Below are 457,332 nucleotides of genomic sequence, written 5' to 3'. Positions count from 1 at the left end.
ATACCGTAGCGGATAACGCCTCCTGCGGCCTGTATGTCCTCGGCGGTCCGGCCCAGCATCCGGCGGGACTGGATCTGAAAAACTGCACCATGAGTCTGACCCGTAATCAAGAAGAGGTCTCGCGCGGACTCGGCAGTGAATGCCTCGGCCATCCGCTGAATGCGGCAGTGTGGCTGGCGCGCAAGATGGCCACTCTTGGGGAGCCGCTGCGCGCCGGCGATATCGTGCTGACCGGAGCGCTGGGGCCGATGGTGGCAATTAACGAAGGCGATCGCTTCGAGGCACACATTGCAGGTATTGGTTCGGTTGCCGCCAGTTTTGTGGCGACCGACGCGGTAGATAAAGGAGAGGTGGCATGAGTAAACGTAAAGTGGCGATCGTCGGTTCCGGCAATATCGGTACCGACCTGATGATTAAGATCCTGCGTCACGGGCAGCACCTCGAGATGGCGGTGATGGTCGGTATCGACCCGCAATCTGACGGCCTGGCGCGGGCCCGCCGGATGGGGGTCGCGACCACCCACGAAGGCGTGGGCGGGTTAATGCAGATGGCGGAATTCGCCGATATCGATTTTGTCTTTGATGCCACCAGCGCCGGCGCGCATATCAAAAACGACGCCGCGCTGCGCGAGGCGAAACCGGGGATCCGCTGCATCGACCTGACCCCGGCGGCAATCGGCCCGTACTGTGTGCCGGTGGTTAACCTGGCGGACAACCTCGACAAGCACAACGTCAATATGGTGACCTGCGGCGGGCAGGCCACCATTCCGATGGTGGCGGCGGTCTCACGGGTGGCGAAGGTGCACTACGCGGAAATTATCGCCTCCATCGCCAGTAAGTCGGCGGGGCCGGGCACCCGCGCCAACATCGACGAATTTACCGAAACCACCTCCCAGGCGATTGAACAGGTGGGCGGGGCGGCGAAGGGCAAGGCGATTATCGTCCTCAACCCGGCGGAGCCGCCGCTGATGATGCGCGACACGGTGTACGTCCTCAGCGAGGCCGCATCGCAGGACGCGATCGAAGCGTCGATCAACGACATGGCGGCAGCGGTACAGGCCTACGTGCCGGGCTACCGCCTGAAGCAACGGGTGCAGTTTGAGGTGATTGCGGCAGACAACCCGGTCAACCTGCCGGGTATCGGCCGCTTCTCGGGCTTGAAAACCGCGGTCTATCTGGAGGTCGAGGGGGCCGCCCACTACCTGCCATCCTACGCCGGCAACCTCGATATTATGACCTCGGCGGCGCTGGCAACGGCGGAGAAAATGGCCCAGTCAATGAACGACGCGGCGGGAGAAAACGCATGAACGGTAAGAAACTTTATATCTCGGACGTGACCTTACGCGACGGGATGCACGCCATCCGTCACCAATATTCGCTGGATAACGTACGCCAGATAGCGCGTGCGCTGGACCAGGCCGGCGTCGATTCTATCGAAGTGGCCCACGGCGATGGCCTGCAAGGGTCGAGCTTTAACTACGGCTTCGGTGCTCATAGCGATATCGCATGGATTGAGGCGGCGGCGGAATCGGTATCACAAGCCAAAATCGCCACGCTGCTGCTGCCGGGAATCGGCACTCTGCACGACCTGAAACAGGCCTATCAGGCAGGGGCGCGGGTGGTGCGCGTCGCGACCCACTGCACCGAAGCCGATGTCTCCGCACAGCATATCTCCTTTGCCCGCGAGCTGGGGATGGACACCGTCGGCTTTTTGATGATGAGCCACATGACCAGCGCGGAACAGCTGGCGCAGCAGGCGAAAAAGATGGAATCCTACGGCGCCACCTGTATCTACGTCGTCGATTCCGGCGGGGCGATGAACATGAACGACATCCGCGATCGCTTCCGCGCGCTGAAGGCGGAACTGAAGCCGGAAACCCTGACCGGGATCCACGCGCACCATAACCTGAGTCTCGGAGTGGCGAACTCGCTGGCCGCCGTGGAAGAGGGCTGCGATCGTATCGACGCCAGCCTCGCCGGGATGGGGGCCGGTGCCGGGAACGCGCCGCTGGAGGTGTTTATCGCCGCGGCGGACAAGCTCGGCTGGGATCACGGCACCGATCTGTACGCCCTGATGAACGCCGCCGATGAGCTGGTGAGACCGCTGCAGGATCGCCCGGTTCGGGTCGATCGCGAAACCCTGGCGCTGGGTTACGCCGGCGTCTACTCCAGTTTCCTGCGCCATAGCGAAGTGGCCGCGGCGCGTTACGGTCTCAGCGCGGTGGATATCCTCGTTGAACTGGGCAAGCGCCGGATGGTGGGCGGTCAGGAGGATATGATCGTCGATGTCGCGCTGGATCTGCTGAACCGCGCGAAATAAAACAACAGGCGGCTGGCAACGTATCAGCCGCTATTCACCTGCTCTGTTACTCCTATCGCACAGGTACTCTTATGACCACAACGACCTCTGGATCGGCTTCACGCCTGGTGTTAACCATCGGGCTCTGTTTTATGGTGGCTTTGATGGAGGGGCTGGACTTGCAGGCCGCCGGGATTGCCGCCGTCGGTATGGCGCAGGCGTTTGCGCTGGATAAAATGCAGATGGGCTGGATTTTCAGCGCCGGGATCCTCGGCCTGCTGCCCGGCGCGCTGGTGGGCGGGATGCTCGCTGACCGCCATGGACGCAAGCGGGTACTGATTATCTCGGTGATGCTGTTTGGATTATTCTCAATCGCCACCGCGCTGGCGTGGAGCTTCCCGACGCTGCTACTGGCCCGTTTGATGACAGGCGTAGGGTTGGGGGCGGCGCTGCCGAACCTCATCGCCTTAACCTCTGAGGCTGCCGGGCCGCGTTTTCGCGGCACCGCCGTGAGTCTGATGTACTGCGGCGTGCCGATTGGCGCCGCGCTGGCGGCGGCGCTGGGCTTCTCGGGGCTGGCGTCGGCCTGGCAGGCGGTATTTTGGGTCGGCGGCGTTGTGCCGCTGCTGCTGGTACCGATGCTGATGCGCTGGCTGCCGGAATCCGCCGTTTTTCACACCGGCGTGCAACCGGCACCGCTGCGCACGTTGCTGGCACCCGGCAACGCTGCGGCGACATTGCTGTTGTGGCTGTGCTATTTCTTCACTCTGCTGGTGGTCTACATGCTGATCAACTGGCTGCCGATGCTGCTGGTCGAGCAAGGTTTCAGCGGCAGCCAGGCGGCTGGCGTGATGTTTGTGCTGCAGCTGGGGGCGGCCTGCGGCACCTTGCTGCTGGGGGCGTTGATGGACAAGCTCAGCCCGCTACTGATGTCGCTGCTTATCTATAGCGGCATGCTGGCGTCGCTGCTGGCGCTAGGCAGCGCATCCACCCTGACCGCAATGCTCGTCTCTGGTTTTGTCGCCGGGCTGTTTGCCACCGGGGGACAAAGCGTGCTGTACGCGCTGGCCCCGCTGTTTTATCGCACTGAAATCCGTGCCACCGGCGTCGGCACGGCGGTGGCGGTCGGAAGGTTGGGGGCGATGAGCGGCCCGCTGCTGGCCGGCAAAATGCTGGCCATGGGGACAGGCACAGTGGGGGTAATGGCCGCCTCCGCGCCGGGGATCCTGCTGGCGGGTGTGGCGGTATTCTGGCTGATGAACCGCCAGCGGCGTCAGTCGCTCGCCTGATGAATCCACCCGGCCTGGCACCTGTTGCCGGGCCGGCATAGCCCGGTTTGCGTCTTGCGTTGCGTCAGACTTTGGCCTAGGGTAAATCATCCTCCATCGATACGTTCTGCCGCCATGTCCTTTCACTCCCGTTTACTGAGCGATATTCCCGGCATTCGCTATGCCTTTCTTGACGTCCATGAAACCGCCGCCTTTCCCTATCACGAGATGGCGCCGGTGAAGCTGGTGCATGGCAATGTGGTGCATCACTACCAGGCGCCGCTGGCGGAGCGTCCGCACGCCGATGCGGTCTTCACCGAACGCGGCGGGCAAAAGGTCGGGGTAGTAACGGCGGACTGCCTGCCGATGCTGATGGCTTCTCGCGATGGGCGCTTTGTCTGTAGTGTCCACGCCGGCTGGCGCGGTGCGGCAAACGGCATTATCGCCAATAGTCTTGACTGCTTTGCGCAACAGGGCGTTGCGCCGGAAGAGGTGGTGGTGGCGATCGGGCCGCATATTCAGGCCTGCTGTTATGAAGTGACCCCGGATTTTTATCCGCAGCTGCTGGCAACGCCGGCTGGCGAACTGGCCAGCCAGCACAGGGCGCGGCTGTTTGCGCCGCGGGATGAGCACGCCGTTGGCGCTGAGCAAGCCCGGGCCACGGGGCCGGACAATCAGTGGTTCGATCTGCGAGCGTTCGGCCAGCTGCTGCTGGACCATGCCGGAGTGCCCGAGCGCAACATCGAATGGCTGGGGAGCTGTACCTACTGCACGCCGCAATCGTTGGGATCGTTCCGGCGTCGCACCCACTTCCCGGCAGAGAAAACCTTCCAGTACTCGTGGATTATGCGCGACGCCTGATGCCCCGGAGGTTAGCTTAGATCACCCGAAAGCCGTGGGTGCCGTCGAGTGCCAGCTGGTCGACGAGACCATACTCCCACTCCAGGTAGGCCGCCATTGCTTCGCGGGGGTTATCTGTACCTTCATAGGGCCGACGATAGCGATCGCGACGCGGGGTGGCTAGAGCGGTCTCTCCCTGTTCCAGCGGGCGTCCGGCGGCAATCCACGCGCTGGTCCCGCCGCGTAGCACCTGCACCGGTTTGCCGGTCAACGCCGCCACCTCGGTGACAGCGTAACGGGCCAGCAGGCTGCTGCCGCAGGTCAGTACGTAGCGGCTGGCGGGCGGAATGGTCTTCAGAGCCTGCTTCAGCTGCGAGCGTACCAGCCAGTAAGCGCCCGGGATATGCCGTGCCACGTAGTTGGCGCTGGTGGTGAAATCGAGCACCACCGTGCCCGGCGTCTGCAGCTGCGCTGCCAGCTGCTCGTCGTCGATCTCATCCGCCTGCGGCGCCGGCGGCACGCTGGCGGCCGGCACGCCGCGTTCGCTAAAGTGGGCGGCGCTCAGACCGTGCAGGACCGCGGTTTCCCAACCCATCTGCGCCAGCCACGAGGCGCTCATCGCGGCACGCACGCCGTCATCATCCACTAGCACAATGCGCGCCCCGCGTACGCTGGCGTGGTGATCGGTCTCCTGCACCAGCTGGCCGCCTGGGGCGCTGAGGCTGCCTGGCAGATGACCATCGGCATACTCCTGGGGGCTGCGAACGTCGAACAGGTAGGTGGTGCGGTCCGGCTGCTGCTGCCAGCGCTGGAGCGTCGGGAGATCGATAAAGGTCACGCCGGCACGTTGTGCCAGCTGGTTAGCCTGCTGCAGACGCGCGCTTGAGGCCAGCGTTTCGTTGGCATAGCGACGCTGCTGGTCGTGTTCGAGGGGCAGTCCGGCCAGGGTCCAGCCGATGGTGCCGTTACGCAAGGCGTAGACCGGGTTGCTTATGCCGGCGTTGATCAACGACTGGGCGCCGATAATGCTGCGGGTCCGGCCCGCGCAGTTGACCACGATCGGCGTCTGGGTTGAGTTCACCAGACCTTCAATGCGTAGCGCCAGTTCGCCGCCCGGCACGCTGATGCTGCCGGGAATGCTCATGGTGTGATACTCATCGAAGCGCCGGGCATCAACGATTAACAGCGGCTCCCGGGCATCGATCAGCGTGTTCAGCGCCTCGGCGGTGAGCGACGGGGTATGGCGCACGCTCTCTACCAGCTCGCCAAACGCTTTACTGGCGGAGTTCACATCCTGGAACAGCTCACCGCCGCTGCGCTGCCAGCCGCTCAGGCCACCTTCCAGCAACGTGACATCCTGATACCCCCACTGACGCAGGCGTTGGTACGCCGATGCGGCCAGGCCTTCGCCATTATCATAAACGGTTATTGGGGTGGAGAGGCGCGGCACCCGACGATGGATCTCCAGCTCCAGCTTGCTCAGCGGCAGATTGGCGGCGAACAGCGGGTGCGCATCGGCGAAATCGGCCTCTTCACGCACATCAATCAACGCCACTTCGGCGTGGTCGAGCAGGGCCTGGCGCACTTCAGCGGCCTGGCGATACAGATAAACGGGCATATTAATTATCCTTCGAGAAATCCCAGAGATTGGGGAGGTGGCGATTGGAGTAGCCAGAGATAAACGGTTTGACGAGGCCTTCCGGGGTGTATACGGCCCGTTTCACGGCGCCAATATTGCCGCCGTAGACATGAATGCTGATGGATACCCCGTCCGCCAGGGCATTGCTGACCCGGTGAATATCCCCGTCCTGAGCAGAGACTTTTTCTACCTCGCCGGGGGAGAGTCGCGTGGCAATCCCGTCCGCTACCGGCTGCCCCGCGCCATTTAGTCGATAGCGCTGATTCTCCTCCGCGCCGCGCAGCATGCCGATGGCGCCCCACACCCGGTGATCGTGAATTGGCGTGGATTGTCCCGGGCCCCAGACAAAGCTGACGATCGAAAAACGTTGCCCGGCGTCAGCGTACAGCAGGTATTGTTGGTAGTGGTGAGGGTGCGGCAGGCTGTACTCTTCCGGTAGCCAGTCGTCGTGTTTCACCAGCAGCGCCAGACGCAGCGCCACCGCGTCGAGCAGCGGCGAGGAAGAGGAGAACTCGCGATGCAGAGCATCAACCTCTTGAATAAAATGACGTAATTTTTCCAGTCGTGGTGCGGTCATGAGCGGTTCCTGTCAGAGGGACTGGTCATTACGCTAACAAAGGCGTTAATATTATTTAAATGCAATTTACGCATATATTAATATGCAAAAATCACATTAAGGATTCTATGCGCATCGACGACATTGACGCACTGCTGGCAACGGTCCAGTTTTCCTCCCTCAATCAGGCGGCGGACTATCTGGGGATCACCCAGTCGGCCATCACCCGTCGGCTGCAGCGTCTGGAGCAGACGCTGGATGTCACCTTGCTGGAGCGCCAGACCCGGCCGCTGACGCTGACCGCCACCGGCCACCGGGTGTATGAGCAGTGCCTGAGCATCAAGCGAGAGACCAAAAAACTGTACGGATTGCTCGACCCGGAGGCGGAGCCGCACGGTATCTTGCGCCTTGGGGTGCCGCAGAGCGTGGCGGAGATCGCCCTCCAGCCGGCGCTGCTGGCGCTACGTCAACAGTTTCCACAGCTGCAACCTCAGGTTACCTGCGGCTGGAGTGGGCTGCTGCAAAAGCGGCTGGAGAGCGTCGAGCTCGACGGGATGCTGGCGATGGGGCCGGCGCAGCAGACGTTTGCCGACGGCTACAGCGGGCGGCTGCTGTGCCCGCTGGATATCGTGGTGATTGCCGCGAAAAGCTTGCGTCTGCGGGCGGCGGAGCTGCGGGATTGCGCGGCGCAGGGCTGGGTACTCAACCCCGACGGCTGCGGGCTGCGTGCGGGGCTAATCCGCGAACTGCAGGCCCAGGGGCTGCGGCTGCAGCTGAACGTCGAAACCGCGGGCGCCCGGCTGCAAATTGGCCTTGTTGCTCAGGGGCAAGGACTCGGCCTGGTGCCGCGGGCGGCGCTGGTCGCCAGCCCGTGGCGCGATGAAGTGACGGTGCTGACGCTGGCGGATTTTCAACCGGCGGTGTCGCTGTGGCAGGTCAACGCGCATAACCTGGTCAATCTGCAGCAGCCCTTCACTTTTTTTGCCGGAAAAGTGGCGCAGCAGCTACAGCTATCTGACTGAAAGTATTATAAAAAAACTTAAATGCAATTTTTGCATATTAAGATATGATAAAAATGCATTTTGCTCATTGAATGCCGGTGTATAGGGTAACGACAGGTGCCGCCGCGGCGGCCAACCGTTATCCTGACACAAGGAGTTCAGTTATGAGCATTCAGTTTCTCGGCATGATTGGCCATCGCCTCTCATCCGAAACCATCGCCCCGGTCGGCCCCATCTTTGACCGCGATTATATCGTGCGCTTTGCGCAAACTCACGAAGCCGCCGGGTTCGATCGTCTGCTGGTCGGCCATTGGTCCGATCAACCTGACGGCTTTCTGGTGACCGCGCTGGCGGGCCTGTCGACGCAGAAGATTGGCTACCTGCTGGCCCACCGTCCAGGGTTTGTCTCGCCGACGGTCGCCGCCCGTAAATTTGCCACCCTCGAACACCTGCTTGGCGGGCGTCTGGCGGTGCATATCATCAGCGGCGGTAACGATGCCGAACAGCGCCGGGACGGCGACTATCTCGATCATGACCAGCGCTACGCCCGGACGGACGCTTTCCTCGAGACGGTGCGTCAAATCTGGACCGCCGAGCAGCCCGTGGATATCGCCAACGACTATTATCAGGCGCAGCAGGCGTGGTCGGCGATCCGCCCGCTGCAAAAACCGCATCTTCCCATCTATTTTGGCGGTTCTTCCGAAGCTGCGCTGCGGGTCGCCGGTAAGCACGCCAACGTCTTTGCCCTGTGGGGCGAGTCGTTAGCGCAAACGGAAGAGACAATCCGCCGGGTGCGGGCCGAAGCGGCCAGCCACCAACGCGAGATTGATTTCAGCGTCTCTTTCCGGCCGATCGTCGCCGATACCGAAGCCGAAGCCTGGGAGAAGGCCGAACACATTTTGCACGTCGCGACCCAGCAGGCGGCGCAGGCGGGTAACGGCTTTAAAGCCAAACCTGACAGCGTGGGGGCGCAACGTCTGCGGGCCACCGCGGCCCAGGGCAATGTCGTGGATACGCGGCTGTGGACCGGGATCGCCAAACTGGTCGGCGGCGGGCATAACTCGACGGCGCTGGTCGGCACCCCGGAGCAGGTCGCCGATGCGCTGCTGGAGTACTACGACCTCGGGGTTCGCAACTTCCTGATCCGCGGTTTCGACCCTCTCAATGATGCCCAGCAATATGGCAAAGCGTTGCTGCCGATTACCCGGGAGAAAGCTGCACAGCGCGCCCTGCAGGAGCGCGCATCGTGACCATTGCAGGCCAATCGTCAGCGCAGCCGACGAGCGACTGGGCGCAGCAGCTGACCACCATTCGCCAGCAGATAGCGGAGCAGGCGGCGGCCCTTGACCACAGCGGCGACTTTCCCGCAGGGCCGCTGGCACAGCTCCAGCAGGCCGGTTTTCTGAGTCTCGCGACGCCGGTGCAGTATGGTGGGGCGGGCGCCGATTTACCGCGTCTTCAGCAGGCGATCGCCGCTATCGCGTGGGGCGAGCCGGCAACCGCGTTGATTGTCTGCATGCAGTATATCCATCATCTGCGACTGGCGGAAAACGACGGCTGGGCGGAACCGCTGCGCCGCCAGGTCTTTCGTGATGCGGTGGAACAGGGGGGGCTTATCAACAGCCTGCGGGTCGAGCCGGAGCTGGGTTCGCCGGCGCGCGGCGGACTGCCGCAGACGGTTGCCGAACGCACTGCTGACGGCTGGCGGTTGAACGGACACAAACTGTATACCACCGGCATCGAAGGGCTGAGCTGGCTGGCTATCTGGGCGCGCAGCGACGATGCCGAGCCGCTGGTCGGCACCTGGCTGGTGCCGCGAAATAGTGACGGTGTCACTATTATCAAAAGCTGGGACCATGCCGGCATGCGTGCTACCGGTAGCCACGAAGTGGTGCTGAAAGATGTGGTGATCCCCCGGGACCATGCGGTGGATATCTGGCCGCTAAGCGCTCCGCCCGCCACGGATGCCGAAAGCGTGCGACGTTTTGCCAACCGCCAGACCGCCTTACTGGCGGCCATCTATGACAGCGTGGCCCGCGCGGCGCGCGACTGGTTGCTGGGGTGGCTGCGTTCGCGCACGCCGGCCAATCTCGGAAAGCCGCTCTCCACATTGCCGAGAGTACAGGAAAAAGTCGGCCAGATAGAGAGCTGGTTACTGACTAACCGCTGCCTGCTTCAGCAAGCGGCCGGGCTGGCGTTTTCCACCAGCGACGCCGGCCTGGCGAAGGTCACCATCACTGAAAACGCCATTCAGGCGGTCGCGCTGGCGCTGGAGCTGACCGGTAATCATGGCCTGAGTCGGCAGCATCCTCTGGAACGTCACTATCGCAACGTGCTGTGCGCACGCGTGCATACGCCGCAGAACGACAGCGCATGGCTGGCGGCAGGTCAACACGCTTTTCACTGATAAGGATAATGTCTATGGGCAAACCCACTCTCACCCGAATCGCCGGGGCATTGATGCTGCTGGCGCTCAGCGGCTATGTGACGGCGCAGGAGCGCATCACCTTGCGGATCGCCGACCAGAAAGGCGGCATGCGCTCGCAGCTTGAAGCGGCCAATGCGCTGCAAAACCTCAACTATGACATCAAATGGGCCGAGTTCCCGGCCGCCGCGCCGCTGGCGGAAGCCCTCAATGCCGGCGCGGTGGATGCCGGGATTATTGGCGATGCGCCGCTGCTGTTCGCCCTGGCCAACGGGGCGCCGGTAAAAGCCATTGCCGTGGATAAAAGCAACCCGGCAGGCACCGCCGTGCTGGTGTCTCCCGGTAGTCCGCTGAAGGATGCCGCGGATTTAAAAGGCAAGCGGATCGCCACCGGCAAAGGGTCGATCGGCCACTTTGTGGCGTTGAAAGCGTTGCAGCAGGCCGGGATTTCGCCGAAGGACGTGCAGTGGGTCTTCCTCGGTCCGGTGGATGCCAAGGTGGCGCTTCTCAACGGGTCGGTGGACGCCTGGGCGACCTGGGAGCCCTATACCACCCAACTGGTGAAAACCGCCGAGGGGCAGATTCTGGTGAGCGGCAAAGGGCTGCTGCCGGGCAATACCTTCCTGGCGGCTACCGACGAGAGCTTAAAGGACCCGGCGAAGCGGGCGGCGCTGCAGGATTATCTGACTCGTCTGGCAGGGGCGGAACGCTGGGCATACGCCAACCTCGACAGCTATGGCAAAACGCTCGGCGAGATCATTCGTTTCCCGCCGGAGATTGCCCGGGCGCAGTTTGCCAACCGCCAGTCGCAGTGGCAGCGTCTGGACTCCCGTACCGTGGAACAGCAGCAGGCGACCGCCGATTTTTACCAGGCCAACGGCCTGATCCGCACAAAGCTCGACGTCAGCCCGACGTTTGACCTGACGTTTACGCTGCCGGACGTTCCCGCCGCCCAGGAGACCACACCATGAGCCAGCACCTTTTCTCGCGTCGTCGTTTTTTACAACTGACCGGCGGCAGCGCGCTGGCCGCGGCAGCGTGGCCGCTGTGGGCGCATGATATGGCGGCGATGGCTGACAGCGGTGAAAATCTTGCGTTGCGACTGCCCCAGCCCTACAAGCTGAAGCTGGCGATCAATAAGAGTGCGGTGTGTCTCGCTCCGGTGGCGGTTGCCGAACAGCAAAAATTCTTCAGCAAATACAATCTGGACGTGGAGTTCGTCAACTTTGGCAACTCGACCGACGTCCTGCTGGAGGCGATTGCCACGGGTAAAGCCGATGCCGGGGTCGGGATGGCGCTGCGCTGGCTGAAGGCGCTGGAGCAAGGGTTTGACGTCAAGCTGACCGCCGGAACCCACGGTGGCTGCCTGAATCTGCTGACCGCCAAAAACTCGCCGTTCAACGGCCTCGGGAGCCTGAAGGGGCAGACCATCGGCGTCACGGATATGGCCGGCCCGGACAAAAACTTTTTCGCCATTTTGCTTAAGCGCCACGGCATTGATCCGATCAGCGACGTGCAGTGGAAAGTCTATCCGGCGGATCTGCTCAGTATTGCGCTGGATAAACAGGAGATCGCCGCCATCAGCGGTAGCGAACCGTTCAGCTATCGTCTGCTGCAAAGCGGCAAGTATCAGCTGATCGCTAGCAACATGACCGGCGATTACGCCAACCTCAGTTGCTGCGTGCTAGGAGTGAGCGGGGCGTTGGCTCGTGACCATCGGCCAGTGGCTGCGGCGTTGACCCAGGCGATCCTCGAAGCGCACAGCTACGCGGCGGCCCATCCGGAAAGCGTGGCCCAGTCGTTTATGGCCCATGCCTTAAATACCGATGAAGCCGAAGTATCGGGCATTATTCACGGCCAGGGCCATGGACATCACGCGGTCGGGGAGGCTTTTGTCAACGAGTTGACCCAGTACGTCACCGACCTGCAACGGGTGCAGGTGATCAAACCGGGGACCGATCCTCATCAGTTTGCGGAGAGTATCTATGCCAACGTATTCGCCTGAACGGCGGTTGCCGCTGGCCGGGGCGCGTTATCCTCAATGGGGCGAAGGATGGCTGGCCGCCGCGCTGTGGCTGGCGGCAGGCGGCTTTACCCTCGCCTGGCCGGATGCCGGACGGCGCTGGCCCTACAGTGAGGCCTGGGCGCTGATGCAGTTCGGCCTCGCCGGCGGGTTGCTGGTGCTGGCGCTGAGCTACCGCTACTGGCACCCGCGGGGCGCCCGTTTGCTGCATGCTGGTAAATGGCTGGCGCTGCTGCCGTTGCTGTTTGTCCTGTGGGAGTGGCTGACCGCCAAAACAACGATTCTGCCGGTGCCGTTTTTTGCGCCGCCGCAAGCGCTGATTGGCGTGCTGGTGGAGGACTGGCCGCGTCTGCTGGACAGCCTGCTGCACTCGCTGGGGCTGTTGAGCCTTGGCGTTCTGCTCGGCACCACCTGCGGTTTTATCAGCGGGCTGGCGATTGGCTGGTCTCAGCGGATTGGCTACTGGCTGCATCCGGTGCTGCGCCTGCTGGGGCCGGTTCCGTCCACTGCGCTGCTGCCGCTGTGCCTGTTTATTTTCCCCTCAAGCTTTGGTGCAAGCGTCTTCCTGATAGCCCTCAGCACCTGGTTTCCGGTCACCGTGCTGACCTGGTCGGGGGTAGTGAGCATCGATAAAGCCTGGTATGACGTGGCGCGGACGCTGGGGGCCAGCCAGCGCTTTCTGATCCTGCGGGTGGCGATCCCTGCGGCGTTGCCGAACGTCTTCGTCGGGCTGTTTATGGGGCTGGGGGCATCGTTTTCGGTGCTGATCGTCGCCGAAATGGTGGGGGGTGAAAGCGGGGATCGGGTTCTATCTACAGTGGGCGCAGGGCTGGGCCGCCTATCCCAATATGTACGCCGCGCTGCTGGTGATGGCCTTGTTATGTTCTGGCCTGATCAGCGGCCTCTTTCTGGTACGCGACCGACTGCTGAAATGGCAGCGAGGAGGAATGAAATGGTAGCGCTGGCACAGACCCGGATCGCGGCAGCATCAGGAGCGGCAGTTGAGATCCAGCATCTGCAACATGCTTTTGCCCTCGGCAACGCGCCGGTACCGGTGCTGCAAAATATCAGCCTGCAGCTGCGTGCCGGCGAGAGCGTGGCGCTGCTCGGGCCTTCGGGCTGCGGGAAATCCACGTTGCTGCGGCTGCTGGCGGGGCTGGAGCCGTTGCAGGAAGGGCAGATCCGCATCGATAACGCCCCGATGCCTGGACCTGGACCGGAACGGATTCTGGTGTTTCAGGACCCGACGCTCTACCCGTGGCTGACGGTGCGGCAAAACGTGCTGCTCGGGCCGCAAGCGCAGGGTAAGAAGGGCTGGGAAGCCCGGGCCGATGCGCTAATTGCCCGCATCGGGTTACAGGGCTTCAGCGAGGCGTGGCCGCGACAGCTCTCCGGCGGGATGGCCCAGCGCGCCGCGCTGGCGCGGGCGCTGCTCAACGAGCCTCGTCTGCTGCTGCTGGATGAGCCGCTCGGCAAGCTGGACTCGTTGACCCGCATCAGCATGCAGCGCGAGCTGATTGGCCTGTGGCAGCAGCAGGGCTATACCAGCCTGCTGGTGACTCACGACATCGAAGAGGCGCTGCTGCTGTGTGAACGGGTGCTGGTGATGTCGCCGCGCCCGGGGCGAATCATTGCGGAATTCACGCTGCCGCTGGCGTTTCCACGCCATCGTGACAACCCACAACTGCTGGAATACCGGCAGAGTATTTTGCGTATTCTCGGGCAGGAGGAGGACTGGTAGCGTCAGGTCGGCGGGAAAAACAGGCCCGGACGGGCCGCCGTTTACCATCAACAGCGGCACGGTCCGGGACAGGGTGACGGGCTCAGAAGTCCATTTTTACCGTGAACTGCACTTCGCGCGGATCGCCAATCTGGTTGCCCAGGTTGTTGGTGGCGATGGAGGAGGTGTAGTAGGTCTTATCAAACAGGTTTTTCACGTTCACCTGCAGGGTGACCGGGTACTGCAGTTTCATCTTATAGGCGGCAAAGACATCGGCCACCGCGTAGCCCTGCAGATAATAATCCGCGCCGTTGGTACCGGAGCGTTTGCTGACCGCACGACCACCGCCGCCGACGGTCAGGGTATTGCTGTCGTAGACGTTATGGATGTCGTAGCTCAGGAACAGAGAACCGGTGTGTTTTGGCACATTGGGCAGCGGCTTGCCGGCGTAGTCCGGATCGTCAAGCACCTTGGCGTCGGTGTAGCCGTAACTGGCGATAACGTTGAGGTTGTCGGTGATCGCGCCGGCCAGATCCACCTCGACGCCGCGAGAGCGCACTTTGCCTGCGGTCTTAGCAACGGTTTCATCGCCGACGCTTTCGGTGTACAGCACGTTGCGTTTATGAATATCAAACAGCGCGATATTGGCGGTAATGCCGTTTAACAGATCAAACTTCGCCCCGACCTCATAGGAGGTGGACTCTTCCGGCGGCAGGTTGCCAATGTAGCTGGCGATCGACGACTGCGGCATAAACGACTGGGCCACGTTACCGAACAGCGACACGTTTGGCGTCAGTTTATAGACCAGACCAAACTTCGGCGTCCATTTCTGATCGTTGCTGTCGGTGTTGACGTTAAACGGTCGACCCTTGCCCGCATACTGGGTGTAGTACTGATAGCGGACCCCGGCGACGGCAATCCAGTTATCGGTCAGATACAGTGCGTCCTGAACGTAGGCGGCGTAGCTTTCCTGCTGGATGGTCTGATCGCTATCTGACGCTGACACGGTGTTGCAGGTACCGACCGTACCGTATACCGGGTTGTAGATATTGAACCCTTTGACGTTTTTGCAGCGAATCATGTCGGTACGCAGCAGATCGTAATACTCATAGGCGACGCCGGTGAGTACTTCGTTATAAAAGCCGCCGACGACCACGTTGCCCTGGAGATCGGCTCGGGTCGAGTGCATTTTCTGCGTCGAGCCGTGGGTCGCATCGACGCGGCGGGTCAGATCGCCGGTGGCTGAATCGTAGGCCATGACCCGCGCCTGGTTATCGTTGTAGTGATCCTGGCTGTAGCTGTAGTCGAAGCGGGCGGTCCAGGCGTCGTTCAGACGGTATTCGGCATTCAACTGCGCCAGATCGGAATAGCCGTCGGTAATGTTAAACGACTCGTCAAAGCGCGTTTTCCGATCGACGTTGACCGCATGGCCGGTATTGAGATCGAAGATGGTTCCGCGATCGAACGGCGTATTGTAATCGCGGTGCGAGTAAGAGACGTTCACCGTCGCGTTGTCGCCAAACCAGGTCAGAGAAGGGGCGATAAAGCTGCTTTTCTCTTTGCCGAAGTTGCGCCAGTAATCTTCATTTTGATACTCACCGATGATGCGATAGGCCAGACGGGTCCCTTCGATAGGGCCGGTCACGTCGAACTGGCCGGTTCCGCCGCCGAAGCTGGTGGAGGTCGCGGAAATCGAGCCGCCGAAGGTGCGCTCCGGGCGTTTCGTCACCACGTTAATTAATCCGCCGGGATCCAGAATACCGTATAGCGTCGACGCCGGGCCTTTCAGCACTTCGACGCGCTCGGTGGCGGCGGTGAAGCTGCGCGGCAGGACGGTACGCAGGCCGTTAGTCATGATCGAACCATCACGGTTGGCGCCAAACCCTCGGCGGGTAAAGGCATCCTGCGTGCCGCCCAGCGTATTGGTCTGAACGACGTTGGCGACGTTATACAAGGCCTCGTCGAGGGTGGTCGCGTGCTGGTCTTCCAGCACCTTATCGCTGACGGTATTCACTACCTGCGGAATATCCATCAGCGGCATCGACGTTAGCGTCGCGGTTGAACTGCTCACCGGCTGATAGCCGTTGGTCGCAGGCTGCTGCGACTTGTCGGCGACCACGGTGATGGTTTCATCTGCGGCGGTTTTATCGCTGGTGGTGCTGTTTTCTGCTGCAACTAATCCCGGTGAGGCAAAGGAACCTAAAAATATCAGTGAAAAAAGTGCGCGCCCTTTCAGCGTAGTGAAAGGGATCGTTGATTGAGTCATTATCTGTTTCTCGTGAACGCATCTGCCCTTTGCGGACAGAAAAGCCAATTAAATCATTGCCCTTAATAATATTATCTGCCCGTTGTTCGCGATGATTTGCGTTCAGGCATGTAATTGAGAATCATTCAATCACGAGGGAATGTAGTAGTAAATGTTATGTAACATAAAAAAATTGCCGCCCGCTAATGCACCTGTCTTGCCCCTGGATTGCGTTGAGTATTCTGTTTAAAGCATTGTTTATTAATGTTTAAATTGGTGTCGTCGACCGTGGCTTATTCCGTAGTGATGACGAGGGTTTCCTGAAGCGTTTGGCTATTGACTACTACATTCATCCGCCGCATGATCAAAAGAGAATGAGATTTATTTTTGTTTGAGTGCGAACGTGCGGGCCCAATGCCACGCCGTTGCGGCGCAGGAGCGAGTTATGCCACAGCGGGTGATGCCTGCAGAGCAGGGGATCGTACTGGATGCCCTGTCGGCCGGATATGGCCAGACCCTGATTGTCGACGATATTCATCTGACGATCCCTCACGGTAAAATGACGGTGCTGGCTGGGGCCAATGGTTCCGGTAAATCCACGCTGTTGTCGACCATCGCCCGTATGCTGAAACCGCTTGGCGGCAGCGTTCGCCTGGACGGTCAGTCCATTCATGAGATGCCGACCCGGGCGGTTTCACGCCAGTTAGGCATTTTGCCGCAGTCGCCGCTAACCCCGGAAGGGCTAACGGTGTTTGAACTGGTTTCGCGCGGGCGCTATCCCTGGCAGGGGTTTATGCGCCAGTGGTCGGATGCCGACCAACAGGCGGTGGAAGAGGCGATGGTGCTCACCGGCACTACGGAATTCGCCTGTCTGCCGGTAGACAGCCTCTCAGGCGGCCAGCGGCAGCGCTGCTGGATAGCCATGGCGCTGGCCCAGCAAACGGCGACCATTCTGCTCGACGAACCCACGACCTGGCTCGATCTGCGCTACCAGGTCGATATCCTTGAACTGCTGCAAACCCTGACCCGTGACCACGGGCGTACGGTGGTCACGGTGCTGCACGACCTGAACTTCGCGGTCAATTACGCCGATCTGCTGGTGTTTCTCAAACAGGGACGGATCGCCGGTGTGGTAGGAGAAAACGAACGCTGCACCCCGGCGCTAATCAAAACCGTGTTTGACGTAGAGGTCCAGATGTCCCTCAACCCGCAAACCGGCAAACCGTTCTTTATGCCGTTCCGCTCGTCGCAGGGAGCGGGGCAATGAGTGCCGCCGCGCTGACGCTGCCGCGCCGTCGTCAGTCGCGCCCGCTGCTGGCGTTTATCCTGCTGATGATGCTGCTGACCGGGGCCTCAGTGGTCCATCTGGGGCTTGGCGCGCGCTGGATTGCTCCGCAGACGATCCTGCAGGCGCTGACCCATTTCGATCCGCGAAATTTTGACCATCGGATCATCGTCGATCTGCGGCTGGTACGCCTTCTGGCGGCGCTGCTCACCGGGGCGGTGCTCGGCGTAGCCGGGCTGTTGCTGCAGACGGTTATTCGTAACCCATTGGGTGAACCGCATATTCTGGGCCTGAACGCCGGCGCATCGCTGGCGGTGGTCGTTACCTCCGCGTTGGGTCTGGGCGGGCTGGCGTGGGAGCGTCCGCTGATTGCCGGCTGCGGCGCAGCATTGCTGTTTGGCGGGGTTATGCTGCTGGCAACCTCCGGGCGCGGCGGGGCAACGCCGTTGCGCATCACGCTGTGCGGCGTGGCACTTTCGGCCTTTGCCTCTGCGGTAACCGCGGCCATCCTGATCCTCGATGAACAGACGCTGCTGGCGATGCGTACGTGGCTGGCGGGCGATCTTGCCGGGCTGAACGGCGCCATCCTGCGTTCGGCGGCGGTGCCGGCGTTGGCAGGTGCGCTGCTGGCGCTGTTTATTGCGCCGCGGTTGAATATTCTGGCGCTGGGCGAGAACGTGGCGCTGGGGCTGGGGGTGAAAATCGTCCAGACCCGGCTGCTTGGCCTGGCGGCAATTGCCTTGCTGTGCGGCTCGGCGGTGGCGGTGGCCGGGCCGATCGGCTTTGTCGGCCTGGTGGTCCCGCATATTGTGCGCCGGCTGATCAGCGAAGATCTGCGTCTGGCGTTGCCGCTGGCGGCCCCCGTCGGGGCGCTGGTGCTGGTGGTCGCCGATATTGCCGCGCGCACTCTCGTCGCGCCGCAGGAATTGGCGACCGGGGCGATGACCGCGCTGGTGGGAGCCCCGGTATTTATCTTTATTGCCGCGAGATTTTTTAAATGAAAGACGTTGCCGCTCACGCCGGTTTTCGCCCGCTGCGGGTCGGGCCCTGCCAGCTGTTAATCCGCCCGGCGGCGCTGAAAATCGCCGGCGTGTTGATTGTCGCGATCCTGCTTCTGGCGAGCTTTGGCCTGGCGCGCGGTAGCTTTCCGCTGCCCACCGGCACCCTGGCCCGGGCGCTGTTCGCTCCGCAAGCGTTGGCGGAGCAACCGCGCTTTATCCTGTTTGATATCCGCCTTCCCCGGCTGTTGATGGCGCTGCTGTGCGGGGCAATGCTCGGCCTGGCGGGCGCGGCGATGCAGAGTATCACCCGCAACGGTCTGGCCGATCCGGGGCTGATTGGCGTTAAAGAGGGGGCCAGCGTGGTGGTGCTGGCGCTGATTTTGTTTTTCCCGGCGGTGGGGCTGGTCTGGCGGCCGCTGGCGGGGATCGTCGGCGGGCTGCTGGTGGCGCTGCTGGTACTGGCGCTGGCCCGCGACTGCGCACGCCCGCGCTTTATTTTGATTGGTATCGGCGTCTCCTGGACACTGGCGTCGGCGGTGGGCATTTTCATGACCACTGCCGATGTCCGCGATGTGCAGACCGCCATGATCTGGCTGGCAGGAAGCCTGCATGCGGCAACCTGGCCGTTGCTGGCAGTGGCGCTCATCTGGGCGCTTCCTGGCGCACTGATTCTGTTGCTCACTGCCCGGGCAGCGGACGTGGCACTGCTCGGGGATCGTACAGCCGTCGGTCTGGGGGTGCGGCTGCAGAGCCTGACTCTGCTGCGCTTTTTCGCCCCGGTGTTGCTGACCTCCGCCAGCGTCTCCTGCGTCGGCAGCCTGGGGTTTGTTGGGCTGATGGCACCGCATATGGCGCGCTTTGTGCTGCGTGGTGGCCAGGTGGCGCTGCTGTGCGGTAGCGCATTGATCGGTGCGCTACTGGTGTTGCTGACCGACACCATCGGGCGTCTGGCCTTTGCGCCATTGCAAATTCCGGCCGGGATCGTTATCGCCCTGGTTGGGTGTCCGTTTTTTATCTTGCTGCTGTGGCGTCGTCGTGACGCCCTGTAATGTTGAAGGGTTGCTATGCGTTGGTTGATCTCTTTGTTGTTGGTGGTGGGCGCTGCCGCTGGCGCCGCCGAGCGTCAGACTCAAACATTTACCGACGATCTCGGTCGGGTGGTGACGGTACCGCTGCATCCGCAGCGCATTGTCTCGATGCACGACCTCGATATCACTATCCCGCTGATTGAGCTTGGGGTACCGCCGGTGGCCAGCCACGGGCGGACTCGCCCGGACGGCAGCCATTTTCTGCGCTCCAGCGCGCAACTGACCGGCGTCGATTTCGATAACAGCACCATTCAGTTTATCGGCACGGCGGATATCGACCTGGAAGCGGTGGCGGCGGCAAAGCCGGATCTGATCATCACCGAACCGAGTCGTCACGTTTCCGTCGAGCAGCTGCAGAAGATTGCTCCGACGGTCAGTATTGACCACCTGCAGGGCAGCGCGCCGCGTATTTACAGCAAGCTGGCGCAGCTAACCGGCAGCGAAGCGCGGCTGGCGATCCTCGAACGGCGCTATCAGGCGCAGATCGCTCAGCTTAAAGCGATGGTCGACACTCAAAACATCAGCGTGTCGGTGATTCAGGCCAACAACGGTAAAGTGACCGTGCACCACTCGTATCATGCCCTGGGGCGGGTGCTGCGCGATGCCGGCTTCCGATTCCCGCCGCTGATCGACAAGATTCCCGACGGGCAGCGCATTGACGTCAGCGCCGAACAGCTGCCGGAGCTGGATGCAGACTTTGTCTTTGCCACCTGGCGCTCGGATACCGGAGGGAAACCGCAGGACGAGCTGCAGGCGATGGAGGCGGTGATGCCCGGCTGGTGCGACTTTATGCGCGCCTGTCGTACCGGACGCTATATCCTGCTGCCGCGCGAAGAGGTTATCTCTAATTCGTTTGCCGCTCTGAGTCTGATGGTGGCGCAGGTGCAATCGCATATTGCCGGACGGCCTCTGCCGGCGGGGCTGAAATGAAAGCTACGGTGAAAAAAGAGAAAGGGCGGGTTGACCTGTTTGGCGACCGTTTCCGCGCCCGGGCGCACCAGCTGTCGCCGCGTCTGCTGGCGGTGGTCAGCTATATCAACGAAAACCGCGAAGTAGTGCTGGAGCGCACGGCGATGGAGATTGCTGCCGCCACCCACACCTCGGACGCCACGGTAGTGCGGGCGATTCAGGCGCTGGGATTTGCCGGGCTGCGCGAGCTGAAGCAGACCATGGAGCGCTGGTTCGGCCCCTCGGTCACCTCGTCGGAGAAAATGCTCTCCACGGTCAATGCCCTCTCAAGCGACGTCAATTCGAGCATCGATTTTGTGCTTGAGGGGCATCAGCGCGCCTGCGAGGTGCTGTCCCGTCCCGCCAACCGGGCCGCCGTCGCCCAGGCGGTGGCGCTGCTCAGCGAGGCGCGGCAGGTGGCGATTTTCGGCATCGGGGCCTCGGGGATTCTGGCGGAGTATACCGGGCGACTGTTTAGCCGCATCGGCTTACCTTCTTACGTCATGAACCGGACCGGATTCAGCCTGGCCGAGCAGCTGATCAACCTGCAACGCGGGGACGTGATGATTATGATGGGGCAAAAATCGCCGCATCGCGAAGGGATGACCGCGCTGCGGGAAGCCCGACGGCTGGGGATCCCGACGATTCTGCTGACCCAGGCGGTGGATTCACGCTTTAGTCAGGAGGCGCAGGTGGTGATTGACGTACCGCGCGGCGGCGATAATGGCCGGGTGCCGCTGCACGGTACGGTGCTGGTGTGTCTTGAGATGCTGGTGCTGTCGGTGGCGACCACCTCGCCGCAACGCACCATCAAGTCGATGAAGCGCATTAACGAACTGCACAAGGCGATTGGCAAGTCCGGCGGCAAACGCGGCTAAGCGGAGCTCCCGCGTAACCAGCGGCGATTACGCGGTGGCCGGCTCTGCATCATCGTCGTCGTCGCTATCCTCATTGGCTGTCGCCAGCAGCGACTGTTCGGTTTTCCCCAAACACTGAATCAGCAGGAACAGCCCGCCGCTGGCCAGCAGGGTGATCAGTAACCCGTCATAGCCCGACACGCTGATCACCAGACTGCTGATGACCGGCCCGGCCACGCTGCCTGCCGACCAGAAGAATCCCAGCAGCGCATTTATCATGATCAGCTTTTGCCCGTTGAAGGTCTTCCCGGCCCGCACCAGCGAGAGGGTGTACAGCGCTCCCGCCGCGGCACCGAGCACCAGGCAGCCGACAATCAGCTGAACGGGCGATACCAGCAGGAACGGCAGCGCCAGCAAGGCGAGGCAGAACACCGCGGCGCAGCTGAGATGCACCCGACGGATGCCGAAGCGGTCGGCCACCCAGCCCAGCGGTGCCTGGAACAGGGCATCGCCGGTTAAGACGATGGTCACCAGCAGCACCGCCATCGCTTCGTTTAGCCCTTTATCCATGCCGTACAGCGGCAGCAGCGCCAGAATGCTGGCATCAAAGAAGGCAAAGCAGAATACCCCGGAGGCCAGTACCGGCAAGAACGCGCCGAGGCTGCGCCAGCTGGCTCGCTCTGACAGGGTTTCGCGGCTGCCGGTTGGCAGATGGCGCAGCATCAGCAGGCAGGCGGCAGTGAGGACGACGACCGCCACCAGCACCCAGATTTGATATTCGCTGCCGGCGGAGATCAGCAGCGGCCCCGCCAGTTGGCAGCCGGTGAAGGCCGAGGCATAAATGCCGGTCAGCGTTGCGCGGTTTTTGCCCTCCGCGCCGCCGGTGATCCAGCTTTCGCCGAGGACGATAATCACCCCGGACGCGATACCGGTCAGAAAACGAGGCAGCAGCAGCTGCATCAGATCTACCGTCAGGCAGGAGGCTATCGTTGCCAGCGCTAACAGCAGAAGGCTGGCGCTCAGCAGGTGGCCCATCTCAAAACGACGGCACAGCGCAGGGGAGAGGAACGACGAGAGCATCATGCCCGCAGGCGGCAGCGCGGCCAGCAGGCCGACGTAGACGGTGTCGGTCTGTTGCTGGGCAAGCTCAAGGCTGATTAACGGCACCGTATAACCGGTGATAAATCCCACTAATGACGCGGCCATGATCATCGCCAGCGTGGGGGCAAGGCGATTCTGGTCTTGGTTAAACATTTTATTCCCGATAACGGAAGTCAACAGGTGGATAATCCGGCAGATTGCCGACAGGCCTGCATATTAATTAATCGTATGGCGGATGTCACCGTTGAAATGACTACTATTATTGATACGCCAGCGCCAGCCGTTGGCAAAACGCCGGGTTTGCACCTTCGGGGAGTGTTGTCAGCGCGCTGGCGAAAGGATATAACCAATAGTGCACTCCGCGGGGGCGGAGGCGTGCTGGCGGGTATAACAATCGAGGCCCGCATTATTATTCGTTCAGCTATGCGTTCAGCGTTGAAGCTGTGCAGGAAAGGAGCAAGACATGGCAGTATCGCCATCATCGATCGCTGAGGCCATTCGCTGGCGACGTGAATTTCATGCCTGCCCGGAGCTTGGCTATCAGGAACAGAACACCGCGCGCCGCGTCGCTGAATTACTGACCTCTTTTGGCCTGCAGGTGCATACCGGGCTGGCGGGGACCGGCGTGGTCGCCACCCTGGAGAACGGTCCGGGGCCGGTTATCGGGCTACGGGCCGATATGGACGCGTTACCAATTACCGAGTCCGGCAATCTCAGCTACAAATCGCGCAACCCTGGCGTGATGCACGCCTGCGGCCACGACGGGCATACCGCCATGCTGCTGGCGACGGCGTCGCACCTGGCGCAGACCCGCCGTTTTCGCGGCACGGTGCATTTTGTCTTCCAGCCGGCGGAGGAGAATCTCGGCGGCGCGCGCAAAATGGTTGAAGAGGGGCTGTTTGAGCGCTTCCCGATGGACGCCATCTACGCGCTGCACAACTGGCCGGGCCTGCCGTTAGGCCATGTAGCGGTCAACGAGGGGGCGATGATGGCTTCGCTGGACGCCTTTGAAATCACCCTGACCGGCAAGAGCTGCCACGCGGCGATGCCGGAAAGCGGTGCCGACCCGATCGTCGCCGCGGCGCAGTTGATCATGGCGCTGCAGACCATCCCGTCACGCCGCCTGTCGCCGCAGGAGTCGGCGGTGGTCAGCATTACCCAAATTAACGGTGGTGAAGCGATTAACGTACTGCCAGATAAGGTCGTGCTGCGCGGGACGTTCCGCTGCCTGAGCAACCAGGTTCGCGCCCGGGTGAAAGGGCTGATCGCGCACTATGTCGAGACCCAGCCGCAGGTTTCTGACGTGCAGGGGGAGATTGCCTGGTATCCCGGTTATCCGGTGACCCGGAACCATCCAGAGCAGGCGAAGAAAGTGCGCGAGGTGGCGATAGCCGCACTGGGTGAAGCGGCAGTGAACGGACAGATCAACCCGTCAATGGCGTCGGAAGATTTTGCCTGCATGCTGGAAGCCTGCCCGGGAGCCTATTTCTGGATCGGCACCGATGGTGAAATACCGTCAAAGCCGCTGCACAACGCCGGCTACGATTTTAACGACGAGCTGATAGCCCCTGGCGTGGCGATGTGGACAAGCCTGGTGGAATCGCTGCTGCCGGTTCGCTGAGACGCGCAACGGCGGAGGGAACAGGGAGAGGCGAGTCCTCTCCCTTTTTTATGTCAGCCGTACCGTCAGGCGCTGACCGCCGCTTTCAGACGGGCCTTCATATCGCTGTAGGCGCGCCAGGCGTACTGCTCGGCCCACAGCTGGTCCTCGATAGCGTCGATTTTCACCGCGCAGTACTTGGTTTCCGGCGTTTTCGAGATCGGATCAAGGTTGTCCTGGGTCAGTTCATTACAGGCGCCGACCCACCATTGATAGGTCATATAGACGGCGCCGCGATTGATACGGTCGCTGATGTCGGCACGGGTGATCACTTTCCCGCGTCGCGAGCTGACCCACACCAGCTGCCGGTCGGCGATCCCCAACTGTTCGGCGTCGGCGCGGCTGATCTGCACCCGACCAGGTTCATCGGCAAGGGATTGCAACGCCGCGCAGTTGCCGGTCATGGAACGGCAGGAGTAGTGGCCCACTTCGCGCACGGTGCAGAGCACCAGCGGATAGCCGGCATCCGGCGTTTCGGCCGGCGCCCGCCACGGGGCGGCAAACAGCTGGCCTTTCCCGGTCGGGGTATCGAAACGGTTCTCTTTATACAGCCACGGCGTGCCGGGGTGGTCGAGGGTCGGACACGGCCACTGAACGTGGTTCATGTCGCCCATTTTCTCGTAGGTGACGCCGTAGAACAGCGGGCAGAGTTCGCGCATTTCGTCCCAGATTTGCTGGTTATTGTCGTAATGCATTGGGTAGCCCATCTCGGTCGCCAGCAGGCTGATGATTTCCCAGTCGCGTTTGACGTTAGCCGGTGCCGGGATCGCCTTCTCGAAGCGCTGAAAACCGCGGTCGGCGCAGGTGAAGACGCCGCCGTGCTCGCCCCACGAGGTTGCCGGCAGCAGGACGTCGGCGATCTCTGCGGTTTTGGTCATGAAGATATCCTGTACCACCACAAAATCCAGCGCCTCGATACCTTTACGCACCAGCCCCAGATCGGCTTCGGTCTGTAACGGATCCTCGCCCATGATGTAGTAGGCTTTGATCTCTCCTTCCATGGCTTTATGAGGCACTTCGGTAATGCGGGTGCCTACCTGGTCATCCATGATCGCCGGGTCGATGCCCCAGGCGCTGGCGAATTTCGCCCGCACGGCGGGGTCGGTGACCTCCTGATAGCCTGGGAACAGGTTCGGCAGCACCCCCATATCGCAGGCGCCCTGAACGTTGTTTTGCCCACGCACCGGCCCGACGCCAACGTGTTCGCGCCCGAGGTTGCCGGTCAGCAGCGCCAGGCTGGCCAGCCCTTTGACCACATCCACCGCCTGGCCGAACTGGGTGACGCCCATGCCCCACATAATGGTGGCCGACGGCGCGGCAGCAAACATTCTTACCGCCTGACGCACCTCCTGCGCTGGTACGCCGGTGATCGCCTCGACCGCTTCAGGCGAGTAGGCTTGTACCGCGTCGCGATAGGCTTCCAGCCCTTCGGTAAAGCGGTCAACGTAATCATGGTTGTAGAGGTCCTCTTCCAGCAGGACGTGACCGAAGGCATTTACCAGCGCCATATTACTGCCGTTGTTGAGCTGCAGGTGGCGGTCGGCGATGCGGGCGGTTTCGATGCGCCGCGGGTCGCAGACGATGATCTTCGCGCCATTTTCACGGGCTTTAATCACCCGGCGGGCGACGATAGGGTGGGAGTCTGCGCAGTTATAGCCAAAGACCAGCAGGCATTTTGAGTGTTCGATATCGCTGATGGAGTTACTCATCGCCCCGTTGCCGAGGGCCACCTGCAAGCCCGCCACCGAAGGGCCGTGGCAGACGCGGGCGCAGCAGTCGACATTATTGGTGTTCAGCACCGCCCGGGCGAATTTTTGCATCACATAGTTGGTTTCATTGCCGGTACCACGGGACGAGCCGGTGGTCATTATGGCGCGCGGGCCGTGCTGCGCTTTGATCTCCCGCAGCTTGTTGGCGGTGTAGCGAATGGCCTCTTCCCAACTGACCGGGGTTAATTTCCCGCCTTTCTGGTAGCGAATCATCGGCTGCTTCAAGCGCGGCGTCAGAAGCTGGGTATCGTTGAGGAAATCCCAGCCGTAGTATCCCTTGAGGCACAGCTGATTCTGGTTGGTGACCCCATCGGCCGCTTCCGCGCGGATAATTTTATTGTTATCGACAACCAGCTTGAGCTTGCAACCCGCCCCGCAATAAGGGCAAACGCTTGTGACTTTTTTCATCAGTAACAGACCTGTTAACAGTGAATGAAGATCAATGGTCAGGCCGGGCCCGGCCCGCCATCGTCATGGAATCCTTGCGCCGCGATGCTGGCAGAAGGCCGAAGCGTTATGCAGGAGTTATGCCAATATTCAAAATGTTGATATATATAGTTATTTTAATAGCGGGTGCGGCAGGCGTCATGATGTCGTCACTAATGACGATGACGTTGCAGAACGCCCGGGCAGGGCGCTCTGCGGTGGGATCAGACCATTTTCTGCTGGAACTGCGCCAGGGTCCCGGTGGCCATACCGGCTTCGCGGGCCGCTTCGCAGATGGCCTGCCAGCTACCGGCATCCAGCGGGATCCCCTGCGCCAGGCGGGACTGACGATTGGCTTCTTCCCATTCTCCCGGCACCAGAATCGGGGTCTGCTGGTCGTGAGGTGACTGCTTACACCAGTCGATAAAGGCCTCGGTTTCGCCCTGCATATCCGGCGCGTCGAAGGTTTCCGGATTGAGAATAATGGTGGTCATGCAGTTGAAAATGGCGTCGACGCAGGTCTGCAGGCTCGACTGATGGGTCGTTTTGCCGCCGGAAACGGCGCCGCCGAGGATCTCGCACAGCGTCGCCAGGGCGTAGCCTTTATGCTGGGCAAAGGTGAGCAGGGCGCCTAACGGCGAGGTCTGCATTACCGCCGGGTCGGTGGTCGGCTCTCCGTGGGCATCAATCAGTGAACCCGGCGCCACGGCTTCGCCCTTGTGCCAGGCGACGCGGGTTTTGCCGAAGGCAATAGCGCTGGTGGCGTAGTCGAGCAGCAGCGGAGGCTGGCCTTTGCGCGGGAACACGACGCATAGCGGGTTGGTACCAAAGCGGCTGTCTTTGCCACGAAACGGCGCCACCATCGGGTCACCCACGACGCTGACAAAGTGGATGGAGATAAACCCCGCCGCCGCGCACTGTTCGGCCCAGTAGCCGATGCGCCCGATATGGTGCGCATTGCGCAGGGCGATCGCCGCCATGCCGTGCTGCCGGGCCTTTTCAATACCCGTCTGCATCGCCTCATGGGCGACCACCTGACCAAAGCCGGCGTTGCCGTCTAGGGTCACCACCGCACCAGCGTCCTTCATGATGCTGGCGTGTTGGTTAAGCTGGAGATGGCCCTGGGCGTGGGAGCGCACGTAGCTCGGGATCATCCCGACGCCGTGTGAATCATGCCCGGCAAGATTGGCCGCCACCAGATGGTCGGCGACCAGAGCGGCCTCGTCAGAGGTACTGCCCAGTTGAGTGAACAGCGTGGTAACGAACTGATGCAGATCGGTAGCCTGAATACGATATCCGGTTGGCACTGATAAGCTCCTGTAGTTAGCTGATGGTGTTGTTTTTTTTGTTAAAAGCCTGACTCAGTAGGCTCTGTGTTTGCTCAGCCATGCTGCTACAGCATAGGGAGAAGATCAACGATTGCGCGCGTAAGCGCGGTGAGGGGCAAACAACAGGATTGAGGCCCGGGGTGCTGTTCGCGCAGGGCAGAATCATTATGATAAAAATGTGAGAATAATTGATAAAGAGAATATCAAAATGAATATCAGCACCCTGCTGTTAATTATCGTTGCCATCGCGCTGCTGGGGATCTCAGTCTATTGCTTACTGAGCTATATCAAAGAACGTAAAGCCACGCAGTTTAAATCGTTTCGCCACCGCTAGAACAATAACCTGCGGCTTACTCACCCGCTTATTGGTAATGGTTGTCGCGCCAGGCTTTTGGTGACGCATGATATTTTTCGCGAAAGCTTTTACTGAATAACGGGTGACTGGTGAAGCCGCAGCGCCAGGAGACCTGTTCTACCGCCAGATGACGATCCTTTTCCAACAGCTGGCGGGCCGCTTCCAGCCGAATCTCTTTGATCGCCACCATCACCGACGTGCCTTGTTCGTGGAATGCCCGGTCGAGGCTGGCTCTGGAACAGCGCAGCGCCTGGCAAATCAGGTCGGGTGACAGCTGGTGCTGATGATAGTTAAGGGTAATAAACGATCGCGCGCTGTCGACGAGGTGGCTTAATTTTCCGGTTGAGCGCAGTCCTCTTTCCTCGGCCACATCGGCCAGTACCCGCAGCGCAATGTGATGCAGACCATCGACGATCACCGCCGTCTCGGGCTGAGATAAACGATCCGATTGCGCATCCAGCAATAACATATGCGATTTTAAAAACTGGGCTAAAGGGTGGTTCTCCAGTGAAACTATCGGGCTGGAGAGTTTACCGCTGAATAATGTTTTGATTTTATCGCTGTGCGGGATGATATATAGCTGTTTAACATCGTCACATTGATAATGGTAATAATCGCTGCGCTGGTGAACAATCAGCATCCCGGCATCCACCTGGGCGCGGGTGGCCGGGGTTCTGCCGCTGATAACCTGTTTGCCCTGGAGTAATAAAGAAATATAGATCGACGATGTATCTACCTGGTGTGGGTCGAAGATTGTCTCGTTTTTAGAGCCCATCGCACTACAAAAATCGCCGGAAACCCCAGAGATAGTTTTGTGGTTGGCAATTATCGCTTCCGGCCGGCGATTATTCACCACCTTAATACCGTAGCAGTTAAGATTTTGCGATATCCGCTGATAGCGCTCTTCTGGCGCAATATCGGCCGCGCTTAACACATGTGGAACGTACAGCGTCGAAGGTCTGGACATGTTTGTCTCTTATCCCGGGGTGACGGTAGCAGGTGGCGCTTTGTTGTGTGCTGATATTATAAGATTAATCCTATAACAAGCCAGCGTTTGGGCATTTTTTTACAATTCGATTAGCGCACAGATGACCATTTCGGCGAACCGTAGATGATGATTGAAAATAATAATGGTGCGGTTTTTTATATATTGCAGTCGTTATCAGGCTGCGTTTTTAATTAAAAATAAATAAACTGAAATGACAATAAAATATATTTATCCTTGGGTGGCAACCACTGCGACGCTAAAAATAGGCTGGACAGCGAGACAAAAACGATCGCAAGCTAATACCAACATTATCATCTACCGACGGGAATCATCAGCGCATGCGTAAAAGTAAAATTATTGTTTTATCTTTGATGATTATTTGTATTTTGTTTTTCGCCATCGTTGCCGTTTATTTTTTGCTGTTGAAAGACAATGACGCCAGGCCAGTAAACCAACAGACCGACACTGCGGTACTCAACGTTGCCGGACTGCTGGGGAGCGGACAGCAGGATGCGCAAACGCTGCGCGCGTTGTACCAGGCGCACATTGTCAGTCGCCAGCTGGACCTGGATAGCGGTGAATTGCTCCCCGTCGGCCAGCAGAGCGAGGCGCCACGCTGTATCGACCTGCCGCCAGCGCGCGATCCGGCGCAAATCCGCCAGCGTTGTTCTCCGGTCGATATCTATCTGGTTCGCGATAATAAGCAACATATTCAACAGATTATCTTGCCGGTTCATGGTAAGGGTGCCAAATCGATGATGTATGCGCTGGTGGCTCTCGACACCGATGGCCGCACGGTTAACGACCTGGTCTATTACCAGCAAAACGAGACGCCGCTGTTAGGGGCGAGGGTGGAAGACCCGCAATGGCGTAGGCAGTGGGTGGGGAAAAAACTCCGCGATGGCCAGGGGACACCGGCGTTGCAGGTGGTACAGAACCAATCCGGCGAACATGATGCCTACACTGTGGATGGCATCAGCGGCGCGACCTTAACCTCCTCCGGGGTCGAGAAAAGTATCAATTTCTGGATGGGCAGCCAGGGGTACGGTAATTTCCTGCGCCATCTGCAGCACGACCCGACGCTATTAGCACGCTGATTGACTGCGGGTTCATTCATCGCTGAAGCGGTGACTCTTTGCATTATTTGACACAAACTGTCACTGATTGACATTTTCATGATCTGGGTCATGTGCATTCTGGCAAAAATAACAATGATAACGATTATCATTATTTTTATCGGAATGCACCATGGCCGCCGCTCGCGCTTTTCTGCTGTTAACGCTGTTTAGTCTCCTGCTTATTAGTGCGCAGGCGATGGCGCAGACCCGCTACACCCCCCTCATCGACGATATCGAACAGCGGCTTGATACCACCGTCGAACTCTACCAGCAGCAAAAAACCAACGAAGCGCGTCGGGAAGTGCAGGCGGCCTATTTCGAAGTGTTTGAAAATCTCGAAGGCCCCATTCGCATTAATTTCTCCGCACGCAAAAGCTACGAGATGGAGAGCAGTTTCGGCGATATCCGGAGGATGATCGCCGACGGCAAACCGCTGGCGGCGGTTCAGGCGCGGGTTGACGAGCTGAAACGGGCGCTGCGCGAGGTGGAGCCGGTGCTGGACGGCGGCCATCGGCTAGTGGCGGAGGAGCAGCATACCGCGTTGTCGCGGGACGATATCGCGCTGCACTGGCAGAACAGTTTCCGGGTGATTGACGATCTGCTGGCGCAGGCGATGAGCGCCTATCAGGCTGGCAACGTCAGCCTCGCCAGCCAGCAGGTACAGCAGGCGCACTATCAGGGTTTTAAAAACTCAGAGATGGAAATGTCGGTGCGGCAAAACCGTTCGGCAAAAGCGGCAGCGGCCATTAATCAGCAGTTTACCGCCCTGATTGCGCTGACGTCACAACCGGATCACCTCAACGAGGTGGCCTATCAGGTCACCACCCTGCTGCAGGATCTGGAAGACCTCCTGCCGGGCCTGCCGACCACCCGCGACGACCAACCGGTAAACGCTCCGACGGCAGATAACGGCGCCGCGCCGGTGGCTGACAGCACCGCGGGAGCCGACTGGGCCGCTGTGGCGGCGGAGATCCACCGCAGCGTAGAAGCAGCGCTGGCGCGCTATCAGCGCGGAGAGGCCCAACAGGCGATTCTCGATATTCAGGATACCTATTTCGACCGCTTCGAAGCCTCCGGGATGGAGAACAAAATCGGCTCCCGCGATGCAACGTTTAAAACCGCTCTCGAAGCCCATTTCACCCGCATGGTGAGCCTGATGAAGGCCGGCCAGCCGCAGGACAAACTGGCGGCGGAAGCCGCGGCGCTGGATGCCGATCTGCAACAGGCGGTGACCATGCTGGGTGAGGGCGAGGCATCCCAGTGGAGCCTGCTGCTCTACAGCCTGATGATTATTGTCCGCGAAGGGCTGGAAGCGCTGTTGATTGTGGCGGCCATCGTCGCCTGGCTGGTGAAAAACGATCATCACGACAAGCTGCCGTTAATTCGCCAGTCGGTGGTGGTGGCGCTGATCGCCAGCGTGGCGACGGCGGTGCTGTTCCAGTTGCTGTTTACCAACTCTGGTGCCAGTCGCGAGCTGCTGGAAGGGTTCACCATGCTGATCGCGGTGGTGATGTTGTTCTCCATGAGCTACTGGCTGCTGTCGAAAGTCGAAGCCCGCCACTGGAAAGCCTGGCTGGAGGGCAAGCTGAGCCACTCCCTTTCTCGTGGCTCGCTGGTCGGGCTGTGGCTGACCAGCTTCCTGGCGGTCTACCGCGAAGGGGCGGAGACCGTGCTGTTTTACTTTGCCCTGCTTGGCGATGCCCAGGGCGTCTCTGGTCACCTGGCCATCGGCGGCGGGTTCGTCATTGGCTGCGTGGTGCTGCTGGTGGCGTGGATCGTGATGCGCTACTCGGTGGTCCGCCTGCCGTTGAAACCCTTCTTCATCTTTACCGGCGGCCTGATGTACCTGATGGCGTTTGTCTTCGCTGGTAAGGGCGTCCTCGAACTGGTGGAGGGCAAACTGTTCCAGCCGACTTTAATCAGCGGGGTGCCGGAAATCGGCTGGCTCGGCATCTATCCCTATCTGGAAACCTTGTTACCACAATTCATTTTGCTGGTTGCTGCCGTGGCGGCACTGGTCATTATGCGCCGCCGCAACCAGGCGCCGACCGTGAGTATAAAAAAATCATAATTGCCCTTTAACGACGAGAGGATGTGTCAGATGACTTTCAAGAATACCGTGATTATCAGCGCCACCATGGCCGCCGTATTTACCGCCCCGGCGGCGCTGGCGTTTAAAGAGTATCCTGCCGGTGAGCCGGTCACCATGAATGAGATGGAAATCGCCGCCGTCTATCTGCAGCCAATTGATATGGAGCCGCGCGGTATGGGGCTGCCGGCCGCTAAATCGGATATCCATCTGGAGGCCGATATTCATGCGGTTGAAGGGGGCAAGAATGGCTTTGGCGCGGGTGAATGGATCCCCTATCTGACCATCGCCTACACCCTGGTCAATAGCGACACCGGTGAAAAACAGGAAGGGACCTTTATGCCGATGGTGGCCAGCGACGGCCCGCACTATGGCGCCAATATCAAAATGATGGGCGTCGGTAACTATAAAGTGACCTACCACATTGAACCGCCATCAAAAGCCGGGATGCATCGTCATACCGACAGCGAGACCGGGGTCGGCCGCTGGTGGAAACCGTTTGATGTCAGCTACGAGTTCAAATACGTCGGCCTGAACTAAGAGCCTGGCCCATTAGGCTATTTTATTTGCCATTTTGGCCCAGGGCAGTGCTCACAAAGATCTATCTTTGAACGTCCTTCAGGGCGGTCCGAAGGGTGAGCGGAGCGAATACAATCCTCACGTACGGTGTGTACGCTCCGGTTGTTCCGCGCTGTCCGTGGCCAAACTGGCGGCATCAATCTGCGCCTACTGGGACAGACTCTGCGCCTTCGTCGCGCAGGATGGCCTTCGGGTCGTCCTGCGGTGTGTTGCTTGATGCGGACTACAGTATTCCGCCGTACCGGGTCGAAGTCATGAGTTACTTTTTCGTCACCACGCTCCAGCTCTTTTTCTGTATCGCGCTGCTCTCCTCACTGCTATGGGGGCGGGGTGATACGCCATCACTGCGTCCCCTCGTCTGGATCTTACTTAGCGCGCTGGCTGCAGGACTGCTGGCCGGGCTGTTTATCCGCGGCAGTCAGACGCTACAGCTGATGCTGGTGGCCGGGGAGATCCTGCTGTCGCTGCTGTTTTTACTCAGCTTCTGGTGGGCCACGCTGCGTCTGCGCTATCTGTGGCAGTGGATCCTCGTTTCTGGTGCCGCGCGCCACTGGGCGCAGGACCCTAATCTCGGGGGGCTAACCTCCACCCACGTGCTGAATACCGATCTGCTGTTGAACCTGAGCGCGCTGGTGCTGGCATTTGCGCTGCTGTGTCTGGCGGCAGCGCTGTGCGCCATGTTGCTGCGGCGGATACGCTGGGCCTACTGGCCGCTGACCATCGTACTGATGGTGCTGCTGTGGCTGCCGCTGCTCGGCAACCTGCTGCTGCTGTTGATGAAGCTGCAGATAGTCCCGCTGCTCAAACCGCTGCTCAGTTTTGTCGCCAAAGCCACCAACAATGCTGCTGGCTATAACTGGGCGGCCGCTGCCATCCTCACGCTGCTGTGCCTGTGCTGGCTCCCGGCGCTCAGACGGTTTTCCCTCGCGGTAAAGGCGGCGGATGCGCCGGTTACCCGTCGGCTGGCGCAGGCGGAGCGGCGCGGCGCCGTGCGGCTTTGGCTGACCACCTTGTGTTGCGTTGTGCTGATTAGCGGCGGCCAACTGTGGTGGGATCTGGTGGCCTCGCAGCCGCCGAGACTGTCGGAAGCCCAGCCGGTGACGCTTGCTGCCGATGGTCTGGTGCATATTCCGCTGGCGCAGGTTCGCGACGGTAAGCTGCACCGTTTTGTCTGGGTCGCCGACGATGGCAAGGCGGTACGTTTCTTTATCATTAACCGCTATCCCGACAAGCTGCGCTTCGGCGTGGTGTTTGATGCCTGCCTGCTGTGCGGCGATCAGGGGTACGTCATGGAGGGCAACCAGGTGATCTGCGTCGCCTGCGGGGTACATATCTTTATTCCGTCAATCGGCAAACCCGGCGGTTGTAACCCGGTACCGATTGACGACTGGCGCAACGATGAGCGGGAGCTGACGATCCCCGGCAAGGCGCTGGCCGTCGGGGCTAATTACTTCTCGACCGTGCTGACCATCAAGGTGACCGACCCGGTAGACGGGAGCACCCTGACCAACACCGCGGCGGAATATAAATACAGCTACGCGGGCCGAACCTGGTTCTTCGCCTCGCAGGCCAACTATGACCGTTTCCGCAGCGAGCCTGAAACCTTTGCTGGCGATGCGGCGCGGGAGGAATAGCGATGCTGGGACGAATGATCTACCAGTCATGGGGGCGCAATCTGCGCCGCAAAGGGCTGGCAGTGTTAACCGTGTTCCTGGCCGCCAGCCTGATCTCGGCGCTGCTGGCGGTCTCTATTGATATCGGTGACAAGATGTCGCGCGAGCTGAAATCCTACGGCGCCAATATCCTGATTGAACCGGCGGGACAGGCGGCTCTACCGGCCTTGTTCAGCGAGCAAAGCAACCCGCTGGCCAGCGACGATTTTCTCGAACAGTCGGAACTGCCGAACATCAAAGATATCTTCTGGCGTAACAATATTGTCGGCTTCGCGCCGATGCTCAGCGGCGAGGTGCGCATAGATGGCAATGATATTCGCGTGCTCGGCACCTTTTTCAGCCAGCCGGTTGAGATACCCGATGAAGAGGGCTACCAGACCGGGCAGCGTACGGTCAGCCCGTTCTGGCAGGTGACCGGTGAGTGGCCGCAGGAGCCGGTTGCCCAGCAGCCACAGACCTTAGTCGGCCAGGCGCTGGCGCGCCATTATGGCTGGCAACCTGGCAAGCGGCTACGGCTTCAGGTGGCGGACAACAGCATGGAAGTGGTGGTCAGCGGCGTGCTTTCAAGCGGCGGCGACGAAGATAATCAGTTGGTCATGCCGCTGAGCGTGGTCCAGCAGTTGCTGGGTCTGCCGGGAAAAGTGCAGGCGATTCGCGTGTCGGCGCTGACGGTGCCGGAGAATGAACTGTCGCGCCGGGCGCGGGAAAACCTCGAAGCGCTAAATGCTGAAGAGTATGACCTGTGGTACTGCACGGCCTACGTCTCGTCGATTGCTCATCAACTGGAAGAGGCCATTTCCGGCGCGGAAGTGCGTCCGGTGTGGCAGGTCGCGGCGTCGGAAGGGGTGGTGATCGATAAAATTCAGCTGCTGATGGCGGTGGTAACCCTGGCGGCGCTGGCCGCTGCGGCAATGGGCATTGCCTCGCTGATGACCAGTACCATGATGGAGCGTGGCAAAGAGATTGGCCTGATGAAGGCCCTGGGCGCCCGACAGTGGCAAATTCTGCTGTTGTTTTATCTTGAGGCGGCGTTGAGCGGCCTGCTGGGCGGCGCCCTCGGCTGCGTAGCGGGCTGGGGGCTGGCGAAGATGATCGGGCTGATGCTCTTTGAAACCCCGTTGAATTTTGCCTGGGTGGTGGTGCCGTGCGTATTGGTGATCGCAGTACTGATTGCGCTAATCGGCACCTGGTTCCCGGCGCGCCGCATTGCGCGACTTTATCCTGTGGAGGTGCTGTATGGCCGCTAAGCACGACATGCTGTGGTTACTGGTATGGCGAGCGTTGCGTCTGCGTTTGCAGCGCGTTGCCGTAGTGTTCACCGCTCTGGCGGTTGGCGCCACTATCGTCACCGCACTCTCTGCGGTGTGGTTCGATATCAACAGTAAAATGAGCGAAGAGCTGCGGACCTTCGGCGCGAACTTTTACATCGGGCCAGGACACGGCTCGCGAATGCCGCAGCCTGCGCTGCAGGCGATTCTCGACGACGCGCCAAAAGGGTTGATTCACGGCGCCAGCCCCTGGCTGTATGGCACCGCACGCACCGAGCTGGAAAAGGTGGTGATGGTGGGGGTCTGGTTCGAGTCGCTGCAACAGCTGGTGCCTTACTGGCAGGTCAGCGGCAACTGGATTGGCGTCAGCTTTGACGACCGCCACGCGATGGTCGGCGTTAAGCTGGCCCAGCGGCTGGCGCTCAAGGTGGGCGATAGCGTGACGCTGGTGGATCACCAACGGCGAAAAATGCTGCAGGTGAAAGGGATCGTCGAAGCCGGTGACGCTACCGATAATATGCTGATTGTCAGCCTCGACGTGGCGCAAGCATGGCTGAACAGGCCTGGGGTCATCAGCCAGGGGCTGCTGAGCGTCAGTAACGACCTGGGTCAGGTTGAGGATTATGCCCGGCAGTTACAGCAGCGTTACCCCGACCTTGAGATCCGCCCGGTGCGCAAGGTCTCGGCCTCCGAAGGGCAGGTGCTGGATAAAATCAAAGGGCTGATGGGGCTGGTTTCGCTGGTTATCCTGGCCCTGTCGTCGTTGTGCGTCAATACCACCCTGATGGCTATCGTCGGCGAGCGCGCCCGCGAGTTCGCGCTGCAAAAAGCGCTGGGGGCCAGCAACGGTGATATCGTGCGCCAGATGCTGCTCGAGACCAGCATCATCACCCTTGCAGCGGTGGTGTGCGGTTGGGTGCTGGGGTATCTGCTGGCCCAGCTTCTGGGGATCACGGTATTTAATGCCACCATTTCGCTGCGCCTGCCGGTGCTGCCGATAACCCTGGTGCTGTCTTTGTTGGTTGCCCTGCTGGCGGCCATTGTTCCGGTGCGCCGCGCGGTGAGCGTTGAACCGGCGAAAGTATTGAAAGGAGAGTAACGCCATGACCGTCACGCCTTTACGCCAGATGGCGATTGAAACCCGTCATCTGTGTAAGCGATTCGGCGATGTCACTGCCCTGGATGACATCAATTTGCGCATCGCGCGCGGCGAATTTGTCGCGATTATGGGAGCCTCCGGCTCCGGGAAAACCACCCTGATGAACATCCTGACCTGCCTGGATACGGTCAGTGAAGGCCAGGTTATCCTCGACGGCACCGACGCTGCGGCGCTGGACGAAGAGGGGCGGCGGCGCTTTCGGGCGCAGAAGATTGGCCTGGTGTTTCAGCAGTTCCATCTGATCCCGTTTCTGACGGCGCTGGAAAATATCATGCTGGCGCAGCACTACCATAGCGTGGTCGACGAAGCGGCGGCCCGGGCGGTGCTGGCGCAGGTGGGCCTTGAGCATCGCATGACCCATTTACCCAGCCAGCTCTCCGGCGGCGAGCAGCAACGCGTCTGTATCGCCCGGGCGCTGGTAAATGAACCGCCGGTGATTTTTGCCGATGAACCTACCGGTAACCTCGATGAAGAAAACGAGCAACGGGTGCTGGACTTGCTCACCGACCTGCATCGCCAGGGGCGAACCATCGTGATGGTGACCCATAACCCGGCGCTGGGGAAATTTGCCGACCGCATCGTGCGTCTGCAGCATGGCAAGTATCTTGGCGAAGAGGTCAATGCCCATGCGTCTGCCTAAAGTGTTTGCGGTATTGCTGCTGATTCTGCTGTTGCCCGCTGGTTGCAAGGAAGAGAAGCTGGCGCGCGGTGAGCCGGCCCCGGCGTTGTCGGCCTTTGATCTACAAGGAAACTCCGCCACTCTTCAGAGCTGGCAGGGGAAAGCGGTGTATCTCAATTTCTGGTCAGCCAGCTGCGGCGGCTGCCTGGCGGAGATGGACACCCTACAGGCGCTCAGCCAGCGCTGGCCGGATAAAGTGGTGGTGGTGGGGATCAATACCGACCCGGAACAGGTCGATATCGCGCCGCTGCTGGAAAAACACGGCATTAGCTATCCAATCTTGCGTGACCAACTCAAGATGACCCAGGAGCGCTATCAGGTGATCGGCACGCCGACCTCAGTCGTGATTGACGGCAACGGGCAGGTGCGGGATCTGCATCAGGGATGGCGCAAGCCCGATGAACTCGAGGCAGTGTTCGCCAGGCTGGCGCAGCTGTAAAAGAGGGTGTCCCGGGCAGTCGCCCGGGACGTCCGTTGCACGCGTTAGTCCAGCACCGATGGATCGGCATCAATCATCATCTGCTTCATTTCGGCAAAGTGCTGGCGGGAAAAGTCGGCGATTTTCTCCCAGTCCTGGGCGGTTTTCTCCGCCACTTCATCAGACAATACCTTCAGCGGCTGGCCGGTTGACCAGGCGGTCACCAGAATCTGGCAGGCCCGCTCCAGGGTCCAGATGTCGTCAAATGCCTCTCCGATGTCGCTGCCGGTGACCAGCACACCGTGGTTGCCCATCAACAGGCGACGTTTATCCGCCAGCAATCCCGCCAGCCGTGCCCCCTCGGCGACGGTATCCGCCATTCCGCCGTACAGCGTATCCACCGCCACGCGATTGAAATAGCGTGCGCTGTTCTGTTCGACCGGCAGGATCTGCGGGTTTGCCAGACAGGCGATGCTGGTGGTGTAGACCGGGTGCAGGTGCAGCACTACGCGGACTTCCGGCAGCCGCTGATGAATCTGGCCGTGGATCGCCCACGCGGTAGCGTCGACGTCCGGTCGCCGGGCGGTTGCTTCATCATCGGCATCCAGCAGCAGCAGGTCGCTGGCGCGGATCCGCGAGAAGTGTTTCCACTTTGGATTCAGCAGGAACTTCTTGCCGTCCGCCGAGAGAGCGGCGCTAAAGTGGTTGGCCACCGCCTCATGCATGCCGAGGTGGGCGATAATGCGAAACGTCGCCGCCAGGTCGATGCGCGTCTGTTCTTCATAAGAGTAGGCCATCGGGTTACTCCGTTTTCGGCATCAGGGTTTTCAGGTCTTCTTCGGTCGGCGGCTGGAAGTTATATTTTTTCAGCAGCGCCGCATACTCTGGCGTTGCGCTGAATTTCTTCAGCCCTTCCTCAAGCGCGGTTTTGACCTCGCTGTTGCCTTTTTTGACGCCAAAGCCGTTGAGCACCGGGTAAATTAAGGTATCGGACGAGATAACGATCCGGTCCCCCAGTTTTTCGACCACGCCGCGGGCAACGGCCGCGTCGGTGATCTGCGCTTCCACCGCCCGCGACAGCAGCGCCTGGGTGGTTTGTGGGTCGGTGCTGTACTCACTCAAGATGATAGGCTTCAGGCCTTTTTTCACACAGTAGTCCGCCGACAGCTTTTGCAGTTGAGCCAGCCAGGAGGTGGCGCCCATGGAGCCGATTTTATGGCCGCAGAACGCTTCCGGGGTTTTCGGCTGATAGCTGGCGCCTTTGAGCGCCAGAATCGACTCGCCGCTTTTCAGGTACGGCACCATATCGATGACCTTCAGGCGTTCGGCGGTGATGTACATCGACGAGTTGGTGATATCAAAACGCCCACCCTGCAGACCAGGGATCAGGTTCGGAAAACGGGTATCGGTATTGACCGCCTCGCGGCCAATGGTTTTGGCAAGGCCGGCAAGGAACTCGATATCAAACCCGGCCGGTTTGTTGTTTTCCATATATTCATAAGGATAAAAAGTCATATCCGAACCGGCGGTAATCTTCCCCGGCTGCTGAAAGGCGAAGGTGCTGAACGAGGTCAGGGCGCCAGCGGTACACAGGAGCAGAGCATTCAATTTTTTCATAAAAACCTCCAGGGATGACATTACATGCTGGCGAGATCGTGGCCGGCCTGCTGAACGAAGAATGAGGCGCCGCGCGGTTTCTGCGGCAGACGAAGCTGATTTGCGGCGCTACGTACCATGCCGCTTTCCTCACCGGCGACCAGTTGCCCGGCGTGGGTGCTTGGCAGCGGGTTGTCGCCGAACGGCAGAGCGTCTTCGGCGGCATAGACGCTGATAAACAGGGTGCGCGGCAGATCGGTTTCATTAGGGCTTGAGGCGTGAAGCAGGCGGGTATGCATAAAGCAGACCGAGCCAGACGGGCCAAAGCAGGCCTGCGGCTGCTGGCAGTGCTCGGCCACCACCTCATCGTCCACCGAACCGGTAAATCTTCCCGCCTGCCAGTGGGACCACAGCGGCCCTTTATGACTGCCCGGTACGACGTTGAGCGGGCCATTTTCCGGCGTGACTTCGCTGACCATCAGCAGGGCGGTGATGATGTCGTCGTTGCTGTGCGGCGTGAACAAAAAATCCTGATGCCATTTCACCTGGGTGGCGGTAAACGGCAGCTTCGAGTTGATTTTACTGTGATGAAAACGGGTGCCGCTGCCGCCGATCAACTGGGCGGCAATGGTTGCCATACGTGACTGCAGAGCCGCATGTTCAAAGGCGGCGGAAATCTCGGTTGGTGAACTTACCCGGCGCAGCGAAGGGTGGTCGGCGCGATGATCTCCTTCGAGGTCGAAGCGCGGGCGGCCATCCAGGGTTTCGCCCCAGACCTCGGTATGCTGGCGGCTTTCTTCGACCCAGCCGTCAAATTCCTGCTGTAATGTGCTGACCTCGTCGGGCGAGAGCACCGCCTCGACCACCAGAAAGCCTTGCTGATGAAACTGTTCGATTTGCCACTGCGCGATCATAATTTTTCCTTCACAACGGAGAGTTAAGCCAGGGAGACATCTTTGAGGAACGCATCCACGCGCGGGTGGTTGCCGTCGCGCATCGCCTGCGGCGTGTCATCGCAAACCACGCGTCCTTTTTCCATAAACACAATCCGGTCAGAGACTTTGAAGGCGAAGTTCATCTCATGGGTCACGATCACCATGGTGATACCTTCATGAGCCAGCGATTCGATAACCTGGAGCACCTCATTGACCTTTTCCGGATCCAGCGCCGAAGTGGGTTCATCGAACAGCATGATTTGCGGGCGCATCATCAGGGCGCGGGCAATGGCTACGCGCTGCTGCTGGCCGCCGGAGAGCTGGTGCGGATACTTCCACGCGTGATCCAGCATGCCGACCTTATGCAGCAGTTCGCAGGCGTGCTGCTTGAGCTCTGCCTCGGAGGCCAGTCGGTGGTAGCGCGGGGCCAGCAGCAGGTTGCCGAGCACCGTCAGGTGCGGGAACAGATTAAAGCTCTGGAACACCATGCCGATGTTGAGACGATACTGGGCATTTTCCATAAAGCGCGGCTTCTGCACCCCCTGACGTTCGAGGTGAATAAATGGCTGGCCGTTAATCTGAATCTCGCCGTTGTCGATTTGCTCAAGGCCGTTGAGCAGGCGGATCAGGGTGGTTTTCCCGGAACCGGAAGGGCCGATCACCGAGACCACTTCGCCAGGCTGGACCTGCAGGCTGACGGCGCCGAGGACTTCAACATTGTTGTAGGCTTTGTGCAGTTTTGAGGCCTGCAGCGCCGGATGGGCGTTATCGACGGTGCTGCGGGTCATCACCGGACGGGTCTGGGTGGCCAATTGTTGCATCTCGCTGTCGACCGGGCGCGTGACCTTGCGGCGGGTAACGTCGAGGTAGCTTTCCAGGCGTTTGAGTAAGAAGTCAAAGACGGTGACGATCAGTACGTAGTAGAACGCCACGGCTGCCATGGTTTCCATAACCAGGAAGTTTTGCGAATAGAGGCGCTGACCGACCATCAAAATTTCGGTCAGGGAGATAACCGAAACCAGCGAGCTGAGCTTGACGACGGCAATGTATTCGTTCGCCAGCGCCGGCAGGGCGACGCGCAGCGCCTGGGGAATAATCACCCGCCACTGGGTACCGGCATAGCGTAACCCCAGCGCCCGGGCGGCTTCGCCCTGGCCTTTGGGTATCGACAACAGCCCGCCGCGGTGGATCTCGGCGACATAGGCGGCTTCACTCAGCACCATCGCCAACAAGCCGGCCCAGAACGGGTCGTTGAGCACGATTGCCGTTGACGGCACCGCCTGGGGCAGGTTGTAGACGAAGATCAGCAGGACCAGCAGCGGCAGGCTGCGAAACAGCCAGATGTAGAGCCGGGCGGGGACATTAAACAGTTTGCGCGACGACTGCTTGCCCAGGGCGAGCACAAAGCCCAGCACAATACTGCAACCCCAGGTCAGCAGACTTAATTTAATGACGGTCCAGGTGGCCTGCCAAAAATCTGCATCATTAAGCAGACTGAACATGTAGTTCCAGTTAAACGTCATGGGCTATTTCACTCGCCATAATTAATGGAGATAAGTGGGATACCGCTGATCAAAAATGGGGCATCGCCAGGTTTTATCGTGCAATAACACTATGCTGGCAGTCTTTGCTGTGAGGCAATTAGTAAATTTTTGGTCTTTAAGTTTAAAAAAACTATATAGGCAAATTAATATCAATAAATTTAAAGCAATGAGTGTGAAACAAGAACTAAACATTAAAAAAACAATTGCAAATAGCCGTCAACGCAAATGGTGGGAAAAATGTTTTTTGCCCGATTGCAGGGCAGAATAATGATTAATTTGGTGCGCAGTGATTCAAGTTGGTGCAATGGAATATATTTTGTGGCAACTGACGGCATTTCTATCCGCTGTGGGTAGAAATAGCCAACAGCGCAGGCGGGAGATTAAACGCGGAACCGTGATGTGGCATGATGCTTGCTACTTGCTTATTAAGAAACTATGCCATTCCCATGCGGGACAATATTTCATAAAGGGTGGGGCTATGACGCGATTCACGCTCAAACAACTTAAATATTTTGTTACCGTTGTAGAGACCGAAAGCATCGCTGAAGCGTCACGGCAGCTGCATATTGCCCAGCCGTCGATCTCAATTGCGATTAAAAACCTTGAAAGCACCTTTGAGCAGCAGTTGTTTATTCGCCACCATGCGCAAGGGGTCTCTTTAACCTCCTGCGGGCGACGCTTTTATGAGAAGGCGAAAGAGCTGCTGCGGCTTTCATACGAGTTCGAGCAGAACTCCCGCGCCGATAAGGAGCTGGTTTCCGGAACCATTTCCGTGGGTTGTTTTGAATCCGTCGCGCCGTTGTATATGCCGAAACTGGTGGCCGGATTTAAAAAAATGTATCCCGATATCACCTTGCAGCTGTATGACGGTGAGCAGCATGAGTTAATGCATGGCCTGCATCGCGGGCGTTTTGACCTGGCGCTGGTCTACGATCTGGAGCTGGGACATTCGGTCAATAAGGAGATGCTCAACGCGCCGCATAAACCGTATGCACTGCTGCCGGCCAGCCATCCGCTGGCGCAGAAAAGTAGCGTCACCCTGCAGGAGCTCAGCCATGAGCCGATGATTTTGCTGGACGCGGTGCCGAGTAAAAACTATTTCATCACTATCTTTAAAGAGAAGGGCTATCATCCGGAAGTGGCGTACAGTTCGCCGTCAATAGAAATGGTGCGCTGTATGGTGGGCCAGGGATTAGGCTTTTCGGTATTAGTCACCCGGCCGCTATGCGATATGACCTATGACGGAGAGCGGCTGGTGCAGCTGGATATTGAAGATGAGATGCCAGCGTCGACATTAATTATGGCGCACCTTGCGAATAACGAACCGACCCGACCTACACAATTGTTTATGGATTATTGCCGCAGTATCGAATTAACGCCGGCCTGTCTGTAAATAAAGTCTCTGCGGCTACCGTCGGGCGGCCAGCAATTGTCACATCGGTCAGGCTCACAAATTTCTATTTAGCGACTCGTTTTATAATAATTTACCCGCAGCCGTTGATTAAATAACCTGAAAACAACCCCTGGCAGCGGAATACCCGGTGCGCCAGGCCGGTTCGTGTTCGCATCATTTATCAACAGAGGGTGGTTAGCTATGCAAAATCAGCGTGCTCCGCACATCAGTCCGCAGACCGTCGACAGCTATCAGCGTGACGGGGTGGTGTTGCTGAAAGGCGTATTTACGCCGTGGATTGAGAGCCTGGCCAGTGGCGTGGCGGAACTGATGGCCAATCCCAGCGAATATGGCCACGCGCGGACGGTGGTGCCGAAAGATGGCTCGGCACCGTTTTTCCAGGATTATTGTAACTGGGCGCGGATCCCCGACTTTGAACACTTTGTCCGCCAGTCGCCGGCGGCCGAAATTGCCGCCGCGCTCATGCAGTCGAAAACCGCCAAATTCTTCCATGAACATACGCTGGTGAAGCAGCCAGGCGGCAGCACCATTACGCCGTGGCATCACGATCAGCCCTATTACTGTGTGGAAGGGCAGCAGAACGTCAGCTTCTGGATCCCGCTCGACCCGGTAGCCGCGGAGATTTCGCTACGCTGCATTCGCGGCTCCCACCGTTGGGGAGATGAATTCAGCCCGACGCGCTTTAACGGTTCTAAGCTGTATAGCCACGGCCGGTTCAAAGAGCTGCCGGATATCGATGCGCATCAGGAGGACTACGATATTGTCAGTTGGGCGCTGGAGCCGGGAGATGCGGTGGCCTTCCATTACCGCACGGTGCACGGTGCCAGCGGCAATCATACCCAGCGCGCGCGCCGGGTGTTCTCCGCTCGTTGGGTCGGCGATGACGCTACCTTTGTCGATCGTGGCGGAGTGACCTCACCGCCGTTCCCGGAACTGACGTTGCAGGATGGCGAGGCGCTGGTCTCACCGCTGTTTCCGCAGGTCTGGCCGCGCGTTGTGGCGTGACATGAATGACGGGTCCGAAACGCCGTCGGGCCCTGTTTTACCGCGATAATGCTATTTAACCGCCGCTATAGATTTTGTTTACAACAGTATTTCTGGTCTACGGGGGATCCCGTGGTTCATTATTTTCTGATTGCAGTTTTCCTATCCGTTGTTATTCAGTGCACTGTCCATTCCGCCATTTCATCTGCACAAAACCTAATTGCTTAAGGTTGTCTTAATATTTGACAAGCGCCAGCAAGTGTTCGCCAATCGTCGTCCAATGTGCTTGTCCGTTCATTTAATTACGCCAACGTCACAAAAGCCGGAAAAAAACAAACCCGCTCGTTGCAACAGGTGGATGACCCACTATATGTTAAATTTGTGTTTAATAAATGATAATTAAAGGTTGGATTTATGCATAGGAAAATTGGCGGTTTAGTGGTTTCACTGACAGCAGTCTTCTCCTGTTCTGTGCTGGCTGCATTACCTCAGGGTTACCCGGCAGATTATCAAAAAGTGGTCGACGCCGGGATAAAAGAGGGAAAAGTTGTGGTCTATTCGACCACGGATACCAAAGCCGCAGGGCCATTAATTAAAGGGTTCGAAGCGCAGTATCCTGGGATTAAAGTTGAATATAACGATATGAACAGTACCGAGCTCTATAACCGCTACATCAGCGAACAAGCGGCCGGTGGCGGCAGCGGTGATGTGGTCTGGAGTTCATCGATGGATACGGCGCTAAAACTGGCAACTGACTATGCCGAGCAGTATGCCTCTCCTGAAGTGGGCAAGTTACCAAAATGGGCGGTGTGGCAGCAAAAAGCTTACGGGACCACCTACGAGCCAGTGGTCTTTATCTATAACAAGCGGCTGATCCCACAAAATGAAGTCCCGGATTCACATACTGCGCTGGCGAAACTGGTCGCCGCTCAGGCCGATAAATTCAAAGGCAAAGTGACCACTTACGATATCGAAAAGTCCGGGCTGGGATTTATGCTGGCGGTGCAGGACAGCAAAGCTGACGCGAATTATTTCGGCGATCTGGCCGGGATGGCGAAGGGTGGCCTGACCGTGCAGTCCTCCACCGGCACGATGATGGAAAGGGTTTCTTCGGGTGAAAACCTGCTGGGGTACAACATTCTCGGTTCTTATGCGGAAGCACGCGCCAAAACGGACCCGTCATTAGGGATTTCGTATCCGAAAGATTATGTGCTGGTGCTATCGCGGGTCTCATTCATTACCCAGGAATCAGCGCATCCTAATGCGGCAAAATTGTGGTTTGATTACGTGTTATCGGAAAAAGGACAAAACATTCTGGCGAATCAGGCCGACATCCCTTCGATTCGCAATGATATTGAAGGAAATAATGATATCGACGGGATGACTAAGATGCTGGGCAATGCGCTGAAGCCGATTCCGGTCGATGAATCATTGCTGGAATATCTGGAACCGAAAAACCGGTTGGCATTTATCAAACAATGGCGTAGCGCTGCCGCAAAATAATGTCCTGTCAGGCTGTATGATTTGCCATACAGCCTTTTTCGTGCCTGCGCTTTGCCCGTCTGGTTATACAGTGCACCGGCTCAAAGGGATGGTCTATGAATGTATTACGCAGAAAGATGCAGGGACTGCCGCGCGGCATCGTGGTCCTTATCACCGCATTAGTTATTTATATCCCGCTGCTATTTATCGTGGTGCAAAGTTTTCTGTCGGCACCTTTTTTTGCACGCTCGAAAGAAATCAGTCTGGAAGCCTTCGCGTTTATTTTTAGCGATCCCGATTTTTATCTCGCGCTCAAGTCCGGTTTTATTCTGGCGTTTGGTCTGGTGGCGATCGCGATTCCGTTAGGGGGGATCCTCGCGTTTTTGATGGTGCGTACCGACTTACCCGGACGGCGGTTTATTGAACCGCTGATCCTGGTTCCTGTTTTTGTCTCGCCGATGGTGCTGGCCTTTGGTTATGTGGTGGCGGCAGGGCCGGTGGGGTTTCTCTCGCAATGGGCCGGGCAGTTACTGGGCTTCGTGCCGTGGAATATCTATTCGATGTTCAGCATCGTGGTGATTGCCGGACTGACCCACGTCCCTCATGCTTATCTGTATATTTCTTCCGCATTACGGAGCGTCGGCTCGGATGTTGAGGAGGCGGCGCGCACCGTGGGGGCATCGCCGCTGCAGATCATGACCTCGGTCAGCCTGCCAATGGTGCGTCCGTCGATTCTGTATGCCTGCGTGCTGTTGTTTTTCCTCGGCCTCGAAGTGTTCGGCCTGATGCTGGTGTTGGGCGATCCTGAAGGCAATATGGTATTGGCTACCTACCTCTATAAGCTGACCAATAAACTCGGCACGCCGTCCTATCACCTGATGGCGGCGGTGGCGGTGGTACTTATCTGCATCACTATTCCGCTGGTGATGTTGCAGCGGCGCCTGATGCGCACCGCCAATCGCTTCGTGACGATGAAAGGCAAAGCCTCGCAGGCGCGGGCGCTGCCGTTGGGCAAATGGCGTTGGGTTGCCGGCGCGGTGGTGGTTTTCTGGCTGACGGTGACGATTGGCGTGCCGCTGCTGGGAGTGGCGCTGCGGGCGTTTATTTCCAATTGGGGCGTTGGTGTGTCGATTTGGGACCAGCTCTCGCTGACCACCTTCCATAACATCTGGCAGCAGCCGAATCTGCTGCGGGCCATTGTCAACTCAATGGCGATCGGGGTTTTTGGCGGCGCGCTGGCGGTGGTGTGCTATCTGTTTATCGGTATTGCGATGCACCGCAAAGCGGACAACGTGACGCGCTTTCTCGACTACAGCGTGTTGGTACCACGGGCGGTACCGGGTCTGCTGGCCGGGCTGGCGTTTTTGTGGGTGTTCTTGTTCCTGCCGATGTGGCTGGATCAGTCGCTTAAGAATGGCTGGCTGTCGGCGCTGCCGGTGGCCGACTGGCTACGCGAACATCTGATTGTCCAGCTTCGGGCTTTGCGTAATACCATTTTCAGCGTCTGGCTGGCCTACACCGTGGTGTGGATGGCCTATGGCCTGCGCCTGATCTCTTCCACCCTGTTACAGGTCGCACCGGAGCTTGAAGAGGCCGCCCGCAGTACCGGCGCGTCGCGTGGCCAGGTAACCCGCCACGTCACGGTGCCGCTGTCACGCTACGGCTTGATTGGCTCCTGGTTGCTGATGTTCCTGATTTTTGAGCGCGAGTATTCCACCGGCGTCTATCTGCTTTCTCCGGGCACGGAGACTATCGGTTCGATGCTGGTGTCGCTCTGGGCGGCCGGGGCTATCGATATTGTCGCTGCCCTCTCATTTATCAATATTCTGCTGGTGGTGGTTGGACTGGGGATCGCCCTGCGTTTTGGAGTGAAATTACATGATTGAATTATCGGTAGAAAACCTGCATCTGACCTATGGCGATAACCCGGTGTTGAAAGGGGTGTCGATGGAGCTGAAACGCGGAGAAGTGGTGTCGCTGCTGGGGCCATCCGGCAGTGGGAAAACCACCTTGCTGCGCGCCGTCGCCGGGCTGGAGAAACCCACCGGCGGGCGCATTACCATCGGCAAACATCAGGTCTATGACGGGAATCCGCGCAGCGAAATCCCGGCAGAGGAGCGCAATCTTGGGCTAGTGTTTCAGTCCTACGCCTTGTGGCCGCACAAGACGGTGTTTGAAAATGTCGCCTACCCGTTGCGGTTGCGTAAGGTGGCTTCTGGTGAAATCAAGCAGCGGGTACAGGCGGTGCTCGATCAGTTAGGGCTGGGGCACCTTGGCGCCCGACATCCTCATCAGCTATCAGGTGGCCAGCAGCAGCGTGTCGCCATTGGCCGGGCGCTGGTCTACAACCCACCGGTGATACTGCTTGATGAACCGCTGTCAAACCTTGATGCCAAATTGCGCGAAGAGGCGCGGGTGTTTTTGCGCGAGCTGATTATCACGTTGGGGTTATCGGCGCTGATGGTCACCCACGATCAGAATGAAGCGATGGCGATTTCTGACCGGATCCTGCTGCTCAATAATGGCGTGATTGAACAACAGGGGACGCCGCAGGAGATGTACAGCACGCCGGCCACGCTGTTCGCCGCCGAGTTTATGGGCAGCAACAACCGCCTGCACGGCAAGATTACCGCGGTGGTTGATGGGCGAGCGCGGATCGAGGGTGCGAGCTGGGCGTTATGGGGGATGGCGGGCGATCGGGTCAGCGTCGGACAGGAGGCGACGGCCGTGATCCGCGTGGAGCGTCTGCAGCTGGGCTCCACGCCGCAGGACAATATGCTGGAACTGCCGCTCTTGACCAGCATGTATCTGGGTGACCGCTGGGAATATCTGTTCCGCACCCACGGGGACGACCTGGCGATTCGTGCCTACGGAAACGTGCTTCGCGATGCGCACCATTGCCACCTGTCTTTCCCGGCCCATGATCTGTGGATTTTCCCAAAATCGTAAGGCTATCGCGGTTTCTCGGGCGGCGGCAATCGTTGATGCTGTCGCCCGGGCGTTAACCGCAGTGAGCGAGGGGAATGCAGGGGGCAGATTATGAAAGATAGACGTTGGCTGCCGTTGGGCCGCGCAAGCCGTTCACTCGACGAAATTCAACGCGAATACCTGGAGTAATTATTTCTGATTCGCCTGGGGATAATGCTGAAATATGGACCTGAACGTCTTTACGACCATCGGAGGGAATTATAAGGCCTTTGCCGGTTTTATTATCAAACGCTTTGACAATGCCTGTCATTTTTTGGAACAAATAAAATCCTTGTGAAAATAAATACCGGCATATTATACATTAAGAAAACGATAAAGCCATCTGTTTTATTTTTTCAGCGACACAGGCTAGTATTTGCCAACAAAAGTAACAACCGATTGCACCAGGTATTCAAGGTGATCAGATAACTCTAATCAAAATTGGATTTCGTGGAACAATCAGCGTCTGGTATCTGGCGATTACGCAGCGGTTTTCGCTGTTGACTGGAAGAGTTTGTGGCAGTAAGGACAGATGAGCTGAGAGCCTTTTTGTACGCGGCTGAAGCTGTGTTCGGAATCCTGTGAGCAATGTGGACAGGTGCATTTTACAAGGTAATTACGGCGGGTTTTGTTATCTTTTCGATCTGACATATGATTTCCTTCCTGATTTAATGGCCTGAAACCATACAGCATTATCAATTAAATAGCTCGGAATGATTGCGTACCGGCAAAAATAAGCCATCGCGGGGTCTGTGAGGATCGCCTCAGGGGTATCACTCAGAAGGCGCCAGACCGACCCCTCCTGAGCGACCTCGTTTAGTTATTGCGCGACCCAGCCCCCGTCCATGTTCCACGCCGCACCGCGTACCTGAGCGGCGCCGTCGCTGCAGAGAAACAGTGCCAGTTCTCCCAACTGTTCCGGGGTGACAAACTCGCCGGACGGTTGTTTTTCCGCCAGCAGCTGTTCACGGGCCTGCTGTGGTTCCGAACCGTCATTGATGCGCTTGTCTATCTGCTGCTGCACCAGCGGGGTTAACACCCAACCGGGGCAAATTGCATTACAGGTCACGCCGGTTCTGGCGGTTTCCAGCGCCAGGGTTTTGGTCAGTCCCACAACGCCGTGCTTGGCGGCGACGTAGGCCGACTTCTCCTTCGAGGCCACCAGCCCGTGCACCGAGGCAATATTAATAATGCGCCCCCAGTTACGCGCCCGCATGCCGGGCAGGGCCAGGCGGCTGGTGTGGAAGACGCTGGAGAGATTTATCGCGATAATATCGTTCCACTTCTCGACGGCGAAACTCTCCACCGGCGAGACGTGCTGGATCCCGGCGTTATTGACCACAATATCGACGCCGCCAAACTCCGTATTGGCGTAGGCCATCATGGCTTCAATCTGCTGTACATCACGTAGGTCGGCATCGTGGTAGCCCGGCGCTTTGCCGACCAGCGCCACCGCCGCTCGCGCGGCAGCACTGTCGCCAAAGCCGTTGAGGATCAGCTGCGCGCCGGCTTTCGCCAGCACGGTGGCAATCCCTAAGCCGATGCCGCTGGTTGAGCCGGTGACTAACGCTACCTTTCCGTTCAGATTCATCATATTTTCCTTAGTGATTCGGTTAAACCGTGCCCGTCAGACAATACCGGTTAAATAGAAGACGGCGATAACAAACAGTACCGCCATACTTTTAATCAGGGTGATAGCAAAAATACCGCCGTAGGCCTGACGATGGCTGAGGCCGGTGATCGCCAGCAGGGTGATCACCGCGCCGTTATGCGGCAGCGTGTCCATCCCGCCGCTGGCCATCGAGGCTACGCGGTGCAGTACTTCCAGCGGAATATTAGCGGCGTGGGCCGCGGCGATAAAGGTCTCTGACATCGCCGCCAGCGCGATGCTCATCCCACCGGAGGCGGAACCGGTGATCCCCGCCAGCACCGTTACGCTGATCGCCTCATTGAGCAGCGGGTTGGGAATGGCGGTGAGGGCTTTGGATAACACCAGGAAACCCGGCAGGGCGGCGATAACTGCGCCAAAACCATATTCTGATGCGGTGTTCATCGCCGCGAGGATCGCCCCGCTGACGGCGGTACGGCTGCCTTCCGCCAGACGACCGCGTATATTACGAAAACCGAACACCAGTACCATCAGGATGCCTGAAATCAGCGCCGCTTCCACGGCCCAGATCGCCGTGATTTTACCTACTTCCGTCACGATAGGCTTCGCCAGTCCCGGGAGGACCAGTTCGTGGCTGGTGCCGTACCATTGTGGGATCCAGCGGGTAAACAGCAGGTTCAGCACCCCCACCAGCAGCAGAGGGGCAATGGCAATTAGCGGATGTGGCAGGTTGATGTTATCCGGCGTATCTGGCTCATTTTGCAGATCCGTGCCGTAACCTTCGCCCTTAGCCTGCGCTTTGCGACGCTGACGCTCCAGCCACAGCAGGCCAAAGGTGATGATAAACAGCGAACCGATAAGCCCGAGCCAGGGGGCGGCCCAGGCGTTGGTACCAAAGAAACTGGTGGGGATAATGTTCTGGATCTGCGGTGTACCGGGCAGGGCATCCATGGTGAAGGAGAAGGCGCCCAGCGCCACGGTGGCCGGAATCAGCCGTTTGGGAATACCGCTCTGGCGGAACAGTTCGGCGGCAAACGGATACACCGCAAAGGCCACCACAAACAGCGAAACGCCGCCGTAGGTCAGCAGGGCGCACACCAGCACGATCACCGGAATGGCGTGACGGCGTCCGAGGATCTGAATCGCTGCGGCAACGATGGATCGCGAGAATCCCGACAGCTCGATCAGCTTGCCGAACACCGCTCCCAGCAGGAATACCGGGAAGTAGAGTTTGACGAAGCCAACCATTTTTTCCATAAACAGGCCGGTAAAGGTCGGCCCAACCGCGCCTGGGTCAGTGAGCAGTACGGCGCCGAGGGCGGCGATAGGGGCAAACAGGATAACGCTGTATCCGCGATAGGCTGCCAGCATCAGTAATGCCAGCGCGGCCAGGGCAATTAAAACACTCATCACGACACCTCACTCTCATTGTTATTGTTGGGTACAGTTCGCGAAGTTACGGTTTCAGGGCATAGCGCAGCAGGTGTTCCCGGCGCGACTGAATACGGGCCGTCCGGGCGTTATCCCAATGGTAAAAACCTTGCCCGCTGCGGGCGCCGGTATCGCCCCGGGCGACCTTTTCCGCCACCAGATCCATCATCTGCGTCCCGCTCGCCAGCTCCGGCAACAGGTGCTGACAAATATCCTGAACCGTCGCCAGACCGGTCATGTCCGCTGCTTCCAACGGCCCGACCATCGCGTAACGGCGGCCGAGAGAGGCCCGCATAACCCGGTCAACCACCTCCGGCGAGGCAATGCCGCTGTGAACGATATGCAGCGCTTCACGCAGCAGGGCGAACTGCAGACGGTTGCCGACAAATCCTGGGGCCGCACGGTTCAGTACTACGGCTTCCAGGCCAGTGCTGGTGAAAAAGTCGCTGATCAGGGTCGGCAGCTCCGTCCGGGTAGCGCTCCCTGGCACCACTTCCACAAGCGGAATAAAGTGCGGCGGATGCCAGAAGTGGGCGATCAGCAGCCGCTCCGGATGCGTCATGCCCTCGGCGAGACGGTCAGGTGGCAGGCCGCTGGTGTTGCTGGCGATGATGGCATCTGCGGCGATAAGCGATTCCAGCTGCGCGTACAAGGCATGCTTGAGCGGCAGACGTTCGGGGATCGCCTCGATCAACAGCGTGCACTCCGCCAGCTCGCTGAGCTGGCTGGTACCGACCAGGCACGCCAGCACGGCGGGTTGCGCGGCGATGTCGAACTGTCCGCTGTCGTGTAGCTCGTGCAGAATAGCTGCGGCAACGGCGGGGACTTCGGCAAGACGAGCCGGGTCGGTGTCGTAAAGCCGTACCCGATGGCCGTGGCGAGCAAAGTGGCAGGCGATGCCGATCCCCATGAGACCTGCACCCAGTACCGCCAGCGTTGGTTTATACATAGTGACTCCTGTTAGCGTGCAATCGTCATGGCGATACCCTGACCGCCGCCGACGCACAGTGTGGCAAGCCCTTTACTGGCACGCCGACGCTGCATTTCATGCAGCAGGGTGACAAGGATCCGGCAGCCGGAGGCGCCGATAGGATGGCCCAGCGCAATGGCGCCGCCGTTGACATTGACCTTGCTGCTTTCCCAGCCGAGGGACTGGCCCACCGCCAGCGCCTGAACGGCAAAGGCTTCATTGGCCTCAATCAACTCCACCTCATCCAGTTGCCAGCCGGCTCGTGCCAGCGCCATCTCGCAGGCGCTGACCGGTCCGATGCCCATCACCGCCGGGTCGACTCCGGCCACGGCGGTGCTGACGATACGGCCCAGCACCGGCAGCCCGAGCTCGCGGGCCTTATCGGCGCTCATCAGGAGCACCGCCGCCGCACCATCGTTTAATGACGATGCGTTACCGGCGGTGACGGAGCCGGTGTTCTGGCGGAATGCCGGGCGGAGCTGGGCCAGTTGTGCCTGCGTGGTGTCCGGGCGTGGCTGCTCATCGCGGGTAATGGTCTGCGGCGGCTGTTTGCCTTGCTTGACGGTCACGGGAACGATCTCGTCATCAAAGCGGCCCGCTTCCGTTGCCGCTGCCGCTTTCTGCTGGGAATGTACGGCAAAGGCATCCTGCTGCTGGCGGTCGATGGAATAGCGGTCGGCCAGATTCTCCGCCGTCATCCCCATGTGGTAGTCGTTGAAGGCATCCCACAGGCCATCCTGAATCATGCTGTCCTGCATGCTGCTATGACCCACCCGTAGCCCGGCACGGGCGCCATCGATCAGGTACGGGGCGTTGCTCATGCTCTCCTGACCACCGGCGATCACCACCTGCGCGTCGCCGCTGCGGATCGCCTGCGCCGCCTGCTGCACGGCCTTCAGGCCGGAGCCGCATACCAGATTGACCGTGACCGCCGGACAACTGACCGGCAGACCGGCGCGTAATGCCGTTTGACGCGCCGGGTTTTGCCCGCAGCCAGCGGTCAGGACCTGGCCGAAAATCAGTTCATCGACTTCTCCGGCCGGTAATGCGCAGCGGGCCAGCAGGCTACGGACTACCTCGGCGCCTAGTTCAACGGCGGAAAGGGTTGAGAAGACACCGCGAAAACTGCCTATGGGCGTGCGGACGGCGCCAACAATTACGACTTCATTCATTGTGCTTCCTCAGTTAAAACGCATTTCGCAGACGTCGTCCGGCACGACCAACCGTCCGGCAGTTTTGCTGACAATCTCATCGAGAGAAACGCCAGGGGCGTATTCGCGCAGCACGAAAGCGCCGTCGCGTATCTCCAGCAGGGCGAGGTCGGTCAGCACCCGTCGGATGCAGCCGACGCCGGTCAGCGGCAGGGTGCACTGCGCCAGCAGTTTCGATTCGCCATTTTTCGAGGCGTGGGTCATCACCACGATGATGTTCTGTGCGCCGGCCACCAGATCCATCGCACCGCCCATACCTTTCACCATTTTCCCGGGGATCATCCATGAGGCGATATTGCCCGCCACGTCGACTTCGAAGGCGCCGAGGACGGTCAGGTCAACATGTCCGCCACGGATCATGGCGAAGGACTGCGCAGAATCGAAAATTGCCGCGCCGGTTCGGGCGGTCACCGTCTGTTTCCCAGCGTTGATCATGTCCGCGTCGAGCTGCGCTTCATCCGGAAAACCGCCCATGCCGAGCAGACCGTTTTCGGATTGCAGCATCACGTCAATGCCCGCTGGAATATAGTTGGCCACCAGCGTCGGGATGCCGATGCCGAGGTTGACGTAGTCGCCATCGTGTAGCTCTCTGGCGACGCGCATGGCCATTTGTTCACGAGTCAGCATGATTAGTGGCTCCCTGTGCACAGCGTGCGCTGCTCAATACGCTTTTCGAACTGGCCGACAATCAGCCGGTCGACATAGATGCCGGGGGTGTGTATCGCGGAAGGTGGGAGTTCACCAGGAGGAACGATCTCTTCAACCTCGACCACCGTAATCCGACCGGCGGCGGCCATCAGTGGGTTAAAGTTTTGTGCCGTATGGCGATAGATAACGTTGCCGTACCAGTCGGCTTTCCAGCCTTTGACCAGAGCGAAATCCCCGGTAATCGCCTCTTCAAGGATGTAGTGTTTGCCGGCAAACTCACGGACTTCTTTGCCTTCAGCGACCGGCGTACCGTAGCCGGTGGCGGTATAAAACCCGGGGATCCCCGCGCCGCCGGCGCGGATTTTCTCTGCCAGCGTACCTTGTGGCGTAAGCTCCACCTGCAGTTCGCCGCTGAGCGCCAGTTGCTCAAACAGGGCGTTTTCGCCAACGTAGGAGGCGACAACTTTGCGTACCTGGCGGCTCTCCAGCAGGATGCCGAGGCCAAAACCGTCGACGCCGCAGTTGTTGGATACCACCGTCAGCCCCTGCACGTTTCGACGCTTCACTTCGCTAATCAAATTTTCCGGGATACCGCACAGGCCAAAACCGCCGGCTAGTACCGTCATTCCATCCGTTAGCCCTTCCAGCGCCGCTGCGTAGCTGGCGACGCGCTTATCCAGTCCTGCCATGATTCACCTCTGCTGGCTTGCGATGGGGGTTATCATTGGGGGCGAAGACTGATTTGATAATTTTGAATTTGTGACCCACTCATTTGGTTTTCTTATTAATTTATTGTTAACTAAATTTTTCAATTAGTTAACAGGATGAAAAATGAGAATGAGTGTCAAACAGTTACGCGCGTTTTTAGCGGTAGCTCACACTCTGAATTTTGCCCATGCCAGCGAACGACTCAATCTTTCACAACCGGCGTTGAGTCTGACCATCAAGGGGCTGGAGGAGGTGCTCGGCGGTGCGTTACTGCAGCGCAGCACCCGTAAAGTGACGTTAACCCAGGAGGGGGAGATCTTCTTACCGATGGCCCGTCAGCTGCTGGCTGACTGGGACAATGCCGAAGAGGCAATGCGCCAGCGTTTCACGCTGCAGCGCGGCAAAATCTCGGTGGCGGCAATGCCCTCCTTTGCGGCAAACGTGCTGCCCGAAGTGTTGAAAACTTTTCGCGACCGCTACGCCGGCATCAATGTGACGGTGCATGACGTGATTAACGAACAGGTGATTGAGATGGTCCGCGAGGGGCGGGTGGAGATGGGCATCGCCTTCGAACCGGCGCCGAGCAACAATTTACTGTTTACGCCGCTCGGGGTTGACCGGTTTATCGCTATTGTGCCGAAAACATCACCGCTCGCCAGCAAGCATCGTCTCACCTGGCCCGAGCTGTTGAGCCTCGATTTTATTACCCTTCAGCGGCCTTCGGCGGTTCGCCTGATGCTGGAAGAGGAGCTGGCGCGTAGCGGCCGTAAGCTGGATGTAGCGCTGGAAAGTCACCAACTGGTGACGGTGGGCAGAATGGTGGCCAGCGGCCTCGGTGGCAGTGCCGTTCCGGCATTATGTCAGTCACAGATGCAGGCGCTGGGTGCGGTGTGTCTGCCGCTCGACAATCCGCCGATTGAGAAGTGCGTTGGAGTGATTCATGCCGGGCACAGGCATCTGTCAAAAGCGGCGCAGGCGCTGTTGGAGACGCTGAAGGGGGCGTTTTCGCCGGGCTGATTTGGCTGAGGTCAAAAAAAACCGGCGCTGACCGCCGGTTCAGAAATCAGATTTTGCAGGCGTCGCCGCAATCATCATCGGCAACAATCGCCTGGGCTTTTTTGTCGGCGTCTTCAAGGCGTTCGGCATTACGCTCTTCCGCTTCTTCCAGACCGCTGAACACCAGGTTGTCGAGATCAATTTCCATGAGTTACCTACTTTGCTTCAGTTTTGACTGTCGACAGATTATAGAGCAAAACCCGTAGGGGATGAACCCTGCACCAGCGGTTACCGCACGTAGCGATAATGACCTGAATGACCGACCGCTGGCGCGCTGAGATCCTCACTAATAAGTATTGACGGGATACCGGTGTTAATTATAAAGCGCAGAAAAGATTGCTTCACTATACCCAAAATAATTCGAGTTGTAGGCAGGCGGCGACGCAGAGAATCCCCAGGAGCTTACTGAAGTAAGTGACTGGGGTGAACGAGGAAAGCCAACGCCCATGCAACTTGAAGTATGACGGGTATATATATTAAATGAAACGACAACGAGTTAGTGATTCACCGTTGACTTAAGCGGATTATGATATTATGGCCGCGATTATGGTTGATCTATGGTTCTTCAATAATGACTCAAACAACAATACTCGCTATCAATGAATGGCGAAAAAATAATAAATTAATCTGTCACATTAAAATCGAATATAAAAAGGTATTACGTAAATGCAGAGAAATATCGCTGTCAGGCGCAAAATATAAAGCGTACCAGGCGTTGTGTGAACAATATGCCTGCGCCCGTTTAACCTCGGCCACTGAAGGGCTGGTGCGTTTTCAGGATAAGCCGTTCAAAGCCTATCTTAATAAAAACTTGTCCAAAAGGAGTAAACTGGATATTGCTCATGGTTCTTTGATTTTTTTGGAGAAAACCTTTAGTAAAGCGGCGCTGACGGAGCTGTATAACATCCGCGGATTTGGCCTGACCCTGGCGGAGATCCCGCTAAAAGACAGCGCGCGGATCACGGTAAATCTTCTCGCATCGCCTTTTCAGGAAGAGGGGGAACTGATGCTGCTAATGCTGCAGGGTGAGCAACGTCTCTACAGCATCTGTTTTTCCTGTACGGCCGATGGTCGGGCTTATATTGGTGGTATCCAGGGCGGGAAGGATATTTCCAATGAGGAAATCAAACTATTGACAAAAGCATTGCACGGTACCCGGCCTAAAAATTTAATTATCTCTTTGCTGTATGGCTTTTTACAGCATAGTGATATTAATGCGCTGTATGCGGTCGATTCTGATTTCCACGTGAAAAGTGACAAAGTAAAAACCAGCTACGCGACACTGTGGCGGGAAGTCGGGGGAGAAAAGCATCGTCGCGGCTGGTATAAATTACCGGCGCAGGAGGTCAGGAAAAATATCGCCGAGGTGAAAAGTAAGCACCGCAGCCAGTTTATCAAACGCGAAGGTTTGAAAGAGCTGGCGCAGCTCGAGATGCTGGCCACCCTGCGGCAAATTAACGGGTCTTCGTCCGCCAGTTAATCAACGGTAACCGATGTGCGGGTCAGCAGGGGGCTGTTGACCCGCCATTTCCCGCCAAAACTATCCTCGTTAACCAGTCATATAGCATGTCATATGCTGGCCGCCTGCCTGCGGCTGTTACATTTCTGACACCCAGAGCCAGGCAAGCTTGCTGAAAGTATCGTTATGTAGTCTGATATATAGCGAGTGTGGTAATCAGAGGACTGGAAATGCATTTGTTTATGTTTTATGTCGGTGGCAATGCGGGTAAATCGAATATTGAAGTCCATGACATTCAGTTTGTGGTGGCGCGAACACCAGAAGAGGCGTGGCCCGCGCTGCGCGAAGCCTGGTTTGGCGATGCGGATAAAATCCACGTTGACGGCTATAGCCGGATCGCATGGGCCGATGGGTACGATGTGACCTTAGCCAAAACACCCGCCAATAACAGCGAAACGCTGTTCTTTGTCAATGCCGGCGGCTATCGCCCGGATACGCTAGCGGAACTGCATGAATTCGGTCTGTTCGTGGCACATGACGCGCGGGAAGCAAAGGAGAAAGCGCTGAAAACGCTACTGCGTGGCAGCTGGCAGCAGCATAAAGACAATCTGCAGGCCGTCGATGATTGCCTGCTGCTGGAAAAGGTCGGTGACTGGTATTTGCACCTGGAGCCTAATGCCGAAGGCTCGGCGGCGAAACCCGAGTGGCAAGGCTATCAACCGATTGGGATCTGAGGTCGCGTCTTCACTTGTGCCGGCAGGTGTAACCCTCATCGGCATGGCATCACAACTTTACTCGCGCAAAGAGGGCCGACGGGCTCTCTCTGCCTTCGCTGTATCTCCCGCTGATGTCGGCTTTATATCTCTGTTGTGACATTTTTGCTGGGGGGAGGGATGCTGCACGCAGGGCCCCATTTTTTAATGACGCCGGCTGGCGGCACTGCGCGCTGCTGGTGTGTAGGCGTTGCGAAGCTGGCTAGGCAACGATTTCAACCAGGTTTCCGTCCGGGTCTTTGATGACCGCTTCGTAAAAACCGTCGCCGGTCGTACGCGGCGGAGAAACCAGAATTCCCTGCGACTCTGCCCGCTTCGCCAGCGCATCAACCTGCTGCGCGCCGTTGACTGAAATAGCCAGATGAACCCAGCCCGTCTGATTATTATCCGGCGTGACAACCTGCAACCCCGGTTTGCTCATTAATTCAATGGCAATATCCTCACCGATTTTTACAAAGTAGGATTCAAAGCCGAGATTGGTCTGGCTGCAATATTTTTCGTTAATCTGACCGTCGAAGAAATCGGTCCAGAAGCGGGCCTGCTGCTCAAGCTGACGGGTCCATAATGCGATATGGGCGACTTTCATGGTAGTTCTCCTGAGAAGGCGGGTTGACAGAGTGAGGGTGAATGCCTGATCATGCTCTTTATTGCTCGATTAAGATTAATTAAGAGGTTTTCGTGCTCGATTATGCAGCTTTTCCACAGCAGCGACAAGCGCTTATTTATCAGATCCTTCAGGAGAATGGTCGGGTTGTTTGTACCGAACTGGCGACCCGTTTAAACGTCTCAGAGCACACGATACGCCGCGATCTGCACGAACTGAGCAAAGATGGTTTTTGCAAAAAAGTCTACGGCGGCGCGGTGATGAACCTGCCTGAAGCCGGCGATTACAGCGATCGCAAAGACAAAAACACAGCAACAAAACTCAGGATCGCGCAGAAGTGCGCAAGGCTGGTGAAACCCGGTGGCTGCATTTTTATCGATACCGGCACCACCAATCTGGCGATGGCCGAAGCGTTGCCGGCAGAACTGGCGCTCACGGTGGTCACTAACTCGCCGGAAATCGCGTCGGTGTTGTTGAAAAAACCGCGCTATGACGTAGTGATGTTGGGCGGGCAGGTTCAACGGGCATCGGGTGGTTGTGTGGGCGCCTCGGCGGTGGCTCAGTTACAGGGTATCCTGTTTGATCAAGGATTTATCGGCGGCTGTGCGATGGCACCGGAGTCGGGTCTGACCGGATTTGACTACGCCGATTGTGAGTTTAAGAAAGCGGTGATTCAACAGTGCAGCGAAATAATCGTCGGCCTGACCTCCGATAAAATCCCTGCGGTTGCCCGGTTTGTGGTGACGGATAGCAGCGGGATCGATGTGCTGGTGGTGGAGGAGAACGTCAGCCGACAGTACCGCGATACTTTCCGTGAGCACGATATCCGGATCTATACGGTCTGACGATCGGCTCTCGCTCGCTCGGTATTGTTACAAAAGATTCCATTTGAATAACGATTCCTATTCTGTCCGTCGGTGATACACTGAAGAACTGTGATCTTTGTCATACCATAATTCATACCGAGAAAAGAGACACTGCTATGCAACATATCATTGAGGGCTTCCTCAACTTCCAGAAAGAGATCTTTCCGCAACGTAAAGAGCTCTTCCGTAGCCTGGCCTCCAGCCAGAATCCCAAAGCGCTGTTTATCTCCTGTTCCGACAGCCGCCTTGTCCCGGAGCTGGTTACCCAGCAGGAGCCAGGACAGCTCTTTGTTATTCGCAACGCAGGTAACATCGTTCCCTCTTTCGGGCCGGAGCCGGGTGGCGTGTCAGCCACTATTGAGTATGCGGTTGTCGCGCTGGGCGTGACCGATATTGTGATTTGCGGCCACTCTAACTGTGGCGCCATGACCGCGGTGGCGACCTGTCAGTGCCTGGAGCCAATGCCGGCGGTGTCCCACTGGTTGCGCTACGCCGATGCCGCAAAAGCGGTAGTGGAAAAGGGAACCTGGAACAGCGAAATCGATAAAGTGAATGCGATGGTGCGGGAAAACGTGATCGCTCAGCTGAACAATATCAAAACGCACCCATCTGTTGCGGTTGGCCTGCGTGATAAAGGTCTGCGCCTGCATGGCTGGGTCTACGATATCGAAAGCGGCGATATCAGCGCGCTGGATAAGAACACGAAGAATTTTGTGTCGTTGTCAGAGAATCCAGAAGTCTACTTCGAATAACGCGTCTTACCGGGGCAGGGAAGCCCTGTACGTGTATCTGTTCCCTTCAGCCAGACCTCCATCAGTACTTCACACCTCTCAACCTGACATTGCCGGACACGGCAGTACAAAGCAGGCCGACCGTTGTCGGACGGCCCGAGATTATTATTGACCGTATCCCGCGCAGCGGTTAGCGCTGCAGTATTTCGGCAAATTTTGCCAGCCATTGCGGGTGCGCGGGCCAGGCGGGAGCGGTGACCAGATTATCGTCGACGTAGGCCTGATCGATGGCGATATCGGCATAATGTCCACCGCTGAGCCGGACTTCCGGTGCACAGGCCGGGTAGGCACTACAGGTGCGGTCTTTCAGAATGCCGGCGGCTGCCAGCAGCTGCGGACCATGACAAACGGCGGCGATAGGTTTGCGCGCCCGGTCAAAGGCCTGCACCAGTTTGATGACCTCGTCATTGAGGCGCAGATATTCCGGCGCTCTGCCGCCTGGGATCAGCAGAGCATCATAATCCTGCTCTTTGGCGGCGCTGAAATCGGCATTGAGGGTAAAACGGTGGCCCGGCTTTTCGCTGTAGGTCTGGGCGCCGTCGAAGTCGTGAATGGCGGTGATAACGTAATCGCCTTTGACCTTGTCAGGGCAGACCGCATCTACCTGGTGGCCAATCATTTGTAATGCCTGAAACGGCACCATGGTTTCGTAATCTTCGGCATAATCGCCAACCAACATCAGAATCTTTTTGCTCATCGCTATCGCTCCTGTAGGGATCAAGATGCCTAAGGTATAGCCTGGCGATTGGGGGAATGCGAACCGGCAAACGGACAACGCGATCGCGGAAACAAAACGCAACGTTGGTGTGATGATGAGTGGCTGAATACGGTGAATCACAAAGGGTGAAACACGGAAAATCGTGAGAGGCTAACGAAGAAAGAAAAAAGGAGAATGCGAAAACACACGATTCACTTGCTGGCAAACCAAAGTCTGGGCAAGAAAGAATGGTGCGTCCGAGTGGACTCGAACCACCGACCCCCACCATGTCAAGGTGGTGCTCTAACCAACTGAGCTACGGACGCATTATGGTGCGTTTAATTGGACTCGAACCAACGACCCCCACCATGTCAAGGTGGTGCTCTAACCAACTGAGCTATAAACGCATTATGGTGCGTTCAATTGGACTCGAACCAACGACCCCCACCATGTCAAGGTGGTGCTCTAACCAACTGAGCTATGAACGCAATGTTGTGGTGACAACGGGGACGCATATTAGCGATCGGGAGGGGTTGTGGCAAGAGGCAAACGTCACTTTTCTTGCAGAACGCACGCGATTGCGGAAGTTTTACCCATATTGCTTATATTTTACTGATGATAAAGGAGAATACTTAACCTGTTGGCTGTTTTTGCTCACTATCTCAGGGAGATAACGCACCGCAGAGAGCGGCAGAGCAGGAGAAAAGGAGAGGGTAGCTATTTGAACATCAAGCGAAGGGCGAAAAGTGCGCAAAGAATTAGCAGGATCAGAATGAGCTCAAAACGATAGCGCCGCAGCATAGTGATCTCCTGAAATAAAACCGGCGCTGAAATAGCGCCGGTTTATCATTAAACAGACTGACCGGAAGAATTATGCGGCTGGCTGTGCAGCCGGTTTAGCGGCCTGATGTTTGGTGGTTTTGTGGTGCTTTTTAGCCGCCTGCGCTTTCTGTGCTACCGCAGGTTTGGTCGCAGCTTTGTGGTGCTTTTTAGCAGCTTGTGCTTTCTGTGCTGCTGCAGGTTTAGTTGCCGCTTTGTGGTGTTTCTTAGCGGCCTGAGCTTTCTGCGCTACCGCAGGTTTGGCTTCGGCTTTTTTGTGTTTTTTGGCAGCCTGAGCTTTCTGCTCGGTGGCTGGTTTAGCCGCAGCTTTGTGGTGTTTTTTGTGATGCGTGGTTTTGGCAGTGGTGCTGTGAGCAGCAGCCGGAGCCTGAGTGGTGCTTACTGCGTCAGCAGCGAAAGCAGCGGAAGACAGACCCATAGCAGCGGCAACGACCAGAGCTAATACTTTTTTCATTCTAATATCCTCGAATTTATTTCTTCAGTGAACCCCACTGCGGGGCTGTTGAAATCACTATAGGCTTGTCGTCAGGTGGCTTCAGTGAGTGTTTGGTATCGGCGCGTAACCGAATGTACAACGGGGATATCGGCAGGATGTGTCCGCATCGCGGACAAGAAGAAAAGCACCCCGAAACGAGGTGCCTTAAGAGGTTAGCGCGCTGCGCGTTGCAAAATGATGTTTGCCGGCTGGCGCTGCAGGAAGCGCATACGCAGCATCATCAGAATTGCCGCTGAGGTTAATCCGATGATAAATCCGCACCAGAAGCCCGCCGGTCCCATCCGCGGAACAACGATATCGGTTAAGGCCAGCAGATAGCCGCTCGGTAGACCAAGCACCCAGTAGGCGGTGAAGGTAATGAAGAAGATCGACCGCGTGTCTTTATAACCACGCAGGATCCCACTGCCAATAACCTGCACGGAGTCGGAGAGCTGATAGATAGCTGCCAGCAGCATCAGGTGCGACGCCAGAGTAACGACCTCCGGATTGTCGTTATACAGCAGGGCAATCTGCTCGCGCATGGCGACGGTGAAAATCGCCGTTATCACAGCCATGCAAACCCCGACGCCCACGCCGGTTCTGGCGGAGACCTGAGCATCCGGCGTCGAGCCTTGCCCAAGGCGGAAACCAACCCGGATGGTGACTGCCGCCGACAGTGACAACGGTAGTACAAACATCAGCGAGCTAAAGTTGAGGGCAATCTGATGGCCGGCAACGTCGACAATACCCAGCGGAGAGACCAGCAATGCAACTACCGCAAACAGCGTAACTTCGAAGAACAGCGCCAGTGCGATAGGTAGACCTAATTGCACCAGGCGCGTCAGGACGCTGAAGTCCGGTTTGCTGAAGCCGGTCTCATTGCGAATGTCACGCATTGATCGAGCTCGACGCACCCAGGTAATCATGCTAATGAACATCACCCAGTACACGGCAGCTGTCGCCACGCCGCAGCCAACGCCGCCCAGTTCCGGCATGCCAAAGTGGCCGTAGATAAAAATATAGTTAACGGGAATATTGACCAGCAGGCCGATAAATCCCATGACCATCCCCGGTTTGGTTTTTGCGAGGCCTTCGCACTGGTTACGCGCAACCTGGAAAAAGAGGTAGCCGGGAGCACCCCACAGCAGGGCGCGCAGGTAGCCAACGGCTTTGTCGGCGAGTGCAGGATCGATATTGTGCATCGAGCTAATAATGTACCCGGCGTTCCATAGCACCACCATCACCAGCAGTGAAACGAACCCCGCCAGCCAGAACCCTTGCCGCACCTGATGTGCAATTCGATCGCGACGTCCGGAGCCATTCATCTGCGCAACCACGGGCGTGAGCGCCAGCAGCAAGCCATGGCCGAAGAGGATAGCGGGAAGCCAGATGGACGTACCGATCGCCACCGCCGCCATATCGGTGGCGCTATAGCCACCCGCCATTACGGTATCGACAAAGCCCATTGCTGTCTGAGCGACCTGCGCAATGATCACAGGAATAGCCAGTGCTAATAACTGACGCGCTTCAATAAAATACTTCTGCACGTGAACACCTTTATATTGTTGTTATTTTGAAACTGAAAAGCGGCCTTAAATGGCAGCAAGAAGAAAGAGCAGAGGGGTTTTCCAGTCTATTGTAGCGAGGATACGCTATTAAGCCAGTGAAAAAATGGTAGGGCACGAAGGGCGCTGGCAACCTGTTTTAGCACCTGTTATTGTTCCAGACAGATATAACGGTAATGATACCGTCACCAAAGTCTACAGGAGCAAAGCATGTTTACTGGCATTGTGCAGGGGACCGCGAAAGTGGTGTCCATTGATGAAAAACCAAATTTTCGCACTCATGTCGTGGAATTACCTGAGCATATGCTCGAAGGTCTCGAGACCGGTGCATCAGTGGCGCACAATGGCTGCTGCCTGACGGTGACCGAAATCGACGGCCCGCGCGTCAGTTTTGATCTGATGAAAGAGACGCTGCGCATCACTAACCTCGGTTCGGTAAAAGAGGGGGATAACGTCAACGTCGAGCGCGCCGCGCGGTTTAGTGACGAAATTGGCGGCCACCTGATGTCGGGGCATATTATGACTACCGCCGACGTCGTCAAAATTTTAACCTCAGAGAATAACCGTCAGATCTGGTTTAAGGTTCAGGACCCGACGCTGATGAAATATATTCTTTATAAAGGTTATGTTGGGGTAGATGGCATTAGCCTGACGGTGGGCGAGGTTACGCCGACCCGTTTTTGCGTCCATCTGATTCCTGAAACACTGACGCGCACCACCCTTGGCGTAAAAAAACTGGGTGACCGGGTGAATATCGAAATCGACCCGCAGACGCAGGCGGTGGTGGATACCGTAGAACGCCTACTGGCGGCAAAAGACGCGGCGCAGAACGCCGCCGAAGAGTAATATACCCTTGATCCTTCACGTTGCCTGGGTGTAGCCAATACCCAGGCAGCTCGAATTATTTTGGGTATACAGGCCATACGTAATAAAAGCATGTCCCCCGTCGTAACGGGGGAGAATTTAACGTGCTACCCGCAGGCCGTTTTCAACCCCGCGTGAAAAGACCACTTGCCACAGCTGAATATCGCGCGCACGAAAAGCTCCGGCGCAGGCGTTCAGATAATAACTGAACATACGTTTAAATCGTTCTGAGTAGTTATCTGCAATATCCGGCCAGGTGGCCATGAAACGCGCGCACCAGGCCATCAGCGTGGTATCGTAGTCGGCTCCCATATTATGCCAGTCCTCCATCACAAAGTGTGATTCACTGGCCTGGGCAATCTGACGAACTGACGGCAAACAACCGTTCGGGAAAATATATTTATTAATCCACGGGTCAACGCTGTGGTCGGTTTTTTTCGAACCGATAGTGTGTAGTAAGAAACGACCATCGGCATTCAGATTGCGGTCAACCACGTTAAAATAGGTGGCGTAATTTTTCGGACCGACGTGTTCAAACATTCCGACGGAGACAATCCGGTCAAAGCTGTCCTCAAGGTCGCGGTAATCCTGGAGCAAAATGGTGACGTCCAGTCCCTCGCAACGCTGCTGGGCCATTTTTTGCTGCTCGGCAGAAATGGTCACGCCAACCACGCTGACGTTATAGTGCTTCGCCATGTAATAGGCCAGACCACCCCAGCCGCAACCAATGTCCAGAACCCGCATGCCTGGCTCCAGCTGCAGCTTCCGGCAGATAAGATCCAGTTTTGCCTGCTGAGCCTCTTCCAGTGATTGTGCGTCTTTCCAGTAGGCGCAGGAATATTGCATATAGGGATCGAGCATCCGGCTGAAAAGGTCATTGCCAAGATCGTAATGTTCTTTCCCGACAATCCAGGAACGCTTTTTACTTTGCAGATTAAACAGGCGAGCGCCAGCAATACGTAGCGTATCTTTAAGATGGTGCGGGAGCTGGTTTTCCAGTCCGGCGCGCAGCACACGATGGAAGAATATATCCAGACGCTCGCAATCCCACCAGCCGTCCATATAACTCTCGCCGAGTCCTAGTGAACCTTCTTGCAAAACACGTTTAAAGAAAAGCGGGTTTTTAATCTGCAAATCGGAGGGAGCGGAACCATTAATTTCAATGCCCGCGCGACCGAGTAACTCGGCTACAATTCGGTACCAGTCGTCGTTTGGTACGCTTACTTCTTCTATACACGATGAACTCATAGCTTCTCCATCACGCCCAAGTGATCAGAACCTTAAAACAGCGTAGACGCTTTTTTGGCTTTGTGAGAAATCTCACGGAATATCCGTGAAGCTGCTATCCGACGTAGAACAGAGGAAGGGCGATAACCCTTGCCGAAAGGCCATCCATGGTGAAACGAGACGCATCCTGCTCCCGTTAAAAACAATTAAAGGTCTATTTATGTGATGCCGGATCCAGTATAGGCTGCTGAAATCCGGCTTTCAATAAAAACCTCTTAGCATGCTAATTACTGGGCCAAAGCATGCTTATAACAGGTCAGGCGTGAGATGAGCCTACCGTCAGGTAGGCGTTCTGGCGTTGCATGAGGTAGCCAATCCCGGCCAGCACGATAGAAACCAGCATCACGCTGGTGGTGGTCAGCAGCGGTGTTGCGATCAGCGCGGATACCAGCAGGCTGGTCAGGAAGCACAGCCCGAGCTGCAGGGTGTTCTGCAGCGCGGCGGCGCGGCCGGTAGCCTGTGGGAATGGTTTCAGTGCCTGGGCGACGACGATCGGGTATATCCCGCCGTTAACAATCGCCATCACGCAGAATGGAATCATCACGCCGACGATGGAAGCATTTTCAAGTCGCCCGACCATCCAGGTGGCAGCAACGCTGACGGCGAACACCACCAGTAGCCACGGCAGCAATTGCTGGCCCTGCCATTTCTGCAGCGCTGCGCGGCAGCCATAACCCCCAATCAGGAAAGCAATGGTTTGTGGCACGTAGCTCAGCCCGATAGCCGTTGGACCATAACCCATGTCATGCAGAATAAACGGCGAGCCGGTCAGCCAGGCAAAGAAGCTGGCAGAGCAGGCGGCGTAGATCAGCACGTTACCGCTGTATTCACGTGAGCGCAGCAGCGTCAGGAAGGTCAGTTTCTTCTGGGCATCGCCGGCTGGTTTATGCACCGGCTTCAGGCGCAGGGTCGGGACCATCAGCAGCAGGGCGATGGCGAAAAGGGTGGCAAAAATCGCCTGCCATTCCAGATGGTTAAGCAGCCAGCTGCCGAGCAGCGGCGCCAGCGCCGGCGATAATCCCACCAGCGGCATGATGGTGGCGAAAATACGGTTTGTTTTCTGGGCTGGATAATAGTCCGTCACCATCGCCTGCCAGGTGACCGCAGCGGCACAAACGCCGATGGCCTGAATAAAGCGCAGGACCAGCATCAGCGTCGCGTCGCGGACCCACAGCATCCCCAGACAGCTGATGGCGAAGATCGCGAGGCCGCTCAGCAGAATCGGTTTACGCCCGTAACGGTCAGAGAGTGGGCCCCAGAACAGTTGTCCGATAGCGAAGCCGGCGAGGAACAGGCTCAGGCTGGCGCTGACCGAGGCCGCGGAGGTGTTGAGGTCGTGTTGAATCGCGGCGAAGGCCGGTAGGTACATATCGGTGGCCAGGAAACCCAACACGCTGAGTCCCGCCAGCCAAACTAAAAATCCTTTCCCAGGTTGTTGCATAACATTCTCTTCTGCTGATGCCGGTATAATGCCGCAGAGTGTAGGGAGTGCATTCTGGCTTGTGAAACGCTAATATTTGCTACATGCATTCAAAAATTTTGTAGGCAGAATATGTGGTCTGAATACTCGCTGGAAGTTGTTGATGCTGTCGCCCGCAACGGCAGCTTTAGTGCAGCAGCGCAGGAACTCCATCGCGTCCCTTCCGCTATCAGCTACACCGTCCGTCAGCTGGAAGAGTGGCTGGCAGTTCCGCTGTTCGAACGTCGCCATCGCGATGTCGAATTAACCCCGGCCGGGGTCTGGTTTTTACAGGAAGGGCGCTCTGTTATCAAAAAAATGCAGATCACCCGCCAGCAGTGCCAGCAGATAGCCAATGGCTGGCGCGGCCAGCTGTCGATTGCCGTCGATGACATCGTCAAACCGGCGCGGATGCGCCAGATGATTGTCGATTTTTATCGTCACTTTTCCGATGTTGAACTGATTGTCTTTCAGGAAGTGTTCAACGGCGTCTGGGATGCGCTGGCGGATGGCCGCGTGGAGCTGGCGATTGGGGCGACGCGTTCGATTCCGGTGGGGGGGCGCTACGCCTTTCGCGATATGGGCATGCTGAACTGGCACTGCGTGGTAGCCAGCCATCATCCACTGGCGCAGATGACCAGCCCGCTGAGTGATGATGAGTTGCGCAACTGGCCCTCTTTGGTCAGAGAAGATACCTCCCGGTCATTACCCAAGCGCACGACCTGGCTGTTGGATAACCAAAAGCGCGTGGTGGTGCCCGACTGGGAATCCTCAGCCACCTGCCTGTCTGCCGGGCTTTGCGTAGGGATGGTACCGACGCACTTTGCCCGTCCGTGGATCGACCGTGGAGAATGGACCGCCCTTGAGCTGGAAAATCCGTTTCCGGATGCGGCGTGCTGCCTGACCTGGCAACAGAGCGATGCATCGCCTGCGCTGCTGTGGATGCTGGATTATCTCGGTGATAGTGAAACGTTAAACCGGGAATGGTTGCGGGCGCCGGAATAACCGGCGCCGGGGAGGGGACTAGCGGCGGTAATCGACAAACGGACCGTCAACGACGGAACGACGCTCCACCAGACGCGGGTGAACCTCGATAGACTGGGACTCTTCACGCTTGTTGACGATGCGATCCATCAGCATATTAAACGCGGCTTCGCCGAGGGAGTCTTTCGGCTGATGAATCGTGGTCAGCGCCGGGCTGAAGTAGCGGGCGTTGCGCACGTTATCATAGCCGATCAGCGAAATATCCTGCGGCACTCGCAGCCCCATTTCATCTGCCGCGCAAATAGCGCCCATCGCCATGATGTCGCCGCCGCAGAAGACTGCCGTCGGACGGTGCGGTTGGTTCAGGATATGCTGCATCGCGCGATAGCCGGACTCTGGTTCGAAGTCACCCTGTTCAATCCAGTTTTCCGGTACAGAAATCTGGGCCTCTTCCATGGCTTTCATAAAGCCCGCCAGTCGTCCGGCACCGGTGTTTCGTTCGAGCGGGCCAGGGATCACGCCAATTTCGCGATGGCCACGTTCCACCAGATAACGACCGGCCATATAGCCGCCTTCAAAGGCGTTATCGATGACTGAATCAGTAAAGTCGGCCTTGGACTCACCCCAGTCCATTACCACCATCGGAATATGGCGGTACTCTTCGAGCATGCTCAGCACCGATTCCGGATACTCGGAGCACATGACCAGCAGGCCGTCGACGCGCTTTTGCGCCATCATAGACAGGTAGGCCTGCTGTTTTTCGAGATCGTTCCACGCATTACCCAGAATCAGGGTATAGCCTTTCTGGAAGCAGCTTTTTTCAACAGCTTCGATAATTTCAGCAAAATAGGCCGCTTCGCTGCTGGTCGCCAGCAGACCAATCGATTTGGTGTGATTAACCTTCAGGCTTCGCGCGACGGCACTGGGTGAGTAGTGCAGTTCTTTGATTGCTGCCCAGACCGCATTGCGGGTCTCTTCCGCGACGAAACGGGTTTTGTTAATAACATGTGATACTGTTGTAGTGGAAACGTTTGCGCGCTTCGCTACATCTTTAATAGTTGCCATTACTTCTCACTCCAGACCTTGACCTGAACGTCTGATAATCGGTACGTAAACGTTTGCCTAAACACACCCTGAATACAATGTTCAACATTGCATCACGTCGGGAAAACGACACAGAACGACAGGAAGGGGTCAATGGCCGATACGCTTTCAAATTAGCGTGGGATTTTGTCCGATCTTGCGGCAAAGGGGAAGAGCAAAAATGTGTATCACCCTAAATCCTGGAAGATTTTTATGCGATATTGTGCAAAAATGAGCAAGCTCACTTTTCGTGTGGGGAAAACAGGGGGAAAAATTGATGGATACAGATTTAAAATTTTCGCTGACAACAACGATTATTGTTCTAGGTCTAATCGTTGCCGCCGGGCTGACCGCAGTTCTGCACTAATTTTCCCGGGGGAGAGGTCACTTTCCCCCCGTTCCCGCCATTATTATCATTTTCGCAAAAATCTTTTGCCATTTCGTTTACTTTTGTTTTTCTGTGATTGATGTCATGCTTTTGACTTCTGATGAGATACCGTCGCCGATGACGGTCTGCTGGAGTCATGCAATGAAAATCAACTTTCCCCTGCTCGCGCTGGCGATAGGCGCATTTGGTATTGGTACGACGGAGTTTTCCCCGATGGGATTATTGCCGGTCATTGCCAAAGGCGTCGACGTGTCTATTCCGGCTGCGGGAATGCTGATCAGCGCCTATGCGATCGGTGTGATGGTAGGTGCGCCGCTGATGACGCTGCTGCTGTCTCATCGCGCGCGAAGAAACGCGCTCATTTTCCTGATGGCTATCTTTACCCTCGGTAACGTCCTCTCTTCCATGGCGCCGGATTACACCACGCTGCTGATTTCACGCATTATTACCAGCCTTAACCATGGTGCTTTCTTCGGCCTCGGTTCGGTGGTGGCCGCCAGCGTCGTTCCGAAAGACAAGCAGGCCAGCGCGGTTGCCACCATGTTTATGGGGCTGACGATCGCCAATATCGGCGGCGTGCCGGCGGCGACCTGGCTTGGTGAGACGATCGGCTGGCGGATGTCGTTCCTCGCCACTGCAGGGCTGGGAGTGGTGGCGATGGTCAGCCTGTGGTTCTCTCTGCCTAAAGGCAGTGTCGGCGAACGTCCGAATGTTAAACAGGAGCTGTCGGTGCTGGTGCGCCCGCAGGTGCTTTCCGCCTTGTTGACCACGGTGCTTGGGGCGGGGGCTATGTTCACGCTCTATACCTACATTTCTCCGGTGCTGCATACCATTACCCATGCTTCGCCGCTTTTTGTCACCGCGATGCTGGTGTTGATTGGCGTGGGCTTCTCGCTTGGCAACTATCTGGGCGGCAAATTTGCCGACCGTTCCGTATCGGGGACGCTGAAGGGCTTTCTGCTGCTATTGATGGTGATTATGCTGGCGATTCCGTTACTGGCGCAGACGCAGCTGGGAGCCGCTATCAGTATGGTGGTGTGGGGAGCTGCAACCTTTGCGGTGGTACCGCCGTTACAGATGCGGGTGATGCGTGTGGCGCATGAGGCACCGGGTCTCTCTTCGTCGGTCAACATTGGGGCATTTAATCTGGGTAATGCGCTGGGGGCGGCAGCCGGTGGGGCGGTGATTTCAGGTGGCCTGGGTTACGCGTTTGTTCCGGTTATGGGGGCGATCATCGCCGGTCTGGCTCTGCTGTTGGTGGTGGTGGGTAACCGTTCGCAGCCGGAAGAGGTGCTCGTCGGGTAGTGATGCTATTCGCAGAAGGGTTTACCCCTTCTGCGATATCGTTTTATGCCGCCAGATTTTCAGCAACAAACTTCCAGTTTACCAGCGCCCAGAAGTGCGCCAGATATTCAGGGCGGGCGTTACGGTAGTCGATGTAGTAAGCATGTTCCCAGACATCCACCGTCAACAGCGGGGTAGCGTCGCCAGTCAGCGGCGTGCCTGCGTTGCTGGTGGAGACAATATTCAGGCTGCCATCAGCATTCTTAACCAACCAGGTCCAACCGGCGCCAAAGTTTTTCGTGGCGGCATCGGTAAACTTCGCTTTGAAATCAGCAAAGCTGCCGAAAGCGCTGTTGATGGCTGCCGCCAGTGCGCCTTCCGGCTCACCGCCAGCATTCGGTGCTAGACAGTTCCAGTAGAAGGTGTGGTTCCAGACCTGAGCGGCGTTGTTGAAGATGCCACCTTCGGAAGTGCGGACGATCTCTTCTAACGATTTGCCCTCAAACCCGGTGCCTTTAATCAGATTATTAAGGTTAGTGACATAGGCCTGGTGATGTTTGCCGTAGTGGTATTCCAGGGTTTCAGCGGAAATGTGCGGCGCCAGGGCGTCTTTTGCATACGGTAATGCAGGTAATTCAAACGACATTGTTACTCTCCTTATAACTTCTTGATTTCTTCTCACATTTAAAGGATGTATGACCATCCGGATACAGCATGTACTGTGGATTGCCGTAGCGAATACCACAGGTTTTTATTGTGATCAGGATGCTAACACTTGCCGGAGAGAGTTAAAAGCCTTGCATTAATAAAGGGTATATTTAACAAACGCGATCGAAGAAACCGTGACCCGTCACGAGGAAAAAGAGGGCAGATAAACGAGGCTGGAGAGGGGGAAATGTGCTGCACATTGCGCGTAACCGGCAGCCTGCCGCTGATGCGGCAGGGGGTTAGCGAATGGTTTTCGGGGTCATGACCCGGCGAGCGCCCACGTAGTGACGGATCCAGTAATCCTCGCTTAATGAGGTTATCTGAATATCGCGACCGGTACGCGGTGACTGGATAAATTTGCCGTTGCCGACATAGACGCCAACGTGGTCGGCGGTGCCGCGCCCACGGGTGCGGAAGAAAACCAGATCGCCGCTTTGCAGTTCACCGCGGTCAACCGGACGGGCGTCGCGCAGGTGGTACATTTCATTGGCGGTACGTGGAATGCGAATTTTCACCAGATCTTTATAGGCGTAGTAAACCAGACCGCTGCAATCGAAACCGGTACGCGGTGACGTTCCACCCCAGCGATACGGTTTGCCAATCTGATCCATCAGCTTCGACATGGCGGTACTTTGCGCTTTCTGCACCCGGGCCTTATGGGCGTCCGCCAGCGTCAGCGGCTGCGCTTCAGTCACCGGTTTACAGCGTTTTTTGTAGCCTTTACGCACCACACATTTAGTCTGCAGGCTGGCCATGACCGGTGCCGGCTCTGCGCTCGGCATCACCGATTTGGCGCATTGCTTTTTATACCCCTTACGCAGGACGCATTTTTTGCTGCTACCGGCAGCCTGGCGGGTTAATGCCGTTTGGCTGGCGCTGGTTGTACGGGTAGGGTGTCTGCTGCGGGACGTGGTGGCGGTTTGCTTGCTGGTGGTTTTTGTGGTGGACCTGGATTTTTGACTGCTGGCTTTTTTCTTACGCTCGGTCGTGCCTTTGTCCGGATGCGCTTTTGGCGTAGCGGAGCTGTGCGTATGCCCTGAAGCATGCGCCAGTGGTGTAAATGAGATCGATGTAAACAGTAATGCACAGAGCGAAATCGCGATTTTGTTTAGCCGCGCCACTGAGCAATCCCCTGATTAATGACAGATATATAGATACCTGACGGTGAATGACAAAACTCAACGATTCTAAAGCATAAAAACCGGGATAGTTAATACTCTTTTGTATCTAAAGTGTCGTTTGATTAACAATTGCAAAAAATTATCTCAGACATTAACCACCTTGTACGGGAAATGTACAGCGCTATGCATTTGCGGTGCCAAAGTGATATTTATAAAGCAACTTCTGGCCACAGAAGATAAACTGTTGCGAGTGAAAAAAATGTTATTATCTGTCCTGCGTCCAGGACGCTACAATGAAAATTACTGCCGTATAGAAGTTAAGGAAGCATGACAATGACCACGACTGTAGAAAAAATCCAACGTCAAATCGCTGAAAACCCGATCCTGCTGTACATGAAAGGGTCCCCAAAACTGCCAAGCTGCGGTTTTTCCGCTCAGGCAGTGCAGGCACTCTCTGCATGTGGCGAACGTTTTGCTTACGTTGATATCCTGCAGAACCCGGATATTCGCGCGGAAATGCCGAAATACGCGAACTGGCCGACCTTCCCGCAGCTGTGGGTGGATGGCGAGCTGGTTGGTGGTTGCGACATCGTGATTGAAATGTATCAGCGCGGCGAACTGCAGCAGCTGATCAAAGAAACGGCGGCTAAGTACAACAGCGAAGCGCCGAAAGCAGAATAACCCTGCAAACAGTAAAAAGCGACTTCCGTGGAAGTCGCTTTTTTTTTGTCTTTTATTCTTGCTCTGCGAGCGGCAGCGGCCAACCGCCAAGCCGTTTCCAGCGATTGACGATTTCACAAAACAGCTGGGCGGTCTGCTCGGTATCGTACAGCGCGGAGTGCGCCTTGCTACCATCAAACGCCATCCCGGCGGCCAGACACGCTTTGGACAATACCGTCTGACCCAGCGCCAGTCCGCTCAGCGCGGCGGTATCAAAAGTCACGAAAGGGTGAAACGGATTACGTTTAAGCCCGGCACGTTCGGCGGCAGCCATCGTAAAGGTGAGATCGAAAGTGGCGTTGTGCGCCACCATGATGGCACGATTACAATCGTTATCTTTAATCCCTTTACGCACCATTTTGAAAATGGCGTGCAGGGCGTCGTATTCGCTCACCGCGCCGCGCTCAGGGTCGTTCGGATTGATGCCGTTAAAGGCCAGCGCTTCAGGCTGAAGATTGGCACCTTCGAAAGGTTCAACATGAAAATGCAACGTTTCGTCCGGCATCAACCAGCCTTGCTCATCCATTTTTAAGGTAATGGCGGCGATCTCAAGCAGGGCATCGGTTTTCGCATTAAATCCGGCGGTTTCTACATCAATAACCACGGGGTAGAAACCACGAAAACGGTCGCACAGACCATTAAGTTGAACGTTCTCGGACATCAGATTCTCTTCACTGGAAAAAAGTAGCGCGCATTATGGCAAATTTTGCCGCGCCTTGCAGCAGGAAGGGGGAGAAAACAGCGGGCGCCGATGCGCCCGAAGCCGGTTAGTGACCGAGACCTTTGCCAGCGTCTTTCTCTTCAATCAGTTCGATTTTGTAACCATCAGGATCTTCAACAAAGGCGATAACCGTCGTGCCGCCTTTGACCGGGCCGGCTTCGCGAGTGACGTTGCCGCCGTTCTGGCGAATAAGTTCACAGGCCTGGGCTGCGTTCTCTACGCTCAGCGCAATATGGCCGTAGGCGTTACCGAGGTCATACTTGTCGACGCCCCAGTTGTAGGTCAATTCGATGACGGCGGTATCGGTTTCTTCACCGTAACCGACGAAGGCCAGCGAATATTTATACTCGGTGTTTTCGCTGGTGCGCAGCAGCTTCATGCCCAGCACGTTGGTGTAAAACTCGATAGAACGCTGCAGATCGCCAACGCGCAGCATGGTGTGAAGTAAGCGCATGATTTTATACTCCTTTATTACAGCCTCCAGACAGAAGCCGTATATACGATGGTCAGAATAGTGTCAGAACACGGCCAGGGTGTTGCTAGCACTGAGGCACTATAACGTAAAAAAGCCGCCATTTCAGGCGGCCCTGACAATCTCATTCCGATTAGCGCCCCGATACGCACGCTGAGCGGGCTTAGGGGAACATGGCGGCGGGATACCGCCGCGCTAATCCGGGAAATTACAGCGTCGGATAATCGGTATAACCTTCTGCGCCACCGCCATAGAAGCTTTCCGGGCGCTGCGGGTTCAGCGGTGCTTTATGCTGCAAACGAGCCACCAGATCCGGGTTGGCGATATAGTCGCGACCAAAGGCCACCGCGTCGATTAACCCTTTGCCGATCAGATCGTTGGCTTTTTCCACGGTGTAGGCACCGGCACCGATAATCGCACCTGGGAAACGGGCGCGAACTTTCTGACGGAACGCGTCGCTATACGGCTGACCACCGGCCCAGTCCGGTTCGGACATATGCAGGTAGGCGATGCCGCGTTTGGCCAGTTCTTCAATCAGATACAGTGCATCTTCTTCTTCATTCGGACCGTTATCGACATTCTGGAAACTACCAATTGGTGAAACGCGGATACCAATACGATCGGCGCTCCACTCTTTGCTGACCGCATCAACCACTTCCAGTACCAGGCGCGCACGGTTTTCGACGCTGCCGCCATACTGGTCTGTACGGTGGTTGGAGGACGGGGAGAGGAACTGGTGCAGCAGGTAACCATGTGCCGAGTGCAGTTCAACAAGGTCAAAACCAGCATCACGGGCGTTACCTACCGCCTGGCGGAAATCGTCAACGATACCGGGGATTTCGGCGGTCTCAAGCGCACGTGGCATTGAGGTATCGACGCGGATCGCATGGCCGTTTTCATCACGCAGAGAAGTACGAGTGCCCGCGCTGATAGCAGAGGGCGCGACTGGCGCTTCGCCGCCCGGCTGCAGGGAATTGTGGGAGATGCGGCCGGTGTGCCACAGCTGAACGGCGATATGCCCCTCTTCAGCGTGAACACCGGCGGTAATTTTCTGCCATGCGGCAATCTGTTCCGGGCTGTGCAGACCCGGGGCGCCGGCATAGCCTTTCGCCTGAGCTGAAATCTGCGTGGCTTCGGTGATAATCAGGCCGGAACTGGCGCGTTGACGGTAATACTCTGCCATCAGCGGGGTCGGGATATCGCCCGGCTCGATGCTGCGCAGACGCGTCAATGGAGCCATAAACACGCGGTTAGGTACGGTTACCGCACCGACTTTCAATGGAGAAAACAGTTTTGATTCGGACATAATGACTCCTGAGTAGACCGGTCGTCTAGAATTTTGTTAAATAAAAACGCCTGTTAAACATCAGGCGCAGCAATAATTTGTTTCGCATGGGCGAGGGCGCTTTCCAGCGGCATCGCACTATGGGTAATCTTGGCCTGTAAATTGGCACCCAGCCACAGGGAGTAAAGCACCTGGGAGAGGGTGAATGCATCACCGTTAAACTGCAGGCTACCTTCCTGGCGCCCGTGTTCCAACGCGTCACCCAGCAGGTGAATAATCTGGCTGGCGCCTTTGTTCATTTCCGCACGCATCGATTCAGACAGGTCGCACACTTCAGCGGAAAGTTTCACCGTCAGACAGCCGCTGATAATACCCTGCTGGCAAAACTGCGTCAGGGTATGCTGATAGTACGCCAGCAGACGATCGCGATAGTTGCCTTCGCCGTGAGAAAAGTGCTCCACCAGTCGCTGAAGATAGCCGGCATAGTGATATTCCAGCAGCGCAACGCCGTAAGCTTCCTTGGAACGAAAATAGTGGTAGAAAGAGCCTTTCGGCACTTCTGCTATTTTTAACAGTTCGCTCAGCCCCATGCCGGTAAAACCGCGGTGCATGCACAGCTGTTCACCGGTAGCAAGGATGTGTTCGCGGGTATCGCATTCGCTATGTTTGTTCATGGGGCTCACTGTAATAGACCGATTGGTCTAATGCAAGAAAAAAAGTAAAGTGCCACAGGGCGCAGAGCCTGAAGAACAAAAGTTGCGTAGTCCGGTTGAAACGTCTTCAATAAACGGTACAGATAAGCGACGGGGGCAGTGTGGTGGCAGAGCAGCTGGAGTTTTTCCCGGTACAAAGTCCGTGCCGGGGAATTTGTCAGTCAGATGAGCGCGGCTTTTGCCGGGGCTGCTTTCGCAGTCGCGAGGAGCGCTTTCAATGGCAAACCATGAGTGATGTGCAAAAACAGGATGTCCTGCGCCTGTGTCGCCAGCGTTTACTGCGCAAATTACGTGCGAATAAACCCCAGGCCGCGGAAGAACCGCAGCAACCCTCACTGTTTTAATGACAAAATTGCGTATACTCAACCCACTTATTTGTTGAGGATGTCGTTATGGTTCAGCGTATTGCTATGGCTCCACAGGGGCCGGAATTCTCGCGTTTTGTTATGGGCTACTGGCGGTTGATGGACTGGAACATGTCCCCCAGCGCGCTGGTGAGTTTTATCGAGCAGCACCTGGATCTGGGCATTACGACCATCGACCATGCGGATATTTACGGTGATTATCAGTGTGAAGCGGCGTTTGGTGAAGCTCTCAAGCTGGCGCCGCACCTGCGTAGCCGGATGGAGATTGTTAGCAAGTGCGGGATTGCCACCAAAGCCCGCGCCGAAAACACCATCGGCCACTATATTACCGACCGCGACCATATCGTCTTAAGCGCGGAACAGTCTCTGCGTAATCTGGCAACCGACCATCTGGATCTGCTGCTGATTCACCGCCCGGACCCGTTGATGAACGCGGATGACGTGGCGGAAGCCTTCCTCGCGCTGCATCACAGCGGTAAAGTCCGTCACTTCGGCGTGTCCAACTTTACGCCGGCACAGTTTACCCTGCTGCAATCGCGCCTGCCGTTTACCTTGGCGACTAACCAGGTGGAAATCTCTCCGGTACACCAGCCGCTGTTGCTGGATGGCACGCTGGATCAGCTCCAGCAACTGCGCATCCGGCCGATGGCCTGGTCATGCCTTGGCGGCGGCAGCCTGTTCAATGACGAGCGCTTCCAGCCGCTGCGTGATGAGCTGGCGCAGGTTGCTCATGAGCTGAATGCCGAGAGCATTGAGCAGGTGGTGTATGCGTGGATCCTGCGTCTGCCGTCCCAGCCGCTGCCGATTATCGGCTCTGGTAAAATAGAGCGCGTGCGCTCGGCGGTGGTGGCAGAGAAACTAAACATGTCTCGCCAGCAGTGGTTCCGCATTCGTAAAGCGGCGTTAGGTTACGACGTACCGTAAGATATCCCGCCTCCGCACTGGCGGAGGCGTTTACTCAGGTTTTTTCTCCGCAATCGCGCTTTCCGTTATCGTCCCGATGGCGGGTGCCTGCTCAAGCTGAGACAGCGCGCAATACAACCGCCAAATCACCGCTGCCAGCTCTTTCGCCGCCGGTTGATGGTGATGGTTCAGGGTGTCGCAAATATGCTGCAGCTCACGCAGCGTAGAGGCCAGCGGGCGTTGCTGAACGCCACGTTCGCTCATTACATCGCGCAGCAGACTAATACACAAATCACGAACCTGCGACAGCGGATCTGAGCGGGTTTCCCATTCGCGCAGTTGCCAGACCACGTGCGAACAGTTGAGCAACACCACCCCCCAGCGCAGCAACCAGCGGCGGGCCAGGGCATCCTGGCTGTGGCTTAACTGGCTGATGTGGTGATACACCAGCGATTCAAACTCATGCTCGCTGTGCTGCGGGTGACGGCTAAGCTGATCGACAAAGTGACGGCGTAACGTTTTGATATGGCGCCGGCTCTTACGTGCATCGGAACCCGGACTAATTACCGCAAACGCCAGCCAGGCAAAGCCGACGCCAATAATTTTGCCAAGGTTGTCGTTGAGGAAGGCGGCGAAGTCATACACCGGTGGGTTGGTCACCGAAATAAACGACCCCATAAAAACAATCAGCTGCCCCCACAGACCAGCCAGTTTGGGCATCTGTAGCTTCAACAACTGCATGGTGGTCAGCAGCGGGAACAGGAATAACAAAAACTGCCATAGATCGGTTATTTGTACCATCAGGCCGAACTTCACCGCAAAGCTGAACACCGACAGCAAAACCAGCGTACGCATCAGTAACGTTAATGATTTGAACGGCGACGGCGAGACGGAGTAGAGCACGCAGCAGATTGCCGCCAGGGTTAGTGCGGCAGCGCAGGCCTGCCACTGAGTACTGATACCCCAGGCACCGACCGCGACCAGGGCGCAAAAGGTCCTGATGCCATTCCACAGTGCTTCAGCCTGATCGGTATGGCGTGCTAAGGCCGGGGCGGAAGGGACGTTAAACTCGGCGATCGCCGAGGCATTTTCTACCCGGCGGATCCAGCGGCTGCTGTCGAGATACAACCGGCAAAAGTAGCGCAGGCGCTTCCAGACGGCGAGGTGGCGGTAGTCGGCCCCGGCGGAGGGTGCCAGCGGGGCAATAATCCGCGCGATGCTGTAAAAATCGGCCCGCGGACTGGCAAGCGCGACGAGCAGCGTTTCCAGCACCTGGCGGGTTTCTGCCGGCGCTGCCGGCCAGTTGATCAACATCCGGCGCAGGCTGGAGATGACGCTGGTCAGGCGCAGTTGCTGGTGGAGTAAGTAATTGAGCAGCGGATTCTGCCGACGAAAACGGTAGTGGCTCCAGAAGGCCTGAATGCGCAGCAGGTTCATGGTCAGAATTTGCCCAATCACGCTTTCGTGGGCGCTACGAATAGCATCGGTGGTTTCCGGCACCCACAGCAGACTGGCGTGTTCAAGCAGACGCGCATGCATGTTTTTCAACGCCGTCAGCAGCGTGGTGCCGTCGGAGGTGCTGGGCATGATCATCATCATCAGCCCGCCGCAGAGGATCCCGACAATCACCTCGCACACCCGCGACTGCGCGATGGTCCACAGCTCATTGGCATCGGTAATGTTAATCACCGGGAAGGCGATTATCGCGCAGGTATAGCCGGCGAGCTGGAAGGCATAGGCCACGTTGTTGGTATACATCGCGCAGGCCCAGGTACAGAAGGCGATCCACGCCGAGATACTGAACAGGAACAGCCACGGGTCGTTGAGGGTATGCCCGGCGAGCAACAGTGCGGCGCAGGCCCCGAGCAGGCTGCCGGCGATACGGCCAAAGCTTTTGCTGATCACGCCGCCGACGGTCGGGAAGCTGACGACGGCGGCGGAGGTCATCGCCCAGTAGGGCTCATCTAGGTTCAGCCAGTAGGCGATGCTCAGCGCCAGGCACATAGCAATGCCGTTGCGCAGCGCGTAGCGCCACTGCGGACGGCTGGCCTTAACCCACGGTAGAGCACGCCACGACAGGGCCTGCAGTTTCATCATGGTGTGCCAATCGAGACGGTGCAGGTGGTACCAGAAACCAGCGTAGTCTCTGGCGGCAGGGCATCAAACTCGATGCGTACCGGCACGCGTTGTGCCAGGCGCACCCACGGAATATTGGGTTTGATGTTCGCCACCAGGCTGTTTCCCCCCTCGACGCTCTGGTCGACGATGGCGCGACCGATACTGGCTACGTGACCCTGTAACGTTTGTTTGCTGCTGTAAAGAACGATCTGCGCGCTATCGCCGGCGCGGATATGACGCAGCTTGGTTTCTTCAAAATAACCGATGACATAAAACGAATGGCTGTCGACCAGGGCGAAAACCGGATGACCGACGGCGGCATAGTCACCGACCCGGGTGCTGAGATTGGTGACCCAGCCGTCTACCGGGGATTTCACCTCGGTTTGACCGAGCTGCCAGCGGGCGTGTTCCAGGCTGGCCTGAGCCACCCCGATCACCGCTCTGGCAGCCTCAAGACCGGTGCTGGCGGTGTTCAGCGCGGTATTAACGTTCTCCAGGTCTTCGGCGGAAATCGCGTCCTTCGTCAGGTGACGGCGGCGCTGGGCATCGTTCGCCGCTTTGCTCTGTTCCGCTTTGGCTTTCGCCATCTCCGCCTGAGCCTTAGCGAGCTGCGCCTGGGCGTTCAGGAGGGCGATGTGGTAAGGGGTATCATCGATGCGAAACAGCACGTCACCCGCTTTCACGAGCTGGTTATCGCGCACGTTAAGCTGGAGGATGCTTCCGGAAACCTGGGGCGTAATACTGACATGCTCAGCGCGCACTTTGCCATCCCGCGTCCAGGGAGACTGGGTGTAGTAGTTCCACACCAGCCAGGCGGCAATGAGGGCGAGGGCGGCAACAAACAGGGTCGAGAGATATTTTAGTTTTTTCATGTCGTGAACATTACCAGGCAGTCAGTAGAACCAGAGCCAGACAAACAGAAAGCGCGAAAAAGGACAGGTCCATCAGCAGGGGATGCCAGATATCACCGGCATACATCCAGTCACGCAACTGGCGATGAATCACCAGCCAGACAAAAAATCCCAGCAGAACGGCTTTAAACAGGGGAGGAAAGTAGATAGACGCGCCAAAAATCAGGTCCTGGAGCGACAATCCTGACGTGTTAAGACTCAGTTTCACAAGCAAAAATCCTTTGCTATTGCAGGGAGTAAGTTCAGGGCATGCTACTATTACACAGTGTAAATCATTGTTTTGATGTTGGTGAATCAGGTAATTCATTTGTTTTGCTAATTTAAATACTGCAAACTATTCTAAAATCAGTATAATAACTTAGCAAGCTAATTATAAGGAGATGAAATTGGAATCGCCACTGGGTTCTGATCTGGCACGTTTAGTCCGCGTCTGGCGCGCGCTGATCGACCATCGCCTGAAACCTCTGGAGTTAACGCAGACGCACTGGGTTACGCTGCACAATATTCATCAGCTGCCGCCTGAGCAGTCGCAAATTCAACTGGCGAAAGCGATTGGTATTGAGCAACCTTCTCTGGTGCGCACCTTGGATCAGCTGGAAGAGAAAGGTCTTATTTCTCGCCAGACCTGTGCCAACGACAGGCGCGCGAAACGCATCAGGTTGACGGAAAAAGCGGAACCGCTGATCAATGAAATGGAAGAGGTGATCGGTAAGACACGCGATGAAATTCTGTCCGGCGTTTCGCCAGAAGAGGTGGAAACGCTGCTCCATTTGGTGCGTAAACTGGAACACAACATCCTCGATCTGCAGGCAAAAGATTAATCTATTCAGGGCCTTGATTTCTCAAGGCCCTTTTTTGCTTATTCCCCCCATACCACTACGCGATTTCTGCCGCTATTTTTGGCCTGATACATGGCCGTATCGGCCCGCTTCACGCACTCTTCCGGAGCCAGGGTAGCGTCAGAAACGGTGAAAATGCCTGCGCTGATGGTCATTTTTTCCGGTAGATCGTCTTGCTTCTCGTTGACCGCCAGACGAATGCGCTCTGCCACTGCCAGAGCATCTTGCGGTCCGGTATTGACCAGCAGCAGAGCAAACTCTTCTCCGCCGATGCGGGCGGCGGCATCTTGTGCCCGGACATTCTTCTGCAGAACGCTGGCAGCAAACTGGATGACTTTGTCTCCCTGCACGTGGCCATAGTTATCGTTAATGCGTTTGAAGAAGTCGAGGTCGCAGACGATCACCGACAGCGGTCGTATGGCGGACACTGTCGACAGTTGCCTGGTCAGGGTGTCGTAGAAGTGGCTGCGGTTATATAGCCGGGTTAACGAATCGCGAATCGAGTTTTGATACGAGGTCATATAGTTTAACTCGGATTTGCGGTACAGGCTGAATACATCGCATAACAGGATAAAAAACATAAATAATGTACTGATAACTTCAAAGATTCTGGCGTAATACCAGGCGTACTCTGTATTGCCTCTTGTCAATAAAAGAAAAGCCAGTGTAAATATATAGGCGCTACAGAAAAAAGCGCCGCTATACCAGAATATATTGCGAAGCTGGGTAATAGAAATCAGGAATAACAAAGTGATAAACCACCCAATCGCCATCAGACAACCCAGAATATTCTGCCACAGTGCTGAGTGAGTTAAGGTGGCATTGTCAATTAGTGTGATATAAAGTAATGAATGGTGGCTTGAGTACATCCACGATAATGCGCAAATGAAGCCAGTAAATAAGATACAAAACATTAAAATAAAGGCGTGTGTTTTGCGCGTCAGTCTCTCGCTATGACGGAAGTGGAACAACGTGATGCTGAGAATAAACAACACCATCATCATCATGTTGCGGAAGCTGTAAAATATCAGTGCATCATTGGCGTTGGTAAGTAACCCCGAGTCACACAGGAACCACCCTGGGTAGCTGCTTAACGTACCAAACATCAACAATGACGAACCCGCAAAGGCACAGGCAATCGCGATCAGGTACAGACGTTTTCGGTTACACCAGTACTTCATGACCATAAAACAAGAAATGGTCACATGGAGTATTAATAAGAAAACCGTCAACACGGGGAAAAGAAGTGGGTTGAATGTCGGCATACGACTAATTAATGACTCGGAGAACAAATGTATCAGGCCAATGGCAATAATGCCGACAGCCAGAAAGATTAATGTTCTTTTTACTAAGTGATGACGCTCAATAAACATTAGTTACATCCATGTGAGAGGTTGGTTGTTGGCTCAGATTTATTATGTTTGGAATGCGAATTTTCTTAATAATATACAGGGCTGTGATGGCAGAATATTGAGCAAACGCAAATGATGGATGAGAAAGTGATGGCCGACGAGGGAAGGTCATGCCTGAATAGAAAGAGACCGTGCGGAGATTAACCTGACGTATGAAAAAATAATGCGGCCCGAACAGGCCGCATTATCGAGGAAATTAACGTGGGGAAACCGTAACCTGACTGCCGCTGCCAGCAATGGCAACACGCTGACCGACGGAGAACGGGGTAGTGCCCTGTTTCTGTACGACCAGAATGGTATTACCGTCATCTTTACGGATTTCCAGCTCAACACCCTGGGTTTTGTTCATCGCGCCTTGCACGCCCTGGCCTGCTACGCCACCTGCGACGGCACCCGCGGCAGTTGCCAGTGAACGACCGGTACCACCACCGATGGTGTTACCCAGAAAACCACCAAGAACCGCACCACCGATAGCACCGATCGCATTGCTGTCGTCGCCGCTCTGAATCTGTACGGCGCGAGTATGCACGATGGTCCCGTAGGTGACGCTCTGCACTTGTTTGGCTTCTGATGCGGAGTAAACGTCTCCGGAGAGGCCACTGCTGCTGACGCAGCCGGCAAGTGATAAACCAATCATCGAGACAGCCAAAACACGTAAAATCATTGATGAATCTCCTTCACTAAATAGTGTTCTGTTGAACGTCCATGCGCTCAATTATATGGTATTTCATCGACGACGGGCATACCTGCAGCATGGAGTATGCAAAAATAATAATCAGACGCTTCTCAACCTAACATAAACACAGGTGCTTTACGCTATGCGCAACCCTGGCGTTTTAGTGTTAATAAACATTATTACGCCATAGCAATGCCCCTCTCTTTATGATTGAGTGTGGCGTAAACGAATCATGGAATGAGGAAGGTGTATGAAATCAGGTCACTTTATTGGCGTCATGTCCGGTACCAGCCTTGATGGTATTGATGTTGTTTTGGCGGCAATCAATGAAAACGTGGTGGCACAGCAGGCGAGCCTGTCATACCCTATTCCCATTGCCTTAAAAGAGGACATCCTCGCCATCTGTCAGGGACAGCAGCTGACGCTGTCGCAGTTCGGCCGTCTGGATACACGTCTGGGGCGGCTGTTTGCCGATGCGGTGCTGGCGCTGATGCGTCAGGAGAAACTGCAGGCGGCGGATATCATTGCCATCGGCTGTCATGGGCAAACGGTATGGCATGAGCCTACCGGTGAGGCGCCGCACACCCTGCAAATTGGCGATAACAATCAGATTGTGGCAAAGACCGGCGTGACCGTCGTCGGCGATTTTCGCCGCCGCGATATTGCCCTCGGCGGGCAGGGCGCACCGCTGGTACCGGCTTTCCACCATGCGCTGCTGGCGCATCCGGATGAGCGACGCATCGTGCTCAATATCGGAGGGATTGCCAACCTGTCACTGTTAGCGCCGGGTGTGCCGGTGCGCGGGTATGATACGGGACCGGGTAATATGCTGATGGATGCCTGGATCTGGCGCCAGTGCGGGAAACCCTACGATAAAGATGCGCAATGGGCCAGCGAGGGTAAAGTTCTGCTACCGCTGCTGCAGAATATGCTCAGTGATCCGTGGTTTGCGTTGCCGGCGCCGAAAAGCACCGGGCGCGAATATTTTAATTATGGCTGGCTGGAACAGCATCTGGCGCGTTTTTCCGGGCTACGTGCCCAGGATGTTCAGGCGACTCTGGTTGAGTTAACGGCGGTGACCATCGCCGAACAGGTTATGCTGAGCGGCGGCTGCGAACGCCTGCTGGTGTGCGGCGGCGGCGCCCGTAACCCGTTGTTGATGGCTCGTCTGGCGGCACTGCTGCCGGGAACCGAGGTCTCCACCACCGACGCGGCAGGTATCAGCGGCGATGATATGGAAGCCCTGGCGTTTGCCTGGCTGGCGTGGCGTACTATGTCCGGTCTACCGGGCAATTTACCATCGGTCACCGGTGCCTCCGAGGCGTCGATACTCGGGGCAATTTTCCCTGCCAGTCCGCGGCAAAATCAGAGTTAACTGAAATCTCTCTTATGGATTAACCAGTAAACTGGCTTAATTAACGGGGGGCGACAAGCCCCTCTGGACCGGGAAAGTCGAAGGCAAACGAATGAAAAAAATCCTTATTGTTGTTCTCCCTTTTATGCTGGCAGGCTGTAGTTACTACAACCAGTTTGTGGACCGGATGCAGACCAACACCCTGGAATATCAGTGCGATCAGAAACCGCTGACGGTACATATCAACAACACACGTCAGGTTGCCAGCTTCATTTATGACAATCAGCAGTTGAATCTGCAGCAGGGTATTTCGGCCTCCGGTGCGCGTTATACCGACGGTGTTTATGTATTCTGGTCGAAAGGCGACAGCGCCACCGTCTACAAACGCGACCACGTGGTGCTGGACAACTGCCAGCTGCAGACGGCCAAACGTTGAGATTTCTGTCCCGGGGGCGCACAATGACGCCACCCGATGACAACTTTCTTCAGTGCCATGTCTGATAACGATGATTTGCAGCAAATCGCGCATCTGCGCCGAGAGTACACCCGTGGTGGCCTGCGTCGCCACGATCTTCCCGCTGAACCGCTAACATTGTTTGAGCGTTGGCTTCGCCAGGCCTGTGATGCCCGACTGGCCGATCCGACGGCAATGGTTGTCGCCACCGTTGATGAAAACGGCCAACCCTGGCAGCGCATCGTACTGCTTAAGCACTATGACGAAAAAGGGTTGGTGTTCTATACCAACCTCGGCAGCCGCAAAGCGCACCAGATTGAAAAAAATCCGCATGTCAGCCTGCTGTTCCCGTGGCATATGCTGGAGCGCCAGGTAATGGTGGTCGGCAAAGCCGAACGCTTGTCTACCCTCGAAGTGGTGAAATATTTCCATAGTCGCCCGCGCGACAGCCAGATCGGCGCCTGGGTGTCCCAGCAATCAAGCCGCATCTCGGCCCGCGGTATTCTTGAAAGTAAATTCCTCGAACTGAAGCAAAAATTCCAGCAGGGCGAAGTGCCGCTGCCGAGCTTCTGGGGAGGATTCCGCATCTCTATCGATCAGATGGAGTTCTGGCAGGGCGGTGAACACCGTCTGCACGATCGTTTTTTATACCAGCGCGACCATGACGCGTGGAAAATCGATCGCCTGGCCCCGTAATCCCGGAAATTTGTTGTGTTAAGCGCTGGTGCTCGATGGGCTGGCGCTTTATTCTATAGCCTTCATTTTTCATGCTGCGTCGTGGTGGTCCGCACCCGCTAATCCCGGTGATTTTCTGGCCGGCGCTGCTTGCGTGGCGTATCGTGAATAATTTTGCAGAGATATCTTTTTTCGCGTCTGGCGAAAAGTCGTGTACCGGCAAAGGTGCAGTCGTTTTATACATGGAGAATTTGATGGCAAGCAGTAACTTGATTAAACAATTGCAAGAGCGGGGGCTGGTAGCCCAGGTGACGGACGAGGAAGCGTTAGCAGAGCGACTGGCGCAAGGCCCGATCGCGCTCTATTGCGGCTTCGATCCTACCGCTGACAGCTTGCATTTGGGGCATCTTGTTCCATTGTTATGCCTGAAACGCTTCCAGCAGGCAGGCCATAAACCCGTGGCATTGGTGGGAGGCGCAACCGGTCTGATCGGTGACCCGAGCTTCAAAGCCGCCGAGCGTAAACTCAACACTGAAGATACCGTGCAGGAGTGGGTGGATAAAATCCGCAAGCAGGTCGCACCGTTCCTCGACTTTGATTGCGGTGATAACGCCGCGATTGCCGCGAACAACTACGACTGGTTTGGCGGCATGAACGTGCTGACTTTCCTGCGCGATATCGGTAAGCACTTCTCCGTCAACCAGATGATCAACAAAGAAGCGGTTAAGCAGCGCCTCAACCGTGACGATCAGGGCATCTCGTTTACTGAATTCTCTTATAACCTGTTGCAGGGTTATGACTTCGCGTGCCTGAACAAACTGCACGGCGTGGCGCTGCAGATTGGCGGCTCCGATCAGTGGGGTAACATCACCTCGGGTATCGATTTGACCCGTCGTCTGCACCAGAACCAGGTCTTTGGTCTGACCGTGCCGCTGATCACCAAAGCAGATGGTACCAAGTTCGGTAAAACGGAAGGTGGTGCAGTATGGCTGGATCCGAAGAAAACCAGTCCGTACAAATTCTACCAGTTCTGGATTAACACCGCGGATGCCGATGTTTACCGCTTCCTCAAGTTCTTCACCTTTATGGACATCGCTGAGATCAATGCCCTGGAAGAAGAAGACAAGAACAGCGGTAAGGCGCCACGTGCGCAGTACGTGCTGGCAGAGCTGGTCACCCGTCTGGTGCATGGCGAAGAAGGCCTGATCGCCGCTAAACGCATTACAGAAAGCCTGTTCAACGGCAATCTGAGCGACCTGAGCGAAGCTGACTTCGAACAGCTGGCGCAGGATGGCGTGCCGATGATTGAAATGGACCGCGGTGCTGACCTGATGCAGGCGCTGGTAGATTCCGAGCTGCAGCCTTCTCGTGGCCAGGCGCGTAAAACCATTGCCTCCAATGCGGTCACCATCAACGGTGAAAAACAGTCCGACCCGGAATATGTCTTCACCGATAGCGACCGCCTGTTTGGCCGCTATACCTTACTGCGTCGCGGTAAGAAAAATTACTGTCTGGTCTGCTGGAAGTAATTGCGTAAAGGCAGGGGCGTGGGAAACCACGCCCCTTATTTTTTGCTGTCAGGTACCCAAGATGAAGAACATCCTCGCCATCCAGTCCCACGTTGTGTTTGGCCACGCCGGCAATAGTGCCGCAGAATTCCCGATGCGCCGCCTGGGCGCGAACGTCTGGCCCCTTAATACCGTACAGTTTTCCAATCATACCCAGTACGGGAAATGGACCGGGTGTGTGATGCCGCCTGCGCATCTCACCGAGATCGTCCAGGGGATTGCGGATATCGATCAGCTGCAGCGTTGTGATGCAGTCCTGAGCGGTTATCTGGGCTCTGCTGAACAGGGCGAGCATATTCTCGGGATCGTACGTCAGGTGAAGGCGGCCAATCCGGCGGCGAAATACTTCTGCGATCCGGTGATGGGTCACCCGGAGAAAGGCTGCATTGTTGCACCTGGCGTCGCGGAGTTTCATGTACGTCATGCGCTGCCGGCAAGCGATATCATTGCGCCAAACCTGATTGAGCTGGAGATCTTGTGCGGTCATCCGGTAGCAAACGTCGAGCAAGCCGTGGCCGCCGCGCGTGAACTGATCGCTCAGGGGCCGCAGGTGGTGTTAGTGAAACATCTTGCCCGCGCAGGACGCAGCATGGAGCGTTTTGAAATGCTGCTGGTGACGCACGACGAAGCATGGCATATCAGCCGTCCGCTGGTGGATTTTGGCCTGCGCCAGCCGGTAGGCGTGGGGGATGTGACCAGCGGACTGCTGCTGGTTAAGCTGCTGCAGGGGGCAACTCTGCGTGAGGCGTTGGAACATGTCACCGCCGCGGTCTATGAAATCATGCTGACGACCAAAAATATGCAGGAGTATGAACTGCAGGTCGTTGCCGCGCAGGATCGTATTGCGCAGCCGGAGCAGCACTTCAGCGCGATAGCGCTGTAAACGTCGTTATTTGCCCGGTATTGCGCCGGGCAGCTTATCTTACCTTACTTGAGCCCTTCAGCCGCCAGCGCTGCGGCAACCGATGGACGCGCCGCCATGTGCTGCATCCAGACCGCAATATGCGGATAGCCTGTCATATCTAACTTCAGCGCATACGCCCAGCGCAGTACCGTAAACAGATAGCCGTCGGCAATAGTAAAACGGTGACCGTTCAGCCACTGCTTATCCGCAAGCGACCCATCAATATACTGCAGCTTTTTCTCCAGCTGAGCACGTGCTGTCGGTTTGTAGTCTTCCGGGGTGTCCGGGCGAAACAGCGGCGTGAAGCCTTTATGCAGCTCGGTAGCGACGTAGTTGAGCCATTCCAGCGTCTGGTAACGGGCAACGGAGCCGACCGGTGCCAGTAGCTGACGGTCCGGGACCTGGTCTGCAATATACTGCATGATGGCAACGCCTTCGGTGAGCAGAATATCGTCGTCAAGCAGCAGCGCCGGTACCTGGCCTTTAGGGTTGATCTGCAGATAATCATCACCGTTTTCCAGGCGCTTATGCATCAGATCAACGCCTTGCAAAGTGAAGTCCAGTCCACTTTCGCGCAGGGCGATATGTGAGGCAAGGGAACACGCACCGGGTTTGTAGAACAGTTTCATCAGTAACTCCTCGTGGCTGCAGTTTTCTGTATGTTAGCCCAGGGGTAAAAAAAAAGCCGCTAACAAAACGTTAGCGGCCTAAATTTATTGGTTTTCCCGAAGCGCTTAGACGGTAGCCGTATCGCGAGCTTTAGCGACGGTGTCGTCATCCTGAGTCATGCGGTTCAGCTTCGGCGCGAAGGCAAACATCAGCACGGAGATAACGGCAGTAGTAATACCGATCTGCAGGAACACGTGACCATAGACGGCAAGAGACTGCAGCGGGTCGGTTACGTTTTCTGGTACCGCCATCAGGTTAGCGACTTTACCGGCGATGATTGCTGCACCAGCGGTGGTCAGGAACCAGCTACCCATGATGAAGCCCATCAGACGCTGAGGAACCAGCTGAGCCACCATGGCCAGACCGAGACCGGAGATCATCAGCTCGCCGATACTCTGCAGCGCGTAGCTCAGAATCAGCCAGTTCACGGAAACAATGCCGGCATCGGTAGCGAATTTCGCGCCCAGCGGCAGCACGAGGAACGCCAGCGAGCACAGCACCATACCGATAGCAAATTTGTGCGGCATCGGCAGACGGTCGCCCATCTTGTTATAGATCGCGGCCAGAATCGGGCTGCCGATCATGATCCAGAACGGGTTCAGCGCCTGGAACTGCTCCGGCTGGAAGCTGATCCCCAGAATAGCGTGCTCAACGTTGCGGATGGCGAAGAAGTTCAGGGAGGTCGGCATCTGGCTGTACAGCACGAAGAAGACGATCGCCTGAAGCATCAGAATAAAGGCCACAATCATTTTACGACGTGCAGCGCCTTGCATTCCCATTGCTTCTTTAGCAAAGATAACCACGATACCCAGCGCAACCACGCCCAGTACCATACGAGCAATACCCTGGTTGTGCAGCAGCCAGGTTGCAATCACCACAAGGATGACCACACCGACGAGAGTCGCCAGCAGTTTGCCGTAGTGAACCGGTGCAAAGTCAGGTTTAGAACCGTAGTTTTTCACCCATTTTTTGCAGAACATAAAGTTCACGAGGGTGATCAGCATCCCGACGAAGCTCAGAGAGAAGGCGATGCTCCAGCCGAACTTCGCGGCCAGCCACGGGGTAGCCAGCATAGAGAAGAATGAACCGATGTTGATGGACATATAGTACATCGTAAATGCGCCATCGAGACGCGGGTCGTCTTTCTCATAACAGGTCGAGAGCAGGGAGGACGGGTTAGCCTTAAACAGGCCGTTACCGACGGCGATAGTCGCCATACCCATATACACGATTGCCGCATCATGGCCGGAGTATGCGACCAGCGCGTAACCAATCGCCAGTACGATAGTACCCAGCATGATGACACGTTTGGTACCGAGGACTTTGTCGCCCAGCCAGCCGCCGATAGCGACAAGGCCATAAACCAGTGCACTAAAGGAGGAGAAGAGTGTAATAGAATCCGCTTCTGACATACCCAGCTGTTTTACCAGGTAAACGGCCATGATCCCTTGCAGGCCGTAATAACCAAAACGCTCCCATAATTCGATCGAGAAGATCAGATAGAACGATTTCGGTTGTTTGAAAGCGTTCAAACTCACGCTTTCTGCTGGTTTATTGTTTGCAGTTGACACATATACCTCTTTTTTTACATCCCATATTAACGGGGGGTGTTCGGGGCACAATCTGAGAAGAGCGCCGCCTTTATAGTTATTCTGGAGGGAAAACGGGAAGTAATGTTCACTATCCTGGGCATTCAGGCAAGGGGTTTGTAATACTCTGTTACATATATCTCAGGCGTTATAATACGCCAGTCATTTAAATGTTATGCAGAGTTAAATTTCATCTTTTAGGTATTGGTGACATTTTTATCTGTCGGCTTACGAAAAAAATTGGATAACGGCGATATGTTCTGCTGATAAGCCTTGAATCTAGTGATATAGCCCATATTCCTAAAATTAGACGGGGTATTGTCCTGACTGCTGCCGCTCTGGTATTGCAAATGCTGGATTTCATTATCAGCAAAGAAACAAAAAATTAACATAAGGTTACCAAGGTGATCTGGATCACAAATGTATAGAAATTTTTGCTACATAAAAAATGATTAACCTGGCTGTGCGTTATATAAGCGGTTAATTCTTCTGCAAAGTGGATAATTATTGGTGTTAAAGGCAGGAAGGTGGGGTTAAGAGCAGAATCACTGTTATGGAGTGGTCATGATTCTGCACAGGCATCAGGGGTAGACTTTCTCTTTAAACTCGCATAAGTCTTCGATCAGGCAGGAGCCACAGCGCGGTTTACGGGCAATGCAGGTGTAACGCCCATGCAGAATCAGCCAGTGATGGCAGTCGACTTTAAACTCGGCAGGAACCACCTTTAGCAGTTTTTCCTCAACCTGTTCAACGTTCTTGCCGGGGGCAAATTGTGTCCGATTGCAAACGCGAAAGATATGCGTGTCGACCGCAATCGTCGGCCAGCCAAATGCGGTATTCAGCACCACGTTGGCGGTTTTCCTGCCCACGCCGGGAAGGGCCTCCAGCGCCGCTCTGTCTTCGGGAACCTCACCATTATGCTGTTCGAGCAGGATCCGGCAGGTCTTAATGACGTTTTCCGCTTTGCTGTTAAACAGCCCGATAGTCTTGATGTACGACTTGACGCCGTCGACACCCAGTTCCAGCATCGCGGCCGGAGTATTGGCCACCGGGTAGAGCTTTGCCGTGGCTTTGTTCACGCTGACGTCCGTTGCCTGAGCGGACAGCAACACCGCAATCAGGAGCTCAAACGGGCTGGTGAAATTGAGTTCTGTGGTTGGGTGCGGGTCGTTATCCCGCAGCCGGGTGAGGATTTCCAGACGCTTGCTTTTATTCATCCCAGACTTTCCCTGTGCGCATCAACGGGGGTGGCAGGTGACGCCGCAACCGCTTTGGCTTTACGCTGTTTAGTGCGTTCATCAATAAGGTATTTTACCGCCAGCATCATTCCCAGGCCAATAAACGCACCCGGTGGCAGCATCGCCAGCAGGAACGGCGTATCAGTATGGAATACCTCAATACGCAGCACTTTAGCCCAGCTGCCCAGCAGGCTGTCTGCGCCGTCGAACAGGGTACCGTTACCGATAATCTCGCGCAGCGACCCCAGCACAAACATTGCGCAGGTGGCTCCCATCCCAATGGAAAAACCATCCAGCGCCGACAGGGCTGGCCCTTTTTTAGCGGCAAAGGCTTCCGCCCGACCGACCACGATGCAGTTGGTGACGATCAGCGGGATAAAAATCCCCAGAGACTGATACAGGCCAAAAGCGTAGGCGTTAATCAGCATCTGGACCACGCTCACCACCGAGGCAATGATCATCACGTAAATGGGGATACGGATCTCGGCCGGCGTCCAGCGGCGCAGGCTGGAGATAGCCAGGTTAGTCAGCGTCAGCACCAGCGTCGTCGCCAGCCCCAGCCCGAGGGCATTGGTGGCGGTTGACGTCACGGCGAGCAGAGGGCACATGCCGAGCAGCTGTACCAGGGCGGAGTTGTTTTTCCACAACCCCTGAACAATGACCTCTTTGACTTCGCTCATGGTCTACTCTCCACAGGGGGTAAGTTCGGGAATGTGTGCCGGTAGCGTCTGGGCATATAAACCGGCGCGTTTCACGGCGTTGACCACCGCACGTGGGGTGATGGTGGCGCCAGTGAACTGATCAAAATCACCGCCGTCTTTTTTGACGGCAAAATGGCTGTCGTCTGCACCATGGATCACTTTACCGGCAAAGTAGGTGATCCAGTCCGACAGGCGTAACTCAATTTTATCACCCAGGCCTGGGGTCTCATGATGCTCGGTCACGCGAGTACCCAGTATAGTGCCTTTGAAATCGGCCGCGACCAGCAGTTGAATGGCACCAGAGTAACCATCCGGTGCAGTAGCTTCCATTACGACCCCGACCGGAGCATCTTCGTTTCTGGCTATCCAAATCCTATGCTGGCCTTTGCCGAGCGACGGCTCCGCCACCAGAAAGCAGCTCTTCAGTAGATCGTTATTGTAGCGCTCGGCAGGCAGAACCTGATTGAATAACGCTTTTTGTTGCGTAGCCGCCTGCTCATCAATGGTCGATTTCGTCAGCGCATTGATGGCTGCGGTCAACCCGGTGGTACCGGCGGCAAACAGCGCCAGCGTGATCCCGTGTTTGCGCATGCTATTTAACATCATCAATCCTCAGCGGTGGCCATAAACGCGCGGGCGCGTGTAGTAATCAATCAACGGAACGGTGATGTTTGCCAGCAGTACGGCAAAGGCCACGCCGTCGGGATACCCACCAAAACTGCGGATCAGCCAGACCAGCAGGCCGGCAAGGGCACCGAAAATCAGGCGGCCGCGGTTGGTCGTTGAGGCGGTGACCGGATCCGTCAGAATAAAGAATGCCCCCAGCATAGTTGCGCCAGACAGCATATGAATCTGTGGCGCGGCAAGGCTTTGCGGTGAAAACAGCCAGCCTAGGGTGGCGCACACGGCCAGGCTGAGCAGGAAGCTTAGCGGGATATGCCAGCGGATGGTTTTCTGCCACAGCAAGAACAGGCCGCCGACCAGATAGGCGAGATTGACCCATTGCCAGCCCGGCCCAACCAGTACGCCGCCGAAAATAGGATACTGCATGATCTCTTTAACCTCATGCCCGGCACGCAGGGAGGTTTTAAAGGTATCGAGCGGCGTGGCCTGGCTTATCCCGTCAATGCCCATTCGCAGGGTATGAATGTCGCCACCGCTGGCGGTATGACCGGTAAAGATCACCTGAAGGGCATCGGTGAAGCCTGGGATAGTCGCGGCAATGTCATGCGGCGGGAGCCATGAAGTCATCTGCACCGGGAATGAAATAAGCAGGACGACGTAACCAATCATCGCGGGATTAAACGGGTTGTGACCCAGTCCACCGTACAACTGTTTGGCGATAATAATGGCAAAGGTAGTCCCTAATACCACCATCCACCAGGGGGCCAGCGGCGGAATACTGATGGCTAACAGCAAGCCGGTCAGCAACGCAGAGTTATCGGCAAGGGTGGCGGCAATATTCTGTTTGCGCAATTTGAGGATCGCGGCTTCTGTCCCCCAGGCGGTCAGGGCTGCCAGAATAAGCTGTATAGCGGTACCCCAACCAAAGAACCAGGTCTGGACCACCAGACCGGGAACGGTCGCGAGCAACACCAGCAGCATTATCCGTGAGGTCTGACGCTGGTTATGGGTATAAGGGGAGCTTGCGATTCTGAAAACCATTTATTCCTCGTTAACTGCCTGCCGGGATGTTTTCCTGGCCTGAACACGGGCGATTGCTTCAGCGACCGCGGCTTTGCGCGGATCGTCGTTGGCGGCTGGCGGATGTTGCTCTTGCTGCTGTTCGGCCTTGCGAGCCTTAGCGCGGGCAATCGCCGCTTCGACTGCCGCTTTACGCGGGTCAACGGCGGCGTCGGCCACGGGCTGAGCTTCAGCCTGCGGGGCATTCTGCTGCTCGGCCTTGCGGGCCTTCGCGCGGGCAATCGCCGCTTCGACCGCCGCTTTGCGCGGGTCAACGGCGGCGTCGGCTACGGGCTGAGCTTCCGCCTGTGGGGCATTCTGCTGCTCGGCCTTGCGGGCCTTCGCGCGGGCAATCGCCGCTTCGACCGCCGCTTTACGCGGGTCAACGGCGGCGTCGGCTACGGGCTGAGCTTCCGCTTGTGGGGCATTCTGCTGCTCGGCCTTGCGGGCCTTAGCGCGGGCAATCGCCGCTTCGACTGCCGCTTTACGCGGGTCAACGGCGACGTCGGCCACGGGCTGAGCTTCAGCCTGCGGGGCATTCTGTTGCTCGGCCTTGCGGGCCTTAGCGCGGGCAATGGCGGCGTCGACCGCCGCTTTCCGCGGGTCAACGGCGGCTTCGGTCACGGGCTGAGCATCAGCCTGCGGGGCATTCTGTTGCTCGGCCTTGCGGGCGCGCGCCTCGGCTTTACGCGCCTCGCGTGCAGCAATGGCATCACTGTTGTCCGGTTTTGTGCCGGCCTGGATGACAATCGGCTGTGCGGCATCGCGCTGTTTGTCACGCACCCGGGCCAGCGCGGCGTTGATGGCATCCTGATCTTTCGCCGCCGGTTGTACCGCGGACTGCTTGTGCCGTTCCTGGCGTGCGGCTTTATCACGCTCCAGACGCGCCTGGCGTGCTTCAAATCGGGCTTTAGCTTCCGCCGCGCGTTTCTCTTCCTGACGGATAGCGGTAATCTCCGCTTTTTCCTGGCGGAAGTATTGTACCAACGGAATATTACTCGGGCAGACCCAGGCGCAGGCGCCGCACTCAATACAGTCTGCCAGGTTATGGCTCGTGGCTTTGTCGTGCTGTTGCCCTTTGCTGAACCAGTAAAGCTGCTGAGGCAGCAGGTCGGCAGGGCAGGCGTCGGCGCAGGCGCTGCAGCGGATGCAGCCTTTCTCTTCTTCGGCCTGACCCATTTCATCAACGGATGGCGCCAGCAGGCAGTTGGTGATTTTAACGACCGGAACGTCCAGCCACGGCAGGGTGAACCCCATCAGCGGGCCGCCCATGATCACCATCTGCTCTGCGCTCGGGCAAAAACCGGCGTTTTCAAGCAGGTGACGCACCGGTGTACCCAGTCGCGCCCAGACGTTGCCAGGACGGGTAACCGATTCGCCGGTCAGGGTGACAACACGTTCGGTGAGTGGCTCACCGTCAATCACCGCGCGTTTCACCGCATAGGCTGTTCCAACGTTTTGCATCAGAATGCCGATGTCGGAGGAGCGCCCGCCGTGGGGAACCTGTTTCCCGGTGAGGATCTGCGTCAGTTGTTTGGCCCCACCCGACGGGTATTTGGTCGGAATGACGCGCAGCTCAATGCCGTGGGCATCAGACAGCACCGCCCGCAGCATCGAAATGGCCTGCGGTTTATTATCTTCAATGCCGATCAGAACCTGGCGGGGCTGTAATATGTGGGCCAGGATGCGGATACCGTCAATAATTTGTGCCGCGCAGTCCTGCATCAGGCGATCGTCGGCGGTAATGTATGGTTCGCACTCGGCGGCGTTAATAATCAAGGTTTCGATTTTGTCGCCACCGCCGCGTAATTTGGTTCCCGTCGGGAATCCTGCACCGCCAAGGCCTGCAACGCCGAACTGATGGATGCGCTCAATCAGCGCTTCACGGCTCTTATTCTGATAATCACTCCAGCCGTCGCGCTCGATCCAACGGTCCTCGCCATCGGCATCGATAATCACGCTCATTTCTGCCAGCGCGGAGGGGTGGGCCGTTGAGTGCGGAGCAATGGCGCTCACCACGCCGGAGGTCGGCGCATGCACCGGCAGCATTCGACCCCATCCGCGGGTCAGTGGCTGACCACGCAATACCCGATCGCCCGGTTTTACGCACAGTTCACCCTCGGCACCAATGTGCTGCTTCAGCGGGATGACAAATTGCTGTGGCAGGGGAACCTGGCGCAGTGGCGTCGCGTTAGACTGGCTTTTCATTTCTGGCGGATGAATACCACCGTTGAAATCCCAGATTTTGTCTTTTCTGAATGCGGAGAATAACTTAAACATGTTGTTCCACAGGAATATTGCGTACCGGAATAGTGTGAAGATCCCATTTCCAGGTTTCAGTGGTCGTCGCGACCGGCACCATTTCTATACATTGCGTCGGGCATGGCGCGACACAGAGATTACAGCCGGTACACAGATCGCTCATCACGGTATGCATGGCACGGGTGGCGCCAAGAATCGCATCGACAGGGCAGGCCTGGATGCATTTGGTACAGCCGATGCAGTTGTTCTCGTCGATAATGGCCAGCATGCGGACGGGTTCCTGCGCCTGCTCATCGCCATCAATGGGTTGCGGGTCGACGTTTAACAAGGCCGCGATTTTCAGCATCACCGCTTCGCCGCCTGGGGCGCAACGGTTAATTTTCTCGCCCTGAGTACCGACGGCTTCGGCATACGGGCGGCAGCCCGGGTAGCCGCACTGCCCACACTGACTTTGCGGGAGCAGTTCATCGACTTTTTCGACCACCGGGTCATCTTCTACTTTGAAGCGGCGGGAGGCGTATCCCAGAATCAAGCCAAAAATCAGCCCCAGCAGGCTGATGGCGATCACCGCTATCCAAACAGCACTCATATTACAACTTCACCAAACCACTAAAGCCCATAAATGCCAGCGACATCAGACCCGCTGTCACCAGGGCAATCGCATTACCACGAAACGGCGCAGGGACATCCGCCACCACCAGTCGCTCGCGAATTGCCGCAAACAACACCATCACCAGTGAGAAACCGACCGCGGCGGCAAAGCCGTACAGTGCGGACTGCAGGAAGTTATGGCCGAGGTTTATATTCAACAGCGCCACGCCAAGCACCGCACAGTTGGTGGTAATCAGCGGCAGGAAAATGCCTAACAGGCGATACAGCGCCGGGCTGGTTTTGCGAACCACCATTTCGGTAAATTGCACAACCACCGCGATGACCAGAATAAAGGCCAGCGTGCGCAGATAAATCAGATTGAGCGGGATTAGAATCCAGGTATCAATCAACCAGGCACTGATAGAGGCCAGGGTCATCACAAACGTGGTAGCCAGCCCCATTCCCATAGCGGTTTCCAGTTTTTTGGAGACCCCCATAAACGGGCATAATCCAAGAAACTTCACCAGAACGAAGTTGTTAACGAGGACAGTACCAATAAAGAGCAGTAAATAATCAGCCATCAACTCGACCTGAAAACAGAAAAAGCCGCCTATTATCGAATAAATCGATACCGGCGACAACAGGTTAACTGTGTGGGTATTACGAATTCACGAAAGTTCGCTTAACCCGCTTTGAGCGTTTGAAGTAAGGCACCAGCAGCGCTGCGGCAAGCAGCGGGAACACCAGCTGGCGCAGGGCCATTGCATCGGTGATCGGTGAAAAGGCAAACGCTTTTATCGCCAGCAGCAAAGACACCAGCAGCCAGATAATGTAATGCTTTGGCACCAGCGCCCGTCGTTTGAAAAAGGCAAAGGTTAGCCACAGGGTGTAGTACCACATGCCGATAGCGAACAACAACGAGCCGACCCACAGCAGGAGGTGGCCTGTGCTCATCTCCGACAACAGGGCAAAGGTCCGGGAGGACATCAGCGCGTTAGCAAATATCAACAGCGACAACGACGTGCTCAGCAATGCTACCAGTAGCCATGCCAGTGGGCCCAGCAGCCACCCGCCGATACGTTCAGCAGATTGAGAAGACATTATTTCTCCCGGTTTCGATGAAATGAAGGGCGGGAGTATAAGCAACTGGCATGGTTGAGAACAGGATTTATTGCACGTAACGCCAAACGGATTTAGGCACCTGGCCGATATCGAACAATTTCCCACCGGAAACCAGCTCTGCCCGACGATGATCGGCGGCACGATACATATTGACGATCTCCACGGTGTCGGTCAGGGAATAGTTAAGGTGGTCGAAAAGTTTTTCAAGGCTTTCAAGCGAACTGATTTTTCGAAATTTTAATAAGTAATCCTGAACGGTCATTTGCGTTTCCATTTTATAATCGGAATAAATAAGACGAATAATTTCTGCGCTTAATAAATCAGCGTTCAACGACAGAGCCTGCTTGACGGGTCTGCGTCGAATTATTTCGGTTGCCATGACGAAAAACAAGAACTGATTTCGTTCCTGAGGTAGCCAAAAGATATTTAAGAGTTTTCCAGAGACAGAACAGGCGCCGGACGGCGCCTGGTGGGGAAGATTAACGCTGTTCGCCTCGGGTGGCAATCACGTTTTGATACCAAAAGAAGCTTTTTTTGCGTTTGCGGGCAAGGTTTTGTTGATGGTCAACATACACAAAGCCATATTGTTTTTGATAACCGTTCAGCCAGCTCAGAAGATCAATAAAGGACCACGGATAATAACCGCGGACATCGGCACCGGCCTCAATCGCTTTTTCCAGCGCAGTAATGTGGCTGCTCAGGTAGTCAATGCGCGGATCGTCGACAATCTCGCCATCAATAATAGGGTCTTTGGCTCCTAAACCATTTTCGGTGATATAAATCGGGATATCGCCGTAGCGTTCCTTAATCATCATAATCCCGTCGGTTAGCCCCTGCGGCCAAATCTCCCAGCCCCATTCGGTATAGGTGCTTTGCGGGTTACGCACGAAATGAAACAGCCCGTCCACGCCCGGTTCACCGCCGCTAAGCCCTTCCTGCGGCTCGGCCGAAACGGTTTCACGACGATAGTAATTCAGCCCGATAAAGTCGCAGCGGCTTTCGCGCAGCAGGGCATCATCTTCTGGCGCGAAGCGCGGCACGCCCCACAGCGCCTGGGTCTGTTGGAGCAGCGCTTCGGGGTAGTGGCCTTTTAATACCGGGTCATATAACCAGTGGGTATGCACGGCGTCGGCCATGGCGGTAGCCTGGCGATCGGCGTCGCTATCGGTGAGCGGGGTGTGAGGTTGCAGCACGTTAACGAAACCAATTTCGCCGTTAATGCCGGACTCACGGAATGATTTTACCGCCAGGGCGTGAGCGATGAACACGTGGTGGCACGCCTGGATGGCGCGGGCCGGGTCGCGTACGGCCGGTGGATGGCAGCCATTAATATAGCCATGCCCAATAAAGACAATGGTCTCGTTAAAGGTCGCCCACAGCTTCACCCGGGAGCCATAACGTGCGTAACACAGGCGGGCATACTCCGCGAACGCTTCTGCGGTGCTGCGTGCCTCCCAACCACCTTCATCCTGCAGTGTCTGCGGGAGATCCCAGTGATAGAGGGTGATCATCGGTTCGATATTATGGGCCAGTAACTCATCGATCAGATCGCTATAAAACTGAACGCCGGCTTCATTGATCTCGCCACGTCCCTGAGGGAGCAGGCGCGGCCAGGAGATAGAAAAGCGGTAACTTTGCAGGCCCATCTCCGCCATCAGCGCAACGTCTTCGCGAAAACGGTGATAGTGATCCACGGCGATATCGCCGTTGGTGTTCTCAAACGTCGCACCCGGCTGATGAGCGTAAATATCCCAGATTGACGGGCCTTTGCCGTCAGCGTCGTGACCGCCTTCAACCTGATAGGCTGCGGTGGCGGCGCCCCAAAGGAACTGTTGTGGAAATGCGGACATGATAAAACTCCTTATCAAATGATAAAGAGAGTGTATGAATGTGTTCGCAGTTGTGCAACCGGTTTCAGAAACCGGTTGCACAACTGCGAAGTGGGTCACTGTTTCCCGTCAGAGGGGGATAACGCACTAATGGGGCTGAGCGGTGGAGGCTACCACATTAGCCGGAGGCGGTGACTGGTAGTTATCAATGTGGTGCGCGATAACCAGAAGCAGGGCTGAAACCCCGAAAACAACCCATCCGATAAGTTCTACAATTCTGTTTAAAACGTTCGACATAATTCTAAAATTAAAAGTTAAAGCAGAGCTAAATGTTACTAAACGACGACAGCAACGCAAGAACTACCTGGAGAAATTGTCACGACTGCCGTAAAGATGAGCAGCAATAATACATTAGGAAAGCTAATAAATAAAATGCGTCTTATAGTTAACAGGCAGGGCGAAATCTACCGGTGAACGGGGGTGAGACGATGAGTGACAATATTCAGGTCGGTATCATAGGGTACGGATATGCCAGTAAAACTTTTCATGCGCCATTGATCAGTGGCACGCCGGGAATGACCCTGGCCGCGGTCTCCAGCAGCGATGCAACTAAAGTGCATGCCGACTGGCCCGCGCTGCGCGTCGTCGCCGATGCAGCCAGTTTGCTGAGCGACCCTCATCTTGATCTGATCGTGATCCCGACCCCCAACGATACCCATTTTCCGCTGGCACAGGCCGCGCTGGCGGCGGGTAAGCATGTTGTCGTCGATAAACCGTTTACGGTGACACTGTCACAGGCGCGAGCATTAGAGGCGATGGCAAAAAGCGACGGCAGACTGCTGTCGGTTTTTCATAACCGCCGCTGGGACAGCGACTTCCTGACGGTGAAATCGTTGATTAATGAAGGACTGTTGGGCGAGGTGTGCTATTTCGAATCGCATTTTGACCGCTACCTCCCCCATGTTCGCCAGCGCTGGCGTGAACAGGGCGGCCCCGGCAGCGGGATCTGGTACGATCTTGGGCCGCACCTTCTCGATCAGGTGGTCAATCTGTTTGGCCTGCCGGTCAGTATCCATGTTGATTTGGCACAACTGCGCCCGGGGGGTCAGGCGACCGACTATTTTCATGCGGTACTTGCCTGGCCCCAGCGCCGCGTGGTTTTGCACGGTACGCTGCTGGCGGCGGCAGAAACCGCACGCTATATCGTCCACGGTTCCCGGGCGAGCTATGTGAAATTTGGTCTGGATCCGCAGGAAGCGCGGCTGAAAAACGGCGAGCGTCTCCCCCAGGAGGATTGGGGCTACGATATGCGTGATGGCATTCTGACTCGCGCGGAGGGGGAAGAGCGTCATGAAGAGAGCTGGCTGACTTTACCGGGCAACTATCCGGCCTACTATGCGGCGATTCGCGATGCGCTGAACGGCAATGGTGAAAATCCGGTCCCCGCCAGCCAGGCGATTCAGATAATGGAATTAATCGAGCTGGGACTGGAATCAGCCAAACATCGCGCCACATTGTCGCTGATTTAGCCCGGCAGAACGTCTGACGGGCTACAGGTTAAGCTACTTTAACGCGTTCAATCAGCGCGATTTTTTCCTGAGGACTCAGAAACGCCTGTTCCAGGCCATTGATCTGTGCCTGGCGAATCTGCTCGCGGCTCAGGCCCGCCGCCGGCGCGGCGACGGTATATTCATGAATAATATCGATGCCCTGCACCGCAGGATCGTCGGTATTGATCGATGCCAGCACGCCGTGCTCGAGGAAGGTTTTCAGCGGATGCTGCGCCAGGGAAGCCACGGTGCTGGTCTGAATGTTGGAGGTCAGGCAGGATTCGATCCCAATGCGTTTCTCAGCGAGATAATCCAACAGCGCCGGATCCTGGACGGCTTTCACGCCGTGACCGATACGTTCGGCACCCAGCTCGCGAATGGCCTGCCAGATGCTCTCGGGTCCCGCGGCTTCACCTGCGTGAACCGTAATGCGCCAGCCGGCATTTCGTGCGAGGGCAAAGTGATCGGTGAAGCGCTCGCCGGGAAAACCGAGTTCATCACCGGCCAGGTCGAGTGCGGTAATGCCATCGCGATGGGCCAGCAGGGCATCCAGCTCTTGCTGGCAGGCGGCTTCGCCGAAGGTGCGGCTGAGAATACCAATCAGACGAGCATCGACCTTAAAGTCGCGGCTGCCTTCACGGACGCCGGCAATGACCGCCTCGACCACGCCGTCGACCGGCAGCTGGTGGGTCATCGCCATGTAGCGTGGGGAAAAACGCAATTCAACGTAGTGCAGGCCGTTTCGCGCCGCATCTTCCACGTTTTCATAAGCCACACGACGGCAGGCTTCCAGCGAGGCGAGGACTTTTACACCCCAGTCCAGCTTGGCGAGGAAACTTACCAGGTCAGGTTCATTGCTGGTGACCTGGACGTGCGGGATCAGGGTATCAAGCGTGGTTGCCGGAAGCGCGATATTGAACTGGCGGCCAAGATCGAGAATAGTTTGGGCACGGATATTGCCGTCAAGGTGGCGATGAATGTCTGTTAATGGCAAAGTTGAATCAATCATGGTCGCACTCATTTTTAGGTAAAGTGCACATCATTATACAACATCTGTTTAATCATTTAAAAGTATCAAAGAATCGACAGCGACCATTCGTTTGATACTAACAGCGGCGTGCAAATGGGGATTAGCGGCGATAATGATATATATCACCATCGCCTGTGCCGTCCTGCTAATTCTTGCTGGCGAGCCTTAGCGGTATTTGTCTCTTTTTTGTACATACAGCAGTTTGTCGGATTTTTTTATCGCCGTTTCCAGTGAATCGTCGGGCTCCATTTGATGATTACCGTGTGAAAAAGCCACCAGTTTGTCTATATCGGTATGCTGTAAATGTGCTTTAATTCTTGCGATGATCTCCAGACTTTTTCTGTACGGCGTATCGATAAGGATCAGGATAAACTCATCGCCACCGAGGCGGATACCGTAATCACTTTTACGAATAGATTGTTCAATGGCCTGGCCCAATAGCTGAATGACTTTGTCACCCACGTCATGCCCGCGGGTGTCATTGATTTTTTTCAGACCGTCGCTGTCAATAGATACCACGGTCACCGGGATTTTTTTACCGACAGCCATCTCTATCTTGCGGTCCAGCGCATCGTTGAGCACTTTTCTGTTGTACAGGCCGGTCAGGGTATCGGTGATGTTATCTTTTGACAGCATGGCGTGGCGGGCCATTTGTGTTTTGGTATAGCGGCACAGCAGCCAGGTGCTGAGGAGGTAGAGGACCGCCAGCCAAAGGTTATTGAGAATAAAGTAAAGCAGATCCATTTTGATATTTAAAATATAAAATGGAGTCAGCTTCTCTTTATATTTTATAATGTTGATGGTTTTTATTTTCGAACGATGGAAGTAAATGTCATCACCGGTCGACCGATCGGTGACGTACAGCGATAAGAAACGCCAGAGTACCGGTCGGTCAGCGGTGTAAAATGAGGTGGCAAGATCCTCAATATTAACATCAGTCACGATAACCCCTTTAATCATGCCGTTTTGAAATACCGGGGTTAACATACTGATAATGTTTTTCTTGGTATACCCATCCTGATATACATGCGAGATTATATTTTCGCCATGCAGCAAATCATTGAGCGCACGAGGATCGATATTAATGGTGTGGGCGCTGCGGGTGATATCAATCAGGTTATCATCGCGAACTAACCAGTTATCAAAACGATACTGGTTGGTATCAATGACCTGATTAATGTAAATATAGTTGTTGGCCAGATCGATATAATATTTGATGTTATTAAACACATACCCTCGATAGTTGGAGAAGGTATATTTTGAGGCCGACTGATGATAGTCGCTCTGGATGATGGAAAGTGCGGAAACATCACGTCCCCAGACATGGCAATCGGGGTTGCGGGTTTGTAAGGTGCCGCTTAACCCCTGGAAGGTCTGGCGGGTCAGATTCAGCCCGGAAACTCCGTTCACCGATTCAAGATGTTCACAAACCGTGCGGGCTTTATCATTATGCCCGTCAGACATTAACGGGGCGGCAGAAAAGGCTCTCGAGAGCTGCAGCGCCATATGCTGGTTGATGTATTCGGTATGGGAGAGTGCGGACTCGCCGTTTTCCGCCACATAGCCCATGTATCTTTCCAGATCGCGATATTCACGCAGGATTAATCCAATGAATATCGTCGTGGTCAGAATGATGGTGAGAATATTGATATAGCGATAGCGTAGGGAAAGCGTGGTGTGTTCCATATTAGATGACCTGTCCGCCAAAGAGGTTCATCAGTCGCCGGAACCCAGGTAAGGTGACATTTCCATGCATAACGTCTCCCATGAGCAGGTTAACAACAGTGTGAAAAGTAAACGGCATGGTGCTTTTTGTTCCTCATCCTTAAGGCGCATCGGGTGGTTGTCAATATCGATTCAGCAGTATTAGCACTAATGACAATGCCCGAGTGTTTTCTATAAATTGAAATTTTAGGCTTGTAAGGTGGATATTTCCAGTTAATTAAACCAGTAATTTAGTTTATTTGCCAAACATCATGATGACGAGGGCAGGCCGGGTACGGACCGTGTCCGGCCCGGCCTGAGTCAGGGCTTATTTCTGGATTAAATAACGGATAGTTGGCCCATCTTGTTGGATATCCAGAACCGTATAGCCGTAGTTTCGAGCATCCTGGGGAATGTTGTTGATCGATTGTGGGCAGTCGCTGACCACTTCCAGGATCTCCCCTTTTTTGAGCGAAGGCATCGCTTCAAGGGTCGCCACGGCCGGATAGGGGCAGGGTTCACCCACCATGTCGAGACGATAATCAGGCACGATATTGTTCATGCGGCATCCTTAGCGTTAACGGCAACCAGCGATTTCTGGCGGAAAAAGTGTTTCTCCCAGGCGATGACCAGCATCAGGGCGATAAACAGCAGCAGGTAGGTGACCAGCAGGCCACCAAACGGACCAAAGGTGGTCAACAGGTTGACCTTATCCCAGTTTGTCGCCAGCGCGGGTGACAGATCATCCCAAAAGTAGGCCAGAATCGTTGAGCCAATCACGTTACCTAACCCTACCCACCAGTAGTGGACCTGGCCTTCAACGGCGCGATACATCCAGCCGGTTTCGCAACCGCCGGCCAGCACGATGCCAAAGCCAAACAGCAGACCGCCGATAACTGCATTAGGACCAGCCCACATGATTTTAGGCTCCATGCCCAGCTGGACGTAGCTGAAAATCCCAATCGCACTGGCGGCCATTCCGAAGATAATCGCTTTCGCCATATAGGTGCGCCCGGTGATCCACATGTCGCGGAACGCCGAGGTAAAACAGATCTGCGCACGTTCAATCAGCAAACCGAACCCAACGCCAAACAGCATCGCGAGACCCAGTTTTGGCCGGTCGATGGCGGTCAGCAGGCCCCAGGCGATCATCGCGAAGAACACCAGCATCCCGGCACGAAAACGACGGCGCGCCTGGGCAGGTTTTTGCGTTAACGGCGACGCCGCGCTGACTTTTTGCATCCTGACCGGAATGCGAAAAATAGGTAGCAGGGTAAAACGGGCGCCAAACCAGGTACCGATCGCTGTGGCGATGGCAAAAAACCAGGCGTGCAGGGAAAACTGAGGGATACCGGTAAAAAAGGCCGCGAGATTACAGCCCATCGCCAGACGTGCACCAAAACCGGCAATGATCCCGCCGGCCACCGCCTGAAAAATGCGAATGCGGCTGCGCGGCAGGCGCAGTTTGACGTTGTTGGCCCACAGTGCGGCGGCAAAACAGCCGCCGAACATGCCGATAATCATCATCCCGTCGATGCGGGTGAGCGGCGTGCCTTCAAGGTGGATCAGCTGGTAATAGCCCCACTGTTCGGTATGCACGCCGACAAGTTGCAGTAACTGCCCGCCCCAGCGAGTGAATTCACCGGTAACGGCCCAGAACGTACCGGTAATGCCGAAATAGTAGGTGGAGAGAATACCGGCGGCGATCACCGCGGGAGCTGGCGCCCAGAATTTAATCAGGTAGGCCTGTTTGAATTGTTGCCATGTCATAAAAAATGCCTCTGAACTCAGAAGGTAAATCACCCCGGGCGGGGTTAAAGAAGGGGGATAATACGCCGCTCAGGACGTTAAAACGCTCGACCGGATCAAGGGAGCGGTGCCGGCGACGATACGATGTGGCTCTGCGAACCTTCTGCTGCCGATGAGATGTCAGTCTGGTGTCCGTTTTGTGAACAAATCATTACCCTTGCCTGACTCTGAAAAATAGCGAAATATACTCGTTATCCTTCGGGCTGCCTCTTTGTTGGCTGCGCATAGACACCCCAGTCACATAGTCAGCTATGCTGCTGGGGATTTCTTCCTTTGCCGCCTCGATGCATCTTGAATGATTTTGTGTAGATGCTGTTATTCGCTCTGAAAGTGCCAGATGAAATCCTGAGGGATATATGAGTCAAGATGTCGCCGGAAAGATGTTAAAACCCGATTTTGATCTGGAAGTCTCCGGACTGGTGCATGGATTTCTGTTTCGTGAAGGCCAGGTTCCACAACAAATCAACTCCCATGAGGTCTGCGCCCGATACCAGCAACTGGACGGTGAAAATGATTTTGTCTGGCTCCACCTGAACCTCAATCACGCCACCGCTGAGAAATGGTTGACCAGCCATTTTCCCGTCGATGACTTTTTCTTCGAAGAGATCCGTGATGGTTCTCATACGACGCGGATTGAGCGGCAGGATGAGATCCTGTTTGCCGTTCTCAACGATGTCATTTTCCACCCCAAAGAGGCGACGGCGGAAACCTCAACCCTGTGGCTTTACTGCAGCCAGACGCTGGTGGTGACGGCCCGCTATAAACCATTGCGTTTTATTGAATGGATGCTGCCACGACTGGCGACCTTGAAAGTGAATGCTTCAACCGGACTGCTGGCGTTCTTGCTGGAAGAGCAGGAAGAGGTGCTGGAGCAGGTGGTCAGGCAGGCCAGCCGCCGCGTCGATGCCATTGAAGAGCGCCTGCTCAGCAACCATGTGCAGCGTAACCGGGCAGACCTCGCGCGTTTGCGGCGTATGCTACTGCGTTTTCAGCGCCTGCTGGCGCCTGAACCGGCGGCGATGTTCCGTCTGCTGAACCGCCCGCCGGCGTGGATCGATCGCGCCGTGGTGCAGGAGTTCCGTCAGTTCACCGAGGAGTTTACCGTGGTGCTGAACGATCTCTCCGGGCTGACTGAGCGGATTAGCCTGTTGCAGGAAGAGATCAGCGCCCGACAGATGGAGCAAAGCAACCGCACGCTGTATACCCTGACGGTGATCACCGTGCTGGCGTTACCCATTAATATCGTGGCCGGTTTTTTTGGCATGAACGTCGGCGGAATACCGCTTTCGAGCAACCATCATGGCTTTATTCTGCTGGTGGTCATTGTCGGCGTGTTTACCCTCGGAGCCGGATATCTGGCCTTCCGGCGGCGGGATGATTTGTAGGGAATCGAAGAGGGAGCGCGCAGCCGAAACTGCGCGACAGGGTGATTACGCTAACGTGCGCAGGGCGGCAATCAGCCCGTTAACGCCTTTCTCCAGCTTTTCGCGAGGACAACCGGCGTTGAGGCGGAGGAACCCGACCCCCTCTTTGCCATAGGTATAGCCCGGCATAATGGCCACCTTTTGTTCTTCGATTAGCACGTTCTGCAGGGTGCGATCGTCGATAGCCAGCGGGCGCAGGTCGATCCACGCAAGATAGGTCGCCTGCGGCGGCTGCCAGTTTAGCTGCGGGAACGCCTGATTGAGCGCCCCGGCGATGTAGCGCATATTGTCCTGCAGGTAGGCCCGTAGCGCATCCAGCCAAGGGGCTCCTTCCCGGTAGGCGGCAACATGGGCAACCAGCGCCGGCACCGACGGCGAGGATAATCCGTCGCGGCTCTTCAGGGCGGTGAGATACTGCTCGCGGGCACAGGCGTCGTCGATCAGGCCGTAAGCGCCGGTAAAGGCAGGAATATTGAAGCTTTTGGAACCTGAGGTGAACAGCGCCCAGGGGCTACGGGCCACGTCGCACCACGGCGTATGCCGGTTTTCACCCCAGACCATATCCATATGGATCTCATCGCTGATAACCTTCACACCATGCTTTTCGCACAGCTGCGACATCGTTTCAAGCTCTTCGCGCTGCCAGACTTTACCGGTGGGGTTATGCGGACTGCACAGCAGCAGCACGGTGTTGCGCGGTTGCGCCAGCGTCTGTTCGAGCAGGGCCATATCGCACTGCCACTGGTTATCCTTTAATGTCAGCGGGACCGGCGCGACCTGACGCTGATTGCCCTCAATGGTTTTATAGAAGGCATCATAGGCGGGGGTGTGCACCACCACGCCGTCGCCTGGGCTGGACCATTGGCGGATCATCTCTGCCACCATATAGATAACCGACGGGCCATAGACGATGGTGTCGCTGTCTACCGGGGTGTGAAAACGGCTGGCGTACCAGTGGGTCACCGCGCCGAGAAACTCATCGTTTTTCCAGCGGCTATAGCCGAAGACGCCGTGAGCAAGGCGTTTACTGACGGCGTCAAGAATGCAGGGGGCAGTGGCGAAATCCATATCGGAGATCGTAAAGGGCAGCAGATCGGCTGCGCCGAAGCGGTCGGCAACGTAATCCCATTGCGTACACCAGGTACCGTGGCGGTCGACAGGCGTGGCAAAATCAAACATCTGAACTTCCTTAATTAACGCCCCCTCCAGACTCAGAGGGGGCTGGCATTTATGCCTGGACGGTATTCATCAGTACGGCCATTTCATCTTTCACCGACTGAACCTGCGGGCCAATGACGACCTGCAAATTATGCTGGTTGAGCTGCACAACGCCGATGGCACGGTTGGCTTTCAGTGCAGCACTGTCCACTTTACTCATGTCATGCACCGACAGGCGCAAACGGGTAATGCAGTTATCGAGAGAGACGATGTTATCTGCGCCGCCGAGGGCGGCCAGTATCGCCGGGACGTTGTAACCTGACTTGCCGGTTACGCCGGAGACGGCTTTCTCGAAGGCGGCATTGGTTTCGATATCGCGACCCGGCGTTTTGAGGTTAAAGCGGGTGATGGCGAAACGGAAGATGCCGTAATAGACCGCGAACCAGATGGCGGCCACCACCGGTACCAGATACCACTTGGTCGACAGGCCGTGCAGAATACCGAAGACCACGAAGTCGATCACGTTACCGTCAGTATTGCCGATGGTGACGCCGAGCACCGCCATGATGGTGAAGCCCAGGCCGGTCAGCAGTGCGTGAATCACGTACAGTACCGGGGCCACGAACAGGAACAGGAATTCCAGCGGCTCGGTGGTGCCGCCGACCACGCAGGCAATCACCCCGGAAATCAGCAGCCCTTTGATCTTATGACGGTTCTCTGGGCGGGCGCAGTGGTACATCGCCAGTGCCGCACCCGGCAGGCCGCCGAGGAAGGCCGGCATTTTACCTTGCGACAGGAAACGGGTCGCGCTTTCAGAGAATCCGTGGGTTTCCGGGCAGCTCAGCTGTGCCTGGAAGATAGTCAATGCGCCGCTGACGCTATGACCGCAGACGTCCATGGTGCCGCCCGCCTCGGTAAAGCGGATCAGTGCAACCAGGATGTGGTGCAGGCCGAACGGCAGCAGTAAGCGTTCACCGGTACCGAAGATCATTGGGCCGAAATCACCGGCGCTGTTAATCATATGACCAAGGGCATTGATACCCATGGCAAACACCGGCCAGACCAGCGGGATCGCCAGGCCGACCAGCCCCAGTACCACAGTGGTGATAATCGGCACAAAACGGGTGCCGCCAAAGAAGGCCAGCGCATCCGGCAGGCGGATATTATGAAAACGCTCGTGCAGCATCCAGACGATGATCCCGGCGATCACGGCGCCGAGGATCCCGGTGTCGATGGACTGAATACCGATAATATTCTGGATATTATTGGCTTTCAGCACCGCGGCATCGGTGGTTGGCAGAATGCCTTTGGCGGTGAGCCAGAAGTTAACCGCCAGATTCATCACTGCGTAGCCGACAAAGCCGGCAAAGGCAGCAACGCCTTTATTTTCACGCGCCAGGCCCAGCGGGATGGCAATACAGAACATGACCGGCAGGAAGCTAAAGGCGAAAGAGCCGACTTTGCTCATCCAGATAAACACCGCCTGCAGCAGCGGAATATCGAGCCATGGCAGCAGGGTGAGCACATCATGACTGCTTAAGGAACTGCCGATCCCCAGCATGATCCCGCAGAATGAAAGCAAGGCCACGGGCAACATAAACGTTTTTCCTAGCTGCTGGAAAAACTCCCACAAAGTAATTTTTGGTGCCGTTTTTGCCGTCATTAACACGAATCCTGTTTATTTTAAGTTATGGGTAAGGTGTAACGTGACGGAAAGATAAAACGTTTTATCATTTTTTAGTGCGATAAAAATCACATAATCAAGCGATGATAACGTTTATAAAGATAACCCATTGATAAAACGTTTTATCGACCGCCGAAGGGAGACGGTTGCAGAATATGGCTATCGCAAAAAAGATCACCATCAATGACGTTGCACAAGCGGCCGGGGTGTCGGTCAGCACGGTGTCGCTGGTTTTGACCGGCAAAGGCCGTATCTCATCGGCCACCGGCGAGCGCGTCAATCAGGCGATTGAGCAACTCGGCTTCGTGCGTAATCGCCAGGCGTCCTCGCTACGGGGCGGCCAGAGCGGGGTGATTGGCCTGATCGTCAGCGATCTGTCAAAGCCCTTTTACGCCGAGTTGACCGCCGGCCTGACGGACGCTCTCGAGTCCGACGGGAAAATGGTGTTTTTGACCCAGGGTGGTCACCGTGGCGAGAAAATGCTGCAGCGCTTTGAAACCCTGATTTCGCAGGGGGTCGATGGGGTTATTATTGCCGGAGCGATCGATAAAGGCGGTGAACTACGCGATCGTGCGGCGCAGGTCGGAATGCCGCTGGTGTTTGCCTCCCGCGCCAGCTATCTCGATGATATCGACCTTATTCGCCCGGATAATATGCAGGCGGCCCAACTGGTGACCGAGCATTTGATTCGTCGCGGCCATCAGCGCATCGCCTGGCTGGGGGGGCAAAGCGCCTCATTGACCCGCGCGGAGCGGGTGGGCGGCTACTGCGCGACCCTGCTGAAGTACGGCCTGCCGTTTCACAGTGAATGGGTGGTGGAGTGCGACTCCAGCCAGAAACTGGCGGCGGAAGCCATGATCACGCTACTTCGGCAGAATCCGACCCTGACCGCAGTCCTGTGCTACAACAGCGTCATTGCCACCGGGGCGTGGTTTGGTCTGATGCGTGCCGGGCGCCAGAGCGGCGAAGACAGCGTCGAAAGCTTTTATGAACAGCGGGTGGCGCTGGCTGCCTTTGCTGAGGTGCCCGAAAACGCGCTGGATGATGTGCCGTTAACCTGGGTGACAACCCCGGCAAGAGAGATGGGACAAAGCCTGGCGGAGAGCATTCTGCGTCGGATTGACAACGGGCAACTGAGCACGAGAAATCAGATTATGCCCCCGCGGCTGGTCACCCGAAAATAGCCCCTGAGCAGGGGCTATCGGAGGATTACTGCTGCGGTACTGCAGGCGTCACCGGCGGCACAAGTTCTTGCGGCTGAGCGTCCTGCGGCGCGCTACCAGGTGCTGTTGGCAGCGCATAGCCAAACATGCTGGCAAACTCATCCAGCGGCATCTTCTGGCCGTTCAGGGTAACCTGCCCGTCAGCGTACTGCAGGCTGGAGGTAATCGCGTTGTCTTCCATGGTGGTGATGCGGAACATCTGGCCCATGGCCGCCATCCCTTTCACCTGCTGGTCAGCCAGCTTCGCGGCGTCTGCCGGCTGATAACCTTCAAGGCCGGCGATCTGGGTCATAAAGGCGGTGGCCATATCAACCGGGATCACCAGTTTGCTATCGAGCGATTTCACGCTGCGGTCCACTTCATCCGCCAGGGTTTGCGGCTCGGTGGTGGTTTGCGCAGGGTCTTTCAGCAGGATTGACATATTAAAGGTGCTTTCGCCCTTGGCATTGCGCCAGCTCAGCGGCGCTACCGTCAGGGAAGGGTTACCTTTCAGCAGAATCGGCAGCGCCTTAAAGAAGGTCTCGGTCAGCGCCTGCTGGTACAGCTCCGGGTTCTGCGTTAGCTCAGGGTTGGCCATCAGCGCCTGGGCTTCGGTGTTGTACTGCTGGCTGAACTGATGCCAGGCCTGGCCATCAAGGTTTGCCAGCTTCACGGTCAGCTTACCGCTACCGATATCCTGGTTTTGCAGCTTCAGGCTGTTGAGGGTGTAATCCAGCTGGCTGTTGATCCCTTTGCCATCGTCGGTCAGTGAAGACTGGCCGTCAATGTTCATGCCTTCCAGCAAGGCCAGCTCTTTCCCTTCAACACCGATCGACAGTTTTTCCAGCGCGATTTTTTGCTTACCGATACGCTCGTTGAAGCTGGTCATCTCGGTTGCGCCGTCGGCCTTCAGGTTGCTGAAGCTCAGCTGCACCTTCTGATTGTACTCATTCAGCGCGTTGATCTGGCCGCCGCTCGCGTCGCCGGTGAGGCTGACGGATTTGCCTTCGGCATCGGCATTCAGCTGGAACTGGCCGCCGCTGAAGGTGACTTTTTCATCCCCCTTGGCATAGTCCAGCGGTTTCAGCGTAATAGCTGAACGGCTATCGCCGCTGTAAGCGATGCGGGTATCGATAATGAACGGGGTTTCGCCTTTAGCAATCTCAAACAGCGCTTTGCTGGTGTCGTTATTCACCAGGGTGGTATTAACGGAGGCCATCGCTGGCGCCAGCTGACCGGATTTCAGCGCGGCCAGCGGGAAGGGACCGTGATCGACCACTTCATCAAAGACCAGACTCTGCCCGGCGGCGAGCCAGCTGTGTTCTTTACCGGCAATCGGTTTCACCACCAGTTGCAGACGGCTGCTGAACAGGCCGCGCTGATAGTTCTGTGAGGCGAGTTCAACGCCGGCTTCCGGGGCGCTGTTCTGAAGCTGTGCATTCGCTTGTTTCACGACTTCGGCGAGATGATTTTCCAGCTGTTTCCCTGTGTACCAGGCGCCACCTGTCCAGATAACACCCAGAGCCACGATAATTCCTGCTGCGACCAGCGTTTTCTTCATAGCATTTGTCCATAAATAAAACCAGGCGGATTAGGCCGCCTGGTCATGTTGTCATGATGTGGGAAAGTCTAGCAAGCGCGGCTAAAAAGTTCAGTAACTTACTTGAGCTTATTGAAGACGCGCGCCACGCGGCCGCTGCCGCTGACCTCTACCGGAGATTCATTGCAGGCAATAAATGCCGACTCGCCAGGTTTCAGGGTCAGGCGCTGGTCGCCTTTGCACAAGACCGCTTCGCCTTCCACACAGAAGACGATCGCGGCGCTCTCTTGCGCAAGAGGAGCCGCCTGTGCTGACAGGTCGTGCAGGGAGAAGGCGAAATCATCAACCGGAATCGGGAAGTCCAGTTCTGTCGCCTGCTGAACCGGCTGAGTCAGCAGCTCATCTGCCGGTTTAGCCACGAATTTCACGTTGGCGACCAGTTCCGGAATATCGATATATTTCGGCGTCAGGCCGGCGCGCAGCACGTTATCGGAGTTAGCCATGACCTCCAGCGCGACCCCTTGCAGATACGCATGTGGGGTTTCGGCGAACAGGAACATGGCCTCGCCGGGGTTCAGCTTGACGACATTGAGCAATAAAGGAGAGAACAGGCCGCTGTCGTCCGGATAGAACCCGGCGATAAGCTTAATGGTCTGCCACGGTTCACCCTGTTGGCTGTCCAGCGCCGTCTGCAGGACACGCAGGGCCTGCGCTTTTTCTTCGCCCTGCATGTTCAGCAGGCCAGCGAACAGCTGGCTTAAATGTTGCGCATCCGGATGGCTCAGGAACTCGCCAATGGCCGGGTGGGCGTTGGCGACAGGCTGCAGCAGGGCGGCAATCTCGGCAAACTCACGGAAGGCATTCATCGCCAGGAACGGCGTCAGCGCAAAGACCAGCTCCGGCTTATGGTTCGGATCTTTATAGTTGCGTTCAGCAGCATCAAGTGGAATACCGGCAGCGTTCTCTTTGGCAAAGCCAATCTCAGAGGCCTGTTTGTTCGGGTGGACCTGAATAGACAGCGGCTGGGCGGCGCAGAGCACCTTAAACAGGAACGGCAGTTCGCCGAAACGCCGGGCGACCTTGTCACCGAGCAGCGCCGATTTGTCGCCATCAATGACGTCGCGCAGCGATTGTGTATTGCCGTGAGCATCGACAATCTTTGAGCTGCTCTTCGGATGAGCGCCCATCCACAGCTCCGCCATCGGCAGGTTGTCCGGGTTCGCGATGCTGTACAGTTCTGTTAAGGCGGTATGACTTCCCCAGGCATAGTTCTGCACTGAGTTAATGAGTTTTTGCATTCTCAATCCCTGTTTCCACGTGATGATAATCGTTCTATTAAACCAGCAAACCGCTGATAAGCAACTGCTGAAAGAAAAAGTCGTCCTTGTCTCAGTTTTTGTTAAAAATTTGTGTAAAATTGATCGACTCGCTTTTCTACAGGCAAATGGAGTGTCTGCCTGAAATATAATCAGCCAAGCAGTAAGTGAGAGCACAATGTCGAATAAACCGTTTGTTTATCAGGATCCTTTTCCCCTCAAAAAGGATGACACCGAGTATTATCTCCTCAGTCGTGATTACGTCTCTGTCGCCGAGTTCGCCGGCCAGGAAATCCTCAAGGTAGAACCCCAGGCACTGACCCTTCTGGCACAGCACGCCTTCCACGACGCCTCCTTTATGTTACGCCCGGCACATCAGCAGCAGGTTGCCGATATCCTTAGCGACCCGGAAGCCAGCGAAAACGACAAATATGTCGCCCTGCAGTTCCTGCGCAACTCCGATATTGCGGCCAAAGGCATTTTACCGACCTGCCAGGATACCGGGACGGCGATCATCACCGGCAAAAAAGGTCAGCGCGTGTGGACCGGCGGTGGTGACGAAGCGGCGCTGGCGCAAGGGGTCTATAACACCTATATCCAGGACAACCTGCGCTATTCGCAGAATGCCCCGCTGGATATGTATAACGAGGTCAATACCGGCACCAACCTGCCGGCGCAGATCGACCTCTACGCCACCGATGGCGACGAGTACAAATTCCTGTGCATCGCCAAGGGCGGCGGCTCCGCTAACAAGACCTATCTCTACCAGGAAACCAAAGCGCTGATCACCCCGGCGAAGCTGAAAAACTACCTGGTTGAGAAGATGCGCACCCTCGGTACTGCGGCTTGCCCGCCGTACCATATCGCCTTCGTGATTGGTGGGACCTCGGCGGAATCGACTCTGAAAACCGTCAAGCTGGCCTCGACCCACTATTACGACGGCCTGCCGACCGAAGGGAACGAGCACGGTCAGGCCTTCCGCGACGTGCAACTGGAGCAAGAGCTGCTGCTGGAAGCGCAGAACCTCGGCCTCGGCGCGCAGTTTGGCGGCAAATACTTTGCTCACGATATCCGCGTTGTGCGCCTGCCGCGCCACGGCGCCTCCTGCCCGGTCGGGATGGGGGTATCGTGCTCTGCAGACCGCAATATCAAAGCCAAGATCAACCGCGACGGTATCTGGCTGGAAAAACTGGAAAGCAACCCTGGGAAGTATATCCCGGAAGCGCTGCGCCAGGCCGGTGAAGGCGAGGCGGTCAAGGTCAACCTCAATCAGCCGATGAGCGAGATCCTGGCCCTGTTGTCGCAGTACCCGGTATCGACGCGACTGTCGCTAAGCGGCACCATCATCGTGGCGCGCGATATTGCTCACGCTAAGTTGAAAGAGCTGTTGGATAACGGCGAAACGCTGCCGCAGTACGTCAAAGACCATCCGATCTACTATGCCGGTCCGGCGAAAACCCCGGACGGGTATGCTTCCGGATCGCTCGGCCCGACTACCGCAGGGCGGATGGACTCCTACGTCGATCTGCTGCAGTCCCATGGCGCCAGTAAGATCATGCTGGCGAAAGGCAACCGCAGCCAGCAGGTGACTGATGCCTGTCATAAGCATGGTGGTTTCTACCTCGGCAGTATCGGTGGCCCAGCGGCGGTGCTGGCACAGCAGAGCATTCGCAGCCTGGAGTGCGTGGCGTATCCGGAGCTGGGAATGGAAGCTATCTGGAAAATTGAAGTGGAAGACTTCCCGGCGTTCATTCTGGTGGATGACAAAGGTAACGACTTCTTCCAGCAGATTCAGACCTCGCAATGCACACGCTGTGTGAAATAATCCTGGCCGCCCTTCGGGGCGGTTTTTTTATGTCGCTTAGCGGCACGAACCACCAATCCATAATTAAAAATCTGACCAATACTGTAGGTTTTAAAGCAGGTGAGCCTTGTCACAACGACTGACTTTGTATTCAAGGAGAAAGTAATGACAACGCATCGCAGTGAAAAAGACTCTATGGGCGCGATTGAGGTGCCTGACGACAAACTCTGGGGCGCGCAGACCCAACGTTCGCTGGAACATTTCCGCATCTCGACGGAAAAAATGCCGGGCGAACTGATCTATGCGCTGGCGCTGACTAAACGGGCGGCGGCGCGGGTTAACCAGGATCTGGGCCTGCTGGGGGCGGAAAAGGCGGAAGCTATCATGAGCGCCGCCGATGAAGTGCTGGCGGGGCGCCATCCGGATGAATTTCCGTTGGCTATCTGGCAGACCGGTTCCGGTACCCAGAGCAACATGAACATGAATGAAGTGCTGGCAAACCGCGCCAGCGAACTGCTGGGCGGCGTGCGGGGGATGGAGCGTAAAGTGCATCCAAACGATGACGTGAATAAGAGCCAAAGCTCCAACGACGTTTTCCCGACCGCGATGCACGTAGCGGCAATTATCGCTCTGCGTGAAAAGCTTATTCCTCAGCTACGGACGCTGACCCAGACCCTCAATGACAAATCCACCGCGTTCAACGATATCGTCAAAATCGGCCGCACCCATCTGCAGGACGCCACGCCGCTGACTCTCGGTCAGGAGTTCTCCGGCTGGGTGGCGATGCTGGAACATAATCTTCGTCATCTGGAGCTGTGCCTGCCACACCTGAGCGAGCTGGCGCTGGGAGGGACGGCGGTGGGGACCGGGCTGAACACCCATCCGGAATACGCCGTTCGCGTTGCGGCGGAACTGGCGGCCCTCAGCGGTCAGCCGTTTGTGACCGCGCCGAACAAGTTTGAAGCCCTCGCCACCTGCGATGCGCTGGTGCACGCCCACGGCGCGTTGAAAGGGCTGGCGGCCTCGTTGATGAAAATCGCCAACGATGTGCGCTGGCTTGCCTCCGGCCCGCGCTGCGGCATCGGTGAGATTGCGATTCCGGAAAATGAGCCCGGCTCCTCGATTATGCCCGGCAAGGTCAACCCGACGCAGTGTGAAGCGCTGACGATGCTCTGTTGCCAGGTGCTGGGGAACGATGTGGCGGTCAATATCGGTGGGGCTTCAGGTAACTTTGAGCTCAACGTCTACCGCCCGATGGTTATCCATAATTTCCTGCAGTCCGTCAGGCTACTGGCTGACGGCATGGAGAGCTTCAATGAGCACTGTGCCGTCGGGATTGAACCCAATCGGGAGCGCATCAACCAGTTGCTCAACGAGTCCCTGATGCTGGTGACCGCGCTAAATACCCATATCGGCTACGACAAAGCGGCTGAAATTGCGAAAAAGGCCCATAAAGAGGGGCTCACGCTGAAAGCCTCTGCACTGGCGCTGGGCTACCTGACGGAAGCTGAATTCGACAGCTGGGTGCGCCCAGAAGAGATGGTCGGCAGCATGGTTACTCGTTAGCCAACCACAGGTGCAGCCGCGGGATCAGCAATCTCAGCGACTGCGCCTGGGGTTTATAACGGTATTGCACATTGTCACTGTCATAATTCAGCAGTTCTCCGAGATCCGGTACGCTCACCCCGCGCGTACCGGATATCAGCGCAATCAGCGGGCCAGGGCAGGCGTGCTGCACCTGTTTTTGCGCATCCGCGTACCACACTCGAGCAATCGGCTGCACTTTCACCGGCCGTTTAATCTTGAGTTTTGCCCGCTGCGGCAGGGCGGCGATATCCTGATACTCCCGCTCCAGCTTGCTTTGCCACTGCTCGCGCGTCCATGGCGGAACCGCGCGCGGCGATTGCAGGCTTTTTTCCAGCTGCGCCAGTACCTCGTCGCGGGTGAGATTTTTAATGACGTGTTTATTGGCCCAACCGAAGCGAATGGTGCTGGGATCGCTTAAGACCGTCAGGGTGCGGTAAGCGCTGAGGGTGATAAGCCCCGGTAGATGGCGGTGGACCCACTCAAAACGGGCGGCGGCAGGCAGGCCGGATTCAACGGTGACGATCTTCTCGAACGCCGCTTTCAGGGCGTTGATACGGGCAATGTGCTGATGCAGCACCACCTGTTGCTCGCCGTCAGCCTGCAGGCAGATAGCGCCGGGCAGGCGGACCGCAGCTTTGCTGCTCCGGCGTTCCGATTGCTGCTGAATAAACAGATGGCTGTAATGGCGCAGGCTCATCTCGAGCGCGGTTTGACCGAGGTGCTGGACCACCTGGATCGTTTCCAGCGGCAGGTGTTCCGTCTCCTTGCTAACGGCAGGCAGCTCAAAGACCCGGGCGGCCAGCAGGCGGCAGTCACGCAGGCGCTGCTGGAGCTGCTGTAGTTCGCGCTCCAGCTGGCGGAAGGTATCACTCAGACGTTCAACGAGGTCATAGTCAGCCATTACATTCACCTTAGTTACAACATACTGTTTGATTAATGACTATACGCAGGCCGCGGCTTCGCTGCAAGAACCGTCAGGCAGTACTTAAATCGGGCAACTGGTGGTAGATGGGCCAGCTGAAACTAAAACGTGCACCGCCGAGCGAACTGGCGTCGCAGCTGACGTCTCCGGACATGGCCTGGGCGATACTGTGCACGATCGCCAGTCCCAGCCCACAGCCGCCGGTGGCACGGTCGCGGCTTGGGTCGAGTCGTACAAATGGCTCAAACACCCGTTCACGCTCATCTGGCGCGATCCCCGGCCCGTCATCCTCAACCTGTAGCGTCGCCCGGGAGCCCTGCAGCGTCAGGCTCACCTGGATACGTTGACTGCTGTAGCGCAGGGCATTGTTTACCAGGTTATCCAGTACGCGCGCCATCAGGCGCATATCCAGCGCGCCGTAATTACCGGCAACGATATTATGCAGCGTCACATCACGCTGCGGGTTGACCAGCTGGATCTCATCGATGTGGGTCTCTATCCACGCCGGGAAATCGGGGGTGGTCAGGTTCAGCTCATTCTGCGGCCGGTCCAGTCGGGCGTAGGTCAGCAGTTCTTCAATTAACGCTTCCAACTGGCCGATATCGCGGTTCAGCGCCTGCGACTCCGCCTCGGTTAGATTTTCACTCATCTCCAGGCGATAGCGCAGGCGTACCAGTGGGGTGCGTAACTCGTGCGCAATCCCGTCAATCAACTGCTTCTTACTGGCGATCAGCGCATTGATGTTGTCAGCCATCTGATTAAAGGCCACCCCCAAACGCTCGAAGCTGGACATGCTGTCGAAGTGGATCCGTTCAGTAAAATGTCCTTCACCGAAGCGCTGGGCGGCGGTCTCGAGGCGCAACATATCCTGCCAGTGAGGACGCATCCAGATAAACACCGGAAAGGCCAGGGAGATAGCGATGAAAGCCATCAACGCCACATCCAGCAGGCGCATTTCATGCAAAAAGTAGAGATAAGGCACTGGGCCCACCGATAAAACATAGTGGCTGCGCGGGATCCGCTGGATGAAAGTGTATTCGTCATCGAGGGCGACAATATCGCCGGCACGCAGATGCTGCATCGAGTTTTCTGAGAGCTTAAATTTGCTCAGCGGCTCGATGTGCAGATCAAATGACAGATTAAGGTCCAGCTCTTTCAGCGTTTTGCTCCAGTCCCGCGGCGGTATCTCCCGCAGTTCACTGCGCATTAAATACAGCGAGCTCTTCATCAGGTCGTCCAGCGACTGCCGGCCAGCGCGTTCGGCGGTGAATTTATACACCAGCCCCACAAGCATCGTCATCACCAGGAAGCAGACGAACAGCAGAAGGTAGAACTGCACAAACAGCTTTTTCATAAAATCTCACCGCAATAGTCACGCTGAACGATATTGTGTTGATGTTGACCCGCGCAGACAGCGTCATCGGCCTGAATGGTAGATATCCCGGCCGATGGCTGAGCCGTTAGTTATCCCAGGCGTGCGGGGCGAACAGATAGCCTTTATTCCGCACCGTTTTGATGCGATAGGGTTCCGTTGCGCTATCGAGCAGTTTCTTACGCAGACGAGAAATCGCCACATCGACGCTGCGATCCATCCCGTCGTAACTCACGCCACGCAGGTTTTTCAGCAGGGCATCGCGATCCATAATTTGCCCGGCATGGGTTGCCAGCTCCCACAGCAGTTCAAAATCGGCGGTGGACAGGGCGACGCTCTCGCCGCCGAGGAGGACCTGACGATTGACCGGGTCGATCAGCAGCGAGCCGAAGGTGATGGTTTTATGTTGGGTGAGCGCCGTTGGGGTGGTATTCACCGCCACGGTGACGTGCTGGCGCAAATGGAGACGCAGGCGGGCTAGCAGCACGGCAGGCGGCGTGGTTTTCAGGATGTAATCACTGGCGCCCATTTCCAAAGACAATATATGGTTCATATCGCTATCGAGCGAGGTGAGCAGCACAATCGGACCTTGCCACTGACCACGAAGATCGCGGCACAGCGTCATGCCATCTTTTCCGGGCAGCATGATGTCCAGTAACACCAGGTCGGGTTTTTCCACGGCGATAACCGCTTCTGCCCTGTCACCGCGTGGTTCCACTACCACATCCATATCGTGCTTTCCGAGATAGGCTGCAATCAGCGCGCCCACTTCCGGATCATCCTCAACAAAAACGATCTTATTCATATAATAGGTATTCAAGAAAAAGAATTAACATACACCGGCACTACTGTACCCGCCATTACTCTTTTATAAAAATGGATGTCACCCTGCAGGCCTATTGTCGTGAAGGATATTGTGTATCTGTCTACTTCCGCTATGCTGCTTCATCTTGTTGTTAAAAGGTTAAGGCTTTAGGTATGGCGTTGTTGATAAAAGCGTTGCTAGGGGCGCTGGTGGTGGTGTTGATTGGAGTGCTGTCTAAAACCAAAAACTATTATATTGCCGGATTAATTCCGCTGTTTCCGACGTTTGCCCTGATCGCGCATTATATTGTCGCCAGCGAGCGCGGCATTGAAGCACTGCGCACGACCATTGTTTTTGGGATGTGGTCCATTATTCCCTATTTCATATATCTGCTGTCGCTGTGGTACTTCACCGCAATGATGCGCCTGCCTTACGCGTTGGCGGGCGCAGTCGGATGCTGGAGCTTGTGTGCCTGGCTTCTGATTCTCGGCTGGAGCCGGTTCCACTAGCGCAGGTGTCTGCCGCCATCCACGGCGAAAGAACGTCCGGTCACGAAATGACTGGCAAACAGGTATTCGAGCAGGTCGATAATTTCCTGCTCACCCGCCACGCTTTTCATCAGTGATTTATCCAGCGCCTGCCGACGATATTCGGCATCGTCACCTTCATTAAACATGATCAGCGACGGTGCCACCGCGTTGACTTTGATTTCCGGCGCCAGCTTGCGGGCAAAGGAGCGGGTCATGTTATCCAGCGCGGCCTTGCTGGCGGCATAGGCGATATGTTTATCACTACCGCGTTCTACCACATAGTCCGTGATATGAATAATATCGCTAGCGGCATGACCGTGACCGCGGAGCAGGCCTTCCAACGCATGGTTCAGGAGATAGGGGACATGGACGTGGATCTGCATCATGCTGGACAGTACGGTGCTCAACGGGACGCCTGGCTTTTCCGCCATCCAGTCGCTGGCATTATGGACAATGGCGCGCAGACCGTTGCCGGCATGCTGCTTCACCGCTTCGGCGAAAGTCATAATCGCGTCGTCGCTGTTGAAATCGGCGGCGAGGCAAATGGCCCCGGCATTGCGCAGCGCGTCAATAGCTGGATAGTGGGTGCGATAACTGATGATAACCGGCTGCTGTTGACTCAGAAAATGGTGCGCCAGTGCGAGGCCAATACGGCGGCCTCCTCCGGTAATTAATATCGGGCGAGGCTGTCGGGTATCCATGGGTATCTCCATTGAGTTAAGCGGCAGGGCAACCGCTTACCCCACCAGCATCCACGTTGCCGGTACGGCGGCAACCAGTAAAAAAGCAATTAAGGCTAATTCACGGCGTTTAAGCATGCGATCGTGCTGGTGCGTACGGCGCGCGTACAGGAAAACCAGAAGACCCGGAGCGTAAAGTATCACTGACAATAATAAATGCACAGGGCCGGATGCATATAATAACCATAAGCCATAAATGCAGGCGCCGACACCCACCACCTTATGTACCGGGCGTACGGCAATCTTCAGCAGGAAGGCGCCAACCAGGAAATAGGGGACCAGAATCATCTCGGAGGCGATGGTCAACAGCGTATTGTAATCTGACTTAGTCAGCCAGATCAGCACCAGCGACAACTGGACGCTGATATTGGTCAGCCACAGGGATGACGACGGCGCATTATTTTTGTTCTGCCGGGCAAACATCCGCGGAAACGCTTTATGCGTGGCGGCCAGCCACGGGACTTCCGCGGCCATAATGGTCCAGCTCAGGTACGCGCCGCAGACGGAAACAATCAGCCCGGCGGCAATCACCACTTCGCCCCAGGAGCCCATCATTTTCACCATCAGTCCGGCCATCGACGGGTTGCGCATTTCGGCCAGTTCAGGTCGGGCGACCACGCCCAGCGACAGCAGCGTGACCAACAGGTATACCGCCAGCGCAGAAAGCACCGCTAACAGGGTTGCCCGGCCAACATCCTGCTTATTGCGCGCACGGGCGGAAACTACCACGGCACCTTCGACGCCGATAAACACCCACAGAGTGATGAGCATGGTGTTTTTGACCTGTTCCCAGACCGGCACGCCGAGCGCCACGCCGCTGAAATCAAGCTTAAAGGTCTCGAGACGAAAGGCCATAATGGCCAGTACGACAAAAGCACCGAGCGGGACCAGTTTGGCAAGCGTGGCAATCAGGTTTATCCCTGCTGCGGTTTGTACGCCGCGCAGCACCAGGAAGTGCACCACCCACAGCAGCAGCGAAGCGCCGACGATCGCCTGCCAGGTATTGCCGTTACCGAAAATAGTGTGGCCAGGGATATCGGTGAAGAAGCTGAGCGCGGCAAAGACAATCACCAGATAAGAGACGTTGGCGATCACCGCACACAGCCAGTATCCCCAGGCGGAACAGAAACCGATCAGTTCACCAAAGCCTTCGCGGGCATAGGTGAAAATACCGCCGTCCAGCTCGGGGCGAATACGGGTCAGCAGCAGCATCGCGAAGGCGAGGAATAAAATACCCACGCCGGTAATCGCCCAACCGATCAGCAGGGCCGATGGACTGGCGACGGCCGCCATATTTTGCGGCAGGCTGAACACGCCAGCGCCCAGCATGGAGCTCAGTACCAGGGCAGTCAAGGCGCTGAGGCCCAGTTTCTTTTCCATTGTATTCCCGAGGTGACGGCAGTGAATCAAGAATATTTATTTGGCGAAATCGCATAAAAATGGAGGATTACGCTAAGGCGCGGGATTTTACGGAGTGTCTTGTACGCATGCAATGGTGACGGGTGAAAAAAAACAAAAAGGCGGCTGGATGCCGCCTTTTTAGACAGAACAGGCGCGATTACTTATACAGATCTGCGCTGATGGTGATGTTACCACCACGTTCCTGCCACTGGCGGGTGATGTGGTAGAACTTGGCACCTTTCTTCGCGGCACGTTTCGCGGTCTGGTAGGAAATTTCGGTCATGTTGCCGTAGTTCCCGGTGAACTTAATGCTATCGAATGGCGCCATCTGTGCCGCGGTGATCTTGTTCACTTCCTCGACTTTGGTACCGTCCGGCAGGGTGACAGTGTAACGTCCGCCTTTCGATGACTGGGTTTCGAAGAAGCGACCGACACCGGTACCCGCACCGACCGCAGCGGTGGTGGCGACGCCCGGGATTTCAACGTTTTTCGCAGCGCTACCGCCTTCAGCCAGCGCAGCACGCCCGGCTTCAGAATCTGCCGGAATGGCATCCGGGCTCTGCAGAACGCGTTTTTTGGCGTCGGCTTTGTAGACATAGGCGGTAATACGCTGGTTGCCGCCCTGGTTGGCATCAACCTGACGGACGATAAAGAAGGAGGCTGCACCCTTGGCTTTCGCCGCTTTGGTGATCGCGTCATTCACTTCTGGCTGGCTGCGATAGAAGCCCTGCACGGTCACGGTATCGAAAGGTTCCAGCTCAACCGCCTGGTCTTTCGGCAGCTCCATCACGCCGTTGATAACGCGGTTTTTAGGCGCATCGGCCTGAGGGGCGTTGTCTTTGTAGAAATCGGCCGTGACGCGCCAGTTACCGCTGTTGCCATAATCAGAAGTGTCGACAACATAAAACGAGGCCGCGCCTTCTTTGTCCGCTTTGCGGGACATTGCTTTCACTGCATCGCCAATCGCCGTAAAACGACCCGTGATCACCACCCGATCGTAGGGTTTTAACGCCGCTGCCTGCTCCGGAGTCAGCTCGGTCGCTGCATGGGCTGACAATGCCGTCGTAGCCAGAAGAGCAGACGCCAGGAGTGAGTTCTTAAGCTTCATAAAAATAATCCTTTGCCTTGCGCAAACCATGTATTGGTATTGTTGTTGACTGATAACGCTCGATTATTGCATTTAAAAGGAGCGACTGTCTGCGTCATTTTTTGTTGACCGCCCGAAAGGTGCGTCACAGAAACATAACAAATTGTGATATGTTGAAAAAACAGCCGCTTGACCAGCAAAATTGATAATCGATATCACTTTTATAAGTTAATGTAATGTTAATTCCTTGTTTAGGTCGGCGGTTAATGGTGTGTAAACGCTCCAGTTAAGCGAATTATCAGGCCTGGCTATAAAATTAAGGTAAATATTGCTGCCTGACACGGTTCACGGTGAGTTTTACCAATAAAATCAAAATTTCTGTTTTATCGCTGTAGATCACAATCGGTATTTTCAGTAGGTTATAAAAAGTTTGTTACTGTTTCATTTATCCGTCGATGAGGGGACCATGACGTTGTTGTCATGACCCCTTGTCGGTGAGAAGAAGAAAACCATCATCAAAAACCGATGGAAGGGAAAACTATGCGTATCGGGGTACCAAAAGAACGGTTTGCCAATGAAACCCGCGTAGCCGCCACGCCGAAAACGGTGGAGCAGCTACTGAAACTCGGGTTTACCGTCGCTGTTGAAAGCGGCGCGGGCCAGCTGGCAAGTTTCGATGACGACGCCTTTATTCAGGCGGGAGCTGAAGTGGTGGAGGGTGCCGAAGTCTGGCAGTCGCCCATTATTCTTAAGGTCAATGCACCTGAAGAACATGAAATTGCGTTGCTAAATCCAGGCACCACGCTGGTGAGTTTTATCTGGCCGGCACAAAATCCTGAATTAATGGCGAAGCTGGCTGAGCGCAATATTAACGTCATGGCGATGGATTCGGTGCCGCGTATTTCGCGCGCCCAGTCGCTGGATGCGTTAAGTTCAATGGCCAACATCGCCGGCTATCGTGCGATTGTAGAAGCGGCCCATGAATTTGGTCGTTTCTTTACTGGTCAGATCACCGCCGCGGGCAAAGTGCCACCGGCAAAAGTGATGGTGATCGGCGCCGGCGTTGCCGGACTGGCAGCCATCGGTGCAGCGAATAGCCTCGGGGCGATCGTACGTGCGTTTGATACCCGTCCGGAAGTAAAAGAACAGGTGCAGAGTATGGGCGCCGAGTTCCTTGAGCTGGACTTTAAGGAAGAGGCCGGCAGTGGCGATGGGTATGCCAAAGTCATGTCTGAAGCCTTTATTAAAGCGGAAATGGCGCTGTTTGCCGCCCAGGCAAAAGAAGTCGACATTATCGTCACCACCGCGCTGATCCCAGGCAAACCGGCACCGAAGCTGATTACTCGCGAAATGGTCGATTCCATGACCGCCGGTAGCGTTGTGGTCGACCTGGCCTCGCAGAATGGCGGCAACTGTGAATACACCGTCCCAGGCGAAGTGGTCACCACTGCCAACGGCGTGAAGATCATTGGTTATACCGACCTGCCGGGCCGTCTGCCGACGCAGTCCTCCCAGCTGTACGGCACCAACCTGGTCAACCTGCTGAAGCTGCTCTGCAAAGAGAAAGATGGCAACATCACCATCGACTTTGACGACGTTGTCGTCCGTGGCGTGACCGTCGTGCGTGAAGGCGAAGTGACCTGGCCGGCGCCGCCGATTCAGGTTTCCGCTCAGCCGCAGGCTGCAGCGAAGACCGTAGAGGCACCTAAAGAGCCAGAAAAACCGGCTTCACCGTGGCGCAAATACGCGCTGATGGCGCTGGCGATTATTCTGTTCGGCTGGCTGGCTAACGTTGCGCCGAAAGAATTCCTCGGACACTTCACCGTGTTCGCGCTCTCCTGCGTGGTTGGCTATTACGTGGTATGGAACGTTTCCCATGCGCTGCATACGCCGCTGATGTCGGTCACTAACGCCATTTCAGGGATTATTGTTGTCGGGGCATTATTGCAGATCGGCCACGGTGGCTGGGTCAGCTTCCTGAGTTTTATCGCGGTGCTGATCGCCAGCATTAATATTTTTGGTGGTTTCACCGTTACTCAGCGCATGCTGAAAATGTTCCGCAAAGGATAAGGGGTAACACATGTCTGGTGGATTAGTTACAGCTGCATACATTGTTGCCGCGATCCTCTTTATTTTTAGCCTGGCCGGGCTTTCCAAACACGAGTCATCTCAGCAGGGCAACTACTTCGGTGTTGCCGGGATGGCTATTGCGCTGATCGCTACCATTCTGGGGCCGGACAGCAGCAACGTCGCGTGGATCCTGCTGGCGATGGTTATTGGTGGCGCAATCGGTATTCGTCTGGCGAAGAAAGTCGAAATGACCGAAATGCCGGAGCTGGTGGCGGTTCTCCACAGTTTTGTCGGCCTTGCGGCGGTGCTGGTAGGCTTTAACAGCTACCTGCAGCATGAAACCGGTATGGAACAGATTCTGGTCAATATTCATCTGACCGAAGTGTTCCTCGGTATCTTCATCGGTGCGGTAACCTTCACCGGTTCGATCGTGGCGTTTGGCAAGTTGTGCGGCAAGATGTCATCTAAACCGCTGATGCTGCCGCACCGCCATAAGCTGAACCTGGCGGCGCTGGTCGTTTCCTTCCTGCTGCTGGTGGCCTTTGTCCGTACCGACAGCACCGGAACTCAGGTGCTGGCGCTGCTGGTGATGACCGTTATCGCTCTGGCCTTTGGCTGGCACCTGGTGGCCTCCATCGGCGGCGCAGATATGCCGGTGGTCGTGTCGATGCTGAACTCCTACTCGGGCTGGGCAGCGGCAGCGGCAGGCTTTATGCTGAGCAACGACCTGCTGATCGTCACCGGTGCGCTGGTGGGCTCGTCAGGGGCGATTCTTTCCTACATCATGTGTAAGGCGATGAACCGTTCGTTCTTCAGCGTCATTGCTGGTGGTTTTGGTACCGATGGTTCCTCAACCGGTAGCGATGAGGAAGTGGGTGAACACCGCGAAATCAGCGCCGAAGATACCGCTGAAATGCTGAAAAACTCGCACTCGGTGATCATCACCCCTGGCTACGGCATGGCGGTGGCACAGGCACAGTACCCGGTGGCTGAGATCACCGAACGACTCCGCGCTCGCGGCATCAAAGTCCGTTTTGGTATTCACCCGGTTGCCGGTCGTTTACCTGGACACATGAACGTGCTGTTGGCGGAAGCGAAAGTGCCGTACGACGTGGTGCTGGAAATGGATGAGATCAACGATGATTTCACCGACACTGACACCGTGCTGGTTATCGGCGCGAATGACACCGTTAACCCAGCGGCGCAGGACGATCCGAAGAGCCCGATTGCCGGCATGCCGGTACTGGAAGTGTGGAAAGCGCAGAATGTGGTGGTCTTTAAGCGTTCAATGAATACCGGCTATGCTGGTGTACAGAATCCGCTGTTCTTTAAGGACAATACCCATATGCTGTTTGGTGATGCGAAAGCCAGCGTGGACGCCATCCTCAAAGCACTGTAATCCTGCATCATCCTAAATAATCTTTAATTATGAAGCCGTCTCTGCTGAGACGGCTTTTTCATATATACAGCAAGGCCACTAATTGCTCATAAAATCATCACCCCGGAGTGCTATAATAAGCCTGTTTTTTCATCACTCTGAGGATATTATGGATACCGAATTAACCCCCGCACAAATGGCAATCGAGTTCCTGCGTCGTGACCCAACAGCTTTAACCCCCGCGCAGTACCTGAAAAAATTCAAACTACTCGAGCTGGAATTTGCCGATCTGATGTCTCTTTCCGCACTTGAACTGAAAGAAGAGATCGATCACGCGTGGCGTTTAGGTATTCATTAACAGCAACGTGGCTGTAGTATCGCGATGAACGGGGCCGGAAGGCCCTTTTTTTATGCCAGCAGGGCGAGGTGGCGAGAAAAAAATCCCCCGCCGGAGCAGGGGATACAGTGATGTACACGGGTGCTTCAGCTGCGATATTAATCGTCGTCTTCGTCATCCATTTCAACCGGCGTTTTGTATTGTTCCGGCTTGAGTACCAGCAGATCGCAGCGGAGATGGTCAATAACCTGTTCGGCGGTATTGCCAAGAAACGCCGCCGAAATCCCGGTGCGCCCAACGGTACCCAACACGACAATCCCCGCCTGCAGATGTTCAGAGAGGTCGGGGATCACCTCTTCAGGTAACCCTTTCTCAACGTGCGTACGGTTTTCGTCAATGCCAAATTTTTGCCGCAGCGCTTTCATCGCCAGCAGGTGCTGGCCACGAATAGCGTCGTTGTAGATACTGGGATCAAAATCGGGAAGCTCAATGGCGATGTTGATTGGAGTGACCGGATAGGCACCGACCAGATGGACTTCGGTATGGTTGACCTGGTCCGCCAGCTCCAGCGTCTCTTTGACTAACTTCTCGTTTAACGCGTCGTGGTAGTTCTCTTCACTGGCAAGATTGACCGCCACCAGCGCTTTGCCGCCTTCCGGCCACGGCTGGTCTTTGACCATCCACACCGGGCAGGGACATTTGCGCAGCAAATGCCAGTCGGTTGGGGTGAAAATCACCGCCTCCAGCTTGTCATGCTGGTGCGCCATCTTCAGCAGTAAATCGTGTTTGTCGGTGAGGATCTCCTGGATAATGGCTTCGAAGGGTCGATTGTGCCATACCACTTTGATGTCGATCGGAATACCGGACTCAATATAAAACCGCGCCTGCTCTTTGATCCAGGCACTACGTTGACTGATGACGCCCTGACGCATCGCCGTACGCTCATCGGGCGATAGCAGCGTGGTCATCTCATAGGAAAAATCATAGATCGGCAAAAAGGCTTTGATGCGTCCACCAATCCGTTGGTGTAGATACACCGCACGCCGCAATGCAGGCTGGTCGTCCTGATTGGGGTCGATTACTACCAGCATGTTCTGATACTTCGCCATACAGGGTCTCCTTACAACTGTAACCACAGTCTGTAATTAAAAAGATAACCTATATGGATGAAATGAAACAGGGGATGACCCTGGCCAGATCAACAAATCAGAAAAAAATTAGCGATCTGGCAAGGGAAAAGCGAAGGGTCAGGCGACGTTACGGGCCTGGCCTGCGAGTTGCGCAAGCAGGTCACTATTCTCGATGGTGATATATTTGCCTTTCACTGCCAGCATACCGCTTTTCTGGAAACGGCCTAGCAGGCGGCTGATGGTCTCTACCGTCAGACCCAGGTAGTTACCGATATCGCCGCGGGTCATCGTCAGACGGAACTCACGAGGCGAGAAGCCGCGTTGCGCAAAACGACGGGACAGATTGTAGATAAAGGCCGCCAGGCGCTCTTCTGCATTCTTTTTGGAAAGCAGCAGAATCATATCCTGATCGCCTTTAATCTCGCCGCTCATCAGGCGCATCATCTGCTGACGCAGATTTGGCATTTTCCCGGAAAGATCGTCCAGCGTTTCGAAAGGAATTTCGCAGACCATTGAGGTTTCCAGCGCCTGCGCAAAGCTCGGATGCAGTGCGGTACCGATAGCATCAAAACCGACTAAATCGCCCGCCAGGTGGAAACCGGTAATCTGTTCGTCACCTTGTTCGGTGATCGTGTAGCTCTTGATGGTACCAGAACGGATCGCATACAGAGATTTCAGCTCATCACCAGCTTTGAACAGAGTCTGTCCTTTCTGGATAGGCTTTTTACGCTCGATGATATTATCCAGCTGATCAAGCTCGTGCTCGTTCAGAGTAAAAGGGATGCAAAGCTGGCTAATGCTGCAATCCTGACAATGGATTGCGCAACCGCCAGACTGAATGCGTCGAATAATTCTCTTTTCTGGGATCATAAGTCTGCTCAAGCCTTAATTGATATTGGTCAATTTTAACATCTTTTTGGTGAGCAGGTAAGCCTCGAACCGGTGAAACACGTAATATTAAAAGGGTAAATGCAATATTACTTTTATCTTATTGATAATAGGCAATATGTTTACCCGAAATTGATTGTAAAGTTGCCTGATGATTCCGATAAAAGGCACAGAGCGCTAAAGCAGCAAATACCCTTCATGGCGCAATAACCACTCTTTGCGCTGCACGCCACCGGCATAGCCGGTCATGGTGCCGTTACGACCAATCACCCGATGACAGGGCACGACGATACTGATCGGATTGGAGCCATTGGCGGCGCCCACCGCACGGGCGGCACCAGGGCGGCCTAATGTTTCAGCCAACTGACCATAATGCATGACGTGTCCGCAGGGGATGGTGCGCAGGGTTTGCCAGACTTCACGCTGAAACGGTGTGCCCGCCGTGGCCGTGGGTAAGGTGGCAATGATATCGAGGTCGCCGGCAAAGTAGGCGTCGAGCTTACGGCTTAAGCCTCCGGGGTCACGGGTTGATACGCGTTGGTAGCCTTCGCCGCGATAGTGCAGCTCCAGCAACTGCTCCATACGCTCACTATGCTCTTCCCATTCAACGGCGCGCAGGCGGAACTGCTCGTCACAGATAATCCATAATGGCCCAAGCGGGGTATCAATTTTGTCCTGAAGCAGTACCAGCATCGTTTCTCCCTAGCGTCTGTGCCGCAAAATAATCGCGGTCGTCTTACCACAAGATATCACGTCGCCTTTACCGGCAACTATACTCCTGAAAGAGAATCACCAGCACGGTGATGAAGGGCGGTACCTGGGGGAGAAAATGGCGCTATTTTTCAATCTTGAGTCGTCTGCGAAAACCGATAATCGGCACCATATATTCACGTTGATGATGTTTATTTTTGTATTAATTACGCCGCGCGTAGGCAAAGGGTTTTTGTTACTTTTGCTTCGCGGCGAATTCCCCTGTGCGGAGGAGCGTCCTGTTCATTTTTCTCTGCAGTTTGTCATACGCACGCGAATTAGTGAGAACGGGCTAATTCACCGGGAGGCACCCGGCGCCGTCAATAAATATACAGGCATTCCTTGAGTCAATTATTTTGCCAGCACCCCGGTGTTGGCATTTTTTTGCCAACCTAAAAGGTAACGATATGCAATACATTCTGACTGGGATTGTAATCTTAATTATCAGTGCGTTGTTGATTAACGCTGCCTCTATAATGGTCGAGTCTGTTTATAAGACCCTGAAAGGGATGCAGTTTAAGAAGAAGCATTTTTGATTTTGACGGTGGCCAGATTCTGGCCACCCCGTTCTTTTTGCTAGTGCAGACGCGGGTAAATGCCCGGACCTATCGGTAAACCCAGCCAGTACCACGCCACCAGCATCAGCAGCCAGACCGCGAGGAATATCAGCGGGTAGGGCAGCACCAGCGAATAGTACGTCCCGAGTTTTGCATCCCCGCGATAGCGTTGCAGGAAGCCGAGAAACAGCGGGACGAACGGCGATACCGGCGCCAGAGGCAGTACTGAAGAATCGGCGATACGAAACAGGATCTGCGCAAAGGCCGGGTGGAAACCGAGCAGCATAAACATCGGCACAAAGATCGGCGCCAGTATCGACCAGATAGCTGAACCGCTGGCGATAAACATGCACAAAAACGCCGACAGCAGCGCCAGGCCCAAAAACGCCGGAATGCCGTTTAATCCGGCGTGCTCCAGCAGGTCAGTCAGCCCCACCGCCATAAATTTCCCCATATTGCTCCAGTTGAAAATGGCAACAAACTGGGCCAGCGGGAACACCATCACGATAAATCCGGCCATCTCTTTCATCGGCTCGATCATTAACGGCGGTAAATCAGCCTGACGACGAATTTTCCCGGTGGCGATACCGTAGGCCAGGGAGACGAAAAAGAAGAAAAAGATGATCAGCGGCACAATGCCTTTAATAAACGGTGATGGCATCACCGTGTGGGCGACTGGGTCACGTAAAATGCCGTTCTCCGGCACCACCATAATGGCAACCAGGGCGATAAACACCAGCGCCGCAATCCCGGCGACCCGCAGCCCAAACCGTTGCTCCGGCGTCAGCGCCTGCAGGGCGTCTTCGCTGCGACCCTCCCATTTCCCCAGCCGCGGCTCAATAAGCTTATCGGTAATCAGGCCACCCACCAGGGTCAGCAGAATTACCGAACTGGCCATAAAGTACCAGTTATCGATCACGCTGACGTGCAGCGAACCATCGAGGGTTTTTGCCGCTTCGGTGCTGATCCCGGATAGCAGCACATCGGTGGTGACGATCAGCAAATTTGCGGTAAACCCGCAGCCGACGCCGGCTATCGCCGCCAGCAATCCGGCGACCGGATGCCGGCCAACGGCCAGGAACATCAACGCCCCTAACGGCGGCATTATCACCAGGGCGGCATCAGATGAGATATGGCTGAAAAAGGCAATAAACAGCACCATATAGCTGGCGTAACGTGCGCTGACGTGGGAGGCCATCTTGACCATCAACGCCGGCAGCAGGCCCACACGCTCGGCCAGCCCGGCACCGAGCACCAGCGCAAGAATAGCGCCCAGTGGGGCAAAACCGCTGAAGTTCTTGATCACGTTAGGCAAAAACCAGTGCAAGCCTTCAATGCTCAACAGGTTTTTCACCGCCACGGTGGAGCCGTCTGTCGGGTTAATCACGCTAACATCAAAGGCCGAAAGTGCGGCGGTAGCCAGCGCCAACGCCACAATCAAATAAATAAACAGCAAAAAAGGGTGCGGGACCTTATTCCCGACCTTCTCAACCCAGCCATAGAGCTTCCCGGTGGGGGAAGGCGACGGTATGGATGACATACTCATGGGCATTCCTCAGTCGTCGTTGTGTTGGTTGTTATGTTGTTGTGTTGGTTATTGTTTTATTATTTTAAAGGTGACGGTGTCACGTCTTGCGGGATCGGACAGCGATAGGGCCGCTCCGCCAGCTGCTGCGCCAGTTCTTGCTGACTGGCTTGCCGCAGCGCCGGGTCACTGAGCAGGCGAATGGCCGTTGCCCCCAGCACTTTCGCCGCCAGCAGCATGCCCTTGTGGGCAATGGCGGTTCGTCCCTGGCTCACCAGTTGCCAGCTGTGCAGCGGCGTCCCGATGGCAAAGCAGGGGCTGAAACACTGGGCGACCGGGGCTTTCCAGCTAACATCGCCCACGTCGGTTGATCCTGCCAGGATGTTGTCGGTCGCGCTCCAGGGGGCGACCTCGTCCGCCAGCAGGGTGTCGCGATGGCGACGGGCAAAAGATTTCCCCGCGTCACCGCCGGTTATGGCGATATTGTTCAGGCTATTGTTGCGGTCGTTTTCGCTGAGGGTCGCGCGGATCTCACTGGCGAACGCGCGATCCTGCTGACTCCAGGACGGGGTACCAAAGTGGCAGACCGCCTCATACATTGCCGCTTCCAGCGTGCGATTCGGCAGATAACCGGAACAGGCTTTTTCGAAGCGGCAGCTGACGGTGGTCTCGGTCATCAGCGCGGCGCCCTGTGCGATTTTTTCAATGCGCGCGTAGATCTGCTGAACATCGGCCATCTCAGGCGCGCGAATCAGATAGAGCACTTCCGCCTGCGCCTGCACAACGTTTGGTGAAATACCGCCGCTGTCGGTGATGGCGTAGTGGACGCGCGCTTTCTCGATGATGTGCTCGTTGAGGAAGTTAGTGCCGGTGGTCATCAGGGTGACGGCATCGAGGGCGCTGCGGCCAAGATGCGGCGAGTTGGCGGCATGCGCGGCGGTACCGCTGAAGCGCCAGGCCGCCTGAATGTTTGCCAGCGTGCTGGTGCTGAACATGCCGGCCCAGGCTTCGGGGTGCCACGTCAGGGCGGCATCCACATCGTCAAACAACCCCTCGCGAACCATAAAGGTCTTGCCGGAACCGCCTTCTTCGCCAGGGCAGCCGTAGAAACGCAGGGTGCCGCTGCCGCCGTGCTGTTGCAGCCAGTTTTTGCCCGCCACCGCGGCGGCGAAGGCGGCGGTGCCCAGCAGGTTATGACCACAGCCGTGGCCATTTTCACCCGGCGTGTCGCTGGCCTGATGCGCGCAGTGCGCCTGCTGACTCAGTCCCGCCAGCGCGTCATATTCACCCAGCAGGGCGATAACCGGTTTGCCGTGACCGACGCTGGCAATAAAGGCGTTGGGGATCCCGCCGGCGTCAAGGGTAAGCTGAAAACCTTCGGCTTCGAGCGCCGCCGCCAGCCGCCCGGCTGACCAGAACTCTTCAAAGCGTGTTTCCGGGTGATCCCAGATCTCATCGGCGATGGCGCTAAACTCAGCCGCGCGTGCATCGATGGTCTCATCGACAAAGCGATAGATATTCTCCATTACACACCTCGCGGCCAGGGAAAATTAAGGGCGGTGAGCGCTAAGGTTTCAACGGCCATGGCCATAACGCTCTCATCGAAATCGAACCGTTCGTTGTGGTGCCCGGCGCTGAGTTCGGTGCCAAAAATCATGTACGAGGCCAGGCCATGCTGTTCTTGCACTCTGGCCATCATCAGGGTGGCATCTTCCGACCCGGCCGGGGCGGCGATACGGTCGATGGCCTGCTCAACCCCCGGGGCCTGGGCGGCCTGTTCACGCAGATAGTTGACCCATGCTGGTGAAGGGACGCTGGAGGTGGCGGCTCCCATCAACCGGACGTTGACGCTGGCACCGTACATCGCCGCGGCACCGTCGATCACCGCCTGCGCCCGGTCGAAGACATACTGGTTGATGGCTTCAGTTTCACCGCGGGTTTCGACTTTGAGCAGTGCGCCGGAAGGGACCACATTGCGGCCGGTACCCGCCTGCATTACCCCGACGTTAACCCTTGAGGCACCGGCACTGTGTGGGGCGATAGCATGCAGGCCAATTACCGCCTGCGCGGCGGCAAGCAGGGCGTTACGACCGTCTTCCGGCTTGCCGCCCGCATGGGCCGCGACGCCGGTGAACTCAACGTCGAACTTGGTCGTCGCCATAAAATTATCACCGCCGCACACTACCGTGCCGACCGGCACGCCGGTGCCGATATGAATCGCGGTAAAGTAGTCAACGCCATCCAGTACGCCCGCTGCGACCATCGCCCGCGCCCCGCGGGTGCCTTCTTCGGCAGGCTGGAAGATCAGTTTAATCACGCCGTTTAGCTGGTCGGCATAGTGCTTCAGCACGTGGGCCAGCCCGAGGCCAATCGCGGTATGGCCATCATGCCCGCAGGCGTGCATCATCCCCTGATTGCAGGAGGCAAAATGCTCGCGGTACGGGCGGTGATGATCATCGGTTTGCTCATTCAGGTCGAGGGCGTCCATATCAACCCGGAAGGCCAGCGTCGGGCCAGGACGCCCGGTATCCAGAGTCGCGACCACCCCGGTGAAACCGCCTTCAAAGGCGCTGAGCCACGGCTCCGGCGCACCCTGCTGACGGGCGCGTAAAAATGCGCTGGCGAGGGTTGCCTCATCCGGCAATCCCATTCGACTTCCTGCATCGATAACATCCCGGCCCAGCGCCAGGTCATAGCCCAGCCGATGTAAGATCTCAGCGACTTTGCTGGCGGTACGAAACTCGAGCCAGCCGGACTCGGCATAGTGGTGTAAATCGCGACGCCATTGCGTCATTTCCGGCACCAGCTGGCGGATGTATTCATTGAGTAGCGGCATAACCAGGTCCTGTCATATTTAAAAATGTGATGTTGTTCACGGTGTGATAGCTTTTACTTATCACTGGCGGGTTTTTCGTCAGCACATTCTTACGTTGCCACAACAGTTTGCATTACAGTAGATGCCATTTTCTTCTGTTTGATAAACACTGGTTATCACCACGACGATGTCTTTTCAGATCAAATTTCATCAAATTCGCGCCTTCGTTGAGGTCGCCCGCCAGGGCAGCATTCGCGGTGCCAGCCGCACGCTGGCGCTGTCGCAACCGGCGCTGACCAAGGCGATTAAAGAGCTGGAAGAGGGGCTGTCGGCTCAGCTGTTCGTACGTCGCAGCCAGGGGGTATCGCTGACGGAGAATGGCGAAAGCTTCTATCAGCATGCCAGCCTGATTATCGAGGAGCTCCGGGCGGCGCAGGAGGATCTTCTGCAACGCCAGGGGGCGTTAACCGGGCAGATTAATATCGGCCTGGGCGCCAGCGTCGCACGTTCGCTGATGCCGTCGGTGATTTGCCGTTTCCATCAGCAGCACCCGCTGGTGAAGGTGCGGATCATGGAAGGTCAGCTGCTGTCGATGATCAACGAACTGCGTCAGGGCGAACTCGACTTCACCATCAATACCTACTATCCCGGCCCTTACGACCACGAATTCAGCTTTGAAAAGCTGTTTGAAAAACCGTTTGCGGTGTTCGCCCGGAGCGGGCATCCCGCGGCGCAGGCTACCTCCATCGATGAACTGCTGAACTATAGCTGGACCATGCCGACGCCGCGCGGCAGCTACTTTAAACAGCTCCAGGATCTGTTCAGCCACCGGGCGCAGATCCCCCACGTCGGCATCGTGTGCGAAACCTTCTCCTCGTGTATTAGCCTGGTGGTGCAGAGCGATTTTCTCAGCATTTTGCCGGTAGAGCTGGGAAGCGACCCGATGATAGCCGACAAGCTGGTGATGATTAACGTGCGTGAAACGTTGCCCAAAGCGACCTATTACCTGATCCAGCGGCGGGATATGTGCCAGACGCCGCTGACCGCATCGCTGATCACCCAGTTTCGTCGCCAGAGTCGTCACCAGTTTCCTGACTGAAGCGCTGCGGTTCACTTTGCCAGCGGTTGTCGACAAACGCATTGAGCAGTCAGGGCTCGGCGGCTATAGTAGCCCTCGGTAGTAGCCGGAGGAGTGATCATGAATCTTGACGACAAATCGCTATTTCTTGGCGCCATGGAAGATGTCCAGCCGCTGAAGCGCGGCAATGACGTGCACTGGCATCCCGAGCGCAATAGCCGCCCGGTGCAGCGTCTGGATATCCTGCAGCTGGATAACATGCTCACCACCGGTTATCTCGATATTGTGCCGCTGGCGACGCCGCTGGAATTTAAACGTGAAGGTCTGCAAAACGGCGTGCTGGACAAGCTGCGGCTGGGGAAATATAGCCAGCAGGCCAGCCTGAATCTGCTGCGCCAGCCGGTCGAGCAGTGCCGGCAAATGCTGTTTGCTTTTATCGTGCAGGCGCAAAAAGAAGCGTTGCGCAACGTGCTGATCGTCCACGGCAAAGGGCGGGAGGATAACGCCCACGCCAATATCGTTCGCAGCTACCTGGCGCGCTGGTTGGTCGAACTGCCTGAAGTTCAGGCGTTCTGCGTGGCCTCAGCGCACCATGGCGGCAGCGGGGCGTGCTATGTGGCGTTGCGCAAATCCGCCGAGGCGAAGCAGGAAACCTGGGAACGTCACGCCAAACGAAGCCGCTAGCGCAGTAACAGCGTCAGCTCCCGGGCCGCTTTTTGCAGCTCGGGCAACACCCGTTCCACCATCTCCCGGGTAGACACCTGCCCGGCATGCACCCCGACGTTGAGCGCCGCCTGAACCTGACCCTGCGGGTTGAACAGCGGCACCGCCAGCGACCGCAGCCCCATCTCCAGCTCCTGATCGTTGAGCGCATAACCCTGCTGGTGTACGCGCTTGAGCTCGGCACGCAGCTTATTCACCGAATCCACCGTCTGCGGGGTATAGCGAATCATCGTCACCCGCGCCAGCATATCATTCAGTTTCTCTTCCGGCTGATGGCTCAACAGCACCCGGCCCATTGAGGTGGCCCATGCCGGCAGGCGGCTGCCGATATCGAGGTCGATGGTCATGATCCGTGAGCTGGAGGCGCGGGCAATGTACAGAATATCGTCGCCGTCGAGGGTGGCGATAGAGCAGGACTCGTTAAGCATCTCGCTCAGGTGTTTGAGCACCGGCTGCGCTGAACGCGCCAGCGGCGTTGAGGCCAGCCACGCGTGACCGAGCGCCAGAATACGCGGGCGCAGCTGGAAATTCTTGCCATCTTCCGCGTAGACAAAGCCCAGTTTACCCAGGGTGTACAGACAGCGACGTACCGCGGCGCGCGGGATCCCGGTCTTCTGACTGATTTGCGAGATCGACAATACCGGGCGCTGCGGGGTAAAGGCCTGAATCACTTCCAGCCCGCGAGCCAGTGAGGCCATAAAGTTCGGATCGCCCTTAAACGGATCGCTATCGCCCGTCAGAACATCGTCTGGATGCTTCTCCATTTTCTTCTCCATATTTGCCATCGATCACATTCTTTCGCTAAAGATATACGATGTTCGATTATCGCACCATATTTCGATTATCGCCCTTGACCAACATCGTTAAGCGGGTCACATTTTGTGCGAACAACGCATATAAGTGCGATTACCGCACATAAAGGAGCGACCTGATGATTGATAAAAGCGTGTCGACGCTAAGCGATGCCATCGCCGGGATCCACGACGGCGCGACCATCATGATCGGCGGTTTTGGCCCCGCCGGTCAGCCAACGTATCTGATTGATGCCCTGATTGAACAGGGCGCCCGTGACCTCACCATTATTAACAACAACGCAGGCAACGGGGAAGTTGGTCTCGCGGCGTTGCTGAAGGCAGGACGAGTGAGAAAAATGGTGTGCTCGTTCCCGCGTCAGGTTGACTCACAGATTTTTGATGACCTGTACCGCCGCGGCAAAGTCGAACTGGAACTGGTCCCGCAGGGCAATTTGGCCGCCCGAATTCAGGCCGCCGGCGCCGGGCTGGGGGCAATTTTCACTCCGACCGGTTACGGCACGCCGCTGGCGGAAGGTAAAGAGACCCGCGAAATCGACGGCCGCCACTACGTGCTGGAGTATCCGATTAAGGCCGATTTTGCCCTGATCAAAGCCCATCAGGCGGACCGCTGGGGCAACCTGGTGTATCGCAAAGCGGCGCGTAACTTCGGGCCGATTATGGCGACCGCCGCCAAAACCACCATTGTGGAAGTGTCCGCACTGGTGGGGCTTGGTGATCTTGACCCGGAAAACGTCATCACCCCGGGGATTTTTGTTCAGCGTGTCTTCTCGCTGGAAAACCTGAACGTAGCACGACGCGCCTGAGGAGCCAGACATGCAAAAACTAACCCGCGATGAAATGGCCCAGCGAGTCGCTCGCGATATCCCGGAAGGGGCCTATGTCAACCTTGGCATCGGTTTACCTACCCGCATTGCCAACTACCTGCCGAGCGATAAAGAAGTATTCCTGCACAGCGAAAACGGCCTGCTGGGAATGGGCGCCCGCCCTGAGCCTGGCGAAGAAGATCCGGAGCTGATTAACGCCGGCAAAGAGTACGTGACGCTGCTTAAAGGCGGTTGCTTCTTCCATCATGGCGACTCCTTCGCCATGATGCGCGGCGGCCATCTCGATATCTGCGTCCTCGGCGCTTATCAGGTCTCTGCCACCGGCGATCTCGCCAACTGGAGCACCGGCGCCCCGGATTCGATTCCGGCGGTGGGCGGGGCGATGGATCTGGCTATCGGCGCGCGTCAGGTCTTCGTGATGATGGACCACCTGACCCGCGACGGCGAATGCAAACTGGTTGAACACTGCAGCTATCCGCTCACCGGCGTAGCCTGCGTCAGCCGGATTTACACCGACCTGGCGGTCATTGACATCACCCCAAGCGGACCGGTCGTCCGGGAAATTTTTAACGGTCTCTCGTTTGAGGAACTGCAGCGCATCACGCCGGTGACGCTGACGTTCGAACTTCTGGCAGAAAGCGCGTAAGGAACCTATGATGAATCAGGCATTTATCTGTGATGCGGTGCGTACACCGTTCGGTCGTTTTGGTGGTACCCTGGCGCCGGTGCGCGCGGATGATTTAGGCGCTTTACCGCTGAAAGCGCTGCTGGAACGCCATCCGGGACTCGATCCTGCGCGCATTGACGATGTGATCTACGGCTGTGCAAACCAGGCCGGGGAAGATAACCGCAACGTCGCGCGCATGGCGCTCCTGCTGGCTGGCTTACCGCAAACGGTGCCCGGCAGCACTATCAACCGTCTGTGCGGCTCCAGCCTTGATGCGATCGGCGTCGCAGCACGCGCCATCAAAAGCGGTGAAACTCAGCTGATGATTGCCGGCGGCGTAGAGAGTATGTCGCGGGCGCCTTTCGTGATGGGTAAGGCCGAAAATGCCTTCAGCCGCAACATGCGGATTGAAGACACCACCATCGGCTGGCGTTTCATTAACGCCCAGATGAAAGTGCTGTACGGCGTGGATTCGATGCCGGAGACCGCCGAAAACGTGGCGACCGATTTTGGCATCTCGCGTGCCGATCAGGATGCGTTTGCACTGCGCAGCCAGATGCGTACCGCGCAGGCGCAGGAAGCCGGGCGTTTCGGTGATGAATTGATTGCCGTCTCCATCCCCCAGCGTAAAGGCGAACCGTTGCTGTTTACCCGGGACGAGCATCCGCGCAGCACCACCGCTGAGGCGCTGGCGAAACTCAAAGGGGTGGTACGTCCGGACGGGTCGGTGACCGCCGGCAATGCTTCCGGGGTCAACGATGGTGCCTGTGCCTTGCTGCTGGCCAGCGAGCAGGCGCTCGCGGTTAACGACCTGCAACCGCTGGCGCGGGTGGTAGGGATTGCAACCGCAGGCGTGGCGCCGAGGATTATGGGCTTTGGCCCGGCACCGGCTGTGCGTAAGGTACTGGCGCAGACCGGACTGACGCTGGGCCAGATGGACGTGATTGAACTGAATGAAGCGTTCGCCGCTCAGGCCCTGGCCGTGACCCGCGATCTGGGGCTGCCGGATGATGCGGCGCACGTCAATCCCAACGGCGGCGCGATTGCTCTGGGTCATCCTTTAGGGGCATCTGGCGGGCGTCTGGCCATGACCGCGGCCTATCAGCTGCGTCGTACCGGTGGCCGCTATGCGCTGTGCACCATGTGTATCGGCGTCGGCCAGGGGATTGCGCTGATTATTGAACGAGTGTAAGGAGCGCGAATGAGCTTGTTGACCCCAATGTTGCGCGGCAGTCCGCTGACCGACTGGTTTAGCGACGCGCAGCGGGTACAGGGGATGCTGGATTTTGAGGCGGCGCTGGTCCGCGCGCAGGCCGCCTGCGGCATTGTGCCGGCGGCGGCGGTCGTCCCAATCGTCAACGCCTGCCAGCATACGCAGATCGATTTTTCTGCTCTGGGGCTGGCGGCGGCCAACGCCGGCAATCTGGCGATCCCGCTGGTAAAACAGCTGACGGCCAGGGTCAAAGCGCACGACGCCGAGGCCGCGCGCTATGTTCACTGGGGAGCCACCAGCCAGGATGCCATCGACAGCGGTCTGGTGCTACAGCTGCGCGGCGCGCTGGACGACACCGACCAGCTGCTTCAGCGGCTGATCGACGCTTTCGCTCAGCAGGCAGAGCGCTATCAACGCACCGTGATGCCCGGCCGGACCTGGATGCAGCACGCGCTGCCGGTGACCTTCGGCCTGAAGCTGGCGGGGACCCTGGACGCACTGCTGCGCTGGCAGCAGCGGCTGCGGGAGATGCGCCCGAGAGTGCTGGTGCTGCAGTTTGGCGGCGCGGCGGGCACGCTGGATTCGCTAAAAGCGGACGGTCCGCCGGTGGCGGAACAGCTGGCAACCCTGCTCCAGCTGGCGCTCCCGGACACGCCGTGGCACAGCCAGCGTGACCGGCTGCTGGAAGTTGGCGCCTGGTTCGCCGGCCTGTGCGGCACTCTCGGCAAATTTGCCAACGATTTCTCGTTACTGATGCAGACTGAAGTGGCGGAAGTGGGCGAGCCGGTAGCAGAAGGGCGCGGCGGTTCCTCCACCATGCCGCACAAGCGCAACCCGATCGCCTGCAGCGCCATTTTGACTGCCGCCCAGCGCACGCCCGGTCTGGTGGCGACGCTGTACGCCAGCCAGATCCAGCAACATGAGCGCGCGCTCGGCGGCTGGCAAGCGGAATGGGAGACCCTGCCGGAACTGCTGATGCTGGTCGGCGGCGCGCTGGCGCAGAGCGAGAGCCTGGTTCGCGACATGCAGGTATTCCCGCAGAAAATGCGTGCTGACCTCGATATCACCCACGGGTTGATTATGGCGGAAGCGGTGACCCTGGCGCTGGCGGCGTTTATCGGCAAAGCCGATGCCCACCACTGCATTGAGGCGCTGTGCCGGCGGGCAATCGACGAATCCCGCCCGTTGCTGACGCTGCTGGAGAACGACCCGCAGGTCAGCCAGCATCTCTCTACTTCCCGTTTAACGCAGCTGCTGGATCCGGCCACGGCCACCGGCAGCGCCGACTATTTTGTGCGCCAGGTGCTGGCGCGTTACAAGGAGCAACGGCATGAACCTTGATTATCAGCTGGACGGGCCGGAAGGCGCGCCGGTGATTGTGCTTTCGAACTCGCTGGGCACGACCCGCGATATGTGGCAGCCGCAGCTTGCGGCCTTAACACGCCAGTTCCGCGTGCTGCGCTACGATACCCACGGCCATGGTAAAACCAGCAAATCCGGCAAGGTGACGCTGGCGCAGCTCGGCGAGGATGTCATCGCGCTGCTCGACCAGCTTAATATCGCCAAAGCCTGGTTCTGCGGTATCTCCATGGGTGGCCTGACCGGGCTGTGGCTGGGACGCTTTGCGCCAGAACGTTTTTACGGTATCGCGGTGGCCAACACCGCGGCACGCATTGGCGATCAGGCCGGCTGGCTCTCCCGGGCCCGGGCCGTGCGTCAGGAAGGGATGGACGTGGTGGCGGCGGGAGCGGCGGACCGTTGGTTCACCGAACGCTTCCGGCAGCGCGCGCCGGAGGTGGTGGAGGCGCTGTGTCATCAGCTGACCCACAGCAACGCCGAAGGCTACGCCGAGTGTTGTGAAGCGCTGGCCGGCGCGGACCTGCGGGGCGAAGTCGGGCAAATCAGCATACCGACGCTGATTATCGCCGGAGAAAGTGACCCTGTCACAACCGTGGCGGACGCCAACTTCCTGCGTCAGCAAATCCCGGCATCGCAGGTGGTGGTGGTCGCGGCATCGCACCTCTCCAATATCGAATCGCCAGCCGAGTTTACCGCCGCGCTGCTGGGCTTCTTTCAGGGAGAGCAGCATGGATGATAAGTCGCGTTATGAGCAGGGTATGAAGGTGCGGCGCAAAGTGCTGGGCGATGCCCACGTTGACCGCACGCTGCACAATCTGACCCCGCTCAATGAAGAGTTTCAGGACTTCATTACCCGCTATGCGTGGGGCGAAACCTGGACCCGGCCCGGTCTGGACCATCACACCCGCAGCATGATTACCATCGCGATGTTGATTGCTCTTAACCGCGAGGCGGAACTGAAAATGCACCTGCGGGCCGCGTTTAACAACGGCGTCACCCGCGATGAGCTGAAAGAGTTGATTATGCACTCGGCGCTCTACTGCGGCCTGCCGGCGGCCAATGCCACCCTGCATCTGGCGCAGCAGGTGTTTGATGAGCTGGACGCTAAAACGGCTTAGAGCCTATCCCATCAGGCTATTTTATTTGCCATTTTGGTCCTGGGCAGTGCTCACCATCCTCACGTACTGCGTGTACGCTCCGGTGGTTCCGCGCTGTCCGTGGCCAAACTGGCTGCAACAATCTACGCCTACTGAGATAGGCTCTTAATCCTGAAGGTGCTGGCCGGTCGCAATATGCGAGCCGGCCAGCACGGGCGTTACACTGATTTCACATCATCTTGCTGCGGCGCTAACGCTGGTGCGGCATACCAGTCCTCTTTGGCGACCACGACCGACCCCTTCGGCTGCATCACAAAGTTCGGCGACATGATCTGGACGCCAAATTCATTGAAGACATCCTGAATATTGCTGTGCAGCGCGTTACGTCCGTCGGACAGCGAGGTGTCCTCCAGTAGCCTGACCTGCAGTTCATAAGAGACATACCAGTCCATCAGACCCAGCTGGCGGACCAGCGGCGGCTGGCGGTGATCGATGCCCGAGGCACGATGTGCCGCAAGTTCGAGCATGGCCTGCACCTGACGCCACGGCGTGTCATAGCCGATGGTCACGCCGGTGGTAAGGTTAACGCCGTTGCCGTCGGTGTCGTTGTTTGGCACGCTGAGATTGGTGATTTTTCCGCTGACGACCACCGCATTCGGCACCGTCACCACATAGTTTTCCCGGGTGATGATTTTGGTCGCCAGCATCCCGATTTCACTGACTTTGCCCTCGTTATCGGCAATGCGGATAACGTCCCCTTTGTGCAGCGCACGGGAATATATCAGCACCAGTCCGCTCATGGCGTGGTTCATGACGCCAGCGGAACCGAGGGTTAACATCAGGCCGAAAAAGACGCTAATCCCCTTAAACGCCAGCGAGTTGGCGCCGGGAAGGAATGGATAGGCCGCCGACAGGGCGAAGAGCCAGATCATCACCGAGATCAGCTTGCGGGTCGCACCGACGGTTTCCGGGTGCAGGCCGGGAATATGCAAGCGCCCGGCCTCCACCTGGCTCAGCAGCAGTTTGACCAGGCGGATAATAAACCAGGTGATCAGCAGGATTATCAGCACGATTATCAGGCCTGGCAGGGCGGAGGCAATGGACAGAGCAATTTCCTGCAGCACGCCCACCGACCAGTCACCGAGCGATTCACTCCACACCCGGGTCCAGGGAAACAGACCAAACGCCCAACTCAGCCAGGCGTACAGCGCGAGGATGCCCAGCAGAATCATCAGCAGGGCATACAGCTTGGTTTCGATATTGCCAAGGAAGCGTCGCCAGCCTTGCGGGATCCAGCTGCGCTTTTCAAGGATCCGCAAATGAAAGAAGCGGCGTACCCGACGCCATGAGCGCCAGGCTGCGTAGTAGATCGCAGCCAGCACCAGCGTGCTGACCACAACCTTTACGATTGCCAGTGCCAGATAGGTTTTGTTGTACTGTTCACGCAGCGAGTGGCGCTGTGCTTCCATTCGGGCCAGTACGCGCTGCGCCGCCTGGTCAAGCGTCAGGTCATCACCCTCATCAAGGTCTGCCTGGCTCAACATCATCACCGGCTTGCCGTTCATCAGAAACAAACGCCCCGGCTGGTTATAGCGCGTAACAGGAACCACCTGCAGCGGCTGGCTGATATCGGCTTCGGTGAAGTCGCGCAGAATATTGCGGATCCGCAGCACGCGCTCTTCGGGTGTGGTCTGGCCGAAAGTGGCTTGCAGCATCACAATTGGCTGGTGGAAGATTTTTACCGTACGGGCATCTTCGCGTGGGGTAGGCTGCTGGCGGGGTTCTGCTGCCGACAGCGGGAAGGCCAGGCACAGTGAAAGCCATGCCAATAATAACACCGGTATCCTGTTCATACGCTGCACCCAAAAATAGAAAATTATTGTTATTTTTCAGTCGGTCAACGCCACACGCTGAGCAGACTCTGATTTGAGCATAGACCAGCGATAAGCGAATACAAGCGCGGGCAGAAAAGGGGCCAGAGGTTAGAGGGGGGCGCCTGGTGAAGCGATCCGCACCGGGGCGGACTGACAAAATGTGCGATCTTCTTGACGTTACGTTGACAAACAGTTGCCTGGTCAGTAGTTTCATTTGTAATTACTGACCAGGCAAATATCATGAGTAACCATCCGGGTATTATTAACAATAAATTTCACTTAGGTTTGCTCATTCATCTGGCAAACCAGTTCAAAGACCAACTGATTAACCAGCACTTCTCCGGTATGGATATTACCGCCGCGCAGTTCAAGGTTTTGATCAGTATCTACAAAGGCTTTAACAGCCCGGTTGAGATCAGCAAAAACCTGGTGATGGACGCGGGTGCCATGAGCCGGATGGTCGATCGCATGGTCAAGCGCGATCTCATCAGCCGAAGTGTGAATCCGCAGGATAAACGCCAGGTGATTCTGGCCTTGACCGACAAAGGACTGCTGATCTGCGAGCGCTTTGTCAATGAAGCGCTGGTGTCGATCATCAGCGACCTCACCGCCCGACTGACTCCCGATGAATCCCGCCAACTGGTTGCGCTAATGACAAAAATGCTGCCGGACGAGATCGTCGCCCCTCATCGCTAATGAATTAAAAAAGGTCCAGACAGATGGAAACCACCGCTGCACAACAGGCCGAGCGCGGCAGTAAGCGCAAACGCAACTTTATTATTTTACTCATTATTCTGCTGCTCGCGGCAGGGGGAAGCCTGGCGTGGTATCTGCTGTATGCCCGTTACTATGAGTCCACCGATGATGCCTATGTTAATGGCAACCAGGTCACGCTGACGCCGCAAATTGGCGGGACCGTCACCCAGGTAACGGTAGACGAAGGCGACTTCGTGGAAAAAGGCCAGCCGCTGGTGCTGCTTGACCCGAGTGATACCGCCATTGCGCTGCAGCAGGCCGAGGCCAATCTGGCCAATACGGTACGCCAGGTACGCGGGCTGTACAGTACCGCCGATAACTATCGGGCGCAGGTGGCAGCGAAAAAAGTGGCCCTGCAGACGGCGCAAAATGACTACGCGCGTCGGCAGAAAATCTTCCAGAGCGGGGCGATTGCGGCCGAGGACCTGTCGCACTACCGCGATGCGGTCACCAGCGCGCAGAGCGATCTGCTGGCGGCGCAGGAGGCATTACGTACCAATATCGCGATGGTCGATGATACCGTTATCGACAGCCATCCGGAAATTAAAAGCGCGGTGGCCACGCTACGCCAACGCTATCTGGAGAATTCGCGCAGCACCATTGTTGCTCCGGTCAGCGGTTATGTGGCGAAGCGAGCGGTGCAGCTTGGGATGCGTGTCGATTCGGGGACCACGCTGATGGCTATCGTGCCGCTGAACGAAGTCTGGGTGGATGCCAACTTCAAAGAGAGCCAGATGAAGGCGATGCGTCTGGGGCAGAAAGTGACCCTCAGCGCCGATCTGTACGGCGATGACGTGACCTACCACGGCACCATTGAAAGCCTGGGGATTGGTACCGGTAGCGCCTTCTCGCTGTTGCCTGCGCAGAACGCCAGCGGGAACTGGATCAAAATCGTCCAGCGTCTGCCGGTACGCATCACCCTGGATCCTCATGATATGCAGAAACACCCGCTGCGCGTGGGATTGTCGATGAACGTCAGTGTCGACATTCGCGATGGCCAGGGACATCTGCTGCCGCAGCAAACCGTTAGCACCCCGCGTTTCACCACGGATGTGTATCAAAACCCGCTGGAGGAAGCGGACAAACTGGTGGCTAAAATCCTTCATGACAACAGCAAAACGGTAGCCGCAGGCAGCCGTTAAGAGAGACGTTATGCAAGATAAGGCCGCCTTTACACCGCCCAATATGTGGCTGGCGGTGCTCGCGCTGTCGCTGGCCACCTTTATGCAGGTGCTGGACTCCACCATCGCCAACGTGGCGCTGCCGACGATTGCCGGTAACCTTGGCGTCAGCGCCGATCAGGGCACCTGGGTCATCACCTCGTTTGCGGTGTGTAACGCCATTGCGTTACCGCTGACCGGGTGGTTTACGCGCCGTTTCGGTCAGTTAAAGCTGTTTATCGGCTCGGTGATGATGTTTACCCTGACCTCGTTTCTGTGCGGCTTTGCCCACAGCATGACCGAGCTGATTATTTTCCGGGCGCTGCAGGGCTTCTTTGCCGGGCCAATGTTTCCGATGTGTCAGACGCTGCTGCTGGTGATTTTTCCGCCGAGCAAACGCAGTATGGCGCTGGCGTTGCTGTCGATGGTCACGGTGGTGGCGCCGATTGTTGGACCGATCACCGGCGGCTGGATCACCGATAATTACTCCTGGCCGTGGATCTTCTATATCAACGTGCCCATCGGTATCTTCGCCACCATTGTGGTCTGGACCCAGATGCGCGCCCGCGAAGAAACCACCAGCCATGCCCCGATCGATTACATCGGTATCGGGTTGCTGGTGCTGGGCGTGGGTCTGCTGCAGGTGGTGCTGGATAAGGGCAACGATCTCGACTGGTTCGCGTCTTCGCACATCATTGTGATGTCGACGATTTCGGCCATCTCGCTGGTCTCCTTTGTGATTTGGGAACTGGGGGAGCGTCACCCGATCGTCAACCTGCGCTTGTTTAAAGACCGTAACTTCGCCGTCGGTACCCTGGCGCTGACTTTGGGGTACGCCGCTTTCTTTGCGATCAACATTATTCTGCCGCAGTGGTTGCAAACGCAGATGGGCTATACGGCTATTTGGGCCGGTCTGGCCGCGGCGCCGATGGGGATCCTGCCGCTGATGATGACCCCGATTATTGGCCGCTACGCCAACAAGTTCGATCTGCGGATTCTGGCTTCGCTGTCATTTTTGACCATGGGGGCATCCTGCCTTATCCGGGCGCAGTTCAATACCGATGTTGATTTCCGCACTATTGCCGAAGTGCAGTTGTTTATGGGGATCGGCGTGGCGTTCTTCTTTATGCCGATTACCACCATCGTGCTGTCAAACCTCAACGGCGCGGAAGTGGCGGAGGGGTCGGGGCTGGCGACGTTTTTCCGCGTGCTGGGCGGTTCTTTCGCCTCGTCGCTGACGACCTGGATCTGGTCGCGGCGCGAGGTGTTTCATCATGCCAACCTGACGGAGAGCGTGTCTGTCTATAATCCGGGGGCGGTGGAGTATGTTGAAAAAATGGGGGGGGCGACGCAGCAGCATATGGCGCTGATTGATAAAACTATTGAGCAGCAGGCCTACATGATGTCGACCATCGATTACTTCTGGGTGTTGGGCTGGGGCTTTATGGTGTTGATTGCGGTGATCTGGTTTGCGCGTCCACCGTTTAGCCGTGCCGGGGCGCCAGGGGCACCTTCTGCTGGCCATTAGGGGTTCAGTTGTAGGGTGCAAAAAAGCCGTAACGCAAAACGTTACGGCTTTTCATTAGGTTAGTCAGCCACAATTAGCGCTGAGAACACCCTGAACACTGTTTGTTCTGAATCTGCTGGAAGAAGTCGTTGCCTTTGTCATCCACAAGGATGAACGCCGGGAAGTTTTCTACTTCGATTTTCCAGATAGCTTCCATCCCCAGTTCCGGGTAGGCCACGCACTCGAGGCTCTTAATACTCTGCTGCGCCAGTACTGCCGCCGGGCCGCCGATGCTGCCGAGGTAGAAACCGCCGTGCTGGTGGCAGGCATCGGTCACCTGCTGGCTGCGGTTGCCTTTTGCCAGCATCACCATGCTGGCGCCGTGAGACTGCAGCAGATCGACATAAGAATCCATCCGTCCGGCGGTGGTCGGGCCGAGAGAGCCTGAAGCATAGCCTTCCGGGGTTTTGGCCGGGCCAGCGTAGTAGATCGGGTGATCTTTAACGTACTGCGGCAGCTCTTCACCGTTATCCAGCAGTTCTTTCAGCTTCGCATGCGCCATATCGCGCGCCACGATAATGGTGCCGTTGAGGGTCAGACGGGTAGAGACCGGATGGGCGGAAAGCTGGGCCAGAATGTCGCTCATCGGCTGATTGAGATTAATACTGACAACCTTGCCTTCACCTTGCTCACGCAACGCTTCCGGAATGTACTGCCCCGGGTTGCTCTCCAGTTTTTCAATCCAAATCCCATCGCGGTTTATTTTCGCTTTGATATTACGGTCCGCAGAGCAGGAAACACCCATCCCGACCGGGCAGGAGGCCCCGTGGCGCGGCAGACGGATCACCCGGATATCGTGGGCGAAGTATTTACCGCCGAATTGTGCGCCAAGGCCGAGGTTCTGGGCTTCCAGCAGCAGTTCTTGCTCCAACTTAACGTCGCGGAACGCCTGACCGTGTTCGTTCCCTTCGGTCGGCAGGCCATCGTAGTAGCGGGTCGAGGCCAGCTTGACGGTTTTCAGGGTTGATTCCGCTGACGTCCCGCCGATGACAAAGGCGATATGGTACGGCGGACAGGCGGCGGTCCCGAGGGTGCGCATCTTCTCAACCAGGTAGTTTTTCAGCTTCGCCGGGGTGATCAGCGCTTTGGTTTCCTGATACAGATAGGTTTTGTTGGCGGAACCGCCACCTTTGGCCATGCACAGGAACTTATACTCATCGCCGTCAACGCTATAGAGGTCGATTTGCGCCGGTAGGTTGGTGCCGGTATTGACCTCTTTGTACATATCCAGCGCGGCATTCTGCGAGTAGCGCAGGTTATCTTCGGTATAAGTGTTGTACACGCCGCGGGCCAGCGCCGCTTCGTCACCACCGCCGGTCCATACGCGCTGACCTTTTTTACCCATGATAATCGCGGTGCCGGTATCCTGGCAGGTCGGCAGTACGCCTTTCGCGGCGATTTCCGAGTTGCGCAGGAACTGCAGGGCGACATATTTATCGTTTTCGCTGGCCTGCGGGTCGAGCAGGATCGCCGCGACCTGACGCTGGTGAGAGACACGCAGCATAAACGCCGCGTCATGGAAAGCCTGCTGGGCCAGCAAGGTTAAGGCTTCAGGTTCAACCTTGAGGATCTGCTGGCCTTCAAATTCGGCCAGCGAAACATGCTCTTTGCTCAGCAGATAATAGTCAGTGTCATCTTTCGCCAGCGGAAAGGCTTCCTGATAAACAAACGGTTTAGTCGACATTGCATAGCTCCCTAAGAGTAAAACCGCCGGAGGTGAGCCCCCGGCGGTTATGAATCAGAACATCATGGACATCCACGGATAGCCAATCAGCAGCAGGGCGGCCAGGAAGATGGCGCCGAAGATGGTGCCGAGGCGCCAGTAATCTTTGGTCGGCAGATAGCCGCTGCCGTAGTAAATCGGGCTGGGGCCGGTACCGTACGGAGTGATGATGCCCATCACACCCAGCGAGGTGACCAGCAGCAGGACAAACACCTGCATGTTCATGCCCGGGATGGTTGAGGCGATAGTCAGCATCGCCGGCAGCAGCGCCGTGGTGTGGGCAGTGGTGCTGGCAAACAGGTAGTGCAACAGGTAGAAGGCTAACAGCAGCACAATGGTTGCCACACCCGGCGAGATACCGCTCATCAGCGCGCCGCCTTCTTTACCCAGCCAGGCGATAAACCCGGTAGAGGAGAGGCCGTCCGCTAGCGCCACCAGGGTGGCGAACCACACGAAGGTGTTCCACGCGGCTTTGTTATTGGTGATATCGCTCCACGACAGCACACCGGTCCACAGCATCAATACAATCACCAGCAGGGCGGCCAGAGCCGGTTCAATCCATTCGGCGGCGAAGATCCACATCGCTAATGCGAAGCAGACAAACACCAGCAGCAGGATCTCATTGCGCGACAGTTTGCCCAGTTTTTCCAGTTCACGAGCGGCCCACAGCGGGACTTCGTTATTGATTTTGACTTCTGGTGGGTAAAACCAGTAGGCCAGCAGCGGCATGGTCAGAATCAGCAGGATCCCCAGCGGCAGGAAGGCGATGAACCAGGTGCCCCAGGAGATATTAATACCGACGATGCTTTTGACTAACGCCAGGGCCAGCAGGTTTGGCGCCAGCGCGGAAAGGAACATTGAACTGGTGATACAGGCGGCGGTAATGGCCACCCACATCAGATAAGAACCAATGCGGCGGGCGCTGGGGTCATTCGGTTTTGAACCGTACAGCGGTGGCAGGTTGGCGATAATCGGGTAGATGGTCCCGCCGCTACGCGCGGTATTGGACGGGGTGAACGGTGCCAGCAGCAGGTCTGCGAAGGTAATGGCGTAACCCAGCGTCAGGCTGCGACGGCCGAGATATTTCACCAGAATCAGCGCCAGACGGCGGCCGAACTGGGTTTTATCGTAGCCCGCAGCGAACATAAAGGCGCCGAAAATCAGCCATACGGTAGAGTTACCAAAGCCGCTCACCGCCCATTTAAACGAGGCGCCGGCGAGTTTGAATTTCGGGTCGGCTAACTGTGCCGGATTGAAGAGCAGCCACTGGCTGCACAGGGCGATAACCACCACCCCGGTGATGCCGATCACGGCACCCGGCAGGGGTTCGAAAATCAGTCCGACGATAACGCCAACGAAGATAGCAAAGTAATGCCATGCATAAGGCGGTAGCCCGTCAGGCACCGGCACAAAGAGTAAAAGGACTGCAACAATAATGGGCAGGGCCATCATCAGCAGACGGTTTTTATTTGCCGCTTTCGGACTGGCGGCACCGGCAGGCGGTATAGTTGTCTGTTTCTCTTTCATAATGAGTATCTGCGAGTAGTTGAAAATACGGTTTCGTCGCGCCATAACCATTGCTTTCTTTAATTTCAAAAGTTTCTTTAGTTATTAATCGTTGGTTCTGGTTTGGCTGTTGACGGTTATTTAACGCGTTTTATTGGGCGTTAAATTAAATCTGTCGGTTATTTATATATTGCGCTTTGGCGTGTCGTTGCAATTGATCGAGATCAATAAATGCTGTCTGTGGAACTGTTTTTTTATTTTCATAATAACCCTGTTGGGTGAGGTTTTTATTTGTTTAAAATACCGCTTATTGTTAATTTTTTGCAGAAGTGGAAAACAAAAGCTATCGATTGCGTGATTGTATTTTGTTGATTTTATTGGTGTTTAAGTTGTTTTTATTATGTTTTTATTTTTAACAAACGTGTCCATTGTGTTATCAGTTTTATGTTTTTTGTGAATGTAATATTTGCAATTAATAATACAATGGAGGTAGTGATGTTATTCGAGGTATTAAATAGTTTTTTAACTAACGTAATTAGTTTGGTAACTAAAAATAGCGTTATATTATTAGCATGACAACAGGAATTAAAAAACAGAACCAAAAACAATTCCGTCACCCAATTCGAATTATCAATATTTAAGATCTGGAGTATTAATATGACCAGTAACTCACGTATATTGCGTCCTTTTACCTTACCGAACGGGACTGAACTGAAAAACCGTTTGCTAATGGCACCGATGACAACTTGTACCGGCTATTTTGACGGCAGCGTCACCAGCGAACTGGTGGAGTACTATCGTGCGCGTGCCGGTAGCATCGGGACCATTATCGTTGAGTGCTGTTTTATCGATAACTACGGCCTGGCTTTCCCCGGTGCGATTGGCATCGACAACGATGAGAAAATCGCCGGCCTGGCTAAAATTGCGCAAGCCATCCAGGCTGAAGGGTCAAAAGCGATTCTGCAGATCTATCACGGCGGGCGCATGGTTGACCCGCAGCTGATTGGCGGTCGTCAGCCGGTGGCGCCAAGCGCGTTGGCCGCACCGCGTGACGGTGCCGCGATGCCGCGCGCGCTGAGCGCGGACGAAGTCACCGGCATGATCGGCAAGTTTGGCGACGGCGTACGTCGGGCCATTCAGGCCGGTTTTGATGGCGTGGAAATCCACGGGGCCAACACCTACCTGATTCAGCAATTCTATTCCCCTAACTCCAACCAGCGCGATGACGAGTGGGGCGGCAGCCGCGACAATCGCGCCCGTTTCCCGTTGGCGGTGCTGGATATCACCCGCAAAATGGCCAGTCAGTACGCTGATGACGCTTTTATTATCGGCTACCGCTTCTCGCCGGAAGAGCTCGAAGAGCCGGGCATCCGTTTTGACGACACCATGTACCTGCTGGAAAAACTGGCGGCACGCGGTCTCGACTATCTGCACTTCTCGGTGGGGGCGTCGCTGCGACCATCTATTGTCGACACCAGCGACCCAACGCCGCTGATTGAAAAATACTGCGCGCTGCGCTCTGAAACCCTGGCGCAGATCCCGGTGATGGGCGTGGGCGGCGTGGTCAACGCAGCTGACGCCGAGCAGGGGCTGGATCACGGCTACGATCTGATCGCCGTGGGCCGTGCCTGCATCGCCTATCCGGACTGGGCGGCGCGGATTGCCGCCGACGAAAACCTCGAACTGTTTATCGACAGCACCCAGCGTGAAGCCCTCCATATTCCGGAACCGCTGTGGCGTTTCTCGCTAGTGGAAGCGATGATCCGCGATATGAGCATGGGAGACGCGAAATTTAAACCCGGCCTGTTCGTTGAAACCGTTCAGGACGATGCGAACGAGCTGGTGATCAACGTCAGCCTCGAAAACGACCGCATTGCCGATATTGCCCTGGCCGCCGGCCCGGCGCAGACCGTTGAGTTCACCACCAGTTTCGAAGAGATCCGCGAACGTATTCTGACCGCTAATACCCCGCACGTGGACGCCATTTCCGGCGCCACCAGCCAGAGCGAAGCGGTGAAAAAAGCGGTATCGAAAGCGATGCTGAAATCCAGCAAAGCGCTGGCGCTGGAAGAAGGCGGTGAAGATCTGACCCCGAAAAGCTACGACGTGGTGGTGGTGGGTAGCGGCGGTGCCGGTCTGGCCGCGGCTATTCAGGCACACGATGAAGGCGCCAGCGTGCTGATCGTCGAAAAAATGCCGACCATCGGTGGGAACACCATCAAGGCGTCTGCCGGGATGAACGCCGCCGAGACGCGTTTCCAGCGGGTGAAAGGGATTGAAGACAGCAAAGAGCTGTTCTACCAGGAAACTTTAAAAGGCGGTCAGAACAAAAATAACCCGCAGCTGCTGCGTCGCTTTGTTGAAAACGCGCCGGAAGCTATCGAATGGCTGGCTCGTCGCGGGATTATGCTCAACGATATTACCACTACCGGCGGTATGAGCATCGACCGTACCCACCGTCCGCGTGACGGATCGGCGGTTGGTGGCTATTTGATTAGCGGCCTGGTGCGCAATATCAATAAACGCGGCATCGACGTGATGCTCGACACCGCGGTGGAAGAGATCCTGATGGATGACCAGCAGGTCAGCGGCGTACGTCTGCTCAATGATGAGCAGGAGAGCATCGTGGTGCAGACCCGGAGCATCGTGGTCGCCACCGGCGGCTTCAGCGCCAACAGCGCGATGGTGGTGAAATACCGCCCGGATCTGGCCGGTTTTGTCACTACTAACCATAAAGGGGCGACCGGTGGCGGTATCGCGCTGCTGGAGCGTATCGGCGCCGGCACCGTGGATATGGGCGAAATCCAGATTCACCCAACCGTTGAGCAGAATACCTCGTATCTGATTTCCGAATCCATTCGCGGCGGCGGGGCGATTCTGGTCAATCAGCAGGGGAATCGCTTCTTCAACGAAATGTCGACCCGCGATAAAGTCTCCGCCGCGATCATCGCGCTGCCGGAACACTACGCCTACATTGTCTTCGACGAACATGTCCGGGCAAAAAACAAAGCGGCCGACGAGTATATCGCCAAAGGGCTGGTGACCAGCGCCAGCTCGCCGCGTGAACTGGCGGAGAAACTGGGGATGGATTACCATGCCTTCCTCGCCACCCTTGAGCGCTACAATGGTTATGTTGAACAGCAGCATGATCAGGAGTTTGGCCGGACCACCGCACTGCGCGCGCCGGTCAACGAAGGGCCGTTCCATGCGATCCGTATCGCACCGGGGGTTCACCACACCATGGGCGGCGTGACCATTAACACCGACACCGCGGTACTGGACAGCGCGCATCAACCGATTGCCGGTGCCTACGCGGCCGGTGAAGTGGTTGGCGGCATTCACGGTGGCAACCGCATCGGCGGCAACGCCGTGGCCGATATTATTATCTTTGGCACCCTGGCGGGCCACCAGGCGGCAAAACGCGCCAGAGGCTAACGCTCAGTGATGACAGGCCGGGTCCGCCCGGCGTTTTCCCCGGCGGCGCGCTGCCTGCCGGGTGACACAGAGGAGCTGCAACCATGTCAGGTGACCCGCGTATCTATAGCTACTCCGCCGTGCTGATGGGCTCTCCCATCCTGCTGAAACTTTTCTCCCACGATGAAGCCCTGGCCTCCCGCACTTTCCAACTGATTAAACACTACGAAGATCTGTTCACTGTTAACCGCGCGTCATCGCAGGTGATGGCGATTAACCATGCCGCCGGTCGTCAGCCGGTCAGCGTCAGCCGCCCGGTTTACCAGCTGATTAAATGCGCCAAAGCCGCCAGCATGGTGCAGGAGAGCGCGTTTAATCTGGCGATCGGTCCGCTGGTGAAGCTATGGCGGATTGGCTTTCAGGGCGATCGCGTGCCGGCGGCGGACGAGATCGCAGCCCGGCTGCCGCTGACCCGCCCACAGGATGTGATCCTCGATGATGCGGCCGGCAGCGTGTTTCTTGCCCGACACGGCATGGAGATTGACCTTGGCGCGATTGCCAAAGGCTATATCGCCGACCGCGTCCGCGACGATCTGCAGCGACAGGGCGTGCGCGCGGCGCTGATTAATCTCGGTGGCAATGTGCACACCCTCGGCGAGTGGTCAATTGGCCTGAAAAAGCCGTTTGCCCCGGCCGATACGCTGGTCGGCAGCCTCGACGTGAACGGTCAATCGGTGGTGACTTCCGGGACCTACGAACGTTATTTCGAGCAGGACGGGCGCCGTTGGCACCATATTCTTGACCCGCGCAGCGGCTATCCGCTGGATAACGAACTGGAGAGCGTGACGATTATTTCGGACGACTCGCTCGACGGCGATATCTGGACCACCTTGATCTACGGCCTTGGTGTCGAGAAAGGCTGTGCGGCGCTGCGTCATCGTGACGATATCGAGGCGATTTTCGTCACCAAAAATCGCGAGGTGATCCTCTCATCGCAGCGCCGTTTTCGTTTCCACCTGCTGGACGACGGCTACCGGCTTATTGACTGTACTGCTTGAGCAGACTGTACTGCTCGGCCACCAGCCGATAGCGGTAGACCGGACGCCCGGTGGCGCCGTAGTGAATGCTGGTATACAGAATATTGATTTGCGCCAGCCAGATCAGGTACTTCCGGCAGGAGACGCGGGAAATATTGACCGCCACCGCCAGCTCATCGGTTGAAAACTCGGTGCCCGGATGGGCGTCAATCCACTGGCACAGCGTGCGCAGCGTCTGGGCGGTCAGGCCCTTTGGCAGCTTCCGCGCATCGCTGGCTTCCGGCGTGCTGCCGTGCAGCAGGCGGTCCACATCGGCCTGTTCATAATAGGGCTGCCCGGTCATCAGTTTGCGTTTTTCACGCCACGCGGTGAGAGCCTCTTCGAAACGCGGGAACTGGAACGGCTTGATCAGATAATCGACCACCCCGTAGTGCATCGAGGTTTGCACGGTGGCCGCATCGGCGGCGGAAGTAATCATAATCACGTCGATAGGGCGGCCGGAAGCACGAATGGTCGGCAGCAGATCCAGCCCGCTGTCGTGCTGCATGTAGACATCCAGTAGCACCAGATCGATCTCCAGTTCGCTATCGTTAACCATCTCCTGGGCTTTACTCAGCGTAGACGCCGTGCCACAGCAACGGAAGCCGGAAATTCTCGCCACATACAGGCGGTTCAGTTCGGCGACCATGGCATCATCGTCAACAATTAATACATTTATCACGTACGTTTCCTTTTACTATCCCAGGGAAGATGAACAAAAAATTGGGTAAACACGCCAGGTTCTGACTCGACGGCAAGCGTACCGCCCAGTTCACGTAGCTGCTGGCTGGCGAGAAACAGGCCGACGCCGCGGTTCTCACCCTTGGTAGAAAATCCTTTGTTAAAGATGGCGTCAATATTCGCGGCCGGGATCCCCGGACCGTCATCACTCACTTCGCCACTTAACCAGCCATTCTGATAGTGCAGCAACAGGCCCACTTCGCCCTCGCTCTGACCGCTCATGGCGTCCAGCGCATTCTCAATGAGATTCCCCAGCACCGTGACCAGCACGGTGACCTGTTTTTCATTGGGGCAATCGGGCACCAGGCTCTCTTCCGCCAGATGCAGGCTGAAGCCGCGCTCTTTCGCGCGCTGAATTTTACCAATCAAAAAGCCCGCCACCACCGGTGATTTAATGCGGTGTTGAATTTCACCAATGTCTGCCTGATAAGTATGGGCGGTTTGCAGCACATATTCCTCCAGCTTGCCGTAGCTCTTCATATTGAGCAGGCCGAGGATCACGTGCAGCTTATTCATAAATTCGTGGGAAGTGGTGCGCAGGGCATCGACATAGTTAACCATCCCGTCGAGACGCTGCACCAACTGGCTCATCTCGGTTTTATCGCGGAAGGTGCTGATGGCGCCGACGATAGCATTCTGGCTGCGTACCGGGACGGTGTTACTGATCAGCAGCAGGCCGTTGCAACCCAGCTCGCGGTCATAAATTGGCTCGCCGGTTTTCAGCACCGTCTGTAGATCGGCGAGCAGCGGGGTATGATCGATCTGCTGCTCCGGGCCGCTCAGCAGGATCTTGCTGGCGGCGGGGTTGATCAGGTTGACGTGTCCTTCAGCATCAACCGCCACCACACCTTCTTTTAGCGAATGAAGCATCGCCTGGCGTTGCTGGAACTGGGTGGAGATCTCGTGCGGCTCCAGCCCCAGCAGCACCCGTTTAAGGCCGCGCACCAGGCTCCAGGTACCAATCCCGCATACCAGGGCGCTGAACAGCACGGTTAGCAGGACGTCCCAACGGCCTCGGGCAATCTGCTCATCCACTTTGCTGAGCGAAATGCCGACCACCACCACGCCGATTTGCTGGTGTTGGTCGTTAAATACCGGTGTAAACACGCGTAGCGCCTGCGCCAGTACGCCATGGTTGATGGCGACATTCTCTTTGCCAGTAAAGGCCGGCTGAATATCCTCGCCGATAAAACGTTTGCCGATAAGTTGCGGGTTTGGGTGCGAGTAGCGCACGCCGTGCATATCGGTTACCACAGCATACAGCAGGTCATTACGCTGGGTGATCGCCAGCGCCAGGGGCTGGATCAGCGCGCGTTCGGGCGACTGGCTCAGGGCCTGCTTCACCTCGGGCATGTCGGAGAAGGTCCGCGCGACCGCCAGCGCCGTATCCTTAACGCCGTCGCGGGTGGTGTCGCTGATCTGGATAAACCACAGCGCGTACACCAGCAGCAGCACCGAACCGATGACGCTGCTGATCATCAGCGATACGGCAGTACTCAGTTTCATTCTCATCAGGCGTTTACGCACGGGTGGTATCTGGGCCGCTGAATCCTTCATGACATCCCCTGAAATAATCGGCAAGCACCTATTATCGCTGAAGGTAATCATTTCTTAAAGCAATGTAAAAAAGCCAGAATCGGCGCGAAAGAACCGTGAAGCGTGACCCCACTCGCAGGAGATTGTGGTAAATATCCTTATAGTGAATATGGAGTTTTTTAAAAGGAGGTTTTTATGAGCAGTAAGCCAACCGCTTCAATGATGGAACGATGCCATCCCGAAACCCACCAGATAGACCGTCTCGCCACCCAGGATATGCTGACGATGTTGCATAACGACGATCGGCAGATTGCCGACGCCGTCGGGGCCTGTTTGCCGGAGATTGCCCGTCTGGTCGATAATGCCGCCGCTGCATCGAGCCGGGGAGGACGGCTGGTGGTCGTGGGCGCCGGGTCATCCGGGCGCGCGGCATTGCAGATGGTCAGCGAGTTTGCCCCGGACGAGAAACATGCGCTGGTCGGGCTTATCGCTGGGGGGCCGGTGGCAGCGCTGCAGGAGATGGAAACCGCCGCGAACGATTATAATCTTGGTGCGCTGGAGTTACAGGCTATCGAGTTCAGCAGTAACGACATGCTGCTGGCGCTGACGGTCAGCGGGCAAACCCCGTGGGTGTGGGGGGCGATGCGTCACGCCTGGTCTCTTGGCGCGCCTATCGCCGTGCTGACCCAGCAGCAGGACAGTGAAGCCGCCCAGCTCGCGGACATCATCATTGCCCCGCAAACCGGGCCGGAAGCGGTGGCGGGATATGGCAACCCGAAAGCGCAGCAGGCGCAGCGGCAGATCCTCGCGATGTTAGCCACCGGGCTGGCGATCCGTTCTGGCCGGGTCTACGGCAACCTGCGGGTAGACCTGCAGGCCACCAGTCCACGCTGGACCGAGCGGCAGATTGCCATCGTGATGACCGCGACCGGGTGTTCACGCAGCGAGGCCAAAGCCGCGCTGGCTAGCTGCAACCAGCACTGCCGGACGGCCATACTGATGGTGATGACCGGGCTTGATGCCTGGCAGGCGCGGGACCTGCTGGCGGAAAATAACGATCGTCTGCGCCTCGCGCTTCAGCAAAGCCATTCCGCGACGCTGAGTCCCGCCAGTTAATTGACGCTGTCCACCTGAACCACATCAATCCACTCCGGCGCGCTGAAGTTAGCGCGCCGTTATTATTTAGGGCATAAGTAATTAAAGAAAGTGATGATGCCGTCTTATTTCCTTTATTTTTCTGTTTATTTTATTTTTCTGCGATGGCTGCTGTATGCTATTTGATTTTTAAGTTAAAAAGTATTTTCTGTAAATTGATTAACTGTGCGGAAAATGTAAATGAGATTTTAAAATATAATAGAAGTGCGTTAACATGTTTGCACTTATTTCATTATGCTATGCGATAATTCTATTATGCCTGCAATTAAAAAAACGATTTTAACGATGACCGCTCTGGCGATGTTCGTCAGTTCCGCCTCTCACGCCAATACCGATGCCGCGCAAAAAACTGATTTTCTGCTAATTGGCGGCGGTATTATGAGCGCCTCTCTGGGAACCTGGCTGCAGGAATTACAGCCGGACTGGAAGCAGGTGATGGTAGAGAAGCTGGACGGCGTCGCGTTAGAATCGTCTAACGGCTGGAACAACGCCGGTACCGGCCACTCGGCGAATATGGAGCTGAACTATACTCCGGAGCGCCCGGATGGTTCGATTGATGTCAGTAAAGCGCTGGATATCAACGAACAGTTTATGATCTCCCGCCAGTTCTGGACCGCACAGGTCAAACGCGGCATTCTGCATGACCCGCATTCCTTTATTAATTCAACCCCGCATATGAGTTTCGTCTGGGGCGATAATGTGGACTATCTGCAAAAACGTTATACCGCATTGCAGCAAACCACCTTATTCCAGGGAATGAAATTCTCTACCGATCACGCGCAAATTAAACAATGGGCGCCGCTGGTGATGGAAGGGCGTGACCCGCAGCAAAAAGTGGCGGCCACCTGGACGCCGGTCGGTACCGATGTGAACTACGGCGAAATTACCCGCCAGCTGATCGGCAGCCTGAAGAAAAATAGTAATTTCACGCTGCAGACCTCTGCTGAAGTTACCGAATTTAAACGTAACGCCGATAATTCCTGGCATGTGACGATTAAAAACGTCAATAGCGGCGAAGAGCAGGCTATCGATGCAAAATATGTCTTTATCGGTGCCGGCGGCGGGGCGCTGAAATTACTGCAAAAAACTGGTATTGCGGAAGCGGATAACTATGCTGGCTTCCCGGTAGGCGGCTCATTCCTGATGACCGAAAACCCGGCGGTAGCTAATCGGCACCTCGAGAAAGTATACGGTCAGGCTTCCGTTGGCGCACCGCCGATGTCGGTTCCGCACCTCGATGCCCGTTACATTGATGGCAAACGCGTTGTGCTGTTTGGGCCATTTGCCACCTTCTCGACCAAATTCCTCAAAAACGGTTCGTTTATGGACCTGCTCAGCACCACTACTACTGAGAACGTGCTGCCGATGACCCACGTGGGCCTCGACAACTTCGACCTCGTGAAATATCTGGTGAGCCAGGTGATGCTCAACGACGACGACCGTTTCGCCGCGCTGAAAGAGTACTACCCGGATGCCCGCAAAGAAGACTGGAAACTGATCCAGGCTGGTCAACGTGTGCAGATCATCAAGAAAGACGCCGATAAGGGCGGGGTGCTGAAGTTGGGTACCGAAGTGGTGGTCGATCAGCAGAAAACCATCTCCGCGCTGCTGGGTGCATCGCCTGGTGCCTCTACCGCAGCACCGATCACCCTCAACGTGATTAAGCAGATGTTCCCGGAGCAGTTTGCCTCCCCGCAGTGGCAGAGCCGTATTCATGCCATCGTGCCGAGCTACGGTCAGAAGCTGAATGACAATGCCGCGCTGACCCAGCAGGTGTGGGATGACACCGCCGCGACGCTGCAACTGGAGAAACCGCCGGTTATCGACATGAGCAAGCACGCCCCGGCCGCGACCAGCGCCCAGCCTGCTGCATCGGCTCGCGCCGAGTCTGCTCAGCACGATATGGCGCTGTAATCTGACACCAGATCATCGTTAATGCCCTCAGGCCAGCCGGTTAACTCCGACTGGCCTTTTTTTATATCTTACGAGCACCGCGCGATTCATGAATGGTGTTCATAAGCTTGATACGCTAGCGGGGGATTATCGGCCGGTACTTTACCGATAACATAGCAGTCACTTGATCGCACGCTCCCCTCGACGGATATCACTCATGACTTTGCCGCACAAACAGGCCGCCAGCGGCCCGCTGTTTATTTTAATTTTAAGCGGGCTGATGGCGTTTACCTCCCTGTCCACCGACATCTATCTGCCGGCCATGCCGCTGATGGCGGCGGAACTGCAGGGCGATGCTGAACTGACCATCACCGGATTTCTGATTGGTTTTGCCCTTGCTCAACTGGTGTGGGGGCCGATCAGCGACCGCCTTGGCCGTCGCACGCCGCTGCTGATTGGCATGGTGCTGTTTATTATTGGTTCCGCCGGATGCGCGCTCTCTACCAGCATCGACCAGATTATCTTCTGGCGGGTATTTCAGGCCCTTGGCGCCTGCACCGGACCGATGCTCGCGCGGGCGATGGTGCGCGATCTGTTTGCTCGTACCCGCGCCGCGCAGATGCTCTCAACCCTGACCATCGTGATGGCGATTGCGCCGATTATCGGGCCGCTGATGGGCGGACAGATGATTAAAATCACCAGTTGGCACGCCATCTTCTGGCTGCTGGTGGTGATTGGCCTGCTGATGTTGCTGGCACTGCGTTGGTTGCCGGAAACGCTGCCGCCTGAACGTCGTCAGCAGGGTTCGCCACTGAAGGCCTTCCATCACTACGGGCTGCTGCTGAAAAACCGTATTTTTATGCGCTATACCCTCAGCCTGACCAGCTATTACGTCGCCGCTTACGCTTTTATTACCGGTTCGCCCGATGTCTATATCCGCTATTTCGGTGTGGCGCCTCAGCACTATGGCTGGCTGTTCGCGGTGAATATTCTCGGCGTGATGGCGCTGAGCCTGGTGAACCGCCGACTGGTCCAGCGTCATCCGCTGGGTCATCTGCTCAAAGCGGCGCTGATTGTTGCCACCCTGGTGACGGTTGTGCTGGCGCTGAGCGTCAGAATGGATCTGACGGGAATTGCCGGGATAGTGGCCTGCGTGTTGGTCTTTTTCTCAATGAACGGGGTGATCGCCGCGACCTCCACCGCCGCAGCGCTGGACGAAGCCGGGGCGTTCGCCGGTTCCGCATCGGCCTTTATCGGCTCGTTGCAGTACGGCAGCGGGATTATCTCATCGCTGCTGCTGGCGTGGCTGAACGACGGCACGCCGTGGACCATGGCGTGGATCATGGCGGCGTTCACGCTGCTTAGCCTGCTGCTGGCCTGGACGCGCGCCGTGCCGCGGGTTGAGGAAGCCGAATGACAGAACAGGGCAAAGCGCGGCGCGTTTTTGGCAAAACAGAGCCGGATCCGCAAACCGTGGTCTCCCTCGCCGCCGTTTGCGCTTATACTGGCTTGAATTTATAAGAGAAAACGAAGCCAACGGCGAAGAAGCGGGGCGCCAGCCATGAAAGACGATATCAACCAGGAGATTACCTTCCGCAAGCTGGCGGTATTTATGATGTTTATGGCGAAGGGCAATATTGCCAGAACTGCCGAAGCCATGCAGCTGAGCGGGGTGAGCGTCCACCGGGCGCTGCATACTCTTGAAGAGGGTGTGGGGTGCCCGCTGTTCGTGCATAAGGGGCGCAATTTACTGCCGTTGCCGGCCGCCTGGACGCTACTGGAGTACTGTCAGGATGTAACAACGTTGATGACCCGCGGTCTGGAAGCGACGCGCAAAGTCGCCGGTGTGGGCCAGGGGCGGTTGCGGATCGGCACGCTCTATTCGCTGACGCTGGAAACCGTGCCGCGTATCATCATGGGGATGAAGCTTCGCCGTCCGGAGCTGGAGCTGGATCTGACCATGGGCTCCAACCAGATGCTGCTGGATATGCTGGAAGATGATGCTCTCGACGCCATTCTGATTGCCACCAATGAGGGTGAGTTCAGCCAGTCGTCCTTTGATGTGGTACCGCTGTTTGAGGATGATATTTTCCTCGCGGCGCCGGCCACGATACGCCTCGACACCTCAACGCCCGCCGACCTGCGCGATTATGCTGACCGCAAATTTGTCTCGCTGGCGGAGGGGTTTGCCACCTATGCCGGTTTTCAGGAGGCCTTCCAGGTGGCGGCCTTTGAGCCAGACATTGTCACCCGGGTGAACGATATCTTCTCGATGATTAGCCTTGTTCAGGCCGGGGTGGGGTTTGCGCTACTGCCGGGGCGAATGAAGAAAGTCTATGAAAATGATGTGCAGCTGTTAAAGCTGGCGGAGCCGTACCAGATGCGCCAGCTGATCTCGATTGTCTATTCGCACCATCGGGAGCGTGACGCGGACCTGCTGGCGCTGGCGGCAGAAGGGCGCATGTATGCCCGCAGCCTTACGCGTTAAGCCGACGCGCGAGGTGCTGCGCCACTTCAACGCTGTTGCGCTCCATGCAGATGGCCTCACCCTGCCAGCCCGCGAGATGCGTCAGCCCGGTCAGCACGCTGCCGGGCGGCATCTCAATTGCCAACCGGGCATCGCGCTGATTAGCGGAAACCATGGCGTCCTGCCACTGCACGGTGCGCGCCATATTAAAGGCTAAGTCGTCGGCGATTTTTTGCGGCTCCCACAGCACCCGGCCCGTTGTACCGCTCAGATAAGCGCGCAAAGGACGTGACAGTGTCACTGATTTAAAGGCATTAGCCAGTTCAGCGGCGGGTTTATCCAGCAGTGCGCAGTGCGATGGCACGCTCACCGCCAGCCGGGTGGCTTTGCTGGCTCCGGCCTCCAGCGCTTTACGTGCGACCTCTGCCATATCCTCATCCCGTCCGGCAATGACAATCTGCGTTTCAGCATTAAGGTTGGCGATATAGGTGCCGCTGTCTGCCATCAGTTTTTCAACCTGATTAAGTTGTAGGCCGACAATGGCCGTCAGGCCGTAGCCATGAGGATAGGCCTGCTCCATTAAATCGCCGCGCAGCGCCACCAGTCGCAGGGCATCGCGGAAATCGAGCGCCCCGGCAATGACCGCCGCCGGGTATGCGCCAATCGACAGGCCGCTGACGATATCCGGTTTGACGTCGTGACGAATAAGCTCGTTGGCCCATGCGACGCCCGCAATCAGCAGACACAGCTGCACCGCTCGGGTGTGCTGTAACGCTCCTGGGGTATCGAGCTTATCGGTTTCAGCGCCGAGCACGGCGCGGACGTCGGCGAGAAGCGCAGCGCCGTCGGGCAAATTGTGCAGCATTCCCGGACGTTGCGTACCCTGACCGGGAAAGGTAAAGAGGATTTTCATGATGGCTCCCTGTGCCACGGTGTTGCGGTGAGCGCAGGACCGGTGGCGGTTTTCAGCAGAACGCGTCCTTCGCGCAGCCATTCGTTCAGGGCAAACGCGCCGAAGGGCGTTTCAATCTGGGTATCGGCCCGGCACGGTAGCTTCTCAACCTGCGCCTGCCACTGGCGTAGCTCATCGTCGGTCAGCGGCTGTGGAGCGCGGATCACTAAATCGAGATCGCTGTCGGCGTGCAGAACCGGAATTTCGGTGGCGAGCGCATAGCCGGTGCTGCCGGTGATGCCCCACAGCCACGGCCACGCAAAGGTGGTCAGCAAAATAGCCGCCTGAACCGGCGGCTGGGAAACAAACGGTGAGTGCAGCAGGCGCTGGCGTTCTGCCAGATCTTCCGGCGTCACCACGCGGGAAACCGCCGCTGCCTTCACCCATCCGGCGGCGCGCTGTTCGCGCTTCATGCCGCGCACGCCTACCGGAATCTCATGGTTGTCATTCGCATCGCGCCGCACCACTACCGGTAAACCGGGGTGCCACTGGCTGGAGACCCACGCCTCCTCAACGTTAAGCAGGGAATCGCGGCTTTTCAGCCAGAGGAGATCGTGCGGGCGCGGGGCGAATGTCATATCAAATACCTGAAGTCAGCGTAATAAACAGCGGTAACGACAGGATACACAGAACCGAGCTCAACAGCAGTACCGCTTCTGCATCCGGCGACTGCACGCCAAAGCGGTTGCCGAACACTACGCCGAAGAAGCCAGCAGACAGGGCAATCATCAGGATCGCGGTAATGGCCACCGAACCGTGCAGACCGAAGGCCAGTACGATAGCCCAGGCAATAAACGGCTGGATCAGCAGTTTGGCGATAGTTGCAATGCCGACCATCGCATTCAGTTTCAGCTTACGAGCAGAGAGGATAACCCCGGTCAGGAACAGCGCGGCGGCGGTGGCAGACAGTCCCAGCGGCTTGATGGACGCCAGCAGCAGGTCCGGCATTTTGATGCCAATTGCCGACAGGATCACCCCCAGTAGCGGGCCCATGACGATAGGTTTTTTCAGCGAACGCCACATCAGCACCGGCAGCATTGCCAGGGTAGAACCGCTGTTTTCGCCGGCGGCGCGCGCTTTTTCACGCTCAAGGATCAGCAGGCAGAACGGCGTCATCAGGACGGAACCACAGGCGATAGACACGGCCACGGAGAGTGAGGTGGCAGAGCCTTCACCCAGCACGCTACCGAGTATCGGCAAGCCCAACGCGGCATAGTTCGGCAGTGCGACGGTAAGGGTCAGCACGGCGGCATCCTGCGGGGATTTTTTAAACACGCCGGTGGCGAGGAAGTAGATCGCCGCATAGGTTACCCACATGGCTCCGGTCAGCACCACGATCAGCGGAGACTGCGCAACGATACCTGCCCACGGAGTCTGCACGGTGGCGCTGAACAGCGCGGCGGGCAGGGCAAAGTCCATCACGAAGATGTTGAGCAGCGACACATTTTTGTTGTCGACCATGCCCGCTTTACCGGCCCAGAAGCCCAGCAGCATGATGATAAAAATTGGCGCAAGCGCATGAACAATTACGTAAGTCATAGATCACCTGTAGTAAGAAAAAAAGAGAGAACATTTGCGATGTTTATAGTTTTCTAAAAGCGGCAGGCCGTGGGCGCTATGCTGCGCCCGACGGTTGCCGCTTTCGGCAGGTCTTTTTTTACGTACTTCTGATGTTGCCCGTTACCAGCTGGCGCGCATCCGTTCGCGCACCAGGGCAGAGCTACGGCGATTTTCCGCGCCGAGACGGTTTTTCAGGCTTGGGTCTTTACGGGCATCCGAAATGGCTTTCTGCACGGTGAGCTCCACCAGCGCGAGGTCAGCATCTGAAGGCGCATCCGGATTGCTGAGGTTAAGCAGGTCGGAGAGCAGGCCGAGGGTGGCGAAGTTGCTGACGTCATAGGCCATCGGCGGAATGGTGGCCGCCAGTTTTTCCAGCGCCTCAACGGTTCGCAGAGTGATGCGCGCGGCGGACGCTTTGCCCATCGCATGCACCAGCACGCCTTTGTCGTTAATGGCAATCAGGCGGTTGGCCTGGTAGCCATGTGCCAGAAACGCCCCGGACATCGCCTTGCCGACGATAAGTCCGATGACCGGATGGCCGGCCAGACGGGCTTTTGCGTAGGCACCCGCGGCACCGGCCAGCGCCTGGTGAATGCCAAATGCCTCTTCACGACGGCCATAGGCCTGGCTCGGGACGTCGATCACCGCCACAATCGGGCGCTTCACGTCGTTTTTGGCGTCTGCGTCGATGGTTTCATTGACCACTTTCGCCAGCGTCCAGCCTTCCAGCAGGCCCACTTCGCCTTTGGCGGCGCGCGGGTAGTGGTTGTGAGCATCCGGGACCACGGTGATAAAGCGCACGCTTTCACCATTCAGTTCACCGTCAGCGACCTGTACAGAAGGGCATAGACCGCTCAGGCGCGGCGCATTCGGCGCCAGTTTTTCCAGCCATACGGCCCCACGGCTATTGGACTGAGTCATCATTTCACCTCCCGGGCAAAAAGCTGTTTGATCTGCGCGGTATCCGCCTGCAGGCGGGTATCGAAGTTGGTCAGACGGGTCAGGTAATCGGCATATTTATCGCTGCGGTGCTGTGCCGGAACGCCTTTGGCAATGGCGTCGTTCATGGCGGTTTTCACCGCGTTGATGCCGTCACCAACCAGCGCATCGACCAGCCCGCTGTCGTAGCGGATTTCGCCGCCGGTCATGCTCCAGATAAACGGCCGGTCACGGGAGTCGTACTCTTCGATCCCAGCTTCCTGCTCGATAACCTGCGGACCGTTGAGGCCCAGACGCGCTTCGCGGGTGACAATCAGGTAGCTGCACAGAGCGGCGGCGATGGACATCCCGCCGAAGCAGCCGACGGTGCCGGCGATAATACCGACCACCGGGGTGTAGCGACGCAGATCGACGATTGCCGCGTGAATGTCAGCAATGGCCGCGAGGCCGAGGTTGGCTTCCTGTAACCGCACGCCGCCGGTTTCGAGACACAGCACCGCCTGGGTTGGGATGCCGTTGCGGTTGTCTTCTGCCGCCAGTTCAAGCGCCGCCGCCATTTTGGCACCGGACACTTCGCCCATGCTGCCGCCCTGGAAGGTGCCTTCGATGGCGATCACCACCGCCGACTGACCGTTGATGGTGCCGCGGGCAACTACCATGCCGTCATCTGACTGCGGTACGACGCCCTGTTGCGCGAGCCACGGCGACATAATGCCTTCGAACGGGTCGAGCAGTTCACGGTAGCTGCCGCCATCCAGCAGCGCGTGGGCGCGTTCACGGGCCCGTAATTCAATAAAGCTGCGGTCGTTACGCATGGGTAACCTCCTCAAAAACCTGTTCGATACGAATGCGCGCCACGCCGGGCGTCGCGCCGAAATCGTGAATAATCAGCGTGCCGGCAGGCAGGCCGTTGATCAGGTTCAGACGGTCAAACAGCGCGTTCCAGCGACCGCTGCTGTTGTCCACGGAGGTGGTGATATCAATGCTGAGCGTATCCCCGGCTGCTGCGGTGAACAGCACTTCCATATCACCGGAGCCGACGACGCCTGCCAGGGCTTTACCGTTGAAGGTATGGCTGGCAGGGAATGACAATGTAATGTGTTCCATAACATCCTCTTTAAATTGAGCAAGACGCGGGCTGGCATACCCTGTCGAGAAACAGCGTGGCGGCGAGCAGATCGGCGGCGCCGCCTGGCGATGCGTTCAGTGAGAGCATCTGCGCGTCGAGACGGGCGAGCGCGTTGCGCCCCCGGGCTGTGGCGCTGCCGCCCGCGTTCAGCACCGCACGGGCGCCGTTCTGCATCGCATGCAGGCCGGGCATCCCGGCGCGGGAAAGCACGCAGGTATCACTGAGCGAAGTCATGATCGCCATCAGCGCATCGAGGCGGGCTTCACTTTCGTTCGCCCCCATTGCACGGCTGCGTAACAGTTGCGGCAACGCGAGCTGCATCACGTGCGGAAACGCCTGCTGCGCCTCTTCACGTGCACCTGGCACCCGGTACTGATGCGTGGCTTTCAGCCCTTTACTGAAGGTCTTTGGAGCGGCACCGTCCGGCAGTCGGGCGAGCAGGGCAGCGGAGTGTGCAATCTGCTGCGCGCCTGCGTTACCGCCATGCATCGCCACGGCGCTGACCAACAGGCCAAGTGCCCAGATAGCACCGCGATGGGTATTCACGCCATGCGTGGCGGCCATCATCTGCCGTTCGCCTTCGCGCCCTAAGCGGCCCACGGTTTCGCGCAGAGCGATATCGGCGGGTCGCTGCCAGCTCTGCTGAGCCAGGTGCAGAAACGTTGGGGTCAGGCTGCGCGCCGAGCGCTCCATCAGATCAAGCGAAAGGTCGTGATGGGCACCGTTTCCCCGGCTGTCCACCAGACCCGGCTTCGGGCTTAATCGCGCTTCGTCGATCAGGCAGTCGCGGGCGATGAACGCCAGCTTTTCGGCCTGTACCTCGGCATGAGTCTGTGACAGGAGTTTCATTACCAGCTCCGGAATTTCGCAGGTGGGTTGTACAGACCGTCGGACCATTCGACCAGATCGGCCACGCTACCGGCGGCGAGCAGGGACCGGGTGGCGTCGCTGCGGCGGATACCGATATCTTCCGGATAGACCACTTTGCCGCTGCTGCGCAGGTCGGCAACGCGCTTAGCGTCCACGCCAAGGCCGATATCGGTGATCCCGGCAACGGCGGCAACCATTGCGCGACGCTCTTCGAGGCTTTCTGCCCGGTAGAGGTAGGCAATACCTTCTTCGGTTAATACGTGCGTCACGTCATCGCCATAGATCATCACCGGCGCTAACGGCATGCCGGAGGCTTTGGCGACGTCAACCGCATCGAGTTTTTCTACGAAGGTCGGTTTCGCGCCGGCCTGGAAGGTTTCTACCATCTGCACCACCAGTTTTTTGCCGCGCTGCATCGGGTCCGGTTCGGTGATCATGTTCAGCCAGGCCGGAGTGGCATGACGGCGACCGTGGGGGTCGTGGCCCATGTTCGGCGCGCCGCCGAAGCCGGACAGACGCCCACGCGTGACGGTGGAGGAATTAGCGAGGCCATCCACCTGCAGGGTCGAGCCGATGAACATATCGACCGCGTACTGGCCTGCCAGCTGGCAGAAGGCGCGGTTGGAGCGCATCGAGCCGTCGGCTCCGGTAAAGAACACATCGGGGCGGGCGCGGATATACTCTTCCATCCCCAGTTCACCGCCGAAGCAGTGCACGCTTTCAACCCAGCCGCTTTCAATTGCCGGGATCAGCGTTGGGTGAGGGTTGAGGGTCCAGTGCTTACAAATTTTGCCTTTCAGGCCGAGCTGCTCGCCGTAGGTCGGCAGCAGCAGTTCGATGGCGGCGGTGTTAAAGCCGATGCCGTGGTTCAGGGACTGCACCTGATGCTCGGCGTAGATGCCTTTAATCGCCATCATCGCCATCAGGATATGTTCTTGCTTAATCAGGCGTGGGTCGCGGGTAAACAGCGGTTCGATAAAGAACGGCTTGTCGGCCACCACCACGTAATCAATCCACGAGCCGGGAATATCGACGCGCGGCAGATCGCACTCGTCGTCCACCAGTTCATTAACCTGCGCAATGACAATGCCATCGTGGAAGGCGGCGGCTTCTACCAGCGCCGGGGTATCTTCGGTGCTGGGCCCGGTGTAGAGATTTCCTTTGCGGTCGGCTTTGTAACCGGCAATCAGCGCTACGTTCGGCGACAGGTCGACGTACAGGCGGGAGTAAAGTTCGATGTAGGTATGAATCGCGCCAATTTCCAGCAGACCATCTTCCAGCAGCTGCGAAATACGCAGGCTCTGGGTACCGGAGAACGAGAAATCCAGTTTGCGGGCGATGCCTTTTTCAAACAGATCCAGGTGTTCGCTGCGCCCGACGCTGGGCATAATCATGTGCAGGTCGTGGATCTTTTGCGGGCTCACTTCCGCCAGCATACGGGAGAGGAAATCGGCCTGTTTCTGGTTATTCCCCTCCAGCACCACGCGGTCGCCGGGGGCGAGAAGATGTTCCAGCGCATTGACCAACTGGTCAGTGGGGATAACCTTACCGGAGACATTCGCGGCGGCCAGTCGGCGCTGCTTTTCCGTCCGGCGACGGTTCCAGACCCGTCCCGTCGTTTGTTCGCCATTCATTATTAACCTCCTGATTCGACAAATCGTTTTGATTGTCATGGTGTGGAAGTTAGTGTGCGACGAGCGCGGCAGTGCATCAATTAAGCCCGGAAACAGATCGTTAGCCTGAGAGTAATAATTCCCTGAGTAATTATGTGACGGCGATCGAAGCAGGAAGGCTGGGGGTGGACTACGGGGAGATGATGTTGGTCAGAAGATGGTGTTGCTACGAACGGTGGGTATCCGGTGAATGATTCGTGCAATGCCAAGGATGAACGACATGAGATGGCTGCCGTTCATTGATTCTAAGAGGGGAAGTAAAACAAAATAGCCTGATACAGGCTTTGAGAGACTACGTTAAATATCTTGCAGTTCACGCATCAGGCGCCCGCGCAATTTTTTGCGTAATAAGGCGGCAGAAGAGTGTTTTTTGCCGCTAGCAAGGCTGTCTTTGATTTCAACAAGGGTGGCCTGCGTATTGATAGCGCAGGATGCCGCTAATGCCTGGAACACCTTTTTCCCACCGGTATCAGCGGTGCACAGCGTGCTGCGTTGCTGCTTAGTGTAATACGACATAGTTTGCTCTCCCCTGCGTAACGGTTTTGTAAGCCTTTAAATCCGCAGGAATCAGTGGCCGCGGGATCTTTTTGGGCAACCCAGTGCGTTGATTATAGCGTGGCTCACTTTTTAACCCAAGCATATAGTCATAGGTCTCTTCGAGAGGGATTCGGCGACCAATATCTACAATTCCGCCTGAGGCGGCCTGGAAAGCGAAGCCCCCGATATTAAATTTTTCATAGTGTGCGATTAAAGCCAGTGAGACCGATTGCAAAACGACAGCGCTTCCCAGTCCCTCAAATCTGACGTGGCGAAAATCGGCCAAATTAGCCATGCCGTCAATAATGTCGAAATAAACCTCTGCCATGCCATTGTCCGGAAATGGGATATCCAGTGGCATTTCGTAACCGGTTCGGGTGAAGGTCCGTTCATCAACCATGCTGCCAATGATGACCGTGTAGATTTCGCTCCCGGCCACAAAGATGTAGCTATGATGTACGCGGTGGTCGTAGACGAATTTTTTGCGCCGCATCCCATAATCATCCAGAAATACCTCTTCTTCGATGCGCATGGTTTGTCCCTGTGAGAGGCATTAACATTTTCGGTTTTCAAAAATATTGCCTGTTAATTGATTTCGAATACCTTACCTTACTGGATGAATATCCAGCGCCTTATGTTTTTGGTTAAAGTTTAAAACTGCGTGGACGTTTCTGGAATTGAATGTAAAGCCGCTGGCGGCATTGCACCGCCAGCGTGAGCTCCGACACCCTCAATCATTCAGGCTGTATAACCGGTATACCTACTTACTTAAATCGCTCAGTAGTACCGCAATACTTTGTCCGCTGGCGCTCTGCTCGAGCGCAATTTTCACTATGATGGTCAGCGGTACGGAGAGCAGCATGCCGACCGGTCCCAGCAGCCAGCCCCAGAAAATCAACGACAGAAACACCACCAGGGTGGAAAGCCCCAGGCCACGGCCCATGATCCGCGGCTCGAGGATATTGCCGAAGACGATGTTGATCACCAGATATCCGGTGAGCACCACCAGCGCGTCATACAGGCCGCCAAACACCATGACCTGTAAAATGGGTGGGATCGCCGCCAGAATCGAACCGATATTGGGAATATAGTTCAGCGCAAACGCCAGCAGGCCCCACATAAAGGCGAATCGCACATCCAGCAGCGCCAACATCGCCCAGACCACCAGCCCGGTGACCAGACTGATGGCGGTTTTTAATACCAGGTAGCGCGAGACGCTGTCGAGGGCGCGCTGAATGGCCCCCATACCTTCTACCGGTCTCGACATCAGCTGCTGCAGTTTGGCAGGAAGCTGTGGGACTTCCAGCAGCATAAACACCACCGTCAACAGCAGCAGGAAGATAGACGACATGGCGTTGGACAGCTGGGTCAGCAGGCTGGTCACCATCGTCATGACCGCATTGGGGTCGATATATTTATTCAGCTCCACCACCGACACGCTAAAACCAAAGCGCTGAAGCCAGGGGGTGACGGTATGCACCGGCTCGGAGAGCGAACTGCGGTATTGTGGCAGGGTTCGCGCCAGCTCATTAAGTGACGTCGCGAGTGATGCCAGCAGGATCACCGCCAGCATCACGATGGTGCCAATCAGCAGCACGATGGCCAGCACCCGGGGCACCCGACAGCGCATCATCAGGTGGACCACCGGGTTGATCACCACCGCCAGAAACAGCGCCAGCACGAAGGGGACGATGATATCTGCCGCGAAGCGGATACCGGTGAGAATGATGACCAGCATGCCCAGCATGATGACTATCTTTAATCCATTAAGAGTGATGATGGGTTTGGCCATAGGTGTCCCTGAGAATAAAACCGGTTTTTCTCACAGTGTAGCGTCGGATGCCGGACAAAAGGCAGCAAAAAAACCACAAAAAAGCCGCTGGCAGCAAGAGTATAAACCCCGAATAAGCGTCTTACCGTGAAGAAAACAACCCGGTCATTAAAATAAAAATGTGCACGCGCCATCATAATGACGATTGACATCAGAAAAAGCTAATCTAAATCAAATACCAGGCGTAAAGAAGTGCAAAGGCTTTGAGAGTAAAGGGGCGTTATGGTACAAATTAAGGGTGATTAACTCTCGAGGACAATATTCATCCGCAATGATGAGAAGCAATACCGCGGATAATTGTAATTTTATGGACAATCAGTTCACCCTATTTATTTCAGTTTCTGTTTGCGATTCCCTTCCTGACAGCCGCTTTGACGGCGAGCAACACTGGCGCTCCGCGCTTTAGTCCTTCTCCCCTGCCTGAGCTGGCGCACTGCGCACGGCTAAATCTACGCCATATTTTTTCGGTCTGCCCGAGCGGCAAGCCGTCATGGATTATATTCTCATGCAGGAGAACGGATGATGTTTTATTGGATTTTATTAGCTCTCGCTATTGTTGCTGAAATTATCGGCACACTCTCTATGAAATGGGCCAGCGTCAGCGGTGGTCACCTTGGTTTTATTTTGATGTTGGTGATGATCGCTGTTTCCTATATTTTCCTGGCCTTTGCGGTTAAAAAAATCGCCCTCGGGGTGGCCTATGCGTTATGGGAAGGTATCGGCATTTTATTGATTACCTTATTCAGTGTGACGCTGTTTGATGAGTCCCTGTCGCTGGTCAAAATTGCCGGTCTGACGACGCTGGTCGTCGGGATTGTACTGATTAAATCCGGCACCCAAAAAGTCGAGAAGCAGCCGGAGGAGTTGACGCATGCAACAGTTTGAATGGGTGCATGGCGCCTGGCTGGCGCTGGCCATCGTGCTGGAAATTGTCGCTAACGTCTTTTTGAAGTTTTCCGACGGTTTTCGCCAAAAAGTGTACGGTATTCTCTCTTTGCTGGCGGTACTTGGCGCCTTCAGCGCGCTCTCCCAGGCGGTGAAGGGGATTGACCTGTCAGTGGCCTATGCCTTGTGGGGCGGATTCGGGATTGCCGCCACCCTTGCTGCAGGCTGGATCCTGTTTGGTCAGCGCCTGAATTATAAAGGCTGGCTCGGCGTGATCCTGCTGATGAGCGGGATGGTCTTAATTAAACTGGCGTAATGTGATGCCGCCTGCATATGCGGGCGGCAAAATTTGTTCTCTGTAGTATTCTTTAAAAAAAGAGTGCGGGCGGCGGGTTTATCTTTGGCCGTAAGAGAGGACTGATAATGGTAAATTTGCCTGGCTGGCGCAATCTCCCCTCTGCTAAAACCCTGTCGGTAATGATCTTCCTTGCCGGGATCGGCCTGATTGTTTCGATTATTTCACTGCTCTATTTTTCCCAACATCTGATCGGCATTAAAACTAACGAAATTGACAAGCATCGCTCGATCCTCTCCGTGGATGGCGCGGTGCAAACCTCGGTAAGTCGCGTACTGTCGTTGGTCCAGGACAATTCAATCTGGGATGACGCCGTGAGACAAACCTACGCCCCGGTGCTGGATACCAACTGGCTTTATGATTCCTGGGGTTCCGGTTTCAAAATTGACGATCTCTACGACGGAATGTTCGTCCTCGATCAGCATTATCAGGTGTTGTGGGGATCGTTTCGGAGCAAGACGCTCAATGAAACCGATATTCGCTTCTTTGGCAGCGGTCTGCGGGCATTAATTACCCGGCATGCTGAAGCATTGCGCAGCGGCAAGAGCGCCTATGCCGGCATTACCCGTACCCAGGCGGGGATTGCCTTTATCGGAATCGGGCTGATACGCCCGTCAATGGGGCGTTTGCAGGTGCACGATGATACACGCCGTTATCTGGTGGTCACCCGGCATATCAATGCGGATATCCTGGAAAAACTCGGGAATACCTTTCAGATCCGCGGGTTGCATGCGACAGATCGCGGCGGTGAGTATAGCGTCCCGTTACGCACCAGCGCCGGTGAGACTGTCGGATATCTCAGCTGGCAGCCGCGACTGCCTGGTGCGGAAGCGGCGCATGCAGCATCGACCGGTATTCGCCTTATCGCCTTTTTGGCTGCCAGCCTGATCCTGCTGTTTATTCTGTTGAGCTGCCTCGGGCTGTATAAGCTGTCGTGCGGTGAGAAACTGGCGCGGCAGATAGCCATGACCGACTGGCTCAGCAAGTTACCCAACCGCCGGGCGCTGTTCGGGCGACTCAACCAGATATGCGAAAAGACCCAGCACGACGTGCAGTGTGTAGTATTTATCGACCTTGATGGTTTTAAAGATGTGAATGACAACTATGGCCATGAGGTGGGAGATGCGCTGATTGCGCATATTGCCCGCGAGCTTCAGGATCGCGTCCCGTCCGACGGCCTGCTGGCGCGGATGGGTGGGGATGAATTCGCCATGTCCGTCGGCGGAGAGCAGTCGATAGCGCAGGCGTCGGCTTTTGCGTGGGAAGTGCTGGAAATGCTGAAGTCGCCGGTGGCGATTGGCGAGCGCAAAATTTATATCAGCGCCAGTATCGGCATTGCCAGCGGTACGCCGGCCACGTGCTCCAGCACCGAACTGTTTCGCCGCGCCGATATTGCCATGTATCACTCGAAAAAATCAGGTAAAGGGCGCACCACCTGGTACGATGAGAGCCTCAACGATACCCGACAGTATCAGCTCAATATTGAAAACGGTATCCGCCAGGGGCTGGAAAATGAGGAGTTCGATGTCTGGTATCAGCCGATCGTCAACGCCGATACGCTGGTGGTGGTGGGCGTGGAAGCGCTGCTCCGCTGGCCCCGTCGCCCAGAAGGCCCGTTACCGCCGGATGCCTTTATTGGCATTGCGGAAAGCAGCGGGCTGATTTATGCCCTCGGCCAGTTTGCCCTCTATCGTGCCTGCAGCGATCTGCGTGCGCTGGACGATTTAATGCTGTCGGTAAATATCTCTCCGGCGCAGTTTCGCGACCCGGAATTTGAATCACGGGTGGTCCAGGTTCTGGCCCGCTGTCACTTTCCCGCCCGTCGGTTGCAAATTGAAGTGACCGAAAGCTATGTGATGGAGAATCCGGCTCGTGCGCTGGCGGCGATAGAGAATCTCAAGGCGCTGGGGACGTCGGTGGCGCTGGATGATTTTGGCATCGGTTACTCCAGCATTGGATACCTGCGGAGCTTTCATTTCGATACGCTCAAAATTGATAAATCGCTGGCCGGCGTGGTCGATGTCGATGCTCAGGCCGCAGAGCTGGTGCGTGGGACCGTGCGGATCGCCGGGGCGCTCGGAATGACGGTGGTTGCCGAAGGGGTCGAGAACCAGCAGCAGCTGGCGCTGCTGCGTCGGGCCGGATGCCATCGTTTACAGGGGTTTTACTTTAGTGAACCGATGCCCATTGCCTCATTACGGCAGCTGCGCCAGCAGCAGGGCTAGCGGTTATTCACTGGCCAGCGTTTCCAGTTTGTCACGAAAACCAGTCACCGAGATGGCGCGGTTATCCGCCCGCCAGCGATCTTTCGGCCCCGGTGCCGAGCTCTGGACGGCAATCACCTGCCAGCCGCTATCGGTTTTCAGCAACAATGGCGAACCGCTGTCACCAGGCAGCGTGTCGCACTGGTGCGACAGGACCGTGGTCTGCGCCCAGCCGGTGACGATGCAATCCTGATGGGTGTAGAGATTATCCAGATGGTCTTCCGGATAGCCCGACTGCGTGACTTTGCGTTCGGCGACTTTCAGCGCGGCGGTGAGATCGGCCTTATCGCCGCTAAATAACGGGATCGGGGTGATGCCGGAAGGCGCATAGCGCAGGACGATCAGGCCAAAATCCCACGGGGCAGCAGCCGAGGGGACAATCCAGCCGTCGCCATCTGCTTTCAGCCGTTTACCCAGCGATGGGTCAACGCGCCCCTCAATGCCGTGAATTTCATACACCCAGCCGCCTTTGCGTGAGATAAAGCGCAGGGCTACCGCCTTATCCGGTTTGCCTTTTGGCGGAGTCAGCAGGCAGTGGCCCGCCGTCAGCGCCAGATGGGGCGAAATCAGGGTGGCGGTACACAGATTGCCGCTGGCCGTTTCTAACTGACCGATGGCATCCCAGGGCTCTTCAGCAGGATTGTTGACCGGTTTTCGATCGTCATGACCAAAAAAAAGCGTCTTGATATCTTTTGCGCTCATGCTGTCATCATCAGCGTGAGCAAACGGGGACAACAAACAAAAAGAACACAACAACAACAGTACGTCTTTGCGCATATTACTCTCTGGGGAGAAATTATGTATATACATCCCATCCTTTATCCCTTGGTAATCGGGGAGGATGAATTTGTGTATATTGACAGTAGCAGGAGATTTAAGTTTATGAAAGTTAACAGTAATTTTAATTAAGCGAAACGCGACTAAAATCCCGCCAGAACGCCGCATTTCCGTACAATTATGACGATAACTCAAATAGTTAGCGCTTTTTATTCACGTGGTTATTTCCGCAGAAACCGGGGCAGGAAGCAACATAAATCAGGTTACGGTACGTACCAAATGCGCCGGATACTCGCCAGCTGAGAATTAGGTTTTGTTTGTAAAGTTGTTGGGCAGGTGATGACGATAAATCGACATAAACATGAATACATTCATCGGATAACGCACATTCTTACACCGTTAGCAGTTACTTTCAAAGCGAAACATTTTCTCACGGCAATTATTGTTATTCCTGTTTACCGTTGAAGAAACAGAGATGTTGTCCCGGTGATGATAGCCCCTGTTTCTTATCTCCGGTTTCGGGAGGATCTATGTCGAAAAAAGGTATTCGTGCGTTAGTGTATGTTTCTCTCGCCTCGATCTTTATCTGGGGTGCAGCAGGCTATCTGGTTGTGCAGGTGGTGCAGGTAATGTAAGCCGGCGTTTCTGATGTTAATTCGCCTCCTTTCCCCGGCGCTCGATGCCGGTGGGAAAGGGGGCGGGAAGGTGTTCACGCAAATACAGGTACAAGTGTTCCACCGCTTGCTCGTTACGCGTAGCCTTCGGCCAGACCAGATAATAGCCGTCGCCCGTGGCGACCGCCTGAGTGAACGGCGCGACCAGCAGACAGCTGTCGATGGCCTCGAGGCTCAACAAAAGATCCCCCACCGACACCCCATGCCCGCTCATCGCCGCCATATTCCCCTGATCCAGGCTGTCAAAGACGATACCCCGGCTGATGTCAGTCGGCGCCCGCGGATCAACCTCCTGCAACCAGCGTCGCCAGTCACGGCGGTCGGGTGTGGGATGGATCAGGGGACAGGCGGTTAAATCCGCGCGCGCGGACTCCACCATGGCCGGGGCGCATAGCGGAATCAGCCATTCGGCAAGCAGCAGCGCGTGTCGGGTGTCTTCGCCAAAGTGGCCGTCGCCGAGCAGAATCGCACAATCATAAGGCTCACGGGTAAAATCGACGCTGTCCCGGTCCATCCACACGCTGCTCATTTCGATAACGGGTTTTTGATGCTGCTGACGAAACTGTTGCAGCACCTTCAGCAACCAGCGCATCGTTAAGGTGGAGGGTGATTTCAGGCGGAGCTTTCCTGCCTGCTGGCGCAAAGTCTGGCAGGCCCTGTCGATGGCGGCGAAATTTTCCTCCAGCGCATGCGCCAGCTGGCGACCTGCCTCGCTGAGCGTCACCTTTGGTCCCTGACGGATAAACAACTGACAATCGAACCAGGCTTCGAGCGTGCTGATATGACGGCTGACGGCGCCGGGTGTGACGTGCAGCATCGCGGCAGCCTGGCTAAAGGAACCCAGCCGGGCGGCGGTAGCAAAAGCGCGTAGCGCATACAGCGGCGGCATCGACACGCGGTTCATCCTCTATGATGAGTAAAACTCACATTCAAGCTCAGCACAGATCGTTTTTCAACTCTTAATTCAAGGAAGAAAATAGGTGACCTGAAAAGAAGAGTGAGTTTATATCATGAACTATGCATTGCTGATGGGGTATGGCCTGACGGTGCTGGCCCTGATTGCCACGCCGGGACCGGTCGTGGTGCTGGTCACAGACGCCGCGACGCGTCACGGTTATCGTTGCGCGTTATATACCATGGCCGGGAGCAATCTCGCATCGCTATTGCTGATTGCCGTCGCCGCCGCGATGTTGCGCGGGGTGGTGGCTATCCATCCGGATATGCTGACGCTGCTGGCCGCCGCCGGGTCTTGTTATATTGCGTGGCTGGCCGTCGGGATGCTGCGAGGATCCCTGTCGGCATCGGCTGCTTCGGCGCGACGCGGTGGGTGGCTGATAGGGTTTGTAACCGGGGTGAGTAATCCCAAGGACATTCTGTTTTTTGTCGCGTTTTTTCCGCTGTTTATTCCCGTCACTGCGGATCCTGGACTGAGCCTTGTTTTATTAACCGTGATTTGGCTGGTTATCGACCTGAGCGTGCTGTCGCTCTATATCTTCACAATTCGTCGCTGGTTGAGCGTCGCGCATCGCGATCGTGTCACCACCATATCCGCCGGCTTTTTGCTGCTTTTTGCACTGTATGGTCTGGGCTACAACGGCTGGGTATGGCTAAGCCGATAGACCCGGTACGGTCATGGCACAAAATGAGTAAAGGGCGAGGGTATGCAGAAGATGACGGGTTAAACGGCAACCGGGTTAGTACAGAAAAAAACGGGTGGCAATCACTGCACAGAGGATCAGGACGACCAGGATGAGCTCAAAACGATAGCGCCGCAGCATAGTGTCCTCCAGAAAAAAAACGGCGCTGAAACAGCGCCGATTTATGATTCATCCGACGGAGCGGAAGAATTATGCAGCTGGCTGTGCAGCCGGTTTAGCAGCCTGATGTTTGGTGGTTTTGTGGTGCTTTTTAGCCGCCTGCGCTTTCTGTGCTACTGCAGGTTTGGTCGCCGCTTTGTGGTGCTTTTTAGCAGCTTGTGCTTTCTGTGCTGCTGCAGGTTTAGCTGCCGCTTTGTGGTGTTTCTTAGCGGCCTGAGCTTTCTGCGCTACCGCAGGTTTGGCTTCGGCTTTTTTGTGTTTTTTGGCAGCCTGAGCTTTCTGCTCGGTAGCTGGTTTAGCCGCAGCTTTGTGGTGTTTTTTGTGATGCGTGGTTTTGGCAGTGGTGCTGTGAGCAGCAGCCGGAGCCTGAGTGGTGCTTACTGCGTCAGCAGCGAAAGCAGCAGAAGACAGACCCATAGCAGCGGCAACGACCAGAGCTAATACTTTTTTCATTCTGATATCCTCGAATTTGTTTCTTCAGTGAACCCCACTGCGGGGCCGTTGAAAACACTATATGCCGCTCTTATCTGGCTTTCCGTGAGTGTTTGGTTTCGGCGTGTAACCATATGTACAACGTGGCACTGCCGGAACGACAACGAGGATAACGTCGGGATGATGGCGCCGGGGAAACCCCGGCGCGACAGGCTTACAGGTAACGTGAGGTCAAGTGCTGGCGGAAATAATCGCTGTTCAGGTCCTCGCCGGTGGCGTTGGTAATCAGCTGTGAGGTGGTGAACCGGCTGCCGTGCTGCCAGATATTTTGTTGCAGCCAGGCAAACAGCGTGGAGAAATCACCGCTGGCAATGTTGTCTTCCAGCTGCGGTAGCGCGCGTTTCGCCGCCGCCATCAGCTGTGCGGCATACATCGCGCCGAGCGTGTAGGAAGGGAAATAACCGAAACCGCCATCGGTCCAGTGGATATCCTGCATGCAGCCATTGCGGTAATTTCCGGTGGTGGAAAGACCCAGCCAGCTTTGCATTTTTTCATCCCATAAGGCCGGAATATCGTCCACTTCAATATCACCATCGATCAGCGCGCGTTCAATTTCATAGCGCAGAATGACGTGCGCCGGATAGCTGACTTCATCGGCATCCACGCGGATAAATCCGGGTTTGACTCGCTGGTTCCAGGCAATGAAATTGTCGCTGCTGAAGGCCGGTTGATCGCCGAAGCGCTGGCGTACGGCGGGCAATAAACGTTTCAGGAAAGCGTCACTGCGCCCGAGCTGCATTTCAAAAAACAGGCTTTGTGATTCGTGAATCGCCGTTGAACGGGCGAGGGCCACCGGCTGGTCGAGCCATTTGCGAGGCAGGTTCTGCTCGTAGCGCGCATGGCCGGTTTCATGAATCACCCCGAACAAGGCGCTGAGCAGGTCGTCTTCGTTATAGCGGGTGGTGATCCGCACGTCCTGCGGGACGCCGCCGCAGAACGGGTGGGCGCTGATATCAAGGCGCCCACTATCAAAATCAAAGCCGAGGATGCGCATCGCTTCGAGACCCAGTTCACGCTGTTCGGCTACCGGGAACGGCCCCTGCGGTGCGACGGGCGGTTGCTGCGCCTGTTTTTCGACGACTTCGGTCAACAGGGCGGGTAGCCAGGATTTGAGATCGGCAAATAGTACATCCAGACGCGCGCTGGTCATGTCGGGTTCGAAAATATCCAGCAGGGCGTCGTAGCGTGAGCCCCCTTTGGCCGCCGCGCGGATGCTGGCCTCTTCCCGGCTCAGTTTCACCACTTCACGTAGGTTTTCGGAGAAACCTTCCCAGTCGTTGGCCGGGCGCTGGCTACGCCAGGCGTGCTCACAGCGGCTGCCTGCCAGAGATTTGGCTTCCACCAGGCTTTCCGGCAGCAGCGCCGCTTGTTCATACTGGCGGGTCATTTCACGCAGGTTGGCCTGTTCAACGTCATTCAGATCTTCCTGCAGCGCGTTGCGTAGCGCCTGGGCCACGCTGTTGTCCGTCAAAATCTGATGCTGCAACACCCCCAGTTCCGCCAGCGCGGCGCCTCGTGCGGCGCTGCCGCCCGGTGGCATCATGGCGAACATATCCCAACCGGCGATTGCGCCGAGATGCGAGAAGCGGGAAAGACGCTGGAATGTGCGGGTAAGCTGCTGATAATTTTTGTTTTCAGTCATGTGTATTCTGGCCTGTTGCGAATGAACGAAAGGCGTAGCCCGTATCGCTCTACACTATCCTGATCTGTGCCAATCTGCCAGACGGAGGGCACAGGTTGGCGCAGTACTATTTATCGCCAGGCGCTGACAGGATCGAAATATTGTCACATTGGTATGGTCAAGATAGCGGATTAATTTTTAACCAGCAGCTACACTTGTTGATGCGCAGGCCGCTGCTGTGGGGGGTACTATGAATCCGTTCACCATGCTGTTTATTGCACTGCTCTCAATTGATGCCGTCAGGGAACTCCTGGGGGCGTCGTCGGTATTGGGCATGTGGTGACAGACGTGGCCGATGAAGGCCACGTACAGAGCCGTTAACTCAGACGTTTGTGCAGACAAACGCCAGTAAGAAGTGCTGCTGTTAGCATTAGTGCGATAAATCCACCCACGCCATTCCAGCCATAGTTGTGCCAGAAAATTCCCCCTAACGTCCCCGCTATGCTGGACCCCAGGTAGTAGCTGAACAGATACAATGATGAAGCCTGCCCACGAGCGCGACGCGCACGCGGGCCAATCCAGCTGCTGGCGACCGAGTGGGCGGCGAAGAAGCCTGCCGAGAACAGCAGCATGCCGGCGAAAATCAGCCACAGGGAGGAGAACAGGGTTAGCATCAGTCCGGCCAACATCACCCCGACAAACCCTAACATCACCGGCCCGCGGCCAAAGCGCGCGGTCATGGCGCCGGCTTTTGGCGAACTCCAGGTCCCGGTCAAATAGGCCACGGAGAGCAGGCCAACCACAGCCTGGTTCAGCGACCATGGGGACATCATCAGGCGATAGCCGATGTAATTAAACAGGGTTACGAAGGAGCCCATCAGCAGGAAACCTTCGAGGAACAGCAGCGGCAGGCCGCGATCGCGCCAGTGCAGACGGAAGTTGATCAGCAGCGATTTTGGTCGTAATGAGGTTGGGCGAAAGTGGCGTGATTCCGGGAGGATGCGCCAGAACATGATTGCTGCCGCAAGGGCAAAGCAACTGATCGCCGCCAGCGCCACGCGCCAGCCAAAAAAGTCAGTAAATACCCCGGTCAGCAGACGACCGCTCATCCCGCCGATGGAGTTACCGCTGATGTACAGCCCCATTGAAAAAGCCACCACGCTGGGGTGAATTTCTTCACTCAGATAAGTCATCCCGACCGCCGCCACGCCGCTCAGCGACAGGCCAATCAGCGCCCGCATAATCAATATTCCGTGCCAGCTGGACATCATGGTCGACAACAGCGAGCAGCATGATGCCAGCACCAGCGCGGTGACCATGACCTGTTTACGGCCGATCGCATCGGATAACGGGCCGGTAAACAGCAGGCCAATGGCCAGCATGGCGGTGGAGATGGATAACGATATGCTGCTGCTGGCTGGCGTGACGCCAAATTCTGTTGAAAGCACTGGCAGAATTGGCTGTACGCAATAGAGCAAGGCGAAGGTGGCCAGACCGGCAGAGAACAGCGCCAGAGTGACGCGAATAAACTGGGGGGTGCCGCGTTTAATAAACTGATTTGGCTGGGAGATAACATTGTCGATGACTTCGCTTGCCGGCACGCTGTCAACGGTAGTTGTACGACTCACGGAAAAATCCTTGCTGAGAACACAGAGTTATGTGATGTCACAGATCACACTTCTAAGGGTATGAAAAGGCGAATATTCTGTCTAATATATTAATAATCTCAAATAAGACATTTAAGATATGAATATCGAGCTACGCCATCTCCGCTACTTTATTGCCGTCGCTGAAGAGCTGCATTTTGGCCGGGCGGCGGCGCGGCTGAATATTTCGCAACCGCCGTTAAGTCAGCAGATTCAGATACTTGAACAGCAAATTGGCGCGCGCCTGTTCGCCCGCACCAACCGAAGCGTCAGCCTGACGGCGGCAGGGCGCCAGTTTCTGGTCGACAGTCGATACATTCTTACTCAGGTGGATGATGCCGCCGCGCGGGCAGGACGGCTGCATCATGGCGAAACCGGCGATCTGCACATCGGCTTTACCTCTTCCGCGCCGTTCATCAAGCCGGTCTCCGACACGCTGTCGACCTTTCGGCGTCGCTATCCGGACGTGCATATCCAGACCCGGGAAACCAACACCCGCGAGCAGATCGTGCCGCTGAATGAAGGAGCGCTCGATCTGGGGCTGATGCGCAACACCCAGCTTCCGGAAACGCTGGTCTGGGAGCGGGTGCTGCGCGAGCCGTTGCTGGCGATGGTGCCGAGCGATCATCCGCTGGCCCGTCAGGAGGCGGTGAGTCTGGCAGAGCTGGCGCGCGAGCCGTTTGTCTTTTTTGACCCGCACGTTGGCACCGGGTTGTATGACGACATTCTGGGGCTGATGCGGCGCTACGGATTAACGCCGACGATTGCCCAGGAAGTCGGGGAAGCGATGACCATTATCGGGCTGGTGGCGTCCGGGCTGGGCGTTTCTATTTTACCGGCGTCGTTTAAGCGAGTGCAGATTAATGAAATGCGCTGGTTGCCGATTAAAGAACAGGATGCGGTATCGGAAATGTGGCTGGTGTGGTCGAAGCACCATGAACAGAGTCAGGCGGCGAAACGCTTCCGGGAATACCTGCTTGCCGCCTCTGCGGTCATAAATTCAGACTAAATATTGTCAAAAATGTGCAGTAAATCACAAGGCTAAGTAAAAATTTGACGAGTGCCCTCGAAGTGCTTCACCATAGCAAAAAGTTTATTTCGAAGCGCGAAAATAAAGGGAGTCAACGGTGGTAGCGGACAGTCAGCCAGGCCATATCGATCAAATAAAGCAGACCAATGCCGGCGCCGTTTATCGCCTGATTGATCAGCTTGGCCCGGTGTCGCGTATCGATCTGTCACGCTTTGCGCAACTGGCCCCGGCCAGCATTACCAAAATTGTGCGTGAAATGCTGGAAGCGCACCTGGTGCAGGAGACGGAAATTCAGGATCCGGGCAGCCGCGGGCGTCCGGCAGTTGGCCTGATGGTTGAAACCGAAGCCTGGCACTATCTCTCCGTACGTATCAGCCGCGGTGAAATTCATCTGGCGCTGCGGGATCTGAGCAGCAAGCTGGTGGTGGAAGAGCAGCTCGAACTGGCGCTTGAACATCCGCAGCCTTTTTTGACGCGGGTCGTCGAGCACATCGACAAATTTTTTATTCGTCATCAAAAGAAGCTGGAACGCCTGACGGCCATCGCCGTCACCATGCCGGGGATTATTGATACCGAAAATGGCGTTATCCACCGGATGCCGTTTTATGATGATGTCCGGGATCTGCCGCTGGGCGAGGTTCTGGCAAGTCGCACCGGGGTTTCCGTTTATATTCAGCACGATATTAGCGCCTGGACCATGGCAGAATCGCTGTTTGGTGCATCACGCGGCGCGCGTGATGTCATTCAGGTGGTGATCGATCATAACGTGGGTGCCGGGGTGATCACCGACGGCCGCCTGCTGCATGCCGGCAGCAGCAGTCTGGTGGAGATTGGCCATACCCAGGTCGATCCGTACGGTAAGCTGTGCTACTGCGGCAACCACGGCTGCCTTGAGACTATCGCCAGCGTTGAGAGCGTACTGGAGCTGGCGCAGGTGCGGATGGCTAAATCCATGAGCTCAATGCTGCATCAGCAACCGCTGAGCGTAGAGTGGCTCTGTCAGGCGGCCTTGCAGGGTGATTTGCTGGCGCGGGATATTATCAGCGGCGTCGGTCAGCACGTTGGGCGCATTCTGGCGATCATGGTGAATCTGTTTAACCCGCAAAAAATTCTGATCGGCTCGCCTTTTAGCCAGGCGGCGGATATCCTGTTTCCGGCAATATCTGACTGCATCAGACAACAATCTCTCCCGGCCTACAGTCGGCATATCGCCGTCGAAAGTACCCAGTTCTCCAACCGGGGAACGATGGCCGGCGCTGCACTGGTCAAAGATGCGCTCTATAACGGATCTTTGTTGATTCGACTGTTACAGGGTTAACATTTTCCCGTCGTCGCACCAAAAATTGCGCTATCTCAAGCTGATATTCACCGGCTTCGCGTAGACTTTTCCCCACACTTTATTATTTTGTCTTTATACACCCAAAATAATTCGAGTTGCTTGTAGGCAGCAAAGCCGTAAATCCCCAGGAGCTTACTCAGGTAAGTGACTGGGGTGAACGGGGGCAGCCAACACCCAAGCAACTTGAAGTATGACGGGGATAACCAACATAACCGTGGGGTTAATGATGTTTAAGCGTTTCTTTATAACAGGTACTGACACCGCTGTCGGCAAGACGGTGGTTTCCCGTGCGCTGTTGCAGGCACTTGCTGCCAGCGGCAAAAGCGTCGCGGGATACAAACCTGTGGCGAAGGGCAGCAAAGAGACGCCGGACGGATTGCGTAACAAAGATGCGCTGATTTTACAAAGCGTGTCGACGCTGGCGTTACCGTACGATGCTGTCAATCCCATCGCGTTAAGCGAAGATGAAAGCAGCGTGGCCCACAGCAGCCCGATCAACTACGGTCTGTTGACCGACGGCCTGCAGCGCCTGAGCGGGCAGGTGGATCACGTGGTGGTCGAAGGCACCGGCGGCTGGCGTAGCCTAATGAACGACCTGCGTCCTCTCTCCGAATGGGTGGTGCAGGAGCAACTGCCGGTATTGATGGTGGTCGGGATTCAGGAAGGCTGCATCAACCACGCGCTGCTGACCGCACAGGCTATTGCCAACGACGGTCTGCCGCTGATTGGCTGGGTGGCTAACCGTATTAACCCGGGGCTGGCGCACTATGCGGAAATCATCGATGTGCTGAGCAAAAAGCTGCCGGGGCCGCTGATTGGTGAACTGCCGTATCTGCCGCGTGCCGAACAGCGCGAGTTAAGCCAGTATATTGATTTACCCATGCTCGGCAGCGTGATGACGGTAGATCGAATCCTCGCGTAAGGTCCTTGAGAGCACCGACGCCAGCACGCTGGCAATCAGCAAACCGGGCAGTAACGCATACTGTCCGGTCATTTCACAAATCATCAAGGTTGACATGATCGGCGCGTGCGTCGTAGCCGCCAGAAAGGCCGCCATTCCGGTCAAACCAATCAGAATTGCCATCCCCTGATCGTAATGCAGCCATAGCCCGATGAGGTTAGCAAACAGCATCCCCATCCCCAGACCGACGAACAGCGTCGGTGTGAAGACTCCGCCCGGAGCACCAGAACCGCTGCTGGCAAATACCGCAATCACTTTACACACAAAGACCAGCGCGATAGCGCTGAACAGCGGCGGCGACTGGAGATAATGTTGCACCGTACTGTAACCATTGCCCCAGACCGCCGGTGTTACCAGCGACAGCAGGCCGACGATCAGGCCGCCAAGCGCCAGCTGGAAGGGCGGCGAGAGACCCGCGCGCAAAAATCCCCGGTGACTGGCGCTCATCATGGCAATAAACAGTGGACCGCAGACCCCAGCCAGCAGCCCGGTAGCCAGCATCATCGCATAGTGAAGGGTGGTAAGCGGTTCATTGAACACCACCTGATACAGCGGCGCTGGACCGCCGTTCAGCAATTGGGTGACCAGCAGGGCGACAACCGCAGAAATGACCACCGGGCCGAGCGACGCCAGCATCAGGGTGCCGAATAAAATCTCGGCGATAAACAGGCTTCCGGCTAACGGGGCGTGATAGGCGCTGGCCATCCCGGCAGCAGCGCCGCAGGCGACCCACAGTTTCCATTCCGCCTTTGGCGTAAAGCGCCGGGCAAACAGCGAGGCGGCCAGCGCGGCCAGCAGTATCATCGCGCCTTCACGGCCAATAGCGCTACCGGTGGTAACCACCAGCAATGACGCCAGGGATTTGATCAGGCTGGCGGGCGTATCAAACTGACCATCGCCGGTCTCCAGCGCTTCCATATAGTCGGTGGGGGCATGAGGGCGCTGGCGGGTCTGGCGCTGCCAAAGCCACAGCAGGGTGCCGGCAGCCAGGCCGCCAGCCGCAGGGGTTAGCAGCCGACGCCATCCTGGCAGCGCCTCGGCGGCATTGACCAGGCTTCCGCTATGATCGTTGAGGAAAAGGCCTTCCAGCGCGCCCATCGCCAGATGGAACAGCGCGACGGCAAACGCCGCCAGAATGCCCACCAGGGTAGCAATCAGCAGACGACGGAACATGACCGGGACATCGGGGTAGTGATGGAGACGATGCATCAGTGGCTACGGGTAGCGGGAATCATTCGCTTATTGTGATAGGTAATAAGCTTAGATGCAAAAGCGATAAGTGCGCCTGACGATGTAACACCACGCCCGACATAAGGCAGGATTTATCGGGGTGCGCTATAAAGATGACCATACGGGGATTATCCGTATGGCCAACGGATTAGCGATATAGCGGTTTATCAGCGACAGCGATCGGCAGCTGGCTCTGCCATTCGGCCAGTGTCGCCTGGGCCAGTTGGCCGAGAGTCTGGTAAAAAGGATGTTCCGCCCCGGCGACAAACTGCGCCAGAAAGCGCCCGGACCAGGGAAGCAGATGCCAGGCAAGCAGTTGATGAAATGCCTCGTCCTGCCCGGACTCGCACAGCCAGGCCGCCAGTAACAGCAGCGTGCCAAAGTGATCTTCCGGCTCCTGACTCTGCGCTGCGTGAGCGATACCGTTAGCGCGCATCCACTCACGCAATACCAGCGTCGAATCTCCGAACAGTACGTTCTCTCTATCTAACCACACGGATCCCCACGGCGGTGCCGGCAGCGCCCACGGCCCGATGAACAGCCGCTGCCAGGCGTCGGCGAGCGGTTCATCGCTCTCGCGGGCAAACCCGGCTACCGGCACCTCTGTCAACGGGAAGGGCCACTGCGACAGCCAGCTGCCGTCGCGCAGGGCGTTCACCAGCGCGGCGGCCTGCTCGCTATCCGGCGGGAATGAAAAGAGTGCACCCAGCGTGCGGGCGCTTAATGCGACGGCGTCGCGGTATTGCGGTTGCATCATGTTTCCTGGTTCCTTACTGCGGCGCGGGCCTGTAACCCATGGCTAAACGCGACGAACGGTGTTTTCGACCATCCGGGGGAGCCATCATACGCAAGGCGGGGCAGCAGGATATTATCCCGTGTCAACTCCGGGAAAATATCCTCCACCTGAAATGCGCGGATGTTACTGGGCGTCGCTCTCGGCGCCAGACGAACGGGTGTAAGTAATTTTGAAGGTGTCGTTGGCGCAGTGACCAACCACCTGAGTACCGGGCTGGTCAGGCTGGTCATTCGGCACGATCGCTAAGCTAAAGCCTGACGCCGGCACGCCGTTGTTGACGATTTTTTGCTGGATATCGTTTTTCACGCGCTCGCAGGAATCGGGGGCAGCCAGCACGGAGGTTGAACCCAGCAGCAGAACCACACATAGCCAGGGTGAACGTTTCATCATAGACTCCTTATATTCAATCCATCTGGTTTTAAGCATAGCAGAACTGGTGTAAACAATTGTATTTGCTACTATGATTGTAATCTCCACAAAAGGAATCTGGCGTGAACAAACGGTTTTTGCTGATATCGGCGGTAATGGTCCTCAGCGCCTGTGATAAGCCGGCGTCGCCGCAAGCATTTACGCCGGAAATGGCGAGCTTTTCTAATGAGTTTGAGTTCGACCCCTTACGGGGACCGGTGAAGGATTTTAGCCAGACGCTTTTCGACGAGCACAACGAGGTGGTGAAGCGAGTGAGCGCCCATATGTCCAGCGAAGGCTGTTTTGACCTGCTGGATTTTGAAGACCGGGAGAATAAAACTGGTGCGACGCTGCTGCTGGACGCCAACTTTTATCTTGATGCCAAAACCCGCGAGAAGCGTCTGCGTTTGCAGGGAAAATGCCAGCTGGCTGAGCTGCCGTCTGCGGGTATTGTCTGGGACACGGACGATAACGGCTTTGTGATCTCGGCGCGGGGTAAAGAAACCACCGCGACCTACCACTATGACAGCGAAGGCTATCCAACCGGGAAAACCACGGTGGCGAAAGATGAGCGTTTTACGGTGCGCTCTACGCCGGTGTCTGACCCGCGCAAAAAACTGGATTACACGGCGACCAGCACCTTCAATGACCGGCAGTTGGGGAGCGTGCGTCAAACCTGCGATTACGATCGCCATGATAACCCGGTGGAGTGTGAACTTCAGGTGATCGACGATAGCGTGCAGCCGCCGTTGACCCGTCGATACACCATCAAAAACAGTATCGAATATTACTGAGCAGTCGGTTTCAGCAGCGTCTGACCCTGATTACGGTGTTCGCTAATATACTGATGCTGGAACAGACACATGCGGATGGTGTTGCGGTACTCGCCGTTGATGAAAAACTCATGAATCAGTTCGCCCTCGACCATAAACCCGAGTTTACGGTAGATGTGGATCGCTTTTTCATTTTCGCTGTCGACAATCAGATACAGTTTGTACAGATTGAGGACCGTAAAGCCGTAATCCATCGCCAGTTTCGCAGCCCGCGTCGCCAGCCCTTTGCCCTGATAATCGGGCGAAATGATTATCTGAAACTCGGCGCGGCGGTGGACGTGGTTAATTTCGACCAGCTCGACCAGCCCGGCTTTTTCCCCGTCGCATTCAATCACAAAGCGGCGTTCACTCTGATCGTGAATGTGTTTATCGTACAGATCTGACAGCTCCACGAAGGCTTCGTAAGGCTCTTCAAACCAGTAGCGCATCACGCTGGCATTGTTATCAAGCTGATGGACAAAGCGTAGGTCTTCGCGCTCCAGCGGCCGCAGTTTAATGGTATGAGCGTCAGGCATGATGGTTCCTGTAGATATTGGCGAACAGGGCGCCCGCAGGCGCCAGACATGAGTGATGGATTAAGGCGCGATAGTACGGCCGGTGCGGCGATCGAGGCAGCGTAGGGTGTTGGGTTCCCAGTACGCATTTACGTTCGCGCTTTTCTGGCAGTTATCCTGAGCATCAAAAGCGACGTCGGCCTTATCCCACTCCTTCTCGGTGCGGGTATTGACTTTCTGGCGCAGTGAACGGGTATCGTTCCACTGCTCTTTTTCCATGGTGGCCTGCTGACGGCTTTGCGCACTATCGCCGGACTCAATCACCAGCTTGTTGGTTTGCGCAAAAGACGACGCGGTAAACACCACGGCGCTGACGGCCAGCATCGCCGTCAGGCACCAGCGTTTTTTTTGTGTCATTTTCATCACGTTTTCCTTTGAGTGATAGCCCTGCGGCCATCTTCAAGTTTACTACATCTCCTGTCGACGGCATACCCGACAAAAGAGTGCGGACAGCGGGGATTATCGCGTAACATGGGCTGACCACCCAATCTCTTTACCTGTCTTTATGTTCAAAACAACACTGCTTTTCTTCGCGACGGCGATCTGTGAAATTATCGGGTGCTATTTACCCTGGCTATGGCTAAAGCGTGGCGCGACACCGCTGCTGCTGGTCCCCGCCGGCGTGGCGCTGGTGATGTTTGTCTGGCTGCTGACCCTTCATCCGGCCGCCAGCGGGCGAGTATACGCCGCCTATGGCGGGGTTTATGTCTGCACCGCGCTGTTGTGGCTGCGTTTTGTCGATGGCGTCAAGCTCAGCCATTATGACTGGGCCGGGGCGCTGGTGGCCCTGTGCGGCATGCTGATCATCGTCGCCGGCTGGGGACGAGCCTGACCGTCCGGCACCATCTCAACGGGTCGCTATCGCCTTGATTGGCGGCCTGTCTCTCACGCACTGCGTCGCCCACCTGTTAATCCCGTATTCCCGTTAGAAAATGACGGATCTGCTGCCGCGCGATCCCGTCAGGATAATGTGATCTGGCACAGTCTTTTTAAACGTCATACTTGTATGGTAGTAGGTCTGATGCTTTAATTTTAAGCGGATGTCCGTAGGGATATCAGGAAAACAGGGGTAACTCAGCCTGAATCGTCAGCGTAAGACGCATTCGGCTGTTGTGGGTGATGCCCTGAGCGGCATCAGGATTGGCAGACAAACAGACAACAAAAAGACCGCCTGACCGTTGCTCAGGGTGACGGGGCGGTGACTGGACGTTGGCACGTTGTGAATCTGGTGAAGGAGAAAAAATGAAGAGTATTGTCATTCGTCAACCCAATGAGCTGGTTATCGAAGAGAGGGCGCTAGCGGAACCTGCGGCAGGTGAAGTGCGGGTGAAAGTGAAGCTGGCAGGCATCTGTGGCTCTGATAGCCATATCTATCGCGGGCACAATCCTTTCGCGAAATACCCGCGGGTCATTGGGCACGAATTCTTCGGCGTCATCGATGCCGTGGGTAAGGGCGTGAAGGACCGTTCGGTTGGCCAGCGTGTCTGCGTTGACCCGGTTATCAGCTGCGGGCATTGCTATCCGTGTTCGGTGGGTAAGCCGAATGTCTGTACGTCACTGGTGGTGCTTGGCGTGCACCAGGATGGCGGATTTAGCGAGTATGCCGTTGTCCCGGCTAAAAATGCCTGGCAGGTACCTGACAGCGTGCCGGACCGCCACGGCGTGATGGTTGAGCCTTTCACCATTGCCGCCAACGTCACCGGACAGGTGTCGCCGACGTCAAAGGATACGGTGTTGATTTACGGCGCGGGGCCGATGGGGTTAACCACGATCCAGGTGCTGAAAAACGTCTACCACGTTCAGCAGGTGATTGTCGTGGACCAGATCGCTGAGCGTTTGCAGATGGCAAAACGCAACGGTGCGGATCGGGTGATTAACAATGCAGAACAGTCACTAACGGACTGTCTGCAGGCGGAAGGGATCAAGCCGACGCTGATTATTGATGCCGCCTGCCACCCGGCTATATTATCAGAAGCCGTGATGCTGGCCTCGCCGGCGGCGAGAATCGTCCTGATGGGCTTCTCCACCGAGCCGTCGTTGGTTGCCCAGCAAGGGATTACCGGTAAAGAGCTCTCTATATTCTCTTCGCGACTGAATGCCAATAAATTCCCTATCGTATTATCGTGGTTAGCACAGGGGTTAATTAATCCGGAAACGCTAATTACCCATACCTTTGAGTATCAGCACATTGTTGATGCTATCGAACTCTTTGAACACGACAGGAAAAACTGCTGTAAGGTCTTATTAACTTTTTGATGTTAATAATTAATACAAACTCTATATATTTCAATTAGAGAACATAATGATGACTACAGTGAAGAATGAGAGAACGACATCAGACCTCATCCGGGCTGCGGTGTCCGGATGGTTAGGGACTGCTCTGGAGTTTATGGACTTCCAACTTTATTCTCTGGGGGCGGCACTCGTCTTCCATGAGATATTTTTCCCTGAACAATCGGCGGCGATGGCGCTGATTTTAGCCATGGGAACCTACGGTGCGGGATATATTGCCCGCATCGTCGGGGCGTTTATTTTTGGGCGGATGGGCGACAAAATCGGACGAAAAAGAGTCCTGTTTATCACCATTACCATGATGGGGATCTGTACCACCCTGATTGGCATTCTGCCGACTTATGCCCAGGTGGGGATTCTCGCGCCGGTACTGCTGGTGACGCTGCGTATTATTCAGGGACTGGGCGCCGGGGCGGAAATTTCCGGGGCCGGCACCATGCTGGCGGAATACGCGCCGAAGGGTAAGCGCGGCATTATCTCCTCGCTGGTGGCGATGGGGACCAACTGCGGGACGCTGAGCGCAACCGCTATCTGGGCGGTGATGTTCTTCTTCCTCGACCGTGAAGAGCTGGTGGCATGGGGCTGGCGTGTTCCGTTCCTCGCAAGCGTGGTGGTGATGGTCTTCGCCATCTGGCTGCGGCTGAATCTTAAAGAGAGCCCGGTATTTGAGCAGGTCAGTGAAGCCGGAACTTTGCAGAATAGCGCGGTGGAGGAGGAAAATACCTTTGGCGCGATGTTAAAAAGCAAATCCTTCTGGCTGGCCACCGGGCTGCGTTTTGGTCAGGCTGGGAACTCCGGACTTTTGCAGACATTTCTTGCCGGTTACCTGGTGCAAAGCCTGCTGTTTGATAAAGCGATTCCCACCGACGCATTAATGATCAGTTCCGGCATCGGGTTTATTACCATCCCGTTGCTGGGATGGCTGTCCGATAAAGTCGGCCGTCGCCTGCCTTATATTATTGTCAATATATCGGCCATTCTTTTAGCCTACCCGATGGTCTCAATTATTGTTGATAAGAGTTACAGCGTCGGCGCGATCATGGCCTCATTAATTGTTATCCATAATATCGCGGTACTTGGCCTGTTTGCGCTCGAGAATATCACCATGGCGGAAATATTCGGCTCGCGTAACCGTTTTACCAGAATGGCCATTTCCAAAGAAACCGGTGGTCTGGTAGCCGTGGGCTTTGGCCCGGTGCTTGCCGGTATTTTCTGTAATATCACCGGCGCGTGGTGGCCAATTGTCGCGATGCTGATTTGCTACTCGATTATCGGCTTAATTTCCGCAGTGCTGATGCCGGAAGTGCGCGACCGTGACCTGAGCCTGCTGCACGATGCCGCAGACGAAGCCCCGCAGAATAAAGAAGTAAGAGCCGGTCAGTTAACCTGATACCGCACCTGACCGACGTTGATGTGGCCGGGTGAAACCACCCGGCTTTTTCATGGCGTCAGTCGCATGACCACCGAGAGTAAGCGCGATAAATCTTCTTGTATGGTAGTTGATGGAAATCAAAGATGTCATACCAATTGCATGAGATGGTTTACCTCACAGAGGCATTCTCCTCGAGAATGGTTGATTAGTAATCATAAAAATGAGAGTCACCATGGAAAACACGCTTTTAACAGCCAAGGCAACGCTTCCTTCTTACGACCGCAGCAAACTGGTGTCGCGCATCGTCCATCTGGGATTTGGCGCATTTCACCGTGCTCACCAGGCGGTCTACGCCGATATCCTGGCTGCGGATCATGGCAGTGACTGGGGCTACACCGAAGTGAACCTGATCGGCGGCGAGCAGCAGATTGCCGATCTGCAACATCAGGATCTGATGTACACCGTCGCCGAAATGTCAGCCGATGCCTGGACCGCACGGGTGGTTGGCGTAGTTAAAGAAGCGATGCACGCCGAGGTCGACGGTCTCGAAAGCGTGCTGGCGAAGCTGTGCGAGCCCCAGGTAGCGATCGTTTCACTCACTATTACCGAAAAGGGCTATTGCCACTCGCCGGCCACCGGTGAACTGCAGTTGGACCATCCGCTGATTGCCGCTGATATTCGTAGCCCGCATCAGCCAAAATCAGCACCGGGCGTGGTGGTTGAAGCGCTGGCGCGACGTAAAGCGGCAGGCTTGCCGGCCTTCAGCGTGATGTCCTGCGACAACATGCCGGAAAACGGCCACGTGATGCGTAATGTGGTCTGTGCGCTGGCGGGGGCTATCGACGGTGAACTGGCGGCATGGATTGCAGAAAATGTGACTTTCCCGTCCACGATGGTTGACCGTATTGTACCGGCCGTCACCGCCGATACCCTGGATAAAATTGAACAGCTGACCGGCGTGCGCGATCCTGCCGGCGTGGCGTGCGAGCCGTTCCGTCAGTGGGTCATTGAGGACAATTTCGTTGCCGGTCGTCCGCAATGGGAAAAGGCGGGGGCTGAGCTGGTCGCCGACGTGGTGCCTTTCGAAGAGATGAAGCTGCGCATGCTCAATGGTAGCCACTCCTTCCTGGCGTATCTCGGATACCTGGCTGGATATCAGCACATTAATGACTGCATGCAGGATGAGTACTATCGTCGTGCGGCCCGGGCTTTAATGCTCAATGAGCAGGCGCCGACATTAAAAGTGCAGGGCGTTGACCTGCAGCGCTACGCCGGGCTGCTGATCGACCGCTATAGTAATCCGGCACTGAAGCACCGTACCTGGCAGATTGCCATGGACGGCAGCCAGAAACTGCCGCAGCGTATGCTGGATTCAGTTCGCTGGCATCTGGCGCAGGGCAGCGACTTTACCCTTCTGGCGATGGGCGTGGCGGGCTGGATGCGCTACGTCGGTGGTGTTGATGAGCAGGGGCAGGCGATTGAAATTTGCGATCCGCTGCTACCGGTGATTCAGCAGGTTGTACAGAACAGCGTTGAGGGGCCGGAGCGGGTAAAAGCCCTGCTGGGAATTGACGCCATCTTTGGCCGCGATTTGCCGCAGGATGGGCGTTTTGTCGATGCGGTCACTCATGCGTGGCTATCGTTAAAAGCGAAGGGCGCGAAAGCGACCGTCGCTGCCTGGGCTAAAGCACAGGCATAATCTCGTCTACCATGCCGCCAGCCCTGGCGGCATGTTTTTATGGTGCGACTGCTCTGACGCACAATAATGCTGACCATCATCTTATTGTCTTAGTCCTGATATTTTCCGACAAATAGCTTCACACCGCGGTACAAAATATTTTATTGCACCATCTGCTAAAATAATGATCGGGCGCATAGACTATACATATCTTTAACTATTCCAAGCTAACTATAAATAATTGATGTTTATTTTAACGATTCTGCCGGTCGTCGAGTGGCTTATTTGTGCTGCGTTTAAAATAAGTGTGTCATGATGGCTGCAGTAAAAGATAAATATCCTCTGGATAAGGAGTGCCGACTATGTATAAAAGAATTTTATTACCTGTCGATGTATTTGAAATGGATTTGAGTGATAAAGCGGTTCGTCATGCAGAGTTTTTAGCACAGAGCGAAGGCGAAATTACCTTACTGAACGTGTTACCCAACAGCAGTCGTTCCATTCTGCGTGGCTTTTCTGCCGATATTAAAAAGTTCGAAGCCTTTATGGAGGAGGAGTCGCAGAAGAAAATGAAGAGCCTGACTCGTCTGTTCTCCATTCCCACTTCGCGGATCCACTCCCGGGTGGTGTTTGGCAACGTGCGTGATGAAATCGTGGCGATCGGCAATGTCGATGAGTTCGATGTGATTGTAGTGGGCTCACGCACGCCGGGGCTGTCTACCCATTTGCTTGGGTCTAACGCCGAGTCCATTTTGCGCTATGCCAGAATTCCGGTGCTGGTAGTACGTTAGGTAAAAATCAGCGGCAGCGGTGATATTGTCCCTGCTGCCGCCAGAACCGATTATTCTTCGCTAAACCAGTCGCTATTTTCCTGGCGAATTAACAGCACCGATTCACTAATTTCGTGCAGGTGAATGTTCATTGCCTTGCCCACCGCTTCAACATCACGCTTTTCCAGCGCCTGGAATATTTCATGGTGCTGGCGCAGGAGCATATCCGGAGGGGTGACGTGATCGAGGCTCATATAACGCACGCGGTCAATCGTCGCTTTGATATTCTCCACCGTATCCCAGGCGAGCTGGCAGTCGGCAATCGTCGACAGCTTCTGATGAAATTCATCATCCAGTTGGAAGAAATCATTTAATTGCTGACGTTCAACGGCGATACGCTGCTGGGTAAGATTTTGCTCAAGCTGGTAGATTTGCTCGGCGGTGATCATCCCGGCGGCACGGCGTACTACCGCACATTCGATAGCCTGGCGGACGAAGCAGCCGTTGCGAACCTGCGACAGTGAGATCTTATTGACGTAGCTACCGCGCTGCGGGCGAATCTGGATCAGGCCGTTTTCGGCCAGTTTGATAAACGCCTCGCGCACCGGCTGGCGTGAAACATTAAAGCGCACAGACACTTCTTTCTCAGACAGCGGGGTTCCCGGAGGGATCAAACAATGGACGATATCACTGCGAAGGATGCGGTAAATTTGCTGGTTTACAGGCTGTGTCGGATTGAGTTGCGATTCTGCGGCCATTGATGGTTACTTTTAGTGGATTATAAGCGTTATTTTACGCGTATTTTATCGGTTAGCCCATACCCGGCCGTCAAGCGGCCGGGTGGCGAGATTTAACCTGCGCGATGAACGCTAAGACCGGCAAAACTCTGGCTTACCGGCATCATTTCCAGGGTGTTGATGTTGACATGCGCCGGCAGGTTCGCAACCCACCATACTGCTTCGGTAACATCTTCCGGCGTCAGCGCCTGGGTGTTCTCATAAGTTTTACCGGCTTTGTTGTCATCACCTTTAAAGCGCACGTTAGAAAACTCGGTGCCGCCAACCAGGCCTGGTTCAACATCGGTCACGCGGATCGCCGTGCCGTGCAGGTCGGTACGCAGGTTGAGGCTGAACTGACGGACGAAGGCTTTGGTCGCCCCGTAAACGTTACCACCGGCGTAAGGCCAGCTACCGGCAGTGGAACCGATATTGATGATATGACCGCGGTTGCGCTCGACCATTCCCGGCAAAACGGCACGGGTCATATAGACCAGTCCTTTGTTGTTGGTATCGATCATATCTTCCCAGTCTTCGATGCTGGCTTTGTGCGCCGGCTCGAGACCAAGTGCCAGACCGGCGTTATTGACCAGTACATCGATGGCCTGCCACTCTGCCGGCAGTCCGGCAATCATCTCTTCGATGGCGGCGCGGTTGCGGACGTCCAACTGCACCGGATAAAGGTTGTCGCCGAGCTCATCTTTTAATGTTTTCAGTCGCTCTTCACGACGCCCGGTGGCGATCACTTTGTGGCCGTTGGCGATAAAACGGCGAGTCATACTTTCACCAAAACCTGCGGTTGCACCGGTAACCAGAATAATCATCATCGCTCCTGTCAATTTCTCATTAAGCCCTGAACCACACGCACAGCGGAAGAGGGCTGGCAATATCATCTTACTTAATGTTTTTCATTACATTTATCCCCGGAATGATCTAACCGTATAAGGTCGTTACCCGGAAAAAAATTAAGTAATGATGATAGATCCTGTGCCTAAGCACTGTAGCGACAAAAGAAAACCGCGTCTACCTTCAGCGCGCGAGCAATACGTTTCCAAAACAGGGTATTGCGATAGCGCCAAAAGGTGGATAAAGCCTAGGTCAGAGGGCTATTTTCGGGCGATTTTGTCGAAAAATAAACTGCGCGGCATTCATGGCATCAATTGATCATCGCGGCATTTTGCCGGTTGTTATTCTGCGCGCCGCGCCCGTTGGGCTGCCATTTTTGGTGGGGATTCCCTATTGCACCTGCCCGCTGTAGCGGAGCTTTTGATGACAGGAGATTAAACAGATGAATGAATGGGACGAAGAAGAGAGCATTGCGACTCATGCGACCATAACCCGTACCGGGCTCGATATTCTTGGCGTCACCGGCGCGGTAATGATCGCTTTTGTGCTCTATTTTGTGCTCTGAATCTGCACTGACCGCCTGAACGTCGGGAAATCATTGCGGTTAATCAACACGTTGCCTAATCTAACTGGATAACCGAGTCCAGGAGATGATAATGGCCGAAAACAACCCTTTCTTGAGCATGAGCCTGCTGCCTTATCAGGCGCCGCGTTTTGATCTGATTGACGATACGCACTACCGTCCGGCCTTTGATGAAGGGGTTCGGCGTCAGCGCGACGAAATCTCCGCCATTGTGAATAATCCCGCACCGGCAGATTTTGCCAACACGCTGGTGGCGCTTGAGCAAAGCGGGCAGTTGCTGACGCGCGTCACCCGGGTCTTTTTTGCCATGGCCGGAGCGCATACCAACCCGACGCTGCAGGCGCTTGATGAGCAGTTTTCCGCTGAACTAGCCGGGCTGGGCAACGATATCTGGCTGAACGATGCGCTGTTCCAACGTGTACAGCAGGTTTGGCTGCAACGCGATACCCTGAGCCTCGATGACGAATCCCGGCGGCTGCTTGAGGTGACGTGGCAACGCTTTACCCTGGCGGGCGCGACGCTGGCACCCGAGCAAAAAACCGCGCTGCGCGCCCTGAATACCCAGGCCGCGGCGCTGCAAAGCCAGTTCCAGCAGCGGCTGTTGGCGGCGGTGAAATCCGGCGGCCTGGTGCTGGATGACCGCCATCAGTTAGCGGGACTTAGCGACGATGAGATCGCCGAAGCTGCCGAGACTGCGCGCGATAAAGGATTAAATGACCGCTGGCTGCTGCCGTTAGTGAATACTACCCAGCAACCGGCGTTGTTGGCGTTACGTTTGCGCCAGACCCGTGAAAAGCTGTTTGCCGCCGGCTGGCAGCGCAACCAGAAGGGCGATGCCAACGATACCCGCGAGCTGGTACTGCGTCTGGCGGAGATCCGCGCGCGCAAAGCCGAACTACTGGGCGTGGCGGATTATGCCAGTTGGGCGATGGCCGATCAGATGGCGGGGACGCCGGAGGCCGCATTGGCCTTTATGCGCCGGATTGCCCCGGCCGCGCGGGCGAGAGCGGAACAGGAGCTGGCAGATATTCAGCAGGTCATTGACCATCAGGGAGGCGGTTTTACCGCCGAGGCATGGGACTGGCATTACTACGCCGAGCAGGTGCGCCGCGCCCGCTTTGCCATTGATGAGTCACAGCTAAAACCCTATTTTGCGCTCGACCGCATCCTGCAGGACGGTGTGTTCTGGACCGCCTCGCAGCTGTTTGGCCTGCGCTTCGTCGAACGTTTTGATATCCCGGTGTATCACCCGGATGTGCGGGTCTGGGAAATCTTTGATGCCAACGGCGAAGGAATTGCGCTGTTCTACGGCGACTATTTTTCGCGGGATTCGAAAAGCGGCGGGGCGTGGATGGACGTTTTCGTCGAACAATCGACGCTGCTGGCTCAGCACCCGGTGATCTACAACGTCTGCAACTATCAGAAGCCCAAGGCCGGCCACAGCGCGCTGCTGTCATGGGATGATGTCATCACCTTGTTCCATGAGTTCGGCCATGCCCTGCACGGGCTGTTTGCCAGCCAGCGCTACGCCAGCTTGTCGGGCACCAATACGCCGCGCGATTTTGTCGAGTTTCCGTCGCAGATCTTTGAGCACTGGGCCAGCGAGCCGCAGGTGTTCGCCCGCTATGCCCGGCATTACCAGACCGGCGAGGCGATGCCGGATGCGCTGCGGGAAAGCATGCTGCGAGCCGCGAAGTTTAACAAAGGCTATGACATGAGCGAGCTGCTGGCAGCGGCGCTGCTGGATATGCACTGGCATAGCCTCGCGTCGACGGATCTGCCGCAGGATGTCGATGCCTTCGAAACGCAGGCATTAGGCGAGGAGCGTATGGATCTTGCGGCGGTACCACCGCGCTATCGCAGCAGCTATTTCTCGCATATCTTCGGCGGCGGCTATGCGGCAGGCTATTACGCTTATCTGTGGACCCAGATGCTGGCCGACGACGGCTATCAGTGGTTTGTGGAGCAGGGTGGGTTAACCCGCGAAAACGGTCAGCGCTTCCGCGAGGCGATTTTGTCCCGCGGCAACAGCACTGATTTAGCTGAACTTTATCGCCTGTGGCGCGGGCACGACCCTAAGATTGAACCGATGCTGGAGAACCGTGGGTTGAGCGAGTAAGGCAACTTTGTGTCGGAAACAGGACCGGGCCAGGTGCCCGGTTTTTTGTCCGATTTTTTCTTCCCCAAAACCTCTCCAAAATTCTTCCCCAAAATTAATCCTTAAATTCTGAAAAATTTGCAGGGGGATAGAGCGCAATTTCTCACGTAGCTACCCCTTCACTTTCACCCAATCGAAACCTCGGTCATTGTGATACTGCGCCGTCATTTTTTCCGATGAGTGGCCTAACAGTTGTTGGGTATTGATACCCTGAGCCTCATGCAGACGTTCTGACAGCGAGCGCTGCTCATGGAAGGTCGGCATTGTTTTCCCTCTTTCGACGGAAATGTCAGTGCTATCCACTGCGAGTTTGAAGGAAACACTAAGACTGTTCTCGCCAACAGGATCGCTTGCCTTTACACTCCCGCTGGATGTTACGTGGTGAAGAAGCCAGGGGCTAACAACCCGATCCCTACAGCGCTTAATCACCTGGGCCAGTGTGATGTCCAACGTCACACAGCGCAAAGAAAGCGGGATAGCAAGTTTCACACCTGTCTTTTGCTGCTCAACGTGCAAGTATCCGTCCCAAACATCAGAGAATTTCATTTTGGCGATATCACCACGCCGTTGCCCGGTGACCAATGCCAACAGCATGGAGTTTTGAACATAAGGGGCCATATTGTCGGCCGCTTCAAAAATTGCTTTCCACATTTCAAAATTCAGTCGAGAGCGGTTAACTCGAGCAACGACTTTTCTGGTTGCCAGCGCCGGGTTGTATCCTGGTTCCACTTCTCCTGCATGTTGTGCCTCACGGAACAAATCGATCCATACGCTACGGAGTGTTTGCGCCATCCGCGCTTTACCTCTGGCTTTATATTCGTCAGTAATGATCGCCAACATTTTTGTGGTGACCTCCTGCATACCGATGTCAGGCATTCTTTCAGCCAGAACGTTGGTGCAGGTCCTTCGGGATTTAAGTGTGTTATTTTTTATCTCCCCATTGCTGAGCCGTTCCTCCTGTATTTTCAAATACCGTTCGATCCACACGCGCATACGTATGGATTTCTTTGCGTTAGCCTTCTTATTGGTGACCATATCGATCAGGGCAAATGACTGGGCAGATTCCTGCTGCGCCAGTAGGCGATTCAGTTCAGTGGCGGCCTGTCTGGCCGCCTCCTGAACGGTACCAAAACCGATAAATTGACCGGTTAAAGGGTGTCGGTATTGCCAGTAGGTTTTGCTGTTGCGTTTGTCCAGTTTGCAGTAGAGATTTGGGACATCAACCCTGTGATTACGTGGTCTGGCTGCCATTAATTACTCGCTCCATAAGCGTCTTCACCGCTTTCGGCAGGCGTGGTGGTAGTATCGGCGATGTGACCAAACTGATGAATTTAGCCTCTTCATCGATAACCCACCGCCGGCCTTGTTTCAGCGCCCTGGGAATTGTTTGTCCGGTTTTTGCAATTCTGTGCAGCGACGCTCTGGATGGTGGATGCTTAAAGCCATTCGGTCCGGAAGCCCATTCCTCTAAGCTGACGAGTTGCCCCATGTAAACCTCCAGATGGAATGCTGGATTACCGGTACTACGATTGGTACGTCGATGTTCTGAAAGCTGCTATGGAAATCCCCGCCACCGATCGCATCGTAGCCGGGATTAAGGCTAATGGGGTGGATATGCTTTTAGAAAAGTATCGCTCTCGCTGGATTTCGCCGCATGTTGAAGATGCTGAGCGGTTTGCCAAGCAGTTGCGCGAGGTTTCCAAATGACCGAGCAAACCATTCTCGACATGTGCTGCGGCTCCCGCATGTTCTGGTTCGACAAACAGGACTCGCGCTCAGTTTTCACCGACATTCGCGCCGAGCAGCACACTCTGTGCGACGGGCTCAGCCTGGTTATCAGCCCGGACATTTTCGCCGATTTCCGCCAACTGCCGTTCGCTGATGACTCATTCCCGGTTGTGGTTTTCGACCCGCCGCATCTTGAGCGCGTTGGCGAAAATGCCTGGATGGGTAAGAAATATGGGCGCCTGAACAAAGACACCTGGCGCGATGACCTGCGAGCCGGGTTCAAAGAGGCGTTCCGTGTGCTGCGGCCACACGGCGTTCTCATCTTCAAATGGAACGAAACCCAGATACCGGTTAGCCAGATTCTGGCACTTACCGACGAGAAGCCGGCTATCTGGCAACGCACCGGCAAGGGAGACAAAACTCACTAGATTCTGTTTGTGAAAGGGAGTGCTAGCAATGACTAAATCACTAGAAGCGATAAGGTCTGTGGGTTTGTGACATCCCCGCAGATCGGCTAAACCTAATATGTTTGCCAGCATCATGAGACGCGCACAAGCATTGAACTGACGTCGCTTGGTAACAATTAAATGTCACTAGAAGAAGCCTAAAATGACTGACTTTCGGTTATTTATACATGCAAGTACGCGCGCTATTTGTCCACGATTTTTCTTGCAACCTATAGTGGCAAGCACAAAGCTAGCGTTCCTCATAACACTTGCGATGGCGAGTTTGGATGTGTTGGCAGCACCTTCTGGTCAAAGTGTGATCGCGTATCCAACGCAGCATTGCCATGCTCTTCAGCGCCCACTCCAACAAGCCGTTGCCGATGCTTTGGGGCCGGCATATGCTGGCATTCAAAAGCAAGTACGCTGGGATATTGTATGTATTGGCGATGTTGTACGCGTAACTACCCCCATTCGCTCCAACGGGGGGGACATTATCATTTTTGCCAACCGACTTGAAATTAGTGCACCAATAGATTCTAGAGTTTACATAAGTCCAGATGACTATTCTCCCTATCTTGAGAAGAGCGATACATATTCAGGTGCTTCAGAATTAACAATTGCAAAACAAGGATCAGACCTCAGAAAAATCTACGACGATTATTTCCGACGCTCGCCTGACAAAGTTGTTTCCAGTGAGGGAAAAATTTTCCTTCCTGAGAATCCAGCTGGATTAACTGGGCAAGTGTATTGGAGTTGCGAATCGCCTGATTCCTCTTCACTAAAAAGGATTGTACCGGCAACTAGCCCCCCTCTCCTTACGGAAAAGTCCAACATTAACCCTGGTACAATTAAGGTTTTCGCCAACACATTTACTTTCGATGATGCAGCTCTTGCCGCCTATCCGTTGTTTGACGGCGACCCTTTATCCTGCAACACCTCACCATTATTTACAAAAGGTAAGGTTTTCATTGCTCGAGGAATGCGAGGAGGCAGAGGTGGCGCTGGAGCAACCACTGCAGCTTTCTATCCAAAATTTCCTTGTGTCGATTCGGCATATAGGCGAGCTGGGTTCCTCAATGCTGCCGGCGGTTCAGGAGGAAGTGGCGGGCATGTACGCTTAGTTATCGTAGGGTCGACAGTGAACAATATAGATGCTGAACTTGAGTCGCGAATCGCTATCGATGGTGGTCCTCCGGGTTCTGCGCAACGAATCCGTGCACCTGCTTGGATCGGGCCAGACGCGACATCTTCAAGCGATGTATGTGGCTTAAAGTCAGAAGGGAAATGGCCCATTGCTTCGGTTGGCGCGAGCGGCATACGAGAAGTTATCAGGCAAACTCCAACAGATGCACTACTAGATTTTTTCGGCGATATAGCGTCGAGAGATGCCAGGCCCGACTACAATTTCGATGAGTTGATTGAACGCTCTAAGGTTCCATCTGAGGGGATCAAAGGGTTCACTTATGCCAGTTTCGCGGAGCGCAAGTTTTATGAGATTTTGATTTCTACGGAGATTACGTGGGTGGATAAGCTCAATCGACTGATTAACACATCGGCGGAGGCGCAATCCCAAGTGCTTGGCGGTGTTTGGGCACCGTTAGATCTCACCAGACTGAATGAAAGTGTGATGACAAATGAAGCAGTACAACCTCTTCGGTATCTGTCCTCATTCAGCCCTATTTTGGGAGTCGGTCCTATCAAGGGCTATTTCCTCAATACTGGAGGCATGTTCAATCTACGGAGCACCTCTGCAGTTGCGCAGTGGGATAACCTTGCTTCCCGTACGGAGGCTACTTTGAGTGCTGCAAAGCTTGCTCAAATCCAAGGAACCCTTTCTCAGTTATCTGAGTCAGTTGCTGACATTAGGGAAGTTGTGCGAAGTAACGAGTTTCGATACCAATTATCAGTTATCCAGGAAAGATTAAAAACTGTGCAAGCAGCTGCAGACAAAGCCAAAGCAACGCATAGCATAGAAAGTACAGAAAAGGCTCTGCAGGAAGCAGGGCAAGGGGTTGCAATGCTTATCGGTGCCTATGATTCGGGTAATTTATCAATGGCTGGCGCCGGTATCATAAAGTTGAAGGAGGGTATCGATGACTTATCAGACTCAACAGCCTCTCCGCCAACTTTCGATGCACAGATAGCGGCTCTAAATTCAGCAATTAGCGACACGAGTAATCAGTTCAACAACTTTCTTGAATACAGCGCACGGTCAAAGTCACGAATTCTCTCTGAACAACGCCAAGACCTCATTGATTACTTCGAGACCAATTCGTCATACGGGGCTCGTCTTCAAGCAAGAAGCACTCTCTTTCATGATCTGCTAAGGACGATTCTCATCGGGTACTTTCAGGACCCAAATAAGAATAGTGCCGAACTCGAACTGAGGACCAATCTTGTCGGTTTATACACGCTCTTAAGAGATTATCCATCTCGTGAGCCATCATTTTCTTTTCGCGATATACAACTTGGGTGCAACTCACAGAAAGATGGAGAAGATCAATGCCTGATTATAGAGCCAAGTAACTCATCTGTGAGCCTTACTTCCAAGTCAAGTGACTGGACGAAGGGTCTCCCCTTATATGTAATTAGCCCGAGGGCTACCAAAATTACTTTACCTAGCTTCGGAGCATCTTGGGTGTCCGAACCATTAGGTGATGCCATATCTCCTGCAATACCACTTGGAGATTTGGTTCCAAACGCGCTTCTAAAAGCACCATCTAACCTCGAAATACGGTAAGTTAGGGGGGGCTCGAGTTGTTAGAAATGGTGACTGCTAGTCTTAACGTGACGATTCAAGACGAGCAGGACAAGTTAATGCCGATCTGGCGGCCTCCGGCGTCGACTACAAAGAGCGCATGAACATGCCGGTTGTCGCTGAGATGGTAGCCAGAGAGCAGCCAGAACACCTGCGCGAATACTTCATGGAGCGCGTCCGCTACTACCGCGGGCAGAGCATCCAGTTACACAAAGCATCCGATCCGCGCTACATCGAGATGGCAGGGCAAAACGAGAAAAAATAAAGGCGGTTAATTTGGCTAATTTTCTATCCATACTAGGAATATTGGTATCTATAGCAAGCTGCTATTACGCGTATAGGGCATTTGCCTCTTCAAAAGAGATATCATTCTCCGCCGCAAATCCTAGGGAAAGTGTATGTGTTGTAAAAAATTTTTCCGAAGAGGCTAAGAGATTTGAGGGTTTTATAAGCAAAAATAAGCATAAAAAAGTTTATTTGAGTATGGAGTTTGACGGTTCAGATTTTGAAGTCATCGAGGATGGGGATTCACGATGGATGGTTGTATGGACTGAGACCTTTCAGGAGATCCCTAAAGGCGAAAAACCGAGCCCATTAAATAGCAGTGGGTACCAATTGACTATAATTCCTCACGAAGAAGGGTATGGAGAGTTTCATTGGTTTAGAGGGGCATACCGTCTTTCGGGCATTTCTACATTGATGGCTATCTAGGGCCATATCAGGGGATGATGAGTGCGGTAATTTTAGCAGCAAAAACGATTTGAACTGCTTTTTATTTTCCATTATTAATCAGCCATACTTCCAATGTCAGCGTGAACAACTGACAACTTATTTCCGGCGCCAAGTGGGGACACATGGCGCACAAAACCTTAAAGCGATACCTGTCACCGATGGCGAAAGTCACCGGCGATTTTCTGCATTCAGCATTTTACCCCGTAGGAGGTGAAATAGTGGAGTCCTCACTGGAATACGCCTGCAAACGAATTATGGAGTTGGAACCGCTGCTGCTGGTGGAAGGGGCGGAAACCGTATGGCCAGCTGAAGTAGCGAAGACGCCACTTGCAAGCAAGGGGTAAAATGAATATAGCATTAAGAAATTTTAATTAAAGATGCCCATATCCGATTCTCGCTACCAAAATTAGTTGGTTGCCTTATAGAAGATAGCCATTGGGTTGTTTTATTATGAAGTATAATCCCATTCACCCCAGAGGGGGGCTTATGTCGAAGTGGTGCCACACGCCTCTGGCGTTGCATGCAAAATGAGCATTGGTGGTCTATGGACACAAGGAAAACAACAATTGGTATCATTTATGAAAAAAACATTACTTCTGGTTTGTACTGTTCTTATATCAAACGTGGCACTTGCTGTCGAAAACCGAGAGGAAACAGCACCTGTACGTATAAGTTGTCCTTTCCCATTCTATCCTGCTTCCGCAAAAGCTTTAGGTATTGGCGGCACTGTAAAATACTCTGCCTCAGTAAATGAAAAAGGAGAGGTTACTTCTGTTGAGACAACCGGTGCCGAGCCTTTCTTTAGAGAGGTTAAATACACGATAAAAAAATGCAAGTTTGAGCCTGGAAAGCCTGGTGTCGCCAAAGGGACAATAAGATTTCGCCCAACCCCCCCGTAAATGCTGCTGACTTTCGTTTTATTGTTACTGTCGTTGTGGTTGAATATTTTTCATCTTCGTTGAGTAGGGGGTTGCGCCCTACTCAAAATGTGCATTACGTGGCTTGCTAGTATTGCCTGCTATCTCAATCCAACTGACGTTAATTTAATTCTGAAATTAGCCGTTTTACTTTGCTCGAGTGAAATAGGGGCTTGTACGATACACAAAATATGCCCTCGACAACCACGCAAAGCTTTTAACTCCGTTAGACAGGAAAGTTAAACAAAACTCCCAAACTTTCAATTTTGATAATCTCTTTTGAAAATAGGGGCTTGAAGGGCGATCTTCATCTGTCATCATATCCCTCGTACCGTGTAATTTTTCACATGTAAGTGATTAAATATTAATTATACCGTATAAATAAACAGTGTAAAGATTTGCTTCCGGGAGGTAGGGATGCGCAGTGAGAGTGACGAGTATTACGATTTGGTTAAACGTTCTACAGGTGAAGTCGTTGGTAGCATCAGGGCGGCAGGCCGAGTTCTGGTGTACACGGCTAGCGGAATTACTTCTATGCGACCGCTACTTGAGGATGAGGGAATATTTAATCTCAACACAATGACCAGTTTTCTACATTGCCTCGGCTACCGAGTTCTCCCACCTTCTGATAATATGTAATCAACGGCCTGAACAACCGTTAACCTACTGCGTCACCGGAGAAAACGATGGCGCAGCAACTACATCTAATAAAGCAGTCACAAGGCATACTGATCCCTGCCACGCAGGAGACCAGTGATTTTCTGCAGTCAAAATGCAAGCTCGGTGCCGTCCTGGAAGCCGAGTATAGGCTTGTCCGAAATCCGGCGTTTCATCGCCGCTTCTTCGCTTTACTCAACCTCGGATTTGAATATTGGGAGCCTACCGGCGGGGCGATCTCGTCCAATGAACGCCGACTGGTGACCGGGTATGCAAAATACCTGGCAGCGTATGGCGGCAATGAATCAGCGTTGCTCGATGCTGCCGAGCAATACCTCGTCCGGATAGCCGAGAAACGCGCTGGTAGCATCAGCATCTGTAAATCCTTTGATGCTTATCGTGCCTGGGTAATCGTTGAAGCTGGTCACTATGACGCCATCCAACTGCCGGACGGTACGCTGAAGAAACATCCCCGCAGCATTTCATTTTCCAGCATGGATGAATGCGAATTCCAGGAATTATACAAGGCATCGCTAGATGTTCTCTGGCGCTGGATCCTTTCCCGTTCTTTTGGCAGCCAGATGGAAGTCGAGAACGCCGCAAACCAACTTCTGAGCTTCGCGGGGTGATGCCGATGAAATATTCGTGGTTTCACCATAGCAACTGCACAACGCAGCAGGCCGATGAGCTGATGGCTAAATACCGGCAGCGTAGAGTCAGAGTTGAACGCAGACTCAATAAAGACTTCCTCACCTGGACCGTCAGCGCGCAGCTGGTGGAGGACAATAAACCACCTCGCCCGGATTCCCGCTGGCGTAACCGGATGTGGGGGTGATGATGGCCAAGAGACCCCAACGGCGCTGCAAAATCTGCCGGGCTAAGTTCACTCCTGTATTTGAAAATCATCGCTGGTGCTGTCCTGAGCACGGCGCAGAATATGCCATGCAGGAGCTGGAGAGGAAACGCGAGAAGCAGGCTCAGGCTAGAGCGAAGAAAGAGCGCGCCGCCTGGCGGAAACGTAAAGCTGCGGTGAAACCTCTCAAGCACTGGGAAGACATGACCCAGCGTGTCGTTAATGACTATATTCGCGAGCGCGACTTTGACCTGCCGTGCATCAGCTGCGGAACATTCGAAACGGTCCAATGGGAAGCAGGGCATTACCGTTCCCGCGGCAAGGCGTCCCACCTTCGCTACCACGAAGACAACATTCACAAACAGTGCCATCACTGCAGCGTGCAGCTATCCGGCAACCAGCAGCAGTGCCGCATCAATCTGGTAGCCAAAATCGGCGCTGAGCGCGTCGAGACGCTCGAAAACAACAACACCCCTCACCGATCACCATCGAAGAGCTATAAGGCATCAGGCGCCATTACAGCGCGTTACGCCGCGCACTCGTCAAGCAGAGGGAGGCAGCATGAACCAGGACGCAATTGAGCGGAACCGAGGGCGTTGGCAAAAGCTCCGCCTCTGCCGGCACCGCGGAACGGTGATGACGACTATCGCATTTTACGGAATTACGTTCGCATCTATCAGACTCTGGGAGAGACAGCATGAAACTGGAATTAACGAACGAACAGCACCAGTGGATCGATCAGTGGCTTCAGCTCTGGGGAGCATGGTGCCAAACAGGGAATATAGATAAGGCGATGATAAACATGATCGCCAAGTTTACGGCGACAGTTGAACCGCAGGCATCATCCAGGCCCGTTTGTAGTGACGACGATGGGATAGTCATTGACGCTGTAATCCGGAATTACCTGAAAAATGTAGATGAGAATGCGTGGAAGGTAGTTTTCACTTATTACGTCTGCAACTCGAGTGAGATACGGATCGCCTCATGGCAGCATGCGGTATGCAAACCGCGCCTGATGAAGACGCGCGCTGGTAATCAGTATAAGCACCCCAGCATTTCAACCATCCGGCGAGAAGTTAAGCAGGTAATCAATGCTGCACTATTTTGCCTGTATCAACCCCTGCAAAATGCTTTCATTGATCGCGATAATGTGAGTAAAAATGCAAAAAACACTAATAACGTGCTTGCATTTTAATGAACAAATGAGCAATATATTTAGTGTAGGTTGCCGTATTTTTGTTTGACCTATCAGAACTCCAAAGCCTCGCCATTGTGCGGGGCTTTTTGCTTTCTGCAATCCGGTCAGGGCTCTTGAGTGAAAGCGTGCCGCACAACACGCAGAAGCTCATACGCGAGAGTCCTGAGCCAGATTGCTGGTTTAGCTCAGCAGGTAGAGCACCTGATTGAAGATCAGGGTGTCGGCGGTTCAATTCCGTCAACCAGCACCAGATAATGGCCTGACCTGATGACGGGCTCATAATCCAATCCATCAGGGACGTTGTTGGCGCAACGCCACAGGCCGCCAAATATGGAGCACGGGCGTTCCAGCCTAAAATTAGCCCTCCACGGGTGCTGGGTTGATCACCAGCCGTTGCTCCACGAAACGGAGCGCACAACAGGTAAGAACATATAGGGTGTAGGTCTGAGACTGCCCGAAAACGGTGAACGCCGACCGCCTTGCTCTTTCCGTTGTGGGTATTTTGTGATCTTCTCCTCTAATTGAGGATGCGGATTGTCTCTGACATTGATCGGCTAAATCTTAATTGGTAGCATTTCTTACCCCTTAAAGAGCTGCCACCGCATGCTATGCGAGTGCCGGAGATAAGCGCCGGGAAAGGGGGGCAATTAAACAAATCGAAACCCTGCTCTGACGGGGTTTTTGCTTTTCAGGGGCTCGCATTCGCGGGCCTTTTCCATTTGTGCCGCCAGAACGCCAATCACTCTGTGTGTTGTCGTAAATCCATCTGGCAGCCATCCCCTATGCAGGGCTAACCGGTGACGGTTCATAACCCAATCGACGGGCGCGTGCGCTGAGCCCGGCCTATCTCGCTACCAGGGGCCATTACGGCTATAAAGCCGACATTGTTCGACCCTCGTTATCTTTTGCCAGCCTTAGCGCTGGCTTTTCTATTTCAGGCTCACGGGAATCATCCTCGACGCGTGTTGTTGTTAATCCAGCCCGTGAAGCCTGACCTTTTCAAACACACATAGCACCCGCAAACAAAGCGAGGTGAGAGTATGCATCGCATGGAAAAAATAACCACTGGTGCAGCCTATGGCGCTTCAGCCGGGAGCATCTTAAACGGCATGTTAAATGCTTACAGCCCCGAGCAGTGGAACGCTATCGGTGTACTGGTGGGCATTATCATTGCCGTCCTGACATACCTGACGAATCTGTATTTCAAAATCCGCGAAGACAACCGGCGCAACAGGAGTCGAGATGAATCCGACGCTCAGGAATAAACTGATTGGCGCAATAGCTGGCGGTTCTGGTGCTATCGCTATCGCTTCTGTGATGTTGGGTAATGCTGATGGCCTGGAAGGGCGCCGCTATTACGCATACCAGGATGTCGTTGATGTGTGGACTGTATGCGATGGTCACACTGGTTCCGATATCCGCCGCGGGCATCGATACACCGACAAAGAATGTGATGCTCTGCTGCATTCAGATCTGCGCAAGGTGGCAGTGGCCATTGACCCGCTGATTAAGGTAAAGATCCCCTATGCCACCCGGGCGGCTCTTTACTCATTCACCTATAACGTGGGCGCTGGCGCATTCAGCAAATCCACGCTGCTGAAAAAACTGAATTCTGGAGATGTGCCCGGAGCCTGTAAAGAATTGCAGCGCTGGACATATGCCGGCGGTAAGCAGTGGAAGGGTTTAATAAGCCGTCGTGAGATTGAGCGTGAAGTCTGTGAGTGGAGCCAGAAATGAGCCGCTTAACCGCCATTATCAGCGCAGTAGTTATCTGCCTGATAGTCAGCCTTTGGTGGCTGGCCAATCATTATCACACCAAAGCCACTGAGTTCAAAAGGCAGCGCGACGAGAAAGTGAAGGCGCTCGACCTGGCGAACGCCTCCATCACCGACATGCAAACCCGCCAACGTGATGTTGCAGCGCTGGATGCCAAATACACGAAGGAGTTAGCCGATGCAAAAGCTGAAAATGATGCTCTGCAGCGCAAGCTTGTTAATGGTGGCAGGGTGCTCGTCAAAGGAAAATGTCCAGTGTCAGCCACAACCCAAACCGCCGGCTCCGCCAGCGTGGGCGATGATGCCACCGTCGAACTCTCTTCAGTTGCTGGACGAAACATTCTCGGTATCCGATCCGGAATCATCAGCGACCAAAAGTCCCTGAGTGCCCTACAGGAGTACGTCCGCACGCAATGCTTGAGATGATGAACCCCAAAAAAGACAAATCGGGCTGGATTTGTCAATATTTTTAATTATTACAAATGGTTAGTGTGGGGTGGGTTGATAGTGGTTTTCCTATGGTTGTTTCATCTCGACATAGAATCCGACGATGAGATGTTCAAAATAAGAAGCGTTGCCAAGATAAATGCAGCTGAATTTTTCCATGGGGAATATACTAAATGGTACTGGTGGGGTTCCATCTCTAGGATCGAACCAACGCGGTTCACTATCTTCTGAGTCACCACTTAAACTCATCTTCACGCAAAAGTTCTGGTTGGAGCGAAGCCAGTCGCTAATCTTGTTAACAGTCTCAATAAGACTAGAACATTCAAGTTGGAAAGATGGGAACTGGTCTTGCCCTCTCTGGAAAGAAACAACGGTACGACTGCCCATGTCACTATCTCTCATTACTGAGCGTTTTAGCACTGCATAAAAATACTCCTCAAGCTTATCTTTAAACTTTTGTTCATTCGATTTGAATAAATTAAACATGCTTTCACCTAAGGGAGTGCGATCTTGCTTGGCAAGAATTTTAAGGCTATTCCATTGAATTATCTAATTACCGAGAAGCATTCACCACCAAGATCTGATCATGGTGGTGGTGAAGTTGAAGCTTCGGGGTTTACGGATTTCGTCTAAACCAATTCTCTCTGTGGGCATGGAAATCATCGCCTTCAGCGGTGCAAGAAGGGCAAAGGAAAGTTTCGGTTTCGTAGCATTCAAGCAAGTTGTCATCGTCGATAGTATTAGGACAGTCAACAGGCTCATCGTCCAGGGGGGACATAAAACCTTGGCAAGGGACGTCATGAATCAATGGAAGAATTGCAGTATTGAAATTAAACAATTGCGCCTCTGATAAATTTTCAACAGTTTGTTCAGCAACAACTTTTCTAGCAATGCCTAATACAACGTTAGGTTCACGATGAGTTTGATTGGCGCTTTCGACTAAGCATTCCTCGGCATTCTCAACGATGAAATGTAAAGCACGTAAGTTCATAGATTAATCTCATGGAATTAATGGGCAGTCATTTCAATCCATTTATCAAGTCATCACCTTAATACAGATCAGGGAAATCATCGCTAAATCGAGTCGGGTGCTGTCTTAAATGAGCCCTATCGACTTGATTGGGCGATCATGGAAGCGGTTGGTTTGTAAGTATCCCGGGAAACCGGACCATTCACTTTTAGAGATCTTCCGACATACTGATTATGTCCTCTGAGGAGATCACCATGCGTAAAGCGCGATTCACCGAACACCAGATCATTGCCGTTCTGAAGTCCGTCGAAGCCGGACGTACCGTTAAGGATGTCTGCCGTGAAGCCGGTATCTCAGAAGCCAGTTATTACAACTGGAAAGCGAAATTTGGCGGGATGGAAGCCTCTGATATCAAAAAGATGAAAGATCTCGAGGACGAAAATCGTCGTCTCAAACAGATGTTTGCCGATCTCAGCCTTGAATGCCGGGCCCTGAAAGACGTTATCGAAAAAAAGCTTTAAAACCAGCGATAAAGCGTGAACTCGTCAGCTATCTGACGGCACAATTTGCCATGAGTTTACGCCAGGCCTGCAGGACATTATCGCTGAGCAGGACTGTGTATTTTTACCAGCCCGATATCTGGCGTGATGAACCGGTGATCCAGGCGCTGACTGAGCTGGCAGAGCGCTACCCGCGGTATGGTTTTAAGAAGCTGTTCCAGTTAGTGCGCAGGCAGGGTAACGCCTGGAACCATAAACGCGTTCACCGGATTTACCGCCTGCTGAAACTAAATTTTCGCCGCAAGGGAAAGCAACGTTTGCCAGTACGCAACCCGGTGCCACTGGTGACGCCAGAAGCGCTGAACCAGAGCTGGTCCATCGATTTTATGCACGATGCGCTGGTGTGTGGCAGACGCTTCCGGACCTTCAATGTGGTTGATGACTTTAACCGCGAGGCTCTCGCCATAGAAATCGACCTGAATATCCCGGCGCAGCGGGTGGTCAGAGTGCTGGACAGGATCGTGGCAAACCGGGGCTACCCGCTGAAGATGCGGATGGACAACGGACCCGAACTGGTCTCACTGGCGCTGGCACAATGGGCTGAGGAACATGGTGTGATGCTGGAATTTATAAGGCCAGGTAAGCCGACACAGAATGCCTTCATCGAGCGTTTTAACCGGACGTACCGGACAGAAATTCTGGATTTTTATCTGTTCAGAACCCTGAATGAAGCACGGGAAATCACAGAGCGCTGGCTGACGGAATATAACAGCGAGCGGCCTCATGAATCCCTGAATAACCTGACACCGGAAGAGTACCGGCTAATGGCGGAAAAACCGGAACTCTCAAAAAGTGCGTGGAACTAAAACAGGTGTGCTTACAATATGATTGAGGGTCACTCATACTGGATGCATCAATACGAGAATCAGAGAGTGATGCTATAACTCTACTCCCCCAGTTTGAGATAAAACCTCCATTCAGTTTTGTATAATTTGACCAACTGTATAATGTATTTATATTTACATTGTTCACAATCATTCTGGATGTGTTTTCAAAATAACAGTGTCCAGCTGAAATGTGTTTGATTGCTGAATACGTATTTGCTGTAAAAAATGATATTCTACCAATGTTCCCTCCGTTGTTATTTATAATTTCGTTAGTCACATGGTCACATGTGGATTTCACTAAAGCTATTGCAACATGAGAACCATAAACAGAGTTTAAGGTATCCTTGTCGCCATAGTATGTTTTCCCGTTAGTATTACCATAATCATTAAAAGATAAATTCCCTAGGTGGCCGTCGACAAGATAAAAGACATGATTAACATATTTTAATCCTGTATTTGTCACTGAGCCAGTCAAGCCGATATAACCGTCATCTGTGGAAAGCACACTGTTTGCTTCAGCATGCACATTTATAATGTTATGTTTTGATCCAGCGAAAAATATCCCTTTATGATAGGAGTCATGGCAAAGGATCGAGGTTATTGTAACTGCGTTACATTCATCACCATTACCATTAGTGAAAATGGCGTAATTCGATATGTTACCACAGCGCTCAGTAATTAATGAAAAAGTAGAATCATATACAGGTGCTAGTTCAATACCACAACCATTAAAATCTATTGCCCTGATGAATTGACCAAAGGCTGCAGTGTATTTTAAATATACACCACCCATTTCTGTAGCTCTTTTATCCAGATCGCGAACAGTTATAGAGTCAAAAGTGAGTCCATTTTGTATGGTTGACTTGTCAGTGTTTGGGTCTCCTAATAACAGCGCGTATTGTCCTTTAGTCTTGTCAAACGTAGATGATTTAATATGAACTAATAGCTCGCCTTTGATAATGTGGATGCCCGTTGCATTTATTGAAGATGTTACATAAAATGCTCTTTCATTCGCGCTTGAACCTTGAATCTTTGCCGGGAATTCAATGGAGAAATTACGTGCTATTGCTGTTGCGAACATGTTGTTCAAAGCTGAAGTGGCGTCTGTTCCGGCTGATGTTCTAATGGAGTTACATTTTGCTCCGAAATAATCTGGTCTTAGGGTGTCATTTTCGATAACTCTTTGCCAATATAGTCACTTAAACCAACAGGTACACATCTAAACCCTCCATCATCAATTACATCTCCATGAATAGCTATAAACTCGCCTCTACCGTAGGGTACACCATTGTTTTCTGAATTCCAGTCATCATCGTAGAAAGCGGATAGTAAGACAGCTTGTCCCTCGAACTCTGGAGTGGTTGCTTTAAGATCTTGATATGATGCGACTATGTTGACCATTTTTAGAATCCTTTTATCTTAACCTAAGAATATTTATTTATAATATTTACTCACTAATATTTATAGCTCATTAGTACAATTTTTAAGAGAAATTTTCTTGGTTTGTTTTTCCATCAAAGGGATTATGTGTAGATCATTTTCAATGATGATGGGCGATTTTTGTCTCATGGGTTATTTCATGCAACTGAAGTTATGGTGCACAAGTCTCAGTAAGGTGATATCGCCTTGATTTGGATGTTTCAAGTATGCGTCTATTTTTTGTATGGATAAATACGGGAGTAATCCGGTTGCAGATAGCGGACCTGATTGGAATGGGGGTTAAGACCGTTCATAAGCATTATTTCTGCGTGATAAAGGTGATCACCTACGGGCCGTATGCAAGAGATATTAGGGGGGTAGGGTCAGCTGTATTTGCCGCTTATGCAACCTTTCAGGCTAAAAGGACAATTGAATTTAGCGTCAGGCAAAGCGAAAACTCTCGTATACTGGATGAGATATTTAAACTTGCAGAGAGGTGTAATAGTTGTGTAGGTGAGGACTCTTTTGTAATTGAAAAAAAGAAAAACTGGTTGAACTCGCAACTGCTTGCCATTATGCAAAACTTGCCATTGCTACAGCAAAAACTTCAGAGAATGAAAAGAAATTATTAACAGATGTGCTTATTCGCCAATTGAGACCATCAATTAATGGTGAAATAGGTGGTGCTTACACGCTCAAGAAAATCAAGGAAGCCTATAAAATTGACGTTCTTCGTGAATTATATAGAGATGCACAGGATTTTTTGAAAACAGATGATAGAGTGCATCTACCAGTAAAATTAGCGTGATGTAAACCATCCAAATTGAGGAGGGGGTACTTTATGTCAAAGTGGAATATTGCAGCCAAACCGAAAGACGAGCAGGACAAGGTAAACGTTGACCTGTTGGCAGTCTCCGGCGTTACATGCAAAATGCTCATTAGTGACCTTTTGACGCAAGGAAAACAACAAATGGTATCGTTTATGAAAAAAGCATTACTTCTGATTTCTGCTGTTTTTATATCAAACGTGGCACTTGCTGTTGAAAATAAAGAAGAAATAGTGCCTGTACGTATAAGTTGCCCAAACCCTTATTATCCAGCTTCTGCTATGGCTAGAGGGATTACGGGAGCGGTAAAATACGCCGCCTCAGTAAATGAAAAAGGCGAGGTTACTTCTGTTGAGACAACCGGTGCCGAGCCTTTCTTTAGAGAGATTAAATACACGATAAAAAAAAGTAAATATGAGCCAGGAAAGCCCGGCATTGCCCGAGAAACAATAAACTTCAGCTTAAATAAACCATAAAAGTCATCAGATGATTGCTTTTGAACAATCAAATTGCAGGCTATTAATTATGAGGGGTACAAATGGATAGCATCAAAATTTTTATGGCATTATTACTAATAATGCTCTCAGGCTGTGCAGCTGTTCAGTATGCCGGACGAAAATGCTGTGGTAGACCTGCTGCAACGTGATATCGGTCGCGATAGTTTGGCATCGTTTCAGTTTCAGCAGGCGTTTGGGTTGAGTTGGAAGGTAATGGGTATGAGTATTAAATACATTTCTCTACTGGTGGTAGTTGCCGAGCGTCAAGTATATTAGTAAATGTTGTATTGGATTTATTAATATCCAGTGGGTTAAAGATAAAACAGTTTTGGAATTGCTTTCTGACTAGTCGCATAAAAACTTTTTTCTCTTCCTTGTTCTCGTTGAAATTTATAAGTATGGTGGATTTGTAATTTGTGTTTATATATTCAGGGCATAATAATACTTTATCTCCGAGGTTGAATGGGGCTGTTGCACTGATGTAAAAATGGCTATTATCCTTTATTGTTTTAGTATTCCAGTGTTCAGCAGGGAAAATTTCGCTTGAGTATTTTGTTCCGTTCACTCTATAAGTGTTCACGCACCAGTCTGCAATCCCTATTGATATCATGGTTTTTTCAATCGCATATGCGTTAACTTCTTTGATTAGAGACATTGGGACTATAAGAAGCATGAATGCCACAGATAAAAGCTTTATATTGATATGGCTGTTTTTAATACTCGAATAGATATATGTAATGGCAGGTGTAAAAATGCATAGTATATAAATTACAAATAACATTGTGATTGGTATAAATGTGTTTGCTTGAGCTCCAACGATTTGTTCTAAAAGAGATTGCATGGTCCGAAATGAAATTTTCATTGATGTGCATATAATCACTATTAATGCAAGGCTTTTTAGCGTCTCGCTAAACCCAATAATAAACTTAATAATAAGTGCTGTTAATGCTATGTTCATTGCTAGCGTCGTCATCATATAATAGTCGGGGCTGATTCCTTTCATGTTAAAAATAAATGCAATGGATGGTATTGATACTGCGAAAAAGGTAAGCGCTAATAAAATAGCTAGCGCCAATCTGATTGGTAATTGTGTGTTAGATTTCTCGGTGTTTTTTCTAAATAAAAAAGGCACTAGCAATAATGGAATCGATGGGATCAATAGTTTGATGGTGTACAGGAAAAAAGATAATATTACAGGGACTACATTGGCGATGTTTGTCATGCTAGGCATGAACAAATCTAGTCGGTAGATTCCCTTTAAATGAAGCCAAAGTAAAACGCAAGAGAGAAATATAAAAACAGGAATAAGTTGGATGGCATTTTTTATGATGCTGCCAGAAGAATCAAATAGTTTGCTAATCATATTGCTGATTTCATTCATATCTAATTCCCATGGGTGTTTGTTGTTTTTGGAGCCGCATGCATGACTTTTGACAGTCAGGTTAATTTCATCTTAGCTAATGCATGGTTGTTTTCTAGCAGTGAATGAGAAACTTTATACAAGCTATGGAAATGAATGATTTTTTATATGGAGTCTATAAATTTTTTTGGGAGGAGACATCGCGAAGCAATTCTGTCCCGCGGCAACAGCACTGATTTAGCTGAACTTTACCGCCAGTGGCGCGGGCACGACCCTAAGATTGAGCCGATGCTGGAGAACCGCGGGTTGAGTTCGTAAACCGTCATCTGACAGGTCCGCGGCGAGAAATGGCGGAGACCCTGGGCTGTTTTGCGGGTTATGAAAAGTTAACTCTTTGTAATTAATATTTTTTAGCTGTTTATTTTAGCCCGTTTAGACCAGAATATGGCCTTCGACAATGAAATGGCTGAGAAGGAACCGAGATGTTAGATAAATACTTTCAGTTAGATGGTGATAGCGGCGATACGGCTATCGAAAAGCATAAGCGTCTTCTTGCTGTTCAGGCCGCATTGGAGATTTCGAAAGCAGCGGTCTCTTCGTCGACCGCTAATTCCGGTATTCGTAGCCAGATGGATTTACGCAACGTGGCGCAGGAAGTCGCTTCGCTGGCGGACGCCATCCAGGATGCCCTTGAAGGTTACGAGGAAGACTAACCTCGCTGCAGCTGACCGGACTGGCCTCGCATCGCGAGGCTTTTTTATGCCCGGACCACCTGCGGTCTGGCTGGCCGCTACGGCGTTGCGGACCAGTTCTCGACCAGCGTGGCGCCTATCTCTGCAATTTGCTGATTGCGCGCCGCCATGGTGGCGTCGGTGTCGGTGAGGTAAATCACCACGATACGTGACGGTTTCCCGTCCGGGCCGAGGGCGGCGATGATGCCGCGTGAACCGCGCTGTCCAGCCCCGGTTTTATCGGCGATAAACCAGCCTGATGGCAGCGACGCGCGCAGCAGCGGGCCAGCGACCTGATCATCGATCATCCAGCGCTGTAACTGCTGTTGCGATGATGCGGAAAGCACGCCGCCGGTTAACAAACGGCGCAGGGTGGTAGCCATCGCTTGTGGGGTGGTGGTATCGCGCACGTCGCCCGGCACGGCGGCGTTAAGCTCCGGCTCCCAGCGGTTGAGTCGTGACGTTTGATCGCCGCTGCGGCGCAGAAACGCGGTTAATCCCTGCGGGCCGCCGACGGCGGTCAGCAGCAGGTTTGCTGCGGTGTTGTCGCTTAACGTAATAGTGGCGGCACAGAGTTCACCCACGGTAAGCCCGTCGTCGAGGTGCTTTTCGGTTTGTGGAGAATATTCCACCAGATCCTGCTGACGGTAGTGGATCCGGCGATCGAGTTTTTCCTCGCCGCTGTCGACCCGCGCCAGCACCGCCCCGCAGAGCAACACCTTAAAGGTACTCATCATTGGAAAGCGTTGGTCCGCACGGTAGCCCGCCAGTAAACGGCCGGTGGTTAAATCCAGCTCAGCATAGCCAACCTGGCCCTGAAGCATGCTTTCGGCGGTTTTAACGCGGCTGATGGTGGCTTCATGGGCCCAGGCTGGCAGGGCCAGCGCGGCGAGTAATGGGAGTAGGGCAAAGCGACTATGGCACATCTCGGGGATTTCCTTGGGTCTTATTGTGAGGGTTCGCTGAGGCTGAAGTGGCTGCGGCAGAGCAACGGAAATCATGATAAATAAGACTTATGAAGATTCACAATTTCTCTTTTTTCCTTCATCATTCGCCAGCTTTTACCAGCAATAATCAACGCTTAGCGCAGCATAAACTTAGCGCAGCATAAAAAAGCAATTTTTTATTTCAGGCTGGTATGAACTATAAGAATATACTGAAGGTAGCGTAAATGCTCTACGATGTCGGTAATCACACATTACTTATTGACCCATCCAGGAGGAACATGGTGGACCCGTTAATTAAGGTCATGCTGGTGGGGGGAAGGGCTGATGGCCTGCTGGTCAGCGTCGCCGATAATGCGACGGAGCTGTCCGTTACTGCTGCGCAGTATGGTGCAAAATCCGGCCAGCCGCTGAGCTATCGGATCGTCTCGCAAACGATTGATGACGAACGCTACTTTTTTGGTGTGTTCAGTGAGTCTCACGATGACGCTGACAAGCTCAAACGAGTGGCGCTGAGCAGAGGCATGAAAAAGTCGCTTTGCTGAGTCAGGCAGGCCAATCGGTCGGCCCGTTAATCGCAACGGGCCGCCGGTCTGCGACCTACGTCGCGTTGTTATAGCCGGTAGCCGGCAGCAAGGTTTTACTGCCTTTCAGGGTGAACAGCGAGAGCACCGTGAATCCTAACGTAATCGATCCCAGAATCAGGTATGCCTGATGGAATCCGACGGTATCGTACATCCGGCCCACCCACGCAGACAGCACCACGCCAGAGAGCTGCTTCGATAAGTTAAAGCCAATCAGGAACAGAGTAGCGGACAGTTTCGGGTTAAATGCGGACGAGATATATTTAAAGGTCCCGACCAGCAGGAACGGGACTTCAAACATATGCAGCATTTTTAATATCACCACTTCGACTGCCGAGGTGGCAAACGACGATCCGAGAATACGCACCGACATGATAATCCCGGCGGTCAGCAGCGCGTTTTTCGCCCCGATGCGGTTTACGATAGCGGGGGCGCAAAACATAATCAGCGCATTCAGTAATTCCCCACCGGTGGTGACAAAGCCAAACACTTCGGTGCCGCGTTGTGGGTCGGCGAAAAAGCCTTTAAAGAAGTTGGCAAACTGCTGATCGAAGACGTCATAGACGCTGGCAACACCCACCACGTAGATAATAAACCCCCAGAAGCGCGGCATCCGCAGCAGTTCTGCCGCGACGCGCAGGGAAAAGGTCTGACGGTTGGCGCCTAAGGCATCCATTACCTGGGCGCTGTTGCTGCTTTCCGGACGGGAAAACCACAGCAATACCCCCAGCACCAGCGCAAACCCGGAGGCAATCCAGAAGGTGATATTGGGGTCAATGCCGAACAGGATACCGGTGATGGAAGCGCAAAGCGCCCAGCCGATGCAGCCGGCAACCCGCACCTTGCCGTATTCAAAACGGTTGGCGCGACTGACGCGCTCGATGTAGGCCTCCACCGCACCAGAACCGCTGGAGAAAACAATCCCCAGATAAAGTCCGCCCACCAGCGACCCGGCGATAATATTCATCTGCAGCAGCGGCGAGAACACAAAGATAAAAAACGGCGCGAACAGAATTAATAACACCGTGATGGTCCACAGCAGGTGTTTGCGCAGGCCGAGCTTGTCCGAAATCAGGCCAAAAATCGGTTGGCAGATAATGGCGAACAGCGAAATAGAGGAGAAGACAATCCCGGTTTCGGTCTTGGTTAAATGGTTAACGTCTGCCAGCCATACCGGGAAAAAGGGAAAGTAGGCCGACATAATGAAGTAGTAAAAGAAAAAGAACAGCAGGAAGTAGATATAATTATGCCGTTCTCGTGGCGTCAGTTCAGAGAATTTCATAGAGATGTTCCGTTGTTATTATACTCGTCATCATCATTCCAGCTGCTGTGCCGTAGGCGCACAGTAACCCATCCGTCCCTGAGCTTCATCTCATATGAGATGAAGCTGATTTCCGCCAAAAACCATCCTGAAGTATGACGGGTATGACTGTTTTTATTATGGGGGGCCGTAGCTCCCCGTTATTGTTTTACTGGAAATAAATCGTTAGCTGATACTGCCATTGTGTCTCGAGCAGCAGCCACTGCTGCAGCACGCTCGGTGTCCAGGAATCATCCCCGCCGACGCCCATATGCTGGCCGTCGAGGGTGATCCAGACGCCGCTTTCTGGCGTCATCCGGTGCCAGTGGTCGGTCTCCATTAACTGGGTGGTGCTGTAAGGCTGAACCGAGAAGTGGAAGCGCTTGCCCGCAACGTGCCAGCGTCCCCAGTCCAGGGCCTTGTTGTCACAGCGCAGGCCGTTCTCCGTCGGGAAAATATACGGCGTGGTCATCTCCTCCAGCGGAAGCTGCCAGCGGGCGAAACAGGCGCTGCTTTTACGGTCCGGGTAGTTTTCATGCGGCCCATAGCCGAGCCACGAAACCGGCGTCTGTTGGTCGGCGACCTGGAAATGCAGGCCCACGCGCGGCAGCGGCGGCAGAGTACCTGCGCGCTCGCCACTTACCGCCAGCTGCAGCTGGCCAGCGTTGTCGAAGGTCATCCGCCACTGGCTGACGATGACCACTTCATCGCCGCGCAGATAGTGCCAGCGGCTGTCGACGATCACCTCATGATCCAGGTGGTGTGCCTCGCAGTGCACGCAGCGTCTTTCCAGTTGGTAAAGACCGGCGCTTTTCCAGCGCTCAACCCAGGCGTTAGGGTCGATACGTTCCACTTCGCTGACGCCAATATCGTTGTCCAGCGGGGCACGGACGAACTGATCGCACAGCGGCGTCAGCAACTGCTCTTTGCCCTCGACCTGCCAGTGGCTTAACAGACCGCTCTGGCGATCGATAATCCATTGCCGGGAGCCGTGGCTGACGGTAAAGGTCTGGTCAGCGATCGCCAGCTCAGGCGTCGGGCCGCTGGCGGTTGGCGCAGGTAAGGCCAGCGGAGCGGCGAGGGCGAACTGCCCCCAGGCCACCCGGTGCCCGGCATCAGACCAGGCAGTCGCCTGCGGCTGGCGAACTTCGAGCATCAGCCACACCTCTTTCGCACCAGTCGGTAGCGTCAGCTGCTCACAGAGAGTGAGTTCGCCGTGGCCCTGTGGGGCAAGGTTCAGGGCGAGGCTGCCGCTGGCAACGGTTTCGCCAGCGCATTGCACCTGCCAGTACAGCTGTTCATTGTCCGTCGTGCGGAACAGATATTCGCTCTCCACGCTGACCCGCAGCGGAGATTGCTCCAGCAGAGCGAACTGGAAATATTGCTGGGCGTGCTTTGCTTCAATCAGCGAAGGGTGCGGACGGCGGTCCGGGAAGACCAGCCCGTTCATACAAAACTGGCGATCGTTGGGTTTATCGCCAAAATCACCGCCGTAGGCCCAGCCGGTAGTACCGTCATCGAAGGTTTTTTCAATTGCCTGATCGGCCCAGTCCCAGATAAAACCGCCCTGCAGACGCGGATAGTCGCGGAAAGCCTGCCAGTAATCGGCGAAGTTACCGAGGCTGTTGCCCATGGCGTGCGCATATTCGCAGAGGATCAGCGGGCGCTGTTCACCTGGCAAACTTATCCACTTCTTAATGCCCCATTTGGGCACCGCTGGGATCGGCTGGTCACGCTCGACGCGGGCGTACATCGGGCAGATGATATCGGTGGTGCTGCTGTCGGCACCGCCGCCTTCGTACTGCACCGGGCGCGTCGGATCCTGGCGCTTCAGCCAGTGGTACATCGCTTCATGGTTTGACCCGCCGCCGGATTCATTGCCCAGCGACCAGATAATGATCGACGGATGATTGCGGTTGCATTGCAGCATCCGGCTGACGCGGGCGCTGAAGGCCGGGAGCCACGCCGGATCGTCGGAGAGGCGGTTCATCGGCACCATGCCGTGGGTTTCAATATTGGCTTCATCGACCACGTACAGACCGTAGCGGTTGCAAAGCTCATACCAGCGCGAGGCGTTGGGATAATGTGAGCAACGCACGGCGTTAAAGTTATTCTGCTTCATCAGCAGAATGTCCTGTAGCATATCCGCTTCGGTGACCACCTGGCCGCGCTGGTGGTGATGCTCATGGCGGTTGACCCCGCGGATCAGCAGTGGTTTGCCGTTCAGCAGCAACAGGCCGTTGTTAATCTCCACCTTGCGAAAACCGATATCCCAGGCTTCGGCTTCCAGCAGTTCGTCGCCGCGCCACAGCGCCACCACCGCGCGATAGCAGTGCGGCGTTTCAGCGCTCCACAGGGCCGGGCGATCGACCGCCAGGCGCAGCTGGGCGCGCTCAGCATAATTGCCACGCTCATCAATCACCGGCGAACCCGGCTGCTGACGCGCGCTGGCAACCTGTTGCTCGCCGTCCCACAGGCTGACTTCGGCCACCAGCTGGTCTAGGGTGCCGGCAGGGGCGCTCATGGTCAGATTCACCAGCAGCTCCCCCTCGCGGTACAAGGCATCCAGCTGCGGGGTGAGCTGGACGTCGCTCAAATGCTGCTGCGGTTTGTTGAGCAGCCAGACCGAGCGGAAGATCCCGCTCATCCGCCACATATCCTGGTCTTCCAGCCAGGTCCCGGCGCTCCAGCGCACAACCATCACGCACAGACGGTTATTGCCCGTCTTCAGATAAGGAGTCAGGTCGAATGCGGCAGGCAGACGGCTGTCCTGGGAGTAGCCCACCCATTCGCCGTTGCACCACAGGTGAAAGGCCGAGTTCACGCCGTCGAAAATCACCTGGGTCTGGCCTTCGGCCTGCCACTGCGGGTCGAGGGTAAAATTCAGGGAGTAGCAGCCGGTCGGGTTCTCTTCCGGGACCCGCGGCGGGGTGGTGTCGATAGGGTAGCGAACGTTGGTGTAGATCGGCGCGTCGTAGCCCTCCATCTGCCAGTTTGACGGCACCGGCGTGCTGCGGCTATCCGCCAGATCCTGCTCGATCCACCGAGGATCGACGGCGAACGGGCTATGGGCGTAGGAGAACTGCCACTGACCATCGAGCAGACGACGGCGCCCGGAGGCGCGGTTATCCCGCGCATCGGCAACCGTACGCCAGCTGGCAAAGGTCGGGTGGGCCGTTAAGCGATTCAGGTGGGTAATGGTCTGGTTTTGCCAGTCTTCGCGGGCCAGCACGTCGTGAAACGTCAATGAGCGAACCGCGCTTGAGTCATGTTGTTGCATACGCATACCTGACGGATAAGTGAGAGAAATGTCATTCGCTAGACAAGAATGATGTCGTTATCAGATATTTTTTCTGGTGCCGCAATATTGGCGAAAACGAAACCGACCTTCGATCACGAAACACCCAAAAAAGCGCAGATTTTTGTCGTCAATAAGACATAAAATGTTAGCGGACGACATTGATAGTAAAAAACCCTCAGTCTGACCCGAAAGGAGAGCACCATGCAGCGGCGTACGGCAACGTTAGAGGATGTGGCGAGTGAAGCCGGGGTGTCCCAGCAGACCGTCTCCCGGGTGCTGAATAATCCGCAGATCGTCTCCGAGCGGACCCGGGAAAAGGTCGTCCGCGCGATGCAGGCGCTGCACTATGTCCCCAACCGTTCCGCGCAGCTGCTGGCGGGGAAGGCGGCGCCTTCTATCGGGCTGATTACCGCCTCATTGACGCTGCATGCGCCGTCGCAAATCGCGGCGGCGGTAAAAAACCACGCGGGAATCCATCAGCTTGAAGTCTCGATTGCCATGCCGGAGCGCAGCGATTACGCCTCCTTGCAGGCGCGGCTGGATGAGTTTCGTGCGCAGCATATTCGCGGGGCGATAGTCAGCCTGCCGCTGGAGAGCAGCACGGCGGAGCGGCTGGTGAAGGAAAATCCCGATATTGCCTGCCTGTTTCTCGATGTTTCGCCGGAAACGGAGGTGTCCTGCGTACGCTTTGATCATCGCGACGGTTGCGGCGCCTGCGTCCGACACCTTTGGGAGCTGGGGCACCGGGAGTTTGGCCTGCTCGCCGGCCCGGAAAGTTCGATCTCTGCGCGCATGCGCCTTGGTAGCTGGCGCGAGGCGCTACATCGCCAGGGCGTTAGCCAGGCCCAGACCGTATTCGGCGACTGGAGCGCCGCCAGCGGCTGGCACAAAACCTTTGAACTGCTCCATCTCCAGCCGCGTATCAGTGCGATTGTGGTGGCCAACGACCAGATGGCCTTAGGGGTGTTGAGCGCTCTGGCACAGCTCAACCGCAGCGGCAGCCGCGCGGTGTCGGTCACCGGTTATGACGACACTGCCGATAGCCTCTATTTTCAGCCACCCCTGACCACCGTTGCTCAGGACTTCGATCTGCTGGGCAAAAGGGCGGTGGAACAGCTGGTTCAGCTGATGGTGACGCCGCAGATGCGGATCCGTGAACTGCTGCCCACCCGGCTGATTGTCCGCCAGTCTACCTGGCGGTTCGACAGCGAACAGCAACAGGAGCAGTGGGTTGCTCAGCTAAAAGCGCTGGTTGAGAAGCTGTAGGCGGCGTTGGTTTACCCTTCATTGAAGATGGATGTGCTAGCGTAGCGGCAGTCATAAAGGGAGATGGACATCGCCTTTATGTAAAATGTAAAACACAATCTATCCATGCAAGCATTGATTCACCGCCAGACCTCTGGCGGTTTTTTTTTGCCGGTCCGCAGGAAAATCCCGCCTGACATTTTATTTAATTCTATTACCTGATCGTATTTTACGCGGTTAACAGCATAAACATGCTGTTTTTATAGTGGGTGGTGTCAAAACCTTCCCGGGCGAGAGTTTTTGACCCAGCATAAAATACTGATGGCAGAGGAGGGATTTGGCTGGCAATGAGGTATGCAGTAGTCGCCACGGAAAATTGTCCAAATTTAAATTTAACCCTTTGTTACAGATGGGATTTATTTGGAGATCAATACTTCAGACTCTGATTATGGATATTAAGGATAATTGATTGTGAATAAACTCTTCCGTAACACCCTGATTGCTGTCGCGCTGAGCGCGGGTTTCTCTGTGGCTGCACAAGCGGCCAGCACCACTGATGTTCCGCCGGTATCTCAGGATCCTGTGGTACAACATCTGAAGCTGAGCAACGAGCAGGTTAGCAAAATTCAGACCCTGCGTAGCGAATTCGAGACCAACGTTAACAATATCAAAATCGACGGTTTCAAAGACGGCGCGCTGGTAGATGTTATCCATTCCGGCAAATGGGATGATGCGAAAGTGAAGCAGCAGCTGGCGGCCTTTGGGCAGTTAGATCAGCAAGTGCGCTACTACCGCGTGAAATACTATTTTGGCGTGAATCAGGTGCTGACGCCTGAACAGCGCACTCAGGTGAAAAACGATCTTGCTGACGCCCTGAACTGATTCCCAGCCCCGCCAGCAATGGCGGGGTTATCCTGCCGCAGGCGCTCATCGCCCGCGCGAAAACCTAAAATGAGACATTATGAAGAGACTTGCATTCATCGCTCTCAGCTTCCTCGCATTGACCAGCCTGCCCAGCTTTGCCGGTACCAAAACCGTGGTGGAATATGGTGTGGTACAGCAAAGCCAGATCATCAGTAACCAAACTCATTCACGACCGCTGCGCACCCTTGCTGCCGGTGCCGTCGGGGGCGTAGTCGGACACCAGTTTGGTAATGGTAAAGGACAGACCGCCATGACCGTAGCCGGCGCCGCCGCCGGAGCCAGTGCGTCTCACTACCGTCAGTCACAACGCCAGGCTTTGCAGGAGATTCAATTGACCATCAAGACCCAGTCCGGCCAGCTCATCCAGGTGCTCCAGCAGTACGATGGCCGGATGAGCTTTAACCAGGGCGACAAGGTGCGCATCCTGACCTCCGGCTCGAACACCAGCGTGGATAAAGCCGTCTGATGCTGACCTGACCGCCTGCGAATAACGCAAGCGGTCTTCCGTTATGCTATCTCCCTCCGAGTTACCTCTTCCCGAAGCGGGAAAAAACCATCATCAAGCACAATTCCGTGATAGTATTGATAATTATTATCAATATGGATGTGATGATGAAACGCAAATGTGCGCTACTTTTAGCCGCCGGTATTCTGTTGTCGGCCTGCAGCAGTCAGGTCAAACAAAACGAGCCGAAGCTGCTTCACCTTGTCCAGCCAGACTATCCCTACTATGCAGCGGCCAATAATATTCGCGGTGAAGTGAAGATTCGCTTTGATGTGGGCGCCGACGGGAAAGTCGAAAAGTTATGGATCCTGTCGTCTGAACCGCAGCACCTGTTTGATGATGTGGTGATTAGCGCGGTGGCAAAATGGCGTTTCGAACCCAATAAACCCTGCAAAAACATGACCAAAACCATTCGCTTTAAGACGCAGCCCTCGGTGTAGTGGCGACCTGACGCATTATAGGTGAATGTCTGCCGGACTATTGCGAACCCCATTTCTTGATCTAACTCGCAACTTTAAACCTATACTCTCTCAGCGATCGATGGCGATCGCTGGCGGCTCGGTGCACGGCAACAGGCCACCTCAGCGCCATACGCAAGACCTGCTTCAACCTTCAATAGCTAACGGTATTCAGGAGAAGAGACATGGGTTACGTAACGACGAGCGATGGTGTTGAGATTTTTTATAAAGACTGGGGGCCAAAAGAGGGCAAGGTGATTTTTTTCCACCACGGCTGGCCGCTCTCCAGCGATGACTGGGATGCGCAGATGCTGTTCTTCGTGAATAAGGGGTTCCGGGTGGTGGCGCACGACAGGCGAGGGCATGGCCGTTCCAGCCAGGTGTGCAGCGGTCACGATATGGATCACTATGCGGATGATGTTGCTGCGGTGGTTCAGCATCTCGGCGTACAGGGAGCAATGCATGTCGGCCACTCGACCGGCGGCGGCGAGGTGGTGCGCTATGTGGTACGCCACGCGGAGGATAAGGTCTCAAAAGCGGTGTTGATCAGCGCCGTTCCGCCGTTGATGGTAAAAACCGACAGCAATCCGCAGGGCACGCCGCTTGAGGTGTTTGAATCCTTTCAGGCGCAGCTCGCCGCCAACCGGCAGCAATTCTATTATGATGTACCGGCCGGGCCATTTTACGGCTACAACCGTCCCGGCGCGACACCGTTACCTGGGGTTATCTGGAACTGGTGGCGACAGGGGATGATGGGCGGCGCGAAGGCGCACTATGACGGGATCGTAGCCTTCTCGCAGACGGATTTCACTGAAGACCTCAAGCAAATCGCCATCCCGGTACTGGTGATTCATGGCGATGATGACCAGGTTGTGCCCTACCACGATTCCGCAGTGCTCTCAGTCGACCTGGTACAGAACGGTACCTTGAATACTTATAAAGGGGCGCCGCACGGGATCCCCACCACCCACGCGGATCAGATCAACGCCGACCTGCTGGCGTTTGTGAACAGCTGACGATGCTCCCGATCCGGCGCACTGTCTGCAGCCATCGCTAATACCATCACTGTGCCACCAGGCCGTCCGTCCCTGCGTGTTTCAGCGTCAGAGACGGGCTGCCTGGCCTCGTTTTGCTATTCCCCTCGGAGAAACCCTGGTTTTTATGTGCTAAGAAGGAGGTCGAAAAATCATTCATCGCGCTAACATGGAGGCGTATATGCTCGATCACATCAGCGTGCCGGTATCCAATCTAAAAATCAGCGCCGCGTTTTATGAAAAGACGCTGCGGGTTCTGGGGTATCGGAAAATAAAAGACTTTGGCAACGCGGTGAGTTTCGGAACATCGCATGAGCACCCAGGCTCTTTTGACCCGGGCGGTGATTTCTGGCTGTACCAGAGCGCTTCGGCGCCCTGTAAAGCCGTTCACTTTGCCTTTAGCGCCTCGTCACAGGACGCGGTAAGCGCATTTTACCAGGCCGGTATTGCCGCCGGTGCAACGGACAATGGTCAGCCGGGTCTACGAGAGCATTACCATCCAGATTATTATGCCGCTTTTTTAATTGACCCGGATGGATATAACATCGAAGCCGTTCACCATAATTAACCACCGGATATCAGTGACAGCTCTCATAATATTCAGTCGTCATGGATAATCTGATTTCTCCGCTGGTATTTTCTCTCTCCTGGCCGCCTTTGGGCGGTTTTGCTGTGAGAACTTTTTTTCCCCAGGAAATATTGGCACACTATCGTCATTATCCCTTTGCAATAGGTAACATCGGCTATGGCTCTGATCCCTAAAAACTATGCGCGGCTGGAAAGCGGCTATCGTGAGAAAGCGTTAAAAATCTACCCGTGGGTGTGTGGACGCTGCGCGCGCGAGTTTGTCTACTCCAATCTGCGCGAATTAACGGTTCACCATATCGACCACGATCACACCAACAACCCGGAAGATGGCAGCAACTGGGAGCTGTTGTGCCTGTATTGCCACGACCACGAACACTCGAAATACACCGAAGCGGACCAGTACGGTACGACCGTGGTAGCGGGCGAGGATGCGCAAAAAGACGTTGGCGAAGCCACCTATAATCCGTTTGCCGATTTAAAGTCAATGCTCAATAAGAAGAAGTAATCGTCGTCCTGACGAGTACCTGGTGGGGAGCAAACGCAGCCCCGCCAGGTAGCGATCTCAATGTGTTTTCCCGCAAGACTCGGTGGGCTTTTTACTTGTTAAGACCCAGTGCGTCGGCAGTTCCAGAGCACCAAAAATTTAAGATATTGATATTCCTCAGACAGTTGACTCCATTTGTAATACAATTATAACTGTATTAATAATGAGGTTTTATGTATGAATATTTATCAAGCTCAAGCCCAGGATGTCGATACTGTCCTGCCGCTGTATCTCGCCTATCGTCGCTTCTACGAGGTAGAAGAACGCGCTCAGCAGGCAAGGGACTTTATCCTCAAACGCTTACAGTTAAATGAGTCGGTCATTTTCTTCGCTGAAGTTGACGGCAAAGCGGTGGGGTTTACCCAGCTTTATCCTCTGTTTTGTTCGCTGGAGATGAAGCGCATCTGGTTGCTTTACGATCTGTTTGTCGATGAGTCCGCCCGCCAGCACGGCGTTGCACAACGACTGATTGATCGCGCAGAACAGCTGGCGAAAGAGAGCGATTCGGCATTTATCATGCTCAGTACCGCCACGGATAACACCCAGGCGCAAGCGTTGTACGAGCACAATGGCTTTGTGCGTGATAACGATTTCTACGTTTACAATAAGCTGCTGAAGTAAACGTGTGATATAGGCTGGTATGCAGCTTAGTTGATACCCGCCGCTGAAAAAGCCCCACAAAGTGAAATGGGGCTTTTTTGTGTTATCAGCAACGCCGTGTTTGAGGAAGCGCGGTAGCACAACGGCTTGAGTAAATGATTACTGCACCTTCAGCTGACTTCCTTCTGCAACGTACGTTTTCTGATTATTCGGACCAATAAACTCGCTGGCTGGCTTCCTTACTACGAGGTTGTCATATGCTGTCGATTTCACCGCAATATAATTCTCCGCGTTGTCTGGCGATCCTGAACCGGTATATTTTGCAATATACGGATAAGGAAATACCGGACGGGTAATGGTTAACGTTGGCATTTCGGCAGCCACCGGCGAACTGGCGCGCTGTACACCGTGGAAATGTGCTTGCGCATCCGTACTCCCTTCCGGTGTGTTTTCCTGGCCCGGCATGCCAGGTTTTTCCTGCGCATTCGCGGCCGTTTTACCTGTAATCAGCGCTTTTGGTGCGATTTGTTGTTCGGTCCATTTCATCAGTGGCGAAAGTAAGTCGATCTGGTCTAAGCCTTCTCCACCTCCACAATGGCCGACACCGGGCAACAGGAACAAACGAACAAACTGCTCGGTAGATTGCTCACCGAGATATGCCTCAACGCCACGGTAGTAGGCAATGGAGAATGCCGGACTGACGGAATCATCAGCCAGGCCATGCCACATAATCAGCTTGCCATTGCGTTTCATAAAACCGTTGAGATTGGTATTGGCCGCGTTATAGAGCGGAGCCAGTTGCGCGACAGCAGCAAAGTTCTGCTTGTTGAGAGGGAAGTCACCTAAGGTGGTGATGTTTTGTTTTCCACCCGGTAGCAGTAGCGATTGTAGTGCAGGCAGCGCCATCATTTCTGACATGGAGTGGCCATCGGATGTCGAGGGTACTGGCCAGCGCAATTCGGATCCGAGAGGCAGGCCGGCAATCACAAACTGATTTCCCGCGCTGTCACCAGCTCCGCGATAGAGTTTTTCCGCAACGTTGATTTCTTCCGCCGTCAGACAGTTCGATTTATCGGTCTGATTTGTTGCACAGGTCTTCACCCAACCCGGCGAGAAGGTGCACGCATACGGATTTGCCAATAAGCCATCATTGACGCCGGACAGCGTCGGGCAGTGCGTCAGTACCGCACGATGCAGAACAGGCAGCCGATCCTGCAACAGGATTGCTGAACCATCCGCGCGTTGGTTAGCGACAACGTTCCAGCCGTGGAAAAATGAGTTCTGGAACTGGAAGAAGGCTGCCGGAGCTCCGGCGCTGATGCCATCAAAATCATCCGGGAAGCGCTGCGCTTCCATGAGTGCCTCGCGTCCACCGTCGGAACACCCCATAAAATACGCATATTTCTGCGGCTGGCCGTAGTAAGACTGAATGGCAGCCTTTGCCAGCAGCGCGGTGAGATGATTGGCGCGATAAGCAAAATCGATCCGTTTCTGGGGATCTTCCGCCCAGCTGGCATCCATCATGCCGCCGCTGTGCCCCATATCGGTAGCGGCAACTACAAATTCGCCCTGGGTGGCCGGCGTGCAGCCACTGGCGTTGTTCGGTGTGAGGTTGATTTGCCCGCATAGCCCACCACATCCAACCTGCAGGAAGCGCTGCGTCCACCGCTGTTGTGGCAGCGCGATTTCGACACCAATCGATGCGCCGATGGTGGCTTTTATCTGACAGTACATCCCTTTGTCAGTTTTCAGGGGGCTGGCTGAATTAACCGTCACTTCTTCGCCAACCCGATCGTTAAAGTTAATAGATGCTAACTGGCTACAATCTATAACGGGTTTTACCGTGGGTAAATTATCGGCGGCGAGAGCCGGTGATGCTATTAATAAAATAGCCGTGGTGATTAGCCACTGAAGGACGCTGGTGTAAACCCGTTTCATTTTATCTGGCTCTGTTTTTATCAGTGAATGTTGTTCAGTGCTGGGTGGATTATAGTGAGTTGTGTTTAAAATCGCGTCGTCTGTCACCTCAGAACTCAACATTTGCGCTGAGCACCAGATTCCGCGTTTCACCTTCGGCGACGCGTAAATTACCACCGCTTGAGGTATAATAGTGCTTGTTAAACAGGTTGTTAATGTTTAACTGTAGATGCGTTTTTTTACCTAAGAGCTGATTATCCCAGCCAATAAAACTGTCTGCGACCGTGTATGCTGGAAGGGTGAAGCTGTTGTCAGGATCGCCTGCGCGGGTACCGACATAACGAGCGCCGCCGCCAATACGGAAACTTCCCGGTAACAGAGCAATACGTATATTATGGCTTAAATATAACGCTCCGGAATTGCGCGGTGCATTTTGCAGGCGGTTGCCATTATTACCAGAGTCGTTCTTATCGTTAACAATTTCTGCCTGGTCGTAGCTGTAATTCGCACTCATATCCCAGTCCGGATAAATCTCTCCGTTCACTTCTACTTCAACGCCGCTGGATCGGGCTTTATCCACAGCATACGTTTCTCCGTTTAATGATAAGGCAATATTACGTTCATCAATCCGGTACAGCGCGAGGGTGGCGAACAGCGCCGGCGTCATTTGCCACTTACTACCGACTTCATAGGTGGTGCCTTGTTCGGGAGCTTCAACGTTGCCGCTGTCGTCAGGATTAGTGGATGGCGTAAATGATTTACTCATACTGGCGTAAACGGATACGTCAGGTGTCAGCTTATAAATGAGCCCGGTTTGAGGTAAGAATTTATTGCCTTCGTTGCTATAGCTAAGTGTGGCTGGATCGCCCTTTGATTCGCGTTGTTCATAATGCTGATAACGGCCACCGGCCACAGCGGTCCAGCGTGATGTCAGGTCAATGCTGTCTTTGAGATAAACAGAGCGGCTGTGAAGGCGGTTGAGTAGATTACTATCTGCGGTTTTTTCTGTACTGCTGTCGGTGACGGTTTCCAGGCCATAAACCGGATTGCTCAGCGTGAAGTCGGTATTTTTTGTCCCGTTATAAGCGTGAGCTCGATAGGTTTGATTCATTTCGTAATCGGTACCGACGACCAGATTATGCGTCATACCAAATATTACTGGTGTACCCATGGCATCCCACGAAACATATTTTGTTTTGTGGTTAAAACCGCGGAAAGCATCCGGGCGCCGCGTTACAACACCGCTGGTGGCATCAATGGCGGTGGTGGTCACCGTATTGCTGCTGTACTGGCGTTGGTTCAGACCTACGGTGACGCGAGTCGACCAAACGTTGTTGAATTGATAATCCCAGGATGTGTTAAAGGTTTTATTACGTCCCCATGCATGGTTTGAATAATCGTCCAGACGGGTTTTGTAACCAATATTAATCGGTTTGCCATTAATAAATGCTGTACCACGGTCGTACGGAATATCATATTGATAACTGCTATAGCTGATATTAAAGCTGGCTTTATCGCCATACCACTGTAATGACGGTGCGATCAGCGTATGTTTATCGTTGCCGTATCCACGCCAGTAATTCTGCGCTTGTTTTTCGGCAATCAGACGGAAGGCGAAACCGTTACCAAGCGGTCCGGTAACATCGATACTCCCGGCGCCACCTCCGGTGCTATTGTAGTGTCCGCCAATAATCGTGTGCCATTCATATTGCGGCTTCTTACTGACGACATTAATCATCCCTCCGGGGTTCAAAACACCGTATAACAACGAGGATGATCCTTTCAGCACTTCGACATGATCTGTGGTGGCGTCAAGGTTGAGTCCCTGACTACTACGAATGCCATCGCGGAAAATCGAACCGTCGGAGTTCGTTCCAAAACCCCGGCGAACAATACCGTCTTCCGTCTGGCCCAGCGTATTTGCTTGCGCTACGCCGCTGACAAAGCGCATGGCATCGGAGAGGTTACTGGGTTGATAATCATCCAGTTGCTTTTTGGTCACTACGCTAACCGACTGGGCTTCATTTAGTTTGGAGGTGGGGGTTTTACTGGCGACGGAAGAGGTCGAGCTGGAATAGCCGCTGTCAGTTTGTTCTGTTGCAGTCACTGTCATCGTATTATCATCATCAGCGGCATAACTGTTGGCTGAAGAAATTAACGCCCCACTGCATACTACAAGCCATATTTTCCCTCGAGGGTACTTGTAGTGCTGAGCGTTTTTATATTGATTCATTTCTTTTTTCCTGGTCATTAAAACAAGTTATTTCTATGCTTTAGTACAATTCCTCCCGCTTACGATGAGCGGGGAACGTGCGCGTTAGGCCTGAATTTGAGGCAAGGCACGCGTGGTTTTTAATGTAATTGATAATCATTTCAGCATGAAAAAATGTAGTAGTACACCTAAAATAATATCTTCATTATTACTCCTTATTGTAAGCCTTCCTTACAGTAAGGTGCTTGCGAGTCCCGGAGGAATACAGTAACGAGAAAATCAAACCCTAAGGCCGAGGTATTAATGATGTTTTCACTTCATGTTATTGGAAATAATTTTGGTTAAACAAACTCACATAAACGATATTCGTCGCTCCATTTTTGTGATGCGAATCATGGCACTAAAATAGCCTGGGTAATCTCTGTGGCGATATAGTTGTACTAATGTCATGACTATCTCGCAGAGACAGTCCTCTTAAATGAGTCGCGGTTGATGACTGAAATTCGGAATGTTTTAAAAGGTGGGAAGAACGAAAGCAGGCATGTTTACTGATGCCAGCGCTACAATCAGCCATAAAAATGCTGGCCACCTTACGTGACCAGCATTAACTTGAAGAGGGCGTTTTTTAATACTAACCACGCCAACAGGCCTTAACACCTTAACGAAGGTCCGGCCCATGAGAGTACCCACCGCCGGGGCCGCCTGGTCCTCCACCGTGACCTCCCGGAGGGAGAATGCAGCCGGATAGTGACGTCGCTCCGCAGAGCACAAAAACGAAGAAGATTATTTTTTTCATGATGACTCCTGAACTGGGGAGTGTTAATTCAAAAGCATAAATGTGGATATTTTATGGAGAACCCTGTGTTCTCTGTGCCTTCGCACATTAACCAGGATTAATCCAGAATAAAACCGTACCGGAATGCCCCAGAAAGCGGGAGAAACCCCGGTTTTTTTCTGGTGATAGCGGATTCACTCGTGGCTAGAAAATACCATCACTCGCCTGAACATCAGAATGTCACTGCGGTTTGTGGTTCTCTTTGACGACTTTTTTCGCCGGTTGCCTGGCGACGTTCTCTTTGTTTGCCTTCTTTTTCGTGTTTTTTTTCACCACTTTTTGGTGTGAATCTGGTGCAGGTTGTGAAGCCGCCATCGATGTTGCAGAAAACATCAAAAGCGTCGATGTGAAGATAGCTAATGTGAATTTTTTCATAAGTCTGTCCTGATTCAATATCGTCTGGCAGATAAATACTGCCTGAATGGTGAATGCACGCGGTTGAGTAAATACGATTTCCATCAACGGAGCATTAAATAAACGGCGGGATAGGCTACCTGAGAATAATGGCGATAATATGGAGATTGGCGTATGTATTGACAGAAAAAACACTGATGGACCTTGTCCATCAGTGGGGCCTGGGTTATCTCGGGGGGGGGATTTTTAGCTTCAGAGGCCAGACGGCCGTGGAACTTCTATATAGTTCCCATTGATGTCTTTCTGATAATAACTTCCGTCACGCACGTAGTAGCGTTTCCCGTTGTAATCAACGACGTTCAGGCTGGAGTTCACGCCAGATGGCGCCTCAACACGGATATACTCTGTTCCTTGTTTGCGATAGTAGATATCGTTAACAATATAATAGGTCAGCCCGCCGATAATCAATGTCGTTGCCAGGTCCGGCAGTACGCTTAGTCGCGGATGTGGCGCGGGAGTTGGCTGTGGGATGAATCCAGGACCAGGACCTCCCGGACCAGGTCCTGGCGCGGCAAGGGCCAATGAGGGTGAGACAATCAGCATCGTCATCACTAAAGCGTAGAGGCGGTTTTTCATCTGAAAATCTCCTGTAATTTGATGGTTGTCACCATTATCACCTATAAAGAATGGGTGCTTATCAATAGAGGGTTATTATAAATACGATTCCTGGCGGTTACTTCAGCAAAACGTAAATCCCAAAAATCTTCATAATTGGTTGTCGGTTTGAGAATTGAAAAACTATTAGCAACTGGACAATAGCAGTCGCTGATTTGGGGATCAGATTAATCCCGCAGGAAATTGATTCCGGTGAGGAGTGCCGTACGCCAGGCTATTCAGAAAACTATTATTGGTGGCGAGGTCACGGACTGGGGAACACAACAATTTTTTTTCGCGATAAAGATAACACCATGATAAAAAACCAAAAACAGAAAGCCCCCTGGCGCAGTTGCAGCAGGGGGCTTTTACGGGTGGGGATTATCGTCGTTCATCAGTCATCCCATTTGTGGCTTAGATACGCAGCAAGAAATCCGAAGAACAGAATGGTTCCCAGTACTGCCATAAATACATGCATATTTCCCAGCATGATTAACCTCCATCAGTGTGTAGTGTGCGCTAAGTTGTCCTTTTTGAACGTGGTGTACGGTTGTTGAATGAATCATAGCCTGGTTAATCTAAACAAATAATTAACCAGGTATACAATTTCGTGATGAAACAACTTAAGGCGGGACGATCACAGCGGGCGTTCAAGCACGAACAAATAGGCCTCTCGCGACCAGAACAGCCCGGTTCTACGGCGCTCCACTGACATGGTTTTGACCTCCCAGCCCTGCATTGTGAACTCATTGAGGAAGCGGCTCATTTTCTCCGGGTCGGCTTTGGCTTCACCAAAAAACAGACTCCCGAGAATTCCTTCTTTATAGATAACAACACGACACTCTTTTTTCATCAGACAGGCTCCTTGCGCAATCTCATCAATGTGAACGCCATTGTGACCGCTTATGACGATTTTTCCACTGCGGCAACTGAAAATTTCTGACGATAGCGAGAAGGGCTGATGGCGAACTGCTGGCGGAAATGGTGGCGCAAGGTGCTGGCATCGGTAAATCCGCTGAGCCCGGCGATTTCCTCAATGCTCAGGCGGGTTTGGGTAAGATGCTGCTGCGCGCGTAGCAAACGTTCCTCCAGTAGCCAGCGGGCCGGGGTTTTCCCGGTGGCGGCCTGGAAACGGCGCAAAAAGGTGCGCGGACTCATCCCCGCCTGCTGCGCCAGCGACCCGACGGTGTGGCTGGCGGCAAGATGCTGATGCAGAAAATCGAACACCAGCCCCAGCCGCTGGCTTTCTCGCGCCTGGGCTACCGGTCGCACCACCTGCTGCGCCTGCGCGCCGTCGCGATGCGGAGAAACCACCAGCCGTCTCGCCACCGTGTTGGCGGCCTCAATGCCGAAATCTTCACGCACCAGGTGCAGGCACAAATCGATACCGGCGGCGCTGCCGGCGGAGGTCATCACGCCGTCGGCGCCGACATACAGCACATCTGCCACCACATCAATAAGCGGAAAACGCTCGCGCAGGAGCTCAGTATAGCGCCAGTGGGTGGTGGCGCGACGGCCGTTGAGCAGTCCGGCGGCAGCAAGGACAAACACCCCGGAACAGATAGATATAATCCGACATCCTCGGGCATGGGCTGCGGTTAAGGCGTCGCACAGTGCCGCAGGCACCGGGGCATCAACGCCGCGCCAGCCGGGAACCACGATGGTATCTGCCTCGCTGAGCAACGTCATGCCGCCATCGGTCATCAGCCGGATCCCGCCGGTCGCCCGCAGCTCACCATCATCTACCGCGGCCACCGCAAAACGGTACCAGCGTTCGCCCATTTCCGGGCGGGGAAGGCCGAACAGTTCGACGGCAATACCAAACTCAAAGGTACATAAACCATCGTAGGCCAGCGCCACAACCCGATGGCGTGGTGGTGTGGTGGGAGAAGTTGTCAGGATTTCAGCGTTTTCTGTCATCGTTAGCGGCGGACGAGAAGTGGAGAGAGTCAGTAAAGTAGTGGTACCACAGAGAAGGAGAATAAGCCATGAGTGTTGTCACCGCCTTTACCCCAGCCACTTCCAGCGATGCTGTCGCCTGGTTCCGCCACAAACTAAGCCTTGAAACCGACTGCGCGGATGTCCATAGCGCCATGCGTGATGGAGAGGGCGACTTTGTCCTGCTGCATGTCGTCGGCAGCGCTGAAGCCTTTGCCCGCCGCCATCTGCCAGGGGCACTGCATTTACCTCACCGGCAGATCGATGCCGTACGGATGCAGGCCTGGCCGCCAGAGACGCTGTTCGTGGTCTACTGCGCAGGACCGCACTGCAACGGCGCCGATATCGCCGCCCTCAAACTGGCAGAGCTGGGGCGACCGGTAAAAATGATGCTGGGTGGGATCACCGGCTGGCAGGATGAAAGTTTCGCGTTCGCGTAATAGTGCCGACGGCCGGGGGCGTAAGCTCGCCGGCCGCAATATGAATTTAATTCATCTCCCATGAAATATTCTCGTTTGCCGCTGACGGCAGCGCATGCCAGTATTTGGACATATGGCCATCCAGAAGTCTATAAATTCAAATAGTGAACTATCACGGCAGGCAACTAACTCTGCTCACCGCTAAGGAGACACCATGCAACGTCAACAGGCCCCGTTTCGCGCTGATATCGTCGGCAGTTTTTTACGTCCGGACGCCATAAAACATGCCCGTCAGCAGCTTGCCGAAGGCGCCATTGATGCTCAACATCTGCGCCAGGTCGAAAACGAGGCTATCCGTCAGCTGGTGCAACAGCAGTGCGACTGCGGCCTGCATGTGGTGACCGATGGTGAATTCCGCCGCGCCTGGTGGCACTTCGATTTCTTCGACGGTTTACAAGGCGTTGAGCGCTACGATTCCGACAAAGGGATCCAGTTCAATGGTATTCAGACCAAAGCGCACGGCGTTCGCGTCACCGGTAAACTGGCGTTTGGCGATCACCCGATGCTGGAGGATTTCCGTTTTCTGAAAAGCATCAGCGGTGATGCCCAGCCGAAAATGACCATTCCGAGCCCGAGCGTGCTGCACTTCCGCGGTGGGCGTAAAGATATCGACGCCACCGTCTACCCGGATCTCGCCGACTACTTCGACGATCTGGCGACCACCTGGCGTGATGCGATCCGCGCGTTTTATGACGCTGGCTGCCGCTATCTTCAGCTCGACGACACCGTCTGGGCCTATCTGTGCTCTGATGAACAGCGTCAGCAGGTCCGTGAACGCGGCGATAATCCTGACGAGCTGGCGCAGACCTACGCCCGGGTGCTGAATAAGGCCCTGGAAGGTAAGCCGGAGGATTTAACCATTGGTCTGCACGTCTGCCGCGGTAACTTCCGCTCGACCTGGATCTCAGAAGGCGGCTACGAGCCGGTGGCGGAAGTGCTGTTTGGTAGCGTCAATGTCGACGCCTTCTTCCTGGAGTATGACAATGACCGCTCCGGCGATTTTGCGCCGCTGCGCTTTATCCGCCCGGGCAAACAGCAGGTGGTGTTGGGATTAATCACCACCAAGAACGGCGAACTGGAAAACCCGCAAGGGGTGAAAGCCCGCCTTGAAGAAGCCTCCCAGTACGTGTCGTTACAGCAGATTTGCCTTAGCCCACAGTGTGGCTTTGCCTCGACCGAAGAGGGTAACGCGCTGACCGAGTCCCAGCAGTGGGATAAAGTCCGCCTGGTTACCGGGATCGCCGCACAGGTCTGGTAACCGCTCGTCATAGCGCAGCGTTGCACTGTTTTGAAGCAACGCTGCCGCTTTTTTCAATTATCCCCACGCTACATCGCGCTTTCTGATTGCCAGACAACCTGGCACCATTTTTGCCTTATCACTTCCGGTTAGTCGTTAATTCATTTTTTGTCTTTGCGCTATTCAGGAGTGAATCATGCAGCGTCGAACACTATTAAAAGCTTTTGCACTCTCCGCCTCTGTGATCAGCATGGGCTACTCATTCCAGGTTTACGCCGCCGACACCATTAAAGTCGGGATTATGCACTCGCTTTCCGGGACGATGGCGATTTCTGAAACGCCGTTAAAAGACGTGGCGCTGATGGCGATTGACGACATTAACGCCAAAGGCGGGGTACTGGGGAAAAAACTCGAGCCGGTGGTGGTGGATCCTGCCTCAAACTGGCCGCTGTTCGCTGAAAAGGCCCGCCAACTGCTGACTCAGGATAAAGTCGCGGCGGTGTTTGGCTGCTGGACATCGGTATCGCGCAAATCGGTGCTGCCGGTGTTTGAAGAGCTGAACGGCCTGCTGTTCTATCCGGTGCAGTACGAAGGTGAAGAGATGTCGCCGAACGTCTTCTATACCGGCGCGGCGCCGAACCAGCAGGCGATCCCGGCGGTGGAATACCTGCTGAGCGAAGATGGCGGCGGGGCGAAGCGCTTCTTCCTGCTGGGAACGGATTATGTCTATCCGCGCACCACCAACAAAATTCTGCGCGCCTTCCTGCATGGCAAAGGGATTCAGGATAAAGACATCGAAGAGGTCTACACCCCGTTCGGCTACAGCGACTATCAGACCATCGTGGCCAATATTAAGAAATTCTCCGCCGGTGGCAAAACGGCGGTGGTTTCCACCATCAACGGCGACTCCAACGTTCCGTTCTATAAAGAGCTGGCGAACCAGGGTCTGAAGGCCACCGACGTGCCGGTAGTCGCCTTCTCGGTGGGCGAAGAGGAGCTGCGCGGTATCGATACCAAACCGCTGGTGGGGAACCTGGCTGCCTGGAACTACTTTGAATCGGTGGATAACCCGACCAACAAACAGTTTGTCGCCGATTATCGCGCCTATGCCAAAGCCCATAAGCTGCCGAACGCCGACACCGTAGTGACTAACGACCCGATGGAAGCCACCTGGGTTGGGATGCACATGTGGGCACAGGCGGTGACCAAAGCCGGTACGACGGATGTTGATAAGGTGCGGGCGGCGATGGCCGGACAAACCTTTAAAGCGCCATCTGGCTTTACGCTGACCATGGATGCCACCAACCATCACCTGCATAAACCGGTAATGATCGGTGAAATCGAAGCCAACGGCCAGTTCAACGTGGTCTGGCAGACCGAGGAGCCGGTTCGTGCCCAGCCGTGGAGCCCGTGGATCGCCGGTAACGATAAGAAACCCGATCATCCGGTAAAAACCGCCGCTAATTAATCCTGTCTACCCGGGCGACGCCCGGGATATCTCACCGTAGCCCCGGGATGCGCTCGCATGACCGGGGATACCCGTAACGGGTGACAGCACAAGGAGACGATCATGAACGCATGGCGCATGATGAGTTACGGTTTTGCGTTGCTGATAATGCTGCTGCCGTGGCAGACGCAGGCCGCGGAAGCCGACGATTTCGTCGTGGCAACCCGAAGCCAACAGGCGCAGCTCCTGGAGCAGTGGGCCGCCGCGCCTCAGGCACAACGACTGCCGTTGCTGCGGGCGCTAAAGGCGGAAACGCTCACGGTGGATGGCAGCGGCCATGCCTTCAGTCAGCAACAGCCGCTGGGCACCGCACAGACGCCGCAAGGGGCGACAAAACCGGTTCGCCTCACCAACCGCCTGCGTAATCTGGTCGCCGGGGCGCTGGCAACGCACCTGCTGGTTAGTGACAACGTCACAGAAAGGCTCTCCGCCGTCAAAACCCTGCAACGGGAGGCGACGCCGGAAATGGCAGGCCTGCTCGAGCAGCGGATGGCCCAGGAGACTGATGAGGGCGTGAAAGCCCAACTGGAGATTGCGCTGGCCCGGCTGCAGCTGGCCAGCCCCGACAGCGCCCGCCGCCTGGCCGCCGTTGAGCGGCTCGGCCACGCCGTTGACCCGGACACCCAGGCTCTGTTAATTCCCTTTACCGATACTCAGCATGAACCGGACGCCCAGGTCCGCCAGGCCGCTGCTCACAGTCTGAGCCAGATTAAACAGCGCCTGATGCTGGGCGATATTCTTGGGCAGGCCTTTATGGGGTTGTCGCTGGGGTCGGTGCTGCTGCTGGCAGCGTTGGGACTGGCGATCACCTACGGTCTACTGGGCGTTATCAATATGGCCCACGGCGAAATGCTGATGCTCGGCGCCTACAGCTGCTGGCTGGTTCAGCAAGCGCTGGCGCAATTCGCGCCGCAGTGGTTGGCGTTTTATCCGCTGATTGCGCTGCCGGTGGCATTTATGATTACCGGCGGTATCGGGATGGCGCTGGAGCGCACCATTATCCGCCATCTGTATGGCCGGCCGCTGGAGACGTTACTGGCGACATGGGGGATCAGCCTGATGCTGATCCAGTTGGTGCGCATGCTGTTTGGCGCGCAGAACCTCGAAGTGGCAAACCCGGCCTGGCTTTCCGGCGGTCTGCAGGTATTGCCTAATCTGATCCTGCCGTGGAACCGGCTGGCGGTGCTGGGCTTTGTGCTGCTGGTCCTGTTCTTTACCTGGCTCATTCTCAACAAAACCCGTTTAGGCATGAACGTGCGGGCGGTTACGCAGAACCGGGCGATGGCGGCCTGCTGCGGCGTACCGACCGGGCGGGTCGATATGCTGGCATTTGGTCTCGGCTCGGGGATCGCCGGACTGGGCGGGGTGGCGCTGTCGCAGCTTGGTAACGTCGGTCCGGAGCTGGGCCAGGGCTATATCATCGACTCCTTCCTGGTGGTGGTACTTGGTGGCGTGGGCCAGCTGGCAGGCAGCGTGGTGGCGGCCTTTGGCCTGGGTATCTTCAATAAAATTCTTGAACCGCAGCTCGGCGCGGTACTGGGCAAGATCCTGATCCTGGTACTGATTATTCTGTTTATCCAGAAACGTCCGCAGGGACTGTTCGCACTGAAAGGCAGGGTGATTGACTGATGAGCCAACCGATAACACTGACGCTGGCGCGTAAAGCGCCGCGACCTTTGCAGTGGCTCGGGCTGCTGCTGATTCTGGGACTGGTGTGCATGCCGTTTCTGGCGCTGTTGCCCCAGTCGCATCCGCTGGCGGTATCGACCTGGCTGCTGACGCTAACCGGTAAAATCCTCTGCTACGCCATTGTAGCGGTGGCGTTGGATCTGGTGTGGGGCTACGCCGGTATGCTGTCGCTGGGCCACGGCATCTTCTTCGCGCTTGGGGGCTATGCGATGGGGATGTATCTGATGCGCCAGGCGGCAGGTGACGGCCTGCCAGCATTTATGTCGTTTTTGTCATGGAGCGAACTGCCGTGGTTCTGGTGGGGAACGCAACATTTTGCCTGGGCGATGCTGCTGGTGGTGCTGGTGCCGGGCGTGCTGGCGCTGGTGTTCGGCTGGTTCGCCTTCCGCTCGAAAATCAAAGGCGTCTACTTCTCGATCATGACCCAGGCGCTAACCTATGCCGGGATGCTGCTGTTCTTTCGTAACGAAACCGGCTTTGGCGGCAATAACGGCTTTACCGGATTCACCACGCTGCTGGGCTTTTCCGTGACGGCTACCAGCACGCGGGCGGCGCTGTTCCTGGCGACGGTCCTGCTGCTGCTCTTGACGCTATGGATCGGCTATCTGCTGGCGCAGAGCAAATTTGGCCGCATCCTGACCGCGGTGCGCGACGCGGAAAACCGCCTGATGTTCTGCGGCTACGATCCGCGCGGATTTAAGCTGCTGGTATGGACGCTGTCGGCGGTGTTATGCGGGCTGGCGGGGGCGCTGTACGTCCCGCAGGTCGGGATTATCAACCCCAGCGAAATGTCGCCGACCAACTCTATCGAAGCTGCCATTTGGGTGGCGCTGGGCGGACGCGGGACCTTGATCGGCCCGGTGCTGGGCGCCGGACTGGTGAACGGCGCCAAGAGCCTGTTTACCGTGGCCATGCCGGAATACTGGCAGCTGTTCCTCGGTCTGATTTTTATAATCGTGACCCTGTTTTTACCGCGCGGGGTCATTGGCCTGTTGCGTAAAGGAGATCGCTGATGCAGCCAGATGATGGTTTATTTACCCGTCAGCAACCGACGGACCGCTTTCGTGAACAGACCGACCCGGTACTGCAGCTGGAAAAAATTAACGTCAATTTTGATGGTTTCCAGGCACTGACCGACCTCTCTTTGCAGATTGGCGTCGGGGAATTGCGCTGCGTCATCGGGCCAAACGGCGCCGGGAAAACCACCTTAATGGATGTGATCACCGGTAAAACCCGGCCGCAAAGCGGCAAGGCGCTGTACGACCAGTCGATCGATTTGATGAGTCTCGATCCTATCGCGATCGCCCGTCAGGGGATTGGCCGTAAATTTCAGAAACCAACGGTGTTTGAAGCGTTAACCGTTGCGGAAAACCTCGAGCTGGCGCTTAAGGGAGATAAGTCCGTGTGGGCCAGCCTGCGGGCACGGCTCAACGGCGAGCAGGAGGACCGCATCAGCGAAATCCTGCGTCTGCTGCGTCTCGATGCTGAACGCGGGCGCGCGGCGGGGTTGCTCTCCCACGGGCAAAAGCAGTTTCTCGAGATCGGCATGCTGCTGGTCCAGGAGCCGCACCTGCTGCTGCTCGATGAACCCGCGGCCGGGATGACCGATGCTGAAACGGAATATACCGCCGAGCTGTTTCGCACCCTGGCCGGACAACATTCGCTGATGGTGGTGGAGCACGACATGGGGTTTGTCGAAACCATTGCTGACCGGGTGACGGTGCTGCATCAGGGGCAGGTGCTGGCTGAAGGGTCGCTGCGCGAAGTGCAGGACAACGAGCAGGTGATTGAAGTCTATCTCGGACGTTAAGGAGCGCGGATGCTACAGGTTAACCAGTTACATCAATACTATGGCGGCAGTCATATTCTGCGCGGCGTAGACTTTGAGGCCCGTCAGGGCGAGATCACCTGCCTGCTGGGGCGCAATGGCGTAGGCAAAACCACGCTGCTGAAGTGTCTGATGGGGTTGATTCCGGCCCGCAGCGGCGACGTTATCTGGCAGGAAAAACCTATCACCCAGCGCAAGCCGCACCAGCGGGTACAGGCCGGGATTGCCTATGTGCCGCAGGGGCGCGAAATATTTCCCCGTCTGACGGTGGAAGAGAACCTGCTGATGGGGCTGTCGCGCTTTCCCGCCAGGGAGGCCAACCAGGTACCGGAGGAGATTTATCAGCTGTTTCCGGTCCTGAAAACCATGAAGCAGCGGCGCGGCGGCGATCTCTCCGGCGGTCAGCAGCAGCAACTCGCTATCGGGCGCGCGCTGGCCAGCCGCCCGCAGCTGCTGATCCTCGATGAACCCACGGAGGGCATTCAGCCGTCGGTGATCAAAGAGATTGGCGAGGTGATCCGCCAGCTGGCGAACCGTGGCGATATGGCTATCCTGCTGGTGGAGCAGTTTTATGATTTCGCCGCCGCGCTGGCCGATCGCTATCTGGTGATGTCTCGCGGCACGATTATTCAGCAAGGAAATGGTGCGGATATGGAAGCCGAAGGGGTACGCGGCATGGTGACGATTTAACACCATCGGCCCGGGCGGGCCGATGGTTATCTGCACTGCCGTTATTTGCGCAGCAGGCGCTGCAGGCGAGCCTGACGCCAGTTACGGATGAGGCCGCCGAAGACAAACAGGCGTAATCCGCGCACCAGCAGCAGCGTGCCCCAGATCCCAGCGACCCAGGCTGACCAGTAATAGTCCGGGTGAGTAAAGCGGTTTAGCAGCACCAGCAGCACGCACACCACCAGCGCCGTCGACAGCGATCGCAAAAACCGGCTCTCCTGATGCAGGCGTGCTTTTGCGTCTTCAATGCGTTGGTCCAGCGACGTCTCGTTGCCCGCTGGCGCATCACCGGTAATGTCGGCGACGTTGACCTCGAACACCGCGGCCAGGGCGCTGAGGGTTTCGAGCGCCGGACGATCGCCGTTTTCGATGCGCTGAATGGTCCGCACGCTGACGCCGGTGAGTTCGGCTAACTGTTCCTGGGACCAGGCACGCTGCAGACGTAACTGTTTAACCTGATTGCTGCTGTTCATGTTGTCTCTCTCCGGGTGAATACCTGAGATGGAGTCTGTGGCAGGACGCCGCCGGGCACCACGATCTGAACCCGACAGCCACCCGACAGTAACCTGACAGCCGCATGCCACGGGGCTCAGGCGCTGGCGGTTGCGCAGCCGCCGCTGTGCCACGGGCGCGCTTTCATTCCGCGTAATATCATTATCCAGGCGACGATTATCGCCACCATCAACACCACAAACAGCGACCAGTGTGGCATATGGGTCAGGATTGCGCCGGTCACCATCGGGTTAAAGGCCGCTCCCAGCCAGCCCAGCGACTGGGCAGAAAAGTAGCTGGCTTTCATCCCTGGCGGGGCAATGTTATCAATCAACATGTATTCGCCCGGAGCATAGATAATTTCGCCGAGGGTAAACACTGCGGCAGACAGTCCCCACATCAGTAAGCTGCTGTCGGAGAGCATAAAGCCGCCCAGCCCAAGGATGAAACAGACCGTGCCGAAGGTCATCAGCGGGCGGATGTTTCTGGCGCTGAGCCGCCGACCCACGGCGTACTGCAGGGAGACCACCACCGCGGCGTTCACTGGCAGCACCACCGCAACCACTTTTTCGGCAAAACTACTATCGGCAACCACCAGCACATACTGGGAAATACAGGACGCGAAGGAACCGCCAACAAATGAGGCCAGCAGGCCGGAAAAGGTAAACCACAGCAGAGCCCGGTCGCGGAGCAGTACCGACGGCGACCACTGCACCGCGTTATCCTGGGCGACCGCCGCCGTTGTGCGCTGGACGAAAAGCTGAATAAACACCAGCGGTACCGATGCGCAGGCCGCCGCCAGCCAGAATGGCAAGTTGATGCTGTGCATCACCAGCAGCGTGCCGATGGGTGGCCCGACGGTCCAGCCAATGTTGAGAATCGTATAGTTGAGGGAAAAAATCCGCGCTTTCTTCTCCGGCGACAGCATATCGGCAAACCACGCCTTTAGCACGGTGGAGAAGACGGAATAGGCGCAGTTGATCAGAGCGAAGAAGAACACCACCAGCGTCACGCTATTGACCAGCGGAATGGCAATAAAGCCGCCGATAAAAGCCAGTATCGCAATCAGCATGTAGCGCTTTTTATCAAATTTATCCGCCAGAATGCCAAACCCCATGCTGAACACCACGCCGATAGTCAGGGCGATGGAGAGCGCATAGCCAATATTATCCACCGCCAGATGGTACTGGCGGGTGAGGAAAATGGTCATAAAGGGGAGCGTGGCGCCGCGACCGATGGTCAGCAACAGCGAGGACGCCAGCAACGCAATGGTCGAGCGCCTGATGGTCGGTATCATTTTTTTGCCTGATGAAATGTTATTTTTATGTTGTACCCTCAGAAATATCATGCTCTTAATGGCTTGTATAGCCTTGCCAGGTGTCAGTAGATGCTTTCCGACCCTGCCAAAAATAATGATCTATCCGCCGGGGCGGTTTTTCGGTACTTTGATTTAGTTCACAAAAATTTACATAACAACAGAGGCAGGGTATGACACGTAAAGACGGGCTGCTGGCACTGCTGGTGGTCGTGGTATGGGGGCTTAATTTCGTCGTGATTAAGCTCGGTCTTCATAATATGCCGCCACTGATGCTGGCCGGGCTGCGGTTTTTACTGGTGGCTTTTCCGGCGCTGCTGTTTGTCGCCCGACCGAAAATTCCGCTGCGCTTGCTGCTGGGCTATGGGCTGACCATCAGCTTCGGCCAGTTTGCCTTTTTATTCTGCGCCATCTCTTTAGGTATGCCTGCCGGGCTGGCGTCGCTGGTCCTGCAGGCGCAGGCGTTCTTCACCATTATTCTCGGCGTCTTTGCCTTTGGCGAACGGCTGCAGGGTAAGCAGATGGCGGGGATTGCGCTGGCCATTTTCGGCGTGCTGGTGCTGGTTGAGGCGAGCCTCGGCGGCCAGCATGTGCCGGCGATTGGCTTTATGCTGACCCTGGCCGCCGCGCTGAGTTGGGCCACGGGCAATATCTTTAATAAGAAGATCATGTCCCATACCGAGAAACCGCAGATTATGTCGCTGGTGGTGTGGAGCGCCTTGATTCCTGTCCTGCCGTTTATGCTGGCGTCATGGTTTATTGATGGTCCGCAGGTGATGGCCGACAGTCTGCGCCACCTCGATATGCTGACCGTCTTTTCCCTGCTGTATCTGGCGTTTATTGCCACCATCGTCGGTTACGGTATCTGGGGTTCCCTCCTCGGGCGCTATGAAACCTGGCGCGTGGCGCCGCTGTCGCTGCTGGTGCCGGTGGTCGGGATGGCCAGCGCCGCGCTGCTGCTTGGTGAAACCCTGAACGGGTTGCAGATGATGGGGGCGGTGTTGATCATGGGCGGGCTGTATATCAACGTGTTTGGTCTGCGGGTGCGTCGGGCTGGCGCGGTGCCGAGATAAGTACACTTTTTAAAAGGATAGAGGCGATGCACGGTTCGCTGGCGGCGTTCAGTCTTGAGGTGTGTGAAAATCCTGATGCGGCGCAGCTGTTGCCCATCGAAAAAGGACTGAATGAATTCAATGATATGATGACGGGAATGGGCGATCGCAAGCCGCTGTCGGTGCTGGTCACCTCAACCCAGACCGGGCAGGTTGTCGGCGGGATGCAGGGGCGTACTTCGCTGGGCCTGCTGTTCATCGATCTGTTTTATCTTCCTCCGGCTCTGCGCGGCATGGGCGTCGGCAGCGGCATTCTTCACCGCTTTGAAGAAGAAGGGCGCAAGCGCGGTTGTAGCGCGGGGTTTCTCTATACCATCAGTTTTCAGGCACCTGATTTTTACAAAAAGCACGGCTGGGAAGAGTTTGGTCGGATCGACTGTCAACCCAAAGGCACCAGCCGGATTTTCATGAAAAAATCACTTTAAAAGGAATTTCAATGATTACGCTCAGACCGATGCGCGAGGATGAATATCCGGGGTATCTGGATTACTTTATTACTGATTACGCGCGAGAAATTACCACCAACTACCGACTGTCGGCTGATGAGTCACAGGCCAGAGCAAAGCAGGCTATCGCCGACGATCTTCCTGAGGGCGTCAATACCCCTGGCCAGGTCCTGCTGTGTTTAATGACCCGTCAGGATAACACCGACAGGGTGGTGGGTTACCTGTGGTACAAACCCGATGCCGCCCGGCGTAGTGTCTTCATCTATGATTTTCACATCTTCAACGCCTGCCAGGGCCGGGGGCTGGGTAAGCTGGCCTTACAGGTGTTTGAAGATGCAATGCGGGAACAGGGATTTGAGCAGATCGGGCTTCGCGTCGCGGGTGACAATGCGCGAGCCCGACACGTTTATGAGGCCACCGGTTTTCATGTCACCGGCATCAACATGAGCAAACGTCTGCAAGGGTAACCCAAAGCAGATAGCCTCTGCTACGACGGGGGACTGTTCTCGCTGTCAATCTCTTCTTTCAGCACTTCAATCAGTTCTTTTAGCCCCTGGGGGACACGGCGGTGACCTGGATAGTACAGGTACATCGGTTGTTCTACCGGGGCCCATTCCGGTAGCACGATTTGGAGGCTGCCGTCACGAAGGTAGTCGCGTACCCGGTCTTCAAGGCAATAGGCGATGCCTGCATCGGATAGCGCGAGTTCAATAGCTAACGCTGTTTCGCTGACACAAAGCGCGCCCCGGACATCGACGACGCGATAATCGTCTCCTTGACGAAACTCCCATTTGTAGATGATGCCCTGTCCTGTGCGCAACTGGATACACTCATGCAGGCGAAGATCCTCCGGTACGAAGGGCAGGGTATGATGATAAAGATAACGGGGGGAGGCGACCGCCACCCATCGCAATGGGTTCCCCAGACGCACTGCGACCAGATCCTCCGGCACGGTTCCACCAAAACGGATCCCGGCATCAAAACCCTCTGCGACAATATCGACCATCCTGTCATCGACGTTGATTTCCAACGCCATCTCTGGGTATTTGCTGATAAAACGGGGGAGATGGCGTGCCAAAATCAGCCGCGCGCTGTCGCTCAGCACGTTGAGCCTGAGCTTCCCTACCGGGCGATCTCGCATGCGGTTGATTTCTTCAAGGGCGTCACCGATCTCTTTGAATCCTGTTTCAAGGCGCCTCGCGAGGTTGGCCCCTGCTTCGGTGGGCGATACGGTACGGCTGGTTCTGTTTAGCAACCTGACCCCAAGGCGCATCTCCAGATTGCGAAGGGTATGGCTCAGCGCGGAGGTGGTGATCCCGAGTTCGATAGCGGCTTTCGTAAAACTGCGCCTTTTCTCGATGATCAGAAAGGCATTTAATTCAGCAAGGTCGCTGCGGGTCAACGAAGTTGTCAGTCTGGGAGGCATACAGGAGAACCATTGATTTTAATTCAACGCATTGTCCAGGGACGTTGCACGGAATCAAGCGAACGAGATGTTAAGTTTAGATTCATTCAACAAAGCGTTGCAAGCCGTCAGTATTGCGTGTGTTAAACGCTGATCATCTTTTCCTGGAGGCCTTCACGTGTTTCATCTCTGGACCTTCTACCAGCGCGGTATGTGCTGTTCCGGTGAAATTACCCTGAACACTCTGTATAAGAAGGCTAACAATTCTATCGTTGAATTAGCCTCAACATGACTTGCGATCTGATTCATCAGTTACGCCTCGATAGGCGTTAAAGTTGATTCCAGCCAATAAACGATGGTCGCTACTGGAATTAACATCATGTCTGAACAGATTCAACCTTCACAGGAGGAACGTCTGCGTCCGCCTGCCGGGCTTTTTGCCGCCATGCTGGCATTGGGAAGTGGAGGACTGTGTATCGGGACAGGAGAGTTCGCCCCGATGAGCCTTTTACCGGCGCTGGCGCAGGGGACCGGCATTTCCATTCCTGTCGCAGGGAGTTACATCAGCGCCTACGCTGCAGGGGTGGTGCTCGGGGCGCCCGCTATCGCCGTGCTGGCTGCCCGGCTTTCTCGCAAAAGCCTGCTGCTAATTTTGCTGGCCATTACCCTTATCGGCTACGCCTTCAGCGCCATCGCCAATGGTTACACCTCTATGCTCATCGCCCGGTTTATTGCCGGCATGCCGCACGGTGCCTGGTACGGGGTTTCTGCACTGGTGGCGGCATCGATGGTTTCACCTCACCATAAGGCTCGCTATATCGGTTACGTGATGCTAGGCCTGGCGGTGGCCAATGTCGCTGGCGTGCCGCTGGTCACTTGGGCGGGCCAGATGCTGGGGTGGCGAATTGCCTTCTGGCTAGTGGCGGCCGGGCTGGTGTTGACGGTCATCATGGTGCTGCTGTTCGTGCCGCCTATGGCGGTGGACCGCGGAGCTTCCCCACTTAAGGAACTCGCGGCGCTGCAGCGTCCTCCGATCCTGATGATCTTTGCCGTGGCTTCCGTCAGTTTTGCCGGCATGTTTGCCGTTTACAGTTTTATCACTCCGGCGCTGACCAGAATGGCCGGTTATTCCAGTACCGCCGTGCCGTGGATCCTGGTGCTGTGGGGGGGGGGGATGGTTGCCGGCAATATTATCGGCGGCAGGCTTGCCGACAGGGCGCTGGTTCCCGCGATATTGGGGATCATCGTCTGGAATATTGTCTTTCTGGTGCTCTTTTCGTTGACGGGCTCCCGGCCGATCCCGGTGCTCATCGTTCTGTTTATGTTGGGAGGTGGCTTTGCACTCGTCCCGGCGCTGCAGGCTTACATGATGAACATCGCCGGAGAGGCGCAAACCCTGGCCTCTTCCCTGACGCATAGCGCTTTTAACATTTCCAATGCCCTTGGCGCAGCCGCCGGTGGTGGCGTTATTGCCGCGGGAGGAAGCTGGATCTCAACGGGCTGGGTGGGGGCCGGTTTTTCCCTACTGGCTCTCATCCTTATGTTTGTATCAGTACGTATCGCTGACCGGAGTCAATCATGAACGATAGAGTTATTAAAAAAGGTCACGTTGCCGTCATCACCGGCGCCGCGAAAGGAATTGGGGCCGCGGCGGCCCGGGAATTGGCGCGTCAGGGGATGAAGCTGTGTCTTTTCGATCGCCACCAGCAGAGGCTTGAGTGCCTGGCCGATGAACTCGCAACCGAGACGCTAGTGGTAGTGGGGGATTTGACCCATGATGACGACCTGCAACACCTGAAAGAGAGGGTTTACGATACCTGGGGACGGGTGCATCTACTGTTGAATAACGGCGGCGCGAAAATTGCCGCAGGCGCTGGCGATGCGCCGGGACTCTGGCGGCAGCAGATGGCGGTTAATCTGATATCAATGGTGGCGACTCAGCATCTTTTCCTTCCTGAGATGTTAGCCATGGCCGAACGTGGCGCGATTGTGAATCTGGGATCGAAAGAGGGGATCACCACACCGCCTGGTTTTGCAGCATACAACGCCTCAAAGGCGGCCGTAAAAGTGCTGACGGAACAGCTTTCACATCAGCTGTGGCAGCAAACCGGCGGCCGTTTGACTGCACATCTTCTGGTTCCGGGCTACACCTGGACCGATATGAATGATCCTGGCATGGATGAGCACAACGGCACTAAGCCCGATGAAGCGTGGACTGCTGCCCAAGTGATTGACTATTTCATACCGCGATTCGCCCGGGGCGATTTCTATATTATTTGTCCCGATAACGCCGTCACCTCTGAGATCGATGCAAAACGGATCCTCTGGGCTTGTCAGGATATGCTGGAGAACCGGCCAGCGCTGTCGCGATGGTACCCGGAATGGCAGTCTGCTTTTGAAGGCTGGCTCAAATGCTGAGCTCAGTTACGATCTTCGGCATTGGCGATCGCCGCCGCGGCTGACGGCAATTTTGTCCTCCAGCCAGGCGATAAAGATAGACAAAAAAAAGCCCCGTAAACGGGGCGAAATGCTCGGGTAGTACAATTAGTTATAATAGGGTACGCCTAGTTCATCCGATTTATCGCTACCGGCAGCCATATGATTGAAATCAAACGGCGAGTCGTTGTGTTCGGATGGCATAATCATTGCGTCGTGCTGATTGTGGCGCACCGGCGTGGTGGTTTGCTCCGCGAAGCTCTGGCTTGAGATCAGCGCGAGCAGGACAAAAGCAGCGGAAGCGAATAGTTTCATGATTTCCTCAATACGTCTTTTTGCAGGCGGTTAACAGCAGTTGTTCAGTGGCATCAGATAGCGGGAATCACCCGGTATATTGGTCATGCGATATTTATGCGGCGGAACGTCGAAATAGTTTTTAAAGGTTCTCGTCAGCGTCTGTTGCGATTCGAAACCGTAGCGCTCTGCCAGGTACAGAATCGGCTCGTTGCTCTGCTTGAGTTTTTGCGCGATTTCCGTCAGCTTGCGGCTGCGGATGTACTGGCCTAAGGAGTGACCGGTCTCTTTCTTAAACATTCTTTGCAGGTGCCATTTGGAGTAACCAGAACGCTCGGACACTTTTTCCAGCGACAGGGGCGATTCCAGGTTATCTTCGATCCACGACAAAATACTATGGATAGTGATGGCGTCATTATTGCGTCTGGACATCATCTTACCTCTTCTTATTACGGCAGGACTTTCTTGAGTAGGTGCTCAAGGGTGACGATTTCGTCCGCCGACAGATTTTTTGTTAATTCCTGGTGCAACTTCTGACCCACAACCTGATGACATTGCTCACAAAGTGCCGCACCGTCTGATGTCAATTGCACCAGCACGCCGCGTTTGTCAGTGGGGTTGGGTAACCGTTCAATCCAGCCTTTGCAGACCAGGCGATCGAGCATGCGCGTCATTGCGCCAGGATCGACCGAAAGCACGGTTTTCAACTCAACGGGGGTAATACATACCTCGCAGCGAATGGAACAGAGCACCCGGAACTGGGTGGAAGTGATATCCATCGGGGAGAGATACTCGTTGAGCAGGCGATCTTTTTTCTGGTTAACCATTTGAATCAAGCGACCAAGAGGGATCATTTCGTTAAACAGATCACTGGTGTTTTTCACAATGGTTGCCCAGGCAATTAGTTAGTTGCTGTGGATATTATTGCCCAGGCAATCATAAGTCAACCTGACCGATTACCGATCACACGATTTGCTAAAGTGAACCGGGCAGGAAGCCAGTGGTGCCTGAGATGCGGGTGCTGGCGGGACATCGGCGCTGGTATGATATCGCTGACAAAAGTTATACTGCCCCAGCAAAACGGTGATGAACGAAATATTAACGGGGCTTTAATTAATATGATTGAACTTTTTAAAGCGATTGGCCTGGGGCTGGTAGTCATTTTACCGCTGGCAAATCCACTGACGACCGTGGCGCTGTTCCTCGGGCTCGCAGGCAACATGAATAATGAAGAACGTAACAAACAGTCGCTGATGGCTTCAGTGTACGTGTTCATTATTCTGATGGTCGCCTGGTACGCCGGTCAGGTGGTGATGAGCACCTTCGGTATCTCTATTCCCGGCCTGCGTATTGCAGGTGGCCTGATCGTCGCTTTTATCGGCTTTCGCATGCTCTTCCCGCAGCAGAAATCGCATGACTCCATGGAAGCCAAGATGAAGTCGGAAGAGCTGAAGGATGAGCCCACCGCGAATATCGCCTTTGTGCCACTGGCGATGCCGAGCACCGCCGGGCCGGGGACGATCGCGATGCTGATCAGCACCGCCTCAACGGTGAAACACGGCGTCGATTTTCCCGACTGGGTCGTACTGGTGGCGCCGCCGATCATCTTTGGCCTGGTGGGGATTATTCTGTGGGGTTGTCTGCGTAGCTCCGGGGCGATTATGCGCCTCGTGGGCAAGGGTGGCATTGAAGCGATTTCCCGCCTGATGGGCTTCCTGCTGGTCTGTATGGGCGTGCAGTTTATCATCAACGGCGTGCTGGAGATTATCACCACCTACCACGCCTGATGCAGGCTATGCGTTGAGATCGTAAAAAAGCCCGCGCCGGGAAACCGGGCGGGCTTTTGTTTGCCTGCGCTTATTGAAATGAGCAATCAGGAGTGATGCGGTCGCTCTTCCAGCGATACCGGCCAGCGACGGAAGATCATCACCGCCCATACCAGCGCCACCAGTGCCGGAATGGCGCCAACGTAGCCGATAGAGGCCATCGACAGATGGGTGCTGACCTGGCTACCCAGCAGCGCACCAGCACCGATGCCGATATTAAAGATCCCCGAGAACAGCGACATTGCCACGTCGGTGGCATCGGGTGCCAGCGCCAGCACTTTCACCTGCATACCGAGGCCAATGATCATAATGGCGATACCCCAGAAGACGCTTAATATCATCAGGTAGTTGGCATTCTGTGAGGCCGGCAGCAGCAGCAGCAGGCTGGCCAGCAGCAGAGCAATAGCGATATTAATCAGGCCTGATGCATGCTGGTTACCCAGCTTGCCAAACAGAATACTGCCGATGATCCCCGCGCCGCCCAGGGTCAGCAGCAGAACGGTGGCAAAATTGCCGCTCAACCCGGCGACGGTCTGAACAAACGGTTCGATGTAGCTGTAGGCGGTATAGTGCGCGGTGACCACAATCGCGGTCAGCAGATAGATGCTCAGCAGCGCCGGACGGCGGAACAGCAGCGGCAGACTCTTCAGTGAACCGGAATGTTCGCTCGGCAGTTTTGGCAGCAGCTTGAACAGACACACTAAGGTGACCAGCGCCCCCATACCAATGACCAGGAAGGTGGTTCGCCAGCCGAAATACTGCCCGACAATACGGCCAATCGGAATACCAAAAACCATCGCCAGTGCGGTGCCGGTAGCGATCAGGCTCAGGGCCTGTGCGCGTTTACCTGGCGGGGCCAGGCGAATGGCTAACGCTGAAGTAATAGACCAGAACACCGCATGAGCGAAAGCGATACCGATGCGGCTAATCACCAGCACGTTAAAGTTCCAGGCAAAAAACGACAGCACGTGGCTGGCAATAAACAGAATAAACAGGCCGATCAGCAGGCGACGGCGCTCCATCTGGCTGGTCAGCAGCATAAACGGCAGCGACATCAACGCGACTACCCACGCGTAGATGGTCAGCATCATGCCCACCTGCGCGGTCTCCATGCCAAAGCTGTCGGCAATATCCGACAACAGGCCGACCGGCGCGAATTCGGTGGTATTAAAGATGAACGCGGCGATAGCAAGCGTGACGACCCGAAGCCACGCGACCCTGCGTGAAACCGTATTTGTGATCATAGATTCTGAGCTGATAACTGAAGAGGAGAGAGACGTCGATCTTAAAACGAACGGTGGTGAAAATACAATCACTTTGTGATCTGGATCTCATTAATGTACTGATGGTGTTTCGGATATATACCCTAAGTAATTCGAGTTGCTTGTAGGCGGCAAGGCCGTAAATCCCCAGGAGCTTACTCAGGTAAGTGACTGGGGTGCGCGGGTGCAGCCAACACCCAGGCAACTTGAAGTATGACGGGTATAATGGATTCATTTTTATATAGATAGTGTGCATGATTCGCTTTTATGTCATGTTGATGAGATGTAAAAACAGGAAGGGTTATAGGATGAAGGAAATTGATTTTTACCTGGTGGATGCCTTCAGCGATCGCAATTTTGGCGGTAATGCGGCGGCGGTATGTCCACTCACCGAATGGTTACCGGATGACGTACTGCTGAGCATGGCGCAGCAGCATAATCAGTCCGAGACGGCGTTTTTTGTGCGCACCGACGATGGGTATGAACTGCGCTGGTTCACCACCCAGTATGAGATCAACCTCTGCGGTCATGCGACGCTGGCCTCCGCGCATATTATTTTCGAATATCTCGATCATCCTTCCGCCACTATTGTGTTCAGCACTCGCTTTGTCGGTGAGCTGCGGGTCACCCGCAACGGTGACTGGCTGACCCTCGATTTCCCGGCCTGGCAGACTACACCGGTGGTGACGCCGCCGCCGGCGCTGTTATCCGGTCTGGGGCTGAGTGAGGCTGTCGAGGTGCGCGTAGGGCGCGACTATCTGGTGGTTCTCAAAAACCGCCAGCAGGTAGAAGCCGTGAAGCCGGATATGCAGCAGCTTGAGCAACTAGGCAAAATGGTTTGTATCAGCGCCGCCGATGATGGTGAATATGACTTTGTCAGCCGCTTCTTTTGCCCGGGCGAATCGGTCGCCGAAGACCCGGTCACCGGCTCCGCGCATAGCATGCTGATCCCTTACTGGGGTGACAAGCTCGCTAAAACGACGATGCATGCCCGTCAGGTGTCGGCCCGCGGCGGCGATCTGCGCTGTCAATGGCAGGGCGATCGGGTACTGATCGGCGGCCAGGCAACGACCTACATGACCGGTACGATCGCCCTACGCTAAGGAGAAGCCATGAAAGCGATTCCGATGTATCTGGTTTCTGCGTTCAGCGATACCCCGTTTTCCGGTAACCCGGCGGCGGTCTGCCTGCTGGAGGAGTGGCTGGCGGATGACGTATTGCTGAAGATGGCCCAGGAGCATAACCAGTCTGAAACCGCCTTTGTGGTACGAGAAGGCGAGACGTTTAGCCTGCGCTGGTTCACTACCCGCAATGAGGTCAATCTGTGCGGTCACGCCACGCTCGCCAGCGCCCACGTCATTTTCCATCATCTGGACTATCCCCAGGCATCAGTGGCGTTCGCCACCGCCTCCGGTCGCCTGACCGTGAGCCGGGAAGGCGACTGGCTGACGCTGGATTTTCCGGCAGGGGCCACCGAAGAACGTGTGCCGCCCGCGGCATTGCTTGCCGGTCTGGGCATCGATCGCTACGTTAGCGCCCGGCATGGCCGGGCATGGCTTATCGAGCTGGGGAGTCGTGCCGAGGTTGAAGCGGTCCGCCCGGCGATTGCCACGCTGACCCCCGTTGAACACAAAGTGACGATCACCGCCCTTGGTGACGGTGAATATGACTTTGTTAGCCGCTTTTTCTCTCCGGGAGAAGCCGTCTGGGAAGATCCGGTTACCGGCTCTGCCCATACCATGCTGATCCCGTTCTGGAGCGCGAAGCTGGGGAAAACTAGCCTGCTGGCGCGTCAGGTGTCAGCCCGTGGTGGCGATATGCGCTGTGAGCTGAAGGGCGATCGGGTGTTGATGTCCGGGCAGGCGGTGACCTGGCTGCAGGGGAAGATCCTGTTGCGCGACGTCTGAGGCGTCAGACGGGGGACGAGCGTTAACCACGCCCGCGATTTGCGGGCGTGTCATTACGTCATGTTATGCGGGAAGACGGGCAATATTGGCCTTAATTACCGCGACCGATTGGGCGAATTTCTCGCTTTCGTCCGGCGCTAACTGCAGCTCAATAATTTGCTGGACGCCGCTCTGCGCCAGCACTGCCGGCACGCCAACCGCCACGTTATTCTCCCCATACTCACCTTCGAGAACGCACGAAATCGCTAGCGCGCGATGGCTACCGGTAAAGATATTGCGGCAGATTTCGGCGATGGTGCCAGCGACGCCATACTCCGTGCATCCTTTCCCGGCGTAAATTTCAAATCCCAGGGTACGCACCTGCTCGGCAATCTGCTGGCGATCCAGCTCCTGCCCGGTGTGTTTGCGGTAAACATCGGCAATCGGCGAGCCGTAGACCGACGAGTGTGACCACACCGGAAACTGCGTATCGCCGTGCTCGCCAAGAATAAAGGCGTCAATGCTCTGGGCGCCGATATTGAGAGCCTGCGCGAGCACCCGGCGCAAACGGGTTGTATCCAGCCAGACGCCGGTACCGATCACCTGGCTACGCGGTAGTCCGGAGAGTTTCCAGACCTGCCAGGTAATAATGTCGCAAGGGTTGGTGGCGACGAGGAAAATACCGTTGAAGCCGTTCGCCATCATCTGCGGCACGATACTGTTGACGATGCTGGCCGTCGCGGTGAGTTCGTCAAGCCGCGTCTGTCCCTGTTTCAGTGCGCCGCCGGAGACGGTGATCACCGCGATGTCAACGTCGGCGCAGTCGCTGACGTCACGCGCCGAAATAGTCATCATGCCCGGCATATAGGCTGCGGCATCGCTGAGATCCTGAACCTGTGCCTGCGCCCGGGCGGTATTCAAATCCACAAGGATCAACTCCTCACAGATATTTTGATTTAATAAGGCGTAGGCGGCCGAGGTGCCGACATTGCCGGCGCCAATAATCATCACCTTACGTGCTTTGGTATGCATGGTCCTGTCCCGCTATCGAAGATCTTCCTTCAAAATTACCGCCGCTCAATGGCTTAGCGCAAGCGCAGGGCGGAGGTATAAGTTAACGCTATGAGGGGCAGGTGTACGCGCTGCGCTACAGTGGTCAAAAAAGGAGCTTACCTATGTATACCATCGCCCCCACCACGCTTGCTCACCCCGACCTGACTGCCCTGATCGCCCAACTGGATGCCTACCAGGAGTCCCTCTATCCAGCCGAAAGCAACCATCTGGTGGATTTGAGCCAGCTGGCGGCGGAGTCGGTGATTGTGCTGTTAATCCGTGACGCACAACAGCAGGCGGTCGGCTGCGGGGCGATTGTGCTGGATACGCAGGGTTTTGGGGAAATGAAGCGGGTCTATATCGACCCCAATCATCGCGGACAAATGCTCGGCGAGAGACTGCTGGAGGCGCTGGAAAGCGAAGCCCTGCGTCGGGACTGCCATACTGTGCGTCTGGAGACCGGGATCCATCAACACGCGGCGGTAAAACTCTATACCCGCAGCGGATATCAAACCCGTTGCGCTTTTGCGCCCTATAAGCCCGACCCGCTCAGCCTGTTTATGGAGAAACTGCTCGTTGCCGATCTTCGTTCAGCAGCGCTATAAACGCCTCCAGCTGGCGGTTTTTGGCACCGCGGCGCCACACCAGCCAGGTCGTTAACCAGCGCCACTCTTCGGCCAGCGGCCAGGCAGAAACCTGCTGATGACCCGGCATGCTTTCGAGCATGCTGCGGGGGATCAGGGCCAGGCCGGCCCCGGCAATCACACAGGCCAGCATGCCGTGATAGGACTCCATTTCGTGGATCCGTCCCGGCGTGGCGCGGTCGGCATGGAACCAGCTTTCGAAATGGCGACGGTAGGAGCAGTTGGCGCGAAAGGCATACACCTCGCTGCCATTAACTTCGCTGGCCCTGGTGACCGGCGCATGGCCAACCGGCGCCACGATCATCATCTCCTCCGGGAACACCGGCAAGCCCTCAAGACCGGGATGCACCAGCGGCCCGTCAACGAATGCCGCACTTAAGGTGCCCTCCAGCACGCCGTCAATCATAGTGCCGGACGGGCCGGTCGAGAGCGCCAGGTGGATTTTGGGATAGCGCTGGTTATACAGCGCCAGCGTAGATGGGATGCGCACCGCCGCGGTGCTCTCCAGCGAGCCCAGCGAAAACAGCCCCTGTGGTTCATCGCCAGCGACCACCATCCGCGCTTCATCAACCAGCGCGAGGATCTGCTGGCTGTAGCGTAAAAAACTATGCCCGGCGGGCGACAGGCGCAGGCGCTGGTTCTCACGAATAAACAGCTCGACACCGAGATCCGCCTCCAGCTGACGAATGCGGGTCGTCAGGTTAGAGGGAACCCGGTGCACTTTTTGCGCGGCCTGGGTAATGCTGCCGGTGCTGGCGACGGCGTTAAACATCTCAAGCTGGGTCAGGTCCATGGCGTTCTTCTTTTGTGAATGGGTTACTTAATATTATTCATTTTCAATGAAAGGAAGGGTACGCCAGAATGAGGTCAATTCGCAATCAACAGAGAGAGCAATACGATGACTTTATCGACAACGCACGCGGTTTCCATCAACCCGACCACGGGAGAAATGGTGTCGTCTCTTCCCTGGGCGACTGAACAACAAGTGGATTCGGCGATTGCGCTGGCTGAGCAGGGCTATCGCCAGTGGCGCACCGTCAGTGTCGCCGAGCGTGCCGATGCACTCCGTCGTGTCGGCAGCGCGCTGCGCGCCCGCGCCGAAGAGATGGCGCAGATGATCAGCCTTGAAATGGGCAAGCCGATCGCCCAGGCTCGTGGCGAAGTAACCAAGTCCGCCAACCTCTGTGACTGGTACGCAGAGCATGGTCCGGCGATGCTGGCGACCGAAGCCACCGCGGTGGAAAACAACAATGCGGTGATTGAATACCGTCCTCTGGGGGCGATCCTCGCGATTATGCCGTGGAACTTCCCGCTGTGGCAGGTATTGCGCGGGGCGGTACCGATCCTGCTGGCGGGCAACAGCTACCTGCTGAAACACGCGCCGAATGTCATGGGCAGCGCGGCGCTGATTGGCGAGATCTTTGACGCGGCGGGATTGCCAGATGGCGTCTTCGGTTGGGTGAATGCCACCAATGACGGCGTGTCGCAGGCGATTAACGACTCACGTATTGTCGCGGTGACCTTGACCGGGAGCATGCGTGCCGGTAAGGCTATCGGCGCTCAGGCCGGTGCTGCACTGAAGAAATGCGTCCTTGAACTAGGCGGTTCCGATCCGTTTATCGTTCTCAATGATGCTGACCTTGATGAAGCCGTTAAAGCGGCAGTGATTGGCCGCTATCAAAATAGCGGGCAGGTGTGTGCTGCGTCGAAGCGCTTTATCGTTGAAGCCGGGATTGCCGATGCCTTTACGAGCCGTTTTGTTGCGGCCGTCGACGCCCTGAAGATGGGTGACCCCCGTGATGAAGCCAACTACATCGGCCCAATGGCGCGCTTCGATCTGCGTGATGAGCTGCATCAGCAGGTGACCGCGACCCTGGCGGAAGGGGCAACCTTGCTGCTGGGCGCAGAGAAAATGGCTGGGGCGGGGAACTACTATGCGCCAACGGTACTGGGTAATGTCACCCCGGAAATGACCGGATTCCGCCAGGAGTTGTTTGGCCCGGTAGCCACCATTAGCGTGGCGCGCGATGCCGATCACGCGCTGGCCCTGGCCAACGATAGCGAATTTGGCCTGTCGGCCACCGTCTATACCGCCAGCGTCGATGAAGCGCAGCGTTTTTCCCGCGAGCTGGAGTGCGGCGGCGTCTTTATTAACGGTTACAGCGCCAGCGATGCCCGCGTCGCGTTTGGCGGCGTGAAAAAGAGTGGCTTTGGTCGCGAACTGTCCCATTTCGGCCTGCATGAGTTCTGTAATGTGCAAACCGTATGGAAAGACCGTCGCTAACCGACGTCATGCCTGACGACCGTCGCCGCACTCTGCTATACTCCCAGCCCGAATTTGACGGCGGGCAAGGAGCCGGGTGTGGCGACGGTCATCAATAATGCAATGCTGGAGACCATTCTGGCAGAAATCAGGCCGCTGATTGGGCGCGGCAAGGTGGCGGATTATATTCCGGCGCTGGCCAGCGTAAGCGGTAATAAACTCGGGGTAGCAATTTGCACGGTAGACGGTCAGCACTATTCTGCCGGCGATGCCTACGAGCGTTTTTCCATTCAATCTATCTCCAAAGTGCTGAGTCTGGTGGTGGCGATGAACCACTACCCGGAAGACGAAATCTGGCAGCGGGTGGGGAAAGATCCCTCCGGACAACCGTTTAACTCTCTGTTGCAGCTGGAAATTGAGCAAGGCAAACCACGCAATCCTTTTATTAATGCCGGGGCGCTGGTGGTCTGCGATATGCTGCAAAGCCGACTGAGCGCGCCGCGCCAGAGAATGCTGGAGATTGTGCGGCGTCTGAGCGGCGTCGGCGATATTGCCTACGACCCGGTGGTCGCTCGCTCAGAGTTTGACCACTCAGCGCGTAATGCCGCGATTGCCTGGCTCATGAAATCGTTTGGTAATTTCCATAATGATGTTGCCACGGTGCTGCACAACTATTTCCATTACTGCTCGCTGGAAATGAGCTGCGTCGAGCTGGCGCGAACCTTTCTGTTTCTCGCTGACCGCGGTGTCGCGCCACATCTCGATACGCCGGTGATTGCCCCGATCCAGTCGCGGCAGGTGAATGCCTTAATGATGACCAGCGGCATGTACCAGAACGCCGGCGAGTTTGCCTGGCGCGTCGGCCTGCCGGCAAAATCAGGCGTCGGCGGGGGGATTGTGGCGATCGTGCCGCAGGAGATGGCGATTGCCGTCTGGAGCCCGGAGCTCGATGACGCCGGTAACTCGCTGGCGGGGACGGCGGTGCTGGAGAAACTCACTCACCAACTGGGGCGGTCGGTATTCTGATGCGCTCAATCGATACGCTTTTTACTCGTCTGCAAGGGTCCGCTTTTCGCTCGCGCTTTCGGCTGGGGCTCAAAGAGCGGCAATATTGCCTGGATAAAGGGGCGGAGATAATAGATCAGCATGCGGCCGACTTTATCGCTCGTCGCCTGGCTCCGGCTTATATTGCGAATGACGGCAAACAGACCCCCATGCGCGGACATCCGGTGTTTATTGCCCAGCATGCCACCGCGACCTGCTGTCGCGGCTGCCTGGCAAAATGGCACGCCATACCTGCCGGGCGCGAGTTAAGCGCCGAGGAGCAGCGCTATGTGGTGCAGGTTATCCACCACTGGTTAGTGATACAGATGAATTCCCCGCAACGTTAATCACCACCTACCTATGTTCATTTATCAGGCATGTGTATGCCTGATAAATATTCTCATGCTATGATAATCCGCTAACTAATTATTAACATAATAATTGCCTGAAACAATTAGACGGATAATTACTGAATGTCTTCACTGTCGATTCGGTCATTCACTGCGTTTCGTGAGGAACAGCCCGTGCGTGATGCACTGGTGTTATTCACAATCACTTTATTGCTCCATTTTCTCGGCGCGATGCTGCGTCTGGTACAGGAACTCTCTTTCTTCTGGCCGCTGAATGCTGTGCTGGCAGGGATCTTCGCGCGTTATGTCTGGCTTAATCGTAGCTACTTTTATGCCGTCTGCTTTGGGGCGATGCTGGTTTACGATGGCTTAACCTCGCGTTGGGGAATGGGCTATGCCTCGCTGCTGATTAACTTCTCGAATATTGTCTTTATTGTCACCCTGGCGCAGCTGGTGCTGTGGGATAAACGGCGCGCTGACTCGATGCCCGGGCCGATAAATGTGCTTAATCTGTTCTGCTACTGTCTGCTGGCGGCATTACTCAGCGCGGCCGTTGGGGCGCTGGGCTCTGTGGATGTAGAACGAGAAACGTTTATTTCTCTGCTGGTGGATTGGTTTAGCGAACAGTTCTCTACCGCGGTGCTGATCCTGCCGTTTATCCTGACGGTGTCGATCCCCTCCGGAATAAGCGGTTTCCGCTGGAGTCAGTTGCTGCCGGTAATCGTGCTGGTGCTGTCGATTATTCTGGGGGTCGCCGTGGGGGGCGCCGGCAGTATTACTTTCCCGCTGCCGGCGCTGATCTGGTGCGCTATTCGTTACCCGCTGCCGCTGACCTGCCTGCTGACTTTTCTGACCGGCGTCGGTGAGATCCTGCTGGTGGCCAACGCCCTGATCCACCTTTCCCCAGATACCCACCTGCAGCCGTTACAGCTGTTTTCAACCCGTCTCGGTATTGCGGCGATGTTGATTAGCCCGGTGATTGTGGCGTCCAGCGTAGAGGCGATCAACAACCTGGTCAAACAGCTGGCGTTGCGCGCCGATTTCGATTTCCAGACCCGGGTGTATTCGCGTTCGGGATTAAGTGAGTCATTGAAGCGTCAGCCGTTGTCAGAAGCCCAGGTATTAACGGTGATGGTGCTCGACATCGATGGCTTCAAACGGGTCAATGACCAGTGGGGCCATGAGTGTGGCGATTGCGTGCTGGCGCAGCTTGCCCAGCGGGTGCGGGAACTGGCTGGCGAACAGGGAATGGTGGCGCGGATCGGCGGGGAAGAGTTTGCGGTGGCCAGCCTGGGCGCGACGGCGCAGGCGGGGCTGCAGCTGGCGGAGAAAATTCGGCAGGGCATTGAGGCGCAAACTTTTGTCTGGGGGCAGCAGCAGATCAAGCTGACGATCAGCATGGGGCTTGAGTGCCGACCAATTGGTTCCGGGCGGATCACTGAACTCTTTAATCAGCAGCTGATGGTGGCCGACGATTATCTTATCAGCGCCAAAAAAGCAGGGCGCAATCGTATTTTCACGTCGACGCTGGCGGAGAATGGGTAATAAGAAAATACGATGATAATGCCGCTTGTGTTAAATAATAGTTAAAATCATAGTGATGTGGTTAATTTCAGGGAGCGACCCATGACCACATCCTTTTCTTTCCGTACCCTTTCACACGACGATATTCTCACCAACCTTTCCCGACTCAGCGATATTCTGGCCGACAGCGTCAATGGCGGCGCGTCGGTAAGCTTTATGCTGCCATTTTCCCCGCAGACGGCTGAGGCGTTCTGGCGCCGCACTGCTCGCAGCGTCGAAGCCGGTGAACGGTTGGTGCTGGTGGCTGAACAGGCCGGGCAGATTGTCGGAACGGTACAGTTGATTACCGATCAACCTGAGAACCAGCCGCACCGCGCCGATGTCGCCAAACTTTTGGTTCACCAAAATGCCCGTCGTCAGGGAGTGGCGAATGCGCTGATGGCGTATCTGGAGCAGCAGGCGCGTCAGCAGGGCAAATCGGTGCTGGTACTCGACACCGCGACAGGCAGTGGCGCAGAAGGCTTTTATGTCCAGTGTGGCTGGGAAAAAGCCGGAGAAATCCCGCGCTACGCCTTGATGCCGGACGGAAAGATGACCGCCACCTCACTGTTCTATAAGTTCCTGCAATAACAGAGACAGGTTTGATCAAAACACGGTTTTATTCTTAGAAAAGCTGATAAGTTATTACACCAATTACTCAGGTTGTATGACTACTCTAAGAGGGAACCTATTGTGAAAACATTAAATCGTCGTGACTTCCCCGGCGCGCAGTACCCTGAACGTATCATTCAGTTTGGCGAAGGTAACTTCCTTCGCGCCTTCGTCGACTGGCAGCTGGATCTGCTGAATGAACATACCGACCTGAATGCCGGGGTGGTCATTGTTCGTCCGATTGAGAGTGCATTCCCGCCTTCGCTCAGCACTCAGGATGGGCTGTATACCACCATTATTCGCGGGCTGAACGAGCAGGGAGAGGCGGTCAGCGACGCGCGCCTGATTCGTTCGGTCAACCGGGAGATCAGCGTCTACGCGGATTACGACGAGTTCCTGCGTCTGGCTCACAACCCGGACATGCGCTTTGTGTTTTCCAATACCACCGAAGCTGGTATTAGCTACCACGCGGGCGATCGTTTCGACGATGCGCCGGCGGTGAGCTACCCGGCGAAGCTGACCCGTCTGCTGTACGAACGCTACAGCCACTTTGCGGGCGCAGCGGATAAAGGCTGGATCATCATTCCTTGCGAGCTGATTGACTACAACGGGGAAGCGCTACGTGAACTGGTGCTGCGCTATGCCCACGAGTGGGAACTGCCGTCAGCCTTTATCACCTGGTTGCAAGAGGCGAATGCTTTCTGTTCTACGCTGGTGGACCGTATTGTGACTGGTTATCCGCGCGATGAAGCTGAAGCGATTGAAGCCCAGCTGGGCTATAAAGATGGCTTCCTGGCCACCGCCGAGCACTTCTACCTGTTTGTTATTCAGGGGCCGAAGTCGTTGGCCTCCGAGCTGCGTCTGGATAAACTCCCGCTTAACGTCCTGATTGTTGACGATATCAAGCCGTACAAAGAGCGGAAAGTGGCGATCCTCAATGGCGCGCACACCGCACTGGTACCGGTGGCCTTCCAGTCTGGTCTGGATACCGTAGGTGAAGCGATGAACGATCAGGAGATCTGCGCGTTCGTTGAGAAGGCCATTTATGAAGAGATCATTCCGGTGCTGGATCTTCCGCGTGACGAGCTGGAATCGTTTGCCAGCGCGGTGACCGGGCGTTTCCGTAACCCGTACATCAAGCATCAGCTGCTGTCTATCGCGCTCAACGGCATGACCAAATACCGCACGCGTATTCTGCCGCAGCTGCTGGCAGGGCAGGCAAAATCGGGCAAACTCCCGGCCCGTCTGACGTTCGCGCTGGCGGCACTGATTGCGTTTTATCGGGGAGAGCGCGATGGCGAAAGCTATCCGGTGCAGGATGATGCCGAATGGATGACCCGTTTCCAGACTCTCTGGGCGCAGCATCGTGATGCGCAGCTCTGCACCAGTGAACTGGTCAAAGCCGTGCTGTCTGTGACGTCCCATTGGGAGCAGGACCTGACGCAGATCCCGGGGCTGGTAGAACAGGTGAGCCTGGACCTCGACGCTATTCTGCTGCGTGGCATGCGTGCAGCCGTCAAGCCGCTGTGCTGATGTCATGATGTCATGATGTCATGATGTCGTGATGCAATGAGAACCCGGCCATACTGCTGCCGGGTTTTTTATTACCTTTCAGTAGTTACAACATACTTATTTATTTTATGAATACTTAGCCCGAGCAGGTCTGATACATCGGAACCCATTCGCTTTGCAGCAATAACAGCTAACGTCCAGATAAAACCGAATAGAGGCAAATCGTGCCCTCGGTGCTTGAACTAATTTTCTGACCGGAAAATAATGGCTTATCGTACATTCCGGGTGGGCTTACATCGCACACGTTCGTGCAGATATTGCCTGATGGATGAAACGCTAAAGAGGATAGCCCATGCCCGTAGAGATTCGTGATATTCATCAACATGATAAATCACAGTGGTTGCTGCTGTGGGAAGGTTACACCGGCTTTTACGGCAGTCCGCAGCCTGAGGATGTGACCGAGTTGACCTGGCAACGTCTGCTCGATGAGCACTCACCAGTGGTGGGGCGTGTTGCGGTGGTGGACGGCCGCGTGGTCGGTTTTGCGATCTGCGTTTTGCACGAAGGTACATGGGTGAAAACCCCCATTTGCTACCTGGAAGACCTATTTGTTGAACCGCAGATGCGTGGCCGGGGCATCGCCAGACAGCTCCTGCAGGCACTGCATGCCGAGGGCAAAGCTCAGGGCTGGTCGCGCTTGTACTGGCATACCCGTAGCGATAATCCCGCCCGCCGGTTGTATGACGAGTTTACTCCCGCGGATGATTACGTACGTTATCGCGTGACGCTGTAACGTTTATATACAACAGGTGTGGTTTTACTCAGCCTGTCTGGCCGCTGAAAACGACTCAGGAGAAGGAAAAATGGAAAAACGTATTGAGACCACCATTAACCTGATTATGTTTCTGTCACTGCTGGCCACCGCGTGGGATCTCTCACTGGTGCACCATCTTTCCTGGTAAACCTGCCATCCGGCGCCATCCCGGCGCCGTTGTTGCGATCTTTTGTCAGACGCCGTTTTTGCGCGCCACGATAAACAGGCGCGGGAATAGCAGCAGCACCTTTCCGTTACACTGTAACGGGTAGTGTTGCTGCAGTAACCCCAGATAGTGCTGAAGAAACGCTTCGCGTTGTTCGTTATCAAGCGGTTGCAGATATGGGCGTAACCCGGTCGATTGCAGCCAGTCGATTATCGCCTGGTGAGATGCCAGAGGGTGATAATAGGTGGTGCGCCAGATATCAACCTCGCAGCCGCTGCGGGTCAGAATATCGTAGTAGGCCTGAGCCGACGGCAGCGGATGGCGTCCGCTCTCTGCAAACCCCAACGCCTGTGCCGTCTGTCGCATCAGCGTATGGGACGGTTCCTGCCAGTTGTCCGGCATCTGTACCGCCAGCAGACCATGCTGTGCAAGCTGACTGACCAACTGGGGGAACAGCGTTTCATGGTCCGTCAACCACTGCAGCGACGCGTTCGCATAGATAAGATCGGCCGGACGTTCAGGCTGATAATCGCGAATGTCGGCGGTGACAAAGCGGCAGGACGGCAGGGCCTGCGCCGCTTCTTCCAGCATCGCCGGTGAATTATCTACGCCGACAATGGCAGCTTCTGGCCAGGCATGATGTAGCAAGGCGGTACTGTTTCCCGGCCCACAGCCCAAATCAACAGCAAAAGTCACCGGCTGGTCGGCAATGCGGGACACTAATTCTGCCGCAGGGCGAGTACGTTCGGCACCAAACTTCAGATATAACGAGGGATTCCAGTCTGCCATGCATGTCTCCGGATACAATTAATGTCGTTCATCAGCATAGAGGGCAATGACCAAAGGTAAAACGCATTTAGTGTTGCTGATTATTGTTACCGATGCGGGTGATTAAAAGTGACGGCGTCACGTTATTCGCATCGCTAGACGTATTTGACGGCAAGAGAAGCCGGAGAACCCGGCTTTGAGGAGAGACTATTCGCTGTCTTTGAGGGTTTCGGCTCGTTTTGCTGTGGCATAGACAAAATCCAGCATCGGTTCCAGATCGGTGTCATAACCAGCCTGAATGATTTTTCCGCGCAACCACTCAATTTCGCTGGTGATATCCGGGTGGAAAATGTTGTTGTCCTGAGCTTTACGTAACCACTTCAGCAGAAAGTTATTCTTTCCCCTGACGCCACCTGATTTTTTTGATTTTCCATGTATTTTCAGCGCGACCAGAATGCAGTAATAGAAATGAACACGCTGATTAAAACTTTGATGCATTTGCGTATTTCCTGCCAGACTCAGGGACTCACTGTACAGGCCAGTGATTCGGATTGGGCCACGTAGCGGGCCTGGATCGTTGTCCTGCGATCTCTGTTATTTCACCCGTTACGCCAGTACACCTGTTACCAGATGTGACGGGGATGTTGGCACGGATGCAGAATCCCCGTCAATGAGTGATTATTTTTTTGCCGGTATCACGCTTCGTTGATGACCGACGCGCGTACTTTATGCCGGGTACAAACTGGCACGTTGTTGCCGGTATACGCGAAAAATCAGAATAAATGCCAGCATCACGACCACCGCGGCCAGAAGATAAATGGTATCCAGTGCGTAATACCCGGCTACCCAGCCGGCCACCGGCCCGGTCAGCCCCAGCGCTAAATCGAGAAAGGCCGAATAGGTGCCCAGCGCGGTGCCCTGATTTTGCTCCTCAACCTGGCGTACCGCTTCAACCCCCAGCGCCGGGAACACCAACGAGAAGCCGGAACCGGTCAGCAGGGCGCCAAAACCGGCAATCCATGCAGAAGGGGCCAGCCAGATGATCACCAGCCCCGCACACTCCACGGCAAAACAGACCAGCGAGACGCGCACGCCGCCATAACGGGTGATCATATTGCCGGCGACCAACCGAATGCAGATGAACCCGACGCTAAACAGTGACAACGTAAAGGCCGCGCCTTGCCACTGATGGGCGGAAAAGTAGAGCGTAATAAAGGTCGCGATAACCCCAAATCCAACCGTGCCCAGCGCCAGGCCCAGACCGTAGGGCCAGATTTTACGGACCACCACATGGAATGGCGCGCGCACGCCCGCCGTCACGCTGACATCCTGGCGCGTACGGGCAAAGAGCAGGCCAACAAACGCCACCACCACAACCACGACCGCAAAGCCGCTGATGCCAAAATAGCTGTTCAGCAATACGCCCAGCGGCGCACCCACCGCCATTGCGACATAGGTCGCCACGCCGTTCCACGAGATCACCCGTGCGGTATGTACCGCCCCGACGGTTTTAATTCCCCACAACGTGGCCCCGGTGGCGGTAAAGCTTTCGCCGACGCCGAGAAAAACGCGGCCAATCAGCAATGCGCCAATTGCCAGCAGCGGCGTCGACTGCAAGCCTACGGCAATCAGCGTAAACAGCCCGCTCAGCAGGCAGCAGACGATCCCGAAACTGACCACTTTTTTGGGGCCCCATATATCCGTATATCGTCCGGCGTGCGGACGACTGAACAGGGTTGAAATGTACTGCAGGCTGATGACTACCCCGGCGATAAGCGTGCTGTAGCCCAGTTGATAATGGATATAGCCGGGCAGCACGGCGAGCGGAAGCCCGATCGACAAATAGCAGATGCAGGTGAATACGACGATCGAAATGATGCGCAGATTAAGCTGAGTATTGCTGACTGAAGAGGTCATAACGCCATGACATTGAAACAAAGGGGCGTTCAGCATAGCGCAGACCCACCCGCCGGGACGAGTAAAGGATGCGTTTTTAGCCGAACCCACCAAAATTCGCATTACGACAAGACGAATCTGTGCAAGTCCGGGTTTTCACTGTATATATTTTCTTTCTGCCTTATCGGCTTGCTCCTTATCGAGGAGGGAATATGACTGAAGATTTAGCGCAAAGTGATGTGCTGTTTGTGGCGGGCTTTGGCCCGATTACGCAGAACAGCGCTGACAGCCAATCGTTTTATTGTGACGCGCTGGGGCTTCCCTTGAAGCCGATGCCCGGCAACTCAGACTACCTGTTAACTGAACAGGATGCGCTGCCCGGGGTGAAACATTTTGCTCTCTGGCCGCTGGCCCAGGCGGCGATGTCCTGCTTTGGTCAGAAACAGTGGCCCGCCGAAGTCACGGTGCCCCAGGCGTGGATTGAGTTCGAAGTGCGCGATATTGCGCTCGCCACTGATCAACTGCTCGCTAAGGGTTATCAACTGCTGATAGCCAATCGGGTAGAGCCATGGGGACAGACGGTCACGCGGCTGCTCAGCCCGGAAGGGCTGCTGACCGGCCTGACCATCACGCCATGGCTGCGCGAGGAGGTATCGTGAATGCTCCGCGCTTTACCACCGACAGGCTACTGCTGGTTCCGCTGGTCAAAGATGATGCCGTCCAGATCCAGGCGGTCTTTCCGCAATGGGAAATTGTGCGCTATCTGGCGGCCAGTTTTCCCTGGCCGTTCCCCGACGATGGGGCCTCGCGCTTTGTAAACACGATTGCCTTACCACAGGCGGAAAAGGGTAGCGGTTGGTTCTGGACGATACGTCGCAAGGAGGCACCTGAGCAGATTATTGGCCTGATTACGTTGTCCGATCAGCCGGATAATCATCGCGGATTCTGGCTCGACCCCGCCTGGCAGCGCCAGGGATTGATGACCGAAGCTTGCCGTTGTGTCACCGATTTCTGGTTTAACACCCTGCATCGTGAGGTTCTGCGCGCGCCAAAAGCCAGTGATAATAAAGGCTCCTGCAAAATGTCGATAAAGAGTGGGATGCGGCTGATCCGCGTAGAGAAAAAGCAGTTTATCGCCGGCGAACTGGATGCGGAATTGTGGGAAATTACCCGCGAGGAGTGGAACCGCCTGACGCACTAATAGCATGCCGTCCGTCGTGACGATGGCAACGGGCGGCTGCTGACATTTCGCTATTGCTGGCGCAGGCCGTTTTCCATAGAATCATTGTTTTCGGAGAAAGAGTACATGTCCGTCGCCGATGCCCTTCTGGCTTATTCCTTAGCCGCCTTGCTGTTGACCCTCACCCCAGGCCTTGATACAGCGCTGATTCTTCGTACCTCCAGCGTTGAAGGCGGTAAGAAAGCGTTTCAGGCCGCACTGGGTATTGATACCGGCTGCTTTATCTGGGGCGCCATCGTCGCGTTTGGACTGGGGGCGCTACTCGCCGCCTCGGAAATGGCTTATAACCTGCTGAAGTGGTGCGGTGCGGCCTACCTGTGTTGGTTGGGGATACAGCTTTTGCTTCGTCCGCGGCAAAGCTTTGATACCCGGCCCGGTACACCGACGACAACCAACAACTGGTTTGTCAAAGGGATGCTTGGCAATGTGCTGAACCCCAAGATGGGGGTCTTCTACGTCTCCTTTCTGCCGCAGTTTATCCCCACCGGCCATTCGCCGGTGATCTGGACCTTCTTGCTGGTCGCGATCCATGTGCTGATAGGCACGTTGTGGTCATTAACCCTAATTCTGGCGACGCGCTACGCCTCCGGCGTATTAAAAAAACCGCCCGTTGTTCGCTGGATGGATCGCGTCACCGGCGGGGTGTTTATGCTCTTTGCCGCCCGTCTGGCGTTAAGCAGCCGCTGATCGGGTTACCTTTCCGTCATATTTCGCCCGGCAACGAAGTGTTTTTGTGGGGCTCCGCTACAGTTGGGTTTTCACATCACAGAGACAGAGTATGAATGTGCGTAAACCTCGGGCGGAACCTCAGGCTTTTCTGCTGGCGCTGGCCGCTTCAGCAGTGCTGATTATCGGGATGGGATTCGGGCGTTTTGCCTATACCGGTATTCTTCCGGTCATGCTGAGTGAGCAGACCCTCTCGCTTAGCCAGGGAAACTTCGCGGCATCGGTCAACTACGCGGGCTACCTGCTGGGGGCGCTGCTGCTCTCAAAAGCCCGACCGGCTGACAGCACGTGGCTGAGCCTGGTCTCGGTCGGACTCACTCTGGTGTGCCTGGCGCTGCTGGCCTGGGTCACCACGCCGCTGGCGATCATCGTGGTCCGTGGTATCGCCGGGATCCTGAGCGCGGTGACGCTGATTGCTGCCTCACTGTGGCTGCTCCAGCATATGAAACAGTACCACGGAGCGCCGGTGCTCTATTCCGGCGTCGGGATGGGGATATTCTTATCCGCCGAGATTATCGCGCTCGGTAAAGCGTGGGCGCTCTCCAGCCCGCAGATATGGCTTGTTTGCGCGGTCAGCGCAACAATCCTGTTGCTGCTGGTCGTACGTCTGTTGCTGACGCCTGCACCCGAAATGCCGCACACATCATCAGCGCAGGCGGAAACCGTCTTAACAGCGGGGCAAGGGCAAACCGCCGGAGCCTGGACATTACTGCTGGTGTACGGTCTTGCAGGGTTTGGTTACATCATTACCGCGACCTATCTGCCATTGTTTTTGTCAGGCTCGTTGGGCGGGGTGGACCCGGTACAAATTTGGGCGCTGTTTGGCCTTGCGGCGGTACCATCGTGCTTTATCTGGCACAAACTGGTAGTTAAATTCGGCTATCGTCGGGCATTGACAGGCAATCTGCTGGTTCAGGCAACGGGCGTCATTCTGCCGGCCTGGCACCCCTCGTTAGGACTGTGCTTGCTGAGCGCGCTGCTGGTTGGCTTTACCTTTATGGGGACGGTGACCATCGCGCTGCCGCAGGCCAGACGTCTGAACCACCTGGTCAGCTTCAATATGATCGCTGCCATGACGGCGCTGTACGGGGTCGGGCAAATCGTCGGGCCGCTGGTGGCCGGTACGCTCCATCGGCTGAGTGGTTCCTTCAGTCTGTCGTTGATCGCGGCGTCCGCAGCGCTGTTTTTGGCAGCGGGGTTGGTGGTGCTGCCGCAAACGCCTCGTCGCGATTAACTTGCATCAACCATCGGTGGCAAGGGCCATAATGTGCCGTAATTCAGTTAGCGCAGGAGAGCCGTAGCCTCGACGCCAGATCAGTTGGGTGCGTGCCAGTTTAATCGCTTGCAGTTGGCTGCCCTGCGGCAACGCCATGAGTTCAATAACGCTTAGCGGCAGGATCCCGGCATAACCGCCGGAGGCCACACAGGCGATCATCGCCTGATACGAGCCGACATCCTGAATATCGACGTGCTCACCGGCGACAAAATGCGCCTCGGCGATCGCCCGGTAACTACAGCCGCGCGGGAAGACCGCCAACCGGATGCGGCCGGCCTTTTCTGGGGTGACCAGCATCAACTGTTCGACATAGAGTTCCGCAAATTCGATCTCCGCCGGACTGGCGGGCTCATCGTCGGCCGACAGCGGTAAACTGACCAGCGCGCAGTCGAGGGTGGCGTTTAACACCTGCTCGATTAACGGCTGGGTCGGCATCACCTGTAGCGTCAGTTCAACCTGCGGGCACGCTGTCCGGAATGCCGGGAGTCGTGGCATCAGCCGGCTGATCGCTGCCGCTTCCATCGAACCCAGGCGTAGGCTTCCTGCCGGTGTCGCCGGATGCAGCGCCTGTTTCGCCTCATCCGCCAGGCTCAGGATCCGCTGGGCGTAATCGAGGAAGCAGTTGCCGGCAGCGGAGAGCACCATTTTTTTATTCCCCCGCACGAACAGCTCGACCCCGAGTTCCTCTTCCAGCTGCTGGATCCGGGTGGTGATGTTCGATTGCGCACGGCCTAACTTTTTCGCCGCCAGGGTAATACTTTGCTCCTGGGCCACCATTTTAAATATCTGCAACGTGGTGTGGTTCATAGTTTTGATTCTTAAAATGGAAATGATATTGATATTAACATCTCAAAAAGAGAAGTTAAGTATCCGCTATCACATCTTCAGACAGGTTCCCATCATGAATCGCCTCACCCAGCTCATTGATATTGCCTATCCCATTATCCAGGCGCCGATGGCCGGCGTCTCAACCCCGGCGCTGGCCGCCGCGGTGAGTAACGCTGGCGGCCTGGGGTCGCTGGGATTAGGCGCCTCTACGGTGGCGCAGGCGGAAGCGCTGATCAACGCCACCCGCCAGCAGACCACGCAGCCCTTTAACGTCAATCTGTTTTGTCATGCGCCGGCGCAGCGAGATTCACAGCGGGAAGCCCGGTGGATCGCGGCGCTCCAGCCGTATTTCACCCGTTTTGGCAGCGAGCCGCCGCAAATGCTGGCAGAAATCTATGATAGCTTTCTCGGGCATCAGCCGATGGCCGAACTGCTGCTCGATCTTGCACCTGCGGTGGTCAGTTTTCACTTCGGCGTGGCGGACAAGACCCTGGTTCGCCGCCTGCAGGAGAAAGGCGTGGTGACCATGGCCAGCGCCACCAGCGTCGCGGAGGCGCAGCTGATCGCCACTCAGGGGATTGATATCGTGATTGCTCAGGGCTATGAGGCGGGCGGTCACCGCGGGATCTTCGACCCACAGAGCGACGATCGGCAGCTGCGGACGGAAGCCTTGGTTCAGGCGATTAGCCGCGCTGTATCGCTACCAGTGGTAGCCGCCGGCGGGATCATGGATGGCGCAGGTATTCGTCACATGATGCAACTGGGGGCGCAAGGCGCTCAACTGGGCACCGCGTTCCTGCTTTGTCCGGAATCTTCGTCGGATGCCGGATATCGTCAGGCGCTGACGCGCCAGCCCACGCCGCCAACGGTGCTGACCAGCGCGATTTCCGGCCGTCCTGCGCGCTGCATTGATAACGCATTTTGCGAGCTAGGACGCCAGTTCGCCGCGTCAGCCGTCCCCGCGTATCCCGTGGCCTACGATGCGGGCAAAGCGCTGGCTAGTGCGGCAAAAGCGACGGGCGAGCAGGGGTTTGGCGCCCACTGGGCCGGGGAGAACGTCGGGATGATCCGTGCGCTACCGGCAGCGGAACTGATGCGCGCGCTCATTCTCGAATGTGGTTTTACGATAGCGCAATAGTGACGATTCAGGCGAATATGTCACTATTGCGAACGCGTGTGAGATTCAGCGGCGGTGGGCCAGTCGGCGCACAAGACGGTCACCTGCCATTTGCACGCCTTGTACCATCGCTACCAGAATCAATACCGTGCCCACCATCACTTCATTATTAAAGCGCTGATAACCATAACGAATTGCCAGGTCTCCCAGTCCACCACCGCCAATGACACCCGCCATAGAGGAGAAGCCAATCAACATCACGATGGTCAACGTAATACCGGCCAGCAAGGTCGGCAGAGCTTCAGGTAGCAATGATTTAACGATCACATGCCAGACATTGCCGCCCATCGACAAGATCGCCTCGATGCGCCCGTCATCCACCTCATCCAGTGCATTTTCCGTCAGCCGGGCGAAAAAGGGGAATGCGCCGATAGTCACCGGTACCACGGCTGCGGTACTGCCGAGCGTGGTGCCGATAATCAGACGGGTAAACGGGATCAGTGCAATAAGCAGCACGATAAACGGCAGTGAACGGCCAAAATTGATTATCGCCCCCAGCAGCGCATTGACTTTCGGCATTGGCAACAGCCCATTTTTGCGCGAAACAAACAGTACCACCCCGGTTGGAAGACCGAGCAGCACCGTAAACAGCGCGGCCAGACTGACCATATACGCGGTCTCCAGCGTTCCCCCAAGCAGCAGAGGCCAGAGATCGTCCCAGCTCATGCGACTGTGCATAATGGCCTCCGGTGAAAACCGTGACGTGCAAGAAAATCACGCTCCGTTTGCGGGTCGTGAAGCAAGGACTGACGCAGCTTCGACCATGGAGCCGCCAGCAGTTCGGCTATACTCCCGCTTTCGACAATCTCGCCATTTTCCAGTAGCGCGGCATGGTCGCACAAGGTTTTGACCACTTCCAGTTCGTGGGTGATCAGCACAATGGTCAGGTGCAGACGGCGGTTAATATCCGCGAGCAGCGCCAGTACCGAAGCGGTTGTTTCAGGATCCAACGCGCTGGTTGCCTCGTCGCACAGTAGGACATCCGGCCTTGCCGCCAACGCTCTGGCAATACCAACGCGTTGCTTTTGTCCTCCGGATAGCTGAGAAGGGAAGGCCTGCGCTTTATCGCTCAGGCCCACCAGTTCCAGTAGCTCAGCCACCCGTTCCTGACGTGCGGCTTTATCCACACCGGCTATTTCCAGCGGCACCGCAATATTGTCGGCGACGCTGCGGGAATGCAGCAGATTAAAATGCTGAAAGATCATGCCAGTACGCAAGCGATAAGCGCGCAGGGCGACTTTATCCATCTGCGTAATATCATGCCCGTTCACAATAATGCGGCCCCTGTTGGGCCGCTCCAGCAGATTCAGACAGCGGATCAGCGTACTTTTCCCTGCGCCGCTACGCCCGAGAATGCCGTAAACGGCACCCTTTGGAATATGCAGGGAAACCTCGTTCAGTGCCGGTCGGCCTGTTCCGGCATAAGTTTTACTCAGCCCGATGACCTCAATCATGATTGTGGGGCTACAGGGATCACTGAACCGTTATACTGTTTGCGAATAAAGTCAGCTACTTGCGGAGATGTCAGGTCTTTTGCCAGCTGTTTAATTCGCGGGTCGTTAGCCAGCGACGGATTGGTGACCAGAATATTGGCGTACGGGTTATGGTTGGCGCTTTCCAGACCCAGGGCGTCTTTGGCAGGCGAGAGCCCGGCCTCCAGCGCATAGTTACCGTTGATCACCGCCAGATCGACATCGTCCAACGACCGCGGGATCTGTGGGGATTCAATTTCGATAATCTTCAGATGTTTTGGGTTTTCCACAATATCTTTTGGCGTCGCCAGCGTGGTGGCCGGATCGGTGAATGTGGCCGCCAGTTTGATCAAGCCCTGGCTTTGCAATAAGAACAGAGCCCGGCTCAGGTTGGTGGTGTTGTTCGGGACCGCGACGGTGGCGTTTTCCGGCAATGAGGTGAAGTCTTTGTGCTTACGCGAATAGATGCCCAGCGGTTCGATATGCACCGTAGCGGCAACGGCAAAGGTTTTACCCAGCGCTTTTTCCTGATCTTTCAAATAGGGCACGTGCTGAAAATAGTTCGCATCCACGTCACCGTTCGCCAGCAGTTCATTTGCATTCACCCCGCTGGTCAGTTCGATGACCTTCAGGTCCAGACTCGGATCGATTTTCTTGATGTAATTGAGTATTTCCGCATGCGGAACCGGGTCTGCGGCAATACGGAGGGCGGCGGCCTGCGCGGATGTCCATGCCAGAGACAGAGACAGAGCAATCCCTGCCAGTTTAAAAGCGGCGTTTTTCATGGTGTTTTCCTTCTGTTTTTAGTTTTAAACGATGAATTGCTCAGTGTGTTCGCGCACGACATCCTGGTAGTAACGTTCAGCGACATCCGGGTGCGAGCGCAGGCGCCCCTTGAGATAATTCCAGCCCACTTCACGCAGTAGCGGATTGTGCGGATCGCTGTCCGGACCGCGCGCTTCCTGCGCCAGCTCCGGTGCCAGGGTATAGACGGGGACGGTGGCATCCAGTTGCGCACCGAGAAAAAAGGCAATAGAGAGTCGTTGCTGATGCGCCGGAGGGGACACCACGCGATGAACGGTGGCGCGCAGATAGCCATTTGTGGCCAGCTCCAGTAGTTCACCAATGTTGACGACAAAACTGCCCGCCAGTGGCGTGGCATCGATCCAGAGACCCGGGGCCACTTCCACCTGTAGCCCTTTTTGCTCATCCTGAAGCAGAAAACTGAGGAACCCGGAATCTTTATGCGCCCCGACTCCCTGCTGGCTTTGCGTCTCATGCTGGCCTGGATAGCGGATCAGCTTAATGTGTTCGTTGGGCTTATCACCGTACAAGGCATCAAAGGCGTTGTCAGGCAGCGCCAGCGCTTCGGCAAAGGCGCGTAGCAAGGTTGTACCAACCTGCGTCATGGCGCGTTGCCAGCTCAGCAGCGTGGGTTTGAGTTCCGGCAGGGCCTGTGGCCACAGGTTGGGCCCCTGTAGACGTTGCCAGCGTGGTGCGTCATGTGTCAGCTGCAGCGCCGGGCGTTCGGCGCCAATATCGAACTGTTCGCGCCAGTCCGGCTGACTACGTGTCAGTTCCGACGCGGCGCGGTTATAACCACGAAAGTGAGGGGAGTGAATCATCGCCACTGACTGCTTTTGCTCGTCAGACAGTGCAAAAAAACGGCGGGATTGCTGCTGGACCGCATGCTGCAACGCGGCATCGACGCCATGATTGGTCAAATAAAAGAAGCCGATCTCGCGTGCGGCATGACGCAGGTCAGCTAAAAAAGCCGGTTTCTCAGCAGGATCGGCGTAGCGCGCCAGATCGAGAAGGGGCAATGTGGTGGCGTTCATTGTGTGCTCCGAAAACAGCGTTCAGGGAATATCGTTTGTTCAGATTCAGCGGGTGGGGACAACAACAACGCATGATGATTTCCTCAGTCAGGGGGTTGAGCACAGCTTGCCGCAACGGGAAATAATCAACCAATAACGTTCTTTTCTAATTTATTACCGGGTGGGGTTCTGTGCTTTTGCGAAAAATGGATATATGCCCGCCATACTTCAGGCTGCATATGCTCTGGCTGCGCTCGCGTCCCCCAGTCACTTACCGCTGTCAGCTTCTGAGCATTGGTGGCCTGAATTATTTAGGCTATAGGTGGGCAGAGATCTTGTGCGCCTTGCGCCGGGCGGGCGTAGCCAGTATGGTGTGCGGCATTTCTCTGGTATCAGGAACACACATCGTAATGCAGCCTTCGAAAGATCCTCTTCACGGCGTCACCCTTGAGGCCCTGCTGAATGCCCTGGTGGCAAAATATGGCTGGGCCGAGCTGGCAAAACGGATCAACATCAACTGTTTTAAGAGCGACCCGAGCATCAAATCGAGCCTGAAGTTTTTGCGCCGCACGCCATGGGCGCGCAAAGAGGTTGAGGAACTCTATATTGATTCGCTGGATGAGCCAGCGCCTGAGCACACCGCGCCCCCGGCCGATAATCCGTGGGCCAACTGGCAGAATAAGAAATAATAGCGGGGCGCCCACCGGCGCCAGGCGGGTTTACTGCGCCGCTTCGCCGCGCAGCGCGCCCGGTGCTTTACCGGTAATGCGTTTAAAGGCCCGGCTGAAGGCCGCGAGCGAGCTGTAACCCAGCCTGAAGGCCACTTTCTCCAGCGCCTGACCTTCCTGGGAAATATACTGCACCGCCAGCCGCATTCGCAGATCCGTCAGATATCGCGCGGGGGTGGTGCCGGTGGCGGCGAGGAAGCGTTCGGCGAAAACGGATCTGGAGGTCCCGGCCTCGCGGGCAAGGGCTTCAACCTTCCAGTTCACGCCCGGCTGCTGATGCATGGCGTAGATAGCCCTGGCCAGTCGGGGATCGCGCAGCACCTGCACCCAGCCCGTCGCGTTGCCGCAACCACACTCGACCCAACCGCGGACGATCAGTGCCGCCACCACATCGGCCAGGCGTGCCAGAATCCCGGCATAGCCTGCCTGACGGGTGAGTGACTCCCGTTCCATTGCTAGCAGCAGCGGGTGAATTTCAGGCCAGGTTTTTAACAGCCGACTCACCAGCATGACTTCCGGCATCGCGTTGACCAGCGGCTGCATACCCCCCAGTTCAAAATCCATACATCCACTGAAGATAACGGTCTTGTCCGCCGTTTGGCAGGCGCTTTCGTCCTTGACGCAGCAGACGGTATTACATACCGGCTCGCTGGCAAGCTGCATCACGTCAATCACCGGCGCCTGCGTATCGGACATAAAGGTGTGGCTCCCACCGTTGGGAATAAACAGCGCGTCGCCGCTCTCCAGCGTGAACTGCTCGCCGCTGGCCATCTGCAACTGCACCGGACCACGGCTGACAAAGTGGAACTGGGCTCTGCCCGCTACCGCGTTGAAGGTGACGCCGAACGGAGCGCCAAGTTCGATACGACGGTAATGGACGCCGGAAAGGCGCATGCCGCGCAGGAGTTCACTGGTGAGGTCGATAGGCTGGCGAGTCATCAAAACAATCCCGGACGAATTATCAATAATTGCAGAGTATGCATCATAGATCGTCCGAACGGAAACCCCTACGCTTGTCGCAATGTTAATTATTCTGGAGAGATGTATATGAGTTCCTGCATAACTGCTGAAGCGGAGATGGCGACAGCCAAACCCGCGTGGCGCGCCGTCTATGCTCTGGCATTGGGCGTTTTCGGCCTGATTGTTGCAGAGTTTCTTCCCGCCAGTTTGTTAACTCCAATGGCCTCCAGCCTGGGGGTGAGTGAAGGGATGGCGGGGCAGGCGGTCACCGCCACGGCCCTGGTGGCGCTGGTGACCGGGCTGCTGATCACCCCGGCGACTAAAAATATCGACCGCCGCTGGGTGCTGATGTTCTTTTCGCTGCTGCAGATCGTCTCCAGTTTGATGGTGGCTTTCGCCAGCTCGCTGGAGTTTCTGCTGTTGGGACGCCTGCTGCTGGGGGTGGCCATCGGCGGATTCTGGTCGATGTCGACCGCCACGGCGATGCGCCTGGTGCCGGCGGCCTTCGTGCCAAAAGCGCTGGCGGTGATCTTTTCCGCCGTGTCGATTGCGACCGTGGTGGCAGCCCCTCTGGGCAGCTATTTAGGGGGCCTGATTGGCTGGCGCAACGTGTTTATTCTGTGCACGGTACCGAGCCTGATTGCGCTGCTGTGGCAGCTGTGGGTCCTGCCGTCCATGCGCCCGGAAAGTACTGGTAGCTTTGCTACGCTGCTTAACGTCCTGCGCCGTCCCGGCATGGTGGGTGGATTGCTGGCCACCATTTTAATCTTCAGTGGGCACTTCGCCTTTTTCACTTATCTGCGTCCGTTCCTTGAAACCGTGGCTCAGGCCAGCGTCGAAGGCGTGTCGTTGATCCTGTTAGGCTTTGGGGTGGCGAACTTCGTCGGGACCTCCATCGCCGGGCATCTGCTTAGCCGCAGCCTGCGCCTGACGCTGGCGCTGGTGCCGCTGATGATGGGACTGCTGGCACTGATGATGGTCACCTTCGGTCATATCGCGATGGTAGACGGACTGCTGGTCGCCCTGTGGGGCTTCGCCTTCGGCCTGGTGCCGGTCGGCTGGTCTACCTGGCTGGCGACTACGGTGCCGGACGAAGCAGAAAGCGCCGGTGGGTTGCTGGTGGCGTCTATTCAGCTGGCAATTAGCGCCGGTGCCGCCGGAGGCGGGGCGGTGTTTGATCTCACTGGCGCCAGCGGCGTCTTTACCGGCAGCGGACTGTTGCTGATCAGCGCGATGGTGATGGTCTTTGCCAGCGTACGGGTGACTTCCACCATCGCCAGTCGATAACGTACCCTTTTGCTTTATGCCTTTCTTCATGCGCCTGCGGGCGCATTTTTTCGTTGGGAACCGGCACTGTGCTGCACATTGCAGGAACAACAGCCCGCACTTCGCCGGTGCAACCCGAGCAGAACTGACCTCCAATAGACCGAAATCCAATCTAACCCACTGATAAACAGCCACTGTTCGACGTGGCACGTTTAATGCTTAGCAGTGTAAGTATTGCTGTGAACCGGGACAGGCCGTGTTTTCGAGGAATTCAAACACTGGATGCAGGAATGCGCCGCGGCTGGGGTTTTTATACGTTGCTAACGGATTGTTGGAGCTTGCTTATGACCGTTCTTAGAGAATCTTTGGCTGTTGCCAAATTTGGCAAATGGACACAACTCTCGCTGGGCCTGATCTGTATGGCATCGATTTCCAGTCCACAATATGTCTGGACGCTGCTGACCCGACCGTTAACTGAGAAACTGGGCGTAGGGCTGGCGGAATTACAGGTCACTTTTTCACTGCTGATTATCCTGCAGACCTTTTTCTCACCGTTCCAGGGGCGGCTGGTTGAGCGATTCGGCCCCCGACTGCTTATATCCATTGGTACCGTGATGGCCGGACTGAGCTGGGTACTCTCCGCCCACGTCAGCGGCCTGGCGGCGCTGTACCTGGTCTACGGTTGCATCGGCGGGCTCGGTACCGGGATTGTCTATATTGGCGTAGTCGGTTTAATGGTCCGCTGGTTCCCGCGCAATCGCGGGTTTGCTGCCGGCGCCGTTGCGGCAGGGTATGGCATGGGGGCGATCATGACTACCTTCCCGATCTCCGTCTCGCTGGGCAGCTACGGGCTTGAACAGACCATGACTGTGTTCGGGCTGATTTTTGCCGCGGTGGGTTTGCTCGCCAGCCAGGGGCTGAAGCTACCGCCAGAGCGCGAGGCGATGCCGGTCAGCCAGACCGTTGCGCAGAATACCCGTCAGTTTACCTCTCGCGAAATGCTGCGCCAGCCACTTTTCTGGCTGATGTTTGCGATGATGGCGATGATGTCGACCTCGGGGTTAATGGTGACTTCGCAAATGGCGGTCTTCGCGGAAGATTTTGGCATCAGTAAAGCGGTAGTCTTCGGTATGGCGGCACTCCCGCTGGCGCTGACCATCGACCGCTTTACCAATGGCCTGACGCGTCCACTATTTGGTTTTATCTCCGATCGCTACGGCCGGGAAAACACGATGTTTATCGCCTTCGCCCTTGAAGGGGTGGCGATGAGCTTGTGGCTGGCGTGCCGGGAAGATCCGATGCTGTTCGTGCTGCTGTCCGGGGTGGTGTTCTTCGGTTGGGGCGAAATTTTCTCGCTTTTCCCCTCCACGCTGACCGATACCTTTGGCAGCGAGTACGCGAGTTCAAACTATGGCTGGCTGTATATCTCGCAGGGTATTGGCTCGATTTTCGGCGGCCCGCTTGCGGCGCTGTTGTATCAGCACACTCACGGCTGGCACGTGGTCTTCAGCTGCGCCATCGGGCTTGATTTTATTACCGCCGCGCTGGCGATTATCCTGCTGAAACCCTGGCGCGCACGGTTTATCCGTCAGCACAGCGCCCGCTAATCCTCGATATTCTGGTATTGTTCAGTGCCGGGCCGTTGCGCCCGGCATTGGATCCCTTGCTTACTCCGCCGTCACCGCCGGTTGCGGCAGGCCCGCCAGCGCGTTCTGGCGATCCTGTTCGCCGATGGGTCGCAGCACCCGACAGGGCACGCCCGCGGCCACCACATCAGCCGGGATATCTTTGGTCACCACGCTGCCGGCACCGATGACGCTGTTGCGACCGATGGTCACTCCGGGGTTAATCACCGCGCCGCTGCCGATCCAGACGTTGTCTTCCAGCGTGACGGTCTGCGAAAACTGCTGACCGGTGATGCGCACGGTAGGGTCGACCGGATGGCCGGTGGTTGAGATGGTAACGTTCGGGGCAATCATCACGTTATTGCCGATAATCACTTTACCGTCGTCAACCACCACAAGGTTAAAATTGGCGTAGAAGTTATCACCGAGGGTGATCTGACTGCCGTAGGCGACATGCAACGGAGGTTCAATCCACACATTTTTACCGACGCTGCCCATTAACTGGCGGATCAGCGATACGCGCTTTTCCGGCTCCGCCGGCGAGGTGTGGTTAAATTCAAAGGTCAGCATTTTCCCGCGCAGGCGCTCCTCGGGCATGCCTTCATCCATGTCGGTATATAAATATCCACCAGCGAGCCGTTCCCTTTGTGTCATCATCGTAGCAACCTTGTTGTTGTGGTTATTGGCCGACGGCAGCTGGCGCGGTTAAGGATGTAGGGCCATGTCCAGCAGGTCAGTCAGAAAAATGCCGTCGGTAGCAGAATTAACATGGCGATATATATCATAGGATTATGTTTTGAGTCGATGGCTGATACCGGCGTGGCGATCGCGGAAAAACGTTGCTGCTGCAACGGGCCTGGCAAAGAAATAGCCCTGAAAATGCGACACCCCCAGCGCCGCCAGCGCCTCTACCTGTCTTGCGGTTTCCACCCCTTCGGCAATAGTCATACAGTGCATCTCACTGGCGATGGCGACGATGTTGCGCACGATTGCGGCTTTCGCCGTGTCATTTTCAATACCGGCGGTAAACAGCTTATCTATCTTGATATAGCAAGGGCGGAACCTCATCAGGTGGTGATAATTGGCATTGCCGGTGCCAAAATCATCAATCGACAGCGGTATTCCGAGCGCATCCAGACGCTCGCACAAGGCATTCACCGCTGCAGTATCTTCAACGCTGTCGCGCTCGGTCATTTCGAGGCCAATACGTAACCGCATTTTTTCGGTTTGCTGCAGGAAGCGTTGGCAACTTTCGAGGATCTGCTGGCTTTTAAAGTCGTCGGCTGACACGTTAAAAAACAGCATCGTTTCCGTCTGCTCATTCAACTCAGAAGCGGCCGCAATACTGGCGACAGATTGCAGACAGAAGGCTGTGATGCGGGAAATGAGCCCGTGCTGTTCCGCCAGGGGAATAAACCGGTCCGGCGCGATGGGGCCGAGCCGCGGGTGCGCCCAGCGTAGCAGCACTTCACCGGCCACCACCTTTCCGGATTGAGCCTCAACGATCGGCTGAATAAACGGCCTGAGCTGCTGTTTATCGATCGCCTGACGTAGCATGAACAGCAGGGTGGTTCGCCGTTGCAGATAACGGTAGCTGACCATCGCCAGTCCGGTCGCCAGCAGCACAATGCACGCGGCTGCCAGGCGATCCCGCGGCGTCAGGCTGTGCCAGCTTAGGGTAGCCGCTGGGATTGCGCTGAGGCGGTAGCCAAACTGCGGCGCTGCGACCGTGATGCGCTGCGCATCGCGCCAGGCGTGCAGAATTTCACCCTGGGCGTTGACGGCCAGTGTACCGACAATCATGTTCACCTCCGCGGCGCGCTTTACCCCTCCGAGTGCCTGCTGCAGAGCATAATCATCGATGCCAATCAGCACGCTTTTCCCATGTTGCTCCGCCCGATACATGAGCAATGAGCGGGTAGTATCGTCGGTAATGTGTGGGCGCAGGAACAGGGCACTGGCCCGTGTTTCCGGCGGGTCTATCGCAAAGCGGTTTTTACCGAACACTGAGGAGCAATAGACCTCGCCACCCCGGGCCAGATTGAGGGTTCTGATATCGGGCGTGGAGGCGACGATTTTGCGCATCGCCATCTGTATGCCGTTACTGCAACCGTTCCCCGGTAAGGTCGTCGTTCTTTCTACCGCGATAGTGGCGTGGTTGATGATGCGATCGTGGCTATTGCCAAGGGTGACCAGGCTATGGATGATGGCTTTGTTATTTTTATTTTTTATTTTCTCCAGCAGCAACATCCCACCACAGGCAGTGATGACCAGGAATATCATAAACGACAAAAATAATGGATGGAGACGATACATGTGACACCGAAAATTAAATTTAACCGGGATATTTTAAAATTCATTTCTTCAATGCAAAATAAACACCAGGACGATGCTGAATAAATTCAGAGTAAAGCTACAGGTGTAGTCTCTGGCGTTCATCAAAATAATCCATTGCTTATTTTGTTATGCTTAATGACGGGTATGCTTGGTCTCAATACTTCTAAGCTGATATCTCGCGCGTGGTCATTACCGGGCGTCGCGGTCGCTTTCCAGATGAGGGCAACATGGAATTATTTGACGCGATCATTTCTGATGATTATTTTTTCAGGCTGGGCCTGAGCGCGCTGCTGTCTAAAAAAAACGTGGCGAAGGGCTGTTTCTTTATCGATATGCGTACCGCCAATCACGCAAAAATAAGGGCGTGTTCATCGCGCGCTGAAAAAATATTTGTCTTTATCTCCAGCGACCTCGACTATTATGCGTTAAGAAACCTCGATAACGTGACGGTGATTGACCGCGGCAGTCAGGTACAGGAAATTGTCAGCTGTGTGCTGCGCGATGAGTCAAACTTTGAAAGGCACGCCAGATATTATATCTCGGAGCGAGATGATGAGATTCTCACCTATCTGCATCAGGGGCTGGATACCCATGAGATCGTCGAGAAGCTTAGTGTCAGCACCAAGGCTTTTTATTCACACCGTGCCCGGCTAATTAACAAGCTCAATATCCGCAACCGCATCTCACTATACCGAAATATATCCCGATATAAGGCCATTAGTCAGAAATAATGGCCCGGTGGGGACTGGGTATCGTCAATTTTTAATACTGTCGTGTTTAATCATATGGACAGGCAACAAAACGTATCAGGAGTCATTATGCCAAATAAGACCAGTCGGGCAGTAATGAAGTTTATAAAAAGCTCAAAACTCAGCGCGGAAGCATTAGAGGACCCAATGATTAGTTATGAAACAAAAGACCCGGAAAACAACGAGCAAGAGGATATCCTGAACGATATGCGCGCACGGGCAGGCTTGACCCAGGCAGAAGTGGCGAAGAGGTTGGGTCTGACGCCGCCGGCGGTGAGTCGTCTGGAAAAAAGATTTACCCATGCGAGTTTCAAAACTTTAAGACGCTATGCCGAGGCGTGCGGTTTCGATTTGCGCTTTTATTATAAATAAACCCCTCATCATTAGTCCTGCCTTTGGCCTGACGACAGGTGTCAGGTCTCGGGCGCATCCTGTTGCTGGCTGCTGGTGTCGGCCAGTAAGGTCACGGTGGAGGCAATACCTGGGCGTAGCGGGTAGCGACGCATCTGCAGAGGGTTCAACGCGATACGAACGAAGACGCGAGGTATCGTGCGATTCCAGTTATTCTCCCCATTCAGGTACGACAGCGCAGAAAGATCCAGATTCAGCCCGTCGACTTTTCCTTCCAGTACCACCTGACTGCCGTACAGATCGGTTATTACTGAGACTTTCTGCCCCATCAGGATCCCGGTGAGTTGGGTGATTTTAAAACTGGCGGTGAGCCAGATTTGTTCGGCAGGGACAATGGCTAATAATAACGCACCTGAGCTGACATCTTCTCCAGGACGTACATAGCGCTGCACCACATAGCCGGTGCTCGGGCTGCGAACTTCAGTCTGATCCAGCGCCAGTGACGCGTCCTGAAACTCCGAGGTGACCTTACGCATGATCCGCCGTTCGGCCAGATCGGCCGCCTGGGTGTGCCGCTGATTCTGGCGATATTGTTTGATGGCGCCGTCCAGCACCACTTTACTGCTGCTCACCGCCGCGAGCGATTGTTGCAGCATTTTTTTGGATATCACCGAGGTGTTTTGGGATTGCATGGAATGATGATATTCACTCAGCGCCTGCTGGTAGCGCATTTGTGCCTTGACCATATTGCTATGGTGAGTTTCATCGCTCACAAAACGATTTTTGGTTTTTTGCAGCAGATTAATGATTTTATTACTGGCGAGCTGATATCTTGCCAGCGCCTGGGTATTATCCATACGTACCAGCACATCGCCTTTATTGACAAAATCTGCATGGCTTGAATCGACAAAAACCACGCGCCCGCTCACTGGCGAAACAATAGCCAGTTCATTCCCCTGGATATAAACATCATGGGTGCCGGGCAGATGATATTTAAACGGGATAGTGTCAGTGGGCAGTAATAAACACGATGCGACCAACAATGCCTTGCAAGAAAATCGAGGGAGAGTGCGGGAGGAAGTGGAGTGGTTAGCATTATTCATTAATGCACCATGACGTAATTTCATGATAAATCAGAACCCATCACCCAATAGGAATAAAAGCCTCACCAGTGAGAAACTTTTTAATCGTTGAAGAGATAATATTGTTGAACAGAGAATGACGAAGATCATTGCGCTGATAAAACGTGGAATAAGGATAATCTTTCAGCTATATAAAATATAGTGGACACATCGGAAAATTTTGCAGGCGATATCCTACAGATGAAGTCCATAACAGATTAACAGGTGATAATTGACTATTTTAAGGAATTAATGGAAATTGTGTCTGGAGAATGTAAGCTTAATCATGTTACTGGCTAAAATTGAACGTGATAACGTGAATCGATTAAGGTAAAACTTAACTGTATCGCGAAGGAAATTGCTGCAGTCCATGAGGGAAACGTTTCTGTCTCTGTTAACGCGTTAACAATCATACTCGATGTTGAATTGTAGTGAGATGCGAAAATGATAAAAAACAAAAAGTTAAGTGCAGTTATTGTTGACGATCACCCGCTGGCCCGCATGGCGATTAAAAATTTGCTGGAGAGCGAAGGCATAACCATCGTGGGAGAGGCGGGCGACGGCGCCCAGGCGTTACAGATGGTAGAGCAAGCGTTTCCCAATTTGGTGATCGTTGACGTTGATATCCCGGTGATGAGCGGGATTGAAGTGGTGGAGAAGCTGAGAAAAAAAGGCTTTGGGCATATTATTATTGTGGTTTCTGCTAAAAATGACCTGTTTTATGGCAAACGCAGTGCCGATGCCGGGGCGAATGCCTTTATCAGTAAAAAAGAGGGGATGACCAATATCATTGCGGCGATCAATGCCTCATTGAACGGCTACAGCTATTTTCCGTTATCGCTGCATAGTTTTATGGGCAGCCTGTCTTCAGAGCAGGAGATGCTGCAATCGCTCTCAAGCCAGGAGATTAAAGTGATGCGCTATATTCTGAATGGTGCTGAAAATATGAAAATCGCCTCGGAAATGTGTATTAGTAATAAAACGGTGAGCACCTATAAAAGCCGTCTGATGGAAAAGCTGAATTGTAAATCGTTAATCGATCTTTTTTCTTTTGCCCAGAGAAACAAAATTGGCTAGATGCGCGATACACCGAATTACCGGGTTGTTGTTCATTTTTCTGACGGCGATCTTTCCGGTTCATGCGGCGGATAGCGAACCGGCGACCCTGACCCTTGCCAGTGATTATGAGGTGTATACGCCTGCACTGCCATTAAGCCATTATGATCTGCTGTGGCTTGCCGCGAAGCGCACCCTGACGATTGGCGTTTACGGCACCGAGACACCACCGTTGAACATGAGTGTGACCACCGGTCGCTATCGCGGGATGAACGCGGACTATCTGTTGCTGCTCAAAAATGCGCTGCAGGTCAGCGTGGTGATCAAGCATTATAGCGATAAGCCGCAGGCGCTTAACGCGCTCAGGGAGGGCAAAATCGACATGGTGCTGACCACGCCAACCGGCGAGGAGACAGTGCAGCCGCCGTTTACCGTGTCGTTGCCGCTGGTTCGCTCATTTCCGACGCTGGTCACCACCCAGTCTGATGTGATGAAACCTCTCTTTAATCATAAAGATGTGGTGCGAGTGGCGATTAAACGCGGATATCCGTCGGCGCAGTTTATTAAAATCGTTTTTCCAAAAGCCGAGGTAACTGAATACGCTGATAACTATCAGGCTCTTGCATCGGTAGACAACAAAGAAAATGACTACTTCTTTGGCAGCAACCTGACCACCAGCTTTATTATTGCCCGCGACTTCTATCAGTCTCTCGATATGGTGAAATTCTGGCGTGAACCGCAGATCGGCAACCATTTTGTGGTGCTGGAGAGTCAGAAACAATTGCTGGATATCCTCGACACCTTTATTAGTTCACGGAACGAACAGACCCATAAGCAGGTCGCGCAGTCCTGGGTCGATGCCGGCAATATTTCATTCTTGAATAAAGCGCTGAAATTTACACCGCGTGAAGAGCGCTGGATAGTAAAACATCCGGTGCTCAAGGTGTTGATCAACCCGTACTACGCGCCGCTGAGTATGCTGGATGATAACAATGAAATCCGCGGCGTGCTGGGTGACATCCTCAATCTGATTCAGCTCCAGACGGGGTTTACTTTTCAGCCGGTCATCGCCAACTCCAATGCGGAGATGGTCAGCACCATGCGTAATGGCGGCTGGGATCTGGTGGCAACGGCCACCTATAGCGCCGAACGGGAAGAGGAGATGCTATTCACTCACCCGTTTATTGCGACCCCGTTTGTTTTTGTCACCCGCGCCATGCATTCGCCCGAAGAAATATTGATTCCAGGCTCGAAAGTGGCGATCCCGGCCTACCATAGCCTGAGCGATAAGCTGAAAAAGAAATACCCAGGGATCGTCTGGGTTACCGCGGAAAATACCAGTACCGCGCTCAGCAAACTGATGCTGGGCGAGGTGGATGCGGTGGTGTCGACCCAACTCGCCTCGCGCTTTATTATCGACCACTATTATCCCGGTAAAATGTCCTATATCCGCATCCCGGATGAGCCCTCGGCACAAATCGCCTTTGCCATACCGCGCGGGTCGTTAGAGCTGCAAAGTATATTGAACCAGGCGCTGGATGATATTCCACCCAAAGAGATCCTCAACCTGGCGGGAAAATGGGTCAAAGCGCCGGATGTGAAAATTGGCACCTGGAACCTGTATAACCGGCCGTTTTACCTGGTTGTCGGGCTGGCGGCGCTGTTAGTCATCAGCAGCCTGCTGTGGGGAGTCTATCTTCTGCGGGCCATCAGTAAAGGCAAGGCGTCGCAGAAGGCGCTGAGCTACCAGCTTATTTTTCGCCAGACCTTATCCAACGCCATGCCGGTTCCGGTGTATGTGATCACCCCCGATGGCGAACTGGACAGCTACAACAACGCGTTCGGCGACTTTTTTACCCCGGAACGCCGCAATGCCATGCATTATTCACTGTTTGACCGGCGCAGCCCGCTGTCGGGCCTGTTCCCCGAGCTGCAGCAGCAAATTCAGCAGGGACTGGCGCCCGATGCGGTTATCACCCATCAGCTGACACTCAATAATGGTGAAGAAGACCGTCTGATTCTCCACTGGCTGACTTCATGCCAGATGCCAGAAAATATGCCGGCGACGCTGATTTGCGGCTGGCAGGATATCACCGAATCCCGGCAGTTAATGAAAGCGTTGCAGGTGGAGAAAGACAAAGCGATCGATGCCAACCAGGCGAAAAGCCGTTTTCTTGCCAGCATGAGCCATGAGATCCGCACGCCCGTCAGTTCCATCATGGGCTTCCTTGAGCTGCTAACCACCCATAAGCAAAGTCCTGAAGAGGCCAGAGAGGCGATTCAGCTGGCATACAGCACCGCCCAGACGTTGATCGCGCTGATTGGCGACGTGCTGGATATGGAGAAAATCGAGTCCGGCAACTTCAGCCTGGTGCAGGAGTGGGTCGATCTCGAATCCCTGATTCAGGCTACGGTGGCGAATTTTGAAGGTGTGGCCCGGCAAAAAAATCTCAGGCTTACCGTCCACTGCCAGCTTGAGGAGGGGAAAGCGCTGTGGCTCGATCCGCAGGCGATGAAACAGGTGCTCTCCAACCTGTTGAGCAACGCGGTGAAGTTCACTACTGAAGGGGGCGTCGAGGTGCTGGCGCAAACCCAGACTCTGGGCGACGAGCGGGTATATCTATCGCTCAGCGTCAGAGACACCGGCGTCGGGATCAGCGTGCAGGAGCAGCAGCAGTTGTTTAAACCCTTCAGCCAGACCAGCGTGGGCAAACGGAGCCTCGGATCGGGGCTGGGGCTGGTTATCTGCCGGGAAATGGTCGAGCACATGTCCGGACAACTTAGCATGACCAGCCAGCCGGGCCTGGGCACTACCATGATGGTGACGCTGATGACCCGGGTGTCGAATAAGATCCCGACGGGATTATTAATTACCGAGCAGGAAGCGCCTCTGCCTGTAACCCTGAAGATCATGATTGCGGAAGATAACCCCACCAACCGTTTCTTGCTGCGTCGTCAACTGGATACCTTTGGCTACCACGTTGAAGAGGCGGAGGACGGGCTGCAGGCGCTGAATCTGATCAAACAAAGGGACTACGACTTGCTGATCACCGATCTCAATATGCCGCAGATGGACGGGATTACCCTGACCCAGCGGGTGAGAGAATTCAACCGGCAGATCGCGATTTGGGGATTAACCGCCAATGCCCAGACCGACGAGAAAGAGCGCTGCCTGGAAGCGGGTATGGATCGGTGTTTGTTTAAGCCGGTCAGCCTGCAGCAGTTAAAAGTCGCCTTAAGCGGCATGAACCTCAATATGCCGGCCCAGCGGTTCCCGCTGGAGGCATTCGTCGATATGCGGACTTTAGAGGCGCACAGCCTGGGCGACAACGCCTTGATGTGCCAGATGCTGGAGCAATCCCGGGTGGAGAACGACCGGGATATCGCCGCGGCGTTGCAGGCGCTGGAACAGCAAGACTGGAACCTCGTACAGCACCATTTGCATCGCATCAACGGCACGATGCAGATCCTCGGGGCGAAGAAACTGCACCTGATGGCAGAAGAGCAGGAAAATGCGCTGGCAGCAGGGGAAACCGGTGAGGTGGTTCAGGAGGGGATCGGCCAGCTTGAGCAGCAGGTCGGGATGTTCAGCGCGGCCATTGAAGCCTATATTCGTAGCAGCAAGTCGTAACCGCAGCGTTAGCCACTCCTGGCCGTTATTCACCGCCAGCGCGTGCGGTGAATAACCGGGAACCCAGGCCAGGCGTTACTGATAGGTCATGGTGAAAGAGAGCATGCCGTTCGCCGTTCCGGGCGTGATGCGCTCCCCGGTCTGGTAATAACGCGCTTTTAACGGCACCGTAAATCCGCCACCGTCGATCGATGACCCAACGGCAACCTCTGAACCTAGCGCCATCGGTTGGTTGTCATACAACAACTGGATGCCCACCCCGGTGGCCGCGTTATTGCCACCGGAGATGTTAAACACGCCTTTGGCGGCATCAAAAATATCACCTTCCATTTTGACGCTGACATCCGTGCCGGCGTTGCAGGCCATGGGCAGCGTGAAGGCGCGAGTATAGGCATCTCCTGGCGTCGAGTCCTTACCATGGAACGCATTTCTGTCGACATCTTTCATATCAACAGAGACCGAGGCGGTTACCAGCTTACAGGCCGGCGTGGTGACCGTGAAGCTCGTGATATTCACGGCGGCTTGCGGGTTTTGCCACAGCAGCGAGTTATTCAGCAGTATCAACGCACCCACCATTATGCCATTCACCGTCCCGGAACCGGTTTCCGCAGCCGTCTTGTAAAAGGTCACCGTCACCGTGCCATCCAGCGTTGTGTTGATCATACCGGTTAGATTTGAACACAGCAGTGCGGTATTTGCATCGCCTCGAATGGTATTAGTGCCATCAACGGTAGCGTTGCCTGGTGCGCATTTCGTGGTTGAACCAGAGATGGAGTAACCAATACCGTCAAGGTTAGTTTTATAGATCCGGCGACCATTCTGAACGGAATCAAATGTGCCGATTGCTTTAACCCCAAAATACTGGTTGGTGTCAATACCAAGCTCAGTATCATCGCATTGAAACGCATCAATCGTCGGGGTCACAATTTGCGTGCCAATAACTGCCCCGACCGGAAGGTTGCGGTCAATCGTGATATTCTGCGGTGATATTGTGGTCGAGGGCGTCATGGTTGAACATGACCATGCCAGGACGTTGTGCGAGTACAGCCCCAGACCGAGGAAAAGGGCGCCAGTTAACATTCGGTACATTAGTGTTTCTCTCCGGATCAATGACATTGTGCGGTTAGCGTCTGCGTGCTGTCTGAAGGCTCCGCTATCTGATAACTCGCCTGGCAACGTCCTCCCGTCCAGTTGACCTCAACGATCCCTTTTTCCGGGGCGCCGTTGAGCCAGACTCGTTTGCGTTCGTCAACGATCCCTTCAGGGACGTTGTCGTGATGTTTTATGCTGGCCGTCGCGCCAAAAGGGATCTCGTGTCCGCTTAACTGCAGCATGATTTTGTAGCCGGTGACGGTCGGATAATCCGCCAGTACCAGCGCCCCTTTTGTCGGGACCACCGTCCGGGTGTCGTTCAGCACATCGGTGTTTTTATTCAACGATGCGGTATCCAGCGATACGTTGTTCTGACGATAAGGGGTGACATAGGGCACCACCGCAAAACCTTTGTCGTCAGTGTAAATACCGCCGTTGTTAATCACCTTCACATCCGCGGCGTTGTCGGCTTTTACCAACGCCATGGTCTCGCCAAGCGGCTGGGTAGCGGAGACACCGTACGGATGCACCACGATGCCGCCCATCGCCCCGGCGGTGATTTGGCGGTTATCGCGGGAGTAGTGATAGCCAAGCTGGTACTGCCCGTGGCTGCCTTTGTAATCCACCGCCGCGCTACCCATGACGTCCGCGCCTTTGCTGTTGTAACCCTGCTGTACGTTCCAGTTCAGGTTCCGCTCCTGTAACGCCGAACCTGACAGGCCAACCTGCGAGGTGGTGTCGCCTTTTTTATTGCTGTTGACCGATGCGGTCATCCAGCTATCCGGCAAAAAGCGCGAGAAGGGGATCTGCATCGTCAGGGAGACGATATGGTCGTTCTCGGTATGCCATGGGCCACGGGAATAGCTGTAGTTCAGGCCATAGTTGATATCATGGATACTGGTGTTGTAGCCCAGGTTCAGGCTCTGCTCTTTATCGCCCCCCCAGTAATCCTGCTGCCAGGCCGAAAGGTTGAGGTTCCCCCAGTCGCCAAGCCGCTGGTTCAGCGCCACCTGCGCCTTGCTGCGTTTATTCCGCTCGTAGCGCCAGTCGTTGCCTTCCATCTGGGTATCGCTGCCCTGACGGTAGAGGTTCACATCGCCGTTCGCTTCCTGGAAATCGCGGAACCCGGACGAGGAGTAGCGGTAGCCCATCAAACTGAATGAGGTGCCCGTGGAGGCGAAATCTTTGCCGTACTGCGCGCGAAACGACACGCCGTTCTCGGTCTTGTCCGGCATCTGGCTATGGGCAAAAGTGGTATCGAAAGAGAGCGAACCAAAATCGCCAAACCCTTTGCCAATCCCCAACGCGCCGGACTGGTACTTGCCCGATGTCAGGGTGCCGCCGTAGATCGTCGTATCCCACGGCAGGCCGTAGCTCATCGTCGCCTGTACAAACTCAGGCTCTTTATCTTTGCTGTTCGCCGCCCGATATTTTCCCGCGGCCAGCGCGTATTTGAACTGGCCTTCGCGCTGCATCACCGGCACCGCCGAGAAGGGCTGGATAAACTGGTGCACAGAGCCATCCGCTTCGCGGACCGCTACCTCCAGGTCGCCGCTGGCGGCGGTGGGGTAGAGATCGTCAATCACAAACGGTCCTGGTGGAACGTAGGATTGCCAGATAATATTCCCGCCCTGACGGATCGTGACCTGGGCGTTGCTCTGGGCAATGCCGCGTACTACCGGCGCAAAGCCACGCACGCTTTCCGGCAGCATGGCATCATCGGAATAGAGCTGTGCGCCGAGGAAATTCACGCTGTCGAACACCCCGGACTGGGTATAACCATCGCCGATCCGCAACTGGCTTTTCAGCGTTTTAATATCCCGCTCCAGCGATGTGGAAATGGTGTCCCAGCGCGCTGTGCCGTCGTTGTTGCTATAGGTTGAGTAGTTGCGTAACCGCCACGGGCCAACGTTAATACCGCTGCGCAGGTTCAGGTAACTGTTGGTTCGTGAATCACCGCTGCCGTGACCGTTGGCGGCAGAAAAGGTGTAGTTCAGGAACATCATGTTCAGCCCGTCGTCCCAGCGGTCCGGCGATACCGAACCACGTGGGTCGCGCTGCAGGTACTCCTGCGGAATCGACAGCTCCAGTTTCATCTCATCAAACAGGAAGCTGACCCGGCTGCCGGGCAGCAGATCGCCGATATTGTCGATCGTCGATTCATCTTTCACGGCCATCCAGCCAGGCTGAGCATTGGGTTTTACGCCCCATTTTACATACTCGGTGTGGGTCAATTGCGGGGTCAGGTCGCTGTCATTGCCGATAAACGTGATATCGCGGGACTCAATATAACTGCCGTTTAAATAGACATTAACATGATAGTTTCCGGGTACCTGGCCATCCGTTTTGCTAAATCTGGAAATATCAATATCCCGCGGCGTATCGCTACGGGTTTCAATAAAATCTGGCGAGAAATAATCCTCAGCCAGGGCCGCAGGCATATGGGTGCACAAATAAACAAAAGCTGATAACTGTGTTAATTTAGCAAAGCCTGACACCGCATTGGCATGGCGCATAGAAGTCTAACCTACATTTTAAATTTATAATCAGCCGTTATGCCTCCAAAGTCATTAATCGCGCTCCACGATATTTCATCACCTTTGGTGACAGACTGAGGCAAGGTTACCGTTTGCAAAGGTAAAACCATTGGTGGTTTGGCTAACGGTTTTCCATTTACCTTTACTTTGTAAAGCGACACGCTAAAGGGCGATGGATTATGAACAGTTAACTTATTTCCCTGCTGTGCAAAAGTTAACTGTTGATATGCCAGCGAAGGATCGCCTTTTAATCCTACTGGGCGGTAAAATAATTTCATTTTACTTTTTACTGCGATTAATAATTCATTTTTCGCATCTGCGGATGAAGACGGTATGGCTTTAATATTCAGCCAGTAAACGCTTTCCCGGTCCTGAGGGACGGTCTTGTTGGTTAACGTCACGCGTACCGAGTTCTGGGTGTGCGGATTGAGCTTAAATAATGGCGGGGTGGTGGAGAATACGCTGTCACCATCGTCGCTATTTTCATTTTTACTCACCCACGACTGGATCAGGTACGGTTTATTATCCGGATTTTTCACGCTAATGGATGCCTGACTGGCATTACCGTTATACACCAAACGGGTGCCGCCAATTTCAACGCCGCTGAAGGCAAGTGAGGACGCAAACAGCGAGCCAAGCGCGGCGGTGTTCAATACTTTTGCAAACATAAGATATCCTGAAAGAAGAGTTCAGGGCCACGAATGGCCCTTTTAATGATTACTGATAGATAACGGTAAAGGCCGTTGAGGCGTTCGCGGTACCGACACCCACTGCACCGGTTGCCATGTATTTTGCGAAGTAGGTCAGGGTGTTATCGACATTTTCCTGTAACGCGACGCTGGCAGAGGAAGAACCCACCGGGATCAGCGTGGTACTGTCCTGCTCATAAAGTGCGACACCAACGTTGGTGGCAGTCTGACCATTGCTCAGAGCCAGAATCGAAGCGTTGGCGCTGTCGGTGACGCCATCAAAACGGATGCTGGCGCTGGAAATGCTTTCCGGGCAAGAGGTCAGTACGATGTTAAAACGTTTAGCCGCAGCAGTGGTACCGGTGCCGCCAGCGAACGCACTGGTGGATACGGTGCCGAGGTCAACCGGCTGCGCAATAGTCGAAGGATCGACAACACAGGCGGTGCCGGTAATATTACCGGTGAAGTTAATTACGCCATCGGCGGCATGTGCGGCCTGCAGTGCGCTGAAAGACAGAATCGTGGTAATCGCGGAGATCAAAGCAATCTTTTTCATATATAAATCCAATAATAAGTTAGTGTTAAAGGTAAATTTGATGAGTTAACGACATTCATTAATGTTTTCATCATCTCCGTAAACCAATCAGACCTGAGAGCCCGTTGGTTGCGTTAAAGCATATTTACGGCGAGGTGTTTTTATTCACCTCGTCGTAATAACTTGATGTGGACTTGATATATATTGCGAGTTATTGATGTGCGGGCGGGGTAGAGTTTCGCTAACCAACATTTCTTATCAACAACATAATAATGCATATATTCTTTAGTACATTAAATCCAGTTCGTTGCAACAGGGCTAATTCTACCTGGATCACAGGATAGCAACATCAGTGATGCCTTATTCTTCTGTGGGGATTGGACTACACGTATAGGATGAGGCTTAAAAACGGCGACTTGCAGAGGGTAGATACGGTATCTGGAATAGATAGTATGTTGTTGTACCGGTGTTTCTAATTTAATGCAAAAGGTAAACGATAACCAATACTAGTACGCTTATTTTTGTATCGACCAGAAATAAACCTGAAAATCTTACCGGGGGCGCAGGAAAACAGGGCAGATCAGAGGATTAACATGATCATTTCATTTTTGATTTTCCACCGTGCATTAATGAACCACGCTCATAAGGGCATGCCCCTGTGCCTACTTACCGCCTCCTGCACTAACCGCTATGCTGAACACATTGACCGCGCCAGAGGCAGGCTCTTCAGCCACCGCCGGTCTGGTCACCGCTATTTCCTCAGCATCAGGAGTTAAGATGAAAGACGTAATTGTCGTTATTGGCAGCGGCGCGATAGCGCAGGCGATTGCCCGTCGTGTGAGCGTGGGTAAACATATTCTTCTGGCTGATATTCAGGTCGGGAACGCGCAGCAGGCTGAAAATACCCTGTCCCGTGCCGGATTTGAGGTCAGTCTCACCACGGTAGATGTCCGTTCACGCCAGTCGATACAAGACCTGGTAAAAACCGCCTGCGCGCTGGGGGAGGTTAAAGGGATTATCCACACTGCGGGACTATCGCCTTCTCAGGCCACAGCGCAGGATCTGCTGCGGGTGGATTTATACGGGAGTGCCGTACTGTTTGAAGAGTTTGGTCAGGTTATTGCGCCTGGTGGTTCCGCCGTGGTGATTGGTTCACAGTCCAGTCATCGCCTCGCCGTTGATGCGCTGACGCAGGCTCAGGCCGACGATCTGGCGACCTTGTCGCCAGAAGCGCTGCTCGACATGCCGCTGGTCAAAGCAATCGAGGACAGCCTTTATGCATACCAGATATCTAAACGCGGCAATGCGCTGCGCGTAATGGCGGAAGCGGTGAAGTGGGGTAAACGTGGTGCGCGCATTAACTGCATCAGCGCCGGTATCGTGTTTACGCCACTGGCTTATGACGAGCTTAACAGCCCGGAAAGGGGCGCCTTCTATCGTGATATGCTGGCAAAATCCCCGGCAGGCCGCGGGGGCACACCGGATGAAATCGCCGCCCTGGCAGAATTCCTTTTTGGGCCAAACGGCACCTATGTCACCGGTAGCGATCTACTGATAGACGGTGGCGCTACTGCCGCTTACAAGTACGGTGAATTGCGTCCTCGCTGAACCTGTGGATCAAAACCGGGTTTAATCGCCGTACCGCGCCAGGTGCCGGTCAGGACCAGCACCTGGCCCCCCGCACATATGCTCTGATTTAACGTGTTCCATGTCCGGTATCCACGATTTTGTACAGCCTTAATCAGGAATAGTACCGGACGGAACAGCGTTATTATCATGCGTAATCATCTTCATCCCCGTCATGTTCTCTCTTAAAATTTAAAAAGCGCATTAACTCATTCACTTAGGTGCTATTTTTATTATTTTAATTCGTGCGAGTCATTCTGGCCCTGGTATTGCAAATTACAAACGCAGAGAAATGGTAAGAAATAGCATGACCAAATCGACTTATTTTTATAGGGGAAAGAAAATGACTCGCAAGCTCGCCATTTATGGCAAGGGGGGGATTGGTAAATCCACCACCACGCAAAATACCGCCGCGGCGTTAGCCTATTTTCACGGGAAAAAAATCTTTATTCATGGTTGCGATCCCAAAGCGGATTCTACTCGTCTTATTCTTGGCGGTAAGCCGCAGGAAACATTAATGGATGTGTTACGCGATCAGGGGGCAGAGAAAATAACCAATGAAATGGTGGTGAAAACTGGCTGCTTTGATATTCGTTGTGTCGAATCTGGCGGCCCGGAGCCAGGTGTGGGATGCGCCGGTCGTGGCGTCATTACGGCGATCGACCTGATGGAAGATAATAAGGCCTACGCCGATGACCTTGATTTTATTTTCTTCGATGTTCTGGGCGACGTCGTGTGTGGCGGATTCGCGATGCCTATCCGCGATGGTAAAGCACAGGAAGTATACATTGTCGCTTCCGGTGAAATGATGGCGATCTATGCCGCCAACAACATCTGTAAGGGGCTGGTGAAGTACGCCAAACAGAGCGGCGTTCGGCTGGGCGGCATCATCTGTAACAGTCGGAATGTTGACGGCGAGCGGGAGTTCCTGGAGGAGTTTACCGCGGCGATTGGTACCAAAATGATCCACTTTGTCCCGCGCGACAATATTGTACAAAAAGCCGAATTCAATAAAAAAACGGTGACTGAATTTGACCCGGATGCTAACCAGGCTCAGGAATACCGTGAACTGGGACGCAAGATTATTGAAAATGACGATCTGGTGATCCCCCGTCCTTTATCTATGGATCAGCTGGAAAAGATGGTTGTCAAATACGGCATGATGGATTGATTCTCCTGGGTTAATACCCCGGTATATAGCCAGACTTATCAGATGGGGTGAGTGATATGCCTTACCATGAATTTGAGTGCAGCAAATGCATTCCTGAACGTAAACAACACGCGGTTGTAAAAGGGGAAGGTGAGGATATTACCTCGGCACTTCCCTTAGGGTATCTGAATACCATTCCGGGGACTATTTCAGAACGTGGGTGCGCATATTGTGGGGCCAAGCATGTTATTGGCACTCCAATGAAAGATGTGATTCATATTAGTCACGGCCCGGTGGGCTGTACGTATGATACGTGGCAGACCAAACGTTATATCAGCGATAACGATAACTTCCAGCTGAAATACACCTTCGCGACCGATATGAAAGAAAAGCATATTGTTTTTGGCGCGGAGAAAGTCCTGCGTAATAACATTATTGAAGCCTTTGATGCCCACCCGACGATCAAACGCATGACTATTTATCAGACCTGCGCCTCGGCCCTGATTGGCGATGATATCGCGGCGATTGCCCAGGAGATCATGGACGAGCGGCCGGATGTCGATATTTTCGTCTGTAACTCGCCGGGCTTTGCTGGCCCCAGTCAATCAGGCGGGCACCACAAAATCAATATCGCCTGGGTTAACCAGAAAGTGGGTACCGTTGAGCCCGTGATAACCAGCGATTACGTCATTAACTATGTGGGGGAGTACAACATTCAGGGCGACCAGGAAGTGATGGTCGATTTCTTCAAGCGAATGGGGATCCAGGTACTCTCGACATTTACCGGAAATGGTTCGTATGACGACCTGCGCGCGATGCACAAAGCGCATCTCAACGTCCTCGAGTGCGCCCGCTCAGCGGAATATATCTGCAATGAACTGCGCGTGCGCTACGGTATTCCGCGTCTGGATATCGACGGTTTTGGCTTCGGGCCGTTGTCCGACTCACTGCGTAAAATCGGCCTTTTCTTCGGGATAGAGGATCGCGCGCAGGCGATTATCGATGAAGAAGTGGCGCGCTGGAAACCTGAGCTGGACTGGTACAGGGAACGGTTGAAAGGCAAAAAAGTCTGCCTCTGGCCGGGGGGCTCCAAGCTGTGGCACTGGGCACATGTGATCCATGAAGAGATGGGCGTGGAAGTGGTCTCGCTGTATACCAAATTCGGCCACCAGGGCGATATGGAAAAGGGGATTGCCCGCTGTGAAGCCGGCGCGCTCGCAATCGACGACCCTAATGAACTGGAGTCGCTGGAGGCGATGTACACCCTCAAACCGGACGTTATTTTTACCGGTAAGCGTCCCGGCGAAGTGGCGAAGAAAATTCGTGTGCCGTACCTCAACGCGCATGCCTATCACAATGGCCCTTATAAAGGCTTTGAAGGCTGGGTGCGTTTCGCACGTGATATCTACAACGCGATTTACTCGCCGGTCCATCAGCTGGCACAGCTCGATATCAGCCAGGACACAATCCCAACGACTCAGGGCTTCGCCACGGCGCGGATGCTCTCTGACGCCGGGCTAAGCGATGAGATACGCAACAGCCCGGACATGCGTGAATACACAGGCGGCTACGACAGCGTGACCAAATTGCGTCAACGCGAATACCCCGATTTTTCAGGGGATGCCCACGACCGACAGGAGGCCGTATGACCCAGGAGGAACAGATTGAGCAGATGGTGGATTACATCATGAAGCACTGCCTGTGGCAGTTTCACTCCCGCCACTGGGACCGGGAAAAACAGAATGCTGGAGTCCTGGGAAAAACCCGTGAGCTGCTGTGTGACGAACCCGTCACCCTGGAAACCCCCGCCGATCGTTGCTACTGGGCAGATGCACGGGTCCTGGCGGATGCATGGCGCGCGCGTTTTGTCTGGCTGCAGTCGATGAGCGTCGAGGGGATTGCCACGCTGATGGATGCGCTGCATCAGCGCCTGAACTACCTGACTATTACCGGTTCACTCAACGCAGAGCTGACCGATAAGCGTTACTAAGAGGGGTGGACCATGTCTTGTGAACTGAAAGCGAAAGATCGCACCGGGGTGATCAATCCCATTTTTACCTGCCAGCCTGCGGGGGCGCAGTACGTCAGTATTGGCATTAAAGACTGTATCGGCATTGTCCACGGAGGACAGGGCTGTGTGATGTTTGTCCGTTTATTGATTTCCCAGCATCTGAAAGAGAGCTTCGAGATTGCGTCGTCGTCGGTTCATGAAGATGGTGCGGTGTTTGGTGCACTTGACCGCGTGGAGCAAGCGGTGGATGTGCTGTTAATGCGCTATCCCCACGTCAAAGTTATCCCGATTATAACGACCTGTTCTACGGAGGTGATCGGTGACGACGTGGATGGTGTGGTACGTAAACTCAACGATGGCCTGTTGAAGGAGAAATATCCGGGTCGGGAAGTACACCTTATCCCCATCCATACGCCGAGTTTTGTTGGCAGCATGATCAGCGGTTACGACCTTGCCGTGCGAGACATGGTGAAATATTTTGCCCGCAAAAGCGAGCCTGACGGCAAGCTGAATCTGATTACCGGCTGGGTTAATCCAGGGGATGTGACGGCTCTGAAGCATCTGCTGGCAGAAATGGAAATCGACGCGACGGTCCTGTTTGAAATCGAAGGGTTTGATTCGCCGCTGATGCCGTCCGGCAACCATGTGTCCCACGGTAATACCACGATTGCCGATCTGGTTGGTACCGCGAATGCGACCGCGACCCTGGCCCTCAATCGCTATGAAGGTGCAAAAGCAGCCCGCTATCTGGAGGAGACTTTTGACGTACCTGCGGTGATTGGCCCAACGCCGATTGGTATTCGGAACACCGATACCTTTTTGCAAACCCTCAAAAACCTGACCGGCAAACCGATTCCGCCATCGCTGGTGCGTGAACGCGGTATTGCTCTCGATGCCCTGACCGACCTGGTACACATGTTTCTCGCCGATAAAAAGGTGGCGATTTACGGCAATCCGGACCTTGTGGTGGGGCTGGCGGAGTTCTGTCTCGACCTTGAGATGAAACCGGTACTGCTGCTGCTCGGGGACGACAACGTCGGATACGGGAACGACCCCCGTATCCAGGCGCTGCAACAGCAGGTGGATTACCCAATGGAGATTGTCACCAACGCCGACCTTTGGGAAATGGAGAAGCGCATCACCGAAGGTTCTCTGGAACTGGATTTGATACTCGGGCATTCAAAAGGACGCTTTACCGCCATCGATAACCAGATCCCGATGGTCAGAGTCGGTTTTCCCACCTATGACCGCGCCGGTCATTATCGTCACCCGGTGGTGGGCTATGCCGGGGCTATCTGGCTCGCTGAGCAGATGGCCAACACGCTGTTCACCGATATGGAATACAAGAAAAATAAAGAGTGGATCCTCAACGTCTGGTAGTCGCCACAGCTTAAGCCGGGGGCAACCCCGGCCATTTTTCTGGAGGAAATCTATGTCGTCGTTACTGTTTGAAAGCGACCACCAGCGCTTTAGCCGCTGTCATCAACACGCCCGCGGCTATCATCACCGGGCGCGTCTGCTGGTGGATCAGACCCGGTCAGCAAGTCTGGTATTTAACGTTGGCGCCATTGCGGTGGAGTGTTATCTCATCGCACTCTGCGCCCTGCACGGGGATATGCCGCTCAACCACAACTACCGTAGCCTGCTGCACAGTATTGAAGCACACGTTGCGGTTGACGACGCGCTACGCCAGAGCATTCTGTCGCTGGATACCATCTTCGGCATCTGTTCGATTGATGATTACCATCACGGCGTCCCGGATGAACATGACGGACGGCGCATTCTGGCGCTATGCGACGCTCTCGACGCGTTGATCGGCACACAACAGATCATGCTTGCGGAGAGACCGTGATGCAGACAACGTCATTAATGCCAGGCCACCCGCACGGCGAGATGCGTCGGGATGAACGCGAGCTGACTGAACCGGCAGATCTCGACGCCATTTTGTCGCAGGAGAGAGTGATGTATATCGCCTTATCCAGCAACGATGTGCCGTTTCTGCTACCGGTGTTCTACGTGTGGGACGGCTCATCCCTCTATTTTCATTCGGCCCGTGCAGGCAGCAAAATTGAGATCATGAAACGAAACCCGGCAATCTGTTTTGCCATCTCCCAATATGGTGGGGTGGTCGAAGACGCTCTGGCCTGTAATTACGAAGCGCGGCATCGCACGGTCATTGGTCTGGGACAAACACATTTTGTTGAGGATGATGCGGAAAAAATAGCCATGCTCCACCAGCTGATGGCGCGCTTTAGCGACAAAAACTTCACCTTTCCAGCCGCAAACCTGACGGCGACGCAGGTTATTCGCATCGAGATTACGTCGATGAAGGGTAAACAGCACGGCTTTTGAGCACAGGAGCATGTCATGAAGATCGCCGTATTTGTTGATGAACAGGGTATCACGGCGCCTGTGGGGCAGTCCGGCTACGTCGATGTCTATACCCGAGATGCGGGACAGTGGCAACGCGGTCAGCGCATTCCCTTTACGCTCTTACCGTCGCTGACGCTAGAGCAGATTCGCCAGCGCACGCTTGCCATGCTGGCTGAACTGGCGCCATGTCGGCATTTTGTTGCCAGCGAGATCCACGGTGCGCTGCTGGCCTGGCTAGACGGTATGGGGCTTACCATGTGGAAAACCAGCGGCAGGCCGGAGGTGTTTCTGGATCGTATCGCCGCGCAGATACCGTCAGTACCTGAACTTGAACTTGAACCTGCGCCGGTGCTGCCCCTGCCATTTATCCAGCCCGCCGGGAGTGAAGGGGCATTTCGTGTAGATTTGCTGGCGGCTTTACACAGTGGCGGAGCGCACACCTCGAAGCGGCTGCTGATGCCGTTCTTCGAGCAACAGCAGTTTAGCTCGCTGGAGATCCTCTGCGACCACCTGCCAAAGTGGTTTTCCACGCTGAACCCGGCACGTTTTGCCTGGCGTGTTACCCCGCGCGGCGACGGTACGCTCAGCGTTATGGTGGTGCCTGTACGCTAATGTACGAAAGCCAACAATAATGTACCTGGCGGAACACTGACTCCCGTTGTCCGCGCCAGGGGTCGAATAAAATCAAATAAATTCAAATCCTTATATTGCATGCCTTTCAGGTTGTACTGGCGTTGATTTTGCATCAGCGAAGGCTGGCGGTTGAACGCCGCCTGCTCGTGAGTCTGACCGTCTATTAATCGGGTTATCGGGAGAAACGCGATGCACCTTGAGAAAAGAGCTTTTAACCTGACCGGCGCGGCACTGTCGCCTCTTACGGAACCGCTGTCGTTCAGCTGTCGTTTAGGGGAATGCCGTTCTGAACTGATGCCGCTGCTCTCGGAAGTCAGCAAAGTGGTGAGCGCGGAGGGCAAACTGTCGCGAACCCTGAAGCTGGTGCTGGAACTGATGCAAAAACATATGCAGGTGATCCGCGCGATGATCACCCTCTATGACGCCAGCTGCGATCAAATCTTTATCCATGAAAGCTACGGCCTGTCGCCTGAAGAGGTTGAAAAAGGGGTCTACGCGCCAGGGGAAGGCATCACCGGCAGGGTGATTGAGACGCGGCAGCCTATTGTGGTGCCACATATTGCCGACGATCCCTTATTCCTTAACCGTACCGGCAGTTGGGATAAACAGCGCGATGGTCAGCACTCGTTTATTTGTGTGCCGATTATCCGTGGTCTAAAGGTGATGGGCACCATCGGTATTGAGCGGGTTTACAACAATGTCCAACTGCGCTTTTTAGATCTGGAGGTGCTGCGGGTCATTGCGGCCATTATTGCCCAGGCGGTGGAACTCCATCTGCTGGAACGCGCGCACAAAAAGGTGCTGCGGGCGCACAGCACGGCCATCAGCCAACGTGCGGAAAAGTTTAAGCCTGCCAATATCATTGGGAATTCCCGTGCTATGCAGGCGGTATATCAGCTGATAAACAAAGTCAGCCATGCCCGCACCACCGTACTGATCCTTGGGGAGAGCGGGGTGGGTAAAGAACGGGTTGCCACGGCTATTCACCAGAACAGCCACTGTTCAACGGGCCCCTTTATCAAATTCAACTGTGCATCATTGCCGGAGAGCGTGATTGAAAGCGAGCTTTTTGGCCATGAGAAAGGGGCGTTTACCGGAGCCATCTCACGGCGTGCGGGCCGTTTTGAAGAGGCGGATGGTGGTACGATTTTTCTGGATGAAGTGGGTGAGCTGTCGCCTTCGGCGCAATCCAAACTGCTGCGGGTGATACAGGAACGCAGCTTTGAACGCGTGGGCAGTAACGACACGCTGCAGGTTAACGTGCGGATCCTCGCGGCGACCCATCGGGATCTCAGTGAAATGGTCGAGAAAGGGACGTTTCGTGAAGATCTCTACTATCGGCTGAACGTCTTCCCGGTGACCATCCCTCCGTTACGTGAACGCGGGAACGATATTTTTATTCTTGCCGATCACTTTAACGCCTGGTTCGCTCGTGAACAGGGGGTTGAGATCCCCACTATCGCCACACCGGCATTGAATATGCTGCTTAACTACGACTGGCCCGGCAATGTCCGGGAGCTGGAAAACGTGATGGAACGGGCGGTGTTGTTGGCAGATGAAGGGATCATTAATGCCTGGCATCTGCCGCTGTCGTTGCAACCGGTTATTGACCATCTGGCGGAGCAGGACGGGTTGGAGGCGCGCCTGTCACGGGTGGAATATGACCTGATTGTCGAAGCGCTGGGTATGTTTCAGGGAAATATCTCACGTGCCGCCGCACATCTGAATATGACGCGCCGGGCGCTGGGACTGAGGCTGGAAAAATACCGGCTGAACTACAAACAGTTTCGGGAGCAAGCCTGACGATGCCGCGTAACCCTCCAGATAGCATCCACACCCCTGAGCGCCCGACCCCGCGACAAGGCGAATCCCGGCCGCTGATTGCCCATTCGCCGGCGATGAAACAGGTGCTGGCCCGGTTGCAACAATATGCACCAGTCAACACGCCGGTTCTGCTGCGCGGAGAAGCCGGCACCGGAAAAGACACTATTGCTCGTGCACTGCATCGTGGGTCGCCGTGGCGAGCGGGGCCTTTTGTGAAGCTGGCTTGCGATCATGTGGCAGAAGAGGAGGTGCTGCAGGTGTTACTCGGCGATGCCATGCGCACGCCATCGGTGCCCGGCGCGTTAGCGCAGGCGGCAGGGGGAACGCTATTTTTAAGTGAGATTGGCCACTTTTCATTACGTCTGCAGCAGCTGCTGCTCCTGTTGCTTGAGCAGCGTTCTTTTCTTTCTCCGGTGGATAACCGCAACTGCTCCGGAGATGCCCGACTGATATGTGCCAGCGAGTGTCATCTGGAAGCGCAGGTGGCGCAGGGCACTTTTTTACCTGCGCTCTATTACCGTCTGCACGTTGCCAGCATTCCGCTTCCGCCGCTGCGCGATCGCCTGGAGGATCTGCCGGAGTTGGTGGCGGATTTTTTCCAGCGCTTTAATCGTCGTAATCGCCTTCAGGTTTCGTTGGACTCGCAGGCGCTTTCGCCGCTGTACGTCTGCCAGTGGCCGGAAAACCAGCGCGATCTGGAAAATTGTCTGGAATATGCGCTGCTGCATCGTCAGAGCGATGTTATTACCCAACTGCCCTGTATCCAGGGGCGATGCTTGCGCAAACAGCTGAATCTGCGCATTGAAAACTACAGTCAACGGCGGAGAAACGCGCCGCTGCCAACACAGACTGACGGATGGGATCCTTGCCGGACTCCCGCTAATGTGCAGGCTCCGGCGGCGATGGCGGTCAATGGTAGCGACGCGCAGGATGATATCCGGCATCGCTTTATTACGGCGCTGGAGAAAAGCGGCTGGGTTAAAGCGAAAGCGGCGCGTTTGCTCAATATCACCCCACGCCAGCTCTATTATGCGCTGAACAAGCTGAATATTGAGGTGCGGAAGTTCTGAGTGTTAATCCAGTCAGCGCTAAAATTGCGATGGCGGGCGGAAAAACGCCTCCAGTGCGGAAAAGCTGATGGCCTGTTTTGAATACGAGAAGGTGCCATCACGACTCACCTCCTGGGCGGCCTCAATAAACGCGCCATAGGCATATCTCGCCAGCGAGGCGCCCACGCTGATACGCCGCACGCCAGCCTGTGACAGTTCATCAACGCTGTAGACGTTCCCAGGCAATCCCATCACCACATTGACCGGTTTAGTCACCGCGCTGCAGACGGTTTTAATCATTTTAAGGTCATGAATTCCGGGTGCGTAGAGGACATCCGCGCCTGCTTTTTCAAATGCCTGCAGCCTCAGAATAGTCGCATCGAGGTCCCGATATCCCCACATGAAATTCTCCGCGCGGGCGGTAATGACAAAATCAGGATCGCAGGCATCACGTGATTCCGCTGCCGCTGCAATTCTGTCGACCGCGAGGCCCATATCGAAGATAGGCTTTTCTGCATGGCCGGTATGATCCTCAAGGGAACAACCTGCTAGCCCGGCCGCCACGGCAATGTTAATGGTTTGCGCTGCGCTCTGCGGACTGTCGCCGATGCCTTTTTCAAGATCCGCAGATACCGGCAGGGAAGTCGCTTGGGCGATCGTCCGGCAATGGTCAATCATCTGTTGCCACGGCACCTGACCTTCAGGCATCCCCAGAGAAAAGGCCAGGCCAGCGCTGGTGGTGGCGAGCGCCGCGAACCCCATGCGCTCAAGTATTCTGGCGGTTCCCGCATCCCACGGATTGGGAATGACAAAGATAGTGCCGGAATCATGAAGAAGGCGAAATACGCTGCTTTTACTGCTCATAAACACGCTCCGGTACGTAAAAGTGATGGGGCTATCAGGCCGTCAGTCAGAAGTAAAAGCACTGTCTTATTTTGGTGCCCCACTGAAATTTCCCTGCATCATAATGATGCAGCCTGTCAGTGAATACGACGACGGTGACGTTTTTATCTCATTGATATTAAATGCAATAATCAATGGCATGCTTTATGCTTATCTTTGTGAGACTGACGATAACGGCATTCACTATTTCAGGCAAATCAAAGGGGGCTGGTTCCGTATAGGTGAAGTAACTATTGCCACGATCGGCTATTTAACAAGGAACAATGCTGATGCATAAACTCATAAAAAACTACGAAGCCGATGTCTATTTCGACGAGCTGATCGACCATGAGGGTAATCCCCGCCTTTCCGCACAGCGATTGATCCAATGCCTTGATTCACTGCCGCCAGATGAACTGGAAAAACGTCGACTGACGGCAGAAGCGACGATCCAGGAAATGGGCATTAGTTTTACGGTGTATACCGATAAAGGGAATATCGACAGGATCTGGCCATTCGATATTATTCCCCGCACCATTGATGCCAAAGACTGGGCAATCGCCGAAACCGGCCTGAAGCAGCGCCTTACCGCCCTGAACCGCTTTATCAATGACCTGTACAATGAACAACTGTGCATCAAAGATGGCATTATTCCCGAATATATCATTAAGGAATCGAAAAATTTCCGCCCCGAGTGTGTCGGCATGAAACCGCCGTATGGCGTATGGGCGCATATTTGCGGCACCGATTTAGTCCGGGATGAAACCGGGCAGTTCTACGTCCTGGAAGATAACCTGCGGGTTCCCTCCGGCGTCTCCTATATGCTGGAAAACCGCGCCATTACCAAGCGCGTCCTGCCTGAACTGTTTGAAAGTGACGATATCAAACCGATTGATGCCTATCCGGCACAGCTGCTGGAAACCCTGACGGCCCTGTCGCCGCGGCAGATTGAACGCCCGGAAATCGTGGTGCTGACCCCGGGGATTTATAATTCCGCCTATTTCGAGCATGCCTTCCTGGCCCAGCAAATGGGGGTTGAACTTGTGGAGGGGGCCGATCTGTTTGTCGGCGACGACGACTGCGTCTACACCAAAACGATCTATGGCCCGGAGCGGGTGGACGTCATTTACCGGCGCATTGACGATATGTTCCTCGACCCGGAAGTCTTCCATCCTGAGTCGATTCTCGGCGTGCCTGGCCTGATGCGGGCCTGGAAAGCCGGAAACGTGGCGCTGGCTAATGCGCCGGGTGCCGGAGTGGCGGACGACAAGGTGGTCTATGCGTATGTGCCGGACCTGATTCGTTACTATCTCGACGAAGAGCCGATTCTCCCGAATGTTGAAACCTTCCTCTGCCAGAACGATGACCACCGCGAATACGTACTGCAGAATCTGGATAAGCTGGTGGTGAAGCCGGCCAACGAATCCGGCGGTTATGGCATGCTGGTTGGGCCGCACTCGACCAAAAAAGAGCAGCAGATGTTTGCTGAACTGATCCAGGAAAATCCCCGCAATTATATTGCTCAGCCGACGCTGAAGCTCTCCACCGCACCGGCGCTCATCGCCAAAGATTATCTCGAGCCGCGCCACCTTGATTTACGCCCGTTTATTTTGCAAAGCAAAGAGACCTACGTGACCACCGGCGGCCTGACGCGGGTGGCGATGAAAAAAGGTTCGTTAGTTGTTAACTCATCGCAGGGCGGTGGCAGTAAGGATACCTGGATCGTGGAGAGCAAACGATAATGAACATGCTATCAAGAGTTGCGGCGCGCCTGTACTGGAGCGCGCGTTATCTGGAGCGCGTGGAGAATATCGCGCGGTTAGTCAGCGTGTATGATGATCTGCTTTACGATCTGCCACGCGATATCGCCGTCTCCTGGTATAACCTGATTGAAATTAACAGCGGCGTCGCTTTGTTTAGCCAGCGCTATAAGATTAAAGACGAACGCAATGTCCTGAAGTTTCTACTGGCCGACGAGAGCAACCCCGATTCGCTGCTGTCGTCATTAAAAATGGTCCGTGAAAATATCCGGACCAGCCGCGATGTGGTGCCGGGCGAAATGTGGGAGCTGATTAATGAGCTGGATCTTTACGCCAGACAGAATATCCGCCTGGGGATCAACCGCTCCGAACGGCATACTTACCTTAATACCGTTATTGAAGGCTGCCAGAAAATTATCGGTCTGCTGACCGGGTCGATGAGTCGCGATGCCGGTTGGCATTTTCTCAACATGGGGCGCTATCTCGAACGCGCCGATATGAATACGCGCATTCTGGACGCCGCGAACTCCTTGATGATGCAGGCGCGTGAGGAAGAGAGCATCAAGCTAGGCCAGGTGGTGTGGTCTAAGGTGCTCAAATCGCAAAGCGCCTATCTCAGCTTTCGCCGGGTGATGCGCTGTTCGATTAAAGGCTCGTTGGTGGTCACTTTGCTGCTCACCGATGGCCATTTTCCCCGCTCGCAGCGCTATTGCCTGCAGCAAATCAAGCTGGCCGCCGCTGAACTGCCGCGGGCCTCTGCCGTTGCCGATCACATCGACAGTCTTCTGCTTGCAACCCGCGGCGTCGATAATTCACACGATCTGAACCGCGAATTCAGCCAGTACCTTAATGAGGTTCAGCTTAGCCTGATCGCGCTTCATCACCTGATTACCGATAACTGGTTTCATTTCCTGCAAGGGGATGCCGTATGACCATCCGGGTTGCGATTCAACATACTACGACGTACGAGTTCGATCGTTTGATCAACGTGGCGCCGCATATATTGCGCCTGCGGCCTGCACCGCATTCACGTACCCATATTCATGGCTACTCCCTGAAGGTGACGCCCGAGGACCACTTCATTAACTGGCAGCAGGATCCGTTCGGCAATTATCAGGCGCGGCTGGTGTTTCCGGAAAAAATGAAACGCCTTGAGTTTGCCGTGGAGGTGATCGCGGATATGACCGTGATCAACCCCTTCGACTTCTTTATTGAAGAGTATGCCGAACATTTCCCCTTTGCTTATGATGCCTTGATGCAGGAAGAACTCGCGCCGTATCTGAAGATAACCGAGCAGAGTCCGGAACTGGATGCCTGGCTGGACAGCGTTGATTGCGAAGAAATGGTGCCCATCGTGACCTTCCTGGTGCAGCTCAATAGCCGGCTGGCCAACGAAATTGATTATGGTATTCGCCTGGAGCCTGGCGTGCAGACCTGCCAGGAAACCCTGATGTTGCAAAAAGGCTCGTGTCGGGATACTTCGTGGTTACTGGTGCAGATACTGCGGCATTTGGGGCTGGCAGCACGCTTTGCTTCCGGCTATCTGGTGCAGCTGACTGCCGATGTGAAGGCGCTCGACGGTCCGTCAGGCCCGGAACAGGACTTCACCGATCTGCACGCCTGGTGCGAAGTCTATCTTCCCGGTGCCGGTTGGGTGGGGCTGGATCCGACCAGCGGCCTGTTCGCCGGTGAAGGGCATATTCCTTTAGCCTGCACGGCCGACCCGCAGTCTGCGGCCCCGATTACCGGCGCAACCGACCCGTGCGAATGTGAATTTAGCTATACCAACATCGTCACCCGCATTCATGAAGATCCGCGAGTCACGCGGCCTTACAGCGAAGATGAATGGCAGAACATTAATGCGCTGGGACGCGCCGTTGACGTTGAGCTGCAGGCCAACGATGTCCGCCTGACCATGGGGGGCGAGCCGACGTTTATCTCCATCGATGATATGGATTCCCCACAGTGGAATACCGAAGCGCTGGGCAAGGACAAATTACGTCTCGCCAAAGATCTGTTGCTGAGGCTAAAAGCGCAGTTCAGTCACGGGGGATTACTGCACTATGGTCAGGGTAAGTGGTATCCGGGTGAGGAAGTCCCGCGCTGGGCGCTGGGGTGTTTCTGGCGCACCGACGGCGAGGCGCTGTGGCACGATCCGCAGCTTGCGGCCCGCGTCGATCGGGATTACGGTCACGACATCGCTGATGCGCAGCGCTTTGGCCAGACACTGTGTCGCCAGTTAGGCGTTGATACCGGTTTTCTGCAACCTGCCTATGAAGATGCGCTCTACTATCTGTGGCTGGAGCGCGGGCTACCGGAAGGGGCCGATCCGAGGAAGGCGAATCTCGATGATGACCTCGAACGGCGACGGTTGGCAGGTTTACTTAGCCGCGGGATAGAAAGCGCAACGGGCTACATTCTGCCCGTTGAGTTTGATGGCCAACAGTGGCGCAGTAGCAACTGGCCGATGCGTGGCGGGCTGATCACGCTGATCCCCGGAGACAGCGCCATGGGCTACCGCCTGCCGCTTAATTCGCTGCCGGCACTTACCGAGGACGATCGCGTCAGCGAACGCGATCCTTTCGAGCCGCGTGAACCGCTGCCTGTCTTTACGCTTGGGGAGACGGTGGCCGCTCCCGCTGCCCGGCAGGCCCAGCAGCAACAAAAACCGACCGCTAACGGCAGTCAGAGCGTGGTCCGCACCGCGCTGTGCCTCGAACCGCGCGAGGGCAAGCTTCATCTGTTCCTGCCGCCGGTCACTCATCTGGAGAATTATGTCGCCCTGATCCACGCGGTCGAAGCAACGGCCAGCGCGTTGCATCTCCCGGTGGTGATTGAAGGCTATGAACCGCCGAAAGATCCCCGCGTGCAGAAGCTGTTGCTGACGCCAGATCCTGGCGTTATCGAAGTCAATATTCACCCGGCCAGCCACTGGGACGAGCTGGTTCATAATATTGAAACGCTGTATGAGCAGGCGCACCAGACCCGACTGGGAGCCGAGAAGTTTATGCTTGATGGGCGCCACACCGGCACCGGGGGCGGTAACCACGTGACCCTGGGCGGCGTTACGCCCGCCGACAGCCCGGTACTGCGGCGTCCTGACTTGCTGCGCAGCCTGGTAACCTACTGGCAGCATCATCCCGGCCTGTCGTATTTATTTTCCGGAATGTTTATCGGCCCAACCAGCCAGGCGCCGCGCCCGGATGAAGGGCGCGATGAAGTCCTCTATGAAATGGAGATCGCCTTCCAGAATATGCCGGAAGGGCTGGTTGATACGCCATGGCTGGTGGACCGGCTGATGCGCAACCTGCTGGTGGATGTCACCGGGAATACCCATCGCTCAGAGTTTTGCATCGACAAACTGTACTCCGCGGGCAGCAGCAGCGGCCGTCTGGGGCTGCTGGAGTTTCGTGGCTTTGAAATGCCGCCTCACGCGCGCATGTCGCTGGTGCAATTGCTGCTGCTCCGCTGCCTGGTAGCGCGTTTCTGGAATGAGCCGTATCACAAGCCGCTGGTCCGTTGGGGCACCCAGCTGCATGATAAATTTATGTTGCCGCATTACGTCTGGCAGGACATCAAAGAGGTCGTGGATGACCTGCAGCGGCATGGCTATCCGTTCAAACTGGCGTGGCTGCTACCGTTTGAGGAGTTCCGTTTCCCGCATTATGGTCGCCAGCAAATTGATGATATTGAGCTGGAGCTTCGTTGGGCCATCGAGCCGTGGCACGTGCTGGGCGAGGAAGTGACGCTGTCCGGGACCTCACGCTATGTGGACTCTTCCGTTGAACGCATTCAGGTTCGCCTGTCGGGGATGACGGAAGGCCGCTATGTGCTGGCGTGCAACGGCCGCCGCGTGCCGCTGCGCTCGACCGGCAGGCAAGGGGAGATGGTCGGTGCGGTTCGTTATCGGGCCTGGGCACCGCCGTCGGCGCTGCACCCGACGCTGGGGGTGAATACGCCACTGGTGTTTGACTTGATCGATACCTGGAACGGGCTTTCCATTGGCGGCTGTAGCTATCGGGTCAGCCATCCCGGCGGGCGCAACTACGACACGCGGCCGGTTAACAGCAATGAAGCTGAGGCCCGGCGCGTCAACCGCTTCTGGGATCATGGCTTCACCCAGGGGGCGTTGATCCCTCCGCCGGCCTTCAGCGCGCTCAGGACATTCTATGAGCACGAACAGGTTCCACGCCCGATGGCTCCGCCTGCGGAAGAGCCTGGTGACGAATACCCGCATACGTTGGACCTTCGCAGGAAGTCTACTAGGATTTAGTTTTGAGCCGGGTAATCAGCATACATGACAGCTTCTTTTTCTGAATCAAGCGCGCCGGCCTGTGAGCCGGCCTCTTTCTCTGTCGGGAATGCGCCGACAGCCATCTATAACGAAGCCTGCGATCTGACCAATACCCTCCGCCCGCACTGGGCGGAGGTGATCAACAGCGTCAGCGAGATGGGCGTGGAGGGGATGGAAAACCGTCTTCGCCAGGCTCAGCGTATTTTGCGCGATGATGGCGCAACCTATAACCTCAATGGCGATCCGCTTTCGCCGAATGTCTGGGCGCTGGATATCATTCCGACGCTGCTGGCGGAAGAGGAGTGGTCAGCCGTGGAACGCGGGCTGGCGCAGCGTTCGCGACTGTTCGATCTGATGCTAAAAGATCTTTATGGTGAACAACGGTTGCTGAAAGACGGGATTATTCCGTCGGAAATTATCTTTTCTCACCCTGGTTTTCTGCGTCAATGCCATGGCATCCGCCTGCCGGGGGCGCACAATTTGATTTTCCATGCGGTCGATGTGGTGCGCGGTGGCGATGGTCAGTTTGTGGCGATTGGCGATCGGACCCAGGCGCCGAGCGGCACCGGCTACGTTCTGGAAAACCGTATTGCCGTTTCCCGTGTGCTGCCCTCACTGTTTCGCAACAGCCATGTGCGGCGGCTTTCCGGGTTCTTTCATGCGCTACGCCATACCCTGGCGAGTCTCGCCAGCCATAAAACCGATACCCCACGCATTGTCGTCCTGACGCCCGGAGCCTACAGCAGCACCTATTTTGAACATGCCTATCTGGCGAACTATCTCGGTTTTCAGCTGGTACAAGGCGGTGACCTGACCGTACGGAATGGCAGAGTATGGCTAAAATCCCTGAACGGTCTGTCGGAAGTTGATGTGATTCTGCGCCGGATGGATGACGCCTACTGCGACCAGACGGAACTGCGCGCTGACTCGCGACTGGGTGTGCCGGGGCTGCTTGAAGTGGTGCGCAACGGCAACGTGGTGCTGGCAAACCCGCTGGGCTCCGGGGTTCTTGAAGCACCGGCCCTGTTGGCGTTCCTCGCGGACATCAGCCAGTATTTACTTGGCGAACCGCTATCGATTCCCACGGTGAAAACCTGGTGGTGCGGGCGCGCGGAAGATCGCGATTTTGTGATTAGCCACCTTGAGCAGTTGATCATCAAACCGGCCTACCGCAGTTTTGACAGCAAAAGTATCTACGGCCATAGCCTCGATGCTGATAGCCGCAAACTGATTATTCAGCAGATTACCGCCAGCCCACACAACTACGTGGCACAGGCCTATGTCCCAGGCTCACACGTCCCGGTCTGGGATAATCAGCGCATTGAATATCGGCCCACTATCTTCCGGGCGTTTACCGTCGCCACGGCGCAAGGGTACTGCGTGATGCCTGGAACCCTGTCGCGGGTGGCCGAGTCGGCTGAGGAGTGTATTGTCAGCGATTTATCCGGCGCGCGCAGTAAAGATACGTGGATACTCGGGGAAAATGACGATACTACGCTGCCGCCGCTGATGGATTCTTTGCCGCGTGATGAGGGAAATTTGCCCAGCCGGGTGATCGAAAATCTGTTCTGGTTTGGCCGCTATGCGGAACGCGCGGAAATGAGCCTGCGCCTGATCCGTATTCTGTTCAAACAGCTCAACGGCGTTGAGTATTTTATGCCTGAAAGCCGCGACATTCTGTTGGGGGCATTATCTGCACTGACCGGAACGTTGCCTGAAAGCGATGCGCCTGACGATCTGAATCATGAACTCGCATCGCTGGTTTGCGACGGTCAGCGCACCGGCTCCATCAAGTTTAATATCCTTAATATGCTGGCCTGCGGCGAGCAGGTCAAAGAGATGCTTTCGGCCGATACACGGATTATTATCAATGAATTACGCGATTATATTCGTACCGTAGAGGTTGCTTATCAAGACGGGCTGCCGGAGCTGCCGGAAGAGTCACTGGATAATCTGGTCACCTCTTTGCTGGCGTTATCCGGGCTAAATCATGAGAGCATGCTGCGCGGTATGGACTGGCGATTCCAGGAAATTGGCCGGCGCGCCGAGCGGGCGCGTCTGACCGCCATTCTGCTGAAGCACACGCTCACCCCCGCGGTACCGGGTCTACAGCAACAGCAAATTCTGGAATCGGTGCTGATGAGCGTTGAGGCGCTGATTTCTTTCCGTCGCCGCTATCGCGGGCAGATGAATATCATTTCCGGCCTGGACTTATTAATGCTGGACGGGACGAACCCACGTTCGTTGATTTATCAGGTCGACCGGCTGCGCAAATACCTCCTCGATCTGCCGCGCCAGGAGGCCCAGACCTCCAGCCTGACGTCAGACCTGCGGCCGATCATTAAATCCCTGACGGATATTCAGCTTGCGGAGATCGATCTGCTGGCGCAGATCGATGAAAACAGCGGGCAACGTGAACAACTGGACGCCCTGATGACCCAGATAATCAGCCAGCTGGAGCAATTTACCACCTTGCTGAGCGACAAGTACTTCGATCATGCCGACGGGCCACAGCAACTGATTAACGCGCAGTGGAAGACTGACCTATGAAATATCGGGTTCGACACCTTACCAGGTACCAGTACAATTCGCCGGTGACGCTATGTTACAACATGACACACCTGTTGCCGCGTAATACCACCAGCCAGCGCTGTTTACAGCGTCGGATTACCGTCACGCCGATGCCGGTTTACCAGAACGAGGGAAGTGATTATTTTGGCAACCAGACCTTTTATTTTTCGATTCAGGTACCGCACGACACGCTCACCATTGAGATGGAGAGTGAGTTTGAGATCGATGAAATCCACCACGCAGATCTGCTGCATAGCCACGCGCTGACCTGCGGTGAGTATCGATACCTGCTGCATGCCTGCCCAACGCCAGACCTGCGCATGGCAAAAGAGTATGTGCTGGATTCCGGGTTAATCCGTCGTTCGGAACGGCTGGCCAGCTATGCGGCGGATCTGTTCCACGATGATACCCCGGTGCTGCAGGCCGCAATGGCGTTGACCCATCGTATTTTTACCGAGTTTACTTTCGACCCGGTGGCGACCAGCGTCAGCACGCCGCCCGAACAGGTCTTAGAAGAAAAACGCGGCGTCTGTCAGGACTTTGCCCATCTGGCAATTGCCTGCCTGCGTTCCGTCGGCTTACCTGCGCGTTATATCAGCGGCTATATCGAAACGCTGCCGCCAGAGGGGCAGGAAAAACTTGTCGGGACCGATGCGTCACATGCCTGGTTTGCCATTTTTATCCCTGATAGCGGCTGGCTGGAGTTTGATCCGACCAACGATCTTATGCCTCAAGGGCAACATATCGTGACCGCATGGGGCAGGGATTATGCCGATGTCACGCCATTACAGGGGGTGATTTTCGACGGCGGAGCCACGCTGGCGCTGGAAGTGGCGGTAGATGTGCAGCGCCAGGAAGCCAGCTGAGTGAAACCGCCCCTCAGCACTGAGGGGCGGTTTGCGTGCAGGTTTAGTGGATCACTTGAGACAGGAACGCCCGGGTACGTTCTGATTGAGGGTTGGAGAAGAACTCCTGCGGCGGCGCCTGTTCGACAATTTCGCCGCGGTCCATAAAGATCACCCGATCGGCCACCGTACGAGCAAAGCCCATTTCATGAGTGACGCACAGCATCGTCATGCCGTCTTCTGCCAGACCAATCATGGTATCGAGCACCTCTTTGACCATCTCCGGATCCAGCGCGGAGGTCGGCTCATCAAACAACATGATTTTGGGCTTCATGCACAAGGAACGAGCAATCGCCACGCGCTGCTGCTGGCCCCCGGAAAGCTGTCCTGGGAATTTATGTGCATGTTCCGCAATGCGGACACGTTGCAGATAGTGCATGGCCAGGGCTTCCGCTTCTTTGGTCGGCATCTTACGCACCCAGGTCGGCGCCAGGGTGCAGTTCTGCAACACGGTCAGGTGAGGGAAAAGGTTAAAGTGCTGGAAGACCATGCCGACTTCAGTTCGCACACGTTCAATGTTGCGGACATCATCGTTGAGATGAATGCCATCCACGACAATACGCCCTTGCTGGTGTTCTTCCAGGTGGTTGATGCAGCGGATGGTGGTCGATTTCCCCGAACCTGAAGGCCCGCAAAGGACAATGCGTTCGCGCGGCTTCACCTGCAGGTTTATATCTTTTAATACGTGAAACTGGCCGTACCATTTGTTCACATTTTCGAGCGAGATCATCATTGCGTCAGCAGAATTAGTCATTGTATGTGTCATGTAAAACCTCAGTGCGATTTACGCCCGGTGTGAAAGCGCTTTTCCAGATACTGGCTGTAGCGCGACATGCTAAAACAGAAAATCCAGTAGACCAGCGCGGCAAAAACATAGCCCTCTGTCGACATCCCCAACCAGGTGGGGTCAACCGTGGCCTGTTGTACGCTACTGAAAAGATCGAACAGGCCGATAATGATCACCAGGCTGGTGTCTTTAAACAGCGCAATAATGGTGTTGACCAACCCGGGGATGGTGAGCTTCAACGCCTGGGGGAGAATAACCAGCGCCTGGGTTTTCCAGTAGCCCAGCGCTAGCGATTCCGCCGCTTCATATTGCCCCTTGGGGAGCGCCTGCAGACCGCCGCGCACCACTTCGGCAATATAGGCCGACTGGAACAGGATCACCCCGACCAGGGCGCGTACCAGTTTATCGATAGTGGTCCCTTCGGCCATAAACAGCGGCAGCATCACCGATGACATAAACAGCACGGTAATCAGCGGCACGCCTCGCCAGAATTCGATAAAAATCACCGACAGCGTTCGCACCACCGGCATGGTTGAGCGCCGCCCCAACGCCAGCAAAATCCCCAGCGGCAACGCCCCGGCAATGCCCACAGAGGCGATAATCAACGTCAGCGTCAGGCCGCCCCATTGGCGGGTTTCGACGCGCTCGAGGCCGAAGAAACCGCCGTACATCAGGAACCAGACCACCAGCGGATAGGCCACCGCCCAGCAGGCGATATACCGGCCCCGACGCGGCATCGATTTGATAAACATCGGAACGATCGACAGCAGACCAATGACCAGCGCGAGGTTAATACGCCAGCGCAGTTCATGCGGATACAGCCCATACATAAACTGGCCAAAGCGGGCATGGATAAATACCCAGCAGGCGCCTTCTTTGGTGCAGTCGGCACGGGTGGTTCCCAACCAGTTCGCCTGGAAGACCAGCCAGTTCAACGCCGGTGGGATCACGCTCCAGATAATCCACAGGCATAGCAGGGTTAGCAGGGAGTTCGTCCAGCTGGAGAACAGGTTTTTACGTACCCAGGCCCAGGCTTTACTCGCCGGGTTGGTCGGCACTGGCGGTGTTTCATGTGTAGTAACAGACATAGTCATTCCGTTCTCTTAACGCTCGACCAGCGCGATTTTGCGGTTGTAGAGGTTCATCAGTAGCGAAATTATCAGACTGATAATCAGGTACACCGCCATGGTGATGGCAATGGTTTCGATCGCCTGACCGGTTTGATTCAGCACCGTACCGGCAAACAGCGAAACCATATCCGGGTAGCCGATTGCCGCCGCCAGTGAGGAGTTTTTCACAATGTTGAGATACTGACTGGTCAGCGGTGGAATGATGACCCGCATCGCTTGCGGGATGATCACCTGGCGCATGGTCACGGGATTCGGCAAGCCCAGCGAACGTGCCGCTTCACTTTGTCCGTGAGGGACCGACTGAATACCGGAACGGATCACCTCGGCAATAAACGACGAGGTGTAGATCGACAGCGCCAGCGTCAGCGAAGCCAGCTCCGGGATCATCACGAAACCACCGCGGAAGTTGAAGCCGCGCAGCTGTGGGACATCCCAGTGGGTGGCGGCGCCAAACAGCAGGTGGGCGGCCAGCGGGAAGACGATGATCATCCCGGCGGCCAACGGCCAGGTCCGCCGTGGCTGACCGGTTTTCAACTGATGCTGCCGGTTGTAATGGCGCAAGCCGATGCTGCCGGCGATAGCTAATCCGAGAGCAATGATGAATGGCCAACTGCCGGGCGCCCAGGTGGGCCAGGGGATGTAAAGCCCGCGGTTGCTGACAAAAGCCAGATCGAAGGCGCTTAATGCTTCTCGCGGGCCGGGTAAATTACGCAGCACGGCGAAATACCAGAAGAAAATCTGCAGCAACGGCGGGATGTTACGGAAGGTCTCGATATAGATAGTTGAAAGCCGACGCAGCAGCCAGTTATCCGACAGCCGCGCCAGACCGATAAAGAACCCGAGTACGGAGGCAAAAACAATACACAGCGCGGAAACCAGCAAGGTGTTGGTTAACCCTACGAGGAAGACGCGCGCGTAGGTATCACCCTCCGAGTAATCAATCAGATGCTGGACGATGCCGAACCCGGCGCTACGATCAAGAAAACCAAAACCGGAGGTGATACCGCGGTTGGCCAGGTTGATCACCGTGTTATGGATCAAATATCCCACGACAGCGAACACAGCCACAATGGCGGTTATCTGGTAAAGCCAGGCGCGAACCGTAGGATTACCGAACGAAAAATCCCTTTTTACGGTTGGGCGTTGCGACATGATGAAACCTCAATCAAAAAAGCGCATTGGGTACCGCAGGGTTGCGGTACCCGACTGGAAGGCAGAATTAACGTACCGGCGGTGCGTACTGGATGCCGCCCTGGTTCCAGAGCGCATTCTGGCCACGCGCGATTTTGAGAGCGCTGTCTTTGCCGACGTTGCGGTCAAAGCTTTCCTGGTAGTTACCGACCTGCTTGATGATGTTGAACGCCCATTTGTTGTCGAGCTTGAGGTCTTTGCCGAAGTCACCTTCCGCGCCCAGCAGGTGCGCGATATCCGGGTTGGACGGTTTCGCCGCAATTTGATCGACGTTTGCTGAGGTAATGCCCATTTCTTCCGCATTCAGCATGGCGTACAGCGACCATTTGACGATGGTGAACCAGTCGTCATCACCTCGGCGTACCACCGGGCCCAGCGGTTCTTTCGAAATCACTTCCGGCAGCACGATAAACTCATCCGGTTTGCCGAGCTTAATACGCAGTGCATACAGCTGAGACTGGTCGGAAGCCAGGGTATCGCAACGACCGCTGTCGAGGGCTTTAGCGGACTCATCAGAGCGGTCGAAGGTCACCGGGGTGTATTGCATCTTGTTGGCTTTGAAGTAATCCGCCACGTTCAGCTCGGTATCCGTACCGGCCTGGATACAGACGGTGGCTCCATCCAGCTCTTTCGCGCTTTTGAGGCCCGCTTTTTGGTGGGTCAGGAAGCCGATCCCGTCATAATAGTTGACCCCGGCGAACAAGAATCCCATCCCGCCATCGCGAGACGACGTCCAGGTGGTATTGCGGGACAAAATGTCCACTTCGCCAGATTGCAGCGCGGTGAAACGCTCTTTTGCCGTCAGCGGGGTGTATTTGACCTTGCTGGCGTCACCAAACACCGCCGCCGCCGTCGCCCGACAGAGATCCACATCAATACCGGTGAATTTGCCGCTCGCATCGGCATAGGAGAAGCCCGGCAAACCATCACTGATACCGCACTGAACAAACCCTTTTTTCTTAATTGCATCCAACGTGGTGCCAGCATGCGCTTGCTGCGCGACAGCGAACAGAGACGCGGCGGCAACCAGAGTGGAGAGCATCATTTTTTTCATAAAGCATCCTGTATGGAGAAATCGTGTTGTTATGTGGTTGTGTGTGCATTTAACCGTACGTTTTTTTTACTGTGTCGGTCTGCCACGTCGATAAAGGCAATTTTGATGCCATCTTTTTATCTTGATGAAACATATAGACATATTTATTTATCCGCGGAGGTACCCAGAAAGTTATGGATATTCCCGAGCACCAAAAAGGAACAATACGAGCCGTTATTGTCGAAAAAGGTGCAAGCGTTTCACAAAAACAAAGCACGGCGTGGAGACGGTCAGCGCAGCGTTGTGTTGATGGCCGCAACGGCGCCAGGGCCTGTACCTCGCGGCTTTGAGGAATATTTGTGCAAGAGAAGGGGGAAGGTATCGCCCACAGGCAGAAGGGCGGAAAAGTAAAATCCACACACTATGTGATGCAACTATAGCCAGCATGATGACGATAACTGTTTCATCCTGGCATCATTCGATTTCTGTATTTTGGCAGCGCAAATAATTCAGGGAATATCGCTAATACCAGGATAATGTTGATCGGGTTTATAAATTCTATTTTGCGGTTTTCTTTGTACCTCCAGGGGAGTGAATCTATGCCTGTAAACGTGGGGATCTATATTTTCGATAATGTTGAAGTGCTCGATTTCGCCGGGCCTTATGAGGTCTTTACCTGTGCTTCCAGGGTGCATCGGGGAGAGCCGGCATTGTTTAATGTCTTCACGATCGGTGAAACGCAGGACACCATCCATGCACGCGCCGGCCTGAAGCTGACCCCGGAAGTGACAATTGACAACCATCCGCCAATCGACTGCCTGATCGTTCCCGGAGGCGTTGTGGATGCAGAGCTGAAAAAGGAGTCGGTCATTGCGTGGATCCGCCAGCAGTCCTTCACCACGACCATCACCGCATCGGTATGCACGGGGGCATTTTTACTCGCGAAGGCTGGTTTGTTGACCGACAAGTCGGCCACCACCCATTGGGAGGATATCGTCGATCTGCGGACCATGTTCCCGCAGCTAGATGTAAAAGAGGGTGTGCGCTGGGTCGATGAAGGGCAGATTGTCTCTTCCGCCGGTATCTCTGCGGGTATTGATATGTGCCTGCATTTAGTTGAACGCCTGGCTGACAGAACACTGGCAGAACGGACCGCGAGACAGTTGGCGTTTGACTGGACCGAGAATAGCGCAGGGGCGTGAGGTGTTGAAGAGAACGAAAGATGCGCCTGCAGGCGCATTTTTTTGTTGTATGCCCCCCATCGGAGATGGCGAACAGTCATTACGTTATTTTCTGGAAGTTTAACTTTCTGCCGTTTCGTTAAAAAGCATAATGTTCTTAAAAATAAAAACGCGCAGCTTTAATGATCGAATAAATAAGCATTTTAAGACATTCATCCACATCATGTGAATTTCTCTTTGTAATGTTTTAGCGTTGTTTTCATAATAATCATCGAGTTGATTTTCTAATGTTAAGTCAACCTCGGTGCTAACATTTGAATATTACCTGGAATAGTTGATTGATAAAATACGGGCAGAATATAAGCTAGTAAAACATCAAATTTGCAGCCCGCCAGATATTCTGGCTCGATCATCATTGCAACCAGCAATGTAAGTTACTTGTCTGTCTTCATACTGCGCGTTTGATGTTAACTCATTGGCTATTAATATGTAATCAATCACAAGGCAATCACTTGCTTTGTCCCGTGTCATGGTATGGTGATTGCAATCATTTAATATTCCCTGGAGATAAGTCATGCATTCTGAAGATCTTAAAGAAAAAACACTTGCCTGGTTTAACTACATTACCAGCCCTGCAAATAACGAAGATATATTTATGCGAAGTTCACAGGATATACTTGTTATGAATCCTGCGATCGCAGCTGCAACGCAAGAATATATCGATGGAAATATTCGCGATAGTCAGCTATTCAACACAACATCGTCAGCGCCACAAACGATGTTTGATGGCCTGCAAACCATTGTAAACCTTTGCCGTGTGCAATCAGGTTATAATGCACTTGATCCTAATGGAACCGGGAGTAAAGCTTATTTTACGAAATTTACTCAGAACATAGCAAATGTTCCTTGTCTGACGTTGTTGAGTGCTGAAACAAAAAATATTAAACAACAAAGCCATAATGCAGATGAGCTCGTCAACTCATTTGTCGATGCTTTTTATGGGCTTACACAAAGCGACCAGTCTAAGATTAAGTCATCCGTAACCTCGTTAGTTAAAGCAGCCCTAAGCTATGCAAACGAAGAACAGAAATCATCAAATTTCACGCAAAATATTTTGCAAACTGGTGATGATCAGGTGATATTCACGTTGTATGCTAGTACATTTGAAATTTCTTCGACCAAAAGTAAAGGTGTTATATCATTTAAATCTGAATACTCATTACAGCAGGCGTTATATAGCCTTTCCCGCGCCAGTTGGGAGCGAGTGAAAGATATGTTTGCTGAACAAGAGAAAACCACTATGGAACAGTGGTTAAATGATATGAAAACACCACAGAAAAGTGGCAGTACAGTAAAAGTATTATGTTTAGAATGATATGTGTTTAAATTAAAACGCTGCAATTTATTGCAGCGTTTTCTTTTGATTATCAGGCGCTAAAATGTAATCCAATGGGGGTTGAAATGCGTGTTTACTATAGATATTTGTGTCTGTGGTTTGTGTTGTTATTAACGTCTTGTTCAACAGGCTATCACCAATTAACTCAATTGCCGGTTACAATAGATAATTGTGAAGTTGGATGCCCGACCGGTGGCAGTGTGCAAACATTAGTTCGCGAAAGCTATACCCTGAACAATAATAGCGACAGTAAATTTGCTAATTGGGTGGCGTATAAAATAACTAAAGCCAGTCAGGCAAGCGGACGGCCACGAGACTGGAAACAGGATCCTGCATTACCCCAAGCTGATACGCTACCCCCAGATGCCTATATAAATGCAAATGCGCTTCTTGGGGTAGATCGCGGACACCAGGCGCCATTGGCTGGATTGGGGGGCGCGTCAGACTGGCAATCCCTTAATTATCTGTCGAATATTACACCACAAAAATCGGACCTCAATCAGGGAGCATGGGTAAGGTTAGAAGCTAAAGAACGCGAATTGGCCAACCGAAGTGATGTTACTGCAGTTTATTCAGTAACGGGGCCTCTTTTCGAAAGGCATATTGCGACGTTACCTGCGGATCCTTCGGTTGAGATTCCAAGTGCTTACTGGAAGATTATTTTTATCGGCGTCAGTCCTGATAAAGGGCAGTATGCGGCTTTTCTGATGGATCAAACTACGCCGAAAAGCGCCAACTTTTGTGATTACCAGGTGACCGTGGATCTGATTGAGAGCAAAACAAATCCGAAACTGACGATTTGGTCCTCGTTACCAGCAAACGTCTCAGCCTTGATCAAAGCGACGAAAGGAACTTTAGCTAACGAGATGGGGTGCTCTGTAAGCACATCAATATGAATAATGTTTATCAGGCAAGGTCCTCCTGTCATCCTGAGTATTGCACGTCTTGTTCAAGGTTTGATGCAGCCTGGATAGGGTTATCCAGATTACCGTTGGCGGAGATATGGTTATAATTCAGCGTCCACGCCAGAGACGGGGCTAGTTTCATACTGAACTGCGCGCCATAGCTGGTGCTGTTCACCTCGCCAGGCGTTATGGGTTGAATAATATAATGTGCGCAGGCTGCCGCTGATGCTACCGCAGGTAAAGAATTCGGTGAGTGAACCAGCGACGCTGGATTTACAGTCCGTGGTTAAGGGGATTGTGGCGTGGCCGGTCTGAATGAATATCCCTTGGGAAATGAGCAACGCACCCAACGTTAGTCCACGATTCATGGTTTTACTTTTCATTGAGATCACCCAGTTAAATATCACTTCAATTTTGGGAAGAAAAATACCTGCCATAAAAATGGCAGGTAATACCACCTTGTTTTTATTTTGTAGGGCGGCCAGTAAGGCTCTGGTATTTATTTATCGTGTAAGGACAATGGGTTACTGTCTAACACTAGCTGGTCGCGCTGCGCCCAGCCTCGCAGCTTGCCGGGGTTAAGCAAGCCATCCGGGTCGATATATTTTTTGACGGCGACGACGTCAGAACGAATCACACCCTGCTTACCATCTTCAACCTGATAAACATGTGGGTTATTAATTTTTACGTCATTTTCACGAAATATCTGCATGATTTCATTTAGCCGCTCTTCGGTCGAATAGCGAACTAACTGCAGGCCGCTGGCGGTAATATTGCCATCATTATCGCGCAGGAATTCAATATGCGAGATGACTTCGCCTGAAAATCGCTGCTCCATTTGCAAAATTTGCTGCGGGAAGTTCTGATAATTAAACGCCGTCTGTAAATAGGTCAGCGTATTGTCGACTTTCAGCGCATGTAAGGTGGTGTGGTTCCAACAGTATTCCATTAATGAGGCATTGCGCTCCCGGGCTTCGTCGCCGTGCTGTCGGATGGCATTTTCCCCTTTATGTTTCAGCACCAGTCCGGGACAGAATCCTTCACTCTCCTCGGCGATAACGCTGATGACCGCGTGCTGCCCGGCCCGATAATGCTCCTTGAGATGGCTAAAATAGTCCGGGATCGGCGCGGCAAACAATGCAAGCTGGCGCTTGACGAAACCGGGTGAACGGAGGCACTCGTTGGCATAATTCAGGGCGTCGGCGAAGTTGTCAAACACGTCCAGGCGTTCGATCCAGCGGTGCGTGGGGGCCAGCGCCAGCTCGACTTCAAGGATAATACCGTTACTGCCGTAGGCGTGGTGCAGCAGCAGCGCCTGCGGTGCCGGAATGGTCAACACTCGGGGAGCGGCCTCTACGGTCATGACTTTTACGCTGAGCACGTTACCGGGCGCCGCCAGTGGACCGTAGTTAATGGAGCCGATACCGCCAAAACCGCCACAGTAGAGACCGCCTAAGCTGGCCAGGCGGAAGGTTGATGGCATGCAGCGCAGCTCCCATCCTGTCGGACGGGTAACGGCTTCAATGTCCGCCAGGCGAATGCCGGCCTGAGCGCGCACCGTGCCGTTGTTGAGCTCGCAGATTTGATTCAACGCGGTCATATCTACCAGTATGCCGCCCTCCAGCGGCACCAGTTGGCCATAATTACCGGTAGCGCTGCCACGCAGGATAATCGGCAATTGCTGCTGTACGCAGGCGGCAACCAGGTGCCGTAGCTCTTCTTCGTTACGCGGACGGACAACGGCATCCGCCTGTTTTCCTTCCAGCTGTTGGTTGAGCACCGGGCTGAACCAGTGAAAATCGCGGGAAAGACGTTTAATCTTCGCCGGGTGTAAGGTCCACTCCAGCTCCGGCAAAGCCTGCTGTATCAGCGCGACTGCATGTTGACGTTGCTCGCGAGTCATCATTTTTCTACCTGTTCAATTAGTGAGATTGCACCGCTTCGCTTTCATGCCATGCGCTGAGCGCCAGGCGCGACACCCAGGACATCACCCCAAACAGCGCAATACCGGCGAGGGAAATCAACAGCAGAGCGGCAAACATCAGTGGAATGTCCAACTGGTAGCCCGCCTGCAGGATCTGATAGGCCAGGCCGGTATTGGTTCCGCCGGTACCGGCAACAAACTCCGCAACCACCGCGCCGATCAGCGACAGGCCACTGGAAATGCGCAGGGCGCCGAAGAAATAGGGCAGCGCGGAGGGAATGCGCAGTCGCACCAGGGTTTGCAAACGGCTGGCGTGATTCAGCCTGAAATAGCTCAATAGTCCAGGCGATACGCTGCGTAATCCCTGGGTGGTATTGGAGATAATCGGGAATACCGCCATCAGGGTTGCGCACACCACCAACGAGAGGGTGGCATCTTTCACCCAAATAATGATCAGGGGCGCGATAGCGACAATTGGCGTGACCTGCAAAAAGACGATGTACGGGAACAGCGCGGTTTCAACAAAACGGTTCTGCACCAGGATAAACGCGACAGCCGTGCCGATAACGATCGACAGGAGAAACGATATCAGGGTGATCTTCAGCGTGAACAGTAATGACAGCAGCAGCGGTGTCAGATGCGTCCACAGGCTTTCCACCATCACCAGAGGGGAAGGCACCAGAAATTGCGGGATGCGAAAATAGCTGACCGCTCCCTGCCATAGCAAGATCACCAGCACTGCGACGATGGTCGGATAGAGAATTTTGAGAAAAAGTGGACGATTAACCCACGGTTTTGCGTTTGCGGTCTTCATATTATGGCTCCATACCGGATTGGCTAGCCTGCAAGAGACTGTCCTGCAACTGCCTGGCGTAATGGGAAAATGCCGGGCTGACACGGAAGTCCTCATTGCGCGGGAACGGCTCTCTGATGGTGATATCTTCGACGACCCGGCCTGGGCGCGCCGCCATCATAATCACCCGCTGGGAGAGGAACACCGCTTCATGAATCGAATGGGTGACGAAGACTACCGTCAGGTTTTGTTCCTGCCAGAGGCGCAGAAGATCGCTGTCGAGCTTGTTACGCGTAATTTCATCCAGCGCGCCGAAGGGTTCATCCATCAGCAGCAATTTTGGCCGCGTCACCAGGCCACGAGCGATAGAGACGCGCATCTGCATGCCGCCGGAGAGCTCGCGCGGCAGGACGTTGGCAAACTTGCCAAGCCCCACCAACTCGAGCGCTTCGCTAACCCGGGTGTTAGCTTCAGCTCGCGGGACACCAGCAAGATCCAGAGGCAACCGGACGTTGTTGTGGACGCTGCTCCATGGCATCAACGTGGCTTCCTGGAAGACAAAAGAGAGCGGAGCCTGGGCCTTTTCCCGGCTGTCACGGCGCCATAGCATCAGCTTGCCGTCACTGGGTTCCACCAGACCGGCCACCATTTTCAGCAGCGTGCTCTTACCGCAGCCGGAAGGCCCGAGCAGGGTAATAAACTCCCCCTGATTGATGGTCAGATTGACAGGCAGCAGCGCCCGGGTACCGTTGCTGTAAATCTTCTCCGCCGAGAGGACTTCAATAGCAGGCGCCGCAGGTGCCTGAACAAAGCGGTTGTCGCTCATCACGGTGAGTTTGGGCGCGGTATTCATGGCATGACTCCGGCATCTTTGACCATATCCAGGGTATAGGTCTGCTCAAAAGGCACTTTGCTGGCGTCGATCAGTTTGTTTTTCACCAACATATCCCAGGTTTTTTTCAGCCGCGGCTGCGTGATGATACCTATACCACTGGTCATGGCATCGCCGCCGGTGACCAGCTGATATTTCTTCATCTGGGCAATACCAAAAGCAATTTGCTCGGCACCCATTTGCGGATTCGCTTTGCTAATCAACATATTTCCGGCACTGGGATCCTGAAGATAGCTTTTCCATCCTTCCATTGAGGCTTTGACAAAGGCGGCTACGGCGGCCGGGCGTTTCTTGATGGTGTCGGTCATACAGATAATCGAGTTGCCGTAGGGAGGGTAGCCCCAGTCGCTGAGCGGATAAACGTAGAACGGTTTTCCCCCTTTGGCGACAGAGAACGGCTCTGAAGTCACGTAGCCCTGCTGCACCAGATTTTTGTCCGCCAGGAATGGCTGGACGTTAAAGGTATAGGGGCGGACTTTGGTGTTGCCCAACCCCAGTTCGCTTTTCGCCCATGGCCAGAAGGAGGTATAAGCTTCGGTGGCGAGCAGAAAGGTTTTATCCTTTAATTGCGCAGGATTCTCTACTTTGTCATGAGTGATAAATACCGTTGGCGAGTGCTGAAAAACGGTGGCCACGGTGACGGCGTGTACGCCGGCCTGCCAGGTCTCCAGTGCCTGGCCATTATCGCCGAGGGTGCAATCCGCCTGACCCGCCGCCATCAACTGCATCACGTTGATCTGCGGGCCTCCCATTTTAATATCGACATCGAGACCGGCGTTTTTATACAGCCCCTGGGCCTGGGCCTGATAGAAGCCGCCATGTTCCGCCTGGGCATACCAGTTAGTGAGAAAGGTAAACTTTTCCGCAGCAAAGCCGGATGTAGAGGTGGCGATGGCCGCAAGGGTGAACATCGTGTAAGCCGGTGTACGCATATTTTTCATCAGAGTTCCTTTTACTCAGCAACGGAAGAAGAGGGCGTGGACTGCACGAAGCCGTTCCAGTGGTGTTTTCCCCAGCTCGGCTCGTGCCGCACGACCCAGTCCATGTGATGGATTTCGCGAATCGCTTGCGCCCAGCTGTTGGCCAGCGATTCGAGGAGCTCCTGGCCCTGTTCTGCCGTCGCAGGGGTCGGATCGCCGATAACTCCGCTGGGGCTAAAATCGATGGAGGCCCAGGCTGCCGCAGGGCGGCCTTTTGACAGCGTCGGACAGGGGAACTCCGGCGGGAAGCTGGCCACCGCATGCTCCATATGGACGCACTCTGGCGCGAGGGCCAGCATCAGCGCTGTTTCGCTATGGCCCGCGTGCATCGCCATTTTCTGTTCCTGAGGGCTGAGAAACTGTTTTTCACTATTGGGGACGTTGAACACGTCGTGGGGGATGATGATCATATCCCCGTGGCGCAGGCGCATTTCCCTGGAAGCCATTTGCAGGACCTGAGGCTGTCCGCCGTGACCGTTGATCATCAGTAGCTTGCGAAAGCCCGCACGATACAGCGATTCAGCTATCTCAAGGAGGGTGTGCAGAAGCGTATCGCCGCTCAGGGTCAAGGTGCCGGGAAAATGCAGATGCTCGTCGGACTTACCGTAAGTAATCGGCGGGATAGCGTAGGCTGGAATATCCGCCGGTAGCCGCGCGAGGGCATGGCCCGCGATGCCGGATGAAATGACACTGTCCACGGAACAGGGCAGATGCGGACCGTGTTGTTCAATTGCTCCCGTGGGGAGCACAATCACCGTATTATTTTTGTCTGGCAGGGCGGCAATCGCCGTCCAGCTCAGAAAAGGGAGAAAGCGCTCTGCAGGAATATAACCGTTGATCATCGCTGTGCCTCTGGATCGAAAATTATTGGGGTAACCAGACCGTTGCTTCAACTTCAATCAGTACCGTGGCGTCGGGCAACATTTCACTGACCTGCACTACGGTAGAAACCGGCGGTTGTTGAGGGTAAAAAAGCTTTCTTACCCGGCTGTAATAGGGGAAATGGTCAAGGTTGCGAAAATACTGAACCAGCTTGATGACGTCGCTCATCTGCCCTCCAGCGGACTCCACCGTGTGGCGAATGCTCTCCAGCACGTACCAGCTTTGTGCCAGAATCGGCCCCTGTTTCGCATCCGTAGAAAACTCGCCCGTTTCCCCCAGCAGTTCCCGTACCGCTTCTGGAACATCCTGAAAGCCGTTGACGATGGTGCCGCTTAGCGGATTGACCGGGATAATGCCGGAGAGAAAAATAAAATCACCGGCTCTGCGCCAGGCGGCATACTGCGCCAACGGAGCACCTGCACCTGCTTCAAGACTCATACGTCATCTCCTGTTGCCACACCCGTTGGTGGGTTAACCTGCCGTGGTTAATCACCAGACGAGCGGCACTGTTTAAAGGCCAGGTAACCCTGTCGCTACCCGGGAAAATCACCAGACTGGCTGCGTTGCCGACGGCGAATGGCGTTGCGTCTTCCGGCGCACCCGTTAACGCCGCCCGGTCGCAGATCAGCCGGGACTGACGGTCGAATACGTCGCTGAGCTGGGCGCTGAACAGGCCGCAGGCCAGAGTATCCAGCGGGTCATAGCTTCCCGCCGGGCAGAAAGCGTCCTGGACATTGTCACAGCCGAGCAACGTTGCCACGCCACAGGCGCTGGCCTCCTGTAGCAGCGTGATCCCCCGCTGGCGTGGCGTGCGGCCAGTCACCGCATCCTGGAGTAGCAGGTTGGTCATCGGCAGGGCGATAAGGGTGACGCCATGTGTTGCCATCTGGCACAGGATCCGCGCAGCCAGCTCTTCACTGCCGGAAGCCAGAGCACAGCCATGGCTGCAGCAGATATGTCCCGGAAAAGGGTCACGAGCGAGACGCTCCGCCAGCCATGCCAGTCCGCGGGGATAGTCACTGAGCTCTTCATCAATATGCAGATCCAGATCCAGCTGCCAGCGGGCCGCGCTGCACAGCAGATTTTCCATGGCAGCCGGATCCCAGTTAGAGGAGTGGACAAAACCACCGAGTAAGCAGCCCTTGCCGCTGTCGGCCACCGCTTGCGCAATGGTTTGTGCCGCCACCGGGTCGGCAAACAGTTCCAGAGGCACCAGCGCCACCCGCTCAACGCTGATGTCGGGATGGTCCAGACGGGCGATTTGGTACCATGCCTCAGGCGCGGAGGTGGTAAACCAGTCGATATGGGTGCGCAAATGACTGACGCCATTGGCCGCTGCTCTGGCCAACGCTGCGGACGCGCGGCGTTGAATATCCGCCTGGGTCCAGTGCCGGCGATCGTCGTGCATGGCGCGGATAGCGGCCAGCAGACCGGGCTCCTTTGGACGGCAGCGCTCTATGGTATAGGTCTTATCCAGATGGGCGTGGGGTTCGATAAGGCTAGGTAGCGCCAGCGCGCCGCCGAGATCCCATAAGGTGTGATTCAGTGGGTCAAAGGGGGCTATAGTCGCGATTTTTCCGTCGGTAAAGGTCAGATCCGCCGTCAGTGGCGTACCGTTGAGTTGCGTCGGCCAACTCGCAGGAAGTGCCCAGGCCGGGAGACGGACGTTGCTAACGCCGGCAAGCGGTGCGCGAAGAGAGGGGGTCTGCATCGTCACTCTCCTCACAGGTCCAGAACCAGAACCGGCGTTTTCGAACGCGAACAACACAGGGTGATCTGACTGTTTCCGGCTTTTTCTTCCGCCGTCAGGACCGTATCCCGGTGTTCAGGAATGCCGTCGATAACGTCGGTAATACAGGAGCCGCAGATCCCTTGCTCGCAGGAGAGCATGACTTCTACCCGGGCGTTCATTAATACCTGGGCGATAGTTTGTTCCGGTGCAACCAGCAGGCGTTCACCCGTCGATGCAAGCTGAATATAAAAACTTTTGTTCTCCGGCTCATTATCCGGAATAGCGCGGGTGAAACGTTCAAAAGATAATTGTGATATCGGCCAGGAATGTATTTCCATAATATCCTGTAGCCGCTTAATAAAACCGTCCGGGCCGCAGGCAATCACTGCCGTGTCGTCTTTTGGTTGTGTTAAGCAGGCGGGGATTCGATGGCGCAAAGAGTCGCCCTCATCGCTGCAATGAATAACGATCTTTCCCGCCATTGAGAGCATCTCCAGCCGCGCGGTAAAAGCCACGTGCTGAGCGCCAGAGACATAATAATGAATTTCAAAATCAATCTGTTGCCGTGCTATCTCTTCAGCCATCGCTAGCAATGGAGTGATGCCGATGCCGCCGGCCAGCAGCAGATAACGCCCGGCAGCGGGCAGCGGGAAATGATTACGCGGGCGGGAAACAGAAAGTCGATCCCCCGCGTTAAGCTCATGGTGCAGATAGTGCGAGCCGCCGCAAGAAATATCCCCTAGCTTAACGCAAACTTCATAATACTCGCGGTGGTCAGGCATCCCACAGAGGGAGTACTGCCGTGGGCCAATGCCTGGGATCATAATATCGATGTGGGATCCTGCCGAATATTCCGGGAATAGTTTTCCGGCTTCCGGAATTAATTTTAAGGATAAATTGCCAAGCCCATTAGGGCTTATTGCTTCCACCGATACAGGGATCAGATCGCCGTCTTTCATTAACGTTTACCATCCACATTAAGCTGTCTGCTGTGCCGCGAGGAGCCACGAAAGGGGGATCTCCCTCAGCCGTTGGCGGGCCGTCGTGCGAGTTTATCGGTGAAACGATCGTTTCTCCGTTATAAATGCTACGGTATTGTGATAAAACTGTTGCGTCCAGAGCTTTGATTCGCACAACCCGTTGCAAAAAAGAGAGCACCCAGACGATGTTTGCATTCTCCCGTTTTCTGCTTTATTTCACGGAAGTGGCCCGCCATGGGTCGTTTCGTAAAGCCTCAGAGGCGCTGCATGTTTCAGCGTCTTCCATCGACCGTCAAATTTTGCGCGTCGAAAATGAGCTGGCGATGCCGTTGTTTGAACGCCATCCGACGGGGCTACGCCTGACGGCTGCCGGGGAGTTACTTCTGCACGCCGCTAACAACTGGAAAAAGGACTTTACCCGGGTATGCGAGCAACTGGATGACCTGCGAGGACTGCGACGCGGACATGTGCGCATCGCCACTATTGATGCCATTAACCGGCATTTTTTTTCCGCGATGTTGAAAGAGGTTCATAACCAGTATCCCAACATTTCTTTTACATTATCCACCATGAACAATATCAACATCCAGGAGGCGCTAATCTCGGGTGAGGCGGATTTCGGCATCATGCTTAACCCCCAAAGCTCCCGCGAACTGCAGGTACGAGCCTTTGCCGAGATGAATATTGGGATCGTGGTTCCCAAAGGCCACCCGCTGGAAGATCGCAGCTCCGTACGGTTTAGTCAGTGTATCGAATACCCGTTTATCCTTCCTTGCGCGCCGTTGATGATCAGCTCACCGGTGGAGGCGCTGGTGAACATCAGCGGTAATGAGGTCAAGGAAGTCGCTGTTTCTAATAACATTCACATGATAAGAACCCTGATAAAAGAGCAGATGGGGATCGGCATTTTGTGTCGACTGGATATTCTGGATGAGATTCAGTCCGGCCAGCTGGCGTTTATTCCGTTAACCGATCCGCAGCTTAAACCCTTTACCCTGGCACTGTGTGTATCCCCCGCCAGGCAGCTGTCGCTTGCTGCTTCCATGATGCTCCAGCAGCTGGAAATCCTCTTCAGTCAAATTTGACCGACAAGCACTAAAACAAGCCATTAACGCACTAAAATAGTGCGTTTTTGTGTTGATGAATCAAAGGTTGCATAACGGTGAACCACCGGCATTGCACAATGCTGGCGAGGATGCCAGGCAAGGATAGATGTCGATAATAATTGGCATCGTTTTTGTATAGCTGAACATGAGTATAAGCGGTCAGTACGGTTCTCCGTGCGGGACATTGCTCAGTAACCATTTCGCGGTTCAATGTTGACCGGGGTGGGAGGCTGAGTCGTTGTCCGCTCGTCCTCTTTCCCGGCGTTATGAGGAGAGGGGCAATGAAAATAGGTTCGCGCATTCCCTGGAGCTACCGTATGTTGGGCATCGTTGCCCTCAGCGGTTTGTCTCTGACCGTTCAGGCCGAGGATAAAATTGTGCTACTGACTTCCTGGTACGCCCAGGCGGAACAAGGTGGCTATTACCAGGCTCAGGCGACGGGGATCTACAAAAAATACGGTCTGGATGTCGACATCCAGTCTGGCGGCCCCCAGGTTAACGGTATGCAATTGCTGTTATCAAAACGGGCTGATGTCATTATTGGCTACGACTTGCAGCTACTGGAAGGCATCCAGCGGGGATTCCAGGCCAAAGCCATTGCCGCACCCTTTCAATACGACCCCCAAGGACTGCTGACCCACGCCGATGTCACCTCGCTGGAGGGCCTGAAAGGGAAAACCATTCTGGTATCCAGCTCCGGTCAGGCGACGTGGTGGCCGTGGCTGAAGGGGCAATATCAACTGAATGATGCCCAGGCCCGACCCTATACCTTCAATATTCAGCCTTTTGTGGCGGATGAGAATCTCGCCCAGCAGGCCTACGTCAGTTCTGAGGTTTTCCAGGTGCAAAAAGCAGGGGTGAAATCAAACTTCTTCCTGTTTTCCGAACACGGCTATCCCCCCTACGGCGGCATTCTGATTGCCCGCCCGGAAACCATTGCTGAACGTAATGCGGCAATGGCGAAGTTCGTGCGTGCGTCGATGGAGGGGTGGGTCAGTTATTTGAATAATCCTGCCCCGGGAAACACCTTGATAAAAAAAGAAAACCCTAACATGACCGACGATCTTCTGGCCTGGGGCGTCGCGCAAATCCGTCAGCATCACCTGATTGATGGCGGCGACGCCGCTACCGCGGGATGGGGAACAATGACGGAAGCACGTTGGCACAAAACCCGTGATTTTATGGTCAGCGCCAACTTGTTGAATGCCGCTACCGACTGGAAGCAGGCCTATACCACCGAATTTGTGCAGGATATGCAGGTAAAACCCTGAGGAGCGACCCATGTCATTATTAATTAAAAATGCGCATGCCATCTTGAGTGGCCTCCCGGGGGACGATGCCCGGCTGACCGGTCCGGATATCCGTATCCGTAATGGCGTCATCACCGCAATCGGTTCGCTAGCGGCCCTGCCGGAGGAACGACAGATCGACGCCCGGGATTGTGTCATCTACCCGGCGTGGGTGAATACGCATCACCATCTTTTTCAGTCACTGTTGAAGGGAGAGCCTCAGGGATTGAACCAGAGTCTGACGGCATGGCTGAGCGCCACGCCTTACCGCTTTCGCGCGGCATTCGATGAACACACGTTTCGTCTGGCGGTGCGCATTGGCCTGGTTGAGCTGCTGCGATCGGGCTGCGCCACCGTCGCGGATCATAACTATTTATACTGGCCAGATATGCCATTTGATACGTCGGAGATTGTATTTAACGAAGGCGAAGCGCTTGGTATGCGGATTGTTCTATGTCGTGGGGGCGCGACCCAGGGGCGGGCCGTTGAGCAGGATCTACCGGTCGCGCTGCGTCCTGAAACCTTCGATGGCTATATGACGGATATTGAACGACTGGTCAAACGCTATCACGACCCTGGAACGGGGTCCCTGCGGCGGGTGGTGATGGCGCCTACCACCGTGCTGCATTCCGCGCCGGGTGTCCAGTTGCGGGAGATGGCCAAACTGGCCCGTCATTTGGGAATTCGGCTGCACAGCCATTTGTCGGAAACCGTGGATTATCTGGATGTCGCGCGCAATAAATTCGCCATGACTCCGGTCCAGTTCTGTGCTGAACACGACTGGCTGGGGAATGATGTGTGGTTTGCCCATCTGGTGAAATTACTGCCGGAAGAGATCGCGCTGTTAGGGCAAACCGGCACCGGCATTGCCCATTGTCCGCAAAGCAACGGGCGGCTGGGAAGCGGGATTGCCGATCTGCTGGCGCTGGAAAAGGCAGGGGTACCGGTATCGTTAGGGGTGGACGGCGCCGCATCCAATGAAGCGGCGGATATGCAAAGCGAAGCCCATGCCGCATGGTTGCTGCAACGGGCGCGTAAAGGCATGCAGGCGCAGCCGCGCTATGCCGGCGGCACCTTTGAGGGCGGCGGCGATGCGGTTACGGTGGAAGATGTGGTGCGTTGGGGAAGCGCTGGTGGTGCGCAGATCCTCGGTTTGCAGCAATGCGGTTCCATCGGTGTTGGGATGCAGGCGGATTTAGCGATTTATCGTCTGGACGACCCGCGTTACTTCGGGCTACACGATATCGCGATAGGGCCGGTAGCCTGCGGTGGTCGGGCCTCCCTGAAAGCATTGCTGCTCAATGGCCGGCCGATCGTAGAGGATGATGTGATTCCAGGTCTGGATCTTGAGGTCATGCGTCACCAGGCGCAGGCGGCGGTACAAACCTTACAACAGCGTGCTGCTGTTTGAACCCAATACAGGACAATCATGATGACGCATTCTATTCAGAATCAGGGCTACGCATTGCAGGAACTGGAAAAAGAAGCGCTGATGGGCGCGCCTGGCGAAGAAACGTTTACTCGCGAGGTCCGCTGCATCGATCTCTCAAATTTTGAGGAAAGGAAAAGTGAAATTGCCGATCGGCTGTGGGAGGCCGCAGTGGAGATTGGCTTCTTCCAGGTGAGCCATCATGGCATTCCTCTGGAAGATATCCACCAGGCGTTCCGTATGACCGAGACGTTTTTCGCACTTCCCGATGAGGTAAAGGGGCAGTATCCGCTATCCCGTAATGCCGGTTGGGAAAGCAAAGCACAGGTACGGCCGTCGACGAAGACGCCGGACCAAAAAGAGTCGTATCAGATTACCCGTCCGCTGATGACCGGGTTGTGGCCTAGCGACCAGGAACTGCCTGCATTCAGAAAGACGATGCTGACATTTGAATCGCAGTGTTGGCAGTTGGGGATGAAGCTGCTGTCTTGTTTTGCTTTAAAGCTGGGGTTTACAGAGTCATTTTTTTCCGCGGCTCACAATCCGGAAAGTGAAACTTACCAAAGTACATTGCGCATGCTGCACTACTACGCTTCTGGTCAGGCCCAGCAGGGGATGTGGCGTGCCGGCGCCCATACGGATTTTGACTGCCTGACACTGTTATTTCAACGCGCGGGACAAGGCGGACTGCAGGTGTGTCCTGGGAAAGATCGTGAGAGTCAACAGTGGACCAGTATCGAGCCACGGGAAGAGGTGATCACCTGTAATATCGGCGATATGCTGATGCGCTGGAGCGATGACCAGCTGCCTTCTAACTTCCACCGGGTGAGAAGCCCGCTTGCGCATGAGTACCAGGGGCCGCGCTATAGCCTGGCATTTTTCTGTCAGGCCAATAAAGATGTCGAGATCCTTGGGCCGCAGGCGAAGTACCCGCCGATAACCGCGGAGGCGTATCTGCAACAGCGCATTCAGGCCAACTTTGCCAAAGGATAGCTTCGTTCTGGGTGCTGCATCTCTTTTGTCATCTATACCTGTCATACTGCAGAAAAAATCCACGCTTCGGCGTGGATTTATGCTTCTTGACGGTTATCCTGCCATTCATTCAAGAGTTAATTGCCGACACTTGTAAAGCAAATGCTGCATTAATGATTTTAGTGTTTTTATCTTGTAATCAGGGTGATGAAATGCCGCTCAGGTTGTTCGTACCTCGAGTAATGACGAATTAGAATATACTCGTATTTTCGCGGATAATATGATTCATATGGAAAATTTATGTTTACGATAAAACCAAAAGCGGATAGTATCGCTATTGATTCTATCGTGCGCCAGAGTTTAATTTGTACTATTTAGTTGGAAAGTGCATTAATAACATAAGTACACTATTTTTTTTAGCACGTGTGACTTTGTTAAAAGTGGGAGTGGTTTTAATATTTTATTTATTGCAGTGGATGTGAAATTGTGGCTGCAACTTCTGTCTGTCATTAAAAGATAATCCTCCAAATATTCAAAATATAAAGTTAAGACATTATGCGATATTTTATTCAATATTCTGTATTCTATGACCCTTTACAGGGTGTCCTACGCTCTGCAACAAATGACGAAGATTGTGTGCAACTAACCAGAACCGCCTCGGAACTATTAATTACATTGCTTGATCACAGAGATGTCATGTCGCGTGATGCCGTACTGGAAAAAGTTTGGGGTAGTCACGGCGGCGCGGGTAGTCATAATAATCTCAACCAGTATCTCAGTATTTTACGCCGGGCGTTTCGGCAATATGGTCTTGATGATATTATCCTCACTATCCCTCGTGTCGGGATCCAACTTAATCCAGATATCAATGTGGAGAGGATTTATGATGGAAACAACACTCAGCTAAATCATAGTGCAAATAGAATCACGATTGATAGCTTTTCAACCTCTCCCGAACACCAACCGACGTTATCCCAGCATAAAAAACAAACATCGCGAAGTGGGTATTTTAGCGTCTATTTCAAATACATCGTTCCTGGTGCGTTGTTACTCTCATTATCAGCATTCATGCTAATCTATATCCTCTACGAACATCAGTTTTTAGCCAGTCCCTTTATCAGTTCTTTGCCGGTGGCAGGGTGTAGAGTTAATGCATTAGAAGACGTCAGTGAACAAGCAAAGGCGATAATTTCCGGCGATTTTCTCCGGGTCAAAGACGGGCTTGCCTTACATTGCGATACGCAACATCAGTTTATGTTTTACTATGATGCCCGAATTAATGATTCAGGCCTGGGAAAGACACTGCTCGCACAATGTACGGCTCGTGGAAGTAATCCAAACGGTTTTTGCAATAATTATTTCTTCTATAACTGGAGGTAGAATGGCGCGTAAAGAGATCTCATTTCTTTGGTTTTCCACGATGGTATTTGCCGTGGCCTGCGTATTCTTCTCCTGGCATTTTTTTCATCAAAAAAACGACAGTTTTCACTGTTCTGGCAACTTAGCTATATACAATGATAATGCCTCTCAACCCATTTTACGGGGGAAGTTGTATCTGTCGCTGGAACCCGAGGGTAAAGGGCATATCCGAATGGATGGCGAATCGTTATCGTCAGAAGGCACTGCGACCTTGCATAGGTTTATTTTCTTTAATTATCAATCAGTTCATGCCTCTGTGGGAATGGATTTCATTCTTGATGCTTATCATATTGTGCTGGCGCCAGCTGATAGCTCTGGTGATAAAGAGTTTATGAGTCTGGTCAACATGATAAGCCATGGTTCTGAACAATTGAGAATTCGTGTACGTATGATTAATCCTCGGACCAGTCTGATCAGTTCAGTCAGCTCACCTTTCCTTGTGTGCACCTCGCAGTAAGCAAATCGAGTGACGTTATTAGCGAGTTTATGTCCTTGCTGGTGGCAGGATTATTGATTTCATTACCCCACCAATGCAGAGTGTTTCACTGAAAAACACCTTAAAACACATTAATATCTGAATTATTAACTAAATAATCGAATAAGATAAGTTTATTATTTTGTTCTGTGTTTTTCTGCAACATAATCTACGGCATGGGTTTGAGAATAATCCTGGTCAGGTTTAGAGGTTGTGCGCCACGGTTTGTTCTTGCAGAAGACGTTAGACTGGGAGGCCGTCAATGAACTATATAATGTCTGATGATGGTTTTTTTTCCTTCGGTGTTGCATCAGTTTTTAACAGCGCTGGTGAGGATATCATTGCAGTACCTTTTGATCCTAAGTTATGGCAGCAGCAGTTGGATACTGTTGAGCGTGGAGACGTACTTCTGCTTGCCATTGACTGTATGCAAATTGTACGACAGATACTTCAATATCTTTCCGTAAGAGAAATTAAAGTTTGCTTATTTGTTAATAATGCCTGTGGCTATGAGTATTTCACCGGACATAATGGAATGGTCTCCAGAAATATTCCTCCCTTAATGACGATTGCAGCAGTGCATCGGGCGGTGAAGCAAAATGCGCTGCAGCGCATCACAGAAAAATTGACACCGTCTGAGCGGCTTATTATGGATAATCTTTCAAATGGTTTTTCGGTGTCAATAATTGCCAGAAATTTAAACGTCACAGAGAAAAATGTCTACAGGCACAAAACCAAAGCCATGCATCGCATGGGTATTTGTAAGCTCAGGAGTAAGGCGGTTGTTATCTATAGCTGCATCCGTCAGCATGAACCTGTAAGTAATTAGCATGTAATTTTATCGGTAGTAAAGTGTTGTTTTGCCATCTTGTTTATTCTGTTTGTCTGCAACTTTTAATGGTGATAAAAGGTGGTTGTTTGCGTGAGATGTAACTCGGCTAAGTATTATCAATAATGGAGTGTTATGATATGAAAATGAAACTTGTTATGATTTCTGCGGCGGTAACCACCGCTTTAATGGCTTCATCAGCTATTGCCGCTGATGGTACTATTTACTTTGAAGGGGCATTAGCAGCAAACACCTGTGATATTACTGTTGACGGAAAAAATACACCGGCAACGGTTACTTTACCAACGGTCACTGCTTCTAAACTTCTTGGCATAGGTGCCACCACAGGTGACACTCTGTTTAAAATCGTGTTGACGAACTGTACCGGGGTAAGTGAAACCTCAACGGCAGCTGCATTTTTTGAAAATGGCTCAACTGTTGATTATGACACCTTCAACCTTATTAATACCGCGGACAGTGGCGATGAAGCTAAAAATGTTCAGCTTCAGCTGTTGGATGCTGTCAATCAATCGCCAATTAATATTGGCTTTAGCAACCAGCAAGCGAACTCTACTCGTCACGATATTTCGTCTGCCGGAGCGGAATTGCCGTATACCGTGCGCTATTTTTCTTTGGGATCGGCAGCGCCTGGAATTGTCCAAAGCCAGGTTAACTTCAGCATTGATTATGAGTAATTATCTTATCTGGTGAAATGAAAATACGGCAGCATTTTTGCTGCCGTTCAGGATGGTAGCTTATGATGAAAAGGAATTTACTCCCGGGGCTGGCAATCATATTGGTGGCCAGTGTGGCTTTGCCAGCAAATAGCGCGGTGGTGATTACGGGGACTCGCGTTATTTATCCTGCATTGGAAAAAGAAGTTACGGTGAAAATGAATAATAACGGTACGTCGCCGGTGTTAGTTCAGTCCTGGATCGACAGCGGGGATCGTAATTCTACGCCTGAGAGTGCAAAAGCACCGTTTTTTATTACCCCGCCGGTAAACCGGGTAAATGCCGGGCGTGGCCAGGTGCTACGTATTCGCTACACCGGTGAAACGTTACCCCAGGATAAAGAATCACTGTTTTTCCTGAACGTCCTTGAAGTCCCGCCGAAGGTCAAAAATGCCGAGGGTCAGAATACGCTGCATATGGCATTCCGCTCGCGCCTGAAGCTCTTTTTCCGGCCTGCAGGTCTGGTGGGGAGCTCGGCAGATGCGCCAGGGAAGGTCGTCTGGACCCGTTCCGGAGACCGCATCTCAGCCAAAAATCCGACACCTTTTCATATCAACGTGGCGTTTTTTACTGAGGATGAAAAAGGTGAATCCTCGATAGGCGAGGGCGGAACCGTCAAACCTGGGGACGTCCGTACTTTTACGCTCAACAAGTCCGCCAGTCAATTCTATCCGGTCATCATCAATGACTATGGCGCGATGAAGGTTATCAAGCCTGCTAAGAAGTAAATAACGGACGTTGTCTGGTTTTTGCCAGGCGAGTTATGACGGAAGAAAGGGAGCATTTTCATGTCTGACAGGCTGGCACTGAGACCTGTTGCTGCGGCAATTGCCCTGCTTGCAGGTCCACTTTGCGCAGAAGAGGTGGAGTTTAATACCTCTTTTATGAGTCCTGGCAGCCATAAGAAAATGGATATTACGCGTTATGAACGTGGGCTGGCAGTACCTGGGGTCTACCGGGTCAGAGTTCTGGTCAATGGCGTTTCTCAGGGTACTCATGATGTCACCGTATTAAACGAAACAGCCGATCTACAGAGCGGCCAGATCTGTTTGAGCCTGCAAACCGTCAACCTGATAGGCTTCGATCAGGAGAAACTGGAGCCCAGTGCCCGAGATCTTCTGCGCAACGCTCAGTCCGACGCCTGTTTACCGCTCAAACAGATCGCCCCTCAGGCCGTGCTGACGTTTGAAGCCGGTGAACAGCTGGATATCGATATCCCGGGCGTGTACTTGCAACGAAATCCTCGCGGCTACGTTAACCCTCAACAATGGGATCGAGGCATTACCGCCGGGTTGCTGAGCTATAACACCAATTACTATAGCTCGCAGAGCCGTGGGCAAAATGTGAATAGCGCCTGGGCAGGACTTTCTAGTGGCCTGAACCTGGCCGGCTGGTTGCTGCGCCACAATGGTAGCTGGAACTGGAGTAACGAAGCAGGCAGTCGTTACCAGTCGCTTGAAACCTACGTGCAGCGCGATATCCCCGATTTACAGGGCCGCTTGACGTTAGGCGATACCAGCACACCCGGCGATCTCTTCGATACCCAGTCATTTCGCGGTCTGCGCTTGTCTAATGAAGAGTTGATGCGACCCAGTTCGCAGCGTGGCTACGCACCGCTGATCCGTGGTAATGCGCGTACCAATGCCAGGGTGCAGGTCAAGCAGCAGGATCGTCTGCTGTATGAAACGACCGTCCCGCCGGGTGAATTTGAGATTAACGATCTTTACCCGACAGGATACGGTGGCGAACTGGACGTTATCGTTCTTGAAGCTGATGGCACTTCTCAGCGCCAGACTATCCCTTTTGCACCTACCAGTAATCTGCTACGACCGGGTATGAATAACTACAGCCTGACGTTGGGGAAGCTGAGACAAGGCTGGGTCAGTAACGAACCCGTTCTGGGTGAGCTGACATGGCAGCGGGGTTTGAACAACTTCCTGACGGGATATGTGGGCTTTCAGGGTAATGAGCATTACCAGAGTGGTCAAATTGGCACCGCGTTGGGGACGGCTATCGGCGCGGTTTCTCTGGATGTTACGCACGCCAACGCCACTTTTGAACAGCCACTGGATGGCCGTAAGGCGATGAATGGGCAGAGCTATCAGCTGAAATTTAGTCAATATATTAAGCAAACCAACAGCCAAATCGGCGTTGCGGCATACCGTTTTTCGACCGATCGTTATATTGATTACATGACGGCCATGCAAACCCGGGAGCAACAGAGTCATGGTGATGACTTTTATAGCATCCAGAGACCGAAAAGCCGTCTTGGGATCACCGCGAGTCAGACGCTTCCTGAGGGATGGGGGAGTTTCTACCTCAGTGGCTGGCAGCAAAATTACTGGAATTCGGCGCACAACGACCGACAGTATCAGCTTGGCTATAACAACCGTTTGGGTAACCTGAGTTATGGCATCAGCGCCAGTCGTACTCGAAATGGCGACAATGACTTTGAGAACCGCTATACGCTCAGCCTGAGCATTCCGCTGGGCCGCAAAAGCCTGTTCCGGCAGATGTCGGTCAATATGAACCATGAGCCAGGAGGGGTTCTGCGCGAACAGGTGAATCTGAGTGGTTCAGGGCTCAATGATAATTCGCTCAGCTATAACCTGTCTGGCTCTCATTCGAATAAGGACGGCACGCCTTCCGTATCTGCAAGTACGTCTTTGCGCACGATGAACACCACTTTGCAGGCTTCTGCGGGCACGGGTAAGCACTACCATAACTATTCGGTAGGCATGAATGGTGCCGCAATTGTCCATAACGGCGGCATCACCCTGACGCCATACAGTGGCGACACTCAGGCGTTGGTCGAGGCAAAAGGGGCGGATGGTGCGAGCGTGAGCGGCTACCCGGGCGTTCGGGTGGATGGCTCAGGTTATGCGATAGTGCCATACCTTAACGCCTATCAAATGAATGAAATCAGCATCGACCCTAAAGGATTGTCAGACGATATTGAGCTGGATGACACCAGCCAGAAAGTGGCTCCCTACAGCGGTGCAGTGGTGAAACTACGTTTCAACACTACGCATGGGCGACCTGTGATGATCCACTTACAGGGTAATGATAACGTGCCCTTTGGCGCGGATGTTCTGGATGAACAGCAAAATATCGTGGGCGTGGTCGGTCAAGGAAAACGTGCATTTGTCCGGCTTGGTGCGGCATCCGGGTCGCTTGTTGTTCGCTGGGGCGGCGAGGCGAATCAGCGTTGTTATGCTGCATACCAGGTTCCAGAAAAAAGCTCAGAGCTCACCACATTGGCGACGGTCTGTCGTCCAGGAAAGCCGAATAATTAAGGATGAAGAATGGCTATTTTACGCTTAGTAATCGCTTTGCTGCTCGGTATCTGTTCGACAAGCGCCCAGGCGACGGGGTGCTATAGCGCCCTCGGTACTATCGAGGATAGAACGGCCTCGTTGGGGAATATTACTATTTCCGTACCTCCGGATATGCCCGTTGGCAGCGAAATCTATCGCATCCGGGTCGCCAGCCCGGGTGACGTCGGTGATGCGGGGATTACCTGCAGCGCAGCGGAGAGTTTTTATTGGGGGTTTGATTATGCAGATACGTCGTATCCTGAATCCTCCGGCTCAAGCCCTTATGGCGGTCGCATGTATGGAACCAATCTGCCGGGCGTCAGCGTGGTCTACCTGGCGAGCAAAGGTTTTCCTTATCAGTACACACCGGGGATATATTCAGAATTGCTCATGAAGAATAATCCACTGGCGATCGAGTTTGTGTTAATCAAAACGGGTGATGTTCAGCCTGGGGTGGTTAATGGGACCAGCCTACCTACTGCGGCGTTCTCAGGTGGCCAGAGTGGCGACATGCACGAGTTCCTCAAGTACCGGCTGAATGGGCAGGTTTTGGTTACCGTACCAACGTGTCAGATTGAGTCACCTGAAAAGATTGTACAGATGGGCAGTCATGTTATTGGTGGTACGTTTACCAGAGTAGGCTCGACGACTGCCTGGCAGGATGCAAGTATCAGGCTGATCAACTGTCCAACTTTTTTCGGCAGCCGCGGTAGCCCGGCAGGGCTGACTTCCTACGGTGTTGCTCCTGTGAATCCCAATATCTGGGCGCTCTCTTTTCAACCGGTTTTTGGCACCCTCGATGATGCGCAGGGGATTATCAAACTCGATGACTCGGGAGTAGACGACGCGAGCGGGGTGGGGATCCAGCTCGCCACTGCGCAGAATGAGTCATCATTTATTAATTTTACCGCTGAGCTTAGCGGAGATTTTCCGCAGGATGGTATGGCTTCTATGACCATCCCGATTTTTGCTCGCTATATCCAGATGGAAAACCAGGTTACCCCCGGGCGGGCGGATAGCAGCATCATTTATACCCTTGAATACCGCTAGAAGCCTTTGCCTTTAATCTTTCTATTTCTATTTTTACCGCGGAGCCATACTGTACTGTCACTATCACCTCAGTAGTGTTAAGGAGTGTCTTAATGATGGTTATTCAGGATAAAGGGGCGCTTGACTCCATTGACTGGTCGGTACTGGCAGAGTTAATCGCCGCCGGCGGTCTGGGTCAACGCGATACGACGCTGCTTGAACAGGCCTTTCGCCACAGCACTTTCTGCTGGTTTGGTTTTCACAACGGGCAGCTAGTTGCTGTGGCCAGAGCGATTAGCGATCTGACCTGGTGCAGCTATCTGGCCGATGTGGTCGTGGCGCCGAGCCTGCAGGGGCAAGGTTATGGCCGGCAGTTAATGCAGCAAATATGCAACGCGTTATTACCCTATGGTAAAATTTTTATTTATTCCGTGGCGGATAAAACCGGGTTTTACCAGCATCACGGATTTGAACTACTGACAACGGGTATGGTTTGTTCAAGCCAGCAGGGTATAGATAAAATGCGTGAGCAGGGTTATATCCTGTGACTAATCGGACAGCGTCAGCAACCGGTTGGTGCTTCGATGCTATGTACTACTAACAGGATGATTCAGTGAAGAACAAAACAATGCCTTTCGTGATGACATGCTTACTGCTTGCTGCAGCATTACCTGCATATGCAAAACAACTGCAGTCCCTTTTTTCACCTGAAACGCATGTCCTGTGCGATAAGTATATTTGTGCTACGGCTAGCGACGGCGTTTCTCGTGCTATGACCGAGAAACATCTGGGTAAGCAAGCAGCAAAACGACTGAGTTCACAGGGGAAGTTTGATCCGACCTCGTTTACCTTTACCGGCGGGACGTTCTGCGACATTAAGGAAAAGTTGTGTCGTGAGGATCGATATTATGGGGCAGATGGCAGACGCAGCGGTGCGGTTTCTGAAAAATATACCCGCTTACTTTTCGGGAAATAATATCTACCGGGGGGGAGGGTCGGGTGGGCGCCATTAACATTGACCTGGCGGCGCCTGATATCGGGTCCTGAACGATAATACCGATGCGCCGGATGTGGTTTTTTGAAAAAAATGAGGTGGACCAGCAAGAACGCTGAAAAATAAACAGTCTGTTTATTTTATGGCTGGCTACCGTTTATCCGTTAGAATTAGCCGTCATCTTCCTTGCCAGGTGTTGATGACGGTATGTTATAAATACATTATGGCTGTTCGATTACATCGAACGACTGCATTCCTCATGGTTGTTGCGCCTTATTCTATTATAAATATAAGGTTGCATCTGTGCGCCTAACTTACAGGAAAGTTCATTTCTGAGTAGATAGATAGCCTTATCACTGACTTTTAGCGCATGGGAAACATCTTTTATGCTCATACCTTCCAGTAGGTGGAAAATCATCTGTTGCTCACGCAGGGTGAAACGGAAATCTTTACACTGCCTTTTTTTGTCATGATTAATTGTTGCGGCACAGTGCATTAAAAACACGCTCATCTGCTCCTTAACTATTTTCGGGCTCTTATCACCGAAAATATGCAGGAATGATGTCTGGTCCGGGTTATACATATCGACAAAGAACAGGACATTAGTCAACATGATACGTTTTGAGTCCTGCCATTTAGCGGGTAGAATAATGTCTTGCTCAAACTTTTTGCTACGGGCACTGTAGATATCAAAAAACCTTAGCGAAAACGGAATGAAATCAATGTATTTATCTATTAAATGGAATGGAATTCCCTCGCCGATATCATTGAGCAGGCTGGATACTTGCAATGACTCCTCAAAAATTGCATTGATAGCGATACCATCATAAACATTTTTGGTGAGATAGATAAATTTATAGCGCAAATTTGATGCATTGAAGCTGAGCATGTTTAATTTCCTTATTATTTATTAATAATATTTCCCACGCCGTAATCATCAACCCAGTTAAATGACACTAATCGGGCCCCCAAAGTAGAATTGTTTTTCAAAGGGATACGTATTGATGCATTAGGCAATATCATTCCATTGTCAGGGATGTCTTTTATGCGTTGACCATCATTTAACGTGATATCCAGTAATGTAAAATGCAATGGCGTTGGGTTGGCGATTTCAATGCAATAATGACTTCCGCATTTCACGGTCGAATATGTCAATCTCTTCACTTCGCTTTCAGGGCTGAGTTTAGCAACGGTGGCAGGCCGATAAAATATTTTTATGCGCGTACGAAAAGCGACCTGCAATAAGTTATCATTCCTATTTTCTTTTGCATTTGGCTTTGGTGGGACCTCCAGCACATTCAGCCAAAACAATGATTCTTTGTCCGCCGGCAATATAGCTGAGCCGCCAACAAACTGGAGTCGTACTTTTCGTGCTTCTTGTGCATTCAGCCTGAACACCGGCGGTTGAATGAGAAAGGGCATTTTTATATTTTCAGGCCTCTCCAGAACATCATCGTGGTCGGTCCATAATTGCATTAACACTGCACCACTGCCCTCATTTTTGACGCTAAATGTTACCTCGCGCTCACTTTCGTTCAATATGAGTCGAGTGTAATTGATGTACGTGGCTGACCTGACCGCCGGGCAGTAGGTAAACCATAATACAATAAATGCCAGAGCGAATTTAATCATGGTGTCAGTTCCAGTCAAACAGCATCATTTATAACTCAACGTAAAGGTTGCCGCCCCGGTAATGGTCCCGGAAGATACCGTGTTATCCGTTTGATATAACCCGGCACGTAATGGAACCGTATACGTGGCATTGTTCTTTGTTGAATCATAATCAGCCAGTAAATAAGATGTGTTAAATGATAACGGGATGTTCTGGTCATTTAATAATTGAATGCCCACGCCGCTCGCGCTTGTGGCCTGCGTTGTGTTTAAAGCAAACACGCCCATTGAGTTATCGATAATCGCTGTTGTCGGCGTAAATAAATAACTAATGCTGGCTAATCCCGCCGGACATTGCGTAAACACCAGATCAAAATCAGTCCTCGCGGTGGTGTAGCCTACGCCGGTAAATTCGCTACGACTGACCGGTGGCAAATTAACCGTGACATCTGAGGTTGTACAGGTTCCCCCGGTGGTGGAGATATTTAAACCGCCAGATTTAAACTCGGCAATCATGTAAGTCCCGCTACCGGCAAAGCTTGAACCCCCATAGGTTTGATAATGACGCATATAGATAGGATCGAAAATACCCGTTGTTCCGGCCGTTAAAGTTGTTGCCGTTTTTACAAATCGAATCTGCACGTCTACGCCGATATTCCAGGTCGGGTTATTGCTGTCATAACTGACATTATAGGAAGGGCCCGGAGTTTCATACATGCCAGGTATCGTGCCGGTCAGTGGGAACCAGTCGCTGGTTTGCCCCTTAATGGTATAGCGCCAGCGCAGAATATAACCCAGTCCGATTTTTACCACCGTGTTATAAATTGTATAGGTTTGCCCATCAACCTGGGTGCTTCCATTCGCGGCGTAGGGCGGATCGCCTTGTGCGGTCATCGCCACGGTATATCCCTGGTAGGAGGTCACATGTTTACATGTCCACGCCGTTGGGTTAGAGGATGTCAGCCATCCGCCTAATAAATCGCCCACCTGAGCATCTTTACCGACTTCCACTGTGGCGGAGTTGAAATATTGATAGTAGCCGTTAGTCCGCTCGCAGTTCACCCAGGTTCCGTCTGCTTTAGCATAACCACACAGCCCGACAAATGTGAGTAAACACAAGGCTACTACGCGTATTATTTTTTTCATATTCCTGTGCTCCCTTTATTGGCAGACCGCATTAATCAGTGGCATATCATTTATTGATGTCGTCCGTTTCTGCGGTAAATGATAATGAAATGAACAGCGCTGACTGCCGTTATTGCCCCATTGGACATATAACCGGCCCGATTCATTTTTCACGCGTACAAAACCCTGACCACCCTGAGTGATATATCCAACATTATTGTCGGTCTCATCGAAAATAGAGGAGCCGAAAGGCAAAACCTCGCCACTATGATTGATATTCAGAAGCGCGGAGTGGCCGGTATCAGTCTTATATTTCATTAAGACCACTGCACCCGCCGTTGGTACGCTATTCTGGCTGGTAACATCCAGTGAGACATCGTTTGAGAGGCCTTTGGGGTCAAGCTCTATGGTATTCTGGCGATATGGCGTCAGGTAGGGGACGGCCGCCTTGCCGCTGTTATCAAGACGCAAGCTGTTATTGCTGGTAATCTTCGCGCCACCGGCATTTTCAGCCTCAATGACGGCCATCGTATCGCCCATGATCGGCGTCAGGACAATGCCATTACGCCAGGCAATCGCGCCACCCGACATATTCATACTGTATTGCTGATAGCCATTACCCGCAGAAAAACTCCCACCTACCGTGCTCCACGGCGATGTCCAGTTACCGCTGACGCCACCCGTATTTTTGTCGGCACTGTCTTTATAATGATCAACGCTGGCGAATGCGTTGTAGTTAAATTGACGATCGCTACCTAGCGTGCCGGCAATGGAGTTCTGTAGGCCACGATGATCGCGTTCCTGAACATAGGTGGAGCTCAGATAGGCCGTGTGCGCGCTTTCACCCAGCGGTAATGAGATACCGACGGCAATTTTATTGTCCCATTTACCGGTGTCCAGATCGCGGCTCCGGTTAGCGTTGACGTTGAGAGTAAACCATTTAAAACCGTTGCTATAGCCTATCTGATATTCGGTATCTTGCCCGTTTCTGTTCCAGTAGTCCTGGGTACTGGCGCTGATATTAAAGCTACCCCAGGTATCCGAAATATTTTGTGCGGCACTCAGCTGAATGCGATTTTTTCGGTTAATGCTACTACTGTAATAACCGCTATGGGAACGCTGCTGGGAATCCCGCAATAGCATTGCGTCATTCATATCATAGTAGCCAGAACTTGAATAACGATAGCTCGCGAGGGTGATGTTGGTATTGGTGACGGGTAGTATCTTGGCAAACGATAAACGAATACTTTGCCCTTCGGCACTGGCCTCGTCATACAGTTTCGTTCGTGCATGTGCAATATCTGCCGATATTGCGCCAACGCCGGTATTCAGGGCGACCCCGACAACCGCCGACTGATAATCTTCCCCTCCCAACAGACCGGTATAACCAGTTATGAGGTTGGTAAAACCATGACGCAATGTTCCCATCATGATTTCAGGTTCTTCATTGATTGTTGTGTTGTGGTAGCGGCCACCCATCACGGAATAACGCGTGGTCCCCGGTCGCAGAAGCTCAGCAATCGAAGCAAAGGTCACGGTGAAACTGTGTTCACTGCCATCGGCCTCTTTAACGGTTACTAATAGATCGCCCCCGGTTCCCGTTGGGTAGAGGTCATCGATGACAAACGGACCCGGTGGAACCGTTGATTCATAAATGCGTATTCCACGTTGGCTGATGCGAACTAAAGCGTTGGTGTTAGCAATACCATTAATGAGTGGGGCAAACCCGCGTTGTGAGTCGGTATACATCCGGTCGTCAGACATCAGCATGACACCGCGAAAAGCGATGCTGTCGAAAACTTGCCCATCGGTGGACGATTCGCCAAGAACCAGTTTGCTACGAAGCGGAACAATAGCGCGCTCAAGATAGGTATTGGTATTGTCATAATTCCATCCTTGACCCTCGGTCCAGTTAAAAGAACCGCGATAGCGGAGTCGCCAGACATCCCAGTTAAATCCGCCTTGTAGCCCTAGATACTGCGTAGAAATAGAATCACTTCCCGACATTTCCGAGTGATAGGCGTTATAGTCATATTGCAGTGTTGCCGCGGTAATTCCATTATCCCAAAGTTCCGGGCTGACATAACCGCGGGCATTGCGTACTAAATAGATTTGAGGTGATTGCAGGTTAATCCGCTGCATTGACACATCATAGCTGGCGACCAGATCGGTTGCGATATCCTGAGGTTGTACACAGGCATGATCTGATTTTAACTTTTCAAGTATTTCTGGTTTTATCCTTTCAATATCAATGCCTAAATTTGCGACTAAATTAAGATCGAAGCAAGGTTTGGCGATGGTTGATTTTTCCTCTGTCATTTTAAAAGTGACATTAGTTTTGCCTTTCCATCGCTCATTGACATAAAGCTCTACTGAGTATTCGCCTGCGGGAACAGGGTTTCCACGTGAATATGCGCTAACGTCAACGTCAGACCGCATAAAATCCGTGTTGAAAATAACATCATCATTTTTTTCGGCATATGCAATCTGAGAAAAAACGATGGAGAGAAGAATGCATTGTGCAACCTGGGATAAATGAAATAGGGTGCTATTAGTTTTACGGGCTTCGCAGCATCTGTTCATTTGTAGTATTCCCGCCAAAATCATTAATTACGCTATAAAATAAAGTGAGCCCATACAGACTGTCTGCTCTTTTCTTGGTTAGTTGGAGACTAAGCTCTCCTTTGGGTTCTATCATTCTTCTGGAAAATTTTTCGACAGAAGCAATTATCGGAGAATCTTTTGCATTACGAACATCAATACTGCTAAAGGTTATGAAATAAGGGGAGCTATTTTTAACATTTAGCGTATTTCCACGGAGTTCAAAACTGATATTCCTGTAAGCCTCTAACGGGGTTTGAGGTAAGTTTTCCGGGCGATAGAAAAATTTAATTCTGGTGCGAAACGCGAGCTGTATCAGATTGCTTCCTGATTGAATCATGGCCGTCGGTTTTGGCGGTACTTCAAGCATATTGAACCAATAGAGCGTTTCTCTGTCCTGCGGCAGAGCAGGGTTGGCCGCCATGATACGTATTGCTTGTCCTTTGTTCGGGTCAATTCGAATAACCGGTGGTGTAATGATAAAGGGGACTTTACTTTCTCCTGGCTTTGCTTTTGCATCACCATCATCCATCCATAGCTGCAACAGATAGGGATTCTTACCATTATTTTTCAGTTGTACGACAGATTCTTTATCTTTAGCATTATAAATAATACGTGTTCCATTAATGACGACATCAGCGAATGCTGAGCCTGACATTAATCCAGCGGCAACAAAAAACATGCTGCAGATTGTTTTTTTAAACATGCAAGAACCTCGTCTTTATAAAAGGGGTAAAAGTCGCCGCTTTTACCCCTTAGCTGGATTTACTCGTAAATCATTGTGTAATCAACCTGAGTCGTCACTGTCCCAGGAATACTTGCGCCTGTTGCATAATACTGTGCAAAGTAGTTCAGAGTGCCATTCCCAGAGGCAATGCTAACCGGGATATCATTCTGTCCAGTTGCTACAGAAGCACCAACAATCAGAGGCTGACGGTCAGCATTCAATAACTGAACCTGCACATTTTGAGCTGTATCCTGGATGCTGCTGTCGATATTTAAACGGCCAGTACTGCTGTCAGTAAATGCACCTGGTTCAAAGTAGGTCTGCGCGGTATCTAATGACACACCAGTACAGCCACTGAGTGAAATATTAAATGGCGTCATACCTGCAGTTGCACCAGTAGCAGGAAGAGTAGATGACGATACGGTAGGCAATGTTACTGTTGCGTCTGAGTTACCACCGTCAACAGAAATAGTACAGGTTGTATCGGTAATTTTCCCATTGATAGTAATGCTGCCATCTACCGCAAAGGCCGATGCACTTACTGCTGAAGTAATTACCAGAGCTAATGCTGAAAGAGCATATTTATTGTTACGCATAGAATCACCTATTTTTATGATGTTGTTGCATGATATATCGACAATACTTTTGGAGATTAATAATCAGCCACTCCTTTAAATAAAGAGGTAATACTATCGACGTTGCGTAATGATCATATACAGCCATTACTCAACATGCAATAATAGGAATTTTCAAGTGGTTCGATTTATTTATTTTAAAATAACTCCTGTGTGTTGGTTTGTGTTTTGATATTTAAAATATATATCAAATTGGATTTTTATATCGACCTTATCGTATAAAAAAACATAAAGTATTGTAAGCTACCGGTCTTGATATAGATCAATTTTGACCGATCGCAATAACATTGCTGTAACGACATCGGTGTGTTTTAGGTACAAAAACAATACGAAACAAAGCTTGTTTTGTGTGTTTTTACTACCAACATTGAAGCAGGGGAAAAATTCTTTATTCATCCAACGTTATTGTATAAAAAAGCCTTTTATATTAATACATTATACTTACGCAGGAGATGGCGAATATTTTCACAGGAAATATCTTAATGATTACGGATAGTTTAATGATTTGTTAAATATTAACTTTTATCGAAATTTATACCAGTAGTGGTTTCTCATGAGAAATCAATTTAATGCAACATAATAAACCAGAAGCAAGCTGTGTTTTGTTTACATAAAAATATAATATCGCTTTTAAATGAAAGTGAGCCGCCGATCACTTAAGTCATTTTTTCTTTTTCGTGAGAAAAATCTTAAGTGTTATGGGTTTTAAAATTGATTTGGTCGATGGTGGTGACACTAATGGTGTTCTCGTGGTGTCAGAAAGAACATATAACTGGTTAATGTTCTGATACTTACGATTCAATTCCTCATTGCAGGCAGATATCCTGTGACACACCAGAAGAGTAGGGGGAATGGCGCATCAGACCGGTTCTGAGCTTTTTTGTCGATTTGGTAGCAGATCAAAATCCACGTAGCTAAGAATGAATCATGAATCCCAGCGAGCTTTTGCCAGGCTAATGTCGGAGCAAAACCGGCGTAACCCGACATCTTTGCTGTTCATTTTTGCCTTCCTTTCCCAGGTTGTTGTGCCCGTGACGGGTCCCGTTTCGCTGCAGCTGCTTGTTCTGGGGGCATCCGAGGCTGGCTGGAATTATCTTCCATCAAATGTGCAGGCGTTGTCACGGCTCGGCATGAGCATGCTTGTGAGCGGGTCTAGTGCCGTATCAAAGCATCAATGACTGTCGGTTACCGGACTGGCCACGTCGGTGATTAACCAGCGACTGTCATCCGTGTTCACCATAGCGACCCAGTCGTCGGCGGAAGTGCCGTCAGAGATCTCAAACCGGGTTGCTGCAAGACGAGTGATAAGACGCCGGTCGATAATGTCCTGCAGGATCGTGAGTCGGTTACATTGTTCGCGAGAAAAACACCGTTGCGTATGCCGTTATGAGTTTTATGGTATGACAGCAGCGATCGCTGCGGTGGGACTGTAGCGTAGACATTCGGTCAGAGACAGATATCGCAATTTAGCTACTACAACTTAAGTGCGCATAATGTATATTATGTTAAATTGCATGTCATGGGTAGTAGGCTCCTGTACCATGTACTACCCTCATGAACCTACAAATCCATAAGATAGCTAAACCGCCGTGAGGCGGTTTTTTACGCTCTTTCGCAGACCAGGACGTCCGTTCCTCGCTCACAGCGGACCTTCAACTCGATAGCTTGTCCGCTCCGTGCAAGAAACGGAAAGTCACGGCTTTACTCAAGCAATCATAATTCCTACCTTTTGCCCGCAATCATGACAAGTCCACTTAAAACTCATATTAAGCGCTGGCGAAAGCAGACCTTAACCCACCTCCCCAAAGTACGCGGGTTGACGATATGCCGTAAAGAGGTATAACGATGTAGGCGTTGCAGTAGTACTCATAGCGAGCACTCTGACCTTTGTGGTTTCGTGGTCTTTTTTTCGTGATGTGACGTTCGAAAACCGCCCTACTTTTCCAAGAGTACATTAAAGGATTTCAGATATGGAAATTATATATACTTTCAGCTTCAAGGACTTAGTCGCCTTTGCTGTGCCGATAATCATCACTGCCTTATTTTTCAAAAGAAGAAGGAAACGAAAAAGCATAAGAGTTAACTGCTCATTTTTATTTATTGTTTTATCTGTCGGATCTGCACTCGAAATTTGGGGTAATATCTACGAAACGTTCTCTTACAGGAACAACCATCTATATAACAATGACAAGTTCACCACGGTGTTCAATTACGATCTTCCTAAAATTGTATTTTTTTCCATTATCATAGTGGCGTCCATTACGCTTTTCATCCAGGAAGTTCGTATCAGGAAAACTCTTCTGTGAAATTAAATATTGGTACTTATCAGCAAGGCGGGCAAACAAACTGCCTCAGCCTCGGGATAAAACATTCTCCTGCTTCACTCGCTTAAAAATTTTTATCTTACAAGGCATTCGAGTGACTAACCGGCCTGCGAAACCAGGCCATCGTCCCGTAACTGTCAGAACCTGGAATGAATGTTCGTGTGTTGACCAGTGAGCAGGTACATTACTGAGACCTGCTTGTTATTATCTTGTTACGATTTCCTGACCATCATCTCTCATGTCTTTTGAACCATTTTACAAATGCGTTGCCTGAGAATGCGACCACCTCAATCAATAAGGCTCACCATGGTACCTGTTCTTCCTTTAACAAGCGCATTAATCATCTTTGTTGGTTTACTAACCTTTGGAGTAATCAGACTTTGGATTGGAGTTTCAAACAATCCAGATAAATTCTGATTTATCTTTTAAACGCACTATTACAATATATACCTAAAGGAAATCACACCATGGAAAAACCATCAAAATCAAAACCAGATACGTCACGAAGCAAAATCGCAGGTTTTTTGCCGACTCCTGTTCTGGAAGAACTTGTTCGTCGTAAATTCAAACAAAGACCTGATAAAAAACAATAATTTCTGCATGAAAACCACGACAGCCTTAGACATGCTCAAACCAAATAACTCCATAATTACTTCATCTTATCTCCACTCTATTTTCTTATAGTCTAATTTCTCATCACAATGAGAAACAGAACCATTAATGTGGTTTTGGATCGTTGTTGTTATGCATATTTGTCCTGTTAGACACCGCCTCTCTGGGCGGTTTTTTTATCATTATAAAATGCGACATTATAATTATCACTCACTTCCATATTCCCGTCATTCACAAAAGCCTGCTGTCACGCAGGATTTTGCTTATTATCCCAACCTGTAACTTTATCTGCGGCGAATATTGGACGAGTGCGCTGATTTAGACAATTTTTTGACTTTCACCCACCAGGGCCCACTGGCTAAATAACATGTATAACCCGCTGGCGCTGACAAATGTCGCCACCGCCGAAAATGCGGCGAAAGCGGCGGAGCCGTGCATCAACGCAATCCCCAACGCCACGCTGATAAACCAGGCTCCCACACCCGGTGGATAAATAGCCACATTTTCATGGTCCGGTGACACATTGCGGGCGATCCCGGCCAGTGCCACCCCAACCCACGCCACCACGAAAACACCCTGGTAGGCCAGCGCCTGCAGCAGCCATGCGAACACATCCGCCAGCATCAGGACATAAACCACCACGCCCACCACGCACGCCCACACCAGTTTGGGTAACTTGAGGTTAAACAGGCTGTGGAAGAATACCTGCATATTGACGGTGGCCAGATAATAGTTGGCGGTATTAATCCGCGTCTGCGTCACCCAGACAAATCCCAGCCCGGCTATCCCCAGCAGATTTAAAATCACCACCACCACCGCCGTTTCGCTTAGGGCGCCGCTGTCCGGAAGGTTGCTGGCGAGATAAATCCCCGCAGTACCGTTGAGGAAAAAAGTGACCAGATAAAACGGCATACCAAAATTAAAGCGTGCATGGTACTGGCTGTCTTCCTCGCGGCCAAAGCGCGCATAATCGAAGGTATACATCATCAATACCCAAACCCCCATGTAATAGGTGAAACAGTTCCACCAACCCCAGGGGGACGGATTGGCCGGACCATACTGCAACCAGTTGGCCTGGTAGCCATAGTGCATCACAGACATCACGAGGGTTGCCAGTAGCCCCAGCAGGTAAAACGGCAGCAGTACGCCGTTAAATTTATCCAGCCAGTGTTGAACGCTGCCGAAAATAAGCGGTACGCTGTAGATCACCACCAGTGCGGCCGCCACCCAGTAAACCATACCGGGGAACAGATGATGAATCGCGAACGCGATTACCGAGCCTTCAAATACGGCGTAATAAATCGCGGTGGAAAAAAAGATAAGCGTTGCCAGCGATGCCCCCATTCGCCCAAACAGACGGCGTGAAAACTGGGCGACAGACAAGCCGCTGCGCAGGGCAAAGCGGCTGATGACGCCATTAATCAAACCATAAGTCACCACCGATAACGCCATACCGATAATGGCGTTAATCGCCCCATACGCCTGCGCCAAAGATGCGCCAACCACAATGTAAAACACGGCACTACACACTGCCCACCAGGCCATCGTGAGGGACAATTTCCCCATGCGCGCCGATTCCGGCAGCACTGACTGACTAACATTATCCGCTGCGCGGGATTGTGGTGCTGAAGCCATAGCAACCTCCTGAAACACGCAATAACCAGAGATATCCGCCGCGGGGCGATGCCCCGGGCCGGGTTAACGCAACACGCTCGCCAACTGCGCCAGCCGCTGTTGAGACTGCCGGCGGTAAACCAGCGCCTCTTCCAGCGTGACGGGAATAAAGCGAACCTGTTGATTCGGTTGTAATTGACCGACAATGGCGAGATCGGGGCTGATAATCGTTCCCAGCGTCATATACCCTCCGCCCGATACTGCATCGCGCAGCAGCACAATGGGTTCCAGTCCGCCCGGAACCTGAACCGAGCCTATCGGGTAACAGGCATCGACAATATTGGACGGATCGGAGCCGGCACCAAAGGGCGGTGTCCGGGGATTAAACGCCACCGGCTGGCCGCCTTTCAGGCGATAGCCCGTCCGGTCCGCTTCGGTGCTGACCTGCCAGCTATCGGCGAAAAAATTGTCCACCGCCGCCTCAGTCAAGCGATGGATATAGAGGCCCGGCACCAGTCGCAGAGTGACCGATTTCTCCAGCACCGGCAGCAACTCGTCAGGAACGACATTGCCCTCCCGTCGAAACCGCGCGTCGTGTGTCGGGAACACCCTGAGTACGTCACCCGCCGCCAGTCGACGCCCCTGAAAACCGCCGAGCGCGCCGAGCGTATACGTGGAGCGACTGCCCAGTACGGACGGCACGTCAATCCCACCGGCAACCGCCAGATAGGCGCGACATCCCTGACGAGCCGGAGAAAAGCGCAGACATTGTCCGGCCCGGATAAACAGCGCGCTATGCGTCGCAGCAGGCTGGTTATCGACGATCGGCGTCATCGCCGCGCCGCACACCGCCACCAGTGTATCGGTGCTAAAGCTCAGCTCCGGACCGAGCAATGTCATCTCCAGCACCGCATCGTCCGGGGCATTTCCCACCAGAAGATTAGCCATCTGCATCGCGTAAGGATCCAGCGCGCCGGAAGGGGGGATCCCCAGGTGGTAGTACCCTTCCCGCCCGGCATCCTGCACCGTAGTGGCCAGGCCGGGCTTAATCACATTGATGGTCATACAGCCCCCTTTTTAACTGCTGAGGATAGCCCTGCGGATCGCGGAGAAAGTCGGCAAGTTCAAACTTCACGTCGCGAATGCGGGGGGAAAAATTGCCGCTATTCACTTGCTCGCTGATGTCGTCGTAGGTCTGACGGTCAATGGCCCGGAACTGGACAATATCCCCCGCTTTGAAGAACACCATCTCGTCCTGCAGATAGGGAAGTCCCTGTGCCGGGTCATAAATTGGCATCGGGGTGATGCCAAAAAGTTGGTACCCCCCCGCACCGCGCACCGAGTAAATACAGCCGAAACAGCCACCGTGTCCCAGTGACAGAGCGGGAGTATCGGTTCGCGGACGCAGGTACTTCGGCACCTGTAACTGCTTTTCTCGTTCGACCATCTGATACATAAAAGGCAAACCGGCGACAAAACCGACCATGGAAACGAACCACGGTGTACCACTGTGTGCGGCAATAAAAGCATCTTTATCCGCGTAGCCGTTGATGCTGGCGCCATAATCGAGGTCGCTCCCCTCCGGCACCTGGTGGCGATCGCGAAAGCGCATCAGCGTCTCGTGCGTCCAGGGATCGTTGTACAGCACCGGCACTTCAATAATGCGCGTCGCCAGGGAACCGTCGCCGTAGCTGTCCGCCTCCAGAGCCAGCAGCGTATCAAGCAATGCCTGGGGCGCCAGTTCGTCCGGGTTAAAGCGTACCTGGAAAGAGGCATTAGCAAGACAAATATCCAGTACGCCGGGCAGCCGGCAAGCCTCCAGCGCCCTTGTTAGCGTCAGGCCACGGAAAAAAGCGGGTAATGACATCGACTCATCGATTTCGGCGAAGAGATGCTCATCGCCGCCAAACGAGTAGCGGATCGGGTTATTGACCATAGCGCCGGACCTCCGGTATTTGAGTCGACGATTCGCCATCACGTGCGGCCAGCCACTGTTCCAGAGTGGTGGTGGTGAATTCGCCGGCCTGCAACTTGGGATGTTGTAATAGCCACTGATGAAGTGGGACGGTGGTTTTTATCCCGCGCAGTTCAAGGCTACTGAGCGCCTGACGGGCGCGAGCCAGCGCCTGAGGACGATCGGCGCCCCAGGCAATCACCTTAGCCAGCAAGGAGTCATACCACGGGGGCACGCGATAACCGGTGAACACATGGCTGTCGACGCGGATCCCTTCGCCGTCTGGCCACACGACTCCCTCTATCAATCCCGGACAGGGGAAGAAATTCCGCTCAGGATCTTCGGCATTGATGCGCATTTCACAGGCACTACCGCGCAATGTCACATCGGACTGAGTCAGCGTCAGCTGTTCGCCGTTAGCAATACGCAACATCCATTGCACCAGATCGATGCCGGTCACCATTTCGGTCACCGGATGTTCCACCTGAATGCGGGTATTCATTTCAATAAACCAGAACTCGCCGCGCGTTTCATCGAACAGATATTCCAGAGTACCCGCTCCGCGGTAGCGCAAGTGCCGCGCTAGTTGAACGGCGCTGTCGCATAATGCGGCCCGTTGGGCTGAACTCAGGGCTGGCGAAGGTGCTTCCTCAAAAATTTTCTGCCGGCGACGCTGCAGGGAGCATTCGCGATCGAACAGATGAATGACCCGCTCACCGTCGCCGAGGATCTGCACTTCAACATGGCGTGCGCGGTCGATAAAGCGTTCCAGATAAACCGCACTGGAGCCGAATGCCGCATTCGACTCACTCTGGGCAACGGGAAATTCACGCGCCAACGCCTCATCGTTCTCCACCACGCGAATTCCCCTGCCACCACCACCTGCGGCAGCTTTAATCAGGCAGGGATAGCCGATCTCCCCGGCACGGATTTGCGCCGCCTGCACCGTTTCCAGAACCCGGGACCCCGGCACAATCGGCACGCCGGCTTCTGCCGCAGTGCGACGGGCGGCGGCTTTATCGCCCATCACGCGGATGGTCTGCGCGTCCGGGCCGACAAAAATATACCCGGCCTGCACTACCCGTTCGGCAAACTGGGCATTTTCCGATAAAAAGCCGTATCCGGGATGGATGGCATTGGCGCCGCTCTGTGCTGCCGCATCCAGTAATGCTTTGATATTGAGATAGCTGCGTGCGGCCTGCGCCGGGCCAATGATGCACACTTCATCGGCCAGTTTGGCCGCAAGACTGTCGCTATCGGCTTCGCTGCAGGCGGCGACCGTCGGGATCCCCAACGCTTGCGCGGCGCGGATGATACGTACCGCAATCTCTCCCCGATTGGCGACCAGCAGTTTTTTTATTTTCCCCGCCATATGTCCTCCGTCGTGATTATTTGTTATCGGTTTTTATTATGGCAAGAACCTGTCCAGGCTCTACGGCATCACCGCTCTCGAGGGTGATAGCCGATATAGTGCCGCTGGTTTCGGCGAATATTTCACTAAACTGTTTCATCACCTCTATCAACCCAATCACGGTATCAGGCCCGACTTTATCTCCGGTCACGACAAACGGCGGCGCTTCCGGTGATGGCTGGCGGTAAAATACTCCCGGCAACGGTGAAATAACTTCAATCTCAGACATTATATATCCTCCAAATAAGTAGGTGGTTATTTAGCTTCGCCGGGCGAACACACTTTGACACCTTCATGAATAAGCGCTGACTTGACCGCACTGATAATATTAAGAGCGCCAGGAGTATCGCTATGAATACAAATGGAATCAAAGTGAATCGGGATGATATTATCCGTCACGGTTTTTACTTTCCCCTCCAGACAGGCCAGTAACACTTTATCGGCGATCGCCTGTACGCTAAGCTTTCCGGTCTTACGCGTGAAGACAATAAACCCTTGATCGTCATACTCTCTGTCAGCGTAAAACTCGGTAATCACTGGATGCTCCAGGCGCTGCGCCGCGTGCCATACGGCCGAACCCGACATGCAATAGAGGTAAAGACCGGCATCAAGCCGATGCAGCGCGGTGACAAACTGGTGGGCGGCGACCTCATCCCGCGCCAGATGCATATATAATGCGCCATGCGGCTTAATATGCTGCAGCGGCATCTCATATAAGCGAGCGAATTCCCGCAGCGCACCTAACTGATAAATAATATCGTTGACCAGTTCTTCCGCAGGAATCGCGAAATGACGACGGCCAAATCCCTGTAAATCATTAAACCCGGGATGTGCACCAATCGCCACGCCATTTTTTCTGGCGGACTCCACGGTTTTGCGCATAATGTTTGGATCGCCAGCGTGAAAGCCAGTTGCAATATTTGCAGAGCTGATTACCGTCATAAGTTCATTATCAACATCATCGCCAATCGCCCATGAGCCAAAGCTTTCTCCTATATCGGAGTTGATATCTACGGTTCTCATCATAGTAATTTCTTATTTCCATTAGGGAGTGCTTATTCACTATATGAATATTCATTTATATTCGGAAAGTAGTATTTTTAGATAGACTGATATCAGAAAAACAGAACGCTTTGAGTCCATCCCTACGGATATCATTGTTGCAGGTCGTCTGCACGCCGACAGCGCGCAAGTAACACAGCGTATATCCGGTACCTGAGGATAATGCGCCCTTCTCGCTCGTGGATTACGAACATATTCTGATGGGTAGATTCTTAGCGGTGACTATTTACGCTGACATGACCGGGAAAAATCAATGCTGACGCTACGTCAAATCCGTTATTTTGTCGCCACAGCTGAAATGGGGCAAATCTCTCAGGCCGCCGTGCATCTCAACATTTCGCAATCAGCGGTCACCGGCGCAATCCAGGAGCTGGAACAACTGTTAGGCAAAAAGCTGTTTACCCGCTCGGTTCACGGTATGACGCTGACGGACTATGGCAACCATTTTCTCAACCATGCCTATACCGTTCTGCAAACCGTCGACAATGCCGTGCGCAGTATGCCGGTCACCGATACCGGTGTGCGCGGTACGCTGCGGCTGGCCGCAAGTTACACGGTGATTGGCTATTTTTTACCGTTTCACCTGCAGAGGCTGGCGCAGGATTATCCGCACATTGATATTCAGCTCTTTGAATATGAGCGTCAGGACATTGAGCAAGGATTAACGGATCAGTCGCTGGATATGGCGCTGGTACTGACCGGAAATTTGCGCCACCAGTCGATTTATGCAGAAACCCTTTTCAACTCGACACGCCGGTTATGGCTACCTTCGCGTCATCCGTTATGTGAAAAGTCGCAGGTCACACTGGCGGACGTGGCCGGAGAGCCCTTTATTATGCTCACCGTGGATGAGGCCGCAGACAGTGCAATGCGCTACTGGGAAGAAGCCGGTTTTCGCCCTGATGTTATTCTGCGCACGAGTTCTGTCGAAGCGGTACGCAGCATGGTGGCTAACGGCTCGGGGATCGCCATTTTGTCCGACCTGGTTTATCGTCCGTGGTCGCTGGAAGGAAGACGCATCGAGACCCGTTCGTTGGTCAACAATGTCCATCCGATGAGCGTCGGTCTGGCGTGGCGCAACGATACCCGTTTTACCCCTGCCATGGCGGCGCTACGCGAATATTTTCGCAGCGCATTCGTCACACAGCAGATCAATATGGTAAGACGTTGAAAGGCTCCTGCAATCAACGCGCGGCAATTTACATTAGGTTGGAAGGTAAACCATATTGTTCATTTTCAACGGCTTCACGTACTTTCAATAATGCTTTCTGCAAGTTCTCAATCGAGACGGATCCCAGTGCTATCCGAATGGCCTGGGGAATGGTCTGGGCGGTGCAGAAAGGTTCGGCTGTTGAAACCGAAATGTGGCTGTCCATCAGAACTTTCACGATACGATCGGCCCGTGACTCTTCGGTCAGCGGCAGCCAGGCAAAATAAGAGCCCGGATGGGTAATACAAGGGATTTCGCCCAGGGTATTTCTGAGCACCGCCTGTCTTTGGCGCGCATCCCGTCGTTTGAGTTCTTCAAAGCGTTCAACGGTGCCATCCTGTATCCAGTTACACACCAGCGTTGTCATCACTGAAGGGGTATTCCATGTCGTTGCCCGGACGGCCCTTTCGATGGCGGGACGGTATGCCTCAGGGCACACAACGGCTCCTACCCGAAGACCGGTGGCGACATTCTTCGAATAGCCTGTGACATAAACCGTACGCTCAGGCGCGTAAAACGCGACAGGCGGAGGGGGTCTGCGGATCAGGTAGGAATAAGCCGCATCTTCAATAACCAGTAAGTCATGTTCGCGGGCGATAGCCGCCAGCTCTTTTCTCTGGCGATGTGTCAGCACCCATCCCAGGGGATTATGTAACGTCGGCATGGCATACACCGCCCTGACATGTCTTTTCAAACATAACTGCCTGAGTACGGCGAAATCCGGACCATCACTCAGTGACGGGATCGCGATGAGCTCGAGATGAAACAATTCGGCCAGTACTTTAAACCCCGGATAGGTCAGTGCATCCACAGCCACGACGTCTCCAGGCCTCAGCAGGCCCATTGCTGTCACCGTCAGCCCATGCTGTGCGCCATTCACAATCACCACATTGTCCGCTGTCGGTTTAAATCCCCTTCCTGACAGCTGTTCTGCAACGATCTCTCTCTCCGTTTGTCTGCCTGCATGGGGCTGATAACGCAGGTGTGATTCGATATCCCCGGCGGTAGATATCTGCCGCAGTGCGTCACGTAGAAGCTCACCTTGCCCGGGCAGAGCGGGATAGTTGAAATTCAGGTCCAGAACGTCCGTTGCCACGGCATGCTGGTCAATACCATGACCATAAGGCAACGAAATTTCCCGGACAAACGTCCCCCGACCGGTCTCGCCGCTGACAAGGCCCATCGCTTCCAGTTCGCTGTAGACCCGTGTCGCCGTAGCAAGCGAGATATGCTCCTGAGCAGAAAGATTGCGATGAGTCGGCAAACGGCTACCTGGCAGAATTTTCCCACTGCGAATCATCTCCGCGAATTTATCCACGATGGCTTTGTAACGTGCTTTCATCAAATGTATCCATGACAATAATTTGATTGTATCAGGTTGATGACATTACCATCCGCCCAACAGATGCTCAAGCCTGCGGGCAAAACGTCGATAGAGAGGAAAACGTGGTGAATTCAGTGGTACATAAAACCGATCCCGGCTCCATTTCCGGCTGGATTAACGGTCTGTTGGGCGTGGTGATTTTTAGTGGCTCGTTACCGGCTACCCGTGTCGCCGTACTGAGTATGGATCCGTTCTTCCTGACATTCCTCCGTGCGTCAATTGCCGGAATACTGGCTGTCATGTTGATCTTCGGTTTTCGGGAAAAGCGCCTGCACGCATCGCAGCTCATCCCACTTATCGTCGTGTCACTAGGTGTGGTGATTGGCTTTCCGCTATTGACGGCGATGGCGTTGCAACATGTTACCTCTGCGCACTCGATCGTCTTCCTGGGGCTTCTGCCCCTGACAACCGCGATTTTCGGCGTCCTGCGTGGCGGTGAACGACCTAAACGGGCCTTCTGGATCTTCTCAGTCATCGGCAGCCTGCTGGTTATGGGCTTTGCTCTCTCGCAAGGTGCTTCCGTTTCTCTTACCGGTGATTTACTGATGCTAGCGGCGGTGATTGCCTGCGGCCTTGGTTATGCTGAGGGCGCCAAACTAACCCGTGTACTGGGCGGATGGCAGGTTATCAGCTGGGCGCTGATTCTCTCCCTGCCCTTCATGCTCATCGCTTCCTTGCTCACCATGCCAGCCACATTTGCCGGCATCGGAGCGCCTGCCTGGTGCGCGTTGGGGTACGTATCGCTCTTCAGCATGCTGATTGGTTTTATCTTCTGGTACAAAGGACTGGCGATCGGCGGCATTGCTGCGGTCGGCCAGCTGCAACTTCTGCAGCCTTTCTTAGGCCTGGGTCTTTCGGCCACGCTCCTGCATGAAAGCGTCAGCCCGCTGATGGTGTTCGTCACGCTTGGGGTCATTCTGTGTGTTATCGGCTCCCGTAAGTTCGCCCGATAGGAAGCCCTCCCCGGGAACCATCTTGGGTCGGGGAATGATGATTTCTTTTGGACGAGAAGGCTTTCAACCTGACTGTGTTGACAGTCGGACATCAGGTAACTCACACTGCCTGGCCAGGCTGATGAAAAGCAGCCTTGGTCCGCATTTTCCGGACTGCGATTGGATGCCCATGTAGGAAAGCCCCCGGCTGCTTGCAAAATGGGCGTGTCATGACAATACAATAAGAGTTCGCCAGGCAGCTATGTCGCAAATACACGATCGTCTTGACTGGAATCTGTTACGTACTTTTCTGGCAATCGTCCAGGAAGGCAGTATTAGCCGGGCGGCTATGCGCTTACATCTGACCCAGCCAGCGGTCAGTCTGGCGCTAAAGCGCTTAGAAGAGCGTCTGGGAGAAAACCTGATCGCGCGCAGCGGATCCAGTTTTACTGTCACCACGGCGGGCGAGCTGGTCTATAAAGAGGCGCTGGCGATTTACGGCAGCATTGCCCGGCTCTCGCTGGCGGTCCAGGACATCCCGCAGGATCTGACGGGCGTTGTGAGGCTTGCCGTGGTATCGGCGGTGAAAAGCGATATTCTGGATAGTGTCCTGTCGGATTTTCACCAGGCGCATCCCCGCGTAACATTTGAAATGACCTCCGGTTCCAGCACTGATGTACAGCACGCCCTTCTCCACTTTCAGGCCGCGCTCGGCGTTTCTTTGAACCATAAAGAGGTTCCAGGCCTGGACTCTACTCCACTACTGCATCAAACCTATTTCCTCTACTGCGGGAAGAGTCACCCGCTGTTCGGCAAGACAGACCTGCAGATTGAAGCGCTGCAGAATGAGAACTTTGTCTCTTTCGCCAGCGAGCAGCTTGATGGTGTATTGGCTTCTCTCGCTGTCTATCGCGCCCAGCAGTCGCTGAATGGCTGTTCAATTGGCACCAGCTCCAGCTTGCACGAGGTGACCCGTATGATCCGCGCGGGACTTGGGATTGGAGCCTTGCCTGAACACGTCGTTGCCGAAGAAGCTGCGGCAGGCCATTTATGGAAGTTACCCCCCTACGAGGGCATTGCGACAGTTACGTTGCACCTGATGTGGAACGCGTCGCTAAAAATTAATAAGGCAGAAGAGGCGTTTCTGGCTTGCCTACGTAAAAATCTCACCCGGGCAGGCTATTAACCCAGCCCGGGGAGAGCCGTTTGTTACGGCGTTATGCCACCGTTATGCGTTCGGCGATGCAGTCAATTTCCAGCGCCACGCCCCATAGAGACACGCATACGGTAGTCCGCGCAGGAGGTGCGTGACCCAGGATCTCAGCGTACACCTCATTATAGGGCTCCAACTGAGAGGGTTCTGTCAGATAGCCATTCACCTTGATGACGTGGTCCAGGTCAGAACCTGCAGCACTCAACGCTGCGCCGAGATTCAATAATGTCTGCCGGACCTGCTCTTTGAACGTTTCTGGCTGGTACTCCGTCGTTGCTGATACCGGGAGTTGACCGGAAACAAACACCAGATTACCACTCACCACGGCCTGAGAGTATGGCCCCACGGCAGCAGGTCCTGTGTTCGCTGTCGCAATACGCTGCATAAAACCTCCTTATGTATTTTTGATACAGTGTTGACCCGCACGACGTGCAGCAGAGTGCGGAGTATCACCAGCGGTGCCGGGCTGAGCTACGGTGAGCTCTCTTTTAAAGGTCTCGGTCAACAGCAGCAACGCCACAAGTGAAATCAGGGCCGCGCCGATCATATACCAGGCTACCGAGGAGCCTTTCCCGGTCCACGAAAGCAGCGCGGTAGTGACAATCGGTGTGGCTGCGCTGCCCAGCAGACCAGAGAGCATGTAGGAGATCGAAAGCCCCGAATACCTGACTCGTGTACCGAATAACTCAGCCAAAAACGTGGCGATAGGGCCATAATTTGCGGCGAATGCCGTCATCAACAGGCCATAGCCGAGAAATACCAATGGCAGTTCGCGGGTATCCATTAACCAGAACATCGGAAACGCGACCAGCGCCTCGGCGACAATTCCGGCAACAATCACCGGCTTGCGGCCAAAGCGATCCGACAGTGCGCCAAAGACCGGCAGCAGGACAATACACAGCGCGCAAGATGCAAGCACCACGCTCAACATGGCGGTACGGCTAAAACCAAGTGTCTGCGTGCCGTAGGTCAGACCAAAGGCAACAATAATATTGAATGAAGCGCCGGTTGAGAGCGTCGCCACGCCTCCCAGCAGTACCTGCCGCCAGTGTTTACGCGCGATTTCCAACAACGGCACTTTCACTGCAGGTTCCTGCACTTTGGTTTTTGTGAATACCGGCGTTTCGTGGATGTTAAGACGAATATAAAGACCGATACCAATCAGCAGTGCGCTGGCGAGAAACGGGACCCGCCATCCCCAGCTCACCAGATCTTCCGGCGGTAAAAAAGCAGACATGCCCAGAAAGGCGAGGTTTGCGATAAGCGTCCCCACCGGCACACCAATCTGCACCCATGATCCATAGAGTCCGCGCTGGTTTTTTGGTGCGTGCTCAACGGCCATCAGGACGGCCCCGCCCCATTCACCTCCCAGCGCGAGCCCTTGAATCAGGCGCAGTGTCAGTAACAGTACCGGCGCCCACAGGCCGATGGAGGCGTAGTCCGGCAGCAGCCCGATGGCAAAGGTAGCGAGTCCCATAGCCAGTAATGAGATAAGCAGCATTGACTTCCGCCCCAACTTGTCGCCAAAGTGGCCGAAAAGTGCCGCCCCAACAATACGAGCTCCGTAGGCAGAAGCAAAAGTTCCAAAAGCCAGCAGCGTGCCAATTAATTCATCGAACTCAGGGAAAAATATCTTATTAAAAACCAGCGCCGAAGCAGTGGCGAAAATAAATAAATCGTACCACTCTACGGTAGTGCCAATGACGCTGGCAAAAGCCACTTTTCGCATATTAACTTGCGAACCGGCTGCTGGCGCTTCTAATTCTGAACTGGCGGAAATGGTCATAATGCTTCTCCAGGATAATAGACTGACGGTGAGTATTACGTGCGATAAATGTCGGTTAAACGCTGTCCCTGTCTCAGCCGTTCTATGATCTCCGGCTCCTGTTGCTGCAAATTTAATGCCTGTTCGAGATGCTGCTGCATCTGCTGCGCGTTCAGCGCTAAGACGCCGTTTTCATCGGCCAGAATGAGATCGCCAGGCAATACCCTGACGCCGCCGCAGTGAACGGATTGATTCACGCTACCGCCTGTTTTTCCTCTTTTGGTGGTGACAGGCGAGCGCCCTCTGCACCAGACGGGGAATTGTTCGACGCAGATTGCCCCCAAATCGGTAATATAACCGTCGAGCACCACGCCAACGATGCCTGCCTGGCGAGCTGCGACAGTCATTACCGCTCCCCAACAGGCATGGCGTTCGTCATCTACACGCTCGATTACCAACACGTCACCAGGTTTGGCGACATCGATCGCCAGCGGCAAGCTATAGCCATCATCACCAGGCAAAGAAACGGTAACTGCCGGACCGCAACATCTTATGCCAGGAAGGACGCACTGCAGCTGAGGCACCATAAACCCCTCATCAATCAAATGTCCGAGGGTGGCGGTCTCAACCATCAGCAATTTACTGATAAGCTCCAGCTGAGTCGTTTCCGAATTTATTAAAGACATTTCTTCTCACCTGTAATTTAGGGGGAATATATAATTGCGTGCTGCCACAGGTGCAATACAGAACACCCGTGGATGCGCAGCAATAAACAGGAGCATTAAAAAACAATTAGCAACAATAACTGGCGCATTACCAATATAAAAATATATAAACACCAGGTGGTTAGATAATTAACACACTTGGTACCAGTGAATAATTAACTATTAGCTCTGGCCAGCGCGGCATTGATTAATACATTTGCCCCCTGCTCTGCATGCAGAGGATCAATACTTTCAGACTCGTTATGGCTAACGCCGTCCATACAGGGGATAAAGATCATTACCGTCGGGCAGTGCCGGGCCAGATGGATGGCGTCATGACCGGCGCCGCTGATCATTTGCTGACAGGGATAGCCCAGCTGTTGGACAGCATTATCAACCAGGCCTATGCAGTGAGAATCAAATGGTGTTGACTGGCTTAACCAGTGCTCAGCGACGGACAGTTCAATATTGCGGCGAGAAGAGACTGCAGCCATAGCCTGACGGCAGGCCCGTTCAAATTGCTGCAATTGCTCATCTTCCGGATGGCGCAGGTCGAGAGTAAAAGTGACTTCTCCGGGGATGGTATTGCGCGAAGGCGACGCGATAGTCAGTTCACCGATGGTTAGCAACCCCTGCGGCGCAAATGTTGCTGCCACCTTTTCAAGTTCACCAGCCATTTCGGCAGTAGCCAGCAGGGCATCGCGGCGACTTTTCATTGGCGTCGTGCCCGCATGAGCTGGGCTTCCTGACACCGTTATATCCAGCCAGCAAATCGCCTGCCCACCCGTCACCACACCAATATTCAATCCGCGTTCTTCAAGGATCGGTCCCTGCTCGATATGCGCCTCAAAATAACTATCAAAGTAACGCCCCAGCGGGCTGTTACCCCGCCATGCCTCCTGTTCGAGTGACTCGGCCACGCTGATGCCGCTGCTGTCTTTGCGCTGCAGCGCATCATCAAGCGTCATGGCTCCAGTAAACACTGCAGATCCCATCATCGCAGGCGTGAAGCGTGCCCCCTCTTCATTGGTCCAGACGGCAATCTCAATGCTACGTACGGGGGTAATCCCCATATCACTAAGCGTACGAATCCCTTCCAGAGCAGCAAGTACCCCATAAATGCCGTCAAAACGCCCGCCTTTGGGCTGGGTGTCGAGATGACTGCCCATCACGACGGGATCCAGTTTCGGATCTGAACCCTGGTAGCGGCAAAACAGGTTACCGATCGCGTCAGTAGTGACGGTCATCCCCAGATGTAAGCAGTCATTAATGAATTTCCGTCGCCCAGCGCTGTCTTCTTTCGTTAGCGCCAGGCGGCTGTTTCCGCCTTTTTTCGTCGCACCGATGGCCGCCATCTCCATCAGGTTTTCCCACAAGCGGGCACCGTTTATGGGCAGCAGATTATCTGCGACATTACGGATATATGTGAGTTGATTCATTCTTTTCTCCAGTTGCAACTCGGTGAGCAACCATCACCGCGGCAGATTAATTATTTATGCCCTAATATCCGAGGGCCGGATTAACGATTTTGTTGAGCCGTTTCCCCGCCCGTAAAAGGTCGATATTGGCACCAACCTGTTTAACAATGGCTTCAAATGAGGCGGCGGAAGCCATGTGGGGGGTAACCAGGATGCCGTCAGTTGTCCACAGAGGATCGCCAGCAGGCAGCGGTTCTGTCTGGAAAACATCAATCACGGCGCCTTGTAGGTGTCCGGAGGCCACGCAAGCAACAAGATCTTCTGGCACCATATGCAGTCCGCGCCCGCAGTTAATCAGGCTTGCGCCCTGGGGTAGCTTTTTAAACAGTTGCTGGCACAGAATGCCCTGGGTATCCGCCGTCAGCGGTAATAAGTTGATTAAGATATCGGTCTGTGACAAAAAGTCATCCAACCCCTCGTGGCCGTAGAATGATGCGACGCCGGGGATTGATTTCGGCGAACGTGACCAGCCATTTACCCGATAGCCCATCTCTGACAGCTTTACGCCAACGAAACGCCCTATCTCTCCCAATCCCATCAGGCCAATACGCCGTTTTCCTGCCGAAACCTGCGGATAGCGGAACCACGTTTTGTCCCGAGCATTTTTTATGACCCAATCAAAGTTGCGGTGAAAATAGAGTACGGCCCAGAGTATGTATTCATACATACCCTGCTTTTGGTCGCTGTCCACGATACGGCAAACATCGATACCAGAATCCAGCAGCTCTTGACCAAGGTGATCGACGCCCGCCGCCACGGAGTGAATAAGCTTCAGTTTGGGAAATCGGCGCACGGTCCCCGCCTCCGGGAACCAGCACACGGCAACATCAGCCTCTTCGGCGGCGGCATCGTCCGGCAGCACCAACGGAATGTCCGGGCGATGATGACTGAAAGCCTCAATGAGTTGGCTGCGGAAAGCATCAACGGTCGTGACAATAACGATATTATTCATGAGCAGTAGGACTCTTTCTGCGCCACGATCAGACCCTTGGCGGCTTGCCAGCCGTTATTGACGATAGTATCAATTCCCTCACGCCTGAATTGCTGGGCCGCGTGACGGCACACCTCTTCGGCAGGGAAGATCAGTTCAGCACCACCTGCGAGCGCCTTAATTTGTGCCTGGCATGCACGTTCGAGGAAATAAATCTCGTGAAAGGCCCAGGCGATGCTTTTCCCTGCGCCAAGCAGACCGTGGTTGCGCAGGATCATCGCATTATAAAAACCTAAATCGTCCACCAGCCTTGCCCTTTCGCTGAGTGACAATGCAATGCCTTCATAGGTGTGATAGCCCAGATTGTCGTAAAACTTCAGTGCGTGTTGTGTGAGCGGCAGCAGGCCCTGTTTTTGGGCTGATACCGCCATACCGTCCGCGGTGTGGGTATGGATAATGCAGTGAACATCGTCCCGGGCGCTGTGGATCGCTGAATGAATGACAAAACCAGCAGCATTAACGGGTTTATCCATTTCAAAGTCTTCGACAATTTCACCGTCAAAATCAATTTTCACCAGATCTGATGCCGTCATATGTTCGAACAGCACGCCATACTTGTTGATTAGAAAATGATCCGGTTCACCGGGAACCTGCAGAGAAATATGTGTGTCAATCATATCGGTCATTTTAAAATGGGCTATCAGGCGGTACAGCGCCGCCAGTTCACAGCGTGCCAGCCATTCTGCTGGAGTAACTTTTTCTTGTAGTGTCATAGAGGCTCCTTACTTACTTTCTAAAAGTTCAGCCTCAGAGGCTGAAGTTGGATCTTTGAGCCGGCTCAGCCCGATCACACCCAGCAGGGACAGAGTCGACAGAAGGCTGAAAAATAGCGCCAGAGGCAGCCATTGCCCGGCGTAATTTTTCGCAATCACGGTACCAATCAGCGGAGTCGTGCCGCCGGCAATAGCGCAAATCAGCTGATAAGAAATAGAGATTCCTGAATAACGCAGCCTGGTTGGGAAAACGGAGACCATATAACCTGCCACCACGGCATAAAGCGCCGAGAGGATAACGACCGCGACGGCAATGCCTAGCGTCATCAGCAGTAGATTTTTCGTATCGACCAGTATAAACATCGGATATGGTGTAATCAGGCATAGCGCTGCCGCTATTTTAAGAAATCTTCCCTCACCTATTTTATTGGCCAGGAGTGCAGAAGCAGGCTGAGATATAAGTTGAATAATTGTCACCACAAACAGGCAGTCAAGTATTGTGGACTTCGCTATGCCAATATATTGCGTGACATAGGTGATCATAAAGATATTGGTAAAGAAAAAGCCGGCCGAGCCAATTGTGACGGCAATAGCCGAGAAGAATATATGCGGAAAGTAATGTTTCAAAACGTCAATGACTGGATTATCGGCAAGTTCACGTTTGGCTTTTAATGTCTCAAATTCCGGCGATTCATCCACCCGCATGCGGATAAAGAGTCCGACCATCATCAACACGCCGCTTGCCAAAAATGGCAAACGCCATCCCCATGACAAGAAGGCCTCCTGATCCAGCATTGACACCAATCGGAAGGCGATAAGAGACAGCAGCAGGCCTGCCGGGCTACCCAACTGCGCAAAAGAGGCAAAGAACGTTTTGCGTCCATGTGGTGCATGTTCACTGGCCATCAGCACTGCACCGCCCCACTCGCCGCCTACCGAAATACCTTGTACGATCCTGAAAGTGACTAAAAGTATTGGCGCCCAGATACCGATTTTATCGTAACCAGGAATAAGGCCTATTGCGGTGGTGGCAAGCCCCATCAGCATCATCGTAAAAAGCAGCATCTTGCGACGGCCTAACTTGTCGCCCAGATGACCAAAAACGACGCCTGCCAGGGGCCTGGCAATAAATCCTACGGCAAAAGAAGCAAAGGCGGCAAGCGTACTGACCAGTGGGTCTTCAGCAGGGAAAAATACATGTCCAAGGACCAGTGCGGCCGCTGTGGCATAAATATAAAAATCGTAGAACTCTATTGTTGTACCAATGAAGGCACCGAGGGCGGCTTTTTTTGCCTGAACACTATTGGACATTATTTTCTCGAAACCAATTTAGTCTGTTCTTATGTGGGTGGGTTATCTCCTTATCACTCTGTCAGGTCAAAATAATTATACTTATAATCATTATTAATCTGCTTTATAGGGTGGGTAAATCAAATTAACGGTGCAATCTGGTGCAATAACACGTCAGCCAGGCCATTTAACTCGATGAAAAAAGTAAACAATATTAACCATGTCAACATTCAAAAATAATTGCACCAGTACAAAGCATTTAACGCACTATTATGGCTCGTGAGAATTTTTGTTAGAGAGATCTGGTTTTTGTCCACCAGCAGGTAGTTTTCCAATCATCACATGTCTGTTTTGCAGTGAATAAATACCGCAAAATTCAGCGAAATGTGACTACAGGCAATGGCTATACCCCAGCCTGCATAACTGGGGTATCAGCGGAGGGTAACTAAATATTTTTATCGAAGAAAATGTCTAACTTTTGCACTGCCTGGTCAACGTATTTAGGTACCCAGTAGGTCTCAATATGCGTAGCGCCATCGATCAGGAAGAGCTCTTTGTCCTTCGTTCCGGTCGCTTTCGCGAACGCATCCTCGGTCATATACAGCGTATCCGCCTTTGTGCCGGCAATCATCAGCAGTGGTTTATTGATGAGATTGATATGATCGGTCACATCAAAGTTCATCAAATCCAACAAGCTGCTGGTGGTGTATTTAAACGTTGAATTCGGGTGTGCGTGCGTTTTCCAGTAGTACTCATAGCCCTGCCGATATAAGGCAAAGGGCAATTTGGCGATCTGTTCATCTGTCAGGTTTGCATCGCCAGAGTAAAGCACTTCGCCACCGGCAGCTTCCTGAGCGCGTGCATCAGAAGCCTGCTGAAGCCGCTGCTGGATGGTATCCAGCTGTGAATCCTGCATACCATTGCGGCGCACCAGACCTGAATTAAACATGCTGATGGTGGCAATCGATTTGAATCGTTTATCCGTCTCGGCGGCCACCAGTGAATATCCACCGCCTCCGCAGATACCCAGCAGACCGAGGCGGGAAGTATCAACGCCCGGATACTGGCTAATGTAATCAGCCATGCCGTGAACATCCTCAATGCGGTTAGCCGGTTTATCCACACTGCGAGGTATCCCCCCGCTTGCGCCCTGATAAGCCGCGTCGGCAGTAATTGTGATGTACCCTTGCTCGGCGAGGCGCTGGGCATACAGCCCGGCGACCTGCTCTTTTACGCCGCCATTAGGATGTGCGACCACCACGGCAGGGTATTTTTTGGCAGGATCGTAATTCGCCGGCGTATAGACATTCGCCGCAATCTGGATGCCGTGCAGATCGTATTTCACCGGGTGGATGTTGACCTTGCCTTTGACGTTCTCAGTGATGGCACCGTCATAGACCAGCGTGAAGGGATTTTTCTTGTAATCAGCCGCATTGGCTGACGTCACTCCGGCCATTGCCGTGAGCAGTATTGCACTTAAAAGACTGAACTTCATTTTATCTCCCGTTAATTGTCAGCCTGGCCATGCATGCCAGCATAATTAAATTTGCCAACTCAGGTTAGGGATATAGCGCTGTCAGCAGCGTGACAGTGAAATAACATTTTTGTCAGAAAACAGGCCGAAATTGACTTCTCTTTTTTAATTGCGACGAATTCACCCTTATTTTATTTGCGCGGCTTAACCCTTATTTTCATTAATAGACCGGTAACTGACACAATTGTCAGGGTGGCGTCAGCCTGACGACATCCCGCCCTTATTAGAATTATTGCAGGTCATCCTCACCATCGTAGATAAGGACGCTTTTTCATGATCAGACATTTACGTTACCTCGGGCTGTTAGTCCCTCTCTTTGCATTTTCATCCTGGGCTGCAGAGCAACCATCCGCTGTCCATATCGCGCCTGCCGGAAGCCAGAACGCAGTGAATGGGCCAGCGGAGAACTTTACCGGTCGCGTGCGGGTTGATCCCCTGTTCAAACCGGATAACGAGATTCAGGTTTCCGGCGCTTATGTCACCTTTGAACCTGGTGCCCGCTCCGCCTGGCATACGCATCCGGCAGGTCAGCGACTGGTTGTGACCTCCGGCATCGGGCTCACCCAGCAAGAAGGCCAACCGGTGCAGGTCATCCGGGCTGGCGACGTTGTCTCTTGCCCGGCAGGCGTCAAACACTGGCATGGCGCAGCGCCTGGCAGTGCCATGACGCATCTGGCGATAACCGGGGTTGTAGAAGGCCAAAGCGTTAACTGGATGGAGAAAGTGACAGATGAACAATACCACGCCCATTAAGGCATTAACGGCAGCGGTGCTGCTGACCTTTAGTTTCGCTCTCACGGTAAATGCTGCACCAGTTAATCAAGGAGCCGCAGAAATGAACCAGGCACAAACGGTCACAGATACGCTGTCCGCTCGTCAGCAGGCCATCCCTTTGATAGCGGTATCGATGGCCAGTAGTCAGATGGATAAGCTGAATGCTGCTTTGAATCAGGGGCTTGATGCAGGGCTCACCATCAACGAAGCCAAAGAAATTCTGGTCCAGCTCTATGCTTATACGGGCTTCCCCCGTAGCCTGAATGCCCTTAACGAACTGATGACGGTCGTCGATGCACGTCAACAACGTGGCATTGAAGACGTCGTCGGCAAAGAGCCGGCCGCTCCTGTCCCTGTCGGAGATGAGTTGCATCGTGTCGGTACCGCAAACCAGACCACTATCTCAGGCGCTCCCGTCCAGGGCCCTGTGTTTGATTTTGCGCCGGTCATTAATCAATTTCTGCAAACGCATCTGTTCGGCGACATTTTTGCCCGCGATAACCTTGACTGGCAAAGCCGCGAGCTGGCAACGGTTGGGGCATTAGCGGCCACACCAGGCGTTGAAGCACAGCTGCTATCGCATACGCGAGCAAGCATGCGGGTCGGTCTGACGGCAGCCCAGCTGCGCCAGCTGGCGCAGGTATTGCGTGAACATGGCGAAGCGGATGCGGCGATACGGGCTGAAAAAGCGCTGCAGCAAGCGCTTGCGAGTAAATAGAAGGATTGGTTATGGAACATGATCCCACCCGCAGAATGCTGATTACCGCACTTGCCGGGCTGACGCTGGCAAACGTCTCCCTGGCACCCGCTGCGACGGGGAACACAAACCCGCGCGGCACAAGCCGAATTCTGGTGGCGTACTTTTCCCGCAGCGGCAACACACGGGTGATTGCGGGCGTCATTCACCGCAGCCTGAATACCGATCTGTTTGAAATCGAACCGGCCACCGCTTATCCGGAAGACTATTTTCAGACCGTTGAACAGGCGAAAAACGAGCGCCAACGGGGAGTCAAACCACCATTAAAAAATAGTGTTGCCGACATCTCACGCTATGAGACCGTGTATCTGGGCTTCCCCATCTGGGGGACCAGCGTGCCTCCCGTCGTGCAATCGTTTCTTAGCAGCCATAACCTTGCGGGCAAATTGCTGATCCCCTTTATTACCCACGGCGGCTACGGTAAAGGCGACAGCGACGACATCCTTGCCGGTCTGGCCCCCTCTGCCCGCCGGGAAAAACCGCTGGTCATTGAATGCGATCAGGAGCGCCGAACCACAGAAACGGTCACCAGTTGGTTAGAGGCAATACGCGGCTAATTGTACGTATTGATGAGCCAGCCCAATAAGGGCAATCAAGGGTGCTAAATAATTACCCCCGCTAACTCAGATATGATTGAACAGCAAACATAACAGAGGATGTCATTTTGAAGACAATAGTAAAAACGCTGGCCATCGGCGTGATGGCAGGTGGCCTGATGGCGCAGTCGGTGTATGCCGAGCCATTGGTCATTCAGCAACAAGGGAGCTTTTCTGCAGGCGGCACTATTATCACGGCACCTGGCACATTTGACGCGAAAAAGCCGCTGGACGCTGCCGGTCAAACTTATCATGGCGATCATGCGTCGGTGTTCTACCAAATCCCGGAACACCCGCATAAATACCCTATCGTCATGCTGCACGGCGCCGGTCAGTTCTCCCGTACCTGGGAAAGTACCCCGGATGGTCGTGAAGGGTTCCAGAACATATTCCTGCGTCGCGGATTCTCAACCTATCTTGTCGATCACCCCCGCCGGGGCAGCGCCGGGCGCACAATCGTAGAAGGGACGGTGACGCCAAAACCGGATGAGCAGCTGTGGTTTAATCAGTTCCGTGTTGGCGTGTGGCCAGACTATTTTAAAGGCGTCCAGTTCTCTCACTATAAGGAAGCGCTGAATCAGTATTTTCGTCAAATGACCCCGAATACCGGGCCGTTTGATATCAACGTTATCTCTGATGCGATGTCCGCCGTGGTGGATAAATCCGGCCCGGCGATCCTCTTCACCCACTCGCAAGGCGGCGGACCGGGCTGGTACACAGCGATGAAAAACGACAAGGTCAAAGCTATTGTTGCCTTTGAGCCCGGCAGCAGCTTTGTCTTCCCGGAAAATGAGCTCCCTGCCCCGATGCCCAGTGCGTTCGACACGCTGAAGGGTGAGCCAGTGCCGATGGAACAGTTTATGGCGCTGACTAAAATCCCAATTCTGATTATTTACGGCGATAACATACCGGATAAGCCTGTCGCCATGCCCGCGCAGGACAGCTGGCGCGTACGTCTGGCAATGGCTCGCCAGTGGCGTGACGTGGTGAACAAGCATGGCGGGGATGTGACGGTGACGCATCTGCCTGAGATCGGCATCAAAGGAAATACCCATTTCCCGTTCTCTGACCTTAATAATGTGCAGATTGCTGATTTAGTCAGCCAGTTCATTCACGATAAAAAGCTCGATTAACTGCCCATAAGAGGCCTGGTTGTGAAACAAACCAGGCCTCTGATACACATTATCGGCTAGTCCGGATTTCTGCTTGCGAACACCTCTTTAAATACCGGTAGCGCCGAGAAGATAGTTGGCCAACCCGACACAAAGGCTAACTGAGTCAATATCTCTGAGGCCTGAGTCTCGGTCAGGCCATTATCCATTGCCCGATTAAGATGATAAGGCACCTGGGCTACCTGGCCGGCCGTCACCAGTGCACTTACCGTGACCAGACTTCTGTCGCGTGGTGCCAGACCAGGCCGCAACCACAGGTCGAGGAATAGCGCCTCAGTCGTGTACTTCACCACGCCCGGCGAAACCTTACCAAAGTTTGACCCGACCAGGGTGGCACGTTTGTTTTCCGTCTCTTCATCCAGAGGGAGAAAATCCACTGTCTCACCCGGCAATGACGCCATATCAATATGGCGTTGCACAAAAATGTTATGTGCGACCAGCGCCGCAGCGGTAGCATTTGGCCAGCCGGCGTAAAAGGCTAAGTGGGTAATCGTCTCCGCAATTTCCGCTGGCTTCACGCCACTGTCCAGCGCAACGCTAAGATACTGGGGAAGTTCAGCCCTGTCGTTACGGCTGATAAGCGCCGCAACCGTCACTAAGCTGCGGTCACGACGGGATAATTCCGGACGATTCCAGAGATCCTTTTGAATAAATCGTTCAGCATACGCAGCCATCGCGGGCGCGACTTCAGCAACAATGCTATGCGTATTATCTTCTGGCTTCATTTTTGAACTCCTGTTTGGCGTGGTCTAATTTAAATCAATCGTGAATTTTTACGCCAAGGCAACCACGAACAAACTCAGGGCTAAAGTGTTTTACCGATTCACCAACATAGCCTAAATCAAGAGCGCTAATTTGTGCCATTTCACCGTCGGTCAATGAAAAATCCCAGATGGCAATATTTTCTTCAATGCGCTGCCGATGAGTGGATTTAGGGATAACCGTAACGCCGCGTTGAATATTCCAGCGCAATATAACCTGAGAAATTGATTTTTGATGCGCGTCAGCAATATGCTGGAGCATTTTATTTTCAAACGGATTATGTCTGCCACCGCCTAATGGTGCCCAGGCCTCTGGCTGAACGCCATAGTATTTCATCGTTTCCAACGCCTCGGGTTGTGCAAAGTAAGGATGCAGTTCAACCTGGTTCACCATCGGTTTGATTCTGACGGTCTCACAAAAGTTTGTTAATACGTGAGCATAAAAATTGGATACGCCAATGGCCTTAAGCTTACCTTCGTCGTAAGCATCTTCTAATGCCCGCCACGCGCTAAAATAGTCGCGCATCGCCTGGTGCAATAAGTAAAGGTCAAAGTATTCAAGGCCCGATTTTGCTAACGACGCCGCGATGCCTTTTCTGGCTGTATCGTAGTTAGCCATGTCCTGAACCCATAGCTTTGAGGTAATAAATAACTCTTCACGTGTGCACAAGCCTTCAGCGATAGCCTCACGAACTGCGTCACCAACCGCGTCTTCATTGCCATACACTGCGGCAGTATCAATGAGGCGATAACCGGCGCGAATGGCAGTTAACACAGACTGTTTGCACTCGTCTTTGTTGGTGACCTGAAAAACACCAAAACCTGCCATCGGCATTTTACTGTTATTGCTTAATACTGAAAATTCCACTGTGAGTACCTCCACCCTGTAAGAGCCTTCAGTTTAAGATAAAAAACTAACCTCGATTAGTAGGCCAATTGCGAATGCATTTGTGCAAAAAATTCATTAATGAACAGACCCATGATTCTGGATGTGAACATTTTTAGCGGACGTTCTACAAAACCTGATTACGGGTAGCGTGTTTGAGCAGGCGCATACTCCCGAAATATCCTCACCCGACTACAGGGATTTACTCTGACGACTCCGGGAAGTGAAGTCATATATTCTGTGCGATGGCGTTGCCAATTACGATGGGGAGACATTAATGATGATTGCCGGGAAAATGGAGGCAGGTTTGGGGCAGCGCCTGCCCCACGTAATGGATCCGCTTGATTAACCCGCGTTTGTCTCGCTGCCTACATACGGTAAAAAAGTCGCTATCAACGAATAAGTGACATGCTCATAGGGTAGGTTCATTATCGGTAACCGTGTTTCTAGCTCCTTTTCCATTTCGGCAAGACACGCGTTGTAATCAAACTGGTATTCCGTATTCCAGAAAACATCCCTGGCATTTCTAGGGACCTTTTCGTATATACCGGAAAGTTCAAGCATGAGTTCTTCATTAATAAGCAGCCTGAACTCTGGGCCTGCACGCAGGCCAACGATGGTAAATGACTGGTTACCGTTATCACCGGTAACCTGATCCCGGAGCAAATAAACGAATAACGGAGCCTCTATGCCTTTTGCAATGGCCGCCGTCGCATCAAACTGCTCCGCCTGGTTTATCGCTTTATCGAAAATGGGGTGGCCAATGCCCAGGATTTCGATTTTTTTATCCTTTACAGAACGGTCAAATGACAGCGCATCGTAGCGGCGCCTGATCCCGAACTGATTACTCCAGATTTTAGGCGTTTTAAAACTTATCAGCCCTTCGTCACTTGTCTCAAGGCGATGACCGTTCAGCTTGAGCATGTTATCAAAGAAGCCTTGCATATTAATAAGATCGAGTTTCGGGACCTCACCGAGATTCTGGTATTCGAACTTTTCCGCATGGCCAATCAGATTTTTAACCACGCTTACGGCTGACTGCCCGCCAAACGTTCCTGTTCGGGAGTCGAACCATTTTTTCAGGCTCTCCGGATCTTCGGCCAGGCCTTCTGAGAATAGCGTATTGAAAAAACCTTTATCCGTCATACCAAGAATGAGCTGTAAAAGGTCTTCCGGCTCTTCCATCGCTGCGCCCAAAGAGCGCATGACGTTTTCAATTTTGGTATTTAACAGATCCCAGATCCTTGACTCTACGGTGTCCGGGTTGCGTAAAGCGATGACTTCTACCTGCTGGCGCTGCCCATAGCGATTGAGTCGACCGACACGTTGATGCAGACGCATCGGGTTCCATGGAAGGTCTACATGGATCATGGAATAGCAATTATCCTGCAGATCGATCCCTTCCCCGCCAGCTTCGGTACAAATAATAAATCTGATGCTCCCTTCTTTAAACTGTCCCGCAGCATCATAGCGATTCATTGACCAGCTAAAGCGCTCTCCAGACTCATTAACAATACCGTCCAGACGACCTTCACCATTGATAAAACCGACTGAACCAAAACCATAGCGTTGATGTAACGTATTGGCGATAAGTGCCTGAGTGGCCTTATATTCCGTGAAGAAGACAACCGTACGGTCCTTGAACTCATTTTCCAGTACATTGATCAACGTTTGGATCTTTGTTTCCTGTTGAACCTCCGATGCCAGAAGCTGCAGCTCTTCAAGCATGGGCAATTCATTCTCCATCAGGGCCACCTGTACCGACATGCTGGCATATTCCGCTTCCAGCTCGACGTATTGGTCATCCAGCTCGGGGGATTCCAGCTCTTCAGCAAGGAGCAATAGCGCTTGCCCAATATCTTGTAAACGGAGCTTACTTTCTCCAAGTCGACGGATGCGGCCGCTGATTGCCGCATAAATGGCGGCGACCGAGCTGGCTGCCAGTTTTTGCATCGCAATCAGTACCAGTTGTACGGCACGTTGATCCACTTTCGTCAGAGAGGAGGCATAGGCCTGGCCGGTCAGAATAAAGGTGGTTAATTTGTCATAAAATGCCTGCTCGGCGGCAGAGAACATATACGTTCTGGAGCCAACCTGGACGGGTTTAAACAGCTTGTTCCCTTCCATGTCGGTGACCTGCTGTTTATTATTTCTGATGACGACCTGTTTAACCCCAGCAAGCTGCAGATCGGCCGCTTTATGTGGTTCAAACAGATCGGGCCGCAGCAGTTGCAGTAATGCGAAAAAGCCGTAGTCTTTGCCGCGATGGGGAGTGGCGGTGAAAAACAGCCGTGACTCAAATTTATGATGCTCTATTAAGTTCTGTATAAAGCGATAGCCCTGCGTTGCGCCAGTATCTTCCTGATTATTGAGGTGATGGGCTTCATCAACGATCAACAGATCCCAGTTTTCGGCATTAAGCATTCGATCGTGGCGGCCATGGCTGTCTTTGCGCAATGTCGGCAACGATGCCACAACCTGATCGTGCGTATTCCAGTAATCAGAGCGTTCCGTATCAATATCCGGGGAATAGAGCGTCAGCCGGATATCGAACATCAGACGCAGGCGTTCCTGCCATTGGCTTACCAGCGAAGCCGGTGTCAGCACCAGCAAACGCCGCACACGCTTTTTTGCAATCAGTGGCCATAAGATTAAACCTGCTTCGATGGTTTTACCCAGCCCCACATCATCGGCAATTAATTTCTGAACCGGCCATTTTCGCAGAACGTTGTGACATACCCATAGCTGATGCGGCAGCAGGTTGATGCGTGACGTAGAGAACACTCCCCAGCTATCATTAATCGAGCGGATGGCTAATGCCTGACAGCGGGCTATGACTTCTCGCAGGTTATCAAACTCGCCTTCGGCAATAGCATCACGGGAGCTTTTAACGGGCTCCAGTTCGTCAACCGGGCGCTCCTGAAAGCCGCTTTCAAAGCGCACCAGCGCGGTGCCATTGCGGACCAGCTGCACTTCACCAATCCCAAAACGCGGATGTCTGACCTGGCTACCTGCGGTTAAGACCATGTCATCGTCACTCATCATTTTTCTCATTCCAGCTGCCTATTTCCAGAATTTTTGCCAGGCGTTCCCGATTATCACTTCTGGCCAGAACGCGTAATGGAATATCAAACGCACCGTTAAAGGTGGCCTTCTCTTCCCCCAAATGTCGGCAGAGAAAAGCGTGGATTTCCTTCGAATGCTCTGCCGAGGCTGAATCCAGCTGCAATCCCCCTTCTGGCAGCCGATGACTTAACAAGTCTCTGACCCCAGCGGAAGCCATGTAACAGTGCGGCGCTAATGAGTGATCTTCATATACATGATGGCGGCATAGCTCACGCAGGATGAAATTCACGCCGATGCCAAGCGTGGATTTCAACTCAGGCGGCGCAAAATTGCTGCCGGACAACATCGCGCTCTGCCCCGGCTGGATAAGGTCGCTAATATTTGGCAGCCCCGACTCCGCAGACCAGAAGAGATCGATATAATCCGTCAGGTTACTGGAGAAACGGTACAGCGGCAGTATCTGCAGCCATACCCGATATGCTTCACCGGTGATGGATTTTGCCAGATAGCGATCCATCACCTCAAACCAGTCGTCCGCATTATCCGTCCGCACGAACACATCCCACCATTTCTGTTGGCTGAAAAACTTCAGCGCATCGCGATGCTGATACTCCCGGGTACGTCCCAGGGTCTGGCAGGAACCTAAGAACAGTAACTGGAGCCACGCTTTGTTAAAGCGCTCGGGATGTTCATCCTCTTTGATAGCCAACCATTCAAACTGACCATCCGGATAAAGTTCATTGTCATAGGTGGTGCGTTCCGGTGCCTCTTTCTCCCACCACTCATAGATGCGCTCCAGCGCCTCGGTCAGGCCCAGCGTTGATCGGCCCTCTTTGCTAAGCTGCTCATGAATTCGCTTGTTGCGTTCATGTTCCGTTATCATGCGAACATTACGGAAAATATCGATATATTTTCGCTGCCAGCCCCATTTTTGTAGATGCTGAACATCAATCGTAAATAGCCAGTGAGGAGCCTGTGTCGCTTTGAAACCATCGGCCAGCGCCTCACCGTGGAGCCCAGCAACAAGATACCAGCACAGTGCTTTCTGTTTACGCGGGTCAGACGCAAGCTCCTGCGATTTTGCCCACTTATCCAGTGTTTCCACGTTATATGGTCGCGTAGCGCGCCGACATCTGTCGATAAATCGAATATCACTTTCGCTATACTGAGACGACAGAATGAAAGCATGCGGAGCAAAATCGATCACCAAATTTTCATCCCCGCTCGGATGTTGTGCCTGACGCAACAGCGCTTCCTTAACCGGCCGGTGGGCATGGTTTTCCATCAATACGGTGACTTTAGCCAATCGTTCTTTGAACCGTTCGACCTGTTCCAGCGTCGCCTTCTCTTTGTTAAGCAGATTATCAAACGTTTCATTAAAAACAGGTTGAAGCTGTGCAGCCTTAGACGGAGACAGATAACCATCATCCAACTCTTCGTCCAGTAGCGTCTCCAGTTCCAGTGCAGGAACAAGCAGGCCTGAATCGATTAGCGATCGCCCTACCGCAAAGCTGACTAGCTGCCCTTGCTGGAAATAGCGTTGTAAGGTGGACAGCCCCGAGACATGCGACGAGATATTGCTCAGTAACTCGCTTGCCCGATGGGTGACGGTGGTCATTGAGATGAGCGGTACTGATGCCCCCTTCAATCCTGTGGGCAGCGCTTTGTGCGAGCGATAGAACGCCAGGATCCCGCCGCTGTCAGCGTTGAACATGTGCAGAATCAAATCAGCGTAAGAATCTGCGCCGCTGTCACTTTCTGCCTGGCTTTTTGCGCCAGGAATGCTCTCCTGCAGCACCTGCCACAGATTCCCCCAGAACGTGGCGAAGTCGGTCTCATCATCCAGTTCCCACTCCGCTTTTATCTCCCGCCAGTTGTTCTGGCTACGCTGGAAGAGCTGGGACAGGAAATACGCCAGCTTGCCGCCCAGTTCAGTGAAGAGTTGCCGGTTATGCGCAGAGGTAATTGCCAACTGGTTACGGCCAATATCCACATCGAAATTCGCGTTGATAGCAAAACCGAGTTTAATATCCCCCAGCAGCGGCGCCAGATTCCACAGGCGTGGAATACTGTAATGATTCCCCAATGGAAGTGGCCCCTGCGGTCCCCGGCGGAAAATAAAGCTCCCTGCGTCGGTTTTCAGGGCCGCAATCGTGATATCGCTCTTGCGCTTCGACGACGATACCCGTACTGAGCCAAAACTTAAGCCTTCAATCAGTTCGCTGGATTTCGGTTTCCAGTGATACGACTCATCGTTGAGTTGAATCGTATGGATCTGCCTGGCAAAGACCGGTAATAAAGCCACGTGTCTGCTGAAAGACTGCAGCACGTTATCAGCGTTGAACGATTCCAGCAGCGGTAATGACACCAACGTCGGTTTGTAGCTTCCCTCCAGACGCTCTTCACGCACCAGTTTGAACAAGGCATCATGATCCTCGCTGACGTTAGGTAAAATCCCGCCCTCAATCTGCACGGCCAGGCGCCCTGAAACAATATGCGGCTTGTCGGTAACGAGCAGGCAGCTTTTGAAGCCCAGTCCAAATTTCCCGGTGGTTTTCTCATCTTTGTTGGAACGATTCCGGGCAATCATTTTCTCAAGATCGGTCTTAAATCTGAAGTCGGTGCCATCAATGGCACTGCCCGCGGCGCGGAACTGGTTAACCTCACGTCCCCAGTTAAAAAATTGCAGCTCACGGTGACGAACCCGCACTTTAAATATGCTGCGGTCATTAATTTCAGCTTCGCCAACGCCCAGTTTTGCCAGTTCAATGAGCGCGTCATCCGCATTCTGGAATAATTCGAAGGGGATACTCTGCGGATGGTACTGTGCCTGGGTTATCTTATGGCGAACCGCCTGCAGAATGGCCATTTGCAGGTCACTACGATTCTCAATTTCAGCGCTAATCTTCTCAAGCGCCCGGGCGCGAGCATGCTCATTGAAGCGCCCTTTTTCGGGATCCCGTGCCTCATAATACCCCTCAAGCAGCCTTGCCAGGGGAGCATCATGCAGTCGCAGCTCTTCCAGTTGATATACGATGCTGTCGAGCATCGTTATTTTGGCGGTCAGAATATCCAGCTGTTCAGCACCGGTGAATTTGCCCCAGATATGATCAAGTGAGAGTCGTTGACCGTAGACTTTTTCCAACAACAGTTCGGCACTCTGCTTTAAAATTTCCAGCAGACGCACTTCCCCCATTTCCATAACCGGCAGCTTGCGCAGCATCAGGCCTATTTTGGTTGAGCTGGCAAAACGGTGTCTTTCCCAGATAAATAACGTGCGTGCATCGGATTCCAGCTCTATTTCTATCGGGTTGTTCAGAATGGAGTGAACTGTCGCCATGTCCCCTTCAAACTGGGTCAGAGAGAACTGCATCGAGGAGACCGCCTGCCGGAGCGATTTACCCGGGAAGAGCACTGGATTATCCGGTTCCGAAGTCAGTACCTTCCAGTTTTGCCCCATTTTGCCGATCAGATCATCGACGGTATGCTGCCCGAGATATGGGAGGCTCGCGGCTTCGACCCCAGATGTACCGGACATCAACAGCATGTTGGCGGCGATCGCTAAGCCATTCGTAACCTGACTTTGCCAGTGAGAGAAATAGGATTCCAGAATACCGGCCGTGCCCAAAAAGGCCGTATTGTCAGCCAGCGCGAGGGCGGAGTCCGTCGCTGAGGCCGCCTGCACACGCTCTGGCAGCGCAGATTTGATGATTTGCCAGTCCTGTTCATGGATCAGCGCTTTTGCTGCCGCACCGATAACCCCGTAACAGAGCTGCGTTGCGCTCACGTAGCTGTTGGCCTGGGTGCGTAATGTTAACGTTGGCAACAGAGCATGCGCCGAAGAACTGGCACATATCGCGCTAAGCAGCGCTCCCCGAAGCTGTGCAACCTGCTCCGCCGGGATCCCCAGAGAGACCAAACGCTCATGTGCCTGAACCAGCAGGCCGGCATCAACCAGGTTTCCGGTTAGCATTTCCGCGCCCGCGGGAAAAAATAGCGCCACCGCTGGAAACGTTAAAGCATTCAATGAGCAGCTTCCATCCTTTGAGCGCGCTAAAGACGTCAGCATAATTCGCCGCCTGCTGTAGCACTTCCGCTGTCGGTCGGCATTGACCAATCTGATAACCCGGCGTGGTTGCCGCTATTTTTAACGCAGCGGCAACGGTTTCATCCGCACTATTCAGCAACAGCGGCCTAATCAGTGCAAGATCGTGTGTATTATCAGTATCTAACTGTTCGCTGAAGAAAAGCTGGTGACTCTCTTTGCTGAGCAGATAACAGGCGCGCCAGTTTTCAGGCTGGCCGGCTATCACGTAAGCGGGAGCAACGGGATGGCCATTGGCCAGTAGCCAGGGCCTTGTTTTGAGTTCGCAAAGTTCCGGTAATCGGCCTGACTGGTGTAACTGTTCAATAATAAAGCGATTGTAGCGTGATGGCGTTTGCTGGCTGAGAGCGAGGGCAATCGCCCTCTTCGCATCAATTCCCTGCAAAATGCTATCCTGACGTTTCTGAACCTCACGCGTTAATGCGCGTTCGATCCAGATCACCGATTGTGCCAGCATGTCGGGAAGCGGATAGTCACTGTACAGCGCGCAATGCTCTGTAATGGAGACAAATTCACCGTTAACCGTTCTGTGCAGAGGGAGCTGCTGCCAGATGGTGTCATCTTCAATGTAACGCAGGATCTCTTCTGCATATTCCTGCGATTGCACCAGCGAAGAAAAATCAACGGCAAGAATATCGTCGCCAAGCGCCTCCAGCACATTGCGGGCATTCATCTCTTTAAGATTAAGACGCTCTCTTTCCTGGTAGTTAAACCGCAGGGCGTGAGAAAGTGCATAGGGAATGATGTGCCAGTCCTTATCACTGGCCAGCGTCTCTTTATGCAACAAGGACCAAACCGGGTTTTCCTGAACAACGGACCAGAGTTCACAGGACGGGTCGGTATCCAGTTTGCAGGCATGAAGTAAATAGCGCACGGCAAGTTGTTCTTCGATGCTTAATGCGCTTTCTATCTGCAGCTTCGCGACCAGTTCCGCGCGGCGTTCTGCTTGCGCCAGCATTGGCCTTTCTTCCAGCAAACGCAGTACGGCCTGGGTGTCGCAGGCGGAGACTTTGCCGTTAAACAGCCTGTCGTTAACCTCTTTATTGATAAAGACAATGTGGCGATCCTGCAAAGCGTCTTCGAGAAGCTCGCCAAGCTGATAACTTCCGGCCTCTCCGCGGCGGAACAGACGGCGCTGCTGGAAAAGCGCCTGCAGCGTCCGCCGGGATTCCAGAAATGACCTGGACTGGCCCGCACGATAGGCCCTGAACAGCTTGATCGTATCGCGCTTTGTCAGTATTTCATCTCTATCGTGGGCGGTCAGCGACGAGAGAAGTTCGAGTGAAGCCTTCTCCTTTCGTTCATCCTGAATAGCACTCCCGGCAATGGCGACCAGACATTTATCTGCATCGTCAATATTCAGCGTACCCGTACTGCGTTCACGTTCGGGAACGACACAGGCCGGAACGAACACGCGGCCGATCTCGAGTACCGGAAGCGTATCCCATAAGCGCTGCTCATCCTTTTCAATTAAAAACACCCACCGAAACGTCTCGGGAATAAAACTCAGGAATCGCCAGACGGCTGTTTTGTTGGCGGATAACTCTGGTAATTTCATGTCCGCCATTACGTTTTTCGCCAGGCGAATTAATGCTTCCAGACAACGTATATTGCTCTTCAGAAACGACTCAGGAAGGCTTGCGAGGAATTCGTTAAGATAACCAAGTTGGATTTGAGACCCAAACACGCGTGGGGAGATTGACCTCAGGAGCGCGCTAATCTCTTCGCTCTGCCAGTGAGCATTCTGCTGAGCCAGGATATTGGGTTTACCGAGTTCAAATAACGTATAGCCTTCAGCCAGTGTTTTTAGCTCAGGTAACGTATCCCAGACGCGATCGTAGTCATTAGAGACCGGCGCAGGAAGCGGTCGTGTTGGTTGATGTCCTGTAATAAGCGACCAACGGCTTCGTTCTCCCGGCAGCATCTGGAAAACCCACTGATGCTTCGCGGTGGCATGGCTCTGGTAACGGCTTCCTTCATTGCTGTTAAAATATCTTTGTAATCCTTCGCTTAGCGCCATGATTTGCTCACTCGTCAGAGAGAGCCGGGCGGCCCCCAGGCTAACCGAGGCTAAAACCTGCGCCAGCGTGCCCTCATTGGCCAGCAGGCGGTTCCATTCGTGGGTGACGTTCTCTTCGGAGCTGGGTTCAAGGGCGGTATTCCCACCAATGCTCTGCCGACCGTGAATGCCTACGCGCCCTGCATCAATAAAGAAATAGCCGTGGAGGAATATCTCAAAGCTGGTATTGCCTGTGATGTGGGTGACGAACGCCTGCTTTGATTGAGAGACATCCTGATCTCCCAGCGGCAGGAACACCGCCCAGCGAACGGTCAGCGTCGCCTGCTCATCCCCTGCTTTTCTGGCAAGCAGCACGACCGCTGCATGAGGCTTTGTTTTGTCCTCAATTTTCTGCTCAGCACCGGCAGCATTTCGCCCGTAGCTGATCGGCCAAAATTGATGGGCTTTCAGTTGCGCAAAAGGCGCTGACGCCAGCATGGTCTCCACGCCAACGTAGCTAAGGGGAGATAGCATGTCACCCTGAGCGGATTGCAGGGCGATCTTCCCCTGCCAGTTTTGAACCGGGCCGGTATCCGGGAAAGTACATCTGCCAGAGCCATCCTGCAGTTGCACAGTAAAAAGCGGTGTTGCCGCATCCACTGTCACCGTGTATCCGGCAATATTTTTGAGTGTTTTCAACATGGGCAACAGATGCCCTAGTTGTACAGGCAGACGAGGATCGGTAATAAATGAAGGTGCCGCACGCTCAAAATCGGGGCTATTGATGATGTAATTGTATTGCTCACCCCGTGCTGCGGCGATGGACTCCGAGCGCAGCGGGATCCAGACAATAAATGTGTAGTCCTTAGCAGCAAAACCGGCATCCACTGACGCGATGGTGTTTTGCAGCAGTTGTTTATCGCTGTCACTGAACGACTCCCAGCCTGGACGTTCTGCGCTCCATGGGTTTAGTACATCCGCTTTTGCATACTGCCCTTTATGTTCCTGCCAGTCGCTACCGACATAAAAATAGACCTCACCCAGATGAAAAAGGCTTTTCATTCCCAGGCCAAACTTGCCGACTGCATGTTGATTACCGGCTTTGCTGCCTAAACCAATTGAACGGATCCCCTTCGCATCTGCCTCGCTCAGCCTGGCATCATTGACAAAGAATATGGCCGGGTCACGTAATAAAGGGTGCTCAGCCTCCTCAAGACCCTCATGCCAACCGAGTATTAGCGACTCAGCCCTGGCGTCATCCGCATTTTGAACAATTTCTTTCAGTACGGGGAAACCGCTTTTGTAACGATCTCGTAAGTTATCAGCAATGAGTTGAATATCACTCAGAGGGTCTCGAATAAAGCCTGACATGAGGTAGTCCTTTAATGCGTGGTTTTATACCATACGCTAAAACTACTAAGACAAGAATATTCTTAATCAAGTTTTATACGGAAAAGCATCAGGTAGTCTTAGTTCATATAATAGACAATTAAAACTGACTGAACTGTGTAAAAAGGCTACTAAATTGACCGTTTAACATTAGTTCATCAAATCAGTCACCCCAAGGTTAAATTTTTATAATAAGAACAATGTGGTAATTGCTGCATCATCCATGATTTAAATTCATCCTAAACATAAATTAACAACAATATGCCTTGATTTAATATACCCGCCCTCGCCTCACCAGCCATCAACTGAGGCGGGAGTGCCAAATGGAACTCTTATTTCCTTGAGCCGCCAGCGTCGATCGGTTTCCATAACATATTCCAAATACGTCTTCTTACAGGTGATTATGGTGAAAAACCGTTATGCGTTATGCGGCGTACTAGCGCTACTCTTGCCGCTGGTGGGTTGCGACCAGAAGGCCGTCGATACCCCGCCGCCGGCCCCGTATGCGACATCGTCAGTGGTACAACATCCGCTGATCGGTGCCGATGAGCTTTACTCGCTGGTATCACCGATTGCCCTTTTCCCCGATAGCCTGCTGGCGCAGGTGCTGGCCGCCAGCACCGTGCCCGATGCGGTCACGGCTGCTTATCAGTGGCAGCGCGAGCACAGCACGCTGAAAGGCGAGACGTTGACTTTACAACTGAAGATGCAAGACTGGCCCGCCGCGGTGAAATCGCTGATTACGTTCCCGGATGTGCTGGCGCAGATGGCGCTGAATATCCCGTGGACCCACCAGCTTGGCGATGCTTATACCCGCCAGCCAGCGGATGTGATGAACGCCGTGCAGGTACTGCGTGAGCGAGCGCAGCAAAGTGGCGCCCTGAAATCTACGCCACAGCAGCAGGTCCACAGTGCGCCTTCAATCGCACAGGCCAGCGCCGCCAAATCAGTACCCGCAACCCCTCGGACCATTACGATCGCACCGACCCAGGCCGGAGTGGTGTATGTGCCGGTGTATCCGCCGACCGTGTACGGCAATCCACCCGTTATCTACTATCCGGGCTACGTTCCACCACCGTCATACAGCAGTGCGGACATGGTGGCCACAGGCCTCATCAGTTTTACTGCCGGGGTGATGGTTGGCGCGGCCATGGATAACAACTGGGGCTGGAACAGTTGGCATATGCACTGGGGCGCTAGCCCGACGGTTATCTACAACAACCGGACCTTTGTAAACCGTACCCTGGTGAATGCGCACCCGGCATTCCATCAGCCGGTGTTGGCACCCGGTCCGGTGCGCGTCCCGCATTTTTCTCCGGTACATAATACTTTTTCGCCAGCGCATATTGCCTCGTTTAACGGTACGCGGGTTAACACGCCGCCGCGTTACCATCAGCAACCCCATGTCAATCACCTGCCAATGGCGCCGGGTCCGGTCAGGCTGTCACCGAAGCAGCAGAACGGTCTGGATCGACAGGCCGCCAGGATGCCACCGCGAATGACCCTGCCTAATCGTTTTGACCCGCGCCAGGGGCTGATGGCCTCCATCAAAAGTGACGATCGCTTTGGCGGACGGATGGCAACTCGCCGTTGGTAACCCCCCTCTGACGTCCCCTAAAAGCAGTGGCTCCCGGTCGCTGTTTTTTTGTTTCTGCCTCTGAGAGAGGCTTACAGAAACCCGTTTGAAGCACTACGGTTATTACTCTATGGTGTAGGTATCTTTTTAAAAACAATGACACCTGCAGCACGTCTACTCGTATGGCTTCTGAATGACAACAACGCCAAAGCTTCATCCTGACGACCCCTTTCAGCTAACGCTGGATAAAATCATGGACCTAAAGCCGCTGGAAAGTATCGAGCGGCTGATGGCTGTCCTGCTGCCGCAGGCCGATGAAATCGTCACGCGCCGCCCGCGCAGTTTTCACAAAAATGGTCCGGAAATTTACCTGCTGAAGAACGGGAATTTCTGGCTGCACCGCCGTGTGGACGATTTGCAAATGAGCATGGCGAAGGCCCCGCATATTTTTGGCCTGGCTGAACTGGTTATTCCGGTGGGAGACACTACCTACGTCAAATTTGCTGCCGATAGCGAGGTTTATGCGCTTTCCGGGGCAAAAGCGCAGGCGTTGCTGAATCAACAACCTGCCCTGTGGCAGGACGTTTCCCGGGTGCTCGCCTTCCACCTGCATTTCTCTACCTGGCGTGACCTGCACCTGTTGAATGACAATGCCTACGACACTATTCGCGGCAAGCTGCTGGAACTGGAAAAACACGATGAAACGCTGCGGAAATCGACCACAATCCTCAATTACATTCTCGGAACGACCAAGCTGTCACGCAGTACGATCCTGCGGGTGATGAAAAATCTAACGGATGGTGGATATCTGGAAGCGCAACGGGGGAAACTGATCCGCATCGTTCACCTGCCGCTGCGCTATTAGACCTTATTTTTTGCGGTTAACGCAGCGCATCACCACGACATAGAATACCGGGACAAAGAAGATGGCGAGCAGCGTGGCGCTGATCATCCCGCCCATCACCCCGGTACCGACGGCGTTTTGCGCCCCGCTGCCGGCACCATCGCTTATCACCAGCGGCAGCACGCCGAGAATGAAGGCCAGCGAGGTCATTAGGATCGGCCGCAGACGCAGGCGCACCGCCTCAAGGGTTGCCGCAATGAGATCCTTACCCTCTTTCTCTATCAGTTCTTTGGCGAACTCAACGATTAAAATCGCATTCTTCGCCGACAGGCCGATGGTGGTGAGCAACCCGACCTGGAAATAGACGTCGTTGTTCAGCCCGCGCAACATCGCGCCAGTCAGGGCGCCAATCACCCCGAGCGGTACCACCAGGATCACCGCCAACGGCACAGACCAGCTCTCATACAATGCCGCGAGGCACAGGAACACCACCACCAGCGAAATGGCGTACAGCGCCGGAGCCTGGCTGCCCGAAAGCTGCTGCTGATATGACATGCCGGTCCACTGATAGCCAAAGCCCTGCGGCAGCTTAGCGGCCAGTTTAGCCATCAGCATCATTGCCTGGCCGGAGCTGCGCCCTGGGGCCGGTTCGCCGAGGATCTCCATCGACGGTTGACCGTTGTAACGCTCCAGACGCGGTGAGCCGTATTGCCACTTCGCCGTAGCGAATGCCGAAAATGGCACCATCTGGTCGTGTTTACCTTTGACGTACCAGCTATTGATATCATCAGGCAGCATACGGTATGGCTCATCGGCCTGAACGTAGACTTTTTTAACCCGCCCGCGGTCAAGGAAATCATTAACGTAGGTCCCACCAAGCGCCGTGGAAATCGTTTGGTTTATGGCATCGTTGCTGACGCCCAGCGCTTCGGCTTTCTCCTGATCGATTTCCAGCTTCATTTGCGGTGCATCTTCCAGGCCGTTAGGACGAATTTTAGTCACCACGTTCGGGTATTTATGCGCCATAAACAGCAACTGATTACGCGCTTTGGTCAGCGCCGCATGCCCCTGATTGGCTTTATCGATAAGTTCGAAGTCAAAGCCTGTCGCGGTACCCAGATCGGTAATAGCCGGCAGATTAAAGGCGAACGCCACGCCGTCTTTGATCTGCTGATGAAACGCGATATTGGCGCGGTGAATAATCGCCTCCACATGGTTTGCCGTGCCGCTGCGCTGGCTCCAGTCTTTCAGGCTGACGAACGCCAGGCCGTTATTCTGCCCGTTACCGTTGAAGCCAAAGCCCGCAACGGTAAACACCGAATTAACGTTTTTCGCTTCTTTATGCAGATAATACTGCGTCACTTTATCCAGACTTGCCTGGGTGCGTGCCTGAGTGGCCCCGGACGGCAGCTGCACCATATTCATAAATACGCCCTGATCTTCGTCCGGCAGGAACGATGTCGGCAGCAGAATAAACATCGCCGCCATACCCAGCACAATCACCAGATACAGAGCCATCATGCGGCCCGTTTTATGAATAATGCGCCCGACGCTGCCTGCATAGTGATCGGTGCTGCTGGCGAACATCCGGTTGAACCAGGCGAAAAAACCTTTTTGCGGCGCATGGTTTCCCGGTTTGAGGATCGTGGCACACAGCGCGGGCGTGAGGATCATCGCCGTCAGCACCGACAGCACCATGGCCGAGACGATGGTCACCGAGAACTGGCGATAGATAGCCCCGGTAGAGCCCCCGAAGAACGCCATCGGGATAAACACCGCCGACAGCACCATGGTGATACCCACCAGCGCCCCCTGGATCTGCGACATCGATTTACGCGTCGCCTCTTTCGGCGAGAGCCCCTCCTCCATCATCACGCGTTCGACGTTTTCGACCACCACTATGGCGTCATCCACCAGCAGGCCTATCGCCAGCACCATGCCGAACATCGTCAGGGTGTTTATCGAGAAGCCAAACAGCGCCAGCACTGCAAAGGTCCCCAGCAGCACCACCGGAACGGCGATGGTGGGGATCAGCGTGGCCCTCAGGTTCTGCATAAACAGATACATCACAAGGAACACCAGGACGATCGCTTCAAGCAGCGTTGTCACCACGTCGTGAATGGAGATTTTAACAAACGGCGTGGTGTCATACGGATAGACCACCCGCATGCCCTGCGGGAAGAACGGTTTCAGGTTGTCGATGACCTCTTTCACCGCTTTAGCGGTATCCAGCGCGTTCGCCCCGGTAGCAAGCTTGATACCAAGCCCGGCGGCTGGGCGTCCGTTATATTCGGCGCTGGAACTGTAGTTCTCACTGCCTAGCTCAATGCGCGCCACGTCACGCAGCCGCACCTGCGAGCCGTCTTCGTTCACCCGTAGAATGATGTCACCAAACTGCTGTGGCGTGCTAAGACGCGTCTGGGCGATGATCGACGCATTCATCCGCTGCATCTGCGGCGCCGGCAGCGCGCCGAGCTGGCCGCCGGCAATCTGGTTGTTTTGCGACTTGATGGCCCGCACCACGTCTTCTGTGGTGAGCTGATAGTTGTTGAGCTTGTTAGGATCCAACCACACGCGCATCGCATACTGCGCGCCGAACAGCTGCACCTGGCCGACCCCCTGGGTCCGACCGATGGGATCCTGCACCGTCGACGCCACGTAATCGGCCAGATCCGCCTGGGTCAGCGAGCTGCCCTTCGCGCCGGTAAAACCCACCACCATCAGGAAGCTGCTGCTGGCCTTCTGCACGTTGATACCCATGCTCTGTACCGTCTGCGGCAACAACGGCATCGCCAGTTGCAGTTTGTTCTGCACCTGCACCTGGGCAATATCCGGATCGGTTCCGTTGGCAAAAGTCAGGGTGATGGTGGCATTGCCCATCGCATCACTGTTGGAAGACATGTACATCAGGCCATCAAGGCCATTCATCTTCTGTTCGATAACCTGCGTCACCGTATCCTGCACGGTTTTAGCATCAGCCCCCGGATAGCTGGCCGTGATTTGCACCGCCGGTGGCGCAATCGTTGGATATTGCGAAACGGGAAGCTTAAGGATCGCCAGACCGCCCGCCAGCATCAGCACGATGGCTATGACCCAGGCGAAGATAGGCCGATTAATAAAGAAGCTCGACATCACTTATTTCCCCGTTCCGTTAGCCCAGGCCGCCATGCTGTCATCTTCGGTCGCTTTTACCGGCATTCCTGGACGCAGCATCAGCTGGCCGGTAACAATCACCCGGTCGCCCGCCTGCAGGCCGGAAGAGACGCGCCATTGGTTGCTCATCGCCTGGGCCGCAACCACCGGGCGCAGCTGCGCTTTGTTGTCTTTATCCACCACCAGGGCGGTGGCATCACCATGAGGCGTGCGGGCAATCGCCTGCTGAGGTACCAACAGGGCGTTCTCGCGAACCCCTTCGGTCAGAAATGCCCGCACAAACATCCCGGGCAGCAAAATATTATCGGGGTTAGGACAGACGGCGCGGATCGTAATCGACCCCGTGGTTTGATCCACCGTGACATCGGAAAATTCAAGCTTGCATTGCTGCGGGTAAAGACGCCCGTTATCCATCTGCAGCATCACGTCGGCTTTGCCGTCCTGCTGCTGTATCTCGCCTTTCTCCAGCTCGCTTTTCAGGCGCAGATAATCATCGCTGGATTGCGTAACATCGACATACACCGGGTCGAGCTGCTGCACGGTAGCCAGCGCGGAGGACTGGGCATTGGTCACCAGCGCCCCTTCGGTCACGCTTGATTTACCAATCACTCCGGAAATCGGTGAAGTGACATGGGTGTAGTTGAGGTTGATTTGCGCCGTCTGCACTTCCGACAGCATCGCCACCACCTGCGCATCGGCCTGCTCGGCGCTGGCAACTGCCGCGTCGTAATCCTGCTGGCTGACATAGTGATTTTTGATAAGCGCGCGCTCGCGACCGGCGGTCAGATGTGCCTGCACTGCTGCCGCTTTGGCTTTGGCCAGGTCGCCTTTTGCGTTACTCAACGCCGCCTCATAGGGGGCTGGGTCGATCTGATACAGCGACTCTCCCGCCTTCACATGGCTGCCTTCAACAAAATTGCGTTTGAGGATAATCCCGTTCACCTGGGGGCGAACGTCGGCCACGCGAAATGCCAGGACGCGGCCCGGCAGCTCTGTTTTTACCGGCAGGGACTGGGAGCGCAATGTCACGACCCCTACCGCGTGTGCTGGCGTCCCGGCCGTCGGGGTGGCCGGGCGATCGCATGCCGTTAACAGGGTAGCGCATGATATCAGCAAACCACCCGACAGCATTCTGTGAAGCGTATTCATTATATAATTCCGCCTGATAAGTCCGAGAAAATATTGTTATTTATATCGAGGGAGGAACTATACAAAATAGCGACGGTGAAAAGAGTTTCATTTGGGACTGCTTATTTCTTGCCAGAAAACTACCGTGCCGATTACCGTATTTCCAGCGCCACCGGACTCTGCTCTGAGGGCGCAAAACTGCAGGTGCTGTAAAACTTGAAAGTCCGATTCCTCTGCCGCACAGGCTCTTTGCGGCAGAGGCTTTTTCGGGCACGACCAACCATAATATGGAGCACGACATATGAAACTTAATACTATTATTATTGGCCTGAGTTCACTTATTTTCTCTGGTATGACCCTGGCCGCCGAAGCCCCAACAAACCCTGAAGAAATGGGCGGCGCTCTGCATTTAAATAAACAACAGAAAGACCAGCTTATTCAGCTTCACGCCACCGCCGAGCAATGTTTTAATAATATCGATAGCGGAAAGTATCAGCCGCACCTGTTCGTTGAGATGGTGAAAAAGGGCAAAGTGGACGAAGCGACATTCACCCAACAAATGGCCATTCAGAACAAGCTCCATGACCAGGCCGCGCACTGCAAAATCACCTACTACACCAGCGTCAGCAATATGCTGAGCGCGGATCAAAAACAGAAGCTGGTAGAGATGTATCAGAAAGACATGCAGTAGCGTTTAAAAGGCGCAGCGGCGCCTTTTGTTATTAGCCCAGACGTGATATCCGCACCCGCGCCTCGTCAAGGTGGCTGCGTAACGCCGCCAGACACGGGGCGAACTGCGGGGAGAAACGGCGGCACTCACTGATTAACGTGAAGAACTCTTCAGCCAGCGCCAGGGCTTCGCGCCAGACTTCACCATCGATCGCCTCAAGCAGCGTTGCGGGCCGCAGCGTATTCACCATGGCGCCACCGGATTTAGGGGCAAACCCCATGGGCAGAATGTCGTAGGCTGGCGCAAGGTGGTACGGGCGGCCATGGCTGCTGAGGAACGACAGATTACCGTGGTGCATGTCGGTATTGCCGATCAGCATGCCAAACGCCCAGAGCCGTGCCGTCCCCATGGCGGCATCAGGATGAACCAGCTGCTGCTTCACCAGTTCATTAACCAGAACGGGCCAGCAGTCTCTCGCCCGACCAACAAACTCCGCCTCCAGCGCCCGCAAAGAAAACAGACCAATACGGCCTAGCGGCCCGGTGCGATCGAACCGGGGGATCTCCAGGAAGCGCTGTCCGCCAAAATCAAACACCTCGGTGTTGACTCCCAGCACTTTCAGAGCGAGATGCTCGGCCTGCAGCAGGTCGCGCCAGCGTTCGCTGACGGGGTTATCGTCCAGCGCGGTGAATTTCACCAGCACATGGCCGCGGTCGGTATAGGTGCAGAATTTTGGCTGCTCACCACCAGCAGATGACCCCGGAACTTCGCCGGAGCTCACCGCCAGCGCCAGCGTGGGATAGGTCGTGGCGCGATCCACCGCTTTAGGCTCCGCCATTTCCAGGAACTGGGTTCTGGCCCGCTCCCCGATCAGGAGATTCCCCACCGCATCGTGCCCATGCGTCAGCAGCGCGCTAATCACCTCGGTGTCCGTCCACACTTCCGGATTGGGCGACAACCCCAGAGCGGTTGAATGCGCGGAGGCATATGCTCGACCAAGGTAGCCCTGCGGTCGCATGTCGAACAACCACCACGGCAGGCCGTCGCTATGCAGACAGACGTTATCAGTCTGCTCCATGACATACCCGCCGGGATGAACCGGAATGAGTTTCCCGAGGGGTTTGATTTGCCCCTCTTCAGTGATGCGGTAAATAGGGACGGAACTGAACCCGCGAAACGCGTCGCGCAACGCATACTGAATAGATGGTCCGGCACCAATTCGTACGACATCATCGCCCAGCGCTTTTAACGCACGGGAAACTGTGGGCTGACTAATGCCCATTATTTCAGTTAGTTGCCTTACAGGCGTAGGCCCCTGGCGTAGCAACTGGCGGATGGTGTCAGAACGGTTTGTCATGGCGATGAATCACTTTATGAATAGATAAGTGAATAGATTTTTGAATAACTAACTTATCAGTTATTCGATCATATGTCATCTGCGCCGGACGCTTCTTTGCCAATATGCCAACGTCAGGCAGGCTGATTAAGGATTGTGTCTTACAAATCAATGGACACGCGCCCCGTCTGTGATAGTTTTTTTACAAGGGCAGTCAACGTCTTTTGCAAATGGAGAGTGCGGATGAGCGTTAAAAAGATCGTTCTTATAGTTAAACCGTCGCCAACGTTAGGTCGTTCCCCTCTGCATGGTACAGGCGGAGGTCTTTTTGGCTGGTATCGATCCGGTGATTACCTCTTAAGATTAAAAAACAGGATGGCCGCCGAGGGCATCGACTGGCGGGCGGAGCTTGATACTACCGAATCCGATATAGAGAAACTCATCGAGCAGAACGTCACGCTATTGGTTTGTGTTCCCGGATTGCGTTTTCAGTTTTACCGCGAGGGGTTTGATAAAAACCATATTGTTTATTTAACGACGATGGAATATGCCAATGGTGACGTCATGCCGGTAATGAGAAAAGTCAGGGAAATAATAGATAAAGCCGGGGCGTGATGAGTCCGACGGCAAACAGTATTGCGAGGGATAACACCGCGAAGGAGATCATAAATTTGTCACGAGCCACGCGAGATTGAGAAAAATCGTCATTCACCACATCCAGCACATTTCGGCTGCGGGTATAGCGCCAGAGAATGATCGTAACCGCAGCCAGTACGGCAACAGAGACCCAGAACAGGCCCCCAGCCTGATGCCAGTTATGTTTTACCGCCAGGGCCATCAGTGCCCCATATCCCAGCAGGGTACGAAACCAGGCCAGTGACGTGCGTTCCGGCTGGAGCCCCGGATCGGCGATCCGACGTGCTTTACGACTATCCGGCATACAGTACCAACGCGATGACCATCACCGTCACGCTCATCAAAAGCATGCTGATTATCAACAAGTTGTAGGTGTATGGCAGGTCCTCCTTCAGCCGCATGGCCTTCTCATTACGCAACCAGCGCAGGTAGCCATAAATCGCCAGACCACCGGCAAACAGGCACAGCAACAGTGCCAGTAATTCACGAATGACGGGGGTAGCAAAGTCCTGAGCCAGCTGGTCCAGACCCACCCCCGCAGCCAGAAATCCGAGTGCGGTGCGGATCCACGCCAGAAAGGTACGTTCATTTGCCAGTGAGAAGCGGTAATCCGGAGCTTCTCCGAGATGGGAGATCTTCATGGTTGACCTCGCCTTTGCTGATGCTTGTCTACAGCGCTCATGGCGGTTCGCATACTGTCATGGGAGATCAGGCCATTGATTTTGAAAAACAGAATATCGAAGGCAATCATCTGTAAAATCTGCGGCGTCACCATCCCCAACTTCTCATGGGCTTCGGTGTAGCTGTAAGCGATAACGTGTTCCGCCAGCGCGCTGGCTCTGTTTTTGCCATAACGCGTAAGGGCGATGGTCTGCGCCCCGCCATTACGGGCAAGGGTCAGCGCCTCTATCACCTCTTCGCTCTCCCCCCGGGCGGAGACAGCCAACAGTACATCGCCAGGGCCGAGCAGCGACGCCTGCACCAGTTGGGTGTGATAGTCATAGTTGAACTGCACGTTCAGGCCACAGCGAATCAGCTTGTGGTTCATATCCAGAGCAATTAAGGCGGAAGAGCCAATCCCTACCAGCACAACCTTGCGGGCGTTAACCAGCAGATGAGCACAGGCATCTATGACCTCAGGCTCAATAAGATCCAGCGACTGCTCTATCTTGCTGGTGAAAAGCCGCTTTGATTTTGCCACGATCTGCGCGGTGCTATCATCGGTCTCAATCCCCTCGTAGATCTCCTGCCTGACGGCTGCGCTGTCGGGCTTTGCAGCGGCCAGCTGCAGCTTCAGGTCGGGAAAGCCATTGCAGCCCAGCATTCTGGCGTAGCGAATCACTGTTGAATCGCTGATGTCCAGCGCTTGCGCTACACGCGTGGCGCTCATCGTGGAGAGGTCAAATCCCTGGGCAATGATAAAGGTAGATATCGCCCGCTCGCCACGCTTGCCGGTGTGCACCAGCGCCCTGATTTTGCTGATAATCGTGTCCATAGTTATTCCAAATTACTCTGTAGGATCGGTAAAACCAAGCAGCATCGCTGCCAAAAAACCGACGACCCAGGCACAACCTACCGCCAGCAGAAAAGGCAGGATCTGGCCTGGCCCCACCAGCGGCAGCAGCGACAGCCCGGCCGTACCGAACGGGATAATGATCCCAACCTTGCAGGCAGCCATAACCGCGCCCCCCGCAGCGCCGCCGATGCAGCCCGCGATAAAGGGCTTGCCCAGCGGCAACGACACGCCAAACAGCAGCGGCTCACCGACGCCGATAATCCCCACTGGCAGCGCCCCAGCGATGGTTTTTTTCAGCCGCGGATTTTTCGTCTTCAGATAGACATAAGCCGCAGCCCCGACCTGCCCCATCCCGCCCATCGCCAGAATAGGAAACAGGTAGTTAAGACCAAAGGTATCGAGGATCTGGGCGTGGATCGGAATCAGCCCCTGATGCAACCCGGTCAGCAGCAAGAACAGGAAGCCACCTCCCAGTACCGCACCGACAATCACCGACGCCGCAGAGTGATTGAGCAGCGCCAGAGAAACCAGATTACCCAGCCACAGGTTGACCGCATGGGCCGCAGGCTGCAGAACCAGCAGCGCCACGAGTGAAGAGAGCAGAATTGTCACCATCGGGGTCAGGATCAGGTCAAGGCTCTCTTTACACCAACCACGAAACCAGAGTTCAAACTTAGCCGCAAACGCGCATACCAGCAGCACAGCAAAAATACCGCCGCCGCCCGGCGTCAGGCCAAAACCGAATAGCTTAATACCCGCCAGGTCCGGAGCGGTAAGGATCGCCGCCATCACCGCGCCAATCGCCGGGGAAGCCTGCAACTCTTTCGAAGTGTTCATACCTATCATAACGGCCAGCACGGTGAAAACCGCTTTGCCGATGACGGTGAATAGCGTGAACAGCTCTTGATGGCTGGTCACCACTGCGGGAAACAGCAGCTTCACAACGTTAATCAGGCCCAGGATCAGACCGCAACCAATCAGCGCCGGGATCGTCGGGACAAAAATTGCCGCCAGGGTGTTGAGCGCACGGCGCACGGATAATGGTTTCCTCTCCGCTGACGCAGCCGGGGATGCCTCCGATCCACCCCGTCGCTTATTGAGCACTCCCGCGACTTTTGCCGCGGTGCCCATCCCGACAATAATCTGAAACTGCTCACCTGCATCCACCACGCCTTTAACACCTTCGGTTTTGCGCAGCGCGTCGGCATTAAACTGCGTGCGATCGGCCAGTACGATGCGTACCCGGGTCATGCAGTTCGTCAGTGTAACGACGTTGGCAAAACCGCCAATATTTTGCTCAATAGCATCCGCCACAGCTTCCAGATGATCTATCTTATTCGCCATGTTGTTCACCTCCGGTCCCTAGCTGTGATGTTAACGAGCGGAATGGCTCGGCGGCCCTGGCTAACGCCTTTTCAGGCGTCAGGTTCAGCATCTGGCGTAGTACCGCTGCCCGCACGCTGTACCCCACCGATTGCAGCAAAGCTCTGGCACCTGGCTCATCAATGGCGCAAATCTGCTGCACCATATGTTCTGCGCGGCGGTAGAGTTTTTCGTTCGATGCCTTCACGTCGATCATAAAGTTGCCGTGTACCTTACCAAGCTGGGTCATAACGGCGGTACTGATCATCCCGAGCAGCATCTTTTGTGCCGATCCGCTCTTCATACGGGTCGAACCGGAGAGCACCTCCGCCCCCACGTCCGGCGCGATGGCGATATCTGCATGCTGCGAAATAGCGCTGAGACCCCGGGTGGTCAGGGCGATGGTTTTGGCTCCTACCTCACGGGCATAGTCGAGGGCAGCCAGCACGAACGGCGTGCGTCCGCTGGCGGCAATACCCAGCACTACGTCCTCCGCTGCCAGTTTTCGGCAGCGTAAGGTTTCTACAGCGGCGGAGCGATCGTCTTCAACGTTCTCTACGGCGCGCAGCATCGCGTCCAGACCACCCGCGATCACCGCCTGAATCTGCTCAGGATCGGTGCCGAAAGTGGGAGGACACTCGGCAGAGTCAAGCACACCAAGGCGTCCGCTGGTACCCGCTCCGACATAAAAGAGTCGACCGCCTTTTTTCAGCTGCGCCGTAATCAGGCGCACCGAGGCTTCTACCTGAGGTAAAACCTGGCTAATTGCCTGCGGAACGCAGGCATCGTGTTGATTAAGCAGCGCCAGCATATCCGACAGCGGCAAATCCGCGAGATTAACGGTGTCGCTATTCTGTTCCTGGCTAATGGTCAGAGAGAGGGTATCCATAATGGGAGGGTTTCCTTGAAATGTTTCGACATTTTTATCATTACAAAATGTCGATAAACAACATTCCACTGATGGAAGTGTGATTGCGCGCAGAAAACAAACGATCGGTAGCTAATCACCTGGGGTACCGTTACTGGTACTCCAGTGCAAAGGTCGCCGTTGCCGTAAAGGGGCCTTGCAGCAAGGTTTTGTTGGCCAGCGCTATCGGTTCGCCCTGGACAAATGCCTGGAGCACAATATCCATATCGCCTGGCGTCAGAAGGGTCTGCGGTCCCTGCATATTCAGGGGCAAAAGTTGACCCCCGGTGGTTTCGATGCCCACCGCCACGCCTTGCGCCACACTCGACGCATCCAGCGCCAGCAATCCCGGCAGCGCCGGGCTCTCTCGACCGCTGAAGGTCAGTTTTACGCCGGTGAGTACCGCCGTATCACAGTCATCGAGATACAGGTGGAACGATTTGCTCGGGGTTCGCGTCTCGCGGTACAACGATTTATCGATTACCGTCCCGAAAGGCAGTTCAAGATCTTCGCTTCCTGCACGTAGCGTACAAGGCGCATTCACCAGCGCGCCGCGAAACGCCAGATTCTCCACTGCCTTGACGGGGGCTGATATCAGCAACGCCCATCCCATACACAGCACTCCTTGCCATCGATTCATCAGGCACTCTCCTATTCATACTCGGCCAATAAAGTGGCCCGTGCCGTAAAGGCCCCAGGCCCCGGCTTCTGCGCGGGGTTGGCAACCGGTACCGCCGTCAAGGTGGGCGGGTTCACCGGGTCCACGACCACGGGGGTATTTAAGGCAAATGCCTTGCCTGCAAGCTCAAGGCGAATGCCCAGTCCGCTCTTGTCGGTCTGCACCGCGGCGTTATCGAAGCTCACCGGATTGCCCTGGACGCTCAGCTTAACGGTCCCTGAGCCACGACAAACCAGCTGGTACTGAATTGGTTCCCGGTAGCGCACGCCATCCAGATGGCGGATAACCAGGTTATTACCGAAATCAACCTCAATCAGGTGGCCGTCATTGACGAGGCAAGGCAGCGACTCAACCAGCCCCCCTGCAAAGGTGACCTGAACGGCATAGGCTGACGGCACGCTGGATGCTAACCACAGGATCAGGGCATGGGGTATTCCTTTCATTACGATTTCCTTACTGATAATCCACCACCAACGTAGAAGCAGCCGTAAATGCTCCCCCAGCCAGGCTCCCGCCCGCTTCCCTGACCGGTACCACGGTCAGGACCGGGCGAGCCGGGTCGCTAAAATTAAGCCATGTATTCACCGGCAGTTTGCTACCGCCGCTGCGCAACTCCAGTCCCAGTCCGGTTTTACTGGTGCCCAGTAGGCTGGCATCAAACCCTGCCCCGCTCCCCTGAAACTGCAGCCGCAATGTGGCATGGGTCGCCCCAGTGCAGTTCAGCGTGTAAGGGATATTTTGCTCGTAATTCACGCCGTTGAGATGGCCCACCAACATGTCATTCGCAAACGTCACCGCAATATCATTGCCGCTGTTGATGATGCACGGTGGTGGAACCACCAGGGTGCCGATGAATTTGACGCTGACCGCCTGCGCGGGTAGCAGATAGCCCAGCGTTAACATCAGACTCAGAACCCAGCCCGGCGTGCCGATCGGACTCATAGAACCTCCACCAATAGTGTTGCCGTACTCGTAAACGCTCCGCCGGGTAAAATAGCGCCGGGGCGTTTCACCGGGACCGCCTTGATAGCGGGCGGCGTGGCAGAATAGGTAAAGTTGAGCCACTCTCCCTGATTGAGCGCAGCACCGTCCGGCTTCAGTAACCTGATCCCCAGATCCGCGATATTGGTGGCCAGTACCGTGCGATCAAAGGTGCTCCCGGTCCCCTGAACACTCAGGCGTAAGGTCGAGGGATTGTTACGGCAGCTGAGGGTAAACGGCACCGGCGTAATGTAATGGCTGCCATCGATACTGGTGGTTTCCAGCGCGACGCCGCCATTAAACTCCACCGTGATATCGCTGTTTGCATTCAGGGTACAGCTCGGGCTACTCACCACCGTACCGATGATAGTGAAGTCAATATAGTTGGAGGCCTGTACCGAAGGCAGAGACAACATCAGCCCTCCAATGGCGGCCGACAGGCTACACCTGCCTGTTGAGGTCGCGAGGTTTTTCAGCCAACGGAGCTGTACGTTATTCATAATTCAACCTGAAATTGACCTGGGCCAGATAGGCACCCGCCTGCAAGGGCGCACCGGTACGCTCCGGTACGATGTAATAGGTCAACACGTTGTTGCCGGGGGTCATTAACTGCGGCTGTCCAGGCAGTCCGGGCATGACGTTGCGATGTGAGACGTCCGTCAGACGAATCCCCATGCCGCTCACGCCGCGCGCCATAAACAGCTGCGGATTCCAGGTATCCTGCGCCCCGGTAAAGGTCAGCGAGACCGCCGGCTGGTTAGCGCTCCAGACCAGGTTGCCCTGCAGATCGCGATGACTGGCAGCGTTACGCAGGCAGTCCTGCAGATGTAGCTTCACCGCCACCGCTGTACCCCGATCTCCGACCCGATGCAAACGCGCAGTATCGACGTTTCCCAACGACACCGTCTGGTCGGCGCTGCTCATTTCGAGATGACAGGGGCTCTCAGTCAGCGCCCCCGAAACGCGTAGTACCCCGTGGAGACCGTCAATCGTTCCCGATGCGGCCTGTACCATCGTAGGCAGAAAAATAACCAGCATCCCGCCGATCAAACCGTGGCTCCAGGCGGCTTTGCCGGGCAGTATTGTCTTTTCCATGAGGGGTCCTCTCACTATTCCGTCACTCTTTATGCCCGCAGGACATCGCCGATCCCTTGTGTCAGCCACCCGGGATTATTTATCGCGTTTGCTTTCATCGACATGGCAGGAATTGCCGGCACAACGAAACGATAATGTGGGTTGACCGCCATAGTCGTTCACATAAACCAGCACCGGTGACGTGCCTAGCGTGGCTGCGCTGCCGCCGAGCCGGATACTGCTTTTCGGGGCGATCATCAGCGGCTCAAATCCTGCCACCACCGCACCGCCTTTCTTAGCGCTCGCGCCCAGCAGCGTGACAAAATATGGTGTTGGGTTATTGACGGTATAGCTGTCGCCATTTTTAGCAAGCGTCAGCTGTTCCTGAAATGGCGTTGCCTGTTGTTTTGCCGCCGCTTCCGCCAGGGCCACCGGGCGATAGAACATCTTGATGCGCGTCTGCAGCGCTATCTGCAGGACGTTGGCCTTATCGCTCTTCGGCGGAATTTCGCGCAGATTGAAATAGAACAGCGATTCACGATCCTGCGGCAAAGCATTTGCGCCCGCCATCGCCTGGATTTTCACCTGAGTTTGTCCCTTGGGTTCTACACGCTGCACCGGTGGTAGTACTGTAAAGGCGCTCTGTCCTTCCAGCTTGACCCCCTGCGCATCTTCCAGCCAACCCTGAGCCAGATAGGGCAGCTCCGGGTTCTGGTTGCGCACGGTCAGGCTGACCGATTTCTCATTACCCGGGAACACCACCCGGGTGCGATCCAAGGAGATGGCCGCCTGAGCGGAGGTCATCGCAACCGTCAGCGTGGAGATCGCCAGCAGCGATGTTAAAAACGTATTTTTTGTGGTCATGGCCTTGCTCTCTTTCTCGTAAACTGGCTTATGTGGCGTTGTGTACAGACCCGTTCTTGCCCGTAGGCACGAGAACGGTTAACTCTTAACGCATGGCAATAGCAGGCTGCTCACCATGCCGGCCGGGATCGCCGGCGGTAGCGTCAGTCGGCACTGTTCCTGGCTGTTCCAGTGCACGGTAAGGGTTTCACCCGCCTGCAGGCCGCTCAGATAGACGTTGCCTGCGTCAGATACCATGCCGGCTTCCTGGCGTCTGGCGTTGAGGACCGTGGCGCCAAATGGCGGGACAGATCCGTCGGCGAGGCGGATAACCGCCATCGCTTTATCACCGGCGATAACCTCAAAGTGGCGGTAGCCAATGGCCCCTTCGGTCAGCGTGCCCTGCACCACTGAACGGGTGGCCTGGGCGTTATCGGCCAGTTTGTCGACATCGATCCGGATGCTGTTGCGGTAATAGCTGGTCACATCGGAGACCACCGCTTTACCAAACAGGTTGGAGTTCACCGTGCTGCCATAGCCACCAACCGGCACGCCGGAGACCCCATCGGTATCGACCAGCATGCGGGTCCCTCCCAACAGGCCGACGCGATGCAGCGCGCCCCCTTCGCTGGTAAGCGTGGCGCCGCCCATCAACGACATGCCGAACTGGCTGTACTGCCCGGCACGATAGCTGGCCATGCCGTCAACCTGCGCCAGCGTTCCCCGGTGTGAGTAATAGACGTTAAGATCGGCCTTGCTGTCGGATAACCCGGCGCGCAAGGTGTAGTTGTCCGCATCGCCAAGGCGGCTGGAATAACTCACCGCATTGGTATTCGCGCTGGAGGCATAAGAGCCGGAATAGCTCACGATGCCGGTATCACCCCATGGCATCGACAGCGCCAGGTACACGCCATCGTCGCTGGTATTGTTGAAGTTGTTGCGATAGGCCGTCAGCGACAGGTTAATGTTGCGGAAACGGCCGATATCAAAGTAACGGGCAATCGTCAGGTTATAGCGATCGTTGGTTGCCTGATCCCAGTAGGTCTGATGGCTGTAGTTCAGATAGGCGCTTAATCCCAGGGACTGCAGCTGCTGGTTGAAGGTAATGGTATACATTTCTTTACTACGCCCGACGGGCGAGCCGCTGGGACTGTTTCGCGCACTCAGGAAGTCACCCATCGACATAAAGCGGTTGTCAGAGAACCGGTAGCCGGCAAACGTCACCTGGCTATTGGTCTGGTCAAAGCGCTTCGAGTAGCTCAGACGGTATGACCCCCCTTGCAGCGTCCCCTGCTGCGGCAGTCGGGCGCGAGACTGGGTGACATCCGCAGACAGCGCGCCGAAGACCATCAGGTCGCGCCCGAGGCCAATCGACAGTGCGGAATAGTCGTCGCCCGCAAGCCCGCCGCCATACAGCGACCAGCCGTTGCTGACCCCCCAGGAGAATTCCCCGGTGGCAAATACCGGCCCGTTGACCTGATGCTGCCAGTCCGAGGGCCTCCCGGCGGCAACTTTAAAGCGCAGCCGGCCAGGACGGGTCAGATACGGAATAGTGGCAGTATCGACCTGGAAATTTTGGACGCTACCGTCGGCCTCTTCGATCCGCACATCCAGCGCCCCGGACACCGCACTGTCCAGATCCTGAATACGGAATGGCCCGGCAGGTACCAGTACCTCTTTGATGACCCGCTGCTGCTGGCTGATCACCACTTTGGCGTTGCCGCGCGCCACGCCGCTCACTTCCGGCGCGTAGCCGCGCAGGTTTGGTGGCAGCATATTGTCGTCGGAAATCAGGCTACCGCCGGTAAACCGGAAGCTGTCGAAAATATCGGAATTAAGAAAATCTTCCCCAAGCGTCAACCGGGCACGCAGAGGCGTCACCGCTCGCCAGGCAGTGTATTGCGTCCAGTCGAAGCTCTGATCGGTCGGCTGACCCGTTCCGGTCTGGTGATTAATTCGCGTCTGCCAGCTGGCGCGGAACCGCCACGGGCCAAGGTTGGCGCCGGTCACCCCGTTGCCGCTGAGGTTGTAACCCTGAATGCCGGTCTGGTTCTGACGTTGTGTTTGTGCGTTGAAGTTGTAGTCCAGCAGGATCCCGGGGATCCCCTCTTCCCAACGCGCGGGCGGGTCCCAGTTGGCATCGCTGTAGACCAGGTAGGCTTGCGGTACGCTGAGATACAGAGTGTTGGTACCGAGATCGGCGCGAATTTCCATACCCTTAAGACTGCTGGCATCCAGGCACTGCGACTGGTGCCACCAGTTCAGTCCCTTCATCGCTTCCTCGGTCAGGCCAAGCTGCTCGACCATGGCCGGCGTCAGACACGCGAGGCTGCCTTTGGGGTCATTCTCTGGTGCGTAAAAGCTAATGTGCTGTGCCGGCATTCCCTGACTATTGAGGTTGATCCCCAACTCATAGGTTCCGGGCAGAATAAAGCCCTTACGGCTAAACTGGCTTAAATCAATGTTGTCACGGTCGTTAAGATCGAGAATATCAGTGTTGAACTGAATATCATTCGCCTGCGCCACACTTACCGCTCCAGGCAATAAGCAGCACCTTAAACTTGCCCGACATAAAACGGCAAGGAGCGAGCGGGAAAAATAACGCACCATGAAGAAATTCCCTTTAGTAATAATCGATTCTGAAGCGTATTGCCGAACGGTAATTCCCTGCGTGCAACGTTTGCTGATTCCCCACAAGACTCAGGGTATAACGCAGCTGCATTTCTTCCGGGACGACGAATCTGGTCGGCATGGCTGTTCCGGGTCTGGCTCTGACGCCAGTGACATCGTGTATCATCAAGGCCACCCCACGAGCCTCGCCCGTTAAGCCAAAATGACCACGGTCGTTATCACCGTCAAAGGTCACCATAAAGCGCTGCCAGTTGGTCTGCGCCGGGTCGATACGTGTCAGAACACAATTCACCAGGCGGATAGAAAACAATTTTTTTGGTCCGCGGCCATCCCGAATAAGCTGACTAAGCGGCATTGTGCCCATGGACAGACTTTGATCGCGCCCTCCGACATCGATCGCGCAGGGCGTCTCTACGATGGAACCTTCCACACTGACGTGCCCCTCGCCAGAAGAGGCAGCAGACCATGAACAGGAAGCTAAAATCGTGGCGCAGGAAATCAGCACAGAGGGCGCCGTACCCTTGAAAGCGTCATGAATCCATTTCATTGCCCTACTCCATGGGATAATCAGAGGAACCTGCGGCATGGGCGCCGCAGGTTGACTAACACCGGAACGGACTTAGTTGTAATTCAGCATGAAGTTGGTCGGGACGCTGAAGCTACCCGGGACGATAGTCGCGGTGCTACCACCACCTTTCAGCGCCGCTGTAAAGGCCAGTGAGTTGCTACCATTTTTCAGCGTCTGGCCGTTGGTTGGCGTGTTCAGTTTGACCTTGGCACCATCACCTTGAGCCATCAGGATATAGGCCCCTTCGGCAGAACCGATCAATGCCAGGCTATCCGCGTCATAGCTGGATGCGGCGCCGGTAAAGGTCACCGTCACTTTGTCGCGAGTCCCTGCCGTGGCAATCACACAATCAACCAGTTCAATGCTGAACGGTTTCGGTGTGGAAATACCGGTATTACCATTAGCAGCCAGAGCGACGTTAGAAATAGCGCCTAAAGGAATAGTCTGGTCAGCAGAACCTGCAGTAATAGAGCACGGTGCATCAACAATTGAACCCGTGAAAGTAATTTTCCCTTCACCTTCATTTGCTGCATTTGCCACTGATGCCATACCCAGTCCCATGGTCATAACGGTAGCCAATACAATTTTATTCAGTTTCATCTTTTTTCCTTAAGTCCTTAAAAACGCTAATTTATGTGAATATAACGAATCGCTCTGAATAGTATCCATTCAGGCCAGCGCCCCTCTTTTGCGGTATACACATAAAAAGGAGTGCTGGAAAAACAGATGCATTCAGTTTGCATCCTTTCATTTTTATAAAAAGGATCCTGGTAAAACAGGCCGGAGAATGTTTTCACATCAAGTTCAGTACTCGATTAAACTGGCCGTTCATTTGCGCCAGAACAATCGACCTTATAAGCTTTCAGGTCGATTTAATTGCGCTGCAATGCGCCATCGCTTTGAGTTTGATGATGTTTTTGTTAATTTTCCACCGTGTTTTGGTGTTAATAAACTATCGCTAAAAATATTTTTTAAAAGATGTTTTTGATCAAAAATGCATTTCAAAACAAAATAACAGCCACTTAATTCATCACTAAACCTGAGAATTTTTACAATGGAATGAGCACCTTTCAATGGCATTAAATCCTGTAAATATGAATTTAGCGATCAATTTGATCAAAAAGTCACTGATTGATAGCATATGAAACCGTTGCGATAGCTTGCCTTGCGGTATGCCGCCAAAGACATTCGGTGCGTTAAAGCTTGTAACATGCTGCTTAATAAGAATCTTCTTGCGTGCGAATAGCGTAATCTTAAAAAAACATGGAGCACATGGTCATGCGAACTTTCTTATTATTTAAAGAAAAATCTTAAAGGCAATCAGAAAGACTAAATAACATTGACTGTTTTTCATCAGGCTAAAAAACTGAACACATAGCCGTCTTGATTAGCGATAAACGGCATTTTTGCATTTCAGTGCATAAAAAATAAAGGACGTGTCGATTTTGTGCTGCCAGAAAGTACAGATTCAAGGAGATACAATGAAAACATCTATCACCATTGCGCTGCATGACACTAATATTTTCTTTGTACAAGGCATGCGGCACATTTTAGATGATTACTTTCTTGCAAAGGGAATGACCGTCAGATTTACACCGGCAAATAATGGCCTTCGGGCGAACCTGATTGTGAATAGTGCCTTTCCTTGGGGAGGGGAGAAAAAGATCATGAAAATGACGGTAATACATGAACAATTTTGGGGGGATTGTCTTTATCTACAGGGTACTATCAACCGCAATGAGAAACCGGTGGCAATAGTCAATCTGCTGGATAAATTGTTGACCCCTGCCGGGGCTCACATTTTACAGGGTGAGATCTCCCTCATTCGCTTTACGTCGCGTGAACAAGACGTACTGCTAAAGATAGCGGCGCAGCTGCCGCTAAGCCAAATTGCCCGAAAAATGCAGCTTAGCGTAAAGACCGTCAGCTCGCATAAACACTCGGCGATGCGTAAATTACAGCTCACCAGCAACCAGGAGCTCTACGACTGGATGTTGCAAAGCGGCATGATTATTCAGCATCAAAATCACCCCTGGCGTTCAGCATCAAGCGAAGAGTCACCGCTGCCATAAGGGATACCTCGCCGGTTCAACGGGGGCGACGAGAAGCATCAGACGGGAAGCCTGCCACGCTTCCCGCCCTTGGAACCATTGACTGACTTATCGGGCTATTTTTTACCGTTTGGTTTTAATTGCTCCCCGATTTTCAGGGCGAACAACTCTTCATCGCGGGTTGAAATCCGCACGCTGCCGTCGGCTAAACGATATGCACCTTCGGTAAATCCGGATCCGTTGAGAAACTGAGGGACGCTATCCACTTTATTCTGCAGCGCGGCTTCCAGGGCTAACAACGCATAGGGATCGATGTTATCGATATTGGCGTACTGGACATTTTGTTGGTCAACAAAAAAACCGTTCAGGCGGTGATGCTGCAGGATGTTATCTGCCACCTTCTGGGCCAGCTGCAGATAATGCTGTTGGCTGGTGGCCTGCCACAGATCAATAAGGGCGAAAATAGCGTACGGATCGCTGTTTTTGGTGCTCATATTGAGCTGCGCCTTTATGCCGTTTGGCTCACCGATGTCCCCTAACCCTTCGCTGCTGGCGATCCCGCGGGCGACCTTCCACAGCTCACTGTCTTTTGCCAGGGTATAGGCTCTGGCGTAGGACAACAGAAATTCACTGCCGGCCGGATAAGGTTTCAGTACGCTGCCTTTTTTACCGTAGTAGCCATCACGCGGTAAGGTGTAATTCGACAGGTCGGTACCATTGGCCAGCATCGGGCGGAAGGTATTATTGCTGGCGTCATAGGCGTAATGGGCAAAGGCTTTCAGTCCGTCGATCGTCCATTTCTGAATATCGGCGCCGTTGCTGCCCAATGATTTTGCCAGCGCCAGTTGCATCAGGGCATTTTCCGAATACAGCGTACTGGTTCGTCCCTTCAGCAGCATATTGCCTTCCAGTGCCGTTGGGCCAAACTCCGGCCCAAACTGACGCTGGGCGCGATCGCCATACTTCGAATTGGTATCGCTGTCGTCGCTGGTTTCCGCCCGTTTGAGCGGCTGAGTAAATTGATAGACGCCAAGGCCGGTTTGCTTATCACGCGGTAAAACGTACTGCTCTGCCAGGCGTTTTGCCCAGACCAGCGCCCCCGGTTCGTTATTGTATTTATACAACATCGATGCGGAGTAAATCAGGTCATTACCGGCATTGAGGAAGCTCAGTCCTTTAGTGGCAAAAAACGGCGGCTGTTGGGTAAAGCTATTGTCCCATAGTTTACCCATTTTCTTATCATACTGGCCGTGACGGCTGGTTTCGATTACCTCCCAGTCGTAGACATGTGCGTTCCAGAAACCGCGAATAAACCGCACCGTCGCCGGTTTATCCACCGCAAACATCAGCTCATAATAGGGATAGGCATTTTTTAATTCATGAACCAGTTCTTTCTCACTGGGCCCTTCGGGTTGCAGGGTTTTCAGATCAATAAAGCGGTGACCGCCCCAGATCAGTAATCCGCTGTTATCCTGATAATGTTTGAAATAATAGCGCACGGTTTCTTCGGCGCGTTTTTTATATTTCTCGTCACCGGTGAGATTGCTCAGGCCGACCAACACCCGCATCAGATTTTGCTGGGCCGAAAAGTTGGACAGCACCGCGGTGCGGCCATCAGGAAAGACCCACTGCATCTGTTCACCGGTTCTCGGGTCGACACCGCTGGCAAGTAGCGGTGATGGGTTACTGCCATGGTATTTATCCCCTGCTTTATCCAGCACGGTATCGGCAAAGGTTTTTACGGCATCTAAACGTGAGCTATCGGCATACGCCGTAGAGCAAGACAGCAGCAATAAACTGCTGGAGACAGCGATTACGCGGAAATTCATTGAAACCTCTTATTCTAATAATAAGCCTGCCACTTACAGAAATAGAGCCAACACGGCAAAACCTACCCCTGAGGCAGTCCCCTGGTATTGTGATGGTTACAGCTGATATTCGCGCCATAGGTATCTTCGCGGCGCTGGTGTGGCCCTAAACTAATCGCTCATATACACCTCCCTGTCAGACAATACGTATTTATCATGCACGACGAACAGGAACCGCGCAGTACATCACAAAACATCGTTTCATTTTAATTGAAATGGTTTGTGTTTAGGTTTCGATGATATTTAGGTTTGCCAGAACCCTCTTTTAAGTCGTTATCGCTCATCAGAATTGTCTTAATTCACGAAAAAACGTGTAACAGAATGGAAAGGATGTTTGAAAACGCCGTTCCTGGTCAGAGAACACCTTCGTGACAGGTGCCATTTTTATCTACGCCATCCGGAATCAGTCACATTTTTTTTGTGACAATGTCGGTGTACAAAACATAAACAACATCGGTAAAGATGTTTAAAAAATGTTACTAACACAGGTAAATCCTGATAGTTGTTCGGCGGTATTGCCAGAGTTCGAATCTGAACTGCATTATCATATAACACCCTGTTATATAATGCCTTTCCAGAAGTTTACGAAAAAATATTTTTGTCGCAGTTCACTTGCTGAATGTAAAACATTGGTTATATTTATGAGCAGATGTGAAATTTGAATATCCGAACACGTCTTCCGTTTGGATGTGTAAACCGACGAGGAATTTAATGAAACTGACACCAATAATGAAGGGAATGGTCTTAGCCGGTATGCTATCCACCATTGCGCTTCCTGCTCTGGCGGATGTTGCGCCTAAAGACGCAACGGCGGCCACTAAACAAACCAACGACGCGCTTTATAACCAACTTCCCTTCTCCGACAACACCGATTTCACCAACGCCCACAAAGGCTTTATTGCCGCGCTGCCAACCGAAGTGATTAAAGGTGAGCAAGGCAACGTCATCTGGAACCCTGAGCAGTACTCCTTCATTAAAGAAGGCGAAAAAGCGCCAGATACTGTTAACCCAAGCCTGTGGCGCCAGTCCCAGTTGATCAACATCAGCGGTCTGTTTGAAGTGACCGATGGTGTGTATCAGATCCGTAACCTGGATCTTTCCAACATGACTATTATTGAAGGGAAAGAAGGGATTACCGTCGTTGACCCGCTGGTTTCTGCTGAAACCGCGAAAGTCGGGATGGATCTGTACTACAAAAACCGCGGTAAAAAACCGGTAGTTGCCGTGATTTACACCCATAGCCACGTTGACCACTATGGCGGCGTGCGCGGGGTGATTGACGAAGCCGATGTGAAATCCGGCAAGGTCAAAGTCTACGCACCGTCCGGATTTATGGAAGCAGCTGTAGCGGAAAACATCATGGCCGGTAACGTCATGAGCCGCCGCGCCAGCTACATGTACGGCAACCTGCTGAAGCCTGATGCGAAAGGCCAGGTGGGCGCCGGTCTGGGGACCACCACCTCTGCCGGTACGGTGACCCTGATTGCCCCAACCAACATCATCGAAAAAGATGGCCAGAAAGAAGTGATCGACGGCCTGACCTACGACTTTATGCTGGCTCCGGGCTCCGAAGCACCGTCTGAAATGTTGTGGTTTATCGAAGAGAAAAAACTCATCGAAGCAGCGGAAGATGTGACCCACACCCTGCACAACACCTACTCCCTGCGCGGCGCGAAAATCCGTGAACCGCTGCCGTGGTCAAAATATATCAACGAAGCGATTGTGCGCTGGGGTGATAAAGCTGAGATCATCATGGCTCAGCACCACTGGCCGACCTGGGGCAACGAAAACGTGGTTAACCTGCTGAAAAGCCAGCGTGACCTCTACCGTTACATCAACGACCAGACCCTGCGCATGGCGAACGAAGGTCTGACCCGTGACGAAATCGCCGCCAAATTCAAACTGCCGGACAGCCTGGCGCATACCTGGGCCAACCGCGGTTACTACGGTTCCGTCAGTCATGACGTGAAAGCGACCTACGTGCTGTACCTCGGCTGGTTTGACGGCAACCCGGCAACCCTCGACGAACTGCCGCCGGAAGAAGCGGCGAAGAAATTCGTTGAGTATATGGGCGGCGCCGATGCCATCATGACCAAAGCGAAAGAAGACTACGCACAGGGTAACTATCGCTGGGTAGCGCAGGTCGTCAGCAAGATTGTCTTCGCGGACCCGAAAAACCAGGATGCGCGTAATCTGGAAGCCGATGCACTTGAGCAGTTAGGCTATCAGGCTGAGTCTGGCCCGTGGCGTAACTTCTACCTGACCGGTGCACAGGAATTGCGTAACGGCGTGGTGAAAGGACCAACGCCAAATACCGCCAGCCCGGATACCGTGCGTGCCATGACCCCGGAAATGTTCTTCGACTATCTGGCGGTCCATATTAACGGTGAAAAAGCCGGTAAGGCCAAAGCGGTGTTTAACATCGACCTCGGCAACGACGGCGGCAAATATAAGCTGGAGTTGGAAAACGGCGTGCTGAACCACACCGCCAATGCCGAAGCGAAAGACGCTGATGCGACCATCGTGCTTGACCGTGCGACGCTCAACAAAATCATCCTGAAAGAAGAAACGCTGAAACAGGCTGAAGATAAGGGCGAAGTCAAAATCACCGGGAACGGTGACAAGCTCAACGAGATGCTGGGCTATATGGACAAGTTTGAGTTCTGGTTCAACATCGTTACGCCGTAAACCATCGCGACGTCATAACCCTCAGGCCCGGGAAATACTCCCGGGCTTTTTTATTTTTAAATAATATTCCTGGAACGGTATTATTCCACTATCTGACGTCATTGCTGAGAAATAAAATCGCGTAGTATTAAACATTTCACCATTAAAACACAATATGAGAGAAGTGTTTTTAATCATATTTAGCCATGTTATTTGCCGGTAATCATCCTCTATACTCCCCGTCAACATCACCGCTACCGGATATAAACTACGCGAAACCGTAAATGTAATTTATGTAAACACCCGGAAACCCCGAAAGGACAGGGAGAACACGTCATTATTATTTATCATTCCCCTGCCAGAGATATTTTCCCCTGCCATTAAATAATGCCCGCTGGTTTGCCTGGTAAGTCGGCCGGTATTTTTAGTGTCTTGTTCTGACTGACAATGGAGTCTCTATGGTGTCTAGCCACCAACATCTACTCAGCGGCACAAATATTCGGTTACGTTCACGTTTATTGTGGTGTCGGGCCGTCATTTTCATTCTTCTGCTGTTGGCGGGAGCCAGCTGTTATTTTGACTTACCGCACGCGCAGCAAAATATCTGGTTTATATTTGCCCGCCCTCTGATTGCCGCACTGTTACTGATATGCGCGGTGATCGAAAACGCCCTCCGCCACTGCCCACCGGCGTTAACCTCACTGGCGGATAAAGATAACGCCGCCGGCAAACGATTCAGACTCTGGCGTTCGCCGCAGGTTCGGCTCTGGACGGGTCATGGCTATCAACTGCTGTTAACCGCCCTCTGCGCCCTGCTGGCTATTTCCATCGTCAGTCACAATGCGTTGATTAGCGCGGCACAACCCCCGCTGAAGAGCGCACTGATCCCGGTGAGCCTGGCGTTGCTGGCGATCTGCTTCGCGCTGTTAGTGGGTGAACGCATGATGAGCCTGCGCCGCATCCGCCACTGGCCCCAGAAAAGCGCCTGCATCGGTTTGCTGCGGGCGTTACTTAGCATTTGTCTGCTGATAACCATCGCCCTCGCGGTGTCGTGTTTCGCCCCGACGCCTGCCGGCTGGATCGTGCAACTGGCCAGCGCCATCGTCCTGCTGATTGCCGTTGAATTCTTCCTGCGATCGCTGGCCGCCATGCTGGTCATCCCGGCGCCAGATAAAGCCCGCCCCTTCTTAACCCAGAGCCTGCTCGCAGAATACTATCGTTGGCCGCTGAATCCGCTGCTGCTGATCCGCAAAAAAATCATGCAGCACTTCGGTGTGGATATCAGCAAAATCCAGGCCTTTCGCCTGATGGGCAAGATCTTCTTCCCGGTGTTCTGCAGCGCCGTCCTGGTGGGCTGGCTGATGAGCAGCGTCAATGAAGTGTCACTGCATCAGCGTGGCGTCTACGAGCGCTTCGGTCGCCCGGTCGATGTCTTATTGCCGGGGTTACATATGGGGCTGCCGTGGCCTTTTGGCCGGGTGATTGCAGTGGATTATGGCGCGATTCACGAATTGCAGCTCAACGAAAAACCTTCCGCCTCTTCGCTCGCGCCACCAACGACGGCCAGGACCGTGGATGCCATTGAAGGCCCGGCCCCACAGAGCAGCTGGCGTTTGTGGGATAACACCCATGCGACAGACCAGGCGCAGGTCATCGCCAGCGCGTTGGGGAGCAAGCAGAGTTTCCAGATTGTGAACATGGATATCCGCTTGATCTGGCGTGTCGGGATGGACAATCGCGATGCGATCAACAGCCTGTACCGCACTGACGATCTTCCAACTACCATCCAGCGCATTGCCAGCCAGGTGCTGACGCAGTATTTCGCCCATCAGCAACTGGACGTTCTGCTCAATGAACAGCGCGCGGCGATGGCGCTAACCCTTAATCAGGAGATCCAGCATCGTCTGGATGAACTCGACATGGGTGTCGAGTTGCTCTCGACGCAAATCGAGTCGATTCATCCGCCAGCCGGGGCTGCCAATGCCTACCACGGCGTGCAGGCGGCGCAGATTGTCGCCAACGCGCAGATCGCCCATGAACGCGGTTATGCCGCGGTCCAGGGGAATGACGCCCATCAAAAAGCCACCAAGGCTATTGATGCGTCACAGGCCACGGCAACGGAAGTCCAGGCGAATGCCAATAATGCGTTGACCATGTACAGCGCTGAGCATGATGCGTGGGCCATTAACCCCGAGGCATTCATCAACGAGCGACGTTACCAGACCATGAGCAAAGCGCTTTCCCATGCGCCACTCCTGATTATTGATAGTCAGGTCGCCGGTCAGCATGCGCCGATGCTCGATTTACGTCAGTTTTCACCTTCAGCGCAATAATTCTGATTGATACAACAAGGCCAGTGCAAAAATGAAAATTCATACCATTACCACGCCTGCGACCCCCGGAAAAGTAGGGCTTGTCCCCACAACGTCGCCGTCAGAAATGTCTCGTCGTACCCGGAAATGGCCGCGATATGCTGTCGCTATCGTGTTAGTCATCCTTGCCCTGTTAACCGCGTGCCTGGTGCAGGTGCATGCCGGGAGCGCGACGATTATTACCCGTTTTGGCAGCCCGGTGCGGGTGCTGTTAAATCCGGGCCTCGGATGGCGTCTGCCGGCACCTTTCGAAACGCCACTGGAGGTCGATTTACGCAGCCGCTCCACGTCAAGTGGTCTGCAGGATGTCGGCACCCGCGATGGTTTGCGGGTGATCGTTCAGGCGTGGGCCATCTGGAAAGTCAGCCCGGATAAGCCGCATGTCTTGCGTTTCATCCGCGCGGTGCAGAACCAGCCGGATGAAGCAGCCCGCCAGATCCGCACCTTTATTGGCTCGGCGCTTGAGACTACCACCAGTAACTATGCCCTCGCTGATATTGTGAATACCGATGGCAAACAGGTGAAAATTCCGCAGCTGGAACAGCAGATCAAGGATCAGCTGAAAACCCAACTCTTGAACAGCTACGGCATCGAACTGATCCAGGTCGGCATCGAGCGTCTGACCTTACCGGCGGTTACGCTGAACGCCACCGTCGACAGAATGCGTGCCGAAAGAGAAACCATCGCCACCGAACGCACGGCTGAAGGTAACCGCCAGGCGGCAGAAATTCGCTCCAGAGCCGACCGCGATGCGCGTATTACCGTCGCTGATGCCTCGGTTAAAGCGGCGACCATTACCGCCCAGGCGCAGAAAGACTCGGCGGCGATTTATGCCAAAGCCTATGCACTTGACCCCCAGCTCTACAATTTACTGCGCTCACTCGACACGCTGAATGATGTCGTCAACAAGAGCACCCGTATTGTTCTGAGCACTGATTCTGCGCCGTTTACCTCGCTGGTACAAAAACCCAACGATGTCGCTAAGGCCGCGCCATGAAAAAACAATCCATAGGTAACAGCGCCTGGGGGCAATCCTACCGCATCGCATTTTTTGCCCTGTATGGCGCCACGCTACTGGCAGCGGCGGCCTGGTTATTTTCGAGCTTTCATCAGGTGACGCCTGATACCCAGGCGGTGGTGTTTCGCTTCGGAAAACCGCTGACCGTTGAGCACTCCGGGGTGCTGTTTGCCTGGCCAAAGCCGGTTGACCAGGTCGAAATCATACCGGGTCCGGCGCGGATCTTGCAGCATAATGTACTACCGTTGCAGCGCGACCAGCAGCTCAAGCAGCTCAGCGCTGCACAGCACGAAACCGATGCCGGTGCCGGGGCGGGCTATCTGCTGACCGGTGATGCCGGAGTGGTTCAGCTCAACATGCAGGTGTTCTATCGCATCAGCGATCCGCTGCGCTATGTCCTGCAACGCGATCATATCAATGCCCTGCTCGACCGCCTGGCACAGCGTGCCGCGACCCTGGTCTCTGCCGGGCGTGACCTCGATACTATTCTGGTTGCCCGACCGGAGATGATGCAAAACGATAGCCATGCCGCCCAGGAGCGTTCCCGGCTGCGCAGCGATCTCAAACAGATGATGGAGCACGATATCCAGCGCCTGGCGAACAGCAGCAACAACCCAGGGATCACCATTGAACGTATCGATGTCTCTTCCGCGCTTCCCGATAGCGCGGTCGAGGCGTTTAACTCAGTGCTGACCGCCAGCCAGCAGGCGGAACGCGATGTCGCGCAGGCGCAGAATGATGCCACCCTGCAGTTACAAAAGGCACAGCAACAGGCCGACCGGGTGCTCCAGCAGGCCGAGGCGAGCAGCAGTGAAACCCACGCCCAGGCCGAGGTCGCCACCCAGACCATCACCAAGCTGGCGCAGACGCGCGCCACCGCGAATGGCGCGGGGATGTTGCAACGTATCTGGCGCGATCGTATCGCCACGGTGTTATCCCACGCCGGGTCGGTAGTCACCGTCAATCCGCAAGACAACAGCCAGTTAATTTTACCGGGGCCGGTACCAAAAGGCGGGTCCTTCGAGTCGTTGCCGCTTTACGGGAGTCTTCCATGAGCCATCAATGCAGTCACGGACATGTCCATATCCACCCTGACTTTAGTCAAGCGTTGCTAACCCCGGAAGAGCGCCGCCGGATGACCGTGCAGCTGACCCTGGCGATGAGCACGATTGCGCTGATCCTGTTGAGTGTGTTGTGGCGCTACATCGCGCCCCAGCACACCGCCATCAGCGACCTGCTCGCCGGCGTGGCGTGGCTTATCGTCGCTATTCCGGTATTTCGTGCGGGCTGGCACAGTCTACGTCACCCGGATTTGCATGGCGTGACGGATCTGCTGGTCGTACTGGCCATGCTCGGCGCGTGGGCGCTGGGGGATCTGGTGACCGCTGCACTGCTGCCGGTGCTGATGATTTTCGGTCACATCCTTGAAGAGCGCAGCGTGATGGGAACCCGCCAGGCCATCGCCGGGCTGACGCAGCTGACCCGCAGCAAGGCCCGTCGTGTGAAAGACGATGGTTCGCTTGAGGAAATCGACAGCCAGTCCATTCGCCAGGGGGACGTGGTTGAAATTCGCGCCGGGGATAAAGTGCCGGCTGACGGCAGGATATTGAGCGGCTATGCCAGCCTCGATGTGGCCTCCATTACCGGTGAATCCGTTCCGCAAGAAGCGGGCCCCGGCAGCACGATCTACGGCGGAGCTATCAACCTGAATGGTTTACTGCGCATGGAAGTTACCCACACCGGCGAGCAATCGACGCTGGGTAAAGTGATCGCCCTGATGAAAGATGCCGAGCAGGCCAAACCACCGATCACCCGGATGCTTGAGCGCTATGCCACGCATTATCTGGTGCTAGTGTTGTTGATTGCCGCCAGCACCTGGTTTTTAACCTACGATAGCCAGGCGATGCTGGCGGTTCTGGTGGCTGCCTGCCCTTGTGCGCTGGTGCTGTCTGCCCCCGCCACGGCGATGGCCGGGGTCGCGGTCGCCGCGCGTCACGGGATTTTGATCCGCAATGCGGCCTTCCTTGAAGAACTGGCCGATGTCGATGCGCTGATCATCGATAAGACCGGCACGCTAACCCAGGGGCGTCTGCAACTGGTTGATGTAGTACTGGCACCTGACGGCGATTACCACGCCGTGCTGCAACTTGCCGCCGCACTGGGCGCAACCAGCAGCCACCCGGTCAGCCATGCGCTGGCGGAATATGCTCAGGCGGATAGTCATATCATCATCGAGCAGGCTGAAGAGAAGCAAGGCATGGGGATTGTCGCCCACACCGCCAGCGGCACGGCACTGCTGGGACGTGCCGACCTGTTTGCCGCTTTTGATGTCCGCCCCCTGCCGCTTCCGGAACACAATGGCCCGCTGGTTGGTCTGTCCCTTGATGGCGTCTTCAAAGGTTGGCTGCTGTTGGCGGATACGCTGCGCCCGGAAGCGTACGGCGCCCTGCAGGAGCTGGTACAAATGGGTATAGATAAGCAGCTCATGCTGACGGGCGACCGGCTGCCGGCGGCCAACAGCGTGGCGCAATCGCTAGGCATTCAGGATGTCGTGGCGCAAGCGATGCCGGCAACTAAGTTACATGAGGTGCAGAAAGCGGTCTCTGAAGGCTGGCGACCGTTGGTTGTGGGCGACGGTATTAATGATGCGCTGGCCCTGAAAGCCGGTGCCGTCGGGATGGCGATGGGCGCCAATGGCGCCGATATCGCGCTGGTCTCTGCCGATGTGGTCCTTACCGGAAGCGACCTGCGTCGCCTGCCTTGTGCCATCCGGCTGAGCCGGAAATGTCGGCGTACCCTACTGGTTAACGTCTTTATCGGTATCGGCTGGACCATCATGATCGTCGTGGCGGCAGCGCTTGGATGGTTAGGTGGCGCCGGTGCGCTGGTTGCCGCATTGCTGCATAACCTGAGCACTCTGATGGTACTCGGCAACACCGGGCGCTTGCTGCAGTTTGATGAGACGAAGTAAGAGTAGATTATTACTTATTGATTTTTAATAAAATAATGAAAAACGCGTGCGCTGTGTGAATTCTGTCATTTTTGCAGTAGCACTATGCGGAAACATTCACGCAGGCACGCGGATTTTTCAGGCTAACTTTCCTGGCAAACGTCAGGCCGTCGGCTGCCCGGCGAGCCAGGCATATACCGACGCGAGATCCTGACCGGCATACCCTTCGTCGGCCGCCTCATCCCAACAGTCGGCAATTTTGGCGAGGATCGGTAATTCGGTTCCTTCTGCGGCATCAAGCGCCAGCTTCGCGTCCTTCAATGCATGGCTCAGCTGCATCTGTGGGGTGAAGTCATTGCCGGCGATCATATCCAGTTTGCCTTTGATATAAGGCGCGGCCAGCGGGCCACCGTCCAGTGCGCCCCACAACGCCTGCGGCGTAAAGCCTAACTTTGCCGCCAGCAGCGTGCTCTCCGCCACCCCTTCCATCATGGTGATCAGCCACGCGTTGAGCACCAGCTTCATTTTCTGGCTGTCCCCGGCTTCGGCATACCATTGTGTACCACGGGCGATCGCGGCAAATACCGTTTCGGCATCTGCGCTGCGCTGGCGGTCGCCGCTGGCCAGCACCAGAATCTGGGCATTCTCGGCGGGCTTCTTAGTACCCGACACCGGCGCATCAAGATAAACCATGGTCGGGCGCAGGGATTCCAGCAGACCAATGGCGTCGCGGGTACTCTCTACGCCAATGGTGCCCATCTGGCAAAAAATGGCCGAGGCCTGCGCAGCCGGGGCGATCTCGCGGATCGTCTGCAGGGTCGCTTCACCATCGGTCAGCACCGACAGGATCACGTTCGCCTGCGCCACGGCCTGCTGCGGCGTGTCATGGCGAACAAGCCCGTGCGCGAGTAAATCTTCACCCCGCTCTGGGGAACGGTTCCAGCCGTGAACGGTGAAGCCTTTTTTTAACAAATTACTGGCAAATGCATGCCCCATCGCACCCAGTCCCAGAACGGCGACAGCCGGTAAACTCATGACATTTTCTCCCGCGTGTAGGTTTATTTCCTCCTGCCGTGACCTGAACGTCCATCACCGCGGCGGAGTATAAGGCCATCCAGTATGCCTGTTTCTGCCATCGAGGCCACTACCATTGTGGCCTTTATCCGCCAAAACAGCGGGTTATCCATGCGAAAAAAAGCCGGAGGTGTTCCTCCGGCGATGACGAGTCTTTTGCCAGCAAACGTTGCTCAGCGCGGATAGTTACCCACGGCACGGTTCACTGCCGCCCAGGCGGTTTTCACATCTCTTTGCCCCATCGCCAATGATTGTCGGGCCTGGATATCGCTGCGCTGTGCATCCAGGACATTAATAAAGCTGGTTAATCCACCGTTATAACGTGCCTCAATAAGCCTGAGCGCCTGAGCTGCACTCTCTGAGCCAGTTTGCTGTTCGGTCAGTTTCTGCTGGGCGGCGGCATACCGGCTTAGCGCATCATCAATTTCCTGCCAGGCTTTCAGCACCGTTTTATGATAGTCAACGGCGGCCTGCTGCTGGTCGGTTTCGCGCAATACTACAGTAGCCTTGCGCCGTCCCCGGTCGAACAATGGCAAATTTAGACTCGGTCCGACAGACCAGGCGCGGCTGCCCCATTCGGTGAAGTTGTCGGCACTGTAGGTATCCATACCAATCTTCGCACCGAGCGTGATACTCGGGTAAAGCTCTGCTTCCGCCACACCGATTCTTGCCGTCGCGGCATGCAGATTCGCCTCTGCCGCCCGGATGTCAGGCCTGTTTAAGGCAACATCAGAAGGAATACCCAGCGCTAATTGCGGCAAAGCGCCAGCAGACAGGCTGTCGGATTTGTCGCGGAGTAAATCGTTAAGCGATCCTGGATGTTCGTTTAGTAAAAGAAGTAGCTGGTTTGTCGCCACACCTTCCTGCGCCTGTAGCTCGATGAGATTTGCTCGGGTTGCGGCCAGTTCGCTGCGCTGGCGCTCGAAATCCGTCTCATCAAGTTCACCGCCATCCGTTCTGGCTTTGATGAGGGTCAAGCGCTCATTGAGGGTATTCTCATCGTCTTTCGCCAGGGCAATTTGCTGCTGGATCCCCCGCAGGCTCCAGTAACTGTTGACCACATCCCCGACGATGCTTAACCGGGCAAGCTCAAGCATTGCCTTTTGCGCTTCGCTATCAGCGTCAGAGGCTTCGACTGCCCGGCGAACGTGTCCCCACAGGTCAATTTCCCAGCTAAAATCAAGCCCGCCCTGATACCAGTTATAGGGTTCGGCCATCAGCTGTATCAGTTCGTCGGAGTCAGGAAGCGCCTCTTTCAACGCCCGGGTTGAAGGGCTATTTTCACTTTGTTGTGCCCGGGTAATACTTGCGGTCGCATTCACTGATGGTGTTTGTTGCGACGAGGTCATACGTTGTTGCGCCCGGGCACTGGCGAAACGCAGCGCGGCACTTCTGATATCCGGGCTGGCAATTAATGCCTTTTCCACGAGCGCGTTCAGCACCGGGTCATTATATCGCCTCCACCACTGGTTATCGGTAACGGCAGTAGCTCCCGGGACCTGAAGTAACTGCGGATCAACACTTCTCCAGGTGGTCCAGTTTTCAGGCGTCGCCGGTTTTGGCGCTGTAAAATCGGGGCCCACGGTACACCCGCTCAGCAAGGTTAGCGCCAGTAAAGCCGCCATGACCGTTAATGGGTGGCGATTCAAAGGGGAAAAACGGTTATTCATCTTTATTCCTGCATCAGTACAGTCGGTTACGAAACAGCCATGCAGCCAAAGGCATCGTGAGTACAGCCATCACCAACATTGGGACAAAATCAAACGCAACGTCAGCCAGCCCGGCACCTTCGAGATACACTCTTCGCACGAGGTCAATGGCAAAGCGCAGTGGGTTGGCGTAGGTCAGCGTATCCAGTACCGCTGGCATGGTCTGGACCGGGGTCAGCAGCCCTGAAAGCAGCATTAACGGCATGATTAACAAGAAGGTGTACAGCATGGCCTGCTGCATATTCACCGACACGGCGGAAATCGACAGGCCCAGCCCTACGGCCGCAATGTTGAAACTGATAAGGCCAATGTAGAGGACCAGCAACGAACCATTCATGGGGATCCGGAACCAGAACAGGATGATCAGTAGGATGATTGTTGACTGCACCAGGCCAACCAGTACGGGCGGAATCGCTTTCCCCATCAATAATTGCATCGGAGTAAAGGGCGTCACCAGCAACTGGTCAAATGTCCCCTGCTCTCGCTCTCTGGCTACGGAAAGTGCTGAAAGCAACAGCGTCTGCATCATGCTGAGCGCAGCAATTAACGTCGGCATTAACCCCCAGCGCGACTCCAGGTTCGGGTTGTACCAGGCACGGACATCGAGGCTCAAGGGCACCACTCCACCGGCTCTGCGCTGGTTGAAATCATTGACCACGGCCGAGATGTAACTTGCAGCCGCGCCTGCCGTCGAGGAGTTACGTCCGTCGAGAATGACCTGCAACGGTGATGTTTCGCCTTTATTGAGCTTATTTTCAAAATCAGGTGGGAAAGTCAGCACCATTAATGCTTTACCCTCCATCACGATCGGCTCAATTTGCGTGGCCGAGGTCAGCGTCGCGGTTCGGTAAAACACGCCTGTTCCGTCGAGATGAGACAGAATTTCTACCGATGCCTGTCCTCTGCTTTGATCCAGAACCGCATAGTCCACGTGATTAACATCGTAGGTCGCCGCATAGCCAAACAGTAAAGCCTGCATAAATGCCGGCGCGATCAGTATGACCCGGTTGGCCGGCTCCTTTACGATGGTCAGAATTTCTTTTTTTATCAGAAAGCTGATGTGGCGCAGCCACTGTTGTAATTCATTTATCATGTGTTATCTCAGCCGTTTACCAAGTGAAAGCCGTGAAGCGTTAATCAGAACGACCGCGTAAAGCAGAAGAATGCCGCACTGGCGGAAGAACATCGGCCAGTCATCGCCGCCGAGGAAAAGCGTTTTAATGAGCGACATAAAATGGGTGGCGGGAAGGACCTGACTGACAACCTGAATGGCCACAGGAAGGTTTCGGATATCGAAAACAAAACCTGAGAGCATCATTGCAGGCATAAAACTCGCAATCAGTGCAACCTGGCTTGCCATAAACTGGCTGGGCGCAAAGCCTGATATCGCCAGCCCCAGGCCAAGGGCGACCAGCAGATAGAGCATCGACGCGATAACGATCGCCATCAACGACCCTCTGATAGGAACGTCGAACAGGTAATGGGCCGCAAGCAGACAGATAGCGAGATCGACGGCACCTATCACCATGTATGGAGCAAGCTTGGCAAGTACCAGCTCCAGTGGGCGAACAGGAGTGACAAAAATTGCCTCCAGGGTTCCGCGTTCTCGTTCCCGGGCGATCAGCAAACCGGTCAGAAATGCGCCAATCAGCGTTAGTATGAGCACGATGATTCCCGGCACGATAAACCAGGTGCTGTTGCTCGATTCGTTAAACCACATCCGTTGTTCTACTGACACCGAGCCCGTCGTGGAATCAACGCGTTGTCTGTCCGACTCAATGGCTGCCTGCACGCCTAACGCGCCAGTGATGTAGCCCTGAGCCGCTGAAGCGACGCTAGTGACCGCCCCATTGAGCAGGATTTGTAATTTTCCGCTCCCTGCGGCAACACCTTCTGCATAGTCGGAAGGGATCCTGACAATGGCATCGGTTTTGTCCTGCAGCAGGGCCTTCTGTGCGTCCACGAGGCTGGGATATTCCTGAACCGTGAGGTAACGGCTGCCCTGCAACGCATTGATAACCTGCCGACTTTGTAGCGTATTTTGCTCCTGAACCACGGCCACGCGTGCGTTAGTCAGATCAAAAGATACCCCGTAGCCAAACAGTAAAATAAGCACAATGGGGAGCAGGAAACCAACCGCCAGATTACTTTTATCCCTGACGAGCTGGCGTGTTTCTTTGCGAGTCAGTGATATCAAGCGATTAAAAAAAGTGGAGTCAGACATGTGACGACTCCTTACCTTTGGCTTTAGCTCTCGCATTTTCGACAATGGCAATAAACGCAGTATTCATATCGGCGGTGTGGTCTAATCCTGCCATCTGGCGGACTTCTTTCGGTGTTCCGAGCGCCAGCATTTTTCCGGCATCCTGAATGGCAATACGATCGCAATACTCCGCTTCTTCCATAAAGTGAGTTGTCACGATGATAGTGATCCCTTTATTGGCCAGTTCCCCGATGGTGTACCAGAACAGCCTTCTGGCCAGCGGATCGATGCCACTGGTGGGTTCATCAAGGAACACAATTTCAGGTTCATGAAGTAAGGCCACCGCCATGGATAACCGCTGTTTGAAACCGCCCGGCAATTCACCGCTGATGGCATCCGGATTGAGCCCGAACTGATTCAGTGAGGATGCAATCTGGCGGTAGAGCTTTTCCCCTGACAGGCCATAAGCGCCACCAAAAAAGGTCAGGTTTTCTTTGACGCTGAGATTGCTGTAAAGCGCGAATTTTTGTGAGACGTAGCCAATTCTGGCGCGGGCTTTGGCCCTTGCTGTACGCAGATTCAGCCCGGCGACTTCCAGTTGCCCGCTGGTTGCCGGGAGCAACCCGCACAGCATTCTAAATGTCGTGGTTTTACCTGCCCCGTTTGGTCCAAGCAGGCCAAAAATCTCACCGCGCTTGACGTCAAAAGAGGTGCTGGCGACAGCGGTAAAATCACCGAACTGACGCACCAGATCTTTTACGGTGATGACCGGCTTCGCATCGTGATGTTCTGCTACACCTGCGGAGACCATTTCAGCTTTCACTGGAGCGCTGCTGGCCGGATCGTGATCTTTCTGCTGAGCCTGATGGAGCAACAGCATAAAGCCGTCTTCCAGATCAGCGTCACGCGGTACGGCGTTGATTTCTGCAGGCGTTGCCTTATCGTCAGGTGACTGGCAGATAAAGCGCACCGCATCACCTTTGGGGACCGCATCCGCAATCGTGTCACGTTTTTCAAGCAGATGAGCCTGGAGCGTGCGCGACTTCGTCCCTGCAGGCGGTATCGCCTGCCATGTCCTGCCCTGGGCTTTCTTACGCAGCACTTCCGGCGTACCGGACGCCAGAATTTTCCCCTGGTCCATCACATAGACTTGGGCACAGCGTTCAGCCTCATCCATATAGGCGGTGCTGATGATGACACTCAGATTTTCCTCCTGAACCAGTTGTTCGATGATTGTCCACAGATCGCGGCGAGAAAGCGGGTCCACCCCCACGCTCGGCTCATCCAGCAATAGCAAATCGGGTGAGCGTACCAGCGTGCAGGCCAACCCCAGCTTTTGCTTCATTCCTCCGGACAACTTTCCTGCGGGACGATCGGTAAAGTGAGCAAGGTCGGTAATCGACAATAATCGCGCAAAGCGAGATGCTCTTTCCTGTCGGGCGACACCATGCAAATCGGCATAGAGGTCGAGGTTTTCCTGTACACTCAGATCCTCATAAAGCCCAAACCGCTGCGGCATGTAGCTGATCCGGTTCTGCACCGATTGTGGGTCCGCCACCACATCGGTATCCAGTACAGTAAGACTTCCGGAGGTTGGTGCATAAAGACCGGCAATCAGCCGTTGAAATGTGGTTTTTCCTGCGCCATCCGGACCGACCAGCGCGGTCAATTCGCCTGAACGTATGCTCAGCGTCAATCCATCAAGAGCTCGAGTTTCCGCCATTTTTTTACTGGCGCCTGGAAAAACGCGCACCAGATCGCGAGCGATGACCACGTACTGAGCGTCAGTTGCTGCGTTCATTTTGCGTCCCGGTTTCGGTATTGATGGTTACCGTGGCGGGTTGCCCCATGCGCAACACGTTGTCCGGATCGTCAGCAATGACACGCACCTCATAGACAAGCTTTGTGCGTAATTCTTCGGTCTGCACCGATTTGGGTGTGAATTCCGCAACCGAAGCAATAAAACCGACCTTGCCTTTAACAGGCTTATCAGGGAAAGAGTCAGTCATGATCTCCGCGGGCATACCTGCTTTTACCCGGCCTAAATCACTTTCATTCAACCAGACCCGAACCCATTTAGGGGCGCTGAGTGCCAGGGTGAAGACCGATTTTTGTGGGTTGGTCATGTCCCCCGTCTCCTGTAGACGGGCCCGCACGAGCGCATCAACAGGAGAACGCAGTTCTGCCTGTGAAAGCTGATATTGCAATAAAGCCAGCTGCGCCTCAGTAGCACGAACCTGTGCGGCGGAGGCTTCACGCTGTTCGCTCCGAACTCCCTTCTCCATTAAGGCGAGGCTCGCCTGCCGCTCTTTGACACTGGCCTGAGCGATACGTAAATTGCTTCTTGCCGCATCGAGCTCCTGCTTACTGATGCCTTTGCCACTGGTACTGGCTGAGATACGCTGAATACGGCTGATATCTTCGGTCGCTTTTTGCAACTGTGCCTGGGCGGATGATAGCTGCGCTCTGGCCTGTGCCAGCTCTTCCGGCCGTGCGCCCGCTTGTTGCTCACGAACCGTCTGCTTTTGAACATCGAGCTGTGCTATTGCCTGTTGTTCCTGAATTTTCAGGGCTTCAGTATCAAGCGTTGCCACGACCTGCCCGACTTTTACGCGATCGCCTTCCTCAACGGCCAGTGAGCGGATGCGACCACTGCTTTCAAATGCCAGCGAAACCTGGCGGATATCCACGTTTCCATGAAGCGTCAGATGGCTCTGGTTGTCATCACTTCTTCCGACGAGCCAGTAAGCTCCGGCAGCGATAAGGAGTGCGGCAGCGACTGCCCCGACGATAATTTTTTTGTTCATAACAAACGTGTCCTGAGGTTCCCTGAGATAGTTAGTTTAAATTTAATTTAAACTTTAATTGTGTAATAATAAACCCCTTATTAGCGATAATCGCATATCAGGAAATTGAGAATTATGGCCAGAGCGCGTCGAAGCGATGGGGATGCAACCCGGGAAAGCATCCTTGAGGCGGCAGGAGAACTCATTGCAGAAAAAGGATTTGCACAGACCACCAACAAAGAGATCGCCAAAAATGCGGGCGTTGACCTTGCTGCAATCAACTACCACTTTGGTGGCCGGGATGGGCTCTATCTTGCCGTACTGACGCTTGCTCATCATCATTATCTTGATGGTGACCAGCTGGCCGAACTTGCGGCCTCCGATATCTCTTCCGACGAAAAGTTGGGCGTTTTTCTCGAAACATTTCTGACTAAGCTGAGTAACCCAGGTGACTGGCATGGGCGTGTGTTTGCCCGGGAGCTTTTGTCTCCTTCGGTACAGCTAGGTGATTTTGTGAATACCGAAGGGGCAAAAAAAATTCAGTCGGTGAGGCGGATTGTTGGCGAAGCAGCCGGGTTATCTGAAAATGATCCTCGACTGCTTCCGTGCATGTTGAGCGTGGTTGCGCCCTGCATGATGCTAATGGTGGCAGGCAATCGCATGCCTGGACCTGTACAAGAGATTGTTGCCATGCAAGCCAAAGCGCTCACCGCACACTTTACACTGTTCTCCCTTGCGGGGTTAAAAGCGATACGTGAGCACAGCAGCCTGTAATTTTGCAGAAACAGTCAGTTACGGTGAGAGCGGACGTCCGGGGAAGCCGTCGCGCTCGATCACAGTCGTGCGACCCTACGTGACACTGTCACTCATTAAGTCACACCGAGATAGGCATTTCTGACCTCAGGGTTGTTTAACAACTCCCTGCCGGTCCCGCTCAGCTGAATCTGGCCATTCACCATTACATAGGCGCGATCGGAGAGCTTCAGCGCGTGATGCGCATTTTGCTCGACCAGGAACAGCGTCATGCCCTGCTGCGTTAACTCACGTAGGATCTGGAAAATCTGCTTCACCACCAGCGGCGCCAGCCCGAGGCTGGGTTCATCCAGCAGCAACAGCCTGGGCCTGCTCATTAACGCGCGGGCAATCGCCAGCATCTGCTGTTCCCCACCGGAGAGCGTCATGGCCCGCTGGGTTCGACGTTCTTCCAGACGAGGAAACAGCTGGTACATCCGCGCCTTATCCTCATTTTGATAGCGGTTGCCGATGGGGATGGTCCCCATTAACAGATTTTCTTCAACGGTCATGTCGGCAAAGATCCGCCGCCCCTCCGGGGCCTGGGCAATCCCGTTGCTGGCAATAAAGTGGGTAGACTGGCGGCTGATATCTTCCCCGCGATAGCGAATTTGCCCCTCGGCGATGCGCGGCTGGCCGAAAATAGACATCAGCAGCGTCGATTTACCGGCGCCGTTGGCGCCAATCAGCGCCACCGTCTCTCCTTCATTGACCGTTAACGAGACCTGCTTCAGCGCCTGAATCTGGCCGTAAAACACGTCAACCTGACGAAACTCGAGCAACGGCTGGTTCATTCGGCGATCTCCTCTTCATCCGTGCCCAGATAGGCCGCAATCACGCTGGTATTCGACTGGATTTCCTTCGGTTCGCCGCGGGCGATCACATCGCCATGATCGAGGACGATGACATGATCGGAAATCTCCATCACCATCCCCATGTCATGCTCAATCAGCAGCACCGTGACGCCATGATGCTGGCGCAGGAAACGGATAATTTTGCTCAGGGTTTGCGTTTCCACTGGGTTAAGACCGGCGGCGGGTTCATCGAGACAGATCATCTCCGGCCCGGTACACATCGCCCGGGCGATCTCCAGCCGCCGCTGTTGACCATAGGAGAGCGTGCCCGCCAGCAGGTTGGCGCAATCCACCATGCCGACCACCTCCAGCCAGTAAAAGGCGCGGTCCAGCGCCTGGTTCTCCGCCTGACGGTAGCCACGAGTATTTAAGATCCCCGCCAGTAAATTACGGTTGACCTGCATATGCTGGGCTACCAGCAGGTTTTCAATCACCGACATGTCGCGAAACAGACGGATGTTCTGGAAGGTCCGCGCCAGCCCCGCCCGGTTCACCAGATGCGTCCCGCCAAACATTTTGTAATACAGACGGGACCCCAACGCCGACGGATGGAGAAAATCTGCCGGATGGATCTTTTGCCCCAGTACCTGAATCACATCGGTCATTTTGGTCCGGGCATGTAGGCGGATTGCCCCGCCGGTGGCGCGATAAAAGCCGGTCAGACAGTTAAACACCGTGGTTTTCCCGGCGCCGTTTGGGCCAATCAGCGCGGTAATTGATCCTCGCTTTACCTCAAGATTGACATCATTCAGGGCTTTGATTCCGCCAAAATGCATCATCAGATGCTCAACCTGCAAAATATTGTCACTCATGGCGCCACTCCCTTACGTACCGCCACCCCGGTGCGGCTGGTGCGTACCAGCCCCCGTGGCCGCCAGATCATCATCAGCACCATTAATACGCCAAACAGCAGCACCCGATACTCATCAAAACCACGCAGCAGTTCCGGCGCCACCGTCAACACGAACGCCGCCAGCACCACGCCAAGGGTGGAACCCATGCCGCCCAGCACCACAATCGCCAGAATCAGCGCCGACTCAAAGAAGGTAAACGACGTCGGGTTGACGAACCCTTGATAGGTGGCAAAAAAGACCCCGGCTATACCGGCCGTCGATGCCCCCAGCATAAATGCCGAGAGTTTCACCAGTACATGGTTCAGCCCCATCGCCCGGCAGGCGATCTCATCTTCGCGTAGCGCCTCCCAGGCGCGACCGATTGGCATCCGCGTCAGGCGATGTTTAATGAACAACACCAGCAGTACCACCAGACAGAGCACGCCGTAGATAAAGATAAACTTGAGGTTAGGGTTATAGCTGATGTGCAAAAACTCGTGGATCGGTACCCCGCCGTCTTTTGCCCGCCGGCCAAATTCGAGGCCAAACAGCGTCGGCGCCGGGACTGAGACACCATTAGGCCCGCCGGTAAAGCTAACCCAGTTGTTGAGCACCAGGCGGATAATCTCACCAAAGCCGAGGGTGACGATCGCCAGATAGTCGCCATGCATACGCAGTACCGGGAACCCCAGCAGCGCCCCCGCCAGCGCGGCCATAATGGCGCCAATCGGCAGCATCGCCCAGAACCCCAGTCCGAGATACTGGTAGCCGAGCGCCAGGCCATAGGCGCCTATGGCATAGAACGCCACATAACCAAGATCCAGCAGCCCTGCCAGGCCGACCACAATATTTAACCCCAGACCGAGCAGCACGTAGATAAGCCCAAGGATCGCCACCGTCAGCAGATACTTTGTAGCGATGAACGGGAAGGCGAAGGCGACCACCATCAACAGTGGCAAGATCCAGCGCAGACGGGAACGATAGCCAACCTGACGCACATAGACACCATCATCCGCCCCTTCAAAGCGGGCGAGAAACTGACGGCCGCGCCGGCTTTGCAACAGCAGGCTTAGCACCAGCCGGCCGACCATCACAATCCCGACCAGCACCGCCACGCGATGCGTCGACATATTGAAACTGTAACCCTTGAGAACAATGCCCACCACCGGGCCAAAGACAACCAACGCGCACAATCCGGCCAGGACGCTATCAATCAGGCTACGCCTGATGTCGAGCCCTGGTTGACGGGATACTTCAGCCATGTTTGACCCCTTAAACCTTGGCAACCATTGGACGACCCAGCAGCCCCTGCGGGCGGAAAATCAGGATCGCCACCAGCAGAGCGAAGGAAAACACATCTTTGTAATCAGAGTTCACCAACCCGGCGAACTGTGCCTCGGCAACTCCCAGCAGCAAACCGCCCAGCATCGCTCCCGGTAACGAACCGATCCCCCCCAGCACCGCGGCGGTAAAGGCCTTGATCCCGATAATAAAGCCGATATAAAAATCGAAGGTGCCATAGTTCATGGTGACCAGCACGCCGGCCAGCCCGGCCATCGCCGCGCCAATCACAAAGACCAGCGAGATAACCCGGTCGGTATTAATCCCGAGGATCGCTGCCATACGCCGGTCCTGCTGCGTCGCCCGGCAGATCCGCCCGAGACGGGTGTACTGAATCACCCAGGTCAGGACGATCATCCCCACCAGTGCCGCCGCGAGGATAAACAGCTTGGTCCAGGTGATTTGCACCACGCCGTCGCCTACGTCAAAGCGCAGAACGCCGGTTATCAGGGTCGGGATCCCCTGCTGATTAGGGCCCTGACTGATTTGCACATAGTTTTGCAGAATAAGGGACATGCCAATGGCCGAGATCAGCGGGGCCAGCCGGGTGGAGTTACGTAGAGGCCGGTAGGCAATGCGTTCAATCGTCCAGCCATAGACGCCGGTCACGACAATGGTGAACACCAGAGTGCCGAAGATCAGTAAAGGGAATGAATGGATACCAAAATAAGAGAGTAATGCCAGCCCGATAGCGCACAGGTAGGCTGAGACCATATACACTTCGCCGTGGGCGAAGTTAATCATACCGATGATGCCATAAACCATGGTGTAGCCAATCGCTATCAGACCGTATACGGCCCCCAGCGTCAGCCCATTGATCAGTTGTTGCAGAAAAAACGCTTCCATAGACACCATCCTGCCGGTAAACAGGCAGCGACGGCGCATCCCGCCATACGCTGCCTTTTTTACGAGTCACACCCTTGTGTTATTCCAGGGCCGGAAAAGTCAGTTAGCCGTTAAAGCTGATGATATTTGCCTTTGTCATCCCACTGATAAACGACGTAATCCGACACTTTCAGGTCCCCTTTACCATCCCAGGCTTTTTTACCCATGACGGTATCGACGCTATTGGTTTTCAGCCATTCGCTGGCTTTGGTGTTATCGGTCCCGACAGCGTTATAGGCGGCGGCAATAGCCTGAATAGAGGCATAGGCATACAGGGTGTAGCCTTCCGGTTCAAAACCGCTGGCGCGGAATTTTTCAATCACCGTTTTCCCTTCAGGAATCGTGCGTGGATCCTTACCAAAGGTCATCAGTACCCCGTTGGTGAACTGCGGACCACCGGCGGCAGTGACCAGTTCTTCCGTGACGACACAGTCACCGGAGAAGAATTTCGCCTGAACGCCCTGCTCCCTCATCTGGCGAACCAGCGGGCCGGCTTCTGGATGGCAGCCGCCAAAGAAGACCACGTCAGGCTTGAGTGCACCAATTTTGGTGACCAGCGCGTTGAAGTCCTTTTCGCCACGGGATAAGCCCTCGTACAACACTTCTTTGGTGCCACGCTTCGCCAGCGCGGCGCGGGTGGCATCCGCCAGCCCCTGGCCATAGGTGTCTTTATCGTGGATCACAGCGATTTTTTTGGCCTTCAGCACATCCAGCATATAGTTCGCCGCGATGGCCCCCTGCTGATCGTCACGTCCGCACATGCGGAACATGTCCTTCATGCCACGTTCGGTGATTAACGGGTTCGTCGAGCCGGGGGTGATAGTCAAAATACCGGCCTCGTCATACACCTCTGATGCTGGCATGGTCGAGGAAGAACAGAAGTGCCCGACCACCGCAGAAACGCCGGACTCATCGACCAGACGGTTGGCCACCGCCACGGCCTGTTTCGGCTCGCAGGCATCATCGCCCTGCACCAGAACAATTTTCTCGCCTTTGATTCCTCCTGCCGCATTAATATCCGCCACCGCCTTCGATGCCCCTTTCCAGTACTGGGCGCCATAGGTGGCGTTGGGGCCGGTGAACGGCCCGGCGACGCCTATTTTCACATCCGCCTGTGCGTAAAATGCCACGCTCATACAACCCGCAATCGCAAAATGAAGCGCTAACTTTTTAAGTTTCAGAGACATTCGATATTCCTCAGCGATCTATAGCCTGGCGCCATGATATGGCGCGGAAAATATCATTTACTGTTTGGTATGTGCCGTATACACCCGAAATAATTCGCGTTGCCCGTAGGCGGCAGACCGTAGGATGAGGCTCATAATCCCCAGGCGCTTACTCAGGTAAGTGACTGGGTTGAACGGGCGCAGCCAACATCCAGGCAACGTGAAGAATGACGGGTATAGCCGGGGTGGAAGAAGCAATAATCCCGCCAGAGAGAAATGACAAGCCAGATCGCTTACTGATGGATAGAGGTAACACGTGGCAGCCACGCGTACCGCCTCCGGCTAACGTGCATTTCAGTACAAGTCAGGAGGTCTGTTGCCATCACGTGGCGAGTCGGGAACTGAGGCGTCCATATTGACCAGCGAGCTAAACATAGCTGCTCTTTTTCGCCGTTGCGCACTGGCCTGGTGCAAAAGTGCGAAAATGATCATGAGAGTGAATAATTTTGTTGCAGTAGTGTGAACAAACTAACAAGAAGTTAATAGAAATCAAGGCGTGCCCCGCCAGGCGCTGGCGGAAACGGAAATTTCACGCTATGTACGCCGGCAGGATCGCCGGGATACCGTCGCACCGATTGACTTAGTCGCGCATCATAGGACAATGTCCCTTTTTGCAACCCTTTCACGAGCTGGCGTATATGATCCACTGCTCTCGTAGCGCGCGTGTTGTCTCTAAAATTACTCTTGCCGGGCTGGCTGTCGCCAGCGCATTGCTGCTGGTTCATTGCTCCAGCAAACCACCGGTATCCCTGGTGACCCCGCTGCCGTCGCCGATCAAACAGCCCGGTCTGCCCCGCAGTGATGAACCGGTGCGCGGCGTCTGGCTGACTACGGTCTCCCGCCTCGACTGGCCGCCGCTGGAATCCGTCACCCTCAGCGATCCGCAGATGCGCATCCGCCAACAGCAAAACGCCCTGACTGCCAAGCTGGATAAGCTGAAAAGCCTAGGGATCAATACCGTGTTTTTCCAGGTTAAACCGGATGGTACGGCCCTGTGGCCGTCAAAAATCCTGCCGTGGTCGGATATGCTGACCGGTAAAATTGGTCAGGACCCGGGCTACGATCCGCTGAAGTTTATGCTTGATGAGGCGCACAAACGCGGGATGCGGGTGCACGCCTGGTTTAATCCCTATCGCGTTTCCGTGAATACCCGGCCTCGCACCGTCAGCGAGCTTAACGCCACGCTGTCGCAGACCCCCGCCAGCGTCTTCGTGCTGCATCGCGACTGGATCCGAACTTCCGGCGACCGCTTTGTCCTCGACCCCGGTATTCCCGAAGTCCGCGACTGGATCACCAGCATCGTTGCCGAAGTGGTGGAGCACTACCCGGTGGACGGCGTCCAGTTTGATGACTACTTCTATACCGAAACGCCGGGCTCCGCCCTGAATGACAACCAGACCTACCGCACCTACGGTCAGGGATATGCCTCAAAGGCAGACTGGCGCCGGCATAACACCCAACAGTTGATTGCTCAGGTTTCAAAGGCTATCAAACAGCAGAATCCCAATATCGAATTTGGCGTCAGTCCTGCTGGCGTCTGGCGTAATCGCTCCCACGACCCGGCGGGGTCTGATACTCGCGGCGCGGCGGCCTACGATGAATCTTTTGCCGATACCCGCAGTTGGGTGCAGCAAGGGTTGCTCGATTACATTGCCCCGCAAATTTACTGGCCTTTTGCCCGCGATGCGGCGCGCTATGATGTACTGGCAAAATGGTGGGCGGACGTGGTGAAACCGACCGGAACCCGGCTGTATATCGGTATTGCGCTGTATAAAGTCGGCGAGCCGTCCAAAAATGAACCTGACTGGATGGTCAACGGTGGCGTGCCGGAGCTGAAAAAACAGCTGGATTTAAACGAATCAACGCCGCAAATCCAGGGCACCATTCTGTTCCGGGAGAACTATCTCAATCAGCCGCAAACCCAGCAGGCGGTCAACTATCTGAAAAGCCGCTGGGGTGACGGTCAGAAACCGGTGTCGCCAGCGCAGTCCGCAAGCGTAAGTGGCGTTTTCGCAGATGAGAAGTAATGGCGTGATAGACCGACGGTGAGAAATCAGGCGGTAAAGTCCGCGTTACCGCCTCAATCGCCTGGGGAATGTGGTCGGAAAAATAGTGCAAAATCTCCAGCATCTGCTCCTGAGCAAACCCCACCTCTTTGGCGGTGGCTAAAAAATGGCGTGGATAGAGCGTACTAATCTCCGTTTTTCGGCCTTTGGTGGCCTTCATGCTCATCGAGAGTTTGAGATCGCTCAGATGCAGTCCCGTGCCTCCCAGCAGCGGAAACGCCGAAATAATGTCGTAGAACGGCGTCAGCCGGTAGCTACCCCCGGGCTGAAGGAACACAGAGAAATTCTTTGCATGACCATCGGTGGCGCCCATCAGCCACTGAAAAACAATAAATTTCATGAAGTCATAACGATCTTTCAGCGCATGACTTGATCCCAGCAGAAAAGCCATAACCTGACGAATCCCCGGCCCGCCATCTGACTCATACTTCATCGATGAAGGGAGGCCAAACGCCTGGCACAAATCTTCTTGTGGCAAACGTAGTAGCACCGTGTTGTTCTGCGCCCAGCGTCGGTCAAATCGCGTGACCGCCAATGCCCTGGTGTTCCTGGTCTGAATAATACCGGCGTCCGGCACCGTAAAATCCAGCGCCCGGGCCAGCGCTAAACACAAGAATTCATTGTCGACGCTTTCGCTGAGATCGAGCACCGCGTCGGGCTGGCGTATTTCACCGATCGGCAGCTTGATGATATGGGTGGTGGGGGTGGTTCCGGTAGGAATGCACCACTGGTTGCCGATTTTCAGCAGCGCGGTTTTTTCCTGCGCGCCGGCTACTGAAATACGAAAGTCATCATGCTCATTGACCATACCGAGTGGAATATCGGCCTGATAGGCGGTCAGCAGCGTGTCTAGTGCGTTGTCATCCAGCGTCTTCCAGCGCAACGCCCTCTGTCCGGTGTTTTCACCTGGCGGCAGTAATGTCACAGCCCCGACGCTGTCCCGGCCAATTTCGGCCAGCAGATCGAAGGGCTGTTTTGACCGCGCCTGATAGCGTTTGACGATCCGGTCCCGAATCACAGGGCTGTCTGGCAGCAAATTATCGAAGTAATTGAATACCGCGTCGCTGGTGATATTACCGTACTGCAACGGTAGCGACAGAGAGAGCGGTCTGGCACGAGGGTTACGCATCCAGGCATCGTCATAGCGGAAAATATGCGCCCCGTTAGCTTGTTTAACTAACTCGCCAACTCGTTCGTTGTTCATCCATGTTTCCAGAGTTGCCATTACCAGTTCAGATCCTCTGTGTTGTCGTCATGCTCAGCGTTGTCGTCGCCACTTTTCGCCTTTACCACCATCGACATTTCCAGCGACTGGAGAATTTTGAACAAGGTGGTTAGCGACGTTTTATCTGGATGATTTTCAAAGTTAGAAATGGTGGCCTGCTTAATCCCTATCCGCCGGGCCAGATCGCTTTGCGTCCACTGATTTTTCTGGCGCATTAACTTAAGGTAGTTCGCCAACTGGGCCGGACTGTATATCATCGGTAAATCACTCACGCCCTCTCCTTATCCTCTTGTGGGGATAATGCATTATTTATACCCTGGTGGGGATAAAGTCAATCCATGGGCATTATCCCCTTGTGGGGATAATGACGGTGATATCCCCACAAGGGGATAAACAAGAGAATGCGATGATCGGTCAGCAGGAACTAAAAACTCATCGCCAGGCCGACGCCATAGCCCCGGGTGTTATCCCCGAACATATAGCGTGCTACCAGACGGGTACGGCTGATGAAAACGGGATATTTGCTGCTGTCCAGCTCCAGCCCGATGCCAAGGGAGCTGAGACCGTTAAACCCCAGAGTTCCACGTTGATCGCCGAGATACTCGGTGTGCGCCCCTTCCAGCACGTAGCGCACCGGGCTGTTCAGCAGCGTCCAGTCGGAGATGGGCGCCCGCCGGCGCAGGTACAGCCCAAGGTTTTCCGCGCTGGAGCTTCCGCTGACGGCTTCCGGCGTACTGCCGAACGTTTGCAGGCTCATACCGGAATAACGTAACTCCACATCGATATCCTGACTTTCAGAGAACAGCTCGTAGTCGAGCATCAGCGAACCGCCAAGGCCGTAGGCATTCAGTCGGCCCCCGTCCAGAAACTTAAAATCCGCATCCCGACGGTGCTCTACCACCCAACTGCCGATCCGCACATCACTGGCCATCGTCCCGAGCATAAAATTGAAAATGGGTCGCAGCACCAACGTACCGCCCGACTTATCGGTATACAGCTTAAAGTCCCAGCCAATACCGCCGGTGCCGGTCAGACTGTTCCATTTGGTCGGCACTTTACGGCTTTGATCGCCATCGCTCACCACAAATTGCGGGTCATAACGGCTGTAACCCAAGGTCCCTTCCAGATAGACAGGAAACTGCTGGCTTAAGGTGGCCCCGCCGCCAAACTGGGTAATCGATAGTTGGTTTTTCTCGTTTGTGCCGGAACCAATATTCAGGTCGCTGGCGGTGACGTCCGGCACGACGGTATAGCTCATCAGCATCAGCACGGCATTTGAGCGTTGTTTTAAATGGCTGCCGTCAAGGGCAAAACTGGCCGGACACACCAGCAATAAGGCGCTAAACAGCGTGGACGTACGGCGCAGAGAGCCCCTCATTTCGTCGTTAAAACCTCAGCCATGGTGCAGAATATTGGGCGTTCAGTCGCGTCTGATCATACAAACAAAACAGACAGTTGCCATTTATGAATGAGTATAGCGGCAGTTTCGCATTCCTCCTCACAAGGTACGCCCGAGGCAAACAGCCGGTCAGGGACGTTTCACAGCCAGCCAGATCGTGCGCCCGCCGCAGTGCGGGTCTTCAACCACATGCTGGATAACCTCAAAACCGTGGGCATCCAGCAGTTGGCGATACTCTTGCGGCGCCAGGCTGGCATGATACAGCGCATCCCCTTCAAACAGGCCAATCGCCTCACCGTTACTGGTACCGCTGGTAAACATCAGCGGCGCACGGGGGTTAGCGTGTGCTGCAAAACGCTGAAACAGCGCGCGCTGTGCATCCCGGGTTTGATGAAAAAAACTGTCCCACGCCAGCAGGCCATCAAACCGTCTGCCCAGTGCCAGTTTGCGCATATCCGCGACCTGCCACTGCTGATCGGGATAGTCACGACGACAGCGGGCAATCATCGCGGCAGAGCTGTCCACCCCGCTGACGGAAAATCCCTGCGCTAGCAGATACCTCGCTATCGGTGTGCCGTTGCCGCAGCCGATATCCAGAATTTCACCGCCGGGTCTGACCTGTGTCAGAAATGCGTCCAGCCAGGACTGTTCAAACAAGGTGGTCGGTCGCAACGCGGCCCAACGATCCGCATATCGCTCATACAGACTGATAATATCCCCAGCGCACGGATGGTCTGGAGTGCCGTTCTCATTGGATGACATAGTACGCTTCCCTTCAGGTTCAGTATTTTTCCACCAGATAGAGTTTCACTTTATTGCGTCCCTCTTTCTTGGCAGCATACAACGCCTTATCAACACGGTTAAACAACTGATCGATCTGCTCGTTGTGTTGATGCTCGGCAACACCAATGCTGACCGTCACGCCTGCCACTTGTTCGGGAATAAGGAAATGGCTCACCGCCAGACGAATCGCTTCGGCCATCTCCAGCGCCCGGTCGATGGCGGTGGCCGGGAGAAACAGCAAAAACTCCTCGCCGCCCCAGCGGTAAATTTTGTCCTGCGGCTTGCCGGCGGCCTCAAGAATGCGCGAAATCGCCAGCAAGACTTCATCACCTTTCTGATGACCGTGGTTATCATTAATAGCTTTGAAATTATCAACATCAACCAGCAGCAGGCAAAAACCTTCAGGTTTAAATAATGATGAATCCACGATGCGATAAAACTCACGGCGGTTGAGCAGACCGGTTAGCGGGTCGTGGGTCGCCGCAAATTCCAGCTCCTTCTTCAGGTGCACCTCTTCGGTAATGTCATGAATAATGCACAACATCAGGCGGATATTGTGCAGCACCACCGGCCCGGCGTAGGTCTGAACGTAGCGCAGCGAGCCATCGGAAAGAATATGGGTGAAATTGAGCGGTTTATGCCCGCCTGGCAGGTTCGCCACGCTATGCATCACCGGCAGCACATCCCGGCCCATGGAGTTAATCTGCCAGGTGTGGCGGGTGCGCATCTCCTCAGCGGTATAATTATAAAAACGCAGGGCGGCAATATTCGCATCAATAATTCGGCCATCCTGTGCCGGATCGATTAACAACATGGGCGCTGAGCTGGTCATAAAAAAACGGGCAAAGAAGCGATTACTTCGTCGCTTGTAATGTTGAGAGGCCGCAACACTTAATGATTCATTTTTTTGCAGGATCTTCACGGCTTCAAACATAATTAAGGTGTCATATTCTTCTGATTTAATTAACGTGGTTTTGCAATAGACCGAGGTCGGACCTTCGGTCGTTTTTATTGTCCAGACTTCGAAGACTTCAACAATATTTTTGAAATAGTAAAGGTAGTTTTGCAGGCTGAGCTCCGGGCAGCTCGAGACGCTGCCTTTGCGCATCTCATCCAGCGACATCTCCCCGCTGAGCATCCTGGAGGCAGGGTTGGCATAGACAATGGTTTCTTTAAAAGGATGAACTACCCATACAGGAGTACTTAATAAATCAAAAATCGTTAGTTCTTTTAATAACATGTAGCCCTCCATCAGACAGGCACCACGTATCAAAATAAAAACCTGTCGCCATTACCCCTCCATGGGAATAAAGGAAAAAGAGGATTCAGGGAATGTCGATACATGATGAAGACGGGGGAAGTATAGTTCGCTTTTTATGCGTTAATACAAGGCACAACAACAAACTTAGCGATGCAGTGGCGTAAACCGGGCAAATACCCGGTTTAGCGCATTTTATTACTATTACTTTTCAATACGTTCTAGCTGGGTTTGATCCGCCCTCTGCGCGCGGTCAGCCAGCCCCTGGAACTCCTCCGGGGTATAGAAGCTATCGGGCATTGGCAACGAGCGCATATCTTGTCCCGGATGAATTTGCAGCTGCCCAAGCTGAGCGAGCGTAAAGCCATCCACCGATAGCGGCATCGTCAGCTGGTAAGGCATGGCGTTTTCGAACGGCACCGGGGTCGGTAACCGCGTGTCGCTCAGCGCATAGTTACGTTTGAGTACCAGAAATTTATCCGGCACCCGCCGCTTACTGTTCCACCAGTCACCATCGAGCTTGCGGAACATCGCTTCGGTTTCGTTACGTGGTGCCACCGTTAATTTCACCAGCACCTGCTTCAGTGCGGTTTCCATGGCCTGATTGTATTCATCGACGGAGTCGACATGGCCTTGCAGAATCACGTTAATCGCAAGCCTGGCGCCCAGCAGATTCGAATAGAGATCTTCCGGCGAAAATGCCGAGATCTCTTCAGAAAAGCCCGGCACCGACTGGAAGCCATACCATTGGGCAATCTCGTGCCACTGCGCCAGCTCATAGGCCAGATGGCCTGCCAGCCAGGCGGCAATTTCATAGCGTTGATGCATCGACGCCGGTGGTGTGAAGGCATTCAGCTGAATTCGCCGTACCCCCAGCTCTTCGCTGTAGAACACCCGTCCGGTTTGTCCCAGCTTAGGGAAAATACGGCTAAACAGATAAAAGGTGTTGTCTGCCGTATCGCGAACATGGGCAATATCAATAAACCCACCGCGCCGGGTATAGATCAAGCCATTTTTCTCTTCGCTCAGGCCCACCAGATTTTTGACCGCCCCTAACGCGCTGTCGTTGTAACGATGCCGCCCCAGCGTATCGAGGGTTAACACGTTGCCAATCTGATAGACCGGAATCGGTACGCCGATAGCCCTGACATGCAGGTCATAACCAAAGGCGCAGCACGGACGCAACGATTCCGGCGCCGTCAGATGACTGACTACCGGAGTCACATGGGTAACGGGAACGATCGGCAATACCGGGTCCTGGGCACAGACCGAAAAGGCGGCCGCCAATAATACAAACAAGCCATAACGCATTAACATTGTCTCCAGGACAGAAAATTATGCATCACAAACAGCGCCTGTGATGTTAAAAACGGTACTCTCCGGCGACAAAGAAACTATTACGTTCGTTAAAGCCAATCTCTGTTAGCACGTTAAAATTCTGCGTAATTTCATACTGTGCCCCGATCAGCATATTCCATGGCGAAGAGAGGCGCTGCTTCACATCGAACTTACCCTGATCGTCTTTATTGACGGCGGCAATTAACGGCTGAAGCTCCGGCGGCATATGCAAATCAGAGAGGTTGCCTTTGAACTCCTGCTGGACGTTCTGGTACATGCTGCCCACCCAGATACTTAAATTCGACGGCCCGGCAATCCCCTGCAGATTAAAGCGATAGCCTACGCGCGGTGACACGGTAGTGGCGGAGATTTTCCCATCGAGAATATCAAAATCGGTGCGGGTATAGTTGGTATCCACCAGAGCAAACCAGTTGCCATAGCCCCCGGCGAGGGTAAAGCCGGTGCCCCAGGTGGTCCCTTTAAAATCCAGCGCGAAGTCGATATTTTGCAGCTGGCCGCTTTCATACAAACGATGCACCGAACCAGCAATCACCCGGTCCAGACCGCTGTATTTTGACGGGTCGGCGTCAACGGAAACTTTTGACAACGAGGAGCCCCGGGTATGGCCGACGATGCCGTAGACATTGAGGAACGGAAACACCCACATATCCAGGCGCAGGTTTTCGGTTTTGCTTTTCTGCCGTGTATGGCCGGCGTCAATGGCGAACATATCGCTGGGTATGGCGTGATTGCCGAGCGCCAGACCGGAAAAAGAGATGCTGTCGACCAGGATATCCTGGCGAATGTTCATATAACTTAAATTGACCCCGAACGGCAGCGGAATGGAATATCCACGCGCTCTTGCTTCATCGCCCCAGATCGGGAAATAGCTGTCGCTAGTGCTGCCAGTACTGTCGGCAGCGCTGGCTCCCCAGGCAGTACCCGACGTTAATAACAACGTAATTACGGTTTTAGTCCATCGCATTTTCTTTTATCTGACCTTAAAGTCCGGAACCTACATTAAAATAGACCGCTTGCTCATGTTCGCTAAAGGCGATATCGATCCCCGTATGTAATCCATACTGGCGCGCTATCAGGTAACGAAAACCTGTCCCCCACGCCACTTCTGTCTGGTCCCACAATGCATGCGCCTCATCGGCAGCACTACCGACGCCAACAAATCCTTGCAGGATCCAGCGCGGTGTAAATTCCCAGGCAAGCTGGGTTTGTGCGGTCGTCACATAATCGCCCTGATAGCGATAACGGGAAATGCCGCGTAATTCGATATAAGGACGCGCCATTGGCGTCAGGTGATTATCGTGATGCGTCAACGACTGGTAGTTACCGGCGACGGCGAGCGTCAGCGTGCGGCTCAGCGGGAAAAAGTATTTCCCGTCCAAAGAGAACTGGTTGTAGTGATAATCGCCGCCTAACAATGAACGGTAGAACCGGTACTCCCCCTGCACCGATAACCCTTTCTTAGGATAGAAAAAATTATCCGTAGTGTCATATTCAGCCACTACCCCTAAGGCTGAAGAGGTACTCTCCTGGCCGAACACCTGCTGCCAGACTCGGTTGACGACCGAGTTTTCGGCTGAAATATCGGTTTTCGCGTAGACCTGAGACGCGCCAACAAACACCGGCGAATCGCCGACGCGGAACAACAGTTTCTGTAACCCACCATAGCCTTTGGTTTGTGAGTGAATGGCCTTATTTTTATCAAAATGACTTAAGCCGTCGCCGTAGATATCAAGTTTGATATTGGCGTAGCCCATCATCACCAGGTAACGAATGTGGTCGTCATTCCAGGTATGGCGATGACCGCCGCCGACAAACCAGGTGCCGTTCTGCGTCGCGCCACCGCCAAAAGCAGTCATCGGTGGGGGAATAAAATTATCCCCTTTGCGGGTGCCTTTACCGTGCAAAAAAAGGCCAAACAGACCGCCGCCATAACCCACCGCCGGCTCGGTGATGACCATCGGCACGGGAAGGAATCCGTACTGGTTATCCTGCAGATAATGACTCATATCGAGCATGCCATCTTCGGGATCAAACAGACTGCCCGCCATAGCAGGAGTAGAAAGCGGCCCGATAAGCGCTAGCAGTATGGTTGAAAGCGGAAACTTCATGCACTCTCCGGGGCTAAGATGGGTTCTGAACGCCCAGGTAACTGAAGAATAATGGGTTTCAGATAGCAAAAATATATCCTATGGCGCCCTGAACTACCAATTTTCGGTTACAGGTTTTCTTTAATTTTGGACAAAATAAGGAGATTTAGCACACAAATTGCTAACAAAAGTTAACGAGGATATGCAACGAGCGAGGCGGATTGAGGTTATCATATTGAGTGACGTTGTCACTTATCCTGCCACTTTTCAGCGATGAACCAGGGGATTGTAATCAAAAAGTGAATGCCGTATAACATGGCGAAACCGAGGGGTGTCCCGTGAGGGCTGAGATGGCGTAAGCCGAACCCTTTGAACCTGATCTGGGTCATGCCAGCGAAGGGACGGGTCGGCAATTTTGCCACGTTACCGCCATTGCCTGTTCATACTTCCGCACGCCCGGATCTCCCCTTACTCAGGAGGTCCTGTGATTCTTCCCCTCTTCACCCAGGGTATTTATGGTCGTCTGCGCCAGCAGGCGGGAGACGACTGGACAGACTACGTCGCCCACCCTTTTGTTCGCCAGCTTGCTGACGGCTCCCTGCCTGAATCGGCCTTCCGCCGCTATCTGACCCAGGACTATCTGTTCCTGATCCACTTTGCCCGCAGCTATGCCCTGCTGGTTAGCAAACTGCGCACGCTGCCGGAGATGCGCACCGCGGCCGCCTCTCTGAACGCTATTTTGGGCGAACTGCCGCTGCATGTCGGCTATTGCGCGGGCTGGGGGCTGGACGAAGCGCAGATGGCTGCCGAACGCGAAGCCCCTGAAACGGTGAACTACACCCGCTACGTGCTGGATATCGGCCATTCCGGCGATGCGCTGGACCTTCTGGTGGCGCTGATGCCCTGCGTTGCCGGCTACGCGGAGATTGGTCTCGGGCTACTGCACGACCCAGATACCCGCTTTACCGATAACCCATATGCGTCGTGGATCCGTAACTACGGCGACGCCGGCTATCTCGACGGCGTCACTGCCGCCATTGGTCTGCTGGAAACCTTGTGGCAACAGCGCGGTGCTGAATCACGTATTGCGGAACTGAGTGAAATTTTCACTACCGCGACGCGGCTGGAAGCAAACTTCTGGCAAATGGGGCTGAATGCCGCCACGGAGGCTCAGGCGTGACTGCCCCCACTCTTCATGTCCGGGATCTGAGCCTGCAGTTTGGCGCACGGATGATTTTCGCCGATCTGTCGTTCGATCTTCCCGGCGGACAGTGGACCTCATTGTTGGGGGCCAGCGGCGTGGGGAAAACCAGCCTGCTGCGGATTATCGCCGGGCTGGCCTCGCCGAGCCACGGGCGGGTTTACGCCAGCGATGGCGAGCCGCTCGGCCACCGCCTGGCGTGGATGGGGCAAAAAGATCTGCTGTATCCCTGGCTGAGCGTACGCGAGAACGTCGCGCTGGGGGCGAGGCTACGCGGAGAACGAACCGACACAGCCCGCGTGAACCGCCTGTTAGAACAGGTTGGGCTCAGCCACTGCGCCGACGATCGCCCCGCCGCGCTCTCCGGCGGCATGCGTCAGCGGGCAGCGCTGGCACGCACCTTATACGAAGACCGCCCGCTGGTGCTGATGGATGAACCCTTTTCCGCACTGGATACCATTACCCGCACGCGTATCCAGACGCTGGCGGCGGAGTTGCTGGTTGACCGTACCGTGGTGCTGATTACGCACGATCCCATGGAAGCCTGCCGCCTGAGCCATCGGCTGCTGGTGCTCTCGCCCGCGGCGGGCGGCATGGACGACTCACACCATCTGGCGGGTGTTCCCCCCCGCGCACCGGACGATCCGGTGCTGCTGACCAGCCAGGCTGAACTGCTGCAACAGTTGATGAGGGCCAACGGATGAGCGGCAAACTGTTTCGCGGCGGCGTGGTGTTCTGCGGTCTGTTGCTGCTGTGGTGGCTGGCGAGCCGCAGCGGCATCCCGGCGTTCCTGCTACCGTCACCCGCAGCGGTGGCCGAAGCTTTGTGGGTTAACCGCAGCTGGCTGGGCTGGCACACTCTGGTCACGCTCAGTGAGATCCTCAGCGGTCTGGTACTTGGCGTGCTGCTCGGGGTGGCGCTGGCCCTGTGCATGATTATCTCTCCACGGTTGCAACGCTGGCTGATGCCGCTGGTGCTGACCAGCCAGGCGATTCCGGTCTTTGCTCTCGCCCCGCTGCTGGTGCTGTGGTTTGGCTTCGGGATGAGCGCCAAAGTCATGATGGCGGTGCTGGTGATCTTCTTCCCCGTGACCTCGGCCTTCTTTGACGGCCTGCGGCGGGTCAACCACGACTATCTCGATCTGGCCCGCACCATGGGCGCCTCTTTCGGTGCGCAACTGCGTCACGTGCGGCTGATGGCCGCGCTGCCGGCGCTTGGTTCTGGTCTGCGAATGGCGGCCGCCGTTGCGCCAATTGGCGCGATCATCGGTGAATGGGTCGGTTCGGCGGAAGGCCTGGGCTACGTGATGCTCAATGCCAATGCGCGCATGCAGACCAACGTCTGTTTTGCCGCCCTGTTTATTTTAGTACTGCTGACGGTCCTGTTGTGGCTGGCGGTAGATGCCTTTTTACACCGGCTGATTAACTGGTCGCCGGAATGATGACCGACACAGAAACAAGGAATAGCCATGAATAAATCGATGTTCGCCGGATTGACCTTCAGCGCCCTGTTGAGCGGGCAGGCCGTCGCTAACGAAAAACTGACGCTGGTGTTGGACTGGTACATCAACCCGGACCACGCGCCGATTATGGTGGCAGAGCAGATTGGCGCGTTCAAAGCCCAGGGACTGGACGTTAAGATCGTTCCGCCATCTGACCCGGCGCTGCCGCCGCGTCTGGTGGCCGCAGGCCAGGCGGACCTGGCGATAACCTACCAGCCGCAAGTGCACTTCTTCGCCGATGAAGGGCTGCCGCTGGTCCGGGTCGGTACGCTGATCGACTCGCCGTTAAATACGGTGATCGCCCTCGATAAAAACATCAAAACCCCGGCCGATTTGCAGGGCAAAAAGGTCGGGTACTCGGTGAGCGGCATCGAGCAGGCGACGCTGGCGACCATGGCGCAGAACGCCCATATCGACCCGAAAAGCATCACCCTGATCAACGTTAACTTCCAACTGACCAGCGCCCTGCTGGCGGGCCAGGTCGAAGCAGTGATTGGCGGCTACCGTAATATAGAAGCGCTGGAGCTTAAGCTGCAGGGCAAAGCACCGCAGGTGATGAACGTCGAAGATTTCGGCGTCCCGGCCTATGACGAGCTGGTCATTGTCGCTAATCGCGACCAGGTGCACGCGGTGAAAATCAAAAAATTCCTCGTGGCGCTGCAACAGGGTGTGAGCTATTTACGCGCCCATCCGCAGGAGACCTGGAAGACTTTTGCTGCCGCCCACCCGGAGCTTAACACCGAACTGAACAAGCAGGCCTGGGTGCAAACGGTGCCGCTG

At 54.8% G+C, this 457,332-nt stretch carries 429 protein-coding genes, 4 tRNA genes, 4 pseudogenes and 1 riboswitch (2 of these 438 only partly in view); of the genes and pseudogenes, 215 read left to right on the top strand and 222 right to left on the bottom strand.

Going from position 1 to position 457,332, the window contains the following annotated elements:
- The 5 genes from mhpD to ACMYSO_RS03760 form a co-directional block, all read left to right on the top strand.
- On the top strand, positions 1 to 359 hold the 3' end of the coding sequence (gene mhpD, locus ACMYSO_RS03780) for a 2-keto-4-pentenoate hydratase (RefSeq protein ID WP_434669394.1). Its footprint begins 457 nt before the window's first position; 359 of the gene's 816 nt are visible here — the last part of the coding sequence; the start codon falls outside the window, past its left edge; it ends in the stop codon at positions 357 to 359.
- Entirely contained in the window at positions 356 to 1,306 is a 951-nt protein-coding gene (gene mhpF / locus ACMYSO_RS03775; RefSeq protein ID WP_434669393.1) for an acetaldehyde dehydrogenase, read from the top strand. Before mhpD ends, mhpF begins: the two co-directional genes overlap by 4 nt.
- A complete protein-coding gene (mhpE, locus tag ACMYSO_RS03770; RefSeq protein ID WP_434669392.1) occupies positions 1,303 to 2,319 on the top strand; it encodes a 4-hydroxy-2-oxovalerate aldolase in 1,017 nt (338 codons plus the stop codon). Before mhpF ends, mhpE begins: the two co-directional genes overlap by 4 nt.
- A 71-nt stretch (positions 2,320 to 2,390) precedes the next feature.
- Positions 2,391 to 3,587, top strand: coding sequence for a 3-(3-hydroxy-phenyl)propionate transporter MhpT (gene mhpT, locus ACMYSO_RS03765; RefSeq protein WP_434669391.1), 1,197 nt, complete (start codon positions 2,391 to 2,393; stop codon positions 3,585 to 3,587).
- Between the two features lie 114 nt (positions 3,588 to 3,701).
- Positions 3,702 to 4,427: a polyphenol oxidase family protein gene (locus tag ACMYSO_RS03760; protein WP_434669389.1), complete on the top strand. Its 726-nt coding sequence runs from the start codon at positions 3,702 to 3,704 to the stop codon at positions 4,425 to 4,427.
- Positions 4,428 to 4,443: 16 nt separating this feature from the next.
- Here ACMYSO_RS03760 and ACMYSO_RS03755 read toward each other — a convergent pair whose 3' ends face one another.
- Positions 4,444 to 6,024 (bottom strand): rhodanese homology domain-containing protein, encoded by a 1,581-nt coding sequence (locus ACMYSO_RS03755; protein WP_434669388.1) that lies wholly within the window; start codon positions 6,022 to 6,024, stop codon positions 4,444 to 4,446.
- 1 nt (position 6,025) lies between these two features.
- Positions 6,026 to 6,622, bottom strand: a complete 597-nt coding sequence (locus tag ACMYSO_RS03750; protein WP_434669386.1) for a cysteine dioxygenase — start codon at positions 6,620 to 6,622, stop codon at positions 6,026 to 6,028.
- 107 nt (positions 6,623 to 6,729) lie between these two features.
- Between ACMYSO_RS03750 and ACMYSO_RS03745 the strand changes: the two genes are divergently transcribed.
- The 7 genes and pseudogenes from ACMYSO_RS03745 (at position 6,730) to ACMYSO_RS03715 (ending at position 13,791) form a co-directional block, all read left to right on the top strand.
- On the top strand, positions 6,730 to 7,623 hold the full coding sequence (locus tag ACMYSO_RS03745) for a LysR family transcriptional regulator (protein WP_434669385.1): 894 nt from the start codon (positions 6,730 to 6,732) through the stop codon (positions 7,621 to 7,623).
- A 143-nt stretch (positions 7,624 to 7,766) separates the two neighbouring features.
- Positions 7,767 to 8,853 (top strand): annotated as a pseudogene (locus ACMYSO_RS03740) (LLM class flavin-dependent oxidoreductase); the annotation flags it as partial.
- Between the two features lies 1 nt (position 8,854).
- Positions 8,855 to 10,009, top strand: coding sequence for an acyl-CoA dehydrogenase family protein (locus tag ACMYSO_RS03735; RefSeq protein WP_434670731.1), 1,155 nt, complete (start codon positions 8,855 to 8,857; stop codon positions 10,007 to 10,009).
- 14 nt (positions 10,010 to 10,023) lie between these two features.
- Positions 10,024 to 10,998, top strand: coding sequence for an ABC transporter substrate-binding protein (locus ACMYSO_RS03730; protein WP_434669384.1), 975 nt, complete (start codon positions 10,024 to 10,026; stop codon positions 10,996 to 10,998).
- A complete protein-coding gene (locus ACMYSO_RS03725) occupies positions 10,995 to 12,032 on the top strand; it encodes an ABC transporter substrate-binding protein (RefSeq protein ID WP_434669383.1) in 1,038 nt (345 codons plus the stop codon). Before ACMYSO_RS03730 ends, ACMYSO_RS03725 begins: the two co-directional genes overlap by 4 nt.
- Positions 12,013 to 13,009 (top strand): annotated as a pseudogene (locus tag ACMYSO_RS03720) (ABC transporter permease). Before ACMYSO_RS03725 ends, ACMYSO_RS03720 begins: the two are co-directional and overlap by 20 nt.
- Positions 13,003 to 13,791, top strand: coding sequence for an ABC transporter ATP-binding protein (locus ACMYSO_RS03715; protein ID WP_434669382.1), 789 nt, complete (start codon positions 13,003 to 13,005; stop codon positions 13,789 to 13,791). The pseudogene ACMYSO_RS03720 and the gene ACMYSO_RS03715 overlap by 7 nt, the downstream one beginning before the upstream one ends.
- An 82-nt stretch (positions 13,792 to 13,873) precedes the next feature.
- Here the strand turns inward: ACMYSO_RS03715 and ACMYSO_RS03710 are convergent, their stop codons facing one another.
- Positions 13,874 to 16,036 (bottom strand): TonB-dependent siderophore receptor, encoded by a 2,163-nt coding sequence (locus ACMYSO_RS03710; RefSeq protein ID WP_434669381.1) that lies wholly within the window; start codon positions 16,034 to 16,036, stop codon positions 13,874 to 13,876.
- Between the two features lie 424 nt (positions 16,037 to 16,460).
- Here ACMYSO_RS03710 and ACMYSO_RS03705 point away from each other — a divergent pair, with 424 nt between their 5' ends.
- Genes ACMYSO_RS03705 through ACMYSO_RS03685 form a run of 5 tightly spaced genes read left to right on the top strand, consistent with a single transcriptional unit; the run spans position 16,461 to position 21,215 of the window.
- Entirely contained in the window at positions 16,461 to 17,282 is an 822-nt protein-coding gene (locus ACMYSO_RS03705; RefSeq protein WP_434669379.1) for an ABC transporter ATP-binding protein, read from the top strand.
- The gene (locus ACMYSO_RS03700) at positions 17,279 to 18,301 is read left to right on the top strand and encodes a FecCD family ABC transporter permease (RefSeq protein WP_434669378.1); all 1,023 of its coding nucleotides are present in this window, start codon (positions 17,279 to 17,281) and stop codon (positions 18,299 to 18,301) included. Before ACMYSO_RS03705 ends, ACMYSO_RS03700 begins: the two co-directional genes overlap by 4 nt.
- Positions 18,298 to 19,350, top strand: coding sequence for a FecCD family ABC transporter permease (locus ACMYSO_RS03695; protein ID WP_434669377.1), 1,053 nt, complete (start codon positions 18,298 to 18,300; stop codon positions 19,348 to 19,350). The genes ACMYSO_RS03700 and ACMYSO_RS03695 overlap by 4 nt, the downstream gene beginning before the upstream one ends.
- A 15-nt stretch (positions 19,351 to 19,365) precedes the next feature.
- Positions 19,366 to 20,319, top strand: coding sequence for an iron-siderophore ABC transporter substrate-binding protein (locus ACMYSO_RS03690; protein WP_434669376.1), 954 nt, complete (start codon positions 19,366 to 19,368; stop codon positions 20,317 to 20,319).
- Entirely contained in the window at positions 20,316 to 21,215 is a 900-nt protein-coding gene (locus ACMYSO_RS03685; RefSeq protein WP_434669375.1) for a MurR/RpiR family transcriptional regulator, read from the top strand. Before ACMYSO_RS03690 ends, ACMYSO_RS03685 begins: the two co-directional genes overlap by 4 nt.
- A 27-nt stretch (positions 21,216 to 21,242) precedes the next feature.
- On the opposite strand, the gene ACMYSO_RS03680 is transcribed toward ACMYSO_RS03685, so the two are convergent.
- On the bottom strand, positions 21,243 to 22,448 hold the full coding sequence (locus ACMYSO_RS03680) for an MFS transporter (protein WP_434669374.1): 1,206 nt from the start codon (positions 22,446 to 22,448) through the stop codon (positions 21,243 to 21,245).
- Here ACMYSO_RS03680 and ACMYSO_RS03675 point away from each other — a divergent pair.
- Both ACMYSO_RS03675 and ACMYSO_RS03670 read left to right on the top strand, forming a co-directional pair.
- Positions 22,437 to 22,787, top strand: coding sequence for a hypothetical protein (locus ACMYSO_RS03675; protein WP_434669373.1), 351 nt, complete (start codon positions 22,437 to 22,439; stop codon positions 22,785 to 22,787). The genes ACMYSO_RS03680 and ACMYSO_RS03675 overlap by 12 nt on opposite strands.
- The gene (locus ACMYSO_RS03670; RefSeq protein ID WP_434669371.1) at positions 22,759 to 23,916 is read left to right on the top strand and encodes a M20 aminoacylase family protein; all 1,158 of its coding nucleotides are present in this window, start codon (positions 22,759 to 22,761) and stop codon (positions 23,914 to 23,916) included. The genes ACMYSO_RS03675 and ACMYSO_RS03670 overlap by 29 nt, the downstream gene beginning before the upstream one ends.
- Before the next feature lie 65 nt (positions 23,917 to 23,981).
- Here ACMYSO_RS03670 and fdhF read toward each other — a convergent pair whose 3' ends face one another.
- Together fdhF and ACMYSO_RS03660 are read right to left on the bottom strand one after the other, a co-directional pair.
- Complete coding sequence (fdhF, locus tag ACMYSO_RS03665; RefSeq protein WP_434669370.1) at positions 23,982 to 26,132, bottom strand: formate dehydrogenase subunit alpha; 2,151 nt, start codon at positions 26,130 to 26,132, stop codon at positions 23,982 to 23,984.
- Positions 26,133 to 26,374: 242 nt separating this feature from the next.
- On the bottom strand, positions 26,375 to 27,457 hold the full coding sequence (locus tag ACMYSO_RS03660; RefSeq protein WP_434669368.1) for a malate/lactate/ureidoglycolate dehydrogenase: 1,083 nt from the start codon (positions 27,455 to 27,457) through the stop codon (positions 26,375 to 26,377).
- 235 nt (positions 27,458 to 27,692) lie between these two features.
- Here ACMYSO_RS03660 and ACMYSO_RS03655 point away from each other — a divergent pair, with 235 nt between their 5' ends.
- Entirely contained in the window at positions 27,693 to 27,812 is a 120-nt protein-coding gene (locus ACMYSO_RS03655; RefSeq protein ID WP_148060390.1) for a small membrane protein, read from the top strand.
- Positions 27,813 to 27,840: 28 nt separating this feature from the next.
- Here the strand turns inward: ACMYSO_RS03655 and ACMYSO_RS03650 are convergent, their stop codons facing one another.
- Positions 27,841 to 28,800, bottom strand: a complete 960-nt coding sequence (locus ACMYSO_RS03650) for a helix-turn-helix domain-containing protein (protein ID WP_434669367.1) — start codon at positions 28,798 to 28,800, stop codon at positions 27,841 to 27,843.
- 359 nt (positions 28,801 to 29,159) lie between these two features.
- Between ACMYSO_RS03650 and nqrC the strand changes: the two genes are divergently transcribed.
- From nqrC to ACMYSO_RS03610, 8 genes are all read left to right on the top strand, one after another.
- On the top strand, positions 29,160 to 29,918 hold the full coding sequence (gene nqrC, locus ACMYSO_RS03645) for an NADH:ubiquinone reductase (Na(+)-transporting) subunit C (protein ID WP_434669366.1): 759 nt from the start codon (positions 29,160 to 29,162) through the stop codon (positions 29,916 to 29,918).
- Between the two features lie 151 nt (positions 29,919 to 30,069).
- Complete coding sequence (locus tag ACMYSO_RS03640; protein ID WP_434669364.1) at positions 30,070 to 32,010, top strand: FTR1 family iron permease; 1,941 nt, start codon at positions 30,070 to 30,072, stop codon at positions 32,008 to 32,010.
- A gap of 30 nt (positions 32,011 to 32,040) precedes the next feature.
- Entirely contained in the window at positions 32,041 to 32,568 is a 528-nt protein-coding gene (locus ACMYSO_RS03635; protein WP_434584442.1) for an iron transporter, read from the top strand.
- Positions 32,569 to 32,861: 293 nt separating this feature from the next.
- Positions 32,862 to 34,241, top strand: a complete 1,380-nt coding sequence (locus ACMYSO_RS03630) for a Fe-S-containing protein (protein ID WP_434669363.1) — start codon at positions 32,862 to 32,864, stop codon at positions 34,239 to 34,241.
- Positions 34,242 to 34,243: 2 nt separating this feature from the next.
- Complete coding sequence (locus ACMYSO_RS03625) at positions 34,244 to 35,527, top strand: ABC transporter permease (RefSeq protein WP_434669362.1); 1,284 nt, start codon at positions 34,244 to 34,246, stop codon at positions 35,525 to 35,527.
- Positions 35,517 to 36,647: an ABC transporter permease gene (locus ACMYSO_RS03620; protein WP_434669360.1), complete on the top strand. Its 1,131-nt coding sequence runs from the start codon at positions 35,517 to 35,519 to the stop codon at positions 36,645 to 36,647. Before ACMYSO_RS03625 ends, ACMYSO_RS03620 begins: the two co-directional genes overlap by 11 nt.
- A 4-nt stretch (positions 36,648 to 36,651) precedes the next feature.
- Positions 36,652 to 37,347, top strand: a complete 696-nt coding sequence (locus ACMYSO_RS03615; RefSeq protein ID WP_434669358.1) for an ABC transporter ATP-binding protein — start codon at positions 36,652 to 36,654, stop codon at positions 37,345 to 37,347.
- Entirely contained in the window at positions 37,334 to 37,825 is a 492-nt protein-coding gene (locus tag ACMYSO_RS03610; protein WP_434669357.1) for a TlpA family protein disulfide reductase, read from the top strand. The genes ACMYSO_RS03615 and ACMYSO_RS03610 overlap by 14 nt, the downstream gene beginning before the upstream one ends.
- A gap of 44 nt (positions 37,826 to 37,869) precedes the next feature.
- Here the strand turns inward: ACMYSO_RS03610 and ACMYSO_RS03605 are convergent, their stop codons facing one another.
- Genes ACMYSO_RS03605 through ACMYSO_RS03590 form a run of 4 tightly spaced genes read right to left on the bottom strand, consistent with a single transcriptional unit; the run spans position 37,870 to position 41,858 of the window.
- The gene (locus ACMYSO_RS03605; protein WP_434669355.1) at positions 37,870 to 38,601 is read right to left on the bottom strand and encodes a class II aldolase and adducin N-terminal domain-containing protein; all 732 of its coding nucleotides are present in this window, start codon (positions 38,599 to 38,601) and stop codon (positions 37,870 to 37,872) included.
- Between the two features lie 4 nt (positions 38,602 to 38,605).
- On the bottom strand, positions 38,606 to 39,421 hold the full coding sequence (locus tag ACMYSO_RS03600; protein WP_434669354.1) for a transporter substrate-binding domain-containing protein: 816 nt from the start codon (positions 39,419 to 39,421) through the stop codon (positions 38,606 to 38,608).
- Between the two features lie 20 nt (positions 39,422 to 39,441).
- On the bottom strand, positions 39,442 to 40,314 hold the full coding sequence (locus ACMYSO_RS03595; RefSeq protein WP_434669353.1) for a phytanoyl-CoA dioxygenase family protein: 873 nt from the start codon (positions 40,312 to 40,314) through the stop codon (positions 39,442 to 39,444).
- A 23-nt stretch (positions 40,315 to 40,337) separates the two neighbouring features.
- Positions 40,338 to 41,858, bottom strand: coding sequence for an amino acid ABC transporter permease/ATP-binding protein (locus ACMYSO_RS03590; RefSeq protein ID WP_434669351.1), 1,521 nt, complete (start codon positions 41,856 to 41,858; stop codon positions 40,338 to 40,340).
- A 499-nt stretch (positions 41,859 to 42,357) separates the two neighbouring features.
- On the opposite strand from ACMYSO_RS03590, the gene ACMYSO_RS03585 reads away from it, so the two are divergent.
- The 5 genes from ACMYSO_RS03585 to ACMYSO_RS03565 all read left to right on the top strand — a co-directional run bounded on the left by ACMYSO_RS03585 (position 42,358) and on the right by ACMYSO_RS03565 (position 48,708).
- Positions 42,358 to 43,272, top strand: a complete 915-nt coding sequence (locus ACMYSO_RS03585) for a LysR substrate-binding domain-containing protein (RefSeq protein WP_434669349.1) — start codon at positions 42,358 to 42,360, stop codon at positions 43,270 to 43,272.
- 201 nt (positions 43,273 to 43,473) lie between these two features.
- Entirely contained in the window at positions 43,474 to 44,298 is an 825-nt protein-coding gene (locus ACMYSO_RS03580; protein WP_434669347.1) for a phytanoyl-CoA dioxygenase family protein, read from the top strand.
- Positions 44,299 to 44,691: 393 nt separating this feature from the next.
- Entirely contained in the window at positions 44,692 to 45,780 is a 1,089-nt protein-coding gene (locus ACMYSO_RS03575; RefSeq protein WP_434669346.1) for an ABC transporter substrate-binding protein, read from the top strand.
- A gap of 95 nt (positions 45,781 to 45,875) precedes the next feature.
- Positions 45,876 to 47,645, top strand: coding sequence for an ABC transporter permease (locus tag ACMYSO_RS03570; protein WP_434584455.1), 1,770 nt, complete (start codon positions 45,876 to 45,878; stop codon positions 47,643 to 47,645).
- Positions 47,638 to 48,708: an ABC transporter ATP-binding protein gene (locus tag ACMYSO_RS03565; RefSeq protein WP_434584456.1), complete on the top strand. Its 1,071-nt coding sequence runs from the start codon at positions 47,638 to 47,640 to the stop codon at positions 48,706 to 48,708. The genes ACMYSO_RS03570 and ACMYSO_RS03565 overlap by 8 nt, the downstream gene beginning before the upstream one ends.
- An 88-nt stretch (positions 48,709 to 48,796) precedes the next feature.
- Here ACMYSO_RS03565 and cspF read toward each other — a convergent pair whose 3' ends face one another.
- From cspF to ACMYSO_RS03525, 8 genes are all read right to left on the bottom strand, one after another.
- Positions 48,797 to 49,009 (bottom strand): cold shock-like protein CspF, encoded by a 213-nt coding sequence (gene cspF, locus ACMYSO_RS03560; protein WP_123754639.1) that lies wholly within the window; start codon positions 49,007 to 49,009, stop codon positions 48,797 to 48,799.
- Between the two features lie 197 nt (positions 49,010 to 49,206).
- The gene (locus tag ACMYSO_RS03555; RefSeq protein WP_434669344.1) at positions 49,207 to 49,377 is read right to left on the bottom strand and encodes a YnfU family zinc-binding protein; all 171 of its coding nucleotides are present in this window, start codon (positions 49,375 to 49,377) and stop codon (positions 49,207 to 49,209) included.
- Positions 49,378 to 49,546: 169 nt separating this feature from the next.
- Complete coding sequence (locus ACMYSO_RS03550; RefSeq protein ID WP_434670730.1) at positions 49,547 to 50,317, bottom strand: 3-hydroxybutyrate dehydrogenase; 771 nt, start codon at positions 50,315 to 50,317, stop codon at positions 49,547 to 49,549.
- Between the two features lie 36 nt (positions 50,318 to 50,353).
- Positions 50,354 to 51,748, bottom strand: a complete 1,395-nt coding sequence (locus ACMYSO_RS03545; RefSeq protein ID WP_434584458.1) for a GntP family permease — start codon at positions 51,746 to 51,748, stop codon at positions 50,354 to 50,356.
- A 43-nt stretch (positions 51,749 to 51,791) separates the two neighbouring features.
- Positions 51,792 to 52,715 carry a 3-hydroxyacyl-CoA dehydrogenase family protein gene (locus ACMYSO_RS03540; protein WP_434669343.1) on the bottom strand — a complete coding sequence of 308 codons (924 nt, stop codon included), beginning with the start codon at positions 52,713 to 52,715 and terminating at the stop codon, positions 51,792 to 51,794.
- Between the two features lie 11 nt (positions 52,716 to 52,726).
- On the bottom strand, positions 52,727 to 53,908 hold the full coding sequence (locus ACMYSO_RS03535; protein ID WP_434669341.1) for an acetyl-CoA C-acetyltransferase: 1,182 nt from the start codon (positions 53,906 to 53,908) through the stop codon (positions 52,727 to 52,729).
- 9 nt (positions 53,909 to 53,917) lie between these two features.
- Positions 53,918 to 54,574: a CoA transferase subunit B gene (locus tag ACMYSO_RS03530; RefSeq protein WP_434669339.1), complete on the bottom strand. Its 657-nt coding sequence runs from the start codon at positions 54,572 to 54,574 to the stop codon at positions 53,918 to 53,920.
- Between the two features lie 2 nt (positions 54,575 to 54,576).
- Positions 54,577 to 55,284: a CoA transferase subunit A gene (locus tag ACMYSO_RS03525; RefSeq protein WP_434669338.1), complete on the bottom strand. Its 708-nt coding sequence runs from the start codon at positions 55,282 to 55,284 to the stop codon at positions 54,577 to 54,579.
- A 142-nt stretch (positions 55,285 to 55,426) separates the two neighbouring features.
- Here ACMYSO_RS03525 and ACMYSO_RS03520 point away from each other — a divergent pair, with 142 nt between their 5' ends.
- A complete protein-coding gene (locus tag ACMYSO_RS03520) occupies positions 55,427 to 56,320 on the top strand; it encodes a LysR substrate-binding domain-containing protein (protein WP_434669336.1) in 894 nt (297 codons plus the stop codon).
- A 46-nt stretch (positions 56,321 to 56,366) separates the two neighbouring features.
- Here ACMYSO_RS03520 and ACMYSO_RS03515 read toward each other — a convergent pair whose 3' ends face one another.
- The gene (locus tag ACMYSO_RS03515) at positions 56,367 to 56,507 is read right to left on the bottom strand and encodes a hypothetical protein (protein WP_434584464.1); all 141 of its coding nucleotides are present in this window, start codon (positions 56,505 to 56,507) and stop codon (positions 56,367 to 56,369) included.
- A gap of 423 nt (positions 56,508 to 56,930) precedes the next feature.
- Between ACMYSO_RS03515 and ACMYSO_RS03510 the strand changes: the two genes are divergently transcribed.
- Together ACMYSO_RS03510 and ACMYSO_RS03505 are read left to right on the top strand one after the other, a co-directional pair.
- Positions 56,931 to 57,839 carry a DUF535 family protein gene (locus tag ACMYSO_RS03510; protein ID WP_434669335.1) on the top strand — a complete coding sequence of 303 codons (909 nt, stop codon included), beginning with the start codon at positions 56,931 to 56,933 and terminating at the stop codon, positions 57,837 to 57,839.
- A 209-nt stretch (positions 57,840 to 58,048) separates the two neighbouring features.
- Positions 58,049 to 58,552 (top strand): DUF1543 domain-containing protein, encoded by a 504-nt coding sequence (locus ACMYSO_RS03505; protein WP_434669333.1) that lies wholly within the window; start codon positions 58,049 to 58,051, stop codon positions 58,550 to 58,552.
- 241 nt (positions 58,553 to 58,793) lie between these two features.
- On the opposite strand, the gene ACMYSO_RS03500 is transcribed toward ACMYSO_RS03505, so the two are convergent.
- The gene (locus tag ACMYSO_RS03500; protein ID WP_434669331.1) at positions 58,794 to 59,177 is read right to left on the bottom strand and encodes a VOC family protein; all 384 of its coding nucleotides are present in this window, start codon (positions 59,175 to 59,177) and stop codon (positions 58,794 to 58,796) included.
- Between the two features lie 92 nt (positions 59,178 to 59,269).
- On the opposite strand from ACMYSO_RS03500, the gene ACMYSO_RS03495 reads away from it, so the two are divergent.
- Together ACMYSO_RS03495 and ACMYSO_RS03490 are read left to right on the top strand one after the other, a co-directional pair.
- Positions 59,270 to 60,040 carry a DeoR/GlpR family DNA-binding transcription regulator gene (locus tag ACMYSO_RS03495; RefSeq protein WP_434669330.1) on the top strand — a complete coding sequence of 257 codons (771 nt, stop codon included), beginning with the start codon at positions 59,270 to 59,272 and terminating at the stop codon, positions 60,038 to 60,040.
- Between the two features lie 137 nt (positions 60,041 to 60,177).
- The gene (locus ACMYSO_RS03490; protein ID WP_123754612.1) at positions 60,178 to 60,813 is read left to right on the top strand and encodes a carbonic anhydrase; all 636 of its coding nucleotides are present in this window, start codon (positions 60,178 to 60,180) and stop codon (positions 60,811 to 60,813) included.
- Between the two features lie 169 nt (positions 60,814 to 60,982).
- On the opposite strand, the gene ACMYSO_RS03485 is transcribed toward ACMYSO_RS03490, so the two are convergent.
- From ACMYSO_RS03485 to mdtK, 6 genes are all read right to left on the bottom strand, one after another.
- A complete protein-coding gene (locus ACMYSO_RS03485) occupies positions 60,983 to 61,549 on the bottom strand; it encodes a DJ-1/PfpI family protein (RefSeq protein WP_434669329.1) in 567 nt (188 codons plus the stop codon).
- 249 nt (positions 61,550 to 61,798) lie between these two features.
- Positions 61,799 to 61,875, bottom strand: a tRNA-Val gene (locus ACMYSO_RS03480).
- Between the two features lie 4 nt (positions 61,876 to 61,879).
- Positions 61,880 to 61,956: transfer RNA gene (locus ACMYSO_RS03475), tRNA-Val, on the bottom strand.
- A 4-nt stretch (positions 61,957 to 61,960) separates the two neighbouring features.
- Positions 61,961 to 62,037 (bottom strand) — tRNA-Val (locus tag ACMYSO_RS03470).
- Positions 62,038 to 62,420: 383 nt separating this feature from the next.
- Positions 62,421 to 62,843: an acid resistance repetitive basic protein Asr gene (gene asr / locus ACMYSO_RS03465; protein ID WP_434669328.1), complete on the bottom strand. Its 423-nt coding sequence runs from the start codon at positions 62,841 to 62,843 to the stop codon at positions 62,421 to 62,423.
- Between the two features lie 194 nt (positions 62,844 to 63,037).
- Positions 63,038 to 64,411, bottom strand: a complete 1,374-nt coding sequence (mdtK, locus tag ACMYSO_RS03460; protein ID WP_434669327.1) for an MdtK family multidrug efflux MATE transporter — start codon at positions 64,409 to 64,411, stop codon at positions 63,038 to 63,040.
- A gap of 228 nt (positions 64,412 to 64,639) precedes the next feature.
- Between mdtK and ACMYSO_RS03455 the strand changes: the two genes are divergently transcribed.
- Positions 64,640 to 65,275: a riboflavin synthase subunit alpha gene (locus ACMYSO_RS03455; RefSeq protein ID WP_434669325.1), complete on the top strand. Its 636-nt coding sequence runs from the start codon at positions 64,640 to 64,642 to the stop codon at positions 65,273 to 65,275.
- 117 nt (positions 65,276 to 65,392) lie between these two features.
- Here ACMYSO_RS03455 and cfa read toward each other — a convergent pair whose 3' ends face one another.
- Together cfa and punC are read right to left on the bottom strand one after the other, a co-directional pair.
- Positions 65,393 to 66,541: a cyclopropane fatty acyl phospholipid synthase gene (cfa, locus tag ACMYSO_RS03450; RefSeq protein WP_434669324.1), complete on the bottom strand. Its 1,149-nt coding sequence runs from the start codon at positions 66,539 to 66,541 to the stop codon at positions 65,393 to 65,395.
- A 295-nt stretch (positions 66,542 to 66,836) separates the two neighbouring features.
- Positions 66,837 to 68,021, bottom strand: coding sequence for a purine nucleoside transporter PunC (gene punC, locus ACMYSO_RS03445; protein WP_434669323.1), 1,185 nt, complete (start codon positions 68,019 to 68,021; stop codon positions 66,837 to 66,839).
- 111 nt (positions 68,022 to 68,132) lie between these two features.
- Here punC and punR point away from each other — a divergent pair, with 111 nt between their 5' ends.
- Positions 68,133 to 69,044, top strand: coding sequence for a DNA-binding transcriptional activator PunR (punR, locus tag ACMYSO_RS03440; protein ID WP_434669322.1), 912 nt, complete (start codon positions 68,133 to 68,135; stop codon positions 69,042 to 69,044).
- 18 nt (positions 69,045 to 69,062) lie between these two features.
- Here the strand turns inward: punR and purR are convergent, their stop codons facing one another.
- Positions 69,063 to 70,088, bottom strand: coding sequence for an HTH-type transcriptional repressor PurR (gene purR / locus ACMYSO_RS03435; protein ID WP_434584476.1), 1,026 nt, complete (start codon positions 70,086 to 70,088; stop codon positions 69,063 to 69,065).
- A 295-nt stretch (positions 70,089 to 70,383) separates the two neighbouring features.
- Here purR and ACMYSO_RS03430 point away from each other — a divergent pair, with 295 nt between their 5' ends.
- Both ACMYSO_RS03430 and ACMYSO_RS03425 read left to right on the top strand, forming a co-directional pair.
- Positions 70,384 to 70,473, top strand: a complete 90-nt coding sequence (locus ACMYSO_RS03430) for a YnhF family membrane protein (protein ID WP_004862736.1) — start codon at positions 70,384 to 70,386, stop codon at positions 70,471 to 70,473.
- A 162-nt stretch (positions 70,474 to 70,635) separates the two neighbouring features.
- Positions 70,636 to 71,799: an MFS transporter gene (locus ACMYSO_RS03425; RefSeq protein WP_434669321.1), complete on the top strand. Its 1,164-nt coding sequence runs from the start codon at positions 70,636 to 70,638 to the stop codon at positions 71,797 to 71,799.
- Positions 71,800 to 71,842: 43 nt separating this feature from the next.
- Here ACMYSO_RS03425 and sodB read toward each other — a convergent pair whose 3' ends face one another.
- Positions 71,843 to 72,424, bottom strand: a complete 582-nt coding sequence (gene sodB / locus ACMYSO_RS03420; RefSeq protein ID WP_434669319.1) for a superoxide dismutase [Fe] — start codon at positions 72,422 to 72,424, stop codon at positions 71,843 to 71,845.
- Positions 72,425 to 72,725: 301 nt separating this feature from the next.
- Positions 72,726 to 73,607 (bottom strand): C40 family peptidase, encoded by an 882-nt coding sequence (locus ACMYSO_RS03415; RefSeq protein ID WP_434669318.1) that lies wholly within the window; start codon positions 73,605 to 73,607, stop codon positions 72,726 to 72,728.
- 333 nt (positions 73,608 to 73,940) lie between these two features.
- Here ACMYSO_RS03415 and ACMYSO_RS03410 point away from each other — a divergent pair, with 333 nt between their 5' ends.
- A complete protein-coding gene (locus ACMYSO_RS03410) occupies positions 73,941 to 74,288 on the top strand; it encodes a Grx4 family monothiol glutaredoxin (protein WP_123754599.1) in 348 nt (115 codons plus the stop codon).
- Between the two features lie 52 nt (positions 74,289 to 74,340).
- Here the strand turns inward: ACMYSO_RS03410 and rnt are convergent, their stop codons facing one another.
- The 4 genes from rnt to ACMYSO_RS03390 form a co-directional block, all read right to left on the bottom strand.
- Complete coding sequence (gene rnt, locus ACMYSO_RS03405; RefSeq protein WP_434669316.1) at positions 74,341 to 74,988, bottom strand: ribonuclease T; 648 nt, start codon at positions 74,986 to 74,988, stop codon at positions 74,341 to 74,343.
- Between the two features lie 106 nt (positions 74,989 to 75,094).
- Positions 75,095 to 75,502, bottom strand: a complete 408-nt coding sequence (gene gloA / locus ACMYSO_RS03400; protein ID WP_434584480.1) for a lactoylglutathione lyase — start codon at positions 75,500 to 75,502, stop codon at positions 75,095 to 75,097.
- A 226-nt stretch (positions 75,503 to 75,728) separates the two neighbouring features.
- Positions 75,729 to 76,826, bottom strand: coding sequence for an alkene reductase (locus tag ACMYSO_RS03395; RefSeq protein WP_434584481.1), 1,098 nt, complete (start codon positions 76,824 to 76,826; stop codon positions 75,729 to 75,731).
- 53 nt (positions 76,827 to 76,879) lie between these two features.
- On the bottom strand, positions 76,880 to 77,479 hold the full coding sequence (locus ACMYSO_RS03390; RefSeq protein ID WP_434669315.1) for a TetR/AcrR family transcriptional regulator: 600 nt from the start codon (positions 77,477 to 77,479) through the stop codon (positions 76,880 to 76,882).
- A gap of 140 nt (positions 77,480 to 77,619) precedes the next feature.
- Between ACMYSO_RS03390 and ACMYSO_RS03385 the strand changes: the two genes are divergently transcribed.
- Both ACMYSO_RS03385 and ACMYSO_RS03380 read left to right on the top strand, forming a co-directional pair.
- The gene (locus tag ACMYSO_RS03385) at positions 77,620 to 77,862 is read left to right on the top strand and encodes a DUF1289 domain-containing protein (protein WP_174509365.1); all 243 of its coding nucleotides are present in this window, start codon (positions 77,620 to 77,622) and stop codon (positions 77,860 to 77,862) included.
- Between the two features lie 48 nt (positions 77,863 to 77,910).
- Positions 77,911 to 78,807 carry an aldo/keto reductase gene (locus ACMYSO_RS03380; RefSeq protein WP_434584484.1) on the top strand — a complete coding sequence of 299 codons (897 nt, stop codon included), beginning with the start codon at positions 77,911 to 77,913 and terminating at the stop codon, positions 78,805 to 78,807.
- A 30-nt stretch (positions 78,808 to 78,837) separates the two neighbouring features.
- On the opposite strand, the gene ACMYSO_RS03375 is transcribed toward ACMYSO_RS03380, so the two are convergent.
- From ACMYSO_RS03375 to ACMYSO_RS03365, 3 genes are read right to left on the bottom strand one after another with little or no spacing between them, the layout of a single operon-like run.
- Positions 78,838 to 80,880, bottom strand: coding sequence for an FUSC family protein (locus ACMYSO_RS03375; RefSeq protein WP_434587279.1), 2,043 nt, complete (start codon positions 80,878 to 80,880; stop codon positions 78,838 to 78,840).
- Entirely contained in the window at positions 80,880 to 81,776 is an 897-nt protein-coding gene (locus tag ACMYSO_RS03370) for an efflux RND transporter periplasmic adaptor subunit (protein WP_434669314.1), read from the bottom strand. The genes ACMYSO_RS03375 and ACMYSO_RS03370 overlap by 1 nt, the downstream gene beginning before the upstream one ends.
- 10 nt (positions 81,777 to 81,786) lie before the next feature.
- Entirely contained in the window at positions 81,787 to 82,023 is a 237-nt protein-coding gene (locus ACMYSO_RS03365; protein WP_434669313.1) for a DUF1656 domain-containing protein, read from the bottom strand.
- Positions 82,024 to 82,195: 172 nt separating this feature from the next.
- Here ACMYSO_RS03365 and slyA point away from each other — a divergent pair, with 172 nt between their 5' ends.
- Positions 82,196 to 82,636, top strand: a complete 441-nt coding sequence (gene slyA, locus ACMYSO_RS03360; RefSeq protein WP_434584487.1) for a transcriptional regulator SlyA — start codon at positions 82,196 to 82,198, stop codon at positions 82,634 to 82,636.
- Positions 82,637 to 82,674: 38 nt separating this feature from the next.
- Here slyA and ACMYSO_RS03355 read toward each other — a convergent pair whose 3' ends face one another.
- Entirely contained in the window at positions 82,675 to 84,027 is a 1,353-nt protein-coding gene (locus ACMYSO_RS03355) for an MASE4 domain-containing protein (RefSeq protein WP_434669312.1), read from the bottom strand.
- Positions 84,028 to 84,262: 235 nt separating this feature from the next.
- Positions 84,263 to 84,730: an outer membrane lipoprotein SlyB gene (gene slyB / locus ACMYSO_RS03350; protein WP_004862684.1), complete on the bottom strand. Its 468-nt coding sequence runs from the start codon at positions 84,728 to 84,730 to the stop codon at positions 84,263 to 84,265.
- A gap of 262 nt (positions 84,731 to 84,992) precedes the next feature.
- Between slyB and anmK the strand changes: the two genes are divergently transcribed.
- The 5 genes from anmK to pdxY all read left to right on the top strand — a co-directional run bounded on the left by anmK (position 84,993) and on the right by pdxY (position 89,676).
- Positions 84,993 to 86,117 carry an anhydro-N-acetylmuramic acid kinase gene (gene anmK, locus ACMYSO_RS03345; protein WP_434669310.1) on the top strand — a complete coding sequence of 375 codons (1,125 nt, stop codon included), beginning with the start codon at positions 84,993 to 84,995 and terminating at the stop codon, positions 86,115 to 86,117.
- Between the two features lie 91 nt (positions 86,118 to 86,208).
- Positions 86,209 to 86,532 carry a C-type lysozyme inhibitor gene (gene mliC / locus ACMYSO_RS03340; protein ID WP_174509360.1) on the top strand — a complete coding sequence of 108 codons (324 nt, stop codon included), beginning with the start codon at positions 86,209 to 86,211 and terminating at the stop codon, positions 86,530 to 86,532.
- Between the two features lie 57 nt (positions 86,533 to 86,589).
- A complete protein-coding gene (gene pdxH, locus ACMYSO_RS03335) occupies positions 86,590 to 87,246 on the top strand; it encodes a pyridoxamine 5'-phosphate oxidase (RefSeq protein WP_434587281.1) in 657 nt (218 codons plus the stop codon).
- A gap of 233 nt (positions 87,247 to 87,479) precedes the next feature.
- Complete coding sequence (tyrS, locus tag ACMYSO_RS03330; protein ID WP_434669307.1) at positions 87,480 to 88,754, top strand: tyrosine--tRNA ligase; 1,275 nt, start codon at positions 87,480 to 87,482, stop codon at positions 88,752 to 88,754.
- Between the two features lie 61 nt (positions 88,755 to 88,815).
- Positions 88,816 to 89,676 (top strand): pyridoxal kinase PdxY, encoded by an 861-nt coding sequence (pdxY, locus tag ACMYSO_RS03325; RefSeq protein ID WP_434669306.1) that lies wholly within the window; start codon positions 88,816 to 88,818, stop codon positions 89,674 to 89,676.
- A 44-nt stretch (positions 89,677 to 89,720) separates the two neighbouring features.
- Here the strand turns inward: pdxY and gstA are convergent, their stop codons facing one another.
- The 13 genes from gstA to blr form a co-directional block, all read right to left on the bottom strand.
- The gene (gene gstA, locus ACMYSO_RS03320; protein WP_434669304.1) at positions 89,721 to 90,326 is read right to left on the bottom strand and encodes a glutathione transferase GstA; all 606 of its coding nucleotides are present in this window, start codon (positions 90,324 to 90,326) and stop codon (positions 89,721 to 89,723) included.
- Between the two features lie 105 nt (positions 90,327 to 90,431).
- A complete protein-coding gene (dtpA, locus tag ACMYSO_RS03315) occupies positions 90,432 to 91,937 on the bottom strand; it encodes a dipeptide/tripeptide permease DtpA (RefSeq protein ID WP_434669301.1) in 1,506 nt (501 codons plus the stop codon).
- A 599-nt stretch (positions 91,938 to 92,536) separates the two neighbouring features.
- The gene (nth, locus tag ACMYSO_RS03310) at positions 92,537 to 93,172 is read right to left on the bottom strand and encodes an endonuclease III (RefSeq protein ID WP_434584496.1); all 636 of its coding nucleotides are present in this window, start codon (positions 93,170 to 93,172) and stop codon (positions 92,537 to 92,539) included.
- A complete protein-coding gene (locus tag ACMYSO_RS03305; protein WP_434669298.1) occupies positions 93,169 to 93,873 on the bottom strand; it encodes an electron transport complex subunit E in 705 nt (234 codons plus the stop codon). The genes nth and ACMYSO_RS03305 overlap by 4 nt, the downstream gene beginning before the upstream one ends.
- Before the next feature lie 3 nt (positions 93,874 to 93,876).
- Positions 93,877 to 94,497, bottom strand: a complete 621-nt coding sequence (gene rsxG / locus ACMYSO_RS03300; RefSeq protein WP_434670729.1) for an electron transport complex subunit RsxG — start codon at positions 94,495 to 94,497, stop codon at positions 93,877 to 93,879.
- Between the two features lie 9 nt (positions 94,498 to 94,506).
- Entirely contained in the window at positions 94,507 to 95,559 is a 1,053-nt protein-coding gene (gene rsxD / locus ACMYSO_RS03295) for an electron transport complex subunit RsxD (RefSeq protein WP_434669295.1), read from the bottom strand.
- Positions 95,560 to 97,857, bottom strand: a complete 2,298-nt coding sequence (gene rsxC / locus ACMYSO_RS03290) for an electron transport complex subunit RsxC (RefSeq protein WP_434669293.1) — start codon at positions 97,855 to 97,857, stop codon at positions 95,560 to 95,562.
- On the bottom strand, positions 97,850 to 98,428 hold the full coding sequence (gene rsxB, locus ACMYSO_RS03285) for an electron transport complex subunit RsxB (RefSeq protein ID WP_123754577.1): 579 nt from the start codon (positions 98,426 to 98,428) through the stop codon (positions 97,850 to 97,852). Before rsxB ends, rsxC begins: the two co-directional genes overlap by 8 nt.
- 1 nt (position 98,429) lies before the next feature.
- Positions 98,430 to 99,011 (bottom strand): electron transport complex subunit RsxA, encoded by a 582-nt coding sequence (rsxA, locus tag ACMYSO_RS03280; protein WP_123754576.1) that lies wholly within the window; start codon positions 99,009 to 99,011, stop codon positions 98,430 to 98,432.
- 79 nt (positions 99,012 to 99,090) lie between these two features.
- The gene (locus ACMYSO_RS03275; protein ID WP_434669291.1) at positions 99,091 to 99,531 is read right to left on the bottom strand and encodes a DUF2569 domain-containing protein; all 441 of its coding nucleotides are present in this window, start codon (positions 99,529 to 99,531) and stop codon (positions 99,091 to 99,093) included.
- Between the two features lie 67 nt (positions 99,532 to 99,598).
- Complete coding sequence (ydgT, locus tag ACMYSO_RS03270) at positions 99,599 to 99,814, bottom strand: transcription modulator YdgT (protein WP_123754574.1); 216 nt, start codon at positions 99,812 to 99,814, stop codon at positions 99,599 to 99,601.
- 217 nt (positions 99,815 to 100,031) lie between these two features.
- Positions 100,032 to 101,402 carry a GH1 family beta-glucosidase gene (locus tag ACMYSO_RS03265; protein WP_434669290.1) on the bottom strand — a complete coding sequence of 457 codons (1,371 nt, stop codon included), beginning with the start codon at positions 101,400 to 101,402 and terminating at the stop codon, positions 100,032 to 100,034.
- Between the two features lie 126 nt (positions 101,403 to 101,528).
- Positions 101,529 to 101,678 (bottom strand): division septum protein Blr, encoded by a 150-nt coding sequence (blr, locus tag ACMYSO_RS03260; RefSeq protein WP_434669287.1) that lies wholly within the window; start codon positions 101,676 to 101,678, stop codon positions 101,529 to 101,531.
- Positions 101,679 to 101,869: 191 nt separating this feature from the next.
- Here blr and ACMYSO_RS03255 point away from each other — a divergent pair, with 191 nt between their 5' ends.
- Entirely contained in the window at positions 101,870 to 102,910 is a 1,041-nt protein-coding gene (locus ACMYSO_RS03255; protein ID WP_434669285.1) for an oxidoreductase, read from the top strand.
- Positions 102,911 to 102,938: 28 nt separating this feature from the next.
- Here ACMYSO_RS03255 and add read toward each other — a convergent pair whose 3' ends face one another.
- The 4 genes from add to yedE form a co-directional block, all read right to left on the bottom strand.
- Entirely contained in the window at positions 102,939 to 103,940 is a 1,002-nt protein-coding gene (add, locus tag ACMYSO_RS03250) for an adenosine deaminase (protein ID WP_434669282.1), read from the bottom strand.
- 186 nt (positions 103,941 to 104,126) lie between these two features.
- Positions 104,127 to 105,647 (bottom strand): diguanylate cyclase DgcJ, encoded by a 1,521-nt coding sequence (gene dgcJ / locus ACMYSO_RS03245; protein ID WP_434669279.1) that lies wholly within the window; start codon positions 105,645 to 105,647, stop codon positions 104,127 to 104,129.
- Between the two features lie 346 nt (positions 105,648 to 105,993).
- Positions 105,994 to 106,227 (bottom strand): sulfurtransferase-like selenium metabolism protein YedF, encoded by a 234-nt coding sequence (gene yedF / locus ACMYSO_RS03240; RefSeq protein ID WP_434584507.1) that lies wholly within the window; start codon positions 106,225 to 106,227, stop codon positions 105,994 to 105,996.
- Positions 106,224 to 107,435, bottom strand: a complete 1,212-nt coding sequence (gene yedE, locus ACMYSO_RS03235) for a selenium metabolism membrane protein YedE/FdhT (RefSeq protein WP_434584508.1) — start codon at positions 107,433 to 107,435, stop codon at positions 106,224 to 106,226. Before yedE ends, yedF begins: the two co-directional genes overlap by 4 nt.
- Before the next feature lie 395 nt (positions 107,436 to 107,830).
- Here yedE and ACMYSO_RS03230 point away from each other — a divergent pair, with 395 nt between their 5' ends.
- Positions 107,831 to 108,859, top strand: coding sequence for a CorA family divalent cation transporter (locus tag ACMYSO_RS03230; RefSeq protein WP_123754566.1), 1,029 nt, complete (start codon positions 107,831 to 107,833; stop codon positions 108,857 to 108,859).
- 45 nt (positions 108,860 to 108,904) lie between these two features.
- Here the strand turns inward: ACMYSO_RS03230 and ACMYSO_RS03225 are convergent, their stop codons facing one another.
- Entirely contained in the window at positions 108,905 to 110,077 is a 1,173-nt protein-coding gene (locus ACMYSO_RS03225) for a MalY/PatB family protein (protein WP_434669277.1), read from the bottom strand.
- 49 nt (positions 110,078 to 110,126) lie between these two features.
- Positions 110,127 to 111,719 carry a maltose/glucose-specific PTS transporter subunit IIBC gene (gene malX / locus ACMYSO_RS03220; RefSeq protein WP_434669275.1) on the bottom strand — a complete coding sequence of 531 codons (1,593 nt, stop codon included), beginning with the start codon at positions 111,717 to 111,719 and terminating at the stop codon, positions 110,127 to 110,129.
- Positions 111,720 to 111,895: 176 nt separating this feature from the next.
- Between malX and ACMYSO_RS03215 the strand changes: the two genes are divergently transcribed.
- Complete coding sequence (locus ACMYSO_RS03215) at positions 111,896 to 112,924, top strand: Mal regulon transcriptional regulator MalI (protein ID WP_434669273.1); 1,029 nt, start codon at positions 111,896 to 111,898, stop codon at positions 112,922 to 112,924.
- A gap of 25 nt (positions 112,925 to 112,949) precedes the next feature.
- On the opposite strand, the gene ACMYSO_RS03210 is transcribed toward ACMYSO_RS03215, so the two are convergent.
- Both ACMYSO_RS03210 and manA read right to left on the bottom strand, forming a co-directional pair.
- The gene (locus tag ACMYSO_RS03210; protein ID WP_434669271.1) at positions 112,950 to 114,503 is read right to left on the bottom strand and encodes a YdgA family protein; all 1,554 of its coding nucleotides are present in this window, start codon (positions 114,501 to 114,503) and stop codon (positions 112,950 to 112,952) included.
- Positions 114,504 to 114,601: 98 nt separating this feature from the next.
- A complete protein-coding gene (gene manA, locus ACMYSO_RS03205; protein ID WP_434669269.1) occupies positions 114,602 to 115,780 on the bottom strand; it encodes a mannose-6-phosphate isomerase in 1,179 nt (392 codons plus the stop codon).
- A 196-nt stretch (positions 115,781 to 115,976) separates the two neighbouring features.
- Here manA and fumA (ACMYSO_RS03200) point away from each other — a divergent pair, with 196 nt between their 5' ends.
- Positions 115,977 to 117,623 (top strand): class I fumarate hydratase FumA, encoded by a 1,647-nt coding sequence (gene fumA / locus ACMYSO_RS03200; protein WP_434669267.1) that lies wholly within the window; start codon positions 115,977 to 115,979, stop codon positions 117,621 to 117,623.
- A 144-nt stretch (positions 117,624 to 117,767) separates the two neighbouring features.
- Complete coding sequence (gene fumC / locus ACMYSO_RS03195; protein ID WP_434669265.1) at positions 117,768 to 119,168, top strand: class II fumarate hydratase; 1,401 nt, start codon at positions 117,768 to 117,770, stop codon at positions 119,166 to 119,168.
- Here the strand turns inward: fumC and tus are convergent.
- The 3 genes from tus to rstA form a co-directional block, all read right to left on the bottom strand.
- The gene (gene tus, locus ACMYSO_RS03190) at positions 119,158 to 120,090 is read right to left on the bottom strand and encodes a DNA replication terminus site-binding protein (RefSeq protein WP_434669263.1); all 933 of its coding nucleotides are present in this window, start codon (positions 120,088 to 120,090) and stop codon (positions 119,158 to 119,160) included. The genes fumC and tus overlap by 11 nt on opposite strands.
- Positions 120,091 to 120,163: 73 nt before the next feature.
- Positions 120,164 to 121,465: a two-component system sensor histidine kinase RstB gene (gene rstB, locus ACMYSO_RS03185; RefSeq protein ID WP_434669261.1), complete on the bottom strand. Its 1,302-nt coding sequence runs from the start codon at positions 121,463 to 121,465 to the stop codon at positions 120,164 to 120,166.
- Positions 121,466 to 121,571: 106 nt separating this feature from the next.
- Entirely contained in the window at positions 121,572 to 122,288 is a 717-nt protein-coding gene (rstA, locus tag ACMYSO_RS03180) for a two-component system response regulator RstA (protein WP_434669259.1), read from the bottom strand.
- Positions 122,289 to 122,461: 173 nt separating this feature from the next.
- Here rstA and ACMYSO_RS03175 point away from each other — a divergent pair, with 173 nt between their 5' ends.
- Positions 122,462 to 122,797, top strand: coding sequence for a GlpM family protein (locus ACMYSO_RS03175; protein WP_123754556.1), 336 nt, complete (start codon positions 122,462 to 122,464; stop codon positions 122,795 to 122,797).
- On the opposite strand, the gene folM is transcribed toward ACMYSO_RS03175, so the two are convergent.
- From folM to ydgH, 3 genes are all read right to left on the bottom strand, one after another.
- Positions 122,794 to 123,519, bottom strand: a complete 726-nt coding sequence (folM, locus tag ACMYSO_RS03170) for a dihydromonapterin reductase (protein ID WP_434669257.1) — start codon at positions 123,517 to 123,519, stop codon at positions 122,794 to 122,796. The two genes, ACMYSO_RS03175 and folM, sit on opposite strands and share 4 nt — an antisense overlap.
- A gap of 36 nt (positions 123,520 to 123,555) precedes the next feature.
- On the bottom strand, positions 123,556 to 124,938 hold the full coding sequence (locus ACMYSO_RS03165; protein ID WP_434669256.1) for an amino acid permease: 1,383 nt from the start codon (positions 124,936 to 124,938) through the stop codon (positions 123,556 to 123,558).
- Positions 124,939 to 125,116: 178 nt separating this feature from the next.
- On the bottom strand, positions 125,117 to 126,067 hold the full coding sequence (gene ydgH / locus ACMYSO_RS03160; RefSeq protein WP_434669255.1) for a DUF1471 family protein YdgH: 951 nt from the start codon (positions 126,065 to 126,067) through the stop codon (positions 125,117 to 125,119).
- A gap of 519 nt (positions 126,068 to 126,586) precedes the next feature.
- On the opposite strand from ydgH, the gene pntA reads away from it, so the two are divergent.
- The 3 genes from pntA to ACMYSO_RS03145 all read left to right on the top strand — a co-directional run bounded on the left by pntA (position 126,587) and on the right by ACMYSO_RS03145 (position 129,852).
- Positions 126,587 to 128,116: a Re/Si-specific NAD(P)(+) transhydrogenase subunit alpha gene (gene pntA, locus ACMYSO_RS03155; RefSeq protein WP_434584522.1), complete on the top strand. Its 1,530-nt coding sequence runs from the start codon at positions 126,587 to 126,589 to the stop codon at positions 128,114 to 128,116.
- A 10-nt stretch (positions 128,117 to 128,126) separates the two neighbouring features.
- Complete coding sequence (gene pntB / locus ACMYSO_RS03150; RefSeq protein ID WP_434669253.1) at positions 128,127 to 129,515, top strand: Re/Si-specific NAD(P)(+) transhydrogenase subunit beta; 1,389 nt, start codon at positions 128,127 to 128,129, stop codon at positions 129,513 to 129,515.
- A gap of 148 nt (positions 129,516 to 129,663) precedes the next feature.
- On the top strand, positions 129,664 to 129,852 hold the full coding sequence (locus ACMYSO_RS03145; protein ID WP_123754549.1) for a YdiH family protein: 189 nt from the start codon (positions 129,664 to 129,666) through the stop codon (positions 129,850 to 129,852).
- Between the two features lie 137 nt (positions 129,853 to 129,989).
- Here ACMYSO_RS03145 and uspE read toward each other — a convergent pair whose 3' ends face one another.
- The 3 genes from uspE to ogt form a co-directional block, all read right to left on the bottom strand.
- Positions 129,990 to 130,940, bottom strand: a complete 951-nt coding sequence (uspE, locus tag ACMYSO_RS03140; protein WP_123754548.1) for a universal stress protein UspE — start codon at positions 130,938 to 130,940, stop codon at positions 129,990 to 129,992.
- Between the two features lie 138 nt (positions 130,941 to 131,078).
- Entirely contained in the window at positions 131,079 to 131,831 is a 753-nt protein-coding gene (gene fnr / locus ACMYSO_RS03135) for a fumarate/nitrate reduction transcriptional regulator Fnr (RefSeq protein ID WP_004862555.1), read from the bottom strand.
- Positions 131,832 to 132,026: 195 nt separating this feature from the next.
- Positions 132,027 to 132,542: a methylated-DNA--[protein]-cysteine S-methyltransferase gene (gene ogt, locus ACMYSO_RS03130; protein ID WP_434669250.1), complete on the bottom strand. Its 516-nt coding sequence runs from the start codon at positions 132,540 to 132,542 to the stop codon at positions 132,027 to 132,029.
- Between the two features lie 136 nt (positions 132,543 to 132,678).
- Between ogt and ACMYSO_RS03125 the strand changes: the two genes are divergently transcribed.
- Positions 132,679 to 132,945, top strand: coding sequence for a hypothetical protein (locus tag ACMYSO_RS03125; protein ID WP_434669249.1), 267 nt, complete (start codon positions 132,679 to 132,681; stop codon positions 132,943 to 132,945).
- 230 nt (positions 132,946 to 133,175) lie between these two features.
- Here ACMYSO_RS03125 and abgT read toward each other — a convergent pair whose 3' ends face one another.
- From abgT to ACMYSO_RS03110, 3 genes are read right to left on the bottom strand one after another with little or no spacing between them, the layout of a single operon-like run.
- Positions 133,176 to 134,702 (bottom strand): p-aminobenzoyl-glutamate transporter, encoded by a 1,527-nt coding sequence (gene abgT, locus ACMYSO_RS03120; RefSeq protein ID WP_434669247.1) that lies wholly within the window; start codon positions 134,700 to 134,702, stop codon positions 133,176 to 133,178.
- 59 nt (positions 134,703 to 134,761) lie between these two features.
- On the bottom strand, positions 134,762 to 136,207 hold the full coding sequence (locus ACMYSO_RS03115) for a M20 family metallopeptidase (RefSeq protein ID WP_434669245.1): 1,446 nt from the start codon (positions 136,205 to 136,207) through the stop codon (positions 134,762 to 134,764).
- Positions 136,207 to 137,517 (bottom strand): M20 family metallo-hydrolase, encoded by a 1,311-nt coding sequence (locus tag ACMYSO_RS03110; protein WP_434669244.1) that lies wholly within the window; start codon positions 137,515 to 137,517, stop codon positions 136,207 to 136,209. The genes ACMYSO_RS03115 and ACMYSO_RS03110 overlap by 1 nt, the downstream gene beginning before the upstream one ends.
- A 166-nt stretch (positions 137,518 to 137,683) precedes the next feature.
- Here ACMYSO_RS03110 and ACMYSO_RS03105 point away from each other — a divergent pair, with 166 nt between their 5' ends.
- Together ACMYSO_RS03105 and smrA are read left to right on the top strand one after the other, a co-directional pair.
- A complete protein-coding gene (locus ACMYSO_RS03105) occupies positions 137,684 to 138,595 on the top strand; it encodes a LysR family transcriptional regulator (RefSeq protein ID WP_434669243.1) in 912 nt (303 codons plus the stop codon).
- Positions 138,596 to 138,694: 99 nt separating this feature from the next.
- A complete protein-coding gene (smrA, locus tag ACMYSO_RS03100) occupies positions 138,695 to 139,258 on the top strand; it encodes a DNA endonuclease SmrA (protein ID WP_434669240.1) in 564 nt (187 codons plus the stop codon).
- Here the strand turns inward: smrA and ACMYSO_RS03095 are convergent.
- The gene (locus tag ACMYSO_RS03095; protein ID WP_123754540.1) at positions 139,255 to 140,061 is read right to left on the bottom strand and encodes an IclR family transcriptional regulator domain-containing protein; all 807 of its coding nucleotides are present in this window, start codon (positions 140,059 to 140,061) and stop codon (positions 139,255 to 139,257) included. The two genes, smrA and ACMYSO_RS03095, sit on opposite strands and share 4 nt — an antisense overlap.
- A gap of 167 nt (positions 140,062 to 140,228) precedes the next feature.
- On the opposite strand from ACMYSO_RS03095, the gene ACMYSO_RS03090 reads away from it, so the two are divergent.
- The 6 genes from ACMYSO_RS03090 to pcaC are packed head-to-tail and all read left to right on the top strand — an operon-like array spanning position 140,229 to position 145,293.
- Positions 140,229 to 140,915, top strand: a complete 687-nt coding sequence (locus tag ACMYSO_RS03090) for a 3-oxoacid CoA-transferase subunit A (protein WP_434669238.1) — start codon at positions 140,229 to 140,231, stop codon at positions 140,913 to 140,915.
- 10 nt (positions 140,916 to 140,925) lie between these two features.
- A complete protein-coding gene (locus ACMYSO_RS03085) occupies positions 140,926 to 141,582 on the top strand; it encodes a 3-oxoacid CoA-transferase subunit B (RefSeq protein ID WP_434584535.1) in 657 nt (218 codons plus the stop codon).
- A 10-nt stretch (positions 141,583 to 141,592) separates the two neighbouring features.
- On the top strand, positions 141,593 to 142,795 hold the full coding sequence (gene pcaF / locus ACMYSO_RS03080) for a 3-oxoadipyl-CoA thiolase (RefSeq protein WP_434670728.1): 1,203 nt from the start codon (positions 141,593 to 141,595) through the stop codon (positions 142,793 to 142,795).
- Positions 142,796 to 142,804: 9 nt separating this feature from the next.
- Positions 142,805 to 144,157 (top strand): 3-carboxy-cis,cis-muconate cycloisomerase, encoded by a 1,353-nt coding sequence (locus tag ACMYSO_RS03075; RefSeq protein ID WP_434669235.1) that lies wholly within the window; start codon positions 142,805 to 142,807, stop codon positions 144,155 to 144,157.
- Positions 144,147 to 144,911: a 3-oxoadipate enol-lactonase gene (gene pcaD, locus ACMYSO_RS03070; RefSeq protein ID WP_434669234.1), complete on the top strand. Its 765-nt coding sequence runs from the start codon at positions 144,147 to 144,149 to the stop codon at positions 144,909 to 144,911. The genes ACMYSO_RS03075 and pcaD overlap by 11 nt, the downstream gene beginning before the upstream one ends.
- Positions 144,904 to 145,293: a 4-carboxymuconolactone decarboxylase gene (gene pcaC, locus ACMYSO_RS03065; protein ID WP_434669232.1), complete on the top strand. Its 390-nt coding sequence runs from the start codon at positions 144,904 to 144,906 to the stop codon at positions 145,291 to 145,293. Before pcaD ends, pcaC begins: the two co-directional genes overlap by 8 nt.
- Positions 145,294 to 145,490: 197 nt before the next feature.
- On the opposite strand, the gene ACMYSO_RS03060 is transcribed toward pcaC, so the two are convergent.
- Entirely contained in the window at positions 145,491 to 147,125 is a 1,635-nt protein-coding gene (locus ACMYSO_RS03060; RefSeq protein WP_434669230.1) for a mechanosensitive ion channel family protein, read from the bottom strand.
- Positions 147,126 to 147,386: 261 nt separating this feature from the next.
- On the opposite strand from ACMYSO_RS03060, the gene ACMYSO_RS03055 reads away from it, so the two are divergent.
- The 3 genes from ACMYSO_RS03055 to ACMYSO_RS03045 are packed head-to-tail and all read left to right on the top strand — an operon-like array spanning position 147,387 to position 150,590.
- Positions 147,387 to 147,842 carry a MarR family transcriptional regulator gene (locus ACMYSO_RS03055; protein WP_174509333.1) on the top strand — a complete coding sequence of 152 codons (456 nt, stop codon included), beginning with the start codon at positions 147,387 to 147,389 and terminating at the stop codon, positions 147,840 to 147,842.
- A gap of 23 nt (positions 147,843 to 147,865) precedes the next feature.
- Positions 147,866 to 149,044 (top strand): efflux RND transporter periplasmic adaptor subunit, encoded by a 1,179-nt coding sequence (locus ACMYSO_RS03050; RefSeq protein WP_434669229.1) that lies wholly within the window; start codon positions 147,866 to 147,868, stop codon positions 149,042 to 149,044.
- A 10-nt stretch (positions 149,045 to 149,054) separates the two neighbouring features.
- Positions 149,055 to 150,590, top strand: coding sequence for a DHA2 family efflux MFS transporter permease subunit (locus ACMYSO_RS03045; RefSeq protein ID WP_434584542.1), 1,536 nt, complete (start codon positions 149,055 to 149,057; stop codon positions 150,588 to 150,590).
- Positions 150,591 to 150,663: 73 nt separating this feature from the next.
- On the opposite strand, the gene fumA (ACMYSO_RS03040) is transcribed toward ACMYSO_RS03045, so the two are convergent.
- Positions 150,664 to 152,313, bottom strand: a complete 1,650-nt coding sequence (fumA, locus tag ACMYSO_RS03040) for a class I fumarate hydratase FumA (protein ID WP_434669228.1) — start codon at positions 152,311 to 152,313, stop codon at positions 150,664 to 150,666.
- Between the two features lie 54 nt (positions 152,314 to 152,367).
- Complete coding sequence (locus tag ACMYSO_RS03035) at positions 152,368 to 153,879, bottom strand: anion permease (RefSeq protein ID WP_434670727.1); 1,512 nt, start codon at positions 153,877 to 153,879, stop codon at positions 152,368 to 152,370.
- 636 nt (positions 153,880 to 154,515) lie between these two features.
- Between ACMYSO_RS03035 and ACMYSO_RS03030 the strand changes: the two genes are divergently transcribed.
- Both ACMYSO_RS03030 and ACMYSO_RS03025 read left to right on the top strand, forming a co-directional pair.
- A complete protein-coding gene (locus ACMYSO_RS03030) occupies positions 154,516 to 157,293 on the top strand; it encodes a flavocytochrome c (RefSeq protein ID WP_434669227.1) in 2,778 nt (925 codons plus the stop codon).
- 83 nt (positions 157,294 to 157,376) lie between these two features.
- Positions 157,377 to 158,330, top strand: coding sequence for an FAD:protein FMN transferase (locus tag ACMYSO_RS03025; protein WP_434669226.1), 954 nt, complete (start codon positions 157,377 to 157,379; stop codon positions 158,328 to 158,330).
- On the opposite strand, the gene dcuR is transcribed toward ACMYSO_RS03025, so the two are convergent.
- Together dcuR and ACMYSO_RS03015 are read right to left on the bottom strand one after the other, a co-directional pair.
- Positions 158,311 to 159,030, bottom strand: a complete 720-nt coding sequence (dcuR, locus tag ACMYSO_RS03020; RefSeq protein ID WP_434584547.1) for a two-component system response regulator DcuR — start codon at positions 159,028 to 159,030, stop codon at positions 158,311 to 158,313. The genes ACMYSO_RS03025 and dcuR overlap by 20 nt on opposite strands.
- Positions 159,027 to 160,646, bottom strand: coding sequence for a sensor histidine kinase (locus ACMYSO_RS03015; protein ID WP_434669224.1), 1,620 nt, complete (start codon positions 160,644 to 160,646; stop codon positions 159,027 to 159,029). The genes dcuR and ACMYSO_RS03015 overlap by 4 nt, the downstream gene beginning before the upstream one ends.
- A gap of 174 nt (positions 160,647 to 160,820) precedes the next feature.
- On the opposite strand from ACMYSO_RS03015, the gene ACMYSO_RS03010 reads away from it, so the two are divergent.
- The 4 genes from ACMYSO_RS03010 to ACMYSO_RS02995 all read left to right on the top strand — a co-directional run bounded on the left by ACMYSO_RS03010 (position 160,821) and on the right by ACMYSO_RS02995 (position 166,161).
- Complete coding sequence (locus tag ACMYSO_RS03010) at positions 160,821 to 161,741, top strand: N-acetylmuramic acid 6-phosphate etherase (protein WP_434669222.1); 921 nt, start codon at positions 160,821 to 160,823, stop codon at positions 161,739 to 161,741.
- Between the two features lie 339 nt (positions 161,742 to 162,080).
- Positions 162,081 to 163,694: a malate dehydrogenase (quinone) gene (mqo, locus tag ACMYSO_RS03005; RefSeq protein ID WP_434670726.1), complete on the top strand. Its 1,614-nt coding sequence runs from the start codon at positions 162,081 to 162,083 to the stop codon at positions 163,692 to 163,694.
- 196 nt (positions 163,695 to 163,890) lie between these two features.
- Entirely contained in the window at positions 163,891 to 165,090 is a 1,200-nt protein-coding gene (locus ACMYSO_RS03000; protein ID WP_434669221.1) for a multidrug effflux MFS transporter, read from the top strand.
- A 144-nt stretch (positions 165,091 to 165,234) separates the two neighbouring features.
- On the top strand, positions 165,235 to 166,161 hold the full coding sequence (locus ACMYSO_RS02995; RefSeq protein WP_434669219.1) for a LysR family transcriptional regulator: 927 nt from the start codon (positions 165,235 to 165,237) through the stop codon (positions 166,159 to 166,161).
- Here the strand turns inward: ACMYSO_RS02995 and mdcH are convergent.
- The 11 genes from mdcH to ACMYSO_RS02940 all read right to left on the bottom strand — a co-directional run bounded on the left by mdcH (position 166,151) and on the right by ACMYSO_RS02940 (position 175,592).
- On the bottom strand, positions 166,151 to 167,053 hold the full coding sequence (mdcH, locus tag ACMYSO_RS02990; protein ID WP_434669218.1) for a malonate decarboxylase subunit epsilon: 903 nt from the start codon (positions 167,051 to 167,053) through the stop codon (positions 166,151 to 166,153). The two genes, ACMYSO_RS02995 and mdcH, sit on opposite strands and share 11 nt — an antisense overlap.
- Positions 167,050 to 167,670, bottom strand: coding sequence for a malonate decarboxylase holo-ACP synthase (locus tag ACMYSO_RS02985; protein ID WP_434669217.1), 621 nt, complete (start codon positions 167,668 to 167,670; stop codon positions 167,050 to 167,052). The genes mdcH and ACMYSO_RS02985 overlap by 4 nt, the downstream gene beginning before the upstream one ends.
- Before the next feature lies 1 nt (position 167,671).
- Positions 167,672 to 168,631: an AEC family transporter gene (locus ACMYSO_RS02980; RefSeq protein ID WP_174509321.1), complete on the bottom strand. Its 960-nt coding sequence runs from the start codon at positions 168,629 to 168,631 to the stop codon at positions 167,672 to 167,674.
- 141 nt (positions 168,632 to 168,772) lie between these two features.
- Complete coding sequence (mdcE, locus tag ACMYSO_RS02975) at positions 168,773 to 169,573, bottom strand: biotin-independent malonate decarboxylase subunit gamma (RefSeq protein WP_434670725.1); 801 nt, start codon at positions 169,571 to 169,573, stop codon at positions 168,773 to 168,775.
- Positions 169,573 to 170,406 (bottom strand): biotin-independent malonate decarboxylase subunit beta, encoded by an 834-nt coding sequence (locus tag ACMYSO_RS02970; RefSeq protein ID WP_434669215.1) that lies wholly within the window; start codon positions 170,404 to 170,406, stop codon positions 169,573 to 169,575. Before ACMYSO_RS02970 ends, mdcE begins: the two co-directional genes overlap by 1 nt.
- A complete protein-coding gene (mdcC, locus tag ACMYSO_RS02965) occupies positions 170,399 to 170,698 on the bottom strand; it encodes a malonate decarboxylase acyl carrier protein (RefSeq protein ID WP_434669214.1) in 300 nt (99 codons plus the stop codon). Before mdcC ends, ACMYSO_RS02970 begins: the two co-directional genes overlap by 8 nt.
- A 10-nt stretch (positions 170,699 to 170,708) precedes the next feature.
- Positions 170,709 to 171,569, bottom strand: coding sequence for a triphosphoribosyl-dephospho-CoA synthase (locus tag ACMYSO_RS02960; RefSeq protein WP_434669212.1), 861 nt, complete (start codon positions 171,567 to 171,569; stop codon positions 170,709 to 170,711).
- The gene (gene mdcA, locus ACMYSO_RS02955) at positions 171,569 to 173,224 is read right to left on the bottom strand and encodes a malonate decarboxylase subunit alpha (protein WP_434669210.1); all 1,656 of its coding nucleotides are present in this window, start codon (positions 173,222 to 173,224) and stop codon (positions 171,569 to 171,571) included. Before mdcA ends, ACMYSO_RS02960 begins: the two co-directional genes overlap by 1 nt.
- 336 nt (positions 173,225 to 173,560) lie before the next feature.
- Positions 173,561 to 173,779, bottom strand: coding sequence for a hypothetical protein (locus tag ACMYSO_RS02950; protein WP_434669209.1), 219 nt, complete (start codon positions 173,777 to 173,779; stop codon positions 173,561 to 173,563).
- Positions 173,763 to 174,332, bottom strand: coding sequence for a hypothetical protein (locus tag ACMYSO_RS02945; RefSeq protein WP_434669207.1), 570 nt, complete (start codon positions 174,330 to 174,332; stop codon positions 173,763 to 173,765). Before ACMYSO_RS02945 ends, ACMYSO_RS02950 begins: the two co-directional genes overlap by 17 nt.
- 228 nt (positions 174,333 to 174,560) lie before the next feature.
- Positions 174,561 to 175,592 (bottom strand): AI-2E family transporter, encoded by a 1,032-nt coding sequence (locus ACMYSO_RS02940; protein ID WP_434584560.1) that lies wholly within the window; start codon positions 175,590 to 175,592, stop codon positions 174,561 to 174,563.
- Between the two features lie 561 nt (positions 175,593 to 176,153).
- Between ACMYSO_RS02940 and mdtJ the strand changes: the two genes are divergently transcribed.
- From mdtJ to ACMYSO_RS02925, 3 genes are all read left to right on the top strand, one after another.
- Positions 176,154 to 176,516: a multidrug/spermidine efflux SMR transporter subunit MdtJ gene (mdtJ, locus tag ACMYSO_RS02935; protein WP_434587291.1), complete on the top strand. Its 363-nt coding sequence runs from the start codon at positions 176,154 to 176,156 to the stop codon at positions 176,514 to 176,516.
- The gene (mdtI, locus tag ACMYSO_RS02930) at positions 176,503 to 176,832 is read left to right on the top strand and encodes a multidrug/spermidine efflux SMR transporter subunit MdtI (RefSeq protein ID WP_434669205.1); all 330 of its coding nucleotides are present in this window, start codon (positions 176,503 to 176,505) and stop codon (positions 176,830 to 176,832) included. Before mdtJ ends, mdtI begins: the two co-directional genes overlap by 14 nt.
- Before the next feature lie 107 nt (positions 176,833 to 176,939).
- Positions 176,940 to 179,096, top strand: a complete 2,157-nt coding sequence (locus ACMYSO_RS02925) for a putative bifunctional diguanylate cyclase/phosphodiesterase (protein WP_434669203.1) — start codon at positions 176,940 to 176,942, stop codon at positions 179,094 to 179,096.
- A 3-nt stretch (positions 179,097 to 179,099) separates the two neighbouring features.
- Here ACMYSO_RS02925 and ACMYSO_RS02920 read toward each other — a convergent pair whose 3' ends face one another.
- Entirely contained in the window at positions 179,100 to 179,912 is an 813-nt protein-coding gene (locus ACMYSO_RS02920; protein ID WP_434669201.1) for a trypsin-like serine peptidase, read from the bottom strand.
- A 651-nt stretch (positions 179,913 to 180,563) separates the two neighbouring features.
- Positions 180,564 to 181,475: a LysR substrate-binding domain-containing protein gene (locus ACMYSO_RS02915; RefSeq protein WP_434670724.1), complete on the bottom strand. Its 912-nt coding sequence runs from the start codon at positions 181,473 to 181,475 to the stop codon at positions 180,564 to 180,566.
- A gap of 121 nt (positions 181,476 to 181,596) precedes the next feature.
- On the opposite strand from ACMYSO_RS02915, the gene ACMYSO_RS02910 reads away from it, so the two are divergent.
- Positions 181,597 to 182,205: a LysE family translocator gene (locus ACMYSO_RS02910; RefSeq protein WP_434669199.1), complete on the top strand. Its 609-nt coding sequence runs from the start codon at positions 181,597 to 181,599 to the stop codon at positions 182,203 to 182,205.
- Positions 182,206 to 182,433: 228 nt separating this feature from the next.
- On the opposite strand, the gene asr (ACMYSO_RS02905) is transcribed toward ACMYSO_RS02910, so the two are convergent.
- Together asr (ACMYSO_RS02905) and ACMYSO_RS02900 are read right to left on the bottom strand one after the other, a co-directional pair.
- The gene (gene asr / locus ACMYSO_RS02905; protein ID WP_434584470.1) at positions 182,434 to 182,856 is read right to left on the bottom strand and encodes an acid resistance repetitive basic protein Asr; all 423 of its coding nucleotides are present in this window, start codon (positions 182,854 to 182,856) and stop codon (positions 182,434 to 182,436) included.
- Between the two features lie 193 nt (positions 182,857 to 183,049).
- A complete protein-coding gene (locus tag ACMYSO_RS02900; protein ID WP_434669197.1) occupies positions 183,050 to 184,537 on the bottom strand; it encodes a carboxypeptidase M32 in 1,488 nt (495 codons plus the stop codon).
- A gap of 229 nt (positions 184,538 to 184,766) precedes the next feature.
- Here ACMYSO_RS02900 and ACMYSO_RS02895 point away from each other — a divergent pair, with 229 nt between their 5' ends.
- A complete protein-coding gene (locus tag ACMYSO_RS02895; RefSeq protein WP_004862449.1) occupies positions 184,767 to 184,859 on the top strand; it encodes a KPN_01571 family protein in 93 nt (30 codons plus the stop codon).
- A gap of 34 nt (positions 184,860 to 184,893) precedes the next feature.
- Here the strand turns inward: ACMYSO_RS02895 and ACMYSO_RS02890 are convergent, their stop codons facing one another.
- Positions 184,894 to 186,144, bottom strand: a complete 1,251-nt coding sequence (locus ACMYSO_RS02890) for an MFS transporter (RefSeq protein ID WP_434669195.1) — start codon at positions 186,142 to 186,144, stop codon at positions 184,894 to 184,896.
- A gap of 118 nt (positions 186,145 to 186,262) precedes the next feature.
- On the opposite strand from ACMYSO_RS02890, the gene ACMYSO_RS02885 reads away from it, so the two are divergent.
- The 3 genes from ACMYSO_RS02885 (at position 186,263) to bioD (ending at position 189,453) form a co-directional block, all read left to right on the top strand.
- On the top strand, positions 186,263 to 187,171 hold the full coding sequence (locus tag ACMYSO_RS02885; RefSeq protein ID WP_434669193.1) for a LysR family transcriptional regulator: 909 nt from the start codon (positions 186,263 to 186,265) through the stop codon (positions 187,169 to 187,171).
- A 118-nt stretch (positions 187,172 to 187,289) separates the two neighbouring features.
- Positions 187,290 to 188,510, top strand: a complete 1,221-nt coding sequence (gene mlc, locus ACMYSO_RS02880) for a sugar metabolism global transcriptional regulator Mlc (protein WP_434669191.1) — start codon at positions 187,290 to 187,292, stop codon at positions 188,508 to 188,510.
- 247 nt (positions 188,511 to 188,757) lie between these two features.
- Complete coding sequence (gene bioD / locus ACMYSO_RS02875) at positions 188,758 to 189,453, top strand: dethiobiotin synthase (protein WP_434587295.1); 696 nt, start codon at positions 188,758 to 188,760, stop codon at positions 189,451 to 189,453.
- Here bioD and clcB read toward each other — a convergent pair.
- The 3 genes from clcB to ACMYSO_RS02860 all read right to left on the bottom strand — a co-directional run bounded on the left by clcB (position 189,406) and on the right by ACMYSO_RS02860 (position 191,905).
- Positions 189,406 to 190,701: a voltage-gated ClC-type chloride channel ClcB gene (gene clcB, locus ACMYSO_RS02870; protein WP_434669189.1), complete on the bottom strand. Its 1,296-nt coding sequence runs from the start codon at positions 190,699 to 190,701 to the stop codon at positions 189,406 to 189,408. The two genes, bioD and clcB, sit on opposite strands and share 48 nt — an antisense overlap.
- Before the next feature lie 169 nt (positions 190,702 to 190,870).
- On the bottom strand, positions 190,871 to 191,479 hold the full coding sequence (gene dmsD, locus ACMYSO_RS02865; protein ID WP_434669187.1) for a Tat proofreading chaperone DmsD: 609 nt from the start codon (positions 191,477 to 191,479) through the stop codon (positions 190,871 to 190,873).
- Positions 191,480 to 191,641: 162 nt separating this feature from the next.
- Positions 191,642 to 191,905 (bottom strand): DUF1161 domain-containing protein, encoded by a 264-nt coding sequence (locus tag ACMYSO_RS02860; protein ID WP_434587297.1) that lies wholly within the window; start codon positions 191,903 to 191,905, stop codon positions 191,642 to 191,644.
- A 137-nt stretch (positions 191,906 to 192,042) separates the two neighbouring features.
- Between ACMYSO_RS02860 and ACMYSO_RS02855 the strand changes: the two genes are divergently transcribed.
- Positions 192,043 to 192,720, top strand: coding sequence for a YnfC family lipoprotein (locus ACMYSO_RS02855; RefSeq protein WP_434670723.1), 678 nt, complete (start codon positions 192,043 to 192,045; stop codon positions 192,718 to 192,720).
- On the opposite strand, the gene speG is transcribed toward ACMYSO_RS02855, so the two are convergent.
- Both speG and ACMYSO_RS02845 read right to left on the bottom strand, forming a co-directional pair.
- Complete coding sequence (gene speG, locus ACMYSO_RS02850; RefSeq protein ID WP_123754493.1) at positions 192,714 to 193,274, bottom strand: spermidine N1-acetyltransferase; 561 nt, start codon at positions 193,272 to 193,274, stop codon at positions 192,714 to 192,716. The genes ACMYSO_RS02855 and speG overlap by 7 nt on opposite strands.
- Positions 193,275 to 193,334: 60 nt before the next feature.
- Positions 193,335 to 193,676, bottom strand: a complete 342-nt coding sequence (locus ACMYSO_RS02845; RefSeq protein WP_123754492.1) for a DUF1283 family protein — start codon at positions 193,674 to 193,676, stop codon at positions 193,335 to 193,337.
- A 142-nt stretch (positions 193,677 to 193,818) separates the two neighbouring features.
- Between ACMYSO_RS02845 and ACMYSO_RS02840 the strand changes: the two genes are divergently transcribed.
- The 5 genes from ACMYSO_RS02840 (at position 193,819) to ACMYSO_RS02820 (ending at position 199,446) form a co-directional block, all read left to right on the top strand.
- The gene (locus ACMYSO_RS02840) at positions 193,819 to 194,145 is read left to right on the top strand and encodes a YnfA family protein (protein ID WP_434669184.1); all 327 of its coding nucleotides are present in this window, start codon (positions 193,819 to 193,821) and stop codon (positions 194,143 to 194,145) included.
- A 410-nt stretch (positions 194,146 to 194,555) separates the two neighbouring features.
- Positions 194,556 to 195,569 carry a Zn-dependent oxidoreductase gene (locus ACMYSO_RS02835; RefSeq protein ID WP_434669182.1) on the top strand — a complete coding sequence of 338 codons (1,014 nt, stop codon included), beginning with the start codon at positions 194,556 to 194,558 and terminating at the stop codon, positions 195,567 to 195,569.
- 49 nt (positions 195,570 to 195,618) lie between these two features.
- Positions 195,619 to 196,995 carry an MFS transporter gene (locus ACMYSO_RS02830; protein ID WP_434670722.1) on the top strand — a complete coding sequence of 459 codons (1,377 nt, stop codon included), beginning with the start codon at positions 195,619 to 195,621 and terminating at the stop codon, positions 196,993 to 196,995.
- A 214-nt stretch (positions 196,996 to 197,209) separates the two neighbouring features.
- Positions 197,210 to 198,676 carry a mannitol dehydrogenase family protein gene (locus tag ACMYSO_RS02825; RefSeq protein ID WP_434669181.1) on the top strand — a complete coding sequence of 489 codons (1,467 nt, stop codon included), beginning with the start codon at positions 197,210 to 197,212 and terminating at the stop codon, positions 198,674 to 198,676.
- 341 nt (positions 198,677 to 199,017) lie between these two features.
- Positions 199,018 to 199,446 carry a universal stress protein gene (locus ACMYSO_RS02820; RefSeq protein ID WP_434669180.1) on the top strand — a complete coding sequence of 143 codons (429 nt, stop codon included), beginning with the start codon at positions 199,018 to 199,020 and terminating at the stop codon, positions 199,444 to 199,446.
- A gap of 50 nt (positions 199,447 to 199,496) precedes the next feature.
- Here ACMYSO_RS02820 and ACMYSO_RS02815 read toward each other — a convergent pair whose 3' ends face one another.
- Positions 199,497 to 200,183, bottom strand: coding sequence for a GntR family transcriptional regulator (locus ACMYSO_RS02815; RefSeq protein ID WP_434669178.1), 687 nt, complete (start codon positions 200,181 to 200,183; stop codon positions 199,497 to 199,499).
- A gap of 92 nt (positions 200,184 to 200,275) precedes the next feature.
- Positions 200,276 to 201,025 carry a bifunctional NADP-dependent 3-hydroxy acid dehydrogenase/3-hydroxypropionate dehydrogenase YdfG gene (gene ydfG, locus ACMYSO_RS02810; RefSeq protein ID WP_434670721.1) on the bottom strand — a complete coding sequence of 250 codons (750 nt, stop codon included), beginning with the start codon at positions 201,023 to 201,025 and terminating at the stop codon, positions 200,276 to 200,278.
- 464 nt (positions 201,026 to 201,489) lie between these two features.
- Between ydfG and ACMYSO_RS02805 the strand changes: the two genes are divergently transcribed.
- Together ACMYSO_RS02805 and dcp are read left to right on the top strand one after the other, a co-directional pair.
- Entirely contained in the window at positions 201,490 to 201,612 is a 123-nt protein-coding gene (locus tag ACMYSO_RS02805) for a hypothetical protein (protein WP_255417649.1), read from the top strand.
- A gap of 91 nt (positions 201,613 to 201,703) precedes the next feature.
- A complete protein-coding gene (dcp, locus tag ACMYSO_RS02800) occupies positions 201,704 to 203,749 on the top strand; it encodes a peptidyl-dipeptidase Dcp (RefSeq protein ID WP_434669176.1) in 2,046 nt (681 codons plus the stop codon).
- Between the two features lie 150 nt (positions 203,750 to 203,899).
- Here dcp and ACMYSO_RS02795 read toward each other — a convergent pair whose 3' ends face one another.
- The gene (locus ACMYSO_RS02795) at positions 203,900 to 205,039 is read right to left on the bottom strand and encodes a phage integrase Arm DNA-binding domain-containing protein (RefSeq protein ID WP_434669174.1); all 1,140 of its coding nucleotides are present in this window, start codon (positions 205,037 to 205,039) and stop codon (positions 203,900 to 203,902) included.
- Positions 205,020 to 205,277, bottom strand: a complete 258-nt coding sequence (locus ACMYSO_RS02790) for an excisionase (RefSeq protein ID WP_434669172.1) — start codon at positions 205,275 to 205,277, stop codon at positions 205,020 to 205,022. The genes ACMYSO_RS02795 and ACMYSO_RS02790 overlap by 20 nt, the downstream gene beginning before the upstream one ends.
- Positions 205,278 to 205,345: 68 nt before the next feature.
- On the opposite strand from ACMYSO_RS02790, the gene ACMYSO_RS02785 reads away from it, so the two are divergent.
- The 16 genes and pseudogenes from ACMYSO_RS02785 (at position 205,346) to ACMYSO_RS02710 (ending at position 215,278) form a co-directional block, all read left to right on the top strand.
- Entirely contained in the window at positions 205,346 to 205,495 is a 150-nt protein-coding gene (locus ACMYSO_RS02785; protein ID WP_434669170.1) for a hypothetical protein, read from the top strand.
- A complete protein-coding gene (locus ACMYSO_RS02780; protein ID WP_434669168.1) occupies positions 205,492 to 205,944 on the top strand; it encodes a class I SAM-dependent methyltransferase in 453 nt (150 codons plus the stop codon). Before ACMYSO_RS02785 ends, ACMYSO_RS02780 begins: the two co-directional genes overlap by 4 nt.
- Positions 205,945 to 206,236: 292 nt before the next feature.
- Positions 206,237 to 208,702 (top strand): hypothetical protein, encoded by a 2,466-nt coding sequence (locus ACMYSO_RS02775; protein ID WP_434669166.1) that lies wholly within the window; start codon positions 206,237 to 206,239, stop codon positions 208,700 to 208,702.
- Between the two features lie 85 nt (positions 208,703 to 208,787).
- The gene (locus ACMYSO_RS02770) at positions 208,788 to 208,985 is read left to right on the top strand and encodes a DNA polymerase III subunit theta (protein ID WP_434670720.1); all 198 of its coding nucleotides are present in this window, start codon (positions 208,788 to 208,790) and stop codon (positions 208,983 to 208,985) included.
- 11 nt (positions 208,986 to 208,996) lie between these two features.
- On the top strand, positions 208,997 to 209,431 hold the full coding sequence (locus tag ACMYSO_RS02765) for a hypothetical protein (protein ID WP_434669164.1): 435 nt from the start codon (positions 208,997 to 208,999) through the stop codon (positions 209,429 to 209,431).
- 143 nt (positions 209,432 to 209,574) lie between these two features.
- The gene (locus ACMYSO_RS02760) at positions 209,575 to 209,796 is read left to right on the top strand and encodes a hypothetical protein (protein WP_434669162.1); all 222 of its coding nucleotides are present in this window, start codon (positions 209,575 to 209,577) and stop codon (positions 209,794 to 209,796) included.
- Positions 209,797 to 209,979: 183 nt separating this feature from the next.
- Entirely contained in the window at positions 209,980 to 210,351 is a 372-nt protein-coding gene (locus tag ACMYSO_RS02755; RefSeq protein ID WP_434669160.1) for a TonB family protein, read from the top strand.
- Positions 210,352 to 211,055: 704 nt separating this feature from the next.
- Entirely contained in the window at positions 211,056 to 211,655 is a 600-nt protein-coding gene (locus tag ACMYSO_RS02750; protein ID WP_434669158.1) for a DUF1367 family protein, read from the top strand.
- Entirely contained in the window at positions 211,655 to 211,861 is a 207-nt protein-coding gene (locus ACMYSO_RS02745; protein WP_434669156.1) for a hypothetical protein, read from the top strand. The genes ACMYSO_RS02750 and ACMYSO_RS02745 overlap by 1 nt, the downstream gene beginning before the upstream one ends.
- Positions 211,861 to 212,460 carry a recombination protein NinG gene (locus ACMYSO_RS02740; RefSeq protein ID WP_434669154.1) on the top strand — a complete coding sequence of 200 codons (600 nt, stop codon included), beginning with the start codon at positions 211,861 to 211,863 and terminating at the stop codon, positions 212,458 to 212,460. The genes ACMYSO_RS02745 and ACMYSO_RS02740 overlap by 1 nt, the downstream gene beginning before the upstream one ends.
- A pseudogene (locus ACMYSO_RS02735) lies at positions 212,441 to 212,580 on the top strand (YlcG family protein). The gene ACMYSO_RS02740 and the pseudogene ACMYSO_RS02735 overlap by 20 nt, the downstream one beginning before the upstream one ends.
- Positions 212,577 to 213,074, top strand: coding sequence for an antiterminator Q family protein (locus tag ACMYSO_RS02730; RefSeq protein ID WP_434669152.1), 498 nt, complete (start codon positions 212,577 to 212,579; stop codon positions 213,072 to 213,074). The pseudogene ACMYSO_RS02735 and the gene ACMYSO_RS02730 overlap by 4 nt, the downstream one beginning before the upstream one ends.
- 177 nt (positions 213,075 to 213,251) lie before the next feature.
- Positions 213,252 to 213,327: transfer RNA gene (locus ACMYSO_RS02725), tRNA-Phe, on the top strand.
- 790 nt (positions 213,328 to 214,117) lie between these two features.
- Positions 214,118 to 214,342 (top strand): class II holin family protein, encoded by a 225-nt coding sequence (locus ACMYSO_RS02720; protein ID WP_064367594.1) that lies wholly within the window; start codon positions 214,118 to 214,120, stop codon positions 214,340 to 214,342.
- Positions 214,320 to 214,814 (top strand): lysozyme, encoded by a 495-nt coding sequence (locus ACMYSO_RS02715; RefSeq protein ID WP_434669149.1) that lies wholly within the window; start codon positions 214,320 to 214,322, stop codon positions 214,812 to 214,814. Before ACMYSO_RS02720 ends, ACMYSO_RS02715 begins: the two co-directional genes overlap by 23 nt.
- Complete coding sequence (locus tag ACMYSO_RS02710) at positions 214,811 to 215,278, top strand: lysis protein (RefSeq protein WP_434669148.1); 468 nt, start codon at positions 214,811 to 214,813, stop codon at positions 215,276 to 215,278. Before ACMYSO_RS02715 ends, ACMYSO_RS02710 begins: the two co-directional genes overlap by 4 nt.
- A 90-nt stretch (positions 215,279 to 215,368) precedes the next feature.
- Here the strand turns inward: ACMYSO_RS02710 and ACMYSO_RS02705 are convergent, their stop codons facing one another.
- Positions 215,369 to 215,785: a hypothetical protein gene (locus tag ACMYSO_RS02705; protein WP_434669146.1), complete on the bottom strand. Its 417-nt coding sequence runs from the start codon at positions 215,783 to 215,785 to the stop codon at positions 215,369 to 215,371.
- A 130-nt stretch (positions 215,786 to 215,915) separates the two neighbouring features.
- Complete coding sequence (locus tag ACMYSO_RS02700) at positions 215,916 to 216,290, bottom strand: hypothetical protein (protein ID WP_434669144.1); 375 nt, start codon at positions 216,288 to 216,290, stop codon at positions 215,916 to 215,918.
- Between the two features lie 233 nt (positions 216,291 to 216,523).
- Between ACMYSO_RS02700 and ACMYSO_RS02695 the strand changes: the two genes are divergently transcribed.
- Positions 216,524 to 217,635 (top strand): IS3 family transposase gene (locus tag ACMYSO_RS02695; protein WP_434669142.1). Its coding sequence is split into 2 segments (ribosomal slippage): positions 216,524 to 216,785 and positions 216,785 to 217,635, totalling 1,113 coding nucleotides; the frame shifts between segments, so codons are not numbered across the junction.
- Between the two features lie 1,179 nt (positions 217,636 to 218,814).
- On the opposite strand, the gene ACMYSO_RS02690 is transcribed toward ACMYSO_RS02695, so the two are convergent.
- Positions 218,815 to 219,057, bottom strand: coding sequence for a hypothetical protein (locus ACMYSO_RS02690; protein WP_434669140.1), 243 nt, complete (start codon positions 219,055 to 219,057; stop codon positions 218,815 to 218,817).
- An 859-nt stretch (positions 219,058 to 219,916) separates the two neighbouring features.
- Between ACMYSO_RS02690 and ACMYSO_RS02685 the strand changes: the two genes are divergently transcribed.
- Positions 219,917 to 220,378: an energy transducer TonB gene (locus ACMYSO_RS02685; protein WP_434669139.1), complete on the top strand. Its 462-nt coding sequence runs from the start codon at positions 219,917 to 219,919 to the stop codon at positions 220,376 to 220,378.
- Positions 220,379 to 220,625: 247 nt separating this feature from the next.
- Here ACMYSO_RS02685 and ACMYSO_RS02680 read toward each other — a convergent pair whose 3' ends face one another.
- Positions 220,626 to 221,780, bottom strand: a complete 1,155-nt coding sequence (locus tag ACMYSO_RS02680) for a hypothetical protein (RefSeq protein ID WP_434669137.1) — start codon at positions 221,778 to 221,780, stop codon at positions 220,626 to 220,628.
- 168 nt (positions 221,781 to 221,948) lie between these two features.
- Here ACMYSO_RS02680 and ACMYSO_RS02675 point away from each other — a divergent pair.
- Together ACMYSO_RS02675 and ACMYSO_RS02670 are read left to right on the top strand one after the other, a co-directional pair.
- A pseudogene (locus tag ACMYSO_RS02675) lies at positions 221,949 to 222,077 on the top strand (hypothetical protein); the annotation flags it as partial.
- Between the two features lie 164 nt (positions 222,078 to 222,241).
- Entirely contained in the window at positions 222,242 to 222,472 is a 231-nt protein-coding gene (locus ACMYSO_RS02670; RefSeq protein ID WP_123754483.1) for a hypothetical protein, read from the top strand.
- Positions 222,473 to 222,549: 77 nt separating this feature from the next.
- Here the strand turns inward: ACMYSO_RS02670 and bla are convergent, their stop codons facing one another.
- Positions 222,550 to 223,416, bottom strand: coding sequence for a PLA/ORN/TER family class A beta-lactamase (bla, locus tag ACMYSO_RS02665; protein ID WP_434669135.1), 867 nt, complete (start codon positions 223,414 to 223,416; stop codon positions 222,550 to 222,552).
- Positions 223,417 to 223,718: 302 nt separating this feature from the next.
- Between bla and ACMYSO_RS02660 the strand changes: the two genes are divergently transcribed.
- Positions 223,719 to 223,979 (top strand): hypothetical protein, encoded by a 261-nt coding sequence (locus tag ACMYSO_RS02660; RefSeq protein WP_174509397.1) that lies wholly within the window; start codon positions 223,719 to 223,721, stop codon positions 223,977 to 223,979.
- A 55-nt stretch (positions 223,980 to 224,034) separates the two neighbouring features.
- Here the strand turns inward: ACMYSO_RS02660 and ACMYSO_RS02655 are convergent, their stop codons facing one another.
- Both ACMYSO_RS02655 and ACMYSO_RS02650 read right to left on the bottom strand, forming a co-directional pair.
- Positions 224,035 to 225,300: an MFS transporter gene (locus tag ACMYSO_RS02655; protein ID WP_434669134.1), complete on the bottom strand. Its 1,266-nt coding sequence runs from the start codon at positions 225,298 to 225,300 to the stop codon at positions 224,035 to 224,037.
- 187 nt (positions 225,301 to 225,487) lie between these two features.
- On the bottom strand, positions 225,488 to 228,598 hold the full coding sequence (locus tag ACMYSO_RS02650; protein WP_434669132.1) for a beta-galactosidase: 3,111 nt from the start codon (positions 228,596 to 228,598) through the stop codon (positions 225,488 to 225,490).
- A 222-nt stretch (positions 228,599 to 228,820) separates the two neighbouring features.
- On the opposite strand from ACMYSO_RS02650, the gene ACMYSO_RS02645 reads away from it, so the two are divergent.
- The 8 genes from ACMYSO_RS02645 (at position 228,821) to ACMYSO_RS02610 (ending at position 234,538) form a co-directional block, all read left to right on the top strand.
- Positions 228,821 to 229,885, top strand: coding sequence for a LacI family DNA-binding transcriptional regulator (locus ACMYSO_RS02645; protein WP_434669131.1), 1,065 nt, complete (start codon positions 228,821 to 228,823; stop codon positions 229,883 to 229,885).
- A gap of 450 nt (positions 229,886 to 230,335) precedes the next feature.
- Positions 230,336 to 230,746 (top strand): Spy/CpxP family protein refolding chaperone, encoded by a 411-nt coding sequence (locus tag ACMYSO_RS02640; protein WP_434669130.1) that lies wholly within the window; start codon positions 230,336 to 230,338, stop codon positions 230,744 to 230,746.
- A gap of 79 nt (positions 230,747 to 230,825) precedes the next feature.
- Positions 230,826 to 231,254, top strand: coding sequence for a glycine zipper 2TM domain-containing protein (locus ACMYSO_RS02635; protein ID WP_434669129.1), 429 nt, complete (start codon positions 230,826 to 230,828; stop codon positions 231,252 to 231,254).
- A 143-nt stretch (positions 231,255 to 231,397) separates the two neighbouring features.
- A complete protein-coding gene (locus ACMYSO_RS02630) occupies positions 231,398 to 231,733 on the top strand; it encodes a TonB family protein (RefSeq protein WP_434669127.1) in 336 nt (111 codons plus the stop codon).
- A 203-nt stretch (positions 231,734 to 231,936) separates the two neighbouring features.
- Complete coding sequence (locus ACMYSO_RS02625; protein WP_123754475.1) at positions 231,937 to 232,767, top strand: alpha/beta fold hydrolase; 831 nt, start codon at positions 231,937 to 231,939, stop codon at positions 232,765 to 232,767.
- Positions 232,768 to 232,966: 199 nt separating this feature from the next.
- Positions 232,967 to 233,353: a VOC family protein gene (locus ACMYSO_RS02620; RefSeq protein ID WP_434669126.1), complete on the top strand. Its 387-nt coding sequence runs from the start codon at positions 232,967 to 232,969 to the stop codon at positions 233,351 to 233,353.
- Between the two features lie 177 nt (positions 233,354 to 233,530).
- Positions 233,531 to 233,878 (top strand): HNH nuclease YajD, encoded by a 348-nt coding sequence (gene yajD / locus ACMYSO_RS02615; protein ID WP_123754471.1) that lies wholly within the window; start codon positions 233,531 to 233,533, stop codon positions 233,876 to 233,878.
- A 216-nt stretch (positions 233,879 to 234,094) separates the two neighbouring features.
- Positions 234,095 to 234,538: a GNAT family N-acetyltransferase gene (locus ACMYSO_RS02610; protein ID WP_434669125.1), complete on the top strand. Its 444-nt coding sequence runs from the start codon at positions 234,095 to 234,097 to the stop codon at positions 234,536 to 234,538.
- Between the two features lie 138 nt (positions 234,539 to 234,676).
- On the opposite strand, the gene ACMYSO_RS02605 is transcribed toward ACMYSO_RS02610, so the two are convergent.
- The 7 genes from ACMYSO_RS02605 to ftrA form a co-directional block, all read right to left on the bottom strand.
- A complete protein-coding gene (locus tag ACMYSO_RS02605; RefSeq protein ID WP_434670719.1) occupies positions 234,677 to 236,455 on the bottom strand; it encodes a tannase/feruloyl esterase family alpha/beta hydrolase in 1,779 nt (592 codons plus the stop codon).
- 88 nt (positions 236,456 to 236,543) lie between these two features.
- Entirely contained in the window at positions 236,544 to 238,667 is a 2,124-nt protein-coding gene (locus ACMYSO_RS02600; protein ID WP_434669124.1) for a TonB-dependent siderophore receptor, read from the bottom strand.
- A 994-nt stretch (positions 238,668 to 239,661) separates the two neighbouring features.
- The gene (locus ACMYSO_RS02595) at positions 239,662 to 239,940 is read right to left on the bottom strand and encodes a hypothetical protein (RefSeq protein ID WP_434669122.1); all 279 of its coding nucleotides are present in this window, start codon (positions 239,938 to 239,940) and stop codon (positions 239,662 to 239,664) included.
- 147 nt (positions 239,941 to 240,087) lie between these two features.
- Positions 240,088 to 240,471, bottom strand: coding sequence for a DUF6515 family protein (locus ACMYSO_RS02590; protein ID WP_434669121.1), 384 nt, complete (start codon positions 240,469 to 240,471; stop codon positions 240,088 to 240,090).
- 412 nt (positions 240,472 to 240,883) lie between these two features.
- A complete protein-coding gene (mgtS, locus tag ACMYSO_RS02585) occupies positions 240,884 to 240,979 on the bottom strand; it encodes a protein MgtS (protein ID WP_004102377.1) in 96 nt (31 codons plus the stop codon).
- Between the two features lie 147 nt (positions 240,980 to 241,126).
- Positions 241,127 to 241,342, bottom strand: coding sequence for a DUF4177 domain-containing protein (locus ACMYSO_RS02580; RefSeq protein ID WP_123754423.1), 216 nt, complete (start codon positions 241,340 to 241,342; stop codon positions 241,127 to 241,129).
- A 50-nt stretch (positions 241,343 to 241,392) separates the two neighbouring features.
- Complete coding sequence (ftrA, locus tag ACMYSO_RS02575) at positions 241,393 to 242,409, bottom strand: transcriptional regulator FtrA (protein WP_434669120.1); 1,017 nt, start codon at positions 242,407 to 242,409, stop codon at positions 241,393 to 241,395.
- A 68-nt stretch (positions 242,410 to 242,477) separates the two neighbouring features.
- Between ftrA and ACMYSO_RS02570 the strand changes: the two genes are divergently transcribed.
- The 7 genes from ACMYSO_RS02570 to urtE all read left to right on the top strand — a co-directional run bounded on the left by ACMYSO_RS02570 (position 242,478) and on the right by urtE (position 249,857).
- Positions 242,478 to 242,867 carry a rhodanese-like domain-containing protein gene (locus tag ACMYSO_RS02570; protein WP_434669119.1) on the top strand — a complete coding sequence of 130 codons (390 nt, stop codon included), beginning with the start codon at positions 242,478 to 242,480 and terminating at the stop codon, positions 242,865 to 242,867.
- 193 nt (positions 242,868 to 243,060) lie between these two features.
- Positions 243,061 to 244,164 (top strand): cobalamin-independent methionine synthase II family protein, encoded by a 1,104-nt coding sequence (locus tag ACMYSO_RS02565; protein WP_434669118.1) that lies wholly within the window; start codon positions 243,061 to 243,063, stop codon positions 244,162 to 244,164.
- Positions 244,165 to 244,339: 175 nt separating this feature from the next.
- Positions 244,340 to 245,611: an urea ABC transporter substrate-binding protein gene (urtA, locus tag ACMYSO_RS02560; RefSeq protein WP_434669117.1), complete on the top strand. Its 1,272-nt coding sequence runs from the start codon at positions 244,340 to 244,342 to the stop codon at positions 245,609 to 245,611.
- 102 nt (positions 245,612 to 245,713) lie between these two features.
- Complete coding sequence (gene urtB / locus ACMYSO_RS02555) at positions 245,714 to 247,279, top strand: urea ABC transporter permease subunit UrtB (RefSeq protein WP_434669116.1); 1,566 nt, start codon at positions 245,714 to 245,716, stop codon at positions 247,277 to 247,279.
- Positions 247,279 to 248,352, top strand: a complete 1,074-nt coding sequence (gene urtC / locus ACMYSO_RS02550) for an urea ABC transporter permease subunit UrtC (RefSeq protein ID WP_434669114.1) — start codon at positions 247,279 to 247,281, stop codon at positions 248,350 to 248,352. Before urtB ends, urtC begins: the two co-directional genes overlap by 1 nt.
- On the top strand, positions 248,352 to 249,149 hold the full coding sequence (gene urtD, locus ACMYSO_RS02545; RefSeq protein WP_434669113.1) for an urea ABC transporter ATP-binding protein UrtD: 798 nt from the start codon (positions 248,352 to 248,354) through the stop codon (positions 249,147 to 249,149). The genes urtC and urtD overlap by 1 nt, the downstream gene beginning before the upstream one ends.
- Positions 249,150 to 249,158: 9 nt before the next feature.
- Positions 249,159 to 249,857 (top strand): urea ABC transporter ATP-binding subunit UrtE, encoded by a 699-nt coding sequence (gene urtE / locus ACMYSO_RS02540; protein WP_434669112.1) that lies wholly within the window; start codon positions 249,159 to 249,161, stop codon positions 249,855 to 249,857.
- Positions 249,858 to 249,898: 41 nt separating this feature from the next.
- On the opposite strand, the gene ACMYSO_RS02535 is transcribed toward urtE, so the two are convergent.
- Both ACMYSO_RS02535 and ydeE read right to left on the bottom strand, forming a co-directional pair.
- Complete coding sequence (locus tag ACMYSO_RS02535; RefSeq protein ID WP_434669111.1) at positions 249,899 to 250,369, bottom strand: helix-turn-helix domain-containing protein; 471 nt, start codon at positions 250,367 to 250,369, stop codon at positions 249,899 to 249,901.
- Positions 250,370 to 250,485: 116 nt separating this feature from the next.
- A complete protein-coding gene (ydeE, locus tag ACMYSO_RS02530) occupies positions 250,486 to 251,685 on the bottom strand; it encodes an efflux MFS transporter YdeE (RefSeq protein WP_434669110.1) in 1,200 nt (399 codons plus the stop codon).
- Between the two features lie 191 nt (positions 251,686 to 251,876).
- Here ydeE and eamA point away from each other — a divergent pair, with 191 nt between their 5' ends.
- From eamA to ACMYSO_RS02515, 3 genes are read left to right on the top strand one after another with little or no spacing between them, the layout of a single operon-like run.
- Positions 251,877 to 252,776, top strand: a complete 900-nt coding sequence (gene eamA, locus ACMYSO_RS02525) for an O-acetylserine/cysteine exporter (RefSeq protein WP_434669109.1) — start codon at positions 251,877 to 251,879, stop codon at positions 252,774 to 252,776.
- A gap of 26 nt (positions 252,777 to 252,802) precedes the next feature.
- Complete coding sequence (locus tag ACMYSO_RS02520) at positions 252,803 to 253,240, top strand: GNAT family N-acetyltransferase (RefSeq protein WP_434669108.1); 438 nt, start codon at positions 252,803 to 252,805, stop codon at positions 253,238 to 253,240.
- 11 nt (positions 253,241 to 253,251) lie between these two features.
- A complete protein-coding gene (locus ACMYSO_RS02515) occupies positions 253,252 to 253,728 on the top strand; it encodes a GNAT family N-acetyltransferase (protein WP_434669107.1) in 477 nt (158 codons plus the stop codon).
- A 20-nt stretch (positions 253,729 to 253,748) separates the two neighbouring features.
- On the opposite strand, the gene ACMYSO_RS02510 is transcribed toward ACMYSO_RS02515, so the two are convergent.
- Positions 253,749 to 254,687: a LysR family transcriptional regulator gene (locus ACMYSO_RS02510; RefSeq protein ID WP_434669106.1), complete on the bottom strand. Its 939-nt coding sequence runs from the start codon at positions 254,685 to 254,687 to the stop codon at positions 253,749 to 253,751.
- A 358-nt stretch (positions 254,688 to 255,045) separates the two neighbouring features.
- Between ACMYSO_RS02510 and ACMYSO_RS02505 the strand changes: the two genes are divergently transcribed.
- Entirely contained in the window at positions 255,046 to 256,248 is a 1,203-nt protein-coding gene (locus ACMYSO_RS02505; protein ID WP_434669105.1) for an MFS transporter, read from the top strand.
- A complete protein-coding gene (locus tag ACMYSO_RS02500) occupies positions 256,245 to 257,084 on the top strand; it encodes an SDR family NAD(P)-dependent oxidoreductase (protein WP_434669104.1) in 840 nt (279 codons plus the stop codon). The genes ACMYSO_RS02505 and ACMYSO_RS02500 overlap by 4 nt, the downstream gene beginning before the upstream one ends.
- Positions 257,085 to 257,210: 126 nt before the next feature.
- On the opposite strand, the gene marB is transcribed toward ACMYSO_RS02500, so the two are convergent.
- The 3 genes from marB to marR are packed head-to-tail and all read right to left on the bottom strand — an operon-like array spanning position 257,211 to position 258,280.
- On the bottom strand, positions 257,211 to 257,417 hold the full coding sequence (marB, locus tag ACMYSO_RS02495) for a multiple antibiotic resistance protein MarB (RefSeq protein ID WP_434584615.1): 207 nt from the start codon (positions 257,415 to 257,417) through the stop codon (positions 257,211 to 257,213).
- 30 nt (positions 257,418 to 257,447) lie between these two features.
- Positions 257,448 to 257,828 carry an MDR efflux pump AcrAB transcriptional activator MarA gene (gene marA / locus ACMYSO_RS02490; protein WP_123755483.1) on the bottom strand — a complete coding sequence of 127 codons (381 nt, stop codon included), beginning with the start codon at positions 257,826 to 257,828 and terminating at the stop codon, positions 257,448 to 257,450.
- A 17-nt stretch (positions 257,829 to 257,845) separates the two neighbouring features.
- Positions 257,846 to 258,280, bottom strand: a complete 435-nt coding sequence (gene marR / locus ACMYSO_RS02485) for a multiple antibiotic resistance transcriptional regulator MarR (RefSeq protein ID WP_123754409.1) — start codon at positions 258,278 to 258,280, stop codon at positions 257,846 to 257,848.
- Between the two features lie 234 nt (positions 258,281 to 258,514).
- Between marR and ACMYSO_RS02480 the strand changes: the two genes are divergently transcribed.
- Positions 258,515 to 259,183: a MarC family NAAT transporter gene (locus ACMYSO_RS02480; RefSeq protein WP_434669102.1), complete on the top strand. Its 669-nt coding sequence runs from the start codon at positions 258,515 to 258,517 to the stop codon at positions 259,181 to 259,183.
- Positions 259,184 to 259,269: 86 nt separating this feature from the next.
- On the opposite strand, the gene ACMYSO_RS02475 is transcribed toward ACMYSO_RS02480, so the two are convergent.
- Entirely contained in the window at positions 259,270 to 260,466 is a 1,197-nt protein-coding gene (locus ACMYSO_RS02475; RefSeq protein WP_434584618.1) for a sugar transporter, read from the bottom strand.
- Positions 260,467 to 260,792: 326 nt separating this feature from the next.
- Here ACMYSO_RS02475 and ACMYSO_RS02470 point away from each other — a divergent pair, with 326 nt between their 5' ends.
- Positions 260,793 to 261,587, top strand: coding sequence for a PhzF family phenazine biosynthesis protein (locus ACMYSO_RS02470; protein ID WP_434669101.1), 795 nt, complete (start codon positions 260,793 to 260,795; stop codon positions 261,585 to 261,587).
- Positions 261,588 to 261,596: 9 nt separating this feature from the next.
- Positions 261,597 to 262,391 (top strand): PhzF family phenazine biosynthesis protein, encoded by a 795-nt coding sequence (locus tag ACMYSO_RS02465; RefSeq protein ID WP_434669100.1) that lies wholly within the window; start codon positions 261,597 to 261,599, stop codon positions 262,389 to 262,391.
- Positions 262,392 to 262,454: 63 nt separating this feature from the next.
- Here the strand turns inward: ACMYSO_RS02465 and ACMYSO_RS02460 are convergent, their stop codons facing one another.
- Entirely contained in the window at positions 262,455 to 263,402 is a 948-nt protein-coding gene (locus ACMYSO_RS02460; RefSeq protein WP_434669099.1) for an L-lactate dehydrogenase, read from the bottom strand.
- A 143-nt stretch (positions 263,403 to 263,545) separates the two neighbouring features.
- On the opposite strand from ACMYSO_RS02460, the gene ACMYSO_RS02455 reads away from it, so the two are divergent.
- Positions 263,546 to 264,028, top strand: a complete 483-nt coding sequence (locus ACMYSO_RS02455) for a GNAT family N-acetyltransferase (protein ID WP_434669098.1) — start codon at positions 263,546 to 263,548, stop codon at positions 264,026 to 264,028.
- On the opposite strand, the gene ptrR is transcribed toward ACMYSO_RS02455, so the two are convergent.
- Positions 263,982 to 264,860: a putrescine utilization regulator PtrR gene (gene ptrR, locus ACMYSO_RS02450; protein WP_123754402.1), complete on the bottom strand. Its 879-nt coding sequence runs from the start codon at positions 264,858 to 264,860 to the stop codon at positions 263,982 to 263,984. The genes ACMYSO_RS02455 and ptrR overlap by 47 nt on opposite strands.
- Before the next feature lie 105 nt (positions 264,861 to 264,965).
- On the opposite strand from ptrR, the gene sad reads away from it, so the two are divergent.
- From sad to ACMYSO_RS02415, 7 genes are all read left to right on the top strand, one after another.
- Entirely contained in the window at positions 264,966 to 266,351 is a 1,386-nt protein-coding gene (gene sad, locus ACMYSO_RS02445; RefSeq protein WP_434669097.1) for a succinate-semialdehyde dehydrogenase, read from the top strand.
- 102 nt (positions 266,352 to 266,453) lie between these two features.
- Positions 266,454 to 267,356 carry a glutaminase B gene (glsB, locus tag ACMYSO_RS02440; protein ID WP_434670718.1) on the top strand — a complete coding sequence of 301 codons (903 nt, stop codon included), beginning with the start codon at positions 266,454 to 266,456 and terminating at the stop codon, positions 267,354 to 267,356.
- On the top strand, positions 267,356 to 267,721 hold the full coding sequence (locus ACMYSO_RS02435) for a DUF4186 domain-containing protein (RefSeq protein WP_434669096.1): 366 nt from the start codon (positions 267,356 to 267,358) through the stop codon (positions 267,719 to 267,721). The genes glsB and ACMYSO_RS02435 overlap by 1 nt, the downstream gene beginning before the upstream one ends.
- Positions 267,722 to 267,847: 126 nt before the next feature.
- Positions 267,848 to 269,269 carry a GGDEF domain-containing protein gene (locus ACMYSO_RS02430; RefSeq protein WP_434669095.1) on the top strand — a complete coding sequence of 474 codons (1,422 nt, stop codon included), beginning with the start codon at positions 267,848 to 267,850 and terminating at the stop codon, positions 269,267 to 269,269.
- Between the two features lie 81 nt (positions 269,270 to 269,350).
- Positions 269,351 to 269,878, top strand: coding sequence for a GNAT family N-acetyltransferase (locus tag ACMYSO_RS02425; protein WP_434669094.1), 528 nt, complete (start codon positions 269,351 to 269,353; stop codon positions 269,876 to 269,878).
- 102 nt (positions 269,879 to 269,980) lie between these two features.
- The gene (locus ACMYSO_RS02420) at positions 269,981 to 271,432 is read left to right on the top strand and encodes a tagaturonate reductase (protein WP_434669093.1); all 1,452 of its coding nucleotides are present in this window, start codon (positions 269,981 to 269,983) and stop codon (positions 271,430 to 271,432) included.
- A 331-nt stretch (positions 271,433 to 271,763) separates the two neighbouring features.
- Positions 271,764 to 272,204 (top strand): GNAT family N-acetyltransferase, encoded by a 441-nt coding sequence (locus ACMYSO_RS02415; protein WP_434669092.1) that lies wholly within the window; start codon positions 271,764 to 271,766, stop codon positions 272,202 to 272,204.
- Positions 272,205 to 272,418: 214 nt separating this feature from the next.
- Here ACMYSO_RS02415 and tam read toward each other — a convergent pair whose 3' ends face one another.
- The 3 genes from tam to ACMYSO_RS02400 all read right to left on the bottom strand — a co-directional run bounded on the left by tam (position 272,419) and on the right by ACMYSO_RS02400 (position 275,076).
- Positions 272,419 to 273,180, bottom strand: coding sequence for a trans-aconitate 2-methyltransferase (gene tam / locus ACMYSO_RS02410; RefSeq protein ID WP_434669091.1), 762 nt, complete (start codon positions 273,178 to 273,180; stop codon positions 272,419 to 272,421).
- Between the two features lie 186 nt (positions 273,181 to 273,366).
- Positions 273,367 to 273,657, bottom strand: a complete 291-nt coding sequence (locus ACMYSO_RS02405; RefSeq protein ID WP_123754392.1) for a hypothetical protein — start codon at positions 273,655 to 273,657, stop codon at positions 273,367 to 273,369.
- 228 nt (positions 273,658 to 273,885) lie between these two features.
- A complete protein-coding gene (locus tag ACMYSO_RS02400; RefSeq protein WP_434669090.1) occupies positions 273,886 to 275,076 on the bottom strand; it encodes an MFS transporter in 1,191 nt (396 codons plus the stop codon).
- 191 nt (positions 275,077 to 275,267) lie between these two features.
- On the opposite strand from ACMYSO_RS02400, the gene ACMYSO_RS02395 reads away from it, so the two are divergent.
- The 4 genes from ACMYSO_RS02395 (at position 275,268) to ACMYSO_RS02380 (ending at position 278,255) form a co-directional block, all read left to right on the top strand.
- Positions 275,268 to 275,714, top strand: coding sequence for a glyoxalase (locus ACMYSO_RS02395; protein WP_434669089.1), 447 nt, complete (start codon positions 275,268 to 275,270; stop codon positions 275,712 to 275,714).
- Positions 275,711 to 276,256, top strand: coding sequence for a GNAT family N-acetyltransferase (locus ACMYSO_RS02390; protein WP_434669088.1), 546 nt, complete (start codon positions 275,711 to 275,713; stop codon positions 276,254 to 276,256). The genes ACMYSO_RS02395 and ACMYSO_RS02390 overlap by 4 nt, the downstream gene beginning before the upstream one ends.
- Before the next feature lie 105 nt (positions 276,257 to 276,361).
- Complete coding sequence (locus ACMYSO_RS02385; protein ID WP_434584637.1) at positions 276,362 to 276,982, top strand: LysE family translocator; 621 nt, start codon at positions 276,362 to 276,364, stop codon at positions 276,980 to 276,982.
- Positions 276,983 to 277,073: 91 nt separating this feature from the next.
- Positions 277,074 to 278,255, top strand: coding sequence for a YbfB/YjiJ family MFS transporter (locus ACMYSO_RS02380; protein ID WP_434669087.1), 1,182 nt, complete (start codon positions 277,074 to 277,076; stop codon positions 278,253 to 278,255).
- A gap of 6 nt (positions 278,256 to 278,261) precedes the next feature.
- Here ACMYSO_RS02380 and ACMYSO_RS02375 read toward each other — a convergent pair whose 3' ends face one another.
- On the bottom strand, positions 278,262 to 279,104 hold the full coding sequence (locus tag ACMYSO_RS02375) for a LysR family transcriptional regulator (protein WP_434669086.1): 843 nt from the start codon (positions 279,102 to 279,104) through the stop codon (positions 278,262 to 278,264).
- Positions 279,105 to 279,195: 91 nt separating this feature from the next.
- Here ACMYSO_RS02375 and ACMYSO_RS02370 point away from each other — a divergent pair, with 91 nt between their 5' ends.
- On the top strand, positions 279,196 to 280,263 hold the full coding sequence (locus ACMYSO_RS02370; RefSeq protein ID WP_434670717.1) for an NAD(P)H-dependent flavin oxidoreductase: 1,068 nt from the start codon (positions 279,196 to 279,198) through the stop codon (positions 280,261 to 280,263).
- Between the two features lie 45 nt (positions 280,264 to 280,308).
- Here ACMYSO_RS02370 and ACMYSO_RS02365 read toward each other — a convergent pair whose 3' ends face one another.
- Genes ACMYSO_RS02365 through ACMYSO_RS02350 form a run of 4 tightly spaced genes read right to left on the bottom strand, consistent with a single transcriptional unit; the run spans position 280,309 to position 283,612 of the window.
- Positions 280,309 to 280,968, bottom strand: a complete 660-nt coding sequence (locus ACMYSO_RS02365) for a methionine ABC transporter permease (RefSeq protein WP_434670716.1) — start codon at positions 280,966 to 280,968, stop codon at positions 280,309 to 280,311.
- Complete coding sequence (locus ACMYSO_RS02360; protein WP_434669085.1) at positions 280,965 to 281,756, bottom strand: methionine ABC transporter ATP-binding protein; 792 nt, start codon at positions 281,754 to 281,756, stop codon at positions 280,965 to 280,967. Before ACMYSO_RS02360 ends, ACMYSO_RS02365 begins: the two co-directional genes overlap by 4 nt.
- Positions 281,753 to 282,559: a MetQ/NlpA family ABC transporter substrate-binding protein gene (locus ACMYSO_RS02355; RefSeq protein ID WP_434669084.1), complete on the bottom strand. Its 807-nt coding sequence runs from the start codon at positions 282,557 to 282,559 to the stop codon at positions 281,753 to 281,755. The genes ACMYSO_RS02360 and ACMYSO_RS02355 overlap by 4 nt, the downstream gene beginning before the upstream one ends.
- A gap of 24 nt (positions 282,560 to 282,583) precedes the next feature.
- Positions 282,584 to 283,612, bottom strand: coding sequence for an isopenicillin N synthase family dioxygenase (locus ACMYSO_RS02350; RefSeq protein WP_434669083.1), 1,029 nt, complete (start codon positions 283,610 to 283,612; stop codon positions 282,584 to 282,586).
- Positions 283,613 to 284,001: 389 nt separating this feature from the next.
- Here ACMYSO_RS02350 and ACMYSO_RS02345 point away from each other — a divergent pair, with 389 nt between their 5' ends.
- On the top strand, positions 284,002 to 284,280 hold the full coding sequence (locus tag ACMYSO_RS02345) for a VF530 family DNA-binding protein (RefSeq protein ID WP_434669082.1): 279 nt from the start codon (positions 284,002 to 284,004) through the stop codon (positions 284,278 to 284,280).
- A gap of 30 nt (positions 284,281 to 284,310) precedes the next feature.
- Here the strand turns inward: ACMYSO_RS02345 and ACMYSO_RS02340 are convergent, their stop codons facing one another.
- The gene (locus ACMYSO_RS02340; protein ID WP_434669081.1) at positions 284,311 to 285,258 is read right to left on the bottom strand and encodes an AraC family transcriptional regulator; all 948 of its coding nucleotides are present in this window, start codon (positions 285,256 to 285,258) and stop codon (positions 284,311 to 284,313) included.
- Positions 285,259 to 285,366: 108 nt separating this feature from the next.
- Between ACMYSO_RS02340 and ACMYSO_RS02335 the strand changes: the two genes are divergently transcribed.
- Both ACMYSO_RS02335 and oxlT read left to right on the top strand, forming a co-directional pair.
- The gene (locus ACMYSO_RS02335) at positions 285,367 to 286,566 is read left to right on the top strand and encodes an MFS transporter (RefSeq protein ID WP_434669080.1); all 1,200 of its coding nucleotides are present in this window, start codon (positions 285,367 to 285,369) and stop codon (positions 286,564 to 286,566) included.
- 323 nt (positions 286,567 to 286,889) lie between these two features.
- Positions 286,890 to 288,152 (top strand): oxalate/formate MFS antiporter, encoded by a 1,263-nt coding sequence (oxlT, locus tag ACMYSO_RS02330; RefSeq protein ID WP_434669079.1) that lies wholly within the window; start codon positions 286,890 to 286,892, stop codon positions 288,150 to 288,152.
- Positions 288,153 to 288,212: 60 nt separating this feature from the next.
- Here oxlT and ACMYSO_RS02325 read toward each other — a convergent pair whose 3' ends face one another.
- Together ACMYSO_RS02325 and ACMYSO_RS02320 are read right to left on the bottom strand one after the other, a co-directional pair.
- Positions 288,213 to 288,827: a maltose acetyltransferase domain-containing protein gene (locus tag ACMYSO_RS02325; RefSeq protein ID WP_434669078.1), complete on the bottom strand. Its 615-nt coding sequence runs from the start codon at positions 288,825 to 288,827 to the stop codon at positions 288,213 to 288,215.
- 132 nt (positions 288,828 to 288,959) lie between these two features.
- Complete coding sequence (locus tag ACMYSO_RS02320; RefSeq protein WP_434669077.1) at positions 288,960 to 290,486, bottom strand: EAL domain-containing protein; 1,527 nt, start codon at positions 290,484 to 290,486, stop codon at positions 288,960 to 288,962.
- A 203-nt stretch (positions 290,487 to 290,689) separates the two neighbouring features.
- Here ACMYSO_RS02320 and ACMYSO_RS02315 point away from each other — a divergent pair, with 203 nt between their 5' ends.
- Positions 290,690 to 291,238, top strand: a complete 549-nt coding sequence (locus ACMYSO_RS02315; protein WP_434669076.1) for a LuxR C-terminal-related transcriptional regulator — start codon at positions 290,690 to 290,692, stop codon at positions 291,236 to 291,238.
- A gap of 87 nt (positions 291,239 to 291,325) precedes the next feature.
- Positions 291,326 to 291,628, top strand: a complete 303-nt coding sequence (locus ACMYSO_RS02310) for a helix-turn-helix domain-containing protein (protein WP_434584656.1) — start codon at positions 291,326 to 291,328, stop codon at positions 291,626 to 291,628.
- A 41-nt stretch (positions 291,629 to 291,669) separates the two neighbouring features.
- On the opposite strand, the gene ACMYSO_RS02305 is transcribed toward ACMYSO_RS02310, so the two are convergent.
- Complete coding sequence (locus ACMYSO_RS02305; protein ID WP_434669075.1) at positions 291,670 to 292,734, bottom strand: HlyD family efflux transporter periplasmic adaptor subunit; 1,065 nt, start codon at positions 292,732 to 292,734, stop codon at positions 291,670 to 291,672.
- A 438-nt stretch (positions 292,735 to 293,172) separates the two neighbouring features.
- On the opposite strand from ACMYSO_RS02305, the gene evgA reads away from it, so the two are divergent.
- Together evgA and ACMYSO_RS02295 are read left to right on the top strand one after the other, a co-directional pair.
- Positions 293,173 to 293,805 (top strand): acid-sensing system DNA-binding response regulator EvgA, encoded by a 633-nt coding sequence (gene evgA, locus ACMYSO_RS02300; protein ID WP_434669074.1) that lies wholly within the window; start codon positions 293,173 to 293,175, stop codon positions 293,803 to 293,805.
- Between the two features lie 25 nt (positions 293,806 to 293,830).
- Positions 293,831 to 297,415 carry a response regulator gene (locus ACMYSO_RS02295; protein ID WP_434669073.1) on the top strand — a complete coding sequence of 1,195 codons (3,585 nt, stop codon included), beginning with the start codon at positions 293,831 to 293,833 and terminating at the stop codon, positions 297,413 to 297,415.
- Between the two features lie 75 nt (positions 297,416 to 297,490).
- Here the strand turns inward: ACMYSO_RS02295 and ACMYSO_RS02290 are convergent, their stop codons facing one another.
- From ACMYSO_RS02290 to ACMYSO_RS02275, 4 genes are all read right to left on the bottom strand, one after another.
- The gene (locus ACMYSO_RS02290; protein ID WP_434669072.1) at positions 297,491 to 298,504 is read right to left on the bottom strand and encodes a fimbrial protein; all 1,014 of its coding nucleotides are present in this window, start codon (positions 298,502 to 298,504) and stop codon (positions 297,491 to 297,493) included.
- A 17-nt stretch (positions 298,505 to 298,521) separates the two neighbouring features.
- Positions 298,522 to 300,948 (bottom strand): fimbria/pilus outer membrane usher protein, encoded by a 2,427-nt coding sequence (locus tag ACMYSO_RS02285; RefSeq protein ID WP_434669071.1) that lies wholly within the window; start codon positions 300,946 to 300,948, stop codon positions 298,522 to 298,524.
- An 86-nt stretch (positions 300,949 to 301,034) separates the two neighbouring features.
- Complete coding sequence (locus ACMYSO_RS02280) at positions 301,035 to 301,712, bottom strand: fimbrial biogenesis chaperone (protein ID WP_434669070.1); 678 nt, start codon at positions 301,710 to 301,712, stop codon at positions 301,035 to 301,037.
- Between the two features lie 49 nt (positions 301,713 to 301,761).
- Positions 301,762 to 302,289: a fimbrial protein gene (locus ACMYSO_RS02275; RefSeq protein ID WP_434669069.1), complete on the bottom strand. Its 528-nt coding sequence runs from the start codon at positions 302,287 to 302,289 to the stop codon at positions 301,762 to 301,764.
- A 756-nt stretch (positions 302,290 to 303,045) separates the two neighbouring features.
- Here ACMYSO_RS02275 and ACMYSO_RS02270 point away from each other — a divergent pair.
- The 10 genes from ACMYSO_RS02270 to ACMYSO_RS02225 all read left to right on the top strand — a co-directional run bounded on the left by ACMYSO_RS02270 (position 303,046) and on the right by ACMYSO_RS02225 (position 312,955).
- Positions 303,046 to 303,876, top strand: coding sequence for an SDR family oxidoreductase (locus tag ACMYSO_RS02270; RefSeq protein ID WP_434669068.1), 831 nt, complete (start codon positions 303,046 to 303,048; stop codon positions 303,874 to 303,876).
- Between the two features lie 361 nt (positions 303,877 to 304,237).
- On the top strand, positions 304,238 to 305,065 hold the full coding sequence (gene nifH, locus ACMYSO_RS02265) for a nitrogenase iron protein (RefSeq protein WP_174509387.1): 828 nt from the start codon (positions 304,238 to 304,240) through the stop codon (positions 305,063 to 305,065).
- Positions 305,066 to 305,121: 56 nt separating this feature from the next.
- Positions 305,122 to 306,693, top strand: a complete 1,572-nt coding sequence (gene anfD, locus ACMYSO_RS02260; RefSeq protein WP_434669067.1) for a nitrogenase iron-iron protein, alpha chain — start codon at positions 305,122 to 305,124, stop codon at positions 306,691 to 306,693.
- A complete protein-coding gene (anfG, locus tag ACMYSO_RS02255) occupies positions 306,690 to 307,034 on the top strand; it encodes a Fe-only nitrogenase subunit delta (RefSeq protein WP_434669066.1) in 345 nt (114 codons plus the stop codon). The genes anfD and anfG overlap by 4 nt, the downstream gene beginning before the upstream one ends.
- Positions 307,035 to 307,046: 12 nt before the next feature.
- Positions 307,047 to 308,435, top strand: coding sequence for a Fe-only nitrogenase subunit beta (gene anfK, locus ACMYSO_RS02250; protein ID WP_434669065.1), 1,389 nt, complete (start codon positions 307,047 to 307,049; stop codon positions 308,433 to 308,435).
- Between the two features lie 52 nt (positions 308,436 to 308,487).
- Positions 308,488 to 308,907 (top strand): hypothetical protein, encoded by a 420-nt coding sequence (locus tag ACMYSO_RS02245; protein ID WP_434669064.1) that lies wholly within the window; start codon positions 308,488 to 308,490, stop codon positions 308,905 to 308,907.
- Positions 308,907 to 309,407: a pyridoxamine 5'-phosphate oxidase family protein gene (locus ACMYSO_RS02240; protein ID WP_434670715.1), complete on the top strand. Its 501-nt coding sequence runs from the start codon at positions 308,907 to 308,909 to the stop codon at positions 309,405 to 309,407. Before ACMYSO_RS02245 ends, ACMYSO_RS02240 begins: the two co-directional genes overlap by 1 nt.
- Before the next feature lie 15 nt (positions 309,408 to 309,422).
- Entirely contained in the window at positions 309,423 to 310,040 is a 618-nt protein-coding gene (locus ACMYSO_RS02235) for a Fe-only nitrogenase accessory AnfO family protein (protein WP_434669063.1), read from the top strand.
- A gap of 210 nt (positions 310,041 to 310,250) precedes the next feature.
- Positions 310,251 to 311,864, top strand: a complete 1,614-nt coding sequence (locus ACMYSO_RS02230; RefSeq protein ID WP_434669062.1) for a sigma-54 interaction domain-containing protein — start codon at positions 310,251 to 310,253, stop codon at positions 311,862 to 311,864.
- A 2-nt stretch (positions 311,865 to 311,866) separates the two neighbouring features.
- Entirely contained in the window at positions 311,867 to 312,955 is a 1,089-nt protein-coding gene (locus tag ACMYSO_RS02225) for a sigma 54-interacting transcriptional regulator (RefSeq protein WP_434669061.1), read from the top strand.
- A gap of 18 nt (positions 312,956 to 312,973) precedes the next feature.
- Here the strand turns inward: ACMYSO_RS02225 and ACMYSO_RS02220 are convergent, their stop codons facing one another.
- Positions 312,974 to 313,798: an isocitrate lyase/PEP mutase family protein gene (locus ACMYSO_RS02220; protein ID WP_434669060.1), complete on the bottom strand. Its 825-nt coding sequence runs from the start codon at positions 313,796 to 313,798 to the stop codon at positions 312,974 to 312,976.
- A gap of 22 nt (positions 313,799 to 313,820) precedes the next feature.
- Between ACMYSO_RS02220 and ACMYSO_RS02215 the strand changes: the two genes are divergently transcribed.
- From ACMYSO_RS02215 to ACMYSO_RS02190, 6 genes are all read left to right on the top strand, one after another.
- Positions 313,821 to 314,114: a hypothetical protein gene (locus ACMYSO_RS02215; RefSeq protein WP_434669059.1), complete on the top strand. Its 294-nt coding sequence runs from the start codon at positions 313,821 to 313,823 to the stop codon at positions 314,112 to 314,114.
- The gene (locus ACMYSO_RS02210; protein WP_434669058.1) at positions 314,107 to 315,558 is read left to right on the top strand and encodes a circularly permuted type 2 ATP-grasp protein; all 1,452 of its coding nucleotides are present in this window, start codon (positions 314,107 to 314,109) and stop codon (positions 315,556 to 315,558) included. The genes ACMYSO_RS02215 and ACMYSO_RS02210 overlap by 8 nt, the downstream gene beginning before the upstream one ends.
- 5 nt (positions 315,559 to 315,563) lie before the next feature.
- A complete protein-coding gene (locus ACMYSO_RS02205) occupies positions 315,564 to 316,508 on the top strand; it encodes an alpha-E domain-containing protein (RefSeq protein WP_434584672.1) in 945 nt (314 codons plus the stop codon).
- On the top strand, positions 316,505 to 319,849 hold the full coding sequence (locus ACMYSO_RS02200) for a DUF2126 domain-containing protein (protein WP_434669057.1): 3,345 nt from the start codon (positions 316,505 to 316,507) through the stop codon (positions 319,847 to 319,849). The genes ACMYSO_RS02205 and ACMYSO_RS02200 overlap by 4 nt, the downstream gene beginning before the upstream one ends.
- Positions 319,850 to 319,873: 24 nt before the next feature.
- Positions 319,874 to 322,420 (top strand): circularly permuted type 2 ATP-grasp protein, encoded by a 2,547-nt coding sequence (locus tag ACMYSO_RS02195; protein WP_434669056.1) that lies wholly within the window; start codon positions 319,874 to 319,876, stop codon positions 322,418 to 322,420.
- A gap of 62 nt (positions 322,421 to 322,482) precedes the next feature.
- On the top strand, positions 322,483 to 323,307 hold the full coding sequence (locus tag ACMYSO_RS02190) for a transglutaminase family protein (RefSeq protein ID WP_434669055.1): 825 nt from the start codon (positions 322,483 to 322,485) through the stop codon (positions 323,305 to 323,307).
- A 43-nt stretch (positions 323,308 to 323,350) separates the two neighbouring features.
- On the opposite strand, the gene ACMYSO_RS02185 is transcribed toward ACMYSO_RS02190, so the two are convergent.
- The 4 genes from ACMYSO_RS02185 to ACMYSO_RS02170 all read right to left on the bottom strand — a co-directional run bounded on the left by ACMYSO_RS02185 (position 323,351) and on the right by ACMYSO_RS02170 (position 327,508).
- Positions 323,351 to 324,112 carry an amino acid ABC transporter ATP-binding protein gene (locus ACMYSO_RS02185; protein ID WP_434669054.1) on the bottom strand — a complete coding sequence of 254 codons (762 nt, stop codon included), beginning with the start codon at positions 324,110 to 324,112 and terminating at the stop codon, positions 323,351 to 323,353.
- 8 nt (positions 324,113 to 324,120) lie between these two features.
- On the bottom strand, positions 324,121 to 325,221 hold the full coding sequence (locus ACMYSO_RS02180; RefSeq protein WP_434669053.1) for an amino acid ABC transporter permease: 1,101 nt from the start codon (positions 325,219 to 325,221) through the stop codon (positions 324,121 to 324,123).
- 15 nt (positions 325,222 to 325,236) lie between these two features.
- Positions 325,237 to 326,415, bottom strand: coding sequence for an amino acid ABC transporter permease (locus ACMYSO_RS02175; protein WP_434669052.1), 1,179 nt, complete (start codon positions 326,413 to 326,415; stop codon positions 325,237 to 325,239).
- A 67-nt stretch (positions 326,416 to 326,482) separates the two neighbouring features.
- The gene (locus tag ACMYSO_RS02170; protein WP_434669051.1) at positions 326,483 to 327,508 is read right to left on the bottom strand and encodes an amino acid ABC transporter substrate-binding protein; all 1,026 of its coding nucleotides are present in this window, start codon (positions 327,506 to 327,508) and stop codon (positions 326,483 to 326,485) included.
- A 578-nt stretch (positions 327,509 to 328,086) separates the two neighbouring features.
- Between ACMYSO_RS02170 and ACMYSO_RS02165 the strand changes: the two genes are divergently transcribed.
- From ACMYSO_RS02165 to ACMYSO_RS02155, 3 genes are all read left to right on the top strand, one after another.
- Positions 328,087 to 328,689, top strand: a complete 603-nt coding sequence (locus tag ACMYSO_RS02165) for a DJ-1/PfpI family protein (protein ID WP_434669050.1) — start codon at positions 328,087 to 328,089, stop codon at positions 328,687 to 328,689.
- Between the two features lie 553 nt (positions 328,690 to 329,242).
- Positions 329,243 to 330,043 (top strand): hypothetical protein, encoded by an 801-nt coding sequence (locus ACMYSO_RS02160; protein WP_434669049.1) that lies wholly within the window; start codon positions 329,243 to 329,245, stop codon positions 330,041 to 330,043.
- Positions 330,044 to 330,129: 86 nt separating this feature from the next.
- Complete coding sequence (locus ACMYSO_RS02155) at positions 330,130 to 330,960, top strand: DNA/RNA non-specific endonuclease (protein WP_434669048.1); 831 nt, start codon at positions 330,130 to 330,132, stop codon at positions 330,958 to 330,960.
- A gap of 110 nt (positions 330,961 to 331,070) precedes the next feature.
- Here ACMYSO_RS02155 and ACMYSO_RS02150 read toward each other — a convergent pair whose 3' ends face one another.
- The 9 genes from ACMYSO_RS02150 to ACMYSO_RS02110 all read right to left on the bottom strand — a co-directional run bounded on the left by ACMYSO_RS02150 (position 331,071) and on the right by ACMYSO_RS02110 (position 339,131).
- A complete protein-coding gene (locus ACMYSO_RS02150; protein ID WP_434669047.1) occupies positions 331,071 to 331,406 on the bottom strand; it encodes a hypothetical protein in 336 nt (111 codons plus the stop codon).
- Positions 331,407 to 331,468: 62 nt separating this feature from the next.
- Positions 331,469 to 332,875, bottom strand: coding sequence for an FAD-binding oxidoreductase (locus tag ACMYSO_RS02145; RefSeq protein WP_434669046.1), 1,407 nt, complete (start codon positions 332,873 to 332,875; stop codon positions 331,469 to 331,471).
- 16 nt (positions 332,876 to 332,891) lie between these two features.
- Positions 332,892 to 333,707, bottom strand: a complete 816-nt coding sequence (locus ACMYSO_RS02140; RefSeq protein ID WP_434669045.1) for an ABC transporter permease — start codon at positions 333,705 to 333,707, stop codon at positions 332,892 to 332,894.
- A 1-nt stretch (position 333,708) separates the two neighbouring features.
- A complete protein-coding gene (locus ACMYSO_RS02135) occupies positions 333,709 to 334,539 on the bottom strand; it encodes an ABC transporter ATP-binding protein (RefSeq protein ID WP_434669044.1) in 831 nt (276 codons plus the stop codon).
- On the bottom strand, positions 334,536 to 335,519 hold the full coding sequence (locus ACMYSO_RS02130) for an ABC transporter substrate-binding protein (protein ID WP_434669043.1): 984 nt from the start codon (positions 335,517 to 335,519) through the stop codon (positions 334,536 to 334,538). The genes ACMYSO_RS02135 and ACMYSO_RS02130 overlap by 4 nt, the downstream gene beginning before the upstream one ends.
- 11 nt (positions 335,520 to 335,530) lie before the next feature.
- Positions 335,531 to 336,400: a creatininase family protein gene (locus ACMYSO_RS02125; protein ID WP_434669042.1), complete on the bottom strand. Its 870-nt coding sequence runs from the start codon at positions 336,398 to 336,400 to the stop codon at positions 335,531 to 335,533.
- A 22-nt stretch (positions 336,401 to 336,422) separates the two neighbouring features.
- The gene (locus ACMYSO_RS02120; protein ID WP_434584696.1) at positions 336,423 to 336,878 is read right to left on the bottom strand and encodes a RidA family protein; all 456 of its coding nucleotides are present in this window, start codon (positions 336,876 to 336,878) and stop codon (positions 336,423 to 336,425) included.
- Positions 336,868 to 338,151 (bottom strand): cytosine deaminase, encoded by a 1,284-nt coding sequence (locus ACMYSO_RS02115; RefSeq protein ID WP_434669041.1) that lies wholly within the window; start codon positions 338,149 to 338,151, stop codon positions 336,868 to 336,870. Before ACMYSO_RS02115 ends, ACMYSO_RS02120 begins: the two co-directional genes overlap by 11 nt.
- Before the next feature lie 11 nt (positions 338,152 to 338,162).
- Positions 338,163 to 339,131 carry a PDR/VanB family oxidoreductase gene (locus tag ACMYSO_RS02110; RefSeq protein ID WP_434669040.1) on the bottom strand — a complete coding sequence of 323 codons (969 nt, stop codon included), beginning with the start codon at positions 339,129 to 339,131 and terminating at the stop codon, positions 338,163 to 338,165.
- Positions 339,132 to 339,337: 206 nt separating this feature from the next.
- Between ACMYSO_RS02110 and ACMYSO_RS02105 the strand changes: the two genes are divergently transcribed.
- From ACMYSO_RS02105 to ACMYSO_RS02045, 13 genes are all read left to right on the top strand, one after another.
- Complete coding sequence (locus ACMYSO_RS02105; protein WP_434669039.1) at positions 339,338 to 340,237, top strand: LysR family transcriptional regulator; 900 nt, start codon at positions 339,338 to 339,340, stop codon at positions 340,235 to 340,237.
- Positions 340,238 to 340,539: 302 nt separating this feature from the next.
- Positions 340,540 to 341,529, top strand: coding sequence for an ABC transporter substrate-binding protein (locus tag ACMYSO_RS02100; RefSeq protein ID WP_434669038.1), 990 nt, complete (start codon positions 340,540 to 340,542; stop codon positions 341,527 to 341,529).
- A gap of 10 nt (positions 341,530 to 341,539) precedes the next feature.
- On the top strand, positions 341,540 to 342,958 hold the full coding sequence (locus ACMYSO_RS02095; RefSeq protein ID WP_434669037.1) for an amidohydrolase family protein: 1,419 nt from the start codon (positions 341,540 to 341,542) through the stop codon (positions 342,956 to 342,958).
- A 21-nt stretch (positions 342,959 to 342,979) separates the two neighbouring features.
- Complete coding sequence (locus ACMYSO_RS02090) at positions 342,980 to 343,969, top strand: isopenicillin N synthase family dioxygenase (protein WP_434670714.1); 990 nt, start codon at positions 342,980 to 342,982, stop codon at positions 343,967 to 343,969.
- Between the two features lie 534 nt (positions 343,970 to 344,503).
- Positions 344,504 to 345,328 (top strand): winged helix-turn-helix domain-containing protein, encoded by an 825-nt coding sequence (locus tag ACMYSO_RS02085; protein WP_434669036.1) that lies wholly within the window; start codon positions 344,504 to 344,506, stop codon positions 345,326 to 345,328.
- 1 nt (position 345,329) lies between these two features.
- A complete protein-coding gene (locus ACMYSO_RS02080; RefSeq protein WP_434669035.1) occupies positions 345,330 to 345,824 on the top strand; it encodes a hypothetical protein in 495 nt (164 codons plus the stop codon).
- Positions 345,825 to 346,116: 292 nt separating this feature from the next.
- Entirely contained in the window at positions 346,117 to 346,671 is a 555-nt protein-coding gene (locus ACMYSO_RS02075) for a helix-turn-helix domain-containing protein (RefSeq protein ID WP_434669034.1), read from the top strand.
- Between the two features lie 140 nt (positions 346,672 to 346,811).
- Positions 346,812 to 347,366, top strand: coding sequence for a fimbrial protein (locus ACMYSO_RS02070; RefSeq protein WP_434669033.1), 555 nt, complete (start codon positions 346,812 to 346,814; stop codon positions 347,364 to 347,366).
- A 62-nt stretch (positions 347,367 to 347,428) separates the two neighbouring features.
- The gene (locus tag ACMYSO_RS02065; RefSeq protein ID WP_434669032.1) at positions 347,429 to 348,133 is read left to right on the top strand and encodes a fimbrial biogenesis chaperone; all 705 of its coding nucleotides are present in this window, start codon (positions 347,429 to 347,431) and stop codon (positions 348,131 to 348,133) included.
- A gap of 60 nt (positions 348,134 to 348,193) precedes the next feature.
- Positions 348,194 to 350,701, top strand: coding sequence for a fimbria/pilus outer membrane usher protein (locus ACMYSO_RS02060; protein WP_434669031.1), 2,508 nt, complete (start codon positions 348,194 to 348,196; stop codon positions 350,699 to 350,701).
- A gap of 9 nt (positions 350,702 to 350,710) precedes the next feature.
- Positions 350,711 to 351,772: a fimbrial protein gene (locus tag ACMYSO_RS02055; RefSeq protein WP_434669030.1), complete on the top strand. Its 1,062-nt coding sequence runs from the start codon at positions 350,711 to 350,713 to the stop codon at positions 351,770 to 351,772.
- Positions 351,773 to 351,864: 92 nt separating this feature from the next.
- Entirely contained in the window at positions 351,865 to 352,299 is a 435-nt protein-coding gene (locus ACMYSO_RS02050; protein WP_434669029.1) for a GNAT family N-acetyltransferase, read from the top strand.
- A gap of 92 nt (positions 352,300 to 352,391) precedes the next feature.
- The gene (locus tag ACMYSO_RS02045; protein ID WP_434670713.1) at positions 352,392 to 352,727 is read left to right on the top strand and encodes a YcgJ family protein; all 336 of its coding nucleotides are present in this window, start codon (positions 352,392 to 352,394) and stop codon (positions 352,725 to 352,727) included.
- Between the two features lie 253 nt (positions 352,728 to 352,980).
- Here the strand turns inward: ACMYSO_RS02045 and ACMYSO_RS02040 are convergent, their stop codons facing one another.
- From ACMYSO_RS02040 to ACMYSO_RS02015, 6 genes are read right to left on the bottom strand one after another with little or no spacing between them, the layout of a single operon-like run.
- A complete protein-coding gene (locus tag ACMYSO_RS02040) occupies positions 352,981 to 353,634 on the bottom strand; it encodes a helix-turn-helix transcriptional regulator (RefSeq protein WP_434669028.1) in 654 nt (217 codons plus the stop codon).
- A gap of 14 nt (positions 353,635 to 353,648) precedes the next feature.
- Entirely contained in the window at positions 353,649 to 354,377 is a 729-nt protein-coding gene (locus ACMYSO_RS02035; RefSeq protein WP_434669027.1) for a fimbrial biogenesis chaperone, read from the bottom strand.
- 24 nt (positions 354,378 to 354,401) lie between these two features.
- Positions 354,402 to 355,502, bottom strand: coding sequence for a fimbrial protein (locus ACMYSO_RS02030; RefSeq protein ID WP_434669026.1), 1,101 nt, complete (start codon positions 355,500 to 355,502; stop codon positions 354,402 to 354,404).
- 15 nt (positions 355,503 to 355,517) lie between these two features.
- A complete protein-coding gene (locus tag ACMYSO_RS02025; protein ID WP_434669025.1) occupies positions 355,518 to 358,064 on the bottom strand; it encodes a fimbria/pilus outer membrane usher protein in 2,547 nt (848 codons plus the stop codon).
- Positions 358,039 to 358,788: a fimbria/pilus periplasmic chaperone gene (locus tag ACMYSO_RS02020; protein ID WP_434669024.1), complete on the bottom strand. Its 750-nt coding sequence runs from the start codon at positions 358,786 to 358,788 to the stop codon at positions 358,039 to 358,041. The genes ACMYSO_RS02025 and ACMYSO_RS02020 overlap by 26 nt, the downstream gene beginning before the upstream one ends.
- Before the next feature lie 59 nt (positions 358,789 to 358,847).
- Positions 358,848 to 359,405 carry a fimbrial protein gene (locus tag ACMYSO_RS02015; protein ID WP_434669023.1) on the bottom strand — a complete coding sequence of 186 codons (558 nt, stop codon included), beginning with the start codon at positions 359,403 to 359,405 and terminating at the stop codon, positions 358,848 to 358,850.
- Between the two features lie 2,624 nt (positions 359,406 to 362,029).
- On the opposite strand from ACMYSO_RS02015, the gene ACMYSO_RS02010 reads away from it, so the two are divergent.
- Both ACMYSO_RS02010 and ACMYSO_RS02005 read left to right on the top strand, forming a co-directional pair.
- Positions 362,030 to 362,185: a YnaM/YnfT family protein gene (locus ACMYSO_RS02010; RefSeq protein WP_434669022.1), complete on the top strand. Its 156-nt coding sequence runs from the start codon at positions 362,030 to 362,032 to the stop codon at positions 362,183 to 362,185.
- A gap of 50 nt (positions 362,186 to 362,235) precedes the next feature.
- Entirely contained in the window at positions 362,236 to 362,361 is a 126-nt protein-coding gene (locus ACMYSO_RS02005; protein WP_434669021.1) for a hypothetical protein, read from the top strand.
- Positions 362,362 to 362,698: 337 nt separating this feature from the next.
- Here the strand turns inward: ACMYSO_RS02005 and ACMYSO_RS02000 are convergent, their stop codons facing one another.
- The 6 genes from ACMYSO_RS02000 to ACMYSO_RS01975 all read right to left on the bottom strand — a co-directional run bounded on the left by ACMYSO_RS02000 (position 362,699) and on the right by ACMYSO_RS01975 (position 368,385).
- Positions 362,699 to 364,015, bottom strand: coding sequence for a purine-cytosine permease family protein (locus ACMYSO_RS02000; protein ID WP_434669020.1), 1,317 nt, complete (start codon positions 364,013 to 364,015; stop codon positions 362,699 to 362,701).
- Positions 364,016 to 364,078: 63 nt separating this feature from the next.
- Positions 364,079 to 365,059, bottom strand: a complete 981-nt coding sequence (locus ACMYSO_RS01995) for a biotin-dependent carboxyltransferase family protein (protein ID WP_434669019.1) — start codon at positions 365,057 to 365,059, stop codon at positions 364,079 to 364,081.
- Positions 365,040 to 365,930 carry a 5-oxoprolinase subunit B family protein gene (locus tag ACMYSO_RS01990; protein ID WP_434669018.1) on the bottom strand — a complete coding sequence of 297 codons (891 nt, stop codon included), beginning with the start codon at positions 365,928 to 365,930 and terminating at the stop codon, positions 365,040 to 365,042. The genes ACMYSO_RS01995 and ACMYSO_RS01990 overlap by 20 nt, the downstream gene beginning before the upstream one ends.
- Entirely contained in the window at positions 365,920 to 367,320 is a 1,401-nt protein-coding gene (locus ACMYSO_RS01985) for an acetyl-CoA carboxylase biotin carboxylase subunit (RefSeq protein WP_434669017.1), read from the bottom strand. The genes ACMYSO_RS01990 and ACMYSO_RS01985 overlap by 11 nt, the downstream gene beginning before the upstream one ends.
- A gap of 16 nt (positions 367,321 to 367,336) precedes the next feature.
- Positions 367,337 to 367,588, bottom strand: a complete 252-nt coding sequence (locus ACMYSO_RS01980) for an acetyl-CoA carboxylase (protein WP_434669016.1) — start codon at positions 367,586 to 367,588, stop codon at positions 367,337 to 367,339.
- Positions 367,589 to 367,614: 26 nt separating this feature from the next.
- Positions 367,615 to 368,385, bottom strand: a complete 771-nt coding sequence (locus ACMYSO_RS01975; RefSeq protein ID WP_434669015.1) for a 5-oxoprolinase subunit PxpA — start codon at positions 368,383 to 368,385, stop codon at positions 367,615 to 367,617.
- Positions 368,386 to 368,674: 289 nt separating this feature from the next.
- Here ACMYSO_RS01975 and ACMYSO_RS01970 point away from each other — a divergent pair, with 289 nt between their 5' ends.
- On the top strand, positions 368,675 to 369,592 hold the full coding sequence (locus ACMYSO_RS01970; RefSeq protein ID WP_200539979.1) for a LysR family transcriptional regulator: 918 nt from the start codon (positions 368,675 to 368,677) through the stop codon (positions 369,590 to 369,592).
- Positions 369,593 to 369,620: 28 nt separating this feature from the next.
- Here the strand turns inward: ACMYSO_RS01970 and ACMYSO_RS01965 are convergent, their stop codons facing one another.
- Positions 369,621 to 370,973, bottom strand: a complete 1,353-nt coding sequence (locus tag ACMYSO_RS01965; RefSeq protein WP_434669014.1) for a PLP-dependent aminotransferase family protein — start codon at positions 370,971 to 370,973, stop codon at positions 369,621 to 369,623.
- 104 nt (positions 370,974 to 371,077) lie between these two features.
- Between ACMYSO_RS01965 and ACMYSO_RS01960 the strand changes: the two genes are divergently transcribed.
- Positions 371,078 to 371,968: a DMT family transporter gene (locus ACMYSO_RS01960; protein WP_434669013.1), complete on the top strand. Its 891-nt coding sequence runs from the start codon at positions 371,078 to 371,080 to the stop codon at positions 371,966 to 371,968.
- Positions 371,969 to 372,209: 241 nt separating this feature from the next.
- On the top strand, positions 372,210 to 373,133 hold the full coding sequence (locus ACMYSO_RS01955) for a LysR family transcriptional regulator (protein WP_434669012.1): 924 nt from the start codon (positions 372,210 to 372,212) through the stop codon (positions 373,131 to 373,133).
- Between the two features lie 31 nt (positions 373,134 to 373,164).
- Here ACMYSO_RS01955 and ACMYSO_RS01950 read toward each other — a convergent pair whose 3' ends face one another.
- The 8 genes from ACMYSO_RS01950 to ACMYSO_RS01915 form a co-directional block, all read right to left on the bottom strand.
- A complete protein-coding gene (locus tag ACMYSO_RS01950) occupies positions 373,165 to 373,545 on the bottom strand; it encodes a RidA family protein (RefSeq protein WP_048335655.1) in 381 nt (126 codons plus the stop codon).
- Positions 373,546 to 373,554: 9 nt separating this feature from the next.
- Complete coding sequence (locus tag ACMYSO_RS01945; RefSeq protein ID WP_434669011.1) at positions 373,555 to 374,946, bottom strand: MFS transporter; 1,392 nt, start codon at positions 374,944 to 374,946, stop codon at positions 373,555 to 373,557.
- A gap of 35 nt (positions 374,947 to 374,981) precedes the next feature.
- Positions 374,982 to 375,611 (bottom strand): RraA family protein, encoded by a 630-nt coding sequence (locus ACMYSO_RS01940; protein ID WP_434669010.1) that lies wholly within the window; start codon positions 375,609 to 375,611, stop codon positions 374,982 to 374,984.
- 194 nt (positions 375,612 to 375,805) lie between these two features.
- Positions 375,806 to 377,068: a Zn-dependent hydrolase gene (locus ACMYSO_RS01935; protein WP_434669009.1), complete on the bottom strand. Its 1,263-nt coding sequence runs from the start codon at positions 377,066 to 377,068 to the stop codon at positions 375,806 to 375,808.
- A 61-nt stretch (positions 377,069 to 377,129) separates the two neighbouring features.
- Entirely contained in the window at positions 377,130 to 378,059 is a 930-nt protein-coding gene (locus tag ACMYSO_RS01930) for a 2-hydroxyacid dehydrogenase (RefSeq protein ID WP_434669008.1), read from the bottom strand.
- A complete protein-coding gene (locus tag ACMYSO_RS01925; protein WP_434669007.1) occupies positions 378,056 to 378,811 on the bottom strand; it encodes a class II aldolase/adducin family protein in 756 nt (251 codons plus the stop codon). The genes ACMYSO_RS01930 and ACMYSO_RS01925 overlap by 4 nt, the downstream gene beginning before the upstream one ends.
- A gap of 9 nt (positions 378,812 to 378,820) precedes the next feature.
- The gene (locus ACMYSO_RS01920; protein ID WP_434669006.1) at positions 378,821 to 380,122 is read right to left on the bottom strand and encodes an MFS transporter; all 1,302 of its coding nucleotides are present in this window, start codon (positions 380,120 to 380,122) and stop codon (positions 378,821 to 378,823) included.
- A gap of 424 nt (positions 380,123 to 380,546) precedes the next feature.
- The gene (locus tag ACMYSO_RS01915) at positions 380,547 to 381,596 is read right to left on the bottom strand and encodes a CocE/NonD family hydrolase (RefSeq protein ID WP_434669005.1); all 1,050 of its coding nucleotides are present in this window, start codon (positions 381,594 to 381,596) and stop codon (positions 380,547 to 380,549) included.
- A gap of 312 nt (positions 381,597 to 381,908) precedes the next feature.
- On the opposite strand from ACMYSO_RS01915, the gene ACMYSO_RS01910 reads away from it, so the two are divergent.
- The 4 genes from ACMYSO_RS01910 to ACMYSO_RS01895 all read left to right on the top strand — a co-directional run bounded on the left by ACMYSO_RS01910 (position 381,909) and on the right by ACMYSO_RS01895 (position 384,895).
- On the top strand, positions 381,909 to 382,388 hold the full coding sequence (locus ACMYSO_RS01910) for a (R)-mandelonitrile lyase (RefSeq protein WP_434669004.1): 480 nt from the start codon (positions 381,909 to 381,911) through the stop codon (positions 382,386 to 382,388).
- Complete coding sequence (locus tag ACMYSO_RS01905; RefSeq protein WP_434669003.1) at positions 382,366 to 383,127, top strand: carboxymuconolactone decarboxylase family protein; 762 nt, start codon at positions 382,366 to 382,368, stop codon at positions 383,125 to 383,127. Before ACMYSO_RS01910 ends, ACMYSO_RS01905 begins: the two co-directional genes overlap by 23 nt.
- Before the next feature lie 11 nt (positions 383,128 to 383,138).
- Entirely contained in the window at positions 383,139 to 383,723 is a 585-nt protein-coding gene (locus ACMYSO_RS01900; RefSeq protein ID WP_434669002.1) for a flavodoxin, read from the top strand.
- Between the two features lie 107 nt (positions 383,724 to 383,830).
- Positions 383,831 to 384,895, top strand: a complete 1,065-nt coding sequence (locus ACMYSO_RS01895) for an alpha/beta hydrolase (RefSeq protein ID WP_434669001.1) — start codon at positions 383,831 to 383,833, stop codon at positions 384,893 to 384,895.
- Positions 384,896 to 384,951: 56 nt separating this feature from the next.
- On the opposite strand, the gene ACMYSO_RS01890 is transcribed toward ACMYSO_RS01895, so the two are convergent.
- The 5 genes from ACMYSO_RS01890 to ACMYSO_RS01870 form a co-directional block, all read right to left on the bottom strand.
- Complete coding sequence (locus ACMYSO_RS01890; RefSeq protein ID WP_434669000.1) at positions 384,952 to 385,659, bottom strand: carboxymuconolactone decarboxylase family protein; 708 nt, start codon at positions 385,657 to 385,659, stop codon at positions 384,952 to 384,954.
- A 34-nt stretch (positions 385,660 to 385,693) separates the two neighbouring features.
- Entirely contained in the window at positions 385,694 to 386,563 is an 870-nt protein-coding gene (locus tag ACMYSO_RS01885) for an aldo/keto reductase (protein WP_434668999.1), read from the bottom strand.
- A gap of 363 nt (positions 386,564 to 386,926) precedes the next feature.
- Entirely contained in the window at positions 386,927 to 389,626 is a 2,700-nt protein-coding gene (locus tag ACMYSO_RS01880) for a DEAD/DEAH box helicase (protein WP_434668998.1), read from the bottom strand.
- Positions 389,616 to 393,620: a hypothetical protein gene (locus ACMYSO_RS01875; protein WP_434668997.1), complete on the bottom strand. Its 4,005-nt coding sequence runs from the start codon at positions 393,618 to 393,620 to the stop codon at positions 389,616 to 389,618. The genes ACMYSO_RS01880 and ACMYSO_RS01875 overlap by 11 nt, the downstream gene beginning before the upstream one ends.
- On the bottom strand, positions 393,598 to 397,122 hold the full coding sequence (locus ACMYSO_RS01870) for a sacsin N-terminal ATP-binding-like domain-containing protein (RefSeq protein ID WP_434668996.1): 3,525 nt from the start codon (positions 397,120 to 397,122) through the stop codon (positions 393,598 to 393,600). Before ACMYSO_RS01870 ends, ACMYSO_RS01875 begins: the two co-directional genes overlap by 23 nt.
- Positions 397,123 to 397,543: 421 nt before the next feature.
- Between ACMYSO_RS01870 and ACMYSO_RS01865 the strand changes: the two genes are divergently transcribed.
- Together ACMYSO_RS01865 and ACMYSO_RS01860 are read left to right on the top strand one after the other, a co-directional pair.
- Positions 397,544 to 398,737 carry a DUF3300 domain-containing protein gene (locus ACMYSO_RS01865; protein WP_434668995.1) on the top strand — a complete coding sequence of 398 codons (1,194 nt, stop codon included), beginning with the start codon at positions 397,544 to 397,546 and terminating at the stop codon, positions 398,735 to 398,737.
- A 232-nt stretch (positions 398,738 to 398,969) separates the two neighbouring features.
- Positions 398,970 to 399,581 (top strand): helix-turn-helix domain-containing protein, encoded by a 612-nt coding sequence (locus ACMYSO_RS01860; RefSeq protein ID WP_434668994.1) that lies wholly within the window; start codon positions 398,970 to 398,972, stop codon positions 399,579 to 399,581.
- Between the two features lie 3 nt (positions 399,582 to 399,584).
- Here ACMYSO_RS01860 and ACMYSO_RS01855 read toward each other — a convergent pair whose 3' ends face one another.
- Positions 399,585 to 402,692, bottom strand: a complete 3,108-nt coding sequence (locus ACMYSO_RS01855; RefSeq protein WP_434668993.1) for an efflux RND transporter permease subunit — start codon at positions 402,690 to 402,692, stop codon at positions 399,585 to 399,587.
- Positions 402,693 to 402,695: 3 nt separating this feature from the next.
- The gene (locus tag ACMYSO_RS01850; protein WP_434668992.1) at positions 402,696 to 403,862 is read right to left on the bottom strand and encodes an efflux RND transporter periplasmic adaptor subunit; all 1,167 of its coding nucleotides are present in this window, start codon (positions 403,860 to 403,862) and stop codon (positions 402,696 to 402,698) included.
- 280 nt (positions 403,863 to 404,142) lie between these two features.
- On the opposite strand from ACMYSO_RS01850, the gene ACMYSO_RS01845 reads away from it, so the two are divergent.
- Entirely contained in the window at positions 404,143 to 404,532 is a 390-nt protein-coding gene (locus ACMYSO_RS01845) for a hypothetical protein (protein WP_434668991.1), read from the top strand.
- Positions 404,533 to 404,563: 31 nt separating this feature from the next.
- Here ACMYSO_RS01845 and yjjJ read toward each other — a convergent pair whose 3' ends face one another.
- Positions 404,564 to 405,868, bottom strand: a complete 1,305-nt coding sequence (yjjJ, locus tag ACMYSO_RS01840; protein WP_434668990.1) for a type II toxin-antitoxin system HipA family toxin YjjJ — start codon at positions 405,866 to 405,868, stop codon at positions 404,564 to 404,566.
- 222 nt (positions 405,869 to 406,090) lie between these two features.
- Between yjjJ and ACMYSO_RS01835 the strand changes: the two genes are divergently transcribed.
- The gene (locus ACMYSO_RS01835; RefSeq protein WP_434668989.1) at positions 406,091 to 406,462 is read left to right on the top strand and encodes a nitrogen fixation protein NifS; all 372 of its coding nucleotides are present in this window, start codon (positions 406,091 to 406,093) and stop codon (positions 406,460 to 406,462) included.
- Here ACMYSO_RS01835 and ACMYSO_RS01830 read toward each other — a convergent pair.
- The 15 genes from ACMYSO_RS01830 to ACMYSO_RS01760 form a co-directional block, all read right to left on the bottom strand.
- Positions 406,431 to 406,787, bottom strand: coding sequence for a DUF202 domain-containing protein (locus tag ACMYSO_RS01830; protein WP_434668988.1), 357 nt, complete (start codon positions 406,785 to 406,787; stop codon positions 406,431 to 406,433). The two genes, ACMYSO_RS01835 and ACMYSO_RS01830, sit on opposite strands and share 32 nt — an antisense overlap.
- Positions 406,777 to 407,124: a YidH family protein gene (locus tag ACMYSO_RS01825; protein WP_434668987.1), complete on the bottom strand. Its 348-nt coding sequence runs from the start codon at positions 407,122 to 407,124 to the stop codon at positions 406,777 to 406,779. The genes ACMYSO_RS01830 and ACMYSO_RS01825 overlap by 11 nt, the downstream gene beginning before the upstream one ends.
- The gene (locus tag ACMYSO_RS01820; protein ID WP_434668986.1) at positions 407,121 to 407,978 is read right to left on the bottom strand and encodes a MurR/RpiR family transcriptional regulator; all 858 of its coding nucleotides are present in this window, start codon (positions 407,976 to 407,978) and stop codon (positions 407,121 to 407,123) included. The genes ACMYSO_RS01825 and ACMYSO_RS01820 overlap by 4 nt, the downstream gene beginning before the upstream one ends.
- Positions 407,979 to 407,990: 12 nt before the next feature.
- Positions 407,991 to 409,343 carry a PTS transporter subunit EIIC gene (locus ACMYSO_RS01815; RefSeq protein WP_434668985.1) on the bottom strand — a complete coding sequence of 451 codons (1,353 nt, stop codon included), beginning with the start codon at positions 409,341 to 409,343 and terminating at the stop codon, positions 407,991 to 407,993.
- On the bottom strand, positions 409,333 to 410,250 hold the full coding sequence (gene murQ / locus ACMYSO_RS01810; RefSeq protein WP_434668984.1) for an N-acetylmuramic acid 6-phosphate etherase: 918 nt from the start codon (positions 410,248 to 410,250) through the stop codon (positions 409,333 to 409,335). The genes ACMYSO_RS01815 and murQ overlap by 11 nt, the downstream gene beginning before the upstream one ends.
- 130 nt (positions 410,251 to 410,380) lie before the next feature.
- Positions 410,381 to 410,908, bottom strand: coding sequence for a fimbrial protein (locus tag ACMYSO_RS01805; RefSeq protein ID WP_434668983.1), 528 nt, complete (start codon positions 410,906 to 410,908; stop codon positions 410,381 to 410,383).
- A gap of 11 nt (positions 410,909 to 410,919) precedes the next feature.
- Positions 410,920 to 411,390, bottom strand: a complete 471-nt coding sequence (locus tag ACMYSO_RS01800; protein WP_434668982.1) for a fimbrial protein — start codon at positions 411,388 to 411,390, stop codon at positions 410,920 to 410,922.
- A gap of 10 nt (positions 411,391 to 411,400) precedes the next feature.
- Positions 411,401 to 411,889, bottom strand: a complete 489-nt coding sequence (locus ACMYSO_RS01795) for a fimbrial protein (protein WP_434668981.1) — start codon at positions 411,887 to 411,889, stop codon at positions 411,401 to 411,403.
- Entirely contained in the window at positions 411,886 to 412,428 is a 543-nt protein-coding gene (locus ACMYSO_RS01790; RefSeq protein WP_434668980.1) for a fimbrial protein, read from the bottom strand. The genes ACMYSO_RS01795 and ACMYSO_RS01790 overlap by 4 nt, the downstream gene beginning before the upstream one ends.
- Positions 412,421 to 413,023 carry a fimbrial protein gene (locus tag ACMYSO_RS01785; RefSeq protein ID WP_434668979.1) on the bottom strand — a complete coding sequence of 201 codons (603 nt, stop codon included), beginning with the start codon at positions 413,021 to 413,023 and terminating at the stop codon, positions 412,421 to 412,423. Before ACMYSO_RS01785 ends, ACMYSO_RS01790 begins: the two co-directional genes overlap by 8 nt.
- Before the next feature lie 75 nt (positions 413,024 to 413,098).
- Entirely contained in the window at positions 413,099 to 413,866 is a 768-nt protein-coding gene (locus ACMYSO_RS01780) for a fimbria/pilus periplasmic chaperone (RefSeq protein WP_434668978.1), read from the bottom strand.
- A gap of 78 nt (positions 413,867 to 413,944) precedes the next feature.
- Positions 413,945 to 416,455 carry an outer membrane usher protein gene (locus ACMYSO_RS01775; RefSeq protein ID WP_434668977.1) on the bottom strand — a complete coding sequence of 837 codons (2,511 nt, stop codon included), beginning with the start codon at positions 416,453 to 416,455 and terminating at the stop codon, positions 413,945 to 413,947.
- Positions 416,456 to 416,468: 13 nt separating this feature from the next.
- Complete coding sequence (locus tag ACMYSO_RS01770; RefSeq protein WP_434668976.1) at positions 416,469 to 417,023, bottom strand: fimbrial protein; 555 nt, start codon at positions 417,021 to 417,023, stop codon at positions 416,469 to 416,471.
- A 72-nt stretch (positions 417,024 to 417,095) separates the two neighbouring features.
- Positions 417,096 to 417,644 carry a fimbrial protein gene (locus tag ACMYSO_RS01765; RefSeq protein WP_434584781.1) on the bottom strand — a complete coding sequence of 183 codons (549 nt, stop codon included), beginning with the start codon at positions 417,642 to 417,644 and terminating at the stop codon, positions 417,096 to 417,098.
- Between the two features lie 252 nt (positions 417,645 to 417,896).
- Complete coding sequence (locus ACMYSO_RS01760; protein WP_434668975.1) at positions 417,897 to 418,124, bottom strand: hypothetical protein; 228 nt, start codon at positions 418,122 to 418,124, stop codon at positions 417,897 to 417,899.
- Positions 418,125 to 418,525: 401 nt separating this feature from the next.
- On the opposite strand from ACMYSO_RS01760, the gene ACMYSO_RS01755 reads away from it, so the two are divergent.
- A complete protein-coding gene (locus ACMYSO_RS01755) occupies positions 418,526 to 419,116 on the top strand; it encodes a response regulator transcription factor (RefSeq protein WP_434668974.1) in 591 nt (196 codons plus the stop codon).
- Between the two features lie 95 nt (positions 419,117 to 419,211).
- Here the strand turns inward: ACMYSO_RS01755 and ACMYSO_RS01750 are convergent, their stop codons facing one another.
- Positions 419,212 to 420,924 carry a pectate lyase gene (locus tag ACMYSO_RS01750; RefSeq protein ID WP_434668973.1) on the bottom strand — a complete coding sequence of 571 codons (1,713 nt, stop codon included), beginning with the start codon at positions 420,922 to 420,924 and terminating at the stop codon, positions 419,212 to 419,214.
- A gap of 750 nt (positions 420,925 to 421,674) precedes the next feature.
- On the opposite strand from ACMYSO_RS01750, the gene ACMYSO_RS01745 reads away from it, so the two are divergent.
- The 5 genes from ACMYSO_RS01745 (at position 421,675) to ACMYSO_RS01725 (ending at position 429,991) form a co-directional block, all read left to right on the top strand.
- Positions 421,675 to 423,651, top strand: a complete 1,977-nt coding sequence (locus ACMYSO_RS01745) for an alkyl/aryl-sulfatase (RefSeq protein WP_434668972.1) — start codon at positions 421,675 to 421,677, stop codon at positions 423,649 to 423,651.
- A gap of 437 nt (positions 423,652 to 424,088) precedes the next feature.
- The gene (hflK, locus tag ACMYSO_RS01740) at positions 424,089 to 425,963 is read left to right on the top strand and encodes a protease modulator HflK (protein WP_434668971.1); all 1,875 of its coding nucleotides are present in this window, start codon (positions 424,089 to 424,091) and stop codon (positions 425,961 to 425,963) included.
- Between the two features lie 31 nt (positions 425,964 to 425,994).
- The gene (gene hflC, locus ACMYSO_RS01735; protein ID WP_434668970.1) at positions 425,995 to 426,999 is read left to right on the top strand and encodes a protease modulator HflC; all 1,005 of its coding nucleotides are present in this window, start codon (positions 425,995 to 425,997) and stop codon (positions 426,997 to 426,999) included.
- Positions 426,996 to 428,075, top strand: coding sequence for an SPFH domain-containing protein (locus tag ACMYSO_RS01730; protein WP_434668969.1), 1,080 nt, complete (start codon positions 426,996 to 426,998; stop codon positions 428,073 to 428,075). Before hflC ends, ACMYSO_RS01730 begins: the two co-directional genes overlap by 4 nt.
- Complete coding sequence (locus ACMYSO_RS01725) at positions 428,072 to 429,991, top strand: heavy metal translocating P-type ATPase (RefSeq protein WP_434668968.1); 1,920 nt, start codon at positions 428,072 to 428,074, stop codon at positions 429,989 to 429,991. The genes ACMYSO_RS01730 and ACMYSO_RS01725 overlap by 4 nt, the downstream gene beginning before the upstream one ends.
- A 141-nt stretch (positions 429,992 to 430,132) precedes the next feature.
- Here the strand turns inward: ACMYSO_RS01725 and ACMYSO_RS01720 are convergent, their stop codons facing one another.
- From ACMYSO_RS01720 to ACMYSO_RS01695, 6 genes are all read right to left on the bottom strand, one after another.
- Positions 430,133 to 431,005 (bottom strand): NAD(P)-dependent oxidoreductase, encoded by an 873-nt coding sequence (locus tag ACMYSO_RS01720; protein ID WP_434668967.1) that lies wholly within the window; start codon positions 431,003 to 431,005, stop codon positions 430,133 to 430,135.
- Positions 431,006 to 431,217: 212 nt separating this feature from the next.
- Complete coding sequence (locus ACMYSO_RS01715) at positions 431,218 to 432,714, bottom strand: efflux transporter outer membrane subunit (protein ID WP_434668966.1); 1,497 nt, start codon at positions 432,712 to 432,714, stop codon at positions 431,218 to 431,220.
- Positions 432,715 to 432,727: 13 nt separating this feature from the next.
- Entirely contained in the window at positions 432,728 to 433,846 is a 1,119-nt protein-coding gene (locus ACMYSO_RS01710; RefSeq protein WP_434668965.1) for an ABC transporter permease, read from the bottom strand.
- A 3-nt stretch (positions 433,847 to 433,849) separates the two neighbouring features.
- Positions 433,850 to 434,977: an ABC transporter permease gene (locus tag ACMYSO_RS01705; protein WP_434668964.1), complete on the bottom strand. Its 1,128-nt coding sequence runs from the start codon at positions 434,975 to 434,977 to the stop codon at positions 433,850 to 433,852.
- Positions 434,970 to 436,757 carry an ATP-binding cassette domain-containing protein gene (locus ACMYSO_RS01700; RefSeq protein WP_434668963.1) on the bottom strand — a complete coding sequence of 596 codons (1,788 nt, stop codon included), beginning with the start codon at positions 436,755 to 436,757 and terminating at the stop codon, positions 434,970 to 434,972. Before ACMYSO_RS01700 ends, ACMYSO_RS01705 begins: the two co-directional genes overlap by 8 nt.
- The gene (locus ACMYSO_RS01695; RefSeq protein WP_434668962.1) at positions 436,741 to 437,763 is read right to left on the bottom strand and encodes an HlyD family efflux transporter periplasmic adaptor subunit; all 1,023 of its coding nucleotides are present in this window, start codon (positions 437,761 to 437,763) and stop codon (positions 436,741 to 436,743) included. The genes ACMYSO_RS01700 and ACMYSO_RS01695 overlap by 17 nt, the downstream gene beginning before the upstream one ends.
- A 114-nt stretch (positions 437,764 to 437,877) precedes the next feature.
- On the opposite strand from ACMYSO_RS01695, the gene ACMYSO_RS01690 reads away from it, so the two are divergent.
- Entirely contained in the window at positions 437,878 to 438,516 is a 639-nt protein-coding gene (locus ACMYSO_RS01690) for a TetR/AcrR family transcriptional regulator (protein WP_434668961.1), read from the top strand.
- 95 nt (positions 438,517 to 438,611) lie between these two features.
- Here ACMYSO_RS01690 and ACMYSO_RS01685 read toward each other — a convergent pair whose 3' ends face one another.
- The 5 genes from ACMYSO_RS01685 to ACMYSO_RS01665 all read right to left on the bottom strand — a co-directional run bounded on the left by ACMYSO_RS01685 (position 438,612) and on the right by ACMYSO_RS01665 (position 443,577).
- Positions 438,612 to 439,328, bottom strand: coding sequence for an ABC transporter ATP-binding protein (locus ACMYSO_RS01685; protein WP_434668960.1), 717 nt, complete (start codon positions 439,326 to 439,328; stop codon positions 438,612 to 438,614).
- The gene (locus ACMYSO_RS01680; protein WP_154143820.1) at positions 439,325 to 440,200 is read right to left on the bottom strand and encodes an ABC transporter ATP-binding protein; all 876 of its coding nucleotides are present in this window, start codon (positions 440,198 to 440,200) and stop codon (positions 439,325 to 439,327) included. Before ACMYSO_RS01680 ends, ACMYSO_RS01685 begins: the two co-directional genes overlap by 4 nt.
- On the bottom strand, positions 440,197 to 441,483 hold the full coding sequence (gene livM, locus ACMYSO_RS01675; protein ID WP_434668959.1) for a high-affinity branched-chain amino acid ABC transporter permease LivM: 1,287 nt from the start codon (positions 441,481 to 441,483) through the stop codon (positions 440,197 to 440,199). The genes ACMYSO_RS01680 and livM overlap by 4 nt, the downstream gene beginning before the upstream one ends.
- A gap of 10 nt (positions 441,484 to 441,493) precedes the next feature.
- Positions 441,494 to 442,408, bottom strand: coding sequence for an ABC transporter permease subunit (locus tag ACMYSO_RS01670; protein WP_434584809.1), 915 nt, complete (start codon positions 442,406 to 442,408; stop codon positions 441,494 to 441,496).
- Positions 442,409 to 442,518: 110 nt separating this feature from the next.
- A complete protein-coding gene (locus ACMYSO_RS01665; RefSeq protein WP_434670712.1) occupies positions 442,519 to 443,577 on the bottom strand; it encodes a branched-chain amino acid ABC transporter substrate-binding protein in 1,059 nt (352 codons plus the stop codon).
- A 773-nt stretch (positions 443,578 to 444,350) separates the two neighbouring features.
- On the opposite strand from ACMYSO_RS01665, the gene ACMYSO_RS01660 reads away from it, so the two are divergent.
- The gene (locus ACMYSO_RS01660; RefSeq protein ID WP_434670711.1) at positions 444,351 to 445,700 is read left to right on the top strand and encodes a glycoside hydrolase family 10 protein; all 1,350 of its coding nucleotides are present in this window, start codon (positions 444,351 to 444,353) and stop codon (positions 445,698 to 445,700) included.
- Here ACMYSO_RS01660 and ACMYSO_RS01655 read toward each other — a convergent pair.
- From ACMYSO_RS01655 to ACMYSO_RS01620, 8 genes are all read right to left on the bottom strand, one after another.
- The gene (locus ACMYSO_RS01655; protein WP_434668958.1) at positions 445,606 to 446,964 is read right to left on the bottom strand and encodes a type II toxin-antitoxin system HipA family toxin; all 1,359 of its coding nucleotides are present in this window, start codon (positions 446,962 to 446,964) and stop codon (positions 445,606 to 445,608) included. The genes ACMYSO_RS01660 and ACMYSO_RS01655 overlap by 95 nt on opposite strands.
- Positions 446,964 to 447,221, bottom strand: coding sequence for a type II toxin-antitoxin system antitoxin HipB (gene hipB / locus ACMYSO_RS01650; RefSeq protein WP_434670710.1), 258 nt, complete (start codon positions 447,219 to 447,221; stop codon positions 446,964 to 446,966). Before hipB ends, ACMYSO_RS01655 begins: the two co-directional genes overlap by 1 nt.
- Positions 447,222 to 447,388: 167 nt before the next feature.
- The gene (locus ACMYSO_RS01645) at positions 447,389 to 448,342 is read right to left on the bottom strand and encodes a hypothetical protein (RefSeq protein WP_434668957.1); all 954 of its coding nucleotides are present in this window, start codon (positions 448,340 to 448,342) and stop codon (positions 447,389 to 447,391) included.
- A gap of 150 nt (positions 448,343 to 448,492) precedes the next feature.
- Complete coding sequence (locus ACMYSO_RS01640) at positions 448,493 to 449,125, bottom strand: class I SAM-dependent DNA methyltransferase (protein ID WP_434668956.1); 633 nt, start codon at positions 449,123 to 449,125, stop codon at positions 448,493 to 448,495.
- A gap of 19 nt (positions 449,126 to 449,144) precedes the next feature.
- The gene (locus ACMYSO_RS01635) at positions 449,145 to 450,386 is read right to left on the bottom strand and encodes a GGDEF domain-containing protein (RefSeq protein WP_434668955.1); all 1,242 of its coding nucleotides are present in this window, start codon (positions 450,384 to 450,386) and stop codon (positions 449,145 to 449,147) included.
- A gap of 222 nt (positions 450,387 to 450,608) precedes the next feature.
- A complete protein-coding gene (locus ACMYSO_RS01630; RefSeq protein ID WP_434670709.1) occupies positions 450,609 to 451,715 on the bottom strand; it encodes a DUF4056 domain-containing protein in 1,107 nt (368 codons plus the stop codon).
- 52 nt (positions 451,716 to 451,767) lie between these two features.
- On the bottom strand, positions 451,768 to 452,727 hold the full coding sequence (locus tag ACMYSO_RS01625; RefSeq protein WP_434668954.1) for a hypothetical protein: 960 nt from the start codon (positions 452,725 to 452,727) through the stop codon (positions 451,768 to 451,770).
- Between the two features lie 16 nt (positions 452,728 to 452,743).
- Positions 452,744 to 453,871: a BamA/TamA family outer membrane protein gene (locus tag ACMYSO_RS01620; RefSeq protein WP_434668953.1), complete on the bottom strand. Its 1,128-nt coding sequence runs from the start codon at positions 453,869 to 453,871 to the stop codon at positions 452,744 to 452,746.
- Between the two features lie 296 nt (positions 453,872 to 454,167).
- Positions 454,168 to 454,269: riboswitch (TPP riboswitch) on the top strand.
- Between the two features lie 65 nt (positions 454,270 to 454,334).
- Here ACMYSO_RS01620 and ACMYSO_RS01615 point away from each other — a divergent pair.
- The 4 genes in view from ACMYSO_RS01615 to ACMYSO_RS01600 are tightly spaced (at most 27 nt apart) and all read left to right on the top strand, a layout consistent with a single transcriptional unit that may run on beyond the window.
- Complete coding sequence (locus ACMYSO_RS01615; RefSeq protein ID WP_434668952.1) at positions 454,335 to 455,030, top strand: TenA family protein; 696 nt, start codon at positions 454,335 to 454,337, stop codon at positions 455,028 to 455,030.
- Positions 455,027 to 455,755, top strand: a complete 729-nt coding sequence (locus ACMYSO_RS01610; protein WP_434668951.1) for an ABC transporter ATP-binding protein — start codon at positions 455,027 to 455,029, stop codon at positions 455,753 to 455,755. The genes ACMYSO_RS01615 and ACMYSO_RS01610 overlap by 4 nt, the downstream gene beginning before the upstream one ends.
- Complete coding sequence (locus ACMYSO_RS01605) at positions 455,752 to 456,492, top strand: ABC transporter permease (RefSeq protein ID WP_434668950.1); 741 nt, start codon at positions 455,752 to 455,754, stop codon at positions 456,490 to 456,492. The genes ACMYSO_RS01610 and ACMYSO_RS01605 overlap by 4 nt, the downstream gene beginning before the upstream one ends.
- 27 nt (positions 456,493 to 456,519) lie before the next feature.
- On the top strand, positions 456,520 to 457,332 hold the 5' portion of the coding sequence (locus ACMYSO_RS01600; protein ID WP_434668949.1) for an ABC transporter substrate-binding protein. The gene runs 123 nt beyond the window's last position; 813 of the gene's 936 nt are visible here — the first part of the coding sequence; its start codon is at positions 456,520 to 456,522; the stop codon falls past the right edge of the window.

This window comes from Klebsiella sp. B345, assembly GCF_051131735.1.
GTDB lineage: Bacteria > Pseudomonadota > Gammaproteobacteria > Enterobacterales > Enterobacteriaceae > Klebsiella.
The sequence above is the reverse complement of the archived record's forward strand: the minus strand, read 5'-3'. Positions and strand labels throughout refer to the sequence as shown.

Bases quoted from the DNA above. Each gene is read 5' to 3' on its own strand.
- mhpF (WP_434669393.1), top strand. From the start codon at position 356: ATGAGTAAACGTAAAGTGGCGATCGTCGGTTCCGGCAATATCGGTACC.
- mhpE (WP_434669392.1), top strand. From the start codon at position 1,303: ATGAACGGTAAGAAACTTTATATCTCGGACGTGACCTTACGCGACGGG.
- mhpT (WP_434669391.1), top strand. From the start codon at position 2,391: ATGACCACAACGACCTCTGGATCGGCTTCACGCCTGGTGTTAACCATC.
- ACMYSO_RS03760 (WP_434669389.1), top strand. From the start codon at position 3,702: ATGTCCTTTCACTCCCGTTTACTGAGCGATATTCCCGGCATTCGCTAT.
- ACMYSO_RS03755 (WP_434669388.1), bottom strand. From the start codon at position 6,024: ATGCCCGTTTATCTGTATCGCCAGGCCGCTGAAGTGCGCCAGGCCCTG.
- ACMYSO_RS03750 (WP_434669386.1), bottom strand. From the start codon at position 6,622: ATGACCGCACCACGACTGGAAAAATTACGTCATTTTATTCAAGAGGTT.
- ACMYSO_RS03745 (WP_434669385.1), top strand. From the start codon at position 6,730: ATGCGCATCGACGACATTGACGCACTGCTGGCAACGGTCCAGTTTTCC.
- ACMYSO_RS03730 (WP_434669384.1), top strand. From the start codon at position 10,024: ATGGGCAAACCCACTCTCACCCGAATCGCCGGGGCATTGATGCTGCTG.
- ACMYSO_RS03725 (WP_434669383.1), top strand. From the start codon at position 10,995: ATGAGCCAGCACCTTTTCTCGCGTCGTCGTTTTTTACAACTGACCGGC.
- ACMYSO_RS03715 (WP_434669382.1), top strand. From the start codon at position 13,003: ATGGTAGCGCTGGCACAGACCCGGATCGCGGCAGCATCAGGAGCGGCA.
- ACMYSO_RS03710 (WP_434669381.1), bottom strand. From the start codon at position 16,036: ATGACTCAATCAACGATCCCTTTCACTACGCTGAAAGGGCGCGCACTT.
- ACMYSO_RS03705 (WP_434669379.1), top strand. From the start codon at position 16,461: ATGCCACAGCGGGTGATGCCTGCAGAGCAGGGGATCGTACTGGATGCC.
- ACMYSO_RS03700 (WP_434669378.1), top strand. From the start codon at position 17,279: ATGAGTGCCGCCGCGCTGACGCTGCCGCGCCGTCGTCAGTCGCGCCCG.
- ACMYSO_RS03695 (WP_434669377.1), top strand. From the start codon at position 18,298: ATGAAAGACGTTGCCGCTCACGCCGGTTTTCGCCCGCTGCGGGTCGGG.
- ACMYSO_RS03690 (WP_434669376.1), top strand. From the start codon at position 19,366: ATGCGTTGGTTGATCTCTTTGTTGTTGGTGGTGGGCGCTGCCGCTGGC.
- ACMYSO_RS03685 (WP_434669375.1), top strand. From the start codon at position 20,316: ATGAAAGCTACGGTGAAAAAAGAGAAAGGGCGGGTTGACCTGTTTGGC.
- ACMYSO_RS03680 (WP_434669374.1), bottom strand. From the start codon at position 22,448: ATGTTTAACCAAGACCAGAATCGCCTTGCCCCCACGCTGGCGATGATC.
- ACMYSO_RS03670 (WP_434669371.1), top strand. From the start codon at position 22,759: ATGGCAGTATCGCCATCATCGATCGCTGAGGCCATTCGCTGGCGACGT.
- fdhF (WP_434669370.1), bottom strand. From the start codon at position 26,132: ATGAAAAAAGTCACAAGCGTTTGCCCTTATTGCGGGGCGGGTTGCAAG.
- ACMYSO_RS03650 (WP_434669367.1), bottom strand. From the start codon at position 28,800: ATGTCCAGACCTTCGACGCTGTACGTTCCACATGTGTTAAGCGCGGCC.
- nqrC (WP_434669366.1), top strand. From the start codon at position 29,160: ATGCGTAAAAGTAAAATTATTGTTTTATCTTTGATGATTATTTGTATT.
- ACMYSO_RS03640 (WP_434669364.1), top strand. From the start codon at position 30,070: ATGGCCGCCGCTCGCGCTTTTCTGCTGTTAACGCTGTTTAGTCTCCTG.
- ACMYSO_RS03635 (WP_434584442.1), top strand. From the start codon at position 32,041: ATGACTTTCAAGAATACCGTGATTATCAGCGCCACCATGGCCGCCGTA.
- ACMYSO_RS03630 (WP_434669363.1), top strand. From the start codon at position 32,862: ATGAGTTACTTTTTCGTCACCACGCTCCAGCTCTTTTTCTGTATCGCG.
- ACMYSO_RS03625 (WP_434669362.1), top strand. From the start codon at position 34,244: ATGCTGGGACGAATGATCTACCAGTCATGGGGGCGCAATCTGCGCCGC.
- ACMYSO_RS03620 (WP_434669360.1), top strand. From the start codon at position 35,517: ATGGCCGCTAAGCACGACATGCTGTGGTTACTGGTATGGCGAGCGTTG.
- ACMYSO_RS03615 (WP_434669358.1), top strand. From the start codon at position 36,652: ATGACCGTCACGCCTTTACGCCAGATGGCGATTGAAACCCGTCATCTG.
- ACMYSO_RS03610 (WP_434669357.1), top strand. From the start codon at position 37,334: ATGCGTCTGCCTAAAGTGTTTGCGGTATTGCTGCTGATTCTGCTGTTG.
- ACMYSO_RS03605 (WP_434669355.1), bottom strand. From the start codon at position 38,601: ATGGCCTACTCTTATGAAGAACAGACGCGCATCGACCTGGCGGCGACG.
- ACMYSO_RS03600 (WP_434669354.1), bottom strand. From the start codon at position 39,421: ATGAAAAAATTGAATGCTCTGCTCCTGTGTACCGCTGGCGCCCTGACC.
- ACMYSO_RS03595 (WP_434669353.1), bottom strand. From the start codon at position 40,314: ATGATCGCGCAGTGGCAAATCGAACAGTTTCATCAGCAAGGCTTTCTG.
- ACMYSO_RS03590 (WP_434669351.1), bottom strand. From the start codon at position 41,858: ATGACGTTTAACTGGAACTACATGTTCAGTCTGCTTAATGATGCAGAT.
- ACMYSO_RS03585 (WP_434669349.1), top strand. From the start codon at position 42,358: ATGACGCGATTCACGCTCAAACAACTTAAATATTTTGTTACCGTTGTA.
- ACMYSO_RS03580 (WP_434669347.1), top strand. From the start codon at position 43,474: ATGCAAAATCAGCGTGCTCCGCACATCAGTCCGCAGACCGTCGACAGC.
- ACMYSO_RS03575 (WP_434669346.1), top strand. From the start codon at position 44,692: ATGCATAGGAAAATTGGCGGTTTAGTGGTTTCACTGACAGCAGTCTTC.
- ACMYSO_RS03570 (WP_434584455.1), top strand. From the start codon at position 45,876: ATGAATGTATTACGCAGAAAGATGCAGGGACTGCCGCGCGGCATCGTG.
- ACMYSO_RS03565 (WP_434584456.1), top strand. From the start codon at position 47,638: ATGATTGAATTATCGGTAGAAAACCTGCATCTGACCTATGGCGATAAC.
- ACMYSO_RS03555 (WP_434669344.1), bottom strand. From the start codon at position 49,377: ATGTCAGATCGAAAAGATAACAAAACCCGCCGTAATTACCTTGTAAAA.
- ACMYSO_RS03550 (WP_434670730.1), bottom strand. From the start codon at position 50,317: ATGAATCTGAACGGAAAGGTAGCGTTAGTCACCGGCTCAACCAGCGGC.
- ACMYSO_RS03540 (WP_434669343.1), bottom strand. From the start codon at position 52,715: ATGTATAAACCAACGCTGGCGGTACTGGGTGCAGGTCTCATGGGGATC.
- ACMYSO_RS03535 (WP_434669341.1), bottom strand. From the start codon at position 53,908: ATGAATGAAGTCGTAATTGTTGGCGCCGTCCGCACGCCCATAGGCAGT.
- ACMYSO_RS03530 (WP_434669339.1), bottom strand. From the start codon at position 54,574: ATGCTGACTCGTGAACAAATGGCCATGCGCGTCGCCAGAGAGCTACAC.
- ACMYSO_RS03525 (WP_434669338.1), bottom strand. From the start codon at position 55,284: ATGGCAGGACTGGATAAGCGCGTCGCCAGCTACGCAGCGGCGCTGGAA.
- ACMYSO_RS03520 (WP_434669336.1), top strand. From the start codon at position 55,427: ATGAGAATGAGTGTCAAACAGTTACGCGCGTTTTTAGCGGTAGCTCAC.
- ACMYSO_RS03515 (WP_434584464.1), bottom strand. From the start codon at position 56,507: ATGGAAATTGATCTCGACAACCTGGTGTTCAGCGGTCTGGAAGAAGCG.
- ACMYSO_RS03510 (WP_434669335.1), top strand. From the start codon at position 56,931: ATGACTCAAACAACAATACTCGCTATCAATGAATGGCGAAAAAATAAT.
- ACMYSO_RS03505 (WP_434669333.1), top strand. From the start codon at position 58,049: ATGCATTTGTTTATGTTTTATGTCGGTGGCAATGCGGGTAAATCGAAT.
- ACMYSO_RS03500 (WP_434669331.1), bottom strand. From the start codon at position 59,177: ATGAAAGTCGCCCATATCGCATTATGGACCCGTCAGCTTGAGCAGCAG.
- ACMYSO_RS03490 (WP_123754612.1), top strand. From the start codon at position 60,178: ATGCAACATATCATTGAGGGCTTCCTCAACTTCCAGAAAGAGATCTTT.
- ACMYSO_RS03485 (WP_434669329.1), bottom strand. From the start codon at position 61,549: ATGAGCAAAAAGATTCTGATGTTGGTTGGCGATTATGCCGAAGATTAC.
- asr (WP_434669328.1), bottom strand. From the start codon at position 62,843: ATGAAAAAAGTATTAGCTCTGGTCGTTGCCGCTGCTATGGGTCTGTCT.
- ACMYSO_RS03455 (WP_434669325.1), top strand. From the start codon at position 64,640: ATGTTTACTGGCATTGTGCAGGGGACCGCGAAAGTGGTGTCCATTGAT.
- cfa (WP_434669324.1), bottom strand. From the start codon at position 66,541: ATGAGTTCATCGTGTATAGAAGAAGTAAGCGTACCAAACGACGACTGG.
- punC (WP_434669323.1), bottom strand. From the start codon at position 68,021: ATGCAACAACCTGGGAAAGGATTTTTAGTTTGGCTGGCGGGACTCAGC.
- punR (WP_434669322.1), top strand. From the start codon at position 68,133: ATGTGGTCTGAATACTCGCTGGAAGTTGTTGATGCTGTCGCCCGCAAC.
- purR (WP_434584476.1), bottom strand. From the start codon at position 70,088: ATGGCAACTATTAAAGATGTAGCGAAGCGCGCAAACGTTTCCACTACA.
- ACMYSO_RS03430 (WP_004862736.1), top strand. From the start codon at position 70,384: ATGGATACAGATTTAAAATTTTCGCTGACAACAACGATTATTGTTCTA.
- ACMYSO_RS03425 (WP_434669321.1), top strand. From the start codon at position 70,636: ATGAAAATCAACTTTCCCCTGCTCGCGCTGGCGATAGGCGCATTTGGT.
- sodB (WP_434669319.1), bottom strand. From the start codon at position 72,424: ATGTCGTTTGAATTACCTGCATTACCGTATGCAAAAGACGCCCTGGCG.
- ACMYSO_RS03410 (WP_123754599.1), top strand. From the start codon at position 73,941: ATGACCACGACTGTAGAAAAAATCCAACGTCAAATCGCTGAAAACCCG.
- rnt (WP_434669316.1), bottom strand. From the start codon at position 74,988: ATGTCCGAGAACGTTCAACTTAATGGTCTGTGCGACCGTTTTCGTGGT.
- gloA (WP_434584480.1), bottom strand. From the start codon at position 75,502: ATGCGCTTACTTCACACCATGCTGCGCGTTGGCGATCTGCAGCGTTCT.
- ACMYSO_RS03395 (WP_434584481.1), bottom strand. From the start codon at position 76,826: ATGTCCGAATCAAAACTGTTTTCTCCATTGAAAGTCGGTGCGGTAACC.
- ACMYSO_RS03390 (WP_434669315.1), bottom strand. From the start codon at position 77,479: ATGAACAAACATAGCGAATGCGATACCCGCGAACACATCCTTGCTACC.
- ACMYSO_RS03380 (WP_434584484.1), top strand. From the start codon at position 77,911: ATGGTTCAGCGTATTGCTATGGCTCCACAGGGGCCGGAATTCTCGCGT.
- ACMYSO_RS03375 (WP_434587279.1), bottom strand. From the start codon at position 80,880: ATGAAACTGCAGGCCCTGTCGTGGCGTGCTCTACCGTGGGTTAAGGCC.
- ACMYSO_RS03370 (WP_434669314.1), bottom strand. From the start codon at position 81,776: ATGAAAAAACTAAAATATCTCTCGACCCTGTTTGTTGCCGCCCTCGCC.
- slyA (WP_434584487.1), top strand. From the start codon at position 82,196: ATGAAATTGGAATCGCCACTGGGTTCTGATCTGGCACGTTTAGTCCGC.
- ACMYSO_RS03355 (WP_434669312.1), bottom strand. From the start codon at position 84,027: ATGTTTATTGAGCGTCATCACTTAGTAAAAAGAACATTAATCTTTCTG.
- slyB (WP_004862684.1), bottom strand. From the start codon at position 84,730: ATGATTTTACGTGTTTTGGCTGTCTCGATGATTGGTTTATCACTTGCC.
- anmK (WP_434669310.1), top strand. From the start codon at position 84,993: ATGAAATCAGGTCACTTTATTGGCGTCATGTCCGGTACCAGCCTTGAT.
- mliC (WP_174509360.1), top strand. From the start codon at position 86,209: ATGAAAAAAATCCTTATTGTTGTTCTCCCTTTTATGCTGGCAGGCTGT.
- pdxH (WP_434587281.1), top strand. From the start codon at position 86,590: ATGTCTGATAACGATGATTTGCAGCAAATCGCGCATCTGCGCCGAGAG.
- tyrS (WP_434669307.1), top strand. From the start codon at position 87,480: ATGGCAAGCAGTAACTTGATTAAACAATTGCAAGAGCGGGGGCTGGTA.
- pdxY (WP_434669306.1), top strand. From the start codon at position 88,816: ATGAAGAACATCCTCGCCATCCAGTCCCACGTTGTGTTTGGCCACGCC.
- gstA (WP_434669304.1), bottom strand. From the start codon at position 90,326: ATGAAACTGTTCTACAAACCCGGTGCGTGTTCCCTTGCCTCACATATC.
- nth (WP_434584496.1), bottom strand. From the start codon at position 93,172: ATGAATAAAAGCAAGCGTCTGGAAATCCTCACCCGGCTGCGGGATAAC.
- ACMYSO_RS03305 (WP_434669298.1), bottom strand. From the start codon at position 93,873: ATGAGCGAAGTCAAAGAGGTCATTGTTCAGGGGTTGTGGAAAAACAAC.
- rsxG (WP_434670729.1), bottom strand. From the start codon at position 94,497: ATGTTAAATAGCATGCGCAAACACGGGATCACGCTGGCGCTGTTTGCC.
- rsxD (WP_434669295.1), bottom strand. From the start codon at position 95,559: ATGGTTTTCAGAATCGCAAGCTCCCCTTATACCCATAACCAGCGTCAG.
- rsxC (WP_434669293.1), bottom strand. From the start codon at position 97,857: ATGTTTAAGTTATTCTCCGCATTCAGAAAAGACAAAATCTGGGATTTC.
- rsxB (WP_123754577.1), bottom strand. From the start codon at position 98,428: ATGAGTGCTGTTTGGATAGCGGTGATCGCCATCAGCCTGCTGGGGCTG.
- rsxA (WP_123754576.1), bottom strand. From the start codon at position 99,011: ATGGCTGATTATTTACTGCTCTTTATTGGTACTGTCCTCGTTAACAAC.
- ACMYSO_RS03275 (WP_434669291.1), bottom strand. From the start codon at position 99,531: ATGTCTTCTCAATCTGCTGAACGTATCGGCGGGTGGCTGCTGGGCCCA.
- ydgT (WP_123754574.1), bottom strand. From the start codon at position 99,814: ATGACCGTTCAGGATTACTTATTAAAATTTCGAAAAATCAGTTCGCTT.
- ACMYSO_RS03265 (WP_434669290.1), bottom strand. From the start codon at position 101,402: ATGTCCGCATTTCCACAACAGTTCCTTTGGGGCGCCGCCACCGCAGCC.
- blr (WP_434669287.1), bottom strand. From the start codon at position 101,678: ATGTCGAACGTTTTAAACAGAATTGTAGAACTTATCGGATGGGTTGTT.
- ACMYSO_RS03255 (WP_434669285.1), top strand. From the start codon at position 101,870: ATGAGTGACAATATTCAGGTCGGTATCATAGGGTACGGATATGCCAGT.
- add (WP_434669282.1), bottom strand. From the start codon at position 103,940: ATGATTGATTCAACTTTGCCATTAACAGACATTCATCGCCACCTTGAC.
- dgcJ (WP_434669279.1), bottom strand. From the start codon at position 105,647: ATGGAACACACCACGCTTTCCCTACGCTATCGCTATATCAATATTCTC.
- yedF (WP_434584507.1), bottom strand. From the start codon at position 106,227: ATGAACAATATCGTGCCTGATTATCGTCTCGACATGGTGGGTGAACCC.
- yedE (WP_434584508.1), bottom strand. From the start codon at position 107,435: ATGACATGGCAACAATTCAAACAGGCCTACCTGATTAAATTCTGGGCG.
- ACMYSO_RS03230 (WP_123754566.1), top strand. From the start codon at position 107,831: ATGAGTCAAGATGTCGCCGGAAAGATGTTAAAACCCGATTTTGATCTG.
- ACMYSO_RS03225 (WP_434669277.1), bottom strand. From the start codon at position 110,077: ATGTTTGATTTTGCCACGCCTGTCGACCGCCACGGTACCTGGTGTACG.
- malX (WP_434669275.1), bottom strand. From the start codon at position 111,719: ATGACGGCAAAAACGGCACCAAAAATTACTTTGTGGGAGTTTTTCCAG.
- ACMYSO_RS03215 (WP_434669273.1), top strand. From the start codon at position 111,896: ATGGCTATCGCAAAAAAGATCACCATCAATGACGTTGCACAAGCGGCC.
- ACMYSO_RS03210 (WP_434669271.1), bottom strand. From the start codon at position 114,503: ATGAAGAAAACGCTGGTCGCAGCAGGAATTATCGTGGCTCTGGGTGTT.
- manA (WP_434669269.1), bottom strand. From the start codon at position 115,780: ATGCAAAAACTCATTAACTCAGTGCAGAACTATGCCTGGGGAAGTCAT.
- fumA (WP_434669267.1), top strand. From the start codon at position 115,977: ATGTCGAATAAACCGTTTGTTTATCAGGATCCTTTTCCCCTCAAAAAG.
- fumC (WP_434669265.1), top strand. From the start codon at position 117,768: ATGACAACGCATCGCAGTGAAAAAGACTCTATGGGCGCGATTGAGGTG.
- tus (WP_434669263.1), bottom strand. From the start codon at position 120,090: ATGGCTGACTATGACCTCGTTGAACGTCTGAGTGATACCTTCCGCCAG.
- rstB (WP_434669261.1), bottom strand. From the start codon at position 121,465: ATGAAAAAGCTGTTTGTGCAGTTCTACCTTCTGCTGTTCGTCTGCTTC.
- rstA (WP_434669259.1), bottom strand. From the start codon at position 122,288: ATGAATAAGATCGTTTTTGTTGAGGATGATCCGGAAGTGGGCGCGCTG.
- ACMYSO_RS03175 (WP_123754556.1), top strand. From the start codon at position 122,462: ATGGCGTTGTTGATAAAAGCGTTGCTAGGGGCGCTGGTGGTGGTGTTG.
- folM (WP_434669257.1), bottom strand. From the start codon at position 123,519: ATGGATACCCGACAGCCTCGCCCGATATTAATTACCGGAGGAGGCCGC.
- ACMYSO_RS03165 (WP_434669256.1), bottom strand. From the start codon at position 124,938: ATGGAAAAGAAACTGGGCCTCAGCGCCTTGACTGCCCTGGTACTGAGC.
- ydgH (WP_434669255.1), bottom strand. From the start codon at position 126,067: ATGAAGCTTAAGAACTCACTCCTGGCGTCTGCTCTTCTGGCTACGACG.
- pntA (WP_434584522.1), top strand. From the start codon at position 126,587: ATGCGTATCGGGGTACCAAAAGAACGGTTTGCCAATGAAACCCGCGTA.
- pntB (WP_434669253.1), top strand. From the start codon at position 128,127: ATGTCTGGTGGATTAGTTACAGCTGCATACATTGTTGCCGCGATCCTC.
- ACMYSO_RS03145 (WP_123754549.1), top strand. From the start codon at position 129,664: ATGGATACCGAATTAACCCCCGCACAAATGGCAATCGAGTTCCTGCGT.
- uspE (WP_123754548.1), bottom strand. From the start codon at position 130,940: ATGGCGAAGTATCAGAACATGCTGGTAGTAATCGACCCCAATCAGGAC.
- fnr (WP_004862555.1), bottom strand. From the start codon at position 131,831: ATGATCCCAGAAAAGAGAATTATTCGACGCATTCAGTCTGGCGGTTGC.
- ogt (WP_434669250.1), bottom strand. From the start codon at position 132,542: ATGCTGGTACTGCTTCAGGACAAAATTGATACCCCGCTTGGGCCATTA.
- ACMYSO_RS03125 (WP_434669249.1), top strand. From the start codon at position 132,679: ATGGCGCTATTTTTCAATCTTGAGTCGTCTGCGAAAACCGATAATCGG.
- abgT (WP_434669247.1), bottom strand. From the start codon at position 134,702: ATGAGTATGTCATCCATACCGTCGCCTTCCCCCACCGGGAAGCTCTAT.
- ACMYSO_RS03115 (WP_434669245.1), bottom strand. From the start codon at position 136,207: ATGGAGAATATCTATCGCTTTGTCGATGAGACCATCGATGCACGCGCG.
- ACMYSO_RS03110 (WP_434669244.1), bottom strand. From the start codon at position 137,517: ATGCCGCTACTCAATGAATACATCCGCCAGCTGGTGCCGGAAATGACG.
- ACMYSO_RS03105 (WP_434669243.1), top strand. From the start codon at position 137,684: ATGTCTTTTCAGATCAAATTTCATCAAATTCGCGCCTTCGTTGAGGTC.
- smrA (WP_434669240.1), top strand. From the start codon at position 138,695: ATGAATCTTGACGACAAATCGCTATTTCTTGGCGCCATGGAAGATGTC.
- ACMYSO_RS03095 (WP_123754540.1), bottom strand. From the start codon at position 140,061: ATGGAGAAGCATCCAGACGATGTTCTGACGGGCGATAGCGATCCGTTT.
- ACMYSO_RS03090 (WP_434669238.1), top strand. From the start codon at position 140,229: ATGATTGATAAAAGCGTGTCGACGCTAAGCGATGCCATCGCCGGGATC.
- ACMYSO_RS03085 (WP_434584535.1), top strand. From the start codon at position 140,926: ATGCAAAAACTAACCCGCGATGAAATGGCCCAGCGAGTCGCTCGCGAT.
- pcaF (WP_434670728.1), top strand. From the start codon at position 141,593: ATGAATCAGGCATTTATCTGTGATGCGGTGCGTACACCGTTCGGTCGT.
- ACMYSO_RS03075 (WP_434669235.1), top strand. From the start codon at position 142,805: ATGAGCTTGTTGACCCCAATGTTGCGCGGCAGTCCGCTGACCGACTGG.
- pcaD (WP_434669234.1), top strand. From the start codon at position 144,147: ATGAACCTTGATTATCAGCTGGACGGGCCGGAAGGCGCGCCGGTGATT.
- pcaC (WP_434669232.1), top strand. From the start codon at position 144,904: ATGGATGATAAGTCGCGTTATGAGCAGGGTATGAAGGTGCGGCGCAAA.
- ACMYSO_RS03060 (WP_434669230.1), bottom strand. From the start codon at position 147,125: ATGAACAGGATACCGGTGTTATTATTGGCATGGCTTTCACTGTGCCTG.
- ACMYSO_RS03055 (WP_174509333.1), top strand. From the start codon at position 147,387: ATGAGTAACCATCCGGGTATTATTAACAATAAATTTCACTTAGGTTTG.
- ACMYSO_RS03050 (WP_434669229.1), top strand. From the start codon at position 147,866: ATGGAAACCACCGCTGCACAACAGGCCGAGCGCGGCAGTAAGCGCAAA.
- ACMYSO_RS03045 (WP_434584542.1), top strand. From the start codon at position 149,055: ATGCAAGATAAGGCCGCCTTTACACCGCCCAATATGTGGCTGGCGGTG.
- fumA (WP_434669228.1), bottom strand. From the start codon at position 152,313: ATGTCGACTAAACCGTTTGTTTATCAGGAAGCCTTTCCGCTGGCGAAA.
- ACMYSO_RS03035 (WP_434670727.1), bottom strand. From the start codon at position 153,879: ATGAAAGAGAAACAGACAACTATACCGCCTGCCGGTGCCGCCAGTCCG.
- ACMYSO_RS03030 (WP_434669227.1), top strand. From the start codon at position 154,516: ATGACCAGTAACTCACGTATATTGCGTCCTTTTACCTTACCGAACGGG.
- ACMYSO_RS03025 (WP_434669226.1), top strand. From the start codon at position 157,377: ATGTCAGGTGACCCGCGTATCTATAGCTACTCCGCCGTGCTGATGGGC.
- ACMYSO_RS03015 (WP_434669224.1), bottom strand. From the start codon at position 160,646: ATGAAGGATTCAGCGGCCCAGATACCACCCGTGCGTAAACGCCTGATG.
- ACMYSO_RS03010 (WP_434669222.1), top strand. From the start codon at position 160,821: ATGAGCAGTAAGCCAACCGCTTCAATGATGGAACGATGCCATCCCGAA.
- mqo (WP_434670726.1), top strand. From the start codon at position 162,081: ATGTTCGTCAGTTCCGCCTCTCACGCCAATACCGATGCCGCGCAAAAA.
- ACMYSO_RS03000 (WP_434669221.1), top strand. From the start codon at position 163,891: ATGACTTTGCCGCACAAACAGGCCGCCAGCGGCCCGCTGTTTATTTTA.
- ACMYSO_RS02995 (WP_434669219.1), top strand. From the start codon at position 165,235: ATGAAAGACGATATCAACCAGGAGATTACCTTCCGCAAGCTGGCGGTA.
- mdcH (WP_434669218.1), bottom strand. From the start codon at position 167,053: ATGAAAATCCTCTTTACCTTTCCCGGTCAGGGTACGCAACGTCCGGGA.
- ACMYSO_RS02985 (WP_434669217.1), bottom strand. From the start codon at position 167,670: ATGACATTCGCCCCGCGCCCGCACGATCTCCTCTGGCTGAAAAGCCGC.
- ACMYSO_RS02980 (WP_174509321.1), bottom strand. From the start codon at position 168,631: ATGACTTACGTAATTGTTCATGCGCTTGCGCCAATTTTTATCATCATG.
- mdcE (WP_434670725.1), bottom strand. From the start codon at position 169,573: ATGACTCAGTCCAATAGCCGTGGGGCCGTATGGCTGGAAAAACTGGCG.
- ACMYSO_RS02970 (WP_434669215.1), bottom strand. From the start codon at position 170,406: ATGCGTAACGACCGCAGCTTTATTGAATTACGGGCCCGTGAACGCGCC.
- mdcC (WP_434669214.1), bottom strand. From the start codon at position 170,698: ATGGAACACATTACATTGTCATTCCCTGCCAGCCATACCTTCAACGGT.
- ACMYSO_RS02960 (WP_434669212.1), bottom strand. From the start codon at position 171,569: ATGAAACTCCTGTCACAGACTCATGCCGAGGTACAGGCCGAAAAGCTG.
- mdcA (WP_434669210.1), bottom strand. From the start codon at position 173,224: ATGAATGGCGAACAAACGACGGGACGGGTCTGGAACCGTCGCCGGACG.
- ACMYSO_RS02950 (WP_434669209.1), bottom strand. From the start codon at position 173,779: ATGTCGTATTACACTAAGCAGCAACGCAGCACGCTGTGCACCGCTGAT.
- ACMYSO_RS02945 (WP_434669207.1), bottom strand. From the start codon at position 174,332: ATGCGCATCGAAGAAGAGGTATTTCTGGATGATTATGGGATGCGGCGC.
- ACMYSO_RS02940 (WP_434584560.1), bottom strand. From the start codon at position 175,592: ATGGCCAAACCCATCATCACTCTTAATGGATTAAAGATAGTCATCATG.
- mdtJ (WP_434587291.1), top strand. From the start codon at position 176,154: ATGTTTTATTGGATTTTATTAGCTCTCGCTATTGTTGCTGAAATTATC.
- mdtI (WP_434669205.1), top strand. From the start codon at position 176,503: ATGCAACAGTTTGAATGGGTGCATGGCGCCTGGCTGGCGCTGGCCATC.
- ACMYSO_RS02925 (WP_434669203.1), top strand. From the start codon at position 176,940: ATGGTAAATTTGCCTGGCTGGCGCAATCTCCCCTCTGCTAAAACCCTG.
- ACMYSO_RS02920 (WP_434669201.1), bottom strand. From the start codon at position 179,912: ATGCGCAAAGACGTACTGTTGTTGTTGTGTTCTTTTTGTTTGTTGTCC.
- ACMYSO_RS02915 (WP_434670724.1), bottom strand. From the start codon at position 181,475: ATGCCGCCGCTGTATGCGCTACGCGCTTTTGCTACCGCCGCCCGGCTG.
- ACMYSO_RS02910 (WP_434669199.1), top strand. From the start codon at position 181,597: ATGAACTATGCATTGCTGATGGGGTATGGCCTGACGGTGCTGGCCCTG.
- asr (WP_434584470.1), bottom strand. From the start codon at position 182,856: ATGAAAAAAGTATTAGCTCTGGTCGTTGCCGCTGCTATGGGTCTGTCT.
- ACMYSO_RS02900 (WP_434669197.1), bottom strand. From the start codon at position 184,537: ATGACTGAAAACAAAAATTATCAGCAGCTTACCCGCACATTCCAGCGT.
- ACMYSO_RS02895 (WP_004862449.1), top strand. From the start codon at position 184,767: ATGAATCCGTTCACCATGCTGTTTATTGCACTGCTCTCAATTGATGCC.
- ACMYSO_RS02885 (WP_434669193.1), top strand. From the start codon at position 186,263: ATGAATATCGAGCTACGCCATCTCCGCTACTTTATTGCCGTCGCTGAA.
- bioD (WP_434587295.1), top strand. From the start codon at position 188,758: ATGTTTAAGCGTTTCTTTATAACAGGTACTGACACCGCTGTCGGCAAG.
- clcB (WP_434669189.1), bottom strand. From the start codon at position 190,701: ATGCATCGTCTCCATCACTACCCCGATGTCCCGGTCATGTTCCGTCGT.
- dmsD (WP_434669187.1), bottom strand. From the start codon at position 191,479: ATGATGCAACCGCAATACCGCGACGCCGTCGCATTAAGCGCCCGCACG.
- ACMYSO_RS02860 (WP_434587297.1), bottom strand. From the start codon at position 191,905: ATGAAACGTTCACCCTGGCTATGTGTGGTTCTGCTGCTGGGTTCAACC.
- ACMYSO_RS02855 (WP_434670723.1), top strand. From the start codon at position 192,043: ATGGTCCTCAGCGCCTGTGATAAGCCGGCGTCGCCGCAAGCATTTACG.
- speG (WP_123754493.1), bottom strand. From the start codon at position 193,274: ATGCCTGACGCTCATACCATTAAACTGCGGCCGCTGGAGCGCGAAGAC.
- ACMYSO_RS02845 (WP_123754492.1), bottom strand. From the start codon at position 193,676: ATGAAAATGACACAAAAAAAACGCTGGTGCCTGACGGCGATGCTGGCC.
- ACMYSO_RS02840 (WP_434669184.1), top strand. From the start codon at position 193,819: ATGTTCAAAACAACACTGCTTTTCTTCGCGACGGCGATCTGTGAAATT.
- ACMYSO_RS02835 (WP_434669182.1), top strand. From the start codon at position 194,556: ATGAAGAGTATTGTCATTCGTCAACCCAATGAGCTGGTTATCGAAGAG.
- ACMYSO_RS02830 (WP_434670722.1), top strand. From the start codon at position 195,619: ATGACTACAGTGAAGAATGAGAGAACGACATCAGACCTCATCCGGGCT.
- ACMYSO_RS02825 (WP_434669181.1), top strand. From the start codon at position 197,210: ATGGAAAACACGCTTTTAACAGCCAAGGCAACGCTTCCTTCTTACGAC.
- ACMYSO_RS02820 (WP_434669180.1), top strand. From the start codon at position 199,018: ATGTATAAAAGAATTTTATTACCTGTCGATGTATTTGAAATGGATTTG.
- ACMYSO_RS02815 (WP_434669178.1), bottom strand. From the start codon at position 200,183: ATGGCCGCAGAATCGCAACTCAATCCGACACAGCCTGTAAACCAGCAA.
- ydfG (WP_434670721.1), bottom strand. From the start codon at position 201,025: ATGATTATTCTGGTTACCGGTGCAACCGCAGGTTTTGGTGAAAGTATG.
- ACMYSO_RS02805 (WP_255417649.1), top strand. From the start codon at position 201,490: ATGAATGAATGGGACGAAGAAGAGAGCATTGCGACTCATGCGACCATA.
- dcp (WP_434669176.1), top strand. From the start codon at position 201,704: ATGGCCGAAAACAACCCTTTCTTGAGCATGAGCCTGCTGCCTTATCAG.
- ACMYSO_RS02795 (WP_434669174.1), bottom strand. From the start codon at position 205,039: ATGGCAGCCAGACCACGTAATCACAGGGTTGATGTCCCAAATCTCTAC.
- ACMYSO_RS02790 (WP_434669172.1), bottom strand. From the start codon at position 205,277: ATGGGGCAACTCGTCAGCTTAGAGGAATGGGCTTCCGGACCGAATGGC.
- ACMYSO_RS02785 (WP_434669170.1), top strand. From the start codon at position 205,346: ATGGAAATCCCCGCCACCGATCGCATCGTAGCCGGGATTAAGGCTAAT.
- ACMYSO_RS02780 (WP_434669168.1), top strand. From the start codon at position 205,492: ATGACCGAGCAAACCATTCTCGACATGTGCTGCGGCTCCCGCATGTTC.
- ACMYSO_RS02775 (WP_434669166.1), top strand. From the start codon at position 206,237: ATGGCGAGTTTGGATGTGTTGGCAGCACCTTCTGGTCAAAGTGTGATC.
- ACMYSO_RS02760 (WP_434669162.1), top strand. From the start codon at position 209,575: ATGGCGCACAAAACCTTAAAGCGATACCTGTCACCGATGGCGAAAGTC.
- ACMYSO_RS02755 (WP_434669160.1), top strand. From the start codon at position 209,980: ATGAGCATTGGTGGTCTATGGACACAAGGAAAACAACAATTGGTATCA.
- ACMYSO_RS02750 (WP_434669158.1), top strand. From the start codon at position 211,056: ATGGCGCAGCAACTACATCTAATAAAGCAGTCACAAGGCATACTGATC.
- ACMYSO_RS02745 (WP_434669156.1), top strand. From the start codon at position 211,655: ATGCCGATGAAATATTCGTGGTTTCACCATAGCAACTGCACAACGCAG.
- ACMYSO_RS02740 (WP_434669154.1), top strand. From the start codon at position 211,861: ATGATGGCCAAGAGACCCCAACGGCGCTGCAAAATCTGCCGGGCTAAG.
- ACMYSO_RS02730 (WP_434669152.1), top strand. From the start codon at position 212,577: ATGAAACTGGAATTAACGAACGAACAGCACCAGTGGATCGATCAGTGG.
- ACMYSO_RS02720 (WP_064367594.1), top strand. From the start codon at position 214,118: ATGCATCGCATGGAAAAAATAACCACTGGTGCAGCCTATGGCGCTTCA.
- ACMYSO_RS02715 (WP_434669149.1), top strand. From the start codon at position 214,320: ATGAATCCGACGCTCAGGAATAAACTGATTGGCGCAATAGCTGGCGGT.
- ACMYSO_RS02710 (WP_434669148.1), top strand. From the start codon at position 214,811: ATGAGCCGCTTAACCGCCATTATCAGCGCAGTAGTTATCTGCCTGATA.
- ACMYSO_RS02705 (WP_434669146.1), bottom strand. From the start codon at position 215,785: ATGTTTAATTTATTCAAATCGAATGAACAAAAGTTTAAAGATAAGCTT.
- ACMYSO_RS02700 (WP_434669144.1), bottom strand. From the start codon at position 216,290: ATGAACTTACGTGCTTTACATTTCATCGTTGAGAATGCCGAGGAATGC.
- ACMYSO_RS02690 (WP_434669140.1), bottom strand. From the start codon at position 219,057: ATGGTCAACATAGTCGCATCATATCAAGATCTTAAAGCAACCACTCCA.
- ACMYSO_RS02685 (WP_434669139.1), top strand. From the start codon at position 219,917: ATGTCAAAGTGGAATATTGCAGCCAAACCGAAAGACGAGCAGGACAAG.
- ACMYSO_RS02680 (WP_434669137.1), bottom strand. From the start codon at position 221,780: ATGAATGAAATCAGCAATATGATTAGCAAACTATTTGATTCTTCTGGC.
- ACMYSO_RS02670 (WP_123754483.1), top strand. From the start codon at position 222,242: ATGTTAGATAAATACTTTCAGTTAGATGGTGATAGCGGCGATACGGCT.
- bla (WP_434669135.1), bottom strand. From the start codon at position 223,416: ATGTGCCATAGTCGCTTTGCCCTACTCCCATTACTCGCCGCGCTGGCC.
- ACMYSO_RS02655 (WP_434669134.1), bottom strand. From the start codon at position 225,300: ATGAAATTCTCTGAACTGACGCCACGAGAACGGCATAATTATATCTAC.
- ACMYSO_RS02650 (WP_434669132.1), bottom strand. From the start codon at position 228,598: ATGCAACAACATGACTCAAGCGCGGTTCGCTCATTGACGTTTCACGAC.
- ACMYSO_RS02645 (WP_434669131.1), top strand. From the start codon at position 228,821: ATGCAGCGGCGTACGGCAACGTTAGAGGATGTGGCGAGTGAAGCCGGG.
- ACMYSO_RS02635 (WP_434669129.1), top strand. From the start codon at position 230,826: ATGAAGAGACTTGCATTCATCGCTCTCAGCTTCCTCGCATTGACCAGC.
- ACMYSO_RS02630 (WP_434669127.1), top strand. From the start codon at position 231,398: ATGATGAAACGCAAATGTGCGCTACTTTTAGCCGCCGGTATTCTGTTG.
- ACMYSO_RS02625 (WP_123754475.1), top strand. From the start codon at position 231,937: ATGGGTTACGTAACGACGAGCGATGGTGTTGAGATTTTTTATAAAGAC.
- ACMYSO_RS02620 (WP_434669126.1), top strand. From the start codon at position 232,967: ATGCTCGATCACATCAGCGTGCCGGTATCCAATCTAAAAATCAGCGCC.
- yajD (WP_123754471.1), top strand. From the start codon at position 233,531: ATGGCTCTGATCCCTAAAAACTATGCGCGGCTGGAAAGCGGCTATCGT.
- ACMYSO_RS02610 (WP_434669125.1), top strand. From the start codon at position 234,095: ATGAATATTTATCAAGCTCAAGCCCAGGATGTCGATACTGTCCTGCCG.
- ACMYSO_RS02605 (WP_434670719.1), bottom strand. From the start codon at position 236,455: ATGAAACGGGTTTACACCAGCGTCCTTCAGTGGCTAATCACCACGGCT.
- ACMYSO_RS02600 (WP_434669124.1), bottom strand. From the start codon at position 238,667: ATGAATCAATATAAAAACGCTCAGCACTACAAGTACCCTCGAGGGAAA.
- ACMYSO_RS02595 (WP_434669122.1), bottom strand. From the start codon at position 239,940: ATGGAAATCGTATTTACTCAACCGCGTGCATTCACCATTCAGGCAGTA.
- ACMYSO_RS02590 (WP_434669121.1), bottom strand. From the start codon at position 240,471: ATGAAAAACCGCCTCTACGCTTTAGTGATGACGATGCTGATTGTCTCA.
- mgtS (WP_004102377.1), bottom strand. From the start codon at position 240,979: ATGCTGGGAAATATGCATGTATTTATGGCAGTACTGGGAACCATTCTG.
- ACMYSO_RS02580 (WP_123754423.1), bottom strand. From the start codon at position 241,342: ATGAAAAAAGAGTGTCGTGTTGTTATCTATAAAGAAGGAATTCTCGGG.
- ftrA (WP_434669120.1), bottom strand. From the start codon at position 242,409: ATGACAGAAAACGCTGAAATCCTGACAACTTCTCCCACCACACCACCA.
- ACMYSO_RS02570 (WP_434669119.1), top strand. From the start codon at position 242,478: ATGAGTGTTGTCACCGCCTTTACCCCAGCCACTTCCAGCGATGCTGTC.
- ACMYSO_RS02565 (WP_434669118.1), top strand. From the start codon at position 243,061: ATGCAACGTCAACAGGCCCCGTTTCGCGCTGATATCGTCGGCAGTTTT.
- urtA (WP_434669117.1), top strand. From the start codon at position 244,340: ATGCAGCGTCGAACACTATTAAAAGCTTTTGCACTCTCCGCCTCTGTG.
- urtB (WP_434669116.1), top strand. From the start codon at position 245,714: ATGAACGCATGGCGCATGATGAGTTACGGTTTTGCGTTGCTGATAATG.
- urtC (WP_434669114.1), top strand. From the start codon at position 247,279: ATGAGCCAACCGATAACACTGACGCTGGCGCGTAAAGCGCCGCGACCT.
- urtD (WP_434669113.1), top strand. From the start codon at position 248,352: ATGCAGCCAGATGATGGTTTATTTACCCGTCAGCAACCGACGGACCGC.
- urtE (WP_434669112.1), top strand. From the start codon at position 249,159: ATGCTACAGGTTAACCAGTTACATCAATACTATGGCGGCAGTCATATT.
- ACMYSO_RS02535 (WP_434669111.1), bottom strand. From the start codon at position 250,369: ATGAACAGCAGCAATCAGGTTAAACAGTTACGTCTGCAGCGTGCCTGG.
- ydeE (WP_434669110.1), bottom strand. From the start codon at position 251,685: ATGATACCGACCATCAGGCGCTCGACCATTGCGTTGCTGGCGTCCTCG.
- eamA (WP_434669109.1), top strand. From the start codon at position 251,877: ATGACACGTAAAGACGGGCTGCTGGCACTGCTGGTGGTCGTGGTATGG.
- ACMYSO_RS02520 (WP_434669108.1), top strand. From the start codon at position 252,803: ATGCACGGTTCGCTGGCGGCGTTCAGTCTTGAGGTGTGTGAAAATCCT.
- ACMYSO_RS02515 (WP_434669107.1), top strand. From the start codon at position 253,252: ATGATTACGCTCAGACCGATGCGCGAGGATGAATATCCGGGGTATCTG.
- ACMYSO_RS02510 (WP_434669106.1), bottom strand. From the start codon at position 254,687: ATGCCTCCCAGACTGACAACTTCGTTGACCCGCAGCGACCTTGCTGAA.
- ACMYSO_RS02505 (WP_434669105.1), top strand. From the start codon at position 255,046: ATGTCTGAACAGATTCAACCTTCACAGGAGGAACGTCTGCGTCCGCCT.
- ACMYSO_RS02500 (WP_434669104.1), top strand. From the start codon at position 256,245: ATGAACGATAGAGTTATTAAAAAAGGTCACGTTGCCGTCATCACCGGC.
- marB (WP_434584615.1), bottom strand. From the start codon at position 257,417: ATGAAACTATTCGCTTCCGCTGCTTTTGTCCTGCTCGCGCTGATCTCA.
- marA (WP_123755483.1), bottom strand. From the start codon at position 257,828: ATGTCCAGACGCAATAATGACGCCATCACTATCCATAGTATTTTGTCG.
- ACMYSO_RS02480 (WP_434669102.1), top strand. From the start codon at position 258,515: ATGATTGAACTTTTTAAAGCGATTGGCCTGGGGCTGGTAGTCATTTTA.
- ACMYSO_RS02475 (WP_434584618.1), bottom strand. From the start codon at position 260,466: ATGATCACAAATACGGTTTCACGCAGGGTCGCGTGGCTTCGGGTCGTC.
- ACMYSO_RS02470 (WP_434669101.1), top strand. From the start codon at position 260,793: ATGAAGGAAATTGATTTTTACCTGGTGGATGCCTTCAGCGATCGCAAT.
- ACMYSO_RS02465 (WP_434669100.1), top strand. From the start codon at position 261,597: ATGAAAGCGATTCCGATGTATCTGGTTTCTGCGTTCAGCGATACCCCG.
- ACMYSO_RS02460 (WP_434669099.1), bottom strand. From the start codon at position 263,402: ATGCATACCAAAGCACGTAAGGTGATGATTATTGGCGCCGGCAATGTC.
- ACMYSO_RS02455 (WP_434669098.1), top strand. From the start codon at position 263,546: ATGTATACCATCGCCCCCACCACGCTTGCTCACCCCGACCTGACTGCC.
- ptrR (WP_123754402.1), bottom strand. From the start codon at position 264,860: ATGGACCTGACCCAGCTTGAGATGTTTAACGCCGTCGCCAGCACCGGC.
- sad (WP_434669097.1), top strand. From the start codon at position 264,966: ATGACTTTATCGACAACGCACGCGGTTTCCATCAACCCGACCACGGGA.
- glsB (WP_434670718.1), top strand. From the start codon at position 266,454: ATGCTGGAGACCATTCTGGCAGAAATCAGGCCGCTGATTGGGCGCGGC.
- ACMYSO_RS02435 (WP_434669096.1), top strand. From the start codon at position 267,356: ATGCGCTCAATCGATACGCTTTTTACTCGTCTGCAAGGGTCCGCTTTT.
- ACMYSO_RS02430 (WP_434669095.1), top strand. From the start codon at position 267,848: ATGTCTTCACTGTCGATTCGGTCATTCACTGCGTTTCGTGAGGAACAG.
- ACMYSO_RS02425 (WP_434669094.1), top strand. From the start codon at position 269,351: ATGACCACATCCTTTTCTTTCCGTACCCTTTCACACGACGATATTCTC.
- ACMYSO_RS02415 (WP_434669092.1), top strand. From the start codon at position 271,764: ATGCCCGTAGAGATTCGTGATATTCATCAACATGATAAATCACAGTGG.
- tam (WP_434669091.1), bottom strand. From the start codon at position 273,180: ATGGCAGACTGGAATCCCTCGTTATATCTGAAGTTTGGTGCCGAACGT.
- ACMYSO_RS02405 (WP_123754392.1), bottom strand. From the start codon at position 273,657: ATGCATCAAAGTTTTAATCAGCGTGTTCATTTCTATTACTGCATTCTG.
- ACMYSO_RS02400 (WP_434669090.1), bottom strand. From the start codon at position 275,076: ATGACCTCTTCAGTCAGCAATACTCAGCTTAATCTGCGCATCATTTCG.
- ACMYSO_RS02395 (WP_434669089.1), top strand. From the start codon at position 275,268: ATGACTGAAGATTTAGCGCAAAGTGATGTGCTGTTTGTGGCGGGCTTT.
- ACMYSO_RS02385 (WP_434584637.1), top strand. From the start codon at position 276,362: ATGTCCGTCGCCGATGCCCTTCTGGCTTATTCCTTAGCCGCCTTGCTG.
- ACMYSO_RS02380 (WP_434669087.1), top strand. From the start codon at position 277,074: ATGAATGTGCGTAAACCTCGGGCGGAACCTCAGGCTTTTCTGCTGGCG.
- ACMYSO_RS02375 (WP_434669086.1), bottom strand. From the start codon at position 279,104: ATGAACCACACCACGTTGCAGATATTTAAAATGGTGGCCCAGGAGCAA.
- ACMYSO_RS02365 (WP_434670716.1), bottom strand. From the start codon at position 280,968: ATGAGCTGGGACGATCTCTGGCCTCTGCTGCTTGGGGGAACGCTGGAG.
- ACMYSO_RS02360 (WP_434669085.1), bottom strand. From the start codon at position 281,756: ATGATTGAGGTCATCGGGCTGAGTAAAACTTATGCCGGAACAGGCCGA.
- ACMYSO_RS02355 (WP_434669084.1), bottom strand. From the start codon at position 282,559: ATGAAAAACGCCGCTTTTAAACTGGCAGGGATTGCTCTGTCTCTGTCT.
- ACMYSO_RS02350 (WP_434669083.1), bottom strand. From the start codon at position 283,612: ATGAACGCCACCACATTGCCCCTTCTCGATCTGGCGCGCTACGCCGAT.
- ACMYSO_RS02345 (WP_434669082.1), top strand. From the start codon at position 284,002: ATGCAGCCTTCGAAAGATCCTCTTCACGGCGTCACCCTTGAGGCCCTG.
- ACMYSO_RS02340 (WP_434669081.1), bottom strand. From the start codon at position 285,258: ATGACTCGCCAGCCTATCGACCTCACCAGTGAACTCCTGCGCGGCATG.
- ACMYSO_RS02335 (WP_434669080.1), top strand. From the start codon at position 285,367: ATGAGTTCCTGCATAACTGCTGAAGCGGAGATGGCGACAGCCAAACCC.
- oxlT (WP_434669079.1), top strand. From the start codon at position 286,890: ATGACCGTTCTTAGAGAATCTTTGGCTGTTGCCAAATTTGGCAAATGG.
- ACMYSO_RS02325 (WP_434669078.1), bottom strand. From the start codon at position 288,827: ATGATGACACAAAGGGAACGGCTCGCTGGTGGATATTTATATACCGAC.
- ACMYSO_RS02320 (WP_434669077.1), bottom strand. From the start codon at position 290,486: ATGTATCGTCTCCATCCATTATTTTTGTCGTTTATGATATTCCTGGTC.
- ACMYSO_RS02310 (WP_434584656.1), top strand. From the start codon at position 291,326: ATGCCAAATAAGACCAGTCGGGCAGTAATGAAGTTTATAAAAAGCTCA.
- ACMYSO_RS02305 (WP_434669075.1), bottom strand. From the start codon at position 292,734: ATGAAATTACGTCATGGTGCATTAATGAATAATGCTAACCACTCCACT.
- evgA (WP_434669074.1), top strand. From the start codon at position 293,173: ATGATAAAAAACAAAAAGTTAAGTGCAGTTATTGTTGACGATCACCCG.
- ACMYSO_RS02290 (WP_434669072.1), bottom strand. From the start codon at position 298,504: ATGTACCGAATGTTAACTGGCGCCCTTTTCCTCGGTCTGGGGCTGTAC.
- ACMYSO_RS02285 (WP_434669071.1), bottom strand. From the start codon at position 300,948: ATGCCTGCGGCCCTGGCTGAGGATTATTTCTCGCCAGATTTTATTGAA.
- ACMYSO_RS02280 (WP_434669070.1), bottom strand. From the start codon at position 301,712: ATGTTTGCAAAAGTATTGAACACCGCCGCGCTTGGCTCGCTGTTTGCG.
- ACMYSO_RS02275 (WP_434669069.1), bottom strand. From the start codon at position 302,289: ATGAAAAAGATTGCTTTGATCTCCGCGATTACCACGATTCTGTCTTTC.
- ACMYSO_RS02270 (WP_434669068.1), top strand. From the start codon at position 303,046: ATGAAAGACGTAATTGTCGTTATTGGCAGCGGCGCGATAGCGCAGGCG.
- nifH (WP_174509387.1), top strand. From the start codon at position 304,238: ATGACTCGCAAGCTCGCCATTTATGGCAAGGGGGGGATTGGTAAATCC.
- anfD (WP_434669067.1), top strand. From the start codon at position 305,122: ATGCCTTACCATGAATTTGAGTGCAGCAAATGCATTCCTGAACGTAAA.
- anfG (WP_434669066.1), top strand. From the start codon at position 306,690: ATGACCCAGGAGGAACAGATTGAGCAGATGGTGGATTACATCATGAAG.
- anfK (WP_434669065.1), top strand. From the start codon at position 307,047: ATGTCTTGTGAACTGAAAGCGAAAGATCGCACCGGGGTGATCAATCCC.
- ACMYSO_RS02245 (WP_434669064.1), top strand. From the start codon at position 308,488: ATGTCGTCGTTACTGTTTGAAAGCGACCACCAGCGCTTTAGCCGCTGT.
- ACMYSO_RS02240 (WP_434670715.1), top strand. From the start codon at position 308,907: ATGCAGACAACGTCATTAATGCCAGGCCACCCGCACGGCGAGATGCGT.
- ACMYSO_RS02235 (WP_434669063.1), top strand. From the start codon at position 309,423: ATGAAGATCGCCGTATTTGTTGATGAACAGGGTATCACGGCGCCTGTG.
- ACMYSO_RS02230 (WP_434669062.1), top strand. From the start codon at position 310,251: ATGCACCTTGAGAAAAGAGCTTTTAACCTGACCGGCGCGGCACTGTCG.
- ACMYSO_RS02225 (WP_434669061.1), top strand. From the start codon at position 311,867: ATGCCGCGTAACCCTCCAGATAGCATCCACACCCCTGAGCGCCCGACC.
- ACMYSO_RS02220 (WP_434669060.1), bottom strand. From the start codon at position 313,798: ATGAGCAGTAAAAGCAGCGTATTTCGCCTTCTTCATGATTCCGGCACT.
- ACMYSO_RS02210 (WP_434669058.1), top strand. From the start codon at position 314,107: ATGCATAAACTCATAAAAAACTACGAAGCCGATGTCTATTTCGACGAG.
- ACMYSO_RS02205 (WP_434584672.1), top strand. From the start codon at position 315,564: ATGCTATCAAGAGTTGCGGCGCGCCTGTACTGGAGCGCGCGTTATCTG.
- ACMYSO_RS02200 (WP_434669057.1), top strand. From the start codon at position 316,505: ATGACCATCCGGGTTGCGATTCAACATACTACGACGTACGAGTTCGAT.
- ACMYSO_RS02195 (WP_434669056.1), top strand. From the start codon at position 319,874: ATGACAGCTTCTTTTTCTGAATCAAGCGCGCCGGCCTGTGAGCCGGCC.
- ACMYSO_RS02190 (WP_434669055.1), top strand. From the start codon at position 322,483: ATGACACACCTGTTGCCGCGTAATACCACCAGCCAGCGCTGTTTACAG.
- ACMYSO_RS02185 (WP_434669054.1), bottom strand. From the start codon at position 324,112: ATGACACATACAATGACTAATTCTGCTGACGCAATGATGATCTCGCTC.
- ACMYSO_RS02180 (WP_434669053.1), bottom strand. From the start codon at position 325,221: ATGTCTGTTACTACACATGAAACACCGCCAGTGCCGACCAACCCGGCG.
- ACMYSO_RS02175 (WP_434669052.1), bottom strand. From the start codon at position 326,415: ATGTCGCAACGCCCAACCGTAAAAAGGGATTTTTCGTTCGGTAATCCT.
- ACMYSO_RS02170 (WP_434669051.1), bottom strand. From the start codon at position 327,508: ATGAAAAAAATGATGCTCTCCACTCTGGTTGCCGCCGCGTCTCTGTTC.
- ACMYSO_RS02165 (WP_434669050.1), top strand. From the start codon at position 328,087: ATGCCTGTAAACGTGGGGATCTATATTTTCGATAATGTTGAAGTGCTC.
- ACMYSO_RS02160 (WP_434669049.1), top strand. From the start codon at position 329,243: ATGCATTCTGAAGATCTTAAAGAAAAAACACTTGCCTGGTTTAACTAC.
- ACMYSO_RS02155 (WP_434669048.1), top strand. From the start codon at position 330,130: ATGCGTGTTTACTATAGATATTTGTGTCTGTGGTTTGTGTTGTTATTA.
- ACMYSO_RS02150 (WP_434669047.1), bottom strand. From the start codon at position 331,406: ATGGCAGGTATTTTTCTTCCCAAAATTGAAGTGATATTTAACTGGGTG.
- ACMYSO_RS02145 (WP_434669046.1), bottom strand. From the start codon at position 332,875: ATGATGACTCGCGAGCAACGTCAACATGCAGTCGCGCTGATACAGCAG.
- ACMYSO_RS02140 (WP_434669045.1), bottom strand. From the start codon at position 333,707: ATGAAGACCGCAAACGCAAAACCGTGGGTTAATCGTCCACTTTTTCTC.
- ACMYSO_RS02135 (WP_434669044.1), bottom strand. From the start codon at position 334,539: ATGAATACCGCGCCCAAACTCACCGTGATGAGCGACAACCGCTTTGTT.
- ACMYSO_RS02130 (WP_434669043.1), bottom strand. From the start codon at position 335,519: ATGAAAAATATGCGTACACCGGCTTACACGATGTTCACCCTTGCGGCC.
- ACMYSO_RS02125 (WP_434669042.1), bottom strand. From the start codon at position 336,400: ATGATCAACGGTTATATTCCTGCAGAGCGCTTTCTCCCTTTTCTGAGC.
- ACMYSO_RS02120 (WP_434584696.1), bottom strand. From the start codon at position 336,878: ATGAGTCTTGAAGCAGGTGCAGGTGCTCCGTTGGCGCAGTATGCCGCC.
- ACMYSO_RS02115 (WP_434669041.1), bottom strand. From the start codon at position 338,151: ATGCAGACCCCCTCTCTTCGCGCACCGCTTGCCGGCGTTAGCAACGTC.
- ACMYSO_RS02110 (WP_434669040.1), bottom strand. From the start codon at position 339,131: ATGAAAGACGGCGATCTGATCCCTGTATCGGTGGAAGCAATAAGCCCT.
- ACMYSO_RS02105 (WP_434669039.1), top strand. From the start codon at position 339,338: ATGTTTGCATTCTCCCGTTTTCTGCTTTATTTCACGGAAGTGGCCCGC.
- ACMYSO_RS02100 (WP_434669038.1), top strand. From the start codon at position 340,540: ATGAAAATAGGTTCGCGCATTCCCTGGAGCTACCGTATGTTGGGCATC.
- ACMYSO_RS02095 (WP_434669037.1), top strand. From the start codon at position 341,540: ATGTCATTATTAATTAAAAATGCGCATGCCATCTTGAGTGGCCTCCCG.
- ACMYSO_RS02090 (WP_434670714.1), top strand. From the start codon at position 342,980: ATGACGCATTCTATTCAGAATCAGGGCTACGCATTGCAGGAACTGGAA.
- ACMYSO_RS02085 (WP_434669036.1), top strand. From the start codon at position 344,504: ATGCGATATTTTATTCAATATTCTGTATTCTATGACCCTTTACAGGGT.
- ACMYSO_RS02080 (WP_434669035.1), top strand. From the start codon at position 345,330: ATGGCGCGTAAAGAGATCTCATTTCTTTGGTTTTCCACGATGGTATTT.
- ACMYSO_RS02075 (WP_434669034.1), top strand. From the start codon at position 346,117: ATGTCTGATGATGGTTTTTTTTCCTTCGGTGTTGCATCAGTTTTTAAC.
- ACMYSO_RS02070 (WP_434669033.1), top strand. From the start codon at position 346,812: ATGAAAATGAAACTTGTTATGATTTCTGCGGCGGTAACCACCGCTTTA.
- ACMYSO_RS02065 (WP_434669032.1), top strand. From the start codon at position 347,429: ATGATGAAAAGGAATTTACTCCCGGGGCTGGCAATCATATTGGTGGCC.
- ACMYSO_RS02060 (WP_434669031.1), top strand. From the start codon at position 348,194: ATGTCTGACAGGCTGGCACTGAGACCTGTTGCTGCGGCAATTGCCCTG.
- ACMYSO_RS02055 (WP_434669030.1), top strand. From the start codon at position 350,711: ATGGCTATTTTACGCTTAGTAATCGCTTTGCTGCTCGGTATCTGTTCG.
- ACMYSO_RS02050 (WP_434669029.1), top strand. From the start codon at position 351,865: ATGATGGTTATTCAGGATAAAGGGGCGCTTGACTCCATTGACTGGTCG.
- ACMYSO_RS02045 (WP_434670713.1), top strand. From the start codon at position 352,392: ATGACATGCTTACTGCTTGCTGCAGCATTACCTGCATATGCAAAACAA.
- ACMYSO_RS02040 (WP_434669028.1), bottom strand. From the start codon at position 353,634: ATGCTCAGCTTCAATGCATCAAATTTGCGCTATAAATTTATCTATCTC.
- ACMYSO_RS02035 (WP_434669027.1), bottom strand. From the start codon at position 354,377: ATGATTAAATTCGCTCTGGCATTTATTGTATTATGGTTTACCTACTGC.
- ACMYSO_RS02030 (WP_434669026.1), bottom strand. From the start codon at position 355,502: ATGAAAAAAATAATACGCGTAGTAGCCTTGTGTTTACTCACATTTGTC.
- ACMYSO_RS02025 (WP_434669025.1), bottom strand. From the start codon at position 358,064: ATGAACAGATGCTGCGAAGCCCGTAAAACTAATAGCACCCTATTTCAT.
- ACMYSO_RS02020 (WP_434669024.1), bottom strand. From the start codon at position 358,788: ATGTTTAAAAAAACAATCTGCAGCATGTTTTTTGTTGCCGCTGGATTA.
- ACMYSO_RS02015 (WP_434669023.1), bottom strand. From the start codon at position 359,405: ATGCGTAACAATAAATATGCTCTTTCAGCATTAGCTCTGGTAATTACT.
- ACMYSO_RS02010 (WP_434669022.1), top strand. From the start codon at position 362,030: ATGCGTTGCCTGAGAATGCGACCACCTCAATCAATAAGGCTCACCATG.
- ACMYSO_RS02005 (WP_434669021.1), top strand. From the start codon at position 362,236: ATGGAAAAACCATCAAAATCAAAACCAGATACGTCACGAAGCAAAATC.
- ACMYSO_RS02000 (WP_434669020.1), bottom strand. From the start codon at position 364,015: ATGGCTTCAGCACCACAATCCCGCGCAGCGGATAATGTTAGTCAGTCA.
- ACMYSO_RS01995 (WP_434669019.1), bottom strand. From the start codon at position 365,059: ATGACCATCAATGTGATTAAGCCCGGCCTGGCCACTACGGTGCAGGAT.
- ACMYSO_RS01990 (WP_434669018.1), bottom strand. From the start codon at position 365,930: ATGGTCAATAACCCGATCCGCTACTCGTTTGGCGGCGATGAGCATCTC.
- ACMYSO_RS01985 (WP_434669017.1), bottom strand. From the start codon at position 367,320: ATGGCGGGGAAAATAAAAAAACTGCTGGTCGCCAATCGGGGAGAGATT.
- ACMYSO_RS01980 (WP_434669016.1), bottom strand. From the start codon at position 367,588: ATGTCTGAGATTGAAGTTATTTCACCGTTGCCGGGAGTATTTTACCGC.
- ACMYSO_RS01975 (WP_434669015.1), bottom strand. From the start codon at position 368,385: ATGATGAGAACCGTAGATATCAACTCCGATATAGGAGAAAGCTTTGGC.
- ACMYSO_RS01970 (WP_200539979.1), top strand. From the start codon at position 368,675: ATGCTGACGCTACGTCAAATCCGTTATTTTGTCGCCACAGCTGAAATG.
- ACMYSO_RS01965 (WP_434669014.1), bottom strand. From the start codon at position 370,973: ATGAAAGCACGTTACAAAGCCATCGTGGATAAATTCGCGGAGATGATT.
- ACMYSO_RS01955 (WP_434669012.1), top strand. From the start codon at position 372,210: ATGTCGCAAATACACGATCGTCTTGACTGGAATCTGTTACGTACTTTT.
- ACMYSO_RS01950 (WP_048335655.1), bottom strand. From the start codon at position 373,545: ATGCAGCGTATTGCGACAGCGAACACAGGACCTGCTGCCGTGGGGCCA.
- ACMYSO_RS01945 (WP_434669011.1), bottom strand. From the start codon at position 374,946: ATGACCATTTCCGCCAGTTCAGAATTAGAAGCGCCAGCAGCCGGTTCG.
- ACMYSO_RS01940 (WP_434669010.1), bottom strand. From the start codon at position 375,611: ATGTCTTTAATAAATTCGGAAACGACTCAGCTGGAGCTTATCAGTAAA.
- ACMYSO_RS01935 (WP_434669009.1), bottom strand. From the start codon at position 377,068: ATGAATCAACTCACATATATCCGTAATGTCGCAGATAATCTGCTGCCC.
- ACMYSO_RS01930 (WP_434669008.1), bottom strand. From the start codon at position 378,059: ATGAATAATATCGTTATTGTCACGACCGTTGATGCTTTCCGCAGCCAA.
- ACMYSO_RS01925 (WP_434669007.1), bottom strand. From the start codon at position 378,811: ATGACACTACAAGAAAAAGTTACTCCAGCAGAATGGCTGGCACGCTGT.
- ACMYSO_RS01920 (WP_434669006.1), bottom strand. From the start codon at position 380,122: ATGTCCAATAGTGTTCAGGCAAAAAAAGCCGCCCTCGGTGCCTTCATT.
- ACMYSO_RS01915 (WP_434669005.1), bottom strand. From the start codon at position 381,596: ATGAAGTTCAGTCTTTTAAGTGCAATACTGCTCACGGCAATGGCCGGA.
- ACMYSO_RS01910 (WP_434669004.1), top strand. From the start codon at position 381,909: ATGATCAGACATTTACGTTACCTCGGGCTGTTAGTCCCTCTCTTTGCA.
- ACMYSO_RS01905 (WP_434669003.1), top strand. From the start codon at position 382,366: ATGAACAATACCACGCCCATTAAGGCATTAACGGCAGCGGTGCTGCTG.
- ACMYSO_RS01900 (WP_434669002.1), top strand. From the start codon at position 383,139: ATGGAACATGATCCCACCCGCAGAATGCTGATTACCGCACTTGCCGGG.
- ACMYSO_RS01890 (WP_434669000.1), bottom strand. From the start codon at position 385,659: ATGAAGCCAGAAGATAATACGCATAGCATTGTTGCTGAAGTCGCGCCC.
- ACMYSO_RS01880 (WP_434668998.1), bottom strand. From the start codon at position 389,626: ATGATGAGTGACGATGACATGGTCTTAACCGCAGGTAGCCAGGTCAGA.
- ACMYSO_RS01875 (WP_434668997.1), bottom strand. From the start codon at position 393,620: ATGCTAACCGGAAACCTGGTTGATGCCGGCCTGCTGGTTCAGGCACAT.
- ACMYSO_RS01870 (WP_434668996.1), bottom strand. From the start codon at position 397,122: ATGTCAGGCTTTATTCGAGACCCTCTGAGTGATATTCAACTCATTGCT.
- ACMYSO_RS01865 (WP_434668995.1), top strand. From the start codon at position 397,544: ATGGTGAAAAACCGTTATGCGTTATGCGGCGTACTAGCGCTACTCTTG.
- ACMYSO_RS01860 (WP_434668994.1), top strand. From the start codon at position 398,970: ATGGACCTAAAGCCGCTGGAAAGTATCGAGCGGCTGATGGCTGTCCTG.
- ACMYSO_RS01855 (WP_434668993.1), bottom strand. From the start codon at position 402,692: ATGTCGAGCTTCTTTATTAATCGGCCTATCTTCGCCTGGGTCATAGCC.
- ACMYSO_RS01850 (WP_434668992.1), bottom strand. From the start codon at position 403,862: ATGAATACGCTTCACAGAATGCTGTCGGGTGGTTTGCTGATATCATGC.
- ACMYSO_RS01845 (WP_434668991.1), top strand. From the start codon at position 404,143: ATGAAACTTAATACTATTATTATTGGCCTGAGTTCACTTATTTTCTCT.
- yjjJ (WP_434668990.1), bottom strand. From the start codon at position 405,868: ATGACAAACCGTTCTGACACCATCCGCCAGTTGCTACGCCAGGGGCCT.
- ACMYSO_RS01835 (WP_434668989.1), top strand. From the start codon at position 406,091: ATGAGCGTTAAAAAGATCGTTCTTATAGTTAAACCGTCGCCAACGTTA.
- ACMYSO_RS01830 (WP_434668988.1), bottom strand. From the start codon at position 406,787: ATGCCGGATAGTCGTAAAGCACGTCGGATCGCCGATCCGGGGCTCCAG.
- ACMYSO_RS01825 (WP_434668987.1), bottom strand. From the start codon at position 407,124: ATGAAGATCTCCCATCTCGGAGAAGCTCCGGATTACCGCTTCTCACTG.
- ACMYSO_RS01820 (WP_434668986.1), bottom strand. From the start codon at position 407,978: ATGGACACGATTATCAGCAAAATCAGGGCGCTGGTGCACACCGGCAAG.
- ACMYSO_RS01815 (WP_434668985.1), bottom strand. From the start codon at position 409,343: ATGGCGAATAAGATAGATCATCTGGAAGCTGTGGCGGATGCTATTGAG.
- murQ (WP_434668984.1), bottom strand. From the start codon at position 410,250: ATGGATACCCTCTCTCTGACCATTAGCCAGGAACAGAATAGCGACACC.
- ACMYSO_RS01805 (WP_434668983.1), bottom strand. From the start codon at position 410,908: ATGAATCGATGGCAAGGAGTGCTGTGTATGGGATGGGCGTTGCTGATA.
- ACMYSO_RS01800 (WP_434668982.1), bottom strand. From the start codon at position 411,390: ATGAAAGGAATACCCCATGCCCTGATCCTGTGGTTAGCATCCAGCGTG.
- ACMYSO_RS01795 (WP_434668981.1), bottom strand. From the start codon at position 411,889: ATGAGTCCGATCGGCACGCCGGGCTGGGTTCTGAGTCTGATGTTAACG.
- ACMYSO_RS01790 (WP_434668980.1), bottom strand. From the start codon at position 412,428: ATGAATAACGTACAGCTCCGTTGGCTGAAAAACCTCGCGACCTCAACA.
- ACMYSO_RS01785 (WP_434668979.1), bottom strand. From the start codon at position 413,023: ATGGAAAAGACAATACTGCCCGGCAAAGCCGCCTGGAGCCACGGTTTG.
- ACMYSO_RS01780 (WP_434668978.1), bottom strand. From the start codon at position 413,866: ATGACCACAAAAAATACGTTTTTAACATCGCTGCTGGCGATCTCCACG.
- ACMYSO_RS01775 (WP_434668977.1), bottom strand. From the start codon at position 416,455: ATGGTGCGTTATTTTTCCCGCTCGCTCCTTGCCGTTTTATGTCGGGCA.
- ACMYSO_RS01770 (WP_434668976.1), bottom strand. From the start codon at position 417,023: ATGAAATGGATTCATGACGCTTTCAAGGGTACGGCGCCCTCTGTGCTG.
- ACMYSO_RS01765 (WP_434584781.1), bottom strand. From the start codon at position 417,644: ATGAAACTGAATAAAATTGTATTGGCTACCGTTATGACCATGGGACTG.
- ACMYSO_RS01760 (WP_434668975.1), bottom strand. From the start codon at position 418,124: ATGCCATTGAAAGGTGCTCATTCCATTGTAAAAATTCTCAGGTTTAGT.
- ACMYSO_RS01755 (WP_434668974.1), top strand. From the start codon at position 418,526: ATGAAAACATCTATCACCATTGCGCTGCATGACACTAATATTTTCTTT.
- ACMYSO_RS01750 (WP_434668973.1), bottom strand. From the start codon at position 420,924: ATGAATTTCCGCGTAATCGCTGTCTCCAGCAGTTTATTGCTGCTGTCT.
- ACMYSO_RS01745 (WP_434668972.1), top strand. From the start codon at position 421,675: ATGAAACTGACACCAATAATGAAGGGAATGGTCTTAGCCGGTATGCTA.
- hflK (WP_434668971.1), top strand. From the start codon at position 424,089: ATGGTGTCTAGCCACCAACATCTACTCAGCGGCACAAATATTCGGTTA.
- hflC (WP_434668970.1), top strand. From the start codon at position 425,995: ATGAAAATTCATACCATTACCACGCCTGCGACCCCCGGAAAAGTAGGG.
- ACMYSO_RS01730 (WP_434668969.1), top strand. From the start codon at position 426,996: ATGAAAAAACAATCCATAGGTAACAGCGCCTGGGGGCAATCCTACCGC.
- ACMYSO_RS01725 (WP_434668968.1), top strand. From the start codon at position 428,072: ATGAGCCATCAATGCAGTCACGGACATGTCCATATCCACCCTGACTTT.
- ACMYSO_RS01720 (WP_434668967.1), bottom strand. From the start codon at position 431,005: ATGAGTTTACCGGCTGTCGCCGTTCTGGGACTGGGTGCGATGGGGCAT.
- ACMYSO_RS01715 (WP_434668966.1), bottom strand. From the start codon at position 432,714: ATGAATAACCGTTTTTCCCCTTTGAATCGCCACCCATTAACGGTCATG.
- ACMYSO_RS01710 (WP_434668965.1), bottom strand. From the start codon at position 433,846: ATGATAAATGAATTACAACAGTGGCTGCGCCACATCAGCTTTCTGATA.
- ACMYSO_RS01705 (WP_434668964.1), bottom strand. From the start codon at position 434,977: ATGTCTGACTCCACTTTTTTTAATCGCTTGATATCACTGACTCGCAAA.
- ACMYSO_RS01700 (WP_434668963.1), bottom strand. From the start codon at position 436,757: ATGAACGCAGCAACTGACGCTCAGTACGTGGTCATCGCTCGCGATCTG.
- ACMYSO_RS01695 (WP_434668962.1), bottom strand. From the start codon at position 437,763: ATGAACAAAAAAATTATCGTCGGGGCAGTCGCTGCCGCACTCCTTATC.
- ACMYSO_RS01690 (WP_434668961.1), top strand. From the start codon at position 437,878: ATGGCCAGAGCGCGTCGAAGCGATGGGGATGCAACCCGGGAAAGCATC.
- ACMYSO_RS01685 (WP_434668960.1), bottom strand. From the start codon at position 439,328: ATGAACCAGCCGTTGCTCGAGTTTCGTCAGGTTGACGTGTTTTACGGC.
- ACMYSO_RS01680 (WP_154143820.1), bottom strand. From the start codon at position 440,200: ATGAGTGACAATATTTTGCAGGTTGAGCATCTGATGATGCATTTTGGC.
- livM (WP_434668959.1), bottom strand. From the start codon at position 441,483: ATGGCTGAAGTATCCCGTCAACCAGGGCTCGACATCAGGCGTAGCCTG.
- ACMYSO_RS01670 (WP_434584809.1), bottom strand. From the start codon at position 442,408: ATGGAAGCGTTTTTTCTGCAACAACTGATCAATGGGCTGACGCTGGGG.
- ACMYSO_RS01655 (WP_434668958.1), bottom strand. From the start codon at position 446,964: ATGGCAACTCTGGAAACATGGATGAACAACGAACGAGTTGGCGAGTTA.
- hipB (WP_434670710.1), bottom strand. From the start codon at position 447,221: ATGATATACAGTCCGGCCCAGTTGGCGAACTACCTTAAGTTAATGCGC.
- ACMYSO_RS01645 (WP_434668957.1), bottom strand. From the start codon at position 448,342: ATGAGGGGCTCTCTGCGCCGTACGTCCACGCTGTTTAGCGCCTTATTG.
- ACMYSO_RS01640 (WP_434668956.1), bottom strand. From the start codon at position 449,125: ATGTCATCCAATGAGAACGGCACTCCAGACCATCCGTGCGCTGGGGAT.
- ACMYSO_RS01635 (WP_434668955.1), bottom strand. From the start codon at position 450,386: ATGTTATTAAAAGAACTAACGATTTTTGATTTATTAAGTACTCCTGTA.
- ACMYSO_RS01630 (WP_434670709.1), bottom strand. From the start codon at position 451,715: ATGCGTTATGGCTTGTTTGTATTATTGGCGGCCGCCTTTTCGGTCTGT.
- ACMYSO_RS01625 (WP_434668954.1), bottom strand. From the start codon at position 452,727: ATGCGATGGACTAAAACCGTAATTACGTTGTTATTAACGTCGGGTACT.
- ACMYSO_RS01620 (WP_434668953.1), bottom strand. From the start codon at position 453,871: ATGAAGTTTCCGCTTTCAACCATACTGCTAGCGCTTATCGGGCCGCTT.
- ACMYSO_RS01605 (WP_434668950.1), top strand. From the start codon at position 455,752: ATGAGCGGCAAACTGTTTCGCGGCGGCGTGGTGTTCTGCGGTCTGTTG.